This window comes from Paenibacillus sp. FSL R5-0345, from assembly GCF_000758585.1.
GTDB lineage: Bacteria > Bacillota > Bacilli > Paenibacillales > Paenibacillaceae > Paenibacillus_AQ.
Genome location: NZ_CP009281.1, coordinates 3,801,270 through 4,262,642 on the forward strand (window position 1 = coordinate 3,801,270; position 461,373 = coordinate 4,262,642).

The 461,373-nt window shown below is 42.7% G+C and carries 417 protein-coding genes, 7 pseudogenes and 2 other annotated features (2 of these 426 running past the window's edge); of the genes and pseudogenes, 79 read left to right on the forward strand and 345 right to left on the reverse strand.

The window, feature by feature from the left end; all coding sequences use genetic code 11:
* Window positions 1-226 carry the end of a winged helix-turn-helix domain-containing protein gene (locus tag R50345_RS16840; RefSeq protein WP_042128420.1) on the forward strand. The gene continues 1,028 nt to the left of window position 1, outside the view, so only the last 226 of its 1,254 coding nucleotides appear in the window; its start codon lies off the left edge, out of view; it ends in the stop codon at window positions 224-226.
* Here R50345_RS16840 and R50345_RS16845 read toward each other — a convergent pair.
* The 3 genes from R50345_RS16845 to R50345_RS16855 form a co-directional block, all read right to left on the reverse strand.
* Complete coding sequence (locus R50345_RS16845) at window positions 203-667, reverse strand: hypothetical protein (RefSeq protein WP_042128422.1); 465 nt, start codon at window positions 665-667, stop codon at window positions 203-205. The two genes, R50345_RS16840 and R50345_RS16845, sit on opposite strands and share 24 nt — an antisense overlap.
* A 239-nt stretch (window positions 668-906) precedes the next feature.
* Window positions 907-1,254 carry a four-helix bundle copper-binding protein gene (locus tag R50345_RS16850; RefSeq protein WP_042128424.1) on the reverse strand — a complete coding sequence of 116 codons (348 nt, stop codon included), beginning with the start codon at window positions 1,252-1,254 and terminating at the stop codon, window positions 907-909.
* A 94-nt stretch (window positions 1,255-1,348) separates the two neighbouring features.
* A complete protein-coding gene (locus R50345_RS16855; RefSeq protein WP_042128426.1) occupies window positions 1,349-2,374 on the reverse strand; it encodes a CobW family GTP-binding protein in 1,026 nt (341 codons plus the stop codon).
* A gap of 172 nt (window positions 2,375-2,546) precedes the next feature.
* Between R50345_RS16855 and R50345_RS16860 the strand changes: the two genes are divergently transcribed.
* The 6 genes from R50345_RS16860 to R50345_RS16880 all read left to right on the forward strand — a co-directional run bounded on the left by R50345_RS16860 (window position 2,547) and on the right by R50345_RS16880 (window position 7,283).
* Entirely contained in the window at window positions 2,547-3,059 is a 513-nt protein-coding gene (locus R50345_RS16860) for a MogA/MoaB family molybdenum cofactor biosynthesis protein (protein ID WP_081389814.1), read from the forward strand.
* Window positions 3,060-3,158: 99 nt separating this feature from the next.
* Window positions 3,159-3,371 carry a hypothetical protein gene (locus R50345_RS30855; RefSeq protein WP_076118784.1) on the forward strand — a complete coding sequence of 71 codons (213 nt, stop codon included), beginning with the start codon at window positions 3,159-3,161 and terminating at the stop codon, window positions 3,369-3,371.
* A 188-nt stretch (window positions 3,372-3,559) separates the two neighbouring features.
* Window positions 3,560-4,597 (forward strand): ArsR/SmtB family transcription factor, encoded by a 1,038-nt coding sequence (locus R50345_RS30355; protein ID WP_052414633.1) that lies wholly within the window; start codon window positions 3,560-3,562, stop codon window positions 4,595-4,597.
* A gap of 25 nt (window positions 4,598-4,622) precedes the next feature.
* On the forward strand, window positions 4,623-5,420 hold the full coding sequence (locus R50345_RS16870; protein ID WP_042128430.1) for an ABC transporter permease: 798 nt from the start codon (window positions 4,623-4,625) through the stop codon (window positions 5,418-5,420).
* Window positions 5,421-5,451: 31 nt separating this feature from the next.
* On the forward strand, window positions 5,452-6,468 hold the full coding sequence (locus tag R50345_RS16875) for an ABC transporter ATP-binding protein (protein ID WP_042132246.1): 1,017 nt from the start codon (window positions 5,452-5,454) through the stop codon (window positions 6,466-6,468).
* The gene (locus R50345_RS16880; RefSeq protein WP_042128432.1) at window positions 6,465-7,283 is read left to right on the forward strand and encodes an ABC transporter permease; all 819 of its coding nucleotides are present in this window, start codon (window positions 6,465-6,467) and stop codon (window positions 7,281-7,283) included. Before R50345_RS16875 ends, R50345_RS16880 begins: the two co-directional genes overlap by 4 nt.
* 161 nt (window positions 7,284-7,444) lie before the next feature.
* On the opposite strand, the gene R50345_RS16885 is transcribed toward R50345_RS16880, so the two are convergent.
* From R50345_RS16885 to R50345_RS16910, 7 genes are all read right to left on the reverse strand, one after another.
* Window positions 7,445-8,149, reverse strand: a complete 705-nt coding sequence (locus R50345_RS16885) for a hypothetical protein (protein WP_042128434.1) — start codon at window positions 8,147-8,149, stop codon at window positions 7,445-7,447.
* A gap of 77 nt (window positions 8,150-8,226) precedes the next feature.
* Window positions 8,227-10,533: a thiamine pyrophosphate-dependent enzyme gene (locus R50345_RS16890; RefSeq protein ID WP_042128436.1), complete on the reverse strand. Its 2,307-nt coding sequence runs from the start codon at window positions 10,531-10,533 to the stop codon at window positions 8,227-8,229.
* Window positions 10,534-10,558: 25 nt separating this feature from the next.
* The gene (locus tag R50345_RS16895; RefSeq protein ID WP_042128438.1) at window positions 10,559-11,569 is read right to left on the reverse strand and encodes a 2-oxoacid:acceptor oxidoreductase family protein; all 1,011 of its coding nucleotides are present in this window, start codon (window positions 11,567-11,569) and stop codon (window positions 10,559-10,561) included.
* Window positions 11,570-11,951: 382 nt separating this feature from the next.
* On the reverse strand, window positions 11,952-12,239 hold the full coding sequence (locus R50345_RS16900; protein ID WP_170880276.1) for a YolD-like family protein: 288 nt from the start codon (window positions 12,237-12,239) through the stop codon (window positions 11,952-11,954).
* A 336-nt stretch (window positions 12,240-12,575) separates the two neighbouring features.
* Window positions 12,576-12,698, reverse strand: coding sequence for a YjcZ family sporulation protein (locus R50345_RS31985; protein ID WP_212567867.1), 123 nt, complete (start codon window positions 12,696-12,698; stop codon window positions 12,576-12,578).
* A 214-nt stretch (window positions 12,699-12,912) separates the two neighbouring features.
* Window positions 12,913-13,797, reverse strand: coding sequence for a cation diffusion facilitator family transporter (locus R50345_RS16905; RefSeq protein WP_042128442.1), 885 nt, complete (start codon window positions 13,795-13,797; stop codon window positions 12,913-12,915).
* A 289-nt stretch (window positions 13,798-14,086) separates the two neighbouring features.
* A complete protein-coding gene (locus R50345_RS16910; protein WP_231573793.1) occupies window positions 14,087-14,536 on the reverse strand; it encodes a hypothetical protein in 450 nt (149 codons plus the stop codon).
* 689 nt (window positions 14,537-15,225) lie between these two features.
* On the opposite strand from R50345_RS16910, the gene R50345_RS16915 reads away from it, so the two are divergent.
* A complete protein-coding gene (locus R50345_RS16915; RefSeq protein WP_042128446.1) occupies window positions 15,226-16,569 on the forward strand; it encodes an amino acid permease in 1,344 nt (447 codons plus the stop codon).
* A 113-nt stretch (window positions 16,570-16,682) separates the two neighbouring features.
* Here the strand turns inward: R50345_RS16915 and R50345_RS16920 are convergent, their stop codons facing one another.
* From R50345_RS16920 to R50345_RS17000, 17 genes are all read right to left on the reverse strand, one after another.
* Window positions 16,683-17,369: a DUF6273 domain-containing protein gene (locus R50345_RS16920; RefSeq protein ID WP_042128447.1), complete on the reverse strand. Its 687-nt coding sequence runs from the start codon at window positions 17,367-17,369 to the stop codon at window positions 16,683-16,685.
* A gap of 79 nt (window positions 17,370-17,448) precedes the next feature.
* Window positions 17,449-18,900, reverse strand: a complete 1,452-nt coding sequence (locus R50345_RS16925; RefSeq protein ID WP_081954107.1) for a nicotinate phosphoribosyltransferase — start codon at window positions 18,898-18,900, stop codon at window positions 17,449-17,451.
* A 52-nt stretch (window positions 18,901-18,952) separates the two neighbouring features.
* Window positions 18,953-19,492, reverse strand: coding sequence for a cysteine hydrolase family protein (locus tag R50345_RS16930; RefSeq protein WP_042128448.1), 540 nt, complete (start codon window positions 19,490-19,492; stop codon window positions 18,953-18,955).
* A gap of 30 nt (window positions 19,493-19,522) precedes the next feature.
* Window positions 19,523-20,293: an NUDIX domain-containing protein gene (locus R50345_RS16935; RefSeq protein ID WP_042128449.1), complete on the reverse strand. Its 771-nt coding sequence runs from the start codon at window positions 20,291-20,293 to the stop codon at window positions 19,523-19,525.
* Window positions 20,294-20,458: 165 nt separating this feature from the next.
* Window positions 20,459-20,923 carry a YlbF/YmcA family competence regulator gene (locus tag R50345_RS16940; protein ID WP_375103133.1) on the reverse strand — a complete coding sequence of 155 codons (465 nt, stop codon included), beginning with the start codon at window positions 20,921-20,923 and terminating at the stop codon, window positions 20,459-20,461.
* Between the two features lie 13 nt (window positions 20,924-20,936).
* Complete coding sequence (gene miaB, locus R50345_RS16945) at window positions 20,937-22,523, reverse strand: tRNA (N6-isopentenyl adenosine(37)-C2)-methylthiotransferase MiaB (protein ID WP_042128454.1); 1,587 nt, start codon at window positions 22,521-22,523, stop codon at window positions 20,937-20,939.
* Window positions 22,524-22,990: 467 nt separating this feature from the next.
* A complete protein-coding gene (locus R50345_RS16950) occupies window positions 22,991-24,211 on the reverse strand; it encodes a VWA domain-containing protein (protein ID WP_042128455.1) in 1,221 nt (406 codons plus the stop codon).
* Window positions 24,212-24,213: 2 nt separating this feature from the next.
* The gene (locus R50345_RS16955; protein WP_042128457.1) at window positions 24,214-26,553 is read right to left on the reverse strand and encodes a DUF5682 family protein; all 2,340 of its coding nucleotides are present in this window, start codon (window positions 26,551-26,553) and stop codon (window positions 24,214-24,216) included.
* On the reverse strand, window positions 26,553-27,647 hold the full coding sequence (locus R50345_RS16960) for an ATP-binding protein (RefSeq protein WP_042128459.1): 1,095 nt from the start codon (window positions 27,645-27,647) through the stop codon (window positions 26,553-26,555). Before R50345_RS16960 ends, R50345_RS16955 begins: the two co-directional genes overlap by 1 nt.
* Before the next feature lie 6 nt (window positions 27,648-27,653).
* Window positions 27,654-29,531 (reverse strand): HEAT repeat domain-containing protein, encoded by a 1,878-nt coding sequence (locus R50345_RS16965; RefSeq protein WP_042128461.1) that lies wholly within the window; start codon window positions 29,529-29,531, stop codon window positions 27,654-27,656.
* 38 nt (window positions 29,532-29,569) lie between these two features.
* The gene (locus R50345_RS16970; protein WP_042128463.1) at window positions 29,570-31,009 is read right to left on the reverse strand and encodes an SWIM zinc finger family protein; all 1,440 of its coding nucleotides are present in this window, start codon (window positions 31,007-31,009) and stop codon (window positions 29,570-29,572) included.
* A 232-nt stretch (window positions 31,010-31,241) separates the two neighbouring features.
* Window positions 31,242-32,336: an NADH:flavin oxidoreductase gene (locus R50345_RS16975; RefSeq protein ID WP_042128464.1), complete on the reverse strand. Its 1,095-nt coding sequence runs from the start codon at window positions 32,334-32,336 to the stop codon at window positions 31,242-31,244.
* 75 nt (window positions 32,337-32,411) lie between these two features.
* Window positions 32,412-32,891 (reverse strand): P-loop NTPase family protein, encoded by a 480-nt coding sequence (locus R50345_RS16980; RefSeq protein ID WP_042128466.1) that lies wholly within the window; start codon window positions 32,889-32,891, stop codon window positions 32,412-32,414.
* A 149-nt stretch (window positions 32,892-33,040) separates the two neighbouring features.
* A complete protein-coding gene (rhaD, locus tag R50345_RS16985; RefSeq protein ID WP_042128469.1) occupies window positions 33,041-33,886 on the reverse strand; it encodes a rhamnulose-1-phosphate aldolase in 846 nt (281 codons plus the stop codon).
* A 47-nt stretch (window positions 33,887-33,933) separates the two neighbouring features.
* Complete coding sequence (gene rhaA, locus R50345_RS16990) at window positions 33,934-35,190, reverse strand: L-rhamnose isomerase (protein WP_042128471.1); 1,257 nt, start codon at window positions 35,188-35,190, stop codon at window positions 33,934-33,936.
* A 43-nt stretch (window positions 35,191-35,233) separates the two neighbouring features.
* Window positions 35,234-36,700 (reverse strand): rhamnulokinase, encoded by a 1,467-nt coding sequence (rhaB, locus tag R50345_RS16995; RefSeq protein ID WP_042128473.1) that lies wholly within the window; start codon window positions 36,698-36,700, stop codon window positions 35,234-35,236.
* Window positions 36,701-36,727: 27 nt separating this feature from the next.
* The gene (locus R50345_RS17000; protein WP_042128475.1) at window positions 36,728-37,879 is read right to left on the reverse strand and encodes an iron-containing alcohol dehydrogenase; all 1,152 of its coding nucleotides are present in this window, start codon (window positions 37,877-37,879) and stop codon (window positions 36,728-36,730) included.
* Between the two features lie 355 nt (window positions 37,880-38,234).
* Here R50345_RS17000 and R50345_RS17005 point away from each other — a divergent pair, with 355 nt between their 5' ends.
* Window positions 38,235-38,990: a DeoR/GlpR family DNA-binding transcription regulator gene (locus R50345_RS17005; RefSeq protein WP_042128477.1), complete on the forward strand. Its 756-nt coding sequence runs from the start codon at window positions 38,235-38,237 to the stop codon at window positions 38,988-38,990.
* 85 nt (window positions 38,991-39,075) lie between these two features.
* On the opposite strand, the gene R50345_RS17010 is transcribed toward R50345_RS17005, so the two are convergent.
* The 3 genes from R50345_RS17010 to zwf form a co-directional block, all read right to left on the reverse strand.
* Window positions 39,076-39,720 carry a class I SAM-dependent methyltransferase gene (locus R50345_RS17010; RefSeq protein ID WP_231573795.1) on the reverse strand — a complete coding sequence of 215 codons (645 nt, stop codon included), beginning with the start codon at window positions 39,718-39,720 and terminating at the stop codon, window positions 39,076-39,078.
* A gap of 169 nt (window positions 39,721-39,889) precedes the next feature.
* Entirely contained in the window at window positions 39,890-40,783 is an 894-nt protein-coding gene (gene gnd, locus R50345_RS17015; RefSeq protein WP_042128478.1) for a phosphogluconate dehydrogenase (NAD(+)-dependent, decarboxylating), read from the reverse strand.
* 72 nt (window positions 40,784-40,855) lie between these two features.
* Entirely contained in the window at window positions 40,856-42,391 is a 1,536-nt protein-coding gene (zwf, locus tag R50345_RS17020; protein ID WP_042128481.1) for a glucose-6-phosphate dehydrogenase, read from the reverse strand.
* 788 nt (window positions 42,392-43,179) lie between these two features.
* On the opposite strand from zwf, the gene R50345_RS17025 reads away from it, so the two are divergent.
* The gene (locus R50345_RS17025) at window positions 43,180-44,067 is read left to right on the forward strand and encodes a fructose bisphosphate aldolase (RefSeq protein WP_042128483.1); all 888 of its coding nucleotides are present in this window, start codon (window positions 43,180-43,182) and stop codon (window positions 44,065-44,067) included.
* 95 nt (window positions 44,068-44,162) lie between these two features.
* Here the strand turns inward: R50345_RS17025 and R50345_RS17030 are convergent, their stop codons facing one another.
* The 3 genes from R50345_RS17030 to R50345_RS17040 all read right to left on the reverse strand — a co-directional run bounded on the left by R50345_RS17030 (window position 44,163) and on the right by R50345_RS17040 (window position 50,806).
* Window positions 44,163-48,512 (reverse strand): DUF2252 family protein, encoded by a 4,350-nt coding sequence (locus R50345_RS17030; RefSeq protein ID WP_042128485.1) that lies wholly within the window; start codon window positions 48,510-48,512, stop codon window positions 44,163-44,165.
* A gap of 167 nt (window positions 48,513-48,679) precedes the next feature.
* On the reverse strand, window positions 48,680-49,042 hold the full coding sequence (locus tag R50345_RS17035) for a DUF1304 domain-containing protein (RefSeq protein WP_042128487.1): 363 nt from the start codon (window positions 49,040-49,042) through the stop codon (window positions 48,680-48,682).
* Window positions 49,043-49,213: 171 nt separating this feature from the next.
* Window positions 49,214-50,806 (reverse strand): glycoside hydrolase family 43 protein, encoded by a 1,593-nt coding sequence (locus R50345_RS17040; protein ID WP_042128489.1) that lies wholly within the window; start codon window positions 50,804-50,806, stop codon window positions 49,214-49,216.
* A 120-nt stretch (window positions 50,807-50,926) separates the two neighbouring features.
* Here R50345_RS17040 and R50345_RS17045 point away from each other — a divergent pair, with 120 nt between their 5' ends.
* Window positions 50,927-51,784 (forward strand): AraC family transcriptional regulator, encoded by an 858-nt coding sequence (locus tag R50345_RS17045; protein WP_042128491.1) that lies wholly within the window; start codon window positions 50,927-50,929, stop codon window positions 51,782-51,784.
* Here R50345_RS17045 and R50345_RS17050 read toward each other — a convergent pair.
* Window positions 51,781-53,247: a glycosyl hydrolase family 28 protein gene (locus R50345_RS17050; RefSeq protein WP_042128493.1), complete on the reverse strand. Its 1,467-nt coding sequence runs from the start codon at window positions 53,245-53,247 to the stop codon at window positions 51,781-51,783. The genes R50345_RS17045 and R50345_RS17050 overlap by 4 nt on opposite strands.
* A gap of 245 nt (window positions 53,248-53,492) precedes the next feature.
* Here R50345_RS17050 and R50345_RS17055 point away from each other — a divergent pair, with 245 nt between their 5' ends.
* From R50345_RS17055 to R50345_RS17065, 3 genes are all read left to right on the forward strand, one after another.
* Window positions 53,493-54,602, forward strand: a complete 1,110-nt coding sequence (locus R50345_RS17055; RefSeq protein ID WP_156114823.1) for a glycoside hydrolase family 88 protein — start codon at window positions 53,493-53,495, stop codon at window positions 54,600-54,602.
* Between the two features lie 205 nt (window positions 54,603-54,807).
* A complete protein-coding gene (locus tag R50345_RS17060) occupies window positions 54,808-55,641 on the forward strand; it encodes a GNAT family N-acetyltransferase (protein ID WP_197069686.1) in 834 nt (277 codons plus the stop codon).
* Between the two features lie 256 nt (window positions 55,642-55,897).
* A complete protein-coding gene (locus R50345_RS17065; protein WP_042128500.1) occupies window positions 55,898-57,592 on the forward strand; it encodes a M3 family oligoendopeptidase in 1,695 nt (564 codons plus the stop codon).
* 94 nt (window positions 57,593-57,686) lie between these two features.
* On the opposite strand, the gene R50345_RS17070 is transcribed toward R50345_RS17065, so the two are convergent.
* Window positions 57,687-60,440, reverse strand: a complete 2,754-nt coding sequence (locus tag R50345_RS17070; protein ID WP_042128502.1) for a glycoside hydrolase family 2 protein — start codon at window positions 60,438-60,440, stop codon at window positions 57,687-57,689.
* A 145-nt stretch (window positions 60,441-60,585) separates the two neighbouring features.
* Between R50345_RS17070 and R50345_RS17075 the strand changes: the two genes are divergently transcribed.
* Entirely contained in the window at window positions 60,586-61,527 is a 942-nt protein-coding gene (locus R50345_RS17075) for an ArsR/SmtB family transcription factor (protein ID WP_042128504.1), read from the forward strand.
* An 87-nt stretch (window positions 61,528-61,614) separates the two neighbouring features.
* Here R50345_RS17075 and R50345_RS17080 read toward each other — a convergent pair whose 3' ends face one another.
* The 3 genes from R50345_RS17080 to R50345_RS17090 are packed head-to-tail and all read right to left on the reverse strand — an operon-like array spanning window position 61,615 to window position 62,906.
* Window positions 61,615-61,992, reverse strand: coding sequence for an iron chaperone (locus tag R50345_RS17080; RefSeq protein ID WP_042128506.1), 378 nt, complete (start codon window positions 61,990-61,992; stop codon window positions 61,615-61,617).
* Between the two features lie 31 nt (window positions 61,993-62,023).
* Window positions 62,024-62,386: a DUF4180 domain-containing protein gene (locus tag R50345_RS17085; RefSeq protein WP_042128508.1), complete on the reverse strand. Its 363-nt coding sequence runs from the start codon at window positions 62,384-62,386 to the stop codon at window positions 62,024-62,026.
* Between the two features lies 1 nt (window position 62,387).
* On the reverse strand, window positions 62,388-62,906 hold the full coding sequence (locus R50345_RS17090; RefSeq protein ID WP_042128510.1) for an ankyrin repeat domain-containing protein: 519 nt from the start codon (window positions 62,904-62,906) through the stop codon (window positions 62,388-62,390).
* Window positions 62,907-63,108: 202 nt separating this feature from the next.
* Here R50345_RS17090 and R50345_RS17095 point away from each other — a divergent pair, with 202 nt between their 5' ends.
* The gene (locus tag R50345_RS17095; protein ID WP_042128512.1) at window positions 63,109-63,594 is read left to right on the forward strand and encodes a DUF2975 domain-containing protein; all 486 of its coding nucleotides are present in this window, start codon (window positions 63,109-63,111) and stop codon (window positions 63,592-63,594) included.
* Window positions 63,595-63,707: 113 nt separating this feature from the next.
* Here the strand turns inward: R50345_RS17095 and R50345_RS30360 are convergent, their stop codons facing one another.
* From R50345_RS30360 to R50345_RS17110, 3 genes are all read right to left on the reverse strand, one after another.
* Entirely contained in the window at window positions 63,708-67,814 is a 4,107-nt protein-coding gene (locus R50345_RS30360) for an S-layer homology domain-containing protein (protein WP_052414634.1), read from the reverse strand.
* A 144-nt stretch (window positions 67,815-67,958) separates the two neighbouring features.
* Window positions 67,959-69,050: a response regulator gene (locus tag R50345_RS17105; RefSeq protein ID WP_042128514.1), complete on the reverse strand. Its 1,092-nt coding sequence runs from the start codon at window positions 69,048-69,050 to the stop codon at window positions 67,959-67,961.
* A 3-nt stretch (window positions 69,051-69,053) separates the two neighbouring features.
* Window positions 69,054-72,167, reverse strand: coding sequence for a hybrid sensor histidine kinase/response regulator (locus R50345_RS17110; RefSeq protein ID WP_042128516.1), 3,114 nt, complete (start codon window positions 72,165-72,167; stop codon window positions 69,054-69,056).
* Window positions 72,168-72,399: 232 nt separating this feature from the next.
* Between R50345_RS17110 and R50345_RS17115 the strand changes: the two genes are divergently transcribed.
* The 7 genes and pseudogenes from R50345_RS17115 (at window position 72,400) to R50345_RS17140 (ending at window position 83,554) form a co-directional block, all read left to right on the forward strand.
* Window positions 72,400-73,176 (forward strand): helix-turn-helix domain-containing protein, encoded by a 777-nt coding sequence (locus R50345_RS17115; RefSeq protein WP_042128518.1) that lies wholly within the window; start codon window positions 72,400-72,402, stop codon window positions 73,174-73,176.
* Between the two features lie 53 nt (window positions 73,177-73,229).
* Complete coding sequence (locus R50345_RS17120) at window positions 73,230-73,853, forward strand: GNAT family N-acetyltransferase (protein WP_197069687.1); 624 nt, start codon at window positions 73,230-73,232, stop codon at window positions 73,851-73,853.
* A complete protein-coding gene (locus R50345_RS17125; protein WP_042128522.1) occupies window positions 73,837-74,847 on the forward strand; it encodes an alpha/beta hydrolase family protein in 1,011 nt (336 codons plus the stop codon). Before R50345_RS17120 ends, R50345_RS17125 begins: the two co-directional genes overlap by 17 nt.
* 65 nt (window positions 74,848-74,912) lie before the next feature.
* Window positions 74,913-75,095: pseudogene (locus R50345_RS32455) on the forward strand (chitobiase/beta-hexosaminidase C-terminal domain-containing protein); the annotation flags it as partial.
* A gap of 282 nt (window positions 75,096-75,377) precedes the next feature.
* Window positions 75,378-81,398, forward strand: a complete 6,021-nt coding sequence (locus R50345_RS30365; RefSeq protein ID WP_052414635.1) for a right-handed parallel beta-helix repeat-containing protein — start codon at window positions 75,378-75,380, stop codon at window positions 81,396-81,398.
* Window positions 81,399-81,652: 254 nt separating this feature from the next.
* A complete protein-coding gene (locus R50345_RS17135; RefSeq protein WP_042128525.1) occupies window positions 81,653-82,489 on the forward strand; it encodes a MerR family transcriptional regulator in 837 nt (278 codons plus the stop codon).
* Window positions 82,490-82,525: 36 nt separating this feature from the next.
* On the forward strand, window positions 82,526-83,554 hold the full coding sequence (locus R50345_RS17140) for a serine hydrolase domain-containing protein (protein WP_042128527.1): 1,029 nt from the start codon (window positions 82,526-82,528) through the stop codon (window positions 83,552-83,554).
* A 66-nt stretch (window positions 83,555-83,620) separates the two neighbouring features.
* Here the strand turns inward: R50345_RS17140 and R50345_RS17145 are convergent, their stop codons facing one another.
* Window positions 83,621-84,019, reverse strand: a complete 399-nt coding sequence (locus R50345_RS17145; protein WP_042128529.1) for a hypothetical protein — start codon at window positions 84,017-84,019, stop codon at window positions 83,621-83,623.
* A 154-nt stretch (window positions 84,020-84,173) separates the two neighbouring features.
* The gene (locus R50345_RS17150) at window positions 84,174-85,919 is read right to left on the reverse strand and encodes a glycoside hydrolase family 35 protein (protein WP_042128531.1); all 1,746 of its coding nucleotides are present in this window, start codon (window positions 85,917-85,919) and stop codon (window positions 84,174-84,176) included.
* Between the two features lie 151 nt (window positions 85,920-86,070).
* Here R50345_RS17150 and R50345_RS17155 point away from each other — a divergent pair, with 151 nt between their 5' ends.
* On the forward strand, window positions 86,071-87,525 hold the full coding sequence (locus R50345_RS17155) for a sulfatase family protein (protein ID WP_042128533.1): 1,455 nt from the start codon (window positions 86,071-86,073) through the stop codon (window positions 87,523-87,525).
* An 81-nt stretch (window positions 87,526-87,606) separates the two neighbouring features.
* On the opposite strand, the gene R50345_RS17160 is transcribed toward R50345_RS17155, so the two are convergent.
* The 5 genes from R50345_RS17160 to R50345_RS17180 all read right to left on the reverse strand — a co-directional run bounded on the left by R50345_RS17160 (window position 87,607) and on the right by R50345_RS17180 (window position 94,720).
* Entirely contained in the window at window positions 87,607-89,106 is a 1,500-nt protein-coding gene (locus R50345_RS17160) for an arylsulfatase (RefSeq protein WP_042128535.1), read from the reverse strand.
* Window positions 89,107-89,121: 15 nt separating this feature from the next.
* Entirely contained in the window at window positions 89,122-91,017 is a 1,896-nt protein-coding gene (locus tag R50345_RS17165; protein ID WP_042128537.1) for a beta-N-acetylhexosaminidase, read from the reverse strand.
* 121 nt (window positions 91,018-91,138) lie between these two features.
* Window positions 91,139-92,770 carry an extracellular solute-binding protein gene (locus R50345_RS17170; RefSeq protein WP_042128539.1) on the reverse strand — a complete coding sequence of 544 codons (1,632 nt, stop codon included), beginning with the start codon at window positions 92,768-92,770 and terminating at the stop codon, window positions 91,139-91,141.
* Window positions 92,771-92,827: 57 nt separating this feature from the next.
* Window positions 92,828-93,727 (reverse strand): carbohydrate ABC transporter permease, encoded by a 900-nt coding sequence (locus tag R50345_RS17175; protein WP_042128541.1) that lies wholly within the window; start codon window positions 93,725-93,727, stop codon window positions 92,828-92,830.
* A gap of 24 nt (window positions 93,728-93,751) precedes the next feature.
* Entirely contained in the window at window positions 93,752-94,720 is a 969-nt protein-coding gene (locus tag R50345_RS17180; RefSeq protein ID WP_042128542.1) for an ABC transporter permease, read from the reverse strand.
* A 250-nt stretch (window positions 94,721-94,970) separates the two neighbouring features.
* Between R50345_RS17180 and R50345_RS17185 the strand changes: the two genes are divergently transcribed.
* Together R50345_RS17185 and R50345_RS17190 are read left to right on the forward strand one after the other, a co-directional pair.
* Window positions 94,971-96,410 (forward strand): response regulator, encoded by a 1,440-nt coding sequence (locus tag R50345_RS17185; protein ID WP_042128543.1) that lies wholly within the window; start codon window positions 94,971-94,973, stop codon window positions 96,408-96,410.
* Window positions 96,397-98,175 (forward strand): cache domain-containing sensor histidine kinase, encoded by a 1,779-nt coding sequence (locus R50345_RS17190; RefSeq protein ID WP_042128544.1) that lies wholly within the window; start codon window positions 96,397-96,399, stop codon window positions 98,173-98,175. Before R50345_RS17185 ends, R50345_RS17190 begins: the two co-directional genes overlap by 14 nt.
* 73 nt (window positions 98,176-98,248) lie before the next feature.
* On the opposite strand, the gene R50345_RS17195 is transcribed toward R50345_RS17190, so the two are convergent.
* From R50345_RS17195 to R50345_RS17215, 5 genes are all read right to left on the reverse strand, one after another.
* Window positions 98,249-99,646, reverse strand: a complete 1,398-nt coding sequence (locus R50345_RS17195; RefSeq protein WP_042128546.1) for a sulfatase family protein — start codon at window positions 99,644-99,646, stop codon at window positions 98,249-98,251.
* A gap of 106 nt (window positions 99,647-99,752) precedes the next feature.
* The gene (locus R50345_RS17200; protein WP_042128548.1) at window positions 99,753-100,586 is read right to left on the reverse strand and encodes a helix-turn-helix domain-containing protein; all 834 of its coding nucleotides are present in this window, start codon (window positions 100,584-100,586) and stop codon (window positions 99,753-99,755) included.
* Between the two features lie 39 nt (window positions 100,587-100,625).
* Window positions 100,626-101,603, reverse strand: coding sequence for a formylglycine-generating enzyme family protein (locus R50345_RS17205; protein ID WP_081389819.1), 978 nt, complete (start codon window positions 101,601-101,603; stop codon window positions 100,626-100,628).
* 36 nt (window positions 101,604-101,639) lie between these two features.
* A complete protein-coding gene (locus tag R50345_RS17210; protein ID WP_042128550.1) occupies window positions 101,640-102,173 on the reverse strand; it encodes a chromate transporter in 534 nt (177 codons plus the stop codon).
* An 11-nt stretch (window positions 102,174-102,184) separates the two neighbouring features.
* Window positions 102,185-102,847 carry a chromate transporter gene (locus R50345_RS17215; protein ID WP_231573797.1) on the reverse strand — a complete coding sequence of 221 codons (663 nt, stop codon included), beginning with the start codon at window positions 102,845-102,847 and terminating at the stop codon, window positions 102,185-102,187.
* A 186-nt stretch (window positions 102,848-103,033) separates the two neighbouring features.
* Here R50345_RS17215 and R50345_RS17220 point away from each other — a divergent pair, with 186 nt between their 5' ends.
* Complete coding sequence (locus tag R50345_RS17220; protein WP_042128551.1) at window positions 103,034-104,233, forward strand: ROK family protein; 1,200 nt, start codon at window positions 103,034-103,036, stop codon at window positions 104,231-104,233.
* Between the two features lie 64 nt (window positions 104,234-104,297).
* On the opposite strand, the gene R50345_RS17225 is transcribed toward R50345_RS17220, so the two are convergent.
* The 3 genes from R50345_RS17225 to tyrS all read right to left on the reverse strand — a co-directional run bounded on the left by R50345_RS17225 (window position 104,298) and on the right by tyrS (window position 107,533).
* Window positions 104,298-105,542 carry an anaerobic sulfatase maturase gene (locus R50345_RS17225; RefSeq protein WP_042128553.1) on the reverse strand — a complete coding sequence of 415 codons (1,245 nt, stop codon included), beginning with the start codon at window positions 105,540-105,542 and terminating at the stop codon, window positions 104,298-104,300.
* 213 nt (window positions 105,543-105,755) lie between these two features.
* Window positions 105,756-106,043 carry a hypothetical protein gene (locus R50345_RS17230; protein ID WP_042128555.1) on the reverse strand — a complete coding sequence of 96 codons (288 nt, stop codon included), beginning with the start codon at window positions 106,041-106,043 and terminating at the stop codon, window positions 105,756-105,758.
* Between the two features lie 230 nt (window positions 106,044-106,273).
* Window positions 106,274-107,533, reverse strand: coding sequence for a tyrosine--tRNA ligase (gene tyrS / locus R50345_RS17235; protein WP_042128557.1), 1,260 nt, complete (start codon window positions 107,531-107,533; stop codon window positions 106,274-106,276).
* A gap of 100 nt (window positions 107,534-107,633) precedes the next feature.
* Window positions 107,634-107,863 (reverse strand) — a binding site (T-box leader).
* Between the two features lie 152 nt (window positions 107,864-108,015).
* Here tyrS and R50345_RS17240 point away from each other — a divergent pair.
* On the forward strand, window positions 108,016-108,462 hold the full coding sequence (locus R50345_RS17240; protein WP_042128559.1) for an Lrp/AsnC family transcriptional regulator: 447 nt from the start codon (window positions 108,016-108,018) through the stop codon (window positions 108,460-108,462).
* An 83-nt stretch (window positions 108,463-108,545) separates the two neighbouring features.
* On the opposite strand, the gene R50345_RS17245 is transcribed toward R50345_RS17240, so the two are convergent.
* The 6 genes from R50345_RS17245 to R50345_RS17270 all read right to left on the reverse strand — a co-directional run bounded on the left by R50345_RS17245 (window position 108,546) and on the right by R50345_RS17270 (window position 115,539).
* Complete coding sequence (locus R50345_RS17245) at window positions 108,546-110,096, reverse strand: acetamidase/formamidase family protein (protein ID WP_052414636.1); 1,551 nt, start codon at window positions 110,094-110,096, stop codon at window positions 108,546-108,548.
* A 278-nt stretch (window positions 110,097-110,374) separates the two neighbouring features.
* The gene (locus tag R50345_RS17250) at window positions 110,375-111,184 is read right to left on the reverse strand and encodes a DNA alkylation repair protein (RefSeq protein ID WP_042128561.1); all 810 of its coding nucleotides are present in this window, start codon (window positions 111,182-111,184) and stop codon (window positions 110,375-110,377) included.
* Between the two features lie 109 nt (window positions 111,185-111,293).
* Window positions 111,294-111,977 carry a Crp/Fnr family transcriptional regulator gene (locus R50345_RS17255; protein ID WP_042128564.1) on the reverse strand — a complete coding sequence of 228 codons (684 nt, stop codon included), beginning with the start codon at window positions 111,975-111,977 and terminating at the stop codon, window positions 111,294-111,296.
* 84 nt (window positions 111,978-112,061) lie between these two features.
* A complete protein-coding gene (locus R50345_RS17260; protein WP_042128566.1) occupies window positions 112,062-113,117 on the reverse strand; it encodes an LLM class flavin-dependent oxidoreductase in 1,056 nt (351 codons plus the stop codon).
* 331 nt (window positions 113,118-113,448) lie between these two features.
* Entirely contained in the window at window positions 113,449-114,567 is a 1,119-nt protein-coding gene (locus R50345_RS17265) for an acyltransferase family protein (RefSeq protein WP_052414637.1), read from the reverse strand.
* Between the two features lie 27 nt (window positions 114,568-114,594).
* Window positions 114,595-115,539: an NAD-dependent epimerase/dehydratase family protein gene (locus R50345_RS17270; protein ID WP_042128568.1), complete on the reverse strand. Its 945-nt coding sequence runs from the start codon at window positions 115,537-115,539 to the stop codon at window positions 114,595-114,597.
* Window positions 115,540-115,729: 190 nt separating this feature from the next.
* Between R50345_RS17270 and R50345_RS17275 the strand changes: the two genes are divergently transcribed.
* The gene (locus tag R50345_RS17275; RefSeq protein ID WP_042128570.1) at window positions 115,730-117,376 is read left to right on the forward strand and encodes a glycosyl hydrolase family 28-related protein; all 1,647 of its coding nucleotides are present in this window, start codon (window positions 115,730-115,732) and stop codon (window positions 117,374-117,376) included.
* A gap of 4 nt (window positions 117,377-117,380) precedes the next feature.
* Here the strand turns inward: R50345_RS17275 and R50345_RS17280 are convergent, their stop codons facing one another.
* The 14 genes from R50345_RS17280 to R50345_RS17345 form a co-directional block, all read right to left on the reverse strand.
* Complete coding sequence (locus R50345_RS17280) at window positions 117,381-118,547, reverse strand: DegT/DnrJ/EryC1/StrS family aminotransferase (RefSeq protein ID WP_042128572.1); 1,167 nt, start codon at window positions 118,545-118,547, stop codon at window positions 117,381-117,383.
* 59 nt (window positions 118,548-118,606) lie between these two features.
* Window positions 118,607-119,713: a GNAT family N-acetyltransferase gene (locus R50345_RS17285; RefSeq protein ID WP_042128574.1), complete on the reverse strand. Its 1,107-nt coding sequence runs from the start codon at window positions 119,711-119,713 to the stop codon at window positions 118,607-118,609.
* 78 nt (window positions 119,714-119,791) lie between these two features.
* On the reverse strand, window positions 119,792-120,601 hold the full coding sequence (locus R50345_RS17290) for a GNAT family N-acetyltransferase (protein WP_042128575.1): 810 nt from the start codon (window positions 120,599-120,601) through the stop codon (window positions 119,792-119,794).
* Window positions 120,598-121,224: a sugar transferase gene (locus R50345_RS17295; protein ID WP_156114824.1), complete on the reverse strand. Its 627-nt coding sequence runs from the start codon at window positions 121,222-121,224 to the stop codon at window positions 120,598-120,600. The genes R50345_RS17290 and R50345_RS17295 overlap by 4 nt, the downstream gene beginning before the upstream one ends.
* Window positions 121,225-121,248: 24 nt before the next feature.
* The gene (locus R50345_RS17300; RefSeq protein WP_197069688.1) at window positions 121,249-122,355 is read right to left on the reverse strand and encodes an LCP family protein; all 1,107 of its coding nucleotides are present in this window, start codon (window positions 122,353-122,355) and stop codon (window positions 121,249-121,251) included.
* A gap of 15 nt (window positions 122,356-122,370) precedes the next feature.
* Window positions 122,371-124,281, reverse strand: a complete 1,911-nt coding sequence (locus R50345_RS17305; RefSeq protein ID WP_042128579.1) for a polysaccharide biosynthesis protein — start codon at window positions 124,279-124,281, stop codon at window positions 122,371-122,373.
* Between the two features lie 62 nt (window positions 124,282-124,343).
* Entirely contained in the window at window positions 124,344-125,657 is a 1,314-nt protein-coding gene (locus R50345_RS17310) for a glycosyltransferase family 4 protein (protein WP_331281375.1), read from the reverse strand.
* Complete coding sequence (locus R50345_RS17315) at window positions 125,590-126,852, reverse strand: O-antigen ligase family protein (RefSeq protein ID WP_042128583.1); 1,263 nt, start codon at window positions 126,850-126,852, stop codon at window positions 125,590-125,592. The genes R50345_RS17310 and R50345_RS17315 overlap by 68 nt, the downstream gene beginning before the upstream one ends.
* A 35-nt stretch (window positions 126,853-126,887) precedes the next feature.
* Complete coding sequence (locus tag R50345_RS17320) at window positions 126,888-128,156, reverse strand: oligosaccharide flippase family protein (RefSeq protein WP_042128585.1); 1,269 nt, start codon at window positions 128,154-128,156, stop codon at window positions 126,888-126,890.
* Window positions 128,129-128,836, reverse strand: coding sequence for a CpsD/CapB family tyrosine-protein kinase (locus R50345_RS17325; protein WP_042128587.1), 708 nt, complete (start codon window positions 128,834-128,836; stop codon window positions 128,129-128,131). The genes R50345_RS17320 and R50345_RS17325 overlap by 28 nt, the downstream gene beginning before the upstream one ends.
* Window positions 128,784-129,542 (reverse strand): YveK family protein, encoded by a 759-nt coding sequence (locus tag R50345_RS17330; RefSeq protein WP_042128589.1) that lies wholly within the window; start codon window positions 129,540-129,542, stop codon window positions 128,784-128,786. Before R50345_RS17330 ends, R50345_RS17325 begins: the two co-directional genes overlap by 53 nt.
* 260 nt (window positions 129,543-129,802) lie before the next feature.
* Entirely contained in the window at window positions 129,803-130,774 is a 972-nt protein-coding gene (locus R50345_RS17335) for a permease prefix domain 1-containing protein (protein ID WP_042128592.1), read from the reverse strand.
* Between the two features lie 6 nt (window positions 130,775-130,780).
* Window positions 130,781-131,107 carry a PadR family transcriptional regulator gene (locus R50345_RS17340; protein ID WP_042128594.1) on the reverse strand — a complete coding sequence of 109 codons (327 nt, stop codon included), beginning with the start codon at window positions 131,105-131,107 and terminating at the stop codon, window positions 130,781-130,783.
* A gap of 251 nt (window positions 131,108-131,358) precedes the next feature.
* Entirely contained in the window at window positions 131,359-132,078 is a 720-nt protein-coding gene (locus R50345_RS17345) for an SDR family NAD(P)-dependent oxidoreductase (RefSeq protein ID WP_042128596.1), read from the reverse strand.
* A gap of 16 nt (window positions 132,079-132,094) precedes the next feature.
* On the opposite strand from R50345_RS17345, the gene R50345_RS31990 reads away from it, so the two are divergent.
* Window positions 132,095-132,253 carry a hypothetical protein gene (locus tag R50345_RS31990; RefSeq protein WP_231573799.1) on the forward strand — a complete coding sequence of 53 codons (159 nt, stop codon included), beginning with the start codon at window positions 132,095-132,097 and terminating at the stop codon, window positions 132,251-132,253.
* Window positions 132,254-132,426: 173 nt separating this feature from the next.
* Here R50345_RS31990 and R50345_RS17350 read toward each other — a convergent pair whose 3' ends face one another.
* The 12 genes and pseudogenes from R50345_RS17350 to R50345_RS17400 form a co-directional block, all read right to left on the reverse strand.
* Window positions 132,427-133,242, reverse strand: coding sequence for an ABC transporter permease (locus R50345_RS17350; RefSeq protein WP_042128598.1), 816 nt, complete (start codon window positions 133,240-133,242; stop codon window positions 132,427-132,429).
* Window positions 133,239-134,270 carry a daunorubicin resistance protein DrrA family ABC transporter ATP-binding protein gene (locus tag R50345_RS17355; RefSeq protein WP_042128600.1) on the reverse strand — a complete coding sequence of 344 codons (1,032 nt, stop codon included), beginning with the start codon at window positions 134,268-134,270 and terminating at the stop codon, window positions 133,239-133,241. The genes R50345_RS17350 and R50345_RS17355 overlap by 4 nt, the downstream gene beginning before the upstream one ends.
* A gap of 155 nt (window positions 134,271-134,425) precedes the next feature.
* Window positions 134,426-137,464: a peptidase domain-containing ABC transporter gene (locus R50345_RS17360; protein WP_052414639.1), complete on the reverse strand. Its 3,039-nt coding sequence runs from the start codon at window positions 137,462-137,464 to the stop codon at window positions 134,426-134,428.
* Between the two features lie 24 nt (window positions 137,465-137,488).
* Complete coding sequence (locus tag R50345_RS17365; RefSeq protein ID WP_042128602.1) at window positions 137,489-138,256, reverse strand: peptidylprolyl isomerase; 768 nt, start codon at window positions 138,254-138,256, stop codon at window positions 137,489-137,491.
* A gap of 93 nt (window positions 138,257-138,349) precedes the next feature.
* Window positions 138,350-138,535, reverse strand: a complete 186-nt coding sequence (locus tag R50345_RS17370) for a hypothetical protein (RefSeq protein ID WP_042128604.1) — start codon at window positions 138,533-138,535, stop codon at window positions 138,350-138,352.
* A gap of 179 nt (window positions 138,536-138,714) precedes the next feature.
* Window positions 138,715-138,909, reverse strand: a complete 195-nt coding sequence (locus tag R50345_RS17375) for a hypothetical protein (RefSeq protein ID WP_042128606.1) — start codon at window positions 138,907-138,909, stop codon at window positions 138,715-138,717.
* Window positions 138,910-139,079: 170 nt separating this feature from the next.
* Window positions 139,080-139,412 carry an ArsR/SmtB family transcription factor gene (locus R50345_RS17380; RefSeq protein WP_042128608.1) on the reverse strand — a complete coding sequence of 111 codons (333 nt, stop codon included), beginning with the start codon at window positions 139,410-139,412 and terminating at the stop codon, window positions 139,080-139,082.
* Window position 139,413: 1 nt separating this feature from the next.
* Window positions 139,414-139,836: an SRPBCC family protein gene (locus R50345_RS17385; RefSeq protein ID WP_042128610.1), complete on the reverse strand. Its 423-nt coding sequence runs from the start codon at window positions 139,834-139,836 to the stop codon at window positions 139,414-139,416.
* A 118-nt stretch (window positions 139,837-139,954) separates the two neighbouring features.
* Window positions 139,955-140,242, reverse strand: a complete 288-nt coding sequence (locus R50345_RS17390; protein WP_081954114.1) for a cupin domain-containing protein — start codon at window positions 140,240-140,242, stop codon at window positions 139,955-139,957.
* A gap of 60 nt (window positions 140,243-140,302) precedes the next feature.
* Window positions 140,303-141,068 (reverse strand): annotated as a pseudogene (locus R50345_RS17395) (ABC transporter substrate-binding protein); the annotation flags it as partial.
* Between the two features lie 86 nt (window positions 141,069-141,154).
* Window positions 141,155-141,259, reverse strand: a pseudogene (locus tag R50345_RS30865) (AraC family transcriptional regulator); the annotation flags it as partial.
* Between the two features lie 36 nt (window positions 141,260-141,295).
* Entirely contained in the window at window positions 141,296-142,114 is an 819-nt protein-coding gene (locus tag R50345_RS17400) for a MerR family transcriptional regulator (protein ID WP_042128612.1), read from the reverse strand.
* Between the two features lie 114 nt (window positions 142,115-142,228).
* Here R50345_RS17400 and R50345_RS17405 point away from each other — a divergent pair, with 114 nt between their 5' ends.
* A complete protein-coding gene (locus tag R50345_RS17405) occupies window positions 142,229-143,737 on the forward strand; it encodes an MFS transporter (RefSeq protein ID WP_042128614.1) in 1,509 nt (502 codons plus the stop codon).
* 99 nt (window positions 143,738-143,836) lie between these two features.
* Here the strand turns inward: R50345_RS17405 and R50345_RS17410 are convergent, their stop codons facing one another.
* From R50345_RS17410 to R50345_RS17475, 14 genes are all read right to left on the reverse strand, one after another.
* Window positions 143,837-144,457: a glycerol-3-phosphate acyltransferase gene (locus tag R50345_RS17410; RefSeq protein ID WP_042128616.1), complete on the reverse strand. Its 621-nt coding sequence runs from the start codon at window positions 144,455-144,457 to the stop codon at window positions 143,837-143,839.
* Complete coding sequence (locus R50345_RS17415; protein ID WP_042128618.1) at window positions 144,457-145,548, reverse strand: glycosyltransferase family 2 protein; 1,092 nt, start codon at window positions 145,546-145,548, stop codon at window positions 144,457-144,459. The genes R50345_RS17410 and R50345_RS17415 overlap by 1 nt, the downstream gene beginning before the upstream one ends.
* A gap of 65 nt (window positions 145,549-145,613) precedes the next feature.
* Complete coding sequence (locus tag R50345_RS17420; protein WP_042128620.1) at window positions 145,614-146,816, reverse strand: MFS transporter; 1,203 nt, start codon at window positions 146,814-146,816, stop codon at window positions 145,614-145,616.
* 19 nt (window positions 146,817-146,835) lie between these two features.
* Window positions 146,836-147,864: an ROK family transcriptional regulator gene (locus R50345_RS17425; RefSeq protein WP_042128622.1), complete on the reverse strand. Its 1,029-nt coding sequence runs from the start codon at window positions 147,862-147,864 to the stop codon at window positions 146,836-146,838.
* Window positions 147,865-148,028: 164 nt separating this feature from the next.
* Window positions 148,029-148,517 (reverse strand): GNAT family N-acetyltransferase, encoded by a 489-nt coding sequence (locus R50345_RS17430; protein WP_231573801.1) that lies wholly within the window; start codon window positions 148,515-148,517, stop codon window positions 148,029-148,031.
* A gap of 29 nt (window positions 148,518-148,546) precedes the next feature.
* Window positions 148,547-149,749 carry a Gfo/Idh/MocA family protein gene (locus tag R50345_RS17435; RefSeq protein WP_042128625.1) on the reverse strand — a complete coding sequence of 401 codons (1,203 nt, stop codon included), beginning with the start codon at window positions 149,747-149,749 and terminating at the stop codon, window positions 148,547-148,549.
* A complete protein-coding gene (locus tag R50345_RS17440; RefSeq protein WP_042128626.1) occupies window positions 149,746-150,606 on the reverse strand; it encodes a metallophosphoesterase family protein in 861 nt (286 codons plus the stop codon). Before R50345_RS17440 ends, R50345_RS17435 begins: the two co-directional genes overlap by 4 nt.
* Before the next feature lie 12 nt (window positions 150,607-150,618).
* Entirely contained in the window at window positions 150,619-151,527 is a 909-nt protein-coding gene (locus R50345_RS17445; RefSeq protein WP_081954115.1) for a carbohydrate ABC transporter permease, read from the reverse strand.
* Between the two features lie 12 nt (window positions 151,528-151,539).
* Window positions 151,540-152,448, reverse strand: coding sequence for a carbohydrate ABC transporter permease (locus tag R50345_RS17450; RefSeq protein ID WP_375103204.1), 909 nt, complete (start codon window positions 152,446-152,448; stop codon window positions 151,540-151,542).
* A gap of 85 nt (window positions 152,449-152,533) precedes the next feature.
* Window positions 152,534-153,904, reverse strand: coding sequence for an ABC transporter substrate-binding protein (locus R50345_RS17455; RefSeq protein ID WP_042128627.1), 1,371 nt, complete (start codon window positions 153,902-153,904; stop codon window positions 152,534-152,536).
* A 32-nt stretch (window positions 153,905-153,936) separates the two neighbouring features.
* Complete coding sequence (locus R50345_RS17460) at window positions 153,937-154,824, reverse strand: DUF6923 family protein (RefSeq protein ID WP_042128629.1); 888 nt, start codon at window positions 154,822-154,824, stop codon at window positions 153,937-153,939.
* Between the two features lie 138 nt (window positions 154,825-154,962).
* A complete protein-coding gene (locus R50345_RS17465; protein WP_052414640.1) occupies window positions 154,963-155,817 on the reverse strand; it encodes an AraC family transcriptional regulator in 855 nt (284 codons plus the stop codon).
* A gap of 182 nt (window positions 155,818-155,999) precedes the next feature.
* Window positions 156,000-157,781, reverse strand: coding sequence for a methyl-accepting chemotaxis protein (locus tag R50345_RS17470; RefSeq protein WP_042128631.1), 1,782 nt, complete (start codon window positions 157,779-157,781; stop codon window positions 156,000-156,002).
* Between the two features lie 162 nt (window positions 157,782-157,943).
* Window positions 157,944-160,055 carry a glycoside hydrolase family 52 protein gene (locus R50345_RS17475; protein ID WP_042132261.1) on the reverse strand — a complete coding sequence of 704 codons (2,112 nt, stop codon included), beginning with the start codon at window positions 160,053-160,055 and terminating at the stop codon, window positions 157,944-157,946.
* Window positions 160,056-160,228: 173 nt separating this feature from the next.
* Between R50345_RS17475 and R50345_RS17480 the strand changes: the two genes are divergently transcribed.
* The gene (locus tag R50345_RS17480) at window positions 160,229-161,143 is read left to right on the forward strand and encodes an AraC family transcriptional regulator (RefSeq protein ID WP_042128633.1); all 915 of its coding nucleotides are present in this window, start codon (window positions 160,229-160,231) and stop codon (window positions 161,141-161,143) included.
* Window positions 161,144-161,243: 100 nt separating this feature from the next.
* Here the strand turns inward: R50345_RS17480 and R50345_RS17485 are convergent, their stop codons facing one another.
* From R50345_RS17485 to R50345_RS17530, 10 genes are all read right to left on the reverse strand, one after another.
* Window positions 161,244-162,074, reverse strand: a complete 831-nt coding sequence (locus tag R50345_RS17485; protein ID WP_042132262.1) for a carbohydrate ABC transporter permease — start codon at window positions 162,072-162,074, stop codon at window positions 161,244-161,246.
* A 7-nt stretch (window positions 162,075-162,081) separates the two neighbouring features.
* Window positions 162,082-163,020 carry a carbohydrate ABC transporter permease gene (locus R50345_RS17490; protein WP_042128635.1) on the reverse strand — a complete coding sequence of 313 codons (939 nt, stop codon included), beginning with the start codon at window positions 163,018-163,020 and terminating at the stop codon, window positions 162,082-162,084.
* A gap of 81 nt (window positions 163,021-163,101) precedes the next feature.
* Window positions 163,102-164,451 (reverse strand): ABC transporter substrate-binding protein, encoded by a 1,350-nt coding sequence (locus R50345_RS17495; protein ID WP_042128637.1) that lies wholly within the window; start codon window positions 164,449-164,451, stop codon window positions 163,102-163,104.
* A gap of 217 nt (window positions 164,452-164,668) precedes the next feature.
* Window positions 164,669-166,450 (reverse strand): cache domain-containing sensor histidine kinase, encoded by a 1,782-nt coding sequence (locus R50345_RS17500; protein ID WP_042128639.1) that lies wholly within the window; start codon window positions 166,448-166,450, stop codon window positions 164,669-164,671.
* 32 nt (window positions 166,451-166,482) lie between these two features.
* Window positions 166,483-168,084 carry a response regulator gene (locus tag R50345_RS17505; RefSeq protein ID WP_042128641.1) on the reverse strand — a complete coding sequence of 534 codons (1,602 nt, stop codon included), beginning with the start codon at window positions 168,082-168,084 and terminating at the stop codon, window positions 166,483-166,485.
* 301 nt (window positions 168,085-168,385) lie between these two features.
* Window positions 168,386-169,018, reverse strand: coding sequence for a DUF4515 domain-containing protein (locus tag R50345_RS17510; RefSeq protein ID WP_042128643.1), 633 nt, complete (start codon window positions 169,016-169,018; stop codon window positions 168,386-168,388).
* Between the two features lie 188 nt (window positions 169,019-169,206).
* Window positions 169,207-169,764, reverse strand: a complete 558-nt coding sequence (locus R50345_RS17515) for a DEAD/DEAH box helicase family protein (RefSeq protein WP_042128644.1) — start codon at window positions 169,762-169,764, stop codon at window positions 169,207-169,209.
* Window positions 169,765-170,057: 293 nt separating this feature from the next.
* Window positions 170,058-170,825: a nucleotidyltransferase domain-containing protein gene (locus R50345_RS17520; protein ID WP_042128647.1), complete on the reverse strand. Its 768-nt coding sequence runs from the start codon at window positions 170,823-170,825 to the stop codon at window positions 170,058-170,060.
* Between the two features lie 275 nt (window positions 170,826-171,100).
* On the reverse strand, window positions 171,101-171,607 hold the full coding sequence (locus R50345_RS17525) for a GNAT family N-acetyltransferase (RefSeq protein WP_042128649.1): 507 nt from the start codon (window positions 171,605-171,607) through the stop codon (window positions 171,101-171,103).
* A gap of 134 nt (window positions 171,608-171,741) precedes the next feature.
* The gene (locus R50345_RS17530) at window positions 171,742-172,329 is read right to left on the reverse strand and encodes a chloramphenicol phosphotransferase CPT family protein (RefSeq protein WP_042128651.1); all 588 of its coding nucleotides are present in this window, start codon (window positions 172,327-172,329) and stop codon (window positions 171,742-171,744) included.
* A 99-nt stretch (window positions 172,330-172,428) separates the two neighbouring features.
* On the opposite strand from R50345_RS17530, the gene R50345_RS17535 reads away from it, so the two are divergent.
* Window positions 172,429-172,713: an SH3 domain-containing protein gene (locus R50345_RS17535; protein ID WP_052414641.1), complete on the forward strand. Its 285-nt coding sequence runs from the start codon at window positions 172,429-172,431 to the stop codon at window positions 172,711-172,713.
* Window positions 172,714-173,060: 347 nt separating this feature from the next.
* Here the strand turns inward: R50345_RS17535 and R50345_RS17540 are convergent, their stop codons facing one another.
* From R50345_RS17540 to R50345_RS17550, 3 genes are all read right to left on the reverse strand, one after another.
* Complete coding sequence (locus tag R50345_RS17540) at window positions 173,061-173,801, reverse strand: class I SAM-dependent methyltransferase (protein WP_081954118.1); 741 nt, start codon at window positions 173,799-173,801, stop codon at window positions 173,061-173,063.
* 803 nt (window positions 173,802-174,604) lie between these two features.
* Window positions 174,605-175,180 carry a dihydrofolate reductase family protein gene (locus R50345_RS17545; RefSeq protein WP_042128653.1) on the reverse strand — a complete coding sequence of 192 codons (576 nt, stop codon included), beginning with the start codon at window positions 175,178-175,180 and terminating at the stop codon, window positions 174,605-174,607.
* A gap of 197 nt (window positions 175,181-175,377) precedes the next feature.
* Window positions 175,378-175,962 (reverse strand): TetR/AcrR family transcriptional regulator, encoded by a 585-nt coding sequence (locus R50345_RS17550; RefSeq protein ID WP_042128655.1) that lies wholly within the window; start codon window positions 175,960-175,962, stop codon window positions 175,378-175,380.
* A 162-nt stretch (window positions 175,963-176,124) separates the two neighbouring features.
* On the opposite strand from R50345_RS17550, the gene R50345_RS17555 reads away from it, so the two are divergent.
* From R50345_RS17555 to map, 3 genes are all read left to right on the forward strand, one after another.
* Window positions 176,125-176,847, forward strand: a complete 723-nt coding sequence (locus R50345_RS17555; protein ID WP_042128657.1) for an SDR family NAD(P)-dependent oxidoreductase — start codon at window positions 176,125-176,127, stop codon at window positions 176,845-176,847.
* A 700-nt stretch (window positions 176,848-177,547) separates the two neighbouring features.
* Window positions 177,548-178,309: a TetR/AcrR family transcriptional regulator gene (locus tag R50345_RS17560; RefSeq protein ID WP_231573803.1), complete on the forward strand. Its 762-nt coding sequence runs from the start codon at window positions 177,548-177,550 to the stop codon at window positions 178,307-178,309.
* A 7-nt stretch (window positions 178,310-178,316) separates the two neighbouring features.
* Window positions 178,317-179,063 (forward strand): type I methionyl aminopeptidase, encoded by a 747-nt coding sequence (map, locus tag R50345_RS17565; protein WP_042128661.1) that lies wholly within the window; start codon window positions 178,317-178,319, stop codon window positions 179,061-179,063.
* Between the two features lie 664 nt (window positions 179,064-179,727).
* On the opposite strand, the gene R50345_RS17570 is transcribed toward map, so the two are convergent.
* Both R50345_RS17570 and R50345_RS17575 read right to left on the reverse strand, forming a co-directional pair.
* Window positions 179,728-180,033 carry an SRPBCC family protein gene (locus R50345_RS17570; RefSeq protein ID WP_231573805.1) on the reverse strand — a complete coding sequence of 102 codons (306 nt, stop codon included), beginning with the start codon at window positions 180,031-180,033 and terminating at the stop codon, window positions 179,728-179,730.
* 245 nt (window positions 180,034-180,278) lie between these two features.
* Window positions 180,279-180,625, reverse strand: a pseudogene (locus R50345_RS17575) (VOC family protein).
* A 347-nt stretch (window positions 180,626-180,972) separates the two neighbouring features.
* On the opposite strand from R50345_RS17575, the gene R50345_RS17580 reads away from it, so the two are divergent.
* Window positions 180,973-181,785 carry a class I SAM-dependent methyltransferase gene (locus R50345_RS17580; RefSeq protein ID WP_042128663.1) on the forward strand — a complete coding sequence of 271 codons (813 nt, stop codon included), beginning with the start codon at window positions 180,973-180,975 and terminating at the stop codon, window positions 181,783-181,785.
* A 154-nt stretch (window positions 181,786-181,939) separates the two neighbouring features.
* Here the strand turns inward: R50345_RS17580 and R50345_RS17585 are convergent, their stop codons facing one another.
* The 12 genes from R50345_RS17585 to R50345_RS17645 all read right to left on the reverse strand — a co-directional run bounded on the left by R50345_RS17585 (window position 181,940) and on the right by R50345_RS17645 (window position 191,074).
* Window positions 181,940-182,194: a cold-shock protein gene (locus R50345_RS17585; protein ID WP_042128665.1), complete on the reverse strand. Its 255-nt coding sequence runs from the start codon at window positions 182,192-182,194 to the stop codon at window positions 181,940-181,942.
* Window positions 182,195-182,361: 167 nt separating this feature from the next.
* Window positions 182,362-182,610 (reverse strand): hypothetical protein, encoded by a 249-nt coding sequence (locus R50345_RS17590; protein WP_042128668.1) that lies wholly within the window; start codon window positions 182,608-182,610, stop codon window positions 182,362-182,364.
* 396 nt (window positions 182,611-183,006) lie between these two features.
* The gene (locus R50345_RS17595) at window positions 183,007-183,579 is read right to left on the reverse strand and encodes a GNAT family N-acetyltransferase (RefSeq protein WP_042128670.1); all 573 of its coding nucleotides are present in this window, start codon (window positions 183,577-183,579) and stop codon (window positions 183,007-183,009) included.
* Between the two features lie 545 nt (window positions 183,580-184,124).
* Window positions 184,125-185,039, reverse strand: a complete 915-nt coding sequence (locus R50345_RS17600) for a phosphotransferase (protein ID WP_042128672.1) — start codon at window positions 185,037-185,039, stop codon at window positions 184,125-184,127.
* 223 nt (window positions 185,040-185,262) lie between these two features.
* Complete coding sequence (locus R50345_RS17605) at window positions 185,263-185,490, reverse strand: hypothetical protein (protein ID WP_081954120.1); 228 nt, start codon at window positions 185,488-185,490, stop codon at window positions 185,263-185,265.
* Window positions 185,491-185,697: 207 nt separating this feature from the next.
* On the reverse strand, window positions 185,698-185,946 hold the full coding sequence (locus R50345_RS17610; protein WP_042128674.1) for a hypothetical protein: 249 nt from the start codon (window positions 185,944-185,946) through the stop codon (window positions 185,698-185,700).
* A gap of 135 nt (window positions 185,947-186,081) precedes the next feature.
* Window positions 186,082-186,537, reverse strand: coding sequence for a VOC family protein (locus R50345_RS17615; RefSeq protein WP_042128676.1), 456 nt, complete (start codon window positions 186,535-186,537; stop codon window positions 186,082-186,084).
* Window positions 186,538-186,893: 356 nt separating this feature from the next.
* The gene (locus R50345_RS17620; protein WP_042128678.1) at window positions 186,894-187,151 is read right to left on the reverse strand and encodes a hypothetical protein; all 258 of its coding nucleotides are present in this window, start codon (window positions 187,149-187,151) and stop codon (window positions 186,894-186,896) included.
* Window positions 187,152-187,469: 318 nt separating this feature from the next.
* Window positions 187,470-187,904: a DUF6678 family protein gene (locus R50345_RS17625; protein WP_052414642.1), complete on the reverse strand. Its 435-nt coding sequence runs from the start codon at window positions 187,902-187,904 to the stop codon at window positions 187,470-187,472.
* Window positions 187,905-187,988: 84 nt separating this feature from the next.
* Window positions 187,989-188,783 carry a hypothetical protein gene (locus R50345_RS17630; RefSeq protein WP_042128682.1) on the reverse strand — a complete coding sequence of 265 codons (795 nt, stop codon included), beginning with the start codon at window positions 188,781-188,783 and terminating at the stop codon, window positions 187,989-187,991.
* A gap of 171 nt (window positions 188,784-188,954) precedes the next feature.
* Entirely contained in the window at window positions 188,955-189,296 is a 342-nt protein-coding gene (locus R50345_RS17635) for a RidA family protein (RefSeq protein WP_042128684.1), read from the reverse strand.
* 785 nt (window positions 189,297-190,081) lie between these two features.
* Window positions 190,082-191,074 (reverse strand): phosphotransferase enzyme family protein, encoded by a 993-nt coding sequence (locus R50345_RS17645; protein WP_042128688.1) that lies wholly within the window; start codon window positions 191,072-191,074, stop codon window positions 190,082-190,084.
* 544 nt (window positions 191,075-191,618) lie between these two features.
* Here R50345_RS17645 and rsgA point away from each other — a divergent pair.
* Entirely contained in the window at window positions 191,619-192,743 is a 1,125-nt protein-coding gene (gene rsgA / locus R50345_RS17650; RefSeq protein WP_231573806.1) for a ribosome small subunit-dependent GTPase A, read from the forward strand.
* Window positions 192,740-193,756 carry an aminoglycoside phosphotransferase family protein gene (locus R50345_RS17655; protein ID WP_042128689.1) on the forward strand — a complete coding sequence of 339 codons (1,017 nt, stop codon included), beginning with the start codon at window positions 192,740-192,742 and terminating at the stop codon, window positions 193,754-193,756. Before rsgA ends, R50345_RS17655 begins: the two co-directional genes overlap by 4 nt.
* A 283-nt stretch (window positions 193,757-194,039) precedes the next feature.
* Here R50345_RS17655 and R50345_RS17660 read toward each other — a convergent pair whose 3' ends face one another.
* The 3 genes from R50345_RS17660 to R50345_RS17670 all read right to left on the reverse strand — a co-directional run bounded on the left by R50345_RS17660 (window position 194,040) and on the right by R50345_RS17670 (window position 195,896).
* A complete protein-coding gene (locus R50345_RS17660; protein WP_042128691.1) occupies window positions 194,040-194,489 on the reverse strand; it encodes a DUF1569 domain-containing protein in 450 nt (149 codons plus the stop codon).
* Between the two features lie 176 nt (window positions 194,490-194,665).
* Complete coding sequence (locus R50345_RS17665; RefSeq protein ID WP_042128693.1) at window positions 194,666-195,121, reverse strand: GNAT family N-acetyltransferase; 456 nt, start codon at window positions 195,119-195,121, stop codon at window positions 194,666-194,668.
* A gap of 238 nt (window positions 195,122-195,359) precedes the next feature.
* Entirely contained in the window at window positions 195,360-195,896 is a 537-nt protein-coding gene (locus R50345_RS17670; protein WP_042128695.1) for a hypothetical protein, read from the reverse strand.
* A gap of 287 nt (window positions 195,897-196,183) precedes the next feature.
* Between R50345_RS17670 and R50345_RS17675 the strand changes: the two genes are divergently transcribed.
* Window positions 196,184-196,819 carry a DUF3238 domain-containing protein gene (locus R50345_RS17675; RefSeq protein ID WP_042128697.1) on the forward strand — a complete coding sequence of 212 codons (636 nt, stop codon included), beginning with the start codon at window positions 196,184-196,186 and terminating at the stop codon, window positions 196,817-196,819.
* A gap of 931 nt (window positions 196,820-197,750) precedes the next feature.
* On the opposite strand, the gene R50345_RS17680 is transcribed toward R50345_RS17675, so the two are convergent.
* The 14 genes from R50345_RS17680 to R50345_RS17740 form a co-directional block, all read right to left on the reverse strand.
* A complete protein-coding gene (locus tag R50345_RS17680; protein ID WP_042128700.1) occupies window positions 197,751-198,170 on the reverse strand; it encodes a hypothetical protein in 420 nt (139 codons plus the stop codon).
* A 551-nt stretch (window positions 198,171-198,721) separates the two neighbouring features.
* Window positions 198,722-199,192, reverse strand: a complete 471-nt coding sequence (locus R50345_RS17685) for a peptide-methionine (S)-S-oxide reductase (protein WP_042128702.1) — start codon at window positions 199,190-199,192, stop codon at window positions 198,722-198,724.
* Between the two features lie 254 nt (window positions 199,193-199,446).
* Window positions 199,447-199,797 (reverse strand): hypothetical protein, encoded by a 351-nt coding sequence (locus R50345_RS17690; RefSeq protein WP_042128704.1) that lies wholly within the window; start codon window positions 199,795-199,797, stop codon window positions 199,447-199,449.
* Window positions 199,798-199,990: 193 nt separating this feature from the next.
* A complete protein-coding gene (locus R50345_RS17695) occupies window positions 199,991-200,347 on the reverse strand; it encodes an NIPSNAP family protein (RefSeq protein ID WP_042128706.1) in 357 nt (118 codons plus the stop codon).
* Between the two features lie 178 nt (window positions 200,348-200,525).
* Window positions 200,526-200,855: an HIT domain-containing protein gene (locus tag R50345_RS17700; protein ID WP_042128707.1), complete on the reverse strand. Its 330-nt coding sequence runs from the start codon at window positions 200,853-200,855 to the stop codon at window positions 200,526-200,528.
* Window positions 200,856-201,141: 286 nt separating this feature from the next.
* Window positions 201,142-206,406 (reverse strand): S-layer homology domain-containing protein, encoded by a 5,265-nt coding sequence (locus tag R50345_RS17705; RefSeq protein ID WP_042128708.1) that lies wholly within the window; start codon window positions 206,404-206,406, stop codon window positions 201,142-201,144.
* A 171-nt stretch (window positions 206,407-206,577) separates the two neighbouring features.
* A complete protein-coding gene (locus R50345_RS17710) occupies window positions 206,578-209,652 on the reverse strand; it encodes an AfsR/SARP family transcriptional regulator (protein ID WP_042128709.1) in 3,075 nt (1,024 codons plus the stop codon).
* Window positions 209,653-209,914: 262 nt separating this feature from the next.
* Window positions 209,915-210,787, reverse strand: a complete 873-nt coding sequence (locus tag R50345_RS17715) for an AraC family transcriptional regulator (RefSeq protein WP_042128711.1) — start codon at window positions 210,785-210,787, stop codon at window positions 209,915-209,917.
* A gap of 99 nt (window positions 210,788-210,886) precedes the next feature.
* Window positions 210,887-211,048 (reverse strand): S-layer homology domain-containing protein, encoded by a 162-nt coding sequence (locus R50345_RS32460; protein WP_156114937.1) that lies wholly within the window; start codon window positions 211,046-211,048, stop codon window positions 210,887-210,889.
* A gap of 108 nt (window positions 211,049-211,156) precedes the next feature.
* Window positions 211,157-212,722: a histidine kinase N-terminal 7TM domain-containing diguanylate cyclase gene (locus R50345_RS17720; protein ID WP_042128713.1), complete on the reverse strand. Its 1,566-nt coding sequence runs from the start codon at window positions 212,720-212,722 to the stop codon at window positions 211,157-211,159.
* Between the two features lie 415 nt (window positions 212,723-213,137).
* A complete protein-coding gene (locus R50345_RS17725) occupies window positions 213,138-214,127 on the reverse strand; it encodes a glycoside hydrolase family 43 protein (RefSeq protein WP_042128715.1) in 990 nt (329 codons plus the stop codon).
* A 29-nt stretch (window positions 214,128-214,156) separates the two neighbouring features.
* A complete protein-coding gene (locus R50345_RS17730) occupies window positions 214,157-214,990 on the reverse strand; it encodes a carbohydrate ABC transporter permease (RefSeq protein WP_042132268.1) in 834 nt (277 codons plus the stop codon).
* Between the two features lie 16 nt (window positions 214,991-215,006).
* Entirely contained in the window at window positions 215,007-215,903 is an 897-nt protein-coding gene (locus tag R50345_RS17735; RefSeq protein ID WP_042128717.1) for a carbohydrate ABC transporter permease, read from the reverse strand.
* 85 nt (window positions 215,904-215,988) lie between these two features.
* Window positions 215,989-217,326, reverse strand: a complete 1,338-nt coding sequence (locus R50345_RS17740; RefSeq protein ID WP_042128719.1) for an ABC transporter substrate-binding protein — start codon at window positions 217,324-217,326, stop codon at window positions 215,989-215,991.
* A 262-nt stretch (window positions 217,327-217,588) separates the two neighbouring features.
* Here R50345_RS17740 and R50345_RS17745 point away from each other — a divergent pair, with 262 nt between their 5' ends.
* Window positions 217,589-218,638 (forward strand): GntR family transcriptional regulator, encoded by a 1,050-nt coding sequence (locus R50345_RS17745; RefSeq protein ID WP_042128721.1) that lies wholly within the window; start codon window positions 217,589-217,591, stop codon window positions 218,636-218,638.
* A gap of 275 nt (window positions 218,639-218,913) precedes the next feature.
* Here R50345_RS17745 and R50345_RS32465 read toward each other — a convergent pair whose 3' ends face one another.
* Complete coding sequence (locus tag R50345_RS32465) at window positions 218,914-219,282, reverse strand: Ig-like domain-containing protein (protein ID WP_081954124.1); 369 nt, start codon at window positions 219,280-219,282, stop codon at window positions 218,914-218,916.
* 16 nt (window positions 219,283-219,298) lie between these two features.
* Window positions 219,299-219,712, reverse strand: a complete 414-nt coding sequence (locus R50345_RS17750) for a winged helix-turn-helix transcriptional regulator (RefSeq protein WP_042128723.1) — start codon at window positions 219,710-219,712, stop codon at window positions 219,299-219,301.
* 92 nt (window positions 219,713-219,804) lie between these two features.
* Here R50345_RS17750 and R50345_RS17755 point away from each other — a divergent pair, with 92 nt between their 5' ends.
* Window positions 219,805-220,278, forward strand: coding sequence for an SRPBCC family protein (locus R50345_RS17755; protein ID WP_042128725.1), 474 nt, complete (start codon window positions 219,805-219,807; stop codon window positions 220,276-220,278).
* Between the two features lie 420 nt (window positions 220,279-220,698).
* Here R50345_RS17755 and R50345_RS17760 read toward each other — a convergent pair whose 3' ends face one another.
* Window positions 220,699-221,670 (reverse strand): aldo/keto reductase, encoded by a 972-nt coding sequence (locus R50345_RS17760; protein ID WP_042128727.1) that lies wholly within the window; start codon window positions 221,668-221,670, stop codon window positions 220,699-220,701.
* A gap of 93 nt (window positions 221,671-221,763) precedes the next feature.
* A complete protein-coding gene (locus R50345_RS17765) occupies window positions 221,764-222,516 on the reverse strand; it encodes an SDR family oxidoreductase (RefSeq protein WP_042128729.1) in 753 nt (250 codons plus the stop codon).
* A 149-nt stretch (window positions 222,517-222,665) separates the two neighbouring features.
* Between R50345_RS17765 and R50345_RS17770 the strand changes: the two genes are divergently transcribed.
* Window positions 222,666-223,115 carry a MarR family winged helix-turn-helix transcriptional regulator gene (locus R50345_RS17770; protein WP_042128731.1) on the forward strand — a complete coding sequence of 150 codons (450 nt, stop codon included), beginning with the start codon at window positions 222,666-222,668 and terminating at the stop codon, window positions 223,113-223,115.
* Window positions 223,116-223,421: 306 nt separating this feature from the next.
* On the opposite strand, the pseudogene R50345_RS32470 reads toward R50345_RS17770, so the two are convergent.
* A pseudogene (locus tag R50345_RS32470) lies at window positions 223,422-224,276 on the reverse strand (AraC family transcriptional regulator).
* Window positions 224,277-224,919: 643 nt separating this feature from the next.
* Between R50345_RS32470 and R50345_RS17780 the strand changes: the two are divergent.
* Window positions 224,920-225,672, forward strand: a complete 753-nt coding sequence (locus R50345_RS17780) for a YdcF family protein (RefSeq protein WP_042128733.1) — start codon at window positions 224,920-224,922, stop codon at window positions 225,670-225,672.
* Here the strand turns inward: R50345_RS17780 and ybaK are convergent.
* The 5 genes from ybaK to R50345_RS17805 form a co-directional block, all read right to left on the reverse strand.
* On the reverse strand, window positions 225,661-226,134 hold the full coding sequence (ybaK, locus tag R50345_RS17785; protein WP_042128735.1) for a Cys-tRNA(Pro) deacylase: 474 nt from the start codon (window positions 226,132-226,134) through the stop codon (window positions 225,661-225,663). The two genes, R50345_RS17780 and ybaK, sit on opposite strands and share 12 nt — an antisense overlap.
* Window positions 226,135-226,230: 96 nt before the next feature.
* On the reverse strand, window positions 226,231-226,482 hold the full coding sequence (locus R50345_RS17790) for a YolD-like family protein (protein WP_042128738.1): 252 nt from the start codon (window positions 226,480-226,482) through the stop codon (window positions 226,231-226,233).
* Window positions 226,483-226,667: 185 nt separating this feature from the next.
* Window positions 226,668-227,486, reverse strand: coding sequence for an SPL family radical SAM protein (locus R50345_RS17795; protein ID WP_042128740.1), 819 nt, complete (start codon window positions 227,484-227,486; stop codon window positions 226,668-226,670).
* The gene (locus R50345_RS17800) at window positions 227,483-228,016 is read right to left on the reverse strand and encodes a methylated-DNA--[protein]-cysteine S-methyltransferase (protein ID WP_042128742.1); all 534 of its coding nucleotides are present in this window, start codon (window positions 228,014-228,016) and stop codon (window positions 227,483-227,485) included. Before R50345_RS17800 ends, R50345_RS17795 begins: the two co-directional genes overlap by 4 nt.
* A complete protein-coding gene (locus tag R50345_RS17805) occupies window positions 228,006-228,626 on the reverse strand; it encodes a bifunctional transcriptional activator/DNA repair enzyme AdaA (protein ID WP_042128744.1) in 621 nt (206 codons plus the stop codon). Before R50345_RS17805 ends, R50345_RS17800 begins: the two co-directional genes overlap by 11 nt.
* Before the next feature lie 74 nt (window positions 228,627-228,700).
* Here R50345_RS17805 and R50345_RS32215 point away from each other — a divergent pair, with 74 nt between their 5' ends.
* Together R50345_RS32215 and R50345_RS17810 are read left to right on the forward strand one after the other, a co-directional pair.
* On the forward strand, window positions 228,701-228,823 hold the full coding sequence (locus R50345_RS32215) for a hypothetical protein (protein ID WP_269321958.1): 123 nt from the start codon (window positions 228,701-228,703) through the stop codon (window positions 228,821-228,823).
* Between the two features lie 15 nt (window positions 228,824-228,838).
* Entirely contained in the window at window positions 228,839-229,378 is a 540-nt protein-coding gene (locus tag R50345_RS17810) for a MerR family transcriptional regulator (RefSeq protein WP_042128745.1), read from the forward strand.
* 111 nt (window positions 229,379-229,489) lie between these two features.
* Here R50345_RS17810 and aspA read toward each other — a convergent pair whose 3' ends face one another.
* Both aspA and R50345_RS17820 read right to left on the reverse strand, forming a co-directional pair.
* Complete coding sequence (gene aspA, locus R50345_RS17815; RefSeq protein ID WP_042128747.1) at window positions 229,490-230,914, reverse strand: aspartate ammonia-lyase; 1,425 nt, start codon at window positions 230,912-230,914, stop codon at window positions 229,490-229,492.
* A gap of 341 nt (window positions 230,915-231,255) precedes the next feature.
* Window positions 231,256-232,932, reverse strand: coding sequence for a hypothetical protein (locus R50345_RS17820; protein WP_042128749.1), 1,677 nt, complete (start codon window positions 232,930-232,932; stop codon window positions 231,256-231,258).
* 236 nt (window positions 232,933-233,168) lie between these two features.
* Here R50345_RS17820 and kduI point away from each other — a divergent pair, with 236 nt between their 5' ends.
* From kduI to kduD, 3 genes are all read left to right on the forward strand, one after another.
* Window positions 233,169-234,002, forward strand: coding sequence for a 5-dehydro-4-deoxy-D-glucuronate isomerase (gene kduI, locus R50345_RS17825; RefSeq protein ID WP_042128751.1), 834 nt, complete (start codon window positions 233,169-233,171; stop codon window positions 234,000-234,002).
* Between the two features lie 132 nt (window positions 234,003-234,134).
* Entirely contained in the window at window positions 234,135-234,890 is a 756-nt protein-coding gene (locus tag R50345_RS17830; protein ID WP_042128753.1) for a DeoR/GlpR family DNA-binding transcription regulator, read from the forward strand.
* Between the two features lie 41 nt (window positions 234,891-234,931).
* Window positions 234,932-235,690, forward strand: coding sequence for a 2-dehydro-3-deoxy-D-gluconate 5-dehydrogenase KduD (gene kduD, locus R50345_RS17835; RefSeq protein WP_042128755.1), 759 nt, complete (start codon window positions 234,932-234,934; stop codon window positions 235,688-235,690).
* Between the two features lie 45 nt (window positions 235,691-235,735).
* Here the strand turns inward: kduD and R50345_RS17840 are convergent, their stop codons facing one another.
* Together R50345_RS17840 and R50345_RS17845 are read right to left on the reverse strand one after the other, a co-directional pair.
* Complete coding sequence (locus tag R50345_RS17840) at window positions 235,736-236,170, reverse strand: DUF5301 domain-containing protein (RefSeq protein WP_042128757.1); 435 nt, start codon at window positions 236,168-236,170, stop codon at window positions 235,736-235,738.
* Window positions 236,170-236,697 (reverse strand): hypothetical protein, encoded by a 528-nt coding sequence (locus tag R50345_RS17845; protein ID WP_042128759.1) that lies wholly within the window; start codon window positions 236,695-236,697, stop codon window positions 236,170-236,172. The genes R50345_RS17840 and R50345_RS17845 overlap by 1 nt, the downstream gene beginning before the upstream one ends.
* Before the next feature lie 141 nt (window positions 236,698-236,838).
* Here R50345_RS17845 and R50345_RS17850 point away from each other — a divergent pair, with 141 nt between their 5' ends.
* Both R50345_RS17850 and R50345_RS17855 read left to right on the forward strand, forming a co-directional pair.
* Window positions 236,839-237,489: an NUDIX hydrolase gene (locus R50345_RS17850; protein WP_042128761.1), complete on the forward strand. Its 651-nt coding sequence runs from the start codon at window positions 236,839-236,841 to the stop codon at window positions 237,487-237,489.
* The gene (locus tag R50345_RS17855; RefSeq protein ID WP_042128763.1) at window positions 237,486-238,031 is read left to right on the forward strand and encodes a GNAT family N-acetyltransferase; all 546 of its coding nucleotides are present in this window, start codon (window positions 237,486-237,488) and stop codon (window positions 238,029-238,031) included. The genes R50345_RS17850 and R50345_RS17855 overlap by 4 nt, the downstream gene beginning before the upstream one ends.
* A gap of 45 nt (window positions 238,032-238,076) precedes the next feature.
* Here the strand turns inward: R50345_RS17855 and R50345_RS17860 are convergent, their stop codons facing one another.
* Complete coding sequence (locus tag R50345_RS17860; protein WP_042128765.1) at window positions 238,077-240,152, reverse strand: beta-galactosidase; 2,076 nt, start codon at window positions 240,150-240,152, stop codon at window positions 238,077-238,079.
* A gap of 207 nt (window positions 240,153-240,359) precedes the next feature.
* On the opposite strand from R50345_RS17860, the gene R50345_RS17865 reads away from it, so the two are divergent.
* From R50345_RS17865 to R50345_RS17880, 4 genes are all read left to right on the forward strand, one after another.
* The gene (locus R50345_RS17865) at window positions 240,360-241,208 is read left to right on the forward strand and encodes an AraC family transcriptional regulator (protein ID WP_269321992.1); all 849 of its coding nucleotides are present in this window, start codon (window positions 240,360-240,362) and stop codon (window positions 241,206-241,208) included.
* A 260-nt stretch (window positions 241,209-241,468) separates the two neighbouring features.
* Window positions 241,469-242,176: a glycosyltransferase family 2 protein gene (locus tag R50345_RS17870; protein ID WP_042128769.1), complete on the forward strand. Its 708-nt coding sequence runs from the start codon at window positions 241,469-241,471 to the stop codon at window positions 242,174-242,176.
* Window positions 242,173-242,889, forward strand: coding sequence for a glycosyltransferase family 2 protein (locus R50345_RS17875; protein ID WP_042128771.1), 717 nt, complete (start codon window positions 242,173-242,175; stop codon window positions 242,887-242,889). Before R50345_RS17870 ends, R50345_RS17875 begins: the two co-directional genes overlap by 4 nt.
* Window positions 242,890-243,004: 115 nt before the next feature.
* The gene (locus tag R50345_RS17880; protein WP_042128773.1) at window positions 243,005-243,838 is read left to right on the forward strand and encodes a class I SAM-dependent methyltransferase; all 834 of its coding nucleotides are present in this window, start codon (window positions 243,005-243,007) and stop codon (window positions 243,836-243,838) included.
* Between the two features lie 52 nt (window positions 243,839-243,890).
* On the opposite strand, the gene R50345_RS17885 is transcribed toward R50345_RS17880, so the two are convergent.
* The 6 genes from R50345_RS17885 to R50345_RS17910 form a co-directional block, all read right to left on the reverse strand.
* Window positions 243,891-245,498 carry an S-layer homology domain-containing protein gene (locus R50345_RS17885; RefSeq protein WP_052414643.1) on the reverse strand — a complete coding sequence of 536 codons (1,608 nt, stop codon included), beginning with the start codon at window positions 245,496-245,498 and terminating at the stop codon, window positions 243,891-243,893.
* Between the two features lie 422 nt (window positions 245,499-245,920).
* Window positions 245,921-247,522 (reverse strand): putative ABC transporter permease subunit, encoded by a 1,602-nt coding sequence (locus tag R50345_RS17890; RefSeq protein ID WP_042128775.1) that lies wholly within the window; start codon window positions 247,520-247,522, stop codon window positions 245,921-245,923.
* The gene (locus tag R50345_RS17895; RefSeq protein ID WP_042128777.1) at window positions 247,515-248,228 is read right to left on the reverse strand and encodes an ABC transporter ATP-binding protein; all 714 of its coding nucleotides are present in this window, start codon (window positions 248,226-248,228) and stop codon (window positions 247,515-247,517) included. Before R50345_RS17895 ends, R50345_RS17890 begins: the two co-directional genes overlap by 8 nt.
* 377 nt (window positions 248,229-248,605) lie before the next feature.
* Window positions 248,606-251,509, reverse strand: coding sequence for a glycoside hydrolase family 3 protein (locus R50345_RS17900; RefSeq protein WP_042128779.1), 2,904 nt, complete (start codon window positions 251,507-251,509; stop codon window positions 248,606-248,608).
* A gap of 559 nt (window positions 251,510-252,068) precedes the next feature.
* The gene (locus R50345_RS17905) at window positions 252,069-253,808 is read right to left on the reverse strand and encodes an ABC transporter ATP-binding protein (protein ID WP_042128781.1); all 1,740 of its coding nucleotides are present in this window, start codon (window positions 253,806-253,808) and stop codon (window positions 252,069-252,071) included.
* A complete protein-coding gene (locus R50345_RS17910; protein ID WP_042128782.1) occupies window positions 253,805-255,541 on the reverse strand; it encodes an ABC transporter ATP-binding protein in 1,737 nt (578 codons plus the stop codon). The genes R50345_RS17905 and R50345_RS17910 overlap by 4 nt, the downstream gene beginning before the upstream one ends.
* Before the next feature lie 150 nt (window positions 255,542-255,691).
* Here R50345_RS17910 and R50345_RS17915 point away from each other — a divergent pair, with 150 nt between their 5' ends.
* On the forward strand, window positions 255,692-256,561 hold the full coding sequence (locus R50345_RS17915; RefSeq protein ID WP_042128783.1) for a LysR family transcriptional regulator: 870 nt from the start codon (window positions 255,692-255,694) through the stop codon (window positions 256,559-256,561).
* Here R50345_RS17915 and metG read toward each other — a convergent pair.
* A complete protein-coding gene (gene metG, locus R50345_RS17920) occupies window positions 256,558-258,201 on the reverse strand; it encodes a methionine--tRNA ligase (RefSeq protein ID WP_042128786.1) in 1,644 nt (547 codons plus the stop codon). The two genes, R50345_RS17915 and metG, sit on opposite strands and share 4 nt — an antisense overlap.
* Window positions 258,202-258,245: 44 nt before the next feature.
* Window positions 258,246-258,507 (reverse strand) — a binding site (T-box leader).
* Between the two features lie 125 nt (window positions 258,508-258,632).
* On the opposite strand from metG, the gene R50345_RS17925 reads away from it, so the two are divergent.
* A complete protein-coding gene (locus R50345_RS17925) occupies window positions 258,633-259,097 on the forward strand; it encodes a DUF4362 domain-containing protein (protein ID WP_052414644.1) in 465 nt (154 codons plus the stop codon).
* 61 nt (window positions 259,098-259,158) lie between these two features.
* Here the strand turns inward: R50345_RS17925 and htpG are convergent, their stop codons facing one another.
* Complete coding sequence (htpG, locus tag R50345_RS17930) at window positions 259,159-261,039, reverse strand: molecular chaperone HtpG (RefSeq protein ID WP_042128788.1); 1,881 nt, start codon at window positions 261,037-261,039, stop codon at window positions 259,159-259,161.
* Between the two features lie 284 nt (window positions 261,040-261,323).
* Here htpG and R50345_RS17935 point away from each other — a divergent pair, with 284 nt between their 5' ends.
* Window positions 261,324-261,734, forward strand: a complete 411-nt coding sequence (locus R50345_RS17935; protein ID WP_042128790.1) for a VOC family protein — start codon at window positions 261,324-261,326, stop codon at window positions 261,732-261,734.
* On the opposite strand, the gene R50345_RS17940 is transcribed toward R50345_RS17935, so the two are convergent.
* Window positions 261,717-262,592 (reverse strand): LysR family transcriptional regulator, encoded by an 876-nt coding sequence (locus R50345_RS17940; RefSeq protein WP_042128792.1) that lies wholly within the window; start codon window positions 262,590-262,592, stop codon window positions 261,717-261,719. The two genes, R50345_RS17935 and R50345_RS17940, sit on opposite strands and share 18 nt — an antisense overlap.
* Before the next feature lie 121 nt (window positions 262,593-262,713).
* On the opposite strand from R50345_RS17940, the gene dapA (R50345_RS17945) reads away from it, so the two are divergent.
* Complete coding sequence (dapA, locus tag R50345_RS17945) at window positions 262,714-263,610, forward strand: 4-hydroxy-tetrahydrodipicolinate synthase (RefSeq protein ID WP_042128793.1); 897 nt, start codon at window positions 262,714-262,716, stop codon at window positions 263,608-263,610.
* 211 nt (window positions 263,611-263,821) lie between these two features.
* On the opposite strand, the gene R50345_RS17950 is transcribed toward dapA (R50345_RS17945), so the two are convergent.
* The 96 genes and pseudogenes from R50345_RS17950 to R50345_RS18420 all read right to left on the reverse strand — a co-directional run bounded on the left by R50345_RS17950 (window position 263,822) and on the right by R50345_RS18420 (window position 363,110).
* The gene (locus tag R50345_RS17950) at window positions 263,822-265,177 is read right to left on the reverse strand and encodes a DEAD/DEAH box helicase (protein ID WP_042128795.1); all 1,356 of its coding nucleotides are present in this window, start codon (window positions 265,175-265,177) and stop codon (window positions 263,822-263,824) included.
* A gap of 277 nt (window positions 265,178-265,454) precedes the next feature.
* Window positions 265,455-266,027, reverse strand: coding sequence for a phosphate propanoyltransferase (pduL, locus tag R50345_RS17955; RefSeq protein ID WP_042128797.1), 573 nt, complete (start codon window positions 266,025-266,027; stop codon window positions 265,455-265,457).
* Window positions 266,028-266,165: 138 nt separating this feature from the next.
* On the reverse strand, window positions 266,166-267,131 hold the full coding sequence (locus R50345_RS17960) for a dipeptidase (RefSeq protein ID WP_042128799.1): 966 nt from the start codon (window positions 267,129-267,131) through the stop codon (window positions 266,166-266,168).
* A 148-nt stretch (window positions 267,132-267,279) separates the two neighbouring features.
* Window positions 267,280-267,540 (reverse strand): stage V sporulation protein S, encoded by a 261-nt coding sequence (locus R50345_RS17965; RefSeq protein WP_019910496.1) that lies wholly within the window; start codon window positions 267,538-267,540, stop codon window positions 267,280-267,282.
* Between the two features lie 200 nt (window positions 267,541-267,740).
* Window positions 267,741-268,535 (reverse strand): TIGR00282 family metallophosphoesterase, encoded by a 795-nt coding sequence (locus R50345_RS17970; RefSeq protein ID WP_042128805.1) that lies wholly within the window; start codon window positions 268,533-268,535, stop codon window positions 267,741-267,743.
* A gap of 142 nt (window positions 268,536-268,677) precedes the next feature.
* Window positions 268,678-270,219, reverse strand: a complete 1,542-nt coding sequence (gene rny, locus R50345_RS17975) for a ribonuclease Y (protein ID WP_042128807.1) — start codon at window positions 270,217-270,219, stop codon at window positions 268,678-268,680.
* A 316-nt stretch (window positions 270,220-270,535) separates the two neighbouring features.
* A complete protein-coding gene (locus R50345_RS17980) occupies window positions 270,536-271,267 on the reverse strand; it encodes a regulatory protein RecX (RefSeq protein ID WP_156114826.1) in 732 nt (243 codons plus the stop codon).
* A 163-nt stretch (window positions 271,268-271,430) separates the two neighbouring features.
* A complete protein-coding gene (gene recA / locus R50345_RS17985; protein ID WP_042128809.1) occupies window positions 271,431-272,498 on the reverse strand; it encodes a recombinase RecA in 1,068 nt (355 codons plus the stop codon).
* Between the two features lie 300 nt (window positions 272,499-272,798).
* On the reverse strand, window positions 272,799-274,085 hold the full coding sequence (locus tag R50345_RS17990) for a competence/damage-inducible protein A (RefSeq protein ID WP_042128811.1): 1,287 nt from the start codon (window positions 274,083-274,085) through the stop codon (window positions 272,799-272,801).
* Window positions 274,086-274,194: 109 nt separating this feature from the next.
* Entirely contained in the window at window positions 274,195-274,782 is a 588-nt protein-coding gene (gene pgsA / locus R50345_RS17995; protein WP_042128813.1) for a CDP-diacylglycerol--glycerol-3-phosphate 3-phosphatidyltransferase, read from the reverse strand.
* Window positions 274,783-274,935: 153 nt separating this feature from the next.
* Window positions 274,936-275,427 (reverse strand): YajQ family cyclic di-GMP-binding protein, encoded by a 492-nt coding sequence (locus R50345_RS18000; protein ID WP_042128814.1) that lies wholly within the window; start codon window positions 275,425-275,427, stop codon window positions 274,936-274,938.
* A 204-nt stretch (window positions 275,428-275,631) separates the two neighbouring features.
* Window positions 275,632-275,793 (reverse strand): hypothetical protein, encoded by a 162-nt coding sequence (locus tag R50345_RS31705; RefSeq protein WP_170880301.1) that lies wholly within the window; start codon window positions 275,791-275,793, stop codon window positions 275,632-275,634.
* Window positions 275,794-275,873: 80 nt separating this feature from the next.
* Window positions 275,874-276,830 (reverse strand): helix-turn-helix domain-containing protein, encoded by a 957-nt coding sequence (locus R50345_RS18005; RefSeq protein WP_042128816.1) that lies wholly within the window; start codon window positions 276,828-276,830, stop codon window positions 275,874-275,876.
* 42 nt (window positions 276,831-276,872) lie between these two features.
* Entirely contained in the window at window positions 276,873-277,640 is a 768-nt protein-coding gene (locus tag R50345_RS18010; RefSeq protein ID WP_042128818.1) for a DUF3388 domain-containing protein, read from the reverse strand.
* 177 nt (window positions 277,641-277,817) lie between these two features.
* Window positions 277,818-278,081, reverse strand: coding sequence for a DUF3243 domain-containing protein (locus R50345_RS18015; RefSeq protein WP_042128820.1), 264 nt, complete (start codon window positions 278,079-278,081; stop codon window positions 277,818-277,820).
* A gap of 137 nt (window positions 278,082-278,218) precedes the next feature.
* Window positions 278,219-278,947 (reverse strand): elongation factor P 5-aminopentanone reductase, encoded by a 729-nt coding sequence (gene ymfI, locus R50345_RS18020; RefSeq protein WP_042132274.1) that lies wholly within the window; start codon window positions 278,945-278,947, stop codon window positions 278,219-278,221.
* A gap of 39 nt (window positions 278,948-278,986) precedes the next feature.
* A complete protein-coding gene (gene yfmH, locus R50345_RS18025) occupies window positions 278,987-280,267 on the reverse strand; it encodes an EF-P 5-aminopentanol modification-associated protein YfmH (protein ID WP_042128822.1) in 1,281 nt (426 codons plus the stop codon).
* A 2-nt stretch (window positions 280,268-280,269) separates the two neighbouring features.
* Complete coding sequence (gene yfmF, locus R50345_RS18030; protein WP_042128824.1) at window positions 280,270-281,547, reverse strand: EF-P 5-aminopentanol modification-associated protein YfmF; 1,278 nt, start codon at window positions 281,545-281,547, stop codon at window positions 280,270-280,272.
* Between the two features lie 137 nt (window positions 281,548-281,684).
* A complete protein-coding gene (gene sleB / locus R50345_RS18035; protein WP_042132275.1) occupies window positions 281,685-282,551 on the reverse strand; it encodes a spore cortex-lytic enzyme in 867 nt (288 codons plus the stop codon).
* A 629-nt stretch (window positions 282,552-283,180) separates the two neighbouring features.
* Complete coding sequence (locus tag R50345_RS18040; protein ID WP_042128826.1) at window positions 283,181-285,838, reverse strand: FtsK/SpoIIIE family DNA translocase; 2,658 nt, start codon at window positions 285,836-285,838, stop codon at window positions 283,181-283,183.
* A 78-nt stretch (window positions 285,839-285,916) separates the two neighbouring features.
* The gene (locus R50345_RS18045) at window positions 285,917-286,129 is read right to left on the reverse strand and encodes a YlzJ-like family protein (protein ID WP_042128829.1); all 213 of its coding nucleotides are present in this window, start codon (window positions 286,127-286,129) and stop codon (window positions 285,917-285,919) included.
* Complete coding sequence (locus R50345_RS18050; protein WP_170880299.1) at window positions 286,126-286,905, reverse strand: ClpP family protease; 780 nt, start codon at window positions 286,903-286,905, stop codon at window positions 286,126-286,128. Before R50345_RS18050 ends, R50345_RS18045 begins: the two co-directional genes overlap by 4 nt.
* 215 nt (window positions 286,906-287,120) lie before the next feature.
* On the reverse strand, window positions 287,121-288,800 hold the full coding sequence (locus R50345_RS18055; protein WP_042128831.1) for a ribonuclease J: 1,680 nt from the start codon (window positions 288,798-288,800) through the stop codon (window positions 287,121-287,123).
* Between the two features lie 511 nt (window positions 288,801-289,311).
* Entirely contained in the window at window positions 289,312-290,187 is an 876-nt protein-coding gene (gene dapA / locus R50345_RS18060) for a 4-hydroxy-tetrahydrodipicolinate synthase (protein ID WP_042128833.1), read from the reverse strand.
* A 16-nt stretch (window positions 290,188-290,203) separates the two neighbouring features.
* Window positions 290,204-291,427, reverse strand: coding sequence for an aspartate kinase (dapG, locus tag R50345_RS18065; protein WP_042128835.1), 1,224 nt, complete (start codon window positions 291,425-291,427; stop codon window positions 290,204-290,206).
* Window positions 291,428-291,784: 357 nt separating this feature from the next.
* Window positions 291,785-292,381 (reverse strand): dipicolinate synthase subunit B, encoded by a 597-nt coding sequence (locus R50345_RS18070; RefSeq protein ID WP_042128837.1) that lies wholly within the window; start codon window positions 292,379-292,381, stop codon window positions 291,785-291,787.
* Window position 292,382: 1 nt separating this feature from the next.
* Window positions 292,383-293,279 (reverse strand): dipicolinate synthase subunit DpsA, encoded by an 897-nt coding sequence (dpsA, locus tag R50345_RS18075; protein ID WP_042128839.1) that lies wholly within the window; start codon window positions 293,277-293,279, stop codon window positions 292,383-292,385.
* 195 nt (window positions 293,280-293,474) lie between these two features.
* On the reverse strand, window positions 293,475-293,921 hold the full coding sequence (dut, locus tag R50345_RS18080; RefSeq protein WP_170880298.1) for a dUTP diphosphatase: 447 nt from the start codon (window positions 293,919-293,921) through the stop codon (window positions 293,475-293,477).
* Entirely contained in the window at window positions 293,896-295,164 is a 1,269-nt protein-coding gene (locus R50345_RS18085) for a M16 family metallopeptidase (RefSeq protein WP_042128845.1), read from the reverse strand. The genes dut and R50345_RS18085 overlap by 26 nt, the downstream gene beginning before the upstream one ends.
* Window positions 295,165-295,240: 76 nt before the next feature.
* Window positions 295,241-296,224 carry a polysaccharide deacetylase family protein gene (locus R50345_RS18090; RefSeq protein ID WP_042128846.1) on the reverse strand — a complete coding sequence of 328 codons (984 nt, stop codon included), beginning with the start codon at window positions 296,222-296,224 and terminating at the stop codon, window positions 295,241-295,243.
* Between the two features lie 247 nt (window positions 296,225-296,471).
* The gene (gene pnp, locus R50345_RS18095; RefSeq protein ID WP_042128848.1) at window positions 296,472-298,574 is read right to left on the reverse strand and encodes a polyribonucleotide nucleotidyltransferase; all 2,103 of its coding nucleotides are present in this window, start codon (window positions 298,572-298,574) and stop codon (window positions 296,472-296,474) included.
* 293 nt (window positions 298,575-298,867) lie between these two features.
* Window positions 298,868-299,137: a 30S ribosomal protein S15 gene (rpsO, locus tag R50345_RS18100; protein WP_036656390.1), complete on the reverse strand. Its 270-nt coding sequence runs from the start codon at window positions 299,135-299,137 to the stop codon at window positions 298,868-298,870.
* Window positions 299,138-299,285: 148 nt separating this feature from the next.
* Window positions 299,286-300,233: a bifunctional riboflavin kinase/FAD synthetase gene (locus R50345_RS18105; protein ID WP_042128851.1), complete on the reverse strand. Its 948-nt coding sequence runs from the start codon at window positions 300,231-300,233 to the stop codon at window positions 299,286-299,288.
* 37 nt (window positions 300,234-300,270) lie between these two features.
* Window positions 300,271-301,185, reverse strand: a complete 915-nt coding sequence (truB, locus tag R50345_RS18110) for a tRNA pseudouridine(55) synthase TruB (protein ID WP_042128852.1) — start codon at window positions 301,183-301,185, stop codon at window positions 300,271-300,273.
* Window positions 301,182-302,159 carry a DHH family phosphoesterase gene (locus R50345_RS18115; RefSeq protein WP_042128854.1) on the reverse strand — a complete coding sequence of 326 codons (978 nt, stop codon included), beginning with the start codon at window positions 302,157-302,159 and terminating at the stop codon, window positions 301,182-301,184. Before R50345_RS18115 ends, truB begins: the two co-directional genes overlap by 4 nt.
* A 70-nt stretch (window positions 302,160-302,229) precedes the next feature.
* On the reverse strand, window positions 302,230-302,577 hold the full coding sequence (gene rbfA, locus R50345_RS18120) for a 30S ribosome-binding factor RbfA (RefSeq protein ID WP_042128856.1): 348 nt from the start codon (window positions 302,575-302,577) through the stop codon (window positions 302,230-302,232).
* A gap of 18 nt (window positions 302,578-302,595) precedes the next feature.
* Complete coding sequence (infB, locus tag R50345_RS18125; RefSeq protein WP_042128858.1) at window positions 302,596-305,241, reverse strand: translation initiation factor IF-2; 2,646 nt, start codon at window positions 305,239-305,241, stop codon at window positions 302,596-302,598.
* A pseudogene (locus R50345_RS18130) lies at window positions 305,236-305,557 on the reverse strand (YlxQ family RNA-binding protein); the annotation flags it as partial. The pseudogene R50345_RS18130 and the gene infB, both read right to left, overlap by 6 nt.
* Window positions 305,550-305,858, reverse strand: coding sequence for an RNase P modulator RnpM (gene rnpM, locus R50345_RS18135; protein ID WP_042128861.1), 309 nt, complete (start codon window positions 305,856-305,858; stop codon window positions 305,550-305,552). The pseudogene R50345_RS18130 and the gene rnpM, both read right to left, overlap by 8 nt.
* Before the next feature lie 28 nt (window positions 305,859-305,886).
* The gene (gene nusA, locus R50345_RS18140) at window positions 305,887-306,984 is read right to left on the reverse strand and encodes a transcription termination factor NusA (RefSeq protein ID WP_042128862.1); all 1,098 of its coding nucleotides are present in this window, start codon (window positions 306,982-306,984) and stop codon (window positions 305,887-305,889) included.
* A 26-nt stretch (window positions 306,985-307,010) separates the two neighbouring features.
* Window positions 307,011-307,478 (reverse strand): ribosome maturation factor RimP, encoded by a 468-nt coding sequence (rimP, locus tag R50345_RS18145; protein ID WP_042128863.1) that lies wholly within the window; start codon window positions 307,476-307,478, stop codon window positions 307,011-307,013.
* A gap of 199 nt (window positions 307,479-307,677) precedes the next feature.
* Window positions 307,678-312,006 carry a PolC-type DNA polymerase III gene (locus R50345_RS18150; RefSeq protein WP_042128864.1) on the reverse strand — a complete coding sequence of 1,443 codons (4,329 nt, stop codon included), beginning with the start codon at window positions 312,004-312,006 and terminating at the stop codon, window positions 307,678-307,680.
* Between the two features lie 270 nt (window positions 312,007-312,276).
* A complete protein-coding gene (proS, locus tag R50345_RS18155; protein ID WP_042128866.1) occupies window positions 312,277-313,725 on the reverse strand; it encodes a proline--tRNA ligase in 1,449 nt (482 codons plus the stop codon).
* Between the two features lie 25 nt (window positions 313,726-313,750).
* Entirely contained in the window at window positions 313,751-315,025 is a 1,275-nt protein-coding gene (rseP, locus tag R50345_RS18160; protein ID WP_042128868.1) for an RIP metalloprotease RseP, read from the reverse strand.
* A 247-nt stretch (window positions 315,026-315,272) separates the two neighbouring features.
* Window positions 315,273-316,412 (reverse strand): 1-deoxy-D-xylulose-5-phosphate reductoisomerase, encoded by a 1,140-nt coding sequence (locus R50345_RS18165; protein WP_042128870.1) that lies wholly within the window; start codon window positions 316,410-316,412, stop codon window positions 315,273-315,275.
* A gap of 20 nt (window positions 316,413-316,432) precedes the next feature.
* A complete protein-coding gene (locus R50345_RS18170; protein ID WP_042128872.1) occupies window positions 316,433-317,236 on the reverse strand; it encodes a phosphatidate cytidylyltransferase in 804 nt (267 codons plus the stop codon).
* Window positions 317,237-317,257: 21 nt separating this feature from the next.
* Complete coding sequence (locus R50345_RS18175) at window positions 317,258-318,025, reverse strand: undecaprenyl pyrophosphate synthase (protein ID WP_042128874.1); 768 nt, start codon at window positions 318,023-318,025, stop codon at window positions 317,258-317,260.
* A 78-nt stretch (window positions 318,026-318,103) separates the two neighbouring features.
* Window positions 318,104-318,658 (reverse strand): ribosome recycling factor, encoded by a 555-nt coding sequence (gene frr, locus R50345_RS18180; protein ID WP_042128876.1) that lies wholly within the window; start codon window positions 318,656-318,658, stop codon window positions 318,104-318,106.
* Window positions 318,658-319,386 carry a UMP kinase gene (gene pyrH / locus R50345_RS18185; RefSeq protein ID WP_036688491.1) on the reverse strand — a complete coding sequence of 243 codons (729 nt, stop codon included), beginning with the start codon at window positions 319,384-319,386 and terminating at the stop codon, window positions 318,658-318,660. The genes frr and pyrH overlap by 1 nt, the downstream gene beginning before the upstream one ends.
* 105 nt (window positions 319,387-319,491) lie before the next feature.
* Window positions 319,492-320,142: a translation elongation factor Ts gene (tsf, locus tag R50345_RS18190; RefSeq protein WP_042128879.1), complete on the reverse strand. Its 651-nt coding sequence runs from the start codon at window positions 320,140-320,142 to the stop codon at window positions 319,492-319,494.
* Window positions 320,143-320,274: 132 nt separating this feature from the next.
* Window positions 320,275-320,976, reverse strand: a complete 702-nt coding sequence (gene rpsB, locus R50345_RS18195) for a 30S ribosomal protein S2 (RefSeq protein WP_036688493.1) — start codon at window positions 320,974-320,976, stop codon at window positions 320,275-320,277.
* Window positions 320,977-321,137: 161 nt separating this feature from the next.
* Entirely contained in the window at window positions 321,138-321,782 is a 645-nt protein-coding gene (locus R50345_RS18200; protein ID WP_042128881.1) for an endolytic transglycosylase MltG, read from the reverse strand.
* Entirely contained in the window at window positions 321,779-322,357 is a 579-nt protein-coding gene (locus R50345_RS18205; RefSeq protein WP_042128883.1) for a hypothetical protein, read from the reverse strand. Before R50345_RS18205 ends, R50345_RS18200 begins: the two co-directional genes overlap by 4 nt.
* Window positions 322,358-322,403: 46 nt before the next feature.
* On the reverse strand, window positions 322,404-322,715 hold the full coding sequence (locus R50345_RS18210; protein ID WP_042128886.1) for a hypothetical protein: 312 nt from the start codon (window positions 322,713-322,715) through the stop codon (window positions 322,404-322,406).
* Window positions 322,716-322,863: 148 nt separating this feature from the next.
* A complete protein-coding gene (locus tag R50345_RS18215; protein WP_042128888.1) occupies window positions 322,864-324,267 on the reverse strand; it encodes a flagellar assembly protein A in 1,404 nt (467 codons plus the stop codon).
* 28 nt (window positions 324,268-324,295) lie between these two features.
* Entirely contained in the window at window positions 324,296-325,084 is a 789-nt protein-coding gene (locus R50345_RS18220; protein ID WP_042128890.1) for a FliA/WhiG family RNA polymerase sigma factor, read from the reverse strand.
* 188 nt (window positions 325,085-325,272) lie between these two features.
* Window positions 325,273-325,683: a hypothetical protein gene (locus tag R50345_RS18225; RefSeq protein WP_331281337.1), complete on the reverse strand. Its 411-nt coding sequence runs from the start codon at window positions 325,681-325,683 to the stop codon at window positions 325,273-325,275.
* A gap of 2 nt (window positions 325,684-325,685) precedes the next feature.
* On the reverse strand, window positions 325,686-326,183 hold the full coding sequence (locus tag R50345_RS18230; RefSeq protein WP_042128892.1) for a chemotaxis protein CheD: 498 nt from the start codon (window positions 326,181-326,183) through the stop codon (window positions 325,686-325,688).
* Window positions 326,176-326,769: a chemotaxis protein CheC gene (locus tag R50345_RS18235; protein WP_375105424.1), complete on the reverse strand. Its 594-nt coding sequence runs from the start codon at window positions 326,767-326,769 to the stop codon at window positions 326,176-326,178. Before R50345_RS18235 ends, R50345_RS18230 begins: the two co-directional genes overlap by 8 nt.
* A gap of 36 nt (window positions 326,770-326,805) precedes the next feature.
* Window positions 326,806-327,267: a chemotaxis protein CheW gene (locus R50345_RS18240; RefSeq protein WP_042128895.1), complete on the reverse strand. Its 462-nt coding sequence runs from the start codon at window positions 327,265-327,267 to the stop codon at window positions 326,806-326,808.
* A gap of 27 nt (window positions 327,268-327,294) precedes the next feature.
* Window positions 327,295-329,367, reverse strand: a complete 2,073-nt coding sequence (locus tag R50345_RS18245; protein ID WP_042128897.1) for a chemotaxis protein CheA — start codon at window positions 329,365-329,367, stop codon at window positions 327,295-327,297.
* A 34-nt stretch (window positions 329,368-329,401) separates the two neighbouring features.
* Window positions 329,402-330,733 carry a protein-glutamate methylesterase/protein-glutamine glutaminase gene (locus tag R50345_RS18250; RefSeq protein ID WP_042128899.1) on the reverse strand — a complete coding sequence of 444 codons (1,332 nt, stop codon included), beginning with the start codon at window positions 330,731-330,733 and terminating at the stop codon, window positions 329,402-329,404.
* Window positions 330,734-330,766: 33 nt separating this feature from the next.
* A complete protein-coding gene (locus R50345_RS18255) occupies window positions 330,767-331,648 on the reverse strand; it encodes a MinD/ParA family protein (RefSeq protein ID WP_042128902.1) in 882 nt (293 codons plus the stop codon).
* A complete protein-coding gene (gene flhF / locus R50345_RS18260; protein ID WP_042128904.1) occupies window positions 331,645-333,036 on the reverse strand; it encodes a flagellar biosynthesis GTPase FlhF in 1,392 nt (463 codons plus the stop codon). The genes R50345_RS18255 and flhF overlap by 4 nt, the downstream gene beginning before the upstream one ends.
* On the reverse strand, window positions 333,033-335,066 hold the full coding sequence (flhA, locus tag R50345_RS18265; RefSeq protein ID WP_042128906.1) for a flagellar biosynthesis protein FlhA: 2,034 nt from the start codon (window positions 335,064-335,066) through the stop codon (window positions 333,033-333,035). Before flhA ends, flhF begins: the two co-directional genes overlap by 4 nt.
* Before the next feature lie 18 nt (window positions 335,067-335,084).
* Complete coding sequence (flhB, locus tag R50345_RS18270) at window positions 335,085-336,179, reverse strand: flagellar biosynthesis protein FlhB (RefSeq protein ID WP_042128908.1); 1,095 nt, start codon at window positions 336,177-336,179, stop codon at window positions 335,085-335,087.
* 22 nt (window positions 336,180-336,201) lie between these two features.
* On the reverse strand, window positions 336,202-336,987 hold the full coding sequence (fliR, locus tag R50345_RS18275) for a flagellar biosynthetic protein FliR (RefSeq protein WP_042132278.1): 786 nt from the start codon (window positions 336,985-336,987) through the stop codon (window positions 336,202-336,204).
* Window positions 336,988-336,996: 9 nt separating this feature from the next.
* Window positions 336,997-337,266 (reverse strand): flagellar biosynthesis protein FliQ, encoded by a 270-nt coding sequence (gene fliQ, locus R50345_RS18280; RefSeq protein WP_036688516.1) that lies wholly within the window; start codon window positions 337,264-337,266, stop codon window positions 336,997-336,999.
* Window positions 337,267-337,287: 21 nt separating this feature from the next.
* On the reverse strand, window positions 337,288-338,049 hold the full coding sequence (fliP, locus tag R50345_RS18285) for a flagellar type III secretion system pore protein FliP (protein WP_042128910.1): 762 nt from the start codon (window positions 338,047-338,049) through the stop codon (window positions 337,288-337,290).
* Window positions 338,046-338,573 (reverse strand): flagellar biosynthetic protein FliO, encoded by a 528-nt coding sequence (locus R50345_RS18290; protein WP_042128914.1) that lies wholly within the window; start codon window positions 338,571-338,573, stop codon window positions 338,046-338,048. Before R50345_RS18290 ends, fliP begins: the two co-directional genes overlap by 4 nt.
* Before the next feature lie 9 nt (window positions 338,574-338,582).
* Window positions 338,583-338,948, reverse strand: coding sequence for a response regulator (locus tag R50345_RS18295; protein WP_036688523.1), 366 nt, complete (start codon window positions 338,946-338,948; stop codon window positions 338,583-338,585).
* A 26-nt stretch (window positions 338,949-338,974) separates the two neighbouring features.
* Window positions 338,975-340,276 carry a flagellar motor switch phosphatase FliY gene (fliY, locus tag R50345_RS18300; RefSeq protein ID WP_042128916.1) on the reverse strand — a complete coding sequence of 434 codons (1,302 nt, stop codon included), beginning with the start codon at window positions 340,274-340,276 and terminating at the stop codon, window positions 338,975-338,977.
* Window positions 340,266-341,264 (reverse strand): flagellar motor switch protein FliM, encoded by a 999-nt coding sequence (gene fliM, locus R50345_RS18305; protein ID WP_042128918.1) that lies wholly within the window; start codon window positions 341,262-341,264, stop codon window positions 340,266-340,268. Before fliM ends, fliY begins: the two co-directional genes overlap by 11 nt.
* Before the next feature lie 39 nt (window positions 341,265-341,303).
* Window positions 341,304-341,771, reverse strand: a complete 468-nt coding sequence (locus tag R50345_RS18310) for a flagellar basal body-associated FliL family protein (protein ID WP_042128920.1) — start codon at window positions 341,769-341,771, stop codon at window positions 341,304-341,306.
* Entirely contained in the window at window positions 341,768-341,992 is a 225-nt protein-coding gene (locus tag R50345_RS18315) for a flagellar FlbD family protein (protein WP_042128923.1), read from the reverse strand. Before R50345_RS18315 ends, R50345_RS18310 begins: the two co-directional genes overlap by 4 nt.
* Before the next feature lie 88 nt (window positions 341,993-342,080).
* Complete coding sequence (flgG, locus tag R50345_RS18320; protein ID WP_042128925.1) at window positions 342,081-342,899, reverse strand: flagellar basal body rod protein FlgG; 819 nt, start codon at window positions 342,897-342,899, stop codon at window positions 342,081-342,083.
* Window positions 342,900-343,003: 104 nt separating this feature from the next.
* Window positions 343,004-343,387 (reverse strand): TIGR02530 family flagellar biosynthesis protein, encoded by a 384-nt coding sequence (locus R50345_RS18325; protein ID WP_042128927.1) that lies wholly within the window; start codon window positions 343,385-343,387, stop codon window positions 343,004-343,006.
* Complete coding sequence (locus R50345_RS18330; RefSeq protein WP_042128928.1) at window positions 343,384-343,881, reverse strand: flagellar hook capping FlgD N-terminal domain-containing protein; 498 nt, start codon at window positions 343,879-343,881, stop codon at window positions 343,384-343,386. The genes R50345_RS18325 and R50345_RS18330 overlap by 4 nt, the downstream gene beginning before the upstream one ends.
* A gap of 32 nt (window positions 343,882-343,913) precedes the next feature.
* Window positions 343,914-345,392 carry a flagellar hook-length control protein FliK gene (locus R50345_RS18335; protein ID WP_052414645.1) on the reverse strand — a complete coding sequence of 493 codons (1,479 nt, stop codon included), beginning with the start codon at window positions 345,390-345,392 and terminating at the stop codon, window positions 343,914-343,916.
* 24 nt (window positions 345,393-345,416) lie between these two features.
* A complete protein-coding gene (locus R50345_RS18340) occupies window positions 345,417-346,352 on the reverse strand; it encodes a MotE family protein (RefSeq protein ID WP_231573811.1) in 936 nt (311 codons plus the stop codon).
* 18 nt (window positions 346,353-346,370) lie between these two features.
* On the reverse strand, window positions 346,371-346,814 hold the full coding sequence (gene fliJ, locus R50345_RS18345; protein ID WP_042128929.1) for a flagellar export protein FliJ: 444 nt from the start codon (window positions 346,812-346,814) through the stop codon (window positions 346,371-346,373).
* Between the two features lie 9 nt (window positions 346,815-346,823).
* Window positions 346,824-348,137, reverse strand: coding sequence for a flagellar protein export ATPase FliI (gene fliI, locus R50345_RS18350; protein ID WP_179085815.1), 1,314 nt, complete (start codon window positions 348,135-348,137; stop codon window positions 346,824-346,826).
* On the reverse strand, window positions 348,130-348,978 hold the full coding sequence (locus R50345_RS18355; protein WP_042128933.1) for a FliH/SctL family protein: 849 nt from the start codon (window positions 348,976-348,978) through the stop codon (window positions 348,130-348,132). The genes fliI and R50345_RS18355 overlap by 8 nt, the downstream gene beginning before the upstream one ends.
* Entirely contained in the window at window positions 348,971-349,987 is a 1,017-nt protein-coding gene (gene fliG / locus R50345_RS18360; protein WP_042128934.1) for a flagellar motor switch protein FliG, read from the reverse strand. The genes R50345_RS18355 and fliG overlap by 8 nt, the downstream gene beginning before the upstream one ends.
* A gap of 4 nt (window positions 349,988-349,991) precedes the next feature.
* Window positions 349,992-351,578 (reverse strand): flagellar basal-body MS-ring/collar protein FliF, encoded by a 1,587-nt coding sequence (fliF, locus tag R50345_RS18365; protein ID WP_042128936.1) that lies wholly within the window; start codon window positions 351,576-351,578, stop codon window positions 349,992-349,994.
* Between the two features lie 35 nt (window positions 351,579-351,613).
* Window positions 351,614-351,925 carry a flagellar hook-basal body complex protein FliE gene (gene fliE, locus R50345_RS18370; protein WP_042128938.1) on the reverse strand — a complete coding sequence of 104 codons (312 nt, stop codon included), beginning with the start codon at window positions 351,923-351,925 and terminating at the stop codon, window positions 351,614-351,616.
* A gap of 90 nt (window positions 351,926-352,015) precedes the next feature.
* Window positions 352,016-352,465, reverse strand: a complete 450-nt coding sequence (flgC, locus tag R50345_RS18375; RefSeq protein WP_042128940.1) for a flagellar basal body rod protein FlgC — start codon at window positions 352,463-352,465, stop codon at window positions 352,016-352,018.
* 6 nt (window positions 352,466-352,471) lie between these two features.
* Window positions 352,472-352,879, reverse strand: a complete 408-nt coding sequence (gene flgB, locus R50345_RS18380) for a flagellar basal body rod protein FlgB (RefSeq protein WP_042128942.1) — start codon at window positions 352,877-352,879, stop codon at window positions 352,472-352,474.
* 378 nt (window positions 352,880-353,257) lie between these two features.
* Window positions 353,258-354,658 (reverse strand): ATP-dependent protease ATPase subunit HslU, encoded by a 1,401-nt coding sequence (gene hslU, locus R50345_RS18385; protein ID WP_042128943.1) that lies wholly within the window; start codon window positions 354,656-354,658, stop codon window positions 353,258-353,260.
* Between the two features lie 33 nt (window positions 354,659-354,691).
* Window positions 354,692-355,234, reverse strand: coding sequence for an ATP-dependent protease subunit HslV (hslV, locus tag R50345_RS18390; RefSeq protein ID WP_042128945.1), 543 nt, complete (start codon window positions 355,232-355,234; stop codon window positions 354,692-354,694).
* A gap of 16 nt (window positions 355,235-355,250) precedes the next feature.
* Window positions 355,251-356,642, reverse strand: a complete 1,392-nt coding sequence (gene trmFO / locus R50345_RS18395) for an FADH(2)-oxidizing methylenetetrahydrofolate--tRNA-(uracil(54)-C(5))-methyltransferase TrmFO (RefSeq protein WP_269321993.1) — start codon at window positions 356,640-356,642, stop codon at window positions 355,251-355,253.
* Window positions 356,642-358,741, reverse strand: a complete 2,100-nt coding sequence (topA, locus tag R50345_RS18400; protein ID WP_042128949.1) for a type I DNA topoisomerase — start codon at window positions 358,739-358,741, stop codon at window positions 356,642-356,644. Before topA ends, trmFO begins: the two co-directional genes overlap by 1 nt.
* Window positions 358,742-358,777: 36 nt before the next feature.
* Window positions 358,778-359,896: a DNA-processing protein DprA gene (gene dprA / locus R50345_RS18405; protein WP_042128951.1), complete on the reverse strand. Its 1,119-nt coding sequence runs from the start codon at window positions 359,894-359,896 to the stop codon at window positions 358,778-358,780.
* 221 nt (window positions 359,897-360,117) lie between these two features.
* Window positions 360,118-361,047, reverse strand: a complete 930-nt coding sequence (gene sucD, locus R50345_RS18410) for a succinate--CoA ligase subunit alpha (RefSeq protein ID WP_042128953.1) — start codon at window positions 361,045-361,047, stop codon at window positions 360,118-360,120.
* Between the two features lie 62 nt (window positions 361,048-361,109).
* A complete protein-coding gene (gene sucC, locus R50345_RS18415; protein ID WP_042128955.1) occupies window positions 361,110-362,270 on the reverse strand; it encodes an ADP-forming succinate--CoA ligase subunit beta in 1,161 nt (386 codons plus the stop codon).
* A 351-nt stretch (window positions 362,271-362,621) separates the two neighbouring features.
* The gene (locus R50345_RS18420) at window positions 362,622-363,110 is read right to left on the reverse strand and encodes a MarR family winged helix-turn-helix transcriptional regulator (RefSeq protein ID WP_197069693.1); all 489 of its coding nucleotides are present in this window, start codon (window positions 363,108-363,110) and stop codon (window positions 362,622-362,624) included.
* A 143-nt stretch (window positions 363,111-363,253) separates the two neighbouring features.
* Between R50345_RS18420 and R50345_RS18425 the strand changes: the two genes are divergently transcribed.
* Window positions 363,254-363,682: an organic hydroperoxide resistance protein gene (locus R50345_RS18425; RefSeq protein ID WP_042128957.1), complete on the forward strand. Its 429-nt coding sequence runs from the start codon at window positions 363,254-363,256 to the stop codon at window positions 363,680-363,682.
* A 90-nt stretch (window positions 363,683-363,772) separates the two neighbouring features.
* On the opposite strand, the gene R50345_RS18430 is transcribed toward R50345_RS18425, so the two are convergent.
* The 11 genes from R50345_RS18430 to R50345_RS18480 all read right to left on the reverse strand — a co-directional run bounded on the left by R50345_RS18430 (window position 363,773) and on the right by R50345_RS18480 (window position 373,134).
* Window positions 363,773-365,479 (reverse strand): YifB family Mg chelatase-like AAA ATPase, encoded by a 1,707-nt coding sequence (locus tag R50345_RS18430; protein WP_042128959.1) that lies wholly within the window; start codon window positions 365,477-365,479, stop codon window positions 363,773-363,775.
* A 202-nt stretch (window positions 365,480-365,681) separates the two neighbouring features.
* Window positions 365,682-366,191 carry a metallophosphoesterase gene (locus R50345_RS18435; protein ID WP_042128961.1) on the reverse strand — a complete coding sequence of 170 codons (510 nt, stop codon included), beginning with the start codon at window positions 366,189-366,191 and terminating at the stop codon, window positions 365,682-365,684.
* Between the two features lie 38 nt (window positions 366,192-366,229).
* Window positions 366,230-366,643, reverse strand: coding sequence for a hypothetical protein (locus tag R50345_RS18440; RefSeq protein ID WP_139328534.1), 414 nt, complete (start codon window positions 366,641-366,643; stop codon window positions 366,230-366,232).
* Window positions 366,644-366,796: 153 nt separating this feature from the next.
* Window positions 366,797-367,183: a YraN family protein gene (locus R50345_RS18445; protein ID WP_042128962.1), complete on the reverse strand. Its 387-nt coding sequence runs from the start codon at window positions 367,181-367,183 to the stop codon at window positions 366,797-366,799.
* Window positions 367,180-367,488: an EscU/YscU/HrcU family type III secretion system export apparatus switch protein gene (locus R50345_RS18450; protein WP_042128964.1), complete on the reverse strand. Its 309-nt coding sequence runs from the start codon at window positions 367,486-367,488 to the stop codon at window positions 367,180-367,182. Before R50345_RS18450 ends, R50345_RS18445 begins: the two co-directional genes overlap by 4 nt.
* Window positions 367,485-369,665 (reverse strand): hypothetical protein, encoded by a 2,181-nt coding sequence (locus tag R50345_RS18455; RefSeq protein ID WP_042128966.1) that lies wholly within the window; start codon window positions 369,663-369,665, stop codon window positions 367,485-367,487. Before R50345_RS18455 ends, R50345_RS18450 begins: the two co-directional genes overlap by 4 nt.
* Window positions 369,666-369,737: 72 nt before the next feature.
* On the reverse strand, window positions 369,738-370,349 hold the full coding sequence (locus R50345_RS18460) for a ribonuclease HII (RefSeq protein WP_042128969.1): 612 nt from the start codon (window positions 370,347-370,349) through the stop codon (window positions 369,738-369,740).
* A gap of 196 nt (window positions 370,350-370,545) precedes the next feature.
* On the reverse strand, window positions 370,546-371,406 hold the full coding sequence (gene ylqF, locus R50345_RS18465) for a ribosome biogenesis GTPase YlqF (protein WP_042128970.1): 861 nt from the start codon (window positions 371,404-371,406) through the stop codon (window positions 370,546-370,548).
* Window positions 371,407-371,435: 29 nt separating this feature from the next.
* On the reverse strand, window positions 371,436-372,044 hold the full coding sequence (lepB, locus tag R50345_RS18470) for a signal peptidase I (RefSeq protein ID WP_042128972.1): 609 nt from the start codon (window positions 372,042-372,044) through the stop codon (window positions 371,436-371,438).
* 298 nt (window positions 372,045-372,342) lie between these two features.
* Window positions 372,343-372,687, reverse strand: a complete 345-nt coding sequence (gene rplS / locus R50345_RS18475; protein WP_042128973.1) for a 50S ribosomal protein L19 — start codon at window positions 372,685-372,687, stop codon at window positions 372,343-372,345.
* A 156-nt stretch (window positions 372,688-372,843) separates the two neighbouring features.
* On the reverse strand, window positions 372,844-373,134 hold the full coding sequence (locus tag R50345_RS18480; RefSeq protein ID WP_042128975.1) for a hypothetical protein: 291 nt from the start codon (window positions 373,132-373,134) through the stop codon (window positions 372,844-372,846).
* A gap of 412 nt (window positions 373,135-373,546) precedes the next feature.
* On the opposite strand from R50345_RS18480, the gene R50345_RS18485 reads away from it, so the two are divergent.
* On the forward strand, window positions 373,547-374,497 hold the full coding sequence (locus tag R50345_RS18485; protein ID WP_042128977.1) for a hypothetical protein: 951 nt from the start codon (window positions 373,547-373,549) through the stop codon (window positions 374,495-374,497).
* Between the two features lie 55 nt (window positions 374,498-374,552).
* On the opposite strand, the gene R50345_RS18490 is transcribed toward R50345_RS18485, so the two are convergent.
* A complete protein-coding gene (locus tag R50345_RS18490) occupies window positions 374,553-374,780 on the reverse strand; it encodes an LSm family protein (RefSeq protein WP_042128979.1) in 228 nt (75 codons plus the stop codon).
* A 178-nt stretch (window positions 374,781-374,958) separates the two neighbouring features.
* Between R50345_RS18490 and R50345_RS31355 the strand changes: the two genes are divergently transcribed.
* Window positions 374,959-375,135, forward strand: a complete 177-nt coding sequence (locus tag R50345_RS31355; protein ID WP_156113147.1) for a hypothetical protein — start codon at window positions 374,959-374,961, stop codon at window positions 375,133-375,135.
* Between the two features lie 321 nt (window positions 375,136-375,456).
* Here R50345_RS31355 and R50345_RS32220 read toward each other — a convergent pair whose 3' ends face one another.
* The 9 genes from R50345_RS32220 to R50345_RS18530 form a co-directional block, all read right to left on the reverse strand.
* Window positions 375,457-375,591 (reverse strand): hypothetical protein, encoded by a 135-nt coding sequence (locus R50345_RS32220; RefSeq protein ID WP_269321964.1) that lies wholly within the window; start codon window positions 375,589-375,591, stop codon window positions 375,457-375,459.
* Between the two features lie 222 nt (window positions 375,592-375,813).
* The gene (trmD, locus tag R50345_RS18495; protein WP_042132284.1) at window positions 375,814-376,596 is read right to left on the reverse strand and encodes a tRNA (guanosine(37)-N1)-methyltransferase TrmD; all 783 of its coding nucleotides are present in this window, start codon (window positions 376,594-376,596) and stop codon (window positions 375,814-375,816) included.
* Entirely contained in the window at window positions 376,596-377,120 is a 525-nt protein-coding gene (gene rimM / locus R50345_RS18500; RefSeq protein ID WP_042128981.1) for a ribosome maturation factor RimM, read from the reverse strand. Before rimM ends, trmD begins: the two co-directional genes overlap by 1 nt.
* Before the next feature lie 192 nt (window positions 377,121-377,312).
* On the reverse strand, window positions 377,313-377,543 hold the full coding sequence (locus tag R50345_RS18505; protein WP_042128982.1) for a KH domain-containing protein: 231 nt from the start codon (window positions 377,541-377,543) through the stop codon (window positions 377,313-377,315).
* Window positions 377,544-377,565: 22 nt separating this feature from the next.
* Window positions 377,566-377,838: a 30S ribosomal protein S16 gene (rpsP, locus tag R50345_RS18510; RefSeq protein WP_036688604.1), complete on the reverse strand. Its 273-nt coding sequence runs from the start codon at window positions 377,836-377,838 to the stop codon at window positions 377,566-377,568.
* A 47-nt stretch (window positions 377,839-377,885) separates the two neighbouring features.
* Window positions 377,886-379,271 (reverse strand): signal recognition particle protein, encoded by a 1,386-nt coding sequence (gene ffh / locus R50345_RS18515; RefSeq protein WP_042128985.1) that lies wholly within the window; start codon window positions 379,269-379,271, stop codon window positions 377,886-377,888.
* A gap of 21 nt (window positions 379,272-379,292) precedes the next feature.
* Entirely contained in the window at window positions 379,293-379,649 is a 357-nt protein-coding gene (locus tag R50345_RS18520; RefSeq protein ID WP_042128986.1) for a putative DNA-binding protein, read from the reverse strand.
* 149 nt (window positions 379,650-379,798) lie between these two features.
* Entirely contained in the window at window positions 379,799-380,446 is a 648-nt protein-coding gene (gene trhA / locus R50345_RS18525) for a PAQR family membrane homeostasis protein TrhA (RefSeq protein ID WP_042128988.1), read from the reverse strand.
* Window positions 380,447-380,502: 56 nt separating this feature from the next.
* Window positions 380,503-382,020 (reverse strand): carboxypeptidase M32, encoded by a 1,518-nt coding sequence (locus R50345_RS18530; RefSeq protein WP_042128990.1) that lies wholly within the window; start codon window positions 382,018-382,020, stop codon window positions 380,503-380,505.
* Between the two features lie 163 nt (window positions 382,021-382,183).
* Here R50345_RS18530 and R50345_RS18535 point away from each other — a divergent pair, with 163 nt between their 5' ends.
* The 4 genes from R50345_RS18535 (at window position 382,184) to R50345_RS18550 (ending at window position 384,025) form a co-directional block, all read left to right on the forward strand.
* Window positions 382,184-382,519: an iron-sulfur cluster biosynthesis family protein gene (locus R50345_RS18535; RefSeq protein WP_042128993.1), complete on the forward strand. Its 336-nt coding sequence runs from the start codon at window positions 382,184-382,186 to the stop codon at window positions 382,517-382,519.
* Between the two features lie 21 nt (window positions 382,520-382,540).
* A complete protein-coding gene (locus R50345_RS18540) occupies window positions 382,541-383,101 on the forward strand; it encodes a beta-class carbonic anhydrase (RefSeq protein WP_042128995.1) in 561 nt (186 codons plus the stop codon).
* 199 nt (window positions 383,102-383,300) lie between these two features.
* Window positions 383,301-383,732, forward strand: a complete 432-nt coding sequence (locus R50345_RS18545; protein WP_442950209.1) for a hypothetical protein — start codon at window positions 383,301-383,303, stop codon at window positions 383,730-383,732.
* Window positions 383,733-383,740: 8 nt separating this feature from the next.
* Window positions 383,741-384,025 carry a YxcD family protein gene (locus R50345_RS18550; RefSeq protein WP_042132285.1) on the forward strand — a complete coding sequence of 95 codons (285 nt, stop codon included), beginning with the start codon at window positions 383,741-383,743 and terminating at the stop codon, window positions 384,023-384,025.
* A gap of 65 nt (window positions 384,026-384,090) precedes the next feature.
* On the opposite strand, the gene R50345_RS18555 is transcribed toward R50345_RS18550, so the two are convergent.
* The 7 genes from R50345_RS18555 to R50345_RS18585 form a co-directional block, all read right to left on the reverse strand.
* Window positions 384,091-385,107 carry a S66 family peptidase gene (locus tag R50345_RS18555; RefSeq protein ID WP_042128999.1) on the reverse strand — a complete coding sequence of 339 codons (1,017 nt, stop codon included), beginning with the start codon at window positions 385,105-385,107 and terminating at the stop codon, window positions 384,091-384,093.
* A gap of 128 nt (window positions 385,108-385,235) precedes the next feature.
* The gene (locus R50345_RS18560) at window positions 385,236-385,610 is read right to left on the reverse strand and encodes a hypothetical protein (RefSeq protein ID WP_042129001.1); all 375 of its coding nucleotides are present in this window, start codon (window positions 385,608-385,610) and stop codon (window positions 385,236-385,238) included.
* Between the two features lie 79 nt (window positions 385,611-385,689).
* Window positions 385,690-386,040 (reverse strand): Asp23/Gls24 family envelope stress response protein, encoded by a 351-nt coding sequence (locus R50345_RS18565; protein ID WP_042129003.1) that lies wholly within the window; start codon window positions 386,038-386,040, stop codon window positions 385,690-385,692.
* 38 nt (window positions 386,041-386,078) lie between these two features.
* Window positions 386,079-387,182: an AI-2E family transporter gene (locus R50345_RS18570; RefSeq protein ID WP_042129005.1), complete on the reverse strand. Its 1,104-nt coding sequence runs from the start codon at window positions 387,180-387,182 to the stop codon at window positions 386,079-386,081.
* 41 nt (window positions 387,183-387,223) lie between these two features.
* On the reverse strand, window positions 387,224-388,642 hold the full coding sequence (locus tag R50345_RS18575) for a sensor histidine kinase (RefSeq protein WP_042129007.1): 1,419 nt from the start codon (window positions 388,640-388,642) through the stop codon (window positions 387,224-387,226).
* Window positions 388,620-389,324, reverse strand: coding sequence for a response regulator transcription factor (locus R50345_RS18580; RefSeq protein WP_042129010.1), 705 nt, complete (start codon window positions 389,322-389,324; stop codon window positions 388,620-388,622). The genes R50345_RS18575 and R50345_RS18580 overlap by 23 nt, the downstream gene beginning before the upstream one ends.
* A gap of 182 nt (window positions 389,325-389,506) precedes the next feature.
* On the reverse strand, window positions 389,507-390,346 hold the full coding sequence (locus tag R50345_RS18585; RefSeq protein ID WP_042129011.1) for a DegV family protein: 840 nt from the start codon (window positions 390,344-390,346) through the stop codon (window positions 389,507-389,509).
* A gap of 171 nt (window positions 390,347-390,517) precedes the next feature.
* Between R50345_RS18585 and R50345_RS18590 the strand changes: the two genes are divergently transcribed.
* Entirely contained in the window at window positions 390,518-390,742 is a 225-nt protein-coding gene (locus R50345_RS18590; RefSeq protein ID WP_042129014.1) for a hypothetical protein, read from the forward strand.
* A gap of 48 nt (window positions 390,743-390,790) precedes the next feature.
* Here R50345_RS18590 and R50345_RS18595 read toward each other — a convergent pair whose 3' ends face one another.
* The 5 genes from R50345_RS18595 to R50345_RS18615 form a co-directional block, all read right to left on the reverse strand.
* Window positions 390,791-391,438 (reverse strand): FusB/FusC family EF-G-binding protein, encoded by a 648-nt coding sequence (locus R50345_RS18595; protein ID WP_042129015.1) that lies wholly within the window; start codon window positions 391,436-391,438, stop codon window positions 390,791-390,793.
* Between the two features lie 228 nt (window positions 391,439-391,666).
* Window positions 391,667-392,461, reverse strand: coding sequence for a PHP domain-containing protein (locus R50345_RS18600; protein WP_042129018.1), 795 nt, complete (start codon window positions 392,459-392,461; stop codon window positions 391,667-391,669).
* A gap of 34 nt (window positions 392,462-392,495) precedes the next feature.
* Window positions 392,496-393,329, reverse strand: a complete 834-nt coding sequence (locus R50345_RS18605) for an energy-coupling factor transporter transmembrane component T family protein (RefSeq protein WP_042129020.1) — start codon at window positions 393,327-393,329, stop codon at window positions 392,496-392,498.
* Complete coding sequence (locus R50345_RS18610) at window positions 393,316-395,064, reverse strand: ABC transporter ATP-binding protein (RefSeq protein ID WP_052414646.1); 1,749 nt, start codon at window positions 395,062-395,064, stop codon at window positions 393,316-393,318. The genes R50345_RS18605 and R50345_RS18610 overlap by 14 nt, the downstream gene beginning before the upstream one ends.
* Window positions 395,057-395,935, reverse strand: coding sequence for a DUF8171 family membrane protein (locus tag R50345_RS18615; RefSeq protein ID WP_042129023.1), 879 nt, complete (start codon window positions 395,933-395,935; stop codon window positions 395,057-395,059). Before R50345_RS18615 ends, R50345_RS18610 begins: the two co-directional genes overlap by 8 nt.
* 180 nt (window positions 395,936-396,115) lie before the next feature.
* On the opposite strand from R50345_RS18615, the gene R50345_RS18620 reads away from it, so the two are divergent.
* The 3 genes from R50345_RS18620 (at window position 396,116) to R50345_RS18630 (ending at window position 399,688) form a co-directional block, all read left to right on the forward strand.
* The gene (locus tag R50345_RS18620; protein WP_042129025.1) at window positions 396,116-396,949 is read left to right on the forward strand and encodes a MurR/RpiR family transcriptional regulator; all 834 of its coding nucleotides are present in this window, start codon (window positions 396,116-396,118) and stop codon (window positions 396,947-396,949) included.
* Between the two features lie 326 nt (window positions 396,950-397,275).
* The gene (locus R50345_RS30885) at window positions 397,276-398,823 is read left to right on the forward strand and encodes a glycoside hydrolase family 5 protein (RefSeq protein ID WP_231573813.1); all 1,548 of its coding nucleotides are present in this window, start codon (window positions 397,276-397,278) and stop codon (window positions 398,821-398,823) included.
* Between the two features lie 190 nt (window positions 398,824-399,013).
* Entirely contained in the window at window positions 399,014-399,688 is a 675-nt protein-coding gene (locus tag R50345_RS18630) for an SOS response-associated peptidase (RefSeq protein WP_042129026.1), read from the forward strand.
* A 116-nt stretch (window positions 399,689-399,804) separates the two neighbouring features.
* Here the strand turns inward: R50345_RS18630 and R50345_RS18635 are convergent, their stop codons facing one another.
* From R50345_RS18635 to aroA, 3 genes are all read right to left on the reverse strand, one after another.
* Window positions 399,805-400,479 (reverse strand): hypothetical protein, encoded by a 675-nt coding sequence (locus R50345_RS18635; protein WP_042129028.1) that lies wholly within the window; start codon window positions 400,477-400,479, stop codon window positions 399,805-399,807.
* 218 nt (window positions 400,480-400,697) lie between these two features.
* The gene (gene aroC, locus R50345_RS18640) at window positions 400,698-401,753 is read right to left on the reverse strand and encodes a chorismate synthase (protein ID WP_042129031.1); all 1,056 of its coding nucleotides are present in this window, start codon (window positions 401,751-401,753) and stop codon (window positions 400,698-400,700) included.
* A gap of 18 nt (window positions 401,754-401,771) precedes the next feature.
* Window positions 401,772-403,118: a 3-phosphoshikimate 1-carboxyvinyltransferase gene (aroA, locus tag R50345_RS18645; protein ID WP_042129032.1), complete on the reverse strand. Its 1,347-nt coding sequence runs from the start codon at window positions 403,116-403,118 to the stop codon at window positions 401,772-401,774.
* Between the two features lie 106 nt (window positions 403,119-403,224).
* On the opposite strand from aroA, the gene R50345_RS18650 reads away from it, so the two are divergent.
* Window positions 403,225-404,133, forward strand: a complete 909-nt coding sequence (locus R50345_RS18650) for a LysR family transcriptional regulator (protein ID WP_042129034.1) — start codon at window positions 403,225-403,227, stop codon at window positions 404,131-404,133.
* Window positions 404,134-404,169: 36 nt separating this feature from the next.
* On the opposite strand, the gene R50345_RS18655 is transcribed toward R50345_RS18650, so the two are convergent.
* Both R50345_RS18655 and R50345_RS18660 read right to left on the reverse strand, forming a co-directional pair.
* A complete protein-coding gene (locus tag R50345_RS18655; RefSeq protein WP_042129035.1) occupies window positions 404,170-404,430 on the reverse strand; it encodes a helix-turn-helix domain-containing protein in 261 nt (86 codons plus the stop codon).
* A 15-nt stretch (window positions 404,431-404,445) separates the two neighbouring features.
* Window positions 404,446-405,438 (reverse strand): hypothetical protein, encoded by a 993-nt coding sequence (locus R50345_RS18660; RefSeq protein WP_042129036.1) that lies wholly within the window; start codon window positions 405,436-405,438, stop codon window positions 404,446-404,448.
* A gap of 407 nt (window positions 405,439-405,845) precedes the next feature.
* Between R50345_RS18660 and R50345_RS18665 the strand changes: the two genes are divergently transcribed.
* Window positions 405,846-406,565, forward strand: a complete 720-nt coding sequence (locus R50345_RS18665) for a class I SAM-dependent methyltransferase (protein WP_042129038.1) — start codon at window positions 405,846-405,848, stop codon at window positions 406,563-406,565.
* An 83-nt stretch (window positions 406,566-406,648) separates the two neighbouring features.
* Here the strand turns inward: R50345_RS18665 and R50345_RS31995 are convergent, their stop codons facing one another.
* The 16 genes from R50345_RS31995 to R50345_RS18740 form a co-directional block, all read right to left on the reverse strand.
* Window positions 406,649-406,747 carry a sporulation protein YjcZ gene (locus R50345_RS31995; RefSeq protein WP_139328621.1) on the reverse strand — a complete coding sequence of 33 codons (99 nt, stop codon included), beginning with the start codon at window positions 406,745-406,747 and terminating at the stop codon, window positions 406,649-406,651.
* Window positions 406,748-407,131: 384 nt separating this feature from the next.
* On the reverse strand, window positions 407,132-407,758 hold the full coding sequence (locus R50345_RS18670; protein WP_042129040.1) for a type 1 glutamine amidotransferase family protein: 627 nt from the start codon (window positions 407,756-407,758) through the stop codon (window positions 407,132-407,134).
* Between the two features lie 110 nt (window positions 407,759-407,868).
* The gene (locus R50345_RS18675) at window positions 407,869-408,831 is read right to left on the reverse strand and encodes a helix-turn-helix transcriptional regulator (protein ID WP_042129041.1); all 963 of its coding nucleotides are present in this window, start codon (window positions 408,829-408,831) and stop codon (window positions 407,869-407,871) included.
* Between the two features lie 133 nt (window positions 408,832-408,964).
* Window positions 408,965-409,828: an RNA polymerase sigma factor SigJ gene (gene sigJ, locus R50345_RS18680; RefSeq protein ID WP_042129044.1), complete on the reverse strand. Its 864-nt coding sequence runs from the start codon at window positions 409,826-409,828 to the stop codon at window positions 408,965-408,967.
* Window positions 409,829-409,870: 42 nt separating this feature from the next.
* Complete coding sequence (locus R50345_RS18685; RefSeq protein WP_042129047.1) at window positions 409,871-411,055, reverse strand: NAD(P)/FAD-dependent oxidoreductase; 1,185 nt, start codon at window positions 411,053-411,055, stop codon at window positions 409,871-409,873.
* 288 nt (window positions 411,056-411,343) lie between these two features.
* Window positions 411,344-412,108 (reverse strand): VOC family protein, encoded by a 765-nt coding sequence (locus R50345_RS18690; RefSeq protein ID WP_042129049.1) that lies wholly within the window; start codon window positions 412,106-412,108, stop codon window positions 411,344-411,346.
* Window positions 412,109-412,110: 2 nt separating this feature from the next.
* Complete coding sequence (gene proC / locus R50345_RS18695) at window positions 412,111-412,950, reverse strand: pyrroline-5-carboxylate reductase (protein ID WP_231573815.1); 840 nt, start codon at window positions 412,948-412,950, stop codon at window positions 412,111-412,113.
* Window positions 412,935-413,762, reverse strand: a complete 828-nt coding sequence (locus R50345_RS18700; protein WP_042129053.1) for a MetQ/NlpA family ABC transporter substrate-binding protein — start codon at window positions 413,760-413,762, stop codon at window positions 412,935-412,937. Before R50345_RS18700 ends, proC begins: the two co-directional genes overlap by 16 nt.
* A gap of 11 nt (window positions 413,763-413,773) precedes the next feature.
* Window positions 413,774-414,793 carry a uroporphyrinogen decarboxylase family protein gene (locus R50345_RS18705; RefSeq protein ID WP_042129054.1) on the reverse strand — a complete coding sequence of 340 codons (1,020 nt, stop codon included), beginning with the start codon at window positions 414,791-414,793 and terminating at the stop codon, window positions 413,774-413,776.
* Between the two features lie 31 nt (window positions 414,794-414,824).
* Window positions 414,825-415,484, reverse strand: coding sequence for a methionine ABC transporter permease (locus tag R50345_RS18710; protein ID WP_042129057.1), 660 nt, complete (start codon window positions 415,482-415,484; stop codon window positions 414,825-414,827).
* On the reverse strand, window positions 415,459-416,502 hold the full coding sequence (locus R50345_RS18715) for a methionine ABC transporter ATP-binding protein (protein WP_042129059.1): 1,044 nt from the start codon (window positions 416,500-416,502) through the stop codon (window positions 415,459-415,461). The genes R50345_RS18710 and R50345_RS18715 overlap by 26 nt, the downstream gene beginning before the upstream one ends.
* Window positions 416,503-416,548: 46 nt before the next feature.
* Window positions 416,549-417,709 (reverse strand): amidohydrolase, encoded by a 1,161-nt coding sequence (locus R50345_RS18720; protein WP_042129061.1) that lies wholly within the window; start codon window positions 417,707-417,709, stop codon window positions 416,549-416,551.
* Between the two features lie 20 nt (window positions 417,710-417,729).
* On the reverse strand, window positions 417,730-418,401 hold the full coding sequence (locus R50345_RS18725) for a GntR family transcriptional regulator (protein WP_042129064.1): 672 nt from the start codon (window positions 418,399-418,401) through the stop codon (window positions 417,730-417,732).
* A gap of 244 nt (window positions 418,402-418,645) precedes the next feature.
* Window positions 418,646-419,998: a sodium-dependent transporter gene (locus R50345_RS18730; RefSeq protein ID WP_042129066.1), complete on the reverse strand. Its 1,353-nt coding sequence runs from the start codon at window positions 419,996-419,998 to the stop codon at window positions 418,646-418,648.
* A 210-nt stretch (window positions 419,999-420,208) separates the two neighbouring features.
* Window positions 420,209-421,081, reverse strand: a complete 873-nt coding sequence (locus tag R50345_RS18735; RefSeq protein ID WP_042129067.1) for a carbohydrate ABC transporter permease — start codon at window positions 421,079-421,081, stop codon at window positions 420,209-420,211.
* Between the two features lie 15 nt (window positions 421,082-421,096).
* Entirely contained in the window at window positions 421,097-422,047 is a 951-nt protein-coding gene (locus R50345_RS18740) for an ABC transporter permease (RefSeq protein WP_042132288.1), read from the reverse strand.
* A gap of 155 nt (window positions 422,048-422,202) precedes the next feature.
* Between R50345_RS18740 and R50345_RS18745 the strand changes: the two genes are divergently transcribed.
* The 3 genes from R50345_RS18745 to R50345_RS18755 all read left to right on the forward strand — a co-directional run bounded on the left by R50345_RS18745 (window position 422,203) and on the right by R50345_RS18755 (window position 427,415).
* A complete protein-coding gene (locus R50345_RS18745; protein WP_042129070.1) occupies window positions 422,203-424,014 on the forward strand; it encodes a sensor histidine kinase in 1,812 nt (603 codons plus the stop codon).
* 4 nt (window positions 424,015-424,018) lie between these two features.
* Window positions 424,019-425,626, forward strand: coding sequence for a response regulator transcription factor (locus R50345_RS18750; RefSeq protein ID WP_042129071.1), 1,608 nt, complete (start codon window positions 424,019-424,021; stop codon window positions 425,624-425,626).
* Window positions 425,627-425,735: 109 nt separating this feature from the next.
* On the forward strand, window positions 425,736-427,415 hold the full coding sequence (locus R50345_RS18755; protein ID WP_042129073.1) for a type 2 periplasmic-binding domain-containing protein: 1,680 nt from the start codon (window positions 425,736-425,738) through the stop codon (window positions 427,413-427,415).
* A gap of 116 nt (window positions 427,416-427,531) precedes the next feature.
* Here R50345_RS18755 and R50345_RS18760 read toward each other — a convergent pair whose 3' ends face one another.
* The gene (locus R50345_RS18760) at window positions 427,532-428,638 is read right to left on the reverse strand and encodes a P-loop NTPase family protein (RefSeq protein WP_042129074.1); all 1,107 of its coding nucleotides are present in this window, start codon (window positions 428,636-428,638) and stop codon (window positions 427,532-427,534) included.
* A 70-nt stretch (window positions 428,639-428,708) separates the two neighbouring features.
* On the opposite strand from R50345_RS18760, the gene R50345_RS18765 reads away from it, so the two are divergent.
* Entirely contained in the window at window positions 428,709-429,233 is a 525-nt protein-coding gene (locus tag R50345_RS18765; RefSeq protein ID WP_231574282.1) for a CDP-alcohol phosphatidyltransferase family protein, read from the forward strand.
* Window positions 429,234-429,237: 4 nt separating this feature from the next.
* Here the strand turns inward: R50345_RS18765 and R50345_RS18770 are convergent, their stop codons facing one another.
* From R50345_RS18770 to R50345_RS30890, 9 genes and pseudogenes are all read right to left on the reverse strand, one after another.
* Window positions 429,238-429,834, reverse strand: coding sequence for a DUF1349 domain-containing protein (locus R50345_RS18770; RefSeq protein WP_042129078.1), 597 nt, complete (start codon window positions 429,832-429,834; stop codon window positions 429,238-429,240).
* Between the two features lie 199 nt (window positions 429,835-430,033).
* Window positions 430,034-433,156, reverse strand: a complete 3,123-nt coding sequence (locus tag R50345_RS18775) for an ATP-binding protein (RefSeq protein ID WP_042129080.1) — start codon at window positions 433,154-433,156, stop codon at window positions 430,034-430,036.
* A 174-nt stretch (window positions 433,157-433,330) separates the two neighbouring features.
* Window positions 433,331-434,050, reverse strand: a complete 720-nt coding sequence (locus R50345_RS18780) for an ankyrin repeat domain-containing protein (protein ID WP_042129082.1) — start codon at window positions 434,048-434,050, stop codon at window positions 433,331-433,333.
* 30 nt (window positions 434,051-434,080) lie between these two features.
* Window positions 434,081-435,592: an S-layer homology domain-containing protein gene (locus R50345_RS18785; protein WP_042129084.1), complete on the reverse strand. Its 1,512-nt coding sequence runs from the start codon at window positions 435,590-435,592 to the stop codon at window positions 434,081-434,083.
* A 149-nt stretch (window positions 435,593-435,741) separates the two neighbouring features.
* Complete coding sequence (locus R50345_RS18790) at window positions 435,742-436,434, reverse strand: response regulator transcription factor (protein WP_042129085.1); 693 nt, start codon at window positions 436,432-436,434, stop codon at window positions 435,742-435,744.
* Complete coding sequence (locus R50345_RS18795; protein ID WP_042129088.1) at window positions 436,412-437,911, reverse strand: sensor histidine kinase; 1,500 nt, start codon at window positions 437,909-437,911, stop codon at window positions 436,412-436,414. Before R50345_RS18795 ends, R50345_RS18790 begins: the two co-directional genes overlap by 23 nt.
* Window positions 437,912-438,178: 267 nt before the next feature.
* The gene (locus R50345_RS18800; RefSeq protein WP_042129090.1) at window positions 438,179-439,021 is read right to left on the reverse strand and encodes a sugar phosphate isomerase/epimerase family protein; all 843 of its coding nucleotides are present in this window, start codon (window positions 439,019-439,021) and stop codon (window positions 438,179-438,181) included.
* A gap of 221 nt (window positions 439,022-439,242) precedes the next feature.
* Complete coding sequence (locus R50345_RS18805) at window positions 439,243-440,331, reverse strand: DUF1648 domain-containing protein (protein WP_042129092.1); 1,089 nt, start codon at window positions 440,329-440,331, stop codon at window positions 439,243-439,245.
* A gap of 1,089 nt (window positions 440,332-441,420) precedes the next feature.
* A pseudogene (locus R50345_RS30890) lies at window positions 441,421-441,573 on the reverse strand (recombinase family protein); the annotation flags it as partial.
* A gap of 176 nt (window positions 441,574-441,749) precedes the next feature.
* On the opposite strand from R50345_RS30890, the gene R50345_RS18810 reads away from it, so the two are divergent.
* Window positions 441,750-442,958 carry a GNAT family N-acetyltransferase gene (locus R50345_RS18810; RefSeq protein ID WP_042129093.1) on the forward strand — a complete coding sequence of 403 codons (1,209 nt, stop codon included), beginning with the start codon at window positions 441,750-441,752 and terminating at the stop codon, window positions 442,956-442,958.
* Window positions 442,959-443,055: 97 nt separating this feature from the next.
* Here R50345_RS18810 and R50345_RS18815 read toward each other — a convergent pair whose 3' ends face one another.
* From R50345_RS18815 to R50345_RS31710, 12 genes are all read right to left on the reverse strand, one after another.
* Complete coding sequence (locus tag R50345_RS18815; RefSeq protein WP_042129094.1) at window positions 443,056-443,973, reverse strand: N-acetylglucosamine kinase; 918 nt, start codon at window positions 443,971-443,973, stop codon at window positions 443,056-443,058.
* 128 nt (window positions 443,974-444,101) lie between these two features.
* A complete protein-coding gene (locus R50345_RS18820; protein WP_042129096.1) occupies window positions 444,102-445,664 on the reverse strand; it encodes a glycoside hydrolase family 3 protein in 1,563 nt (520 codons plus the stop codon).
* A 17-nt stretch (window positions 445,665-445,681) separates the two neighbouring features.
* A complete protein-coding gene (locus R50345_RS18825; RefSeq protein ID WP_042129097.1) occupies window positions 445,682-446,824 on the reverse strand; it encodes an exo-beta-N-acetylmuramidase NamZ family protein in 1,143 nt (380 codons plus the stop codon).
* 99 nt (window positions 446,825-446,923) lie between these two features.
* A complete protein-coding gene (locus R50345_RS18830) occupies window positions 446,924-447,631 on the reverse strand; it encodes a PIG-L deacetylase family protein (protein WP_042129099.1) in 708 nt (235 codons plus the stop codon).
* 2 nt (window positions 447,632-447,633) lie between these two features.
* A complete protein-coding gene (locus tag R50345_RS18835) occupies window positions 447,634-448,605 on the reverse strand; it encodes a GNAT family N-acetyltransferase (protein ID WP_231573817.1) in 972 nt (323 codons plus the stop codon).
* Complete coding sequence (locus tag R50345_RS18840) at window positions 448,606-449,826, reverse strand: anhydro-N-acetylmuramic acid kinase (protein WP_042129102.1); 1,221 nt, start codon at window positions 449,824-449,826, stop codon at window positions 448,606-448,608. It abuts the gene before it with no gap.
* Window positions 449,826-450,686: a carbohydrate ABC transporter permease gene (locus tag R50345_RS18845; RefSeq protein WP_042129105.1), complete on the reverse strand. Its 861-nt coding sequence runs from the start codon at window positions 450,684-450,686 to the stop codon at window positions 449,826-449,828. Before R50345_RS18845 ends, R50345_RS18840 begins: the two co-directional genes overlap by 1 nt.
* Before the next feature lie 18 nt (window positions 450,687-450,704).
* Window positions 450,705-451,607 (reverse strand): carbohydrate ABC transporter permease, encoded by a 903-nt coding sequence (locus tag R50345_RS18850; RefSeq protein WP_042129108.1) that lies wholly within the window; start codon window positions 451,605-451,607, stop codon window positions 450,705-450,707.
* A gap of 104 nt (window positions 451,608-451,711) precedes the next feature.
* Window positions 451,712-453,166, reverse strand: a complete 1,455-nt coding sequence (locus R50345_RS18855) for an ABC transporter substrate-binding protein (protein WP_042129109.1) — start codon at window positions 453,164-453,166, stop codon at window positions 451,712-451,714.
* A gap of 57 nt (window positions 453,167-453,223) precedes the next feature.
* Complete coding sequence (gene murQ, locus R50345_RS18860) at window positions 453,224-454,129, reverse strand: N-acetylmuramic acid 6-phosphate etherase (protein WP_042129111.1); 906 nt, start codon at window positions 454,127-454,129, stop codon at window positions 453,224-453,226.
* Between the two features lie 573 nt (window positions 454,130-454,702).
* Window positions 454,703-455,566, reverse strand: a complete 864-nt coding sequence (locus R50345_RS18865) for a MurR/RpiR family transcriptional regulator (RefSeq protein ID WP_042129113.1) — start codon at window positions 455,564-455,566, stop codon at window positions 454,703-454,705.
* Between the two features lie 511 nt (window positions 455,567-456,077).
* A complete protein-coding gene (locus R50345_RS31710) occupies window positions 456,078-456,353 on the reverse strand; it encodes an MMPL family transporter (RefSeq protein WP_081954129.1) in 276 nt (91 codons plus the stop codon).
* A gap of 223 nt (window positions 456,354-456,576) precedes the next feature.
* Between R50345_RS31710 and R50345_RS18875 the strand changes: the two genes are divergently transcribed.
* Window positions 456,577-457,278, forward strand: a complete 702-nt coding sequence (locus R50345_RS18875; protein WP_042129117.1) for a response regulator transcription factor — start codon at window positions 456,577-456,579, stop codon at window positions 457,276-457,278.
* A gap of 6 nt (window positions 457,279-457,284) precedes the next feature.
* On the forward strand, window positions 457,285-458,676 hold the full coding sequence (locus tag R50345_RS18880; RefSeq protein ID WP_042129119.1) for a sensor histidine kinase: 1,392 nt from the start codon (window positions 457,285-457,287) through the stop codon (window positions 458,674-458,676).
* 82 nt (window positions 458,677-458,758) lie between these two features.
* Here R50345_RS18880 and R50345_RS18885 read toward each other — a convergent pair whose 3' ends face one another.
* The 3 genes in view from R50345_RS18885 to R50345_RS18895 are tightly spaced (at most 5 nt apart) and all read right to left on the reverse strand, a layout consistent with a single transcriptional unit that may run on beyond the window.
* A complete protein-coding gene (locus R50345_RS18885) occupies window positions 458,759-459,112 on the reverse strand; it encodes a YxeA family protein (protein ID WP_042129121.1) in 354 nt (117 codons plus the stop codon).
* 5 nt (window positions 459,113-459,117) lie between these two features.
* Complete coding sequence (locus R50345_RS18890; protein ID WP_042129123.1) at window positions 459,118-461,037, reverse strand: ABC transporter permease; 1,920 nt, start codon at window positions 461,035-461,037, stop codon at window positions 459,118-459,120.
* Window positions 461,024-461,373: the 3' portion of an ABC transporter ATP-binding protein gene (locus R50345_RS18895; protein WP_042129125.1), read on the reverse strand. Its footprint extends 418 nt past the window's final position; the window shows 350 of its 768 coding nt (coding positions 419-768); its start codon lies beyond the right edge, outside the window; it ends in the stop codon at window positions 461,024-461,026. Before R50345_RS18895 ends, R50345_RS18890 begins: the two co-directional genes overlap by 14 nt.

Here is a 461,373-nt window from a genome sequence, read left to right on the forward strand (position 1 = left end):
AATTGGGAGATTTGAACCGGTGATGGATAAGAAGAGCCAAACATTGAACATTGTGAATTGGTGGTGGGAACCGGGTGAGCACCTAACGCCAGAGATGCTTCCGGCATTAGGCGAAGCTTTATCTGCACTCTCACGCTGCGTTAGAGCTTCTAAGATTCAATTTAGACCGGAGGTTGTAGAGGGCTGCGGATTAGAAGGGTTATTAGAACAACTTCTCCTCTTCTAACCCCAGCTTCGTGAACATTTCTGTGCAATAGCCTTGTAATTTGATTTCAAGCCTTCTAGCTTTATTTTTGAATCGTTTTAACTCCTCGATCATTTTTGCCCTTCCAGCGGGGGTGAACGTTTCTTGTATCCGTTCCTTGAAATAATCGTGAACAATATGGTTACGCTGTTTCCACACTTCTTCTAGCTGAGCGGTTTCTTGCTCTGAGAAAGGAAAGTGATGCTGGATTTCTTTGATGAGTTGACCGAGTGAATTGCTGAGTTTTCGCTGATACAGATCCGTCAGGTCTGCTTCTGTGGGCGCTTTGCCTTGAGATAATTTGGTGAGCAATAACAAATTGGTCAACTGTTGTTCTAGGGCTTGACCATAATAAACTGCCAGTCCAAAATATGCAAATAACTCCTTTGATTGTTCACTCTCTGGTACTTGTGTATGCTTCATCTTTCCCCTCCACTTCTGTACGGTCTGCCAGAGCTATAATAAACTGATATCATCCATATGATTTGGAGAAGTTTATGTTCGCTTCACATCTACTGTTAATTCTCCAGTTCCCTACATATTTCCTCTTCAAGAAACGAAAATAAATCTAACCTTGTGCTAAAAAGAAAAACAGACCATGCTGTACATCCACAGCAATGGTCTGGTCATTTGCTTATATATAGTTAGTTTGGTATACAATCTTACGCGTATACTTCAACCGCATCGCTAATCAAACGGCATGCCTCAGCACATCTACGGCAGGCATCAATACATTCCTGACAATGTGTATGTATATGCTTGCTGCTTTCATCTGCACAGGCTTCACAAATTTCGGCACACAGACGAAGAATTCCGGCTACAAACGGACTTTGGCGAGTCATCGCTTGTACGGCATAAGAACAAATATCCGCACATTCACGATCTAACCGCATGCTTTCACGCAGAGAAGCAAGATCATATTCTTTTAGGCTTGAGACATAGCTATAATTACAGGCATTCATACTTTCCAAACAAGCGTCAATGCACTCCTGATATTGAATTCGGGTCATAGCCTTAAACCTCCTGTATTTTTATAGGGTATGCGATACTATTAACCTACAAGATTAGGAATGAACCATTACAACTTCTGACAAGGAGATCTGATTATAGGCTTCTCTTAACAGTACTAGGACGAACGAAGTTACGTCCTTCCATCTCCAGAAGCCTAGTGCGCAGCTCGCTAGATGAGAAATGTTCACCGATAAATACCGCTACGTCAGGCACTTCGCCTTGTGGTGTAATTTTCATAAAATCAGCTTCACGATAGGCATATTGGAAAAGAAACCGGCTGGAGGTGTCATTAAAGGTCACAATACCTTTAGCTCGATAAACATCACGCGGCAGTTCCTTAACAAACTGTTCGAATTCCTCACTGTTTACTGGACGTTTAAAATAATGTGTATACGCCATAACATGATCGTGAGTAGCATGTGTGCCACTAGTAGTGTGTTCATCTTCATGACGTGATGAGCTTACACTCGCGTCCTCAGTCTCTTCCAATTGTGCATCTGTAAGAACTCCACCTGCATCACGCAGCAGTTCCTCCGTATCCACCTCACAACGTACAGTTGGCAGAATGGGTGCATAAGCGTTCCATTTCCGCAGTACAGCGTTAACCTCCTCCGCCTCTTCAGCGGTTACACGGTCAATTTTATTTAATAACAAGACAGAAGCGCAGCGAATCTGCTCCTGCATCAAACGATACGTTTGCCCCTGCTGCGCGCGATACAGTTCAAGAAGATGCGCGGCGTCAACGACGGTGATCAAGCTTTTCAGCTCTACTTTTTGATATAACGAAATCTCGGTTACGCCATCCACAATTTCCAGCGGATTCGCGGCGCCTGTTGCCTCAATCACTACGACATCTGGTGACTCCTTCTTGATCAGTGTAGCCAGCTCTGTACTGAGATCACTTCGGATAGAACAGCATATGCATCCACCAAGCAGTTCTGCCATAGGGACAGTTTGCTCAACTAGCAATCCATCCAAATTCACTTCACCCAGCTCATTCATCACTACTGCAGGACGTAAACCCTGATTTTTCCAATGATCTAGTAGACGCTGCAGCAGTGTTGTTTTGCCGCTTCCCAGAAATCCTGACAATATATACACAGGTACGACCTGTTCCATGTTTCATCGCTCCCCAGCAAATTACAGTTATGTGTAGCGAGTGTACTACATGCGCGCGAAGCACGCAAGCGGTACCGAAAATTCCAGGTGCTTTTTGTAAGTCTAAGTCAGCTTGTCTTTATTTCAGCCATACCCTATCATGAAAACATCTCTAATTTAGGAGTTGAGCCATTTGTCATCTGTTGAAGAACATCGGAAAGAAGCGCCACAAACCGTTTCCTGCTATATCATTACTGTCTCGGACACCAGGACTACCGAAACAGATACCGGAGGAGCTTTGATTAAATCTTTGCTCGTAGAAGCCGGGTATGAAGTGATAGGCAGCACCATTACAAAAGACAATTATCAGGATATTCGTGAGCTATTGTATAAATGTGTCGACCATGCCGGAATAGAAACGGTACTCCTGACTGGTGGAACAGGGATTTCTCCACGGGATACGACCTATGAAGCTGTTGCCTCTTTGCTAGATAAAACATTACCAGGCTTCGGTGAGATTTTCCGGATGCTAAGCTTCACAGAGGACATCGGTTCAGCTGCCATTCTTAGTCGAGCCATTGCCGGCACCATGGGAAAGACCGCAATCTTCTCGATGCCTGGCTCTACTGGAGCCGTAAAGCTGGCTATGGAACGGTTAATTATCCCCGAACTTCGCCATGTCATGCGTGAAATTTACAAGCGTTAAGCTAATACCCATTTTTAAATACAATAGACAAACAACCAAGCAGGCTTTTGTTCTGTGCGTATAATACGGTAAGTCCACACACAAAAGGAGCTGAAGGAAATGTCTGATTGTCCAAAATGCCCGGCCCAAACCGTTACTGACCCACCTAAGGTCATTTATCAAGATCACTTCCACCCACAAGTAGTAAATGTGATTCATCCTGTTGAAATCGTTAGACGTCACCATTGTGTACCCGTACCACGTCATTGCTACACCTATTCCGTTAAAGATGTATTTGTTGACAACTCCATGATGCCAAGAGGCGGAAGATAACTCTACTTCACAACACTATTAAAAGTCCCCAATAAGTGAGAGACAGCCCCGTGCTAAATGCAATGGGTCTTCTCTCGCTTTTTTTTGCAGAAAATATTTGACAATATCGACCATTGCCCCTATAATTTTGAACACTTTACGCGAAAGTGGTTTTTGATTAACCAAACGGTTAATCGGAAAGGAACGAGATGAGCTCACTCCCAACATTAAATCGAAAAATTAAAACGATTGTCAGCCCTTTTCACGAATTATTATGCAGTCTGCATGTCTTGTATCAACCGGAGCACCATCCGAAACGATTGCAGTGGGCGCTATCTCTCAAGAAAACAATGCCTATCGCACTCCAACAGGACATCCTGTCCTTAGGAGAGTTGTCTGACGGCTGGATAGCACTCTTAGATCTTCCAGATCAAACAGGTGCCCCCATTTCTTGCAAGCAAGGGATCACTATGCTGTGTAAACTTCCAGATGCGGAATTTGTGTATCTAATGATGAACCAAAAAGTCACATTAAGTACGATTGTGGAAGCCCTGTGTGGTTCGGATAGCAGTAATTCCGGAGCTTTAATCAATGCACCTATGCAGATTTTGATCGAGAATTTAGGCAGTGTACGAAATCTACTGATCGAAACATTAATTACTTATGAACAAGATTATTTTCGTCAGGAATGGGACTATATCCAGCCTTGGATGAATACCACTGCCGCTCATTTTCAAGATTTAGCCAGTCGCACTCCGGAAAAAGCATTACGTACGCTGCACCCTCGCCTCTCAGCTGAGAATGGGACACTAACCGCACAAAAAGCACACACTTATTATTTTCCTTATGAAACTTTGCAGCAGGTGTTTGTGTTTCCTTCTTCATTTATATTCCCACACCTGCTTATTGGCTGGAATGAGGATACTTTATTCTTTCCTCTAGCCGTCGATATTCCAGGTCAAGCGTATAATGACGGTCCGCCAAGCGACCTGCTGCGTCAACTCAAAGCCTTAAGTGATGATACACGAATGCGTATTTTGAAGATTCTGTGGAATGGCCCTCATTGTACGAAACAGCTTGCGCCAGTATTGGGAATCTCTGAGGCTGCAGTATCCAAACAATTAAAGCAGCTTACAGAAGCTGGATTCACCAAGTCTGAGCGTAAGGGAAACTATTTATTCTATTCAGTCCATAAAGAATCCTTTGATAGTCTAATCGTTCTGCAAAGGCAATATCTGGAACAATGATATTTTTGAAAGGAGTAGATTCATTTTGTGGCATACCGCTATCGCAACCCTAAAAAGGAACCAAAAGGCCAATCTTAGAGCCTTTCCCTGGACCTTTACATTCGGACACATCATTGAAGGGGCCTATCTCGTACTAATCTCATATTTTTCATATGTCTATTTAATTAAAGGAGATGTCGATTCTAAATTCGCAATCTATGCTGGCAGTAATGACTATTTAACCTTCGTAATCATTGGTGGTTTACTCAGTATCTTTTCCGTCAGCATGATGATGAATGTATCAAGAGCGCTCATTACCGAATGGAGGGAAGGAACACTAGAGGCACTCCTACTCTCCCCTTCTAGTCGGAGCGGTTATTTTCTAGGGAATGCAGTTCAGCAGTTATATCGGAGTGGGTTCGAGTTGCTGGTGGTCCTCTCATTCGGTCTTCTAGCCGGATTACATTTACCTTCTGTACATGTGTTTTCTATCCTCTTGGCAAGTTTACTATATTTACTATCTTGTTTTGCCATGGCTCTAGTACTAGGAAGCATAATGCTCTATACACGAGACACATTCATTGTGCAAAATACGTTATTTACGATTACCGCTCTGTTATGCGGATTTCAATTTCCAAGGCAGTATTTACCTGAGATATTACAGACTGTAGGTGAAATATTCCCGCTGACCCATGCGCTTCAACTCCTCCGGGGGACGTTGCTTACTGGAGAATTGATCCGACTTCATGATATTTACCCGATTTTATTGTTAAGCATTCTGTACATAACCATTGGACTATGGACGAATCATCGCGTTGAACGGGGCTTATTCGAACGATTCTAGTATGAGAAGGAGTGAAACCAAAGTGATTACTATGAATGAGGTCACTAAAATTTATGAAACGAAGCATAGACAAGGCTGGTTCCGTTCCGAGAAGAGATCCGTCTCTGCAGTAAAATCTCTGTCTCTGAATATTGTCCCTGGAGAAATTGTGGGTCTTCTTGGCCTAAATGGTGCTGGAAAAACCACTACGATCCGCATGCTCTCTACTCTACTTGAACCGACTTCAGGAAATATAGAAGTAGATGGAATGGTCATGACGAAGAATAGACAAGCAATTCAACAAAAAGTAAATATGATTGTTGGCGGGGAACGAATGTTATATTGGCGGCTCACCGGTAGAGAAAATTTACAGTACTTCGGAAAACTATATGGGATGAGCACCTCTCACATCGAACGAGAATCGAATCGTTTACTAGAAGAAGTTGGACTAACTGAAGCGGCTGACCAGCCCGTTGAGCAATATTCTAAAGGGATGAAACAACGTCTGCAAATCGCCAGAGGACTTATTAATGATCCACAATATTTATTCCTTGATGAGCCTACACTCGGTCTAGATGCACCAATCGCTAGGCAGCTTCGCAGTACTGTGAGGAAACTTGCATCTGACAGTGGTAAAGGCATCCTACTCACCAGCCATTATTTGCAGGAGGTCGAAGAGCTGTGTGACCGTGTCTATGTACTAAATCGTGGAGAACTGCTGCTCTGTGACAAGCCGGAACATATTGTCCGTCAAGTTGCTGGTTCACAAACTGCACATTTGGATGTAACGGGTTGGAGTGAATCACTACGTCCCAAGCTTTTGAAGCATCTAAGAACGCTTGTACACCCTGCAGAGCTTATCAAAGCTGAAGCTGAATCTGAAGGAGTAATAGCTCTACGTTCAGATGAGCCACATCGAATCTCAGTAATGACCCCCTCCGCAGATCGCATGATTACTGAACTATTACCTTGGACTAATGAGCACGGCTTAAGCATTACTGGATTCGCTACTGAGAAGCCTACATTGGAAGATGCTATCATCCTTCTTTCGGAAGGAAGGGTCTCATGAACTTAAGCAGTTTATGGCTAACTCTTAGCGCCGAGGTCACGAAGCAGCATCAAAACCGAGTTAAGGGGCATGCAGTATTTTTTTCACTCCTTCTCTGGCCGGCGCTTACCTTTCTGACCTCCTACTTTACGATGCAGCCCTTTAGAAACGGAGCAGGCTCCACGCTCTCCAGGGTAATTCCAGATGGGCGAATTCCGTTATTTCTGCTTAGTGGTTATCTCGTCTTCCAATTATATTGGACGGTTGTTCAGGCAGCCTGGCTATTCGAACAGGAACGCAAAGGCGGCACATTGGAGATGATATTCTTAACGCCTGCTTCCAAAATGGCATTTCTGTACGGGCGTTCCTTATACTCTCTTTTTCACGGTATATGGATGTTTGCAGCCTTCTCCTGCCTAACCTTCCTTTTTATAACGGATGTATCATCTATTCATTGGGGGGTCTTACTGCCTATATTAGCATTGATTATGATTTCTGCGGTCATTTGGGGAGCTTTTCTCTGTGCGATATCGCTATTTTCACGAGATTCGGGTCTGTTATATTACATCTTTCAAGCGCCTATGGAGTTGTTCGGCGGGGTTCGGATTCCTCCAGCGGTATTTCCAATATGGGCGACCGGTTTATCACTTCTCTTTCCGGTTACCTATAGCCTAGTTCTCGTGCGGGGAGCTTTGTACGATAATATAGGGTTCACCTGGTGGTTGGCTCTAGGAGCATTAATTGTGGGTAGTGTAGGGCTTGTTATTTGTACCCGCTATCTTTTGCTTAGGGCAGAACAACATGCTAGGGTTAAAGGAAACTGGAATTTGTTCTAACCTATCAAGTGACAGGAGAGTATGGATTATTCCAATCTCACAGCCTTTTTTGTTGTTTTCCATGCTAATAACTAAGTGCTCTGGAGTCCGATAACCACTTTGTACGCGCAAATACCCATTCATTAGACGTAATTTAGTGAAAAACCTCCATTTTTAAATGATCAAGGGATTTGTGGGTTATTTGTTTTCAACCGATCAAACTCAAAAATCTTCCGTAAATAGTAAGGACTAGTCGTATTCTCTCTTTCAAAAACACCCATGTATCCAACCTCATTAAAAACAACATATTCAAGAGTAACCAATGGATCGGGACGATTAATTTGCCAATAATAATTTAATTCTAAAGGAGCTTTATACCATAACCAATCTAAATCTTTAAGAGCTACATTTCTATGCTGGAGAACCCATATACTGAAGGCTACATGAGGGTCGTCTACAGGAATTTCTGAGTTTGGATTTTTATCTTTTAAATGATTTGCTGACGTCGAGAGTACATCATTAATATCTGATTCGACGGAAAATTGTGAGACGGATTTAATCTTATTAAATTGCTCAGTATATTTATTAGCCTTCGTTAGCTCATGGATTTCATTCAAACTAATCTTAGGGCCATAAAAAATAACACAAACACTAATCAAACCAAATAGTAGTGCTTTTGAGTAAAGAAATGTTTTCTTTTTATTCATAACAATCAATCCAATGATAAAACCAACAGGAATCAGTAACCCAAATAAATTGACGTAGAACTCACAAAGTAAAAACGCCCCTATTATGATCATCCAGTCTTTTAGCTTCAATGTCTTTCGCTGATCAACATAAGACAATAGTAATGAAACAAAAAAGCATATCCATAGAATCCAGCTCAATAGAATCATCCCTCCCTACTACCATTATATACAAATAACCCGGCAGACGAATCTGCCGGGTTATTTATCATTATCTCTTACAAATCAGGATGCTCATGTTTTGCTTTCAGACGATTCCAGCGACGCTCCACTTCTGCCTCAAAGCTGCGTAAAGCTGGTTCATTCTCAGGCTTCAGTAAATGACGGGTTTTACCCATTGTCTTCAACCAAGCTGAGAGCTCAACGCGTTTGCCTTTATCCTCTGGATTGTACGTAATATTCGTAGAACCGTGCTCCACTTCATATAGAGGGAAGAAACAAGATTCAACAGCCAACGAAACGATGTTGGTGCCTTCTTTATCTTCAGACATCCAGTTCAGCGGGCATGCGATCAATATTTTACCGTACACAAGTCCTTCGTTCTGAGCATACCATTGTGCTTTTGCCGCTTTCTTCACAAGATCCTGCGGGTAAGCTTCAGAACCTGTAAAGACATATGGAATGTTAGTAGCTGCCATGATTTGTGCAGTATCCTTATGCTGCGTAACTTTACCTTGCTGATTCTTACCTATGCTGGATGTAGAGGTACGGTGACCCAGTGGTGTGGAATAGGACTGCTGAGCACCTGTGTTCATGTAACCTTCGTTATCGTACTCTACGATAATCATTTTGTGACCGCGTAGTGCAGCCCCAATCGCCGGCCCCATTCCGATGTCCATACCGCCATCACCAGTTACCATTACAAAGGTAAAGTCGTCTTGAAGCCCCAGTCCGTCCAATTCACCACGGCGTTTGCGTTCCCAGAACATTTCTACGACACCGGATAAGGTAGCTGCACCGTTTTGGAACAGGTTATGAATAAAGGTAGATTTATGAGAAGAATATGGATAGCCCGTAGTCGTTACCATCGCACAACCTGTGTGATAAAGCGCTACGATATCCCCTTCAATGCCTTTGAAGAACGTCTCCAGACCTGAGAAAATCCCACAGCCCGGACATGCGCCATGACCTGGTGCCAGCCGCTTAGGTTTCTTCGTCAAGCTCCGCAGTGGGGGTATCCGCACACTTAATTTTCCTGTTGCTTCATCCTGTTTTACCGTAATTAATCCTGACTTCAGCGAATCAAAGTCCATCGGCTTCAATAGACGCTGTGGCGCTTTGTCCGGAGTACCTGGATTGTGACCATAGTAGTCAAACGGAACTTCAACACGGTCTGCAGCAACGGCATCCAAAGCCAATTGGAAGAACGCATGACCATCTTCTGCATAGAAGTCCTTACCGCCCAACCCGTAAATACGGCTAATAACCTTTGTAGTAGTGTTACCGTAGGTGAACAAGGCTGCCTTAATCTCATTTACCATATTACCGCCGTGACCGCCAACCGAATCCGCGCGATCGCCTACAGTGATTGCCTTAACATGCTTCAGCGCTTCAGCCATTTGCTTCTGGGGGAAAGGTCGAATCATATTCGGTGAGATTGCACCTGCTTTGATCCCTTGCAAGCGAAGCTGGTCTACCACATCTTTAATGATCTCTGACGCTGAGTTCATCAAGAACACGGCTACTTCTGCATCTTCCATCCGATACTCTTCGATCATTGGATAGTGGCGTCCGGTCAATTCAGCGAATTCTTTAGCAATTTCTTCGAAGACTTCACCCGCATTGTACATCGCTACCGACTGCTGATAACGGTTGTTGATATAATCAGGTTCGTTCATGTAAGGACCTACGGTAACCGGATTATTGCGGTCCAGTGTATCCGTAAAGCCTGCCGGAGGTTGTGGTCCGACAAATTTGTGAACATCCTCACGGTGAGTAAATGCTTGTACGCGGCGTTTCTGGTGAGAAGTAAAATATCCGTCTGATGCTACCATTACTGGAAGCCTCACTTTGGCGTGCTCAGCTAGCTTTAATGCCATCAGGTTCATATCATAAACAGATTGTGGATCACGGCACATTAGAATCGGCCAGCCCGTATTTAGCGCAAAATACAAATCAGAATGGTCACCGTGAATATTAAGCGGACCGGAAATCGAGCGGCAGATCAAATTCATAACCATAGGCATCCGTGTACCAGCTTGTACCGGCAATTGCTCTAGCATGAACATATAGCCTTGGGCGCTGGTTGCATTAAATACACGTCCACCAGCCGTCGAAGCTCCATAACAGATTCCTGCAGAGCTATGTTCACCATCTGATGGAATGAGCATAATATCATGCTGACCGTTCGCTTTCATCGTATCTAGAAATTGAGCCACTTCTGTCGATGGGGAGATCGGAAAATAACCCATGACATGATAATTTATTTGATGGGCAGCATAAGCCGCCATTTCATTGCCGGATTCATATAGGAATTTCTGCTCTACTTTCTTTGAGCCTACTTCTTTTTCATAATCTATAGCCACGTGTGTTCCACCTTTCCATCGTTAATTAGGCCTCGGTAACGAGATCAAAAATATGCCGGACAGTATGACTTTCTGCATAGCCATCTTCCTCGCGTTCGCCAGACAAAGCCGTTGTAGGACAAGCTTCTACGCATTTTAAACAGCCTTTACAGTATTGATAATCAATGCCTTGCAGGAACATTTGCGGACGCCCCTTCTTATCAGGCTGCTCCTCCCAAACAAAACATAAATCAGGGCATACCGTATCGCACTGTGCACAATGAATACAATCATCTAATTTAAAATGAGGTAATAAACCGGATCTTGAAATGCTGAGATTCTTTAAAAAGCTGCTGCCAGGATTCGTAATGGTACCGCCAATAGGCTGTGTCTCATAACCTAAGGCCGAAATATCGGACCGGACGAACTCAGGCATAACCGCACCTTCAGGCAAAGGGAAATGCATGAAAGTAACTTCATTAAATCCACGTTCGAAAGTAGTTAGTGCAGATTGAACAGCCTGCGGATATTTTTTTCCAAGAGATTTCTCGATAACACCCTTCATAATTTCAGGATCCAAGAAATCACACATCCGGAACAATGCGCCTAACATTGCCATGTTTACACGGTTCTTCTCATCTAATGCGATCGTTGTGGCATCAACAACAGCTATGGTTCCTGCCATCATATTTAAAGAAGCCTTCAAATCTTCCGGTGACTTGGCTGAGTTCACTAGCACTGTGCTATGATCATAAATTCCGCTAGTTACGTTGACGGTCTTTGCCAACGCTTCGTGGAATATACCTACGACATGAGGTCGTTCTACCGGTGAAGTGTCACGAATATGCGTATTCAAATCACAAAAACGGATATGCGCTTTTACCGCTGATCCCTTTTTCTCAGAACCATAGGATGAAAAGCTCACTCCATTCATTCCAGCACCGACAACGCCTGCTTCTGCAAGCATTTTACCAGCTAAGTTCGCGCCTAGCCCTCCAATTGATTCCAGACGAATCTCAAAAAAACCGAGTTCGTTCACTTTTGGTAACTGTACCACCGACATAGCCCCTTTCAGAATGTCATCAGTATAATATCCTTTTGACTTTTTCAACGATTGTATCTTGATTTTGCAAGTTGCGAAGTGACAAATCTTGCATTTTCCATGTGTTACCTAAGCATATTTAGCTACTTATATTTAGCAATAAAATTAAAAATTAAGATGTTAAATTCATCACATTCCACATTTGAAACTATCAATAACCTCTTCCCGTTTATGGTAAAGGAAGTTTTCCTGAGTATCAAAAGAGCCGTTCAGAATTACAGGAAATATTCTAATGAAAAGATTCTCTCCCTTAAAACGGTGGATGGGATATAGTTTCCGGGTTAGGGTAAGTACATTCTTAAATAAGAAAAAGCCTCAGGATTACCCTGAGGCTTTACTATGTAAAAGCTCCTATAACATCAACTATTTCAACCCATTCCCAACCATCATCACTTGTTCTCAATTTAATCTGCTGTAATTTTTGATCTACTCGCATTACAATACCACGTATTTCTTTATCTTTAACTTGGTCAAATAGTGTGAGTGTTATCGGACTATGATCCTCCATTGATTGAGCTAGTACCTGAGATATCTCAGCTAACACTTGAGGATCTAGATTAAGTTCGCTACGAATCTCATTCCGCGAATCAGAAAGAATACACTGTTTATGCTCTGGTATAATCATTCGGCTCCCCTCCCTTAGTCCATTATCTTCGAGTTTTCCAGCCATGAAACTCCCCTATTTCATTGTCCAGTAATCAGTGCTACTGCCGTCCATGCCTCACTGTATCTAATATGTCACTGTCTGGACCCTTTTGAATCACGGGTTCAGCCTTTCCCTACCTTCAACTATAATCGCTGTCTCAGGAGTCTTCCGTGCCGTGTTACTGAGCATATTCAGCCTCCAGAATAAGAACATTCGTTTTCATTATAACCAAACATACGTTCTTAAATCAATGTAAAAAAAATCCGTCAGCAGTTTGGGCTGACGGATTAAACACCTCAGACTTCCGCTAACATCTTATAGCAGGATTGTCTTAGAAATAATTACAAGGAGGATAAACAATACTAAGATTGCACCAGTAGATGTAAAGGCACCTCCGATACCGCCTCCATATCCAACACCAGCAACATTTTCGCTCATTATAATTCCTCCTCTGCATTTGAGTACATCTTAGGATATGCAATCCCCCTATAGCGCTTGGGTAAATGGGTAACTAGATGTCTATCCACCAAAGGATCTAAATCAGACCTTTCATGCACCTCCTCCTTCTAAGGTTGACAGGACGCTTCTATCTCAGTCAACTCGGACGATTCTGGACTATCTCTCTATTGCTCACAAGATTTTCATCACCTACTTAATGCGTCTGTGGTTGATTTTTTAACAGCTCTTCCTCTGGTTCAACATGTATTAACACCTGAGCATGTTTGAAAGCTATTTTAATGGCATGTTCAATTTCATCGCATATTTTATGAGCCGTACTGATATCCATCGAGGAAGGGATGACAAGGTGGAAATCCACATATTCTTCCGGACCAGATCGACGGGTACGAAAATCATGAATTTCGATAAATCTTTCTTTAAATACTTCAATGATACGTAAGATCTCGATTTCCTCTTCATCAGTTAGTCGTGCGTCCAGCAAAGGCGGAAAGGATTCCTTGAGGAGCTTGTAGGCTTCACTCATAATATAACAAGCTAAAATAATTCCGATAATTGGGTCCAATATTGTCCATCCAGTAATGGTGACCAATAATAAACTAGCCGCTACGCCCAAAGATGTGAAAACATCAGTCAGGAGATGCAGGGCATTAGATTTCATTGCAACAGAATGGAGTTCATCTGCCTTCTTCTTAACCTTTCGGGAAACGACATAATTGAGTCCTGCCCCGACCACCATCACAATGATTCCCAAATAGGGAAGCTCGATGTCGGTTGGATTCAATATTTTATGGATGCACTCATAAATAATCCATATCCCTGCTACAAAAATAAGTAAGGTTTCAATCGTCCCTGAAATATTCTCCACCTTGCCGTGCCCATAAGGGTGTGTTTTATCCGCAGAACGGCTCGATATTCGGACCGAAAAGAATGCTATTAACGAGGCTACTAAATCTAAGGTAGAATGGATCGCTTCCGAAATAACTGCCACAGAACCTGTAACAATGCCTACAATGAGTTTTAGAAGAACGACAAATGTGTTGCTAAGTACAGATAGGAAAGCAACTTTCGAACCATTCAAGAGCTTCACAACCTTTTTTCTGATATAAATAATAACTTAGTAGACGGATATCGTGTGGGTCTACAGCAACCTTATTGCAAATCTACAAGATAGTATATCCTGCTTTAAAGTCTTTCCATAGTGCAAGAAAAAAACACTACCATCTACGAAATCTAAATTACGGAGTTCAATGTATAAACAAGAAGAAACCCGTCAGGCAAAAGCCCAGCGGGTTATTTTATGTATGCTTTATTTCAAACTAATTCCTGACGAACGAATCAGGTATGGTCACAGTTTTCATAAGTATAATTTACGGTCTCAAATAATTCATGGTAGTAATCAAAATATGGGTGATTCCAAAAATAGCACAAGGAACGAGGAGAACATAGTTTTTCATCCAAAGTCCGACGAAAAAGAAATACAAAGGCGGCATGCATGCAATTCCTAATATCAGTAACCATGGAGCAACCACCCCATTATAATAGAAAACCCAAGAAATATAATAAGCTGCCAAAAACATTATTGCCAGTCCGATGTAAAGGTTGCTGTTACTTCCTTCGCCTTTGTTTATCAGAACAATCATAAGAATAACCGTCAAGACTCCAAACATTCCTTCTATAATATTCAATATTTTATAGACGGAACTGTTTTCAGTAAGCACATTATTTGCTGGAGGCATTAACATCCAGATTATATTAGGAAGCAGCTGTAATGCGTACAATAAAAGGCCTTTCAACGAAAATTGAAATCCATAACTCATCATAATACCCTCCCAAATTATTAATTGGTTAAGTATATTTCAAGGTGAACAAGCACACCTCCGACACTAGTCTGGTTACTCATTGTATGTTCTCTATCATTCTCCAATACTTTGAATAACTACTCATGACTTCTCATTTTCTCTTCTTTCGATATTTCTGAATCAAATAAAGCAAAACAAATCCTAGTAGCAACAAGCCCAGTATTGTGATCCATAGAATTGCTGGATTCCCCACAGAAAAGTATGTATTTCTGTACTGATAGTTTTCATTATTCATGTGAATAGATTAATTCATTTGGAACATTATGTATATGTATTCTATAGCACACACGTTTCTCTATTAGCAGAAATCGGAGTTGACATAGAAATGATTCATAAACGTTTTGGACATAGCAATGCATTAGTAAAAAGGCTTATTTACACGTGACCATGAAAGGAAGAAAAGAAGCTTCAGAAAAAATCGATTTATTCATGAATGGATTAAATATGGGGTAAAGAGTGTAAAACTTAAAATTTCTTCTTATTTTATAACGAATATTTATCATATTCTACATGTTAAATATCACACTCGAGTGAAAAGTCACCCTTATGCAAAAAAATATGTGTTATTTTTACTTTTCAACTAGTCCGTTTCAGGATAAACTGATGCTTGGTGTAATTTTTCGAAGACAGCTTAGGAGGCATTAATTGTGAAGTCAAACGAAGCATCATTACAGAAGAAATTGCTTCCTCGGCATATCAGCTTTATGGCGATGGGCGGAGTAATCGGTACGGGGATTTTTAAAGGAAGTTCTGAGACCATAAGTATTGCTGGACCTGCGGTTATTCTTACTTATGTTTTAGCAGGTTTGCTACTTTTAGTGGTCATGGGGGCCATAGCGGAAATGGCTACGGTTTACCCGAATAGGAACATGAAGGACTTCATTCGTGAGGCTTTTGGAGAACGGCTCTCCTTTATCGTGGGCTGGTTATATTGCTTCATGTGGTTGACCGTCTGTGTGATTGAAGTGCTGGCAGCAGGCAGCTTCTTGCAATACTGGTTACCAGATGTTCCATTATGGCTGCTTAGTCTTGCAAGTGGAGCTTTGATTATCGGCATCAACATGATGAGTGTAGGTGGTTATGGAGAGACGGAGTTTTGGTTAGCCGGAATCAAAATCGCTATGATCATCATCTTCATTATCTTAGGAAGCTCATTAATTTTCGGACTGTTACCAATGTCTGAGGCTACTCCTTACTTACACAACTTTACGGATTATGGTGGATTTCTCCCAAGAGGCTGGGCCCCCATCTTCTCTGCCCTTCTTGTCGTTATGTTCTCATACGGCGGGTCTGAGTTAATCGGACTTACCCTGACGGAGACACAGGATGCAGAAAAGGTCTTACCTAAGGTTGTTAAAAGCTTCATTCTACGCGTTATTCTGTTCTATACATTACCGATTTTAGTCATCTGTGGCTTAATACCCTGGAATCAACTGAATGAGCATACAAGCCCGTTTGTTCAAGTGTTAGCCGCTACAGGACTTAAGGGTGCCGATCACGTCATGAACTTCATTCTGATTACAGCAGTGCTCTCTGCTGCCAATTCTGGTATCTATGGCGCCACCCGGATGCTACACTCTATGGCATCACAGGGCGAAGCACCACGCAGCTTAGCTAAAACCTCTGCAAAAGGTGTACCGATCAACAGTCTGAAGCTCTGTGCTGTTGTTCTTGTTATTGGATCCATGCTAGCGTACTTCGCGCAAGATGGCCTGTTCCGTTTACTAATGGCTGTTCCAGGCTTTGTGGTTATTCTCGTATGGATCAGCATTTGTATGTCACAACTTAAACTGAGAAAGTCCTATCCGAAAGAACCCACCTTTAAGGTATGGGGATTCCCTTATATAACCGTTCTAACACTTGCTTGTTTAGCGGTAATCGCGGTTTCCTTCCTCTTCGATGCTCAGAACCGTATCAGTATAGGTACGTGTCTGGCAGTCGTGTTGATGCTTACGATTTGGTCGTTCTTAAAATTCAAGAAAAAGAACTAAAATTTTTAACTCGGACTGATTTATCACAAAAAGGTGTATCCCTTCTCTTCACTAATGTGAAGATCAAGGGATACACCTTTTTATTGATGCCACTCTAGGGCAGTTATCCTTAATCATGGAAGATTAATTACTATTGCTGGGCGCACACCGTCACGAGCTACACTTACATTTGCATAGCTGCGAATACTGCAGCCAGGTCCGATAAAAAACGCACGTGAAGGTTTGTTTCCTTGTGTACGCAGCCACCACCAAGAGCAGCCAAACTCCTCGCCGTCTTTGATTATATAGTTCTCTTTATCCGTTTTATCATATACGTATAAGCTGCATCCATCAGATTTTTTCATTTTAGCAAAGTCCGTTCCAACGGCACGTCGCAGCTCTTTACCGTGTATCTCAGAGTATGCTTTTATCTCATCCACACTAAGCAAAAAAACGTTATCCTCTGTATCCGGGGTACCCTCTCCATTGTCTGTACAACAGGTCGTCTTTATTAATTCCTTCTCAGCAGCATTGAATGCGGTGTGATAGAATTCATCATTCAACCACTCTCGTAAATCACAGTCTTGCCACGTAATATCCACGCTATCACGCCATTTAATATCTGCGCTCTTGCCTTGATATCTCTTGCAGTCCAAAATAAATTCACTCAAAACAATCAGTTCGCTTCCAGAGTTATGGAGAACACGCCATTCAATCGGCAGTGCTTTACCGTCCTTTGATTGCGAATACATACCGAACGAAATGATTTCACCAGGCTTAATGTTCCTGTTCGGCGCAAAAGCGAGCTCACCCTTTTCCATTAAGTTCTCCTCCTTTATCACTTCCGAAAAAAACAAAAAAACCGCGTTAACACTGTTGACAGAATTAATCCAGCAAAATCTACTCTATATCCGGTCTAATATGCTCAGCGATTAACTGTTGCTTGCTAGTCCAGACCTTTTCACTCAAATTGACCCGGTACACCTCAGGATTCAGCTTACGTTGATACTCCGGCCAGAATAGATCCTTTTGCTCTCTATGGTAACGGCGAACCTCATTCAAATCCGGTAAAGTATACACTTGAAATCCGTTAACGTATATCGGTTCTAGCATAGGCAATGCCTCGTAACGCTCAACATACTTATGCATGTATGGATGTAACGGATTAAACAGCTTCAATCGTGCACCATTACGCGGAGCTTCCTCATCAGGAAAGCAGATATAATCCGCAAGCGCTTTGCCATTTTTACCGATAATCCGGAATACGTCCTTCTTGCCAGGTGTGGATACTTTTTCAGGGTTGGAGGAAATCTTGATCGTCGGGATCATCTCTCCAGTTGCGGACTCAATTTCCACCAGCTTATAGACCCCACCCAAAGAGGGTTGGTCCGAGGCTGTGATCAATTGTGTACCCACTCCCCAAGTATCAATAGCTGCGCCTTGCAGCTTCAGATCCATGATCGTGTTCTCATCCAAATCATTGGAAGCTACAATCTTCACATAATCCAGGCCAGCATCATCCAGCATCTTCCGTGCTTGACGGGATAGGTAAGCCAAGTCACCGCTATCCAAACGGATACCGACCATCTTCTTACCTTGTGCCTCAAGCTTCTTGGCTGTATTGATTGCATTAGGCACCCCACTACGGAGTGTATCAAAGGTGTCTACCAACAGTGTCACTTCGTCCGGCATCACCTTAGCATAGGCATCAAAAGCCTCCTGTTCGCTGCCAAAGCTCTGAACCCAGGAATGTGCATGTGTTCCCTTGGTCGGAATACTGAACATTTTACCCGCCAGCATGTTAGAAGTAGCATCAAAGCCGCCAATATAGGCCGCTCTAGCCCCCCACACCGCTGCATCGGCTTCTTGCGCACGCCGGGTACCGAACTCCAGCAAGATGTCATTCGGAGCCACCTGCTTAATTCGTGAAGCCTTAGTAGCGATCAACGTCTGGTAGTTCATGAAGTTCAGAATGGCTGTCTCCACCAGCTGAGCCTCCATAATTGTCCCTTCCACACGGATTAATGGCTCATCTGGAAAAATCAAAGCGCCTTCTTTCATCGAATGAACGGTTCCCTGAAAATGAAACTGCAACAGTTCCTCCAAAAAAGCGGGAGCATAGTTCTCTTCTTGCTCAGACAAATAACGGATATCATCTTCGGTAAACCGCAAGCCGCCGATATAACCAACAATACGCTCTAAACCTGCGAACACAGCATAGCCGTTACCGAAAGGTAGCTTACGGAAATAAGCCTCAAATACAGCCTTCCGTTTATGAGTTCCATTCACCCAGTGAGCGTACATCATATTGATCTGATATTTATCCGTATGTAGCGCAAGTTCTCTTCTCAAGTCCTCATCTCCTAATATCTACGCTGATATATGTGTATGTTCTGTTCTAGTATTATGCCTTAACAACGTCTGCTCCTAAACTTCCCCGGAAATGTTCTAATGCCCAAGTATGTCCACCGGGATTAAAGCTGGCTACCGCATCCTCGTGCACTGTAATAGCAAACCCTTTGTTATAGGCATCCACTGCTGTGTGCAGTACACAAATATCTGTGCAGACCCCAATTAAATGAAGTTCAGTAATGCCTCGTTCCCGCAGCTTGATCTCCAGATCTGTTCCACTAAAGGCGCTATAGCGCGTTTTGTCCATCCAATAGATGGATTCGCGATTCTGCTCATATACCGACTTCAAGCTTCCGAACAACTCTCGTCCGTCACTCCCGCGTACATTATGAGGAGGGAATAGCTTGCTCTCCGGATGGTAAGTGTCATTCTCTTCATGCAAATCCACGGCCATAACAACATAATCGCCACTGTGTACAAACGCTGAAGTTAACTGGCTGATCCTAGGCTCGATATCTACGGCTGGCTGACCAACAGGTAGATTTCCATTAACAAAATCATTAGTAAAGTCGATCACTATTAGTGCTCTCATGAGATTAATCCCCTCTCCTGATTTAAGCCACTACGTATAAATGGATAACAAAGGCTCATGATCTGTGAACATATAGAGCTGAGCTGGACGCTGGGAGTATTGATTTGAACTAAGCGCATTTCCCTCTTCGTCTCTTACTTCTTTTAATATACCCTGACGACTACGTGTTGAAGTGATTTTACGGATAAAATTCGGTTCCTTAAATTCCGGCACTACCGTTTGTATCACCTGATAGAGCTCACTAAGGGTAAAATGCCTAGGTAAAAACTGTCTTGCAATCGTAGTTTGCAGCATTTGTTGTTGAATACGCAAATATGCATCCTTGATGATATCATGGTGGTCAAAAGCGAGCTCCAGCTCTTCAAGCGCTTCCTGCAACGTAAATAACCCTACCTCGCCAGCATCATCCGAAGCTTGTCTTTGCTCCAGCATCCATTCCTCCACCAAGGCGAAAAAGGCATGACTGATAATCCAACCGCGAGGGTCGCGACCAGGTGTACTGTAAACGCCCAGATATTCCAAATGACCGCCATCTACACCAGTCTCTTCTTTGAGCTCACGAGTAGCGGCAGCATAAATGGACTCATCCTCCTGACAGAAACCGCCAGGGAGAGCCCACATTCCAGCACATGGCCATTTCTTCCGTCGAATTAACATGACTTTAAGCTCACGTAAGGGAAGTGTCTTTGTGACCGTCTTACGTTCGCGTTTGGTCAGTGTAAACATTACGATGTCAGCCGGAACTCCGTCCGGTGTACGATATTTTTTGGCGTTATAGGTTTGTTCCCCATTTTCGCTCATATTTGCCCCATCCTTTTCCGAAGCTATAATTTTACTGATTCGTATCTTTAAATGTACCAAACCTTAACTTCTAAAATCAACAGCTGGACATAGAAAGATAAGGATTATGTATAGTGTGAAACTTAAGGGGGCGGATCTGCATCCGCCCCCTTAACTGAGTGTGGGTTATCCGCATGTGGTCGGAGGCGCTTCGGTGCCGGCTTCCACATTAATTTTTTCCGAAACAGTATCTCTAATCACGGAAATTACAAGCTGGAGTAGATAATTGATGTCACTCTGGCTCTGCTGAAATTCGTTCACGACTGGAATGCCGTCAATTTCATCCTGCAACACTTCAATTTCACGCTCGATCTTAGCTACCATATCTTTATTATTAAAGCTTTCGAAGGCAACAATCTCCTTCTGCTTTTTCTTAATCGTGGCGATCAGGCTTTGTACCCGCTCGTGGTTCAAGATTTTTTGTTCTGCCTGTTGAAAATGCTTTACCTCTTCACTAGTTGAAATTAATGTAGCAAGTTCTTTAGCTTTGCCCATAATATCCTCGCGTACAATTAAGTCACGGGTATTATAAGTCTTCATTCCATATTTATTCAAACGTTGTTCCTCTGTACTCACAAGCCATCTCCCCATTCGTATGTGATGATTAATGAACAGCTGCAGCTTCTGCCACAATATCCCCTTTAATGTACCATGTTTTGGTATCTGTAATTCTCACTTTTACAAATGTGCCAATAAGCTCCTTCGGACCTTCAAAATGAACCAGCTTGTTCGCACGGGAACGGCCGGAAAGGACTTCAGAGTTATTCTTACTCTCCCCTTCAACCAGCACCTCAACGAATTCACCTAACATACGGTCATTAATAATCCGGCTGTTCTCTTTAATGAGATCATTGAGTCTTTGTAGACGTTCGCTCTTCACCGACATAGGTACATTATCCTCCATAGCAGCTGCAGGAGTACCCTCACGAGGTGAATAAATGAACGTATATGCCATATCATACCCAACCTCGCGCACTAGCGAAAGAGTATCTTCAAATTGCTCATCCGTCTCTCCAGGGAAACCAACGATAATATCGGTACTCAACACTGCATTAGGCACACTTATCTTGATCTTGCGAACTAACTCCAGATAAGCTTCACGAGTATATTTGCGACTCATTTTCTTAAGTACAGCAGTGCTTCCCGATTGAACCGGTAGATGGATATGTTCCACCAGATTGCCGCCTTTGCCTAGTACTTCAATTAATTTATCGTCAAAATCACGCGGATGCGATGTCATAAAGCGAATGCGCGGAATATCAATCAAACGCATGTCATCCATCAGGTCACCGAAGGTGTAATCAATGTCTGTAAAATCCTTACCGTATGCGTTTACGTTCTGCCCCAGTAAAGTGACTTCCTTAAAGCCTTGACGCGCAAGCTCTCTTACTTCAGCAATGACGTCTTCCGGACGGCGACTGCGTTCTTTTCCCCGTGTAAAGGGTACGATACAGTACGTACAGAACTTATCGCAGCCATACATAATATTTACCCAAGCCCGCATACCCTCGCGTTTCTTCGGTAAATTCTCAATAATATCGCCTTCCTTAGACCATACCTCCACCACAAGCTCTTTGCTGAATACAGCTTCTTTAATGAGGTGTGGCAGTCGGTGAATATTATGCGTACCGAAGATCATATCCACGAATCCATGCTTAGACATAATTCGATTGACTACGCCTTCCTCCTGCGACATGCAGCCACACACGCCCAGCAAAAGACCTGGCTTCTCAATCTTCAAATTCTTAAGATGACCAAGCTCTCCAAATACCTTATCCTCGGCGTTCTCGCGAATCGCACAAGTATTTAAGAGAATGATATCCGCATCATTCCGGTCATCGACGCTTTTGTAGCCCATCTGTTCCAAAAGGCCTTTCATCGTTTCCGTGTCATGCTCATTCATTTGGCAGCCGTAAGTCGTTATATGATAATATTTGTCTACTCCGAAATTGTGCATTTCTTCTGGAATCTCGAAATCATAATGCACTTCTATTTCTTCCTTGCCGCGCCGTTTTCCTTCTTTGTAATCAGGCTGACTATTAATTTGTACATTTCTTCCTTTAATCCGGTAAGTAATCTTACCTTCTTCTTCACTAATTACCTTCGCGTCACTAAAATCAAAATATTTCGAATAATCCTTCGAACCCTTGCCGGATTTTAAGTCCGGTGAGTTGTGGTTCCCCTTAGTCATGCTGTTTTCACGTCCTCTATTTAAAATGTAGCTCTTTGATGTTTTAACCCAATATAAAATTATAGCACATCCTGTAACATTACTTCCATCTTAGATGTCAATCCCTATATGCACTGATCTAGGTTTATCAAGCAAAAACGCCTTTGGCCTCCCAAAAGAGGCGGTACCGTTTATGCAAGAAATATAAGGATAATGTAAGCGTGAAGCTTAACTTTCCTATATTTTTGAAAAATCAGGTCTATTTTACCACAGGGAGAGTGCAGAGCATACTCTAAAAGAAAATTTCAAATAGGTCAAGTAATAGCTATCCAATGACTCCCATAAAAAAATACCCTGCCGGCGAGCGACAGGGCCAAATTCTATTGTATAAAGGGGGGTATGATTCTATATACGCCACAAAAGCTGTAATGAAACACAGTTCTTGTCTGAAGAACACTTTTTATGAACTTGTAAAATGATATCTCCAGTTAAATTCCTTTCGTTCCAAGTTTCTTGGCTAATTCAGAAAGATCTTGTCCTTTTAGCGCACCTTCTACTAACTGTGGCAGCAATGCAGGTGTACACGCAAAACAAGGCGTTCCATCGCGAGTCAAGGATCTAGCCACATGCTCATCGTAGAAAGGCTTGCCTTCATCAGATAAAGCGAGTAAACACATCGTTCTGACACCTGATTCCTTCAGATGACGCATACGACGGATTAAACCCGCTTGGTTCCCACCTTCGTACAGATCAGAGATGATAATAAATAAGGTCTTCTTCGGCTGCTCAATAAATTGTTCACAATAAGCAACAGATTTTTGTATATCTGTACCACCGCCTAGCTGAATCCCAAACAACATGTCAACAGGATCATTCGCACATTGCTCAGTCAGATCAACGACCTCTGTATCAAATACAACTACTCGAGTACTTAATGAAGGGATGCTTGCAAAGATCGAACCCACAACTGAAGCCCAAATAATAGATTCTGCCATAGAACCACTCTGATCGATATCCACAATGACTGTCCATTCCTTGCTGCGTCTAGCCCGATCATAATAGTAGAATTTCTCAGGGATAATCTGCCGCCGTTTTGCATCATAATGCTTCAGATTGCGTTTTATCGTCCGTGTCCAATCTATGCCACTAAGTGAAGGCAATGGAGAATGCTGTCTGCGATTCAGTGCACCCGTCACCGCCCGACGAAGGTCCTCCTCCATTCGCTTAACAAGATCATCTACAACTGCCTTCACTAACAGGCGAGCAGTGTCTTTTGTCTTCTCAGGAATCTTTCCTTTAAGGGAGAGGAGTGTACCTACTAACTGTATATCCGGTTTCACTGTTGCAAGAACTTCCGGTTCAAACAATAGCTGCTTCCAGCCCTTCCGTTCCATTGCATCATGTTGAATAACCGAGACGATATCCTCAGGGAAAAAATTGCGAACATCTCCTAACCATTTCGCCAACCGAGGTGCAGATTTACCTGATCCTGCTCCTCTTTGTCCGGAGGCAGCAGTGTTAGCAGTGCCGCTATTTCCAATCTCACTCGTCTCATCATATATAGCGGCCAGCGCCTGATCCATGATGAGTTCATCTTCGGACAGGTGAATACTTGTGTTTCCGCTAGAAACGGTCAACTGTTCTTCTGCGGATTGGCCAAGAATAAGCCGCCAGCGAGCTACAACACTTGAATCTACTGAAGTACTCATCGTCATATATCTCCAAAGTCAAAATCATTCAAATCCTCAATCATTTTTGCTTCGGCCTCCTTCAGCTCGCCCGTCAGAATCTCAGCAGCTTGTTCAGTGTTCACGCCCCACAATTCACCTAGTAACTCAGCGATCATAGTCTTTTCTCTTGGCTCAAAGGTACTGAAGGCTCGCCGCAAAAACACTAAAGCACGCACAAATTCATCATCATCCAAAGAATTAATATACTCGTTCATTTGTTCCCACAGACTTAATCGGGATAAAAGTACATATCGATTACGCATAGACATGCCTTCGAACCAGCCTGCTCCAAGATCTGCAGGAATACCCGGTGACAGTCGTCTCGATACTTCTTCTGAACATTGCTGTGCAGTTATCGCATTACGTTCTAACAGTATGGAACATGCTACTCCAGACAAGCGCGGATTGCAGTCATCTCTTTCCGATAAATGCTTCAGCTCTTGTATCCACAACAGCTCATCGACTTCCTCACTATGCTCCATAGCTGTCTGATTCAGTATGTTCATAGCTTTTAGCATCTCACCCGATGCTTCATCATTACATTGACTCGCATCCAGCAAGAACAGACACGCTCGTCTGTACAATTGTTCTAGCAGCGGAATAAGCGGCTTGGTATCTATCCGGCGAACGTCGCCATACTGAATCAGAAGGGATAACTCATGAATGGACGCAGCGATTTGCACTACATCTCTGGTATCAACAGCTAAGCGCTGAAGTGTTTGCCGTCCTGCTTCCATCTGGTTCAGCATCCCGCACTCATAAGCCGTTCGAATAAGTGCCGACGCTTCCGCAATTGTACTGCTGTGATCTAATTTTTGCTGCAATACATAGGCTGAAGCAATCTCAATCGTTTCTCCAAGCAGCGTAGATTCAACGACTTGAATCTCGACTTCAGGAGACCACCTCATGACCCAATGCTCTGCCCATGTTGCGCCAGTCTGACCACTTGCTCTTATGTTCACTAGATCGATTCCAAGTGTTCTGAGCCTATGAAAAAGAAAAGAACGGTTTAAATCCAGATAAGCCGCTTCCTCAGAAGACACTCTTCGATTCTCCCGGAGATCTAATTCAAGATCATTTGCTACAGGGGTCTTATACTTCTCAAGCTTCAAGCGTTTTAATTGCCGATTCAGATCATCCTGAATTGGCGTCTGACTAATCCCCTCTGCCAGCTCACCAATAGCAGTACCGATATCTGTACGAGCAAGTGCTTCAGCGATTACGCTAAGCTCTCCACGCCCCAGCAAGGTCAGTGCTGCATCTCGCAAATCTCTTAACGTCGGCGCACTTCCACCGTGAAGGGCAGCTAATGACTCTGCTAAGCGCACAGCTTCAATAATTTCTGCTGTAGAGCGATGTGTCCCGCTATTGCGCAAGTATCTAGCTACAGTAGACAGATAGTGATGCGGTAAGTCATCAAGTGAACCGTTCATCATACGTTCCCACATCATTTGATAATAATGAGGTGCCAGGTTCCCTGCTCCATAGCCTGACAAGGAAGATAGTTTATAATACGTATAGGGCATAAGAGTTAGCTTGGTATTTAGTGAAGGAAGATCATCTATTTCCTCATCTGTCATACCGGTGGCCAGATCAGAAAGTGCCGCTGTATGGTAAGCTCCACATATAACAACGATCTTATGTGGTTGATGACCGGCGGTGATTGTATCCTGAATCTGACGACGCATATAAGCTTCACGAATCGTGTTGTGCGCATATTCTATTACGTTGTTATGTCTTTCATTCTCTTCCGACATCTGGCGCATTTGGGATGAGAAAGAAATGATCGCTTCCTGATATGCACCCTTGTTGGTGTTGTGTTCGAAATTGCGCTCCCAATACATATCATAATCTAGCTCGCCAGCCAGCTCTGCTATTCTTTCATAGAGAGAAACCTCCTCCGGAGCCTTCTCTTCTGAATCGTTAACTTCGGATCCCACGCTCTGTTTAGCAGAATCTCTGTTGCGGGTTCGTATATCCTGCAACGCGATAACAACTGAAGAGGGTAAATCTATAAAAGCTGTATGAGCTCCCTGCTGCTCCGCCCATTTCATCCCTTGATATTCGGGGGAATATACCGCAAGCGGCCATAAGGCTGTACGAACAGGAACTTCTTCCGTAAACGCTAAAATAGCTATCGGAGGTTTGGTTGTCGTGTTGAGGATATGGCGAATCTCAGTAGTAGCATCTGCTGGCCCTTCAATTAAAACAGCTGTGGGCTCTATCTCATCAAGGTAGCTTAATAGATGCTGCGCACCACCAGGAGACAAATGCCGCACCCCAAAAAAATGTACGCCAGCTCCAGTAGTTTCGCTCTCCACTAGTTCATCTCCTTACAAGCCGTATATAACCCCCGCCAATCTGCGCCGCGTTTCTTCATTATATTGTCGAGATACTCTCTCCAGACAAGCTGATCCTTATCATCATCCTTCACAATGGCACCTTGCAGTCCGGCGGCCAGATCCTCGTCTGTCAGTTCTCCATTACCGAAGCTTGCGGCCAGCGCCATACTATTCGTTAAGAGTGAGATCGCTTCAGCTGTGGAAATTACCCCTGCTGGAGACTTCACCTTCTCCTTCTTATCCAAGGTCATCCCGCTGCGCAGCTCACGGAAGATCGTCACGACCTTATGTAAAGCCTCATCTGCAGGAAGTGCAGCTTGTAAATCGTAGGAGGAAGCAATTTCACGGACCCGTTTCTTCACAATCTCTACTTCAGTATACAAATCCGCAGGCGCTGGAAGGACAATAATATTAAACCGCCTCTTCAAGGCAGTTGACATATCATTGACACCACGGTCTCTTGTGTTAGCTGTTGCAATAATCGAGAAGCCTTTACGAGCGCTCATCTCCTTGCCTAGCTCAGGCACTGAAATCGTCTTCTCTGATAAGATAGAGATCAACGCATCTTGTACCTCCGATGCACACCGAGAAATTTCCTCGAAACGTGCGATGCCCCCATCCTCCATTGCTCGCATGATGGGACTTTTTACTAACGCTTCCGGAGTTGGGCCTTGTGCAAGCAGCATCGCGTAGTTCCAAGAATAACGGACCTGCTCTTCACTCGTACCCGCAGTACCTTGCACGACCAGTCCTGATTGTCCATAGATAGCTGCTGATAAATTCTCAGATAACCATGACTTGGCTGTACCCGGCTCACCAATTAATAACAATGCACGATCGGTTACCAGTGTTGCTATCGCCATCTCTATTAATCGCTTGTTACCAATGTACTTAGGTGTAATCTCGGTACTCCCTGCTTTACCGCCAACTATAAACTTCAGGACAGATTGAGGCGACATCTGCCATCCTGCCGGTATCTTACCAGTGTCCGCTTTACGAAGCGCTTCCAACTCCTGTGCATACAATCTTTCTGCTGGAAGCCTCATAATATCTTGTAATAGTTCTTGACTCATCGGTAGCTACACCTCTTCTATTGGGTTTGATGGTCCTTGCATGAGGCGAATGACATACTCAAGTTGGTCTTCTGCAACCTCACTGAATCGAGGTAGAACAGTTATTATTCGACTCGCAAAACTTGCTGGAAGCTGACATAGCTGCTCAAACGTATACGGTTCAATTAATCGACATTCTGTATTTCTGTCATCTTCCAAAGCTACTAGGAGAGCCTCTTGCAGGCGTTGTTTACTTATCCCCGAACGCTCTAAACCCATCAAGAGAATATTGGCAAACCGATGGCGAAATTCAGGATTATCAGTCAATTTACGAAGCAAATACTGCATTGCTTTAGGATGTCCCGGCCGTGCAAAGGCACTTACCAGCTCGTATTGATCCAGCTCTAAAAAAACATCTAGCCAGCGTGAATCCCATTGAATAGCCATTACCTCAGGCGACTGCATTTCGATCTTATACATATATTCAATCTGGTCTGCGGGTGAATTCCAAATTGCATCATAGGTTCCATGATATCGCTGAACTGCAATTTCAGATATTGTGCGCAGCAATTGCTGCGCCATAGAAGAAGCATGGTTAGTTGAAGATGGCGCATAATTCTTTAAAACATCAACGTATTGTTCATACACTCGTTCCGGCGGAAACAAGAGATAAGCGTCTTTGAAAACATCATTTACGTAACGTCTGTTGTTTCTAAAGTAGATAAGATTCCGCTCAAGTGTTCGTTGTAATGCACCTTTAGCTTCCGCAGAGTCAATCTGTCTTAAATAGGAGGTCGCCTCTTCGATCAATGCATTCCAGCCCAACTGGTTCATATATAATGGATACTGCTCAAGTACATTTAAATATAATTTTTCTAGTTCAGGACTATGTTTATAAGATAGTACCCTAATATAATGGACTACCCTGTTCCATAATCCATCTATTTTTTTCTTATCGTCCTTCATTTCCGGGACAGTTTGAAGCATACCTGAGACCTCTTCAACAAGTCGGTTCGTGAGCTCTTGGGCTTGACACTGCCTCAGTGCAGGGACGACCAGTTCACTATCTTTTCCGGTAAATGCCTCATATAACCGATTCAGCACACTCGCCGATTCACTCTTAGCCAGCGCATTATAGGCAGCTTCACGAATCTTTTTCTTCTTATCTTTACTCCAAGCTAGCAAATCTTCTTCATATCGTTCCTTGCCCGCAAGCAGAGAAATAGCCATGGCCCGAACATCCTCTGATCCTGAATCTGCAGCTTGATAGACCAGATCCTGAACGCTATCACCACCTAATGTAGCAATTACGTACAGCTTTCTCGTCTCTACTATTCCTCCTGTCAGATCAAATTGATCCCTGAGGATGGGAATAATCTGAGGTCCATAGGCCGGCAGTATCTGCTTCATCACTAGCTCTGCAATCTCAACATATGGATCTTGGAGAGCTGCTATCGTGGGATGAATCATGCGGAGATCTTGAAATAGTCCAGCCTCATAAGCTTCCTTTATAATCTCATATCGTCCTCCGCCACGAGTACTTAGTGCCAACTGTACGGCTGACAACTTGCGATATGAGAACTGGGTAGGTAATCTTAATGGATGAACTTGTACTTCCAACAATTCGCCGTCAGGAGAAGTTACTCCCTGAGTATGCAGCACCGAGCTGAGTAGCACACTTAGGTCTTGCAGCTGCTGAGCCGATGAAAATCCTTCGGAAGGTTCCGATGCAATGACTAAAGCGATTCCCTCACCTAATCTTTTGAATATGGGAGCACGTTCGCCTAACTGTTGAAACTGTGGCAATAGCCGCTTTAAGCGGAAATCCTCAGCAGCGAGCTCACTTCCAGCGATATAAAGCCGCTTTACTTCTTGATGAAGCTCTTGTAGTAATGCTGTACTCATGGACATTCCCCCCATTATGTATAGCGCGAACCCTATTTTTAATATAAGAGTCGAATCATTTCCTTCCCTTTGATAAGTGTTAAAGGCTGCGCTTTCAATCGTCCTGTATCCAGTTGGTGTTCAAACATAAGTAGCATCGTCGTGTCCGATAATTGATCAGATGCAAAGTATTGAAGCAGCGGCAGTGTGTCCTGGTCGAGTGCTGCTACTTGATCTAACACTAGATGCTGACCCGCTACGTCCGTAATAACGAACTGATCTTGCTGAGACTTACTTATTTTATTCACATGTAGCAACAACACTGGGTTCTTGTCTGCTAGCGGATTCTTTAACTGATTCTTAATTTGTTTGAAGCTTTCAGAAAAAGAACGAGATGCCGTAGCGGCAATCCATTCCAAATCCTGATTGCTTAACGGGCGCGTTGACATATTCTCAAATCGGACCCGTCGATTACGGTCACCGGGGTAATAATATAAGGAAGGAATGACTGCAACTTCGGTAAAGCTATCTTCTTCATGAATATACTTAGCTGCTTTATAAGGACGATATTGTAGGGTACGATGTATATCACCCGTTGACTTTTCTATCCAAAAGCCTAAGTCTACATATTCCTGTCTGGCTGCATCATCATAGCTGACAAATGAAAGCTGGATCAACTCCGCATCCTGACTCATTAGACCGAATTCCTTAAGCTCCGTTAACTGCCAAGCATGTCCAAGCCATTCTTCTATCGTAGAGTCATAATTCAAAGCCATATCCGTGTCCTCAAGCTTCATCGTTAGGTGTGCGCGACCTTTCTTGATAAACGCATGAATTCTTGTTAGTTGCTCAATAGCTAATGTATAGGTCTTCTCACGGTTGTCAGGAGAGGATAGTAATAAGGCTAATCGTCTTAACTCAATCTGTGCTCCGGTTAAGTAAAAGTTGCCCATCATCTTCACATGCTCCTGAATTTCTTTAACACGTTTAGTGTCTAGAGTTCCGAGACCTGCGCGTATAAGCGATAGAGTCAGTTTCTCAAGTACAGCTAAGCCCTCCAGTTGAGCTCCAATCTTCTTCTTGAGTGCGGACTTATTCACTTTCTTAGGCTTAGGAGTAGCTCCTTCTGCAACAAGTTCAGACTTACGTTCCTCACGCTTACTCATCTTCTCCCGTTTAGCGGCAAGCTCCTCAGGAATCATTGCAGATACGAAGATCTCCTTGCCTACATAGGCATAAAGCAATCCGAGAACATGCTTACATGGGATCTGCCTACTTGGACAAGTACAGCGCATTACCGGTCTGTCAGAAACAACAAAATCAGCAGATGGAAAATAGTTGCTGCTACCGCTGCCTCCGCATTCACCAAACAGAACCACTCCGTCTTCCGACTGATTCAATTGGACGAATCGTTTCTTCTTAACTAGCCCTTGCCCGTTCTTAATCGCAGCACTGTTAGGTGCTAGAGTATCAATGAAGACTTCTGTGATATCTATCAACCTATATCCTCCTAACCTATAATGCTTTTTAATATCTATGATCATATTAAGCCTTAATGAAAATTATTCTATAAAAAGGGCTGTACATAACAAGCATTATTCCGAACCTTTAAAACGATTATATTTTATTATTAGGCCGCCTCTTTTGCAATGTTTGTGTGACTCTAGTGATTTTATCAAAAGGGCGGCCTTTCTCCAACCATACAAAGAAACCAATGTTAAATTTCTAACTTTATAATAAAGTTTTTGTCGATTCCGCCGTAAATGGTATGATCTCATCTATAGCACCGCTTTGAACTTTGGCAGGCCAAGCTGGATCGCTTATCAGCGCCCTACCAACAGCAACCAAATCAAACTCCTCACGTCCCATTCTTTCCAGCAGTTCTTCTATATTATCTTCAGACTGCTGAGCTTTTTCTTCTGCGAAAAAATCACTATGAAGACCGATAGAACCCACCGTAATACACGGTTTTCCTGTGATCTTCTTAGTCCAGCCAGCAAGATTAAGCTCAGATCCTTCAAATTCAGGTTGGCTGAAGCGTCGAGTGGAGCAATGAAAGATATCTACACCTGCGTTACTTAGCGGTGTTAAGAAGCTTTCAAGCTCATCTGCATTCTTTGCCAGCTTCTCATCATATGCGCCCAATTTCCATTGAGAGAAGCGTAGCACGATCGGAAAATCTGGTCCAACCGCTTTACGGCACGCTTCAATAATCTCTACAGCAAATGTAGTTCTGCCTACCAAATCGCCACCGTAACGATCCGTCCGTTTGTTAGTTCTTTCCCAGAAGAACTGGTCAATCAGATAACCATGGGCGCCGTGAATCTCGATCCCATCAAAACCCACTTTTTTGGCGTTCGTAGCCGCTTCTGCGAATGCTGAGACTAAGCTTTCTACTTCAGCTGTGGTCAGTGGCTCTGTTACAGGTTCTCCTGCTAAATCCAGACCTGAAGGACCTACAGGAAGGGCTTCAACATTTGGTCCTTCCCCTTTCGTACGTGTCATTCCCACATGCCATAATTGGGGAATGATCTTACCTCCAGCTGCATGAACCTCTTCTACAACCTGCTTCCAGCCCTCTAACGCTGCTTCTTCATGTAGATTGGGGATATTGGCGTGGCTGACTGCCGAAGGATGATTAATGGCTGTACCCTCGGTAACGATCAATCCTACTCCACCCTCTGCCCGTCTGCGGTAATATGCCGCAACATTACTTCCCGGTACACCATCCGGTGAGTACACGCGTGTCATTGGTGCCATGACGATTCGGTTCGCTAATAAAAGATTCCCCACTTGCAAAGATGTGAATAAAAGTTCAGTATTCATAAATTACCTCCATTTGATTAATTGATTACTTAAAGTAAGTTTAATTATGTACCCAAAAGATGGAAAACACAAATTTTAAAGTTCCTTATTTTCGTATAATCTGATAACTTTGTTCTGATATAACAGCAACTTCGCTTCAAACTCATATCGATTATTTTCAAAATCCTGTGTCCATTGATACATCTTTTTTAACATCCTAATATCCGATTTATAATGACACTTCTCAATGCCCATTTTCTGCTTAAGAAACCGAACGAAAATTCTAATTTTACGCTTCCACAACGGTGTATCAAGAAAAATTATTGTATCTGCCATTTCATATAGACATTGATAGGATTCCCGATCCGTGCCTTCAAAAATCCAAGCTCCATCCTGATCAATCTCCATAATCACCGCAACCTGTTCTTCTGGTGAGCGTTTCCTCCTTCCTTCCGGTGTCTGATGATGAACAATGGCATCCAATTCATACCAAGGAATATTTGTTTTGTTAGATAATCGCTTTGCCAATGTGGTTTTACCACTAGCTACAATACCAATGATAAGAACTTTGTTCATATGATCTCCTTATTAAGCCTTGTGACAATTTGTACGATTAACGCTACTAAATTCTGTTCATAAATTCAATTCGTAATTTTAAGAAAAAATCATAAAAAACCGGACCTCGCAAAATCTGCGAATGCCCGGTTCTTATATCTATGAAATGCTTAAACCTCAAGAATACCAGCTTTAGGTGTTACTCCGAACGCCTTAGCTAAATCCCACAGCTGTTGGTCCGTGATCTTTTGTTTAATTTCTCTCCCGCCAATCAGGTTGTAGATCGTTGCGGCCTTTTCAACAGTCTCCACAAGACCGAAGGTAGCATCCATAGTGGAGCCAGTGCCGAAAATCCCGTGCTGCGGCCAGATCACTAAGCGGTGATCCTTCATTTTCTTAGCGGTTTCGCGGCCGATTTCACTGCTTCCAGGAACGATCCATGGAATAACACTGACGCCATCAGGGAAAACAACAAGGCACTCTGTACACATTTCCCACAGCGTCTTTGTAAACTTTAATTCGTCCAGATCATGGGTGAAAGTCATTGCGATAACATTCGTAGCATGTGTGTGCAATACGATGCGATGTGTAGGGTCCACCTTTAGTCGTTCAATATGACTCATGAAATGAGATGCCAATTCACTAGTAGGTACAGCTCCGTTCCGTAATCCCCATAACACTTCTACGCTTTCCCCATTAGCGCTAACACGAAGCACACCAAGATTCGCTTCCGGGTCTTTGATCACATTTCTGAAATATTTGCCTGACCCCGTCACGATGAAGTATTTGCCCGCTAATTCCTTTACCGGAAAGGTAAGCTTAATGGTACGAAGCGGCTCCAACACATTAATATATTTTGCAACCTCATTCTCATCCAGCAGATAGCTGACATTACCACCATTTAGCTCATCCCAGCCTAGCTCCCACATATGACGAGTAATCTCTGACATTTCCTGAATAAACGGAGCCTCACTGCTTGCAATATACCCTTTGGATTCTAATACGGATGTACTCATGTCAATCTCTCCTTTGTATATGTTGCTCTCATATCCACTCTAACGCTCTATCTTGTTAACAGAACTTCCTGTTCATAACTTTTCACTTCAGCCAGCCATTGCTCCCGAACGGGTGTATCTTGGGAAGCACAGTAGTAATCCCACACGGCTCCAAACGGATACGATTTGAATTCTTCCACCAAAGCTAGTCGTGAAGTGTAATCACCAGACAACTCGATTCGCTTCAGTTCTTCCACAGGTTCGAGCATTGCGCGAAGTAATGCCTTAATGGTATTGCGTGTTCCAATCACCCAAGCAGCGATATGATTAATGCTCCCATCAAAGAAATCCAATCCTATATTCGTTCGGGAGAGTAAATCTCCTCGTACCAACTCACGGGCGATTTCCATCAACTCGTCATCCATCGTTACAACGTGGTCACTATCCCAACGAACAGGTCTACTAACATGTAGCAGCAGCTGCTCACTAAACATAAGAATCGACGATAGCTTATTCGAGATCATCTCTGTAGGATGGAAATGCCCGGCATCCAGACAAATGGTTTTGCCGCGAGTTAATCCATAGCCCATATAGAACTCATGTGATCCAACTACATAACTCTCAGATCCAATTCCGAACAATTTACTTTCTAAAGCATCGATATTATAAAGAGGATCTATTTCCTCACTAAAAATCTCATCCAGCGATTCCTTTAAACGCACTCTCGGAGCTAAACGATCGACTGGTGTATCTTTATATCCGTCTGGTACCCAAAAGTTAGTCACGCAAGGTTGACCCAGTTCCTTACCAAAATGCTCAGCAATCGTGCGAGAAGCCTTACAATGCTTAATCCAGAAGTTACGAATCTCCTCATCCCAGTGACTAAGCGTAAAACCGTCTGCTGCTTTCGGATGCGAGAAACAAGTAGGATTAAAATCAAGCCCCAGCCCCTGCTCCTTCGCCCAGTCTACCCAAGATTGAAAGTGGCGTGGTTCTAATTCGTCCAGGTCCACTTCTTCATCTGTATCCGCATAGATAGCGTGTAAATTCACTTTGTGCTTGCCAGGAATAAGAGTTAAAGCCTTCTCTAAATCTTGACGAAGTTGATCTGGCGTGCCAGCACGGCCGTGATAACTACCTGTTACCGCTATTCCTCCGCCTAGTTCTTTATCTTTAAAAAGAAACCCTTGTACATCATCGCCCTGCCAGCAATGTATGGAAATCTTAATTTGCGCGAGCTGCTCCAGCACTTTCTCCACATCAATACCGTGGGCTGCGTATAGTTTTTTGGCTTCGTTATAACTAGTGATAATACTCTGGTCCATGCTGTAGTTCCTCCTAAAATCATATAACGTATGTTTAATTTAATTAGATTTGATATTGTATTGTGGACAACTGAAGCTCTTTCCACCGACTTAGAATGTCTTCAAGATGAGCGGTCGGGCGCGGTGTATACGACTTTATCTCAAAGGATTGACCGATAATTTCTCTTGCTTCATGAATATCCGAAATGCTTCCCGTGCTAATCATCTGCACCACTATATTTCCAAGCGCTGTGGATTCCGTTGGGCCAGCCTTCACTTCTCTGCCTATAACATCAGCAGTCAGTTGGCATAACAGACTGTTGTTAGCACCTCCCCCAACAATCTGCAGAACCTCGATACGGCTTTCTATCAGCTCTTCTAATCCTTCCAAGGAAGTAAAGTACGATAATGCTAAGCTATCAAAAATGCAGCGGGCCAACTGGCCCAGTGTTTCTGGAACTCGCTGCCCACTCTCTGAGCAAGCACTACGGATTTCATCTATCATATTTACCGGATTGAGAAATCTTGGATCATTACAAGAGATCAGGCTTTGGAAGCCTTCCTCTCCTTGTGCAAGTTCTGCTAGCTCCGCAAAGCTGTAACGTCCGTCCATCAGCCTGCGAACCTCTTGGATGAGCCAAAGGCCCATAATATTTTTGAGGAAACGGTAGGAGCCGTAGGCGCCCCATTCATTGGTGTAGTTAGCCTGCATGGCCTTCATAGAATTAAGAGGCAGAGTTCGTTCTACTCCCAGTAAAGACCATGTACCGCTGCTAATATACGCGGAGTCCTTTTGGAGAGGCGCACCCAGCACTGCAGACGCTGTATCATGTGTGGCTACACAGATCAGTTGGCAATCTGGAAGATCATAAGTCTGTACTAGAGCTTCGTCGAGAGGACCAAGAACCACTCCCGGTTCAGTCAATGTAGCAAACTGTTCTCTCTTAATATTTAGAAATTTCAACAGATCATCGTCGAAATCTCGACTGTCCAGATTCAACAGCTGTGTTGTAGATGCATTAGTAACCTCATTGATTTTGCGACCGGTTAGTCTGTAATACATATAATCAGGCACGAGTAGAATTTGATCTGCCTCAGCTAATTCTTCTTTACTATGAACATATAGCTGGTACAACGTATTGATAGATAATTTCTGGATTCCAGTCTTTTCATATATGGCTTGTGCTGAAATGTACTTTTCCACCTCATCCATAGCCAGATCGGTTCTACGATCACGATAAGCGAAAACTTCCTGAACACGGTTTCCCTCTGCATCCACAAGTACATAATCTACAGCCCAAGTATCTATACCCAGCGTACACGCTGTGATGCCTTGAGCCTTGGCTTTCTGAAGCCCTATAATGATCTGCTCGAATAAATAATCGATGTCCCAGAAACAGGAATCCTCCTGTTCTGTAAAACGATTGCTAAACCGATGAATTTCCTCTAAGGTGAGAACACCCTCTTGAAGTATTCCGCGTACTAGCCGCCCACTAGAGGCTCCAATATCGACGGCGATATGATTATTCATAAAGAATCTCCTATAGTAAGGGATGATTTATAGTATTTTTTTGAAAAGTGCAATGACTTCTTCTTTCGTAGGAATAAAAGGATTACCTGGTGCACAAGCATCCTTCATGGAGTTCTCTGCTAAAAGATCAAGATCGACCTCTTCCACTCCAAGCTCGGATAGTTTAGATGGAATTCCAACTTCTGTAGACAACGCTTTGATCGACTCGATGACAAAGTCAGCGCACTGCTTATCGGTTTGATCCTCAACGTTTAATCCAATCGCTTTTGCAATAGCTCTGAATTTCTCGGGTACGTATTTGGCATTCTCTTCTTCCACATAAGGAAGCAACATTGCGTTACATACGCCATGTGGCAGATCATATACACCGCCAAGCTGATGCGCCATCGCATGTACATATCCAAGACCTGCATTATTGAAAGCAAGACCGCCTAAGAAAATCGCATACACCATTTGCTCACGAGCCTCAATATCATGGCCATTCTTCACGGTACGGGCCAAGTTAGCGAAAATAATCTCCACTGCGGCTAGTGCCGTAGCGTCAGTTACCGGATATGCTCCTGGCGTTACTAATGCCTCAATTGCATGCGTCAAAGCGTCCATTCCTGTTGCTGCCGTAAGTGCAGCGGGTTTATCTACCATAAGCTCTGGATCATTAACTGAGATGGTAGCAATGCTGTTCTTATCTACCATTACCATCTTCACTTTACGTTCTTCGTCTGTAATTACATAGTTAATCGTTACTTCTGCTGAAGTGCCAGCGGTAGTATTAACTGCAACGATCGGCAACGACTTATGCTTCGACTTGTGTACGCCCTCATATTCTTTGATGTGACCGCCATTCGTGGCGATAATCCCAATCGCCTTGGCCGTATCTTGTGGCGAACCACCGCCGATGGAGATCAGATAGTCACAATTCTGTGCTTGGAGATAATCCACCCCGTCATGAACATTATTACAGGTCGGATTAGGTTTCACTTCATCATAGATGGCATATTCAATCCCCGCATCATCCAATACTGCCAGCAATTTACCGGCAATGCCGCTCTTCATTAGGAATTTGTCTGTGACTACAAGTGCCTTCTTCAAATTCAGTTCTTGAATGTAAGGACCAATTTCCTGCAAACATCCCTTGCCCATAATATTGATTGATGGAACGTAAAACACATGTGTGCTCATTTTATGACCAGCCTCCTAATGTGAATTCATCAACATCAAATTAATTCACTTGCTCTGCAAGCTAGAGTATATTTTCTCGTCTATAACGCCTCTGGCTGGCCCCTGAATCGTAACCCGGCCGGCTCTAGAATCTCCCTAACTCGACTACTCTTAAAGGATTTCTTTTCCTCTTTCATCGTATGCTCAGAAATCTTTGTTGTCAACACATTAAATATTATTTATGTTGTTTTTGTTTGTTTTATATCTGTTTTGTGAATATTTTTGGCGAATACAGATATATATACGTTGTTTTTATTGCAAAACACAGATATTTAACGTTATGATTGTAAAATATAGCTTTGGAAAGGTGATTCCTATGCTTGCAGCCGAAAGACGTAAAAAAATAATCGATCTAGTCCATCAGGATAAACGAGTACTAGTTTCTGATCTAAGCAAAATGTTTGAGGTCACAGAAGAGACGATACGCAGAGATTTGGAGAAGCTTGAGAAGGATGGCATCCTTAGTCGTACCTATGGCGGTGCCATGCTGAATCGTCATACGAATGAGGACTTACCTTTTGTGACACGTAATGCGCTGAATACAGATATTAAACGTGGGATTGCCCTGAAAGCGCTCGACTTAATTAATGATGGAGATACACTTATGGTAGATCCAAGCTCAACAGCTTTTGAATTTCTAAAATTACTCGGCAACAAAAACAATCTAACCATCATCACAAACTCCATTAATATTTTGCATGAGTTCTCGAATTCAGGGATGGATATCATCTCTACTGGCGGTTCACTTCGTTACCGTTCGTTGTCACTGGTAGGACCGGTAGCCCATGACACCATTCAAAGATACAATGTGGATACTGCGGTGATCAGTTGCAAAGGAATTGATATGGAGCGAGGGATCACAGATTCCAACGAACCTGAGTGCGAGCTCAAGAAGTACATGCTGCGGCAAGCCAATAAGGTCGTTCTCCTGGCGGATCACACCAAATTCGATAAGACGGCTTTTACAAAGCTGGTTGAGCTTGGCCATATTGATTTTTTGATCACGGACCGTAAGCCTTCTGAAGCTTGGCTGAAACGTCTGAACGAGGAAAATATTGAGGTTCTCTCTTAACTGAGGGTAAGAACATACTTAGCCTAATTTAAAAACGCCGTTCCCTAGCGATTTATAGGTAACGGCATTTGTCGAATTCTCATCCTTATCTTTCTGTATAAACCTGGGAAACTGAAATTACATCCCTTGAAGAAGTAGTATGATCAGCCTGTTTTACTTGTGTAGAAGCCTTCTTTCTACAAATATATACAAGAGCCGGCGGGAAATTCAGCATCACCCATTTAGCACTCACAATTTCAAAATGCTGCATTAATTCCTTCTTCATTTGAGGAAAATACTCAAACGTGATAAACCACCCGCCCTCTTTTAAAGAGGATGTAATTTGTTCAATGTAAAGCGTCCGATCTGAGGCTGAGAAATTTCGAAAAGACAAACTGCTCACAATGCAGTCTAACTTCTCCAACCTGCTATTATGAAGCGCAAGCCTTAATCGCAAACAATCATTATGGAAAATTCGGTCAGGGTAATCAAGTCGTAGTTGTTGACGAAAATCCGTATCCTTTTCAAACAAAAGCACGTTCATCTCGGTCTTTTCCTCGTTTGGAATAAACCTAGTGATCGCTCCAGTACCCGCACCCAGCTCAGCTAAATTACGCATTTGTTGCCACGGAATGGCGTTGAGCATCGTTTTTGCCAGCCAGCGCGAACTGGGAGTAACGCTTCCTAATTGTCGGGGCGCATGCAGAAATTTATACAGAAAATGAAGTCTCTCATGAATTCCGCTTCGCATGTTCATTCCCCCTTGTATCATTAAATTCCCCATCTAATTCTAAAATATGTTATTAACATTAAAGTCGTACTCGATCTATTCTCTCCATTTATTAATTTTCGCAAAACAAAAGCCCAAATCTCACCGCAAAATGAATTGCGAGAAAATTCGGGCTAATGATTAACATTAGTTACTTCGTTTCAACGGCATGTCCGCCAAATTCATTCCGAAGAGCAGCCACTACTTTGCCAGTAAAGGTATCCGTCTCAAGAGAACGGTAGCGCATTAATAACGCCATCGCGATTACGGGCGTTGCAGCTTGCAAATCAAATGCAGTTTCGAGCGTCCATCTGCCTTCACCGGAGGAGTGCATAATCCCTTTGATCTCATCCAATTTAGCATCTTTCGAGAACGCACGTTCAACCAGTTCCATCAGCCAAGACCGGATGACGGAGCCATGATTCCATACCCGAGCGACTTCCTCAAAGTTGTAATCAAACTCACTCTTCTCCAATACCTCAAAGCCTTCACCTATGGCAGCCATCATGCCGTATTCGATACCGTTATGCACCATTTTTAGGAAATGGCCGCTACCAGCCTTACCGGCATATAAAAAGCCGCTTTCTACAGCCGTATCACGGAAAATGGGCTCCACAACCTCCCAAGCTTCTGGATCTCCGCCAACCATGTAACAAGCTCCGTTACGCGCACCTTCCATCCCTCCGGATGTACCTGCATCCATAAAGCTGATTCCGTATTCCTTCAATTGCTCATATCGGCGAATAGACTCTTTATAATGCGAATTCCCCGCTTCAATGACAATATCCCCTTTAGATAACAAAGGTGTAAGCTCAGCAATGACTGAATCCACAACCTGATGTGGAACCATGATCCAAATAATCCTAGGTGTTTCCAATTGTTGTACTAACTCAGGAAGCGTTACTGCCCCTTTAGCACCTTTAGCTTTCATTTCCTCCACAGCAGGTGCATTCAAATCAAATGCGACAACCTCATGTCCATGATCCAGCAAATTCTGGCCCAAATTGAAGCCCATTTTTCCTAATCCAACTAATCCTACTTTCATATAATTCCCCTCCGATATATAGATTCTTGTGATGTAAATTAGCTATTTTTCTCAAAAAAAACAGGCAGGGGCTTACGCCCCTGGCCGTATAGATTCCTGCGTTGCTGCAACTTCAGCCTGAGCTGTGAGTTCTTCTGACTGCTCAGCTGCCTCATCGAACCACCAGCGATCTTCACCTAATAGCTCCATAGCCGCATCTGGACCATAAGAACCTGAAGCATATGTGTGAAGTGGCATAAGCCCCTCTTCCATTGCCTCTTGGATAGGTGTAACCCATTGCCAAGACAGTTCAACTTCTCTCCAGTGCGCAAAGAAGGTAGCATCTCCACGAAGCGCATCGAAGATTAGATTCTCGTAGGCTTCCGGAACATCAGAGGTACCCGCTTCATAAGTAGCGCGGACAGGCTCAAGCTTTCCTTTTTGCAGCTGATCTTTCGTGTTAAGTTGTAACGTAATGGCTTCATTCGGTCCAATCTCGATAATCAGTAAATTCGGTACGTCATTTCCTTTATTCAAGTTATTACTATCATTAAACGGTTCTTTAAACTCAATAACAATTCGTGTGGATTTCTCCTTCATTCTCTTCCCAGTACGAACGTAGAAGGGTACATCATTCCATAGCGGATCATCTATAAATAGACGCGCTGCGATAAATGTTTCATTTTGCGAGGATTGATTAATTCCCGGCTCATTCAGATAACCTGCCACAGCATTCCCTTTAATTTCACCTTCTGTATATTGTCCACGGACAACATGTTTATTAACCTCATCTTTGCTAATTGGAATGAGATGCTCCATGACGTAAATTTTCTTCCCGCGGATTTCTTCAGGTGTACTGCCCTTAGGAAGCTGCATCGCCATCATCATCATCAACTGCAGCATATGATTCTGGAACATATCACGAAGTGCGCCAGCTTTATCATAATAGCCTGCCCGTTCTTCAACACCGACAGTCTCACTCGCCGTAATTTGAACATTCGCAATATATCTATTTTTCCACAGCGCTCTTAGCACTGGATTAGAATACTTCAGGACTTCCAAGTTCTGAACCATCGGTTTACCTAGGAAGTGGTCAATCCGGAAGATTTCTTCTTCAGTAAATACAGCATTCAAGCTATCATTCAGCTCTCTAGCTGATTTCAAATCTGTACCAAAAGGCTTCTCAATGATCAGACGTTTCCAGCCTTTCGTAGAACCCAGACCACTTGAGTGAATATTAGCTGCGATTTCCTTGAAAAACTCAGGACCCACTGACAAATAGAACATCCGGTTCTCCGGAATATTGAATAGCTGCTCACGACGTTGTACATGCTCCAGCAGCTTCAAGTAATCTTCTGTATTCCCTACATCTAGAACGCTATATTCAAAAGCCTCCAAGAACACCTGCAATTGCGGTGAATCAACCGCTGGTTGTCTAGAAAACGTCTGTAAGGATTGCAGTACTTGCTTACGGAAGGCTTCGTTTGAAACTTCTCTTCTTCCTAATCCAATCACGGAAAGAGGACCTGAAATTTGACCATCTAAAAAGAGGTTATATAGTGCAGGATAGATTTTACGTTTTGCCAAATCTCCTGTAGCGCCGAATAGCACAAATGTTGATGATTCCACTTTCATTCCTCCTGTTGTTATATATTATTTATATACTTACTTTTAATTACTAACATACTCAGTAGAATCAATCATACGACTGATATTTTCATACGTCAACCTCATTTTGACATTTACGAAAAGTTATTATTTTCACAAAGCTAAGAAATGGTAATTATGATTAATGTCACAAAGAAAATCTTATTGGATTATTCGTATTAAATTACTCGGGTATTCTCATTCATTAAAGGAAAATCTTAAGCCCAACGCGGCTTTAGCGAATCTGAACTCACGCTTTCCAATTTCAAAAACCATCACCACAGCCGCTTTGTAACAAGAATAAAATTTCCAGTCGCTACATTTACTCAATCTCCCTCGTATTTCCAAACTAACTTAAAGTATTTAATCATTTTGGGATGAATGACATCGTGAAAGGGAATTGCTATTTGTTCTCGATTTTGGGAAATGAGCATAAAAAGAGAACGTTTCGAGGAACATTATCAGAGAATGCTTCGAAGAGATTAGTGGATTAATGCCGATCGAAGTTTACCACGTTGGCATCATCACAATTTCGTGTATCTGCACTTTGTAAGCACTTTGAATGACCTTGGCGTAACATTATATTCCCGCATAGCCAAGCCGAGATTGGATCGGACTCAGATGACCTAATTTCAATGATTGAGTCCAGCTCATGTTAGAAGGTAACCACACTGGTTCACTCGCCTCTTGTTTAGGGCCAGTATATTAGGTGTTATAATTAAAGAGAATATGAATATCCATTCAGTTCACGAAAGGAAGGAGATTTTTTCATGAATATGAAGCAATGGGATCGGATTCGGACGGGACAGGGTTTTATAGCGGCCTTGGACCAAAGTGGTGGTAGCACACCAAAAGCGCTGCTGCAATACGGTGTTACAGAAGACAGTTACTCCAATGAAGATCAAATGTACGAATTGGTTCACGAGATGAGAACGCGCATTATCAAGAGCCCTGCATTTGATTCAAAGTATATACTGGGTGCCATCTTATTTGAGAACACTATGGATCGTCTCATTGACGGGAAATATACTGCTGATTATCTCTGGGAGGAAAAAGGCATTGTACCCTTTCTAAAAATCGATAAAGGACTCGCCGACCCAGAAGACGGGGTACAGCTCATGAAGCCAATTCCCGGCTTAAGTGACCTTTTGCAGCGTGCCAACGAACGACATATTTTCGGGACGAAAATGCGCTCGGTGATCAAAGAGGCCAATCCTTCCGGCATCAAAAAAGTGGTTGAACAACAGTTTGAAGTCGGCAAGCAAATTTTAGAAGCGGGGCTGGTTCCGATTATCGAACCGGAGGTCGATATCCACACCGCTGATAAAACAGCTTCGGAAAAGCTGTTAAAAGCAGAACTTTCAGCTCAATTGTCTAAGCTGGGCAAAGATGTGAAGGTCATGCTGAAGCTCTCCATCCCCACAGAAAATAACTTCTACCGCGAATTAATGGAGGATCCTCACGTTTTGAGAATTGTTGCATTGTCCGGTGGATACACACAGGCTGAGGCCAACGATAAGCTCGCCCACAATCAAGGATTAATCGCCAGCTTCTCGCGTGCTTTATCGCAAGGACTAAGTGCCGGGCAGTCAAACGATGAGTTTAACGCGCTCCTATCTAAATCTGTAGAAGCAATTTATGCAGCCTCTATTCAATAAGCTGCTCTTCTCTTCGTGAAGACTCAAATCATTAATAAAGGCTGTTTCCTTACAGGTGAATACCTGCAGGGAAACAGCCTTTTTCTAATCTGAATTTACTTTTTTAAAGTTAGTGCTCTCAGAATGATGGTTGCGGCTTCAGCACGAGTAGTACTGCCTTGCGGTTTCAATGTACCATCTGTATAACCCTCGAGAAGTCCCTCGGCAATAGCTGCTCCTAGCGCAGGTCGAGCCCAGGTGGAGACCTTTGCACTATCTGAGAAGTTCATACTCATATCTGTTTCTACGAGCTGCGCTGCGCGAACGACTATTGTCGCAACCTGTTCACGAGTTACGATCTCATCTGGTCCAAAGTTGCCATTGTTATAGCCATTAACAACGCCCAGTGCTGCCGCTGTTGCAATGGCTTCATTAGCCCAATGCGTCTTCGTGTCGCCAAACACTTTACCAACATCGGCCTGAAGCCCGAAGGCTTTGACAATTATCGATACGAATTCGGCTCTTGTAATCTTGCTATCCGGTTTAAATGTATTGTCCGGGTAGCCATTGATCGCACCTAGTTTAACCAGGTCTCTGATGCTTATTTCAGCCCAATGTCCTTTGATATCTACGAAATCCACATCCGGTGAAGGGCTCGGAGCCACTGTTTTTTCAGAGACCAGAACGGCAAATTTTGTGAAATGAGTTACCGTTCCCGACACTGTTCCACTTTCCTGATCCACTTGCAGATTGTCCAGATGAACCCATTTTTTCGTTTGCTCGTTCAACCAGTACAAACCTACAATGGATTTGTTAAAGTCTACTTTTGTCTTGTCAAAAGGCAGTGTGATCGTAATCGCTTTAGCAAAATCCCCTTCCTTGTTCTTGATGATCTCATAAATATCACCCAGCAATTTCAAGTCAGATCCGGAGAACAGGTTAACGGTGTCTTCTAGTTTAGTTACAGTTATCGTAATCCCGTTATCCATAGCTCCAGCCGGAACATTAATTTTGACTCCGTTCAAAGTTAGTACACCACCGTTTGCCGGAACTGTTCCGCTATTGACCGAAGGATTAACCTGATCCGTCCCTCCTGTCGAAGTCGATGGATTAGAGGGCTCCGTTGGTTGCGTTGTAGCAGCTTCAGCTCTGGTCACAATCACAGTGTACGTATTGCTGATACCGTCTGATGAGGTCACTACAATCGGAATGACATTGCTGCCAACATTCAAACTAATCGTCCCGCTTGCTTGCCCATTCACTGCCGGAGTACCGTTTACGGTGAAGGAAGCAGAGCTGTCATATACACTTGCTGTTACTGTAATGCTTGCTATTTCATTGTCCACATGCGCAGAATACTCGGTGATTTCCGACCCAAAGGCAGGGCTCAGCGTGCCGCTAGACAATGTCAATGCACTCAAATCTGTACTGCCGCTCGCTTCTTCTGCGGCAGATCTTGTCACGATCACGGTATAGGTCTTGGTAGAGCCGTCTCGTGCCGTCACCGCAAACGGTATTTCAATTGCTCCAACTGACAGCTCAAAGGATATTCCGGTTCCGTTGGCATAGGATTGTCCTTGAGCAGTTAACTCCGCTTTAGCATCGGTAGCCTTCGCCATAAGCTCAATAGACTCGACGGAGTGATCTACCGTAACAGTATATTCGGTGATTCCAGCAGCGAATGACGGTGATAAAGTACCTGTCTGAACAGTCAAGTCATCCAGCGTCGAAACATCAATCAGCGTGCCTGCTAGCATATCACTTTGGACTAGTGCAAAGTCTGCTACCACCTGATGTGAATAATCCTCGGCAGCATTCAGAATAAAGTTCTTAAGATCGCTCCATACTGGAAGTACATTCGTCACAAAACGCTCTTCAAATTTGTAGTTCAACTCGTCGGATACCTTGTCCAAACGAGAATCCGTATAAGCATAAGCTTTTGCCGCATCAATCAAATATTGTTCCAGTTCATCTTTGTTCTTGAATGGTTTATCCGTGTAATCTCCCTTAAATGGCGATACCTCCCGGATCAGATAAGAACGGCTGGAAGCTTCCAGTACACCCAGATAAACATCAGGATCTACCGCAGTTTTAATATACGCATCTTTGGAGAGGTAGGCATCACGTGTCTGCTCTTTCACATCAAGCAAAATATCGTCCGTGTTCGCCCCGCTCCCACCTTCAATCAGCACGTTATAGCGCTCGACTCCGATGCTGCCAATCCCCTGATGGATGCGGCGCACGATATCCTTGATGGTAAAATAAGCATCAAATTGCTCGTCGGTTAAATTCGGGAAATCCCCTCTGACTTGAGCCTTGTAATTTTCCCAATCTGTGTGCAAGGATGTTGTTTCTGCTTCAGTCGCGAGTTCAAACTTATCCGAATTTCCGGCTATGTTGAGTTTTCCATTCAATGCACGTTTACTGAGCAATTTTTGCAAAGCCTCAGCGTAAGATACCTTTGAAGCACTGTCCATAACTGTTTTAGTATAGGCTGTAACGTTACTTTTGGTTAGCTTGGTAATTTTCTTACTGTTGTCATTATTAATTTCTGTTAACGTGTCTTTGTATGTCTCCAGGAATTTTGCAGATACCTCTCGAAAATCGGCGTCCTGCAGATTAGCAATGCCTGAACTGTCCTTATCATACTTCACGACATAAATGCTCGTTACAAAACGAATCAGGTCATCATAAAAACTGCCAATTCCCGCAGAGTCAACATCATTCAGACTAAATACCATCGTTTCCGTGCTGTCATTGAAGGTTCCCACATTCTGAATATGGGCATCACCTTGCGTGTAGGTTAGAATATCCTTATCTTTCCACCCCGCGATAATCGAGTCTGGAGAGGGAATGAGATGATTCGCCTGATCGGACTTGAACAATGAATTCGTACCACGTAAAAAGGTGTACGCATTAGCTCCCATTGCATTGCTTCCGTATTTATATTCCTTGGTGACAGGATCATTAAACCCGGTATTGTCCGCTATTATTCTTTGCTCAACCACTTGCTTCCGAGCTTCGTCAGAAAGAACAGGCTGACTATAGCGCAGTATAGAAATTCCTATAGCGTCAGATTCTACCCAACCGCTATCCTGCACAGCTTGCGGCTTCAAAGTCACATTAAGCGGCACTGTATCCATAACAGCTGATGCTGCTGTACCGGAAATGGAAATAGTGATCGTATTACTACTGCTTTGTCCTTCAGCCGTAATCTTCCAATCTCCAGCAGGAAGGCCAACCACGCTATAAGCATTTGCACTTAGGGTGCCATCAACCGCAGTCCCGGCGTTAAGTTTCAACCGTAGAAGTGCGTTCATATCCTTTGCACTGCTCATAGGGATCGTGGAGGAATCTGGAGGAGCTACGATTTTATTGGAAGGTGTAAACTTAGCCAATGTCACTGTATTTGTCTTTTGATAAACGGTCACAGGTTCAGTTGGCTTGTTGCCCTGATTCCAGGCTCCAGGAAGAATATTAAACGTTAGATTGGCATCAGACTCTACATTGCCAGAGCCATCTCCAGATATCGTAATTGTGATTTGTTCACCACTAGCGGCTGCCGAGGCAGAAAAGCCTGCTGGAAGACCGATTACGTTGAAATCCCCTGAAGCCCATGCTCCTTGTTTTAGAACAGCGTTGAAGGCTTTCAGAATAATAGTATTATGATCTGAATCCACGGCAGAGCTGGACTTCATCTGTACCGTCTGATTATTTTCTAAAAAGGCATACGCCGCTGGGCTGCTGGAATTACGAGCCTTTGCACCTTTGACTTTTTCAAAATCTTTTCCGTTATTCTTTGTATCCCAGTTATTCCCGCTATTCGGGAAGGACGCCGAGGTCAGGTTGGACGTAGGCTCCAATGGATCGAACACCAAGCGCTGCATCGTATTTTGCTTGCCAGCCTGCGGTGCTGGACTTCCCCAAAAAGCATCCACCGCATCGTACCCAACAAAATCCACTACATTATCCTTTAGCGAATCTTTCATCGGGTCGTTGTCGGTCAATTTTTGGTTCGTATTCAGTAGAGCAAGTTTACCGCTGTTATTCCCTAGTTTAAAAGATCCCTCAACGGCATCTGCTTGTGGCAATTGTGCTCCGACATTTCCGTTGCTGCCCAGCGCGACCAAATAATAACCGTAAGCAGGAATCTGTGCTGTCGGTGCACCTAAATTTGCTATCTTCCAGTTGTTTTTTTGGTTATCAGCGAATTGTAAAGACCAGCCGTTTAATGAAATAGGCTTCGACGTAGGATTAAATAATTCAACAAAATCGCTAGAGTACACGTCGAGAACATCGTCTTTTTTCCCTCCATAAAAATGGCTAATTACTATGTTCTCCGCCAGATTATCGGTATTCGTCGAATCTGCCGCTGCATAGCCTGTCCCCGCTAAAACCCACAAGGATTGCACAAACATTGCTGACACAATGGCGACTGAGATCCAGCGCTGAACTATTTTTTTCAAATTGATTGACCCCTCTCCCATTTCAAAATTCAGATAATTATATCAACTGAATGTCATAGGAAAGTAAATTGAACTGCATGATTAGGTCATTTTATCTCACACAAAAAGGGCTTCACCACGCAAACACGCGAGGTAAAAGCCCTAAATTCACTAGCTTTTTGGTTATCTTAAATCGAAACTACTAGGATTAAAGCGATGAAAGCTGGGAGTCCTTGCATGAATAAAATAGATTTTTTTACCGTCAGGGCACCATAAATCGCTGCCACTATCACAGTGCACAGGAAGAAGATATCAATTTGGTAGCCGAAATTCACATTCGGATGAACCAGTCCCCAAATTAAGCCAGCAGCTAAAAATCCATTATACAACCCTTGATTCGCTGCTAGAGTTTTAGAAGCATCTGCAACTTCTTGCGTCATTCCAAAGACTCGAAGCCCTTTGGGCTTTGACCAAGCGAACATTTCCAGATATACAATGTAGATATGTATTAACGCAACAACACCTACCATGATATTAGCTATCCATTCCATGAAGTTAACCACCTTTTTTGTTTGTGTACAATTTAATTGTACCACATTTATATTGGTAGGTGCAAAAAAGAATAGCAATAGTCCTAAAATAAGTAATAAGTGCAATTCGATGTTTATTGTCACTTATAGTTGCCGTTCGTCCGGGAAGTATACGCCTTTCCCCCTCGAATGTTATGGTTTTACTAGAGCTTTATATTCGAAAAAGTCAAAATAAGCCCGCTTCGCTTGCTGATCCAGATCTTGCGCGCACAATCCAACAAAGGAACCTGTAAATCCGAGTTTGCCACCGTACTCATCAGAAAGTGTCCCGAAATCTAAAGGAGTACAGACCGCCGTCCAACCTACTCCATCTGGTGAAGCGTAAAATATAAACTCACGTTCATGAATTTCAACCTTCAAATAATATCTCTCCCAATTCTCCACAGAAAGCTGCATCGAAGAAATCTCATCATAATTACCACCTTTACACAGTACAACACCCAAGCTAGTTCCGCGAATCTCATCAGCCGTCACACGCAAATAATAGTAGTCACTGTCATCGTAATAGAGGACCAATCCAGCCATTTGCATGAAGCTATCGGGTTTGAATTCTAGACAGGTTGTCGCCGTGCATTCAAAATGCTGAATCGGCCGGGCAATTAAACTCTGATCATGTAGTGAAGCTAAGGATTCTCTACCGCGCAAGCAAAGAAAACCCGGACGTTCCTTCAAGCTAACCCAAGATTCATCAAAAGGGACACGCAAACTTTGATACGGGAACCCTAGCATCTCTCCATCAAAATCATCCTTTTCCGGCAGTTCTTCAAAAATACATATAGGTAATTCCGGAGCCTCCGTTTCCAATGCAGGCAGCTTCCCGCCATGGGCCAAACGCAGCCAGCCGTTCTCCGTCCATTCACAGCGCTGGATCGCTGTTTCCCGCCCGAGCGGATTCATTGTTGCCGTCCCGGGGATGGGACGTGTGCATAAATGCGCCATATACCATTCGCCACTCTGTGTCTCCACAAGCGATCCATGTCCCGCCTGCTGGAACGGATAGTTCAAATCATGTGCAGTCGTCATTATCGGGTAATCAGAATCGGTCTCATAAGGTCCTGTTATACTATGGCTTCTCGCCATTGTAACCATATGATTGCTACCAGTGCCGCCTTCTGCTGTCAGCAGATAATAATATCCATCCTTTTGGTACAGCTGCGGACCTTCTGTGACTCCGATAGGGGTACCTTTATAAATTTCGTGAATAGATCCAGTCAACTTACCGGATTCTTGATCATATTCCTGCATAATGATGCCTGAGAAATTACTGTGATTCTTTCGGAAATCCCAGCGCATGTTTAGCAGCCATTTCGTGCCGTTCTTATCATGGAATAAAAATGGATCAAACCCGCTCCCGTTTAATCTAACGGGTTGGCTCCACGGTCCTCTAATATCTGTTGCCATAATCAAATAGTTGTGTAAATCCTTATATACACTTTTACGAGATTTCACATCTGTATAGAGTAAATAGAATACGCCTTGATCATAAGAAAGTGCCGGTGCCCAAATAGAGCCTGAGCTCACATTTCCGCGAAGATCGACTTGAGAGGCTTCTGTCAGTACTCGTGAAATAGAATGCCAATGTATGAGGTCTTTGGAATGATGGATTACCACACCTGGAAACCACTCAAAGGTAGATGTAGCAATATAATAATCATCGCCTACTCTTATAAAAGACGGATCAGGATGGAATCCCGTCAACACCGGATTTACAATCATTTGATTCATAAGACAGACCTCCACAAGCAAATTTTCGTAGTTTAACGAGTTTATTGTATCGCTTTCATTTCGATTAAAGTTATAATGTGATATAAAGAAATGTTTGTATTTTGTCATCTCGGAGGGAATATGAAGCAGCTGTTCGAACCTGTTATTTTTGAAGAACATAAGACCTTGGTTTGGGATTACAAAATATATACCGACGACTATTACAAAGGTTACTACCATTGGCATCAATGCTGTGAAATCATGTTCGTTCATCGCGGCCAGGGAAACGTTGTCGTAAATCAACAAATGTACGATATCCGCCGGGGAATGCTATTCTTTTTCCAACCGTATCAACTGCACCGAATCTATTCCGAGGTCTCTACCGAGTGCCCTTTTGAACGAACCATTTTCTATGTTGACCCCCATGTTGCAGAGAATCTGCTGCAGAACTTTTCAAAAAGAAAGGCTCTATTTACAGCGCTATGGAAAGGGGGGAATTCACGCTGTACCTTTGAACTTAATGAACGTGCAGAGACTGTGGAGTGGATTCTAAAGCATTATGATCACAACAAAAAAGCCTCCCTTTCAGAGGATTCCGAAGATACTTCTGTTCTATTTCTTCAGCTGCTAAGTTGTATCGAGATCGAAGATTATCATGTGTTTCAACCTAGAGAACGGAGAACACTTCACTATTCCGAGAAAATCATGAGCTTTATCGAGGAACACTATCATGAGGAGGTTAACCTGGATCAATTGGCTGAGGAGATTCATTTATCAAAATCCTATGTCTCTAGAATCTTTCATCAAGAAACAGGAGGAAGGCTCGTTGATTATCTTACTGCCCGTCGAATTAAACAGGCCTGCCGCTTATTAGGAACAACAGACCTGCCAGTAGAGCAAATAGGGATCGCTGTTGGTTTCCCTAATGCCTCTTATTTCAATCAATTATTCAAAAAAGTACTCGGTACAACTCCATTAAAATACAGAAAAAATAATTAGAGACTCGATTGTTCACCAGCAGCCTCTTCGATAACAAATACAATGTTTTTTGCAAAATGATTGATCTCGATCAGCTCTGGGCGGGGGGCATTCAACAGTTCATCGTTAACTCTTAAATTGATGAAGGTCACACCTTCAACAGCTCTTTTTTCATCAAAGCCATAAATTCTTGAAGGATTGGCCTTCCCGCTGTAGCTGATATTGCGAAATGTAATATTCCGAATACTTGTGCCAGGCTCTGGATTATAATCCTTGTTGTAAACTACACGCACATCGAACAACTGCCCCTGCTCAATCCGTTCAACACGTATGTTATCGTAAATTACGTTACATACCGTATTTCGATCCCCGGCATTAATGGCTAGTGCCCCCCAATAATTTTCTTGTGGCTCATGATGATTCAGAATATCTATGTTTGTAAAAATAATATTTTCAATCACGTCACCGTTCTGCCCATGGTCACCATGAGTCCCGATCATCAGTGGATGCGCAACATCTGCCCATAAAATAGAATCACGAACGATGATATTGCGTGTATCTCCATAAAAATCCCATCTCGATCCATAGATTGCAATACAATCATCGGAATTCCGCATAAAAACATCCCGAATGGCAACATCAGAACTAGACATGATATCTATGCCATCAGACCATCCGCGAGTACTAAAAGCTTTGATATTATCAATTTCAATCCCGTCAGACTTCCCTATGAAAATACTATAATGTGGTGGGTCGATAACTGTGATGCCTTCCACTTTAATGGATTGTGAGAAAACGATTCTTACCCCACGAAAAGCTGAGTATCGATGAAAATCTGCAAGATAAATCATTCCACGACCACGGATAGTTATATCATGGACAGACTCGCACACCAATGAGCCTACAAGCGCAGATCCTCCAGCTAGATATATTGTTGTGCCCGAAGGAATTGGAAGGACCGTTTCTTCAATACAGTGCGTTCCTGGCGAAAAAAAGAGTACGTTCGGTTTCTCACTAGAGTATGCCACTGGTATTTCCAGTAATCGCAAAAGATCTGTTTTCCGATGAATACCTGGTTGTACTACCGCTACATTAGGATCCTCTATAAGTGGGGCATCCTCTTCTTTAGGGTTAGCAAATAGATGCAGATTCCGAAAAATATCATCATTGATTTCGATCGAAAGCTTCTGCGGGCCGAATAGGCTGAATTTGATCGTTTTCTCTTGAATTTCGTAAGCGATATTACGTGAAGCCGGAGCGACGTTCACACACTCAATTTCGGTGTAAAGACAAGTAACTTCCACCTCTGCTGCACCTTCAAGATCAAAGAAAGCCATAGATGCTGGTCGAACCTGATGCATATCTACCTTAACCTCGTAGATAAATACATTTTGCCATTCACCTTCAGGTTGCCTGACTCTAATCTTATAATCCTCACGTCCCGGTATACTTTTGGGCGCTTCATACACTTGTAAGTAGTTCATATAATAGTCCTCCCGCTGTTAAATCGATTAGGATTGCGAATTTATTTCTATTTGTCTATATTGTATCTGCATCCATCTCGACAAAGTTTTCATGCGTTATTCATAAATGTTTATATTTTGTCTTATAAGGGATGATTACTAAACTTCAGCATGACAATAATCAAACATTTTCTTATATCAAAACAAAACTTTTCGCAACCATAGAAAGCTATACTCATAACATCCTAACCACACTGGAGGCAACAATGATGACTTTACCTTATTGGCAGGAGATCATGAGTAGACTGGATACAAAAGTAGAGCGTATGGTTGAACAGATTGGTGACAAGTGTCCACATTTTGCCGGAAAAGATGGCAAGTTTGACGATATCGGCTCAGACTGGTGGACCACGGGCTTTTGGCCTGGCATCCTCTGGATTATGCATGACATCACCGGAAAAGACCTTTACAAAGATGCCGCATGGCACTGGGATGGTACGTTGGAGGAATGGTTTGTCAAACCTACGGTAGAGCTGCATCATGATGTTGGTTTTCAATTTCTTCCGACAGCTGTAATCAAACATACAATCACTGGTAATGAGGATGCACTCCGCAGAGGGATTGAAGCCGCAAACTTCCTTGCTGCCCGTTATAATCCGGTAGGCAAATTTATTCGCGCCTGGAATGAAGATAAATATGGTTGGGTGATCATCGACTGTATGCTGAATATCTCCCTGCTCTTTTGGGCCAGCAAAGTTACAGGTGATCCTCGTTATAAACATATCGCGATTAACCACGCGGAGACGACTATGCAATATGGTATCCGTGAAGACGGATCAACCAAGCATATTCTCTCTTTTGATGCAGAATCCGGTGCTTATATTGAGAATTTTGGGGGTCAGGGCTACTCTCCTGAATCCTCTTGGAGCCGTGGTACAGCTTGGGGTTTGTACGGCTTCATCAACACTTACCGCCATACAAGTGATGAGCGTTTCCTAAACACCGCCAAACGAATCGCACATTACTTCATTTCCGCTTTGCCAGAGGATCAGGTACCGTACTGGGATTTCCGTCTTGAGGATGACGAACGGATGTTCAGAGATAGCTCTGCGGCCTCCATCGCCGCTTCAGGCTTGCTCGAACTAGCAGATATCGTACCATTGGGTGAAAAAAGTCTTTATGCAACAGCAGCAGAGCGGATTCTGCGCTCTCTGACCGAAAGCTATGCGACTTGGGATCAGCCAGAGCATGAGGCGATTTTGCTGCATGGAACTGGCAGCGGCACATCCTTTATTGATGTATCGCTAATCTATGGGGATTACTATTATATAGAGGCAATCGCTAAATTGAATGGCTGGAAACACCGGATTTTTTAATAAAGAGATATTTATTCAGTTCAGTGTTCTTGAAAAGGAATATGTTATAATCTTCACTAGATTGTTTGGAGGCGATAATGATGAGATTAATCACTAATAATATTGGACTATTTTTGAAGGATAGCGCCTAATCGTCCATAAACCGCGTGTTTCCTTCATAAGCGAGGTTACGAATGTAATGCCAAATTATACTTTAAACGCAATGATGGATTATTCGAGAGAACAAATAGCAACAATAGAATCATTAGAAGAGATTTGCAAACAATTTGAGAAGATTAACTTAAGAGTTGGCATAGAACATCTTGTAAAAGATCACGGTGATCACGCCTACCTTTGTCACCATAATGAACGGTTAATTGGTTTTCTCAGTTGGTATACTTCTGACGGAACCGAAGCGAATATTAACGGAATGGTGCATCCAGACTATCGTCGCCAAGGCGTATTCCGCAGCTTACTTGGACGAGCAAAACAAGATATGTCCTTACAAGGTATCCACTCGCTACGATATCGGGTCGTTTCAGGATCAAACTCCGGTGAGGGTTTTGTCTTACACATGAGAGCATCCCATGACAGTTCAGAGTACTCTATGTCGTACTTGAATTTAACCAATAAGAATGAGCGATTAGACAGTATAATTCTACGCCCAGAAGAAGACAAGGACTTTAATTTTGTGACAACCTGCTTCTCGGCGGCGTTTAACGAAACGAAGGAATGGACGCATGAATATCTCACTCATACTCGCGAGCCAAGCCGTGTTACCTATGTCGCCCTGAGAGAAAACACGCCTGTCGGCCTGATTAGAACGAATAATTTAGGGAATGGTACGACTGTCATCCATGATTTTTGTGTACTCCCTGTCTTTCAGGGAAAAGGCCTAGGACGAGAAATTCTAATACATGCAGTAGATCTTCTGCTTTCGATTCCATTCACACACCTCCGCTTAGGCGTTGTCACCGATAATGAGCATGCTTTAAATCTTTACCTCAGCGCTGGCTTTGAGATCACAGCAGAATTTCATTATTACGTTGGCGGAGTTTGATTCATGAAAAAAAGGGAGTCCTATTAAAGGACCCCCTTTTTTCATAATTAGATTCTTTTAGAAATAAACTGCATAATAGGTCGGGCTGATTGATTGTTTTTTCAATATATCAAACCCTATTTTACTTAACAAGTTTTTACACTTTTGTTCAATTGTTCTTTTTTCGACTATAAAAAGCTTACACAGGTCTATCGTAAATGGCTGTTCAGATTATATAATAGAAACTATCTGGTATAGAAAGGAAGTTGATTTTTTTATGAAATTTGATGATTACCGCTATGAGCGGCCGGATGTTAAGCAATTTAAGCAAGACTTTAACGCCCTGCTGAAAGATCTCAATGACACATCACCTTTAGAGGTACAAAAGGCTTCCATCACTGCCATTAACAAGCTTCGCAATACGTTTGATACTATGCAGACATTGGTTAGCGTTCGCCATTCTATCAATACGACGGATGAATTTTACAAAGCCGAACAAGAATTCATGGACGAAGTTGGACCTGTCGTTCAGGAATACATAACCGATTATTACAAAGCACTCGTACATTCGAAATATAGAGCCGAGTTTGAACAGGAATGGGGTGCGCAGTTACTCCAGCTTGCAGAAGTTTCGCTGCGGACATTTAGTCCGGAAATCATCGAAGATTTACAATTGGAGAACAAGCTTTCCACGGAATACTCCCAGCTTATCGCATCCGCCAAGATTCTATTTGAAGGTGAAGAGCGCACACTGCCTCAACTCGCACCTTTCGAATTGTCTACAGACCGCGATATGCGTAAAAGCGCTTCTGAAGCTCGGTTTGGTTTTATGTCCGAACATGAGGCTGAATTTGACCGCATCTATGACGAGCTCGTCAAGGTCCGTGACCGCATAGCTAAAAAGCTTGGATACAGCAACTTTGTTCAGCTAGGTTATGACCGTATGATGCGTACCGACTATAATGCTGAAATGGTTGCCAATTTCCGCAAACAAGTTCTGGAATATATCGTACCTGTCTCCCAACAGTTAAAGAAACGCCAGACTGAACGCCTAGGTCTCGATGAATTGAAATACTACGACGAGAACTTTAGCTTTAAGACTGGGAACGCTACCCCTAAAGGAGACCCAGACTGGATTGTAGCTAACGGAAAGAAGATGTATAAAGAGCTATCTCCTGAAACGGATGAATTCTTCACCTTTATGTTGGACAATAATCTGGTTGATTTAGTAAGCAAAAAAGGAAAGCAAGGCGGCGGTTATTGTACTTACTTCAGCCAATACAAAGCCCCTTTTATTTTCTCTAATTTCAACGGCACCTCAGGAGACATTGATGTCTTAACCCATGAAGTAGGGCATGCCTTCCAGGTATATGAAAGCCGCAATATTGATGTGCCAGAATATGCTTTTCCAACCTATGAAGCATGTGAGATTCATTCCATGAGTATGGAATTTTTCGCTTGGCCTTGGATGAATTTGTTCTTTGAGGAAGATGCGGATAAATACCGCTTCAACCATTTATCTGATAGCCTTCAGTTTATTCCTTACGGTGTGTCTGTCGATGAATTCCAACATTTTGTTTATAGCAACCCTGAAGCCACCCCTGCTGAACGCAAGCAGGCTTGGAGAGAAATCGAGAAGAAATACTTACCGCATCGTAATTATGAAGGTAACACATATCTGGAACAAGGCGGTTTTTGGCATAAACAAGGGCATATCTTCGCCTCGCCTTTCTACTACATTGACTACACACTAGCACAGCTTTGTGCCTTCCAGTTCTGGAAACGTTCGAACGAAGATTTCAAATCTGCTTGGAGCGATTATTTGGAACTATGCCAGGCTGGAGGAAGCAAATCTTTTATCAAACTGGTTGAGCTTGCCGGTCTAACTTCACCGTTTGAAGATGGCTGCATTAGCTCCGTTATTGGAGATATTGAAGGTTGGCTGAACAGCATTAATGATAAAGAGCTTTAATCCATTCTCTGAATAGCTCTCTTCACCTAAAAAGCAATCCATGCCTTATGGCTTGGATTGCTTTTTAGAATTGAATGATCTAACTTCACCCAGTTTACCGATAGCGAATCAACAAATCTATTGGATAACGACCCGCATTGCGGCCATACAAGGCTAAGCCTCCACCCTCTGCTTGAAGCTCCAACCGGAACGTACGATTGCGATCTAGTTTAGCTGCTAACTGCCCCGGTACACTTACCTTACATAGATAGCCGTAAGAGCCAGCCTCATCCAACTTATTCGCTAATGGCTGATAATGCCAAGACAATACACCTCGGCTGTCGGCCGGATCATCCGGCAAATAGAAGGAGCCAATCCGTTGACCTTCTACCAGAACTTTCACACGTGAAGGATGACGTTCTTCGTCGGTCATATAGTACGTATTCGGATTATACTCCACCCTAGCGTCTGCACCATGCATGAGATCAAGTCCCATTTCATTTTGCTTTGCCCCTTCAAGATTCCGGGCCAACACTCGCTTTGCGCTAGCTTCAAACATAATTTCGATCTCGCCAATCATTTTTTTCTCCAAAGCATCTGGAAGAGCTACATCAAATGCATATTGGCCTTGACCGGCCCCATTGATTTTTGCGCATTGAATAGCTTCCCATTGTAGTTCAAAGCTGTGTTCTTTATAAGCATCCACAGGGATACTAATACAATCTGCTTCCCCCTCACACCTTACTTCCTGATCACCGCTTCTTACATCAAACGTAATGAAGTTGCGAGTGAGCGTCTCTCCCTTATTAGTTATCAAGGAAAGCGCCAGCACTGCAACTGCGTCCTGTTTAGGCATAGTAACATGCAGAGCGGGTAGAGCTGCTACTCCATATCCATCCCAATTCACTGACATATGATCACTTTGTGCAGCAACTCGTGTTCCCAAATCGTCGTACCAAAGTTCCCACTTCACCTGTAAATGCTGTCCATGATATTTATCTGAGAAACTGGAACGAAGAAGCGGAACTTTAACTTCATCCTTTGCGTTTACTGTCTGGCATGGCGGTGCATCGATCACGATGAAGTCCGGAGAATGCAGATCAGAAATCGTCATCCCTGGAACAAAGGCATCATAACCAAAATCTTTATCGCTGCCGTCTAACCGATAATAACCATTGAACTCATTCGTAACATCGCGAAATTCGGTAAATACAAAACCACATAATTTATCATGCCGCCGGAATTCATTCATCATATAGCGATAATGCCATGCTAAATCACTATCCCCTGCCCCGCCTTCGATACCCCATACGTTTCCACATTCACTGTTCATCAGGGGAGCATCAGATTGTACATTACCTCCGATAAAGTTAAAGTCTGAACCTGGGAAAGTTTTGTCTACAACCTCATTCAAATGAGCTCTAAGCTGATCATAACCATTAATGTAGAAATGCCACGTATTAATATCAGATTCCACATGATCATAGTTACAAGGTGAGTTGTCTTCAATGATTCTAGTTGGGTCAAGTCGTTTAGCCCAGCGATATTTTTCCCGAACCCATTCCTGTGTCTCCTTAAGATAACTAGACTGTTGTCCTACATCACTCGTTAGACTAGTGTCCTGAGCGTTCGTCTTCAACCCCCACGTCTCGTTAAACATCACCCATGAGAAAATAGATGGATGATTATAGTCTCTTTCGATAACCTCTAGGGCTTCAAGTTCATACGCAGCACGGGCTTTTTCATCCGGATTCCCCCAAAAGCAAGGCATGTCTTCCATCACCAGAATACCCAGTTTATCCGCCCAATATAGTTTGCGGGGTTCCTCTGGTTTGATATGAATACGTACAAAGTTCAGTCCCAAACGTTTCACTAGATAGATTTCATCCCGCATGTCTTCATCAGACGGATAAGTGAAATAGCCCGTTTTGTGATAAGACTGGTCAAGGGTACCGTTTAAATAAATTGGCTTGCCATTAAGAGTAATCCATCGATAACCACGCTCATCGAAGCGAACAGTTTGGATTTCTCGAATTCCGAAATACGTGCTGACCATGTCTGTGCCAAAAGATCCGCTAAGTTGTAGTTCTCCTTCGTACAAATAAGGTGATTCTGGACTCCATAATTTCGGATCTGATATTTGAATAGAGAGCTTAAATTCATTCTCCCCTGCAATAAGATCTAATTTCTCAGTATGCAGTATGGAATCCTCTGCGAATTGCAGCGTGAAATCTGCTGAACCAGATTCATGAGCAATGATTCTTGTAGTCACGTTCACTTGCCCATCCATAGTGGTCACAAACTTAGTATCACTCATATAAGTCTGGGGCCGAGATTCTAGCCATACTGGCTGCCAAATTCCGCGAATTTCTCCATAACCTTGTTTGCCACGTGCTTGGTAATCATGATCGAAGTCCTCTACTCTAACGACAATTGTATTGTCCAAATCTTCAACCCAGTACGGAGTAACTTCAAACTCAAATGAACCATATCCACCTTGGTGTGAACCAACATGTACTCCGTTTATCCAAACGTCACATGAATAATCCACTGCCCCGAATCGCAAAAATAGTCGTGTCTGTGAGTCGATAGGCTGCCATTTCAAAATCCGCCGATACCAACCTATCCCTTTACGATCGCTGCCAATACCGGATAATGGACTTACCCAAGAAAAAGGGACGGTAATCTTCGAACTGTAAGCGATTTCGGAATTCGAAAACCATTGATTGCTTATTCCTTCATTGCTCGGATCAAAGCTAAATGACCATTCCCCATTCAAATTCATCCATTCCTTGCGCTGCCAATGTGGATGCGGATGTTCGGGACGAGGAATCGGAAGACTCTCAACATTCAGTACGGAAGTTGTCATGATATGAGCACAGCCTTTCAAAATAAGAAGTTGAGCTCATTTTAGCACCAGTATATAAATTTCGCAATGTATATTATAATTTTACAATATACAATCTTCAGTGTACAATATCCTCAAACTATCTTAACGAAAAGGAATACAATCAATGAATGATATTTCGCAAGAAACGATCCGGTACCCTGCATCACGTATCTTAGACGTTGCTAAAGCACTTTCTGGAGATGTCAGAGTCCGCATTCTTGAAGCCCTTGGTGACAAGCCCATGAGTGTCAGTCAATTGGCCGAGACACTTGGCGTAGCTCAACCTACAATCTCAATCAATGTGCAGACCCTTGAGCAAGTTAACTTAATCTCATCTACACAAGGAGCAAATCGTGAGAAAATATGCGCGGTGACCTGCCGATCCATCCATCTCGATCTTCCGTCGAAGCTAGGCGATGGTCTGCATCAAACGGAAGAAATACATATGCCCATCGGAATGTTCTCCCACTGTTCTGTACAACCATCCTGTGGTATGGCTGGAAAAGACGGCGGAGTCATCGGTTCTCAGGATGATCCGCGGGTATTCTACATGCCTGAACGAGTTGAAGCATCTCTCTTATGGTTCGCTGATTCTGGCTATGTCGAATACTATTTTGCCAATCCACTCCCCCCTGGTGTCGAGCTAGATGAGATTCGGATTTCGGCTGAGGTTTGTTCTGAAGCACCTGCATTCCGTGAAGATTGGGCAAGTGACATCACATTAACTATAAATGACCTACATGTCGGTACTTGGACTTGTCCATCAGATTTCGGTAACCGGAAAGGAAAGTTAACACCCGAACGTTGGAAGAGTGGTACAGAATATGGAATGCTGACAGAGTGGAGTATCTCAGAACAGGGTAGCAAAATAAATGGTGCTGCTTCTTCCCCTACTACAATTAGCTCACTGAAGCTGGCATTTAATGAGCCTATTCGAGTACGCTTTGAGATTCGCGAGGATGCCCTCAATAGACGAGGACTTAATCTATTCGGAAGTGGTTTCGGAGACTACTCACAGGATATTATCCTGTCGTTTGTGCGTCGATCAGTATCGAGTACACGATAACTTGTAAGAATTGCACACCTGAAACCAGAGAGGATAGAAAGCTTCAGGTGTGCAAGAGGACTGGGAAGACATTGTTTTCTCCACATACTATTTACGCTTATCTTGTGCTTTTTGAATATTCTCAGCCACTCTATATTTCACGATCTTACTAATTAATTCATAGGGCATCGGCTGGTTAAGAGGGAATTGAATGGATCCTTTTGCTCCTTTATAGACAGATAATTCTTCTTTAAAAGCATCAATCCCATTAGGCGTTGGATAAAATCCAATATGGTTTTTGAAAGCTGCAAAATGGACGAGATTTCCGTGCAGTTCAAAAGTAGGCATCTGATAACTAATCTTTTCTTTTGCATCAGGTGCCGCTTCTTTTATCACTTTTCTTATTGTACTAAGGATTTCTTGAATCTCAGATGGAAACTTTGAAATATAGTCATCGATCGATTCATACGTGATTTTACCTTCCATGTTAAGTCCCCTCTCTGTTTCAAGTTCACATTTAACTATGATGAAGTGCTGCCAATGCCTCGTCTTCTGTACTTTTGAACAATATTTTATTCCCCTGATTGCACTCATAAATAAAATCATTCAGACTTTTACTATTATAGCCAGTAAATTCTCCTACAATCGCAACCCGCATCTGATAGTTTGTATACTTTTGAAGAATCTCTCCGGCAAGCCCCGTCTTTAACTCAAAAAAATCATCCGTGATTTGCTCTTTTCTTAGAATCATTTTATCGCATTCTTGATATCTAACGTTTGCCATTAGATCCAAAGCATCATTTACATTATTAATTACAATACCCTCGCTGGAAATCAAAGCTACTGTTGAATTGTCTTTACGGTTTAATGTGATTTGCATTCTAAATTGCTCCTTTTTCAATAAGAAATTCTTTTACGTTGTGGTTTCCTTGTTGGATGGCCATAGCTAATACTGATTCACCACCTTCAATTTTAGCATGGATGTCAGCTCCGTGTTCGATTAATAAGCGTATCAGCTCCACATTATCCGAATGAAAAGCTGCAGAATGCAAGGCAGTATGCCCGTCGCTATCTAAAATATGTGTCTGAGCACCCTTGTTCAATAACAGTCGGATAACACCCATATCCCGCTCCCCAGCAATGGCAGCATGAAGTGCAGTATTAGAAGGAATAAAACTAATCTTAGAATGGGATACTGCATCAACTTCAGCACCATAGTCTATCAATACCTGCACCGCTGCTTCTTTACCGAAATGTGCCGCATATCCCAAAGGTATAAGACCCTCGTTATTTTCCGTATTTGCTAAAGCCGGATGGAATTCTAGAATTTCTTTTAGCCGTGCAGCATCACCTTGTTGTGCCGACTGAAAGACTTCATTAATGCTTTGCCGTAATTCCATTTAGATATCGCCTCTTTTCGATTGATCTTATAAACGATCTACTTTACTTTTTCTGGATAGTTAAACCATTCTCCTGCTAACAAGAAGAAGCGACGTTGTCGTCTTTCAAAGACGATAACCATTTCTCGTAAAATAAAAAACACTAAAAACAATAAACTAAATGCTAAAATCATGAAGTCATTAAATAAGTGAGGTGTTTTAAATGAATGTTAAACGAGGTTCAACCACTTTCTTAAAAGTAATTATTTTTTTGGTTGGAGTTGCAGTGCTTGCTTTGTGTATCTGGTTGCCTGAGATAGCGGTAAGAGATGCAAGAGTACATCCAGATACGGCTTACTTCCTGATTCCCTTTTTAGTATGTGCTTACGGATTCTGTATTGCGTTTTCTGTTGCGCTGTATCAAGCATATAAACTATTAAACAACATCGAAAAGAACAATGCTTTCTCTGAATTATCCCTTAAATCTTTGAAGATCATAAAGAAATGTGCTTTTACAATTATGTTCCTCATTTTGTTAGGAATAGTAAGCTTAAGGGTGCTTGCTAAAGTTACTGCTAGTGATGATGCAGCGGGTCCTACATCATTATGTCTAATGGGTCTTTTAGCAACAAGTATCATCGCAGCCATTGTGGACGCACTTCAAAAGCCATTAAAAAATGCCCCAGATATAAAGACAAAAAATGTATAATTAACAGTCAAATATCAACATTAGAATTTAATATAACCAAAAGAAAAGAGTATTCATTCGAAGGTTATCGAATGAATACTCTTTCTTTTCAACGTATCATATGAGTCAAGGCTTTAAATTAAATCTGACTTTTGAAGTAGCCGCTTAACGATCGCCGCAACCTCAGCTCTGGTCATATCATTTTTGGGAGCAAGCACATTGCTGCTTCGTCCCATGATTACGCCTGCCTGTAAGCAGTCAGTAATTGCATTAATTGCCCAGTCAGATGCTTTACCGGCATCGGTATATGGGTTCAAGAATCCTTCAGCGGATTGATTTGGAAGTTTAGCCTTTAGCGCTGTGATTTTCATCGCTTTGGCGATAATTTGCATTGCTTGTTCACGGGTAATTTGGTCATCAGGGCGGAACATGCCGTCTTCAAAACCATTGATTAATTGATAAGCATATGCAGTATTAATCGCACTGTTATACCAATCCGTATTTTTAACATCCGAAAATGGTGTTGCCGCTTGATCCAATTCAAGTCCAAGACCGCGAACGACAATCGCTGCAAACTCTGCACGGGTAATGGCTTGATCAGGAGAAAATTGACTATTACCTGTTCCTTCGACGACTAAACGGGAGCCCATATCATTCACTGCGTCTTTTGCCCAGTGGTTAGCAACATCGCTAAATTCAAGCGGATGCCAGATTACAGAGTAAGTACCGCCACTAAGACTGTTGATGGTAGCAAAATACTCGCCGCCAATTACAACTACTTTAGTGGGTACATGATGAACTGTTCCATCAGAATCAACATATACTCCAGTTGTAATCTTGTTCGGGTCCATCCCCTCAGGAATAGCAATGGTACGCTTCACATACGTATTGAATTGTGAAAGTTCAATGCTCTTATCTCCGTAAATCCCTCTAACCGTAAAAGTTACTGGTGCAGAGATTAATGAAAATGATCCTTTTTGTGCAGCAGCCTCTAAAGCACTTACAGCATCGGCTGTTGGTTTACTAACTTCAATCTGTATCTTAATATCCTGTAAAGCCACAGACTGTCCCACCTGCTTGGATAGGGCGTCCAAGTTAATCTGCCCTGCAGGCAAAGTAATAGTCGCATTACCAGTTTTGATTTCAAGTACGGCTTGATTACCCTGCATATTTTTAACCATTTGTCCGTTTAGCTCTCCTACCAGAACATCTGATTTGCTAGTAGCAGAGATAGAAATCACTGCACCTTTACCTTCCGCGGCGAGCTTGTCTTCCAGCTTCTTCTGGTCTAAAGCAATAGTGGTTAGCGTTTGATCATTCCGTTTACCATTCGTCGCGGTTCCCACGGTTTCCGCTTTACCATTGATTAGAATGGAAGCATCATTTGCTACAGGTGTCGGTGTAGCTGATGGAGGCGGTTGGGAAGGAACACTGGATGGAGCGCTAGGGATGACTGTATTGGATTCAGCAGATAACTCGCTAATACCAGCCTTATTGATGGCCTGTACCGTGAAGGTGTAGCTTGTACCATTCGTCAGACCACTGATTGTAAGCGGACTTCCATTACCTGTAACTGTCAACCCGCCCGGAGTAGCCGTTACAAGATAACCTGTAATTTCGCTTCCCCCATCAGACTCTGGCGCTGTAAAGGTGATGGTCGCTTGACCATTCTCTGCAGTTGCAGTTACAGCTGTTGGAATACCCGGTGCTGTAATTGGCTTAACAGGAGCCTTCACAGTAACGGTGGTTGAAGCCTTATAACTTCCATCTTTCGTAGTAACCGTAATGATGGCTGTTCCCTCACCGACTGGAGTTACTTCTCCATTCACAACCTTAGCTACAGTCTCATCGCTGGAGCTCCAGATCAGGCCTGGATCTGTTGCATTTGCAGGCTCTATTGTCGCATTTAGTTTTACCTCAGTATCACCAGCTGTTAAATCGAGCGTCTCCTGATCTAGTCTCACCCCAGTTACATTCACAACTGGTGGAATTGGTTCACTTACATGTACTGTCGTTGAAGCGGTATAACTTCCATCTTTGGTCGTAACCGTAATGGTGGCTGTTCCAACACCAACCGGGGTTACTACTCCATAAACAACCTTGGCTACAGTCTCATCGCTAGAGCTCCAAATGACACCCTTATTCGTTGCATCGGCAGGTGCCACTGTCGCTTGTAGCGTTTCGTCGCCTTCGCCCACTGTTAAATTAAGCGTGGTCTGGTCTAACGTTACTCCCGTTACGAGAACAATTGGTGGCTTAGGTGCTGCCACATTTACAGTCGTTGAAGCCGTAAAGCTTCCATCCTTAGTCGTTACAGTAATAATTGCTGTACCCTCACCAACTGGAGTCACAACTCCATTCACGACTGTTGCGATAGTGTCATCGCTGGAGCTCCAGATCACGTCTGTGTCCGTTGCATTTGCAGGTTCTATTGTTGCCTTTAGAAAGGCGTCCGCTTCACCAGCGGTTAAATCGAGGGTCTCCTGATCAAGCTTAACTCCGGTTACTTTCACAACTGGTGCACTAACTGTAACGGTTGATGACGCCGTATAACTTCCATCCGTTGTTGTTGCTGTGATCGTTGCCGTTCCAACGCCAACTGGTGTTACCACTCCATTAACAACTGTCGCGACAGTTACATCACTGGAGCTCCAAGTTACTGTTTTGTTCGTGGCATTGGCAGGTTCTATTACAGCATTTAGTGTATCTCCAGCTTCTCCCTCAGTTAAACTAAGTGATGTTTTATTCAAAGTCACTCCAGTTACTAGGATATCTCCCACATCGTTTACCTGCACATTGAAGGTGTATATACTACTTATAGTGCCATCATTTACAGTAACAGTAATCACACTGTTTCCGAAGGCATTCTTCGCTGGTGTTATTTCTATCGTCCGCACTTCTCCACTTCCACTTACTTTCAGTCCATTATTCGGAATTAGGGAAGTATTAGAAGAAGTAGCTGATACATTTAGGTCATCCCCATCCACATCAATGACCTTAAAAGAGCGTGATACAGATTTATTTTTTTCCGTTGTAGTACTTCCCATAAAGCCTGTGTCCTGCTTCCAGCTTGCTCCCGTAATGCTACCGTTCTTACCTGAACCAGCCGGTGTATTGACAGCAATATTACCATCATTGCTATTCGAAAATTTATAGTTCAAAGCCAGATTAGGCTCAGATCCATTCAAATCGACGTTCATTTCGCGAACAATTTCGCTCTGAGTTTTAGCTATACTCCAAAACCTAACGTCTCTCATCCCACCGCTATAATCTCCGTCCTGTCTCCAGGTGCTTTTACCAAGCCAGTTGTTCGGACGTGCCACATTTCCAACTGTACTTAAATCCATAGCTCCTTCTGCCTTAAGAACTCCATCCCAATAAATACGTCCTTTCTTCTGACTGTGATCGTAAACAATCGAGACATGTACCCACTTGGAGATCGGGAAATCGTCTGTGACATTAATATCTCCTTTATTAGTGTAAGCGATGAAATGCATTTTTTTGCCGTTAAAGCCCACAAAAATATTGTGGTTCTGCTCTGCGATCGAAGATTCGAAGAATCTCATCCAGGTATTAAAACCATTGACTTTTAAATTCCCTTCAATTGTAAAAGAATTCTTGTATAACAGTTGATCTGGGAACGTCACATAATCCCCATTCCCGTCAAAGCTAAGATAATCCCCACCATTCAATTCCGTTAGATACGGAGCATCGTTCACTGGGTTTACAGTCACAGTAGCTTTGCCCGAAACTGTGGTGAACGCGCCCGATGCTGTGGTATTCGCATTTTTTTGATAGTTTTGATAACCAACTGCTGTCGTATCCCATAGCTTATATTCAATTGAAGCTGTTCCGTTCCAGTCTTTAGCGGGTACAAAACGAATTTTCTCCGATTTCAGCAACAGGAAAGCATTAGTGTTCGACACCGGCTCGATGTTGTACCAGATGTTTCCTTGTGTATTGTAATATTGCCAGGCGCCGTTGGTATTATCTAACGCTACCACAGCAATCCCCGTTGTTGCCGGTTCAGTAACCTTTCCTGACAATAGATTAGAGACAACAACACCTGCGTTAGAATAATCATCTTCATTGATAGACGGTATCACAGTTGGGCTATTCTCTAACCAATCGAAGCTCGATTTCGCACTAACGATTTGAGTCTGGATTGGGCCTACACCTTGCACCACAAGTCCAGTGGCTAACGAAATACTAATGCCTATTTTCATAAATGATGGCTTCAAACTCTTTTTCCCCCTCTAGCATAAATCATGTCATCATTTCGACAATAATCGAGAGTATTATACAAAATTATGATAAACGAAAAATAAACAAAAAAAGAGAACCTACGAAATCTAATCGATTCGTCGGTTCTCTTTTTCTTTATACTAGTTCATCATCTTCATAATCAACGCTTTGAGCTTAGGATCAGGTGAAGTTCCAAGCTCCTGTTGAAGGGTCTCTTCCAATTGCCCATATCGTCGATAAGCTTCATTCATTCGCCCTAGTTCAATATACAAATGGATGATTTCCTGATGGATATCTTCTCTCAAGGGATCCAATTTCAATATTCGCTCAAAGTAATGCAGCGATTGTTGACGCTCGTTCTGATCCATGTGCAATCTAGCCGCTAGTTCCAGCAGTCCAATAAAATCTTGTTCAAGTCGGCCTGTCTTCCCACTAGCCCAATCGTATGCTTTTCCTTTAAGAAAGGCCCCCGAATACAGTGTTTCTACTTGATTGAACCATTCTGAATGTTTTTTAGAGCCTTGTCTAATTTGCTTCAGTAAACGCTCAAACTCATACAAATCACAATAAATGCTTCGTTCCTCTATACTAATTTCGTTTCTACTGGTCTTAATAAAGCTAGTACCGATTGCTTTTCGAATATAATACAGGGTAGAGTTCAGATTCTTAAGTGCTTTTTCAGGCTCTAACCCACTCCATAAGGTGTCGATAATTTCTTCTCGGCTAACCGTTCCTTTACTAATCAAAAAGGCAAACAATTCCTCCGTTTTTGGGCTTCTTAGCTTGATAGGCACTCTGTCTTGTGTACGGCGGTATATCTTAAGTCCATTAAATAAAAGAACTTCTATGACAGGTTGAACCGTCACACCTTTATTCATTTTTTTGATCTTATCCACAGTTTTTGATAAACGCTGCGCAGTAACAGGCTTCAGCAGATAATCCACAGCGCTCAGTTCAAAGGCTTGCAGTGCGTATTCGTCATACCCTGTAACAAAAACTACATCTATCGATTCATCTAATGCATGCAAAAGGGCGGAGAGCTTCATCCCATTCGTGTCAGGCATAGAAATGTCCAAAAATGCTACATCTATCGAATTCCCCTTCACAAATTCATAAGCTTCCGTCGGATCCAGAAAAGTATCGTATACTTCAATCTCTCCACTCTGAGACAATATCCTTTTTAAACGCTTTAGTGATAATTCTTCATCATCTACGATAATGGCTCGCAGCATGCTTCAACCTCCTAGCCGGTTCAATTGCTGTTTGGGGATGTCAAAAGAAATCCTTGTACCTTTTCCTTCATCACTTTGAATACGAATGCTCTTTCCATAAAGAAGTTTGATGCGCTGACTAATATTCCACAGCCCCACACCTCTTTTATCTACATCAGATTTCATGATCTCTTCCAGCTTGTGTTCGCTCATTCCGCATCCATCATCTTCTACAACAAAGCTGACCATTGAAGGGTCTGACTCTTTGACAGATATAGTTACCTTTCCTCCCCGTAAATTGGACATCAGGCCATGTCTTATGGCATTTTCCACCAGAGGTTGAAGAATAAGCGGAGGAATCCGGCTATCCGTATTTGCGGTTATATCATACTGGACTTGCAATCTAGCACCAAAGCGCACTTTTTCAATATTAATATAAGCATTAACCAGTTCCAGCTCACTCTCCAGGGTCGTTAATGAATCCAATTGTTTGAAATCAAAGCTGCTTCTCAAATACTGCGACAGCTCCAGCGTTAATTCCTCTGCTTGCTCAGGCTCTTCCACACATAATGCAGCAATTGAATTCAGGGCATTGTACAAGAAATGAGGTTTAATCTGAGAACGTAAAAAGGCTATCTCAGCATCTTTAGCCTGCTTCACGGAAACTCTTAATCGGGTCAGACTCTTCACTCTCGCCATTAGCTCCTCCGCTTCGAACGGCTTCCCCACATAATCATTTGCCCCATTATCCATGGACATTTTCATCTCTGTAACTCTATTCTTCGCCGTCAGCATTAACACCGGGAGCTCAAAGGGGGTAAATCTTTCTCTGATCTTTTGCAGAACCTCATAACCAGAAATGTCCGGCATTGTAATGTCCAGCACAACGAGGAAGAAGTCTGAATTCTTCGATAACTCATCGAGTGCTAATTGCCCTCGGTTCACAACAACAATGGAATACCCCTCCAGCTTGAACAGGTTGATCATGGATTGAAGGTTGGCATAATCATCGTCCACGACCAAAATTGGCTCATTGATTTTACCTTTGAAATAAACAGGATACTCCTGGCGCGGGAAGAGAACCTCTTTAAACGGAAGTGTCTTTTCCACAATTGGACCCGTGATTTGATTAGATATTCGATCCCACCGTGGAAGGGTGAAAATAAAAACCGAACCTTTGCCCGTAACAGATTCCACTCTAATGTTCCCGCCATGCAGCTCCACTAACTTCTTCGTAATGCTTAGACCGAGACCTGTGCCACCGTGACTATGAATTTCAGCTTCATCCACCTGCTCATAAGCCATAAAAATACGTTTCTGCATATCCGGTGCAATTCCGATTCCCGTGTCTGCTACACGAACTTCAACCCATTCATGAAGGATAGTTTTAGCACTAATATGTATTTCACCTTGCTCCGTAAATTTAATCGCATTATCTACCAAGTTGTGCAAAATTTGAATCAGACGATTGCCATCTGCATGTACAGGAGGGAAATCTGAAGCGACATTATTTATGAGAAAAATCGACTTTTCTCCGAGCAGGAACGAATGAATACCGATGACAGAATCAATAACAGCTTTCAGATCTAGGGTGCTTTTGTATAACGTGATATCCCCATGCTTCATTTTGGAATAATCGAGCAGTTCGTTCACCATATAAGTTAGTCTTCTTCCACTGCCCAATACGATTGCTAGGTTCTGCGCTTGCCTTTCGGTAACTGGACCCTCTACCCCATTAAGAAGTGTAGCGGTAATGTTCACTATGGCATTTAGCGGAGTTTTCAGCTCATGAGAGGTATTGGAAAGAAACTCATCTTTAATTTTGTCCAGCCCGATCAGCTGGTTTTTCATTTCGTCTATCGTATGATATGCCTCGAAAAAACGAAGAACAATCAGAACGATCATAATGATATTAAAGGCTACGATGTAAAACTGTCCGAGCCATAGATTTTCTTTCATCGAAAGTGCAAACAGGATTACGTCTATGGAGTACAGATTGATCGCAAGAATCGCTAAGAACAGCAGCAATGATTTGATCCGATTTACTTCTGCGCTTCTAATATACAGGATAGCCACTCTACACAGCATCCAAATTAACATCAATTCATATACAATGATCACGTACGGTGAGAAGACCGTGTAAGTACGAATAGGTAGAATCGCTACCAGAAATATAAAGCTGCCTAGTATGATCGTTACAACTTGCGTAAGCTTTAAAGAGATAATGCTTTTGTGCATTTGGTAGAAAAATATAGCCAGAACAATAAAACACGAGATGGAGCTAATGTCCTTCACTTTGTATAACACATTGAACGAGAGACTGGGAAAAAACAGTAACAGCGAACGTTCTCCAATCAAGCCATGATAGATCGCGAGCAGTAAACAAATAATTGCAAACACAAGCAGGGAGTAATCCTTCTTACGGTATAATGCAGCCGCCACAAAGCAGATGACAAAAATAAGGGATAATGTTCCCAAAATTGCAACGGTGCTAAATTCACGAGCCATACTCTTCTGCTGGGTCTCCATCATCGCGGCTTCCTCGCCAAAGGTCAGAGATACCGGAATGCCTGCATTTACATATTCATAGTTAGAAACTTGAATAATGATCTCTACGTCACCTTTTTCAGCTGAAAAAAGCCCGATTTGCGGAATATTCCCCGACTGGTAATCGGCTGTACTGATAGAAGGCTTACCGTCTTTAATGAGTAGATGTCCATTCACATATATCGCACTTGAAAAGCGTATATTCGTCTTTTTCAATGCAAATACACCGTCTACAGGTAAGTTTTTCAGCACCATGCGATAGGTAGCAGAACCAAATGCAGGTAATGGCTGACCATCAATCACTTTACCGTTCCATCGTGAGGGGACCTCCATCCATGCTGTAGGGGCTGGTTTGTCAATGCTTGGATCTATAAAATGCTCAGGTGTGAGTAGCTGGTTCCAATAAAATTCCCACTCCCCGTCTAGCTTGATGATCTTTTGTTGCTTATAATTCCATGTCGAAAGATCCATGCTACCCTTCTGAACTTGCGGATGATTCTCATGCTGATCGTTATTTATAACAATGGATAGTGGAATTGTAGCTAACGAAAGGAAAGCTATTAAATAGATAAATAATGTCCTTTTGAGCATCGTAGGCCCCTTTTCTATGGAGTAGTAAAGCTGCAGCATACGCTTGGGGCATTGTGCAACACTTGAATTACATGAGATAGATGACGATAGATAATTCTATAAAATTTTCCGTTTTCCTTCATGATTCGACAAATTAATAAAACGACAGCTTAATCCAAGCTTGACCTTAGGTCAGACCTAAGGTTTATAGTTATTGCATTCAACAAATACCCAACAGATAGGAGCGACACCCTTGAATCAACACATAACGATTGGTGAACTTTCAAAACTTATGAATGTATCTGTGCACCAAATCCGATATTTTGAAGAAAAAGAGATTTTATTTCCAGCCTATACCGATAGCAATCAATACCGGATGTATGGGATTAATGAGATTTATCAGTTGGCCCAGATCTTATTGCTTCGCAAATTAGACATACCAGTCAGCACAATTAACAAAAGTATGAATAACTTCTCCACAACTGACTACCATCAGCTTTTGAAGCAATCTCAAAGTAAAATAAACTCTGAAATAAACCAGCTAATGTTGTTGCAGCAGTTTTTACAAAAGATACTTAACGAATACGAGCAATCCGACATTCTAGAAGACAAATATAGTATTAAGCAATTGGATACTCGTCATTTAAAAAAATGGATAGAACTTGACCAAGATAAGTCACTCACCGCTCGAAGTTTGTATGAAAAAAAGCCGTATCTATCACATTTATTCGAAACAGATCTGCATTATTTATACGAAAATGAACAAGTAACCTTATGTTATGAAAGCAATCAATCACCGGACATCATTCTAGAAAAAGGTAGCTACCTCTATAAAGCTTTTTTCGTGACGGATGATCAAGATATTGAACGTGAGATTGCGCAACTGGAACACTATTTAACACAGCATCATTATACAATTCAGGGACAACTGATCATTTTGGAAAAATCCTATTTATCCATGTTCAACAATGACAAGCTTCATTTTGAAATTCAAATAAAAATCAAATATGATTCTGACGGTGTAGCATGATAAATCTGAACAAGATTGTAATAGCTGAATATCAAGAACAAGATCGTAGAGCAGTGTGCAGTCTTTTAGTGGACGCGTTCCATGGGAAGTTCCACTCCCTCATCCCACTGGACGACGATGATATTACTGACCTACTCTTCGGACTCTGGGCGCTTGAGCAACAATCCACATCATCACAACAAATCGTCGCCCAAGAAAATGGAGAAGTTGTCGGTACGCTCAGCATAAAGTGGAAGGACTGCCGGGCCCCAAAGAGAAGTAACCTTAAAACGCCACAACGTAATTCCCATTCACAAGTATTCAAGCAGTTTGGATATATAAATGTATGTAAGTTAATGGTCGGATTACGTTTTTTGAATTATCAGCCTCGGGCAAAAGAATGTTACATCGAGCATTTGGCCGTTCGATCTAGTCACCGCAATAAAGGAATCGGCAAGCAGCTGCTTAGTTGGGCTATAGAATTTGTAAACAGTCATTCAGACATGGACAAATTAACGCTACATGTTGCTGAAAATAATAAACAAGCTATTCAAATGTACCAACAGATGAACTTTGGTATCGTTCAATCTAACTATAGCGGGATTAAACACCTACTTTTTAAAGAGGCAAATTGGCTTTACATGACAAGGAGTTCACCACTACACCCTAGGAGTGCAGTAAATGAGATTAAATATTAAATTAACCGCATGGATAATTACTGGTTTATTGTTAGCTTTAGGCTTATTCGTGTTAAAACAGCATTCATATGAAATGATTGAGAAAAAGATAGAAATCGAAACCCCTCAGGGTAAACTAACAGGAACTTTAATTCTGCCCCAGAACTATTCTGGAAACGTAGGGCTGGTGGTTTTTGTACATGGTGATGGTCCCATAAATGACTCATACGATGATGGGTATAAACCCTTGTGGGAGAAATTCGCATCTGTAGGATATGCTTCGTTGTCTCTTAACAAGCCTGGTATTGGTGGTTCCTCCGGCAACTGGTTGGAGCAAAGTATGGAAGATCGTGCTCAGGAAACAATAGCAGCAATTAACTGGGCGAAAGCCTTGCCGATGATTGATCCGCAATCTATTGGTTTGTGGGGGGCAAGTCAAGCCGGATGGGTGATTCCTAAGATCGTAAGAGAAGTACCTGATCTCGCGTTCAGTATTCTTGTATCGCCTGCCGTGAACTGGATTTCTCAAGGTAAATACAATACAAGATTAGAAATGGAAAACGAAGGGTTCTCGGAATATGAGATCCAAGCGAAAGAACACTATAACGCTCAAGTCTTACAACTACTTAACGAACGTGCCTCTTATGAAGATTACTTGCGAATTGCACAATCCGAGAAATTGATTTCTAAGGAACGCTGGGGATTTATCGCCAAAAACTATCAGTCTGATGCCACCAAAGAACTTAGTTACTTCAATGCTCCTGTCCATCTAGTACTCGGCGGTCAAGATATCAATGTAGATATTGAGGAAACCGAACGTATTTACCGTGAAAAAATACCTGTTAGCTTGCTCTCTGTCTCTTATTTTCCCAACGCTGACCACTCTATGCTGTCAAAAAAGAATGCCGCATCCCCATTAAGGACTTATTTAACAGCTGTCTTCTTTCCACGACAATTGGTGGATGATCAATATTTAAATGATCTTAGCCGATTTATTAAGACTCACTCTCAGTAACACTTTAACATCCCTCGCGTTCTGAGCCGCAAATGTTGCCGTTATTATAGGGCACGGACGGCAGTGAACCTAGTGCATCATCGTTAAAATATATTGCTTCTATTTCTGTGACACAGAATTTGACACTCAAGGCCAAAGCATTCAAGGAGTTAATGACGGATTCTGCAACTACAAGCGCCACTTACGTAATTAATGTGGTAACACAAGTAGCCCAACCTGTTATAATACTCTTCGAGTGTATGCTTTAACGAATGGATGGAATTTCAACTACATGAACTTCAGATAATTTAAAATGGAGAACAACTTTTGGGTTAAAGCCCATTAGCCGTTCTCCTTTTTTATTGCTCAACACCGAATTCAAGTATCCGTAAACCGAGTGTCATTAACTCACATCCTCCCTTACATCCCTTATATACAGTGGTATATGGAGTATTGATTATAGCTGTACTTTTCAACGATAAAGTATAATCTCGGATGATCAAACATTAAGCTTTGGTCAAAAATCGGTCTATAAGGAGAGGTTTTAATCATTGAGAACACATCAACGTTTGTTAGCCATGCTAGTAACCTTCCTACTCTTGGTTTCATCTTTTCCACCATCCATGTTTGCAGAGGAGGTCACTGATCCTGACGATGGGATGATTAACATTCAAAGTAAATGGAATGGAAGCGTATTTGGTGACGTTGGAGGTCAGGACAAAATTACGTCGGCAAACTTTGGAATCAAAGAGAACGCAGGCGGATCAGTTACGCTTAGAAGCTCTAACGACAGAGGCAAAGTATCGGGCAGCACGGAAGGTATCGCTTATTATTTTCAAGAGATTGATCCGGGCGTTAATTTTGAATTAACAGCAACCGCTCATGTGGATAGTTGGACAGCGAATAACCAGGTATCCTTCGGCATCATGCTCCGCAGCAATGTGTGGAATAACCAATTCGGAGCGTACTCCGGAGATTACGTAGCAGTGGGTTCATTGGACCAAGAAATGAAAGCGTTTCACAAATTACAAAATGCCAGCTTACAGAAGCTTGGGTACGAATTCGATAACGTTAATCGGCCTACCCAGGGTGAAGAATATGAACTAAGCATCAAAAAGACAGGGAATTTGTATGTAGTAAAGATCGGGAATGAAACCAAAATGATTGAAAGCTTTGAAGGCTCTATTCAATATGCCGGTCTTTATACTGCTAGAAATACGACGGTGACGTTCCGTAACGTACACTTAAGTCAAGAAGGTCAAGTTGAGCTTGGGCCTTGGGAGTTTAGCGCCTTCGGGGGAAATACAAATCCCACTAAGAATCCTGAACCAGTGATAGAAGACCACTCTACAGTTACAATGACCACCTACGGAGGCAAAATCTCAAGCAGTGATGAAGGACTATCTTTTTACTACAAAGAGATTCCTAATGATGCTAACTTTGAATTGAAAGCCAAAGCTAATGTTACTTCATTTAATAGCAATAGCAGCGTCAGTACACCTAACCAGAAATCCTTCGGACTTATGTTGAGAGATTCGGTAGGAATAAATGGTGATTCTAACACGACAACTTCTAACTATACTGCTGTGGGTGCTTTGGATCAGGTGATGAAAGGTTTTTATAAAAAAACAACACAAGTAAAGCTCACCCCATTTAGCGGCAGCAATCCCCCCACTGCAGGTGAAGCCTATGATCTCAGCATTAAAAAATCGGGCACTACCTATCTGCTAAGCATCGGTGACCAAACCGAAATAGTGACATTGGACGATACGTTCAATGATACGATCTTCGCAGGGCTTTATGTAGCTAGGGACGCAACCGTAACCTTTAGCGAAATCGACATTAAGGTCGAGTCCAAAATCGTAACGAACTTAATGGCTGATACAAGTGCGATGTCCAAAACCTCCTATCTGGTTGGCGAATCACTGGATTTATCTGGACTGGTCGTTAAGGCCATCTTTTCTGATAACAGTGAAGCCGTTTTGTCTCCCACTGATTATATTGTTTCCGGATTTGATAGCAGTAAGGTTGGGGAGAATACAGTAACGATTAACTATAACGGCGCTTCAGTAACAATCACGCTTCAAATCGTTCCATTATCCATGACCTCATTAATGGTTAAGTATGATCCAGCGAAAACGGTCTACTATCCAGGGGATGCATTCGATCCGGAAGGTCTTGTTGTTGTTGCTAATTATAATGATGGATTCTTAACGAAAGAACTGACTAGTGAACTCTATACGCTCTCTATTAATGAGCAACCCGTATCGGATCTGTTGCCGTATCTGTTGTCACAGTCAGGCTCATATAAGGTTACGATTAGATCGACGGAGACTCCATTAATAACAACTGCCTTTAACATTGAAGTCATTGATGCAACTCTATCTACGTTGGAAATCAGAAATGAGCCAAAGCAAACGGTCTATTACATCGGTGATTCCATCAAATTAGAAGGGATTATCCTTTATGCTCATTATTCTGATGGAACTGAGCTTCGGCTAATGAACAATGAATACACTGTCTCTCCTCTGAACACCTTGACTCCTGGAGATAAAAAAATCACAGTCACCCATAAGGGATTAACAGCCTCTTTCCAAGTGAAGGTCAAAATGAAGAAGCTAGCAAGAATCGAAGTATCTAGTTATCCAAAAACGACCTATTACTTAAACGATACTTTTGATAGCAAGGGTTTGATCGTGTCTAAAGTGTATGACAATTCGGATAGAGAAGTTCTAAGTACCTTCACTCTCGACACCTCTCAATTCGATAATCAAAAGCCCGGCGTTTATGAAATCGGTATCATCCCCACAGATGCGTCCATTAAGCCGATTACGTATTCTGTTACTGTTAAGGAAAAGACGGAACCTGTATGGCGTAGCATTCAATTCGGTCAATCTACATCGACCACTAATAACCAGACGATTCTAAAAGATGATGGATCGGTAGAGATTATCGCACTGGAAGGCGGCGGAAAGGTCACCGAAGACCATGACGGTATTACCTTCTATTACACCGAACTAGATGCGTCAGAAGATAATTTCGTTCTGTCAGCGGATATTCAAGTGTTGGCTTATGCGAAAAATCCATATGACGGTCAAGAATCGTTCGGGATAATGGCACGAGACGCCATCGGCACATCAGGAAATTCTAGTGTATTTGCCTCTAACATTGCTGCTATAGGTGGTTACAGCGGTGGTACAAGAAATGATAATGGAACTCAGCTGTTTGTTCGAACCGGTGTGGAAAAGCCAGACGGAACTGGAAGTAAAGGCATTCAAACGATCATGCTCAAAAAAGAACGCCCTGCACCTAACAACACAGCCCCTGAAGCCCCATATCGTCTAACACTTGCTAAAACGAATAGCGGCTTTACTGGACAACTTAATAACGATCAGGAAGCTATACACTTTACGCCTGATATTCTTAACATACAAGATTCAAAGATGTATGTAGGGTTTTATGTGGCTCGTCTAGCTACAATCCATATCAGCAATATCCAATTAACAGTAACTTCAGCAGCAACGGATTCACCTAAAGTTGAACCTCCTACACCTCCGGTCACACCTAACATAGATATCCTTTCGCTGAGCAAGACTTCAGATCCGAATTACCAAATGATTGTACGTTCAAACGTCAACGGATCTGTGACACTGAAGCAAGGTTCTACGGTAATCGCGCAAGACAATAAAGCCGTAGCAGGCAAGCGTATTTCTATTCCAGCTACACTAGTGAATCAAGGAGATACGAACTTCAGCATTACTTTTTTACCAGATGACACGCAGTATTTGACCTCTTATAACAAGATAATTCGTAACTTTACAGTCATAATGAAAAGCTATGATCCCATGGGTGAAGATATTTATGTATCCCCAACCGGTACAAGTGCTGGTGATGGATCGATTGATCTCCCGCTTGATATCGATACCGCTATTGATTTCGTCAAGCCAGGTCAACACATTATCCTACTTGATGGTCGTTATGTGCGGAATTCATCACTCCATATTAAGAAGTACAATGATGGAGACGAGAATGCGAAGAAGTACTTGGAAGCTGCACCTGGAGCAAGACCCATTATCGATTTTGATAAAAAAACTGAAGGTGTTCTCTTGAGCGGGAACTATTGGCATGTGAAGGGACTTGATTTCACCCGCTCGGCCGGTAATACTAAGGGCTTTACAGTTGGAGGAAATTATAACATCGTTGAAAATAGCCGCTTTTATGCTAATGGAGACACTGGTCTACAAATCAGCCGTACAGATGGAACGGCTCAAGAAATAGCTGAATGGCCATCTTACAACTTAATTCTGAACAGTACTTCCTTTGATAACCGCGATCCATCTGACAATAATGCTGATGGCTTCGCTGCGAAATTGACTGCTGGCGTCGGAAATATTTTTAGAGGCTGTCTGGCACATAACAACATCGACGATGGATGGGATTTGTACACTAAGGCAGGCTCCGGTGCAATCGGTGCTGTATCGATTGAGAATAGTGCTGCATTCAATAACGGATTCTTAACAGATGGAACGATAGGCGCCGGTGACAAGAATGGATTTAAGCTGGGTGGTGAGGGCATTCACGTCACACATACCATCCGTGATTCTATCGCCTTCGGCAATGGAGCATATGGTTTTACAAGCAATAGTAATCCAGGTGTTATTGCCATAAACAACATCGGATTCAATAATGTACGTGGAAATATGAGCTTTACGACTTATGACCATATTACCGCGGACTTTAAGATCGATGGCTTCTTATCCTACCGGACGAATAACATTGCGAAAGACCAATATCCTTCCTCATTGGCGGCTGACAACAATTTCATGTATGATGGCGCAACCTCAGCCAATAAGTCTGGTCAACAGCTAACGGATGCAAATTTCGTAAGCTTAATTCCGGCAAAATCCTATATGAGGGATTCAGAGGGCAATGTTATATGGGGTGACTTCTTGAAGTTCATTCCTTTTGGCGAGCAGGAGCCAAGTCCGACTCCTACATCGAGTCCGACTACTTCACCAAGTCCGACTACTACACCAAGTCCGACATCTTCACCGAGTCCTACTACTTCACCAAGTCCGACATCTTCACCGAGTCCGACATCTTCACCAAGTCCGACATCTTCACCAAGTCCGACATCTTCACCAAGTCCGACATCTTCACCAAGTCCGACATCTTCACCAAGTCCGACATCTTCACCAAGTCCGACATCTTCACCAAGTCCGACATCTTCACCAAGTCCGACATCTTCACCAAGTCCGACATCTTCACCAAGTCCGACATCTTCACCAAGTCCGACATCTTCACCAAGTCCGACATCTTCACCAAGTCCGACATCTTCACCGAGTTCAGGCAGTTCTGGATTATCTACTCAGGATTCAGCCACAAGTGTACTTCTGTTGGACGGAAGTGTAAGGCTTGACCTGTCTCCTACAATTGATGCAGGGAAAGCTAGTGCTATATTAAATGAATCCACATTACAAAAAATGATTGAATTAGCTAAACCTAATTCATCCGGTCATAAAACAATTCGAATACAGCTTCTAAGTGATCCAGCATCTGACGTTAAGGAATATCAAGTAATCCTCCCTGCTTCCGCTTTTCGTGCAGGAACTTCCACCTTGCAGCTTGAGCTCACTTCATCGTTAGCTACCATTATGTTACCGAATCGTATATTTCCAGAGAATATGCTGGATAACGTGAAGACGGTTACCCTGTTACTGAGAACCGTCGATGCTGCAGGGCAATTAAAAGGGAAGTTAGGAAATCGCTCACTTATCGAGTATGAGCTTCGCTTGGATGGAACAAAAGCTCAGATGAACAATTTACAGACAGCTATACAGATTGGGCTTCCTCATCCAGCAGTTGTCCCAGCATCGAACAATGCTTTTATTGTCGTGTGGAACGTTGATACGAACGGATTTATTCTACCTGTAATAGGTGAGTATTATGATGCAGTCAAGAAACAAGCTATGTTCTCGACCACGAATTCTTCCGGCCAGTTTGCGGCGGTCTACAATCACAAGACATTCAGTGATTTGTCTGATTCACATTGGGCGAAGTTCGTAGTAGAAGTACTAACATCTAAAGGCGTCATTACCGGAGTATCTGAACAAGAATTTAAACCTGATCAGGCAATTACACGCGCGGATTTCGTACTTTTATTAGTTAGAACTTTGGAACTAACCGCGGTAGACGGGATCGTCTTTTCAGATGTGTCTCCAAGTGATTATTTTTATGAGGGACTTATGACTGCTCAGAAACTAGGCATCGTTAATGGTCAAACCGATGGACGTTATCATCCTCATGAATCGATATCCAGACAAGAGATGTTTGTTATGGTGGTTAGAGCGCTTAAGGCTGCAGGAAAGTTGAGTCCTGTTCCCGCTTCTTCATCACCACTAGTTGTCTTTACTGACCATAACCAAATTGCTGAATATGCGGCAGAGGATATAGCGGAACTGGTAGCAGCTGGTTTCGTTAAAGGAAATGGTCAACAGCAACTTACACCAACCGCTCCATCTTCACGTGCCGAAGCAGCTATGCTGATTTACAGAATTCTGATGCAAAAATAATAAACAAAAAAACAGAACCCCAAAACCATACTGTATGTGGTTTCGGGGTTCTTCTTCAGTTGTATACTCTGCTCGTTGTAGAACACACAACGTCTTTTCGAATGACACTTCACTTTATTCTAGCCATCTTGGTTTAGATACACTAGATTGTCTATTGACTTTACCCTTAGGGGAAGGTGCATAGTGGAAATGAACAAACCAACGAATTCAAAGTTTATATATCATTTAATATCGAAGAAAGGGAGATGAGATAGTTGCTGTCCATAGGTGAATTCTCGAAGATATGCGAAGTGTCAACTAAAACACTACGGTATTATGATGAAATTGGGCTAATTCATCCTGATGAGATTAACCCTGAGAACGGTTATAGGTATTACTCCATCAAACAACTAACTAAAATGCTCTTTATTAACCGTTTGAAATCTTATCAGTTCTCTTTAGAAGAGATCAAAGACATTCTGGAATGGGAGCAGGATCAATTTGAAGAAAAGCTATGTGCAGCCCTAAATCTCAAAAAAAGAGAAGTACAAGAGAAATTACGAGTTTACGAATACACCTTAAAGCAAATGAACAGTGATGTTTTAAATTTAGAGAAAGGGATATCTCTGATGTCCTACCTAAACAAGATAGAAGTACAGCTTGTTGAAACTAAGCCTATGAATATCCTTTATTTACGTCAGATGTTGAGCAGTGATGATTACGCGCTTGGATATGGAAAGTATTTTAGCAAACTGTATGAAATCATTGCCACTGAAAAGCTGACCTTGCTTGGTACGCCAATAACAATTTATCACAGTGAGGAATATAATCCTGCCGGGAATGATACAGAGTTTGCCCTACCTATTGAGGAGATCGTAAAGGAAACTAGAGAATTACCTGATGGGCTGTGTGCGAAGTCGGTTTATAGAGGCCCCTATTCAGAATTGACATCCGTTTATGCGAAGCTTACAGAATGGATTGAAAACGAAGGTTACGAATTGATTAGCTCTCCCTATGAAATATACCTTACGGACCCCACACAAACTGCTGATCCTGAGAATCTTGTTACTGAGGTGTATTTTCCTGTTAAGAAAAGATCGCAGCCACACTGATATTCATAAAAAATTTGAAGATAAGGAGTTACCTAAATGCACAGAAACTACTGGCCTACGAAAGACTGGCAAACTTCAGATTCGGCTGCCTTAGGCATGGATACAGAACAACTTTCAGAAATAGAAGCTAAGATTAAATCCGACTATAGTAATATAAACGGAATCGTAGTGGCGAGAAATGGATATATTGCCTATGAACAATACTATAATGGTTATGGTCCAGAAGATCTGCATCATGTGGCTTCTGTAACGAAAAGTATCGTATCCGCCCTCATTGGTATTGCCATTGATGCAGGATATATCAAGCATGTTGATCAGAAGGTGCTGGATTTTTTCCCCGAATATGTTCCAAGCGATGCTGCTGGCCAACTGCAAAAACAAGAGATCACCTTACGTCATTTGCTCACCATGACAGCTCCCTATGCTTTCGAGGACTGGCATGAACCACTGGAACAAATGTGTAAATCATCCGACTGGGTCAAATACACACTGGATATCCTTGGCCGCCAAGGGAATGTTGGTGATTTTAAATATTCCACCGCAGGAGCTCACTTACTGTCAGCTATCATCACTCGTTGCACAGGAAAAAGTGCCCGTGAGTTCGCTAACGAGCATTTATTCAGTCATATCGGAATGAAAGAAATTCCGGATTATGAGATGAAATCATTTGGGTTCGACGATTTGTTTGGGGTAAATGTGAAGGGCTGGGTGGAAGACCCACATCGTATCACCACTGGTGGATGGGGACTTACGTTGTCTCCACGCGATATGGCGCGTTTTGGTTTATTATTTTTGAACCGTGGAAAATGGGAGAATAATCAGATTATTTCGGAGACATGGATTGAGGAATCTATAGCGATGAACGCTAATCATTACGGTTATTTGTGGTGGCTACGCGAAGAAGACGGGGTTTACTCCTACTCAGCTTTAGGTGATGGTGGTAATGTCATTTGCTGCATTCCAGAAAAAAAACTTGTCGTATCCATCACCTCAGAGTTCACACTTCAACCTCGTGACCGGTGGCCTCTGATTAAGGATTATATTATTCCGTCCGTATTAGTATAAAAAAGCAGAAACATGCTGGTTGCCACTACGTTAACATCTAGAAGAGCAACCAGCTGACACTCTAAATTATTTTGCTTCAAGGAAAATGATCTCGCCTTCGTTGCTGCTTACATCAAAAAATCCTACTTTGTGTTTTGTAGCCAACTCCCGCATCGCCGTATAAGCTTCCTCAGCAACGGAATAAGCGAAGGCTGCATAGATAACAGAGGAACCAAGCGAGTAATCAGTTAGCCGGTTATCCGTTCCGGCTTCCTCCATCGCCTCAAAAATCTCATCCTCAACATTCATATTAGGAAATTGCTCGGACAACTCACCATAAAAGCGTTGCAGCGCGTCCGATAAAACTGAAGGATCATTATAGGCATGGTCTTCTGACCATTTCACTTGCTGCTCGTACCAATCCATAAACCCCGCTCTTTCTTGCGGTGCCTTAGACGTCTCAAACGCCATCAAATCATAACTCATTAGCAATCCTCCTTCTAACCACTTCCTACAAACCAACCAAATTCTCGATTTCACTTCAAGTGGTAATTTTATGAAATGACTATTGTCTTGATTATATATTAAGAATCATCAGATCAATACTACAGAATGATGGTCCCTACCCACCCTTTAAATATCACGTGAGCTCCGGTGTATCTACAAAAGTAACCACGGACTCCAATACGCCATGTAGTTCAAATAAGATTAGTTCGTTTTCACCTTGGCGCAGGAGTGGAGCTGGTAAATACATCGTTTTTGTCGGACCTTTCTCCCAGTAGCGACCTAAATTAAAGCCATTTATAAAAGCTTGGCCTTTGGTCCATCCGTCCAGTCGCAAAAAAGTATCCTCTGGCTTATTGACTTGAAAGTTCCCCCGGTAGAAAGTGGGCTGCTGACGTTGTTCGCAATCTATCGGAGTGAATGATAATCCTTTAAGGTCGTTTAACGGTAATGAACGAATAGTCCAATCATGCAGGAATTGATAGCCGAGTCTAACGCCGCATGTGATACCTTTCGGATCACGAAGCAGCGGGCCATAATTTACGCGCCCCATATTCTCCACAAGGATGTCGATTTGCAGTCCCTCCGTTGGAACCTCTAATGGAATGCCTCTCGGATCCCAGCGTTCAACTGTACCTACAAAAGCACCGTTCGCAAATACAAGCGCACGATCGCGTACTTCTTGCAGAACGAGCTCCATTCCACTGCGCGGCCCACTGATCTTCGTAGAATATAAGATAAATCCATAATCCTGACCGAATTTCTCCATTGGCTCAGGACATGCTCTACGTTCAGGGTGAGACAATATGTCTAACTGAGTGAACAAAGGTACAGATTCTGTCATCAGCACTTTACCGTATGCTCGTGATTGAATTACGGGCGGTAATTCCAGTGGAGGCAACGCTACATATTTCTCAATTATTTTTCGAGCTGCGTAGAATTTTGCAGTTGGCTTACCTGATTCGTCCAGTAACGTATCATAATCGTAGCTGGTTACGAGTGGTTCATATTTTTCAAAAAGATTTGCCCCGTTCATAAATCCAAAATTAGTCCCCCCATGGAACATATAAAAGTTTACAGAGGCACTTAAAGAAAGCATCTCGTCTAAAGCCTCCGCTACTTCAGACTCGGGGCGTGTATTATGCGGTTTCATCCAGTGGTCAAACCATCCATTCCAGAATTCCATACACATCAATGGCCCCGTAGGCTGATATTCACGTAGTTTAGCAAAGGCTTCCTTAGCCCGTGAACCGAAATTTACGGTGGCGAACACTCCGTCGATCATACCGCCTTGGAGCATATGATCTTCAGCTCCATCCGAAGTGAACAGAAGAACATCCATACCGCGGGCGATCATGCCTTCTTTTAGATAGTTCAGGTAAGTCTTGTCACTTCCAAAGCTTCCATATTCGTTTTCTACCTGAAGGGCGAGCACAGGTCCACCGTTAGTGCTTAACAAAGGTCGCAGACGTGGAAGCAACTCATCGAAGTAGGCATCCACCTTAGCTAAATAGACCTTATCATTACAACGCAGTTGTATGTTATCGTCCGCAAGTAACCAAGCTGGCAATCCACCGAATTCCCATTCCGCACAAATATAAGGACTTGGCCGCAAAATGACGTGCAAACCGAGCTCTCCGGCTAGCTTAACGAAAGCCTCGATGTCAGCAAAGCCTAAGAAATTGAAGCAACCTTCCTCTGGTTCATGTAAATTCCAAGGAATATAAGTTTCAACAGTATTCAATCCGCAAGCCTTCAGCTTCAGCAAACGATCCTGCCAATATTCCGGAATGATCCGGAAGTAATGAAGCGCACCAGAAAGCAGACTGACGGGTTGTTCGTCTAATATAAAATGATCCCCTGATATGGATAACTTTCGCATAAAATTTCTCCTCCAACATTGAGATAGACTATTCAATTATAGGTAATAAAAACATCACTCCATATGGACGATTCTAATGAATTATTATGGAGAATTCATTGGTTGCTAGAGGCTTTTGTGATGCTATAATATTCATAGGAGGTTTTTACGGATGTCAAAGAAAACTCATATTTGGTTAATTACCACAGATCAAATGCGTGCGGATGCGCTTGGAATCGAAAATGCTTCCGTATTAACACCTGAGCTTGATAAGCTTGCTTCGGAAGGCACGCTCTTCACTGGAGCTTACTGTGCTAGTCCTGTTTGTACACCCTCACGTTCCTCCATTTTTACAGGAAGGTACCCGCATGTTCACGGTGCTTGGAACATCGGTACCGCACTAAAAGAAGATGAACTTACTTTATGCGATCATCTCAAGCAAGCGAATTATAAAACCATCGGTGTAGGAAAGATGCATTTCCGTCCACAAATGAAGGGGGACTTTTCTCAGGAGTATGAAGAGCCTGCTTATCGTGATCGCGGAAGAGCCTCCGATGGAACATACTATGGTTTTGATGAGCATCATATTACTGAAGACAATTGCATCGGTGAATACATAGAGTGGCTTAAGGCGCGCAATCCTGAAGTAGCTGAGCGTTTCAGCAAGGACCGTTACAAAGCCTCTGATGCTCAATACGACGTGTGGGAGAGTGAAATTCCTCCGGAGCTGCATCAGACATACTGGATTGCTGAACGGAGCATCGAAGCTATCCTCTCCCACAAAACCGAGCAACCGCTATTCTTATGGTCCAGTTTCGTCGATCCACATCATCCCTTTGATCCTCCAAAGGCATACGCAGATATGTACGCGGACACAGACATCTCATTACGAACCAGAGAAGCTGATAATGTGCATCTTCGTCCTCAACATCTACTGCGTCAGGGTCAGGGTGGCTATTGGCCTGGCGGCGGTGAGGAGCATTCTCTTGATGAAGCGCTTATAAAACGGCTCACTCGAAATTATTATGCGATGATTACCTTCATTGATGAACAGATTGGACGAATTATAAAGGCTTGGCGTCAAAAAGAAATGTACGATGATGTAGTCGTCCTATTCACCAGCGACCATGGAGAGCTGCTCGGCGACCACGGATTAATTTACAAGGGACCGTGGTTTTATGAAGGTCTAACGCGGATCCCGATGATCGTACGCGGTCCTGGAATTGTTTCCGGGCAACGGGTTTCTGCTTTGATGGAGCATGTGGATATTGTACCCACACTGCTTGAAGCCGCAGGTCTCAACTGTCCCTACGGAGTTCAAGGCTTGTCACAGATGGAGGTGCTGGCTGGAAGGAAGCCTCATGTCCGTAATTCTGCACTAACCGCTTATATTGCTCATGATCGAGGCATTAACGCTAAGTGTTTGCGTACAACACGTTATAAGCTGGTTATCTTTGCAGGAGAGACTTACGGTGAGTTATATGATTTGAAAGAGGATCCTCAAGAGAACTTCAATCGTTATGAAGATCCCGATTATAGTGAAATTCGCCTTTGGATGGTAGAATTGCTTGTTCATCGGATGATTCAGGATCAGGACCCTTTGCCAGAACGCCGGAGTAGCTGGTAAATCAAAACACATGCTAACACCCTTAATATTTCCGTAACAGGCGAAGGGCAACCTGAATGTTCAGGTTGCCCTTCGTTTAGATCATTTCCCTATTTCGCAAGCCTTTAGAATATGAGAAATCGGACGTCCGGCAATCAATTCACCGTTGTTTACAAACCCTTCCTCTCGTCCCTCCAGCTCGTGAATAAGCCGCTCTCTCCATTCACGTATACGCTCGAAATTATCGGTGTATCCGATTGCATTAACCTTCTCTGAGGGGTCGGTCACTAGATTGAAGAACTGCTCTTCCCCTGTCTGAGAATACCAAATGTATTTCTCTCTTCCGTCTGTTAAGAAGTGGTGGGACTTTTCGCCATAGGCATGCTCCCCATGAATATAAGACCGCCACACTGTCTGATCTCCCCTACACAGTGGCATCACACTTTGCCCTTCAACTGTAACTGGGATTTGGATGCCAGCAACCTCAAGAAATGTTGGCATAATATCGCGAAGCTCTACAACGGAATCGAGCCGGGAACCTGCAAGAAGTCCCAGCGTTTCTCCCGGGTCATACAATAAGAAAGGAATCTTAGCACTCCCTTCATATGGAAGAGACTTACGGAAGTAATGGTGATCCCCCATCATCTCACCATGATCAGAAGTGAATAGAATCAAAGTTTCATTTAATACTCCATATTCCTGCAGCCCATTGATCAACCTCCCAATCTGGTCGTCAAGATGCGTAATAAGCGCATAATAGGCGGCACGGGCACGATCCAATCTGCGCTTTGGCAAATGAGTGAACGAAGATGTTGGATCCTTAGCTCTGTTTAAAGCTGCATTCTCGTCCACCCAATCTCCAACTGGAGGATCAGGAAATTCCAAGTCCTTGTACATATCTAGATAAGATTGCGGCGGATCCAAGGGGGAATGTGGACGAACGAAGGAGGACCATAGGAAAAATGGTTTTCCTGGGTCTCTTCTTCGTAAGAAGTCTAGCGACTCGGTTACGCACCAATTCGTTGGATGCATCGCTTCCGGCAAGTGCCAGGGGCGAGCAACTGTTGAGGCATTGCAATCAAGTCCTAAGTCCGTGATATCCGAATTGGCATTGGTTTGTCTTCGCAGCCATTGTAAATAATCATCCACTTGATCATAGTGTTCATCATATATGGCTTGGCTCTTGTCCCGATTGTAGTGAAGATATCCATCATGAAGCACTACATTATGGAATCCACATAGATTACGTGCAGGATATACATGCATCTTGCCAACACACTGCGTATGATAACCCGCTTGAGCAAGCTCTCCGGCAATCGTATGGGCGTAAATCCATTCAACCTTATCCTGATACCCCACCCGCCCATGTGATCTTTGGCCCATTCCTGTCATGATAGCAGCCCTCGCGGGAATACAACTCGGGGTAGCTGAGTAAGCGTGTTCAAATAATATCCCTCTTGATGCAAGAGAATCCAGGTTGGGTGTCTCAATGACGGGATGTCCCATGATGCTCAGGCAATCAAAACGCATTTGATCCACTGTGATAAGCAAAAGGTTAGGCCGCTTTGTGCCATTATGATGGTCCAGATTAGTGTCAATCATAACCTCACTCCTTTCTTATACTCCTGCGATGACGGAAGGTGTTGCGATCGTATGCCACAAATTCGCACTTATCGCTCTTGGACCGTCATCGTCAACGAGACCGTCGAACGTCAGCAGCTCCTCTTCTAATTCAGCTATCTGTTCCACTTTCCCTTCAACATAACTATTAATTCGATGAATAGCCGTCCTAATCCTCTGAAGCATTCCTCCCATACGAAGATCAAAAACATCAAAACCAAACACCTTATTTTCCAGCTCCCATTGTACCCGATAGTCATCCATAAATCGCCCGGTCAAATCTGATAGCTCTGGCAAAATTACATTGGCAAAGTGAGCTAATTCCTGTAAATTTCCCCGATGATAAGCATCGCGTATAGAAATCCCGATTTCACTCTTTATTTCTAGCAAGCGACACAAACTGGCTTGTACAGAGAATAAGGATTGCCAAGGCGAATTACGCGTGATCGCCTGTTCGAGCATTTCCGCACTTTGCTGATAATGCTTCGAATACACGTTAGGAACAACATGTCGATCAAACAAGCCACACAGCACATCTTGATAAAGCAAGTATTTAGCGGGATTAATGGAGCATCCCCCCGGTGCCGAATTTCCTGGAACCAAATTGGCCGCATCAAGCGCCATAAAGTCATCATAATTGCCTTGCACGCAGCTACTGAATCTTTCTTTGACATGGTTCTCCACGAAATGTCCTGTATAACACAGCTCGGCCCAAAGTTGAAGGGTAGGAAGAACCGAGAAAACCGAAGCCTCAGCGCCGTTATCTCCCCATGCAGTTATCAGCACTTCTTGAATTCCATGCTTAACACAGCTGTCATGTGCCAACAGACTGACTTGGCGACTGAATTCATTGTTCGGAGCGAACCCCATCCATTTCCACGCTCCACCTGCAAATCCGATATGATCATTCAGCTGCTTATGTTTGCGTAACATTCCGTCGTATTTCTCCTGCGTCTCCGAATAGTAATCCCAATAGATCAAGGTAGCATCTTCGGGGATCAGCTTAACAATATCGGGGCTGATTGGACTTTCAGCATCGTAATATTCCCCGGCACTGGCCAGACGGAAAAACATGTCACTCCACATCATCGTACGGAAACCATATTTTCTGGCGATTTCCATAACAGTGTTAAAGTGTTTTAACATAAGGGAGGATCGATCCTGGTACCCATGCTTATCAAGGTATTTACCAAGTCCCATCATATGAGCTTCATCCATCCCAATATTTATGCGGCGACTGCTTACATGAGCAGACATAAAAGCGAACATTCGATCAATTAATTCGTAAGTTCCGGGATCATCAATAAGGAGAATATCCTGGAAATCCACAAGCGGTGCATGCGCCTGCCATTTCAAAGCTTGGCCGAGATGGGCCAGCGTCTGAATACAGGGAACCAGCTCTATACCAAATAACGCGGCATACTGGTCCATCTCCCGAATCTGATCCCCTGTATATCGGCCTCTCAAATAACCGAAATAAGGGTGTCCCTCTAGTTCGTACGTGTCTTCCGTATACAATTGAACCGTTGAATATCCCATAAGTGCTAAACGCCGGATTAATTCCTTATATCCTTCATTATTAAGAACAGCATTTCGCGAACAGTCTACCATGAAGCCTAGCTGTTCATAAACCGGCGATTCATTAATTTCAACTCTTTCTCCTCGGCGTATGTTCTCGAGGAATCGGCTGAGCGCCCGGATCAATTGATGCTCCTTTTCATATTCAATGATAACCTGAACCTCATCGAAAGATATTCGAATCCCCTTACCTTGGTGCTTACAATTCACCGGAATCCCTGACGGTTCCATTCGGATTCCCAATATTCCAGCTACTTCTGAAACGGATGAAAGCTGTTTCTCATTTAACCCTGTCAAGTGAACGCTAAGGTTCATAGACTATCCCCTCCCAATCTTATAAGTATGCGATCAGTATTGCCGCACATTCTTGGTTCTGTACTAAGTCATTAAACGGAAGATCCGAGCTACTTCAGCCCGGATCTTCTCTATCAACTAATTATTCAATACCTTGTTCCTTAGCCTTCGCATTTACTTCCTCTATCATTTTATCAAGACCTTTAGCCTTATAATCGTTCACGATACTATTCCAGTAACTCTCCACCGGTTCTTTGGATAGCATGATCTTGAGCAGATCATCATGGTCAAGCACAGTGAACTTATCCTTCGTTGGTGTGGACATATAAGTTAACCGAATGTCGTAATCCGGAACCTTCGTATTCTTCTGAATCCAATCAATATAATCGACAGCTTCTTTGCGGATTCCTTCGTTAGCAATTGTCGGGTTATCCATGGTGTAGCTGTCCGAAGTTTCATATGCCACCAAATTCTTTAGAAATCTGCTAGCCGGATACTTCTCATTTAAAGAACCCTTTTCAATGACAACTTTCTGCCCATTTTCAATCTTGTAATCCACGCCCTCGATACCATAAGTCAATAAGTCCTTGCCTTCCGGTGACAACACATAATCATAGAGTGCCATGATGCGATCCATCTTTTTATCGTCAACCGTATTGCTGAAATAACTTTCCGACCAGTATGTTTTAAAAATGGCATGTGAACGTTCACCATCAGGGCCAATAAGCGGCTTGAGTGCCTTCACGCTCTCCATGATATCCTTATCCGGATAAGCTGTTTTCCAGCGTTTTTCATACATATCGCTATTTAAATTTATAAAACCGCCACCGCTCAGGAGAGCCGCTGCTTTGCCTGCTACGAAATTGTCATAAGACTCTGCAGGCTTGACAAGCGCGATATCTGGATCGATCAATCCTTTTTCGTACATATTCTTCATGTTTTGAAGCGCTGGCAGCGCATTTTTCGAAAATACAGCCGGGATAAACTTACCGTCCTCTTTGATCCATTTAAAATCGCTGCCGCTTCCATCACTCGTGGCGACCGGGTTACCGTACAACCAGAAAAATCCGCCCAGCATCTTGGTAGTTGTCGTCGTAAGACCCGTAATATGTTTCCCTTCCGGATCCGACTTCACGATTGCCTCAAGCATGGCTTCAAACTCTTCCCATGTCTCTGGTTCTTTTGTAATACCAGCTTTTTGAGCAAGATCCCATCGATAGAACACCATACGATCCAGTGCGCTCCAATCGACACTTGGGAACATCCGGCGAGGAACCGTATAATACTTTCCGTCTACACCCAAGCCTTTAATATCCGGCGATTCGAAGTATTTTGCAAGGTTAGGATACTTAGAAAGGTCCGGAAGCGCTTTGACAACACCTTGTTCTACCCATTTACGTTGATATTGCGTGCCGACGGCGTCGATTGCGAAGATATCAGGCAATTGGCCGGAAGCAGCCCACATTTGAATCTTCTGGGTATAGTCATCCCAAGTCATATTGACAGGTTTTAATGTAATATTGAATTTTTCCAATACTTGTTTGGCGATCGGGTCTTTTTCGATGTTAGCAATTTCAGCATCTGCATCCCAAAAACCAAGCGTAATCGTCATCGGATCCTTGTAAGGATTGTCAGTGGAATTAGAAGAATCCGTAGTCGCTTCACCGTTTGATCCCGCCTGCCCCTTGTCGTTATTGCCTCCACCGCAAGCCGTGAGCACCGCAGCTAATAAAGTTATACATAATGCCAGTGTCATCATTTTCTTTCTAAGCATGCTATAAACCTCCCTTTATACTATTTTAGGATAGAATCAATCTATTTAAAATCTTTCTTATCCTTTTATTGATCCAACCATAATGCCTTTATTAAAATGCTTCTGAAGGAACGGATAAACAACAATAATCGGAATACTCGAAACCACAATAGCTGCCATCTGAAGTGCAGGGGTGTAGACCTTCCCGGTCTGCTCTTGCTCGGCCATCGTCTGTGCCATTTGACTTAGCAGGGAATTCGAAGTGATAAGTGTCTCTCGTAAATAAATCTGGAGAGGAGCTTTTGAGGCGTCACTGATAAAGATCAACGCGTACCACCATTCATTCCATCTTTCCACGGCATAGAACAAAGCAAAGGTCGCCATGAATGGAGCAGAGATTGGAATAATGATTTTGTAAAGAATGTACAGATCATTTGCCCCATCCAGCTTAGCTGATTCTTCCAGACTTTCAGGAATCGTGTTGAAATAGTTTTTCATAATGATTAGATAAAACGTATTGAGACCGGCGGGTATGATCATGACGAGTATATTGTTTACGAATCCTAAATCCTTTACGACTAGGTAAAAGGGGATTAAACCGCCATTGAAAAACATAGTGAACAAGATCAAGCTAAGCATTATGTTTCTTCCGGGCATTCCCCGCTTGGATAATGCGTATGCTCCTGCAACAGAGATCGTCATGCTGAACAACACGCCAACCACCGTTACGATGACAGAATTTAGAATTGAAGACCAAAACTTCATATCCTGAAGCAACAACTTGTAGGCCGACAAGTCAAACGAAAGCGGAAAAATATAAAAGTCGCTTTTACTAATCGCTTCGAACCTTGCAACAGAGATAATAAGAACATTATAGAAGGGAAAAAATGTTACTAGTGCTAGAAGCCCCAGAACCACGAATGCGACGATATCGAAGACACTCCACTTTTTTCTCTTTTTAACCGTTGTGTCGGTCACTTGCTTCTCCCCTTTTCATGCAAATTAATACAGTCCTTCCTCGCCCATCTTCTTAGCGAACGTGTTCGCCGCCCATAAGAGAATCAGGCTGATAATGGACTTGACGACACCCACGGCGGTCATATATCCAAAGTCGCTTCCTATCGTGAAAGAAGTCCGATAAATGTATGTATCGATCGTGTCGGCAACCGAATATACCGGTGAACTATACAGGTTAAAAATTTGCTCGAAGCTCGAACCTTGGGTTAGTAGTTGTCCAACTTGAAGGATTAGCAGGACTGCGACTGTACTCTTCAAGCCCGGCCATGCGATGTTAAGCAAACGGCGAAACCGGTTCGCTCCGTCCACTTCTGCCGCTTCAAACAACTCAGGATTAATCCCAGCAAGCGCCGCCAGGTAAATGATTGAATCCCAACCGATCTCTCGCCATACATGAGTGAGATACAGAACTGGCCTGAATGCACTTTCATCCACAAGCGGAGAATTCGGATCCCCGCCAAACAACATGATGATCTGGTTATAAATCCCGTCTTTGCTTAAAATATTGATGATAATCCCCGACAATACAACCCACGAAATAAAATGCGGGAACGTTAGGATCGTCTGAAAAAATCGCTTCATTTTGGTCCTGGAAAACTCATATAAAACAATCGCCAGGATAATGGGCATTGGAAAATGAATGATCAACTTCATCAAGCTGATAATGACCGTATTCCAAAATGCCCTGCGGAAATCGGGGTCGGTCAACAACGTTTGAAAATTCTCCAAGCCGATCCAGGGACTTCCCAGAATCCCCTTACTGTAATTAAATGACTTGAATGCTAACGTTACACCGTACATGGGAGCATAGCTGAAGAGGGCGTACCAGATTAACACCGGTAGAACCATGAGGTAAAAATACTTGTACTGTAAAATCGTTTTTCCTAAGCTCTGCTTAGGCGTACGAGTTTTTAAGCTTCGCTTAGGCGTACGAGCGGTTACAGAATCAGCCAATCTTCTCCCCACCTTTCTGTATGAGATTGTTTATGCGTGTAAGCGATTTATATGGTAAATTATATCGGGAGTGTAAATTCTCTTGTATAGAGAATACAACTCCGATCATGTGGATTTTTCACACTTTAGCGAGTGGCCTTCCGGTGACGCTTAATATCCGACATAGTGAGCGTAAGATAATCCATACCCCCCTTGGTCCACAATCGCTAGGATGAATTTAGGAGCACCATAGAGAAAGGGGGATTCACTTATGCGTTCAGTGATTATTGCAGATGATGAGAAGTGGATTGTAGAAGGAATTAAAGCAGGAGTGAATTGGAAGAAATACGGCTTTGAAGTGATCGACGATGCCGAAAACGGGCAAGAAGCCCTTCAATTAATTCAATCGCTTCGCCCCACCCTTGTTCTAACAGATATTAAGATGCCTGTAATGAATGGATTAGAGCTCATACAACGTGGCAAGGCTGTTGCGCCCGATACCATCTTTATCGTACTCAGCGGACATGCAGAGTTCGCTTATGCTCAGAAAGCGATGAATTATGGCACTTTCGGATACTGCCTGAAACCTTTTGAAATCGAAGAAATTGAAGGCATGCTTAACCGAATAGCCCAGCAACACGAATCGAAGGCAGTTAAAGAAAATCCTGTCCACGTCTTCGAACTGTATGAAGCGGTTTGTTCCGGAGATCTTGAACGGATTAGCTTATGGTTGGATGAGAAGAGAATACCTTTGTCAATCGATACGCCTCATATCCCTATTGTTATCCAAGGATTAAGTTCACCAGTAGAAGTCGGGCAGTTCTCTTCCCTGGTCTTCCCGATGAGCCGCCGTCGGTATGGCTATTTGTTAGAAGAGGGCCAATACGAAGTTTTCCTCCGGGGTCTTGAACAAACTGAGGTTGTACAAGAGTGCGGAGTCGGGATCGGTCCTCCTATTTCGGATATACACCAATTGGATGCGGCTTTAGAATCCGCTTCTCACGCTGCATTCAGTATGTTCGCGACGGGAATGCCTGGATGTTATCATGTGAATCAGCAACAAGAATGGCTGATCGACGAGAAGCTTAAAGAGATTTCCCGGATTATTCATAGTAAAGACCGGCTCGGATTTATAGCAGCCATGGAATCGATAAAGAAGTTATTCAAAGAGGGAACGTTCACCATTAAAGAAGCCTATTTGCTCTACACCTCGATCCTGTACTTATTTCCTCGGGAAGGGACTCGGGTTAACGGTCGTTTTTTTGAGGGGTATGAACAGCTCTATTATCGCTACGGCACGGCTGAAGCCATGATCGATGATCTGATTCTTATGACGCTTGATATTTTTATGAACAGAAACGAAACTGATATTTCACGAATTTCCAATAGCAAAGTCAAAGAAATTATGTTATATATCCGCAACCATTTTAATCAAGAAATTTCCATCCAGCATTTAGCCAATCAGTTTTTTTTAAGTCCAAATTACTTATGCCAATTATTCAAAAAAGAGGTCGGCGAGACCATCATCGAACATATTAGTCGTTTACGGATTGAATACGCTTGTAAAATGCTGGTTGAAACCGATCTTTCCATATACCAAATCGGTGAGAAATGCGGTTTCCAGGATTATTTCTACTTCACACGGATTTTTAAGCGGCATATCAAAATGACACCAACGCAATATAGGGAAGAAAACAATGAAGACATTTAAGCGACTCTCCATCCGTACTCAGGTTCTGTTATTCGGGCTGTTTATCGTTGCCATTATCCCAATCATCGTCTCAAAGGTTTATCAATTATCAAGCGAGACTATCATCAATCAGAATACGCAATATAATACAGAACTAGTTTCCCTCCTTAAGCAACGGATTTCTGCCAACTATGCCAACGTTTCATCTATGATGATGAATGTAGGGTACGACTCCACCGTCCAAAAGTTTCTCGTTGAGAATGATAAGCTCCGGGAGTACGACCTCTCACAAAAGGTAGAGGGACTATTGAGTATCGCCCGAAATATGAATACGGATATCCTGGATATTATTGTTATCGGACCTTCAAACACTCGTATTTCATTAGCGGGAAGAACGAAATATGCTGTTGATCTTATGAAGACTGCCGGGGAGGATGGAATCGTACATTATCGCGGATACAGTCCTCCTGACAAGGTTATCGACAAGAGAAAGTTACTATTCGGGATGAACATCTTCGCTTCAGGTGACACGTCTTTATATGGAGAAAAAATCGGCTATATCGCAGTTATTGTAGATATGAAAGCCATTCAAACAGAAATTTCAGAGTACCCTCGTTTGGTTGGAACCAGTTTTTTTATGATGGATGATAAAGGGATGATCTACTCTAATAGTGATGAGCCGGAAGATATGCTCCAGCAGTTTCAAAATCGGGCAACGGGAAGTGACGGAGAGTCCATCGTAGAAACAGTCAACGGAAAAAAATATGCTATTCAATCCTTTCGCCTGCCTGAGATCTCTGGAAAAATCATTACCGCCGTTCCTGTCCATAATTTAATGAAGGAACTGGAGAAATTAAAGAAGGTCAGCTACGCTTTTCTGGCATTAATCTTGTTGGTCGTTTCTATTCCCTACTCTGTGCTCATGATGAATCTCTTAAGACCATTATCTAGGCTTATGCGTTATATGAATCAATTAAAGGGCGGAAGTCTGGGAATATTAAACAATAAGGTGGATTTAAAGGGCTACGCTGAGATTGAAATCATCTCTAGACAGTTCAACGATATGACAACACGGATTCATGATTTGACGGACCAATTAATCGATGCGTCCACTCAGCTTTACCAGACTGATCTGGAAAAGCAACGAGCCGAATACTCGTATTTGCAAAGTCAAATTAATCCCCATTTCTTAAGCAATACTTTAGATACAATCAAAGGCGTTGCAATCGTAAAAGGAAATCGGGATATCTTCGAGATGACTACCGCCCTAAGCACAATGCTCAAGTACAGTATCAAAGGTAAAGCGGAGGTAACTCTTGGAGAGGAACTGAAGATCGCAGAATCTTGTGTAAGGATATATCAAGGCCGTTTCCCGGACAAATTCACATACAAGCTGTTCTGTCCACAGGAATGGTTACATATTCCCGTACCAAAAATGATCCTTCAACCCATTGTCGAAAATGCACTTGGTCATGGGCTTGAGGCTCAAGGTCAGGGCATCTTGCTGATCACAGTAGAGAAAAGTGCAGCGGGACTGCTTGAAATCGCTGTAGAAGATAATGGTGTAGGCATCGACCCTGCAAGATTGGAACAACTAACCGAGTTGCTGGCTGGTAAGAACATAGAATCCGGTGATCATATCGGGCTCCTAAACGTCAACAACCGTCTAAATCTAAAGTACGGTGATCCTTGTGGAGTTCTGCTGTTCAGTAAGGCAGGCAGTGGGACGAAGACCGTTTTGAGGCTTCCCGGATCTTTGATAGATCAACAAGAAGCCAGAACATAAATATGGAGGTTGCCCCTAGATGGGCAACCTCCATTTCATATGTTTTTAGTTCGCCGCTTTCACTAGGTTATCGCTAAGCATCCTGTGAAGATATGTTCACATACTCTTTCGCATGATAGGGTCCGCCTTCTTTAAGTACCGTCCATAATGGATCAATATCACAATCCATGGAACCCATCATGTTGTCATGCCATTCATTCAATAGATAGACGGCATTCATACAGATGTCTTTACGCACTTCAGCGAGATTATGTTGTTCGTAAGGATCGTCCTTCAAATCAAACAACATTTCTTTCGGGAATCCATGGTGTCCGTCATGATAGGTTCGTATATATAACCAATCCGCAAATCGGACGCTGCGTTGGCACACATGTGCACATTGTGAGATTACGAGATAGTCACGCCCTCCCAAATGTCCCTCCAGAATGGCACCTGCATAACTTTCTCCATCCCATGAAGGAGCCTTTTTCAAATTCAAAAGGCTTGCTAATGTGGGTCCAAGATCAAGGTGATAATGTAGCCCATCCTCCACGATTCCCTTCTTGCCCCCTGGCCAGCGAACTATCATCGGAATGCGGCAAGTCGCCTGATCTGCCGTGCTGTGCTCAGAGTAAATCCCTAACTCACCCAGGCTCTCACCGTGATCCGCAGAGATTATGATAGCCGTATCTTCCATCACGCCAAGTGCGCTCAGCTTGGAGAAGACTTTTCCGAGATGCTCATCCAGATACTTGACTCCAGCATCATAGTTGTCGAAGATAACACGGAGGTCCTCATGATTCACTATTTCCTGATTATGCCTGAAATGCTGATAATAATGCGATTTAGCGAGCGCATTCATATCTTCTATACTGTGCTGCCCTTTCTTATTTCGGTGAAGCTCAAACACATCTTCAGTGATCCAATCGGGTAAGGGCTCCTTCTCAAACGGATTACCGTAGCTCTCAGGTGTACGATAAGGCGTATGAGGATCCCAGAAATTCAGGTGCAGAAACCAATTTTCGGACTCCCCGTTATCCTCAAGCCATTTAAGTGCCACTGGAAGCACCTGCTCTGCCGTCTCATGCCCCCTTCCACCAACATTGAACACTTCTTGAAATCCGGCATTAAAGGTCCAGGCCGAGTGCCGTTCGGCGAAGGTGCTGATCGATGCGGTTTTCATGGCCGCTTGCCTTAATATAGCGGGAAGACTCTCCATTCCTAGTCGATCATTGAATTCACGTTTGGGCCCTTCTCTACGCATATCAGCAGCGGTTCCCCCATGTCCTACAATTCCATTATGAATGCCAAATCTCCCTGACATTAAAGCGGACCGAGACGGCAGACACGGAGCATCTGAACAATAATAGTTGGTAAAGGTAACCCCTTCTTTAGCGATTAAATCGATATTCGGGGAGGTATTCCGAGGATAGCCATAACATCCCAGATGGTCCGGGCGAAGCGAATCCAAATCCAAATATAAGATTCTCATGAGTATTTTCCCTACCTTTCCTGTTGCTCGAATGATTACGTTCGATTCGGGCAGCTTAGAATGATCTGCTCATGCTTATAAGAGTAAATGAATATGGAACACTCCGCTATGGAGTGGCGATGTTTGTTTTTGTAAATTCGATACTTTTTCGGTGCTCAGCCGGACCCTTGCCGTATTCGCCACGAAATACCTTGCTGAAGTGCGAGGCATCATAATAACCACATCTTTGGGAGATATGCTCGATGGTATAATTTGTATATTCCAACATTTGTTTAGCTTGCTGCAGCCGCAATTTTCGAAGCATTTGCATAGGTGTCAGTTTATATATTTTCTGAAATGCCCGGCTAAAATAAACCGGATTCATATGATAGAGCTTGGAAAGCTCCTCTCTACTAATCTCCTGATCAAGTCTCTCCTCCATATATTGCAACGCCTCGTTAAAGCGGTCCGTGACATAGGGGTCTCGAGATGAGCGGCGCCCGCCAAGCTTGGTGCTCTCCATAACTTCATAAAGGAGAAAAAATGCCAATGAACCGACCTGAACATTTCTGAAATCCTCTTCCTCCTGCAGCCACAAGCTTCGCAGCTCGTCAAACCTTCGCTCATATTCGCTTCGATCCCGGACCCGAATCACCTTGCCTAGAGGGAATAACTTAAAGAAATCATCTCCGTCTTTAACTTTAGCGTTAATATTAAACAGATAATGTACACCATCCGTTTTGGAGATCACATTAAAAGGTTCATTAGGACGGTGGATCATCACGTCTCCAGCAGAAGCAACATAATCACCCTCGGAGGATGTCGTCAATACCTCACCTTTTTGGATATAAGAGACGGTATAACAAGACTGGACGTAATCGAATAAGACCCGCTTCTGATATTGAATTTTTATGACGTCCAGCACGGTGATCTCAAACTGACTATGAATGATAGAGGACAAAGAAGTTCCTCCTTCTAATGTAGTAGTCTTTATGTATTCTCAACCTGTAAAATCAGCCGCACATCGAAAGCCAATATTCCCTGCTGAGCTGTCTGGTGTATTTTTGCTTCTGGCTGCCACCCGATAACGGTTACAATAAGATTTATGGCACAAATACGATCCTCCTCGCATCGACCTTGCTACACCGCTTACCGGGCCTCTCGGATTCACAGATTCGGAAGACAAATGATAGTCCGGCGTAAACCAATCCTCGCACCATTCCCACGCATTTCCTGACATATTATAAAGACCATATCCGTTAGGTTGATAGGACTTCACCGGTGCCGTACCTGCATAACCGTCGCTGGCATGATTTTTATCGGGGAACTTTCCTTGCCAAATATTGCAGCGATGCTCTCCACCCGGTTTTAATTCGTCACCCCAAGGATAACGTTTCTGAACCAGACCTCCTCTTGCGGCATACTCCCACTCCGCTTCCGTAGGAAGACGTTTGCCGGCCCAGCGACAATACGCATCCGCATCATTCCATGATATATGAATTGCAGGATGATCAAGGCGTTCGTCTACATGCGAATCCGGGCCTTCCGGATGGCTCCAATCCGCTCCGTCTACCACCCACCACCAGGGGGTTTGAGTCGCCACTTGGGTTACCTTTTCCCCTGTCTCTTTGGAAACAAAAGAATGAAACACGTAAGACCATCCAAAACGTTCCGCATCTGTAACGTAGTTTGTTTCCTTGATAAATAAAGCAAACTGTTTATTCGTAACTGCCGTTGCATCGATCAAAAAGGTAGATAAGGTAACATTCCTTGCTGGCCCTTCTCCATCTGCCGGAAAACCTTCTTTGTCATCCGTCCCCATAAGAAAAGTACCTCCTGGAATAAGGATCATGTCCGATAAATCTTTATCCTCTTCTAGTCCTTGGACCGTTGTGTACTCCTTACAAATATCGACGGACCCTTGTTTCTCAATTTGATTTCTACTAGCTGAACAGCAAGCCCGTATATTCTCTGACATGTACTTACCTCCAATCTGGGATTGTCGCGGCTCTATCTAAAAAAAGGCTACACCAACAATACCAGAGGCAACAATAATGGTGAGCGGATGCAGCTTATATTTCATTAAACCATAAAGTGCAGCGAATACAATGATCAACGTACCAATGGTCTGCCAACTAATAAAAGCATGTTCCACGCTATTTAAGCCAAACCGAATCGCAGCATAAGCAATCAAGCCTGTAATCACTGGACGTAAACCATAGAATAACGTTTTAATCCATTGACTGTCTCTCACCCGATAAAAGAAGATGGAAATAACAATGATGATGATTAATGAAGGTAGAACCATGCCTAATGTGGATACAATCGCTCCTTCAATTCCAGCTACACGATATCCAATCAAGGTGGCACTGTTAGTTGCAACAGGGCCTGGTGACATCCCTGCGATGGAAACTACCTCTTGAAATTCCCTTTCGGATAACCAGCCGCCAGCCATAGCTTCATGCTGAATCATCGGAATGATGGCGTACCCTCCACCAAAGGAGAGCAGTCCAATTTTAATAAAAATAAAAAATAAATTCCAAATCACATCGCATCCCCCTAGATGTAATACTCCGGATAATTCGACTCTTCATCAGAATCATTCAAGGACTCCTTCTCCGTCCGAACCTGCAGCCCTAAGAGCTGTTTGATTGGTAAATAGACAAACCCGATAATTAATCCAATTGCGATCACGTAAATGGGATTGATTCCGAAAACTAATAAAACGACCGGTATAACTATCGCTGTAACAGCTGTAGTCTTGTCAAATATAGCGTTCTTGGCCATTCGATATGCAGCTACTAGGATCAAGGCAATAACAGCACCATGAATCCCCTTCATAGCGGCAATAACTTTTGGTTGATCGGCCAGTTGTGAGTATACAGCACTAAGCAAACAAACAATGATAAAGGTTGGAATCGTAATCCCTGCGATTGCAGCAATTGCACCTTTCACACCAGCAAGACGATAACCAATGAATGCCGCTGCATTTACACCTACACCACCTGGCGCAGCGCCAGCTAGAGATAGAATTTCATCCATCTCCTCTTCACCCAACCATTTCCGTTTAGCGGAAATTTCCCGTTCGATCATGGGGATCATTGCATAACCGCCCCCAAAAGTTACGGGACCGATTCGAACAAATACCCAAAACAACTGGAACAGTAAACTTACCCTGAGGTCTGTATTCGTCATCACATTTGTTTTCATAGTTGTTCTCATGAACTCCACCCTTATATATTCTGTAGTAATTTCATTATAACACTTTTTCCCAAAATGGAATTAAGTTTTTTGAACGGTAAAATACAATCTATGGTTTATGAGTTATACTATATTAATGTTAATAAATACAAACTTTATTAAAAACGATCTTACTAGTTCATCCTATATATAGCTTGGAGGTATATCGTGGAAAAGCGCTCGACACACATTCCATCCCCAAAGAAACTCCTATATGACCGAATCGCCGAACAAGGTACTGTTTCCAAGTTGGACCTTCTACAAACATTTTCACTGACCAAAAGCACAATGACTCGAATATTGGATGAAATGACGGAGGAAGGCTTGCTGATAGAATGCGGATTTGGGGAATCTAGCGGAGGAAGAAGACCTATTTTATACCAGATCAATCCTTCCTACGGTTACATTATCGGTTTAGAGATTTCCAGATTGTATTCTTCGCTTGGTTTATTTGATATGCAAATGAACCCAAAATCAATTGTTCATTGGAGAATGGATCAGGCATTCACACCTGAAAGATTTTTGGATCATGTAAGTAATCAAATACGCGCTTTCCTCAGGGATCATCAGTTAGTGGACAGTCAAATCATAGGGATAGGAATAGGGGCTGTGGGGCCACTTGACCGCGAAAATGGCTTGATCCTAAAACCGCTACACTTCCCTTCTCCAGGCTGGAACAATCTTCCGATTTGCAAGCTGGTAAAGGAACGGACAGGCTTCAAAGCTTTCTTGGACAACGGTGCCAATTCCGCACTGCTTGGGGAACGATGGTCAATTCGTCATACTAATATTCAACATATGCTTTATGTACATGCTGGAGCAGGACTCCGCTATGCGATGATGTCGCATGGAAGTATTGTTCATGGCACAATGGATATGGAAGATGCAATTGGTCAAATGATCATTCAGACTGACGGCCCCCGATTAAATAATGATGGGAACTACGGAGCTCTGGAAGCATTTGTATCCGTCCAGGCGCTGGAACAAAGTGCACGCTCGGAGGCGAGCATGGACAATGACCTGATCCTCCAAAGATATAAAGTTTCGCCAGAGAAGCTGACTTATGATGTTCTTGTACAAGCCTTTAGAGATGGTAATCCACACGCACGTGAATTATTTACGCAAGCCGCCATTCACTTCGGTATTGGCCTCGCTAATGTCATCAATTTATTTCATCCTGAGACCATCATTCTAGGTGGTGCGCTCATCCACTCTCACGATTTGTTCTTCCAAACGGCAGTGGAGGTAGCCCAGAGAAACACTTATCGTTATCCTGAATACCAACCTCAATTTTCTCTAGGTACATTAAAAGAAGAAGCTGTGGTGACCGGTGCGGCTATAATGGTGAGAAATCACATGGTTCTCTAGCAACATAAAAAGGCCGTCCCACAACCATTTGCATGATTGTTGGGATGGCCTTTTTGAATCTGACCTATAATGGCTGACAGCAATTTTTGAATTTTTTCCCGCTTCCGCAGAGACATGGTTCATTTCGACCCGGAAGTGATTTTGCATTTTTCCTGAACTCCATCAGCTGCTCCGATCTAAGTCGGTTCGCAAGCATCATCATGCGTTCATAAGTATGTGAATAGAACATTTTGTAGCTGTGGCAAAAATAATCAACCTCATTACGATCCTTAACATCAAGCCAATTTCGGTTGCGCGGGCATCCCCCATTGCAAAAGCTAAGGTACTCACACTTATGACATGATTCTTTCATATCGGGCTTCATTAACAAAAAGTCATCATATACTGGGCTGGCAAGCAGCACTTCTAGATCGGTTTGGCTGATATTTCCTAACCTGTGCTCTTCATCGATAAAGAAATCGCAAGGGTAGGCATCCCCGTTCGTTTCAAGTACCATCATCTTCGGACAACATGAGTTGTGAACGCATAACTCCGGCTCACGATTCATGAGTACAAGAAGCATATTCTCGAAAATGCGAATGGGAAGCTCTGGATACCCCTCGTTGTACCACAAGTCAAATGTACGGCATAAAAACACTCCGTATTGTTCAGGTGTAATTCGGAAGCGTCCATGCATATCACTATTTTGTGAAACAAAATCCATGCAAGGGATAAACTGAATATAAGGAAATTTATGTTCTTGGTAAAATGACATCAACTCATCTGGTCTCGTCACGTTATCCTCATGAATCACCGTCAAAATGCTATACTCCACACCCTCATTCTGTAAATGACGAATTCCACGCATAACTAAATCATAACTTCCTTTTCCCGATCCCGTTATACGATGAGAATCATGAATAGGCTCAGGACCGTCCAGACTTATCCCGACCAAAAAGTTATACCGTTTAAAAAATTTCGCCCATTTCTCATTAATAAGCGTTCCGTTGGTCTGCAGCGCATTACTTATCATCGTATGAGGTGGAGCGTACTTCGCCTGCAGTGAAATCACTTGTTCAAAATACGGAAGTCCGGCTAATAGCGGCTCCCCTCCCTGCCAAGAAAAAGTCGCTATCCCTGAAGATCTACTCATGTACTGAGCGATAAACCGCTCTAAAAGATTCGTATCCATCACTCGGATCGGTTGATGAGGATGTCCTCCTGCTTTGCTGTAATAGCAATAATCACAGGCTAAATTACAATCCTCTGAGACGGTTTTCCACATGACATGAAGCGTCTCAGGCTTCGAGGTCTGTATGTATGTTGTCATACGATTTTGCCACTCCTATGTATTTTTTGTTAAAGCGCTTACTTATTGCTTCAATTAAATCATAGGTACGTATGTCAACGATGAGCAAAACATCATAGTTTGTCGAATATCCGGAGATAAAAAAACTGCACTCCCTATTGTCTGTTGAGACAAAGTAATGGAGGTGCAGTTTCTTTGAGGATGAGTCTAACGGTAGTTAGACACTACGTCTTATTAATTACGAACGTATTCTTTATTTGCTGTTTCCAACATTGATTTCCAATCCGCAAACTTCGTCTCCCTCACCACATGACGATCAAAAAGTTCATCAGGTATGTCATCAACATCTTCTTCTGACTTTACTTGAAAGTTCCCTTTGATTAGAAACTCATCGAAGCTCTTGCAATTGGAATACTTACTCATAAACGCTTCATTAAACAACTTCTCAAAAGAGATGTGATTGGGATCTTCTTGATTCATTTTCTGACCTTGTAGCTCATTCATCAATTCTTCCATGGTCATTGGTTTTTGTCTTCTCAAATTACCACTCCTAATTTTCCAATATGGTTTCAGACTATCATGTTAATCCATAAATCACACGAATCCTAAGCTTAACATAATTTTCACTATTTTACCTTTCGATTTTCAATTTAATACGTCGAAAAAAAGTCCCTAATCACAGAATGAGAATATCAATCCTAACAAAAAGCCTCCCTTATACATATAAGGAAGGCTTTTTCGCACTATTTCCTCTAGGACAATTTCACCAAGCTGTAGTTTTTCTTCCCTTTACGGATAATGATAAACCGGCCACCGATAGCTTCGCTAGCTGTAACTTCAAGTCCAACATCGCTAACTTTCTCACCATTCATGGAGATTGCTCCTTTGGTGATATCCTCACGCGCTTGACGCTTGGATGGCTCAATACCGAGATCAACTAGCCATTCCACGATATTCTTGGATTCCAAAGTCGTTTCGTAAGTCGGCATTTCCTTGAAGCCTTGCTCGATCTCATCAGCAGTTAGGGACTTGATATCTCCACTGAACAAAGCAGCAGTAATGCGTTTAGCTTGCTCTAGTAATTCTTCACCATGCACGAATCTTGTCATTTCTTCGGCAAGTGTTTTTTGCGCTTCACGTTTATGCGGTTCGGTCTGTACTTTTTCAGCAAGCGCATCAATTTGCTCTTTAGACAGGAATGTAAAGTACTTCAAGTATTTCACAACATCACGGTCATCAGTGTTCGCCCAGAACTGGTAGAACTCAAATGCCGTCGTTTTGTTCGGATCCAGCCAAATGGCTCCCCCAGCTGATTTACCGAATTTCGTACCATCGGCTTTCAACATCAGTGGGATAGTAAGTCCAAATGCTACAGCCTCAGAGCCTTCTTTTCTACGGATTAAATCCAGACCGCTTGTAATGTTCCCCCACTGATCCGAGCCACCAATTTGCAGCTGCACATCTTCATGTTTGTATAGATGCAGGTAATCTAGAGATTGCAGGATTTGGTAGGAGAATTCTGTAAAGGAAATTCCGCTGTCCAATCTGCTCGCTACAACATCCTTGGCAAGCATCGAATTGATGCTGAAGTTCTTCCCGTAGTCACGCAAAAATTCGATAACATTGATTTTATGCGTCCAATCGTAGTTGTTGACCATGCGGATTTGATTATCGCCATCGGTCACGAACAGTTTTTTCATCTGAGCAGTAAGTGCATCAACATTCGCTTGCACTTGCTCCAATGTTTGCAAAGAGCGCTCGGACTGGCGTCCACTTGGATCACCGATCGTACCAGTAGCACCACCAATTAGAATTACTGGGCGGTGTCCCGCAAGTTGGAATCTCTTGAGTACCATGAACGGAATCAAGTGGCCAATATGCATACTGTCACCCGTTGGATCTACACCGCAGTACACTGAAACGGATTTCTGGTTGGTCAATTCTTTAAGCCCTTCGGCATCGGTTTGTTGATTGATGGCATCGCGCCATTCTAGTTCGTCGATAATATTCATTGCCTAACACCCCTTAAATTAGTAGATAACCTATTGATGAAGTGAAACATATAAACCCTTATATTTAAAAAACAAAAAATCGCCCCTTGTCTATTGTAGACATAGGGACGATTGAATAACCGTGTTACCACCCAGATTGCATCAATGAAACATTAAGCTAAAGCACAGCATTGATGCCACTCGTGACGAGATATCGTTCGCCATTCCGCTCGGGGTTAGCCGAGATACTCCAAAGTGTAATTCGTACTCTTAGTGTGTACCGGGTTTCATCAACCCCCGGCTTTCTGGAACAGGGACTAAGCTACTACTGGGCTTCTTCAACGTATATCGTTTATAAGATTACAGCCAGTATAGAGAAATAATTCTTCAATGTCAACTATCTTAAGCTGAGAATCCTAAGACACACTCCTGCTGTGATGCACTACTAGGCATTTCCATCTTTTTTCTGTTACAATTACGGAAAAAGAGGTGAACGAATCCGCATGCTTGATCCTATCGATAATCATATTTTGCAGCGGCTGGCCCAAAACAGCAGAATATCCTATACTGATCTGGCTAAAGAAGTTAATTTATCCAGTGTAGCGGTAAAAGACCGTATTGATCGGCTCGTCAACCAAGGAATCATTGAGCAATTTTCTATTGTCATTAGCGCGGAGAAGCTTGGCAAGAAAATTTCCGCTTATCTGGAACTTGAAGTAGAGCCTGCTCATTTAAATCATATTGTCGAAGTCCTGAAAGAAAACGAACGCGTTGCAGTACTTTATGAAATGACTGGTCCTTGCATTCTTCACATCCATATTCTGGTTGAGAATCTTGAAGAGATGGAACGGTTTATGCATGAATCAATCTACTGTCTGGATGGTCTAGTACGTGTAGAAAACCAAATTTTATTAAAGCGCCACAAAAATCAGGATGGTCTAAATATATAAAAAAAGAACCGGCTAAATAAGACGGTTCTTTTTCTTAAATGGATACTGAAGGATATAATCGAATAATTGCTAATTAATTCACTCTACTCTGTTTTAGATAGCTTAGCTTTATAAAAATTCGCAAAATATTCGCTGACCTCAATCTTCTCTTTTACAACTTCTATTGGAGCAACGAGCTTAACGATTTCACCATTGTACACTCCTGTCGTCGCCCCGACTTTCATCTCAAGCACATTGTTATTGTAGCTTATAGTAACTGTCTGAGTAGTCGGTTTCCAACTCACCTTCGCACCAAAACCTTCAAAGCTGCTACGTAATCCCACAGCCTTACGCTCCGAATCACCGAATTGACCTTTATCGATCAAAGCATGCACTCCCCAGTTTCCATCCACTACTTGTGTGATTCCGAAATCCGTTGACACAGACATCAGGGAGTACGCTTCATCCTCGCTCAAATTCATTCCGTCCATTAAAAAATCTTTTGTTTTATGAGCAGCATCTTTCATCGCTTTGTCGATGGATGAGTTTTTAAAGATATCTTTTTGTGCACTAGCTCCAAGTGCCTCCAAATAATTCGCGTAACTGAACCCATGTACGACCCATTCATTCTCGTTCTCTAGTAATGGGAAACTTAATCCATTCAGTTTTTTGTTAAGCGTCGCTTTTTTATGAAGAACGACTTGAATATCACCCGTCACGGATGTCTCGATAGCAGTTCCGTTAATTTCGGCATCCCCTTGCCCCGCATGCGGATCACCAATCGACAGTAGCGCCCCTGGTACAGATACAGGATAATACATCGTTGCACCTTCAGTAATACGCCAATCATCTACGTTGCCACCATTGTAAGAAGGGGGTACTGAATCTACGATGTCCGCTTCTTTAGGTGCAACACCCATTGTACCGAAGTGTAGACGTACCGGAATTTTCACACCTTTCAATACATCAAAGTTCTTATCAATCGTATTATGGTCTACAATTACGCCTGGGTAGTCGATTGTCGGGTGCACTTGACCATCCGGATCAGTCTGAACAGTCCATTTATAATTATAAACAGCTGTTGCATAATCTGTTCCACCCTCTGTATCCATCTCATAGATGGTGACCACTTCACGTTTTTTCGGCTCCTCCACCATATCTCCGTACAGATAACCCCAGTTCGCCGCGGCATTCACGCCATAGGTTTTGCCAGCGTATTTGTCATTGCCATTAGGTCTTAGCTTCATGTCCAGAATTTTCACTTCCAGAACATCCCCTGGTTCAGCACCTTCTACAGCAATAGGTCCCGTCATAATATGTACGCCTGGCCCGCGAAGCGCTTCGTTCTTCTCCCCCTTTATCCAGTGAAAAATATCTTCGACTCCCGCATCCCCCTTAATCATTCGATCGTAATCATCACCGGAATGATGGGTAATGGCTTCAACCGTTACAATATCACCTGATTGTACCGTTAAAGCTGGATCACCCTTACCGATATTCCCCCACCGAACAGTCTCAGAATTTGCCTTCAGCACATGCGTTATCGGTGTATTCTGACCTTTATTTGTGTCAGCATACATAACATTAAATGATGTTCCCGCTAGTAAAACCGCTGATAAAATAACACTGGTTTTGCGAAAAGTTTGTTTTTTCATAATTTTATCCTCCTCAGCTTATTTTAATGTTAGTTTATATAACATTTTGTGTTTTTGAGTATAACAGATGATTTAAGGATTAACAATATAAATATTTTCTCTATTTTTACTTTAAATAATAAATCGCAATGATTATGTACCTTTAATAATCCAAGCCAACACCTTTGAGACTGCTCGTTTGATATTCTTGCCTTCCCCTTTTTTAGCAATAAAAAACGCCTTCACTTATGAACAAAGTGACGACGTTTTATCTCAATTAAAAGTGAACCTTTTTTTCATTATTGATTAGTAATACTTCTTGTAGCCCGGGTTACGATCCGTTTCGTTGCCTTTGTATCTGAGGACATCAACCAATTCTCACTAAGCTGCAGCACCCAATCCGGATTGCTTTTACTCGCATCGTTCAACCAATTACTTACAGAATCCTGAACGTATTTCACTGAATCTGACTTCAGTGGTTCTAATAGCGGAAGTGCAATTACCGGGTCCTCTTTAAGCGCAGTAATATGCTTCGCCCACACACCATGCGGCCGCGTCAATTCGATCGCATATCTCCTTATATTCGGATCTTGATCATGAACCCAGCGCTCTAATAACTTAATAGATTCGTGCAACTCTGTAATTACTGATTCCCTTAAAGCCATCCATGAAATCTCGCGTACCCCAAAATGATCATCCGCTGCAAAAGGACGGATAGCCGTTAGCTTTTGCGATAAACTTAAAGATTGATTTAGACCTATCATATAGGCAGCCCAACAGCGGACACTATCGGAAAGATGCTGCGCTAAAGCTGTGAATAAAGAGGATTGTTCCCGCTCAGATTTACTCTCTAATACCTGTTGTAACTCACGCGCAATGGCTGGTATCAGCTTCATGATTCTCTTTTCGGATAAATCGCTCAGCCTTTGCAAAATAGGGTTGGATTCCTGTCCAAAACCTAGCTCGTCCATCACTTTTTCCAGCAGCACAAGATGATCCACAGCAAGCCATTCCGTTAAATTTACAGTCTGTAATTGTCCTTTATGTAACAGTTCAACAACCTCAGTCGGAATATCGCTAACTTTTCGAGCTCCCTTCCTATGCTCCATAGAAATCGTCCCTTCATCTATGATTTGAAAGCTTAAATCACCTTCATGTCATATTTAGGATACCGTTATTTCTAAAAATAAAGCTGTAATCTCGTTTACATCTCGATTGCTATGTTATATTTCTTTCCAAAATCTTGTCTCGATGAACATAGATAGTTCTGAACCCTGTCTGAATCACCTCAGCTTTCACCAATTCTTGCAGCGCTACCGTAACCGCTTCTCTGCTCGCACCAATCAAATTAGCGATTTCTTGATGTGACAGCGGAACATCAATTCTGAATAAATTATCCTCATTCTTAACTCCTAACTGATCAGAAAGCTTTAAGAGAACGCACAATATTTTATCATGGAGATTTCCGATGGCTAGATTTTGCGATAACTGACTCATACTTTTTATTCGATCACTCAACACTTGCATTAACGACATCAAGAATCTAGGTCGAGTAGCTACGAATTCTTCAAATCTTACAGAATCAATTGTACAGATATGACACTCTTCCATTGCTTCAATGTAATGATCTCTGGTTCCAAACGAAATCACATTCATTTCACCAAAAACATTACCCTCACTCAGAATATCCGACGTAAACTGCTTCCCGTCTGAATTCAAGCGGTATAAGCGAACCTTTCCTTTTTTCACAAAAAATAATCCCTCAGAAAAGGTTGTCGGTGTTTGGATATATGTATTTTTCGGGACTACTGTTATGCGAGTTAACTCTTCCATTTCTATTAAATCTTCGAGCGCTAACGATTGAAGCAAATTAAATTGAGATAAATAATGAATAGTCTCCATTGCCCCTCCTGTGTCTTAAAACGTTATTCATTTCTTTAGTATACCTTACAAAAAAAGCCGCGTCCTAAGGACGCAGCTTACTCATTAACGATTACTTGCTTCCCAGCGCGCGATTTCTTCACGAACACGAGGGGCTACTTCCGTTCCCAACAGTCTAATGGCTTGCATAACATCCTCATGAGGCATCGTACCGTGGGGCACATGTAAAAAGAATCGCGTAATCCCCACCTCCTTGCGAAGATGAATGATTTTGTTAGCAACAGTTTCTGGATCACCTACGTACAGAGCACCGTCAAAGCTGCAAGCTGCATCATAATCGGAACGATGGTATGGAGGTGTCCCTTTTTCCTTCGCCCGCACATTGGTCCGAGCATGCGTTGAAGGGAAAAACTTCTCCAACGCTAATTCATTAGTCTCTGCAATAAACCCGTGAGAGTGTGAGGCAATAGGCAAGCTTGAGATATCGTACCCGGCTTCAGCCGCAGCTGTCTTGTAAAGCCGCACATGTGACGCGTAATCAAGCGGTTTAACATTCCCAATAATCGCTAAAACAAAAGGTAATCCTAAGGATCCTGTGCGGATTGCAGACTCTGGACTTCCGGCACTCCCAATCCAAATCGGCAGCGGATCTTGAACCGGTCGCGGGTAAATTCCCAGATTGTTTATGGCTGCGCGATGTTTGCCGCTCCAGGTTACTTTTTCTGACTTTTGAATAGCTAGTAGCAATTCCAGCTTCTCATTGAACAGCTCTTCATAATCCTTCAGATCGTAACCGAATAAAGGAAAGGACTCTGTAAACGAACCACGGCCGATCATAATTTCCGCACGTCCGTTTGATATCCCGTCCAGCGTTGCAAAGTCTTGAAATACACGAACAGGATCTGCTGAAGACAATATCATTACCGCACTGGTCAATCGAATTTTCGAAGTCATCGATGCAGCCGCAGCTAACACAACTGCAGGTGATGAAGCCGCATAATCAGAACGATGATGCTCTCCCACTCCATATACATCTAGCCCCACCTCTTCGGCAAGTACAATTTCCTCCACTACTTCACGTAGTCGCTCTGCATGACTTATTGTCTCACCCGTATGGGCATCGGGGGTTGTCTCAACAAATGTGCTAACTCCAAGTTCCACTTTTCATTTCCTCCTAATGTCTGCGCGCCCGCATTTTTCTCTGGATGTAATTGGTTAAATATTCATGATTTCTATGAATCAAGAAACCCATTATAATAGGATTCCCCAATAATTCCAACTATTTTAGATCCCCTCGATTATAGATCGGACAGTGGAGCCGTTATTTTAATGATTTTGTCCATCATCCGAAGTGGCAAGGCAATACTCGAGCTGGATGCAGCACATAATTAAACTGGGACTAAGCTACTAATTTGATGCATCGGCGATTTACCAAGAAAAAATAAAAGACCACTAAGCACCTGAAAACGGCAAGTAGTGGTCAATTTTTAAGCTAGTTTATGTTTCCAATACTCGAGCTTATGGGCTTATCCAGCGGTTTCGGAGGTTTTCTTTGATTGATTCCAATCCCGATTCGACCGAATACAAAGGCTCCGCCAGGAATGCGATTTGCTAGGTTCATGATGATCGCTGAGCCAACCACGCACCCGATAAATTGTAACAGAACACTGAATAGACCAAGATTTTGCAACCCGAATGAAGAAGGAAGCTTAACAAACAAAGCCAACAGCAACGGGTGAAGCAAATATATACCAAAGGAGTATCTACTGCTCCACTCTAGCACGCGCGGCACCTTTTTCAATGAAGAAGCTACTGTAAAGAGTAGTAGAATCATACTCATAGCGAAAAGTAACATATCAATTCTCTTGGAGCTATGCGCCGTAATCCAGCCTTGTCCGTTCACAAACAGCACAAGTGCCCCAGTTATAACCGGAAGCATGAAGACAGCTACTCGAAACTGTTTTAATTTTTCCCGGAACCAACTCTCATTTCGCCCCAAGTAATAAGCCACAGTAAAGTAGAATATCCACCCCGGAGAGAAAATCCAATACAATTTATCCCAAATATATTGAGCAGCTACCGTATCTGCGGGTTTGGTAAAATTGAAGAATCCTAAGTACACTACGTTTATAACGAATGAGGCAATCAGTATGGAGCGTGGAGTAAACTTTTTGGCATGCTTTTGAAATAAGAGGAACAAGGCGTAAAACTGAAAAATAATGAGGATAAAGTAGCCATGAAAATCACCAAGCAACAAATGACGCCAAAGGAAATACCAAAAAGCTTGAAGAAGCGGAATCCCCTCACTGCTTGCCATATCCACTCCTTTTAACCCGGCGTACAAAGCCCCGAAAAAAAAGTAGGGAAGTAATATATACTTGATTCGTTTCTCCCAAAATCTCGCGGGTATTCCCTCAGGGTAAGCAAAAGACAATACGAATTGAGAGATAAATACGAATACCGGTGTGCCAAACGTAAGCAACAGACCCACCGACTCCACCCAAGGTGTATTTCCATCATCATAGACACGATATAAAGCATGTAGTAGCGCAATACTCAAGCAGGCTATACTACGCAGAACAAACATTTCAGAATTCAATTTTCGTTCCATGGGGATGACCCCTTTCAATATTTGCGTTTAATGGTCCACAGCACTGCCTACAGTCAATCGGGCTGCAATCGTCTTTTTGAGTCCTTGGTGAAGGTCATGGTTAGGAGACCAGGACATCAACTCATTTGCTTTCCTATTGTTCAAGTAGCTATGAAGAATATCTCCCGGCCGTGCCTGTTCATAAATCGTTTGGGATTCGCGACCTGTAATGCCGCCTATCATCTCCACAATCGTATTAATAGAGGTAGCCACTCCACAGCTAATATTTATGATTTGATTATCCACTCTGTCATTTGAACGAGCCGCATCTACAAACGCCTGTGCCACATCCTCAACAAAGACAAAATCTCTGGTTTGTTCCCCATCCCCATAGATCACAAGCTCCTTGCCTTGCTTCATGCGATCCAGAAAAATTGAAACGACGCCCGCTTCCCCATGTGAGCTTTGCCGGGGTCCATAAACATTCGCAAGACGGAGAATGGTATACTTCAGCCCATGCATGCTGGCAAACATTCGAATGTAGGACTCAGGGACACTTTTGGATACGCCATAGCAGGACTCAGGATTTAAGGGATGGCTCTCATCAATGCTCAAATATTCAGGGTTACCATATACAGCAGCCGACGAAGCGTACACGATCTTTTCAACCTGATGGGCCTCACACACCCGCAGTACATTTAGTGTGCCAACAATATTCACATTCGCATCAAACAATGGATTGCGCTGTGATTCTCTTACGTCGATCTGTGCAGCCAGATGAATGACCGCATCCGGTTTCTCTCGGCTAAAAACTTCACCCAATGTCTCATCTCGAATATCGTACGGATACAGAAGTGCAGAAGGGTTTCTATAGAACGAGCCGGACGCACCCGATAAATTATCCACTATTACAGTTTCAACACCCTCACTTATGAGCCGATCAACAACATGTGACCCAATAAAACCAAGCCCCCCGGTTACTAAAACCTTCAAATAAAAAACTCCTTTCGCCCTGTAAGGTGCTCTTTGTACCGTGCATCAGTAGAAAAGTTCACATAAAATACTTAAGAAGAAACGATGTTGTCATCCAATATGGACGACAACCGTTACTCGTAGAAATATAAGGATGTATATAACGAGGACTTTCTTATATTTCAAATCAAAAAATAAAGGAGTGAAGTATATGGCAACTGCACCTATTCCAGACAATTCTGTAACAACGTCCGTGATTGCGGACGGCGCGGTCACTTCTATTAAATTAGACCCTGAAACTAACGGTTATGTGAATGTTCGATCCTATGGCGCTACAGGGAATGGTACTAAAGATGACACCATCGCGATTCAAAATGCAATCAATGCCGGAAATGCCAAACGCAAGGTTGTTATTTTCCCGCCTGGTGTATATAAAGTATCTTCAGGCCGCATGCGTAATCCTTCCAGCCTTGAATGGTGGTGTCTTCGTATACCAACCGGAACTAACCTAAGCTTTGAACCAGGATCTAAGCTGTCACTGGCTTCGAACCCTCCTTCAGATACTAGAGTACTTGTCATCCTAAACGCCTCTGATATCACGATAACAGGTGATCTCGAAATTGATGGAAGTGCTTCGACTGTGAAAACAAACGTCAACGATCAGCTTCACGGCTTGTTCATTTCTTCTTCGCAAAATATATCCATCGAATCGGTATACTCCCATGATTGCTACGGTGACAATATTTTCATTGGAGGTACAGAAGCGATTCCATCCGTTAACGTGCAGATCGGGTATGCGCGCTGTGAAACGGCTGGACGCAAGAACTTCGTCATCCATTTTGTAGACCAACTTCATGTCAACAGTGCTGTCCTGAACAACAGTCGCGGCGGAGCACCTAGCTTCACTGGAGCCAACTCACTAGACTTGGAGCCCGATGAGTTCAAAGGTACTCGCAGCTTTTATCAACGCTTCGATTCCTTGACTACCACTGGTTTCGGTAATGATCTGTCAGCAGGACTTACAGATGAAATCGCTAGACTCTGGACCCTCGACATCGGTTCACTTGATATGCGTGTTAGTGGATCAGCGAGTCCTGCTATACTCTCTTATGGACTGACGTTAAAAATCAGTAACTTATTTATTCGTTCTACCGATCATAAAGCTAGTTACGGTCTACAGACGATCTATTCACAATTTATTGATATCGCTAGTGCAAGCTTCGATGGCATCGGTGGTCCGGCGATCTTTGCTGCGTTTAATGCTGCTGGAGGTAAACCAAGATTGCATATCGGATCGTTAGGAGTGTACGGCTCAGGCTCCAGCTTAGCTAGCGGAGTCCGAATCGACGGAGGAGATCTTTATGTGGGGACTATGGATGCACAGGATCTAGTAGGGAGTTCTCTATACTTGTTCGCTACACAGTCAGACACCATGGTTACTGTTGACAATATGATCGTTCGTAACAGCGGGACCAATCAGGTAGTACTAGTCTCTTCTTATGGTTCGGCTAAGCCTTTCTTGCGTTTGAACAATGTAGCGGTATTTGATACCCGTTCTGTGAAGGTAAAACGCATTCTAGAATTTGAAACATTGGTTGCCATGCAAGGCACTTCCCTTGGCACCGTGTATAATCCGTATGCCATTACTGAATGGTTCTCTACCTATGGCAACTTCAAACGGGCAGTCCGACTCGTTGGTGGAACACTGCTTCCTGCAGTATTTATCGTGGAAGGTTCGCCAGAGGGAACGATAACCGCTCCGATTGGCAGTCTGGCTATGCGAACAGATGGTGTAGCTAAAGCTACTTTTTATGTGAAGGAAAGCGGAACCGGTGCTAACGGTTGGGTTGCCAAGTGAACATTCAGCGGTTCTGAATGCATGACTCTATTGCATCCATTATACGAACCAGATCATCATCCGATAAGGAGCTTCCAGAGGGTAGACATACACCTTTTGTGAACAATTGATCAGATACACTATGTCCCTCCATGTATGGATAATAGAAGGCATTCTCGAACAGCGGCTGCAAATGCAGTGGTTTCCATACAGGTCTAGCTTCTATATTGTTAAATTCCAGGCACTTTAAAAGTTGATTAGAGGAGAAGCCCGCGATCTCTTCATCAATCGTTAGCGCACTTAACCAGCGTGTACTGCGACAATTAGGCGCTTCCGGCATAAAATGAAGACCTGGAACGGATCCCAATCGTTCTAAATACACTTGAGAAATATATCTACGTCGTTCAACTCTTTCCTCTAGTAGCTCCAACTGACCGCGGCCTATTGCTGCCAACAGATTGCTGAGACGGTAGTTGTAACCCATTTCGGAATGCTGATAATGTGGTGCAGTGTCACGCGCTTGCGTAGACCAGAAACGAGCCTGTTCCAACGCTTCGGTATCATCCGATACAAGCATACCTCCACCTGAGGTTGTAATGATTTTATTACCGTTAAAAGAATAAATTCCGAAGCGGCCCCAAGTACCGCTAGCCTTTCCATGATAAAAAGCACCTAGAGATTCAGCCGCATCTTCTATCAATGTAATACCATAACGATTCGCGATTTCTACAATCGGCTCCATGTCTGCGCTCTGCCCGTACAAATTGACAACAACGGCTGCTTTCGGCAGTAGCCCTCTGTCATTCAAATCCTGGCAGGCCCGTTGAAAGGCTAGTGGACACATATTCCATGTCTCCGGCTCTGAGTCTACGAATACAGGTGTAGCCCCCAAATATAGAATAGGATTGGCACTAGCTACGAACGTGAGCGTCGAACAAATCACGTAATCTCCTTGAGAAACGCCGGCAAGACGCAGTGCAAGATGAATTGCCGCTGTTCCAGAGCTTAATGCAAGTGCACCCTTTGAACCTGTATAGTAGGCCATCTCCCGTTCGAAAGCATCGACTTGTGGTCCTATGGGAGCGATCCAGCCAGAGTGAATGGCATCCTCCAAATAAGCCTGTTCACGTCCACTCACATGCGGTGGAGATAACAAGATTCGTGGTAGAATGCTTGGTTGACGAATACTCATGCCTTGCTCCTTTCTCCATTTGGATGCTTTAATCCAAATGGATTACATATCTTATTGACTTACTTCAGAGCATGGTCCATGATATTTTGATTCAAAAAAGAGGGATGCCGGTAGAGTGGAAAGTAATTCCCCGCCCCCCCGGTGTCATAGAGCGACATTATTCGTTCATACACCTCGGGGAAAAATATTCGCTTACCTAGGTAATAGTCCAGTGGTTCTAGTTGAGTCGCAAATTTTTGTTTGAACTGAAATAGTTCGTCGTTACCTGTATATCCTCCACCGAGATGGAATTTTTCGTATCCATTCTCCATCCCCCACACCGCTGCTGAGTGGATGAGAAGTTTGGTGGGTGACCACTGCAGATAAGCTCGATCCCAACCACATAAGTGATAATGCATCCAGGGCCGATCAAGGAGCACAATACTTGCGGCTACCGCCTTGTCCCCATCCATCGCCTCGAACAGCGCTACCCGTCCCTCTGGCAAAAGGCTTGTATCTTCTATAAATTTTTGAGGAAAATAATAAAAGGGATCCGCTTGTAAATCATCTAACGTGCCGTAATATAATTCGGTGAAAGGCTCAATCCGATCCTTAAGCTCCGACTTTCGAATGGTAAATGGCGCTGACTTTAGTTTACGAATATTTCTTTTATGATTGCCGCCATAGTTCTGAATTAGTGCTGACTCTGAGCCAACGGTCAAATCTATATATGCTGTATTCCGATTCAACTCCGCAATAAGCCCGTTTTGGGCTTCGGTAGCATTGCCTATGAAAGGATGAAATCTTACGAACTCGGTCATAATTCTTTTCTCTCTGCAATAATCTGTGAACGTTTCACTGAATTGTCGATAGAGCTCCGATCGTTCCGCTCCTCTAGGCACATTAGATATCGGTCCCCCGTATCCATAAGGTGTGCTGATGTCGTACCATTCCCCTTCAAGTCCCAGTTGGATGAGTGCTGGAAGATGACTAATGGAACGTAGTAAATAAGGATAAATGATGAGCTTCTCACCCTGCTTAAAAACAAACAACTCTGCCTGTTGAAAATCATCCTCGAACATTCGAAAAAACTCTGCTGAGAAATAGATATCCTTCTTATCCATCTGAATCAAATAAGCATCCCATTCTTCAGAAAGCGAGCTGTTAAGTATAATGAAATTACTCATACGTCACCTCCTAAAAGTTAAGTTAGCGTATCCTTCCTTGAGGTACTTCGAAAAAACTTACTTCGGAAGCGTTCGCTGCTAATCCAATATTTTGATCATACGTATGCTTTCAGTGCTTAAGCTTAGCGCAGGATCTCTCTCACGTAGGAATGCATCGGATGAGAGCAATAACAACTTTCTCTCACGATCTAGGTCGAGTAACACATCGGTTAGTGATTCCCCGCCGTCCCACTCTCCACTTTGCAGTTGGATGCGAAAATACCGCTCGCCGAGCCGCCCCACAACTGAAGTCTTCTGTTTCGTTCTAATCCTAAAAGAAGAGAATCCGTATTTTAGATGATGCGCCTCTGCCATCGGGTAATCATCAATGATGTACGCCACTTCCTCATCATCTATATGTGATCCAGCAGCAATAAAATCTGCACTACCCACGAATGAACGATCCAAATCCCTCACATACCAATAAGTACGTCCTTCTTCAACAAAACCCAGACGAAGATACCAAGCATGAGCCTGTTCATTCCATGAGAACACATCCAGCACCAACTTCTTAATGTCATCCCTTTTTGCTAATTTCTCTCCGTATGCCATGAGCATGCCGCCAATACCATCCTTACGATAAGGCGCATCCACATTTAAATTATTCAGAACCAACATTTGTTCCATTCTTCGCCATTCAGCGAATCCAATGAGCGCTTCTCCAATATAAGCTCCAATCAATAATGTGGCTGAATGTCCTCCACACTTACAAGCTGCTTGTAGATATGCCGGATAACCAGCACAAGCAAATATCGTTTGATTGTAAACATGCTCCGGTAAGTTGCTCTTTAAGAGCCGGCATGCATGATGTATATCGTCTTCATGCAGCGGTCTAAACTGCACATTCATGCCTGGCCCTCCTTTTTATTCAGCCTATACTCATCCAGAGGAAGGCTATGCCGACCTGGATTGGCTACAACATCATCTTGGCGAATCACCTTCAAGACGGTCTTACATAATATCAGCGCATCCAGTCTGAAGCTTAAATTCTCGACATAAGTGACATCATACGAAAGTCGATCTTTCCATGACGAAGTATTGCGTCCTGACACCTGTGCTAATCCCGTAATTCCCGGTCTTACTGAGAAACGCAGCCTCTCCTGTTCGGAGTAGTAAGGGCTGTACCGCATGAGCAAAGGTCTTGGACCAATCAGGCTCATTTCTCCCTTAACAACATTCACCAATTGCGGTAATTCATCCAGACTTAGCTTCCGGATGATTCCGCCAAACTTGATGTATCGTCGCTCATCAGGTAACGGTTGACCCTGCGTGTCATACAGTTCAGCCATGGTCCGGAATTTGTAGATGAAGAAGGGTTTCTCTCCCAGTCCAGGTCGCTGCTGCTTGAATAAGATTGGGCTTCCAAGCTTTATTCGAATCAACACCGCCACCACAGCCATGACTGGACTAAATATACATAACATAACGATCGCTCCCACAAGATCGAAGCCTCGTTTCATATGGCGATACATGTTAGTACTCCTCCCGCCTTTCTCTTAATCCGTAAAAAGACGTTCCTTAAGTGAATTCACCTGTTTTAAATCAGCACTCCAGTAGTACACCTTGGTTCCAACTAGCGGATCAGGACCAAAACTGTTGTTACCTGGTATCTGCTCGTATTGAAAGTCATCGGAAGTTATCCCCTTGAATAACCAAGCTAAGCTGAGCAAATCACTGTCGCTAAAGCTTGTATCGATAATGTCTTTCTTTTCATGGAGTAGTAATCCCGCCAGATCCGGAAGATGCTCAGGACTGAGTAGCTTATTGGCCACAGCTCTAACGATATTGAATTGCTCTTCTTGACGACTAAAGTCACCGTTCGGAGTAGAATACCGCTCCCTTGCAAGATAGAGTGCATGAACGCCATCTAGATGCTGTTCACCTTTTTTGATGGTAATCTCTGGCGTTATGGTCACGTCCTGATCGATCACCATATCAATCCCACCGATCGAATCGATGAAATCACGAACACCTGAGAAGTTCGTCTTGATGTAATGATGAATGGGGATATTCATAAAGTCGCTCACCGCTTGAATAAGCGTCAGTGTTCCTTGCTCATTCCCACCTTTGGATTCCCCAACAATATGAGCGTGGTTAATTTTGGTATATCCGACATTTTGTACATAAACCCTTGTATCACGCGGCACAGAGACGATGTTCACCTTCCGCTGTTCCGGCATCACATGTACAACCATGATGGTATCTGCACGCGAAATCTCCCCGCCCCACGTATCAGTTCCAATGAGTACAACATTGAAGGATGAAGTTTTTTTATCGGATGCAGATGTTGTCGCTGTTGGTTCAGATGATGGAGGTACCGTAATCTCCGTATTTACTGGGCTTTTCGAAGTCTCTTCCGACTGCGTTTTCCCCACAGGAACCACAGAAATTTTAGAGCTAGGTATCGTCAATGGATTAAGGACCGCCTTTTGAAAACGCTGTTCAGGATTTAACACCCCTCTAATCCAAATCCCACCAACGACAATCACAATTAGAAAACCAATCAGGGCGAATCTTCCAATTCGCCTCATGACTATTTGCTTTCTTGTGAATTTCCTGTCGCTCTTGCCACGCAAATGCAATCTCTTTTTCCAACTTCTCATAAACGACTTCATCGCTTAGATCCCCGCATGAACTTCGGATTTGATCCGTTCAAGCTCATGAGTAACAACCTGTGGTTCTTCTTGAAAGCCCGAATAGCTCGGAATAAGCTGCTTTAATAATTTCTTAATTTGATAACTGCTCGGCACAAATTCGTACCGTTTGCACAAATTCTCCAGAACTCCAAGAACCAAATTCAATTCAGATCTGGATACACTTTGAGGACGACTGATCATGATGCGATAGTTATTGGTAACCATCAACCCTTCCTCTTCCGTCAGGAGTTCCTCATATAATTTCTCTCCAGGACGAATACCTGTGATCACAATGGGGATATCTTTATCGGGTTCTAAGCCGGACAGACGTATTAAATCTCTTGCTAGATCGTATATCCGAACTGGCTTACCCATATCAAGCACGAACACCTCGCCGCCTTGTGCCAGTACACTCGCTTGAATAACCAATTGCACCGCTTCAGGAATCGTCATGAAATACCGCACCATATCCATGTGGGTGACTGTAACCGGGCCACCACTCTCAATCTGTCTTTTGAATAACGGAATAACACTTCCCCGGCTACCGAGTACATTTCCGAAACGGACAGCGGCAAAAACCGTCTTGCTGGATGAATTCTGATCATTAATAATCATTTCTGCAGCCCGCTTCGTAGCTCCCATGACACTGGTTGGATTAACCGCTTTGTCTGAAGAGATGAGAATGAACCGCTTTGCACCATATTTGGCGCTCGCCTCCGCAACATTCCTTGTTCCGATAACGTTGTTCTTAACTGCCTCGACCGGGTTCATCTCCATAAGTGGAACATGTTTATGCGCTGCGGCGTGATACACGATCGTAGGTCGGAAATTTTGAAATACACTATCGATCCGCGACACATCTTGAATATCCGCTATGATGGGTTGAATCTTCTGATCGGGATATAGCTGACGCAGCTCTTGTTCAATCAGGTAAATGCTGTTCTCACCATGCCCAAGAAGCAGCATTTCCTTCGGACGATATGCAGCTAGCTGCCGGCACAGTTCCGAACCGATGGAGCCTCCAGCACCCGTGATGAGGATACACTCACTCCCTAAATTCTCGCGAATCTCCTCAGTGTTAATCTCAACAGGAGTTCTTCCCAGCAAATCATTTACGGACACTTCACGGATTCGATTAACTGCCATTTTCCCGTCCAAAATTTCTGTCATACTAGGCATTAGCTTAACCTGTGCTTTGGTTGACTTGCAGATTTCGATAATCTCCATTAAGTCGTTTTGTGGTGCTGTCGGAAGGGCAATAATAATGAATGCAATATCCAGCTGATCCACGGCTTCTGGAATGAAATTTCGGTTACCCACAATCGGGAGCCCCATTACTTCCAGCTTTTGTTTGGATATATCATCATCAATGAAGGCGACCGGATTCATAAATTTGAACCTTGAATGCTTGATATCTTTCGTAACGAGGATTCCTGCCTTACCAGCCCCTACGATTAGAAGATTACCTTCGAAGGCCTCCTTCGTACCCGTTGTCTCAAACCCATCATTAAGAAGACGTTTAACCATTCGTAACCCAACAATGCCGAGGAACACATAACCCGCTGCAAAATAAATAGAAATCGGTAGTCGATAGGAAGGAACTACTGCGTGTGCGGATACGTTGACAACAATCACGCCAACAAGTGTTAATACACTCACTTTCAGCAGCTGCAATAACTCTCTCATTCCCGTGTATCGCCAAATATTGTTATACACTTTGAATCCAAATGAGAAGGCCGCATACACCGCAATGTGAATCAATATAGCCCACGGAAGCATCCACACGTACATCTCAGGGATTTGAAAATCAAACCGAAGTAAAAACACAAGCCACACTGAAGCCGCAATAATCCCCGCATCCAACATGACCAAACGGACGATCCGCATTCTCATCACTTCTTTCTCCCTAATTAACTAAAAGTTCATTTACTCGACTTTTATGTGTGAGTGAATGATCAATCTCCCGACAGGCTAGGTTGCATATCAGACGGAACTCTCTTTCTTTCCTCCTTATTCAATGCTTCTATATAGATCGAGTCCATTTCACGGAGCACTGCAGGCAATCCGTAGCGAATGATACTCTCCTTGTTTGTTTCTCCCATCGCTGTGGTTAATGCTGAATCATCTCGTAGTTGAATAAATGCCTTAGCGGTAGCGACAATATCATCAACGGGAACTAACATGCCTGTTGACTCATGTTCGATCAAATCACGAATCCCCCGAATATGTGTACCGATAACAGGTTTTCCTACTGCCATCGCCTCCATAATCGCCCGAGGTAATCCCTCCCGATAGGACACAAGTGCAGCAACATCACAAGCTCTAAGCAGATCGGGAATATCTCTGCGATATCCAAGCATATGCACGCGATCGCTGACACCTAGCCGATTAGCAAGTTCCAATAGTGTCTGCTCAAGCGGCCCCGTACCCGCAAAAGCCAGATGAATATTAGCAGCTCGAGCCCCTAACTGACCCAGCGCTTCAATCAACTGCTTCTGATTCTTGTTGGCGTTTAGCTCAGCAACGCATAGGATGACAAAGGGCGGTTCATCATGCTCGATTTTTGGAAGATCAAATAGTTGGCGCCGCCTATCTGCCTTCTCTGCCTCAACTTCAGGATGATTACGTACGCTGCTGTAAACCTGGAGATCGAGTCCTACACCACTCACATAGATCACTTTTTTCCGTACAGAAAATCTCTGGGCACGTGTATAATCCTCACTATTTATGGTGATCAGCACATCTGTCCAGCGCGCCATTAACCGCTCCAGCGGATAATAAAGCATCCAATTCACTAAAGGGGCTCCCTTGAAAAAATGAAAGCCGTGAGCTGTATACAATGTGCAAGGTATACCTGCTCTATAGGCTGCAATCCGTCCGAGAATCGAAGCAACTGGCGTATGTACATGGACGAACTGAAATCCCTCCTTCTTGAAGCTTTCCGTTAACATCCTTAGAGCCGCCCAGTTCTGCATCTGCAAAGGACTGCGCTGGATGGGCACATCATGGCAGACGATTCCCTTCTCTTCTAACCGTAATCTCGCTTCACCAGGTTGTGCGTAAGCATGCACTTCACATCCCTTTTGCTGCAATAACTCCATATAAGGTAGATGGAAACTCTCAAAATGCCCAAAAATGGAGGCTACAAAAGCGACTCTTACCGGCCCACAGTCTTCAGCAGGTATGCTCCCGAACCTCTTGTTATTGCGCTTGTTCTGCTTGTTGTCGTAGCTTTCGGCCGGTTGACTTTTCGATGCCTTTGGTTCGATACCGCATCACTCCTTTCCACCCCGTATTCGTTAATCGGATGCAAGCCGCGTTCATAGCCATCATGAACCACCAGTACCGCTGGAATAAGGCTTCAATGCCCATCGAAAGTCCAATCATCGCTGCGTGAGATAGCAGTAATGCCATAATGATCGGTCTGTTCACCTTATCTGCCGCGCGATAAGAACGGAGCCCGACGATGAAGAACCAGATCATGAAGCCGCCATACACGATCAAGCCTAGTAAGCCAAATTCCGTCATAAACCAAATCGGAGTATTATGGATAATAATCCGCAATTCATAGTTATAGCTACCAAGTCCAATCCCTAATAATGGACTTTGGGCGATCCAATCTACTGCCTTCCCAATGATGTCAAGCCGTGATTGAATCTGCGAGGGTCTACTAGCCATATTCCCAAGTACATCCAGATAAGCAGTACCTTTATACAACAGCAGTGCTGCAAACGCGACACTAAACCCCATGCCGATCTTTAGAAGTCGAGAAGGATTCGTCAGGAGAAGCGTAAGTAGAACAAGGAACAGACCAATCCATGACGATCGCGAAAAGGTCATCATGATTCCCCCGGCTAAGGTAATCGTCGCTAGCGTGCTCACCCATCCCCTAAGTAGCTTCACTCCGTTCCCACTCGTCATGATATGAATGGCAAAAGCCGTTACTAGTAACCCGCCATATGCATTCGGATCAATTAACATCCCAGAGAGACGACCATCTTGCACCATATACGGAACCTTAACTCCACTAAAGAAGTCGAACAAAGCCAGACTATTGAAGATCAGCACGCTGATCAGAAAAGCACGTAGCATTTTATATAACCGATCCCAGCTATCTACAGCTTGAACAAGCATGATATACGTCAGCAGCAGGAGTATAAACCCAAAATCTTTTTGCAATAGAGCGTATTGCGTAATGAATCCATTGCGCCAAATGGATACAAATGAAGCTAGGACGAAAATAAACAACATTCCCCAATGCCATGAACTAAACTGCCTTCGGTCCAATTTGAGGTGTATACCTGCCGTAAACAAACCAAGCATCAAGAATAGATCAGAGGGTGCGATTCGAAAGGCGCCACCGAAGTCAATTTGGGCCGGAAGGCAGATGATGTAACCCATAACCGCAAACAGAAATAAATTACGCATGGTGTAGGGTTTCCCTACAACGGATACAGATGTCATACAAGCCCCTACTTTCGTATGAGAAATTGCCTCACTTATGCGGCCAATTCCCGTTGTACCTGTTTCCTTGCCTGACGAATTACCAAGTAAAGCACGATCACACTGCCAATCATCTGAACGAATAAGGCCAAACTAGCCCCCATTGCAGCACCTATCACCCCGAAAATGGGTACGAAGATCAGACAAGTAAGCCCATTAGTGATTACTGAACATAGAAACAACGGAATCTGCGCTTTGTACTTGCCCGTAGCCGTTATGGCATACCACAGGTAAGACGATACAAACACCAACAAGGTAGAAACGAGCAACCAATGAAATAAACCTATCTCTGCAGCCACATCTGGACTGAATAAAAGGGTTAGCACCTGAGACCCAAATATCCACCCGATCAAACAAGCAACCGCACTAATTCCAACCCCCATTGCAATCATTCGACTGAGCAAAGTAACAAACTCCTTATGACGCCCAGCAGCATGCCAACGGGCAAGACGTGGCGTTATCGCTTCACCGAGCGCAGTAACAATAACGTTGCAGGCAACAATCATGTATGAGAGCGTAGCGTATATACCTAAATCATGTTCCCCTTTAAAGTAAGAGATTGCGTATAATGGAATATTGGTATTTAGCGACATTAACGCGAGCACAATGCCTAGGGGTGAACTGATGATCAGCAAGCCCCACAATTGTCTATTTTTAAAAAGTGGCCTGAGCGATGTGTAGACTCTCGCTTTACGAGCATCGTATGCAATCGTTATTGCTAACCATCCGATGATCATGACTAACAACGCTAGAATGAGACTCTGAGTAGGGATAAATACGAGGGCGAAGGCAAGTATGGAGAATAATCCTTTAGCGGTTCTCGAGAAAGATATTTGATCTAACTTCTCTTGCTTCTGAACGATGCCCAACAAAATATCGCTGACCGACTCAACAATTCTATACAATCCGATGAAAAATATGACTATAGCTGTATTCCAATCAAAACCACCGACGATGCAACAACCCGCTGTAATCGTGAATGCAACAGCGGTTGTCACGAGTCGAAGGCCAAAAAAATCTCCGAAAATATATTTCCCAGAGGCATCAACTATCAAGACCGAGCGCAGGTGCAGATGCGACAACATGAAGATGGGAGCCGTCACAGCAAGACCTAACGAATATTGCCCAACAATTTCGGATGATCCAAACTTATTAAGCAGAATTACAATCACAAACTGAGCACCTGCATAAGTGATATTCCCGAATAAATATCGAAGAGAAGCAAAGGTCATATCCGTTAGACCATTCCAGAAGATGAAGCCCAATCGGCAAAATCTTCACCGCGAATCTTGTAACGCTTGCTACTTTTTCGATAATTCAGAACTGCTCCCAATACATGTGCACCTTGCTGCTCAAGCATCTGTTTGGCAGAGTTCGTATGCTTCAAGAGCACTTTCCCAGATTTAACTACTAACAGTACACCCTCAGTCATCTTTGCCAAGATAAGCGCATCCGAGAAGGGCATTAACACCGAAGAAGAATCGATAACAATCGTATCAAATCGCTCACTAAGCTCTGCAAATAACCTCTTCATTCCTGTTGATCCTAGTAAGTCCGCCGGATTCGGTGAGATTGGACCAGAGGTCAGTACTGAAAGCCCCTCTGAATCCTCAATAGAAAAAATACAATCCTCCAATCGGGTTTGATCCACTAGGATGCTACTTAACCCGACCCAATTGGGTAAATCGAATGCCTTATGCACAGTTGGCGTGCGCAGGTCTCCATCGATCAGCAGCACGGTTCTGCCCGTTTCCGCCATAGCTATGGCCAAGTTCATCGCTACTGTCGACTTCCCTTCATTTGGAAGAGAGCTTGTGACTAATAAAGATCGGATTTCTCCACCTACTCGGGTATAGCGAATATTGGAGCGAATCGTTCGGAATTGATCTCCATTAGATGATTTCGGTTGTTCCAGGCAATACAATTTTGGCGTTTTCTTCTTCATGTCTTGTCGCTCCTTCTACTGAATTGGATTTCGACTTCGCCCGCCGTTTCCGTGGTTTCAATTTCCCCACCGTTCCTAGCAGAGGAAGCTGCAAATCCAACTGAATGTTTTTGGCGCTCCTCACAGGTTTTTCTGCCAATTCCCGTAGAATGGAAAACGCGACCCCAGCAATCAATGCAAGTCCGAAAGCAACGACCATATTAAAGACAGGCTTGGGTGAGATCGCCTCAAAAGGAACTTTGGCTCGGTCGAGAAACACTACATTTTCTACCCCCATAATGGCTTGAATGTTCTCGTTAAAAGCCTCCCCAAAACCGTTTGCGATATCCGTAGCCTGCTGAGCATTAGAATCCGTAACAATTACCGTCGTCACTAATGACTCACTACTAGTTCTTGTCTTAACTTTTTCTAATAGTTTTTCAGGGGTCATATTTAATTGCAGCTTTCTAACGACCTCTTCAGCAATTCTGCTGCTTCGGATAATTTCCCCGTAAGTGGTTACTAGTTTTTGCCCAGCCATAATGTCATTGATTGCCTTCTGCTGCCTGTCCCCTTGAATAAGAATAGAAGCTGTCGCCTCATATTTCGGCTTCAAAACATAGTAGCTAACGAAGCTAGCGAGACCGACCGCAACAATACATAACACAATGATGAACAGCAGCTTACGTTTTACTAGCTTCAAAATGCTGCCCAGTTCAAATTCCATCGCTCATTTCTCCTAACCGTTAATGTATTTTCGTCTTCTTCAACAAGAGTATTATTGTATATTCATATTCTCGTCCGCCCAATATATGTCCAATATAAGCTGAAAATTTATTAGTCTACTGTTTTAATAGATCCACGAAAGCGCTCTATTAAACTTCAACACAAATAGGCAGCCTACCAGTTAGTTCATACTGGTAAACTGCCTATTTTATTCCTTGCGTTACTCTCCTATTTATTTAAATCATGATTGTTGAGAACCTCTTAAGAGACATTTTTACGTTTCGTAATATGATAGATATTGCTGAACATGCCAGAGAGAATACCGGCAATCGGGAATACGGCCCAGTTGACATCCCAGCGCTGATAGACAAATCCTGTGAACAAGAAGATCACTGTCGCCAAAGGCCACAATATCGCCCCCACAGCTCCTATAAATCGGTCCTCTTCCTTCTTTTGTGCAGTAATTATCGGCTCCTCCAGCAGCTTCGTATATGCACCTTGGATATTACCGTAATAGATGAACAGAAACACCGCCACTGCCGCGATCGGTAAAAAGGCAACAACTCCATATGGAGTATAGTCATCGTTAACAAATGAAGTTGCGAAGATAAAAGCCGGTGATAACACGCACAGGCAAACGCCTGTAATCAGTGAAAGGCGATAGGTCGGAGCATAAAGGGCTTGGCTGCGTTGAAGTGCCGCTTTGAGCGCATAAGGTAATTGAAAGCCCTGCTCCAGACGTTTGAATCGCTCAAGCTTCATTCCGCTATAGATGAACATTCCCACCGCAACAGCAACCAGTATGAACATTCCTACAAGCCCTAACATCGAGCCTTTATCAGCCACAATAGCATTTTTATGTTCAAACAGTGTATCAAGACCAATCAAAAACGCCACTCCACATGCACATAGAAAAACGCCGATACCAGTCCACATCCCTGCACTACGTCTGGCAGCCACATAAGAGTAAGCCTCTTCTTCTGTTAGCACAGGAACTTTCACAACCTGCTCCGATTCGACAGGCTGGATACCGAGCTCAGCGGTCAACTCTTCAATATTACCGAATTCCGAAATAACGACACCGATCGCTTCATTTTCCGACTTGCCATCATGTTTCAACTCCTGATACTTCTCCTCCATACCATACAGCAGTTCTCTCTTCAAACGCTCCAGTTCCGGAGTTTTTGGAAGGTTAGCGAACATATTATCCAGATATACTACAATCGTCTCCATGCTCTATCACCACTCTCTGATAAATTGGTTAACAACTTCCTGAGTAACCTTCCACTCCTCACATTTCTCCTTATAATAGGCGAGACCTAGCGAAGTAATCCGATAATACGTACGCCGCTTACCGAGACTCTCATCCTGGAAAAAGGATTCAATGTAACCGTTCTTCTCTAACCTGGTAAAAGCGGAATACAAGGTTGTCTCCTTCATAATGTACTTCTCCTGCGTCAACTGCCTGATGTTTTTAGAAATTTCATACCCATAGGATTCTCCATCCAGCAGCATGAAGAGGATCAGCGTATCATTGTAACCGCGTATAACATCACTGCTGATCAATAATGGTAGACCTCCTCGATTACTTCATCTGTCGTAGTAGTTGCAGTATAACATAATTACTACGACAGATGAAGTAGTTTAGGGAAAAATAGGCAAAAAAAACCTAACTGGTTCTATGCTATAAATGAGCATGCTTTTTATGACCCTAATAGAAATCCTATACAGCCTTATACCACAGCAAAAAGCCGCTATCATAGGTAATCCATAGATAGCGGCTTTTGTAAAATTATGAACAGGGCAACTAAGATTTATTATGCATTCAAATCAGACATTGCAGGAATTTGAATTTCTTTGACACAGGAAGCGCTAGAGAGGTTAACGACACATTTCACAATGGAGACAATGTCCTGAACAGGAATTCTTGTGCCGCTATATTCTGCAATTGCTTTTTCCACGCCATCTTCATAAGGAATTTCTGCTGCCAACTCACCCGGATTCACACAAGTAACAGCAATGCCATCCTTGCGAACATGCTCTCGTAATGCATGAGTAATGCCACGCAGACCGAACTTGGAAGCTACAAAGGATACCTGGGCGTTATTGGTATGATCCAGACCTGCTGTGGAGCCAATTAGAATAATTTTCCCTGCCTCCGATTGGCGAAGATTAGGCAGTACTGCCTGTATGCAGGTAATTGTTGATGTTATATTCACATTTATTATGTTGGCAATGTCACTTGCCTCATCTTTGTCAAACGTATAGTGAGACTCAAAGCCTTCTTTTTCCCAAATGCCTACGTTATAAACTAGAACATCCAGTTTCTCCGTTTGAATGCTCTTTGATAAGACTTGTGCGGCATCTGGCTGCGATAAATCTACTGCAATCCAGATTCTTTTTATACCATCATTAAGATCGAGACTGCCTGGCCTGCTTCTGGAAACGATCCAAACTTGATCGCCAGACTCAGGTAACCCTTTCACAAATGCATCTCCCAAACCTTTACTTGCCCCCAAAATCAGATAGTTTCTCATTCTGTCTCCCTTTCCCATGTTTATCATTTTATTTTCATATCATATTACCATCGATGAACATGAAGATGTAGGGTTAGTAGTAGAAATTAGACAATTAACTTTTAAAAAAGCCGCTATCATGGAAGAATCCATAGATAACGGCTTTTGTTCAACAATATCCGGTGCATATGGATAGTGAAATCCCAACCTACGGTTCCAAAGTTAATAAGTTCTCGTACAGCTGAAACGAGGTTTTATGTGAAGCTGTCTCATTTGGGTTAAGCGACAAACCCTGCGTTTACTTCATTCATCTGCATTTGGGAAGACATATTCAAAATGAAGAAACTGGCTAAAACATTGTATTTCAAATTATGTTCGACGCATATAAGCACGTACCGTAATAGGTGCAAAAATTGCGACGATAACAGCTGCTCCGATCAAAGAGATAGTGAAATCCCAACCTACGGTTCCAAAGTTAGTAAGTTGTCGTACGGCAGAAACGAGATGTGAGATTGGATTGACTTTAACAAACCATTGTAACCAGTTAGGCAGCGTATCGACAGGCACGAAGGCATTAGATAGAAACGTAAGTGGGAACAACACAATCATTGATATCCCCTGCACACTAGAAGCAGTCCGTGCAATCACACCGAAGAAAGCAAAAATCCAGCTAATCGACCAAGCACAAACAATAACAAGAAGCGCAGCGAATGCGACATGTTCCAGACCACCATCAGGACGGTAACCCATAATGTAGCCCATGGTAAATGTAAGCACAGTAGCAATCGTGTATCTAATCGTGTCTGCCAACAAAGCTCCCGCTAACGGGGCTATTCGGGCTATTGGCAGTGATTTGAATCGGTCGAACACGCCTTTATCCATATCCTCACGTAATTGGACACCAGTAACGATGGAGGTAGTGATTACGGTCTGCACAAGAATACCGGGGATAATAACAGGCAGATAACTTACCACGTCACCAGATATAGCCCCTCCAAAGATATAGGTAAACATCAGCGTGAAAATAATTGGCTGAAGTGTAACGTCGAACAATTGCTCAGGGGTACGTCGAATTTTCAGTATCCCACGATAAGCCATCGTTAACGAGTTGCGTACAGATTGCCGAAAACTCGTATGATTTTTCAATGGGCGGTTAACACCCGAATTTATTGTAGTGGTTCTCATACTCTTGCTGCCTCCTTAACATTTGACTCTTGGGACGCTGTTGACGCTTCATCCGTAGCACCATGACCTGTAATTGTTAGAAATACTTCATCAAGCGTCGGTTTCTGAACACTCATCTCAGCCAAGTGAATACCTTCTTCACGAAGTGCAATAAGTAGGTCTGTAACTAAATCAGCATCCGCCATAGGTGCCGTTATTTTCCCAGTTTCGTAAGATACCACGGACTGAATTTGGAGCACATGTTCCACACGCTGTCGGGCTAGTTCAATATCTTTTAGATGTTGAACCTTCAGGTGTAGTGATGTGGTACCCACAGACGCTTTCAAATCATCCGCTGTCCCCTCTGCAACGACTTGCCCACGATCGATAACTGCGATCCGATCAGCCAGTTGATCTGCTTCTTCAAGGTACTGTGTAGTCAGAAGAACCGTTGATCCCGTATTCACCAATCGACGAATAGTATCCCACATCTGTGAACGAGTGCGAGGATCAAGCCCTGTAGTTGGTTCATCTAGGAAAATTAAAGGTGGTTGTGCAATAAGGCTAGCTGCCAAATCCAGACGGCGACGCATACCGCCAGAGAAATTTCGAAGAGGCCGTTTAGCCGCCTCAGTCAGACCAAACTCTTCCAGTAATTCTGTTGCTTTTTTCCGCGACTCTGCGCGCCCAAGCCCTAATAGCCGAGAGAAGATGATAAGATTCTCTGTAGCACTTAATGACTCATCGACTGAGGCGTATTGTCCTGTCACACCAATTAATTGCCTAACAATCTGCGACTCCTTCACCACATCATGCCCGAAGATTCGCCCAGTACCTGCATCGGGACGAAGTAAGGTTGCCAGCATCCGAATGACTGTAGTCTTTCCTGCCCCATTCGGACCAAGTACGCCATAGATCGTACCAGCTTTCACGTTCAAATTCACGCCATCCACCGCGCGATTGTCTCCAAATGTTTTGACCAGTCCCCGCGCCTCGACGGCCCACTCGTCATGGTCTGGTGTTAGAATCTTGTTCTGTACTTGCACCATAGTAATTCCCCCAACGTTTCAGATTATATGGTGATAGTAAACCCCATTTATAAACTGAATTTAAACGATGGTTTAAACGGAGTTAAACTTATCCATTTATCTTCTGTGAAAACAAACAAAAAACCACGTTCAATGAACATGGCTAATCCAACACGTTATAGTTGCTGACTGACCAAATAATAATATAGACCTTGAGTCTGCAAAAGCTCTTCATGAGTTCCGTTTTCTACAACCACGCCTTGGTCGAGCACAATGATACGATCCGCATGCTTAACTGTACTTAAACGATGCGCGATGATCAGCGTCGTTCTATTTTTAATAATAAGCTCCATATTGTTCTGAATCTTTCTTTCCGATTCCGTGTCTAGTGCGCTTGTCGCTTCATCAAACACCAATATCGGGGGATTGCCAAGTAGCGCTCGTGCAATCGCGATTCTTTGAGCTTGCCCACCGGATAATCTAATTCCACCTTCGCCGATCATCGTATCATAACGAAGCGGAAGTTCATTAATGAAATCATGTGCGCCGGCTAACATCGCAGAGGCTTCCACTTCACCAAAGGCGACATCCTGCTGTCCGAAGGCTATGTTTTCAAGAATCGTCCCCCGAAAAATCGCTGTATCTTGCTGCACAACCCCTATCTTTTGGCGCAAAGAAAGTGCATCTATCGTTCGCAGGTCATGTCCGTCCACACGTATCGTTCCACTTGAAGGAGAATACAAATTCATTAATAAATTCGCAATTGTTGATTTCCCCGACCCACTTCGTCCTACGATTGCAATAGTTTGTCCCGCCATCATCTCTAAGTTAATGTTCTGAAGAATATTCTTCCCATCCACCTCATAACGGAAGGTAACATTCTCAAAAGAGACATGACCTTTCACATTCACAAGTGTTCTAAGCTGCGTTTGTTCGGACTGCTCAAGGCGTGATTGAAATACATCGTCTAATCTTTCCATAGAAATCCGTGCTTCCATCAGATCATCGAGCATGTGAATAATAAAGGAGATCGACTGAGTTACCGTTGATAACAAAACCGTAAAAGCAACCAGTTCTCCAGCAGACATATCGCCTTGCAATACATATCGGGAGCCAAAATACAAAACTGTAATCGTCCCTAGCGTACGTATCCACTCTCCACCTGTTGCAGCAGTGACCCAAAGCAATGTTCCTTTCAATCGCAGCTTCGTCGCATTATTAAATTTAACTTTCAATTGATTAAACACGGCTCTTTCTGCAGTAAGTGTCTTAATTGATGCAATGAAATTGACAGCCTCCACCATCGTTGATTCTGATTCCGCCTCCGCTTGGAACTGTTTTCTACTGTTTTTGCGCATCCGCGGAGATACGAAATAAATTAGACCGATATATAACGGAATAATAACTGCGGCTATGAAAAATAGCTTTGGATTGTAGTACAGCATTAACGAGCTATAAGCTCCAATGGTAACGAGATCAAGGATTAAATTAGTAGCCCCTGAAGTGAGGATTTGCCGTATTTTTTCATTCTCGTTCACCCTTGTAAGGATATCACCCACAGTACGTTCATTAAAAAAAGATAGGGGTAACCCAAGCAGATGCTCATAAAAAGCTTCTACCATATTCGTATCGATTTTGAGCGCGGTTTTCGAGGATACCCATTGCCTAACGAACATAAAAAGACCGTTAATTAAAGAAATCGCTAGCATAGTAGACATTAATAGGATTAGCAGCTGCTCGTTACGGTGAACCAATACATTATCAATCACTGACTGAGTAATAATGGGCAAAGACAGCGAAATTAGCTGAATTACAACAGACAGCAGCAAAATATTTGCTAGTACATGTTTATGCGGCTTCAGATAAGCGGCATATCTTTGTAAGGTGGAGCCGCGGGGAATGGATTCTTTTAAAGCCATGGTTGGGGCAAGTGTCAAAAGCATACCTTTCCAATGTTGAGCAAATTGTTCATTCGTCAGCTTCTCTACACCGATTGCAGGATCTGCCACATATATATGCTCTTTCGTTACCTGATACACGACAATATAGTGATTCCCTTTCCAATGCGCAATGGCTGGAAGCTGGATATCAGATAGATTTGCCAGGTTAACTCTTAATCCCTCAGCTTCAAATCCTAGAGATTGAGCGCTATCCATCATGTCCTGAAGTGACGTTCCCGATCTGGAGAGTTGCATATTGGACTTAATATAATTAATCGGAACAGATACACTATAATATTTACAGACCATACTTAAGCAGGTGGGACCACAGTCCATTTCACTTTGCTGCAAAATAAAAGGGAACCTTCGCCAAGGTTTTGCAGGCTTAGATTTGATTCGTCTCACAATAGCTGATTTTTCTATCGGAATTGATACGCTTGGTTCCGGAGCTGGCTCAGTGAAGTCTTCAACTTTCTGGTCGAGGGGATTACGGCCACTGTAATTTGAAGCAATTCGAAGGATCGCTTCCTTAATTTTCGGATATTCGCTTATGAGATGGTCAAAATCTTCTTTCGAAAGCCGAAAAAGCGTAGATTTTTCTGTTGTTCTAACCGTTGCTTTACGAGGTTCTCCTTTTAGCAGCGCTAATTCTCCGAAAAAATCACCCGCTTGCAGCTTATTTAGCAACACGCCCTGACTTTCTTTTACCACTTCTGCGTGCCCAGATCTTAATATGTAAAATGCGTCTCCTGGTTCACCCTCTGTTACAACTGAAGCACCGGCTGAGTATTCACAAACTGTAATTTTATCGAGCAGTGAACGAAGCACCTGATATTCAATGTTAGAAAAGATAGTAGAGCCCTTCAAAAAAATACGCATCGCATCAGATGCCATATATTGATTCATATATATGCTTAGATCAGGGCGCGTCTCCAGCATTAGAATAAAATCTTCCTTGGATAACTTTAACACCTGAAGCTCTGTGGACGCTCTAATCGTAATATCCGTCGTTTCATTGTTCAACAAAGCACTTTCTCCGAAATGCTCACCCGTCTGGAGCAAACCCAGGTTCATCTCATTGCCATCAGGCAGTTCTTTAATTCGTCTAGCCTGTCCTGAAACGATGATATAGAAAGCATTCATCTGTTCCCCGGTATGAACAATCGTCTGTCCCATTTCAAAGTTAACTACTGTAAGTTGCTGCGACAAGAGAAGCTTTTCCTGTTCATTCATTACATCAAAAAGAGATACCTGATTTAACAGCCTCTCCACCATGCACACATCCCAACTTGGGTTTGCTTATATCTGATCCCACAAAGGGATCTCAATCTTGGCCAAGCTCAATTGCTCAGCGACCCATTCCTCAAATAGTAAGGCTAGAATTTGTTCTCTCCTTCTCTCATCCAGAACGCTGTGTTTCATCTCCTCTACTTTAATTAAATGATATCCTCGATTCGTCTTCACAGGTCCTACAATTTCACCAGGCTGGGCACCAAACACGGAAGCCGCTTCCACAGGAGATAAAGCTGCACGGGTTACTTCGCCGGTGTACCCTCCCGCAAGTCTAGTGGCATCGTCCAAAGAATACTGACGGGCATAGGTGTAGAAATCCCCGCCTTCCTCGATGCGATACATTAACTCCCGGATCGCTCCATATTCCGCCATAATAATCTGCGAGATTATGGCTGTATCGAAGGAAATTCGCTGCTCGTAATAATACTTTTCTACTTGAGCACTGCAAACTATATGCATCAATTTGGATTCAATTAGCGTCTCACGAACACACTCTCCTAAATCATCAAGCGTCATTCGGTTACGCTGAAGCCATTCCGTAGCTGCCGGTACTTGTAAAAGACCTTTCTTCCTCCTGAAATCATCGATTCCTTCTTGCAGCTCCTTTACGCTAACCTGAACGCCTTGGGTGTGTGCATATCGTTCAAATAGAATTTGTCTCGCCTTATTATGCAAGGCTGAAAAAGCCTGACGGTTTCTAGCATAGCGTAAGACTTCATTTAGGCTAGTAGATTTCCCGTCTACCGTAAGTGCGACGATCGTTTCTAAAGACATATTTATAACCTCATTTGAAATTAATGAACAATCACCCCCTTCTATATGATTAGGGGGTGATTGTAAATATAAGCTGAGATTTTCGAGTTACAACTAACCCATTTTGTAGCCTTTCCCGTTTACCGCAGAACTTGGGATATGTAATAATTTCCCCGTTCCTGCTCCACCTGAGACTTCCTTCATCTCTGCGTCACTAAGAGGTTTGTCTTCTTCCTGCAATTCTTCCAGACGCAGCTTTGCTTCTGGTTGAGTGCCATCTTGATTAACGTTTTCTGACATTAAACTCACCTCCAATAATTACCTTATAGATTAAAGGGAATAACGAGGTTTAACAAGCAACTATAGTTGTGTTGTTAAGTGTACGATGATTTCTTCTAAAGACATATCATAATAAAAAACCACCCCATATACAGCATCATGAAGTGGTTGTAATCAATGCTTAAATGCAAGAGATACAACTAACCATTAAAGATTGTTCTTCCATTTTTGATAGCACTAGATGTCGTAGTTTTCAATTGATCTCTATTCCCACCTAATCCACCAGAGACTTCCTTCATCTCTGCGTCACTAAGAGATTTGACTTCTTCCTGCAATTCTTCCAATTGCAGCTTTTCTTCTGGTTGAGTGCCATCTTGATTAACATTTTCTGACATTAAACTCACCTCCAATAATTACCTTTTAGAATAAAGAGAATTATGAGGTTTAACAAGCAACTATAGTTGTGTTGTCTATTAAAATCCTTCACAAATCGGCGCTTCTTCTAATGTTCCGTGTTCAATAATCAAAAAAAACCGGGAAGCGCGATCACACGCCTCTCGGTTTATCATTCATTGTTATGGTCTGCTTCAACATATTCTTTAAGCGCAAACAGTTTATTCGCCCAGTATTGTTCAAAAAAGGTAAGCCAATCTTGAAGCTCCAGTAAAGGCTCTGGCTGAAGCTTGTACCGAGTCTCCCGGCCGACTTTCTGACTGCTAACAAGCTGCGCATCGGACAATACTTGTAAGTGCTTGTTAACAGCAGTTCGGCTGATCGGGTAGCAGTCCGAGATGGATGCTATGGACATTTCCTTATTAGCAAGCAGCTTTAGCAGACTACGGCGGGTAGGATCTGCTATCGCTTGAAATACATCATGCCCAGATTCAGCGACTGGCATCTTAAGCCTCGATATAAGCAGGAAGTTTTTCTTGGACGATTTTCTCCCAGCCGCCGTTCATAAAGCCACGAACGATTGGATGCGGTTGACCAAATTCGGTTACCTTTTCAGGGTCCCATCCAGAGTGAATCACGGTGAACTCCGTCTTCCCATCAATTTCTTTCAATTCAAAGGCAAGATGCCAATCCTTCCCCCAATTAAAACCGACACGGTTCGGCTCATCAATCTCTGTAACTTTACAAGGGGAATCCCCGAATTGTCCAGCATGTAGAATGAACTCATGGCCTACCACCGGCTCGAATGTACTTGGCATCCACCAGGCAGCTATTCCTTCAGCAGTGGAAACAGCTTTCCATACTTTTTCAATGGGCGCATTGAGTGTAATTGTTTGACGAATATCTTGCAGTGGTCCTTGAGTTTGCATAAATTTCCTCCAAAATTCATTTTAATGTAACACCTTCTGGTTTCATTTTTATTATAACACCATTTGGTGTTATGTCAATTTGCAGAAACCTTAAGGGAATAGCGGAGGAAAGCCTTAACTAAATCCAAGTATCATTGGCTGCTGTTAATTCGGACTCAGTACCGCCAGTGTTTCCTACGCTTTTAGGCTCCACCAACATGATATGACATTCCTTTTCGGCGGATAGCTTCATCTCGACTCCTTTTGGGAGAATAAACATCTCACCCTTGGAGATTTTAACCTGACCATCACGGAAATCAATGATCATCTCCCCTTCGAGCGTGAAAAATACCTTATCGGTATCTTGATGAACATGCCATTCAAAATCCCCAGCGAACTTAATAAGTTTAAAATGATAGTCATTCATTTCACCAATGACTTTGGGAGATCAAAGGTCGTTAAATTTAGATAACTTATCTTTCAGATTTCCTTCAAACGAAGTAAATTCATTATTATAACCTGTATATGTATCATCCAGTGTAAGCCCCAGTCCCTTTTCTTTATCAAAGGCAAGTTTATAGACCGGATTCCCTTCACCTAGAACATTAAAAGTTTTTCCATCCCAAGACAATATAAGCGCTACTGTCTCTCTTTCCATCGACTTTAATGTTTCACGCCCAGTTGTAATATCTTTCATCATTTTATCAATGACTTCTTCCGCTTCTTCTTCTTTGCCAATAATCTTGGCTACTGTACGGAGTCCATATTGCCAATCTTCATAGATGTCCTTGTATTTTAATGTAATGACTGGTGCAATTTTATCTAGTGAATCATACACTGCTTCATGATGCTCTGTCGCTAAAATATAATCAGGATTAATAGATAGAATTTTCTCAATGTTAGGAGACACTTTATCTCCTAGTTCATCAGCTGAATCCAGCTTTCCTTTTAAATAAGATAAAGAAGATAGATACTCTTTTTCAGTAGATGCAACAGGTGGCTCACCTAATGCAACTAAATTCCAGGATAAAAATACCATAACGAAGCTATTTTTTCTGGTTTTTCTCGATAACAATTTCTTTACCTAAGGCATCCTTAAATGTTCTTGGCCAATCAGCTGCATCTACATTCACTACTGTTGAAGATTCGCCTTCTTAAGTTGATTCCTTATTTTCAGCAGGCGATTCAGTACAACCCGCTAGTATATCTGCTAATAATAGTATTGCGATTAGCAGTCCTCTAATCTTTTTCATACGAAATTCCTCCAACATAATGGTTTCTTTGCTTAACCATTATAGTAGAGTACTTTTTAGATAAGAATGGATGCAGGTTGAATTTATCATGGATTATTGATGAACTTCTCTCGATATTCGGTAGGTGAAATGCCACATTGTTTTTTGAGCACTCTACTAAAATAAAAGGGGTCAGCCATTCCAACAGTTTGTAAACCCATTTAAAAGTCAGTCCAATGCTCTAAACCTCAAAAGGTTTGGATCGCAATTTGAATAACATACTTATCTGGATCCCCTACAGCTAAATAACTAAGCAATTCATACTCATAAGCGTTTCCGGTTATGTGTAAATCATTTTCAGCAATATATGACATTAGCTTCTCATATGACGCAGGTAAGCTTTCATAAGATCCCTTGTGATTCATGATCAAATATTTACCCTTTGGCTTGATATAAAGTAATTCACCGTTATGCTTTTCATTGATTTTATTACAATAATAATCTTTGTCATAGTCGCCTTCTTCCAAACTGCTTTTACAAATAATCGAACCTATCGGAAAGTCATATTCAAGATGATGCTCATCGCAATAATCGAAGATTCGATATACTTTTCGTACATGATCTTTCTCACCCTTCTCCTTCGAGAGTCTAACCGCAATAAAGTACTCTTCATCACATTCCTCGACCCAGGGTTCTCCACAATTAACGTAGAGCGCACGATTCGTATTATCTATAGCCCCTTGTAAAAGCTTTTGCATACGCTCTAACTTTTTTTGTTCTTCAACCAACTGCTTCTGTTTTTGCTTAAGCATGGATAAAAAATGCAATGTGTTTTGATCTTGTATATATTCTTTGATCTCATTCAACGGTGTTCCTGTCCCTTTCAATACGGCAATAATATCGAAGGTATAAAACTGCTTATAGGAATAATAACGATATCCGTTTTCCTTCACGATCTCCGGTTTTAATATACCAATGTCATCATAATGGAATAACGTATGCTTTGTTACCCCGCATACCTTTGCGAACTCGCTCGTCGTAAAGTATTGATCATAATCAATAGACATTCAAATCACTCCTCTTGACTATCGGGTTACCCTATACCTCAAAGTACAATAACGGAACACCATTACCTTGTCAAGGTAACGTTATTAGCTACTATCATCTTAGGAGGATTACCCATGTTTTCATCAAATCTATCTAAATTCCAACGCTGGATCGTGCTGGCGATTGTGTCCAGCGCACTCTTTATGATCGTCATCGACATGACCGTGCTTTATTCGGTTCTACCCCGACTTACGCATGATCTTGCTGCTTCTGCATCGGAAAAGCTATGGATCGTAAATATTTATCCACTCGTAATGGCAGGATTATTACTCGGTCTTGGCACACTAGGCGATCGTCTTGGGCATAAAAAACTCTTCGTTATGGGACTTACTATCTTTGGGTTGGCTTCATTAATCGCTGCCTACGCGCCGACACCTCTCGTGCTTATTGCTGCGCGTACCCTACTAGCTATTGGTGCAGCCATGATGATGCCCGCAACACTCTCCATTATTCGAACTACCTTTTCGGATGAGCGTGAGCGTTCACTAGCCGTAGGTATTTGGGCATCAGTCTCCTCTGTAGGAGCAGGAATGGGTCCACTCGTTGGTGGTTTTTTACTGGAACATTTCTGGTGGGGATCGGTGTTCCTCATCAATATTCCTATAGTTATTCTTGCACTGATCTTGGCCATCTTACTAATTCCAAATCTTAAAGGGAATAAGAATAAGAAATGGGATTTCATTGGTTCTGTTCAAATTATGGTTGGTCTGGTTGCCCTTGTTTATGCAGTTAAGGAGATCAGCAGACGTGAAGGTTCAATTGCCATCGCTGTGTTATCTGCCGTGATTGGTGTCGTAGCTATGATCATATTTATGCGCCATCAACGTAAGAGCCAGAATCCATTAATAGATTTTGCACTATTCAGAGACTCCCACTTTTCTACAGGAGTGGCTACAGCGCTATTGTCTTGTTTTGCACTTATTGGAATGGAATTGATCGTGACTCAAAGGCTCCAGCTTGTTCTTGGATATACACCGTTGGAAGCGGGCTTGTACGTTGTATTCACTTCAATAGCGTCCTTCATCTCAGGGATACTCATCGGACTAGTGTTGCATCGAGTGGACAAAGTAAAAGTACAGTGGATCTGCTTGTTAGTGTCAGGTATAGGAATGGGCACCCTTCTACTCTTCCATGACGGGAATATCTTCTTACAGTTCGCAGCTTTAATGATCCTGGGCGCTGGTCTTGGGGGAGCGATGACTGCCGCTTCAAATTCAATCATGCTAAATGTTCCTGTTGAACAAGCCGGCATGGCCGCATCTATAGAGGAAGTATCGTTCGAACTCGGCAGCGCCCTAAGTATTACGCTTCTAGGCAGTCTTTCATCATTCATCTATACAGCATCATTAGTTGTCCCAGATGGATTAACAGTCCCGCCGATCGTTCGCGACAGCCTTGACGAGGCTCTTCTAGCTGCAGAAAATATGCCTACTGATGCTGGATCCGCACTCGTTGAAGCCGCACAATCAGCTTTTGATCAGTCATTTATTGTTGTCCTTGCCACTGCCACAATCCTTCTTTTAGCTTCTGCGTTTATCATCCGTACGGTGTCAAAACGCAAATCTTTGATCCTAGAACAATAATGTTAGAAAGACGAAGCTACTTGCTTCACCGAAAGAGGGTGTCTCAATAGCCATAAAAATGGCTGTTGAGACACCCTCGCTTATTTTCCATAAATCATATTATGTTCTTTTTCGTTCCCTTGTTGAATATTTCCGTATCCACGTACTCCATTCAAATCTGTGCGTATAGACAAGGATCACAAAGCTCCCAAGCCACACCCACAAAATAGGAGCAGACCACTTACTGATATACAGATAAACGGAAAGCAGCAGCATTCCGCTTACCACTTGTAAACCATCCGTTACAGGAGTTTTGACTCTGCGATTGTACCAACTACCGATCACTTTCAGCACTGCTAAAATAACAGCTAGCGCTAAAGAAGCTTTGAATCCTGTCAACGCACTCCATACCCCAAAGGTCACGGCGATCGCCTTCCCACCTTTTCCTTTAAGAAAGGGAGAAAAGGCATGACCCGCAATGGGAGCTAAAGCTAACGGAACAATGAGATAACTTTCACTATAATGACTTTCCATTACCCATAAAAGAGGCAAATATCCTTTTAGAAAATCCAAAATAATACCTAAAATGCCGAATTTATAACCGGACGACTTCCATAGATTCAAAGCCCCCGGATTACCGTCGCCTATGAATTTTAGATTCTTTTTACGCGCCAGCCCAAGCCAGTAGGAAAACATAAGAGATCCCGACAAAAATAAACCCGCGATCCACAATATGATCATTAGTCCCTATGGCCTCCCACCTGGATATGCCTTCCTTTCCAGCTTACATGCCTTAGAAAAACGACCTGATAAATCGAATAAAGCATGATCAAGATAAAGAAAAGAGTAGCCACCACGTGAAATACAGGAATAACGATGCCGAATACCCCTACATATTTAATAAAATAAAAGAATTGAAACATATAAAGAAGATAACCTATCAATAAAGGCATAAACCATGAAGTATTCGCAAAAACAAATACGGTTTCTGAAACAATAAGTCCAACAACCCAAAGTGCAATTGGAACAATCGTCAGTGGACTTAACGTTGAGGTGCTTAAGACAGCCCCTTTACTGAAGCCTTCTATTTCACTTTTGATCCCCTTCGGATACATGCGAAACGATACTAAGCCATAACCGATAAAATTTCGAATCGGAACACCGGCCGAGATAAACTTTTCTCCTAAAGACAAATCATCCAGCACTTCAGATCTAATACTTTGATGACCATTAACTTTTTCATAATCCTGCCTTAAAGCTAGAATACATGAGCCGTACAGTCCTTTTTTGGCGTTATTCCGTTCAAAAACCGAAGTGAAGGTGAAGATCCCCAGCATATTCATGATTAAGGCGAGCTTCTCAAACAGCTTTTCTGTATGATGAAAAGGAACTACCGAAATGACACCTTTCGATAGCTCCCTTGCTGTTAATAATGACGCCAAAGCGTTAGGCTTTAATCGGATATCCGCATCCAAAAAAGCAAAGATATCGCCCGAGGCTTGTAAATATCCATTCCAGACTGCCCAGCTCTTACCCGTCCATCCCTCAGGGAGACTGCTGTTCACAATAACCTTAACCCCATAGCTTTCGGCAATTTCTTTGGTCCGATCCTCTGAGAAGTCATCCACCACAATAATTTCATAGGGTGTAAGGGTCTGAGACTGAAGTGAATCGAGCAGATAACGCAAATTATATTCTTCATTCCTTGCAGGAATGATAATGGACAATTTCTCCGGTCCTTGATTAGGCTCGTGATAAGTGCTCAAGGTATTTTTTCTGAACAAAATAAAACCGGAGAGACATCCAACGCCTATAACCATTAACAACCACATTACGGTTCCCCCCCTTCTACATCTATATATATGAGGGGTTAGTCCGTAATATATTCATTTCAAATTTAACCTACATTTACTTTAGCTGAGTATTTATTAAGCTTTTCTGTACATAAAAGCATGACGATAGCGAAAAAAACGATCATCGCAGGAAAAATACCCAACGTAAAATTCGAGGCCAGTAAACCGATAAATGGCGGTACCAGCGTGGTACCAGTATAAGCTGTTGCCATCTGAAAGCCCATAATTGACTGAGCATGCTTCTTCCCGAATCGTACAGGGGTTTCATGTAGCATACATGGGAAAATAGGGGCTAATCCCAGACCGACAATCATAAATCCTACTAGTGAAACTATCGTTGGAAGCGGCAGTACTAACAATATTGTACCGATTAAAGCAATAAGTTGACCGTATCGAATTAGCTGTTTATTACTCATTCTAAAAGTAATGAAGCCCGTCACCATTCTACCAAAAGTAATCCCTAGGTAAAAAAACGACACCCATGTAGCAGCAGTCGATGCAGGGACATCTTTGATATTCACAAGAAAACTACTCCCCCATAAACCCATACTCGTTTCAATGGCAGAATAAAATAAGAAGGTTAACATCGCTAGTTTTACCCCTCTTAGTTTCCAAGGCTTTATGTTCTCAGCTGCATGTTCTAGCTCAGACTGATTGAAGTCATGATCACTTTCAACATTTGGGTTGCTATTGTTTCCAGCCACTTTTTTCCATAAAGGCAGCGTGACGAATAGAATAACCACTAAACTCAATTGAATATAAGCAACCGTAAGATAACCTTGTCGCCATAGACCTTCTCCAGAGATAAAAGATCCCATAATAATAGGACCCAGTGTAGCGCCTACACCCCAGAAACAATGCAACCAACTCATATGATGCGCTTTATAGTGCGTAGCAACATAACTGTTTAATCCGGCATCTACAGATCCTGCACCTAAACCTAGTGGAATCGCAGCAACAATTAACCAGACTAATGAAGGTGACCATGCAAAACCAAGCAACGCTACAGCAGTCATGATACAGCTTACAAGGGTCACTTTCCCCGTACCAAAACGTTTAAGAATTACACCGCTCATCAAACTCGATACAATTGTGCCTACTGCAATAACCATCGAGAGGATTCCAGCAGTACCTAATGAAGCATTTAAATCCATTCTCATCACCGGCCATGCGGATCCAAGCAATGAATCTGGCAGTCCTAAACTAATAAATGCTAAATAAATAATAATTAGAAAAAAAGTTGCCATCGTTATCTCCTTAAGGGTTCTAATCTATTTGTTGTGAAACTAATAAACCTAATCCAAGACTCTGTAATCCATTCAGATAATCACGCTTCAAGTCACTTACCGCTAATTCCGGAAGATGTTCCTTAGGAACATATGTAGCAGTTCGCTCAGCAATTTGATTAACCATAGCTGGAGTTAACTCATCCTCACAAAAAATAATATAATGCGGATTCAAAATAGAGGTCATAGTAGCCACTAACCGACTAATCGCATCTACTTTATGTTCCGCCTGCATGCTTGATCCACCTTGATCTCCAGTTAATGCTTCTATGAAATTCCGATTGTCATACTGGGGCATATATTGAACTTCCCCTGAAAAAAACGTCTTTCCCCGAACAATTTCACCATTAACCGCTATTCCGGCTCCCGGACCATTTTTCCCTAAATACAGATACATCAGAGAAATATTCTCCTTCAAATTTCTTTGCGCCATATAACCGATTACAGCGGCATTCATATCATTTTCCACAATGATCGGGATCGAGAGTTGATCTTCTATATAGCTTTTTAAATCTAGATTCTGATATTTCGCATAACCTGGGATCAGAAAAATCTTCCCGTGTTTCACCGCGCCTGGAACACCAATCGCCACAGATTTAATCTTGGGATTGGCCTTTTTTTCACCTTCGATAAGCGAGACCAGTGTACTAACGTCTTCCTCAAGAATACTAGGTAAATTCCCTTCTTTTACAACATCGCCAATGCAATTATAGATCGTATAGTTTGTTTCATTTTTTTCCAAAAAAATAGCCATCCCTAATCGGTAATTCGGATTATAGGCGTATCTTATTGCCCTTCTTCCGCCACTAGACTCATCAAGGCCGATGATCGTTACTTCCCCAGTCTCTTCCATCTGCATTAGAAATTTACTGATCGTTGGAAAACTGTATTGTAATCTTTGACTTAACTCCGCCTTCGTAGCCCTTCCTAATTCTAATAATGCTGTTCGAATATTCCGAATAATTTCGGATTTAAGTTGCTGTGAAGGAAGTCTTTTATCACTTGACATGGCTCTCCCACCTATAGTCATACTGACTTATTAAATGCATTTAATAAGTCAGTATGACTATAGCAGGAATACTTCCTAACGACAACATAATTTTTGGATGCGGCCCCTTCTGAAGCTCCAACATGAATAAGGGGACATGAAGCCCCCCCTAATTATCAACAAATTTAAAGCCTTTTCAGGATTCGTTCCCATCTACCAGGATGGCTTTCATCCAAGTACACAGGCTGAAATCCTAATTTCAAATAAACGCGGATGGCGGGCAGTCTGAAATCATCGGTTTCTAAACATGCCACCTTCCCCCCTGAATCTCTTATTTTGTGTAAGACAGCTAGACTCACAGCATAACCGAGTCCTTTACCGGAATATTCTGGACGCACCCCAACCATATGCAAGTACCAGTTCTTATGGTCCTCACTACCCGACTCCCAGGCCGTAGCTGTCGCAACAGGCTGATTCCCACGGCAAATGAACAGCAAGCGCTCAGAATAAAGCGGTACATGCTCACTGATTTTATGTGCAAATTTAACTTCCCTCATAAAAGAATGGCGGATAAGCTCCTCCCAGTTTCGTTCATCATCCGGCTCGAAATGACGAATTAGATACCCGTTAGGACAGTGAAAAACAGGTAAGTCGGACAGCATTTCTTTTTTCATTACAAGCTTGGAGAGGGCCTGATCCACCGTCAAATCCTCACCTTCGATTTAAAATCAGGAAAGGCTATTGCTTTCCCGTCATTCTCTACTGATTCCATAGACAATGTAAACACAGAGCTCCAAGTAACGGCATCATATACGTCTACTGAAGGTGTCCGATCCTCCTGAATAGCAGAAATGAATTCCTCAAGCACCATAAAATCACCTCCGCCATGTTTCGTCCCAGCAGCGTATTCGCCCCATTTTTTCCATGTTGGATGATCATAGAGTGGCTGATAGCTGCTTAACGGCTCCCACATTTCCTCTCCATCCGCTATATTTTTGGGCGAGAGATTCTTGAACCAGATCAAATCCTCTTCGTACTGATGACGACCCGTAATATATGCTCCCTCAGTTCCTTGCAGCAAATAATGTGTTTTATTATGGGGTCTAACGGAGGACCAGTCTACGCGCAGTTCAATTAGCACGCCTTTTTCCGTTTCAATGACCGCAACCGCACTATCTCCTTGCCGCCAGAATCCTTCCCGTGCTGCCGGGTGATCTTTTCCATAATGCTCTCCGAAATAATATTGTAAGGATCTAGATTTGGAAACAAAAGTCGAAACGCTTTTTAATCGATCACCCTCAGGCTTGTTGAGGTTAATCCATTGGGCAACCGGACCTATAGAATGCGTCGGATAATTGATCCCGTTATACTGCTGATGTAATTGCCCTCGCCAAGTCAGAGAACCATCCGGATGATGAGTCAAATGACGTAAATCATGGATATAGCCGCCTTCCAGATAAGTAATTTCACCGAACATGCCTTGATCCGCCATATGTTTAATCGTTAGATTGGAGCGCGAGAAGCAGTAATTTTCAGACATCATATATTTAAGTCCGGTTTGTTCAACAGTTTCTATAAGCTCCCAAGCTTCCTCTAAGGATTGGATCGAAATCACTTCGCTTAGGACATGTTTTCCTGCTTTTAAAGCATCAATAGATTGTCTGGCATGCAAATGCATGGGGCTTAAGATAAATACCGCATCAATCGCTGAATCCTTTAGCATTTCATGATAATCCCGATACGTTCGAATTTCCGGAAATTTCTCTTTCCATTGGTTAAGCACCCACTCATTCAAGTCACAAGTGGCGGTCAGATGTATCCGATCCGATAGAGAGTACAGTGCATTCATAAAACTGGCCCCGCGATTTCCACCTACGATCGCTAATCTTACTGGCTGACGATTCATTGCTGATCCACCTGCTTTCTGTCCATTTGAACCCGATTGATGATTAGTTCCTGATCTCTCGTCTCTCCTTCAGCCTGCGGATATTTTTCATAATCAAAAATGCTGAAGGTAAATAATGAAGACCACTTACTCAATTGCTCGCTGGCCAGATTAACCATCTCTAACCTTATTTCATCTTCAAGCACAGTAAGGATTCGAGCAGCAGGAATATCCAGAATAGAGGCCGTTTGAATGAAATGCCAGTTTTCTTTACTTACGATGGAATGTACATGATTGTGGCCATTGAAATAGAAGCCCACACCTTGCCACTGCTTCAATATCGGCCAAATATCCAAGCTGGGGTCCAGTGACATCATTGGCTCAGTGGATCTAGCCGTCGTATTATACAGAGGATGGTGGCCGAAAACGAATAAAGGCTTTTCCGATTTCCGCTTCATTTGTTCTTCGAGCCAGGCTAATTGTTCATCATCAAGGGTTCCGCTCCAATCATCTCGATTTTCCCGTGCGGTATCCAGCAATATAATGATCGCATTTGTTTCTTCGATAACACTGTATCGCTGCTGCCGGGTGACCGAAAGGATTTCTTGCTTAGGATAAGTGTACGTATCATGATTGCCAAGAACATGCAGAAAACGTCTAGGATGTTTACTGTCTTTAATCTTACTCAGGATATAATTAAATTCGCTAAATTCTCCCGCATGAACCATATCCCCCACAGAAATATGATAATCAGCTGGAATGGACAAGAATAGATTCATAAATTGCTCGTAAAAAGCATCTCGTGCCTCTTTAATCAAAACCTTGTTGTTTAACAATTCGTCCGGATAGTGTAAGTCCCCGATAATCGCCAGCCTCATAAATGCCTCCTCCTAACCTTTAATGCCAGAGCTCATAAAACTTCCTATCACTTGCCGCTGGAACAAAAAGAATCCAATCATTAAGGGTGCCGAAACAATTAGCGTAGCCGCGCAGACATCCGACCACTGTGCTCCAGCTTCCGTGGCTTTTGCGAACATCGCCAAACCTACGGTTAATAAGCGATTCTCCTCCGAATTGGTTACAATAAGGGGCCACAAGAAATCATTCCAATGAAAGCTGACCGACACGATAGCAAAAGACACATAAATGGGGCGTGACAGCGGGACATAGATTCTTGAAAGAATATGCAGGCGTGAAGCACCTTCCACCCGGGCGGCTTCATCGAGCTCATAGGGTAACTGCTTGAAGGACTGCCTTAACAGAAACACTCCAAAGGAGGAGGCAAAGTAAGGCAGCATAATCCCCAGCTTAGTATCCAGCAAGCCCATTTCGTTCAACACCTGATAGTTGGAAAAGATAAGAACATCCGGTGGCACCATAATTTGCACTAAAAATAACATGAATAGCAGATCTTTTCCGAAGAAACGTACCCGCGCGAACGCATAAGCAGCCATCGTCATCGTAACCAGCTGCACAGCAAGAACAACACCGCACACCAGCAATGTATTCATTAAAAACTGTCCAAAAGGTGCTCCATTCCAGACATGAATCAGATTCTCAAACGTGAAGCTCCAAGACCATCCCGAATCAATAGCGATATCTTTGGGTATAAAAGCCGTTCTTACCACCCATAGGAAAGGAATGATCCAGACCGCTGCAAAAGCAAATCCAACCGCATGCCACAGGATCTGCTGGATTCGGCGCTTCGTTCTACCGGAGTTTAGAATGCGCTCCTCTTCTAAAGCTTTACTGCTATTCTGCCTTAATACTAAGGGCAGCTTTAGTGGATTATCCTCCATGGATTCCACCTCCTATTCATAATGGATTTTCCGATCCCAACCAAAAAACTGCAAGGAGGAAATAAGGAGCAGCAGTACGATCATGATCACCGTCATTGATGCGGCCATCCCTTGATCGTAGAAATTAAAGGTCGACTCATAGATATAATAAAGCAGCAGGTTACTCGCATTATTCGGACCGCCCTTTGTCATAATCCAGAGATGGTCTACCAGCTTAAAGGAATTCGTTATCGCTACAACGGCCACGAACAGGGTAGTCGGCATCGTGAGCGGAATTGTGATTCTACGAATGGCAGTAAACGTACCGACTCCGCTTACTGCAGCGGCTTCATATAAATCCTTGGGAATTTGCTGCATTCCTGCTAAGTAGAAAATCATAAAATATCCGGCTTCTTTCCAGATCATCATGATTACTAATGCACCCATCACCGTATCAGGCGTTCCGAGCAAATTCACAGGCTGATCTGTGATCCAAGAAGCAAGTCTGGCAAAGAGCCCAAAATGAGGAGTATACAGAAACAACCAGATGTTCGCCACAGCGATCATCGGGATCATATTCGGATAGAAAAAGGAAAGACGTGCCAGTCCCCGCCCTTTTATCGCCTTATCAGCAAACAGTGCCATCAAGAAAGCCAAAGCCAATGAAGTGGGTACTGTGCCAATGGCGAACCATATATTGTTGCTGAACACCTTCATAAATACATTGTCATGCAATAGATTAATGTAGTTGTCAAAACCGACGAACAAAGGCTCAGGAGTCGCTAAATTTTTCTCATAAAAGCTAAGCCAAAACGATTTAAACATAGGGTAATAAGTAAACAAGCAAAGAAAGAGCAGCGAAGGCAACACAAGTCCCCAGCCGAATCCGTTTCGTCTAAGCCTCTCACTCCATCCGGCATTCATACCATTCAATCCTTCCATGATTAAGGTTTCTACGATTAACGAATAAAGTAATGACGCCAGAACAAGCTATCGAGCCGTCCTGGCGTATCCCATACCTCAAAGACTACTTATTGAAGGGAGCAAGTGCCTGTTCTGCTTCTGCTTGCGCTTTTTTGAGCGCACCTGCTGCATCAATCTCTCCTGCCAAGGCCGCTTGAATCTGATTCGTAATTGCCGTCGATACTTTACCATGATTATGAGTGGACAATTCTCGGAACGCGTATTCCAATTGATCTCTCGCCACCAAAGCTTGCGGGAAATCCGCCGTATATTTCTTCATTGCATCTGTATCGTATGCGGATTTTCTTACACCAACATAACCGGATGAGCTGCTAAAGAGGGCAGCCTGTTCTGAAGCCGTCATGTATTTGGCGAATTCCCAAGCTGCGGCTTGTTTCTCTGGAGATGTTCCCTTGAAAATATACAAGTTACCACCGCCTGTAGGTGATCCAAATTGCTTTTGTGCGGGTGGGAACGCTACCCCGAATTCGAACTTCGCGTTATTTTTAACGTTGGTTAAGTTGCCGCTTGTATGCATCATCATGGCTGTTTTGCCTTGAATGAAATCTGTCGGAACCGTGGCCCAATCAATAACACCTTCCGGCATCGCCTTATATTTATGGGACAAATCTAACCAGAATTGCAATGCCTCCACATTCTCCGGCGTATCGAACATCGCTTTTTTGCCATCGGAGGACATTATGTTTTGCTTCGGATCCGTAGCATTTTGCCGAGCAAGCATTTGGAACATCCAATACGAATCATCATTACCCGGAATTTCCAGCCCCACGTGACCGTCTTTGTTCAGCTTCTTAGCATAAGTTACAAGCTCATCCCATGTAGTGGGTGGTTTCTCTGGATCAAGTCCTACGGCTTTGAACATTTCTTTGTTGTAATACATAACAATCGTGCTCCGCTGAAAAGGCAGGCTGTACGTCTTCCCTTCAGACTGTGTATCCTCTACAAAGGCGGGATAAAAATCAGCCATCTGAATATCCGTGTCCTTCGCAATAAAATCATCCAGCGGAATGATTGCATTCATATCGAGCATACTGTACAGCTCCGTTGACATCATGACCGCGACATCAGGTGGTTGTTTGGCTTGCACACCCGCTTGAATTTTTACGGTATTGTCACCGTAATTTCCTGTGTACACGGGATTAACCTTAATTTCCGGGTGCTGCTCCATGAATGCACTAGCCATCCCATCGATTACTTTTGTAAGAGGACCACCAACATTAACCGGATAATAAAATGTAATCTCCACCGGCTTAGCGGCTGGTGTCTCTGTGGATTCCGGAGTTGCAGCGATTGTTGTGGGTTGAACGGTGTTTTCTTTGGCTTCAGCCGTACTGTTATTAGATTGACCGCAGCCCGCTACTGCCAGCATTGAAACAGATAATAGTGTTAGAATGGTTTTAGTTTGCTTTTGCATTACTGTTAGCCCCTTTTTCGCTTGGATTTGAATTAGAATGCATAATGGCGAAAGTTCACACTAATACGATTCGAGCCGACATCAAGAATATGGAGCTGAGCTCCATCAGCGGTGGGCAATACAGCAATGCCTTGAGCTTCGGTACCGCTAGGCAGATTGCGATCAAGGGCTACAGATACATTTCCGGTCTCTGGATCAATCTGATAAACCGTTTGGGTTGCGTTATCCGTTGAGGCATACAGAACGCCGTTGTACACTTCGGCACCTTGGATTCGATCTATGCTTTGGGAAAGCGGAACGGTTGTGATCACATGCATATCGTCGAGACTGAGTACATTCAAGACGCTTGCGTTACTCCACTGTGCTGTGTAGACCTGACCGCGAGCGGCATCAACCGCTACCCAAGGCACACCGCCAATATGCAGATTTAGCGGCAAAGCATAGGATGTACCCGTATATTTCAAAGTGTTCACATCATAGAGGGCGATGTAAGGATGCTGATAGTTTTTGCCGTCTTCAATAGGAGCATATATTTTACCGTTATAGTAGGAAATATCACCGATATGGTCTCCACCTTGGAAGGCAATCTCCTGTGGAATAGCCAATTCATTCCGCGCTTTTACGGATTTTCCATCGAGTCCAGTCCGTAAGAGTCCGTACGATGAACTAAAGATCCATGAGTTCCCGTCTGTAGCCACCCCTTGTCCCCGTTCCAGGGCATCAAGTAACCAGAAGGATTGCTTGGATACCTCATGCCATCCAGCAGTGATCGCTGAAGCTGAGTTGGACTCTGCACTGAATTCTACCTCGGTGCTTACTAGGTTATCCGGTCCGACAGGTGTGGCAGATGCTACTAAAGATAAAGAACTGGTCGTAAGTGCCCCCGCGCAAATCAGACTGAATAATCTCTTTAATTTCATGTTTTCTCTCCTCCTAATAATGTTGTAGTTTGGCATTTGTACGCCTTACTTCAACCTTATTATAGGAGCTGGCATCAGCCTTCTAATTGAACAAAATACTTCTTTCCTTGAATAAAACTCTCATTTGCATCAATAAATTCAATAAATCATATGATTAGGTTTGGAGGAGCTTTGATTAGCATACAGTTTTGGAGTTAGGCCGGTTTCTCGTTTGAATAATCTAGTAAAATGACCTTGATCGGCAAAACCAACCTGAGATGCAATTTCCTTCAAACCAATTTTTCCGGAACGAATAAGGAATTTAGAGCGTTCGACTCTCAGCCGAATTAAATAATTATGGGGTGTATACCCTGTCTGTTGTTTAAAAATCCGAATAAAATGTGATTGGCTCATATTAGCCATGGCTGCGAGATCAGTCAGTTGAATTTCATCTTCCAAGCGCTCACGCATAAATTGAATGACCTGAAATATCTCTTGATTGGCTGGCGTTTTACTGTTTGAATGTTGGGGGATCACAGAAGAATAGTGTTGTAATAAATGAATAATCAACATATTGGATAAAGAGTCGCTATATATTTTCCCTTTGGCACCGCCATTCTGTAATTCCTCCAGCATCCAAAGCCCTAATTGCAATAGCTTAGAATCCTTGACATGAAATTTGCGGTCCAACTGAATATGGCCCTCCTTCAGATAACCAGATTCACGGGCAATCTCTTCGAGGACTGATGGGGTAATTTCAATTTTCAAAAAATAGAGCGAGGTTCTGCCCCATGGGCACAGAAGGCTCTCATTACAAGGGGTAATATGAATGGTGTAATAATTTTCGTAGTAGGCTGTGCAGTGAATTCCTATTAAATATTTAGACTCCGAGGATGGGGTGAAGGCTTGCTGCGGGCTATACCATTGCGAAACTTGAAGCTTATCCCAACCAAAAGCATCGCTTGCAAGAACAGGCTGGGAAGCTGTAAAGGACGATTCTTCCATTTTTTTCATATTCATCCCCCTTTTCCCTTCAATATAGCAAGCCTGTATACGCTCCGCGTCAATGAACTGTAAAAGCTATATTAACTTCCAAATAGAATCAGAAGGTGTACGTCAAAACAGCAAAAAAAGAGGGGGAGTCCCCTCTTTTAGTAATTTGCATATTCTGTTACTGCAACTTTATGTATGAATATCTATTCCAATTTAAACTGATTTACTAAAACACGCATCTCATTCGAACCCTCTTGCAGCTTGCCAGCAGATGCGGCAATTTCCTCCATAGAAGCAAGCTGCTCTTCGACGGCAGCAGATACAGTCTGTGCAGCGGAAGCTGAGTGCAATGAAACCTGTTCGACCTCCATCACCGAAGCAGATATTTGTTCAGAACCAGTGTACATCAGCTGTGCAGCGGTCGAGGATTGTTCCACCTGATCAACGATGGTCCGGGTGGCCTGCAAAATGCGTTCAAATGCTTTACCCGTATCATCAATCGCTTGAACCCCTGCTGCGACTTCATTTTGCCCCTTACTCATCGAATGATGGGCATGGCCAATACTCGCAATAATTTCTTCTACCATAACTGAAACCCGCTCGGCTGCTTCACTTGTTTGTCCTGCCAGCTTACGGACTTCACTAGCTACCACTGCAAATCCTCTGCCTTGTTCCCCTGATCGGGCAGCTTCAATTGCCGCATTAAGCGCTAATAAGTTCGTTTGCTCAGATATTCCTTTAATGGTGCTAACGATAGAACCGATTTGTTGTGACTGCTCATTTAGACTAGTAACAGTGATCCCTAAATCATCAACAGTGTTACTTACAGCGTTCATTTGTGCGGAAGAGTTAATGATTAGGTTGTTTCCTCTATCCGCCTCTTCCAGTGTTTGCATGGACAGCTGATAGGCATGGGTAGAAGCTTCAGCTACTCGATGAATCTCTTTTACCATCTCCTCCATCGACTGAGAAGTCTCTTGTGTTGAAACAGCTTGTTTCTCACTATTATTCGCCACTTCAGTCATTGAGGATGAAGTCTGAACAAGTGCTGCATGGGTTTCACCTAACGTCAAAGACAACTGTTTGGAGGAAGAAGCTAATAACTCCGAACTTACGGTTAGATTCCCGACTAATTGCCGAATATTTCCTGATAACTGATTGAAGCTGGTTCCCAGTTGTCCGATCTCATCCCGATTGCGCACAGTCAATGCTTTACCACTTAGATCCCCTTGAGCGATTCGTTCAGCTTCACGGGCTATGCGGACAATTGGCTTAGAAATATGTTGCGCAAAGATAAGAATGACCGCTATCCCAAGAACTAGACATAGGATTAATGTGATGATAATTCCCTTGAGTATGTTCTGTTGTCCGATGTTATAGTCTTGCATATAAGAACCTGCCGCAACCACCCAACCCCAAGAGGGTGAGAGCTTGGCATATGATATTTTCAGCGCTTCGCCATCCTCATGCTTGGACGAATCGTCCGGCTTAGGTAAGGGCCATTTGTAGTATGTAGCCCCGCCGCCGTTCTGTGCAGCTTTAATCAAATCTTGTATGTAAAAGAAGCCGTTAGAGGTTTGTTTGTCCCAAATATTATCTCCCTCTAGTCTGGGATGAGCAAGTAATTCTCCTTTCTGATCTAAGATGAAAAAGTAACCATTAGGCCCCAAATCGATGGCTGGATTAATCGGGCGTGTCCCATCTTCAATTTTGGATCCAAGTAGTAAAGTTCTTACCTGCTCCTGTGCTTCCAGTTCTGACAACATCCCTGCTTGAACCGAGCTTTCCAAATTCTCAATCATAGCAACTGCTAGATTTACACTGGAACTTAGTTTACTCTCAATAAGCTGATTCGTTTCTTTCATAGAGATCTGATAGGCAACCACTCCTAATATTCCGATAGGAAGAATTAGTAAGGTCAGTGACATCAACAGCAGTTTCTTCCGAATCGTCAGTCGCAACCCTTTTTCTGCAGATTTTAGCATCTGTTCCTCCATATCCCAATAATATAAATTACAAATTAATACTATAGTACTAGTTTTGGGAATATAAATCAAAAAAAGATATTCGTGTTTTTACATAAAAAAGCAAACGTCCCCTGCATCGAAGGTCCGTTTGCTTTTTATTTCTATATAAAACTGTCTTCCTTATTTCTCATCCAGCCACAAAATCGCCGTTACTCCACGTGGATAATATTTACTGCCCGTAATTTCACCGGAAATAATCTGATCACTCCAGCTGAAGATCGATAACTCTGGATGGGTAAGCCAAGCCACGTGTGCGCGATCTGCTGCCGCTCCGCGTTCATCCCATTTCAGCTCCAAAATGTTGCGGGCGATGAACTGCGAGAGATAGATTTTGCTAAGCCAGCTGTTGTTGCTAGTGGAGGAGATTTTCCAACCACCATCCTCAAATAAGCAAACTCCCGGCTTCAACACCGCCTGTAAGTGCTTATCAAGCGCACCAATATATGCGGCGAACCGTCCATTGCGATCAAGCGCTTCCTTACAACCCGTATAGTAAGGGAATACAAGGCCTTCTATAGCCGGAATGATTTTGGAGTCATTCCCCTCTCCTATGACAGCCGGAATATATCCGTCTGCTGTAACACTTTCCACCATCGTTGCAGCGCATTTCTCTGCTTGAATCCCTGCTGTTGTGGACAACTCCGCACGCCCATACGCTGCAAATATTTTCTCCATGGCCAAGTAAGAGGCCCAGCATTTTCCTGCTAAATAAATATTATTGCGAGCCTGACCTAAGGAGACATCCAGACTGTCATACGTAGTAATCTCTGCGCCACCCATCGTACGAGAACTATCAAGCCCCATAACGCCATTTCTTTGTTCAGGATCTGGATGATCCCGATGTAACATACTATCCAGACACTTCTCCAGGATAGTCAGATTGCGTTCCATCCAGCTCCGGTCGCCAGTATGCTCCAGATAAGTTGCCGCACTCAGCACCCAGTTTACCAATTGTTCATGTGTCATATGTGAGAAGCAACCATCAATGCCATATAACTCATAAGCGGAATAGCCCGGACGTGAAACTACGTTAGCCACACCCATATCATGCGTGAAGCTGATTCCGCCCGGATACACTGTATCATCCCCAGGGAAACGCACCGTATCTTCATAGCTGAATCTTTCCACGAACATATCCAGCTCATTACGTACAGTCCAAGGATTCAGACGCAGCTCGTAGAATAACTGATCGACGGTAAGATCAAAGGTATTCATCATCCGGTATTCGCCTTCGTTGACGATCCAAAATGGCTTATTCTTATAATCCAGCAGTTGCGTGGAACCATAATAACTGCGAATTGCATGCGCTAGCATAAAGGTTTGATCTTCGGATAGATTTGCATGATTAAACATCTCGTTAGCTTTCTCCGCTTCTTGTTTAAGAACATCGAATTTAGCTAATGCATATTCGGCCACTGCCTCAACATTGTTGAAATAGCGATTATAGTAATAAGTAGCATCCATACCAGAGGTAACATAACCCGAACGGTGAAAACAAATTGCAAACCGGTATGTTTCTTTTACTCCGGCTGGAACATCCATGATCAAAGCACCCACGCGCCCCAGACCAAAGGTCCAATTCTCCTGTAGCGCCTCACTTAGAATATCCTCCATCGTGAAATGAAGTGCGGACTTTGTAGTTCCTTTCTCGGCTGCAATCGCAATAAATCTTCCTTGTCCAACGCCTGTAATTTCAGATGACACATCATCCAGTCTTCTCATTCCGCTATAAACATCTGTTCCCTGAAAACCAAAGAACGCGCGACGTGAGGTAGCTGATGAGGTGTTATCCACTTCGAGCTCAACCAGTACTGCCGGCAGCAACACTTCCTTCATTTCTTCCACAGACGCAGTTTCAGGATCCGGTACTGATCGAACTGGCGAGAGAATTCGGAAGGTCAGATCCCCCGCACTCCAGCTGTCAGTGGCTACTCGGAAATCTCGAGAAATCTCATTCTCTTGAAAAGGGAACAGAATATTCTCCTTATCTGGATTAGGGTCTGGATTCTCGATGTCATACCGTTTGCTCTCGTCATCTCCGCCAATCTCATGAAATGGTAGTGTGTCATACCCTTTCCCATCCGTGCGTTCTAATCCTATGAATATATTCTGTCTAGGAGGTTTGGCCATCTCCAAATCGAAACCACCACTAGCTCCTTTAAATCCTAAAGTAAAACTCGCAAATGCACCGATCGGTGAATGATGAGCATTAAAAAATTTATTATGTGACATAAAAAAATGCACTCCCTCCAACATGATCCCGGATACCTCCGGGCTATATTTCCATGTTATCGATATTTCTAGAAGTGCAACAGGGTTAAAGCCTTCTATTATTTGGGCAAATCAAACATCGCTAACAACCTATGATATAATTAAGCCAAATTATATTGTAAAAGAGGATTGAAATGATTTCGAATGATCCCGCCTTCCATAATTCTATTGACGGTCAGATGTCACCAGACATTCAAGCAGCCTTCCATATCTTCGCCGCGCATTGGAGAAAAGTAAATTCGGATTGGCAATATCCTGTACACACTCATCCGATGTTTGAGATTAATATTGTCCTTCAAGGTGAGCAGCAGATGACGGTCGGCAATAAGTCTTTTGTCCAACAAAGCGGCGATATTTTATTCATTCGTCCCGGTGTTGAGCATAGTAGTATGGGCTCAAATGCTGACTGTGACATGACTTATTACTGCCTGCATTTTGATATCGATGATCTGATTTTGCGGCGTGCCTTACTAACAGCAGATGCTGTTAGTCTCAGCGGGAACACCCCCGAACTGCTGGCCATACGTTCCGCTCTAGATGTAATCATTAACTCTTCCATCTTGTCAGAGTCTAAAGACACACATAGAAATCGCTTGATCACACTCCATGCTTCACTGCAGCTTCTGACCGCGCTCAGCGGTTGGGTGCTTTCGGAAATGCCTCTCCCAGCAGATACAGAAGCTACAGAAAATACAGTTGCCCTAGCTAACGCTATTGAAGGACTATTGCAGGAATCCGTCTCCACCGCTGACAGCACAGGCGAAAGAGGTGGCGGTATTGAGAATATTGCAGCAAAGCTTGGATACAGTACAACGCATTGCAATCGTGCTTTTCACCAAATCTATGGGATGTCACCAAGGCAATATTTATCCCGCTTAATCATTCGACACGCCAAACTGCTGCTGATGGATAATAGTCTGTCTGTCGAATCTATCGCACACCGACTGGGGTACCGGGATGTTTCCCATTTCAGTAAGCAATTCAAACGTTGGACAGGTCTTCCACCCATGGGATACCGCCGGTTAACAGAAAATCCGAGCACGCATTAAGATCTTTACAGAAACAAAAAAAGGATGTATCCCGCAGCCCACCAATTGGTTACAGGATATATCCTTTTTAAACGAATTTCATTTCTACCTCTATACGCCCTTAACCTTTCGTCGCACCTGATGCAATCCCCTTCACAAAATACTTCTGCAAGGCGATAAACACAATCAACACAGGTACAACCGACATCGCTGTTCCCGCAAAAATCATATCCCAACGTGAAGAGAATTCTCCGATATAACGGTAAATTTCAACAACCATAGTCTTAGCCTGTCCAGAGGGTAATACCAGCATCGGCATCAAGAAATCATTCCAGATTCCAAGCCCATTTAGAACAACCATACTTGCCGTAACAGGCCCTAATAAAGGAAAAACTATTCGCCAGAATATCCCGTAACGCGAGCAGCCATCAATCTCTGCCGCCTCTTCAATTTCTCTAGGGATTCCTTTGACAAAACTGGTATACAGCAGACATCCGAAACCTACCGCACCGGCTACATAAATAAGAATAGGTCCCGCAAGGCTACCGTACAATCCTAGCATTCTAAGCTCCTTGAACAAAGGAATCATGTACGCTTGAAAAGGAATCATCATTCCGGCCAAAAAGTATACGAACATGAAGCGGGTCCATCTAACATTTCTACGCTCAATCGCATACCCTGCCATTGGAATTATCAAGACCTGCGCAGCGATGGATACTGCCGTTAGAATCAGACTGTTTAGAATAGCCCTTGGAAACTCAGTTTCAGTTAACAGGTACTTAAAACTCTCCAAATAAAGGGTTTTAGGAAAAGCAATGGCATCCTTCATGATCTCTGCATTGCTCTTGAAGGCTGACATCAAATTAAAGAAAATAGGAAAGAAAAATAGAATAGCCACTAATAATGTAACTATAAAAAGTGCGATTTGCCCAACTCTTCTGCGTGTCTGCATCGTCATTTTAGAGCTGCACCTCCCGCTTCTGGAGCACCTTCACTTGGAAGACTGTAATAATCAGTATGATTAAGAACAGAACCATCGCCAGCGCAGTACCAAAGCCTTGTCTTAATTCACCAAACCCAACTTTATAAATGATATACGTTAAAGTCTCCGTCTCAAAGCCCGGGCCACCATCGGTCATAACCGCAATTTGATCAAAAATCTTCAGAGCGCTGATCATAGAAAGCACCATACACACTGTCATCGACCCTGCAAGCAGCGGGAAGGTGATATGCCGGAACTGCTGCCACCCCCCTGCTCCATCAATGCTGGCTGCTTCATTCAATTCCTGCGGAATCCCCTGCAATCCAGCGAGATAAATGATCATATAATAGCCCGCACCTTTCCAAACAGTAGACAATATAATCGACAGCATCGCATATTTAGGATTGCCCAGCCAGTCCACAATCCAGCTTCCAAGTCCAACAGACTCTAGGATCTGATTGAATACACCAAAGTTGTAATTCAAGATCATCGCCCACACAAAACCCATTACAATCCCACTAAGCAGTGTAGGGAAATAAAATACACTTCTGAATAAATTCCGGAACCAGCGTACCTTATCAACCATCATAGCCATTGCAATAGCAGCAATATTCTCTAGTACAACAAGTGAAATGGTCAGGATCATCGTATTTTTCAACGCATTATGCACCCTAGGACTATTCCATATTTCCACAAAGTTAGCAAAGCCGATATATCTCACGTCATCGCTGATGCCATCCCATGAGGTAAAGCTTAAATAAACACTCCCTACCGTAGGGACGATAACGAACAAGGTATATAGAATAAATGATGGCAGTATGAACAGTAGTGCATAAGACTGCCATTTCTTCTTTTTCTTTTTCTGCTGCACAGTGGCTATCAATGACTTGTCAGTATTAACTGCGGATGTAGCCATAGCTGCTCTCCCTCCCCTGAGACAGGCTTGTTAAAAAGAGAACCTCTACAGCAGCAGAGGTCGCTCTAACAGGCGCTGCTCTTACATCTGATTAGCCTTCACTTGGTTGTCATATTCTTTATCAGCATCTTGCATATATTTGGTTACGTCTCCATCTTTCACAACAAGATCCTGCAGCAGTTTGTAATACCAGTTACGGAACTGTGGAGGAATCAAGTTATCACCCCACCAGTTGTTGATTGCTAAGGATTTTACTACATTCATGTCAGCAATAAGATCCAATGCCACTTGCATTTGTTCGCTAGTATCATAAGTTACTTTTTCTTTAGTAGAAGGAATTGCATTTATCGTCGCTAAATAATTCGAATATTGTTCTGGGGCGAAGAAGAAACGGATAAAATCTTTGATGGCTTCTGTTTTGTCTGCGTCTTTAACGGCTTCAGTGGATAAGGACCAGCCTGCTGGAGACGGAAGACCAATCACATTGGTTTTCCCTTCACGGTCAGGAAGACCATAGAATCCAAATTCAAAGTTCGGGTCTGCTTCTGCAATTTGTGTAAACATCCACGTACCGGAGTACAATTGTGCTGCTTTCCCGGAAACAAGAATCGAAGCAGTTTGATTGTCGCCCGTGCTCAGCCAGCCTTTATCTACATAATTCTTAAATAGCTCTTTGAAATCAGTAATCCCTTGAACAACATTAGCATCTGTGAAGCTGACAGTTTTTGCTGTACGCTTGGAGTTCCAATCCGGATCTTTCGAGTAGACATCATCGATCAGGAATTTATTCACCCAGAAGCCCATATGGAAAATATCTTTTCCGCCTACTACAATCGGAGTAATACCCGAAGTTTTTAACTTCTCTTGAATGGCTATGAATTCATCATAGGTTTTAGGAAGCTCGGTAATCCCTGCATCCGCATATGCTTTTTTGCTGTAAATAATTCCTTGTGGTGCGTTGACCTGCAGTGGTGCATTCCACACTTTTCCATCCACTTGAGGTGGGGCTTCGAACAAATCTAGTAGATCGGAAGGCAGCTCTACAATTTTACCTGCATCAGCAAAGACTTCTGTATCACGCATTTCCACCAAATCCGGGAATTCTCCCACTGCATCTTTGGTTTTGAGCCAGTCAAGATAGGCTGCCGAGGAGGTTTCACTCAAATCTTTGATGGTAACGTTAGGATTTGCTTCTGTAAACTTTTTGACCGTATCTGCGATAGCTTTTTTGGTTGCCGGATCACCGGATGCGTAGCCTATCGTAAAGGCAACCTCCTTCTTCGTCTCCTGCGGTGCATTTGCAGGTGCTTCGGATGCCGGTGTATTGCCTGCATTATTGCTGGCACTGTTATTATTGCTGCCGCAAGCAGTCAAAGCTGTCGTTGTGGCAAGCAGCAATACGGATAATTTCATCATTGTTTTTGTATACATCAGTTAGTAGCCTCCCCTTTTGTGTTTCACTGTGGAAACTGAAGCAAGATGTGCGCATCATCTCTCGAAAGCGTTTCCGTTGGTATTAGAATAGCATTCATTATTGATGGGTTGAATGAACTTTTTTAAGCGCGATATGCGGTGAATTTAAGATGTGTTCAAGTAATATTCCAAAAAAAGAACGAAAGACCTCAGTCTTCCGCTCATCTCCTATCCTTTATATTCCTTCACCATCTGCGACTATAAACGGCTTCTCTACAATTGGAAACGACAAAAGAATCGATGTCCCAATATGCTCCCGACTGCTGATGGACAATCCGTACTCTTTACCATACACTGTACGAATCCGCTCATGAACATTTTTTAAGCCAACATTTTTGCTTGGCGAACTAGGTTCTTCTAGATTTTCAGATAGCTGTTGAACCTTTTCCTTGCTCATTCCAATTCCATCATCATAGATCGTAACTAGCAACTTATCCTCTCGCTTCTCGATGGTTAACCCGACTGTACCTCTTCCTTGACTACGTAGTCCATGCTGAATAGCATTTTCAACAATCGGCTGAAGAGACAATTTCAGAATGTACCCATTCAAATTCACTTCCGGCGAGACGTCCACGACAAGCTCAAACTTATTCTCATACCGTACAGAAATGATATAGAAATAATCCCGCAGATGATCCAATTCCTCTCGGATGCTTACTTTATCCTCCCCATAATCAATCACATATTTCAACTGGTTGGAGAGCGATAGAATCATATCAGCAACCTCGTCATTATCTTTATCCACTGCATTCATTCGAATAACTTCCAGGGTGTTGTATAAATAATGCGGACGAATCTGGCTCTTCAAAGCATTCAGCTCCGTTTGCTTCTGCTTGATCTGGGCCACATAAGCTTCATCTATATAGGCCTGTAAACGCTCAACCATTCGGTTAAAGCCATGGCTAAGTCTACCCATTTCATCATTACTGCTCACTACCATCTGAGTATCGAGATTACCGGATTCTACGATAGCCATTTGCTTAATCAAGTTTCGAATCGGGGCAGCCAATCGTCTAGAAAACCAGACTCCCATAAGGATCATTACCATCGCACAAATAAACATCGCAATAAACACGGTCGTACGGGCTGAAAAAAGCTGATCGAATAAATTCGCGCGATGAATTCTTGCAGTCACCTTACCGTTAAGAAAAGGAATATCTTCGCTAAGAACAATCATTTCCTCTTCTTTCCGAGCATGTAGACCCTCAACGTTCGCTGCTGCGCTCTCATTCGCAAAATATATTTTCCCCTCACCATCTTGAAGAAACAGATCATCCTGTTCTCCGAGATTCAGCTCCCTAAAAAACTGGTTGAATAGTGATGCATCTACGTCCATAAACAGGGTCCCTACGACTTTTGGCTCCTTAGCAACACGCCCAGAAATATCAATCAATGTACGGCCAATCGTGAACACGCTACGTTTTGACCCTATGAAATATTCCTCGGAGTGAGTCGGCAAAATAGCCACATGAGATGGGTTCGGAGCCATTACCGTCAACCATTCTTTATAGGGCAGCAGATCGAAGTTAATCCCTTTGTTCTCTTTTTCCTGATAATAAAGCTTATCGTCTGACTCCCTGTGAAAATAAACACTAGTAATGAAAGAGTCGCTGTACAGAACCGTTTTTAGAAAAGATTCTATAGGGATCGTATTGATTTGTTCTAGCTCATTTACGTTATAGGTTTGGTTCTGCGAATAGCTCTCGATAAAGCCTTCATAACGCCCTGTATACATCAGTTTGGATATCTCATTGTACTGATTAAACGCCGAATTCAAGTTATAACTCATATATAACACCATTTGCTGCAAGTTACTTGTAGTATAACGCTCGACATACCCAGAGAAAGTCTGAACAGAGATATAGCTAAGCGCAAATAACGGAATCAGGCCGACTAGTAAAAATGAAGCGGAGAACTTAACAAATAGGCTTTTGGATCTTCGGCCCCAGATAAACATGAATGAAGGCATCTCCTTTGCTATCCATCTGACTATTGGCTTTTGAAGGATTGCTTATACTCTTGTGGCAGTTTGCCATATTTTTTCTTAAACATGTCGCTAAAATGCCGTGCATTGTTATATCCTACGCTGTCAGCAATCTCATAAACCATCATATCGCTTTGCAGCAACAGACGGAGGGCGTGATTCATTCGGACCTCAGTTACATAATTCTTAAAGTTCTGTCCGGTATGCTTTTTGAAGAAGCTGCTGAAATAATAGGAGTTCATAAACATCATCCCCGCCATAGACTCCAGCGTAATATTTTCCGGATAATGCTCATCAATATAAGTCTTCACCTGAGACAGTAGCTTCAGCTCCTTGTTACCCATACGGCTGCTGATTTGCTCAGACATTTTGGTTAGAAGAATTTGGAAATCTTCCACCACCTCTTGGAAGGTAGAATGACTCGCCATTCGTTCCAGAATAGGACAAGTATCCTGTACGAAAGGATCTGCCTCCACACCAAATTGCATAAGCTCCTGTTCAAGTTGGAGGATCGTATTATAAACGGTAGACACCGCTTGATTTCTATTCCCGTCAGCCATGATTCGAATCTTCTGAAGTAGGCGCCCGCTCTCATGTGCTATTTGCTCTCTGTTCTGAGACTTCAAGGCGATGATTAGAGCAGATTGTATTTCTTGCAAAGGCGTTACGATTAACGATTCCTTTTCACACTCATTCTTTTTATAAGGAATGACTTGATTTAGACCTGCGAAATATTTACAGTGTAGCGCTTTCAAAGCGTTGCGATATGAAATATCAGCTTCATCCATTCCGTCTACGATGTTGCCCACGCCGATGGAGACCTTCAATTTGAGAAAGTTATTAATCTTCCCGTGCAGATCCACAGCAAGTCTTTCCGGTTCCTCCGCGTGTTCATGCTGGAGTAAAATACAAAAACGTTCACCTTTACGAAACATATAACTGTTTTCTCTTTGCTCTACGGTTTCTTTAATAATGTTGGAGAGTGCAAAATCAATCAGCTTACGTTCACGTTCCTCCCATCTGGATGGCTGCCCTGAGGATTCATCCGTCTCTACAATACAAATACTAACGTAGCGGCTGAGCGCAATAATTCCCATATCTCGCAGGGTATCCGCTGTTCCCTTGTTCCCGTCCGTCAGCTTATCAAGCATTTCTTCGATGGTTAATCTGTGGTTTCTCTGTTCGTAATGGTTCAGCTTTTCTTTGTTGCGTTCACCTTCTGTCTCTTGACGAATAAGAGAAACAGCTTTAGTTACCACCTGCTCTAGCTGGTTCTTGTTCACTGGCTTCACCAAGTAATCCAGCGCACCATATTGCAATGCCTGCTGAGCGTATGTAAACTCCTGATAAGCGCTTATAAAAATAACCTTTACCGACCTGCCAGCTTCATGAATCTCGCGGATAATATCGATTCCTGTATAGCCAGGCATACTTATATCACTAATAATCAAGTCAGGATTATGTTCATCGATCTGTTGCTTCAGTTCAAGACCGTCGTTGGCTTCTCCAACTATTGTAGTTCCAAGATTCTCCCATGAAATCAGTTTTTTTAAGCCGCGTAATATCACCGGTTCATCATCGGCGAGCAGTACCCGAATTGTCTTCATTCTGCAGTCCTCCTACCCTAGAAAAATCATCTCACAGCAGTACAATAAACTTATTCTAATGATAACAGACAAACAATCTTTAGTGCATCACCATGGGAATGAACTTTCTTAAGGAGAAAGTGCAGTTATTTAAGATTCTTATTTAAAGAAATATTATACGGTGACGGTCGTAAACTATTATTCTTTTTAGTGTCTGTAGAAAATAAAGTGTTAGACTGCCCCAATATAAAAACCAGCGGCAGATTTGGACTTAAAAATAAAGCCCTAGACTGCCGCTGGTTTATTGAGCTCTCGTATCCTGTTAGCTTAATAAATCCAAAACTTTGTTTGCATATGTAATCCATTCTTTTTTATCAGTATTTATTTCTATGGTCGGGAGGATAGATAAACTAGATTGTTTACGTAATTCCGTTTGGGTTTGGATAAATTCATCAGCTGAATTTCTGATTTCTTCTACTGTTTTGTTCGTCCATTCGTGGGGTGTTCGACTTTGGATTCTTTGCTCTACGTTGCCAGAAGATACGGTTAGTAAAACACACTTTGCACCGAGGTTAAACAATTCATTTTCAAGCGATTCGATTTCATGTGAAAGCTCGGTGGGAAATGCTACTCTATGATTCAAATGAAATCTTTCCAATATAAAAAAAATACCTCTTGATGCCTGTGATGCATCTGGACCCAGATAAGCTGCCCATTCGTTTAATTGTCGTAACATGTTTACCCGTTCCTTCAGCAACTGAAGGTGTTCATCACGATTTAAACGTTGCAAACCTCCCTGAACATTGTTTAACACTTGAGAATAATATTCACTTAAAACTATGATACTGCGCTCAGATGATTCATTTTGTGCATGAACTTGCTTTAGGGCTTTTAAAACAGATGTTTTTCCAGCATGTGAAAAACCCTCTAGAATTACTCCTCTTATATGGCTCACTTAACACCCCGATCTTACAATTATTTGAAATCAATTATATCAAAGAGCACTGAACAAATGCTCGGAAAGTAGCCGAAACTTTCGAAAGAAACTACCACGCTAAACTGCCCGTTAGTTGAACAAATAAAAAACGGCTGCCGAAGCAACCGCTATTCCACTAACGTGTCCCGTTAGTTAAACAAGAATCGTTATAAAGCGAATCTATTTTTTATGATTTCAGCAACTTCACGAGCGTTGATTTTCGTATTGTTTATTCTCAAATAGTTTTCTTTTTTAATTTCTCCCTCTAACGAGTTCAATCGATGTTGCTCCATTGTCTGTTTTAGATCCTGTTCAGAGAATGTGATATCTCTCTTTGTCGGTTTATGTTCAAGTCTATGGGGAGTCTTGTTACGCTCTATTCTCTCCTCAAGATCGGCTTCAAGTTCAACAAAATAGACATCCGCACCTTGATCCTCAAATATTTTACAAATTTTATCGACATAATCCCAATCGCTCTGCAAATCGAATCCCCATACATATGTGAATATCATTCCATACAATTTACTGGCGGCGGTTGCTTCAAATATATCCTGACGGAATTTATCCGATAATCCCCACATTTCACTACTGAAACCAAAATAAGGAGCCAGCAATTCTATCGTCATATGGTTGTGGAACAATTTTAAATCAGATATCATTTCCAGTTCATGCCCCACTGTCATTTTACCTACTGCCTGCGGACCAAATACCAAAACAAATTTCATGATATCACCACTTTTGGAAGTTATTTTAATCATAGTACCACAATTGATCAAGTTATATTGCACTAACCTGCCCTTTAGCTTAAAGATAAAGCAGCCGATCGATCTGGACGGCTGCCTCTCTGTATTTATTGAACTATCGTTTCCCATTAGCTCAATAGTCTTATGTTTTAATTAGAGTCTCTGCTTATAGTTGTGAGGCTTGCCGAACACCTAACGCAGTGACGTCCCGACGGGCTTAGGGAGCTGGATGTGATCACTCGCTTCTCAGAGTGACCCGGAGCGTCAATATGGTGTTAGCCGAAGGAAGTTCTGGAAGCAGCCATTGCATTTAAGGCGTTCTCAAAATAACTATATACTTCAACTGCAATTCCCAGAAACTCTTCAACAAGTACATTACTATCCAAGTAACAAGCATACAGATAATCAACTAAAGCGGAGTCAATCTCACAATAGTTTAATATGGCATTCTTCATCTTAATAATGTCATCTTGCCATACACCTGTATCTTCTAAAACCAAAGAGTATAATGCACGAATTAATCTCTTAGAGTAACCTTTAATATATCTAGTTTTCATTGTGTTATCACTAGCATTAGAAAGTAAACTATGTATATGATCTACTTCCTCCTTGGTCTCCGTATTTAAGTCTAAAATGAACTTTGGAGAAATAATTATCGGTGGTACTTGTTCACCAACATCATTACCATATATGCAAACACAAATTATCTTTACCCAAAAACCCCACTCATTTGGTTTACTTAATACATCGTCAATCGAGCAAATTATCGTATCAATCTTAGTTACTACTGGATATTCTTCCAAAAGCCTGTCTTTAATATTTGACAATCTTTCGTAATCAATATCTTTGGGATTTACACATACAATAGTAAAGTCTGCATCTGATTTAAAAGGTTTAGCAGTTCCTTTTGGAATCGAGCCACACATATAAATGCTATGAATCTTACCTTTAAATTCGGTAAGTATATTATCTATATACTTATCAACAAGTTCCTTATATTCACTTTGTATTACAATTCTATTTATAACTTTTTCTAATATCATATAGACTCCTCCTAAACTAAGAAATTCTTTCGGCTGACGTCTTTTTGCCAACTTCGTAAATTCGTCATGACTTGACTTAAGTTATTCGCGAAATCATTCAACTATCCTGCCCGTTAGCGTAATAAAAAATGGAGCAGCTGCCGACAGCAACTGCTCCATCTTGTGTTTAACTAACGTTCCCCGTTAGTAGAACGAGTTCCTGACTAATGAGTTACTTTCATTTCGTTTCGGATCCAAATAATATATTGTTGTATTCGAGAATCGTCTCTATTCGCTTATGGAACTGGGATTTCTTTTTCCATAATAAAATCATCCATGACGAATCCATTCCCGATATCCGCAATTTGTTCCCGCACGGTTCGGAAGCCTTTTTTCTCATATACCGCAATACTGGCTTCGTTATGACGATTGACCGTCAGCCAAATATGGCTTAGGTTTCGGTCTTTGCACAGCTTCTCCAGGAATTCCAATGCTTGGCTGGCATAGCTGCGTCCTCTGTAATCCTTGCCAATATAAAACTTGCTCAAGAAGAGCTTCCCTTCTTCTTCTCTAGCTGAAATGTATCCGACTGCGGAGCCATCGTTATGGATCAAATAATATTCGTAGCCCTGATGATGGATCTGATCCGTAATCGCTGGTATCGATTGGAACTTGCCAATCATGTATTCAATCTGCTCGATTGTAATAATGGAAACATAATATTCGCGCCATATTTCTGCCGCCAATCGAGCAACTTCAGCGGTTTCTTCCGCTGTATTCACGTGTGGAAACATAAGCCTCATGACATGTGCCTGCCTTTCCTGCATCTCTCGCTTCAACCTGTTTTAATAGAATATCATAAATTATAATAGAAGCTTAGTCGCATGTTAAACTGCCTGTTATGCTGAAATCTGGTGTTATCTGATGAATACGTCTTCTAGGAAACGCTAACCGTTCTTTTACTTAATTTCTTAAATACCGAGTATTCCTTATTGGACTTTATATAACTTAATATCTTTTCGGCACATTCGATTGGATTCATCTCTTCAGTATTTACTTCCAGGTCATATTCATCAATGCAATATACATTGCTGAACTGTGAAGCCGCAAGTCCAATTACTCTATCTCCTCTTGTTTGCTCTCTTCTTATGAGTTCTTCTTTCGAGCATAATACACCTACAAATAATGTAGGCTGATCTAAAAATATATCAAGACACTCATTAAACCACTTGTCATTTTCGATTACGGTATCTACTATTACATTCAAACCCATTTCTGAGTACAATTTAATTGTCGAAAAGTACATTGAGATTAAGGGATCAAACATTATTTGTGCGATAACTTGCTCATCTACTTCTCTCGCAGGTTCAATATCTGAGAATTTATTATTAAAAAAATCCTTAACAAAATCATCTATTGATAAATGATGAAAAAGAATCTCTTTCTGATTCATCATTTCAGTAGAAATACTAGTCTTTCCTGAACTTGAAGTTCCGTTCATCAACACAATAATTCCTTGCTTCAAACGAATCACCCTCACCTATAAGATTTGCGTATCTTTCAGATAACGTTACATTCATCAAGTTCATAAAGCTATCCAACTTATAAAACATTCGAGAAACGAATGAACTATCCTTCCCGTTATGGAAAAGAAGATACCCAATTTCCTAATTGGATTTTCTGTAAATCAATTGCTACGAGCAAAGAGGGATGGGTTCCGAAGCAGATTTTAACTGCTCCCAATCTACATGACATAGCAATAGTTACTAAAGATTATTCAGCTCATGAACTAACATTTAATCAAGATGATGTACTATTAGGCTTAGAGCATTTAAACGATTGGACATACTGTAAAACAGAAAATGATGAATACGGATGGATTCCAACTTTTTGTTTATCTGAACTATAAATTCAATTATGTAAATAAGGTTAAATACCTGATTTTTTGTTAATATTTTGTTTCGCACCTCCATTACATGCTTCTACTTCGTCTTATCTGTTGGGAGAGGAGGGATATTTGAAACAACATGAAAATAAGGAAGTATATTTGGCAGTAGACTGTGAGTACTCAACAATATTCCTCAAATTCTATTCCCCCACTTTAGTATTACAAATTATACAATATTTTCAGGCAGGCTATTACGCTATCTTGCCGTCTAGTTGAATAAAGGCCGCCTTTATGGGGGAATCTGCTTAGGATCACCAAAAATCCCCTCGACTTGAGGGGATTTCTTATTGCAATGCATTACGTCTCTCCTAACATTTCCTACAAACGCTAATGATAGATGAAGATGACGGAGAGAACGATGTTTTATCCCAGTCAGCATATTGATGTTCGACGCGAAAGCCGTGACGAGTTAATAAAGATTGCAGTGTAGCCTGATCTGTAAACCGACAAGCAATTCGGGAAGTCGTTCGTTTATCCCCCCAATCACGCATCGTGACCCAATGCATGATATGCTGGCTAGCATCGTAATATTGTGTACCTGATACCTTTACGTTTTTCCCATCCTTATCAATAAAGGATCCCCATTCTGTCTCCTCTTGATCGGATAAATCCGTTCCCTCTGGATTACGGGTCTCGAATGCAAAGATTCCATGGAGTTGTAAATGTTTGTGAACGGTAGTAAGCAAATCGTTTTGATCTTGATCACTTAAGAATGCCTGAAATGCATTACCAGTCAAATAGATCATCGAAAATCGCTTGTCCGATTCGAAGGTACGGGCATCGCCTTCCATAAAAGTAACAGTCAACCCTTCCGCTTTCAGCCGCGCATATGCGAGCATCGCCGAAGAGATATCTACACCAGTCATTTTTACCCCGGCTTTCGACAGCGGTATCGATGTTAAGCCTGTACCACAAGCAAGTTCTAACACTTCACCAGGACTCGTTCTTGCAAGCTCAAGATAGAACTGATATTTGTCCATTTCACCGTCAAATTCAAGATCATAATTTACAGGATCCAAATATTCTTCAAGATTGCTATGTTCAATCAACGCTATTGCCCTCCCTTTCATTTCAATGTTACATTGAAGAAAAAATAATTTTCAGAAACAAAACATGTGCTTATATAAACGCAAAAAGGATAATCTAAATAAAAATCCTATCGAAAACCCTCGTACTTAACAGTATTATTTTACTATTTTTTCGATAAACCGTTTGGTAATTCATAGTTATAATCAATTTTTATCGAACCTTACATAACTACTCTTTAAGTCGATAATCACTACTTTATCCTGCCACGTGGAGCTCGACGGCTAGCTCGGCGATTCGGACTGGAGCTATACTGTCGGGAAGATCTCGCTGACGGCCGAGAAGCTGATTGACTTCTCTATCACGCAGACGCAGCCCGGAAATGGCATCCCCATCAAGGAAGGCATGGTGTTCACACCAAGCATATGATCACCATCACGTTTGAAAGTCCACAAATCCTGACTGCGCAATAGAATAATTAGAGGCCGACCAACAAAATGGTCGTCTTTTTTTCATATTCGGCATAGCATCTTTCTTTATTCGATACAGGTGATCGAGTAAATGATATCTCGTTCCCATCTTCAAGCCAAAACTGATTCGCGGGCAGCGTGTTGGGTCAATAACCGGGCCAGATGCCGCAATACAGTTCTCCTCCAGGATAGCCACGGGTGTCGTTAATCGAACAATTTTGTCCTTTATTTCGACTGCGCTCCCATTCCGATAACCTGCCCATAGATGAACAAAGGCAGCCGATCCATTGACCGGCTGCCTTTGTGTCGTTATTAAGCTATCGTTCCCATTAGTTCAATCACCTTAAGTGACAAGTTCATCTTACCGTCTGGTAAACGAGACCAATGGCTCCAGAATCAAAGGTCTTGTTTTCGATTAGCTTAAGATTGATCTTCTCCTTAAGACCTTGGAATAGCGGCAATCCCTTACCGAGCAAGACGGGAGAAACCGTAATTTTATACTCATCAATTAAATTAAGCTGCATAAGGTGGTGTGCGAACCTAGGACTGCCGAGGATAACCATATCCTTGCCTGGCTGCTGTTTGAGGTTATTGATCTCTTCCTCAACATCTTCTTTCACGAGTCTGGAATTATTCCATTCGACATTCTCCAGCGTCGTGGAAAAAACGAGTTTAGCTGTCTTTTCGATCCACTCGGCATGATTCCGTTCATGCTGCGAAGCTGATGGGTCCGAAGGCACAGATGGCCAGTAACTGTGCATCATTTGATAAGTCCCTCGTCCCCAAATGACAGTGTCGGCAGTACTCAGAATTTCTTTCGCATGTTTCTCCAAATCAGCATCGTAGGAAACCCAGCCAATGTCCATTTCACCATTCGGACCTTCTACAAAACCGTCAAGCGATGCGTGCAGAAAAAGAACGAGTTTTCTCATTTTCAGTTCTCCTTTGTTCATGAGAGATATCTACATTTTACATTAATTACATTTTAACAGAATTTAACTTGGGTTGTCTCCTATGGATTGCTAATCCCAAAACCTGCCCGTTATTTGAACAAATAAAAAACGGCTGCCGAAACAACCGATATTCCACTAACGTTCCCCGTTACTTCAATAAAGCCAAACTGTTGTCGTCAAATTCTTTTCAACAAATCCAATATATTATGAAAATGAATTTCACTCAACTGTTCTACGACCTCTTCAACTAACAAATCCTCAGGATCTCTAATCCACATACAAATCACACCTACTAATCCTGAGATTATATACTCCAAGCCGATTCTCATTTTTTGATTATTATAGTCATCACCAAAACCGGATAACATAATACTTTTTAATGCTTCTTTTATATAAGTGGAAAAATTGGGATAACCATTTTGACTAAGCATCGTTTTAAAGAAAACAATGTCGGCTTCAATCACTTTGAACGTTTCGCTTAAGATTGAAATAAATGTGTCCCTATTCATTTCATCGCTGTCAGACCTCTCCAAGTTAATGCAAACATTTAATTTCCCTATACTTTCCTGACATAATTTTTCCATCAGATCAGGTTTGTCCACATAGTGTAAATAAAAAGTGTTTCGATTTATCATAGCTTTTTCGGCAATGTCCTGTATCGTAATCCGTTCATAACCTTTTGTTTGAACTAACATCAAAAAGGCTTCTTTAATAGCCTTCCTTGTTTTTAAAATACGCAGGTCCACCTTCAGTTTACTCATTTGAAAACTCTCCTTTCAACAAAGATAATATTCATTATACATTAATGTGTATTTTAAACATCACAATGATTAATATTAACCATTGAGCACATTAATACTACGTTATAAGATGAGAAGCGTCAATCAATGCAATTGCAATAATAAATAAAGGGAGATAAACATATGAAAACATTAGCGATCATTGGAGCAGGTAAAGGTCTAGGATTGTCTTTGGCAAAGCGTTTCGGTAAGGAAGGCTTTCAAGTCGCGTTGGTTGCGCGAAATGCAATGAAACTTCAAGAAATGGTAGAAGAACTAACAGCCGTGGGTATCGAATCTTCATACTTTACAGCTGATATTTACAGTAGAGAAGAAATTGAATTGGCTATTGCAGCAATTAAAGAAAAATACGGAAAAATTGATGTTCTAGAAGTTAGTCCTGTACCAAGTAACTATCCTCCAACTTCAGTTTTAGAATTAACAATTGAAAATGCTCGTGATTCATTTGAAGGCTATGCAGCCAGTTCAATCAATATCGTAAATGCAGTTTTACCTGATATGCTTGAGCGCCAAGATGGCGCATTACTATTTACAACAGGCTTCTCAGCATTACATCCAATGGCTTTGATGGGGAATATTGGCGTGGGTATTGCAGGTTTACGTAACTATGTTGCGAACCTTCATACAGAACTGGCGGATAAAGGGATTTACGTGGGTCACCGTTCATTAGCTTTATTCATTACTGAACCAGGGTCTGGAAAAGTGAGTGATCCTGATGTGATCGCTGATATGTGGTATGAAGCTTATACAGAAACCGCAGTTTGGGAACAGGAGTATCCAAAAGGTATTACTCCCGAAGCCCTCTTATCCTTCCACAATATCAACAATAATGAGATGGAAATGTAACTAGGGAATACAACTTGTATTTCCAAAAGAAATGATGCGCAGCAAAAAAGGCTCCAGATAAGTAGGAGCCTTTTTTTGTTCATCTATGCGATCCTGCCCGTTAGTTGAATAGCGGCAGATTTCAAAAAAGGATCTTCCGCTATTGTATGCTAAAAAACCGTCGATACATTTCTCTCCTGCGTTCGCCACGTAGTTGTGCGTATATTTGCGTCTCGATCTCAAGCTATTTTAATGTCCACCTAATTGTGTAGGAATGACCATGCGTTTAGTTGGATTGATATCCGTTACGAATAAGGATTTACTGGCATCCCCACGACTGGTAGGCACTTCCTTAACCATACTTTTCACTTTGTCGTAAAGTAAACTTCTCTCTGCTTGGAGCCCTTACCGTTTCCGACTATAGAGCAGTTTTCCTAGTGAAATCCTCGATGTTTATCCTCTCAATTACAAGGTTTACTTCTAAAGAGAGGTTTTAATCTTCTAACCTGCTTGAGCAAGTGTTCCCCGTTAGCGTAACTAACAACTATACGCCCAATGCTTAATTTATTAGTCTAAATGCTTGTAAATTCCTTACTCCATTCTTCGGAAGTTAGTTGAACAACAAAGGGAAGCAGATTTTCTATTATCAAACTCTTTCTAAAAAAGTTGCAATTTTCAGTTTGTGTTTTTTTCAGTTTATAATTCCTTACTGGTTCGAATTATGAATATATTTTACGCCAGCGCCCAGTTTACAACTTTATTATTACGGTTTGATCCTTTATTTTTCAGTACTTTTGTCTCATCGAACACCAACAAATCTTTTGCATTTCTACACCCCAAGCGTTATTATCTTTATATCGACAAATTTGCAGGTCTATACAAGGAGGTTCACGCATCGATGTGCCCCCGTACTAAAGAACAAAATGAGCTTATACGTATGCAGCGAAGAGAACAGATCCTGGACGTCGCCGCTCGCGCCTACTTTCGCACAGGTGGCAGCTTTGATATTCGCGATGTTGCCCGCGAGGCCGAGCTTGGTTACGGAACAGTATACCATTATTACCCTAACCGGCATTTATTAATAGAAGATGTATTGGGCAGCGGCTTCGAGCAGTGCGAGCAAGTTCTTGCCGAATGGGCAAATACCAGAGGCGGCCTCCCGGATAAGAGGCAACTGTTAACGTATTGCAAGGCGCTGCTCCGGCTGTGGCTGTCAGACGCCCGCGCATATCTCGTCTACAAAATGGCGGCGGAACATTATGCAGGCCTGCCTGAAAAGGATCGATACTCCGCCAAGAGACGATTCATGGAACGCCTGTATGTTCCACTACAATCGATCGCTCAGTGCGAAGACGACAGCGTCGACCATATGTTTGCCGTGCTGGTCGGCTGCTGTGGGCTGCACTACTATGCGGGTAATTCCGACCTGGACGTCGACCGAATCGCCCAACTCGCTATGCAAGCAATTACGAAGGAGACCTGATACAAACATGATCATCTTAAAAAGCAAGCATGAAATCGAGGCCATCCGAAAGGCATGCCAAGTGGTGGCCGAATGCCATCGCACGATCGCCCCGCTCATTAAACCGGGCATCACGACTAACGAGATTGAGCGCATATTCGAGGACATTATTTTGAAGCAAGGTGCCAAGCCATACACTAAGGGATACAATGGCTATCAATATGCGACCTGTGCCTCCGTTAATGACGTAATTGCGCATGGCTTCCCTAGCAATAAGCCACTTGAGGAAGGCGATATCGTGACAATCGACACGGTCGCGGAGCTTGACGGCTGGCTCGGCGATTCGGCCTGGAGCTATGCTGTCGGGCAGATCTCGCCGACGGCCGAGAAGCTGATACGCGTCACGAAGGAATGCCTTGACCTCGGTATTACGCAAGCGCAGCCCGGAAATCGGCTCGGTGATGTGACAAACGCGATTCAGCGGCATGCGGAAGCGCATGGCTTCGGCGTCGTGCGCGACCTTCTCGCCCATGGCATCGGCCGGGACCTGCATGAGGAGCCGACTTATATGCATGTCGGCAAGCCCGGAAAAGGGATCCGCATCAAGGAAGGCATGGTTTTCACGATCGAGCCCATGATCACCGAAGGCACCTATAACATGACAATCGATCCAGACGGCTGGACCGCACGGACGATGGACCGCAAGCTCGCCGCCCAATACGAGCATACGATTGCTATCACGGCTGAAGGCCCACAAATCCTGACCGCGCAATAGAACAAAAAGAAGTCGACCATCGAAATGGTCGACTTCTTTTTTCGTATCCGGCATACCAGCTATCTTTTTTCGATACAACTGATCGTTTACACGATATCACGTTCCATCTATACGCCGAAACAGTTCCGCGGACAGCATGTTCGGACAATAACCGGACCAGAGACGCGATAGAGTTCTCTTCCACGATAGCCACAGGTGTCGTTAATCGAGCGATTTCGCCCGCTAGTTGCTAGGCTTCAACCGATTAGAGTGCTTCGCTAAGACTCCTTAAGCAAGGTTAAAGTTTTCTCGGTTATGTCCAGGTCACCGAGTGCCTACATCAGCATTTTGTGCTAGAGAGCGTATGCTTTCAATGTTTTCGGACTAGATCCTTGGATCCGTTTATCAGTCTCATACAGTCGCCACAACTCACTTAAGATCATAACAAAACCTCCTATTAGAGCTATTAAATCTGGTTTGCTGCTTATAGAAGGTTTTAAACTATCTAATTTATAACTAGTTTCCGTTAGTTGAACGAATGATAGTCCGTGTCTTTAATGGTTCTAAAACTTCCTTTTATGATACGGAAGACCCTCGCCTTCTTCGCAATACTGTTTAAGACTGTACAAAAAAATAGCCCAGTTATAATTACATGCGCGATAAAATGCGGTCACTTCCTCCCAATTCATTTGACGGAAAATGATCGAAGTCTTCTTGTTTTTTTCTCTATATCAAAAGAAATTGTCGTACCTATCCATTCTGGATCTGAATCAACACAATGCCACAAAATCTTTTTATCAGTAACAAGCTCATCAACTCGCATCTTTGTTAAGCCTTTGCCGCCGAATCGGAACTCATTTATACAACCGATCTGGTTATTGACTATTAGTTCAGTTGTCCATATTTCTGAAAGTCCTTTTGCAGTGGTCAATGCTTCATATACCGTTGAAGCTGGAACATTTACGGTCTGTAAGTGCTCGATATTTGCCATATTACACATTCTCCTTCTTTATAAGGATTTAATTTATGTAATTATTTGTATACGAATATTATACCATGGACGGTTGGAGTCATCTCTTTTCAATTGCTCACTTTTGAAATAACCTATTAAGGAAGATTGTTTAATTATGCTGCCCGTTACTTCAACGAAAGACGACCACCGATCATGTGACCGGTGGCCGTTGTATCTATTGAACTAACATCCTCGTTAGCATAATAGAAAAGAATTACAACTCGTTATTTTTCCCAAAGCTCGACCAGGCGACCTTCAGGATCTTCAATCCAAATAAACTTTCCATATTCACTAATCTCTTTTTTCTTTGCAAGAGGTACACCAATATGGTCAAGATGCTTAATAGTCTCGTCTATATTCTGCACTTGGAAATTTAACATCACTTGTTGTTCTGTTGGAAAATAATTATCATCCTCTGTAAAGAAAGAAAAGATAGTCTCATTTCCCAGTTGTGGTGTTATCACAGTTCCATTCCAATTTTCTATGTCAATTTTCAACGCCTCACTATACCATTTTTTCACAGCCTCAAGATTCTTAGTTTCCAAAATATTCCTCCGAATCCTTGTATCATCGTATCTAACTCCTGTCTGTCCTCAAATTTTTAACTATCCGGTTACAATAGATATTCGAGATTTAAATTTAAGTTCCTTTTTCAACTATCCTGCCCAAAATTTGAACAAATAAAAAGCGGCTGATGATGCTGAGCTATTCCACTATCGTTCCCTCTGGCACATTGAGACTGTGAGATCAACCGGAATATATCTGGAAGATTTTAGGTGGATGTATTCATAGAAAAATGGTACATTATTTTGAGATCAATAGCACAGCGTGTTCGTATTCGATATGTGTTATTGGTATAACTTGCAAGTCGGGATATATGATTAGACTCATATTTTTATATTGGGGGATGATACCGGCATGAACAAGAATTCTATTTATAGACCAAACATTATAGGCGCTGGCGAGGTTGGTAGCGCTATCTCGGTCGAAATGGACAAGAATGTTATTCATGAAACAAACAGCTTATTTTGGGATACAAAAGGAAATGATGTTTTAGGAGCAACTGCACTGCCTTTATATGGAGCATTCGTCTCAGAAGAAAAATGCCAGCTTTTTGGCGATGTTTCAGGAAAAAAGATGTTGGAGGTAGGCTGTGGAAGCGGTCAATCATTGCAATATCTCGGAGAACGTAAAGCATCTGAACTATGGGGTATGGATATTTCAGAAAACCAAATCGAAAAAACAAGAGAATATTTATCAGATCACGGACTTTCAGCAAAATTAGTCTGTTCTCCCATGGAAGAAAAATGTGGCCTACCCGAGGATTATTTTGACTTTGTTTATTCGGTTTATGCTATAGGCTGGACAACCGACCTTGAGGGTACTTTTAGCAGGATTGCTTCTTACCTAAAAAAAGATGGCGTATTTATTTTCAGTTGGTCTCACCCTATACATAAATGTGTTGTTGCAGAAAATGATATGCTTATTTTTAAAAAATGTTATTTCGATGAATCCTGGTATTCGGTAACTCTTGACGAAAGTACGCTAACATTATCTGACCGTAAACTATCAACCTATGTAAATGCTCTCTCAAAAGCGGGATTTGTTATTGAGCAAATGATTGAGGAATCTGATGATGAAATCATTCAATCGCGGGACGATAACGACGATTTTGCAAAAAAAGCAAAGATGCTTCCTGTAACTTTTGTAATCAAAGCTAGAAAACTATAATTAGTAGTTGAAGATAAATGCCCGTTAATTGAACAAAGGCAGCTGATCATGTTGACTGATTGGCTGCCTTATCATGTTTATTGAACTATCCTCTCCTGTTAGCTTAAATATGATTTCCGAAAGCCATACATTCATCAAGTACGTCTCGATTCCTTCATTCCTCTATTATTTGCACATTCTTAGCTGTCCTACGCTGAGAATCAACTATATTCGGAAACTCGAATAGGTCGAATTCAACTTTTTGGCCTTCTTTAAGAAACCGAAAGCCGTTCGGTGACCTAATAGGATCTGGTAGTATTTCGCTAAAGTGTACAAAAACATGGTTACCTTCCTGCCCGTCTAACATTATCCGTCCGTAACCTTCATCTTCTTTGTACCATTTGACAATACCACATCTTCTTTCCGCCATCTAAGCACCTCCTCTGTAACTTTATTAAGTATGATTGAGCTTTTTGGCCCCAGCGGTAAAAACATTAAAAACTTCTGATGTGGCCACTTTTTCATTAACATTCTCCGTTTGCATAGTGCTTCGCGGTACAATCCAAAGTGTGCTCACATCGTGTTGAATGGGTTATCTCATTTGATTTTTTTCGGAAACCCATATACGAAAAGTATCATGCCGAGGAGCGCAAGGATTGGCACAAAGATATTATCGAAGAAGCTTGTAATATGAGTTTTAGGTAGGGCATTGAACATGTTTGCTTCATACAACGCTGCAATTTCATGGCTGCGAGCTATCAAAGAGCCCGCTCGTTCGATCGCATAGATTACTCCAGCGGAAATTAGAAAGGCTGCACCTAGTTTTCTATATAAATCGTTGCCCATGAAAGATTTGTCTCCTCCTCTATTTTTTGTTGAGTACTTCTCCCACCATTACATTTTACCACATTGTTCCAATTTTTCAGGTATCAAAATATCATTACTTAAGCTAATGCTAATGATGTAACGCTATTGCGCCACAAATTGTAAGTATTCTGCCGGCTAATTGAACAATAAAAAACGGTTGCCAAAGCAACCGCTATTCTACTAACGTTCTCCGTTAGTTCAATGCACTACCTTCAGAAAATAACTTCTGTTTGAATGTTCAACTGCTTCACCTGTTTTAAATATTCTTTGGTCTTACATTCCTTGCAGTTATGTTATATAAATATGCAATGCATGCAATATGCTTAATAAGATGGCCTGATTAACTAGGTTCATCATTGTATCCTAATACCTTTCTTAATTCAAATTTTGCTCACGAACCACTGCCAGCATAACAGTGTCATGAAATTCCTTACCAAATAAATATTTTTTAAGTACTCCTTCCTCAGTAAATCCCGCCTTTTTCAATACTTTTAATGAAGGTATATTTTCCGACATAACCATTGCCTGCATTCTATGCAATCTTAAATCGTCGAATCCAAAACGGGTTACTTCCTTCACAGCTTCCGTTGCAAATCCCATTCCCCAATATTCTGGAGAGAAATAGTAGGATATCTCAGCCATTGATTTTTTTACAAACCCACCTAGATCAATTCTTCCTATTACCTTATTTTCTCTTTTAAGCTCCACACACCATGTAAATACTGTTTTTGTTTTAAGAAGCCTACCATTTACATTGTTCAACCAATTTGATATATGCGGTTCTTTGTTGAAAAGGCTAACTCCTCCGCCTAAGAACTGCTGTACCTGTGGATCGTGGATAATTCTTAAATAGGTTTCTATATCATCGCTGCAGAATGCACGTAATATTAATCTGTCGGTTTTAAGATGCGGGATTGTTTCAAAATAATCGTTAAATTTCATTTTCATTCTCATTCTCCTTTTTTAATTTTAACTTATCTTATTGGCCTATCTGCCTAATGTATCATTTCATCATACTAAATGCTAACGATACAACTACTAGATCGCTATCGTAAACTGCACACTTTTATCAGCTTTATTCTTAAAACACAAAAAGACCCCTCTGCTTCATTAGCAGAAGGGTCAACGGCTTTAAAGTATTCCCCTGATAACTGAGTTTTATTTTTAACTTCTTTATCTACTATATGCATATTTAGCGTTTTATTAAACACCTAGCCCTCTGAATTACCCAATTTTTCGCCGCCACTTATGGTAAGGTTTACTGTAATTAATCTTCAGCTATCCTGCCCGTTAGTTAAACAAATAAAAAACGTTTGCCAAAGCAACCGCTATTCAACTAACGTGTCTCGTTAGCGCAACGAGTTACTCTGTTGAATTTCGTGTTCCTCAACATAAAGCGGCATCAGAGAAGGCGGATCGTACCTTATCGCGGCCTTTAAACGACAAAATGGTGCCGATAGCCATAGCCCCATAGCCGCAACGAAATAATGAGCCTAATCCGACAGTGCCCGCATGATGTTGGATTTCGCCTCTGCCGCAATGGCTTCATTCCCGTCATCGACCGCTTGCATTAAGATCAGTATGGGGATGTATACCGCGATCAGCCGCGCCAGCAGCTTCGTTTCCTCGTCCGCTCCTCCGTACGTTTCGAAAAACACGCCACGAGCGTAAGGTGGTAAAAAGCTATAAGCAACGCTCAAATCGCAAGCCGGATGGCCTACGCTCAGATCGCCCCAATCAATGATGCCGGAAACGATCCCGTTCTCATTCACAAGCATATTTTTGAAATGAAGATCGCCATGTAGCAGTGCATTCACCGCCTCGACACGGTCCTTTTGCAGCCTGCTAATATACGCTTCGATCACACCGGACTCCTCCGGCGACAAGTGTTCAACCACCTTCGATAGAAAGCCCTCCAATTTCACTTTGCGCGATGCTATGTCCGTCAAGTTTCGATGATCTTGCTGAACTCCGCACTTCAGCGCCGCCTGCACCGGAAACTCATGCAATCTCCGCAAAAATTTCGCCAGCGTCTCTGCCGATAAAGCCCGGCGTTCTTCCGTCAAACCGATTGGGAAATCTCCTGGCACGTAGGCATAGCCAAGAAATGGTGCCGGGTATTCGTCACTTACTTCGCCATAAAACAACGGTTTCGGATAGGGGATGGTCATATATGCCTCCAGCTTCGGCAGCAGCTTCCCTTCCATACGAATCGAGCCAACTGCAATCGTTCTTCTTGGAAACCGGAACACGTACTCGTCACCGATGAGAAAAACCGTATTGTCCCAGCCCCAGCCCAATCGCTTCACTTGCTTCGATGACAGCTGAGGGAATTGTCTGCCGATCAGCGTCCGCGCCTGCTCTTCGTTAACCTCCCACTCCGCATCCCATACATTCGTTGCTCCCATGAATTGTCTGCCTCCTCGTTCCTTACGTTATTTAGATGTTTACATTCCCTGGAAGTTACGCATAACTGCCCGTTAGTTGAACAAAGGGCTACCTCTCATTATTGAACTATAGTGTCCCGTTAGGTTAACCGCTTTTTGCTTACTATTGGGAACAACCCTAGATTTTATTTGAACAAGATTGAGGTATCACGAGAATCAAAAAAAGTACAAACGGACGTTGATGCTAACTAAATATTAGGACTCCAAATATAATAGTCAGTACCACAATAACTGTCAATGAGGCTACTTTTGCATAACGAATTGCCCCCTCAGATACTTCAGGTTCTTCTTTATACATCCATCGTTTCCCCCATAATAAACTATCCTTAGGACAAAAATAAGTCCATATTAATACTCCATACATAGGAATCATAAAAATAAAAAACAAAAAAATTCCAGCTATCTTTTCCACTACATCACGCTCCCTCTACCATACCCCAATAATGGATTGGACAATTCTTATGGCCTCCAATAAGTAGGATTTCGTCTTATTTAAATATACCATATATTGGAACCGTCCTGCCCGTTCAATGAAAAAAGCAGGATACCGTAGCTCCTGCTCATCAATTTGTATTATTGAACTATCGTGTCTCGTTAGTTCAATGCTGTGAATACTGGTTTAGTAAATAATATCGTGTTGTTCCCCGTCTTTTGGATCGTTAATAACAACCCACTGTTCCTCAACTATGTTTAGTTCCTCATTGCAGAATTCCATTGCTTCTCCTAATGTTTCATAACAATAGTCAGCATTTGCACCCTTATTTTCATGAGTTTCAAATAGAAATACATAAACGCGATGCTTAGAATCATAAATCATTACCTTATTTATGTCCCCTATTGGTTCTTTAAGAAGAGCATACATTCTCATTTTTTCACCCCATGTGTTCTATTGGCATCTTCTTACCATAACGTTATCCTGCGCAATACTCTAACAACAAGAGGAGCATTTGCCACGGCATTCTGCTCCTCTATCGTTCTCCGTGAGCTTATTGACAAACTATCGTTACTTAATCTTTCGCATTGCACCTAGAACAATATTGTATCCGTCAGGATCAAGGATATGGGCATTCTTAAATTCCCAATCGCCGTGTGCTCCCGTAAACGGTTCTATTCCGATATTGCCACCATTCACACGCACTTCTTCGACAAATTGGTCTAGTTCCTCCCAACCGATGTGCAGGAAAGTGTCCCAGCCGTAGTCAGGACCTATCCATTCTGTAGGATAATTCGGGCGCTTTGCAGAGACGACATTTGGTTTTACATCCTCGCTTGAAACAGCTTGCTGAAGTATGAAGGACACTTCATCGCGTTCCGCATGTCCCCAATCATCCACAGAACATCCGAGGCAATCACGGTAATAGAACTGCGATTTCTGCAGGTCGGAAACTAGACGAACCTGAATCGGTTTTGCCAGTATTATTCTGGACTTTTCTTTCTTTTCAATTACTTCTTCATTCACACAAATCCCTTCTTTTTTTGGTAGAATTATGTAAAATCATTCGGCATCATTTCGATATATCCTTCACGAGAAGTAAAAACAATTATGATTACGTTAATCTGCCCGTTAGTTGAACAAATAAAAAACGGCTGCCGATGCAACCGCTATTCCACTATAGTGACTCGTAAGTTTAATTCCTACCTCTTCGGGCGAACCGAGGAGTCGTCAGGCTTCGAAGCGTGAATGAAGTACGTAACTTTTCAAATAGCATTCAAATAAAGTCTATCATCTCATATTAATACCACAATTTTTCAAATGATTTATTATGTCTTCATATGAATGATCGTCCCAAATAATAAGATAATATTTTTCCCTGTTTAATTTCTGTAATGCACCGAGTCGATGATTACCGTCATGTAATCTAAAACTCCCATTCCATTTTCTGCAATCAACGGAGGCATGTCCCATCCAGATTCTAATCTACCGTAAATTTGATCAATGTTATAGTTCCACCATTTAATTTCCTCTACATATTCCAAATGTTCTTCTGGTCCAATTACTCTTTCCAGATATTTTATGTCAATTTCAATAGGTCCTAGCCAATATCGTTTTTTCTTTTTCAAGTCTTCTGACATGAATATATTGTCGCCTTCTCTATTAAAAAAAGATGAACCCAAGTTTCAATATCATTGGACAGAGCATATTAATTAGCAGCGCTTAATGTAAAAGCATTCATCTGTTTTCCCCCTACCTTCAGTTCAAACTTCTATTGTGCTAATGATTATGCAATATAATCCCAATAAATGGAAGGTTGGTTTTAATTTAAACCGTTCTTTACTGCTCAATATTCATGCGGAGGCATCAGTCTACCACCACGCAATCCTGCCCGTTAATTGAACAAATAAAAAACGGCTGCCGAAGCAACCGCTATTCCACTAACGTGTCCCGTTAGCTTAAATGATTACCTTTGAAAAGTGAGAAGTATTTGAAATGTATCCATAAATGAAAAATGTATTGTTTTCTTCTCTATACGGAATTCTTAATTCATGTAAAATCGAAAGAAATTTTTTACTTATGTCAATTAATTCAGGAGGAAGCAGATTCCCCTTCTGCTTCTGATACCTTGGTCTAACCCGTATCCATTCTACGGAAAAAAAAGGTGAAAGTCCTTCTATCCAATCCCCTAAATACCAGACGTCGGTTTCAAAGTTCTCTGGATAAAGTACATCATCTAGTACATACTTAGCTTGATATGGCGGGGTAAAAGGGAGTTTATTTATTACATCACTTTGTAAGTTTCCCCACTTAGTGTCATTCATAACTGAACATAATTGTTTCTGTGTAATAACTTCATGTACCCTTTTTTTAAAATCCAGTTCATAACCCACAATAAAAAAACCTCCTGAATAAACAACATAAATCCCCCGCTGATCTGCCCGTGTGTCGTTATTGAGTTATCGTATCCCGTTAGTTTAACCAATTTTCGGATTCACCAAGTCTCTAACATCGAATGCCGAAAGAGACTTTAAACCAATTTTATTAAGATAAGATAAACGCATTTCTAGATCATTAATCAATTCGCAATAATTATCTAACACTTGCTTGTCGAGACAATTTCGTAATTTCTGGAGAAACAATAGTGATTCTGAAATCGGCATTCTCAACACATCTGAAAGGGAATTCCCCATAACCAAGCGTTCCTGCTCCAACAAGCATTCGGTACAATTTGGGCACTTATCATGTCTGGAGAATAATTTAATCGCCCAAAGGTTTCCTTTACTAGTTGTTCCTGCATCACGCATATATTTCAAATCGAAAACGCATCCACGATAATAGTTTCTAAGTTCCTTTTTCTTGTGAACGTATGTTACAGGTTCCTTATCATATCCATAAAGTAAAATATCAGTAAATCGCTTATCCTGCTCAGCAAGTGGCCGTTCAAAGTTAATTCCGATCATTTTAGCCAATTCTCTGATCTTTACAACAGGTCCGCAGTTAGTACCCGCCCATAAAAGCACAGCTCCTTTTTTAAGCGAGAGTTCAGTTGCGACCATACGACTTGGATCTATATCACCAATGACAGTGCCTATCCCATTACATGTAGGGCATGTTGGAGTGCTTTCTAGTAAAGACCAAGTGCCGTCTTTCTCCTTGGCCTCCCCAATATTCGCATACAATGCCGAAAGATGTTCTAACACTCCAGTAATTGTACTAACAAGGGATCCTCTTTTGGCGTTAAACTTTTTATGGGAAAGAACAAATTCCAATTTAAAAACCCCCTTTGGCTGTTTGCTCGATACCCTTTAATCATACTAATTACTTGTTTATGTGTAAATATTTACCTCAAAACTATTCTGTCCGTTAGCTTAACAACAGAAGGAGCAGCTGCCGCATAGGCAAACTGCTCACAGGGTATTTGGACTAACGTGTCCGTTTATTCAACCTTTGTAGGCTATTCCGTCAATCATCATAAGACAATCAGAGTCAATGAACTCTGTTGTAGATGTCATCCTAGCAGGGAACTTATCCTTTTCAAAATACTCGTAAAATACCTGTTCCATTTCAGGTAAGTCCTTAATGTATTTTAGGTATACATTCACTTTAACAAGATTATCCAGTGATACATCAAGTTGATTAAGAGTCTCTTTTAAGTGTGAGAAAGTATTGTGGATTTGTTCTGTAAAACTCTGTCCAAAACCCCGATGTAATCCGAGAAACACACAATCACCAACCGCAACAGCAGAGGAATAACTAAATGGTGTTGAAAGTCGTTTTATCATATACACGAACCTCCTATGTAATAAAATCCCAATCATATTCTAGAACTTACGTTCGTAAATGTAAATATATTTTCTCACTTTCTAATCTATCCTACCCATTAGTTGAACAAAGGCAGCCAATCCATTGATCGGCTGCCTTTGTGTCGTTATTGAGCTATCTATTTCTCCGTTAGCTTAATAAATAGCTCACTTAAATCCTCGAAATGCTATGGGAGAATCCAATGAACAGTAACGTGAATATGGTGTTGTACACACCCTGAAATACGGGCAAAGCTTCTTAATATGATAACTTCTTCTTATTAGAATAAAAATAGTAAGTGTTTGTTTTCTTTCATCTTCTTTATAAATTTAACGATTCCTCGAATAATAATTATTGATAAAATGATAATAATGATCGGAGCAATTTCTATAATAAAAACAGGAACTAATGCTGATAATGAGACGAAAATCTCGTAAACAAAAAAATAATCAACTATTCCAACAACTAAAAAAGACATTACAATCAATTGAAACTTCTGATAATAATAACTAAGCCTATAATAGGCTCTTCTTAAGTAATCAAAAGCTTTCATAACTTCACCTCAATGCATTTTTTTACAATATGATACTAATATGTTTAAAAATGGTTTCGAGTATTTGTGTAATTTTGTATACCAATTAATCTGCGAACTCCGCAATTAATTCCATGCTCGTAGTTATTCGCAAAGCGTTTGAACTATTCTACCCGTTAGTTGAGAAACAGCAGCCCATCAACTCGGCTGCCGTTTATTCACGTTTATGCTCTATTAATTTATAAAATTCAAAATATCATCGGGTTCAACCAGTGAAATATTGTTTTCCATATTATATCGGGCACGCTTTAAGAACTCCCTAGACCAACCATCGAGTGCTTCAATATTTCCGTTTCGATAGAGAGCTGAATAAAGGATTGCTTGTCTCAAATTCATAAATAGTGGTAAGTCTCTTAACAATCTTATATCAATCGTATTTTCCTTTTCGTAACCTTCCAAGAACGAAGTTAGATACCTGTTCACAAAAGTTGGAACATCTTCATCAGGACTAGGCACTGCAATACCATAGAATAAATTAACAGAAATATCTTGCGTGAACCATCCGTATTGACATTCATCAAAGTCAAATACCGTGATGCTTCCATTTGGTTGAACTGTATAGTTACCAAAGCAAAAATCACCATGAATAAGTCCGAAATTTTCACTATCACGTGATAATTTATGGATACTCTGCATCAAGGATTTAAAATGAGCGATTACAAGGCTCTGGGAAGAAGGAATATAAGTTATGAATTCTTGAAGATAACTATTTTCGTGCCAGCCGTATCGTGTTATCTCGTCTGTACTAGGAACATATTTTTTAGCTAGTGCGTGCATTCTCCCTGCAATTTCTCCCAATTTATTAAACTCTTCATATTGAGATATCTCATCACTCCATGAGGCACCAAGTCCTTTTTGGAATGCTACAACAAAAAAACCATCCATCTTTTCAATTAGCTCGCCGTTACTTGATTTCACTGGAGTGGATACTGGAACACCGTTTTTCGCAAGATATTGTATCCATTCTAATTCACCATGTATAAGCTCCAGCGTCCTGTGAGATTCATGTATTATCCGAATGATGAGATTACGTGCTTTGTTTTTACTTCCATAGGTAAAGTTTTGATTCTTCCCCAATAAAATTAACTCTTCAGGCATGAACCCATACCTTTTTGCTGCTTCAACTACAATCTTATCCGTAAAAAAGGCTTCAATTGTTGGATTCATATTACACCTCATTATTTTTAATTCAAAGTGTTATCTCCATTCTAGTTAATTCTCTATTAGAAGATAGACATTAGGTTCTATTTGTAAATAACTCCCACGTAACCTGCCGATTAGTTCAATAATTAATTACTAGTATTCAATGAGTTTCTTGTCAATTCCTGCAATTTCGCTAATCTTAGATGTACCCTCCCATAGATTATTGACTTAACATCAGTAGGTACTTTCTTTCGTACTCCACTACGATTTGGAGAAAAGTAAGAATTGATTTTTTTTCCAAAATAGGTTATTTTATAGACAGCTTAGCGATAAGCAAGTTCCTGACACGAAGGGAGATGTGTTTTAGTGGCAACTACTTATATGGTGGTTTGGTCTTAAAACTTAATAGTTGGCATACACGAAAAAAGCGGGGAAACGTCCCTATTATTTGGTATGCCATCCAAAGTAACCTTTCGTGAATATTGCTGTTTGCAAGATACGATGAAGGTCGTGTCTTTTTTGCGTCCTGATGCCGCGTGACAGCAGCTTCTTTAGAGGCTGCTTGTCCGTGGCATTTTTGCGTCCAAAAAACAACATTAAAGGAGCTAACAAAAAAACTATGATGAATTTGATAACCTATGGCTACACAGAAATAGAAGCAATCCCCGACGGATTATTGCCCGGCAGGGTGACGGAGCTTCGACGCGAGCGCTTCACGGTCATGACCGAGCGCGGCGAAGTAACGGCGGTGCTCAAAGGAGCATTCTATCACAGCGTGGAAACACACGTGGATTTTCCGTGCGTAGGTGATTTTGTCTTGCTGCACTTCAACGAGAGCGGAGATTCTCTCATCGTTACGGTATTGCCCCGTCGCTCCAAGTTCTCACGCGCGGATTACTCAGGGCATGCTGTAGGCTATGCCAAAACCATACGGGAACAGGTAGTCGCGACTAATTTTGACTATGTATTTATCCTTACTTCTCTGAATTGGGATTTCAACATTACACGCATCATGCGGTACCTGACACAAGCTAGACAGAGCGGCGGTCAGCCGGTCATCATTCTAACCAAGTCTGATCTCGTTGAAGATTATAATCTCACGCTCGCAGAAGTCACACAAAGCATCTCTGATGTTCCTGTTCACGCGATCTGCAGCCATACTGGCCAGGGGCTGAACGAGCTCGATCCCTACTTGATGCCTGGTAAAACAGTCGTTTTTCTCGGCATGTCCGGCGTCGGTAAATCGTCTCTGCTCAATGCATTGATAGAACAGGAAGTAATGAAAGTTCAGGCGATTCGGGAGGTTGACAGCCGGGGGCGGCATACGACAACGCACCGTCAGCTGTTCATGCTCCCCTCCGGTACGATGCTCATCGACACGCCGGGAATGCGTGAGCTCGGGCTTTTTGATGCAGGCGAAGGCATACGCGCAAGCTTTACCGATGTGGAGGATTGGTTCCCGCAATGCCGGTTTGCAGATTGCCGCCATCAGAGCGAGCCGGGCTGTGCCGTTCTCGCCGCGCTTGCCGACGGTTCGTTGCCGCGTGAACGGTGGGAGCATTATGTTGCCCAGCAGCATGAGCAAAAGTATGTCCAGGATAAAACAAGCTACCTCATCTACAAGAGGGCTCGAAATAAAACGATAGCTATGTCAAGCAAGCAAACGAAGAAAAATGGAGGATGGAAGAAATGAATATTAACTTTGAAACGCTGATCTATACCTTAAGCCGACAGTTCAAGAAGGATATAATCTCGGCTGACTGCCAAACCATGCCATTACAGGGCGGAACTGTGGGAAATGTGCACCTGGTAAATGGGATCGCCCAAACCGCGGATGGTGAAAAAACGCCGTATCGTATCGTGCTGAAAATCCAGAAGAAATGGGAACGTTACAACGATCCGGATTCCTGGCGCCGGGAATATGATCTCTATATGTCTGACTTGGGAACGACGTTCTCGGATACCTTCCGCTGGCCAACATGTTACCATGCGGAGATGAATGACGAAGAAAATGAATTCCAGCTGTGGCTGGAATATATCGATGGCGTAACTGGTTTAGACTTAACCGGTGACATGTATGAACAGGCCGCGCTAGAGTTAGGACGCTATCAAGGCAAGCTGTATGCGGAGAAGCCCGCTGTGCTGCAGAACCTGACCAACCTGAGCCATGTGGATTTCATGAAAAATACGTATCTGCATTACCGGTCGTGGCCAGTTGTCTACAATTATATACGCTCGGAGGACTGTGAATTCCCGCACCACATACGGCAAATGCTCATCGACATCGATGAGCACACAGATGAGATACTCGCCCGCATCGAGCAATTGCCCCTAGTGCTATGCCACCGGGACTTCTGGGTGACCAACCTGATCTATGCCGACGGGAAAATCTCGCTTATCGACTGGGATACATGCGGCTGGGGCTACCTGGGTGAGGATCTCGCAAGCCTGATTGCGGATGAAGCAGATATCGATCACATGGTCGAACACTACCAGCTATGTATCCCTGCCTATTACAAAGGCTTTTCGGAGTATGTGGATGCATGCCATGTCGACGATCATTGCGTCTATGAGCTGATCCTTCTCGTATTCGGGTACAGATTTGTGGAGTGGTATCTCCACACAGAGGATGATGACGAGAAAACCAAGTGTCTTCATACGCTCCAAAAAATCCATGAATTGAAGACCAGCCCTGTGCAGGGTTGACTCTAAAAGAAACTCCTAAACCCCTTGAATATAATGGGTTTTCGGAGTTTCTTTCATTACTCCCATTCGGTGAATCGACAATGGAAATAAAGTCATAAACTGTCACTATTCCGGTTAACTAATGTGTTCTGTTAGCGAAAAAGTTATTATTAACAGTCTTTTTATAGGACTAAAAGGATTCTAGTTTAATGAATAGATGTTTCGAGAAACTCTTCCTTTAAAATACGATGGAATAGTGTCTAGATGGGAAAACTGAACAATTATTATTCATTTCAAAAAAATACTAAGCACCAAATTGTCTTAAATGATGGTCTAGATGTTTATAAATCCCTTTACCCCATTGCTCAGGAGTGAACTTTCCAAAAAAAGGATGAGGATGGGACGAACATTTCTCTGGACCGTTACTTTGGAAAGTTAAAATCTTTTGTTTCAGTTCTTCTTTTTCTGTCATAAAGTCTCTTTCATCTAAAATAAGTATGGTCGGTATTGTTGACATATTATGTGGTACCGGCTTGTCATTATAGAAAATAGAATTCACAAACCTTCCTATTAGCCTTCCTAGCCAATATCTGGGGGGAAAGGAATTTCCTAATGCGATGTCTTGAAATGCTGAGCAGTGAGCCAACATTTGAGCAACATTCATTGTTCCCCATTGTGGTTTTGAATTTGGACTCAAATTCTCGATACGATTCAGTATTTCCGCTGTATGCAATTCATTATATATATTTTTCATAGGCACGCTCCATTAAATTTAATCCTTCATAATCTAGAATCTTCTAGCTTGTCTATTATATTCATGAATGCATACGCATAACTCGACAACAAGCTGTCAAACTAATATTTACCATTTTCCATCATACACAATAAGAAAGGACCAAAGAATGGTCCTTTTGAAATACTATCCATCTGTCACTCGGTTATATTTTTAATAACTGCCATTTCCTTACCGAACCTATCACCATTATCAATAAATCCCAAACTCGAGTATAAATTATGTGCTCCCAAATTTTCAGGATGATAACCAACAACAATTTTTTTCGAATTCGGTAATTTAACCATCTCTGAAATCATTAACTTAGTTGCAGCTTTACCTATACCCTTGCCTTGGAATTTCTTATCCACCATTATTCTATAAACCCAATAACCATCAAGTTCTTCTTGAACAGAATTGTACATTAAAAAACCAACCACTATGTCTCTAAAATAAATAGCGTATGGCTTTAAAGTAGGCTCAAACTTTGACTGAGCTATTGATATGGCATTGGGTTCCATGTATTCATTTTGTTCTGTTGATACCTCTAATTTACAACAGTCGTACCAGTTTTCTGCATTTAATTCTATGATTTTCACATTTTCTTCAATCATAATTTTCCCCTTTCAAAATTCGGGGAAACACTAAACAACTTTGTTAATTAGTTGTTATCCCCTTGAAGTCATTAATAATATAAATTCTTTTATCTTTCATAATGAACGCCTCCTCTAACAACTATTTCCAAAAATTATATCAATGAATTTTAGACTTTTTAATTATACCATTTTCCCTATTAAATTCCTTCTTAAAATAATTTGTGTTTTCTTCAACTATCGTATCCCGTTAGTTCAATCAATTCCTACTTTCCTCTTCAAACTCCTTAATTAACTCTTGAGACCTGTTCATTGCTTCTTGCCTATCATTCGCTGGTGCTGTAATCATATATCCGTTTGATGGGGACCACTGGTCATTATCATCCATAACTTTAATTGTAAATTCAGAAAATTTATCATCAGTATATACCCAACCGTAAGTGAAAATATTAGGCTCTATTCTACCTTTATCATCTATGATTCGAAAACCGGAGAAAATGGTTGTGAAATTATGACCATCGTAATGCAATTTTAATTCTGTTCTATCTTTAGGAATTTGAGGAACCTTACTTCCTTCAAAATTAATAACACCTGTAAAGGTTTTTTTGCCATTTATATGATTTTGCAATTTCCCATCAAGATGTACTTTTATGCGCTCGATTATGCCTTCCGTCCCTAGTTGATAATAAACACCATTTACTGTCTCTGAGTACCGCTTAGGTGTGAAGTACCCAATAGAAAAGATACTTACGAACATTGAAATCATCATAAGTAAAATAGCGATTTTCCGCTTCATTACACACCTCCTTATCTCCCCAGTATCTTCCTTTAATAAACGTAATCCGACTAACTAAGTTGCACTATCCTGCTCTTTAGCTTAATGCCGTTCCCAATCTAGTTCTATATAAACAACTAAGAGCGTTGAGTGCTTTGCTTAAAAAATAAATTTTCTCGGTTGTATTCTAACCCTTTAAAACTCTTATTTTAGTGAAGGCAAGAATAGAAGGTTTGATTAGGGGTACTCAAATCTTCTCATTTTACCCCCTTGCCTAATAATTTATTTTAGAAAAGGAGTTTATTAATATGGCAGTTAACTTTAACATTCGATTGGTAACATTTATCCCTCATGACAAAGTATATTCTCCAGTACAGTATGGTTTACCCGCCTACGTTGTATCATTTAAAGGAGATAATCGAGGTTTTGACAAGAATACTGCAAACACCGAAAACTTTCGTACCGCACAGCAGATAAATGTACAATTTACGAATACTGGTGGAAGCTGGACCTCCTTTAAGAATATCGGAACAACTACTGCATATCACTTTAATAATACGACTTTAACCACAACGACTCACACTGCAAAAGCTTCTGATGCAGGTTTGACTGTCACGCGAACCGATGCAAGCTTGAGAGGTAGTAGTAGCGATAACATGAAGTTTGTTTGCTCATGTAGTGTAGGCAATCCCTTCATTCCAAATCCAGATGTCTTTAACGGTAACATTGATTATGAATTTACTCTCTACGTTTATAAAAATGGCATCATCTCAATTCAGGGAAGCCACGATGGTTTCCCAGCTTACGAAGTGTATACTGAGGCCAATTCAGGCGGTTACCAAAATATATATCTTTTCGATCCCCGTGATCACGGAAAAAATCAGCTCTCCTTGTTGCCGCCAATGGATATTACTGGTGTATACAACTCTCGACAAATCTTATAATAAAAAAAGGCCCTACATCTTGTACAAAATCATTAAGTTAAGATACAGGCCCTAAAACTAAAAAAAAAAGCGTAGGTTATCAAAAAGATAGCCTGCGCTTTTCTTTGCACGTAACAATAAATAGAGCTTGACAAGAAGGTAGAAATGTATTCCGAAGCCCCTAAAAAATGAGGAGGCTACGCCAATGAATGAGTATGCGAATACTTTAAAAGAAACTCTAATATCACTAATGCGAGAAATGTCACCCACACCAGCACCTATGTCAAAAAGCACAATAAAGATTTTACATGAACGAAGATGTTGCTCTTTGAGACGGTTAGGCAGTTTCTTATCTCCATGGGAGGTAACAGCATATATAATGAACTCTTGGATTCACAAGGTTACGATGTAAACACTGCAACGACTTCTGCTTTTATCCAGCAGAGAAATAAAATTCTCCCGTCTGCTGTAGAGTCCTTGTTCCACGAATTTACAGTGTCTTATACGAATATCAAGCATGACTGAGATGATCGATTACTCGCTATTGAGGGTTCTGATCTAAATATTGCTACCGACTTTGTGGATACGGACACTTATTTTCAATGTCGCCTAAACTCAAAAAGTATAAACTTTTACATTTGATTGCAGTATATGACTTATGCAACAGAATCTATGTAGATACCCTTGTTCAGCAACGACGGTTATGCAACGAGGGAAGAACGCTGTCCATGATGATTGATAGTTCCACGCTCAAAGGGAAAATCATGGGTTCACATGAAGATTTTTTTAAGCGAATATTCTATTCGCTTGTTTACTGTGCTCTTTTATGTATGTGCTCCCGGGAAAAGAGCAAACGCCACTGGGCTTCTCCCCGTGCCGTTCTGAATTCATGTTTAATTTAAGTCTTGTCTTTGAGTTATCTTAATGATATTGACATCTTGTAGGGCCATTTTTAAATTAATGAGTTTGCAGATTTTTTTTTGAAGAACAGAAGATTATATATAAAACCTAGAATAAACGCTGATGGCATGAAGAAGCACAACAACAACTGTCCTTCAGGGGACCATACATGTCCGGCAGTGAATAGTAAAGGGAATATAAGACCTACAATAACGGAAATAAAGGCAGTAAGAAGCCATCTAAATATATTATTTAATGATGTTTCATTGATTACATAAGCGCCTAAAAATATCGCAGGCACCATAATGAGTAAATACAAGCTAAAAAAAGAAATAACAAGTCCTCTATATTCACTTTCATGGATGGTTTGATTGAAAAAAACTTGACTTCCTTTCTGATAAAGCCAAGCCCCCACGCCATAGGCAAGAATGATGCCAATTCCTGCAAGTATATACTTTATTATTTTGATCAAGTGCTTCACCTCAATTAAAGTTTATAGATATTACATAAGACCTAAAAATTTGAGAAAAGTTTCTGTTTTCTAATTTTAGTCTGCTTCAGGAACGAAGTAGCCGTCTTACCCTGAGGCGTATTCAAGCCATGTTTAAGAAAGCCAGCCGACACAAACTCTCCGTGGCGGTTTTCTTATGGTCAGAAATCAACAATAAGATTTAACATGGCCTTATACAAATAGATAGTAATAAGACCGGTCAACTGAGTCTGATCGGTCTTATAACGTATTTAATAATCTATGTTTGGCAGCTTATGCCGCATTAATTTTACACAGTAGCACATCATTAATAACGAGTGCATATTTACAAATAGCCATCTGTGGTGTTTTCCCAACCCCAATATAAATATCATCATAGTAGATACTCCAAAAGAGCCCAGCACCAGAACCGCAAGGAACTAGCCGAGTCTTATCTGTATTGAACTAAGCTGCCCGTTAGTTGAACAAATAAAAAAACGCTGCCGAAGCAATCGCTATTCCACTAACGTGTCTCGTTAGCTTAATATTCTCCCTTACTTATACCTACTTAATATTTCCTCTGGAATATGACAATAATCATTTGGACATTGAGCTAATCTATCTTGATGTTCTTCTGCACTTCTCACATAGTTTGTGAGAGGTAATACTTCAACAACTATAAGGTCATAATCATTTCTCTCACTAAGAAACGCCTTCGCCTCTTTTAAGTGTTCAAGCTTTTCACTATATACTCCTGTTCTGTATTTCTCGCCAACGTCCTGTCCTTGTTTATTCAAACTGTATGGATCAATGATTTCAAATAAATACCCCATTAATTCCCTGATCGTTACAACTGTCGGATCAAATCCTGTTTTTACAGATTCGGCGTACCCATCATAATCACCCTCAAGTGTATGGTTTGTTCCATTAGCTCTTCCTGCTTCTGTAAACTTAACTCCAGGTAAAGTTTTTATAAAAGCTTGTACTCCCCATAAACATCCACCTGCAAAATATACTACTTCCATATTGACTCTCCTCTTCGTTTAAAAAACAAAAAATTCATTCCAACTAAATAGGAAGAAAAAACTGTAGTTACTAAGTCTACTACACATTAAAATAATGACAAATTTTCTTATTCCACATTATGTACCGATTGATGAACACAAATTAAACAACACTGTTTAACTAACCTGCCCGTTAGTTGAACAAATAAAAAACGGCTGCCGAAGCAACCGCTATTCCACTAACGTTTCCCGTTAGCGTAACGTCATTTCTCCATCTACAACGGATTTTCACAACTCCACTCGCATACCAGTCTTCCGAAATTATCTAGATACTTAGCCAGATATTTCTCGAGATTTTTGATTCCTATAATATTAATTTCATGAATCGATTCGACAAGTTCGTCGTCTGTAACATCCCATTCATTTTCTAGATACGTTGTGGGTACCTCATATTTTCTTAAGTAAAACCTAGCCGATTCAGGTTCTAACTTATTTAAGTATTTCTGTTCATTAATAACCTGTACTTTTACGAAAGCTCGATTCATTTCAGTGTTAGCTTCAAGTTCACAAGCAAGGCCAACCCCAGTCATTAAATTGTTAATTTGGCGTGTATCGAAGATCTGCACCTTTCACTTCCTCCTTTTCCTAATTAACTCTTCAACGTATGTCATGGGATATAATCCCAACTCATTTTAGATCATATTGGTAGTATTCTACCCGTTAACATAACAAGAAGCAGCCGGTCCTAAAGGCAATCTACTTCTGCCTGTATTGAGCTATCGTTCCCCGTTAGTTGAACGATGGTTGGTAATTAATTCATTATGTAAGAATAGTTTTTTCTCGAGGAACTGTCGTTTCTATAAATTCCTCATTTATCTTGTCCTTCATAAATATCTTTATCTTCTCACGCCCGATTTTATCGAACCAAGCCTGCACTCGCTTTACGTGTTCTTCATCACTTTTCACTTGCGATTCAATCTTCTCATAATCTTCGTAACTGTCATATTCCCAAATAGCAAATACCTCCAACACACCGTCTATTTCCTCAGTTGACCATCTGCCAACTAATCTTGAACCATATTTTAACTGTGCAGGTAAGAGTGTTTGATTAAAATGTTCATTAAAATCAAGTAATATCTGAGGGTCAATTTTGTATGTCTTTCTACGATAAATCACGCATCCATCATCTCCAAAAATCAAGTATTATTACGCTACTATTATAATAGTAGCAATCCATAAATTCCATCTTTTTCCGTTATTCTGCCCGTTAGCGTAACGAAAGGCTGTCTAGCGACAGCCCCTCTCAGTGTTGAACTATAGTGTCCCGTTAGTTTAGCGAGCAAGACAAATACGATTAGCGTAATGGTTCGCCGAAGATTACATGAAAATGAAGATGTTTTGAGTCTTGGTACTTCCCCAAATTAGTCGACACCCTGCAAGCTCCATACTCAGACTGCACTTGCGATGCAACCTTTTTAACAACGTCCATCAACTCAATTAAGAGCTCATTGTCGCTTTGTTCCAGTGTCAGAAGAGATGAGATATGCTTCTTCGGAATCGTAACAATGTGAACGGGATAAAAAGGGCGAGTGTGATGATATGCAAGAACGTTATCAGTTTCAAATACTTTTTGTACAGAAGTACGACCACTTAATACCTCATCGCAATAAAAATCCTCAGTCAAACTTATCCCTCCACGTCTTGTTTTTCTTATTTTAACATTCGGTATATTTTGTCAGTATCCTGCCCGTTAGCGTAATGGGACGTTACCAGTCTAATTCTTTATTTTCTTAGTCTATAACTTTATTTTCCGAGTCTAACACTTTATTTTTCAGTCTAATACTTTATTTTCTTTTGACAATAACATCTATAGTGCGAATTCAAAAGGCACCCTAAACGGGTGCCCTTCAATAATCCTTATCACTGTTTCATTTCGATCTGCTTGTACAAATGACCGAAACTCGCCAAAACTATAGTCCGATCTGACCGCCCGGAAATCCAAACCTTGCGTTATAGCTCGCGTCGTGTGCCGGCATGGTTGCTCCTTCTGGCGTCTCCAACGACGGCGTATCATTTTCCAACGGGTCCCAAGTTATTAGTACAAAGCCTGGGGGATAAAAGTCTGAAGGTGTTACATCAGCAGGCGGTACGATCGTCGCCCCATACTTGACTTGAGCTGTCGAATAGTTAGTACTCGTTACTGAATCAATGAATGATAACGTGTAGCTGTTACGTGTGTAATATAGCTTAAGGGTGAGCGTTCCGTCAGCGGTTACCGTACCCGAGGTAACGTTGTTAGGATTGCTGCTGTCATAGGTAAAGCCGGTATAATCCTTCGGAGTTGCCGTAGCTGTTGATCCAATTCCACCGCTGCCGGCAACGGCTTCCACTTCTGTGTAGCCGTCATCGTCCAGATTCTGCTGATAATACAATACCTGATAGCCCGTGGCCTGCCAAACGGCCGTGAAGGTCAGATCGTTACCGGGCATTGTACTTGGAACGGACTGTGACCAACCTTCAAACGTATAGCCTGGCTTTGTCACCGTAGGTGGAATTATCGGCGACCCATATGCAAGCTGTGATACCGTGCCGCCCATGCCTCCATTGGCATCGAATGTCAGGTTAAACAAATAAGGAACGAAGTACAACTTGATACGAAGATCCAGGGTTGGGTCTACGTAAATCGATAAAGGCGAAGGTACCGTGGTTGTGAGTTTCGAGTAGGGTGACATCCATCTCGCATCCATTGTCCCTATATCTCTACTATCGAATCCTAAAAATGCAGTTCCATACTTGGTTTTTGCCTCCATTAGCTGGAAATTAGAACCTGTGGTATCGCCAAGATAATACTCCACTGTAATAGGCACATGTGAATCTAAGCTATATTTCCCTTTATAAGTCGTGTCGATAGCCGGCATCGTAGGCGCAACAACATTGGCTGACGCAGGAACGTTCTCGCTCAGATTCGTGTCGCGCCAAGAAGTAAACACATAGCCCGGCATGTTCACGATAGGTGCGGTAATAGGGGCACCAAACTTAAGCGAAGATGTGATTGGCGTTCTGCCATGGCCTGGATCAAAGGTCAGTTTGTACACATTGCGAGCGTAATAATACTTTACGACAGTGCTCCCGTCGCCTTTAACCGCAGTGAACTGTTCGGCCGGTGTAGCAAAACCTGCATAGGCAGGGGGCCGCGCGGTTGCAGGCCAATCTGTTGTACCCTTATAGGTGAATTCGCCGCTAAGCGTGTAGGAATCATTGGAGACATTTTGCAAGTAAACTTCCACCTTATAAGGGGTGTCCGTCTTCGGAGTCCATCTTGCAACCCACATGCTGTCGTAAGACGGCATTCTACCCGGTAGGACAGTTGGCCCAGCATCGGAATCATTCTTATACCAATTATCGAATTTATATCCTTTTCTTGTAGGAACGGGCTCTACCGGAATCGGATCATTGTACTTCCCGCTAATTGTCTTTAATAGCGTCAGCTTCCCATCATTCGTTTCATGCGAGTACAAGTAGAGACTATAACTATCCTTGAGATCGTCCCAGTGTAATGGAATCGTACGCGCAATCGGAGCAGAACCGAAAGTTAAAGGTGCCCTTCTCCAAGTGATCGTCATGGTGGCATCCATGCCAGTCGGATCGTAATTATAGTTCTGTAAGAGCACTTGGTTGGTCTTAGCATCGTATATGAAATTTTTGTTGGATATGCTTACCGTGAAATCCTTGGATCTGTCATAAGATTGTTCCGTAACCTCGCCTGTCTGCAGATCCATCGTGCTCATATCAAAGATGCTATACGGTAAAATGGCCGATTTTGTTGACTGACCGTGCAGATTAACTCTAGGCGCATCACCCTGTGAATAAGCAAAATCAAGAATGTTCTGCCGGGAACCTACCGTATAGAGTGGCCATTCATCCTCATACAGGGTTGGCTCGTACGAGAAGGTACCCTTAAACAGCTGTGCCTTGAATTTGACTTCCGTGTACACGCCGAATTCCAGATCTATGGCTCCGGCATAATGGGAGGTCTTGCCCTGAGAAGATAGATAGGTCAGCTGGTAATAGAAGTAGCCCCACAACTTCGCGTAAGCGCCAACGTCCGCTTGCACACCTACGCTATTCGCCTCAGTAGAGAATAGACCTACTGCCAACTCCAGCCGAAGACCTGCCCGTAAGCCCAAAGTACCCATGATATAGAATGTAAATTGATACTTCTCATCTAGCAGACTTACGGTCTTGTTCGTCGCTTCTCTAGCAAAAAGTTTCACATTGAATATATATCTCTTCCCATTCTCATAACTGAACGTACTACCGATAGAGAGATTCGCATTTGCGCTTACAACAAAATCCCCTTTAAACTCTACTTGAATGACACCCATCAAAAGACGCATTTTGATATCAACAAGATTTACATCAAAGAGGTCAACCCAGTCCGTCTCGTTACTCAGCATATTCTGATATAGGGCCGGCAATGAGCTGTCTAATGAATCTACGCCACTGAGAGTTTCATCCAAAGCATCCTTTGCGTCCATTAGAGCTTTTATTTGTTTGGCGATGTTTTGTACTTTGCTTTTATCATTCCAATTCCATTCTTCATCCTTCTCAAATGTGCCGATTTCAGCGTCGAAATTAATCGCTGTATAGGTATAGGCATCTACGGTTGGGGAAACCTCGTATTCTCTCAAATAAGGGATGAACCCCAGAAATAGTCCCCAATCGGTATTGGCATCGGCAGAAAGCGAAACTCGTACTTCTTGCTCGAAGGTGCCGGTCAAATGAATCACAATGTTGCGCTGGCCGCCTGCATCAACTACAATATCGCAACTCACTTGAAGAGAAGCGCTTAAACCGGACATATCAGCAAAATGTTGCAGTTCTGTACCTATATCTGCTTTAACACTCACATTTTCTACTTGCACTCTATTTCCGTTCAACCGCATAACATTGTGATCGGAGACAGATGAGCCATTGGCATAAGTAATAGAGTAATTTTTCATATCGAATTCGCTATCTAGTTCTTTGAAGCTATCCGTATCGATTGCCAAAGCTGCTAAATACTGCGTAGCTTTATTCACAAATCCGCTTTCCAGAGCTTGCTCCTCGATTTGAGCTTCCATAGCCGCTACATCGGTGTTCTGAAGCAACTGATTTCCTTCTATATTTTGCTGTGTATAGTAATCCATCGAAGCCGTTATTTGCTCTAGCGTTACATCTGTATAAGTAATGACTTCGTTAGTTCCCGAAGAACTGACTCCGGTAATTTGAGCATAGCCGGCAAGCTGGGACGAAGCATCACCGAATACACCTGTGTAGAAGGCGATGAAGTCACCTGCTTGTACAACGGTGCTTGCAGTAAGACCCAATTGTGCATATTTGCTGTCGCTATAGTTCATCGTATTCTCGCTTACCGTGATGGAGTGATTGCTTAAATCCCCATCCATATCTGCTGTATCGCTGACCGGCAAGACGTCTGGCGTAAAGAGAACTTTTTTGGCGTCTGCCGTTTCGTATGTGTATGTGCTGCCGTCGATCGCCCGAATCGTTACATAAACCACTTCACCGTCATCGTCGACGCTTGTTGCCAGATTACGCTGATTCGGTGCAACTCCGTTATAAATAGCAACGGTATTGCCGACTTGTATATTCTGATTCCCATTATATTGGAATGTACCCTCTGTAGCGTTACCCACCGATTGAACGGCTCCGTCATCGCCGGTATTCAAGTCTATAACAGGAATCGCACCAGGGGTAACAGCCTTACCATTCTGGGTCATATTCGTGACTTCCGAAGAAGGAATATAAATCAAGTCAGGATTCAGAGTCACATGCTGAACTTCTTGTTTAGCAATGGTAAATACGTATGTTCTAGTGGATTTATCTTGGCCTGTAAAAGAAAGATTGGCGTTATTCAGCTTGAGCTGATAGGTGCCACCTTCTTCAAATGCACCACCATTTGCACCTACTGTAAATTCGCCATTGGAGCCCTTTACTCGAATACCCACATGAGTTGCAAAATCTGGATGGGTTAGCGCTTCAAAGGTCATTTCAGCTTTAACTCTATCTGCTGTCATGCTTCCTGTACCATCGATTACTTCAATCGTAAAGCTTTTGTCCTGATCCAACATGGTTACACTAGGAATAGTTTGAGTTTCGAATGGTTCTTCATATCTTGCGTATAACGTCATATTTCTGTTGACGATAGCATCTGTATATACTGGCTCCGACAAAGCGCTATCTTTATACCAGCCAACGAAAATAGAGCCTGACTTCATTGGATCCGGAAGATTATTCAGCGTCGCTCCTTGATTGAGAGAAAGGCTGTTAATGGCCGAACCGCCGTTTGTTTCAAAAGTAATAATATATGGACCTGCGTTCGTGTCGCCTGGGTTAGCGCCATTACCGCTGCCAGAGTCGGGAGTTGATGTTGATGTTGATGTTGATGTTGATGTTGTTGATGTTGTTGATGTTGTTGATGTTGTTGATGTTGTTGATGTTGGTGTTGAAACTACTCGATTCTGGGTAGTCCATGTCTTCACAACTTCGTTGTTTCGCATGAAGAAAACAGCTGCTTCCGCGCGAGATGCATTTGACTTTGGATTGAAATTACCGCTTGCATCTCCATGAAGCAAGCCTGCCCGCCAAAGCTTTACGACCGCATCCACCGCCCAAGGCGAAATATCGGCTGTGTCGTTAGGTTTAGAGGTCAGGCTGGCGTTCGTCTGATAAGGTATTTTATAGCTTTCAAAATACCTCAAAGTCAGCGTTGCCATCTGTTCCCTTGATATAGCAGCGTTCGGCGAAAAATTATGGTCACCTGTACCGCTTGTAATGCCTTTTTCAATTGCCCATTGCACATAAGGTGCATACCAAGTGCCTGCTTGTACATCTGAGAAGGAGGAAATTGAATATTGGCTGATGTCCACTCCTGCCATCCGCCCAAGTGCAGTTACATACACGGCACGAGTCATTGTGCCTTTGGGCGAGAAGCTGTCATTATCCGTACCGCCGAATATTCCGTTTTGTTTCACATACGTCACAGCATTATAGAACCAGTCCGTCGTTTTAACATCTTGAAATGAATTTATCGGAGCACTCGATGAGTTTAGAGATCCTTGCTCTTCTACTGCTGCAGGTGCGTCAGTACTCCGTTCAGCGGCCGCGAACCCTGGTGATACTAAGGATACGAGCATACAAATCAAAAGCGATAAATTTATAATACGTTTATACAAGCGTGTTTCCCCTCCCGCAATTTGTCTAAACTTTCCGCAGAATAATGTCGATTTCTGCTTCACCATATCACAGTCAGTCTAAACAAATCCTAAACAAATGCTAGTGAAAAGGGAGCATCCCTCCGTTATTTTTCATAACCTTGGGACACTCCCTTTATGGAGGAATATGCGTCAATTTATATCCAGCAATCTCCTGACCGTTTCCTTCGGCTTAATCCCGAACTCCGTCAGAAGCAGCAATCTTAATACCTCGTACTGCTTGATCGCCGAGATGCGGTCATCCGCCATAACCAGCACGCGAATGAGCCGTTCATGAATGGACTCATTTAGCGGATCATGTACAAGCGCCTTCCGCAGCAGTTCCGCAGCCGCATCATATTGCCCCTTCTTCTCCTCACGTTCATGAAGGCGAAGCAAGGTTGCGACGTACTCGCTTTCCAGGCGAACTCGCGTCGGCTCTGCCCATTCGTACGAAGTGCCAGCCATAAAGCCCTCTCCGTATAATTGGACAAGCTCACCGGCATAGTCACGCAGCTTTAAGTCGTCGATTTGCGCCTGTGCGGCCAGCAAACGATCCCACTCATCGAGATCACAGTACAACTGGCTTATATCGATTCGATAACCGCCTTCCACATGCTGGACGATACCGTCAATTCCGATTTGACTTAAAGCTTTTCGCAAATAGTGAGTCGTTGTATTAAACTGGGCCCCTGCCCGGTCTACCTCCACCTCTCCCCACAAACGATCGAGAATTTGATCTCTACTTACTGCCTCGCCGCGATGGTAAATGAGGAATGCCATCAATTCCTCAGTTTTGGAAGTCCGCCATTTGACCACAGAGCCATTCTCTGTCTCTACGCGCAACCGTCCGAAACATCGGATATTAACTCGTGGATGTGCGTCATAAACATGGAACGCTTGCAGCACGAGACGCACATAACTTAATGCATCCTTCGATCCCGAACCCTTGTCTCCATACGACTGCACATAAATAGACAACAGCTCTGCCATCGCCGAGCCTTCGTCCACGAAACTGCGAATAAACCCTTGAGGTTTGGCGAGACGCAAAGCTTCAGCCAGCTTCGCAAGTGCTGGCTCCATTTGATTGTCGCCATATAACATCATGCTTTGTAAATTCAGAATGTGAATGCGGTCCCGCAGACGGTCTTCCTTCGTCAACAGATGATACAATCTTGCTGCGAGAGATAGCGCTGATTCGAATTGTCCGCATGCGGCCAGCACGCGAACGAGCACCAATTGTTCGGAAACTTGGTCCAGCGTTGCTTCGTCCGAGTGCGACATCCCGCAGTGCTCCAACCATCGCTGAGCAGACGCAATGTCGCCTTGACGCACCGCTAAGCTCACCTGTTCCGCTTCGATTTTGCGTATGAATATCTCATAATCGGGTGAATCGATCTTCAGCTTAAGTTGTTCTAGCAGTGTCGCTGCTTCTAGTGAGTTCCCCTTTGCTTGCTGAATTCTAGAAGCTGCCACAAAGAGCTGATACCGATTGCGAGACACCGGCGCGAATCCGTCTACATGCATAATGAGGTTTAGCCAGTCCTCCGCTTCCTCCAGCCGATTCCACTCGTACAATACCTTGGCATAGGAAGCATACATCGGTGTCGTATACGGATGGTTAACACGATCTCTCCAATACTCTATCATCCGAATGAAAAATTGTGCTGCACCATGGTAATCGTTAATGTAGCCCAGATGGTCTTCAAACTCTTCGACCGAATAATGCTTATTGTTGCCTCCTTGAATAAATAAGCTTTGTTCGAGTGCAAACGTATCTCCACGGATAAAATAGTCAGCAGTGCTCAGAAGGTCTTTCTTCACATAGGCAGCAGTACCGCAGAGATAATAGATGTCCCCCATGGTCATGCGCCATACGTCAGCATCTATATGATCCTTCAAAGCTTGGTAACGAACACGAAGCCGTTCCGCTCGATCCGGAATGTTATGAAACTGCCGAACGCCGACCATCACGAGCAAATAAAAAAGTTCAACAAGCGGTCGGCTCGCTACATATTGCTCAGGCACTTGCATCACCCAACGAGCAACGACGGTGTTCTTGCCTCCAAGAAGTTCGTACAGATGCGCTTCAATCAGGCGAGCTACATCTTCATACTGCCGTCCCGCCAAATAATGTTCCGCCGCTTCTACAATAAACCCGTTATGTTCGTGCCATTGCGCGGCACGCGCATTCGCCTGAATCCATAGCTCAGGCCATGTTCGAGCAAGCATCGACTGCAGGAAATCAGACAGCAGATGGTGATAGCGATACCAGTTGCGTTGATCGTCCATAGGAATGATGAATAGCTGAAGCTGTTCCAGTTGTTCCAACTGCTGCTGACCTCTCGTTTGACCGGTCACCGCCTCGCACAATGCATAATTCATTTGGCTTAACACGGAAGTTTGCAACAAAAAATCGCGCATCGCCTCTGGCAGATCGCGAATGACTTCCTCGAGCAAGTAATCGGATATGTGCTGCTGATGGCCGCTGAATTGACGGATCGATTCAGTCACATTGCCGCTTCGTTTCAGTGAGATGGCCGCAAGTCGCAAGCCGCAAATCCAACCCTCGGTTTGGTCATACAGCATATTGAGCTGCTCAGTCGACAGCTTCAACTCCGTCGTCTCTCGGAAGAAATCGTTTACTTCTTCTGGTCGGAACCTCAATTGCTCGATCGTAATCCGCCGCATCTCGCCTTTTGCAAATAATCTTGCTGTCGGAAATGGGAGGTCGTTGCGACTTGCGATATATAAATGAATGTGGTTTGGAAGGTGTTCAAGCAAATAGCTCATCGAATTCTGGATTGCAGGCATCGTCGCCAGATGATAATCGTCAACCATGACGACCAGCTCACCCGGCAGTTGATTCAACTCGTTTAGTAGCACGTTCATCGCCGACTCCATCGATGTGGAAGATGCCGAGGACCCCTCCACCAGCAAAGGCAAAATGGTCAGGCCAAAGTCCTCGACATGATTCTGGATCGAAACGATGACCATGTTCCAGAAGGTGCTCCAATCATCGTCCTGCTTGCTCAGTGACACCCATGCAACAAGCTTGCCGCTTTGTTTGGCCCATTCGCTTAGCGCCGTCGTTTTCCCATAACCAGATGGAGCGAATAAGAGCGTAAGCTTCGCGTCCATACCCTCATCAAGCAGACGAAGCAGATCCGTACGAGCAACCAAGGTGTGCCGTACATAAGGGATGTGCATCTTTGTTGCGGTAATCATCGAAAGCCCTCCATAAGACAAAAAATGAGTAATTAGGAGTAACTTCGACATTCAAGTCGTAAATTCCTGTGCTTTCGGCTGTAAAACACATGCCCCATAGCCGAATTTGCGTGGGATGACAATTGGGAAGAAGGTTGACTCGTTATTAATGACCGTTATAATTCGCCCTACTTGTGATACGGTTCACCGCTCTGTCTGTAACGGCAAGTTTTAAGGCCATCCTATGCGGTATGGCCTTAATTTTATGAACATAGTCTCTATACTATTTTTTCGTAACCGGTATCCAAATCTCGCTCCTGAAATTGGGGGAAGATACATCCTTGCCTTCATTCCATAATATCTCCGGTCCCCTTGCTACCTCATAACTTGCGGAAGGGAACCATTCCGAATAGATGCGCCCCCAGACATTTTGTAAAGTATCGGGAAACGGTCCGACAGCTTCGAAAACGGCCCAGGTCAATGCGGGAACCTCTAATTTCGCAAAATTTTCAGGACACTCCTCGGATGTAGCTGCACCTATATAATGGTCAAGCTCTCCCTTCTCCTCCATTCGCCCTTCAGAAAAATTTGTCGATGCTGAAATCAACCCCTGTGGTTCAACATTAGAGAGCTTTTTCAATTGGTCGATGTCTAGGCTGGTTAAGCCTTTCCACATCGATGCAATTTCTGAACTCACGCCATTAAATTGGATAGGCACCTTTTTCGTAATACCTACAATACGGAACGATTCTTTCTCAACGATACGATAATTCATTTCGCTTCCTCCCTGAATAGTTAATTGGAAGGTCATTCGAGGATAGGCTTTTAAAGATGGGGCATGAGACCTAACCGAAGAGGGCGGAACCCCATGCAAGACTTGGAAGGCCCTAGAAAAGGCATCTGCCGAGCTATAACCGTATTTCACTGCCACGTCCACAATTCTTAAATCACCGGCTTGAAGCTCGAATGCCGCAAGGGTCAGGCGTCTCCGGCGGATGTACTCCGATAGCGTAATGCCTGCAAGGAAGGAGAACATTCTTGAAAAATGATAGTCCGAACAACAAGCCAGCCTCGCTGCTTCCTTCAGATCTATGTCTTCATCAAGATTCTCTTCAATATAGTGTAAAGCTCTATTCAGATTTGCAAGCCAATCCATTCAAATGACCTCCCTTCAGGTACAGAATAACAAGATTCGGAAGTACCCATCCGACATCTCATGCACAGTTTTGTTGGGTTACCCAAAAGAAACTTGCCGTTACTTATGATACGGCTCACCGTAACATCTATAGAGCGAAATACAGGTAATTCTCATACCTATACCGTTTACAATTCCACTTTCTGTAAGTTGCCTAATAGCATCACTAGCATATGATCCTTCAATATCAGAATAACTGACTGTTATATCCTGTTGAAACAGTCACTCATAAGTATATTTCTTCTTGATTGATAGGCATTTTGCTCTCAATCCACCAAGTTACTAAACTAAGCACGGCTCCGATGTACGCCTCTATTTTAATTTGCTGTACTATTCCACATATTCGTACTTTTCAATAAAAACCCGCACTTGATTTCGACCAGCTCTTTTGGCAGCATAAAGTGCTTCATCAGCTTTATGAAGAAGTTGATGGATTGTTTCCTCCACAGCTCCTGTCGTTACGGATACCCCAAAACTAGAGGTAATCGTTACCAATTTGTCATTTTCAACTAGAGGCTTCTGTTCAATGCAAAATCTAAGGTAATTAGCGAAGTTTTCCCCTTCCGATAGTGTATAACCAGGTAAAGCGAGTACAAATTCTTCACCACCATATCTAGCAAATAGTATATGTTCTCCCATCTCAGCCTTACATATTTGAGCCACATGTACTAGTATTTGATCTCCGGTTTGATGCCCATAAGTGTCGTTCACTTTTTTGAAAAAATCAATATCAAATAGAATAATCACAAAGGATGATAATTCACCCTTTGCTTTCATTAAGCTTTGCTCACTTTTCTGGAAAAAGGCACGACGATTGTATATTTGTGTAAGATCATCATAATAGGCTTGATGCTCTAACTTTTGTTGTAATGTATGTAGCTCTGTTATATCCGTAAATATAATTAGTAAGCCAGAGTTATTATTAGATTGTTGAAGCATAGAAATACGTAGCTGATATATATAATTACCTTGATGAATCGTAACATTCAATTTATCTGAGATCGTATCTAATTGAACAGGGAATGATTGATCCGTTAGCATATACCAAACTTGATCAAATGGCTGCCCTAACGTTGATCGATCCAATTCACTAAACATATTTTTACAAGCTTGATTATATTCGATTAATTGATAGGTATCATTAAGCACAATGACACCATCGTTCATACTATTAAAGATCGTTTCCTTCGCAATTGGCATTATTGATAACATTCGAGAGGAGGTAATAGACCAAAGGTACAAAACAGAAGAAAACCAAATAACCATGGGTACAGGATCGATACCATCGGGTGTCACTCCTATGAATAATAAAAATGCAGTCACTATTGGAAGCAATTGACCGCAGATGAGGGCAAATAATTGAGATCGATATACACTAACGGTTTCCTTCCAGCGTGAAAGCAGCAATAAGAGCGCAGCTAACATACAACTGAAAATGTAAATATTATGTACGGCAAACCATGCCCCATACTCAATCTCACTATATGGAGCCCCAAGCACCGAATGGATATCATATATTCTATAGTAAAAATGATGGGATTCATTAGTTACATTGATGAGAAAAGTAATACAAGGCATTGTAAGTAGAGCGATTATTCTTTTTCTCGTTATTTTATAACCCAAATATTGCATGACAAACATTAATCCTAACGGAGGGAAAAATGGCATCCCTGCATACTGTACAATATTCCAAAATCTAAGCTGTTCTAACGAAGTCGATGTTAAGCTAAAGGCATAACCAAAGCAATAAATCATTGAAGTTAATGTATTCCACATGAACAAATTAGCGATATTTGTATAATAATGTCTCCTCCAATAAGTAAAGACAAGTATAGACAAATTCAGAACAGCCGAAGTACAAACTAATGTTATATATGCTGCTATCTTCGAATCCAATAGGTATACCCACTTTCATACAATACATATATATTTACGTTAACACGATTAATATAAGATGTTGATTTGTTCCTTGAACCATTACAGGATTCCGTCCACATCACTATTATGTCTGTACTACTCACATCGTATTGATTATTGCTTCATGAAATAGATTGTTTTTAACTTAGCATGACACTCATGACAGTAGCAACACATTTATCCAATCAGTAATGCTATGATTACTATTTCGTCTATACCGATCACCAAATAGTTAGTACAACATTACGTAATTCATCACTTCTATTGCATTGCAAACAAGTACCCATCGATTGGATGGGTACTTGTTTTTATTTCTAATTATAAAGGCTTCCCCGTGTACGACATAAGTTCAACTAATCCAATCCATTTAGAATTTTGTAAGGCGCTTGCAGATCTATTCGTATTGTACAGAACGTGCAAGTGCCGCAACAGAGCCGCGAAAATCAGGTCTACCGTCCTCCGTCCACAACAGCTCCGCTACAAATGTATGGCGATTCGGATCGTATAGCGGATCTCCTACAATATGCTTATACGTTCTTGCGTGGAACACAAACAGCGTCTTCTCGCCAGTCTCTGACACCGTGAAACTATTATGACCAGGACCATACATCGAGATGCTCTCATCAGTCGTGAGAACCGGTACTTTCGACTTGCGCCATGAGGCAGCATCGAGCAAATCCGAGTCCGCATCGGCTTCAAGCAAGCCCATGCAATAATTGAAATCAGTAGCGCTAGCAGAGTAAGTGAGGAATACCCGATTATCTTTGCGAACAAATGCCGCGCCTTCGTTCACTTTATACCCGATGATCTCCCAGTCATATTCGGGCATCGTAATCATCGTTTGCGCCCCAATCAACGTCCACGGATTGCTCATTTTAGATATGTAGAGATTAGAGTTGCCTTCGATTTCCGGATCCTTTTGTGCCCATACGTAATAGAGGCTACCATTGTGCTCAAAGGTAGTGGCATCGAGGGAGAAGCTTTCCCACGCGGTACGAACCTGTCCTCTTTCCGTCCAGCTGCCTTCGAGCGGATTTGCATTTTCATTCTCCAGTACATACATCCGATGGTCGAACAAGCCTTCTGTCGTTTCCGACGTATGCGCGGCAGCGAAATATACGTACCATTTTCCATCAATAAAATGCAGCTCTGGCGCCCAAATATTGGCGCTAAGAATGCCAGTCTCTCTCTTTCTCCAGATCACTATAGGAGCTGATGTAATAAGCCCTTCAAGGTCCTGTGCCCTACGGATTTCAATCCGATTATACTCTGGAACCGAGGCCACGAAATAATAATAACCATCTGAATGTCGGCATATAAAAGGATCAGCTCGTTGCTCGATCAATGGTTTAATGACGCGTAACTCCTCTTGTTGGACTCCCATCTTATCACCTATTTCATAAGTAATAGATACTAACCTTTAACAGCACCCGCAGTCATACCATCAATGAAATATTTCTGGAAAGCGATAAACAATATGAAGATTGGAATGATGGAGAAGAAGGAGCCCACGATCAGAAGGTCATAGTTATTCCCATAAGGAGTTAACAATGTTTTTAACCCGATTGGCAGTGTATATTTATTTTGATCTCCCAACACCATGAATGGCCACAATAGATTATTCCAGCTATTCATACCATTCAGAATGGCCATTGCCGCAAAGGAAGGCTTCATAATCGGCATAATCACTCTGAAATATATCGCATATTCGTTTGCTCCATCAACTCGCCCAGATTGAATAATTTCTTTGGGTATGCTTCTGAGATATTGCCTAAAGAAGAATATCGTCCCGGCATTAGCTATACCCGGCATAATGATTGCCGAATAGCTATTCACCATTTGCAAATCATTTATTAAGCTGTACAAAGGAACCAGCAATATTTCAAATGGCACCATCATAATGAGCAACACACATACAAAGAGGAAGTTCTTACCTTTGAAATCATACGCTGCAAAACCATATGCAACAAAAGCGCTTACAAACAGTGTTAAAGCAACCTGAATGATTGTTAACGTCATACTGTTCCAAAACCATACAAAATAATCATGTTGTCCAGTAAATAAATAGATAAAATTATCAAAACTCATTATTTCAAAATTCAAACTTAAGTTAAGACCATATCTTATTAAAGCTTCACCTGGTTTAAAGGAAGAGAGGGCCACTGCATAGAATGGAACCATAATTATAACGAATAGTATAATAAAGGTACTAATTATGACTATTCTAGCAATTAAGTTGTTCTTCATCTGACTAGTGTCCATTTTAATCCTCCTCCTTTTTGAACATTCCACTTAGTTTCAGCTGCGTTAAATTGATAATCATAGCAATGACTAATAGAACGATACCAACTGCAGCAGCGTAACCGAGCTTATTCTTCTCAATCCCTTGTCTATACAGATATCCGACTATAGTTAGGCCAATATTTTTCGGTGAATTGTTACCGTTAAACATCATTAAGCTCTCGGTAAACATTGCCAAACCTGCATAAACACTAATTGTCGTAACATATATCGTGGTCGGCTTCAATAATGGCATTGTAATCGATCTGAACTTCTGCCAAGCAGATGCCCCGTCAATTGAAGCAGCCTCATAATAATCATTGTCAATGTTTTTCAAACCAGATAGATAGTACAGCATATTAACACCTGTCCATCGCCAACATGCAAGAATTAATAGTGCAGCCATACTCCATTCTGCATCTTTCAAGAATTTAGTAGGCTCTACACCAAATAGACCTAGAAAACTGTTCATTAATGAACCATCCATTTCGCCGAATGTTAGGCGAAAAATAGTACCCGCCACTGCGACAGATGTCAATGCAGGAAGAAAGAACGAAGATTTAAAAAACTCCCTCCCCAGCATTAACTTACTGTTTATCATAACTGCAAATAACATTGGGAAAGGGATTAACAGCACTAAGGTTCCTAGCATGTATACAACGCTATTTTTAATAGCCGTCAAAAACACTTTATCTGTGAATAACTTCGAATAATTCGCTTCACCAACCCATTTTGGATCCTGTCCCAACATCCTATCTTGAAAACTCATTACAAATGAATTTACAAGTGGATAAGACCAGAATATCAAGAATATGATTATGAATGGCAACACAAATACATAAGGTGCAACCTTTTGAGAGTATACAAATTTCTTTATCATAATCCCACTCTCCCTTGACTATGACTAAACCTGCCGAGCACCATTCTTGCCGACAGGCTTAATCATAACCATTTACTTATTATTTTTATTTCAATTCTTGTTCAATTGCTGCCTGTGCTTCATCGAGAGCTTCCTTCACGTCTTGGCCATCTTCAAAGATCGCATTCAGAGTAACCGTATTGAGCACATTGCCGATCGTCGGTGAAGCTTTTACGGATTTGATAGCTCTAATTTCGTCTTTGATTTCATTCAAAGTATCAAATGCATTTGTTTTAAAATACTGGACGTATTCGTTATCTGGGTTTTTCGTTACAGCCTCATCTTTCCATACTTCCATATTGATTGGGTCAAATCCAAGTGTATTCCAGATTTCAGTAGTAGCTTCTTTCGAAAGCTTAGCAAAAGCTACAAACTCTTTTGCCAACTGAACGTCTTTACCAGTCTTAGTAACAACTGTGCCAGTACCGCCTAAGCCAACGGAACGAGGATTACCTTCTTCGAATACAGGCAATGGAGCAATTGCATACTTACCTTTAAGGTCCTTCATTTCGTTTACAAAGCGGGACATGTACCACTCAGGCATCAATGCGCTTGCGTAGTTGCCTTTGTTGTATTCGCCTTTTGCTTCTTCTGTGTCGGGTTGTCCGCCTGGGATCGTATGAATAACATTATTCTTCTGCAGGTCGACTAACATTTCAAAAGCTTTAATCATCTCAGGTGAGTTAACTTTTGGATTGCCATTTTCATCTGTAAAATCAGCGTTTTGCTGAGCAAGTAACAGCGAGGCTTGCCAAGTAGCGGATGTATCAGCAGTACCTAAGTACTTACCAGTCTTTTCATAAACCTTGATACCTGCTTGTTTGTAATCTTCCCAAGTTTTGATTGTCTTGTAGTCAACACCTGCTTGTTCGAGAATTTCCGTGTTGTAGAAAGCAAGCGTAGCACCTACGTGATAATCAAAGCCATAAACCTGGTCAGCTTTGGTGTAAATATCGACACGTGAAGGAACGACAACGTCTTTGTATGGTGCAAATACATCATTCAAAGATTCCAGTGGAACGTTGTCCCCTTCCAAGAATTTAGGGAATTGACCAAGCTCGATATCCGCAATATCAGGAGCACCTTTTCCGCTTGTAACTGCCAATAAGAGCTTGTTGTGCATATCATCGTAAGGCATAACCGTTACATTCAACTTAATCTGTTTGTCTGGATTCTGTTGGTTCCATAACCCCAGCATTTTATCCAAATGCTTGCCATGCAAATCTACGAATGTCCAAAATGACATTTCTGTTGCATTCTCACCGGCATCAGCGCCTAACTGCTGTGTTTCCGTTGATGAACTGGAAGACTTACTACATGCCGACAAAACTAGTGACATCATAAGGACTGTAACGATGGAGATTAATGTAATGCGTTTTTTCATTTGTTCGTCATCCTCTCTTTTTTTGTTACTCATTTGAGATGCTGGGTGACTGGTCACTTCTGTTAATTTAAGCGGTTTCAATACGTCTCGTTACCAACCTTCTTAACATGATTCTAACCTTTCAATGAAAAGACCCCTTCGTAAAAATTTCCTAATTCTGTATTGTAAGCGCTTTATAAATTGCATTATAATATATACGTAATATATTTTATATAACCAATTGATTATAAAATTCATTAAATTTTAAGGGAGATGTACTTATTTGAAAAAGTTGGTGCTCTACAAGCAAATTCAAGAAGATATTGTACAGAAAATTAAATCTGGGCAGCTCCGGCCAACGGACCGCGTCCCTTCTGAACAAGAATTAATGGACGAATTCAAAGTAAGTAAAATAACCGTCAAAAACGCCTTAACCCAGCTAGCTGATGAAGGATTAATTATACGCGTACAAGGCAAAGGCACATTCGTCTCTTCTAGCATTGATTCTCCATTATCTCCACACAGCGCGTCGTCCTTGCCGCTCATCGGCTTCATTATTCCGACGATGGTAACCCGTGTCATTCAGAAGCTCGTAGACTACACGGAACAATTCCTGTCTGAAGCTGGCCTCAGCATGGTACTAAGCATCACGCGAGAGTCCTCCTCTATCGAATCGAACGCCATTCGTACACTAACGGGGCTCGGTGTGAAGGGACTGATCGTTTTTCCAACAGAAGATGAGAAGTACAACGAATCACTACTGCGTCTGTCGCTCGATAAATTCCCATGTGTGTTCATCGACCGCTACCTGCGCAACATTGAGACATACACGATTACATCAGACAATTACGGCGGTGCGTATAAGGCTGTCTCTCATTTGCTATCCAAGGGTCATCATCAGATTGCGCTCATCTCACCTGAGAATGCCAATACAGCCATCGAGGATCGCACGCTCGGCTTCGAGAAGGCGTACACAGATCGAGGTATATCAATCGACAAGAGCTTGTGGTGTCACATCCCTCTCGACATTCTACGCGGTAAGCAAGCATTGGACTATGTAAGCGACTTCTTGCAGGGGCATAGTGGAATTTCGGCGGCTTTCTCCTTAACCGAAGAAACCGCACGCCTTACATCGGCTGCTATCAGCCGTCTGAACAATCACTCAAATATCGATTTGCTATCTTTCGATAATCCACATCTTTCATTCGTAGCTTATGTACAGCAGGATGAACAGGAAATGGCACGAACAGCCGTAAAGCTGTTACTTGAACAGATAGAGAATATTTATTCACCTAAGAACGCCGTCATTCCCGTGCAGCTCATCTTCCCCTAACTATTTCATTGGACTTTATCGACACTCTAGGAGCACCTTCAGTAGAAGTTGTCTTCTTTTGCGTTCCAGCGCATAGAGTATAACAATATATCATTAAGGTGCTAGCGGCCAAAATGGGAGATTCGCTCCACTTTGTTACGAAAACCGCTGATTCATACGGATGGAACCGATCTTCGGGTCGGGGAGTGAGTGTCAAGGAATCTCAGAGCATGACGATCATGAAGGAATATTCAAATGTCTCCAGGAACTCAATGAGGAAATGAATATGAAAATGTTTATATGAGCAAATAATTTTCTAGGCGCTGGATGGAGTAAGATTGAGTAGGGATGACATGCCGAGTGTACCGACTTGTACATCGACCGAGCCCCACCATAGTAGATTGTAAGATATTCATACTGATTTGAGAGCATATTTTATTCACGTTTTGTAGCCAACTATTTGTAGAATCTTTATAGTGACTATCGCCGCTGTAGCTTGCAGTAATAGTGTGATTACCAACCGTAAGATCTGACGCCTCATAGACCGCTAGTCCCGCTAGGAACAAACGACTTACAGAGGGAACTTCTGCTATAAACGAGACCGTCTTTCCATAATCCGAAAAAAAGTCTTTTCGTTCTACTTGTGGTACGGTTCTCCGTATCATAAATAGGGCGAAAATTTTAGAAAGTACAATCGTCGAAATTCCGCAAAAGGCGCTGCTTCAACCCTTCTTCGTTTGTTGTTAGCTCCTGCATGATTGGTATGCTCATATCGGTATTGGTATTGTATTTAAGACCCCAGTGCATAATGGCAAATACGACTGGAAACAGATCAAGTGCCTTTTGCGTTGGGCGAAACATCGTTTGTGCGCGGTTTGATTTGCCTTCTGTTTTGATGAGCAGGCCTGCTTCAATGAGCGATTGGAGCCGCGCACTCAAAATATTGGTAGAGATGCGCTCTGTTGAAGCAAGAAACTCGCGGTAATACCGCTTGTTATGGATTAGGACGTCACGAAGGATGATCAGGCTCCACGGGTCTCCCCATATATCGAGCGCATAGACGATGGGACAAACGGTTGAAGTTCGCTTTTTCATGAGCAAAATTATACTATTTGTACTTGCATTTTACAAGTACGTATTCTATACTCTGTTTGCAACTCAACAAATGAGCGAAGGAGATCACTCACATGAATCATAGTTACAGGACTTCTTTCATGGTAGATCAGAGCCCTGAGGAGGTATACGGCGCCATTAATAATGTCCGCGGATGGTGGTCAGAAGAAATTGAAGGCAAGACCGACGAGCTCGGTCAATTTAAGCATCACTACCAGGATATCCACCGTTGCACCCTCCAGATCACTGAACTCGTTCCAGGTAAAAAGGTGGTTTGGCACATCGTAGACAACTATTTCAACTTCATAGAGGACAATAGCGAATGGAAAGATACTGACGTAATCTTTGAAATCGTCAAGAAGGGCGACAAAACGGAGGTTAACTTTACGCACGTGGGGCTCGTCCCAGCGTACGAATGCTACACCGTCTGCTCGGACGCCTGGGGCTTAAACATCAATAGCAGCCTGCGAAGCTTGATTAGCGAGGGTATAGGCCAGCCTCAATCAAACGATCAAATCGTCGAAAAACACGGCCTGGAAAATGCATAGAAATATTCTTCTTTAGACAGAAAATAAAAACTCACCCTTTAGAGAGTGAGTTTTATTTTGATTCCATGCATGTGGCACGGACGAGTTGTTTATCCGCTGCATCCCTATCTTCCACCGACCCCCGCTTTATAAGCCCGATGTCGCCCATCCTTTCAATGACGTAAAAATGCAAAAAAAATCCATCGTATCTATTAACCCTTAGTGCTCTCGTACCCCACTGCCCCAATTACAAGCAACTTTCAGTATCTCCAAGACTTTCAGGCCAGAATTACGCCTTACTTATGATAAGGTTCACTATATCACCACAAAAGCAAAAGAACTCTTCATGAGAAATAGCATGAAGAGTTCTTCCCATAGAATGGAACATATAAGAGTTAGGCTTTGCATGATTAGCAGATGCACACCTTACTTGCGTCAAATTTATACAAATGGATGTGGAATATACAGTTCTTCTAAACGAGTAATTTCTTCAGAAGTCAATTTAATAGACAACGCCAAAACCGCATCTTCCAGATGGCTGATTTTGGTCGAACCCATAATCGGCGCTGTGACCTCTTCCTTTTGCAGCAACCATGCAAGTGCAATTTGTGCGCGCGAAATTCCCCGGTTAGCGGCAATTTCCATAACTCTTTCCGCGACTTTGCGATCAGCCTCTTCCGTTTTATTAAACAAAGCCTTTGCTACCTGGTCATTCTCTGATCGCGCGGTCTGCTCATTCCAATCCCGAGTTAACCGGCCTGCAGCTAAAGGCAGGTAAGGAGTGACGCCAACTCCCTCGTCTTTGCAAAGGGGGAGCATTTCTCGTTCTTCTTCCCGATAGAGCAGGTTTAATCTATTCTCCATGGAAACGAACCGTGTCCAGCCGTTGCGCTCTGCGACATGCTGAGCTTTCGCAAACTGCCATGCCAGCATGGAGGATGCTCCGATATATCTGACCTTGCCCGCCTTAACTAAATCGTGAAGAGCCTCCATGGTCTCCTCAATTGGCGTATTAGGATCCCACCGATGGATCTGGTACAAATCGACATAGTCTGTTCCGAGTCGTCTTAGACTGTTATCAATTTCGGTCATGATAGCTTTACGGGAAAGTCCCACAGCATTCGGACCTTTGCGCATCGGAACAAATACCTTTGTTGCTATGACGACTTCGTCACGTTGAGCAAAGTCCTTTAGAGCACGCCCGAGAATTTCTTCGCTTGTTCCGTCGGAATACATGTTGGCGGTGCTGAAAAAGTTGATGCCCGATTTGAGTGCCTTCTTAATGATCGGTCTGCTTTGCTCCTCATCCAGAGACCATGGAGTATTGCCGCGTTCAGGTACTCCGAAGCTCATGGTTCCAAGACTTAACCTTGAGACCTCTAACCCGCTGCGTCCAAGTTTTACATATTCCATTTGATTGCACACTCCTTAAGGATATTGGGAAGGCATTCAAGCCTTCAGGTTGTCTACACATATCTCCGTGAGCCAGTGCCACTCGAGACTACGTCACCACGGGAGTTGGCGTCTTTCGTTTGAGAATGTGCCCGTCGGACCGTCCTCGTTGAGGAGTGCAAGGCGCACGGGATGTCGCGCGGCTTGCTCGACGGTGCCCGTGCCCTCAAAGTTGTTGAGATCCGTCGCGGTGAAGCCCGGGCATACCGCATTGACCTTAATGCCTGTCGACTCGAGTTCAATGGCAAAGGCGAGCGTAATCGCATTGAGAGCCGTCTTCGAAGGGCTGTAAACGGCGCCGAACATCTTGCGATGTGAATTAGTCAGATTCGCGTTCAACGTCAGCGAGCCCGAACCGCTTGATACGTTGACGATACGCGCTGTCGGCGCTTCACGAAGGAGCGGCAGCATCGCTTGCGTGACGGCGATGACGCCGAACACGTTCGTCTCGAACACTGCTCGCACCTCTTCTAGAGAGGCTACACTTGGGCGCCCCGACTTCCCGACCTCCTCAAGAGGCCTGCCCGGCTGACCTTGGTGCGATATGCCCGCATTGTTCACGAGCACATCGAGACGACCGAGCTCACTCCGGATGCGCTCTGCCGCGGCGGAGATAGAATCATGATTTGTAACGTCGAGTTGGAGACTATGGGCATCCGCTCCGATACTCTTCGCGGCCGTCTCCCCTTTCTCGAGATTGCGGGAGCCGACAAGCACAGTGAAGCCGTGAGCCGTGAGATCTTTGGCGATTTGAAGACCAATTCCTTTATTGGCTCCGGTGACCAAGGCCACGGGTTTATCCTGCATAAGAAACAACTCCTTTAGTGGGGATTTACTGTTCGATACAGGTTAATACATCAACTTGGTAGTCGACAGTTTTCTCCGAGGTTGACACATCAACTCAGATACAGGCTAACACCTTGTGGTTGATGTGTCAACCATGATATTATACTTGCATGGATATCAAAAAAGTAAACGAAGATGAAATGCGAATATGGAATATGTGGAAAGGCTCCTTTAAACGAATCTTCGGTCGCGTTGTTAAGGAGCTTTCTGAACGTACAGGACTATCAGAAGGAGACTTTGGAATACTAGATCGGTTAATCCAATTCGGAGATGGCAAGCTTCGCCAACAGGAACTAGCCGACTCGATGAACTGGGATAAGAGCAGATTATCCCATCATTTGACGCGGATGGAAAAACGGGGCCTTGTTAAAAGGGGGCCATTAGACGCAGATCGTGGTGTACAGGTCATCATTACTTCTGCAGGAAAAGCAGCTTTGGATGAGGCCCTGCCCATCGTCTCAATGGCAATACGCAAGTATTTTCTGGATCAATTAACCGATCAAGACATAGAATCGATTACGAAGCTTGCGGAAAGAACAAAAAGCGACCCTAGCCTCTAGTAAAGCCTCGTTAACTTGATCTCTTCTCTGGGCACTATCCATGCTGTATATTCGAAAACGACAAGGGACTGAACCGGTCTTTCCCTTTATCTGTACCTCCAAGAAACACGCAGCAGCCCGTTTAATTCGGCTTTTCCGCCAGTCGTGGGTAGCTCACCCCCTTTTCGCCCTACTTATGATACGGTTCATCGCGCTAGGTGAAGGGGCAAGTTAAAGGGCCATCCTTTGTGGGAATGACCCTTTATTAATCTAGATTTGTTCAGTTGTTATCTTCGTTAACGCCTACATTTTGCTCGCATAAGAGCGTTATTTTTTCTTCACCGGTATCCAAATTTCTCCTGAAATATTCCCATGCCGTGCCATTCCATAATACATTTCGAAACTAGGGCCCTCAACCTGTTCGTATTCAGATGTCGGAAACCACTCAGAATAGATTCGTTGCCATAGATTTTGAATATCACATTGCGGCTCCGGAAAAATCGCCCACGTTAATGTTGGGACAGAAAGTTTTGTAAATCTCTCCGGAATTTCAAGACCCTTAGGTAAATGATAACAGATCATGTATTTGAAAGATTCTTTAGTGTGATCGTAAAGGGCGGCGTGTAACATGGTGTCACCAAAACGTCCCAATAAGTTGTTCATAAGATCAACGCTACCATCATCATCACATTTTATACGGAATTGAGGAACTTCAGAGAACGCTGTTTTTTGGTCTGCATTTATTAATCCATATACTCCAAACATCTCAAAAGAACCTCTTTGCTCAATACGTTAATTCAATTCGACATCCCCTTTTATTGAAATATGAAAGGACATTCGAGGATAGGCTTTTAGAGAAACGCCTGTATAGCGTGCAGATGTGGGCATAATACCATGAAGATTCTTAAAGGCCCGTGCAAATGCCTCCAGCGAATCATATCCGTATTTCATAGCTACATCAATAACCTTTGAGTCTGTTGTCTGTAGTTCGAATGCCGCCAATGTCAACCGTCGATGTCGAATGTACTCCGATAACGATACGCCAGTAATAAATGGAAACATTCTTTGAAAATGATAGGTAGAGCAACAGGCTCTCTATGCTATTTCATCAAATGAAATATTGTCCGCTAGATTTGTTTCGATATATTCCATGGCGCTATTCATCCTATCCAACCAATCCATCGTATTCCCTCCCTTCAACGTAATTTTATCGGAAATAAAAAATGAATACCTTGCAATTTCTGCACGAAAAAGTCAGCAAAAAACTTGCCCTTATTTAGGGTACGGTTCACCCCGATTTATCTTCACCGCGGTACTTCTGTTCCAAGCTCTCAGTGAATGAACCATAACATAATTCTCATCAGTTGTATGGTTGTTATTAAGCAGATTGCGGAGACCATTTATACAGCACGTTCTCTCATACACTTTCGTCCTGCATAGATTTCCTTCTCTATATCATTATGAAATTTAAGCAACAGTTCCTTCTTCAAAGACTCATTAGTTGTCTCTTTTAACTTAATAAATAATTTCAGTAAATCATAGGGTAGGAGAGATGAAAACTCATTAAATCACTCCTTTTATTTAAAATTTCGCTTGATATATCATTTAATTCCGCAGATACCATACCGACTAAAAGAGCGTATTTTACTATTTAACTATTTTATTGAAAGGTATCGACTAACAAAAAACGCCTTCTTTCGAAGGCGTTGATTAGGCTTGTCATCAAATAAAAAAAGACCGTTTCGGTCTTTTGTGCAACTTCGAACACCCCAACTCATGTTACAATACAACCTGAACTCATACTTTACGAAGGCGGTTGATACTGTTGATTTACATCATCAAATTTGTATACAGCTTTGTGCTTCCTCCAGGACTTTTCATCTTACTACTGCTCGGTCTTGTCATTTGGTTATGGAAAAAGGACCGTCGTCCTGCGCTTGTCCTGCTTGGCGTTACACTGCTTATGTATTTCTCCATGACTTCCTTAGTCAGCGATGCGTTAATCGGAGGGTTAGAACGAAAATATCCTCAACCGGATACATTACAAGGAGATGTCATCGTTGTGCTTGGTGGAGGTGCAAGCTCTGGGACACCGGATATTGATGGCGAGGGCAACTTATATGGATCAGCAGCGAATCGGCTAATTACAGCTGTACGACTACATAATTCGAGTGGTTTACCCATCCTATTCTCTGGTGGACAAGTCTTCTCCGACAGCGGCAATGAAGCGGATATCGCCAAAAGACAACTCCTCGGACTCGGTGTCCCCGAAGAGGATATCCTGACCGACAATCAATCTCTTAACACGGAGCAGAATGCTGAAAATACCGCCGCAATTCTACAAAAAAAGGGACTTAAGCGTCCTGTACTAGTCACATCAGGGTTTCATATGCCCCGCTCAATGCAGCACTTCAAGAATGTAGGGCTAACAGCGCAAGCTTTTCCTACAGATTATATCGCCAGCGCTGAATTTTCGTTGCAACCCTCAAAGCTCACTCCTTCGCCAGGAGCCATCTCCACTACAGGCACAGCCTTGAAGGAGTATTTAGGTCTTCTTGTTGCTCATCTATTTCATTAGATCTGTGAATTTAGCATTGGTTACCCCTGCAAGTAGCTGCGGTGATACATCCATTTGTTGACCAATTTTCCCGGCGCTAACGGCTATCGTTTCCTGACTTTCTGCGCTGCTATCAATGAACGTTGGATATAGCTTTTTCATACCGACTGGTGAACATCCACCACGGATATAACCTGTCCACTTCTGCAAGTCCTTGACTGGCAGCATCTCAATCTTCTTCTCTCCGGCGGCCTTGGCCGCCTTTTTGAGATCCAGCTCCTCAGCAACCGGTATAACAAATACATAAAGATTGGCTCCGCTATGAGCGACCAAAGTTTTAAAAACCGTCTCTACCGCCTTTCCAATCTTCTCCGCAACTGCCGTACCATGGATTAGTCCATCCTCATTGTCATACTCAAACACTTCATATCCAATTTTCTTCGCATCTAGCATTCGCATCGCGTTGGTTTTGGTTACTGCCATATTTGATCTACCTCTCTTTAATCTATTCGATACTATATGGTCAAAGAGGCCCCAAAGCCAACATGGCTCACAGGACCTCTTATTGCTGCGTTCCCATTAATCTCTGGGATAATTAATTTGCATAATATCCATAAACGGAACTTTTTCGATACCTTCGTTTTTACTGACGTGTACTTTTCCAGTCCGCGAATCCATTTCTACAATCGTTCCGCGCACCTGTTCTTCTTTTCCCCATACGGTTAATAAGATCTCAGAACCTTCTTGCTTGGCTTCAACTAACTGATTGCCTAGCTCCTCAAGTACAAACTCATCTCTCGTGGGCCGTTTGGCCACTTTTGCTTTTGCCACTCTACTCCTCCAATAAGCGATTACGGGTATTAAGTATACAAGCATAAACGCCTTCGATGTCCTTATAAGGACACCATGCGAATATACGAGAAATATAAGACATAAAGTATTGCGTGAATCTTATACGTTCTTATATTTTTAAATACTAAGTATGAATGCTCTCGTTTATTATATCATGTTTCAGTTTAAGGCTCGAACCCCTTCTGGCTCAAGAACAGCTCATCTTCTGAAAAAACACTCCGGAGTCCATCGTACACCCTACGATATGCCGCTGGATCATACCAATCTTCCAGTTGCAGCTCTTCATAAAGGGAATATATACCTAATCTTCGTGTACGTTTTCCCCCACTGCCATCTCCCATAAAATAATCGTCAATACAGACTCTATCCACGAGTTCCCTAAGAATCTCAGGAAAAGAAGTGCTGCTTGGCAATACCGGAGCGATGGTTGCTTGAACAGGAATGCCCGCATTACGCAGTAATTTCAGTGTCTTTAATCTCGCAGAAATGGGCGGAGCACTTGGTGTGAATTTTTTGCGAATATCTTCACGATCCGTCTCTACAGTCATACTCACACGAACCTTATCTCCTAAGCGTATTAGCAAATCCATATCTCTGCTTACGAGCGGACTACGCGTCTGCACGAATAAAAAATCAGGCAGATTCTCTACCATAACCTCCAATAAAGCTCTTGTTACTTGTTCCTTGTACTCTATCGGTTGGTAAGGATCTGTACTAGAAGACATAAAGATGGAGACCGGTCCTTTGGACTTTGCTTTTTGGAGTTCTTTGCGTAGGATAGCTGCAACTTCTTGTTTGACATCTACCCACATCCCCCATTCCTCTTTACGGAACAGTGAAACGGGCATTTGACGCACATAACAATATGAACAGCCATAAGTACATCCGGTATATGGATTCAAAGAATGACTGTATCCATTCAGATAACCCGTCCCTTTATTAAGTAAGGTCTTTGGGGTTTTGTACTGGATCTCATTCTTCATAGTTCTTGAGCAAGCTTCCCGCTCTCCAAATGAAGCAGCCTCGTCTTCATCTCTAATCCCCCGCGGTATCCGGTTAATGTCCCATTCTTGCCAATGACTCGGTGACAGGGCACCGTAATTAATATCGGATTCGCACCAATCGCCGTCCCTACCGCTCGTACTGCAGCCGGTTTTTGAATATATGTGGCAATGTCCGAATAAGACCACGTTTGTCCATATGGAATTTCACATAACGCTTTCCACACCGCAAGTTGAAATGGAGTCCCACGATAGTCAAAAGGAATGCTGAATGCCTGCCGTTCCCCTTGCAAATATTCGATCAGTTCCTGTACAAATGGAACCATTTTCTCATCGTCCTGCACCAGTTCACTTCCAGGAAATCTTCGGCTGATCCAGTCACTCATTTCTTCGAATGGCTTCTGCTGCGACCCCACATAACTTAATCCTTTCTCCGATGCTGCGATATAGAAGCTCCATTCCTTATAAGCTAGCAATGTCCAGTATATGATTGCATTTGGTCTACTCTCCATTTTTCTGTACCTCCAAGAATAATTCAGAATGATTCGTTAATTCTACTTTGTTAAGCTGTCGATACTGCGTTGGGGTGTGCCCCGTCTTTTTCTTAAATAAGGTAATAAAATACGACGGATTTGGCAGACCCACATGTGTTCCAATATCAGCTACAGCCCGATCCGTGGTAACCAAATATTCAGATGCCTGATCGATTCTCTTTTGCTGTATATAATCCACAGGAGTGATTCCCGTTATTTTCTTGAAGGTTCGATGCAGATGATAAGGGCTTCCATGACAGACTTCTGCCAACATTTCAAGAGTAAGAGGTTCCTGATAATGCTTGTCGATATATTCAGTCATTACAGCCACCCATTCCTTATCCGGCAGCCACTCACCCGTCGGTTTGCATCTTTTACAGGGACGAAATCCAGATTCTATCGCTTGTTCTGCATTTTGAAAGATACGTGTATTCTCTCGATTAGGTGCTTTGGACTTACAGGAAGGTCGGCAAAAGATTCCCGTAGTCTTCACAGCATAAAAGAATTTATCGTTATAAGCTGCATCATTTTGCAAAATCGCCTGCCATTGCTCCTCGTTCATCTTTTCCACATCTCCACTCCTATCCATACGCTTTACCTCTAAACCAAGTATACCCTGCTTCAGGGTTATCTGTACTCATTCTAGAATGTAAAAGCAAGATAGTGAAATACAAAAGTGGTGAGATTGCTCGTAATAACACTTTGTTTATCGAATCCGCACTTCCTTTGTCAACCGTGCAGGGAGCAGCAATTGAACAACGAATTACTCATAACAAGTCTACCTGAACTGGAGGAATCGAAATGGAAATTCTGAAAACAAAGGATGCCGCAGAGCTGTTGTCTGTTAGCCAAACAACGATCAAACGTTGGGCTGCTATGTTCCCTGACTTTTTTCCAAAGGACCGATTTGGCCACTATACATTCTCAGAGCAGCAAATTAGCTTGCTCAATCATATTAAAGATTGCATTAATCACGGAGAAGCACTAGAGGGTATTCAATTAACTGTCGCGAATGAGCATCAATTGTCGTCGTCACCGCAAGACCCACTTCATCCCACTGACGCTGAGCCTATGCAAGATATATTGTCCCGGATTCATTATATCGAACGTACACTCGATCAAAAAGCCGACGAAGTAGTCATGATACAGCTGCTTCAGCAGCGTGAAGAGCTTGAGGATCTGCGGATAATGATTAAACAATTAGCGGCATCCCTTGAACCCATGCAAGTTACAAAAGGAAAAACCTTCACACCTAATGAAGCATCCTATCCCGTTATCACTTCAAGATTACCCTCTCCACCAAGAAAGCGCGGGCTATTACGCTCATTCTTTTTCCTATAAGCCTGAAACGCAACGCAAAAGAACCTACTTCTAACTATCGTTGAAGTAGGTTCTTATTAAATAACGTAGAATACGGATGACAAAGGCAGTGACTAATGGTTAGGCAATCCCCTACTGTTTCTGCAATAAAGCTGAGCCTGCGATTCCCGGATGTGTCATTTCGTATGGGTCCAGAATCAGATTTAGCTCTTCCTCGGATAACACATTATACTTAAGGCACAATTCACGAACAGATTCTCCTGTCAAAATCGCCTCACGAGCAATACGAGAAACCACTTCGTAGCCCAAATGTGGGTTAACCGCAGTAATGATTCCGACACTCCGTTCCACATCCCGCTCTAGCTTCTCTTTATTGGCTTCAATACCAGCCAGACAGAAGTCTGTGAACACTTGGAAGGAGTTGTTCATGATGCTGATGGACTGAATGAGATTAAATACTAGAACTGGCTCCATAACATTCAGTTCCAGTTGACCCGCTTGGGAAGCCAGACAGATCGTATGATCATTCCCTATCACTTGAAAAGCTACCTGATTGATGACCTCTGCCATAACCGGATTGACTTTACCTGGCATAATGGAGGAACCAGGCTGGCGAGCAGGTAGTGAAATTTCATTAAACCCAGTCCGCGGGCCGGAGGCCATGAGTCGAAGATCATTAGCAATCTTAGACATGTTCATCATGCAGACCTTTAGGGCAGCAGATACTTCGGTGTATGCATCTGTATTTTGCGTAGCATCCACAAGATGATCTGCAGTAACTAGCGGCAATCCACTTATTTCAGCCAAATGCTCAACAACCACTTCGATATATCGAGGGTCAGCATTTAATCCAGTTCCTACAGCCGTTGCCCCCATATTCACTTCATACAAATGATGACGTGTATGTTCAATACGTTTGATATCTCTCTCAAGTACTCTGCGATAAGCCTCGAACTCTTGGCCCAGACGAATCGGCACTGCATCTTGTAGATGCGTGCGTCCCATTTTTATAACCGGATCGAATTCCTTGGCTTTGTCTGCAAACACCTCATGCATTCTGCGCATAGTAACAAGCAGTTGTTCCAGAAGAGAAAGCGTCGCAATATGAATAGCCGTCGGAAATGCATCATTTGTAGACTGCGCCATATTCACATGAGAGTTGGGACTTAAATGACGATAGTCTCCTTTTTCATGACCAAGCAGCTCTAATGCTCGGTTAGCAATGACTTCATTGGCATTCATATTTAACGAGGTACCTGCACCACCCTGTATAGGGTCTACAATAAATTGTTCGTGCCATTGACCTTCGATGATCTCATCTGCTGCTTTCACAACAACTTCTCCAAGCCCACGATAGAGCCTGCCGATTTCCATATTTGCAAGCGCAGCGGCTTTCTTTACGATCCCCATCGCTTTGATTAATTCATTGTGCACTCTATAACCCGTAATTGGAAAATTCTCTACTGCGCGTAATGTCTGAATCCCATAGTATGCGTTCTTATCTACTTGTTTGCTGCCTAGAAAATCATTTTCCACACGAAATTCAGTTCCTGTCACAGTAAATCCCTCGCATTCTTTGAGTTAGGTTTGAACGGATTTAAGAAAGCGCATTCATTCATATGTCTCACTTAGATATTAACCTTTATTGTGATAAATGTCTCTCATAAAATTAGAGATTAATGTAATTAATTTCAAATAAGATTACGAAAGCCTTGCCCTTAAAGGAAAGCTGGTTTTTATTAGGAGTAAATTTCCAAATGAAGCTATAGCATAGTATGTACACTAATTAAATTCTATTGCACTTCATGCCATCAAATCTCATCACATATTTACAAATTAAAGAGAGCCGACCTTAAGGTCGACTCCATCCAAACTTTACTCACAACTATGTTGAGTTATTAAACCGTATAGTTCTCCAAGGAAATCTTCACATCATTCAATACAGCTCGCGGTGGCTTTAACTCACTCTCGATACTCAATTGCAATCTATCGCCATTACTGGTCGTATAATGAGCCGCCAATCCGTCTTCCATCTCGAACTGCGGTTCATTGTGGGCCATAGCTATAACGAAAGCATCTAGTCCGATGATTCCAAGCTCCGTGGACTCCTTAACACCTATCGCTTCAACGATCACCCCACCCGGCTTTCCTTGAACGGTTACCTCAATATATCCCGAACGTTCCTGCAGTTGGTATGAATGTGATAAATAAATTGCGAAAAAGACCTCCCCAACCTGACCAAACAAGGCGTTCGGGTCTTGCATCCACTCCCCATGAGGGAGAACACCGATGATCGTATTCTTATCACCCTGAGGAATGGGGAATAATGAAATCACAACATTCTTATGATAGAGGACCTCCATATAACGACTCTGATGGCGTGGATCTCCCTCATTGTATCCTTCACCTGGATGGAAGAAATATAGCTGGTTGGACCCTTCTTCTCCACTCACAGGCAGGGAGAAAGCCCAACGGAGCTGCTCATTATCGAATTCCTCTACTCGCTCCCACATCCCGCCTGCGGCAAATTCCTCTGAAATATAGGCATAGGAATGAAGCAGCGGTTGAACGTTCGGATCTGCAGGAACTACTTTCCGTGTAAGCTTGGTAGCTTCCACTGGCGTCTGGTGATTCATTGCAGCTGTTAAAGCCTCTTCGGGTGCTTTATAGAAAAGGAGCCCAGCATATTCCGTGCGTGGCATTGCCTCTGGAAGCTTGAAGTCCCCGAACTGAACATAGTCATGCAGCACATTAGCGTCACCTGGTACGTCATGAGGCCAACCTCTTGAATGTGCCCCTACCCAAGCTCCACGCAAATAAAATGCTGCTCTGACATTCCAAAGATGATCAAGCATTTCTTTAAGAGTAATTACTAAATCCGTATCCTCTGCTGAGACAAGCTCCAAAGCACAGGTAAACGCTTGCACCCAATGCCAGAACCACGGAAGACTGCCGTATTCAGGCATACCTTTGGAGCGAATATACGCTAGCGTACTCTTCAGACTTTGCCGACCATCTTCAAGCAATATTTCGTCTGCGAACATCGTACCAAAAATCAGCTTTGCTGCTGTATATTTCGCTTCATGATGTCCAAAGGTTACTACCGGCTTACGGAAGAAATCACTCCGATAAATGTGCCCAAATGCTGTATTCAGGACAATACGGAGTTGCGCATTTAGTGATCCGCCATATTTTTTGCAAAAGTAAGCCATCAGACTCCCCATAATTTCCACAGGTAACTCGTGCGGCGATGCTTCACGTGGAATAGGATTCAAACCAAGTGGCCAGTGTCCGTAGAGCTCCGTACCGGCTTGTCGATTCTGAAGCAATAAAGTCTCCAGCAGCACATCCTGTGCCTTCTGCTTCGCTAGTTCACGATCGAAAGGTATCACCAGAGAATCATCTACTGCAGCTGCAAAAAGATACGAGCCATAATAAAAGTTATTTCGCACATCATCGTGGAACCAGAGTCCACTCTCCAGGAGAGGTCGCCGCTCCGCTTCCAATGCGATTTTAAAAATAATTTCTTGCTGACGCTCCTTATAACTACTCTGAATACCATTTGACTCCAGCATTCAAGTTCGACCTCCCATATCTCAATTCTCAATAGTATGACAATAACCCTACGAATGAGAACAAAGCATTTTAGCTCTATTGTGCACACTTTTTGTTCATTTTGCAATTACAAAAACCTAATAATAAACTAAAATGAACATAAATAATAAAAATTACACTTGTAAAATGAACTTAAATGGAGTAAATTGTACCTATACGAACGAAAAATATGCTTGTTAAGGAGATTGAATATTCCATGGAAAGACGTTTCGCATCCCATCCTAATGAAGTTAAGCAGTTTGACACTGAGCGCCTCCGTAAGGAATTCCACATTCCTGTCATTTTTGCACCTGATGAGCTAAAGCTTGTGCTTACACATGAAGATCGTATGATCGTTGGTGGTGCTAATCCTGTTAAAGAAGAAGTAGTTCTTACTACAGACCTTAAAGAACTTGGGGTTACTTACTTCCTCGAACGCCGTGAGCTGGGGATCATCAACGTTGGCGGTAAAGGGACGGTTGTTGTCGATGGTACAGAATATCAAGTGGATTTCAAAGAATGTCTGTATGTCGGTCAAGGTTCTAAAGATGTTATCTTCAAAAGTGCAGACGCTTCCAAGCCCGCCAAATTCTATTTGAATTCTGCACCTGCTCACCAGTCCTATCCAACTACCAAAACCACACTGGCCGAATCCGAATCCGGTGCGATGGGCGGTTTGGAGAACTCCAACGAACGTACCATTCACCGATTCATTCATACAAATGGCGTACAAAGTGCTCAGCTAGTTATGGGTATGACTCAACTGAAGCCAGGTAGCATGTGGAATACGATGCCAGCACATACACATCCACGCCGGATGGAAGCTTATTTCTATTTCGATCTACCAGACGATTCCGTTGTGTTCCACTTGATGGGAGAGCCTAATGAAACTCGCCATATCGTAATACAAAACGAACAAGCCGTTATTTCTCCAAGCTGGTCCATCCATAGTGGTGTCGGCACTCATAACTATACTTTTATCTGGAGTATGGCTGGTGATAATAAAAGATATGATGATATGGACCCCGTATCCATGAAAGAACTACAATAGAGACAAGCTAAAACGCCTTCGGCGTCCTTTTTAGGACGATAAGCGTTTGTGCGAGAATTATAAGGAAGAGTCTAGCGTGAAACTTAAACTTTCTTATAATTTTAATCAATTACGGAAAGCTGAGGCAAGCGGATGAACCCGATAAGACGACACGAGATGATTATGGAAGTTATGCTGAACCAAAAAGATGTAACGGTGAATGAACTGAGCGATAAGCTGCAGGTTACCGGGAAAACAATTCGTGAGGATCTAAGCAAGCTGGAGGAACAAGGACTGATCGTTCGTGTTCATGGCGGAGCTGTGCTGGCACAAAGTGACCAGTTTGGTATTTTACCCTCCAAGGATCCCCTGGATAAGTATTCCGACGAGAAAACGGAAATCGCCTTGCGTGCACTTGCTCATATTGAACAGGACGATATTATAGCTCTTGACGGTGGGAGCACAACGCTTGAAATTGCTCGACGCCTGGACAATATGCCTCTGACGGTAGTCACCAATGATGTATACATCATCAGCGAGCTGGTTCCCAAAGATCATATTCGCCTGGTCGTTCCCGGGGGTTACCGTGTCCGTAATATGTTGGCCGGCCCTGAAGCCGTCTCCTATGTGCAACAGCTTAATATTCAAAAAGCATTTGTGTCCTCTACAGCTGTTCATATTGAACATGGACTTTCCATATATACAGGAGATTTAATTGAGTTTAAGCAAGCCCTTGTGTCTACAGCCCGTAAGGTGTTCGCGGTTGTCGATCACCATAAATTTGGTCAAACTGCGCTACGTACATTTGCTTCTCTGCAGGAGGTTGACGTTATCTTGACAGATAATGGACTCTCCCCCGAGACGACAAAACAGTTCCGCAATGCCGGCGTTATCATTGAATGTGAGTAATAACGGAATCATATCCATTTAAATCAAAGGGGCGTAATTATATGTCATCATCATTATTCAGCTTGGCAGGTAAAACAGCACTCGTAACCGGTGCAGCGCAAGGTCTTGGACAAGGGATTGCCCTTGCCTTCGCAGAAGCAGGTGCAGATATCGCATCCGTATCTCTTAATACAAGTGAAGAAACCGTAAACGCTGCAAAAGCTTTTGGCGTAAAAGCGGTAAGCATCGAATCTGACCTAAGTGATCATAGCAACCTGCAAAACACATTTGACCAAGCCCTTGAACTGACCGGTCATGTTGACATTCTCGTGAACTGTGCAGGAATGATCCGCCGTACTCCGGCAAAAGACCATAGTGAAAAAGACTGGTTCGATGTAATCAACTTGAACCTGAACACAGTGTTCCTTCTGTCTCAGATCGCTGGCCGTCACTTCCTGGAAAGAGGATCCGGTAAAATCATTAACATCGCCTCTATGCTCTCCTATCAAGGCGGTATCAATGTTCCTGGTTACACCGCAAGTAAGCACGGGGTTGCTGGTCTTACTAAAGCTTTTGCCAATGAATGGGCAGGCTCCGGTCTAAACATCAACGCGATTGCACCAGGCTACATGGCTACTGAAAATACAGCTCCAATCCGTGCCGACCAAAGTCGTTCGGATGCCATCTTAGATCGTATCCCTGCTGCACGTTGGGGAACACCTGATGATCTTAAAGGTCCTGCTGTATTCTTGGCTTCCGCGGCTTCTGACTACTTGAACGGCCATATTCTTAATGTTGACGGCGGATGGATGGCTAGATAAATAACCTGAAATATTTAACCCGCTGCCTGTGGCAGCGGGTTATTTTTACTTAAACAAGCTTGTAATAGATTCCCCATCAAACTTACTTGTAATCTTAAAACCCCCGGAGTGATACTTATTGTTACTAGCAAGATCAATGATATGCAGAAAATTAGTGTCTGTGAGAGTCATTCCAAAACGCAAAGCTTTATTTACACGTATACTTATCCAATAGGTTTCCGTAGGTTTATCAGCAGTATTACTTCTTCTCAGTTTCACATCAGAGAACTCATGTATTATCTTTTCAATTTCTTTCGGATCCTCAACTTCTACTTGTTCATCATTTGACGATTTAAGAATCTCGATGGACGTGATTTCGGCTGTATCGATTCGATCTAAAATAATATTTTTAAATGAATTATAACTGTGATATAACGTAATGCTCCAAAAGCCAATAATGAATACTACAAGAAACACGATGTACGGATTAGTTTTTTTCATTAATCTGAGCCCTCTATCTGCACAAATTCTCCAGGATGTGCCCGAATATACTCGCCAATCAGTCTGTGGCTATCTTCGGCTATGTTCTTAAATCGTTCAAATAAACCACTCATCTCTCTCAACAACTCAGGGTCACGATCGAGATCCGTGATGGTAGCATCAACCCACTGTATTCCAAGACGATTGTTTCTTTCTTCGAGAAATACCTTTGTTTCCTGAAGCAAAAGAATCATCGGATCATCGCCAAAAAATCGTATGCCACCCATCACCCCTGTCCAATACCCCGGCAGGTCTTGCATGTAAGAAATCCAAGCATAATATTCCCCTTCGGAATTACGGCTGTGATCATGCATTACTCTGAACATACAAAGAGCTTTCTGTCCATCTGTGAGCTTGGAGATCACTTCGGATTTGATCGATGGTGATTTTGCGCGAATCTGCTGAAAGGTAGGCTCCATACAGGCCCATCCTAGTCTTTCATCACTTAAAGTGTCCAAATCCTTCTGCTTCATGGTTACTAAATTCATTTAACTCCTCCTTTGATTAACATCCAAAATATACATATCATTCTAGATGTTGTCAATAAGAACCACCCTAACATTTAGGGTAATTCGAACGGTTTTATGATAGGCTTTAGAAAGAAGAAATCATCACAAAGGAGCTTTTCTATGCATAATGAGATACTTACCATTTTTGATGAAGCAGGCAACCGAACAGGTACGGCTCCACGTGAAGAGGTACATCGGTTAGGTCATTGGCATGAGACTTTCCACTGCTGGTTCATAAGCAAAGATCAGGAAATACCCTATATCTATTTACAACTTCGGAGTGAACAGAAACAAGATTATGCAGGACTACTGGACATCACGGCCGCCGGACATTTGCTAGCAAATGAAACTGTAGAAGATGGAATACGCGAGGTTCAAGAAGAACTGGGACTGGAGATTTCTTTTGAAGAACTGATCCCGCTAGGAACAATTCCTTACAGTATGAAAAAAGAAAACCTTATCGATAATGAACGAGCGCATGTCTTTATTTATATCAATTCCTATCGACTAGAAGATTTTCAGTTACAACAAGAAGAGGTCGCCGGCATTGTCAAAGCTAAGTTCTCTGATTTCTGCAGATTTTGGCAGGAAGAAATACATAGTCTACAAGTCAACGGTTTTCAAATCGATCCGCATGGACATAGAATTGCCATTGAGCAGGATGTAGACAAGACCCATTTTGTACCCCACGATACGGATTATTATTCTCGTATTATTGAGGGCATCGAGGCAATATTTCTAAAATCACCAGAAGTAACGGAGGACAAATGATTATTGATCAACAAATATTTAGTGTGAGAGGAATCCAATACATCATTCGATCTGCAACCCCTACGGATGCTATGACATTGTCCAAATTAAGAGTACAAATTGATGGTGAGACCGAGAATTTAGACAGAGAACCAGGGGAAGCGTTCATTGACGAATTAGGCTTCACGGTGCTTATTCAATCTGATTCGAAGGAACCCAGAAAATTGTTTCTTGTAGCGGTAGTTGAAGATCAAATCGTTGGGTTCTCCCGATGTGAAGGTCCTACTTTAAAAAGATTCGCTCATAAAGTAGAGTTTGGAGTATGTGTGTTGCAGGATTATTGGGGTTATGGAATTGGAAAGAATCTTTTAGCAGAATCTATTGCTTGGGCCGACGCTAACGGTATCCAGAAAATCGCTTTAAATGTCCTGGAAACGAATGACAAAGCAATTAAACTTTATCAAAAGCTCGGCTTTGAGATCGAAGGCACATTAAAGAACGACAAGATCCTTTCGGATGGCAAATTCTATAACACGATTATGATGGGACGACTCGCGGATTGATTAAAAAAAAGGCAGAACCTGAATCCCTCAGGTCCTGCCTTCTTTTTATACTAGCGATTTACGCTTCAACATTACGAGATCATTTACCGCTAGATTCAACACAGCCGGAGCTGCAGAACCTGAGCTCAAATCTGTATAATCCGCTCCATCTAATTTGACCGCTTGCGGACTGCCACTGTAGTTTTGCACAAAGATATAATCGCTTTCTCCATCGGTACGAAGCTGCGCTGTCACACCAGTTGGAAGCTCACTATCAAGTGCACGCGTAATTCCTGCTTTAGCAGTGATCGCAGCATACAATTCAACGTAGAAAGAAGCGTCTTTCACACGAGTAGCGAGGTGATATGCATTTCCTTCACCGAAACGATTTACCGTAAGTGCTGGACGGCCAGCATAGAAATCACTGCGATAAGTGCCTAATGCTTCCGCACCTTCCAAGTGGATCAGCTCAGCAATTTCATGCGCATCATAATTTCCACTAAGATTAAGTGCATTGCTCGCCTGCATTACAACACCATTCAAATCACGGCTATGCAGTCCTTCTGTCTCCTCCGCCCAAATACCGAGCGTTCTGCGCAGTGGTCCAGGGAATCCACCCAAATGGCATAAATCCGTTTCGTTAACGACACCAGACCAATAGGTTGCCAGAAAATTTCCGCCCTGCTCCACAAACTTCTCGATGCGCTTTCCATTTTCTTCGCTGATCAGATATAACATAGGTGCAATGACCAGACTGTAGGAGGACAGATCATCTCCCGATCCGATCATATCAACCGGAATACCCAGCTCCCAAAGTGCCCGATAATGCTGGAGTACAGTCTCCTCATAACGTAATCCGGAATTACGAATACCTTGTGCATCTTTGATCGCCCAGCGGTTGTCCCAATCGAAAATAATCGCTGTTTTCACTGGAGTTGATGTACCTACTACTTCTGTCATTCCCGCCAGCGTCTTTCCTACCTCTGTAACTTCTTTAAACACACGAGTCTCGGAATGTCCGCTATGGTCAACAACCGCACCGTGGAACTTCTCACTAGAGCCCCGGCTTTTACGCCATTGGAAATATTGTACAGAATCCGAACCATGCGCTACCGCTTGAAGTGAAGACAGCTTGTGCATACCAGGACGCTTCAGCTTACTGACCGATTGCCAGTTCGTAAGTGATGGTGTGCTCTCCATGAGCAGGAATGGTTTCTTTTTAAAAGAACGCATTAAATCGTAGTGCATCGCCGTCCATGCCGCCAGTCTAGCATCGTCACCGTCTTCAGTATAATGCCATTCTGGATAAGCGTCCCATGAGACAACATCCAGAATTTTGGCTAGTTCGCGATAATCAATGCCATCGATCATATGCATATTCGTTGTAATTGGCAGCGCTGGATTGTAAGGGCGTACAACATTAATCTCATGCTGACAGAAATCAATCGTCCGTTCGCTGACAAAACGCCGCCAGTCAAGGTTCAAGCCGTGTACTTGTGTTTCTCCATGTGGCGCTGGGGATTCAATCTGTGTCCATGAAGTGTAGGTATGACTCCAAAAAGTAGCCCACCAAGCATGATTTACCTCATCCAAACTGTTATTGTATTTGACCTTTAACCAATCTCTAAAAGCATTCTGACAAAGATCACAGTGGCATTCACCACCGAACTCATTCGAAATATGCCAACCGATAACAGCCGGATGCTGGCTATAACGTTCCGCAAGCTTCGCATTTAAAATCGCAGTTTTCTCCCGATACACAGGTGAGGTGAAGCAATGATTATGACGGAAGCCATGTAAATTGTGAACACGATTACGTTCCACTCTTAGAACTTCAGGGTACTTCTCAGACATCCAAGCAGGCCGTGCTCCACTTGGTGTTGCTAGAAATGCGTAAATCCCATTCTCAGCAAAAGAATCCAATACACTATCTAGCCAATCAAAAGTGAATACACCTTCTTCAGGCTCTAGGGATACCCAAGAAAAAATTCCGACAGACATCACATTACAGTTTGCAAGCTTCATCAGACGAATATCTTCACGCAAAATTTCTGGATACTTCAGCCATTGTTCAGGATTATAATCAGCACCGTGCAGCATCACTGGAGCTTTGCTACTAATCGGGGAATGTTTTTTACTCATTGTGTAAGATCATCCTCTCAATTCTGCCCATTTTTGGAATGGGACTATTCTCTGATGAGACGTTAGATGCCGAAGCTATCTAAATCAAGAATCATCATTTATACTATTTATAATAAAAGAAAACTCACCTAGAACAGTAGGAATATACTCTCGAAGTGATAGTACAAAATGAATATGAGGTGAATCATCCTGCTTCCATTTTCTCTGATAGAGCTACCGCGCGACGCTGAGACGCTTCCCTTATATCCTTACTCTGTCGGACGTCATATCCAATTTCATCATGTGCGGCCTGCCGGCTTCCCTGTGCACCAGATTTTTCTGATTCGTACCGGAACTGGGTTGTTTCGTGATCTGGAGAACGGTACTGAAATCATACTAGAACCTGGAATGGCTTTCGCCTTCCCACCGGATCGAGGACACGAATATTATCCTACCTCACATGAACCATGGCATGTGGGTTTCATCGGAATCGAAGGAATTCAGTCGCAAGGTTTACTAGAGGGGATTGGGCTTCTCCCTTCTATACCCTATCACCCTGCTCGTTTTGAACAATGTTGGGAGGAAATCGGAAAGATCTGGCATACGGTGAACAATCAGACGGCTAGTCGACAAGACGCGCATGGGATGGAAGATCTATCTATAACCCTATATCGATTACTTCTGATGTTGCGTCGTTCTGAATCCACTCATACCTCAGGCAGTCGTTTAGAACTTGAGTCTGTGCGTAATGGAGCGTTGGCTAAAGCGGTTGGTCTTATTAACGAGCATTATACTGAGCCGCTCCTTATCTCCAATCTAGCAGCTGCTGTAGGTTATTCCGTCCAGCACTTCCAGCGCCTATTCGTACATGAATACGGCATAACTCCGCATAAGTATCTTCAGAATCTGCGACTAGAACGTGCGGTACAGTTAATGACGGAGAATGATGAGATTCTCGTTCAAGATATTGCGCTTCAGCTTGGCATGGAAACGAATTATTTTATAAGGATTTTTCGAAATACTTATGGCTGTACGCCTGGGGTGATGAAGGAGAGACTTTTAGAGGGGAACAAATAAGATCACGTACCCTACGCGACTTCACTGCTTCGTTTGGCAAACCATCATTTTCTTAGCATCAGTAGTACTCTGCAAATTCAAGAACTCCCCACATGCATTGTCTTTATCACAAAACCCACAGTCATCACTGTGGGTTTTGTGTTCTTCATACAAATCCATTTTTGCATACATGAGGTTGATATGCCGTTACTCTATCCTAACTTGGACATATCGTATTATGAGACTTTTCCCAAATAAAAAGCATCTAAGGGGTTGGTTAAATGAACGGTGTTTCCATTATTACCTGTACAAATCGTCCAAATTATTTAAACAACCTACTTCAAAATTACAACAGACAACGATATGCCCAAAAAGAACTCATCATTATTATCAATAACAATGCAATTCCACTATTCCCCTACCAACAATTAGCTAAAAAACACAAAAACATAAAGATATTTCGTAAACCAGAACATCAAACTCTGGGTTCATGCTTAAACTATGCCGTAACGAAATGTAAATATCATACCATTGCCAAATTCGACGACGACGATTATTATGCCCCTCATTATTTAACAGAAAGTATTCAGACATTAAATAGAACAAATGCTGATATTCTTGGAAAACGAGCTCATTACATGTATTTAAGTGGTTCTAAGACTTTGATCCTTCGTTTCGCACATGATGAACATCGAACAGTTACTCATCTACCAGGCGCTACACTCGTCTTCAAACGTAAAGTATTCGATCATGTGAAATTTCCTGATAGAAACGTGGGTGAGGATGATCTTTTTTGCAGCAGAAGTAGAAAGAAAGGTTATAAGGTGTATTCTGCGAGTAAGAATAACTTCGTAGCCATACGAAGAAAAAACTCTTCTAAGCACACATGGATTATCAGCGACAGCACTCTAATAGCAAACCATAAGATCATCCGTAATATTAAAAACTACAAGGCCTTTGTTGGACGCAGTCCAAAGATCAAGTTATGAAATGGGCTGCTGATTCTAATGGATCTGCTGTATCTATCCTGACCTGTACAAAACGAGCTGACTGTATAAATACACTATTTGATAACTATCGACGACAGAATTTCAATCCTAAAGAACTTATCGTGATCATAAATAATAATGATTTGAAGATCAATGACTATATAACTGCTGCAAAAAAACATAAGAATGTGCGGGTTTATAAAATACCGGAACATCGTTCTCTCGGATTTTGTTTGAATTTTGGTGTGCAATTAGCGAAATATAGTTATATCGCTAAATTTGATGATGACGACTACTACGCTACCAACTATTTAACCGATAGTATGCAAACCCTTCATAAGAGTAAGGCGGATATCGTTGGAAAACGGGCTCACTTCATGTATCTAAATGACAAGAAATTACTCTTGGTACGCTACTCTCATATGGAAAATAAATATGTAACCAATCTTCAAGGTGCGACCCTGCTCATTAAACGTAATGTATTCCAGCAAATTTCTTTTCCAGATCGGAACCGAGGGGAATGCGTCAAGTTCTGTTCTGATTGTGCTGCACATGGCTTTAAGATTTACGCAGGAAACAAGTATAACTTCGCTGCAATTCGTAGAAAAAACTCCAAAGATCACACCTGGATTGTCAGCGATAAGAAGCTTTTATCCAAAAGTGTTAAAGTTATAAAAGTAAAAAACTTCAAAAAATACGTCACACGAAGCTGAATTAATCCAACGAAGTAATAATTTATAATTATATCTATTCTTTAAATTGTGCAGGAAACATGTATTGGTTAGAGTAAAACGTGAGGACTTCAGAATCTCTAAATGAGGTGTTAATGTGCTAAATACTCTATTCCAATATTTAGTCAGACCTGTCATCTACACGCCAAGCACTACCGAATTTTGGAATCATCCACATATATCAAAAGGAATGCTAGAGGCGCATCTGGATAAAAATTGGGACGCGGCTAGTCGTAAAGAAGAATTCATTAATGAATCCGTGAACTGGATTTCAACAATGCTTCCCTCAAACCGCTATCCAGATCTACTTGATATAGGCTGTGGCCCTGGGTTATACGCAGAGAAATTTCATAGTGCTGGATATTCTGTAACAGGAATAGATTTTTCACAGAGATCAATAGCCTATGCACAAGAGCAATCTATTCTTAATCGTTCCAATATTCAATATCTTTATCAAAACTACTTAGATATGAATTACTCTGAAAGCTTTGATATAGTTACTCTTATTTATTGCGATTATGGTGTATTATCCACTAGAGACAGATCTCTATTATTAGACAAGATTTATAAAGCATTGAAACCGAATGGAAAACTTATTTTAGATGTATTTACACCCAGACAGCATGAAGGGAAGAATGAACAGAAAGAATGGGAAAATAATATTTCCGGCGGTTTTTGGGATGAGAATCCACATTTATGCCTGAACTCTTTTTATCGTTATGACGAAGATCTGACAGTTCTAAATCAAACCATTGTTGTTAGTGAACACTCGACTCTATGCTATAACATATGGGAGCATTGTTTCACAGAACATACCTTAATTAATGAAATACGAAATGCAGGCTTTGGCCAGATCGAATTGTTTGCTGATGTAGCAGGAAAACCTTTCAATAATGAGGGGACTACCCTTTGTACGGTAATAACCAAATAAAAAGGACTGGATAAAAACATAGCTTCGTGGCTATGAGCATCCAGTCTCTTTTTTAAAACGTATAATCATAAAATCTCTCTGCATTACTTAGGCTAGTCCATATATCAGAGCTTTCCCCACCTATATACCAATAGGCAACCCCAGCTAAATTGTTCTTAACGCTTAAATTGTATTTGGCTATTAGTGAACGTCCATCCTCAATCCAGATGGTGTGCTTTATGGACTGCTTCGTATAATTGGCAACATATTGTCCCAAAGACTCATTCCATACGGGCTTCATCCCATAGTTATTAATAATCTGATTTTGCTCCGAAAGCGACATGTACTTTGATGATGAAACCGTACCATTCTGATTCAACGTCCAGTCCCGATTATATAAAGGCAATGCCAATATAACTTTTTGGCTGGGTACTACTTTTAATATAGTATTCACAGCCTGTTGATCAAAAGGAATTGAGGCATTCGGCCCAGGAAGCTTACTCCCATCATAATGCTCGTCATAACCCATCATCACCATATAGTTCACTTGCTTACCTAGTGCAGCATAGTCAAAAGCATCTGTCCAATCTGTTCCAAGATCAGGAGAAACGTCTATCGACAGCTTAGCGTTAAGTGAATGCATTTTCTCAGCTAATAAAGTAATAAATGAGGTCAAATACGCACGATCATCAGGCCCAACATTTTCAAAATCAATATTTAGTCCATCTAATCCATATTTACTCACTACAACAGCTAATTGATTTACTGCCGTAGTCCTTGTGCTTACACTCGACAACATTTGATGCGTTGCTTCTTGATCTGAACGATTGCCAACCATCGCCCATATTTTCTTATTATTCTTCTTTGCCCATGTGATCAGCGAAGCATCCGTAGAATCCGTTACTGCACCTGATTTTCCTACATAATACCATCGTGGCGATAAGGTATTCACGTTGGACTTCAGAACCGTATTCTCATATTGTGCCGTCGTCTGACCATATTGCCAGCCTATAACGATCTGATCCTCTGGCTTCTCCTCAAGCTCTGCTGCCCAGCTGTCATTTTGCAGAACCCGGTCAATGAGGACAGCTGTTTCCTGTCTAGTAATAGGATCAGAAGGACGGAAATTCCTGCTATTGTCCCCCATCATTAAACCTAGATCATTTACTTTAACAACAGCTGATCTTGCCCAACTAGCAATTTCATTTCGATCATTAAACGAAGTTAGAGCGGAAGTATGGTTTGTTTGCTTTAAAGCTTTGGCCATCCATACAGCCGCTTCCTGCCTAGTAACTGCTTTTACTGGCGCGAAAGTAGTTGCCGATGTGCCGTTAGCCAGCTCAAGCTGAACAGCTGCCTGTATCCAGCCGTAATACCAAGCTTTTTTAGCTACATCTGTATAAGGAGATACTGGACTAACTGCAGGATCTAGCTTTAGCAGACGATCAAGTACCGTTATGAATTCTGCTCTAGTAATCGATTTAGTAGGTGAAAAGCTTGTCTCCGATGTGCCAGTTAATATGTTTCGATGATATAAATCTATGATTTCTTTTTTAGCATAACTGTTACTTATATCTTTAAATGGGGCTCCATCATCAGCCCATATATGTTGAATAAATACCCCAGCTACAAGCAATACTACAAGTATAGTAATAACAAACCTACCAAATCTATTGTTCACGAGATGATCCTCCTCGGATATAATCTTCGAATTATACCAAGGATAGAGTCAATAAACATTGCTAAAATATTGGTAGAGTGCGAAAAGATGTACTTTGTGAATCTCATCCATTTTTCGCTCGGAATAACTAGTAATCGTATGGATCAAGAGCCCCGAGCTCATACCGGACTGTACGTTCTTTAAGCGAAGCAATTTGTGCGGTATGATGGCGACCATGCAAAGCGTATTTTTATCAAATTGAATTCGTTAGCTATCAGTTTATATCCTTCCATCGGTGTTGTAATATTGATGTTTTCAAAATATAAGTCCCCACTTATAACAAAAGACACCCCTAAAGGAGTGTCTGACAACAGTTATGATATTCGAAATTCATATTTATGAAGTTACGTTCTGATTGAATCAGAAGATAGTACTTTACTTATTTAAAGCGCCCGAAATAAAAGCTCACCTTTGGACTGAATATATTTATACATCGCACCACACACCACTAATATTAGTAACCCAATACCTAACAATACAAGATTACCATTCAGATCAGATAGCAGCAGACTCAAACCAAATGGGATCAGTAAGCTTATTAAGCCTATCAACATCGTCACTAAGACGGATGCGCTTTGTTTGATTACCGATACTTCATTTGTCCACTCCAGTTTAGGTAGCTTCAAGTTAACGATTACACCAGTCATTGCTGTAAGACAAGCATATAAGACGGGAATAACCAGTAATAGCAAGCTTTCGATCCACCCTGTGCCAAGAGATATCATGAGGAGCACACTACTGACAACTACAATCGGCACGGTAATCGTAAGATTCACTGCGATTTTACTTAGCAATATCGTTAATGTCGGCACAGGTGCGCTTTTTAAGATCCAAATATTATTACCTTCGAGCGAAATGGAACTGGATGTTGTGCAGCTTAACGTTACAAAAACAGAAACAAACAGCGGTGCCAATCGGCTTAAATAATTTGAAAGCTCTGGGACCTCAAGAATTTGTCCTAGTTGCTCTGCATTAACGAATAGCAAGGTGACAGCCATCACAAGTAACATCACCATACCAATACTCGTATTGAGCACATATAAAGTAGAACTGAAATAGCGGCGTAGCTCTTTTTTATACAATGTATACAAGGGTGACGATACTTCAAGCGACTTCATTTGATACTTATTACTGGAAAAAGAGGTCGTCAGACCCGTGTGTATCGCTTTATATTTATTGCCAAGCAATATGGTAAACAGCACAAAAGAAATCAGTGAAATCGCAACAAACAATACTAGGGAATCCATCTGAAACGAGCAAACCGCATTTACATACATAAGCGTCAGAGGATACAAGTTGTATATTTGATCAGCGATTTGTGTGCTCATATCCGCAAGTAATTGTGGATTGTTCCCATTGATTTGACCGGAACCAACAATTATCCCGATAATCACAATAAAAGTTAGAATGAGAGTTATTATACGGCTTCCTTTAAATCTTGAGGAAAACCAGCTGATCAGCGCACCAATAATCGTTGCAGCAATGATCGGCACTAATGGAATAAATAACAATGTGATCAAGAAATACAAATAATATAATGCTCCTGGATTCACTTTTATAGCATAAACTATGCCTGCTGGTACCATCACCATCAATGAGAAAAACAGGTTTAACACATAGAGCTGAGCCACTCGACTTGCAACAATATGACTCGTTTTGATGGGTAAGGACATTACGAGATCATAGTCTTTGGAGCCAAATAATACACCACTTGCCTTATAGATCGTTGTAAAAAATCCGATTAAGCAAGTAACAGCCATCATAATCGCTAGCAACAGCTCAGGCCGGCCTACCTGTTCAAGGGTCTCTGCAATAATAAAGCTATATCCAAATGAAACGACTGCCATCATGACTATGCCTATTAAGATACCGAAGCTAAGCCAAAGCATTTTGCGTCTTTCTTTCACACCACGTGTGTGCAACGCTTTATTTAACCCAAAGGATGAGATCAGCTGAATCTTTGTCAATCTCCAGATATTAATCATGCTTAATCAACTCCAAAAACACATCTTCAAGGCTGCTGTCACCCTTCACCTCTTCTGTTTTCCCATGCGTAATCAATTCCCCAGCTTTGATAATGGCAATCTTGTTGCAAAGTTTCTCGGCTACATCCAGTACATGCGTCGAAAAAAAGATCGCACTGCCTTGACTGCAAATCTCCGTCATGATTCTTTTAAGCGTATGTGCCGCTTTTGGATCTAGTCCCACAAAGGGCTCATCCAGCACTAACAGCTTCGGTTTATGTATGAGTGCTGAGATGATCGCGAGTTTCTGTTTCATCCCATGAGAATACGAGGAGATTAAATCCCCCAAATGAGTGGTAATCTCAAATTCATCGCCATATTTCTTAATCAGTAATTCACGATCCGCTTTCGATACGCTAAAAAGATCACCAATAAAATTCAAGTACTGAATGCCTGTCAGATGATCGTATAGATCCGGATTATCCGGTATATACGCAGTAATTGCTTTGCAGGCTAATGGATCTTTTTTAATTGAATATCCACCAATCTCGATGTCCCCCTCTTCAAAATCAAGAACACCCACCACTGCCCGAATCGTCGTTGTTTTTCCCGCACCGTTATGTCCGATAAAGCCGTAAATATCGCCCTTCTCTACCACTAAATTCAAATCATTTACTGCCTTCTTACCACCCTTATAGCTCTTCGTAAAATGCTTTATTGTCAACATCTTGGCACTTCCCTTCCGTTCCTATAAGTAATTTCCATCTTGTCGTGCGTACCGATTCATACGTTGTTAGGATAGTTTTACTATAGTACGTTTATCCTGTCCATTTAGTTCATTCCTTCATAGAAATTAGTCAATTTATAAAAACTCGCCCCGATCTAAATCAGTTTCACTTCGAATGACTCTCTGATTCTTTCAAAATTCTGTGTCCATTTAAACATCATCTTTAGCATCCTCCACCGGGCTTATTCGAACTATGTTCGATGCCAAGCCTTTGTTTCAGGAGGCATTGCGATCTATTATTAAATTCGATGCAAGAGAAAAAGGACCTGTCCCCCGCGGGGAATCAGGTCCTTCCTCATCTATTTACCTCAGCCGGCTTACATAAACTGAAGCGTGCTAAGCGAAGCCTTACCGTTAAGTACAATGTACACGTCCTGACATCCGCTAACGCCGCTCAATTCAGCAGTGAAATCATGCCATATATGAGCACCGGTGCCTGCCAGCGTAAGCTGTGCTGCCAGTGGGCCTTCCGGGCTTTGCAGTCGGATTTCTGCTGTAGCAGCACCCAAACCTGCTGCACGCAGTTTGATGCTGTGCGCACCTGCTCCGAACTCGGCATCCTTGAAGGATATCCAGCCGGACTGCTCCTTCACTTCTACGGCGCTGCCGCCTTCACGGCACTCGCCAATCAATACGCCTTCATATCCGTCATAGTTGATTGCCTTCACCAATTGTTTCAGGTCACGAGGTGGAATGACTTCGCCTTGCACCTCAAGTGCTGCGCTTACTGGCAGATTGGATGATGAAGCCCCTGCCATAAAGGTGAACAAGCCGTTTTCAATACAGAAGCGCTCACGGGTGACATCCCAGATTGCCAACTCGGAGAGTGGCAATGTGAAGCTTACGTCAACCGACTCGCCTGGCTGCACATGCACCCGGCGGAACGCAAGCAGTTGCTTCAGTGGACGTTTCACTCGTGATTCTTCCGCGTGTCCGTACAATTGTACCACTTCATCTCCTGCAAGATGACTCGTATTGGTGACACGAACCGTCAAGCTGATCTCATTATCCTTCGCTGCAGAAACCATCTGCTGGTCGAGGGTCAGGCCATCAAATCGGAATGTGCTATAGGATAGGCCATGTCCGAATGGATAGAGCGGTTCGCCAGTGAAATACTGATACGTTCTACCACTCTGGATCACGTCATAGTCCATAAATTCCGGCAATTGATCAACCGACTTGTACCAGGTCATATTCAGGCGTCCTGCTGGATTCACGTCACCGAACAATACATCAGCAACAGCATTTCCTAGCTCCTGACCGGCATGCGTAGTGTACACGATAGCCGGCACATGTGCATCTGTCCAGTTCAGGGCAAAAGGATAACTCCCCACAACTACTACGACCGTGTTCGGATTCACCGACATAACTTCCTTAATTAGTTGCTCCTGCGATTCCGGCAAAGTGATGTCTGGGCGGTCCATCGTTTCCTTGCCGTTGATTAACGGATGATTACCGACGAAGACAACCGCCAGATCCGCATCGCTGGCAATTTCCTTCGCAGCCTGGAATTTGTCCGTAACCGTCTCTACTTCAAATACATCGGCAGCAATCGCTTCTGCTTCCCCACCAGTGACGGATGCAGCCCCACTCACATTGATCTCATTGGCCGTCTCTTCAGCACTACCAGTACCGACAAGCAGCTCACCATTTTCGCTTCCCACTGTTACCGGTGTATCATTCCACGTCGAGAAAGTCACCTGATCTTCGCCTTCTTCGGATGGGCGAACTAGGAATACTTCTTTCGTAAACCATTCCCAAATTTGGTCCGCTGAAGCTTTCACAACGCGGTCATCTGTCGTCAGGTAACGACCATTGTCTTCGGCGATCAGGGTCTTGTTGTGCCAGCCCCAGTCCGTTGATTCAAACACTGCTGCATCCTCCGCAGCTTCGCCGATTGCAGCCAGCGCAGCTTGTTCGCCTTCAAGCAGCTGCACATAGCGGCCTGTGCGTTTGGACTTCAGTTTAATCCGGTCTGTGCCGCCGGCGAACATAGTTTTACCACCATGAGCATCAAGCTTCTCTTGAATCCCCTGAAGTGGTGTAATCGTATAAGGCATTGAACCACTGTACCAGTCGCGATATACCGTTCCGCCCAGCGGTCCGATAACAGCAACCTTCTTCAGCTTGTCCGCTTGCAGCGGAAGCATGTTGTCTTCATTCTTCAGCAGGACAATCGCTTTACCCGCCGCTTCACGTGACAGCTTCGCATGCTCTGGATGTAGAATCGCTGACTCGTCAATCGCAGCATATGGATTTTCGGAATCGGGATCGAACTCGCCAAGACGAAAACGGACACGGAACGTATTGCAGAGTGCCACATCCAAGTCACTTTCAGTTAGCATGCCTTCTTCCAGCGCTTCGCGCAGTGACTGCTTCATCAGCTCATTATCGTCGGTAAGGCTGTCAATTCCGCCCTCACGTACAGAGCGAGCGACAGCTTCCTTATGTGTTTCCAAATAGCCATGATCACGCACCGTGCCGGATACGTCAAACGCATCGCTGACAACAAAGCCGTCCATCCCCCACTCCTGCTTAACGATGGCATTAACATCTGGGCTCAGGTTAGCCGGTACGCCGTTAATGGCGTTATACGCGGTCATCATCGACTGGGCGCCGCCTTCCTTAAACGGAATTTCAAATGCTTTCAAATAATACTCTCGCATATTGCGGGGATCGATACTGACCGATTGATCACCGCGGCCTACCTCATTGTTGTTGCCAATAAAATGCTTCAGTGTAGCAACCGCTTTCAAATACTTTGGATGATCACCTTGGATTCCTTTAACAAGAGCAGCTGAAAGTTTGCCCGTCAGTACTGGATCTTCGCCATAGGCTTCCTCAGTACGCCCCCAACGTGGATCACGCTCCATATCAACGGTTGGTGCCCATAACGTTAATCCGTTTATCTCTGGATTGCGTTTATAAAATCCTCTGGCCTCGTCGCCAATAGCATCGCCAATTCGCTGCATCAGTTCAGTGTCCCAAGTACAACCAAGACCGATTGGCTGCGGATAACCTGTGGCTTCACCAAGCCAAGCCATACCATGTGCGGCTTCTGTGCCATGTTTATATGATTTTACCCCAAGCCGTTCAACGGCTGCCTGATATTGCACCATTTGTTGAACCTTTTCCTCTAGTGTGAAGCGAGATACGAGATCATTGACCCGTTCATCAAGCGGAAGCTGTGTATTCTGGAATGGATAGTTAGTAGATGACATGTAAGAACCTCCTTGTAAACGTTTTCTCTGGCTTATTATAATGTAGATTGTCTTTGCCCGATACCCGTAAAATTAGAGGTATTTTCATATATAATTTGCACTTTCATTTGACTTAATTAAACATTTCAACCAGAAACAGCGTTCGTATGTCCTACCAAGCAGTCAAGCTGCCAGCGAATACAGCTTGTAAGCGTCCGGTAAATGCTTGCAAATCCGCTTCGAAGAGTGCTCCGTTGTTTCCACTTCCATCTTCATATCGTTCAACTCTTTCAAGTAACGTGTCTTAACGAATGCATAAACGTCATCAACCTGCTGATCTACAACGCCCCCCCCTGAATTCAGACGCCACCACTGATCGTATCATCTGCATTCACAACATCTTAATGGAGCATGAGATCTACCTTGGCCGCTCCAATTCCAGCACTCGCGATCATTCGTTTAAACGAGGGGAGCAATCTGAGATTTCATTTTGGAACAGTAAATGCCTTGCTACGGACAACAAAAAAAGAAGCATCCTCACCCAAAATGGGATCGATTGCTTCTTTTTTACTCACTAAGTCTACGCTGTCGCGAACTGACTATTATACAATCTGGCGTAATATCCACCACTAGCTAGAAGTTGATCATGCGTACCGCTTTCCACAATATCGCCATCCTTCATGAATAGAATGAGATCCGATTCACGAATCGTCGACAATCGATGGGCAATCACAAAGCTGGTTCGACCCGCGATCATAGTCAGGAAAGCTTTCTGAATCCGCACCTCTGTTAGCGTGTCAATACTGCTCGTAGCTTCGTCTAAGATGAGCATAGGTGGATCTACGAGCATGACTCTTGCTATGGTAAGAAGCTGCTTTTGTCCTTGCGAAAGATTATCTCCTGAACCACTGATCTTCGTGTCATATCCATCAGGCAGACGTTTAATGAAGCTATGTGCATTAGCAGCTTTAGCAGCAGCTATGACCTCTTCATCTGTAGCATCAGGCTTGCCGTAAGCAATATTTTCTCTAATCGTGCCACCAAAAAGCCAAGTATCCTGCAGCACCATCCCAAAATTACGTCGCAAGCTATCGCGAGTAATGGTCTTAATGTCCACACCATCAATCTTAATGGATCCACTGTCTACGTCATAGAAACGCATGAGCAGATTAACCAGCGTCGTCTTCCCCGCTCCGGTCTGCCCAACAATCGCAACTCGAGTCCCTGGCTTCACTTCCAAGCTGAAATCATTTATCAGAGGCCGTTCTGGATTATATGCAAAGAATACCTTCTCGAAGATAATAGTTCCTTGACTTGTATTCATGATTTTGGCATCCTTTAAATCAGCCGGTTCTGGAGTCAAATCAAGAATGGCGAAGATCCGCTGTGCAGAGGCAGTTGCCGATTGTAGCTGCGTAATTACACCTGTAATTTCATTGAAAGGTTTAGCGAACAAGTTGGAGAAAATCAAGAAACTAGACAGATCCCCTACCGTGAAATGACCCCGAATGACCATAACACTACCGATCATTGCAATGACTGAGAACGTAACATTATTGACCAGCCGTGTTGTCGGGTTGGACAAGGAACCATAGAATTGTGACTTCACACCGGTCTGATATAATGTCTCGTTTTGTTTTTCAAACTGTGTCATTGCACGTTCTTCATAATGATAAGCAGTGACCACTTTTTGTCCGCCTATCATTTCCTCCACATACCCATTGAGACCACCCAGAATCTTCGCTTGCTCTTTGAACATCTTCTGAGACCGCATCGTAATAAATCTTGCTACAAAAAAGGTAACAGGTGCTGACAGAAGAACTACCAAGGTCATCACAGGACTTATGTACAGCATTAGCACAATTGCCCCAACAATGGTGATGATCCCTGTAAGCAGTGTGGAGAAACCTTGCAGCAGTCCATCAGAAACGGCATCCATATCGTTAACAAACCGGCTGATACTGTCTCCCTGCGGGTGGTTGTCATGAAACTTTAAAGGCAAAACATTTAATTTATCAAAAAGCTCTCTCCGTAAGTCGTATACCGTTCGGTATGCAATTCGGTTCGTTAAATAAGTAAGAAGCCATCCAAAAAAGCTGCCGACAATATATACCGCTGCCAGAATCAAAAGCAATCTAAGTACAGCGTCAAAATCAACCTTTCCCGGTCCGATCATAAAATCAATGGCTTTACCAATAAGTAGTGGTCCGATTAGACTGGCGATCACACTGAGTAATGCGCATATAACCGCCCCTATAGCTATTTTTCTATAATGTCCTGTATATACAATTAGTCTTTTCCAAATGTTGTTTTTGTTCATTGGCCCGACTCCTCACTCGATAGCTGGGACAGGCAGATTTCTTTATACTCTTCACAACCACGCATCAGCTCCTCATGGGTTCCGACACCGGCAATCCGCCCTTCCTCAAATACCATAATTTTATCTGCTTGCCTTACAGTGCTTACCCTCTGCGAGACAACGAGTACGGTCATTTCCTGACTGCTATTTTTGAGCGCCTTACGAAGTGCCGCATCAGTAGCAAAATCCAGCGCGCTGGAGGAGTCATCCAGAATAAGAATCGACGGATTACCTACCACTGCACGAGCTATGGTTAAGCGCTGCTTCTGTCCCCCAGATAAATTAAGTCCACCACGGGATACCTGCGTATTCAACCCTTCCGGCAATTTACGAATAAACTCTTCTGCTTGAGCAACAGAGGCAGCTTGCATGATTTCTTCCTCGGTGGCGTCTTCCTTCCCCCAACGAATATTCTCAGCGATTGTTCCTGTGAACAGCACTGCTTTTTGCGGGACAATCCCTATTTTCTCACGAAGCTGATGCAGCTTATAATCTCTGACATTCACTCCATCCACTTTAACTTCACCTTGCACCGCATCATAAAAACGTGGAATCAGGTTCACAAAAGTAGATTTACCAGAACCCGTACTGCCAATCAGCCCTACAGTCTCTCCGCGGTTAATGACTACCGATATATCCTCTAATGCCAATTCACCAGTTGTATTATAACCAAACGATACACGTTCGAATGAAATAGCAGGAGCGGTATGATTAGGTTCAGCCATCATAACATTTCCTTCCTCGGACACGGATGCTTTGACACTCAGCACTTCATTCACGCGATTGGCAGAGGATGAGGCTTTTGTAAAAATAATAACCAGGTTAGAGACCACTATAAGTGCCAGCAAGATTTGAGTGACATAATTGATGAAGGCAATGATCTCACCCTGTGACAACCGGCCCCCGTCAATATGAATTCCACCTACCCATAAAATAGCTATGATCGCCGCGTTTACTACAAGTGTCGTCATCGGTCCAAGTAAAGCAGAAATCCGCGAGACTCTGATCGCTGTAGTGGTTAAATCCTCAGACGAGGCATCAAAACGTTCTTTTTCCGTACGTCTCTTGGCAAAAGCACGAATGACCCGAATTCCTGACAAATTCTCACTAAGTACGAGTGCAAGTGCATCCAGCTTCTGTTGATACAATCGATACAAAGGAGCGCTTCGAGTGATAATGAAATATAAAATAATCCCAAAAATCGGCGTTGCCGCTATTAGGATCAGCGATAACCTAAAATCCAAGATCATCGACATTATGATAGCTCCGATGCAGATAAACGGCGCACGAATAACCAGGCGAATCAGCATGGCAACAGCAATCTGCAGCTGGTTTACATCATTAGTAATCCGGTTAATCAGCGTAGGCGTACCGAACGTATCCAGCTCAGCGTACGATAAGGATGTAATATGATTGAACATTTTATTACGAAGCGTCGTGCCGAATCCCTGAGATGCTCGTGCCGCATAGTATTGACATACCATAGAGCAGCCGAAGCCAAGTAGAGACATCAGCACCATCAAGCCACCCATGCGGTATACATAAGCACTGTCATGATTTCCTACCCCATTATTGATGATTAATGCGACAATGGTTGGCAGAATCAGCTCCAGAATCGCTTCCATCAGCTTAAAGATTGGACCGATGATGGCTTCTTTTTTGTACGGTTTTAAATAAACTGCAATTTTGAACAACGTCATCCACACCCAACATAAGAAGTATTTAAGCATTTGAAATATGTATAATAACAGTTATGATTATGGCATATCTACTCACATATTAATAATATTTGATTCGTATCGCTCCCATACGATAAACATATCTCAAGTTCGGAGGATTCTTTTATGGATATTAGACAACTTAAATATTTTATAGCTATCGCTGAGGAAGGACAGATTACGTCTGCAGCTAGAAGACTGCAAATGGCCCAGCCTCCGCTCAGTCAACAGCTTAAGCTGCTTGAAGAAGAGCTGGGGGTCAAACTCGTCGATCGAGGTCCGCGCAGCGTGCAGCTAACCGAAGCTGGTGCCATTTTACGTGACCGCGCCCAACAAATTCTTGAGCTGGCCGATTCCACTGCGCGGGAGCTCAATGATTTTGTCAAAGGCTTGAAAGGAACTCTCGCCATAGGTACTGTATCTTCTTCCGGAGCTACCCTGCTCCAAGATCGACTTTGTGAGTTCCACAAAACGTATAAAGGCGTTAAATTTGAAATCCATGAAGGGAATACCTTCAGAATCATCGACCTTTTGAACAAGGGTATTGTCGAGATTGGCATTGTCCGGACACCCTTTAATGCTACAAATTTAGAATGTCTTTACACACAGGCTGAGCCTATGATTGCCGTAATGACTCCAGAGTATGACTGGAAAACAGATGAAAACTTCGTTGAGATCGGTGAGTTAAAAGATAAGCCGCTCATTATCTACCGCCGTTTTGAGCAGCTTATCCGGGAAACCTGTCTTGAGAACGGCTTTGATCCGCTAATTTTCTGCATGAATGATGATGCACGAACAACACTGCTCTGGGCAAACGCTGGTCTTGGCATTGGAATCATCCCCAAATCCGCTTTCGAATTAACGAGTAATCGTAATTTGATCTATAAAGAAATCAGTAGTGAATCGCTTCGCACGCGGGTCGCCGCCGTCTGGATCAAGGATAAATACTTATCATCATTGGCTTCTAAGTTTATTGAGAGCTTCAAGAATGGTTAATTCACTTGTTGTTGAATGAGTCTATCCTCTTCTTCTTTAATACGACTTATATCAATTCGTTCAAACAACAATTGTAAATCAGTTATTTGTTGATAAGGGGGAACTGCGCAGGGCTGCCAATTCAGTTGTTCAAGCGATAAGAACCCCCTGATCTTCTCACAAGAAAAAGGTAGAAACGGATGCAGCAAACTTGCCAAATTAGCGATAATCTGAACGCAAGTAAATATTGTAGAATCACAGGCTTCCCGATCCTCTTTTACCTGAATCCAAGGCTTTTGCCGATCAAAATACTGATTTGCCTTACGTACATAAGAAAAAATATACTCCAGCGCATCCTTTAAATCTCCCGCTTCAATTAGGCGCCCTGACTCCAGATACAAGAGGTCAATATTGTCCCTCCACCCCTTATCTAATTCTCCCTTCGGCACTTTCCCTTCATAAAACTTATCCACAAAAGCCAATGAACGATTCACAAAGTTACCAAATGCTCCAAGCAGCTCACCATTATGACTATAAATAAACTCTCTCCAGGAAAAATCCGTATCCCGCTTCTCAGGCCCGTTGGCAATTAAAAAATAACGAATAGAGTCAGGATGATACCGTTCTAGAATATCAGGTACCCAGACCGCCCAATTACGGCTAGTGGAGAACTTCTGCCCTTCAAGGGTTAAATATTCGCTAGATATAATCCGGTCCGGTAAATGTAACTCTTTTGCTCCTAATAAGACGGCTGGCCATATCAAGGTATGAAAAGGAATATTGTCTTTACCATGCACATAATAAGCGGTAATACCATCATTTTTCTCTGACCAAAATTCCTCCCAGCTCCCTCCAGATTGTGTAGCCCACTGCTTGCTGGCTGATAAATAACCACTTACCGCCTCAATCCAGACATAAATCTTCTTATCTTCAAATCCAGCTACAGGAACATTTACACCCCAAGATAAGTCTCTGGTTACTGCCCGATCCTGAAGCTTCTCCTTTAAATATCGTTTGGTCAGTTTTATTGCATTTTCTCTCCAGTGTACTGCTTCGTCTACATAATCCGTTAATTCAGATTGAAATTTAGATAAGCTAAGATAAAAATGTTCTGTCGGCCGTTCTGTCGGTGTATTCCCACATAATTTACAGACTCTGTCCAATAAATCGGCTGGGTCTAGAATCGTAGAACAATAATCACATTGATCCCCCCTCGCCTGCTGCCCACATACCGGACAAGTGCCTTCCACATATCTGTCTGGCAAAAATCGCTGGTCTACCTCGCAGTAACATTGCCCAATGGTTTTTTTATATAAATGACCATTCTCTAGCAGCTTCGCAAACAACTCTTGCACGACCTTATGATGCTGCTGTTGATCCGTTCGAGTATATAGATCATAACTAAATCCCAGCTCTTCAAAACACTTCAAAAACTCTTCGTGGTATCGACTTGCAAAAGCTTCGGGTGTGATCCCTTCATTAGCAGCCTGAACCGCTACAGGTGTGCCATGACAATCGCTGCCTGACACATATAAAACGTTATCCCCCTTGCTGCGAAAATAGCGTGCCAGCACATCCCCAGGCAACACACTTGATAATCTTCCAAGATGTAAAGATCCATTCGCATACGGCCAAGCTCCGCCTATAAACACATTACTCATTAACCTTCTCCTCCTTTTTTTAGACAACAAAAAAACTCCCATCCACAAAGGACGAGAGTTCTACTCACGTGTTACCACCTAATTTTATAAATGCCTCATGACATTTACCTCTTCAGGTACGACGTTAATAAACGTTTATACCCTAGCACTATAACGGATGCAGGTTCCGGCGCAGCCTACAACCTAAAAGGTTTCGATGCGCAGCTCTGAGACCATATTCCCAAGGTTTTTCTTTACTCCTTTTCAGCGAACGGAGCTCTCTGTAGAAAGAATTGCCGTGGTACTCTTTCTCTTCTTTGCTTTTACATATTCAAGTTACAGGAAATAATACTCAATTTGTTGTTTATTGTCAATGCGAAACATCAAGCTCACTGTAACTTTTCCAGTTAATTTCCGTCTTTTATATAAATAAGTTACAAGGAGGTCCCTCAGTGAAAAAAGTAAATTCACTTGTACTCTCTGTTCTTTTACTAGCAGGAGTATGGGGTTGTTCCGATAATAAAGTTAATTCTGTTCCCAAAAGTGAACCCTATACTTCCAAAGAAGCCATCAGTAGGGGAGATATTGTTTCATTTAAAAAAGTTTACAACCTAGATAAATTCGAGCAATTTATAACTAATCTCTCCAGCAAAAAAGCAGACAATATACGCGTTACAAGTTACACAGATGAGGGTGATCCCATATTTAAGGATTTGAAGTTTGATGGCAGTATAATTAATTATAGCTATGATACTTCTAATGATGAATTTGGTGGGAGCAACAAAGATGTCAGAACCGATACTTGCTCCGAAGTGACGAGTAAAAAAAGCACACAAGGTGAAATTATCTATTCGATCAGCGGTTGCACAAATAATGACTCTGAAATTGATTACTACCTTTTTCGCACAACAGAATGAAATACTGAAATAAAAAAGACCACCCAATCATAATACAATTGGATGGTCTCTGTACTTCATATTATTTCATGATTTTGCAAATATCATTGGTGAATTGAACAGGATCACTAACCTGTAGACCTTCAATCAACAGGGCTTGGTTGTACAGCAGGTTCGTGTATAAACCGAGCTTTTCTTTGTCGTTCTCTGCTGCCGCCTTCAAGGACTGGAATACTTCGTGATGGATGTTGATTTCGAGTACCTTGTCCGCTTGAACCTCTTGGCCATTCGGCATCGATTTCAAGATTTTTTCCATCTCGATGGTCAGTTCGCCTTCAGCAGAGAGACATACCGGATGAGTCTTCAAACGTTTGGAGGCTTTAACATTTTTCACTTTGCCGGACAGGATGTCCTTCATCGCTTCAAAAAGCTCCTTGTTTTCGTTCTCTTCCGCTTCCGTTGGCTTGTCCGCTTCGTCAGCTTCAATACCAAGATCTCCGCTGGATACAGACTTAAATTCTTTTTCCTTATAAGACATGATCATCTTGATTGCAAATTCATCAATATCATCAGTGAAGTAGAGAATTTCAAATCCTTTATCCGAAACAAGCTCAGTTTGAGGGAGTTTCTCGATTCTGTCGATTGACTCTCCGGAAGCATAGTAGATATACTTCTGATCTTCTGGCATTCTAGACACATATTCGTCCAGCGTTACCAGCTTTTTCTCCTTGGAGGAGTAGAACATCAGCAGATCTTGAAGGGTATCTTTGTGCATACCATAATCGTTGTACACACCAAACTTAAGCTGTCTGCCAAAAGCATTATAGAACTGCTCGTACTTCTCTCTTTCATCCTTCAGCAAGCTTTGCAGTTGGCTCTTCACTTTGTTCTTAATGTTCTTAGCAATCAGAGTCAGCTGACGGTCATGCTGGAGCATCTCTCTGGAGATGTTCAAGGAAAGATCCTCAGAATCCACCATACCTTTTACAAAGCTGAAGTAATCAGGCAAGAGATCCGCGCATTTGTTCATGATTAACACACCGTTGGAATACAGCTCAAGACCTTTTTCATATTCCTTTGTGTAATAGTCAAACGGTGTATTTTCTGGGATGAACAAAATCGCATTGTACACTACAGCACCATCGGCACTGATATGAATATGTTTAAGCGGCTTGTCGAAGCCGTAACGCTTCTCTGCATAGAAGTTATCGTAATCTTCCGTAGTCAGCTCGCTTTTGTTCTTACGCCAGATTGGCACCATGCTGTTCACGGTTTGTTCTTGAATAACTTCTTCGAACTCGTTCTCCGTACCTTCTTTTGGCTTTGACTCCTTCACGTCCATTTTGATTGGGAAACGGATGAAGTCGGAGTATTTTTTAATGATGGATTTCAGGCGGTATTCTTCCAAATATTCATCATATTGATCTTCTTCAGTATTGTCTTTAATTTTCAAAATTACATCAGTACCCACAGAATCCTTCTCGACAGACTCGATAGTATAGCCGTCAGCGCCCTTAGACTCCCATTTAAAGGCTTCCTCGCTGCCTAGAGCCTTACTGATCACCGTTACATCATCTGCCACCATAAAAGCAGCATAGAAGCCAACACCGAACTGTCCGATGATATTATGACCATCTTTAGCTTCATTCTCTTTCTTAAAAGCAAGAGATCCGCTCTTCGCGATCGTTCCCAGGTTATTCTCCAGTTCCTCTTGCGTCATACCGATACCAGTATCGGAGATCGTCAGAGTTCTGTTCGCCTTATCGGCAGTCACTTTAATATAATAATCTTCTTTATTGAAGACCAGGCTTTCGTCAGATAATGCTTTGTAATAGATCTTATCAATCGCATCACTTGCATTGGAAATTAGCTCGCGCAGGAAAATTTCCCGTTGTGTATAAATGGAGTTAATCATCATTTCCAGCAATCTTTTCGATTCGGCTTTAAACTCTTTTTTGGCCATGAATAAATAGATCTCCTTTCAAAATAAACATCTTGTCCAACATTTCGTGATTAGCACTCTTGTTAGATGAGTGCTAATTCTTCTTTTTATATAACATAAACTGATTTTGAATGTCAATATTTACAGTGACTTTCTTTAAAGAATGCTATCTTTTACATACAAATTTAAGATTTTATTGATCATTAATGACCCACTTGCGCGTAGGCTAATTCTATGTTTTAAATAGACTAGATGCATAAATTCCAAATAAAGGGTTATCATTATCAGACCTAGGAGGAATTCGAATGAATAAACAAGCGCAGTCCATTGTAAATTCTTCAGCAACAAGTCCCATTAAGAATTTGATTGGCAGTGTATTTATCCCCGTACACGATATTGAAAAAGCCCGTAGCTGGTATTGCCAAGTCCTAGGACTCCATGAAGCGGATCATCCGATTATGAACGGTCATTTATGCCCGTTAACTATGCAAGGAAGCACTGGGATCATTCTGGACACCATGCCCATGTGGGGAGGTTTAGAGCCTGAAGGCGCTCCTCCAATTACAACACCTGCTCTTATGCTTATAACCGATGATTTGCAAGACTCTTTCAACTATATGAAGGAGCTCGGTGTAGAGATAGTAACCGAAATTCAAGATCAACAATGGTTTGTGGTGAAAGACCCTGATGGGAATAAACTAATGATTTGCAAGTAACATTTGCGTTAGAAATTGCAATGGCTGAGACTTCCACTTCTTAGGATGCATCAAAAGCTGCAGATCGAAGTGAATTTCTGGATGCGCGAAGGACAGCTCGGCCAAGTTACCCCGCTCAATTTCTTCCTCTGCAACAATTTTCGGGAGTAATGCAATCCCTAAACCATTCATAACACATCGTTTTATCGCTTCTAGATTCGAAAGCTCAAAACCAATGCGGAATATAATCCCGTGCTCTTTTAACAAGTTCTCGAACAGACTCCGGTAAATACAGCTCTCTTCAGAAACAATTAATTCACAGTTATTTAGATCCTGTAGCGTTACCGTTTCCATCTGGGCAAGAGGATGATTAACGGGGGCTATCAAGACGAGCGGTTCATCTCTAATGATCGTACGATCCAGCAAAGAATCCGTTGTGGTACGATCGAGCATCAGACCGATGTCTACTTCCCCATCTTTTATTTTGGCCACAAGGTTAGATTCCTGCATCGTTTGTAGATGGATATCAAGTTTCGGGAATTTCGTCCTCAACTGCTGTAAGTAGGGTGGCAAGTAGAATGCAGCTAAAGAATCAATCGTACCAATCGTTAGCGTACCTCCTATTTGCTGGGCAATGGTTTCTTTTGAACGGTCATACAGATCCAAAATCTCCACGAATAGCTTCAAAAGCTCTTCACCAGGCGGGGTTAGACGCAGCACTCGACCATGCCTTTCTATTAAAGGCACTCCGTATTCCTTCTCTATCTTCTGTATTTGCATCGTAACACTCGACTGCGCGTAACCTAGCTCTTCAGCAGCCCGTGTAAAGCTCTGACGTTTAGCCACCTCGCGGAATGTTCGTAAATAGGTTAAATCCATAACCTCACCCTAACATCAATATTTTTGATGATACACATCATTTATTATAGCTAACGACGATGCAACATTCCATGGTAAAGTGTATGTAGAGGAATTAAAATATTATGGAGGCCGATAATTTATGCTTACAGAACAACAGATTTATGGAATTTATGTCCCCGTGGTCACCCCGTTCAATGCTGCTGGTGAAGTCGATTTGGATTCGTATCAGCGTTATGTAAAGAACATTATTAACAACAGCATACAAGGTCTGGTCGTTAATGGAACCACCGGTGAATCGCCAACTGTAACCGTAAATGAAATGCAGCTTCTAGTAAACACTTCTCGTGAGCTTTTACAATCTACATCTATCCCCTTAGTAGTCGGTACAGGAACCAATGACACAGCTTCTACGGTAGCACGTACAGAGATCGCAGCTAACCTTGGTGCTGATTGCGCGCTAGTAGTCGTCCCTTATTATAGTCGTCCTTCGCAAGAAGGCATCATTGCCCATTTCCGTAAAGCAGCAGAAGTAGGCATTCCAATCATGGCTTATGACATTCCAAGTCGTACGGGTACTGCTATGACCGTAGATACTGCACGTACAATCCTAGAAATGAATAATGTTGTCGGATTAAAAGACTGTTCGGGCAGCACCAAATTGGTTACTGAGCTAGTTCGTACGGGTACCAAACCGGTGCTCGGCGGCGACGATTCACTCTTTTACGAAATGCTTAGCTGCGGAGCAACTGGAGGTATGCTTGCTACTGCGAACGTTTATCCAGCAGAATGTATCCGTATATACGAAGCTTTCAAATCCGGTCAATTAGACTTAGCTAAAGAAAACTTTGAACAACTGCTGCCGATCATCCGCCTCTTGTTCAAGGAATCAAATCCCGCTCCAATCAAATGGATGCTTAACCAGAATGGCCTAATCGATTCGGATACGCTTCGCCTCCCTATGACTTCCATCAGCACAGCGCTTCAACAAGAGCTTGGTTCTTATGTTCAGGACAACGCGATTGAAGCCACCGCATAAGAGAATATAACAGCCGTTATACAGTGAGGAACTGTTTAGCGGCTGTTTTTTTGCCTCTCTCCATTTTAAAGGTGACGAATACATCTTTATCTGTGTCAAAAACTATACCCTCTCTTGAATTCACCTTATCATCAAATAACAAAAAAACCATCAGATATACTCTGACGGTTTTGAGATCTTATTATGATAAACGTCCAGCTTTCAAAACAACTTATCTGCTGCTCGTTTGTCTTCCTTTAGTGAACCACTCGGACTTTGGCTTTAATGGAGGGTTAGACTTTGGCTTTGCTTTGGCAGGTTTAGATGCCGCTGGTTTTGAAGCTGCTGGTTTAGCTGATGACGGTTTACCAGATGACGGTCTGGAATTCGCTGGTCTTGAACCTGACGGTTTCGAAGATCGTTCTGTCTTCATCTGCGTTTTACGAGACATCGGATACGGGTGATCCTTCACTTCTGGAATCGATTTCCCGATCAATTTCTCGATATCTTTAAGGAACGGAAGCTCTTCAGATTCGCAAAAAGAAATTGCAGTTCCACTCAGCCCCGCTCTGCCCGTACGTCCGATTCGGTGCACATAAGTTTCTGGAATATTCGGCAAGTTGAAGTTGATTACATGAGACAGCTCATCGATATCAATTCCGCGCGCGGCGATATCCGTAGCGACTAGAACGCGGGTTGCACCACTTTTAAAATTCCGCAATGCATTCTGACGATCATTCTGTGATTTATTGCCGTGAATGGCTTGTGCAGAAATGTTCACCTTCGCTAGGTCACGTGTAACACGGTCAGCACCACGTTTGGTCCGAGTAAACACTAGAGCAGAGACAATCGATTTATCCTGTAACAAAAGATTCAATTGATTCTGTTTATTTCCGTTTTCTAATAAATAGATCGATTGTTCGATTCTATCCGCAGTAGAAGATACGGGGGTGATTTCTACTTTCACTGGGTTCACAAGCAAGGTTTTGATCAATTTTGAGATCTCAGTAGGCATCGTTGCAGAGAAGAATAATGTTTGTTTCTTCGTAGGCATTTTAGCGATGATTCGTTTCACATCATGGATAAAGCCCATATCTAGCATACGGTCAGCTTCATCCAAGACAAGAATTTGGACATGCTGCAAATCCACACGTTTTTGATTGATCAGGTCGATAAGTCTACCAGGTGTAGCTATTAGAATATCAGCACCTTGATTCAGGGCACGCTCTTGCACTTTCTGTGATACACCGCCAACGATGGCAGCAGAGCGGATATCTGTATATTGGCTATACGCTTTTATGTTATCAGCAATTTGGATCGCTAGTTCTCTTGTTGGTGTTAAGATCAGCGAGCGAATGCGTCGCACATTGTTTGTTTTGTTGGAATTGGTTTGTTCGCTTAATAATTGAATAATAGGTACAGAAAATGCAGCTGTCTTTCCTGTTCCCGTTTGAGCACATCCAAGTAAATCTCTGCCAGCTAATACGGCTGGGATCGATTGTTCCTGTATAGGTGTAGGTGATGTATAGTTTTCTTTGGTTAAAGCCTTTAAAATCGCAGGCATAATATTCAGTTCGTTAAATGTCATTGGGTCTCCTTAATTTCTAATACATATATTCTTTACATTAAATCCATTTTTCACGTCATAAACAATAATCATAACATAATTAGTCACATAATAATAGATATTCTTTATCATCACACCAATTTTCATTAAAAATCCATTTCAGGATACGATCCACTTTGCTATTCAAACAGTTTAAACATCTGCCAGTTTAACTAGCGTATCAGCCACATAACGGTTCTAAGCACACAACAAAAAAAGCGGAGGATTTCTCCCCCGCTTCCTATGATTGTTATGAAGACTAGTCTACGATTTCAGCAGTGTCGCCATTGTTGGCACCAGCAGCATTAGCTTCGTCAGTATCAATATGCATATCAAGTTTGAAGCTGTCGGATACACGAGCAATTACGTTCTCCAATACAAGACCGCGGTCGCCACCGAGACGAACTTTAAGCAATTGCTTATCCGCAATGCCCCAAGCTTCAGCTTCGGAAGTGTGGAAGTGAATGTGACGAGCTGCGATAATAACGCCTTGTTCTAATTCAACTTCACCAGCAGGTCCTTTTAGCGTAATACCAGGTGTTCCTTCAATATTTCCAGATTCGCGAACTGGAGCTTTCACGCCAAGTGCGAAGGAGTCAGTACGGGAAATTTCCAATTGGGAAGCCGGACGAGCAGGTCCCAAGATTCTTACTTTGTCAAATTTACCTTTGCTACCGATAACTGCTACTTGTTCATTTGCTGCAAATTGTCCTGGTTGGGAAAGTGGTTTGAACTCAGTTAATTGATATCCTGGGCCAAACAGAGCCTCCACGTGCTCTTGCGTAAGGTGAATATGTCTAGCCGACACACCTACGGGTACAGTCTTACTCATTGTAAAGTCACTCCTTGTATTTTCTCTAGTATCTGTACAAGCCATTAACCATTATACATCTTATTTCACCAAAATAAAAAGGGCTGCATCATAACGAAGGCCCTTTTTTCGACAATTTATGTTTTTTGGACAAGATTGTCATGGTTTAGACACCTGAGAGGGCAAGTTTACGCTTAAAAAAGATGTCGCATTCTCATACATCCAGCCTTTTACAGTATCCTCAGGATAATAACGAAGCAGTTGTTCTATAAGATCAGGGTATTTTCCCGGATGCTCCAACTTCTCAACCCAAGTATCAATGCCATCAAAATCTGAGCCAAACATCAGATGCTTCTCTCCGCCGAGACTGCATACCTGTTCAATATGCTTTAACAAATCATCCATACGAGCCTTTCCATGATCACATACAAACCACGGATAAAAGGTCAGCCCCATTCTCCCGTCCATCGCAATTAGAGCTTTTATCTGTTCATCTTTCAAATTTCTAACGTGACCGCAAATGGCTGCGGCATTCGAATGAGAAGCTATAAACGGACGAGAGCTTAAATCTGCCAGTTCCCAAAACCCTGCTTGCGACAAATGCGACACATCCAGCAGCATTCCACTGTGGTTGCACCATTCTACCAGCTTTCTCCCTTTCTCCGTAAATCCACCATTACGCTTCTCTAGCACACCATCTGCTGCCCAATTCGCATAATTCCAAGTGACACCTAGAAACCGCACTCCAAGTTCGAAACAGAGCTGAGCATAAAACAAGTTCCCTTCTAAGCCGTCTACGCCCTCCAGAGAGAGCATTGCTTGTGGAGGTGCTCCAACTAATCGATTCCTCACTTCCTCCTTCCAGCGTAACCACTGAAGCCCATCTGTGCACACTATCTTTTGCCTAAAGAGATCAATTTGTCCTAAAACATGTTCAAAGCTAGGTTTACCTCTCGTAGCTGAAAGATATATCGCAAAACATTGCAACTCCACTCCGCCAGATGCCAACCGTTCTGCAGTAACATCTAATCGAGGGTCATTGTCGAAATTAATATCCGGAGAGGCTTGCATTTTGCTTAGCACATCACAATGAAAATCTGCTACCTTAAACTTTTCAGCTCTCATTTAGCACCCCCACCTCCTCACAGTTCCAGCCGTACATTTTACTTCTAAGTGCCTATTTCAGATATTATGCAGAAAAACTCCTGACTATAAATCAAAAGCAAAAAACCTGTTTACAATAGTAAACAGGTTCATTCATTCTATAGGTCTATTATCTGGGTTCAACAATCAGTTTAATCGCGGTTCGATCTTCTCCATCAATCACTATATCAGTGAAGGCAGGAATGCAGATCAAATCAACTCCGCTTGGTGCAACAAATCCCCGGGCAATGGCAACTGCTTTGACTGCTTGATTCAGTGCTCCAGCTCCAATAGCTTGTAATTCTGCCGATCCACGTTCACGAAGAACACCCGCTAATGCGCCGGCGACGGAATTTGGATTGGATTTAGCTGATACTTTTAATACATCCATAGTAAGTACCTCCCCTGGGAAAATAATGGTGTTCTTCCACTACTTTAGATGTTATTCGCGAGAGAAGAAATAATTCCTTCTTTTTACGGACCACGTCTTCCAAAAACGGTATAAAAGATACTCTTTTACGATATAAAAAATATCACACTTTACCCTTACTCAGCGAAATTACCCGGATTAAACGATACTCTGTTCTACGTTTAGCTCATAACCCATTCATCTTCACGCAACCGTATCTTCTCCAGACGAGTTGCCGCACCAGTAGTTTCATCTAATTCTGCAAATAAACCGTGAAGCTGCCACTTACCTTCATCGACAACAAATCGTGCTGGAAGCTGAGTTGTGAACTTGTAAAGTACTGCATCTCTTTCCATACCCAGAATACCTTCGCTTGAACCAACCATACCCGCATCGGTTAAATACGCAGTTCCTCCTGGCAAAATCACATCATCGTTAGTCTGAACATGCGTATGTGTCCCAACAACAATCGATGCGCGGCCATCCATGAAATACCCCATAGCGATTTTCTCAGAGGTTACCTCTGCATGGAAATCAACGAGAATACATTTATGATCTCTACGAAGCTCTTCAACAATTTCTTCCCCAACACGGAAAGGACAATCAATAGCAGGTAAAAACGTCCGGCCTTGTAAATTTACTATAGCCAGTTCTTTACCATTACCTTTAACAACGGTATAACCTCTTCCCGGTGTTCCTGGCGGAAAATTAGCAGGACGAATAATCCGAGCCTCATCATCGATGAACTCAAAAATATCTTTGTTGTCCCATGTGTGATTCCCCATAGTTATTCCGTGAACGCCCCAGTTAAAAAACTCATTAGCGATCGCCTTAGTGATCCCTCTACCGGCAGCAGAATTTTCGCCATTAACAATAATGATATGTGGCTGATATTTGCTTTTTAGTGAGGGTAACATCTCACGAAGAGCCTTTCTGCCAACATTTCCAACGATATCTCCAATGAATAGTACTTTAATGATTCTCTCCTCCTAATCTTAAACGCTATATCTAATGGATAAGAGCTCATATTCAAAAGAAAAAAGGCCCCGCTTAGGGGCCAATTCTCAACAAATATAAGAAAGTATAAGTTACATCTTATCCCTTAACCTTATATTCCACCTATTTAGCGTATTCAACAGCCCGTGTCTCACGAATAACGGTAACTTTGATATGTCCTGGATAATCCAGTTCACTTTCAATCATCTTCGTAATATCGCGAGCAAGACGGAATGCCTCTGCATCGTCAATCTTCTCTGGCTGTACCATCACGCGTACCTCACGGCCCGCCTGAATAGCAAATGATTTCTCAACGCCTTCGAACGACTCTGAGATTTCTTCCAGTTTTTCTAGACGTTTAATATACGTTTCCAGTGTTTCACGGCGAGCGCCAGGTCTTGCTGCTGACAATGCATCAGCGGCACCAACCAACATAGCAATAACCGAGGTAGCTTCGCAATCTCCATGATGAGACGCGATACTGTTGATAACAACCGGATGTTCCTTATATTTCTTCGCTAGTTCAACGCCGATCTCAACATGCGATCCTTCTACTTCATGATCCAGCGCTTTGCCGATATCATGAAGCAATCCTGCACGTTTTGCAAGCACGATGTCTTCCCCAAGCTCACCGGCCATCAGTCCAGTCAAATAAGCAACCTCCATAGAGTGCTTCAATACATTTTGACCATAGCTTGTACGGAATTTCAGACGACCCAGAATCTTGATCAAGTCTGGATGCAATCCATGAACACCCACTTCGAAAGTAGCTTGTTCACCATATTCGCGAATTCTTTCGTCCACTTCTTTGCGGGATTTTTCCACCATCTCTTCAATACGAGCGGGGTGGATACGTCCATCTGCCACTAGTTTCTCAAGTGCCGTACGGGCCACTTCGCGACGGATTGGATCAAATCCCGACAAAATAACTGCTTCCGGAGTATCATCAATAATGAGGTCGATACCTGTAAGAGTTTCGAGTGCACGAATGTTACGGCCTTCACGACCGATAATCCGACCTTTCATCTCTTCGTTCGGCAGGGTAACAACTGAAACTGTTGTCTCGGCTACGTGATCAGCTGCACAGCGTTGGATAGCGAGTGTGATGATTTCGCGGGATTTCTTATCCGCTTCCTCTTTCGCCTGCTGTTCAATTTCTTTGATCATTTGAGCCGTTTCATGGCGAACTTCTTGCTCAACATTGCTAAGAATAATACTTCTTGCATCTTCGATGCTTAAATTGGAAATGCGCTCCAATTCAGTGACTTGGTTTTTGTAAATAACATCAATTTGCTGTTGGGTTTCATCAATTCGTTTCTCTTTGTTAGCTACTTGTTCTTCTTTTCTTTCAAGCGATTCCATTTTTTTATCCAGAGATTCTTCCTTTTGCAGCAAACGTCTCTCTTGCCGTTGGATTTCATTCCGACGTTCACGAGTTTCTTTCTCAGCTTCAGTACGGATTCTATGGACTTCGTCCTTAGCTTCCAATACCGTTTCTTTCTTCAGCGCCTCTGCGTCCTTCTTCGCGTTCTCCACGATGACTACGGCTTCTCTTTCTGCGCTTTGAATTTTAGCTTCTGCAAGGGATTTACGAATAAAATAACCGAATCCAAAGAATAATGCAGCTACAACGAGAACGATAATGACCCAGATCCATGCTTGCATCTGTTCACCTCCTCGTTGGTTCCTCTCCAAGGTATCCCCCTGGGAATTGTGCAGTTGTTAAACTATCCGTTCATCACCATACAAAAAACCGGTAAACAACCGATTGCCATACTGCACATGTTGCACATGCACACTGCCCGCCTTATCCGGCGATTACATTTCATATGAGTTGTACGCGAACCGTTTTAAAAAGTCCCCTTTTTGGGAAGGAAAAAGGATTCTTACTTTATGCCGATTCATGTTATATTTTATTATTTATAAAAAGACATTGTCAAGAGAGTCGATATGCGCATTAATGTCAAGAGAATCAGTGAGTCTAGTAAAATTCCTCATCTTCACCCTCATAATTGTCTTCTTCAAGTAAAGTATTGATCACTTGACGCACCATATCGCCTGAGAATCCACGCCGCATTAAGAAGGCGCCAGTCTTTCTTCTCTTATCTGCAGCTTCACCTCGGATGAGATTCCATTTCTTACGTCCGGTCTGAAGTGCACTCTCAAGTTCTTGTTCAGGGCTGATATTCTCCAAGGCTTCCGAGATTAAAGATTTGTCGATTCCTTTCTCACGTAGCTCTTGGCGAATCCACATCTTTCCTTTGCGTTGGTTCGTAATGCGTTGCTCTGCCCATTGCTTTGCATACAAAGGGTCATCAAGAAGTCTTTCCTGCTGTAGCCGTTGCACCACTTCCGCAATAATAGTCTCCCCTATTTCCTTCTGCCGTAAACGGCGAGTCATTTCCATAGCGGTTCGTGGCTTTCGTTCTAGATAACGAAGTCCTTCTACATAAGCTCGTTGTCGCTCATCAGCAACAACAATTTCCTCCAAATCGGCTTTCATAAAAGAATTCCCAGTAATCATCCGATATTTAATCATGACGTCTTCGTGTACAGTCATGTTATAAGCTCCGAAATGTATGATATAGCGGTGATCCGATTTCTTCTGACGTTCTACCTTAGTGATTTCTAAAAGTTCTCCATCAGGAAAATCTGCAAGAACTTGTAAGTCCTGCTCATCCGATTCAAAATCCATATCCAGCTGTATTACCATAGTTGCTTGTCACCTCATAGCAATAAAATATCCCCACAAAGTGTAGCTTAAATTCGATGCGTACTCAGGTACTTTGCGAGGACCCCAAATAAATATTTCTGATGCGTTAAGAAAAGACACCCTGCAACAATGAATCACAGGGCGTCCTATTCCTTAATAAATTCTATTGTTCGATTTCGAGAAGTAGCTTTTCTTCTTCCTCTTGCTCTGCAATGATTTCCGCTTCATTTGGTGCAGCAACAATAGTGGAGAGATTACTTGCTTCACGAATCTTGTTCTCAATGATGAGCGCAATATCTTGATGTTCCTTCAAGAACTGTTTGGCATTCTCACGTCCTTGGCCGAGACGCTCGCCTTCATAGGAATACCATGCACCACTCTTATTCACGATGTCCATTTCAGTACCGATGTCTACAAGACTTCCTTCTCTGGAAATCCCTTCACCATACATGATATCAACATCAGCTTGTTTAAATGGAGGTGCTACCTTATTCTTCACAATCTTGATCTTGGTGCGGTTACCTACAACGTCGTTACCCATTTTGATACTTTCCACACGACGAACATCCAACCGTACGGAAGAGTAGAATTTCAGCGCTCGTCCACCCGGAGTTGTCTCAGGGTTACCGAACATAACACCAATTTTCTCACGAAGCTGGTTAATAAAGATAGCAATTGTATTTGATTTACTAATGGCACCAGAAAGCTTCCGAAGCGCTTGAGACATCAAACGAGCCTGTAGGCCGACGTGTGAATCACCCATATCGCCTTCAATTTCCGCTTTAGGAACCAAAGCAGCTACGGAGTCAACGACAATAATGTCTACTGCGCCACTTCGTACAAGTGCTTCAGCAATCTCAAGTGCCTGTTCACCCGTATCTGGCTGAGATAGTAACAATTCATCAATGTTTACGCCCAAGTTACGTGCATACTTCGGATCGAGCGCATGCTCAGCATCGATAAATGCAGCTTGTCCTCCTTGTTTTTGCACTTCTGCAATAGCATGAAGAGCAACAGTTGTTTTACCGGAGGATTCAGGTCCGTATACTTCAATAATACGTCCCTTTGGAAGTCCGCCTATACCTAACGCAATATCAAGTGCCAAAGATCCGCTAGGTACAACTTCCACTTGCATATGAGTGGATTCTCCCAGTTTCATGATCGAACCTTTACCAAATTGTTTTTCTATTTGACGAAGCGCCATATCAAGCGCTGCACGACGATCTGACAATCAGACCACTTCCTTCACTGTTTATAATAATATAATAACGTGTTTTTGAGGTCTTGCCAAGCTTTTTTTCGAACATACATTCGTTTTTTTTGTCTCAAGCGTTAATTATCCCTTTTATTGTAAGCCTCCTTCCGGATATAGAAGTTAACTGATTTCTCTACTTCACCGGACATCAACGACTTATGATCATAACCAAAAACATTGATCAAAATCTCTGCAAATATACAAAAAACCGCAGCAAAGAAATCTCAGTGCCACGGTTCTTCCGTATGTTCCAATTATAACTGGGCTAATCTCCCATTACAAGTCTGAACCCTCAAGTGGTGTCTCCACCTTGCGTTCCTCAAGTCTACGCCATAGTCGATACAGTAGAGCTTTAACAGTACGCAGTCGTATATTCTCACGTGTCCCTTTAAGATTAAGCTCATATACCTCTGTCTTACGCCCGCGTTCAGCTAAACCAATAAATACAAGTCCGACTGGTTTACGTTCAGAATAGCCTGGTCCTGCTACGCCTGTTACAGATAAACCGAAATCACTGTCCGCAATCATTCTCACCTGATCGGCCAACACCTCGGCAACTTCACGACTTACCGCCCCTGGAGCATCAGGCCCCTCCAAATAAGCACTTGGCACATTCAGAAGTTTTTTCTTTAGATCGTTCGAATAACAGACGATTCCTCCCGCAAACATCGAAGCGCTACCTGGTATGTTGGTTATACTCTCCATCAGCAAGCCTCCGGTACAGCTCTCCGCCGCACTTAAAGTCAGACCTGCATCCGCCATCCAATCTACAATTAGCTGTTCTAGTGGTACATCAATATTCGCATATAAATGCTCTGGCAAAATCTCTTTGATCTGCTTCTCCAGAATCTCCAGCTTCTTGAAAGCTTCATGCTCGGAAGGCGCCTTTGTCGAAATACGAACGGTTACTTCTCCCTCTTTTGCATATGGAGCTATGGTTGGGTCTGTCTGGCTGTGAATCAGATCTATGAGCTTATCCTCAAGCAGTGATTCTCCGATACCTGCAAATTTTAGCATTTTAGAATAAAGTGGCATTTCTGACGTCAGAGCATGCTGCTGAAGCCAAGGTACTGCTTTATCTACGAACATTGGTTTCATCTCGCGAGGCGGACCAGGAAGCACAATATAATATTTCTTTTCATGCTCAAAAGCAATACCCACAGCAAGACCAATCTCATTTGGCAAAGGTGTGGTTCCTTCAATTATAAGTGCCTGTTTACGATTATTCTCTGTCATTACAATCTTACGATCATCAAAGAAACGTTGTACATGATCCATTGCCAAACGATCTATATGGAGTGTTCGGCCTAAAGAAGCAGCCAATGCATCTTTTGTAAGATCATCTTCTGTCGGACCAATACCACCTGTAAAAATGATAACATCAGCTCTGTTTTGAGCAATTTCAATAGCTTGCTGCAAGCGACTGCTGTTATCGCCAACTACGGTTTGAAAATATACATCAATCCCAATAGCAGCTAACTCTATAGATAGAAACTGGGCATTACTATTCACGATTTGACCGAGCAAAAGCTCCGTGCCTACTGCAATAATCTCCGCTTTCATCCCTGGCTTTCGCCTCCTAGTTATAATGTAGACACACTGCCTTTAGGGTTTAAAAAAGGTAATAGGTACTTTACCTATTACCTCTCCTATATGTAGCTACCTAAAATGCTTAAGCATTATGCAGCTGTAGCAGCTCTTTATTCTTCACAAAATAATCAATTCCAGAGTAAATAGTGATCAAAGCTGCAGCCCAAATAGCAATATCGTCTACAGGAATGCTGACGAATTGAAATGGAAAATTGTTCAACAACAGCAGTGAGATCGCTACAATTTGTACAACCGTCTTTATCTTGCCCCATTTGCTGGCGGCAACCACTTTCCCCTCTAACAATGCGATCTGGCGAAGCCCGGTTACTGCAAACTCACGACTTATGATAACAATTGCAATCCATGAATCACATCTACCCAGTTCGACAAGTGAAATCAGAACAGCGGAAACTAACAGCTTGTCCGCTAACGGATCAAGGAGCTTACCGAGGTTGGTCACCATATTATATTTCCTAGCTATGTAGCCGTCTATTCCATCTGTGCTGGCTGCAAGCAAAAAGATTACAGCGGCTACCAAATGATTAACAGATAGCTGGAAAGAGCCCCAATGTATTGGTTCTGGGTAAAAGCTAAAATCCACCAGTAAGAAAAACATCATAATCGGGATCAGGCAAATACGTGCTAGCGTGATGCGGTTGGGCAAATTCACTGAAGTTCCTCCCCTAAATCGTTCATACAAATGACCTGAGTCAGGCTCATCTATTTCTACTTAAGCAAGTATATTATAGCTATAAATAGGTGTCAAAAAAAATACAAAGCACCCCGCATCATGGTGCTGATAAGCACTGCGGGGTACAAAATTCTATTTTAAGTTGTTGAACTGCAGGTCCAGCGGCAAATCAGCTTTACGCAAAATCTGGATAATTTGCTGTAAATCATCGCGACTCTTACCGGTTACGCGGATCTGATCTCCTTGAATCTGGCTCTTCACCTTCAATTTCGAATCACGAATCAGGATGTTAATTTTTTTTGCGTTCTCCTGATCTATCCCTTGCTTAAGACCTAAGCGCTGACGAACACTTCCCAGGGAAGCAGGCTCTACTTTGCCGAAATCCAAGTTCTTCAGCGTGATACCTCTCTTCACCATCTTCGATTGTAAAATATCAATAACAGCATTTAACTTATATTCGTCCTCAGAGGCGATAATAAGTGCGTCTTTCTCAAGCTTCAGACTGCTTTTACTGTTCTTAAAGTCAAATCGGTTATCAATTTCTTTCTCTGTTTGGTGGATCGCATTAGTTAATTCCTGCATATCCATTTTAGATACGATATCAAATGAACTTTCTGAACTCATAACTCCACGTCCTTTGTACATTTTAGTCTGCTACTATTATAAAAGAATGATACCCTTAAGTCTAATTTTGGATAATATGTACCCCACCCGACACAGAAAACAGCCCCACAGAGTGGAGCTTTTCCTTCGAAATGAGTTCTGTTCAATGGTAGAAATACGTCTCCACAGGGAGTATCCCTTCGGAGACGCTCATTTCTAAGTTTTCTATCTGCTTCGGAGCGGGCTTCGAAACATATCCAGAATTCCAAGCACAATATGTGCAATACCGAAACCGAGAATTCCATAGCCCCAAGCACTTGGCGTCATATAGTATCCGATGAGACTGACAACAACCCCAAGTCCAGCTACAATCCAGCTAACGATCATAAGAATGTCACCTCACTTTGGCTAAGAACTGGAAACAATCTTATGTTCCCCACATAGCCAAAGTCTATGCATCGTATTTCTTATTGGCCTGTTTCATTAGTCTGGTCAGAAGTATCAGTGGTACCTTCATTCTGGCTCGTTTGACTTCCAGAACCATCATCCAGATTAATTAACAGACGAGATGAGGTCTTTTCATCTGTAATTACTTGTCCATTGACAGTAATCTCGGTAGCTGGTGAATATCCAGATTTAATATACATTCCTTCACTTCCAAGAACAAAGCTCATATGATCTCCTGCCGCTGTGTTACCAAATGAGAGCTTCTCACCTTTAGAGTTCTCACCTTTATACACCTCAAGCCAGCTTACTCCAGTAGCTGAAATCTCAACCTTCACTTCACTTCCAGCCGGAGCTGAAACCTTGAACTTGGTAGTTTTCCCTGACTTCCCATCCGGTGTAACTGTAATGGATTGCGGGGAAGGCGTAGGTGTTGGCGTAGGCTCTGCCGTAGGTTCAGTTGTTGCTTCTGTACCTGCTGAAGCCGTTGGCGCTACAACACCTCCTCCTGAAGCCGGTGGAGATGTCTGTGCTGTCGTAGGATCCTGCTGTTCATTCGTCAGATTCGTCTGATCAATTTGAGCGGGGTCCGGCTTGTTCAAACTGGAAGCATAAATGTAAATCACAACAATAATCAATATTGGAAATGTCCACATTAGCACTGTTGGCAGCCATTTTGCATTCCGTTCGGTTTCTGGTCTACGGCTGCGTTTTTGAATCACCGTTTCCATAGCTGTGTCTTCAGGAGGGGCAGGAACATTCCCATGCTCCTCTAGCAGCTCGTCTGGGCTCATACCTACTGCCTCTGCGTATGTTTTGATAAACGCCCTAACATAAAAACTTCCTGGAAGCACCTTATAGTCTCCAGACTCGATGGCTTCCAAATACTTTTTGCGAATTTTCGTTACTTCCTGGACATCGTCAAGACTCATCCCTTTTTGCAGACGCGCCTCTTTCAATTGCCGGCCCAGTTCCGACATACCATCACCTCCTGTAAGTTTCAATGAATCATCATTGGTGTTTTATAGATCATCACTGTAGCTCGTCGTGAACGACTCGTACAATATTTCTTCATTTGGATTATTGCGAAGCTCAATAATAATATCAAAATCATCAAAGGTGTACTCAGATTCCCGCACGAAAATATCTGGATGCTCAATCACTTTCGTACTTGGCATGCTCATAACATTTTGTAATAAATTATAATGCTTCTCATTAGAGCGGATCGTACTAACAATACCATCAATAATAAATACATTATGTGGATTCATTTCATCTTCTGCCAATTGACTTCGCACCGTCTGACGTAAAAGTGTCGAAGAGACAAAAGTCCAACGCTTCATCGCGCAGACACTGCCGGCAATAATCGATTCAGTCTTTCCTACACGGGGCATACCTCGAAGTCCTATTACCTGATTTCCATCTTTTTTAAACAGCTCCCCGAGAAAATCGACCAAAAGACCGAGCTCATCGCGGGTAAAACGAAACGTCTTTCGATCATCTGAATCCCGTTCAATATATCGCCCATGGCGCACAGCCAGCTTGTCTACGAGTCTTGGAGACCGCAGAGCTGAAACTGTAATATTATCAACTTTCTTGAGCATTTCGCCCATCAGCATTATTTTGTCGTCGTCATTAGTCTCCAGCAACATTCCGCGTGTCTTTCCTTCAACGCCATTAATCGTCAGAATGTTGACTTCTAGCATCCCTAACATTGAAGCGATATCACCAAGCAGACCGGGTCTGTTCTTGTGAATCTTGTACTCCATATACCATTGTTTATATTCCACTTGTACACCTCATAGATTCCTTTTCCCTGCACTTTGATATCCATCAAAAAAATGCCGTTCAGACAAAGCGATCTGAAACACGGGTCATGTTAATGATATATAAAATAAAAATGAAAGGCAAGGTCAGTCCTGTAATAATTGCAGAAAAGCTCCCACAAGGGGAGCTTTTCCGCAAGCTTAGGCGTGATTTTTCGCCAATTTGACCATGAGTTTAGCAATCGTCTGCTTTTCTTCATCGTTACCGACGTCCCATAGCTCTTTGATTGCACGGTTTTGAGTGTTTGCTGGATCCACTTTTTCATCGAGGAATTCCCCGATTTCAAAAGCCAGCTTTGAGATTGTGTCTTCACTCATCCCAAGTTTCTCCGCCTGTACAACTCGTTTTCCTAGAAATTTTTTCCAGGTGTCAAAATTTTTGATTACGCTATCGCCTTGTGTCATCTTAAATCCTCCTTCATATTTACGGTCAAACACCTGCATACAGGCTGTAAGCCGTCTTACGTGAGATTTAAAAACAACACTTATAATATGTCTCAGACGCTAAGTTCTTATGCTGGTGTTTTTCTCCAACATAAGCATCAAGTAATCCATCCACCGTTTGGACTAATAATCTGACCCGTGATATACCCGGACTCAGGCAAAGCCAAAAAATAAATCAGTGAGGATATTTCATTAGGAGTAGCCAAACGTCCTGCCGGAATCTCATCCTCCAACATACGGACTTCATCCTCCTGTAAATTGGATAACATGTTCGTATTAACCGCTCCTGGAGCTACCGCGTTAACCGTTACACCAGATGGAGCCAGCTCTTTAGCTAAAGCTTTTGTAAAGGCGTTCACTCCACCTTTGCTAGCCGAATAAGCTACTTCACAAGAAGCTCCAGTGATTCCCCATACGGAAGAAACGTTGATGATACGACCATAACGCTGAGACACCATGTACGGCATAAAGATCTGACTGCACATAAAGGTTCCCTTCAAGTTAATGGACATAATATCATCCCATTCTTCTTCGGTCACATCAGCTAGCATTCCGTAATGCGATTTACCGGCATTATTGACGAGGATATCCGGCTGCATCCCATTACTCTCCAGCTTTTCAGCCATACGTACAATCTGACTACGGTCCTTCATATCCGCGTTTACTGTCATTACCTTTGCTCCAAGGGCCATACAACGCCGAGCGACATCATTCGCAGCCTCATGTGAGTGCTTATAATGAATAACTATATTCATCCCGACAGAAGCAAACCGTTCCGCAATGGCGCCGCCGATCCCTCCGCTGCCCCCTGTAACGAGCACTGTCATTTCCCCTAGTGGTTTGCTGCTCTCTCCCAAAACGCTCACCTAAGGACTCACCACCAATGATACGGCAAGTTGATCCCAGTTTACATGGGCTTGCAGACGCTCATTAACTTCTGCCAAAGTAATTGATTCGTAAATAGGCAGAACTTCAAACAGGTCACCACCGCGGAACTGGTAGCGTGTAAATTCATGTGCAATATTTTCAGGGGAGTTCAACATGCGCAAATATCCGCCTATTTTCTTTTTCCGTGCCCGCTCGAAATCCTTCTCCGCAAAGCCAGTTTTTAAGATTAGATCAATTTCTTCTTTTATTCGTTTTAAAAGCAAATCCGGATCCTTCGTATCCCCACCCATTGCAGAAAAAGCATACTGCGGAGAACTATTAAATTCATGTCCAAAGCTGTCCGAGATCAGTTCCTCATCATATAGCTTTTGATACAATGCTGTGCTGCTACCAACCAACAAATCAAGCATTAGCTTGGTTATCAGATCACGTTTTAGAGAAGCTTCACCCGTTAGACCGTCTACTTTTTCCTTGAAACCAAACATGATTTTGGGCATCGATACGGCAAGCTTGCTTTCTAGACGTTTTGTAGCCACTTGTACTGGTTCATCTTCAAAAATACGCTTGATTTCACCTTGCTTGCCGTAGGTTTTACCCTTTTGGTTACTGCGAATCAAGGAGAATACTTTCTCCGGATCCACGCCTCCAACTACAAACAACAGCATATTGCTTGGATGATAAAAAGCGTTATAACAAGTGTACAGCGTTTCTTTCGTAATCGTACTAATCGATTCTATCGTACCTGCAATGTCAATCCGTACCGGATGCTTTGAATACATCGCTTCAATAAGGCCAAAATACACACGCCAGTCCGGGTTATCAGCATACATATTGATTTCTTGACCAATAATTCCCTTTTCCTTTTCTACATTTTCATCTGTAAAATAAGGTCGTTGAACAAAATCAACGAGCGTACTAAGATTGGTCTCTATATTCTCAGTTGCTGAGAAAAGATAAACTGTCTGATCAAAGCTTGTAAAGGCATTAGCCGAGGCTCCGTTTGAAGCGAAGGTAGCAAAAATATCGCCTTCTGGCTCTTCGAACATCTTGTGCTCTAAAAAGTGAGCGATACCATCAGGAACAGTGGTCTCTTCTCCGCCTGCGACATGAAAGTGGTTGTCAACAGAACCATACTTAGTAGCAAATGTAGCATAGGTTTTTTTGAATGTTGGTTTCGGCAGCACGTATACCTGAAGTCCGTTATCCATGACCTCATGATAAATGGTCTCTTGTAGTCTGTCGTAATGAATTTGTTCCATCGTTATTCCTCCTTTCCTGTCAAGAAATAAATCGTATCCAGTTGAAAGGTTACGGCGGCGGCTTTTACGTCTTCTGCGCCGATTTGTTCCACCTGCTGTAATAGCTGATCCGCTGTTCGATCTTTTCCTGACAACTGGCGGTTGAAGTCGTAAGAGATCATTTCAAAAGCTGAATCCGGGATCTCAGAAAGCTGATTGCGGATCATAGCTTTGGTCTGGCTAAGCTCCAGATCACTGATATTGCCAGCTTTCATTTCTTCCAATTGCTTCTCTATAATGTCCACGGCTTTGCCGTAATTTTGCGTTTCGATACCGGATTGAATCGTTCCAATGCCCTTATGTCCGTCGTAACGAGACGAAGCATAGTAAGCAAGACTTGCCTTCTCACGTACATTAACGAAAAGTTTAGAGTGTGGATACCCTCCTAATATACCGTTGTACATAAGCGCGGAGGCGTAGGAATCATCCTTATAAGTAATCGAGGTGCGTAGTCCCAGGTTCAGCTTGCCCTGACTGACATCCAGCTTCTCTTCTACTGTCCGTACCTCATTAACCGATACAGGGACGAACTTAGAGCTATATAAGCCCACCTCGGACTGAATCCGACCGAAATGACGCTGTACAAGTTTTTCAACTTCGTCAACTGTTGTGTCTCCCACTACATAGAGATCAAGGATGGCTTCATCCAGCCATGAATTGTAGGATTCATACAAACTTTTCGGAGTGATTCGATCCAGATCCGCTCTTTGCCCCAGAGGGTGAAGACGGTATGGCTCGTTGCGGCACATTTCCTCAATACAACGTTCAGCAGCGTAACGTATCTTGTCATTTACAATGGACTCCAGCTTTTTGCGAACGGTTTCACGCTCCGTTGCAACATACGAAGGTCGGAAGCTTCCGTCTTCAACTAAAGGACGAGTCAGTACTTCTCCTAAGAAAGCGAAGGATTGTTCAAGTAAGTTCTCCTGGTTTTGTACGAAAGAGTCGTTAATGGTATCCATACGGAACTGAACGATTTGGTAATCGCCTCTTTTATAAATATCAAACCCAAATCCAGCGCCATACAGTTCCTCCAAACGCTCGCGGAATTGCGTGGTCTCCGGGTAAGTCGCGGTACCTCTGCGAAGCACGAATGGAGCTAGTGCAGTAGAGGTCACTGTATTCTCGTCAAGAGGAATACCCGCATAAAGTGAGATCGCGTAGGTCTTGAACGCCTTGGTTGGCATAACGTGAATACGCAAGCCTCCAACGGTGCCATGCTGAAATACATTATTAGTCAAGTCCAAAACTCCTTTACGGCGTGGATAGTTGCTCATTATCATGTTTATGAATTATTAACCATTCTAAACCATTCCAAAGTAAGGAAGCAACCGGAAGCCTCTTCCCGGTTGCTCTCTGAAGTTTCTATCCTTCTTTTCTACATACAGAAAATATGCTGACCAATCGTCTTGACCTGAGGACGGGTCCAAATCCATTTAGAGGTCGCTGTTTTAGGATTGAAGTAATACAAACATCCTCCGGAAGGGTCCCAACCATTAAGCGCTTGTTGCACTGCCTTGCGTGCTTGTTCATTTGGCTCCAGATAGATTTGTCCATCGGCTACAGCTGTAAAAGCTCCCGGTTGAAAAATAACTCCCGACGGCGAATTGGGAAAACTAGGTGATTTCACACGGTTTAAAATAACCGCGGCTACAGCAACCTGACCTTCGAAAGGCTCACCTCTTGCTTCTCCATACACGGCATTGGCCATGATCTTGAGATCATTCTCCGATAAGCCCATCGTATTACCTGAAGACAATCCTGGAGAATTCGTTTTATTGGACGTATTTGTTTTATTACCAGTGTTATTCTGTGCTGTCTTATTTCCCGTTCCTGAAGAAGGTTCAGTCGGCTTCCAATTCTTCGTTGCGTTATACAACTTCAGCTTAGTTTTGGCTCCTACAATGCCGTCAGACTTCATTCCGAATTTCCATTGAAACCAGGTTACTGCATTCTTCGTTTTTGGCCCAAAATGACTGTCTATTTTTCCGGCATAATAACCTAAATGCTTTAAACGTCCCTGCAATTCATAGACATCCTGACCTGTTGAACCAAGTTTAATGGGTGTTGTACTGAAAGCCGGCAAGGCTTCTTCGTCAGGATTATTTAACTCGTGGACAAATGACGCAGCAGCACTTTGCTTGGTCTGAACAATGCCATTTCCCTTGAAAAACGTTCCTGCAAACGGCGCGGCTGCAAGTGCAAGAGTTAAAGCAGCAAATATCCACATCTTTTGTTTCTTCATAGGGTTCGCTCTACCTTTCTTTTGTAAGTTCTGCATGGATGGCTAAAGTTATTATGACGACTGTCAGTGCATCCTATGCATTACTAAAAAAGAAGAAATAGCTTTTCATTGTAATCGAGAATTATTATCAACTATAATCAAAATAAGAAAAAAAATGAGGTTGAATATGAATCGTGAATTTAAAGAACCACATTTTACTGTGGAACCACGCATTAAAAGAAATTATAGATATACGTCATACTTCTCAACATTTTAGTGATATGAATTCACAATAGTCCAAGTAACAGGTTCGCACTTTTAGGGAAAAACTCCCTGAAAATAGTGGATATTCTCTGATAATGAATGGAATCAGGGAATTCCTCCCTAAAAATAAGGCCAATTCCTTTATTTCTTACCAAACCAGATGAATTATAGGGAGCTTTTCCCTAATTGTAAGTCTGAGAACCAATAATCTCAGAATTTCAGGGAGAAATTCCCTAATTATTTTAATGAAGCTTCACTAAAGCCATTATTTAAAGTGTCATTTACACTTCTTCAGCATGAGTAAGGGGTCGACTCCAAGTAGTATGAACTACTTGGAGTCGACCCCCTTTTACTGTCTATTAAAGGCTTAAACTGACTTGTCCAGCTTAAGAACTGATCTTGTTATGCTGATACTGCTCTAGTGATACAAGCACCTCACGCGGCTTGCTGCCCTCGTAAGGCCCTATTACCCCACGAGCCTCCATAGAGTCAATCAAACGGGCTGCACGGGTGTAACCAACCCTCATCCGGCGCTGTAGTAGCGAGACTGAAGCTTGCTTCGCTTCAAGCACGATCGTTACGGCCTGCTCATATAATTCATCCTGTGGCTCCTGGTCTTCAGCAATTGTGTCATCAACCTCTGGAACAATGGACTCGTCATATTCTGCTTCACCTTGACTGCTGACATATTGAACGATTGTCTCAACCTCTTGATCGCTCATAAAGGCACCCTGCACACGAATCGGTTTAGAAGCCCCCATCGGTAAGAACAGCATGTCTCCCCGACCTAACAGCTTCTCCGCACCTGGCATATCCAGAATGGTACGCGAGTCTACATTGGACGATACACCAAAAGCGATACGAGATGGAATATTAGCTTTAATCAGACCTGTAATGACATCAACAGAAGGACGCTGAGTAGCGATGATTAGATGAATACCTGCTGCACGCGCCATCTGTGCGAGTCGACAGATAGCATCCTCTACATCGTTAGCGGCAACCATCATCAAATCCGCAAGCTCGTCCACAATAACAACAATATACGGAAGTATCGCAGCTGGATTCTCTGCCATCAGCTTATTATAACCTTCCATGTTACGCGTTCCTGATTTGGAGAAGAGTTCATACCTTTTCTCCATTTCCACAACGATCTTCTTCAAAGCTAAACTCGCCCGCTTCGGATCAGTAACTACTGGAGCCAAAAGATGGGGAATCCCATTATAGACATTCAGCTCTACCATCTTCGGATCTACCATCAGGAATTTGACTTCATTGGGTTTAGCTTTATATAAAATACTCGTTATAATCCCATTAATACAAACCGATTTACCCGAACCCGTTGCACCAGCTACCAATAGATGGGGCATCTTCGCTAAGTTCCCGATAATCGTCTGACCTGAAATATCACGTCCAAAAGCAATAGATAGTCTGGATTCAGCTTCCTGAAAAATCTGTGTTTCCATAACTTCACGCATAGTTACAACAGACACTTCGGAATTCGGTACCTCTATCCCAATGGCTGATTTACCTGGAATTGGCGCCTCCATACGAATATCTTTGGCTGCAAGAGCAAGTGCAATGTCATCCGTAAGATTAACAATGCGACTAACCTTGACACCAATATCCGGCTGAATCTCATACCGTGTAACTGCTGGACCTCTAACTACTTCAAGAACCTTTGCCCGAACACCAAAGCTCTCAAGTGTAGCTTCTAGCTTACGGGCAGTCTGCATATAATCATTCTGATCCCCCGCTTTACCACTGTTGTTAGGTTTGGCTAGAAGACGGAAAGATGGCAGCTTATAAGGCTTGGGTGGAGGCGGTGCCGGTGGAGCAGGAATGATCTCCCCTTCAGGAGTTGCAGTTAACAATCCATCCAAGTCTATGTTCACATTTTCCTCAGGCTCATCTGAAGGTGGTTGATTAACTGCATTAACCCCAGTAACAGGAGCTTTGCCGGTAACACCACGAGCCGCAGGAGAAAATTCACTCCATTCCTCCCGATCTTCTTCATTCAGCCCTTCTGAGCGGATATGCTCAAAAAAGTCTCGGATAATTGGAGTCACAGGTTCCATATCCATATCAGCATCATCAAAATCATGATGGATATCTTCAAGTGGCGTCACACGACTATTTGCTGAAAGCCCCGAAATGATCGGACCCTGCGAAGCACTTGTTACAATCGGCCCCTGATCATCCTCAGGATCTACATCTACCTCTGGATGTGTTGATCTTGAGAACCAGCCCGATATTTTTTTCAAAAGGACAGGTTGTTTGCGATTAGGCAAATAACGATCATCCTCTTCCTCTTCGTCATCCTCTTCATAGACAGGCTGCTTCACTGCCCGTGTCTTAGCGGGTGCCGCTGCTTTGGAAGGTCTCGCTGCTACTGGGACAGCCTTCGGACGGTTTGCCGCATGAAGACGAATCCCTTCCACAAACTTAACGGTACGCACTCGCAAAAGAGTAATAATCTCCACATAAGAGAGATTTGTAATTAACATAAAACTGATGGCAAGCATGACGATCATTAGCAGCTTAGCTCCCAGACTACCAAAGAGCCACAGGAGTGCAGCATACTCCAAACCGCCGATATATCCACCGCTAATATCCTTACCCAGCATGTAAACATTACTATTGTTAACACCGGGCGAAAGAGATCCCGAAAGATCATTATGTATTTGTGTCATCACGTTGCCAGGATGAAGCAGTGACAACGGGCCAAGCTTCTGCTCCATTGCAGATATCGTGCTCATAAGGCACATGGATAGCAGAAGCAGAAGCACGCCTGTATGCCTACTGTTCCAAGATGAAGGCCATCTTCGGTGGATCATAACCATAAGACCGTAAAAAATACCGACAAGCGGCAACACAAAATAAAATCTCCCTAATAAATAACCCGCCATACTTGAAAGTGATCGCCCTACCGCCGCTTCACCGGACAGAGCAATAACGGATATCGTTATTAGTAAAATTCCATAAATTTCATATTTTAAAACGCTGCCGAGCAGCGCTTTTTTCTTTTTCTTTTTTCGTTTAGCCACGCCAGCCACCCCCGGAACAACATTATACCATATAATGGCGTGGCGTACCTATGTTCTCTTTTGTCAGAAAATGAATCTTTATGTTAACGTAATTATCGCTCCAGGAGAGAACGATGGATCCAAATAACGCTCCAAAGGACAATCCAGCAATCTTACTATGCGAGCGCGTCCTTCCTCCATTGGCTCAACCTGCATTAGCATCCCTTGAACACTAACTTCTCGCGTTGTAGCGTAATTATTAAATGCCCCTTCCCACACCTGTTCCATCGACATTATCGTATAAAGTGTCATTGCGTAAGCCCTCCCGAAATTGCTGCAGTAGGCGCTGCAGAGAAATCTCCACCAATCATGCGGTTAAGATGTGCTAAGGCCGCTCCGATCCCGCCTACCTCATCCATGAGCCCATATTTAACGGCATCGAGTCCCCCAACGGCGGTTCCAATGTCACGATTGAGCTCACCCGTCTTAAACATCAAGTCACGGAACTGATCCTCAGAAATCCGAGAATGAGAAGTGACGAATTTTACTACCCGCTCCTGCATTTTCTCCATATATTCGAACGTTTGTGGCACACCGATTACCAAACCATTCATACGAATCGGATGAATCGTCATCGTTGCACTTTCCGCAATAATCGAATACGTAGAGGATACAGCGATTGGAACGCCAATACTATGTCCTCCTCCAATGACAACTGTTACTGTCGGTTTAGAGAGAGAAGAAATCATTTCGGCAATCGCTAGACCAGCTTCGACATCTCCACCTACAGTATTTAAAATAATAAGCAGACCTTTAATATTCTTATTTTGTTCAGCTGCCACCAGCTGCGGAATGATATGCTCATATTTTGTTGTTTTGTTCTGAGGAGGCATAACAATATGACCCTCAATTTGACCAATAATCGTTATGCAAAAGATATCCGGTTCACCGCTAGGAACCGCTGTTTGTCCAAGCTCTTTTATTGCACCCATTGTATTGGGCGGCATATTCTCATTTGTGCTCGGATTTCCCTCTTGTGGTATAACTTCCTCATTCTTTGCTCCATTTGATCCATCCATGTAGTTCATCTTCGCAGCTCTCCCTTTTCTTATGCAGCTCTGGTCTGCTATAGCCTTACTAACTTTCATTAGTATGACATTTCAGGGCCCCGCATTATGCAACCCTCTCCTTATGATGTGAATATAAACAATACAAAAACCCCTTTTCCCGTAGAAACCGTCCAATATTTCCGGGGAAAAGGGGCCAATGCCCTAGCTATATATTTATTTAAGGAGAATTCTCCTTACACTTCCATGATAATTGGCAAAATCATCGGTCTACGACGCGTTTGCTCATACAAGAAACGACCGAGCGAATCTTTTACGCTTGTTTTAAGCGAAGCCCACTCATTTACTTTCTCACTCATCAGGCGTTGCAATGTACTGGAAACAATTCGGTTCGCTTCGTCGAGCAGTCCTTCGGACTCACGAACATAAACGAAACCACGGGAAATGATGTCAGGTCCGGAGACAATCGCACCATTTTGTTTGCTAAGTGTAACCACGACAACCAAAATACCATCCTGAGACAGCAGTTTACGGTCACGCAATACAATATTACCTACATCACCTACACCCAGACCGTCAATCAATACGTTACCAGCCGTTACTTTACCAGCTTTACGAGCGGCACCGCCTTGAATTTCCACAATCTCACCGATTTCAGTAATGAAAATGTTCTGAGAATCTACGCCAACAGATTCTGCCAAAAGGGCATGTTTGCGCTGCATACGATATTCACCGTGAATTGGAATGAAATATTTCGGTTTCATCAGGTTGAGCATAAGTTTAAGCTCTTCCTGGCTACCGTGACCGGATACGTGAACGCCGGAATTGGAACCGCTATAAATAACGTTAGCGCCAAGACGGAACAATTCATCAATGGTACGGCCTACATATTTCTCGTTACCTGGTACCGGTGTTGCCGCAATGATAACAGTATCACCAGGCAAGATATCTACTTTACGATGACTGGAACGTGCCATACGGGTCAATGCGGACATTGGCTCGCCTTGGCTGCCTGTGCAAAGAACAACGACACGGTTCGCTGCCATTCTGTTCATTTCTTCAGGCTCAATCAGCATACCATCTGGTACGTTCAAATATCCAAGCTCAGAAGCGATGGATACAACGTTTACCATACTACGGCCAATTACTGTAATCTTACGGCCTGTGGATTCTGCTGCATTAACCACTTGTTGAATACGGTGCACGTTGGAAGCAAAAGTTGCTACAACGACACGTTGTTCAGCCTTGCGGAAAATGTCTTCCAGAACGATACCGACATTCTTCTCAGATGGGGTAAAGCCTGGTTTCTCAGCATTCGTACTATCCGACAAAAGCGCAAGTACACCCTTTTGACCAATTTCAGCCATACGATGCAGATTTGCAAATTGACCGTTGACTGGAGTGTGGTCAAATTTGAAATCTCCCGTATGAACTACGTTACCTTCCGGTGTTTCTATGCACACACCGACGGAATCCGGAATACTGTGGTTTGTTCTGAAGAACGTAACTTTGAGCGAGCTTCCAAGTTGAATTTCTGAATCTTCATTGATCAAAATTCGTTTGGTGTCACCCAGCAAGTTTGCTTCCTTCAATTTGTTCTCTACAAGGCCTAATGTAAGTCTTGTTCCATAAACCGGAACATTCAAGTTCTTCAGGACATATGGGAGACCACCGATGTGATCCTCGTGTCCGTGGGTAAGCACAATCCCTCTTACCTTGTCACGGTTCTCTGTCAAATAAGAGATATCAGGAATTACAATATCAATACCGAGCATATCTTCTTCCGGGAACTTCAGTCCCGAATCCACGACTACTATGTCAGCTCCATATTGAATGACATACATGTTTTTCCCGATTTCTCCGACTCCGCCCAATGCGAAAATCATCAATTTATCGTTGTTGTTTTTTTTGGACAAATGAATCTAACCCTCCTATGATGTTGGACGTCATACTTTTATTGGTAAATATTGAACTTCGATTATTTCAGCGGCGCTGAACACATTCTTCAAACAGCTGATAGCTTCCTTAATTAACAAGGATATTCCTGATATCTGTAAAATGCGCAATGCGAAAGCTCCCGATTCCGGGCAGTAAAGTTCATATTGAAGCGGACAAATGCCGTCAAAATTCACCGTCGCGCCCCTCGCGCGAAGACATGTCAATCATTTACACAGACTCATCTTGGGACCTATCCTGTCTCACAATGTATACCATTGACGGAAGATTACCGCATATTTAATTTTAACCGCACCCAGTCACTTAAGATCATTATACATGATTTTTTTGGCAAAAGACAAGTCACCCTGTCGCGTATCCAAATTCTTTCCTTAAATGTGACCCAATATTTCAGCAAAATATTATAAAAATAAAAACCGGCTCTCCAAAGGAGAAGCCGGTGTAAATACTAAAAATATCACTGATCCGCACTTATTGAAATAATGCCTCAATAAAAGCTGCTTCAGCTTCTGTAGGTGAAATAAGCGGCAATCTGACGCCTCCAACAGGCAGCCCCTTCAGACCTAAAGCATATTTAACCGCAGAAGGATTCGGTAGAGGTTGAGGACATTCGAACAATCCTTTGAAAATTGGGAACAATTGCCGATGAATCTCTCCTGCTCGTTGAACGTTTCCTGAAGTGTATGCGTAGATCATTTCTGACATCTGTGCACCTACGACGTGACTAGCTACACTGATAATCCCGTATCCTCCAACGGCTAGACTAGCTAATCCTGCTGAATCATCACCAGTATATACGCGAAAGTCATCGGAACACGAAGAAGCAATAAGTGTAATTTGATCGACAGATGCACATTCTTTTGTCGCAACAATATTCTGAATTTCAGCAAGTCGTAGGGTTGTGTCTACACTCATACTTACACCCGTGCGACCTGGAACGTTATACAATATGACTGGCAATGAAGTCTCCGAAGCAATTGCGGAAAAATGCTGATAAAGCCCTTCCTGATTAGGCTTATTATAATACGGGACGACCAATAGCACGCCATCCACACCAATTTTCTCAGCTTCCTTCGTGAGGTGAATCGAATGTTTCGTATTATTGCTACCTGTCCCAGCGATGATTTTGCAGCGACCATTCGCCTTCTCAAGTACAAAAGAAAACAGCTGCAATTTCTCCTCATCACTTAACGTTGGAGATTCTCCGGTCGTGCCGCAGACAACCAACGCCTCTGTTTTCTGTTCCTCAATTAAATAATCGACAAGCTCTGAAGTTACATCCCAGTTGATTTCTCCATCCCCGTCAAAGGGGGTTACCATGGCTGTTATTAATCTTCCGAAATCCACTTTGAATTCCTCCTTGTCAGCGGTGCAATTCAAACATAGCATGCAGCGAACGCAGGGACTGCACCATGTCCTCTTTCTTCACCAGCACCCAAATCGTTGTATTCGAATCTGCGGATTGGAGAATCTGAATATTTTGTGAGCTAAGTGCCTCAACAATGCGAGCCATAATACCAGGCACACCGTTAATTCCGCCCCCGATAACGGAGACTTTTGCGCAACCTGATAAGCTCTTAGGGCGCAAACCCAATTGCTGGAGTACCGAGATGGCCTTTTCTGATTTGTCATCGAACACAGTATAAAGTGCTTCCGTAGGTGTTACATTAATAAAATCAACACTTATTCCGTTGTCCGCCATACTTTTAAAAATTTGCAATTGAACGCCCGTACCATTTCCGTCTGGACACTCCACTGAAATTTGGGTAACGTTGCTAACGTAAGCAATCCCTGTCACGAAGCGATCTACAATGCCACCAGACTGGATGTCGTTAAACCCTTCTGGATTCGTAACCAGTGTACCTTCAGCCTCTGAAAAGGTTGAACGAACTCGCACTGGAATTTGTGCCTGCATAGCAATCTCAACCGCACGTGGATGGATTACTTTTGCTCCTTGATGAGCCATGTTACAAATTTCTGTATAACTAACATACGTTAGCGGTTTTGCATCTTCAACGATCCGCGGATCTGCTGTAAGAATTCCGTTCACATCTGTATAGATATCAACCATATCTGCATGAAGAGCAGCGCCCAAAGCAGTAGCAGAGGTATCACTTCCTCCACGGCCCAAAGTCGTCAAGTCACCAGCTTCAGTCTGTCCTTGGAACCCCGTTACTATAACCACTTTGTCTTCACGCAGTTCGCGGAGAATTCGTTCAGGACGCACATCTAGGATTCTTGCATTGCCATAGTTACTATCTGTCATAAACCCAGCCTGAGCTCCCGTTAATACGGTAGAAGCAATCCCTTCATTCTCCAGCAGTCCACAAAGTGTAGTCGCAGAGATAATCTCACCACAGCACATCAAGAGATCCTTCTCACGCTCAGGTAATGCATCTCCATTCTGCACAGCCCAATCCAATAGAGTGTCTGTTGCATAAGGTTCTCCCCGTCGGCCCATAGCCGAAACTACGATGACCAAACTATAGCCGCTTGCGAGCTCCCGTTTGACGTTACGAATTACGTGCTCTCTAGCTTGTGGTGTTGAAAGTGATGTTCCTCCGAATTTTTGTACCAGAATACCCATGTATAATTCCTCCATTATTGTTAAAGCAAACACACTAATCATTCGTAAACAGAACTAATATCGTTTCTAAACGAGAAATTCCATTACAGTACGTAAGCTTATTTCTTAAGTAAAGTTCTAATATTTTGAAAAATGGTTGTACCGCCCTCGAAATGAGGACGGTAGCAGTAGTGCTTATATTGTTTTGGTAGCAATGATCTCAGCAATGGGTATGGCAGATCTTGGCTTTGAGCGTTAACGGCCGTGTCTCTTGATTAAGAGGTAACTCTGACCACGGCGGCATGTAACTTCTCATTGCTCATTTGGTACATCTCCCCTTTTATTGACCGCAACTAATTCTACCGATTCCGCCCTAATCTAGACAGAGTGAAACTTTTCAACAATCATCGGCTGTAGTTGTTTCCCTTGCAAAGCGGCATAGCAAGCTTCTGGGATAAGATCCATACGCGCTACTAACGAGTTAGGTTTGCCCTCAGGGTTATCCTGTCCGAATGGCACAAAATAAATATGTTTGGCCACTAGAAGCTTAGCAATATTTGCTGCATTAAGACCTAAGCCATCATTGGTAGATATCGCCAGAACAAGTGGACGTCCATTGCGCATCTGCGATTTTGCAGCCATGAGCACTGGACTATCGGTCATAGCATTTGCTAATTTACTCGTTGTATTTCCAGTGCAAGGTGCTATTGTAAGCACATCCAGCAGCTTGGAAGGACCCAGCGGTTCCGCTTCAACAATTGTAGAAATGATATCATTACCTGTTATATCTTTCAACTGTTTTAGCCAATTTTGCGATGTTCCAAAGCGGGTGTCGGTCCCTAGTACGGATGCTGAAACTATGGGCACTACATTTGCTCCCCCGTCCACGAAGCGTTGAATTTGCGGCATTACCTCAGCAAACGTGCAGTGAGATCCGGTAATCGCATACCCTACTGTTTTTCCGTGCCAATCCATTTTATTCGTCCCCCTTGATTAAAGCCTCGTCCGATATCGACTGAACCAGCGCATTTGCCATAATAATCCCAGCGCTTTTAGGAGCTACAATGCCAGGGAGTCCAGGTGCCAGCATCGCTTTAATTCCTCTTTTCTCAGCATAACGAAAGTCACATCCACCTGGAGCGGAAGCCAGGTCGACAATTAAGCAATGCGGTGAGATTCGTGAGAGTACTTGTGCGGTGATGATCATACTTGGAATTGTATTAAATATCAGATCAACATCCGGCACATGAAGCAACAGTTCACTGGTCATAAAAGGCTTCCAGCCCATTTCCTCTGCTCGTGCATAATGTTCCTGTTTTCTAACTCCGGCTTTAACACTAGCACCCAGTCCTTGCAGACTTCTTGCCATCGTAAAACCTGTTCTGCCTAAGCCCAGTACCATCGATTTGGAACTGTGAATAGTAAAATCCGTGTTCTGTATGGCCATAACCAGTGCTCCTTCCGCTGTTGGGATGGAGTTATAAATGGCTACATCATCACGATTAAGCAATTCAATTAACTTTAATGAATGCTTAGCGCACATGCTGCGCAAGTAGCTTTTGGCCATACCGCTATACACCAAACAATGGGGTGGCAGAGCAGTAAAATGTTCCTCCAAGAGCATCAAGCGATCAGAAGAAAATAGAGCACTGATATTCCCTTCGTCATCACAACCAACTGTAGGCAACACTAATACATCTGCATTACTAAGCAGCTCTACCGACATCTGTTCCAGGCTAACCCCCGGGCAAGGGGCTTCCCACTTATCGAACCCGGCAGCGCTTACCGTCGCATCCAATTCCACACATTTCCGAATCACTTCAAGCTGTCTCGCGTCCCCGCCCAGGAACACGATCCTGACGCCAGTAAGCATAGGGATGACGCTCCTTTCAACATACACTATCGACTATAGAGCATCTTATGCTGGGCATTCTTAATGGGTGAAAAGCGGAGAAGAATTACTATGCAGGCTTAAATGTGAAACTTATAATTTGTCATATTTGAACAAAAAAAAGCTCGCAAATCACGCTGATTAGGCATAGATTCGCAAGCTTTTTAATGTTTTGTATTATTTTCCAGTGTGACCGAAGCCTCCAGCGCCGCGTTCAGTTTCGGATAGAGTATCAACTTCAACCAAATTTACCACTGGTACCGCTTGAAATACCATTTGGGCAATACGCTCATTACGAGCAATCGCAAACGGCTCCTGGCCTAGATTGATCAACAACACTTTGATCTCTCCACGATAATCAGCATCAATCGTTCCTGGTGTGTTCAAACATGTAATCCCATGCTTCAAGGCTAGTCCACTTCTTGGACGAATCTGAGCTTCTAATCCATCTGGCATAGCTAATGATATGCCAGTTGGAATTAATGCACGTTCTCCAGGTGCAAGAACAACTTCGTTTTCAACAGCGGCATAAAGGTCATACCCGGAAGCCTGTTCTGACATTTTACAAGGAAGATTAACATCCTCGTTTCCAGCTAGTTTATTGATTTGTACGTAATAAGACAAGATCATCTCTCCTAACATTTGCAATAGCTTTATCTGTTGAGCCTACCATCGCTAAAGAAAGCGGCTCAGCAAACATATTATCAAGCACACTGTTGATATTGTCCATCGTAACTAACTGAATCTTAGCGATCATATCGTCTAATGTGTTGTGTTTTCCGAGCATAAGTTCATTTTTTCCGATACGATTCATCCGGCTACTAGTACTTTCAAGGCTAAGAATGAGGCTACCTTTAAGCTGCTCCTTGCCTTTTCTCAATTCATCTTCACTGAGACCCTTAGTAGCGAGTTCGTACATCATTTCTTTAATAAGCTCCATTACATCCTTGGTTTGCTTTGGTGCAGTTCCAGCATAGACCGTGAACAATCCAGAATCCGCTTGAGAACTATGGTATGAATATACGGAATAGGCTAGGCCTCGTTTTTCACGAATCTCTTGGAACATCCGTGAGCTCATCCCACCACCAATGGCATTATTAATAAGCACCATAGCATATTGTAATGGATCGCCAGAGCGGACCCCTGGTAAGGAAAGACAAATATGATTCTGTTCTGTTTTCTTGCGGTGGAACAACATTTCCCCATAATAATCCGGTTTAGTCAGCGGCGCAGATGTGCCATGATTAGCAAAAGAACCAAAATGCTTCTCCAGCAGCTCAATCAGTCCATCGCTGATGTTGCCCGCTACACTTATTACCGTATTCTCAATCGTATACTGCTCTTTCATGTATGCACGAAGATCATCTGGCTTCATCTCCATTAGCCGTTCTTTTAAGCCAAGGATAGAATACGCAAGCGGATGATCCTTGTAAGCAGCAGCACACATCAAATCATGTACAAGATCGTCTGGTGTGTCCTCGCACATTGAAATTTCTTCAAGGATGACATTCTTTTCTTTCTCCAGCTCTTCAGCATCCATACGTGAACGGAAGAACATATCTGCTAACACATCTACTGCGATGGGCAGATGCTCATCCAGTACTTTTGCATAATAGCAAGTGTATTCCTTAGAGGTAAATGCATTTACATTGCCGCCAATAGCATCGAACTGCTCGGCGATGTCCTTAGCACTATATCGGTCTGTACCTTTAAAAAGCATATGTTCTACAAAATGGGATATCCCGTTGTTTCCAGGGTTTTCATTCCGCGAACCTGTCTTTACCCAGATGCCGAATGAAACGGATCGGCCTGTCGGAATTTTTTCCATTACTACTCGCAATCCATTGGATAATACTATTTTTTCCACTTCAAGTCCTCCTGGCAATAGCCATGTTCTATCTAAATTACTTCACGTGCCTATAATCCTACCAGAAATAGATCACTCACTCAACATCAGAGGGGATTAGACGCTCCGCTGAGAGTGTTTGGCTAACTGTACCTAGCTGTAACCCTTTTGCCTTTATCCCGCGTATCATGACCTTCAGCGCCTTGGAGGATGAGGCAGTCGGATGCATTAGAACAAGTGTGCCGGGTTCAGCTTTACTTGTGATTTTGGCAACAATGGATTCAGGAGCAGGATTGCGCCAATCCACTGTATCCACAGTCCAGAGCACGGTCTTTAAGCCCAAACTGCTAGCAATGTCTACTGTCTCTTGATCGAAATCACCTGATGGAGGCGCGAACCATTTATTAGTGACTCCAAGCGATTCCTTTAACAGCTTTTGAGTCTTCTCAATTTCTACGGTAGCCCGCGCTCGACTTAAGGTACTCATATTGGGGTGGGTATACGCGTGATTCTCCATCTCATGACCACGCTTTAGCATTTCTGCAGCAAGCTCCGGATTTTTACTCAACCAGCTTCCATCCAGAAAAAACGTAACTTTTACGTTCTCTTCATCCAGAATATCCAGCATTGGCACAATGTACTGATTTCCCCATGCCACATTAATCATCAGTGAAACCATCGGTTTCGCCGGGTTTCCGCGATATATAGGTTCTGCTCCCAGTTCATTAAGCGATACTTTTGGTTCGATCTGTCGATATACAAACTTAATGGGTTCTTTTGGCGCCAAAAGAGCATTCCGATAGGTACTCTCTACATCAACCTCAAGTCCGTTATAGCCCGGAATAGCTTTCCAGACCCGATCAACCACGGCATCCACTGGTGGCGCATTTAGCTTAGCCGCTGCGGTTTCAATCCTCAGACGAAGATCATTGTTCGCCGCCTTAGGGATATCCTTCCACACTGCAAGATCATCCTGCGGTTTCAATTGTGCAAGCATGTCCTTGACCGGCCCCTGTGTGCTGCCAATTCCTATCACGATTGCTACACAAGCAACCACTAATGCCACCTTTTCCGTCTTCATGACGACTTCCTCCCCGATAGAAACGAATTTCAGGTTCGTTCCACACGATTACAAAGACACTTTGTCCCAATCTATGAGACAAGGGAGGAATTTATGTCATGAACAGATACAAGACTAATAGATAGAATTACTGGTTCCCGCTTTCCAATTTCAGTCATATAAAAAAAGAGCCAGAGCGCAAATCGCTTCTGTCTCTTTTAATAATGAAATTAGATCCCTTTAGTAAAGGCTATTACTGAGATCAAACTTATGCTTTAGCGCTAGTTTCTGAAGTCAATACCGCTTTACGAGACAAGTTAACCCGGCCTTGTTGATCGATTTCAGTAACTTTAACTGTAATGGTGTCGCCAACAGCAACAACATCTTCTACCTTCGCTACACGCTCAGTAGACAATTGGGAAATATGCACCAATCCGTCTTTACCCGGAATGAGTTCAACAAATGCGCCGAATTTCTCAATACGTCTAACTGTACCCACATAAATTTCACCGACTTGTACTTCACGTACAATACCTTCGATGATCGAACGGGCTTTTTGAATCATTTCTTCATCAGAAGATCCGATAAAGACACGTCCATCTTGTTCGATGTCGATTTTCACGCCGGTTTCTTCGATAATTTTGTTGATGATTTTACCACCCGCACCAATAACATCACGGATTTTATCCGGATTAATGTTGATGATAATGATTTTTGGAGCATATTTGGACAGGTTAGCTCTAGGCTCAGAGATGGCTTCCATCATTTTACCTAAGATGTGCATCCGGCCTTCCTTAGCCTGTTGCAGTGCTTCATGAAGAATTTGACGGTCAATACCATCGATCTTAATGTCCATTTGGATCGCAGTTACACCTGCTGCAGTACCCGCTACCTTAAAGTCCATATCTCCAAGATGATCTTCCATACCTTGAATATCTGTCAAAATAGACACATGATCTCCATCCTTGATTAGACCCATAGCTACACCAGCAACTGGAGCTTTGATCGGTACGCCTGCATCCATCATAGCCAGCGTACTTGCACAAATACTAGCTTGTGAAGTAGAACCATTAGACTCGATAACCTCAGATACAAGACGAATCGTGTACGGGAATTCAGTTTCACTTGGGATCACTTTAGACAATGCGCGTTCACCTAATGCTCCATGACCAATCTCACGACGACCTGGTGCTCTAAGCGGACGTGCTTCCCCTACGCTGAACGGAGGGAAATTATAGTGGTGCATGAACCGTTTAGTTTCAGTCAGATCAATACCGTCAAGAATTTGCACATCGCCGAGTGCGCCTAGCGTACATACGCTAAGTGCTTGCGTTTGCCCACGGGTGAACAATCCAGAACCATGAGTACGCGGCAATAGGTTAGTATCACAATCAATCGGACGAATTTCATCCAGCTTACGTCCATCTGGACGAACCTTATCATGCGTAATCAGACGTCTAACTTCTTCCTTCACGATGTCATGTAATACTTCCTTAACATCCTTCAGAAGTTCTGGAGTCTCTATGTATTTCTCAGCGAAATACGTAACTGTTTCATTATTTACCACATCAATAGCTTCTTGACGAGCATGCTTCTCAGCAATTTTAACTGCATCAACCAAACGAGCTTGTGCAAACGCACGAACCTCAGTGTTCACTTCAGCATTTACTGCGTGCAGCTTCACTGCCATTTTTTCTTTACCAGCGATTGCAACCAATTCTTCAATTGTAGCTACGATATTACGGATTTCTTCATGTCCGAACATAATCGCTTCGAGCATAACTTCTTCCGGAACTTCATTAGCTTCCGCTTCTACCATCATGATAGCATCCTTCGTACCAGCAACAGTCAAGAAAATATCACTAATTGCTTGCTGAGCAATATCAGGGTTGATGATAAATTCGCCATTGATGCGGCCTACATTGACGCCACCGATAGGTCCGTCAAACGGTACATCGGAAATGCTAAGTGCTGCAGAAGTACCAATCATAGCGGCAATTTCTGGTGTGCAATCTTGATCCACACTCATTACCAGATTGAGAACTTGTACATCATTACGGAATCCTTCTGGGAACAGTGGGCGAATCGGGCGGTCAGTCAAACGGCTGGACAGAATCGCTTTTTCACTCGGTCTGCCTTCACGTTTAATAAAACCACCTGGGATCTTACCTACTGCATATAATCTTTCCTCATAGTTGACCGTCAGCGGGAAAAAATCCAAATCTTTAGGCTCGCTTGAAGCGGTAACAGTACACAGAACTGCTGTATCTCCGTAACGCACCATAACGGCTGCGTTTGCTTGTTTAGCTAGGCGGCCCGTTTCCAGCACAAGGCGTCTTCCGCCTAGCTGCATTTCTACACGTTTTTCCATAAATACCTCCTTGAATAGTAGTAGACCCGCAGTCAAATATAGCAGGTTCACATATCGATCTAATGAATCGGAAAGGCTTGTCCCAAAGGTATGTAGCCTGTTCTGTATGCATATAAGAAGAAACGGCTAAGTCTTACAGATGAAGTGCAGTCGCCGTTTTTACGAATAATCTCATCAGTCTTGCTATAAAGTTTTCCCTAAATTTTCAAAAAGCAACCCAGCTGTCCCGCTGTCGCTCCGAGAAGGACATACGGTATACAACCAGGCTGCTTTAAGGGTTATCTTATGGAAAATTAACGACGCAATCCCAGTCTTTCGATCAGGGCGCTGTAACGTCTGATGTCTTTGTTTTTCAAATACGCCAGAAGTTTACGACGTTGTCCAACCATTTTCAACAATCCGCGACGGGAGTGATGATCTTTCTTGTGCGTACGCAAGTGGTCAGTCAAATTAACGATGTTCTCCGTTAGGATAGCAACTTGCACCTCAGGGGATCCAGTATCGGATTCGTGAGTTTTGTGCTCGTCGATCAATTGATGTTTACGTTCTTGAGTCAATGCCATCCTGTTCACCTCCTTCAATATAATCGCCACTAGCCTCGTCACCGTCGGTGAGAACGTGCAACCAAGCTAAGGTTATGATGCTGTAAGCCAGCAACGTTTATTAGTATAGCATCTCCATTAACAAAAGTAAACGGCTTGTCCGGGATGACTATAGATTATACCCCAAAATCTTCTTTGCGGTTTCTGCATCCTCACCAATTTGAGTGATCAACGCATCTATAGATTCGAATTTCCGTTCAGGACGAATGTAAGATACTAATTCTACCTTGAGCTCTTGATCATACAAGTCTCCTTCGAAGTCAAACAGATGAACCTCAAAGCTTGGAGTCAATACACCATCATGAAAAGTAGGTTTAACGCCCACATTCATAACCCCGTAAAGAACTTTATCCTTATAAAAGACTCGGACGGCATAAACACCTTTAGTTGGTATTACAAAATGAGCACTGAGCTTCAAATTCGCCGTTGGAAAACCAATTGTGCGACCTCTCTTCTCACCATGACCCACTTCACCACGAAGATAATAACAACGTCCGAACCAGGAGTTTGCCAGCTCTAAATCCCCGTTTTGGAGACTTTTGCGAATGCCTGAGCTACTGACCTTTTCTCCTTCAAGCAGAAAAGGGGGAGCAACCTCTACATTCATAACACCTTCACCCAGCTTGCGAAGCATCTCAACATCGCCTTCACCTTGATAACCAAAACGAAAGTCAAAGCCGACAACTGCAGTTACAATATGTAGCGGCAAAAGCATAACAGAGACAAAATTTTGTGGACTTACACGGGAAAGCTGCTCATTAAATTCAATAACATATAAGATATCGACACCCATACTAGCTAGAATCTCCTGCTTTTCTACGGGTGGCGTCAAATACCCTTCATAATCACCCTTACCCATAACATCTTTAGGATGGGGATGAAATGTAAGGACTGCGGCCGGTACACCTTGTTTACGGGCTAAGGCCACAGCGGATGTAATGACGCTGGCATGTCCACGATGCAATCCGTCAAACTGCCCTAGAGCAGCCACTTGAGGCTGAGCCCACTCTGCAGCAGTCTCCGGAGACATCGGATAGGTTAACGTTACGGTTCTCACGCTGTTTCTCACCTACAATTCACTTGGTAAAATTGATTTAAGCTTGTGCAAACACCTTCACTGGAGCAATTGCACCTGTATCTTCCAATTCATAAATGCCAAGAAATCCACCTTGAAGATCGTATAGCCGAAATTGACTGTTCGTCTTCACCTCTGGAGCGATAAATCGCGAGGACAAACGTTGCCCCTGCAAAGCTGCCTTCTTTTTCTCATCCATTACAGTGTGCTTTGGCATATGAGAAATGGCTTCGTCTGCAGCGATTAAATGATCTTCCAATGTTCCGGCTTCCTTGTGAGTCGCAATATCCTCTAGCGTAAGACAATGACTAGCAGAAATCCCTGCCGACATCGTTCTCTCAAGCTTTACCATCACACCCGGCAGTCCAAGTGCTCGTCCGATATCGACACAGAGAGTACGAATGTACGTGCCCTTTGAGCACAGCACCCGGAAGGTGATATCTGGATGATTGCCTTCCCAAGTCATATCCGTCATTTCAATTTCATAAATCTCTACTTCACGGCTTTTACGTTCAACGGTTTTGCCTTCTCGTGCCAGCTCATAAAGACGTTTCCCGTCAACTTTAACCGCTGAATACATCGGAGGAACCTGAGAAATAACACCTTTAAATGAAGCAAGCACTGATAGAATTTCTTCTTCAGTTACATGCACCTCATCAACAGTTTCTGTAATAGTCCCTGTTAAGTCCTCGGTATCACTGGACATCCCCAGTCTCAGTGTAGCCACATATTCTTTAGGCAACTCCTGAATATACTCCACAACACGAGTAGCACGACCCAGACAAAGCGGCAGTACACCTGTCACCTGAGGATCAAGCGTTCCCGTATGTCCGATCCGTTTCATACCGAGAATACGACGCGCCTTGGCTACAACATCATGTGAAGTGAAGCCTGCCGGCTTGTAAACCGCCAGTACACCTTCTAATTCACTCATAAATGACGTCTAACCTCCTCAAGCACCTGAGCTATTGCCTCTTCAAGTGTAGCTTCTATACGCGCACCTGCAGCACGGGTATGACCGCCACCTCCAAACGTTTGCGCTAGATCAGCCACGTCCACCTTACCAGCAGAACGCAAACTAACCTTAACCGCATGTTCATGAATGACCTTGAACAGAATTCCTACTTCCACACCTCGAATATTACGAGGGTAGTTCACGATTCCTTCTAAATCTTCATTCGCAGCAGCACATTCGATCATATCCTCAGGTGTAACATACAGCCAGGCAATATTCCCTTCGGGTGATAATTGAAGAGTATTTAATGCTTTATTTAGAATTTTAATCTGTGGCAATGTCATTTCTTCAAGTAAGGTCTCAGCCAGTTCAGGACCGTTAACACCATAAGAAAGCAGTTCGGATACGGCCGCCATTACTTTAGGTGATGTGTTGGTATATCGAAATCCACCAGTATCTGTCAAGAGACCTGTGTATATTGCTGTAGCAATATCGATGTCCCATGTAATCTCGAACGTCTTTAGCAGATCGAACAAAATTTCCGCAGTCGCAGCAGCATCCGGTTTGATTAAATTCACAAGTCCATAACCGTTATTAGTTGGGTGATGGTCAATATTCAGGATTAGAGCATCATTCGCAAAATAGCGATGGGTCAGCCCTACTCGCTGAAAATCAGCACAATCCACACAGATCACATTGCTGTATTGACGGGGCGGTTCACTAGAGGCCATATTGATGATTTCATCCGAATGCCATAAGTATTCCATCCGCTTCGGTATCGGTCCTTCATTCAGCATAGTGTATTTTTTGCCCAGACATGAGAGAAGCCAGCCCACCGCTAGGGTGGAGCTGACTGCATCTCCGTCCGGCTGAACATGCGACACTACAAGGTAATCGTCGTGTTCCAGCAGAAACTCACGGGTCTGCTGGAGACTTTGTTCATAGCTCTGCATTCGCCGTCTCCTTTATAAAGGTTGTTCAAAATAGCCTTAGGCTATTTTGAACTCCTTTTAGTACCGATTTCTAATCGTTCTTGTGAAGCTCTCCGAGAAGTTTCTCAATGTGACTGCCGTAAGCGACAGATTCATCAATCTTGAAGATCAGTTCCGGTGTGTGCCGTAGGCGAATCGCCTTGCCAAGCTCAGAGCGAAGAAAACCATTTGCTTTTTCGATCGCTTTTAGTGAGCCTGACTTCTGTTCTTCATCCCCGAACACGCTTAGGTATACTTTCGCTTGCGACAGATCGTTAGTCACGTCTACGCCAGTTACAGTTACAAAACCGATTCGAGGGTCTTTCAGTCCGCTTTGGATAAGTTGACTAAGCTCTTTCTTGATCTGCTCGCCCACTCGTCCTGCTCTAATTTTAGACATCTATATTCACCTCTTCGCTTAGCGCTCTACAGTTTCCATAAGAAACGCTTCGATAATGTCGCCCTCTTGGACGTCATTATAGCGTTCCAAAGTTATGCCGCATTCATAACCTTGCGCCACTTCTTTGGCATCATCTTTAAAGCGTTTCAAGGTATCAACTTTACCTGTAAATACAACGATTCCGCTACGGATCAAGCGCATTTCAGCATTACGGGTAATTTTACCATCAATAACCATACAACCTGCAATGGTACCCACTTTACTGATTTTGAAGACACTACGTACTTCAGCGTGTCCGATAACGTTCTCTTTATAGATAGGATCAAGCATACCCTTCATTGCACTTTCGATTTCCTCGATTACATTGTAGATGATGTTATGGAGACGAACATCTACTTTTTCTTGTTCAGCAGCTGCCTTGGTTTGAGCGTCCGGACGAACGTTAAAGCCAATAACAATAGCATTAGATGCTGCTGCAAGTGTAATATCGGATTCCGTAATGGCACCAGCACCGCTGTGAATGATCTTCACGCGGACGCCTTCCACTTCGATCTTAGCCAGGGAACCTTTAAGTGCCTCGACTGAACCTTGTACGTCAGCTTTAATGATAACGTTAAGGTCTTTGATCTCGCCATCTTTAATGTGCTGGAACAAATCATCCAATGTTACACGGGTGTTCGTATTCAGCTCAGATTGACGTTGTGATGTGGAACGTCTATCAGCAATCGCACGGGCTTTACGCTCGTCTTCGAAAGCCATAAACGGATCGCCAGCTTGTGGCACCTCAGTCAAACCAGTAATTTCTACTGGAGTGGAAGGTCCAGCTTCCTTGATCTTACGTCCTTTATCATTAACCATCGCACGTACACGTCCGAAGCAGTTACCTGCTACAAAAGCATCGCCGACTTTCAATGTGCCGTTCTGTACCAGAACACGTGCAACTGGACCACGGTTCTTATCAAGCTCAGCTTCTATAACTGTACCGCGTGCCCGTTTGTCAGGGTTAGCTTTGTACTCATTAACTTCAGCAACGAGCAAGATCATTTCCAGCAGTTCTTCCAAGTTAATACGTTGTTTTGCAGAAAGGTTAACGAAGATGGTATCTCCGCCCCACTCTTCAGGAACGAGTTCATAGCTTGTAAGCTCTTGCTTCACCTTATCAGGATCTGCACCCGGCTTATCGATTTTGTTGACAGCAACAATGATCGGAAGTCCAGCAGCTTTAGCATGTGCAATAGCTTCAACAGTCTGAGGCATAACACCGTCATCCGCAGCAACTACGATAATTGTCATATCCGTAACCTGTGCACCACGAGCACGCATAGCAGTAAATGCTTCGTGACCTGGTGTATCAAGGAACGTGATTTTCTTCTGATTAATTTCAACTTGATAAGCACCGATATGCTGTGTGATTCCGCCAGCTTCGCCTAGCGACACACTTGTCGAACGAATGGCATCCAGCAAAGTAGTTTTACCGTGGTCAACGTGACCCATGATCGTAACTACTGGAGGACGGGACTGAAGTTCATCTTCAGTATCATTCTCTTCCACAGTTTCGAAGCTATCCTCATCAACAGGAATCTTCACTTCTACTTCTACGCCGAATTCAGCAGCGAGCAGCAGGATGGTGTCGATATCCAGCTCTTGGTTGATGGTTGCCATAACACCCATAGAGATCAGCTTCTTGATTACTTCAGAAGCGTCTTTGTGAAGCAATTTCGCTGTTTCACCAACGGTCATGCTGCCACGAACGATAATCTTCTTAGGTGTGTTATCAATCTTCTCACGGTGAACCATTGGCTGATTCTTACCACGGCCATTCTTACCACCACGACCACGGTAGTTACCGCCCTTACCATCATCAAAACGTCTATTGTTCGTATTTGGTCGACCACCCGTTGTGTTCTTCTTAGGGCCTCTGTCGTCACCGCGTGTGAAACCTCCGCCGGTGTTAGATTGACCTTGTGGGCGGCTGTCAGTGCGAGGCGCACTGCTTTGTCCTTGCGGACGGCTGCCAGTATTACTTCCTTGTGGACGGCTGCCACCGGTATTGCTACCTTGCGGACGGCTGCCACCAGTATTACTTCCTTGCGGACGGCTACCACCGGTACTGCTACCTTGTGGACGGCTGCCAGTATTACTTCCTTGCGGGCGACTGCCACCGGTATTGCTACCTTGTGGACGATTACCGCCTGTGCTGCTTCCTTGCGGACGGCTTCCGCTTGTACTGTTAGTACGTGGAGCTCCGCTTTGTTGCGGACGTGCATTCTGCGTTGAACCTGTTTGTGTTCTGCGGGAATCTTGTCCGCTTTGGGGCCTTGGGGACGTCGTCGATTGGTTGTTGTTTTGGTTACTGTTCATACCTACCTGCTTTTCCTGTTGATTTTTGTTGGCATTCTGAGCACTTTGGGGTTCGGCAGTTACCGCACCGGTTGTCACCGGACGGCTGCTAGAGCTGGTATCCCGCTTGGCTGCAGCGTTCGACTTGATATCCTTGAAGAATTGTTCTACTTTGTTCACGGAACCGTTCTCCATGACACTCATATGATTATTCACAGGGACATTCAAACGCTTCAGAATTGTAATAATTTCTTTACTGCTCATGTTTAGTGACTTGGCGTATTCGTACACGCGCAATTTATCTTTGTTCTCTTCTTTAGTCAATAAATCCACCTCCGACAGTATCTCCGAGTTGCTTGGAGATCATTTCCGCGAATCCTTTATCCGTAATGGCCAGTACTACACGCTGGTCTTTACCAATACTTGCACCGAGGCTGTCTCGGTGAAATGCGATTACTAGTGGAATATCGTAGGTTCCGCATTTATCACGGAACTTTTTTTGGGTATTATCTGAAGCGTCACCTGCCAGAACGACCAGCTTCGCCTCTGAAGACCGTACAGCTTTGAGTACAGCCTCATCGCCGGTGACTATCTTGCCTGCTCTCATGGCAAGCCCTAAATAAGAAAGCGCCTTACTCATTATCCTCACTATCCTTTGCTGCTAGAAACTGCTCTTCCACGGAAGTAAACTGCCGGGCAAGCTGGTCATAGATTTCAGGACTCACTTGACATTTCAAAGCGCGATCAAGTGCTTTATTCTTCTGTGCCAGCTTAAAGCATTCAAGCTTGCCGCATATGTAAGCACCACGGCCTGACTTCTTACCTGTCAGATCAATCAGCACTTCGCCCTCGGGCGTCCTAACCACTCGAATCAGCTCTTTCTTCGGCATCATCTCTTGGGTAGCAACGCATTTGCGCAGCGGCACCTTTTTTTGTTTCATAACATACGCCTCCCGTCAAGCAGGTTAATTAATCAATGGAGACGGAATCCTGATGCATTTCATCAATAGAAGATCTCGGTCTACCGTATTCCTGCTCCGCTTGACTTTCACTCTTGATATCAATTTTCCAGCCGGTAAGTTTAGCGGCAAGACGAGCATTTTGCCCTTTAATACCGATAGCCAGTGATAATTGATAATCAGGAACGATCACCCGTGCCATTTTCTCTGCTTCAAAGACTTGAACTTCAAGGACCTTAGAAGGACTGAGTGCATTAGCTACATATTCCTGCACCAGATCAGAGTAACGTACGATGTCGATCTTCTCGCCACGAAGCTCAGTAACGATGGTCTGAACGCGTGTTCCTCTTGGGCCCACGCAAGAGCCAACTGGATCTACTTCTGGATTGCGGGAATACACAGCAATCTTCGAACGGAAGCCAGCTTCACGAGCTACGGAACGAATTTCAACTACACCATCAAAAATTTCCGGAACTTCGAGTTCGAACAGACGCTTCAGCAATCCGGGATGACTGCGGGACAGCATAATTTGCGGTCCTTTAGTGGTGTTCTCAACTTTAGTGATATAAGCCTTGATACGCTCGCTTTGCTTAAACTTCTCACCTGGCATCAATTCACTAAGCGGCAAGACCGCTTCGATTTTACCAAGATCAATGTAGATGTTCCGCATATCTTGACGTTGTACAAGTCCTGTTACGATATCATCTTCTTTGTCAATAAAGGCATTATAGATGAGTCCACGCTCTGCTTCGCGAATCCGTTGTGTTACAACCTGCTTTGCAGTCTGTGCAGCAATACGCCCGAAATCACGTGGTGTCACTTCAAGCTCAGCAATATCTTCAAGCTGGAAATGCGGGTTAATTTCTCTGGCTGCCGGCAATGAGATTTCAGTCCTTGTATCCAGGACCTCCTCAACAATTAGCTTGCGGGCAAACACTTTGATTACGCCTGTGTTGCGGTTCATGTCAACACGTACGTTCTGTGCTGCATTGAAATTACGTTTATAACTAGAGATCAGCGCCGCTTCGATGGCTTCAAACAGCACATCTTTACTGATGCCTCTCTCCCTTTCCAGCTCATTCATTGCTTCAATAAACTCCATACTCATGAATTTCCGGCCCCCCTTTCAAGACGTTAAAAAATAATGGCCAATCTCGCGCTTGCGACTTTGGCGTACGGTACTACATGTTCTTTTTTGCCCGCGGAGATGAGCAGTTCCTCGTTCTCGAACGAGAGCAAACGACCTTCAAATTCTTTGAGTCCTTGAATCGGCTCATAAACAGTCACATACACGTCCTTGCCTACCGCTTTAGCTACATCCGCAGCTTTTTTGAGAGGACGCTCTGCTCCCGGTGAGGAAACCTCAAGGAAATATGCCTCAGGGATAGGATCATTCTCATCCAACTGCTGACTGAAATATTCGCTAATGCTGCCGCAGTCATCAATATCAATGCCGCCTTCTTTATCTACGAATATACGCAGAAACCAATTGGAGCCTTCCTTCACGTATTCAACGTCCACCAGTTCGAAACCATTGTCGTCGAGATAGGGCCCGAGCATCTGCTCTACCGTTTGTTTAATTTTAGATTTGGGTGTGCTCAAAAGAAAATTACCTCCACGAACTTGTCTTTTGCTATATACCAAAGATAAAGAGTGGGTTTCCCCACTCTTTACACAACGGACTTATCTCATTATTACCAAAGAAATTATACCATAGTGAGTCTGGACTGACAAGTGCTAGCCCTTGACTCCCCCTTTGGAGCTCTCTTCTCTAGCCATGAAATAAGTGTTGTTAAAGCCTTTAAAATAGGGAAAGTTGATTGCTTTCCGGTAAGCCGCGGAAGCAGCCCATATTGGTCAGCAACTCAATAACTGTCTTACTCGCCTTGGATTTCTGCTGGAAATCCTCAATAGAAAGGAACTCCCCAGCATCTTTCGCAGCGGCTATATTGATAGCGGCATTCTCACCAATTCCCGCTAATGCGGAAAACGGAGGAATCAAACTGGTTCCATCCACAATAAACTTATTCGCTTCCGAACGGTAAAGATCAATATTTTTGAATGTAAATCCACGTGCCGTCATCTCCAAAGCCATCTCAAGGACAGGCAACATAGCCTTTTCCTTAGGCAAAGCTTGAAATCCTTTTTGCTCAATTTCTACGATCTGACGGTTGATAGCTTCATATCCCTTACAGCACAGTTCAATATCAAAATCCGCTGCGCGTACAGAGAAATAGGTCGCATAATACTCAATAGGATGATACAGCTTGAAGTAGGCGGTACGTACTGCAGAAATAACGTATGCAGCCGCATGCGCCTTCGGGAACATGTATTGAATCTTCAGACAAGAATCAATATACCATTGCGGAACCTTGCACTTTTTCATTTCCTCGATCCATTCGTCAGACAATCCTTTACCTTTACGAACACTCTCGGTAATTTTAAAGGCCAAGCTCGCATCCATTCCCGCTTTATAAATTAAGAAGAGCATGATGTCATCACGACAACCGATAACTGTCTTAATGTTACAAGTGTTATTCTTTATAAGCTCTTGCGCATTCCCAAGCCAAACCCCAGTACCATGTGACAAACCAGAGATTTGTAGTAAGTCAGCAAAGCTGGACGGTTTTGACTCAATAAGCATTTGTCGTACAAACTTGGTACCCATTTCGGGCACTCCGTATGTCGCAACCGGCGATCTGATTTCGTCAGGTCTTACGCCAAGTGCATCTGTAGAGTTAAACATGCTCATTACCTTCGGATCATTCATCGGAATTGAGGTTGGATCTACACCTGTCAAATCCTGCAGCATCCGCATCATCGTCGGATCATCATGACCCAGAATATCAAGCTTCAGCAAATTGGCATCAAAAGCGTGATAGTCAAAGTGTGTGGTCTTCCATTCGGCATTGACATCATCCGCCGGGAATTGCACTGGTGTAATATCTTCTACCTCCATATAGTCTGGAACAACGACTATACCGCCGGGATGCTGTCCCGTACTGCGTTTAACACCTGTACAGCCAGCCGCTAGACGCCCAACTTCAGCTCCGCGCCAACGTTTCTGGTGCAATTCTTCGTATTTTTTTGCAAAACCGAAGGCAGTCTTCTCAGCTACCGTACCAATCGTGCCGGCACGGAATACATTTTTCTCACCAAACATTTCTTTGGTAAAGTTATGTGCATTCGGCTGATATTCCCCTGAGAAGTTCAAGTCGATATCGGGAACCTTATCCCCTTTAAATCCAAGGAAGGTCTCAAACGGAATATCCTGGCCTTCACCTTTGAGCTTCTCGCCGCAATCCGGACAGACTTTGTCTGGTAAATCGAACCCGCTTCGCACACTACCGTCCAGGAACCATTCACTATGGCGACACTCGGGGTTTAGGCAAATATAATGCGCAGGCAAAGGATTAACCTCTGAAATCCCAAGAAATGTGGCTACTACAGAGGAGCCTACAGAACCCCGCGAGCCTACGAGATATCCATCTCGATTTGATTTTTTAACGAGACGTTCAGAAATCAAATAGTTGGCAGAGAACCCGAATTTAATAATCGGAGCAAGCTCTTTCTCCAAACGGGCAATAACTACTTCAGGTAGTTCTTCGCCATAAATGGATTTGGCAGTGTTATAACAGGTCTCGCGAATTTCTTCGTCCGCCCCTTCAAGAATTGGTGTAAATAGCTTATCTGGAAATAACTCCAGCTCTTCAAAACGTTCTGCCAGCTCAACTGTATTCGTAACCACGACTTCCATCGCTTTTTCAGCACCGAGAAATTCGAATTCAGACAGCATTTCATCCGTTGTGCGGAAGTGTGCATCCGGTTTACGTTGGTCTTTAAGCGGACTAAAGCCTGTGATCCCATTAATCGTAATATCACGATACAGCTTGTCCCGGGGTTCAAGATAATGCACATTCCCCGTCGCTATAACAGGTTTATTTAACTGTTCACCTATTTCGCAAACCTTGCGGACTACATCGCGAAGCTCATCAGGACCTGCTACAAAGCCCTTGTCCACCAAATGCATGTACATGGTCAATGGCTGAATCTCCAGCACATCATAAAAATGAGCAACCTCCATGGCTTCCTCAGTCGTTTTGTTGAGTACTGCTTCAAAAAACTCACCACGTTCACAACCGGAAATTACGAGTAGTCCATCTCTATGCTCTTCCAGCTTGGATTTAGGAATACAAGGTACACGTTTGAAATATTCCGTATGAGACATGGAAATGAGCTTATAAAGATTTTTTTTGCCCACCTGATTAAGTGCATAGATATTACAGTGAAACGGTCTTGTATTCGAAAGATCATTACCCACATAATCGTTCAGTCTATCAAGGCGAGTCATGCCCTTCATCTTTTCAGCATCCGCAAGCAATCCTGTTAAAATACCACCGAGTGCTATGGTATCGTCTATCGCGCGGTGATGGCTTTCCAGAAGAACTTTATATTTATCGGCTAATGTGTTCAGCCTGTGATTCTTCATAGTTGGAAATAGTAACCGTGCGAGCTCAAGTGTATCAAGAGACGGATTCGGAAGCACAGGTTCACCTATTTTACGTAATGAGGCCTGAATAAAACCCATATCAAATCTGGCGTTATGAGCGACTAGGATACTGTCACCCACAAACTCAACAAACTTACGCAGCACTGGCTCCAGATCAGGAGCATCCTTAACCATTTCATCCGTAATATTGGTCAATTGCTGAATATGATAAGGGATCTTCTCATGCGGGTTAACAAAAGTAGAATAACGATCTACTTCTTTGCCTGCGCACATTTTAATGGCCGCGAGCTCCGTAATATTATTGCGGGTAATCGATAACCCTGTGGTCTCTATATCAAACACTACATAAGTAGCTGTCTTCAAGTCCAAAGGCTGAGCATTCTCAACAATATTTACAGAGTCATTCACAACATTGGCTTCCACACCATAAATCATTTTTATCTTATGCTTATGAGCTGCATGGTTCGCATCTGGAAAAGCCTGAACCCCGCCATGATCAGAAATAGCAATTGCTGGATGCCCCCACTGGGCAGCTGTTTTGACATAGCTGGTAATCGGAGTGACCGCATCCATCGTACTCATAGTAGTGTGAAGGTGGAACTCCACCCGTTTCTTAGGCGCCGTATCTTTCCTTGCAGGTGGTGCCTTAACTTCTGTTAAGTCCGAAGGGATCATCACTAGCTCAGGAACTTGCATGAACCGGTCATATTCTACCTTCCCGCGTGCTCTTACCCATTTGCCATTAGCAAGCTGACTCATCACCTTAAGATCTTCCTTGGTCTTAGCAAACATCTTCATTTGCAAAGAATCGGTGAAATCTGTCAAGCTGAAGGTGAACAAGGTACTGCCATTGCGAAGCTCCTTACGATCTAGACCAAAAATGGTGCCTTGAATTGTAATTTTCTTCTCTTCATCTTGAATTTCAAGAATCGGTACAGCCTGTTCCTTAATTTCATACCCCACCTGAAGCTTAATCACTTCATTAGGATCACTATCATCAGGAGGTGCATCTGTTTCTACTGCAGTCATCATTTGCTCAACGATCTCTCGTTGTTCCTGCTGCAGCTTTTGCTGAAATTCTTCGTATGCTTCAATATTGTTATTTTCATTCTCCGCCATTAGCACTTTAACTTTTAAGGAGAGTCCGAAATACTTATCATAAAATTTAATAATTGCCCCATCGATGCCCTTTTTACGAGCAAGCTCCATAGAAGTGGAGTCACTCATTGTCAACATTAAAGTGTCATCTTTAAGCTCTTGGGTAGAGCGTGTCAGCCAGCCGTTAACCGAAGGGATCTCGCGGGTCACCCACTCCAGAAACAATCCCCAATATTCTTGGATAAGCTCTGCCCGACTGACTTTTTCATCATATACGAATAAAAAGCTAACTTTGGCAATATGCTGCAGCTTTTCGCGCATTCTGAGGCAAAATGTCCGGTATACCTGCGCTGGAACCAGACTTTCTTTCGAAATCACAATTTGCCAGTCTCGGTTACCGCGGCTGATCTCTACACGTTCTATATATCCATCTAAAAAGTAGGGATCCATGATTGCAGGTGGAATTTCACCTTGCTTCATCAAGAGCTCGAATCTTTTTCTTCTCTCCTGGTTTTGTTCCATGCTTTCCTCCCACCTTTGATAACTCCGTAAAACACAATCAATGATATTCAGTGAAAGTACAATATTTTAAGAAGAAACGACATTGTCGTCTTTTAAAGACAATAACAGTTTCTGGTAAAAATAGAAGTATAATTTATAACGTAAGCCTATAAATTCATATATTTTAAAAAGCTTCTGGATTCAAAAAGCATTGGGTTCTTTCGGCCCACTGACTCCTCTCTCCAGAAGCTAGATTAAAATACTACAAGACTGTTAATCGGTGCCAAAAGATTAATATGCCTTTGCAAAAACTACAGTATGCTCAGCTGGTTTACCACAGCAAATGCAGACTTGCTTTTTCTCCGCTGGATCGAAAGGAATGTTACGGCTGCCCGCACCTGTCTCTTCCTTCACTTTGGACTCGCATTCTTCGGAACCACACCAACCAGCTAGTGCAAAGCCGCGTTTTTCTTCCATCGAAGCTTTCATTTCTTCCAAGGAATCCACAGAATAGAAATGGTCTTCGCGGAATTTCAGTGCACGTTCGAACATTTCATTATGAACCTGCTCGAGCATTGCTTGTACCTCTTCAACAAGGTTCTCCTGCTGAATAATCTTCTTCTCACCAGTGACACGTGAGACTATAACGCAAACGCCATTCTCCATGTCGCGTGGTCCAAGCTCCAAGCGAACAGGTACACCGCGCATTTCATATTCATTGAACTTCCAGCCTGGTGTTACATCTGAACGATCGTCCACACGTACACGAACGCCGGCGTTCTTCAGCTCCTTGAACAGCTCGTCCGTCCGTCCAATCACGGCTTCGCGAGTTTTAGGTGGTCCAATAGGAATCATAATCACTTGAGTCGGTGCTACCTTAGGCGGCAGAACAAGACCACGGTCATCGCCATGCACCATAATTAGCGAACCAATCAAGCGTGTAGTGGATCCCCATGAAGTGGTATGCACATATTCCAGATTATTGTCGCGACTCAAATATTGGATTTCAAAAGCTGTTGCAAACTTGGTACCTAAGTAATGTGAGGTAGCAGCCTGAACAGCACGTCCATCTTTCATCATCGCTTCAATTGAATACGTATCTACTGCACCGGCAAAGCGTTCGGAAGGTGTCTTCTGTCCAGTGATTACCGGAATGGCAAGAAAAGTCTCAGCAAAATCACGGTAGTTATCCAGCATCTTCATAGTTTCTTCACGAGCTTCTGCTTCATTCTCATGCGCAGTATGCCCTTCTTGCCAAAGAAACTCAGTAGTACGGATAAATGGTAAAGTACGCTTCTCCCAACGAACCACATTCGCCCATTGATTGATTAGAACTGGAAGGTCACGATAGGACTGGATCCATTTAGAATACATATGCCCGAACATGGTCTCAGATGTAGGACGGACTGCCAAACGTTCCTCAAGCACGTCACCACCAGCCTCAGTTACCCATGGCAGCTCGGGATTAAAGCCTTCAATATGATCCTTTTCCTTTTGAAAGAAACTCTCTGGAATGAACACTGGAAAATAAGCATTACGATGCCCAGTTTCCTTGAGGCGACGGTTCATTTCCTCCTGTATATGCTCCCATATTTCATAGCCTTCTGGCTTAAATACGATACAGCCACGTACAGGAGAGTAATCCATCAAGTCTCCTTTTTTAATAACATCAATATACCAGCGTGAGAAATCCTCGCTTTGCGGCGTGATTTCCGTAACGAATTGCTTATCTTTTGCCATGTAATGGAATGCCTCCCGAAGAAAATTAGCCGCTGATCAAACGTAATATATCATTATACGTAACAGCAATCATTAATAAGAATAACAGTGCAAATCCAACAAAGTGAACCATGCCTTCACGACTCGGATCTACAGGTTTACCACGTAAAGCTTCCACGCCTAGGAACGCCAAACGGCTTCCATCAAGTGCCGGAATCGGTAGTAGGTTAAAAATCCCCAGATATAGACTTAGGATAGCAGCCCAATAGGTAAGATACTGAATGCCTTGTTGAGCAATTTGACCGGTTACTTCAAAGGTTCGTACCGGACCTCCAATATCATCCATATTGAATTTATTGATCAATTGTTTAAAGCCCAGAAAGATAGCTTCAGTCGTATCGACCATAGCTTTACCTGAACCTGTCAACGTCTCGCCAACCCCTGCTTTACGGGTAGGCAGCTCAGGTGTAATCCCTATTTTCCCGCCTTCTTGTCCCTCCATGCTGCGAGGAACGAGAGTCACGTTAAGGGTCTCATCACCACGTTGCAGCGTCCATTTCATTTCTTTCCCTTTGGACTCCGAGGTTAAATCAATCATTTTTTGGTAATCGGCACCAATCTTCTCACCGTTAATGGAGACAATAATGTCACCCTTCTGCAATCCCGCCTCTTGAGCTGGCATTCCTGCAGAAATGTCGCCAATCTTAACATAAGTTGGATTCTCGACCGGAATACCAACCATTTGCAAATGGATGGCAAACAGAACAAAAGCTAACAGGAAGTTCATTACAGGACCCGCAACAATAGCCAATGCACGCTGACCCACGGTTTTGCTGCCGAATTGACGATCTTTAGGTGCAATCTGAGTCTGTTGCGTTCCTTTAATCATCATCGCTTGCGGATGAACGTCATAAGTAGTAACTTCGCCATCCACATCCAAGCGGATTTGCAGATCATTTTCGAGATCGGTATGCAGGGCCTCACCACGGATAACATTTTTACGTGTATCCAGTGCGTCCAGATAAATATTTTTTACTTTGTTATCCTGGCCGAGTCTTACCGCAATGGTCTGTCCTGAGCCAATTTCAATAATCTCTGGATCTTCACCAGCCATCCGGGCATAACCGCCAAAAGGCAGTAAACGCAGAGTGAACTGTGTCTCATTCCGTTTATAAGAAAACAGTTTCGGACCGAAACCGATAGCAAATTCCCTCACGAGAATACCGGCGCGTTTGGCAAAATAATAGTGACCCCATTCATGTACAGTCACCAGGACAAAAAACATGAGCACCGTTAATAAAACGACTTGAACCATTTCCAAACGTATCATCCCCCTTTAGGTGTAAGACCGAAGTATGTCCTCTTAATTTATCATTATTCTCCGATCAGGCACAAGAGAATCAACTGTCCCAACCTATTTTTAGGGCAAAGTAAGTATTTCCAGTCAAGCAATAACGCCATCGGCGTCCCTTAAGGAGACAGTACGCGTTTACGCGAGAAATATAAGGATAATGTATAAAGTGAAACTTATACTTTCTTATATTTTTAACAAGAGAGTTTCCTACGTTCTAAAGCGATGCTGCCAGCTCACGAACACGTTTATCACAGAATTCAATTTGTTCCAAATTCGGATGGTCCTCGTTAATATGACGATGCAGCACTTCCCCAATGATCTCCTCAATGCGCAGAAATGGGATCTCATGGCTCAAGAAACGAGCAACAGCGATTTCATTTGCCGCATTAAAAGCAGTAGTTGCAGTCCCTCCAGCTTTTCCACAATCCATGGCTAGCTTAAGTGCAGGGAACCGTTCAAAGTCCATTTCTCGGAAAGTCAAACGCCCAATTTCAGCTAACGATAAACGCTGAGCCGGTGACTCCCAGCGTTCGGGATACGTGAGTGCATATTGAATTGGGACACGCATATCGGGATTCCCAAGCTGAGCAATAATGCTGCTATCGCGGAACTCCACATAAGAATGAATGATACTCTCTGGATGCAAAAGTACATTTACTTGTTCATAAGGTAGACCGAATAGCCAATGCGCTTCAATTACCTCAAGCCCCTTATTCACCATTGTAGCAGAATCAATTGTGATTTTCGCGCCCATGCTCCAATTCGGATGACGAAGTGCATCTTCTACGGTTACATTTTTGAGTTGATCACGAGTGAAATCTCGGAAAGATCCACCAGAAGCTGTTAAAGTGATACACGCAATATCAGAAAGATTCTCACCATTTAAGCACTGAAAAATAGCGGAATGCTCACTATCAATAGGTAGCAACTTAACGCCCTTACGATTAGCCAGTTCAGTGACGAGATGTCCTGCGGTAACCAAAGTCTCTTTATTGGCTAGTCCAATATGTTTTCCTGCTTCGATAGCAGCTAATGTGGATTGGAGGCCTACACTACCCATAACAGCCGTTACGACCATTTCGGCGTCTCCACCCGCTGCTACCTCAACTAGGCCTTCATTTCCGCTGAATAGCTGTATGCCAGTAGGCAGACTGGATCTAATCTCATCTGCCAGTTCTTTTGTCGCAACAGAAACTCGACGTGGCTTAAAAAGGCGAACTTGTTCCAGCAATAATGCTGTATTCGTTCCAGCCGCCAAGCCATCTACTTGAAAAGAGTCCGGGTGCATAGCGATGACATCTAGAGTCTGAGTGCCGATAGAGCCGGTGGAACCAAGAACACTTATTTTTTTCATAGTTATACCCTCTCCTCCCGTTAATAGTAAGGCATTAGCGTTACGATATGTACGAATGGAAATACGATAATCCAGCTGTCACATCGATCAAGAATACCGCCGTGACCAGGTAGAAGTGTGCCAGAATCTTTGATACCATACGCACGTTTATAGGCTGATTGCACAAGATCACCAAGCTGACCCATTACTGCACAAGAAAGCCCTATAAGAAGCGCTCGTCCTATCGCTAAATGCTCAGGAGCAAATATTGCAAAAATGATAGCGATCAGCATCGAGATCAGCACTCCACCTACTGCACCTTCCACCGTTTTGTTAGGACTGATGGCAGGCCAAAGCTTGTTTTTCCCCATGCTTTTCCCAACAAAGTAAGCCCCGGCATCACTACCCCAAATGCAGAAAAGTAGCAAAAAAGTCCAGAACAAACCATGTCCGTCATCCGATGCACGAGCCATGGCCATATAAGAAAAACCCATTCCAATGTATACTATACCAGTAAACAGCAAGGCTGTTACTCGAATATCCAATTTATTTTTAGTAAAAACTGTAACTAAAAGGAACAACAGCAGCAGAATCCAAATTCCTTGTTCCCACGAAAACGGCGCAGATACTCCCAGTAAATTCCAAGGGATCATGAAACTTAGGATGGCTGCATAACCAAGAACGGTAGAACCGGAAAGCGCAGGTATCCCTATCATTTTCACAAATTCATACAACCCGATAAAAGCCATGGCAGTAAGTAACAACTGATATGGCCAATTTCCTAATACGCATAAGCCTAAAAATAGTGCTCCGGCAACAATTCCGGTAATCAATCGCTGCTTCAAAGGTTTCCATCTCCTATCAAGCTACTTCAGTCCACCATAACGGCGTGTACGGCGTTGATATTCAGCAACTGCCTGATGCAAATGCTCCTTATCAAATTCAGGCCAATACACATCAGTAAACCACAGCTCAGAATAAGCAAGCTGCCATAGCATGAAATTGCTAAGTCGTATTTCTCCGCTTGTACGTATAAGCAAATCCGGATCTGGTAACCCACCTGATAACATCCGGCTATCGATTAGATCAGTCGTAATATCGTCCGGTGATAAGGCCCCTGATTGGATGTCCTTACCAATGCTGCGCATGCAGTCCTCAATTTCTTTGCGTCCCCCATAATTAAGAGCAAAATTCAATATAAGTCCAGTATTGCCCTGTGTCCGGGAAATCGCTTCTTCCATAGCTTTACGGGTGTATGAAGGCAATGCATCAGTATCCCCCATCATACGTACTTGGACATTCTTCTCAATCAGCTCATCAAGCTCAATGGCTAGAAACTCCACTGGCAAGCGCATCAGATAATCGACTTCTTCCTTTGGTCGTTTCCAATTTTCTGTCGAGAACGCATACATCGTCAAAAACTCAACACCCAGTTCGTCTGCAGCGATTGTAGCACGTTTAACAGCCTTCATGCCATTCTGATGACCCACAACGCGCGGCAACCCGCGTCGCTTAGCCCAACGCCCATTGCCGTCCATAATAACAGCCACATGCCGGGGAATGTTATCCGGTGAAATCTCGACTGGCTGTTGCCTGTCTTTACGGCTCAGCCACGCTTGAACCCGTTTGATCATTTCCGTTTCCTCCAAGCTCTTATCAGAAAGAGACAAACCCCACCATTAACGGAGGGGCCTTAAGTCTCTAGAATATCTTTATACTTCCATAATCTCTTTTTCTTTGGATACAAGCACTTTGTCGACTTCGGCTATGAACTTATCCGTTGTCTTTTGAATGTCTTCCTGATGGCCACGGGACTCATCTTCTGAGATACCGTTTTTCTCCATCTTCTTGATATCATCGTTAGCATCGCGGCGAATGTTGCGGATCGCTACTTTCGCTTCTTCACCAAATTTCTTCGTCAGTTTCACCAAATCCGTCCGACGTTCTTCAGTCAGCGGTGGGATAGAAAGACGAATAATTGTACCGTCATTGGCAGGCGTTAAACCGATATCCGATTTCATGATCGCCCGTTCAATGTCAGACATCGATGTTTTGTCCCAAGGTTGGATTAACAGTGTCCGGGTATCCGGAGTACTGATATTCGCCAACTGATTGATTGGGGTAGGAGAACCGTAATATTCAACTTGAATGCGATCCAGCAGTGATGTTGTAGCGCGTCCTGCACGCAATGTTGCCAAATCACGTTTCAGCGATGAAATCGCTTTTTCCATACGTTCTTCGGCATTTTTTTTGACCGATTGTGGCATTAATCTACACTCCCTTTAACAATCGTCCCGATCTTCTCACCGAGAACGACACGTTTGATATTGCCTTGTTCAGTAATGGCAAATACAATGAGCGGTATATTATTATCCATGCAAAGAGATGATGCTGTTGAATCCATAACACCAAGGTTTTTGTTCAGAACATCCATGTAAGTGAGCTGTTCAAATTTCTCGGCTGTGCTGTCTTTAAACGGATCTGCTGAATATACACCATCAACCTTATTCTTCGCCATCAGAATCACTTCTGCTTCGATCTCTGCCGCTCTAAGTGCTGCAGTAGTATCTGTAGAGAAGAATGGGTTACCTGTGCCTGCTGCAAAAATAACGACGCGACCCTTCTCCAAGTGACGAATCGCACGACGACGAATGTACGGTTCAGCAATTTGCTGCATCGAGATCGAAGTCTGCACTCTAGTAGGCACATCGATTTGCTCTAATGCATCCTGCAGAGCAAGTGAATTCATTACTGTTGCCAGCATGCCCATATAATCTGCAGTAGCGCGATCGATGCCGCTTGCGCTGCCGGCGATCCCACGCCAAATGTTACCTCCGCCACAAACAATCGCAACCTGAACGCCAAGCTCAACAACTTCCTTGATCTGTTCAGCGATGGAAATAATCATGTCGGCATCAATACCATATCCGTTTTGTCCTGCCAAAGACTCTCCACTTACCTTAAGGACTACTCTCTTAAATACCGGCTGTTCCAAATGTATACCCTCACTTTCTGCAAAAGACGGAACACTACGTGTACGTGTTCCGCTCTTCTGATGCTTGCCTTTATTCAATTCTTCACATTTATGATGAAGCTGTTATTAATTATTAACTTGTGCCATAACTTCTTCAACAAAGTTATCCACTTTCTTTTCCAAACCTTCGCCTAGTTCAAAACGAGCAAAACGACGGATCGAGATGTTTTCTCCGATAGTGCTGATTTTTTCGTTCAGCAATTGGGAGATTGTTTTGTCAGGGTCTTTAACGAAGGTTTGCTCAAGCAAGCAATATTCTTCGTAATATTTTCCAATACGTCCTTCAACCATTTTTTCAATGATTTTCTCAGGCTTACCTTCGTTCAAAGCTTGAGCTTTCAGGATTTCTTTTTCTTTTTCTACATCTTCTTGTGGAACTTCTTCACGACGAACATAACGCGGATTTGCTGCAGCGATTTGCATAGCGATATCGCGAGCAAATTCCTTAAAGGAATCTGTTTTACCAACAAAGTCAGTTTCGCAGTTGATTTCTACAAGTACACCAATACGGCCGCCAGCGTGGATGTAAGATTCTACAACACCTTCAGTAGCAATACGTCCTGCTTTGTTTGCTGCTGCGGACAGACCTTTTTCACGAAGCAATTCTGCTGCTTTAGTGATATCGTTATTAGCTTCTTCAAGCGCTTTTTTACAATCAAGCATACCAGCGCCTGTTCTTTCACGAAGTTCTTTTACTGCTTTTGCATCAACTGCCATTGTTTATTCCCTCCAGGTAATTGTCGTTTTCTCACATTATTTAAGGCCTTTATCCTAAAAAAAGGGCAGTGAGAGGTTATCCACCTGCCAACCACCCTTTTCATTTAAGTTCTTGTATGTGTTAGTCGCTACTTAAGCAGTAGTTGTGTCTTCGCCTTGGTGAGCTTCAACAACAGCGTCTGCCATTTTACCAGTCAACAATTTCACGGCGCGGATAGCGTCGTCGTTACCTGGAATTACGTAGTCGATTTCGTCTGGATCACAGTTAGTATCAACGATAGCTACGATTGGAATACCCAATTTGCGAGCTTCTGCAACTGCGATACGCTCTTTACGCGGGTCAATGATGAACAACGCGCTTGGTAGACCTTTCATGTTCTTGATACCGCCCAAGAATTTCTCAAGACGATCTTTTTCTTTGCGAAGAAGGATAACTTCTTTCTTAGGTAGAACTTCGAAAGTACCGTCTTCTTCCCAAGATTCCAATTTCTTCAAACGATCAATACGTTTTTGGATAGTTTGGAAGTTAGTAAGAGTTCCGCCCAACCAACGTTGGTTAATGAAGAACATACCTGAACGTTCTGCTTCTTCTTTTACGGAATCTTGTGCTTGTTTCTTTGTTCCTACGAATAGGATTGTGCCGTTGTCACCAGCGACGCTTTTTACAAAGTTGTAAGCTTCTTCTACCTTCTTGACTGTTTTTTGCAAGTCAATAATGTAAATTCCGTTTCTTTCAGTGAAGATATAACGATCCATCTTTGGGTTCCAACGACGAGTCTGGTGACCGAAGTGTACCCCAGCTTCTAGAAGCTGTTTCATGGAGATTACTGCCATCTTCACACACCTCCTAAGTTTGGTTTATTGTGTGTCTCCTCCGCCGTGCGTCATCTTTCAGCAAGACTTTCTTCAGAAGAAAGCACCCCTTGTCGAAATCAACCGGCGTGTGTTTTAACACCGTCAATTACTATACCATATTTTATTAGTGTATGCAACGATCATTGAAAACTAATTAATTTTTCTAATATAGAGTCTAGAGTCTCGTCTTTATTAAAGTTGTAAGAACCCGATTGTATTTTCTTGTTGATCCCGCGTTGATTGGCGGCTTTAAGAAAATCAGCCTTATCCTTAATGACCTCAGCCTTCTCCAAAATATCTGCTGTTTTTGTCAGTGTGCTTCCTGAAGGTATACGAACAAATACCCCTGTATTCGCAGTGACATTAGGCTCAACAGGTGTAACAGCAGACGGTGCTGTAGTGACCCCTGGTGTCTCAACAGTACCTTCTTTAGGCGTTGATGGCTCTTGTGGAGGGATAACCTTATTGGGGTTATCAGATACTGTAGGAGTTACTACAGGAGCGGGAGAAGCCGCTACTGCAGGCTCAGAAGGTGTCACATTCTCCTGACTTCCATCAGTTAGTCCGACATTCTCCTGATCTTGATCAGCCTCTTCCAAAGAAGCCTCATCTGAAGGGGGTTCAGTAGCTGCGTCGATAACCTTCAAGTTCAATTTTTCGGCTCCTTGTAGTACTTGTTCCTTGGTCAGTGGAGCTGCCCCGCCGGATATCATTAATTGAAGCAGTAATGCTCCTGCTATTAGCCCTGTGCCAAGTCCAAACAAAAAAGAACGGTTCTTCATCATACCGATTCCTCCTGTTTGGCGAGTTGCAGAATCAGTTGCACTTCTCCCCGCTGAAGTCCAGCCGTCTTGGCAATGGAGTCTATCGATTTCCCCTGCTCATGCAGTTCAAACAATCGTGGATATCGCAATTTAATAGAACTAATAGGTTTTGCTTTCACCTCGGATTGTTTTGAACTCATTTCAGCCCCGACAGACGGATCCCCGCTCGCCGTAACCTTAATATACGAGCCCTTCTCAACCGAAACTTCCAACTCTCTTAACCGGTTTTCTTCGTCAGTTACCCGGCCTTCTAGTAGTACAGAGCTTTGCTGTAATTCTTTTAATTGAAGCTGCAAATCGCTAATCTGCCCTTGCATTGCATTATGATTAGTTTGAGATTGCTGTTTAATACTGCTGACTAGCTGTACTAGCTCTTCATTCTCGCGCTCTATGTCAGCCATATATAGCTCAAGCGCAGCCTCCGTTTCTTTGAGGCTCTGCTGTTCGGCTTTTCCTTCCTTCATACGTGCTGGAAGTAGAAGGGCATAAAGAATAGCGGCGACACCTACTAGCACAATATACACCCATGGTTGCAAGTGCCTTATCTCCTTTTACAAATCAAATATAATTTATAATTACTGATTAAAGACTCAGATCAATGCGTTGTCCTTTGTAAGGATGTTCCGCATCACGAGTTCCTGGCTTCGAACGTTTCTCAGAGGATGGATTCCCTCCGGAATGATGATTGCCTTTATCTCCGCCATCACGCAAAGCAGGTTCAGAGGATTCATCCACCTCAGAGCTTCGCATGGTCATTTCCTGGCTTTGCTTCACATTTTGTCCGGCCAGTTGATGCTGATCAATCGCGGGGCGCTGCTGAGATTCATTCTGAATCTTCCCCGCCTCCGTAGTCCGAGGTAGCGCAATTTGCAGTTCCACTGGTTTTAGGCTCATCATAACCCTCTTCTCATAAGAAGAAACGATGTTGTCGTCTTTTAGAGACGATAACCGTTTCTCGTAAAAATATAAGGATAATGTATAACGTGAAACCTATACTTTCTTAAATTTCAAGAATGGCCGGCCGCTAATGCTGCCCGCCTAATTAATTGTATGGCGTTAAGGATATATCACCTTCACTATAGGCAAACACAACTCGTTCGGTAGGGTCCTTTACAAATCGGGTATATCTGCCGATCATAATCTTGGATCCACCATAGATTGTCTTGATCACTTCAACTCTAGCTCTACCTGTATCTTCTAGCATTCTTTCAATCTCCAGCACGCGTTCTTTAATTCTTTTTTCCTCACGTTGATGAGATTGTTTAGTAGCATTCAATTTAACACGAAGCGCCACTTTATCCGCAGGTAGTTGACCGTTAGTTGCCAGTTGATTTAAGAGATACAGCGCTTTAGAAGTCTTGTCCTCATTTTCAAGCAACTGTCGTAGCGATTGACGTAGTTCGTTAATCTCATTTCTGAGTTCAGGCACTACACCTACCTCAATCGCAGTCGCTGTGGACATGGTATTGCCTATTGTGCGTGCCACAACTCTTTCCCCGGACTGAACAGTTCCGCCTACGATTAAACCCTTAGCACCGTTACAAAGCACATCCCTGCCCGCACGTATATTGGAATGCATAATACTCTGGGATACAATGACATCTTCACCAGCGGTAACATTGCCATCTTGAATAAATGAGACCTTTACATTCTTCCCAGCGGTTACATGTCCTTTGTTATAGCCGATAATTCCACCCGTGATTTCAATGGATCCACCAGAGATTAATTCTGCTCCCTCTACTCCACCAACTACACGAATATCACCAGCTGACTTTACAGAAAAGCCGGAAAGTACGTTTCCTCGAATAACAACAGTACCTACAAAATCTATGTTCCCAGTACTGTAATCCACATCACCATTCACTTCATATACAGGAAAAACATTGATTTTACCGCTATCGGTTAAAGTAACAAGACCGTCAATTGCGGCATACATCGATGTTCCATTGTTATCAACAAGTACATTCTTTCCGACTTTAAAATGAGCTTCCTTTCCAGCTCTGAAAGCAAGCTGATCCCCAGTTACAGTCTTTCCATGTTTACCAGGCTGAGCAGGGATAATTCTAGCGATCAATTTTCCTTTGAGCACGTTACGAAGCCGAACTAAATCCTTATAATCTACCTTACCATCCGCTTTTTCAAGCGGCTTGCGATCCTCTTCCAGATCAACAGTGAGCATTATACTTCCGTCGACTCCATTAACTGCTGGTTCACCCGTAGCAATAGCGACTTTGCTCCAAAAAAACTCCTCCGGATGACTACAAATACGTTCAACAACATCTCGCTGGATCCCGTAGCGAATATTGTGACTGTTCAGGAAGCTTTCCAATTCTGTAGGTGAGCAGGAAAATTTCTCATCTTTTTTGGAGAACTGCAAATACGCGATCCCTTTGTCATCCGAAAAAGTAATACTTAAGTACTGATCCAAAGCATTTTGACCGATCAATTTTGCTCCCCCTTGTCACCGCTAACGGTTAATCATTCTGCATAAGTAGATCGCGATTTTTCTCAAGCGTTCCCCTCAGCCGTAAAATGGCCTTGGAATGAAGCTGCGAAATCCGTGAAGGAGATAATGACATGACCTCTGCAATTTCGCTCAATGATAAATCTTCATAATATAAAAGGGACACGACGGTCCGTTCTTTCACCGTTAATTTCTCAATACCTTTGGTGAGCGCTTCGCGTAAGTAGAACTCATTTACCTTGCTATCCGGATTCTTAGCTTTATCGTCCACCAGTATGGACATTCGGGTCTCTGATTCCTCTTCACGGATCGGGTCTTCTAGTGAACATAGTGACATAACAGCCACATCCTGCAACATATTTTGAAATTCTGTTACACTTATATCCAGGTATAGACTCATTTCCTCATCACTAACAGATCTTAGATACTTCTGTTCAAGTTGCTGATAAGCGTCCTCGATTTTTTTAGCTTTTTCTCGCACAGATCTAGGAACCCAATCACTTTGGCGTAAGGAATCTAAAATTGCACCGCGTACTCGCCATGAAGCATATGTCTGAAACTGTAATCCTCGTTTGTAGTCGAATTTTTCAATCGCATCAATTAGTCCCATTACTCCATTGCTCGCTAGATCATCTTTAGAAACATTCTTGGGTAATCCCACAGCCAAACGGCTGGATACATAATCAACAATATGGAGGTAACTCTCTATCAGCTTCTTTTTGGCTTCAGGGTTATTGTGTTCTTTCCACTGTTCCCATAGCTCGTCAGTTTCCAATTGAGAAGCTTTACGCTCGTTCAATAGCTTTCACCCTTCCCAAAGTTTAGTCAGAGAGCTTGTCGCGGCGAAACCTGCCTTGTCACAAGCATAAACGCCTTCGGTGTCCTCCTAAGGACGGCAGCGTTTAAGCGAGAAATATAAGGATAATGTATAGCGGAAGCTTATACACCCTTATATTTTAAGATAACCGATTCCGCCACAGCGCTCGCTTATTCTTCTTTCAGGTGACGAACGGCCTTGGCCAATTCTTCAGGATCTTTCATAGAGACTAGTTTTGGGGGTGTAAGAGGCTTGAACCCCTCACTGTTCCCACTTCCTTGTCCTGGCTTCGGTTTGAGCAGGTTGATTAACTCTTCATCCTCATCAGGGGTACTGATGTCTAGTTTCGCACCAAGTTCTTCTCCGTCAGCATCCTGTTCAACTGGAGGCGAAGATTGATACATAATAAAACCCAATACCCATCTTAGGAGGAAAGCAAGCAGAAACCATATGATAAATCCTAATAGGCTTCGTAATAAACTAGTGCCGAGAACATTATTACTGTAGGTTACAAAAAATGTGAATACAAAACCTATCAAACCAAACAGCAAGTTTATTAAAATGTTTCCTATCATCTTCATATTTATATTTCCTTAGCGCCTTTTTGCACACTGCGGATGAACAATACACCAGTGTTGCAGGCAATTTCTATCGTACGGCCATAATTACCGCCCGTATCTTCCGCAATTAACGGAATTTTTAAGAGCTCAAGAGCAAGTTTACAAGATTCAACATTACGAGGCCCGATCCTCATGGTGTCGCTCCCCCCGGCAAAGGCAAACATTTGTGATCCTCCTGCCATCTTGGCCACGATCCGACTTCGAACCGCACCAAGTTCCAGCAAACGGGATAAGAGCTCCGGCACTGCAGTATCTGCAAACTTAGCGATGTTTAATTGCCCTTCCCTAGCAATCTCAGAAGTAGGGAGCATTACATGCGCCATACCTGCGAGTTTTTTTCCAGGGTCAAACAATGTCAATCCTACGCAGGAGCCAAGACCCGTTGTACGAATCAAACTATCCTGGCTTCCAATGTTAAGATCTGCCATCCCTACTTTAATGATGCTTTGTTCTTCAATCATTTTCAAACGGGACTCCTAGCGATTTGAAGATTTTCGGGAATGATTCCGGATCGGGAATAAGGAAAAATTGCCCTTCAATTTCGTTTTTCCCCTCAAAAAAGGTAGTATCGATCAACAATGCATCGTCACCCATTTGCCCAAATTGCAGCAAACCGTAGCTTAGGATGGCTCCAGCCATATCCATGGCAAGTGCAGGAACTGTTGGATACATAGAAAGTGAGGTGAAGTCTGCAAGAGAAGATAGGTACGACCCGGCCAAAATATTGCCAATTTCACTCAGCGCAGAAAGCTCCATTTCTCCAAGCTCTTGGTCACTCAAAATCTCGATGCCTGCGATGCGACTAAGTAAGTTCAAAGCCGCTTCCGGTGAAAGAATGAAAAACAGGTTGCCCGGAGCTTCACCCTCTACACGTAAGAAAACTGCGTATACAAATTCTTCAGCTCCACCAACTTTGTCCGTAATCTCTTCAAAGTTGAGAAGCTGTACCTTGGGAACTGCCATATCAATCGGCTTATTCAAAAGCTGTGATAATGCGGTGGCTGCATTTCCAGCTCCAATATTCCCGACTTCCTTAAGCACATCCATTTTGAAATCCTTATAGTGCTTAAATAATTCCACAGGTTAGCCCTCTAGGCTTTCTAATTGAACGATTTCGCCTTTGTTAAGCACTTCTGACAAATTAAGCATGATCAGCAAGCGCTCTTCGCCTATCTTGGCCACCCCATCTAAATACTTTGCTTTGATGCCGCCAACAACATCTGGAGGTGTATCGATAGAATCTCTATTCAAATCTATTACATCATTTGCTGAATCTACAATGAAACCTACTTCCATTTCATTAACAGATACGATGATTACACGAGTCTGATCCGTGTGCTCCGCCTCTTCGATCCCAAAGCGGCCACGAAGGTCAATCACGGGAATAACAACTCCACGTAAATTAATTACACCTTTGATAAAAGAATACGTTTTAGGTACGCGTGTAATTGGCATCATACGCTCAATAGTCTGTACCTTCTCAACTTCGATACCGTATTCCTCTGAGCCTAATTTGAACACTATCACTTTAATATCTTCAGCCATGGAATGAACCTCCCTGTTCTATCCTAGTTATTTAATAAAAGCGTTCGGATCGATAATAAGTGCTACTTGACCATCTCCAAGTATCGTTGCACCAGATATCCCTTGAATTTCAGGTAAATATTTACCCAAATTCTTGATAACTATTTCGTTTTGACCAATAAAATCCTGTACAGCTAAAGCCACAAGACGTTCTCCCTTACGAACAACTACGATCTCTGTCTCTTCTTCAGTACTCTCGTCATAATCAGGTACCGAAAATAGACGACTAAGCGAAACCAGAGGAATATGAGAATTCCGGAATTCTAGCATTTTGTTGCCATGAATCGTGCGAATCTGAGTGTTCTTCACGATTCCAGTTTCCACAATGGAGGATAGTGGAATGGCATACTTCTCAGAGCCCAATCGAATAAGCATGGCCGCAATAATAGATAGAGTAAGTGGCAGCTGAACTGAGAAATTCGTTCCTTTTCCAGGAGAAGAATAGATCGTTACATTACCACCCAGAGAAGAAATCTTAGCTTTTACAACATCCAGCCCTACGCCACGACCAGAAACATCAGAAATAACTTCTGCTGTACTGAAACCTGGTGCAAATAACAATTGATAAGCTTCCTCATCCGTCATATTCGCTGCTTGCTCTTGCGTAATCACGCCTTTTTTCACAGCAGACTTCAGGACCTTCTCTGGATAAATACCTGTTCCATCTTCCTCGATTTCAATGAAAACATGATTTCCACTGTGGAAAGCTCGAAGATGAACGGTTCCAGTCTCCGGTTTACCTGCAGCAATGCGGTCAGCAATGGATTCAATCCCGTGATCCACCGCGTTACGCAATAAATGCACTAACGGATCACCAATTTCATCGATTACCGTCCGGTCAAGCTCAGTTTCGGCACCCGTTACGATAAGATCTACTTTCTTGTCCAGCGACTTAGCTAGATCACGAACCATACGTGGGAATCGGTTGAATACGGTATCTACTGGAACCATTCGAAGCTTCATAACGATATTCTGTAGATCACCACTTACTCTGCCCATATGCTCTACGGTTTCCGTAAGATCACTATTCTGTACCTCTGAAGCCAGCTGCTCCAAACGAACTCGGTCAATCAGAAGCTCACTAAATAGATTCATGAGCACGTCTAAACGTTCGATATCTACACGAATTGTACGGGAAGGTGCCCCTCCTGTTTTGGCTGCTACCGGCTTATTACTTTCATCTTTGGTAGGTGATGGTTTAGCCGATGCTACTGGAGCAGGAGCTGTTTCCACCTCGACGGCTGTTGCGGCCACCTCTGACACAGCGGATGCTGATTCTTGACCAAGCATTTTCAAGGATTCTTGATCTAGTGCTACTGCCGTTACTTTATCAATTTCAGACAAATTCATAATCATCGCCTGAATTTGATCCGCGGTTTTTTGGGTTATGTAATAGAGTGAGAAGCTTTGGTCAAATTTCTCTTGTTCTATATCTTGAACGGATGGGAAGGATTTAACCACTTCACCCGAACGTTCGAGTAGATCGAACACCATGTATGCACGGACAGCCTTAAGTTGACAATCCTTACGGATTGTTACGTCCACATACAATGCATGATGCCCTTCCTGAATCGATTGCTCTAGAACAGAAAATTGGAACTCGTCCAAATGAATCGGAGTTTCACCTGCTTGTGCAGCTGGAGTTGCAGCAGCAGATGCTCCGCCGCCTTCAACAGGAATCTCTCCTCGAACAATAGCCTGTAGGGATGAAACAATGGCCGATACATCTGCTTTACCTTCGCCACCGCCAGTAATGTCCTCAACCATAGACTCTAAGGCATCCAAACTTTTGAATAACGTATCAAAAATAAAATCCTGCATGCGCAGCTTGTTATTACGTACAAGATCTAACACATTTTCCATTTGGTGTGTAAGTGAAGCCAAATCTTCAAAACCCATAGTTGCTGCCATACCTTTTAAGGTGTGCGCAGAGCGGAATATTACCTGTACGATACTTAGATCCTCAGGATTCGCTTCTAACCCCATCATGCTCTCGTTCAATGACTGCAGATGATCATTCGACTCATCAATAAACATGGATAAATATTGGTTCATGTCCATAGTAGAGCACCTCCCCTTCGAGTTCGCTTTTCCGTTATTTAACGGCTTGCACTAGCCTTGGAGCAATTTCTTGCAAAGGTAGTACATATTTGACGCACTGCAATTCCACCGCAGATCGCGGCATCCCGTATACGACACAGGTCTCTTCACTTTCAGCAAAAGTTGAGGTTACGCCTGAGTCATAGAGAGATTTCATCATCCTTGCACCATCACTGCCCATCCCTGTCATCAGCAACACGTGCCGATCTAGCGATGTGAGTGGAAGCAATGATTCGAATAAAACATCCACTGAAGGTCGGTGGCCATTTCGTGCCTCCTCCTTCGTGAGTACAACTGCATATTGCCCTTTAGCTGATGGGGTAACTTGTAAATGATAACCTCCAGGCGCAATGTAAGCAGTCCCTTTTCGTAATATCATCCCCTGCTCTGCCTCTAACACTTCTAGCGGACTGAATGTATTCAGTCGCTGGGCCAGTGATTTCGTGAAGTTAGGCGGCATATGCTGCACAATGACTATCGGAGCCGGAAAATCTGCGGGAATCTTCTCCAGAAGCACCTTTAGTGCACGGGGGCCACCTGTAGAACAACCGACAGCAACTAATTTTTGCAAATTCTTGCTACCAACCATTCGATCCGGAGGAAGTACCGGAGGATCAGAAGATACCTCCACTAAAGATTCTATCACCGGTTTGTGGGGAGTTGGTTTATTCTCTACTTTAGACTTTGGTTTGGTCTTTTCAGATATCGGTGTTTTAGCAGAGATTATTGGTTTAGTTGCTACTTTAGGGATAGTACTAACTACTGGCTGTTTTCCCCGAGGTTTCCTTACCCCTTCATTTTTGAGAGAAGATTTAGGCGTAGCCTTGGGTTTGTCTGGTATCAATCTTGTAGCAGTCGGCAGTAATGGCTCTAAAGGTGCAATGTCAGGCATCCTAAATGCAGATGCTCGCGCTTCTCGCTGCTCCCGAGCCAACATAGCTTCTTTCATTTGTTCTCTTAGGGATTCCCCTACTCCCGTTATATCCTGAGAGTTTGATATCGAAGGTTTACGAATGAAATCAAAAGCGCCCCATTCCAGTGCAAGAATGGTTTCCTTCATACCCTCTTCATTGATACCTGACAGCATAATCACTGGCAGCGGATCTGACGCCATTATTATTTTCAGCGCTTCCAGGCCGTTCATCTCCGGCATTTCCACATCCATGGTAACTAGATCCGGACGCAGCTTGTTAATTTTCTCGATAGCTTCACGCCCGTTTGTGGCTGTTGCCGTCACCTGAAAGTCAGCGTCATTTTCAATTAAATCGGAAATGATCTTGCGCATAAATGCAGAATCATCAACAACCAAAACTTTATATGGCTTCATATCATTTCCACCTCTGTTCCAGATTCAGAACAATTATTTACTTCGCTTTAACCATTTATGGATAAAGCCTTTAATACCTTGAACTTTTGTATCCTTTTTACCATCTATGGTCAAATAACTTAGGGCTAGCCGATGTATATCTCTTGCAGCAACGCTGTTTGGAAAAGCCAATGAGAATGGCGTTTGCCTTTTGACGGCCTGCACTACATGGGCATCTGAGCTTATATGACCAAGATAGGAAACATCTAATTGTAAAAAACGACTGGCAGCCATACGAATCTTATCACTTGTCACTGACGCTTCTCTTTCATCACCCGCTTGATTCACGATCAGTTTAAATGAAATTTCCGGATGCGTCCGATTCACAACCTTCATTAAAGCATAGGCGTCTGTAATAGCAGTCGGTTCTGGCGTAGTAACTACTAGGCAATCGTCCGCAGAGGTTATAAATTTCATCGTTTCCTTAGATAATCCAGCACCTGTATCAAACAAAATATAATCCATGCTGTCCGCTATATGAGCTATCTGGGCTGTGAAATAATTAAGATCCGATTCCGAAAGGGAAAACAACTCATCCATGCCCGATCCACCAGCTATAAAAGGAAGGCCGTTCGGTCCTAACTGAATAATCTGCTCAATATCCGCTTCTCTTTTTAACAGATGATATAGGTTATACTTCGCCGACACGCCCATTAACACGTCTATGTTAGCCATGCCAATATCTGCATCGAACAGCAATACTCTCTTTCCCATTGCTTTTAAGGTTAAAGCGAAATTAAGTGTAAAATTCGATTTACCTACGCCACCTTTACCACTACAAACAGTAATGATACGGGCGGATGTTTCCCCTTTTTCAGCTAGTTTCGGCTCCTGACTGGATACAAGCTGTCTCAAGGATTGTGCCTGATCCATCATGATTCACCTGTTCCAAGAAGCATTTCACTAAGTTGTTCTTTGGAAGCCATCAATAAATCGTCGGGTACATTTTGACCATTGGTCATATAAGATAATGTGAGAGGGAAATCATTCAGGACGTTAAAGAGTGGTCCATAACTTCCCGTCTCATCTAGCTTGGTAAAAATAACTTTATCCAGCCTGTACCTGCCGAAATGCTCTGCAATCAATTTCATATCACGGCTTTTCGAGGTCAAGCTGAGCACAAGATAGGTCTCACTTCTTAATTCCTTCTCCAACAAGCTTTGCAGTTCTGCTACAAGCATATCATTGCGATAATTCCGTCCAGCTGTATCCATAATTACAAGATCACAACTCTCTAATCGAAAAAGTGCTCTTTGTAAATCACCTGGCGACTGAACCACCTCTAGCGGAACATTTAGAATAGATGCGTATGTACGCAACTGCTCCACAGCTGAAATTCGATACGTATCAGAGGTGATAAAACCAACCTTGCGTCCGTATTTGAAAAGCTGTTCAGCCGCAAGCTTGGCTATTGTAGTTGTTTTCCCTACTCCGGTGGGCCCTGCAATATATACAATTTGGGTATCCTGTGCAATTCCATCAGCGATTCGACCTGCCAGAAATCCATCGAGTTGTTCTTTCAAGGACTCCTGAAATTTCTCTGGCCCCCAAGTACGTCCTTCATCTGCCCAACGTTCTGAGATATTACTAATCCATTCTTCAACAAGTACAGTATCCATCTCCTGCTCAATCAAAAGATCTCTAAGCTGCTGAAGACTGTCCGGCAACTCCCTAGCCCCCGAAGATTGTCTAGCGATTCGTTCCATCCACTGCTTCATATCTCTAATCTCACGAAGGACATCATTATCAATAGCCGAAGCAACGGCGGGTGTCTGTTCCAGACCAAGAGACTCATAAAGTGCAGATACAGATGTCATATCCTCCTGATTTGTTTCAGACGCTTTGAGATGATCCTTGCTTACATTCCGAGATTCTTGTAAGGGCTCTGGATGCTTTTTCGTCGATTGCTCTACATCAATTGCTTCAGACAAGGCTGCGGCGATCTCAGCAAATGACCTAGGTTCTTCGGGCTTTTCCAACGTAACAGTAGCTGTAGATGTTGTAGATGATGCTTTTTGGTAAGCCTGCGGGACAGCGCTGCGCGGAATGTTCATCGCAGGCTTGACAGGCTTTTCAGGAGTACTCCCCTGTTGAGCTTTTTCAACAGCCGCTACAACCTCTATTTTTTTCTTTTTAAACAATCCTAAAAATCCGCCAATCTTGATTTCTTTTGTACTTAAAATGACGGCCTCGCTTCCAAGCTCACTGCGAATGGAATGCATGGCGTCAGGCATCGTATCGACAACATAACGCTTCACTCTCATAAATTCACCACTCCGACGCTCTGTATTTCAATGTTAGGCTCTAGTTCGCTATAAGACAGCACAGGAATATCCTGCATTGTCCGTTCAATCACCTGTCGCAAATACATACGAATGGTTGGTGATGTGAGTACAATGGGCTGTTGTCCAGACTGTAGCAGTCGATTGATCTGTTCGCTTAACCGCTGATAGATCGTTTGAGTCGAAGCTGGATCCAGTGCCAAATAACTGCCCTGTTCTGATTGCTGTACACTCTCAGAAATTTTCTTCTCCAGATTAGGTCCCACCGTGATAACTTTCAGCGTCTCTCCTACTTGCGAGAATTGCTGAGTAATCTGTCTGGACAAGGACTGACGAACATATTCGGTAAGAATATCAGGATCCTTGGTGTACGTCCCATAGTCTGCTAACGTCTCAAAGATAGTGACCAAATCCCTGATCGATATCTTCTCGCGCAGCAACTTGGCAAGTACCTTCTGCACATCCCCAATCGCCAATACGGAAGGAATTAGATCGTCGACAAGCACTGGATAATTATCTCTTAGGTTATCCACCAGCATCTTAGTTTCTTGTCGTCCTATCAGCTCATGTCCGTGCCGCTTAATGAGCTCCGTCAAATGTGTTGCAACAACGGATGGTGGATCTACGACGGTATACCCGGACAATTCAGCCCGCTCTTTAACCGACTCGTCAATCCATAGCGCAGGAAGTCCAAAAGATGGTTCAATGGTCTCAATACCGTTTATAGATTCATCATCATAACCTGGACTCATAGCCAAGTAGTGATTAAGTAATAATTCACCGCCGCCGACAGTATTTCCTTTAATTTTTATGACATATTCATTCGGTTTTAGTTGAATATTGTCGCGAATGCGAATAACAGGCACTACAAGACCCATTTCAAGGGCACATTGCCGTCGAATCATGATGATACGATCTAGCAAATCGCCACCCTGACCTGTATCTGCCAAAGGTATAAGACCATAACCGAACTCGAATTCAATTGGATCTACAGAGAGTAAATTGATTACACTTTCCGGACTTCGTACCTCTTCAATCTGCTTCTCTTCAACAAGCTGCTCTTCGGCAATCTGTTTTCGATTTAAATTCTGTCCCATACTATAAGCTGCAAAAGCCAGCAAACCTGCTAGTGGGAGCGTAGTAATCATATGTATAGGTGTGAAGAGACCTAGAAAAGCAACAGTAACTGCAACAATGTATAACAGCTTTGGATAGGACAGCAATTGCCCAGTTAGTTCTTCTGCCAGATTTCCTTCCGATGAAGCTCTAGTAACGATAAGACCTGCTGCAGTCGAAATGAGCAAAGCAGGAATTTGGCTGACTAGACCGTCCCCGATCGTCAATACGGAATAAGTAGATAACGCAGTGGAAAAATCCATTCCGTGAACAACCATACCGATAATAAATCCACCAATAAGATTGATCAACAGGATAATGATACTCGCAATCGCGTCTCCTTTAACGAATTTACTCGCACCATCCATGGCTCCGAAAAAATCCGCTTCCCGCTCAACATTACGGCGCCGTTCACGTGCCTGAGTTTCGTTAATCATGCCTGCATTAAGATCGGCATCAATACTCATCTGCTTGCCGGGCATCGCATCCAGGGTAAATCTCGCCCCTACCTCAGCTACACGCTCTGACCCTTTGGTAATAACAATAAACTGAACCACTACCAAAATTAGAAACACGATAAATCCAACGGCAATTTGTCCGCCGGCGATCCAGCTACCGAAAGTCGATACCACTGAACCGGCATCTGCGTAAGTCAGGATCAGTTTTGTTGTCGAAATGTTTAGTGACAGACGAAACAATGTCGTAACCAGCAATAATGAAGGAAAAATTGAAAACTCGAGTGCATTCTTCGTGTTCATAGCCACTAATATGATAATTAATGCTATAGAGATATTAATGACAAGCAAAACGTCCAAAAGCCAGGACGGGATAGGCAGAATCATCATAAGCACGATACCGATGATGCCTAGCAAAACTGTTAAATCTTTAGCTTTCAATGTCCTAACCCCCCCGCCTTATTTCCTCTTACCTTTTAGCTTATATACATATGCCAGCACTTCAGCCACAGCCTGAAACAGATCATTTGGAACGACATCTCCAATTTCTGCTCTTTGGAATAATGCCCGTGCCAGCGGTTTGTTTTCCATAGTCACGACGCCATGTTCTTTAGCCAGCTCCCGAATACGAAGTGCTACATAATCCTGCCCTTTTGCAATAATCTGAGGCGCTTCCATCTTGGAACCGTCATATTTTAGTGCAACAGCAAAGTGCGTTGGATTTGTAATAATTACATCCGCGTTAGGAACCTCCTGCATCATGCGCTGCATGGCCATTCTACGTTGGCGTTCCCTGATCTTGCCTTTGATTAGAGGGTCACCCTCCATTTTTTTGTATTCATCCTTGATATCCTGCTTAGACATTTTCAGACTTTTTTCGTGTTCGTACTTCTGATACATAAAGTCTAGAAAAGCCATTACTAGCAAAGCAACCCCGATTTTCAAACCCAGACTCATCGTCAGCTTAGCCGCAAACTTAAAAATCCCCTCCGCACTGATATGCGACAGGGATGCAAAGTTCTTCTTTTCTCCCCATAATGTGCTATATACCAGATAAGAAATAATTAGAAGCTTGAATATTGATTTCAGGAATTCTACAAAAGAACGCATAGAGAAAATATTTTTGAAACCTTTTATAGGATTAATCTTACTGAATTTAGGAGTAATCCCCTCTCCCGTAGCCATAAAGCCTACCTGCGCCAAGTTGGAGACAAGCGCCATAACAAACGTAATTCCAAGTAATGGAGCTAGCAAAATCAAGATTTGCAAGCCATACTGATTAAATAGCAGCGTTATATTCTCAGGCGTAACGTCCAGCATCATTCGATTCTGAAATACGTCCGTGTATAGCTTCATAAAACGCTCTTTCATAAAACCGCCAAACATCATCAAGCTAACTACCGCAGCTAACAATACAACCGCACCAGACAGCTCAGCACTTTTGGCTACTTGGCCTTTTTTACGAGCATCCTGCCGTTTCTTCGGGGTTGCTTTTTCCGTCTTTTCACCGGCGAAGAGTTGAAGATCTAGTCTATAACGCTTCGTCTTAGGCATAATACTCTCCCCTTACGGTCACCTACGGCTTCTTCCCCATGAGACCCAGTAAATTCTCCATGGATTCGAACATGATTTCAAAGAGATTCTGAAACAGCACAGCCAGACCTGGCATCAGCACTAAAAGAAGTGCAAGACCTATAATGATTTTGAGCGGAACCCCTATAACGAATACATTATATTGCGGAGCCGTTCTCGCCAAAAAGGCAAGGCCAACATCAGTCAGAAACAGTGCGGTTACTAATGGTGCAGACATTTGAAAAGCTAATACAAACGACTGCGCAAATGTTCGGACCAGAAACTCTGATAAACTACCATCAACCATGCGTAGAAATAAATCATTATTCATAGGAATCCATTTATAGCTGTATACAATGGCATCTAGCAAATGGTGATGTCCATTCATACTAAGAAACATTAGCAGGGCTATCATATATTTGAAATTACCGAGAATAGGTGCTGACGTTCCAGTCATAGGATCAATGACGTTCGCAATACCGAAGCCAATCTGAATATCAATAAAAGAACCCGCTGTCTGAATCGCCATAAACATCAAATATCCAATGAAACCTAGTAAAAGACCTATTAATACCTCTCTCATAATCAGCAAAATATAACTAAAATCCTGCGGAATCGTAATTCCGGTTCCACTAGCACTAAAGACTACCAAAGCTACAAAAAAAGAAATGCCAATCTTAAAAGTTGTCGGTACCCCTTGAGAAGAAAACACTGGAACGACAACAAAAAAAGCGGTAATTCGACAAAAAATAAGCAAAAAGACGGGTAAACTTTGCAATAGGGTATCCATGTTCATTGCTTAACCAATATACATATAAAGATTTCCTAGAATTTGGCTAGTAAAGTCAATTAGCTTCGTGATGATCCACGGACCAAATAGCAATAAAGCCAGCAGTACTGCGACGATTTTGGGAACAAACGCTAGCGTCTGTTCCTGAATCTGTGTCGTAGCTTGAAAAATACTGATTATTAGCCCTACCACCAGACCAAGAATCAGCATGGGAGCGCTGACTTCCAGCACTAAATATACGGCTTGGCTTGCTAGACCGATTATAAACTCCGTACTCAATCCTCATGCCTCCTCTTAAGGTCAGGTGTTAAAACTAAGAAGTAGTGATTTAATGACTAAGTACCAGCCGTCTACCAGTACAAAGAGCATTATTTTAAAAGGTAATGAAATCATGACCGGGGGAAGCATCATCATCCCCATGGCCATCAGCGTACTCGCCACAACAATATCAATAATCAAAAATGGAATAAAAATTAAGAAGCCCATTGTAAAAGCTTTTTTCAATTCCCCAATTGCGAAAGCAGGCACCATCACCGTCAGTGGAATATCACTGTATGTAGCAGGTTTAGCCGATCCCGTATAACCGGTATACTTCATAAATAACAAAAGGTCTTTGGAATTGGTCTGTTTAAACATAAACTCTTTCATCGGATCAGCAGCTTTATCAAAAGCCTCAGTCTGTGTAATTGTCCCCTTCAAATACGGCTGTAATGCCGTTTCATTCACTTGTGCCAAAGTTGGCGACATAACGAACAGGGTCAAAAATAGAGCAAGCCCTACCAGCACCTGATTCGGAGGCATGGACTGAGTACCAAGTGAGGTTCTGACAAAGCCGAGCACGATTACAATTCTAGTAAAACTGGTCATAAGAACTAGAAACGCCGGAGCAATACTCAGAACCGTAACGAGAAGAAGAATTGATATGGAACTGGTACCACCACTTGAACCATCATTACCGACCTGAATATTAACATTAGGTATAGGATCAGCATGTATCGGCCGCATCATAACTATACTAATGAACCCGAACAGCAGAATAGCAAGAATTAGCTTTTTTTTCATAAATTCCTCGACTCATCCTTAGTAGCATCATCCCGGAACAACTCTTCCATTTTCTCTTTACGCTCTGGTGCAGAACGAAGCTTGGATTGCAGTGTCTCGTAAAAAGATGATGTTTCACTAAGCTCGATTTCCTCTGATGGAACCTCCCCACGCAGCTTAACCTTAACCTTGGCAATAAGCGGTGCGAGAAAATTATTCTGGTTAGAGGATTGATCCTCAAATGCTGCAATGATCAAAGCCACCTCATCTGGATCAGTGACTTTATCCAAGATGGATATGTTCTCACCAATCCCGATTAAGTAAAGGCTGCTTCCCAGTTCAATAACCTGCATCGACTTGTTAGGTCCCAACCCTACAGCACCAAGCGTCCGAATGGAACGCCCGCTCATAAAGGTCTGATTACGACGTCCAAGAAAACGGATCAGCAGCACAATAAGTACAATGATTACCGCAAGGACAATAATAACGTTAAGCAAATTCAGCAGGGTGTTATTGCTACCGAGCGGTTCTGAATTGACGGGCATGTCTCTTTCCTACACACCCAACGTTTTGTTGATAGCTTCGATAACACGGTCTGCTTGGAAAGGCTTCACAATAAAGTCTTTTGCTCCCGCTTGAATAGCATCGATAACCATAGCCTGCTGGCCCATGGCTGAACACATGATAACCTTAGCAGCCGGATCTACTTTCTTGATTTCTTTCAGGGCGGCGATTCCGTCCATCTCAGGCATAGTAATATCCATCGTGATTAGGTCCGGACGCAGTTCTTTAAATTTCTCTATAGCTTGAGAACCGTCCTGAGCTTCGCCCACTACTTCAAATCCGTTTTTCGACAAAATGTCACGGATCATCATTCTCATAAATGCTGCATCGTCCACGATTAGAATTCGGTTAGCCATTTTTACAAAATCCTCCCTAAGTATGCTTATTGTAATTTCTGAATTCGGTCCCACTGGCTGACGATATCCGTAACGCGTACGCCGAAGTTTTCGTCGATAACTACGACTTCGCCTTTGGCAATAAGCTTGTTGTTAACCAAAATATCTACAGGCTCACCGGCGAGCTTGTCCAGCTCAATGATCGAGCCTTGAGACATTTCCAAAATATCTTTAATCTGCTTCTGGGTCCTTCCTAATTCTACGGTTACTCTAAGCGGTATGTCCATCAATAAATTTAAATTATTTTCATCAATATGACCAAAAGCTCCACCGTTAAGGTTAGCAAATTGTACAGGCTGTACATTTACATTGCGATTAGCTTCAGGACTAAGCGGTGGTGTCTGCCCATAAGGCATGCCTTGTGGCGGCATTCCGTATGGCGGCATCCCCGGCATGCCATACGCCGGCATGCCTGCTGGAGGATAATAATATCCGCCTTCCGGCATTCCAGGATAACCAGGCATCCCCTGCGGTGGATATGGCGGAGGCGTTTCTCCTGCGGGCTGTGAAGGTGCCTGCTGCACTGGAGGAGCCATAGGCGGCGTCTCATGCGCTGGCTTAGCAGGAGTCTCTGTTGACGTAACTGCAGCCTCCTGTGCTGCAGGGCTTACATCACCCAGAAGCATCGTTACCATATCCTTAGCAAACTGGACAGGCAAGAGCTGCATAATGGTAGAGTCTATTAAATCTCCTATTTTAAGACGGAACGAAATACGAATTAAGGTTTCGTCATTCGGCAAGCTGCCTACGCCTTCACCGCTGGACATATTCAGGATGTCTATACCGGGAGGTGAAATATTAACAAAGCGATTGAAAATAGTAGACATTGATGTGGCAGAAGAACCCATCATTTGGTTCATAGCTTCCTGCACAGCACTAATGTGAATTTCATTCAATTCTTCATCCTTGGGTTCACCTTCCCCGCCTAGCATTAAATCGGCGATGACCTGTGCATCTCTAATCTTAATTACAAGTGAATTAATACCTTGAAATCCGTCCACATATTCCACGTGCACAGCTACATGTGGTTTTGGAAAAGCCACTTCAAACTCCCCGCGTGTAATGATAGAAACTTGAGGGGTTGTAATATCAACCTTTTTCCCAAGTAAAGTGGAAAGTGCTGTTGCAGCACTACCGAATGTTATATTACCGATTTCACCCAAAGCATCCTGTTCAAACGGTGTTAAATAGTCATTTACCGTTTTCTCTGTAGGAGCCAATGAGCCTTCCGCAGATTGTCTCAGAAGGGCGTCGATTTCTTCTTGGGATAAATAATCTTTACTCGTCAAATTCTTCAACTCCTTCACTGACAATCTCGTCTATTTGCACGGCTACCCGGTCTTTCACCATTCCAGGACTTCCGATGAACTTAAGCTTCTCCCCTACCTTAATCGAGAGTCCGGAATCTACATTCCTGTTAAGAGAGATCACGTCACCGACGCTAAGCCCAAGAAACTCAGATATTGATAAACGTGATTCTCCAAGTTCAGCGACAATCGGCAATTTCGCCTTATGAACTCTAGCCTTAATGGCTTCAAGTTCATCTGCATCCCGCGTCTTCTTCTCTGTTACAAACCATTGGTGAACAGATAGTCTAGACATGATTGGTTCCAGGACGACGTGCGGTATGCAAAGATTGATCATGCCTGTTGTATCTCCAATTTTGGTGCTTAACGAGATTAATGCAATGGTCTCATTGGGCGATACAATTTGCATGAACTGCGGATTCGTTTCGAGCGCTTCCATGCGCGGATGAATATCCAGTACAGTCTTCCATGCTTCCTGCAAGCTCTCAAAGCATCTGCTGAAGATACGCTCCATGATCGTTGTTTCAATCTCAGTTAAAGCATTAATTTTAGAAGGCGCTGTCCCAAAACCTCCCAGCAATCTGTCCAGCATAGCGAAAGCAATGTTTGGATGAACCTCCATTACCATTCGACCTTCTAAAGGTTCAGCTTCAAAAATGTTCAGTATTGTCATTTTTGGAATGGAACGTATGAATTCATCATAAGGGAGCTGCTCTACTTGAACGACATTAATCTGCACAAAGGTGCGTAATTGGGCTGAAAAGTACGTTGTAAGATAGCGGGCGAAATTGTCATGAATCCTTGTAAGACTACGGATATGATCTTTAGAAAAGCGAACAGCCCGTTTAAAGTCATAAGATCGGATCTTCTTCTGAGTTTCTTCCTTTTTAAGTTCATCGGCATCCATCTCACCTGAAGAAAGTGCAGCAAGTAGAGCATCTATTTCGTTTTGTGATAGTACATCAACCAATTCAATCACCCCCCCATCAAAGAATTATCAGGCCTGAAGCTACATAGAAGCCAAAAGGTATTTGGTGACTTCGATCTGAGTGATTTTGCCTTCGGTCAATGTCTTATTGATCAAATTAACAAGCTTGCTGCTAAGCTGATCTTTGCCATTTGCTCCGTTAAGCTCCTCAGGTTTGGTATCTGCAAGCGTTTTGATAATAATCGGCTTAATTTTGATCTCTTTTATTTTCTCGAAGGCTTCCTTTGATTTCGCAGAATTCAATTGGAAAGCGAAATCTATTTGAACGATATAATCGGGATCAGCAAGATTTGTTTTGATGTCTTTGATCTCTGCCGTTAGTTCGACGATTTCATCTGCAGTTAAATGTTTGGTTTCCACACTTTGTACCGCAGCATTTACATCATTCGTATCTTTCGGAAAGATCTTGTCCATTAATAAAAATGCGGCTATCACAATAAGTGTAATCGCAAGCAAAATCGTAAGTAACCACGGCAGCATCTTCTTCATGTTAGCTCCTCCATTGACTGGACTTTAATGGTGGCAGCATATGTGCCTATGTCCCTGTTATAATCCCGGATCTTCGTAATAACTTCATCCGCTTTTTCAAGCACGATCAGTCTTTTTCCGGTTACGAGCGTAATATATGTATCCGGGCTTTCTTCTACCATTTCTACCAGTAGGGCATTGATCCACATCGGTGTTCCATTTAATCTCGTTACCGATATCATAACAGGCCTCCTAACAAAAATAGGGGGAGGAGTATCTCCCCCACGACTTCGCGTTAACCATTAATTAAATATTAAATTATTGATAAAATTAACGCTTCAGGTTAACTACTTCCTGCAGCACTTCATCAGAAGTCGTAATGATACGAGAGTTCGCCTGGAATCCACGTTGCGATACGATCATTTCTGTAAATTCATTCGTAAGATCCACATTGGACATTTCGAGTTGACCAGATATGATCGACCCAGTACCATCTTCTGTATTATTCGCTGTAGTCGGTACAAGTTCGCCTTCTGCATTCGCATTAAGCGTCATACGGTACAGATTACCACCGATTTTCTCTAGACCAGATGGATTAGTAACCTTGGCTACTCCAATCTGTACACCTGCTTCAGTCGTTCCATCGGCCATAGTCTGAACAATTGTTCCATCATTGGAAATGGAGAATGCTGTTACATCATCACCCAGTTGAATCAGTCCACCTCCGGAATCTAGCACATGTAATCCGTCAGAAGTAACAAGGTTACGCGCAGCATCTATGTGGAAATCTCCTGCACGAGTCAAGAATGGTGTTTCTTGGTCTTCTGATAGCTTCACTAGGAAAAAACCATCGCCGTCAATACGCAAATCTGTCGGATTATTAGTAGTTTGAGCACTACCAGCCAAATGGAGTGTATCAATAGAAGCGATGCTTACACCCAGTCCGACTTGTTTAGCATTCACACCACCAGCGCCATCATCACTTGGAGCTGTTACTCCAGAAACCGTTTGACTCATAATGTCCTTAAACATAACGCGTCCGGATTTAAAGCCAATTGTATTGACATTGGCAATGTTATTACCGATTACATCGAGCTTAGTCTGAAAGCCTCTCATCCCTGAAACCCCTGAATACATAGATCTTAACATGTTTGTTGTCCTCCCAGATTATAGAGTCCTAATAACTTACTAAATGGATTGGGACCGCGTCAGTCGGTCAGCGGCCACCTCGGCTTTCCGTTAGGACCAGCCGTTTATGAAATCACAATGGCACTGTCTATTTGTGTAAACACATTATCTTTTATCGAATTTCCATCCATAGCTGTTACAACCGTGCGATTTGGAACACTTACGATAAATGCCAAGTCCTTCATTAATATCAAGGATTCTTTACTGCCTTTGGCAGCAGCTTTATCTACAGCAGAAGAAATCTCATCCAGTTGTCTGCTTCCAAGCTCAATTCCTCTTTGTTCAAGTCGCTTAGCGGCATGATTGCTGAATTTTAGAAGCTTTTGTTGCAGAACACTCTCAAAGGTTGCTTCTCCAGTCAAAGTCTGCTTCGGTAATGAAGATCGCTGTAATGTGGCGGAATGAAGGGACGCAGGATACATTTGGCCAATAGTTAGCCTGTCACTCATACTGTCTCCCCGCTTCCTCCGTTATTCTCCGGAGTATTACTATCTGTACCAGAACCATTCTCTGTTGTTGAGGGATTCTGAATTTGTGTAATATCGGTTAAAGCAATTCTGTCTTTCCCCACAACCGCATATTGAATCCCCTTGCTGACAACGATTGATTCAACATTCCCTGTCTTAGGTAGATTTGTGGAGGTATCCGTCCATGTGATATCTTTACCAATCAAGCCGGATACTGAGCCAAGAGACTGATTCATGGATGTAAGCTGTGTCGAGATATTCATCAGCTGCTCAACAGATGTAAACTGTGCCATTTGGGCAATAAATTCTTTATCTTGCATCGGCTGCATCGGATCTTGATTCTGCAGCTGGGTGATCAATATCTTCAAAAACTGATCCTTACCCAACACAGAATTCCCTGTTGTTTTAGTAGATTCAGGAGTTGTATAATTCCACTGGTCTTTGGTAGAAACAGGAGGAGTTGTTGTTGTCGTCATAACCGTTCACCTCTCTTTCAATTGTGATAAGTTTAAGCTTTGGCAGAGAAGGAGTTCCCTTGATTATCATCTTCTTGCCCTGCGTTTGAAACCCAATCTTTCCATTCACCATTTAGCTCAGCGGCAAGAATGGCATCATTAGCTTCCTCACGACTTTCTTTGGAGCGTCTTCCCTGCTGACCACTTCCAGAACCAGGTTGGCGTCCTTCTTGACCCCATTGTGAATTGAGAGGGGTATTATTTTGTGTGACTTCCAATTTTTCTACTTGGAGGCCTTGAGACTGCAATGCTGCTCGAAGCTGGTTCATCTGCTGTTCCAACATATCCTTTGCTCCGGAATGTTCAGTCATAAACTGTGCAACCAGATGGCCGTTTTGCATAGTAATCTTAACATCTACTTGTCCGAGATTTTCTGGAAAGAGTGATATCGTAGCCTCAGCTACTCCGCCTTTTTGCACAATCTCCAATTTACCTGTAATAAAACCGGTCATTTCCTGTGCAAACTGATGAACGGGTACAGGTGCTACTGGAACCTCAGCCTTCAGTGGAGCTGTAATTCCTCCCCGAAGAGCTAGTTGACCGGCAGTTACAACCTCATGATCTCCTTCAATGGTGGTAGTCCCTGATGTGGAGTCTTGTGCTGATTCGACCAGCTTCGTTTCTCCAGCTGTACTGCTCTTCATCACTGGAGTATTCGCAGGCTCTGCATCAGGATCTTGAATAGTCCCTGAGGTCACAGTCGAAGTAAGGACTCCCTCACTCTTACTTACAGCAGCTTCTCCAGCACGGTTACTTAGATTTTGAATGGTCTTGTCCACCGTTTTACCGTTGCTTTCAGTTACAATAGGTTGTTGTACAGATACACCAGAACTATCATTCAAACTGGAGACCTTCCCCTTACCCTTATTACTGTTAGCCGAGGTCTGTTCTAGCAGTGCCGTGAAGTTATTTAACAGACTTACTCCCTTACTTGCAACTTCATCATTACCACTTACTGTAGCTTCCTGAATCATAGTAACTAAACTCTGCAAATCATCTTGAACAGCAAATCTCAGCGTATCTGCATTCTGTGCTAACGGTGACAAGCTTCCTGCCGACTCCGTCTCTGATGCAGCATCGCCCTCTGTCGCTTGACTTCCTGATAGAAGAGCAGAGACCTGAAGTAGCCAAGCTTGCAAAGCTACCAAAATAGCAGGATCGCTATGGATGGTATCATCCAGATTTTCAACATCTGCAGTAAGCTTCTCGATGAGATCGGAATTCTGAGTGTCTTGTCCCCCTTGATCTTCTCCAGTCGTTTGAACTTCCTTTAGAAGACCTTGCAATAAAGAGGCTATGTTTCCCAGTAAAGGATCAGTGGGCACCGATGTGTTGTTCGCTGTAGTTCCTCCCATTGTTTGCACTAATGTCTGAGCGAAAGGTACAGCAGTTGATGTTCCAGTAGATGTTGATGAACTACCACTTGCAGCTGTTGTATTTGCACTCACAAGCGATTGAACAACTAAACTCATGTTATTTTCACCTCCTTTCAATATTTATTTAGCGCCCATCAAACGATTAACAATCTTCGCAGTTTGCGCACTATCATTTTTAGTCATTTCCCCCAAAATCGAAGAACGGACACTATCACTTACGGTATTCATAATCGTTACTACTTTATCAGGGCTAATCTTGTACATTTCTCCTAGTAGAGAAGCTGCATTGGCAGGCGTCATTGAACTAAAGGTTTGGTTCAACTTTTCCTTATCCAGATTTGTACTAGTTTTAGTCGTTGGAGCAGTGCCTGCTTCTTTTTTCAATCTAGATTGAAGAGCGGCAATAGCCATATCACTCGAAGAGGTAGTTTCTTTCAACTTAATCGTGACATCGGCCGCTTTTTGAGGATCCATTTTTTCCAGAATCGCAGTCTTACTTGCTTTATTCATTACGCTGAATATTTGCACCATTTCTTCTGTAGTCAAATTCTCCATAATCGGCGCAGCTTTGGAAGCTTTCATACCCGCGTAGAGCTTTGCCAGATCAGCAACCTGCTTTTGATATGGGTCTTCTGTTTCCTCCGCGTTTACCTCAGCAGCTGCAGCAGCTTCTGTCTTCATTCCATCGATCTGCGACTCAAGCGCCTGAACCTTGGTATCCTGGGCTGTTTTTTCATCTGTAACCTTCTTCAGGTTCTCTTCCTGTTGGGCGAGCTGAGCTTTAAGCTCCTTAATCGTAGTCGCTGAGCTCACTTCCTGCTTTTTGCTTTCTTCCTTCGGTTTAGAAGGATCTTCAGGCGGATCAGGAACCCATTTTTCCAGGATAGGAATTTTATTCGCAACCTCAAGCACATTATTACGAATGTCCATATTAAAAAGCGTCAACAGTACTCCAAGCAGTACTAGCGTGAAGATAATCGGTATCATTAAAAATAAGAACCGCTCAAATTTCCCCGCTGACCCTTCATTTTCAAGTTCCATATCATTGTTAGCCACTAGCGGAAACCTCCCGGGTTAGAGGGATTTCATCGCGAAGCGGACGGTTGCCATCTCATCCAGTTCGTTTTGTTCCCGTAAAATCATACTTTGCTGAAACTGTGTCTCAGCCTTATCTTTTGCCTTTAACCATACTTTTTCGTCTAATACCTTTGTGCTTAACTGGTCTTGCTTCTTCAAGACTTCCTGATGTGCACTTCTAATGTCCGTATGCTTACGGGCAATGCATATATCCAGGTATTCTACATACTCTTGCATTTCACGAATCTTCGCCATAGGTGTCTTTTGTTCTGCGGCATTTTGTAAGGATAACATGATAGCGCTCCGCTGAAAGGTGAGTTCATCCAGGCTTCTTTCTTGTGCCTGCAATTCTCCAAGCGCGCTTGAGAGCATCCATTCTGCCTGTGTCTTCTCATTGCCCTTCAAGTCAACGACTTTTTGAAAAGTATAATGAAATCTCATAATACTGAATCAACTCCTCGAGAAGTGTGAAATTAAAGACTGTTGAACTTCAGCCAGCGTAACTTTTTCATTCACCCTTTGTTTGGTGAATTCCCATATACTGTCTATATACTCCATCGACTCATCGATTTGAGCATTCGAGCCTCTTTGATACGCTCCGATATTAATTAAATCCTCTGAATCCTTGTATACAGCCATTAGTCGCTTCACATTCTCTGCTGCAGCGATCTGTTCTTCTGGCGCAATATCCTTCATTACACGACTAATGCTGGAAAGCACATCTATTGCTGGAAAATGTCCTTTGTTCGCAATACTTCGATTAAGGACGATATGACCATCGAGTATCCCTCTAACAGCATCAGCGATCGGTTCATTCATGTCATCGCCATCAACCAGTACAGTGTAAAAGGCTGTTATAGACCCCGTAGGTCCAGTTCCAGCACGTTCTAGTAGTTTGGGCAAGCTTGCAAACACCGATGGTGTGTAACCCCTCATAGCTGGCGGTTCCCCTACTGCAAGTCCAACTTCACGTTGAGCCATAGCATACCGAGTCACCGAATCCATCATCAGCATCACATTAAGTCCTCGATCCCGAAAATACTCAGCAATCGTTGTAGCAATAAGAGCTCCCTTAATTCGAATTAATGCAGGCTGATCAGATGTAGCAACGATAACGACTGACCGCTGCAAACCCTCAGGTCCCAGATCGCGTTCTATAAAATCCAGCACTTCCCTGCCACGTTCTCCTATCAAAGCGATAACATTTACGTCTGCCGATGTATTACGCGCAATCATTCCCATGAGCGTACTTTTGCCGACCCCTGAACCAGCGAAAATCCCCACCCGCTGACCTTTACCGATCGTTAGCAAGCCATCTATCGCTCTTACTCCGATGCTAATAGGTTCTTGGACTCGTGGTCTATTGAGTGGATTGGACGGAATGTTAAAGGTAGAACTATGTGGCATTCGAGCTGGGATTAGAGAACCATCAAGCGGTTGTCCAAGTCCATCCAGTACCTTGCCCAACAATTCTGAACCCACTTGCACACTAAGCGGCTTGCCAGTACCCACTACATCACAGCCAGGTCCAATAGCTTGCAGTTCTCCAAGTGGCATTAATAGCACCTTGTTGTCACGGAAACCAACGACTTCAGCTTGCAGCGGCTTATTTCCTTTAGAAGGATAGATGTAGCAGACATCTCCAATGCTAGCATCAGGTCCTTCCGATTCAACCATAAGACCGATAACCTGCGTCACTTTCCCATTGATCCTCACCGGATCGAGATTACGAAGTTGCTCCTTATAACGGTTACTATCAAGCATCTTCTTCCCCATTTCTCTGCTCATCGGTGTCCAGCGCGATTCTAACCAGCTCTTTCTTGATTTCTGCAAGCTGAGTATCAATTCGGGCATCTATGCTGCCAAAGGAAGAGCGGATTACACAACCTTGATCTTTCACAGTCGAGTCAGGCAAGATCTGTAATTCAGCCTGTGAGTCAACCGCTAATGACAGTTCTTCCCTTGCTGCGTTTACGAAAGCGAACTGCGCAGGTGATACGCACAGTGAGATCAACCCCTGTTCACGTTTACGAGCCAGATTCTTCCGAATCAAATCCATTGCAAACTGCGGCTCTACCGTTAACTGCTTGTCCACAATTTTCTCGGCAATATCACAGCTTAACTCTACTAAGAAAGGTTCAGCTTCCTGAATAATGACATCTCTTGCCTTATATGCCTCAGCTAAAACAGCACGTGCTTCATCCATCATCGCTGCAACCTTGAGCTTCATCTCTTGTTCAGCTTGAGAGACACCCTCCTGATACCCTAGCTGATAAGCCTCGGCTTTGACAGCCTCTACCAGATGTTCATCCTGCTCACGCCGCTTCTTCCACCACTCTTCAGCCTCCGCTTTTGAGGATTCAACAATCTGTTCCGCTTCTAGAGAGGCATTTCGAACCTGCTCTTCAGCAAATTCTTGGGCGTCTTTAAGCATTTGCTTACGTGCTACTTCTGCCTCTTCACGAGCGGGATCATGATAGTGAGTCTCGCTTACAGTCTCCTCTGGAACGGGCTCCTCAGTTAGGCCCGCATAGTGCCGGGCCTGCTCCAATCTTTTCAGTACATCAACTGGAACATACTGAGAATGCTTAATCAGCTTAGACAATGATGTCATCTCCTCCGCCACGAGCGATGATAATTTCTCCAGACTCTTCGAGTCTGCGAATCGTACCTACAATGCGCGTTTGTGCTTCTTCTACATCACGCAACCGCACCGGTCCCATGTACTCCATTTCTTCTCGGAATGTCTCTGCCATACGTTTGGACATATTCCGGAAAATGACATCTCGTACTTCTTCACTTGCAACCTTAAGGGCAAGCTGCAGGTCCGCATTATCAATATCACGAATAATACGCTGAATCGAACGATTGTCCACATTGACGATATCCTCGAATACGAACATCCGCTTCTTGATTTCCTCGGCGAGCTCTGGATCTTGAATTTCGAGAGAATCCAGAATTGTGCGCTCTGTCCCCCGGTCAACTCCATTCAAGATTTGTACGATTGATTCGATACCGCCAGCATTTGTATAATCCTGAGTTACAGTAGCAGAAAGCTTCTGCTCCAGCACTCGTTCAATTTGTGTAATGACCTCTGGAGAGGTGCTATCCATTACAGCAATTCGTCTAGCTACCTCTGCCTGCTTCTCTTGAGGTAACGAGGAGAGAATGGCTGCTGCTTGTTCGAATTGCAGATAAGACAATACAAGTGCGATAGTCTGAACATTCTCATTCTGGATAAAGTTCAAGATCTGATTTGGATCAGCTTTGCGCGCAAAATCGAAGGGTCTTACCTGTAAAGTTGCAGTCAGACGGTTAATGACCTCCATCGCTTTTGCTGAACCAAGTGCTTTCTCCAAAATCTCTTTGGCGTAGTTAATACCGCCTTGTGAAATATATTCCTGAGCGAGGCATATCTGATGAAACTCAGACATGATTGACTCTTTCTCACTGCTGTCCACTTTACGGACATTGGCGATTTCAAGAGTGAGTTGTTCAATCTCCTCGTCTCTTAAATGTTTGAATATTTGCGCCGATACCTCGGGCCCTAGTGTGATAAGCAGGATCGCGGCCTTTTGACGTCCACTAAGCCCCTGCTGACTAGCCTTTGCCATTAGTTCACCTCTGTTCGTCTGCAAGCCATGTACGCAGCAAATTCACGAATTCGTCTGGCTTCTTCTTCGCCAAACTTTCCAATTGCTTACGAACTTGACTGTCATTCGTCACACTTTCCAAATTAATAGATGGAAATTCGGTAGGAACCTGCAATGGAATGTCTTCATCTTCCTCTTCCACAGTCTTCTTACGACTCCGATAGATTAGATATCCTCCACCTGCTCCAACCAGTAATGCAGCTGCTCCGATAGCCCATAACATCCATGTGGCAAGACCACCTGGTGCGGTATTAGCAGCATTACCACCAAATTGTTGAGAATACACCGAAACCTTTTTGGTTAAATCAGCGTCTGTATATGTAGTACCTGAATCTGCAAGAGAAGCACGAACAATATTTACCAAAATGTTTTGAATTGCTGCCGATGTAGCAGCATCCAAAGTATTTTGTCCTGTAGGTGGTTCAACCGCAACATTTATGGTTAAATCTTTTACAGTAAAGGGACTAGCAATAACATCCTTTGTAATTCGGTTAACTTCATAGTTCCTCGTCTCAGAAGATTCCTCTGAAGTAGAAGTATCCGTGCCGGCTTGTGAAGGGTAGCCCGTTACATCTTGTGAACCAGTGCCTGCCACTCCGCCAGTTGTATTTCCCTGACCCGAATACGAATTACTGATGATTTGTGAACTGATCTCAATCCCCTTCATGTTCTCTGTATCCACAGGGGTTACAAGATTTTCCTTCCGGTTTTCCTTGTCAAAGTTCAGCTTCGAAAATACAAGAACATCAACTTTATCTGGACCCGTAAGAGTGCTAAGGAATTGTTTCACATCTTTCTTGACTTCTTCTTCGAATTTCTTCTGTAGAGCGAAGTTCTCTTCGACCTGGTTAGAAACTCCTGCTTGTCCACCTTTGGCCGTTGGCATTAACTCAACTTCATTATTAGCAATCGTAATGTTATCAATTGGTAGATTTGGAACCGCAGTCTTTACAAGGTTGAAATACCCATCGATATTATCTTGACTGGGTCTGAATCCCGGATTAAATGAAAGCACAACGGATGCAGATGCTTGTTCTTGATCCGCCTGAGATGCAAAAACTGTCTCTTTAGGCAGATTAATCAGTACTTTAGCATCCTTAATTCCTTGCATACGTCTCATTAGCTGTTCTACTTCACCGTTTAATGCATTATTATACTTCACATTAAACTCACTATCTGTCGTTCCTATCATTGACGAATTTTCATTAAAGACCTTATAACCGATAGAGCCCCCCTGAACAATCCCCTGAGAACCGATATCCACCTTTATTCGAGCCGCTTCTGTGCTTGGCACTGAGATGCTCTTTCCATCTTGGCTTAATCGGTATGAAACACCTGCTGTATCCAAGTAGTTCATTACTCCCGCTGAATCTGTGCTGTCCAAATCTTGAAACGCCACTTCATATTCTGTCTTTGAAAGCTGCATGGTTAATACTACGATTATTATTAGAATGATAAACAATGTTGAAAAGAATAAAATCTTCTGTTTACCACTAAATCTGTTCCAATACAGGGTAACCTTCTCCCGATATTGGGCAAATCTTTCATTCACAGTGTCACCCCATCCGGAACTAAGCTAGGATTTAATTAAATTTGAGTTCTCATAATTTCTTGATAGGCTTCAATCACTTTGTTCCGGACTTGTGTAGTCAACTGCAAACTCAGTAAAGCCTGTTGGGAAGAAATCATTACTTCGTCTATATTCACTTCTCCCAATACAAATTTATTACTCATATCCTTTGCTTGTTGTTCCTGATCTGCTACTTGATTGAGTGCATTCTCAAGATAAGAACCAAAGCTCTCCATGGAATTAGCAGGAGTGGACGAAGCTTCGATAGATGTTGGTTTCATGGCAAGCTGCTGTACAGCTTGAACTCCATTAGTGATATTCTGTATCAACTGTTTCCCTCCTAAAAGTTTTGTAAGCCTATGCTTCCTAAATTCACTTCGTACAAAACTCACTTTGGAAGCGTTTCTTGTAAATTACGTTTAGCGACCAATTTCTAGCGCTTTACTTACCATAGCTTTAGATGCATTCAGCATCGTTACATTGGCTTCATATGAACGTGATGCAGATAACATATCTACCATTTCTTTGGTAATATCCACATTTGGCATATAAACATAACCTTCGGCATCCGCATCAGGATGACTTGGATTGTATACCGGCTTTAACGGAGAATCATCTTCTATAATGGATTGAACCTTTACGCCTTCACTGCTACTACCGTTCATTTTCGAATTTAGTATATTCGAGAACTTATTACTTTCTGTAGCCTCCATAACAACAAGCTTACGCCGGTAAGGAACGGCTTTGCCATCAACCACCGATGCTCTGGTAGTTTCCGCATTGGCCACGTTGGAGGAGATTACGTCCATCCGTAATCGTTGAGCTGTTAACGCTGATGCACTTATTCCAAAACTACTCCCAAAGTTCATGCAATCTTATCCTCCTTGAATTACAGCTCGCATCATCGAAATCTGACTGTTAATCTGTTCGACATAAGAACTATACCTGAGTTGGTTCTCAGCGCTTAACGCCATTTCTCGTTCTACATCCACATTGTTCTCGTTATTATTCATAGAGGTAGTCTCATCCGTACTAACGACAGCAGCCGGTACAATGGTGTTGGTACCAAATTGAAAATGTCGGGAGTCCGTTACCTTCGCGTTAAGTGTAGGTTTTATTCCACTTTCCTGTTGCTGAAGGAAACTTTCGAATGAAACATCAGAACGTTTGAAATTTGGCGTATCTTCGTTAGCCACGTTATTTGCTAGAACATTTTGTCGTTTATAGGCAGCATCAATGCCTCCCTGCAATCGTTGAAAACTGACACTATTCAGCAATCCCAAGATAATTCCTCCTTTCAAAGCTATCATAATGAAATGAATTCCACAACTTTCCTCAAAAAACCTGCTTGATTTCGACAAATAAAGTATAAAAGTCCTCTATTTATCAGCTTTCACGTCGAACCTTGTCGCAAAGTATAACTTATTAGTATTTTCACATACATTGATTTTCATTTAATTTGTATATTATTACAATAAGAAATAAGCCCTATCTTTTAAAAAAAGACAGGGCTTTAAGCACTTTATTGCTATTTTATTCCTTTTTTCATTCAATAATATCTTTTTAATTGCATATTTTTACATTTATTTCCCTATAACTGACACTATATTGTAATTTTCTAATTCCTTATGCCCAAATTCCAATGAATAAATTTTGTCGCTTTAGAGAATATACTGACTTAAATCACGATCCTGTGCAATACTTGCCAATTTCTCACGCACATACTCAGGTGTAATTACCATTGTGTCCAAAGTCAACTCTGGTGCTTCAAACGATAAATCCTCTAATAACTTCTCCAAAATGGTATGAAGTCGCCGAGCACCTATGTTCTCCATATTTTGGTTCACTGAAGCCGCTATTTTGGCGATTTCATAAATAGCATCCTTCTGGAACTCCACTTCAATGTCCTCAGTCTTTAACAAATTAACATATTGTTTTGTCAAAGCATTCTCTGGCTCTGTTAAAATGGATACAAAATCCTCCAGCGTCAGACTGCTCAGTTCTACGCGGATCGGAAAACGACCCTGAAGCTCAGGAATCAAATCAGAAGGTTTAGCAACATGAAATGCCCCGGCAGCCATGAAGAGCACATAATCCGTCTTTACAGGACCGTATTTTGTCATGATTGTAGAACCCTCTACAATTGGAAGAATATCTCTTTGCACACCCTCACGTGATACATCGGGACCGGAACCCTTGCCTTGACTTGCAACCTTATCAATCTCATCGATAAAAATAATACCCGATTGTTCAGCGCGTGTCACAGATTCCTGAATAACATCGTCCATATCAATCAGTTTGGTCGCTTCATCCTGAATCAGTACTTTACGAGCCTCACGGATAGGAAGCTTGCGCTTCTTCGTCCGCTTCGGAAGTAAACTACCAAACATTTCTTGCATATTCATCCCCATCTGGTCGTTCCCTTGCCCTGCAAACATATCCAGCATAGATGGCGCTGTATCCTCAACGTCTATTTCAATGATATCGTCTTCCAATTGACCAGCTAGCAGCTTAAATCTAACCCCGCGACGGCGTTCACTTAAGCTTCCATCCGGTTCGGAATCTTCTTTAGAATCCTCTTGCGAAGAGTTCCCGCCAAAAATCATCTCAAAAGGATTCTTCTGAGATTTATTTTTTGAAGACGAAGGCACTAAAATAGAGACAATCCGCTCGTTAGCCAGTTCTTCTGCACGGTCCTTGACCTTTTCCGTACGTTCTAGCTTCACCATACGAATAGAGGTCTCTACCAGATCACGTACCATAGACTCCACATCTCGCCCTACATAACCCACCTCTGTGAATTTGGTTGCCTCCACCTTGATGAACGGAGCATTAACAAGCTTAGCAAGACGCCGGGCAATCTCGGTTTTCCCTACACCAGTAGGTCCGATCATCAAGATGTTCTTAGGAACAACTTCATCACGCAGTTCCTCAGCGAGTAGACTGCGCCGATAACGATTACGAAGCGCGACAGCTACCGATTTCTTAGCTTGTTTCTGACCTACAATATATTTATCCAATTCGGCTACAATTTGACGGGGTGTTAGCGATTGATTCACCATCGTGAATTCCTCCTTGTCTCTATGGCACTGAGCCTATAATTGCTCAACAATAATATTGGAGTTAGTGTACACACATATTTCAGATGCAATCTGAAGAGCCTCTCGAGCTATATCCGCAGCAGCAAGTGCTGGAGCATGACGTTTAAGCGCACGACCGGAAGCAAGTGCAAAATTACCACCTGAACCAATAGCAAGCACATCATCATCCGGCTCGATAATTTCACCGTTTCCGGAGATCAATAGCATGCCTTCCTTGTCCATAACAATCATCAATGCCTCAAGTTTTCGAAGAATACGATCTTGACGCCAGTCTTTCGCTAATTCTACGGCTGCGCGCTGCAGGTTTCCATGATGCTCCTCCAGCTTGCCTTCAAATTTTTCGAACAAGGTGATCGCATCCGCCACAGAACCTGCAAACCCCGCTATTACTTGTCCCCGGTATAAGCGACGAACTTTTCTAGCCGTCGTCTTCATAATTACACTCTCTCCGAATGTAACCTGACCATCACCTGCTATAGCTGCCTGTCCGTTATGTCTTACAGCACAAATTGTAGTCGCATGAAAGCTGGGTACCATGATTGTAGTTACCTCCTTAAGATGATGGACTTTCGTTATCGACAGCCTCCGGCTCAGTATAAGCGATGCCCGTACGATTAGCATACTCGGCAAGACTGTCAAGTGCACGATGCGCTAGCATCTCATTCTTTTCTTTTTTATTACGGATTTTCTTCTCTACCTTCGGCAAAAGGCCAAAATTGGCATTCATAGGCTGAAAATGCTCCGGATCAGCAGAAGTGATATAAGCAGGCATACTGCCAAGCACCGTGTCCTGAGGGAAGATCAGTCCTTCTTGACCGAGTGCGGCTCTAGTAGCATTAATGCCGGCAATCAAGCCTGAGGCCGCTGATTCTACATAACCTTCTACACCTGTCATCTGTCCAGCAAAGTACAGCCTTTCCTTGCCCTTCATTTGATAAGTAGGATGCAAGAGTTTAGGGGAATTAATAAAGGTATTTCTATGCATTACGCCATACCGAACGTACTCAGCGTTCTCAAGACCCGGAATCAGCGAGAATACACGCTTCTGTTCGCCCCATTTCAAATGCGTTTGAAAGCCAACAAGATTGTAAAGCGTTCCAGCAGCGTTATCCTGGCGAAGCTGAACTACCGCATATGGAAGCTTACCTGTGTGCGGATTAATAAGTCCTACAGGTTTCATAGGTCCAAATAATGCTGTTTGCTTACCGCGCTTCATCATGATTTCAATAGGCATACAGCCCTCGAAGTATATCTCTTTCTCAAAATCCTTGAGCGCTGCCGTCTCCGCAGAAATCAACGCATCATAAAACACGTCAAACTCCTCTTCAGTCATTGGACAGTTCAGATATGCCGCTTCTCCTTTGTCATAACGGGAAGCCAGATATACTTTATTCATATCAATACTGTCTTTCTCAACAATCGGTGCAGCAGCATCATAAAAATAGAAATACTCTTCACCTAACAGTCCCTTAATTTCTGCAGATAAAGCGGGTGAGGTAAGCGGACCTGTTGCAATAACAACAATCCCTTCCTCCGGTATATGCGTAAGTTCTTCATTTATGACTTCCACGAGCGGATGATTATGCAATGTACTCGTAATTTCTCCCGAAAAACCGTCCCTATCTACGGCAAGTGCGCCGCCAGCAGGTACAGCGTGGCGATCAGCTGCACCTAATACAAGGGAATTCAAACGTCGCATTTCTTCCTTTAATACACCTACCGCATTGCCTAGACCATTTGCACGCAAAGAGTTACTGCACACTAGCTCTGCGAATTGATTCGTGTGGTGTGCCGGTGTCTTCACCACTGGTCTCATTTCATACAATCTTACCGGTACGCCTTGAGAAGCTATTTGCCAGGCCGCTTCACTTCCTGCTAGACCTGCTCCAATTACTGTTACCTTTGCTGTATCTGTCACTGTCTTCTTTCCTCCTGTGGAGACTATTATTCTGCTAACTCTTCTTCGTTGTCTAAAACTGCCTCTGTATGATCACAAGACGTACATTGCAGCTTGGTGCCTTGCTTATTGCGTTTCTCAATCATCCAAGCCCCGCAAGATGGACATGGCTTAGTGGAAGGTCTATCCCAAGAGACGAAATCACAGCCGGGATATTGATCGCAGCCATAGAAGACACGTCCTTTTTTGCTACGACGCTCTACAACTTTACCTTCATGACACTTAGGACAAGTTACACCGATATCTTTGATGATCGGCTTCGTATTCCGGCAATCTGGAAAGCCAGAGCATGCTAGAAATTTCCCGAAACGCCCTAATTTATATACTAGTGGTTTACCACATTTCTCGCAGATCTCATCAGAGACTTCATCTTCAATCTCAATTTCTTTCATCTCTTCTTCGGCAAACACTAAGCGCTTCTCGAAAGACTCATAGAATTCGGAAAGAACCTTTACCCAATCTTCTGATCCTTCTTCCACATGGTCAAGATCCCCTTCCATATTCGCCGTAAACTCTACGTTCAATATTTCCGGAAAAAATTGTTCCATCTGCTCGATGACTAGTTCTCCAAGCTCTGTAGGCATGAATTTTTTCTCTTCAATAGCTACATAACCACGCTTCTGAATAGTTTCAAGTGTTGGTGCATACGTACTTGGGCGTCCTATTCCTAATTCCTCAAGAGTCTTTACAAGCCTTGCTTCTGTATAACGCGGCGGCGGCTGTGTAAAATGCTGCTTCGGCTCGATCTCTTGCTTATTTAAAGCATCTCCCGCTTGAAGAGGCGGTAAATACTTATCTTCATCTGTAGTCCCATCATCGTTGCCTTCCACATAAACCTTCATGAACCCTGGGAATGAAACCTTCGAACCTACGGCTCTGAATGTTGCCGTACCCGCTTCTATATCAACTGAGAGTGTATCAAGAAGAGCTGAAGCCATTTGACTGGATACGAACCGCTCCCAAACCAGCTTGTAAAGACGGAATTGATCGCGGCTCAAGAACTCTTTAACCATCTCAGGTTCACGAAGTGCTGAAGTTGGTCGAATCGCTTCATGCGCTTCTTGGGCTCCAGCTGCTTTCTTTGAATACTGGCGCGGCGCCTCTGGTAAGAACTTTTCACCATATTTAGCAGTAATCAGCTCTTTAGCTTCATCCTGTGCTGTGACAGATAAGCGAGTCGAGTCCGTACGCATATAAGTGATCAAACCTACGGTTCCCTCTTTGCCTAGTTCCACACCTTCGTATAGTTGCTGGGCAACAGACATTGTCTTAGCTGCTCGGAATCCAAGCTTACGTGCGGCTTCTTGTTGAAGGGAACTTGTTGTAAAAGGAGCCGAAGGATGCCGTTGTCTTTCCTTCTCTTTCACATTACTCACCTTAAAAGCTGCGTTCTTGATTGCCTCAAGGACCTCTTGAACATCGCTCTCTTGATTAAGTTCTTTCTTCACACCGTTCAGCTTATGAAACTTAGCTTCAAAGACGGAATCTCGAATCCCTAGCTTTGCCGTAATGCTCCAATATTCAGTAGGCACAAAAGCGGAGATTTCATTCTCACGATCCATTATGATCTTTACAGCTACTGATTGAACACGTCCAGCCGATAACCCTTTTTTGACTTTCTTCCATAATAGGGGGCTAATCTTGTAACCTACCAGCCGATCCAGTATACGTCTTGCTTGCTGCGCATTCACAAGATCCATGTTTATCTTGCGTGGCGTCTTAAAAGCATCCTTCACCGCTTGTTTGGTGATCTCATTAAATACAACTCGACATTCCTGTGTTTGATCCAAATTTAGTGCATGCGCCAAGTGCCAGGCGATCGCTTCCCCTTCGCGGTCAGGGTCAGCTGCGAGATATACTTTTTTCACTTTTTTACTGGCGTCTTTCAATTCCTTCAATATAGAACCTTTACCACGAATAGTAATATATTTAGGATTAAAATTATTCTCCACTTCGACACCCGTTTGGCTCTTCGGTAGATCTCTGATGTGTCCCATAGATGCCTTCACAATATACTTACTACCTAGATATTTGCCAATTGTCTTCGCTTTTGCGGGCGATTCGACAATTACTAATGCATCTGCCATAGACTCTTCCTCCTCGTTAACACTCGTACCTCTATATTAAATTACCTTATAAATAGCTCCTGGTAATTGTACTACCGCTTTTTTTATGATTAAAGATAACAGAACTGAATGCAAATGTCCAAAATCCCATCCAGTCTTCACAAGCAGATCGTCCAAAATAAAGGGGCCTTGATGCAGTATATGGTATAGGTGTGACTCCTCATTTGTCAATTTCTTTTCAATTAATAAGTCATCAATCACCTGTTTTGGGGGACAGCTTTCATCCGCTTTTAAACGGTTTATCGGGAGATAAGAAGTATATTCTTCTAAAATATCTAATGCACTGGTTACCAGTTTTGCCCCCTGTTTAATTAGATCAAGAGCACCTCTACTTTTAGGAGATGTTATCGGTCCAGGGACAGCAAAAACATCACGTCCTGCTTCCAAGGCAGCATCAGCGGTAATGAGTGACCCACTTCTACTATCCGCCTCTACAACTACTGTCCCGTATGTGAGACCTGCAATAATACGATTGCGCTGCGGAAATAACCCAGGATGACTTTTGGTTCCAAGGGGATACTCTGTGATCACTAGCCCATCACGGGAAATCAATCGCTCAAGCTCCTTATTCTCGGGAGGGTAGACCCGATCAAGTCCTGTAGCTACTACCGCTATAGTGCCTCCACCGCGTCTTAGTGCAGCTTCATGACACACACTATCAATCCCCCTAGCTAATCCGCTAACCACTGTTAGACCAGCTGTACAAAGCTCTTCCGCGAGGATCTCCCCTACCTTCCGTCCATAAGCTGTTGGCACACGAGTACCGACCATCGCCACACTGGGTGTCGATAACAGTTCCAAACACCCACGATAATAAAGAATCCATGGCGGCTGAACTGTCTCCTTCAATAAATTTGGATAGCCTGAATCAAAAACCGTAACCATGTTCACAGCACTTTCTTTCATTAGTAAGCGGCGGTTTGCTATCCACTCCAATGTGTATATGGAAGCAAGATGAATCGACATTTTCTCGGTCAGCCCAATCTTTTCCCAGTCTTCTGCGCTACAAGAAAATGCTTTTTCTGACAAAAGCCCGGCTCTGCGAATCTTGTCGATTGTTTTCCAGCCAATACCTTCCACTTCATTAAAGCCGAATAGTAGTTCCCGTTCTTCCATATCATTTTTCGCTCCTTAACATGGAAGGCCTAGCCTTCCCTATTTTGTGTTACACATTCTGAAAACGCAAGCATTTCTTTAAATTCTTTAAATTTCTATTTAAAATAAAAAAAGCAACCTTTCATCCCTGGATAGGAACAAAAGGTTGCTTACCTCTTAAATTAATTATACACGAAATAACCTCACTACGTGGAGTGATTTACATGTCATAACGTCAATCATTAGTGCGATGTAAAAGCATTGAGAATACCGCGTTCTTCTAGCACACTTACGAGCGTTGAGCCCATTTCAGCAGGTGTAGGGGCTACCTTAATTCCGCAAGCTTCCAGTACGGCAATTTTTTCACTAGCCGTACCTTTACCTCCAGAAATGATAGCGCCAGCATGCCCCATGCGTTTGCCTGGAGGAGCAGTTGCTCCTCCAATGAAACCTACAACCGGTTTGGTCATATGTTCACGAATCCACTCTGCCGCTTCTTCCTCTGCAGTACCACCGATCTCTCCGATCATGATAACTGCCTTTGTACCCGGATCCTCATTAAACAGCTTCAAAATATCAATAAACTCAGAGCCTTTAACCGGGTCCCCGCCAATACCTACAGCAGAAGATTGCCCAATTCCACGTGTGGTTAGCTGATGAACAGCCTCATAGGTTAGCGTTCCGCTACGTGAGACTACTCCAACATAACCAGGCATATGAATATAACCAGGCATGATTCCAATCTTACACTCTCCAGGAGTGATAACACCCGGACAGTTTGGACCGATCAGCACTGTAGAACGGCCTTCCATATAACGTGAGACTTTTACCATATCAAGTACGGGAATTCCTTCGGTAATACAAATAACCAAATCCAGCTCTGCATCAACTGCCTCCATGATGGAGTCTGCTGCGAATGCTGGTGGTACATAAATTACACTAGCAGTTGCTCCAGTAGCTGCCTTAGCGGCTGCAACAGTATCAAATACCGGAAGACTAACTTCACTGCCATTTTCAAGGGTGATATTAACTGTCGTTCCACCTTTGCCCGGCGTTACTCCTCCAACCATTTGTGTCCCATAATCCAGCGCACCCTTAGTATGGAACAAGCCCGTTGCTCCCGTAATACCTTGCGTGATAACTTTCGTATTTTTATCTACAAGAATGCTCATGCCTTAAGTCACATCCCTACTTATATTGTCAAATACGATAACTGGCTCCTACTTCCAAGCCATTATTGCACAAGAGATACAATCTTACGGGCACCGTCCGCCATAGAATCAGCAGCTACAATGTTAAGTCCCGATCCAGCCAAAATTTGCTTGCCCAATCCAACATTTGTTCCTTCTAGACGCACAACAAGCGGTTTGGTCAATCCCAATTGACTGGCCGCTTCCACAACACCGTTAGCAATAACATCACAGCGCATAATACCGCCGAATATGTTAACGAAAATTCCATTTACCTTTTCATCCGATAGAATGATTTTAAAAGCTTCAGTAACTTTCTCGGTTGTTGCACCGCCCCCTACATCGAGGAAGTTAGCGGGTTCGCCTCCGTAATATTTAATAATATCCATCGTTGCCATCGCTAGGCCTGCACCGTTCACCATACAACCAATATTGCCATCAAGCGCAATATAGCTTAGGTCATACTTCGAGGCTTCGATTTCTTTCAAATCTTCTTCATCTAGATCCCGAAGCTCTTGAATATCCTTGTGGCGGAACAAAGCATTGGGATCAAAATTTAACTTAGCGTCTAGAGCCATCACATTACCATCCGCAGTAACTACCAATGGGTTAATTTCGGCAATAGAGCAATCTTTATCCACAAAAGCTAGATATAGCGCTTGCATAAACTTTACAGTCTTGCCTACCAATTCATTCGGAATAGAGATGCTGTAAGCTAGCTTACGAGCTTGGAAAGTCTGCAAACCTACTGCCGGATCAATGATTTCTTTAAAAATCTTCTCCGGATGTGTTGCTGCAACCTCTTCAATCTCTGTGCCTCCTTCTTCAGAAGCCATCATGACCACTCGACCCGTTCCTCGATCAACAACGATACCGATGTAATACTCTTTAACAATTTGACAGCCCTCTTCTATGAGAAGCCGCTTTACTACCTTACCCTCCGGACCAGTCTGGTGAGTAACCAAGGTCTTGCCTAGAATCTCGGTTGCGTAAGTACGCACTTCATCGATATTCTTAGCAACCTTTACGCCTCCAGCTTTACCGCGTCCACCTGCGTGAATCTGAGCTTTGACTACAACAACCGGTGTACTCAGTGACTCTGCGGCTTCTACCGCTTCCTCCACTGTATAAGCTACTTTTCCATTCGGTACGGCCACACCGTACTTCTTAAGCACTTCTTTTCCCTGATACTCGTGGATATTCATAGCGGTAGCCTCCTAAAGTAGCGTGGTGACCTAACAGGCAGCCTGTTGTCATCTCGCCTTCCGTTTTGATTGCCGCGGGGTTAGGGATAGGCTCATGCTAAACATGCAGCACTATTCCGGAACCAGCAGAAACTGTTCTACCACTCCTATAAGAATGGCCTTGTTTCTGTGAGAGACATTGAGTAAATCTATAAGACTAAGCTTATACTTACCTATATGCCATATAAAGGAACCCAGAATAGTGTAACATGTTTTTAAAACGCTTTCCTTAAATATATTCATGATTTGTACACATTTTTTCGCTTGGTTTCATGCCGGAATGCGAACGATCGCATTGACTGCGGAAGACACTTACTTTTTACTAACTTGAGTATTCGCCTCATGAACACGGTTCAGCAAGCTTTTGAACTGTTCAAGTAGCTCTAAAGTCTCAACATTGGACATCGTTGTTTCTTCCATCATTTTACCTGGAATGCAAGCCGCATTACTTTGAAGAGCCCAGCCCTGTTCCGTTAGTGATATCAGAACTTTTCGCTCATCTTGTGTCGAACGCTCACGCACGATTAAACCTGCAGCCTGCAGACGTTTCAAAAGAGGCGTCAGCGTACCCGAATCCAAAAATAGCGCCTCACCGATTTCCTTAACTGTACATTGCTGCCGTTCCCATAATACAAGCATTACTAGATATTGCGAGTATGTTAAACCGATCTTATCCAAATAAGGTTGATACAGCTTTGTCATCTCACGAGAGCAAGCATAAATGGTAAAACAAAGTTGATTCTCAATCAGCAGCTCAGGTGTGGTCGTCATCTTTTGCGTATCTTCTTCATTCATTTTCATATCTTATTCACCTGCCTTATTCCTTTATTTTATCATAATTCACTCATAACATCATGTTAATAGCGAAAAATCAATTTGACTTTTATATTAATTGTGTTAAATTATATTGTACACAAACTAATATGGAATTGGAGAGATACAATATGATGACTATTCAGCAAAAAATGTATGAAACAACTGTTAAAGCCGTAGGAGGAAGAAACGGTTATATCGAATCAGAAAGCCCTAAGCTCAATCTTACAATCAGTACACCACGCGAAATGGGAGGTGCCGGCGGTGAAGGTACAAACCCTGAACAACTATTTGCAGCGGGATATTCTGCTTGTTTCGATAGCGCTCTAAACATGGTTGCTCGACTCGGAAAGGTGAAAATTGAAGGTAGTGAAGTAACAGCTACGGTCAGCTTCGGTAAAGTTGAAGATGGAGGTTTCGGCATCGCAGTTAAGCTTGATGTGCTGGTTAAAGGTGTTGACAGAGAAACTGCAACTTCTCTAGTAGAAGCTGCTCATGGCGCGTGCCCTTACTCCCGCGCAACTCGTGGCAATATCGCTGTTGAATTGAATGTACTGTAAGCAGCTATAAAAACATCCTTGGGCGGAATTGTTGGCCCAAAATACCAGAGCAGCCATTCGCCATTATCGGGAATCGCTGCTCTATTTTATTTATTCTTCTGTCATCACTTGCCGGTCTAAATTACGGTACTGAACAGCCTCCGCAAGATGAGCAGAAGTAATATCCTGTACGCCTTCCAGATCAGCTATTGTACGGGATAGCTTAATTATTCGATCATGCGCTCGCATACTTAGACCTAAATTCTCCAGAATATCATACAGCAATTCGGCACCTTCACGGCTAAGACTTGCATAGCGCCGAAGTGAAGCGCCAGAAAGTTCACTGTTCCAAGAAATAGGCAAGCGTTTAAACCGTTTAGCTTGTATCGCCTGTGCCGCCATCACCGCTGCATACATCTCAGCCGAAGATAAAGCATGCCCCTGTCGACCCCATTCCTTGGGGCGAGGGACATCCACTTGTAAATCAATACGATCCAATAAGGGGCCTGATATCTTTGCGCGATATTGAGCAATCCTAGCGGGACTGCAAGTACAATGTTGTTGGGAAAGCCCACTCCCAAAATAACCACAGCTACATGGATTCATCGATGCAGCGAGCATGAATTTTGCAGGATAGGTAAAGGAAGCACGAGCACGACTTATAGTAACAACCCCATCTTCGAGCGGTTGACGCAACACTTCTAGTACATTCCGAGAAAATTCGGGCAATTCATCTAGAAAGAGAATACCTCGATGGGCGAGACTGACTTCACCCGGCTTCGGAATTCCCCCACCCCCAATAAGGCCTGCGGCTGATATCGTATGATGCGGAGAGCGAAAAGGACGACTACGCAGCAAGCCGTTGTGGGCATCTTTTAAAGTTCCTGCTGCGCTAAAAATTTTGGTTACCTCAAGTGCCTCACTCTCAGTCAATTTTGGAAGTATGCTCGGGAGTCGTTTAATCAGCATCGTCTTCCCTGTACCGGGTGGACCCATGAGCAAAATATTATGCATGCCCGCTGCCGCAATGGTTAGGGCTCTTTTTACATGCTGTTGGCCAAGCACATCACTGTAATCATCCATCATCTCATTCATTGCACACGAGGAGACCTCAGAAGTACCGTAAATCGGGGTATATTTAAGATGTTCCAAAGAAAGGACAAGTACCGGAGGTCGTTCATTTTGATCCATCCCCTTGCTTACAGATACAGGAAAAGGAAGAGTTGATATAGACGGTTTTTCTACCGAATCTCTCCCATTCAATTGATACTGCTCGTCGCTCCCTTTTATATCCATTGCTGAGTTGGACTGCGGTTCTTCTGGGCTCACTAAAGCTCGCAAATGGTCGATTGCGTAAATGTTAATGCCACTGATCAAAGCTGCCTCGGCTGCATTGCCTTCCGGGAGCAGAACAGCCTTAAATCCATTCTTCCGGGCAGCTTCCACCATCGGCAGTACTCCCGATACTGGCCGCAGACTGCCATCGAGCGCAAGCTCTCCAATGAAGAGTACCTCTTTAGCTGAGGGCATAACCACTTGACCACTAGTAATGAGTATCCCCAGAGCAATCGCAAGATCAAAGGCGGAGCCTTCTTTTCGTAGGTCGGCTGGAGCTAGATTTATCGTGATGCGCTGCTGTGGATAGCGATAACCGCAGTTCTTAACGGCGGCTCTTACTCGTTCTACCGCCTCACGAATCGCTGAATCCGGTAAGCCAATGATATTCGTCTGCGGTAATCCATTCGCAAGATCAATTTCAACACCAATCATTACCCCTTCAATTCCATACAAGCACGCACTATGCATTTTTCCATACATAAAAACACCTCATCTCCTGAAATACACCCCTGATTGGGCGTCAAATCTTCAAGAAAAAAGGTGCTTCCTTATTTTCCGACTATAAAATAGCTATTATATCTCATTATATAGAGAGAATCTTATCGTAATCAACAATTATTCAATAATTATCAGCAAAAAACTATATTGCATAAATGCGCATTCGTAACCCGTTAGACCTAATTCATCCTTCTTCACTGACTACGACAGAGTCTCTGATCTGTTCAAAGGTCAACGGTTTATAGTTCCAATGCTCCACACAAATATTAAAATAATTATTCCCCTCATATTTTTGACCGTGAATATGACCGTGCACATTTACGTAAGGCATATGCTTATTCATATACATTGGCTCATGGGAGAGAAAAAAGAAGTCTTTATAAATCAGTGGATATTCACTTACCTCGTCAAAGCCTGCTTCAAGCCACCACCTACGACTGCGCCCGCGATCATGATTGCCGAGAATCAGAGTCTTATAACCATGTAACCTCCGCACAATAGCACGTGTCGCTTCCTTGTTAAGAAACGAAAAGTCACCCAAATGAAACACTTTATCATCCGGACCCACTACTGAATTCCAACTCTCAATCATGGCTTCATTCATTTGCTCAACATCTATAAAGGGTCTGGATTCAAAATCAATAATCAACTTATGTCCAAAATGATGGTCGGATGTAAAAAAAACGCTAGCCATGTTCACCCTTCTTTCTTTTTTGATCATAGTTTGTATGATTATCTCCAGTCACGCCGCTTATGTGATCTTTTTTTATTATCGCTCTGGATCAGTTCAGCTAGAGGAGGAGTCTCTTCATTCTCAATGAGCCAGCCACGCATCTCTTTAATCGCTTCCACCTGTCCATTTCCTTTATCACGCCATGTAAGAAGCTCTATGACTTTTATAACAAGCGCTAAGAGACTGCTATTGCTGTTTTGTGATTTATCAGCACGGATTTTTTGAAATAGCGCCTCATTTTTCCAATCGATTAATATTTCCTCAGCTATAGTGGGCCGCATAACCGTGAAGTTCTTATTGCAATTTGCACAACAGACAACGGATACTGGTTCTGCGGTAAATTTCACTTCAATCTTCTGCTGGCAATATTGGCAAGCAAAACTAACCTGCATTTCAAAAGGTTTATTCTTCACTTAAACAGCCCTCCTCATGATGACATTAAAAAGTTACTCTAATGTTTACCCATTTCTTTTGAGAAATGACCCACTGCGCGGAGGCTATGTAAAGACTTTTTTTACAAGAATGCTAGTGCCCATAATGAATGGAGCGAGAATATGGGGTGCAGCTTAAAAAGCCTCACGTATATGCCCCAAAGAAGCGATGCTTAAATCTTCATTCAGTAAAATGCTAATGACGTCAAAAGTTACTCTTCGATCATCATAACCTTTCATATGCAAATAAACCTGTGCTGTATTTCGCACTTGATGTATTTTTCGAGTATTCACTGATTCCTCCGGAGTCCCCTGATATAGCTCTCCACTACGACTGCGAACTTCAACAATAATAATACAGCCTTCGTTCTCCGCAATAATATCAAGTTCTCCAGTTCGACAACGCCAATTTCGTTCTAAGATCTTGTATCCACAAGTAGATAAGTACTGCACAGCCCCGTCTTCAGCAGCGGCCCCCTTCTGTTTGCGGTTATAGCGCTCTCTTGTGTATCGCTCTTTCATTCCGGTCTCCGTTCACCGGCGGAACGGTCGCTCTGATACACAAAGCTGAGGATTTCAGCCACTAGCTGATAAAGTTCAGATGGAATCTGTTGATCTAGATCGAGCTTTGAAAGAACTTCTACGAGAGCTGCGTCCTCTTGGACAGCAACCCCACTCTCTTTAGCTTTTTGCAGAATCAGATCCGCTATCGCCCCTTGTCCTTTGGCAACAACGACAGGCGCCTCGCTTTGTCCTGGGCTATATTTGAGAGCGACCGCTTTTTTGAGCCCTTGTGAAATTGGAGGTACAGGCTCATTTTCGTTCATATACGGTAATCCACTCCTTTATAAGCATCAGGAACATAATCAACAAGCTTGCTATGGGGATTGGCAAGTTCTGTAGATAGTTTTAGTTCCGGTAAAGGTTCAGTTCTTAATCCCGACAACTGATAACCAATAGATTCCACTGCCGTTTTAATATCATCACGCCGCTGTTCCAGCAGCTCAAGCACCCAAGGATGATCATTATGCAGCTTAAGACTAACGATTCGATCAACAACCTGCACATCAACCAGCGTCTGACCGATCTGCTTCATGTCCAAATCAAACCAGAGACGGCAATTAGCTGCATCCAATTCACCCTTGCGTCCCCGACGCGACTGAATATGAACGGAAGCTGTCTCCTGCCCATCTGGACCTTGCAGCGGCAAAAATAAAGTCACTTGCGCGAAAGGAGCCGTTCGATCTGTATTGAGCAACAGCTGTTGTCCTGTCAGCTGCTGCACTAGTCCGCTCGCGGCTTCTTTGACCGCGGGCGGCACCTCGCTGCTGCTCATGATCTGCAGCAACACGCCTTTCAGGGTGTCGGCGGCTTGATCGCTGCCGACACCTGCACTGCCAAGCGCGGCCGTACCTGCCGCCGCGCGGGCCGTCTCAGCGGCGGCTACTACGCCGCCGCGCACCGCCTGCTGCTCGTGCTCCGCACCGAGCAGCTTCAGCACCCGCCCCACCCACGACTCCGCGTCCGCGGGTGGGGCGGTGTCCGGCTGTATCGGCGAAGCCGTCACAGCCGGGGTCTCCCCGCGCGGCACAGCAGCCGCGGGGGCAGGGCTTGCTCCCGCCGCGTCAGCGGGCGGGAGCATGGCGAGCTGCGGCAGGGAACCGCGCAGCTCGGTGAGCACGCCCTGCAGCTTCGCGAGCAGGGCGGCACCGCTAGGTGCAGCTGCCTGGGGCGCAGAACCAGCAGCAGTGCCTTCGGCGCTCACACTCGCGCCACCAACCCCTGCCCCGCTCTTATCAATATTCATTGCCAAGCTCTTATCTGCAAGAATAGCACTATCCAGTGCTCCATCCTTATTCAAATTTAAGGCATTACCTTGAATCTCACCTTGACTGGAGCTGATAAGATTGCTCGTCGCAACATCAGCTTGAGCGCTTAAAGCATTATTCAGAGCGCTAGAAGGCGTAGCAGCTGTCGTTTTACCAGCCACAGGTTCAGTAACCAGTGCACCCTTGGAAATCTGTGCACCTTCAGCCGTTTCATCAAGAGCTACTGGTTTACCAGTTGCAATACCCGTTTCATTATCAGAAGTAATGTTAAGAGCCGCTTTGACTGGTGCACCTTGTTCATCCGATGCCATAGTAGCCGTAAGGCCGGAGGCATCTACAGCGGCTCCTCCCGAAAGAGAAGTACTTCCGCTTGCGACAGTACTATCAGTAGCTTTACTCACAGCTTGTCCATTTCCTCTGGCTGCCAATTGGATGGCAGCCGCCTCTGTAATGTCACTCTCCGCAACACCCACGTTATTCCCACTTGTTGCACTTGTATTTACAGAAGGATCGAGCTTTCCATTACTGGTGCCCATTCCAGCTTTAGGTTCCGCGGTTATTGTTTCTTCACTAGCAATTTGCCCTGCCCATATCGTAATCTGGTCTTCTAGTGCTGACAAAAGCTGATGCAACTGCGGACCAAATACAGCCTGCTGCAATCCTTTCACACTCTCAGCTGTAACAGGGAGTCCCCGCTTTAAAGAAATGACTGCCGCGTCAAGCCACTCTGATGTAGGCACACCAGCTGGCTTGGCACTCATTACCGCATTCAGCGCAGCCGCTGTCTCTTTGGTCAGCGGGACGCCCCCTGATTGCATCGCTAATACGATTTCTCTACCTGCTTTGGAATCAGCTAGCCCTAGTGATTCCAAGGCTTCCCCCATGCTTTGAGGGGTGACTAACGCCGTTTCACCGAGGGAGACCGGCTTCAATACGGGTAATCCGCCTTCTCCGGGTGGTCCGACCTGTAAATTCATGGTTTCTCCAGGCAGCAGCGGTGTTTCTAATTCCGCACGAACAGGTGTACCTTGGATTTGTACAACCGCTTCTTTTCCTGAATCCGATACAGAGAGAACAACACCACGAACAACCTGCCCTTCTTTTAAGTCTACAGACTTGGCCGCACCCGGTTTTTGATCTCCAAGTAATCCACGGATCAATGTTCCGATATTCATACCGTTTGTCCTCCCTCCATTTTCTCTCTTCTTACTATATCGGTATTCATCCTACTTTTTTAAGCATTGCTTCTAGAATAACGTTTGCTGCTCCGCGAGAATCCGCCCAATAAAACTGCGCCGATGCATAGGTGTTGGACCTAGAGCCGTAATTTGTTCCCGGTGAAGCTTGGTCGCGTAACCTTTATGTATCGCAATCCCATAATCAGGGTATAATTCCTCCCACAGACCTTCACACAGCCTGTCTCGTGTCACTTTAGCAATAATCGAAGCTGCTGCAATAGACTGACTATTTGCATCCCCCTTAATAATTGCCCGTTGTGGCAAAGGGAGGTCTACCTTTTCAGCATCGATCAGCATATAGTCAGGAATGTGTTCCAGACTCTCTACCGCTTTTTTCATGGCTAAGCGTGAAGCTTGCTTGATATTAATCTCATCAATGACAGTAGAATCCACATACCCCACACCTACCGCCAGCGCTTGCTCCATAATAATCTCGTATAAAGCGTCTCTCTTTTTAGCTGTAAGCTTTTTGGAATCATTTACACCATCAATAATAAGCCCCTCTGGCAAAATCACCGCTGCTGCTACGACGTCCCCAAACAAGCAGCCTCTTCCCACTTCATCTACGCCTGCTATACGGCGATATGACTGTTCCCAGCCCTCTTTTTCATAGGCTAACATATCTAACGAACTCACTATTTTGTCACCGCCAATTATGAATTATTCAATGATCTATATAAGTCAGCTTATCACAGTAAAGCTGACATGGTCATCTTAAAATAGACGTTCCAATTTGATCCATTCCCATAAAAAAAGAGCCTCCGAAATTTCGGATGGCTCTTCCATACCTAGTCATTAAACACTGAATTCAATGCACTTAAGGCGTTTCCAGCGTAAAACGTCCAAGCTTACCTGCCCGCAGCTCATGCAACAAGGCTCGGGAAGCTTTTTCCAGATCTACACGTCCACCGCTAATCAGACAACCGCGCTTACGACCCACGGCTTCCATAACAGCTACGATCTCATCTGGATTCTCCAGATCCTCAGGAAGCTTCTCAATGCCAAAGCGTTCTTGAAATCTAGATCCGTAGTCTTTCACCAAATATTTCACCGCGTAAAAGGCGATGTCCTCAACATTCAGAATTTCTTCTTTTATTGCACCCGTTACCGCTAGGCGATAACCTACATCTTGGTCCTCAAACTTCGGCCACAGAATACCCGGGGTATCCAGAAGCTCCAAATTACCGGCTGTCTTAATCCACTGTTGACCCTTGGTTACCCCAGGACGGTCACCAGTAGCAGCGATACTCTTACCAGCCATCCGGTTAATGAGTGTTGATTTACCAACGTTAGGAATACCGACAATCAATGCACGCATAGCTCGCGGATTCATTCCCCTAGCGATCTGCCGGTCAATCTTTTCTTTTAGCAGCAGTTTGACCTGCTCTGGTATTTCCTTAATACCCGTTCCAGTAGATGCATCAACAGGATAAGCAACATGCCCTTGTCCCTTGAAGTACGCCAGCCACTTCCGTGTAATCTCCGGATCTGCCAGATCCGCCTTGTTCAAAATAATCAATCTTGGCTTGTCCCGCAAAATATCGTCAATCATCGGATTGCGGCTGGAAAGCGGCAGACGGGAATCGAGCAATTCTATTACAACATCAATCAGCTTCAGCTTATCCTCGATTTGCCGCCTAGCCTTCGTCATATGACCAGGAAACCATTGAATGGCCATTGCCGTCACCTCCTTTGACTTCTGTCAACTTAATGGTTAATCAGTGTAATATCCTTTAGCGGCCAGAAGATTAAATCTGCACGACCCACTATATCCCCCAGTGGTACATAACCGATCATTCGGCTATCCGTACTATCCGAGCGATTATCCCCCATAACAAATACATGACCTTCAGGTACGGTACCATCCGTAAACTTTTCATTAGGGAAGTCTTTATTATTATACAGAGCGTTGTTACTATGCGCAGCATCAATAGCGCCTTGGATATATGTCTCGTTAACAACCTCTCCGTTAACTGTAACTACATCCCCTTCTACTTTCACGGTATCTCCAGCCACACCAATTACACGTTTAATAAAATCTCTACCCTCAGAAGGCACGTGGAATACTATAACCTCGCCCCGTTGCGGAGATCTAATATCGTACAAAATCTCATTTACGATAACACGTTCACCCGTATGGAAATTAGGCTGCATGGAAGGTCCATCTACAATAAAAGGCTTGAACAAAAGCCAGCGGATCAGAAAAACCAATACTAAAGCAATCGCAATGGCTTTAATCCATTCCAAAACTTCATTTTTGGGTTTACGTGGGTTCTGCGCGCTTGATTCCAAAGTTTCACTTTGTTCCTGCTGCATAGTTCACCGTCCTCTCTAAAATACTACTCTTACTATACAACACAAAAAAACTCCTGCCAAAAACCCCTCCACAGATACTCCTTCAGGAGGCCTTTTCGGAGAAGCTGATCCCCAAGCGTATATGTCGTACGCATTGTATACCAAGTTAAAACGCCATTGCGTCCTTTAAGGACAGAAAGCGTTTATGCGAGAAATATAAGAATAATGTATAACGTGAAACTTATACTTTCTTATATTTTCAAAAAAAATAATAAAACGAAAGGGGCTTGAACTCAAGCCCCTTTCCTTTGTCACTATTCTAGCGACGAATTTCTTTAATTCTCGCTGCTTTACCACGTAGTTCACGAAGGTAATAAAGTTTAGCACGACGCACTTTACCACGACGAGCCACTTCGATTTTCTCGATTTTAGGCGAGTTGATTGGGAATGTTCTTTCCACACCAACACCGTAAGAAATTTTACGAACCGTAAAAGTCTCACTGATTCCACCGCCACGACGTTTGATTACAACGCCTTCGAACAACTGGATACGCTCACGAGTTCCCTCGATAACTTTTACATGCACCTTCAAAGTGTCACCCGGGCGAAAACTCGGGATATCTTTACGAAGTTGCTCTTGCGTAATAGCTTGTAGGATATTCATTAAGGACTTCCTCCTTCCGTACAGGTGTTCTTGCCTCTTCCGGAGAGATCTTTCTCTCCCTCATTATCCGCAGCGGACCACCGTATTCCACACAACAGAAATAATAATACCATAAAGGACGGGCTAATACAACATATTTTTCTTATTTTTGTCTATTTAAAGCGGCAACATATCTCTTTTTTTCGCCTTCGATTGGCAATCCTTACACAGGCCAACTACAGTTCCATTATCTTGAGCGTAGAAGATTAATTTTCCATTCTTCTTCTTACAAGAAGAACAAGGCTGCTCCCCTGGGCTCTGTTTAGCTTTTCGATGACTGTCCATTGAGATCACGTTACTCCGTGTGGTGTGCGAATGATTGCTTGTCGTATTTATTTTCTGCTTCTTGACTAAAAAATACACGACTGCCAAAACTACTAAGGCAAGCAAAATGGCTACATATTTCATTTGGCTCCCTCCACCCTTCAGGATTTATTAAATGAAAGTAAAAAGACCGCCCTGTACTTCAAGTGAGGTAACGGTCTATATCTGTATACAAAGTAGCCTTAGCACACCTAAGCACTTCTATCCGAAAAAAAGCGGTTTCCAGAAGCTGCTGAAGGTTCTATATGAGGGCTGGCTTCCACGCCCTTTTTATATGTACCTATACCGTATTTCAATAAGAGATCTTTCGTTTATTTTAGCACAATTAAAAATCGAAGTGTAGTGGACACTTTAGTGACCTAGTCTTTGGTCCAGTATAATAACCCGCCTCCAGCCGTTTTTACTGAAAAATTCCATAAGCTATACTTACAGAAGTACATAACGAAGTCACATTGGTAAGATCACATACACCCATATATGAGGAGGAGTTCGTTTCATGAGGAAAAGAAATAGCAATAGCGTATTAGCAGCAGTAGCCGTATTATCTATCGTACTTTTGGCAGGTTGTACAGAATTACCAGGCAGACAATCTGCGAAAAATGAGGTGGAAAAGAGTATTTCTGAGGATGCACACCAGAACTTTGGTGAAGTTGTCAAGCAAGAGCTAGGTAAAGCAGCTGCAACTGTACAGCAAGCCGTTGAGGAAACTGCTACTACGGTAGTTGACGAAGTTAAAGCAGATAGCATTAGCAAAGAACTCTCAGTATCACAAGCGATCGGTACAGCATCCGTACTCAGCATGGACAACGCAGTAGGAGAAATAGAAGTTGCAGCTGTTACAGGAGATCTGATCCATGTAAGTGCAACCATCTCCTCACACAATAGTTCCTTCCATACCTCTGACCGTCAAAAGATTATGGATGATGCTGAAGTTTCAGTTAAGGTGAGTGGCGATACATTAAAGGTGTCTACGCATTCTAAATCAAATCCTAAGAAGGATTTATGGACATGGGCGCAAGACAAATATGGTTATTCCGATTTTAGCATAAGCTATAATATAGAGCTCCCTGCCAGCATGAATAAATATATCATTACAAATAACGTAGGACAAATTCGTCTTCGTAACCTGGAGGGGAATTATCAAATCGTCAGCAACGTTGGAGCGATCAATATTGAAGGGGCTAAATTTACTGGAAAATCTACTGTAAAGTCCGATACGGGTAGCATACGTATGGATATAGCAGGGATGAAGGGTGACAGCAGCCTACAAGCTAAAACAGAGGTTGGCAGCCTTAGCGCTGTCCTAGCCGATGGAATGAAATGCAGCTTGGAAGCCAAAAGTGATCTCGGACAAATCAAAGGGGTAGAAGGCGGAAAGACCGATATCAATGGAGGCGGTCCTTTGGTATCACTCAGCTCAGATATAGGTGCAATTACAGTACAGTAAATAGACAATAAACAGACCGCCGGGATAACCAGGCGGTCTGTTTTTGATTCCATGATTAGATTAATGCGATGGCCAGCAAAGTGAATAAACTCAAAGTTAAAATCTGATTTGCGGCAAAAGGATTTCCCCAAAAAGCAGAAGTATGCACAGAGCCATTGTCAGTTCTTAAGTAAACATTGTATCTGTCTACATCTGTTATAACGCCTTCGTGCTGTCTACCATCTCTAGTCAGAATCCGCACCCTTTTATCCTTACAACGCAAACAGTTATAATATGCTTCCACTAGTGTACTCCTCCTTGTCAGTAATGATATACTCTATGTGTAGGAGTACAGGTCGGTAACGGCGAAGTTACATAGGTCGGAGTTTGGGTCAATATTTACTTTTTCGTCCCCTGTATCTTTCGTATTCCTCTTTCACCTGTAGTTCGTCTTATTCCATCCATTCGAGGAGGCCAATCTCATGAATGTAGAAAGAAAACAGTTTATTAAGGAAGGCGTACTGCGTATTACCATTTTCGTTATTTTAGCATCGCTTACTTACACCGTTCGCAACTATGCATGGGCTGTTACTGTTCTCGTATGTGTTGCGCTGTACTCCCTCCTTACTGGAGTACACAAAATCTTACGCAAAGAATAACATGTGCCTCCACGAACTCTTATAGCAAGCTAAAACGCCTTAAGCGTCCTTTTAAGGACGGTAAGCGTTTGTGCGAGAATTATAAGAATAAAGTATATCGTGAATCGTGTACTTTCTTATAATTTCACAGAATAACCACTTTCTCTCTAGATCCTAGATCTCGAAGGAAAGTGGTTATTTACAGTTTAATCGGGGTAACAGAGTTCAAACCATGTTACCTTCTAAACAATAAAACCATTAGCGACAGCGAATACAAAATTCACTGTATCTAATGGTTTTATTCAGCCTAACAATCAATCCCTAACGTTCGATCTTATATGTTCACTCTTTATATGGCGAATGGGAATTGCGATTTGTATAAAAATCGATAATATCATTCACGGTGCGGAGCGGCTCCGCTTCCTTGTGGATCGTGTCCACGTTAGGCTTGAATTCTTCATGCGTCTTCGTAGTCACTTCAGTTCATTCCTTTCAATAGTTGAGCTTGCTGCATCATCAGCTGCATATATTAGTGCGGCACCTCTATTCATTACCCTAAAAAGAAGCTTTCAACGCACCAATAAGCATATTAATTTGAAAACTATTATTTTTATTTGTTCTCAGGTTCACATAACAAAAACGCCTCCTTAACGTAAGATACGTTAAAAAGACGTCAGATATACCTGTTTCATTAAATTATCACTCCGGCTTGTCCACATTTCTTAGACGTTCCAGTGTCTTCTTGTCTTTCAACGTAAGTTCTGCAGTCTCAAGCAGGTCCGGTCTGCGTTCCAACGTGCGCAGCAGTGCCTGCTCTCTCCGCCATATGTCGATGTTTGCATGATGACCACTCAGTAAAATATCTGGTACCTTCCAGCCACGAAACTCAGCAGGACGTGTGTAGTGTGGATATTCTAGCAGTCCAGTGCTGAACGAGTCAGATATCGCAGAGGTTTCATTTCCCAGTGCTCCTGGCTGAAGCCGGACTACGGAATCTATAACCGTCAAAGCAGGCAACTCTCCGCCAGTTAGCACATAATCACCGATTGAAAGCTCATCTGTTACCAAATGCTCACGAATCCGTTCATCATACCCCTCATAATGCCCACAAATGAAGATTAAATGCTGCTCTTGTGCCAGTTCCTCAGCAATCTTCTGATTGTAGGTTTTTCCTTGTGGACACATAAGGATGATACGTGGTTTTACAGAAACCTCTTCATCAGATCGACGTTTATCTCCCTCATTCGATGTAATACCGAGCACATGCTCGACTGCATTAAAAATCGGATCAGGCTTGAGCACCATGCCCCCGCCGCCTCCATACGGAGTATCATCCACACTATTGTGTTTATTCCCTGAGAACTCGCGGAAGTTCACAGCATTTAAGGATACGATTCCTTTTTCACGCGCTTTACCAAGAATACTTGTGCTGAATACGCCTTCGCACATTTCTGGAAACAGCGTAAGCACATCAATTCTCATCATGGCAATAGCCCTTCCATCAAATGAACAGTAATTCTTTTGGCTTCTATGTCTACATTCAGAACTACATCATTGATTACAGGAATAAGGATGTCTTGTCCTTTTGCAGGCTTAACAACCCACACATCATTCGCGCCTGGCTGTAAGATTTCCGTTATCGTACCAAGTGGTGTGTTTTCATCTTCATCCGTGTATACCTCACAACCGACGATTTGGTGGAAGTAGTATTCGTTCTCAGGCAGATCAACCAGATCATTACTTGGAACCTTCAGGAGGCTTCCTTTATACTTTTCCACTTCGTTGATGTTCGTATATCCCTTGAGCTTAACGATGAACATCCCCTTGTGCTCACGAGCGGATTCTACAGTTACTTCGAATTTCGCACCGCCATCTGCAGGGATCACCAGCAGCTTCTTGCCTGCAGCAAAACGAACTTCAGGGAAATCGGTATGTGATAATACTTTAATCTCCCCGCGAATACCATGCGTATTCACAAGTCTGCCTACGGTTAACTCTTCTGTCATACAACCCTCTCCTTTACAAGCTTCATCTAATCTATATTTCAAGCATAAACGCCTTCGGCGTCCTTATAAGGACGGCAAGCGTTAATGCGAGAAATATAAGACATAAAGTATGGTGTGAAACTTATACTTTCTTATATTTGAACAAAAAGGAGCCGGGATATACTATCCCTAGCCCCTCATTGTACGCATCATTTAAGATAAAATATCTACAGTTACGCGTTTATCGCTCTTGACTGCTGCAGATGTGACTACTGTACGGAGCGCCTTAGCGATCCTTCCTTGTTTGCCAATGACCTTTCCTACATCATCAGGATGCACGGACAGTTCATAGACAATTAGGTGATCCTTCTCCACCGCTCGTACCGTCACATCTTCTGGATGATCCACTAAAGCCTTAGCAATTACTCCAACTAATTCTTCCATAGAGGACCCTCGCAATCAGTCATTATTTCTGTTGCTTAAGCTCATGAAACTTCTTCATTACGCCTGCTTTGGAAAGCAAGTTGCGTACTGTATCAGATGCTTGCGCACCTGTTTGAAGCCATTTAAGAGCTTTTTCCTCATCGATCTTAACTACTGCCGGTTGTTCAATCGGATTATAATAACCGATTTCCTCGATAAAACGACCGTCACGAGGGGACCGGGAATCGGAAACCACTACACGATAGAAAGGCGCTTTATGCGCTCCCATTCTTTTTAGACGAATACGTACTGCCACGAAAAATCACCTCCTTATAATAGTTTCGAGATATTAGAACAGCAAGATCATTTAAAAGGGAACTTCATCCCTTTTCCGCCTAATCCTTTAAGCTGCTTCATGGCATTCTTCTTGGAGGCCTTGCCGCCTCCGCCCATCATGCCGGAGAATTGCTTCATCATCTTACGCATCTCATCAAATTGCTTGATGAGGCGGTTGACCTCAGCGACCGAGGTTCCGCTACCGGCAGCAATACGCTTGCGGCGGTTATGGTTAATGATCTCAGGCTGGCGTTTCTCCGTCTTCGTCATAGAATGAACTATGGCTTCAACGCGACCCATTTGCTTATCATCAACTTTTAAATCTTTGATGCCCTTGGCTTTGTTCATGCCAGGCAGCATATCAAGTATTTGATCGATCGGACCCAGCTTTTTCACCTGATCCATTTGCTCAAGGAAATCATCAAACGTAAATTCCGCATTACGCATCTTACGTTCCATTTCCTTAGCTTTATCCGTATCGATATTCGCTTGGGCTTTCTCAATTAGCGACAGCATGTCACCCATACCTAAAATCCGTGAAGCCATACGTTCCGGATGGAACGGCTCCAGCGCGTCGATCTTCTCACCTAACGCAGCGAATTTGATCGGACAACCAGTAACAGCTTTGACGGATAGTGCAGCACCACCACGGCTATCGCCGTCGAGCTTTGTCAATACAACCCCTGTAAGCTCAAGCTGCTTATTGAAGCTCTCAGCCACGTTCACAGCGTCTTGACCGGTCATTGCATCTACTACTAACAGAACTTCATCTGGATTTACAACATTGTGAATCTGCTTCAGTTCTTCCATCAATTCTTCATCAATATGCAGGCGGCCTGCAGTATCGATAATGACGTAATCAAGTCCGTTATCCTTGGCATGTTGTACAGCTTGTCTGGCAATCTCTACCGGACTAGTCTGATCACCTAGCGAAAATACCGGAACTTTAATTTGTTCTCCCAGCACCTGAAGCTGTTTGATCGCAGCAGGACGGTAAATATCTCCCGCAACGAGTAATGGACGATGATTGCCCTTCTGTAACAGCTTGGCCAGCTTACCCGAAGTGGTTGTCTTACCTGCCCCTTGTAGACCCGCCATCATAATGACAGTCGGTGGCTTGTTCGACTTGGCCAGCTTCGCTTGGCTTCCGCCCATCAGCTCGGTTAGTTCCTTGTTAACGATGTCGATAATGACCATACCTGGTGTAAAGCTGTCCATAACTTCTTTACCAATAGACTTTTCTTTCACCTTGGCCACGAATTCTTTAACTACCTTGAAGTTTACATCGGCTTCCAGAAGGGCCAGCCGTACTTCGCGCATAGCTTCGTTTACGTCATCTTCGGATACTTTACCTTTACCGCGCAGCTTGCTGAACACATTCTGCAATCTTCCGGTTAAACCTTCAAACGCCATATGCAGATTTCTCCCTTCATGCTACTCTAACCTCTGCAAGCGATCCACGATCTCCGCGAATCGAAGTTTATATTGCTCAGGCAGCATCCCATTCTCCGGCAGTCTGCGCAGTTCATCTAAATATTTGGTACGACTCTCATGTTTCTCTAATAAACCAAGTTTTTCTTCATAATTCTCTAAAACTTGCTCGGCCCGTTTAATATGCTCATAAACGGCTTGGCGACTGATTTCAAATTCAGCGGCGATCTCTCCCAAGGAAAAATCATCGTGAAAATAATATTTAAGAAACGTTTGCTGCTTATCTGTAAGCAGTCGTTCATAGAAGGCAAAAAGCAAATTGATACGATTCGTTTTCTCGAGTCTATTCTCCTGACTCATTAAGGGCACTCCCTTCGTCAAGGAAAAACACTTTACACCTTCACAACGTCCCTTATGATACCTAAAAGAAAGAGAGATGTCAAGCATTTTTGCTTGTCATCTCTTTCTTTATTAAAAATCCTTTTTTCATGCAATTTATTCGCTTGAAATTATTGGATCGGCAGTACATAAATCAATACGGCGAAGAAGTGTGTGACACTACCTGCAAGGACAAATACATGCCAAATCGCATGATGGTACGGAAACCCTCTCCACACATAAAACACCGTACCTAATGTATAGAGCACCCCACCAGCCATCAGCAGGATCATACCACCGTCTGCTACAACAGCCGAAAGAGGGTTCCAGGCGATTACAATCAGCCACCCCATCGCGATGTAGAATATGGTAGACATGAACAGAAACTTCTTCACAAAAAATGCTTTGAAGAAAACGCCAAACACTGCGATCCCCCAAATAACTCCGAATAAGCTCCAACCAAGCGTACCCCGAATGGCGACTAACAAAAAGGGTGTATACGTGCCTGCAATAAACAGATAAATAGCGGAATGATCGAAAAATTCGAACAAATCCTTCGCCTTACCCTCTTTGAGACTATGCACTAGTGTTGAATTTAGATATAGAAGCAGCATTGTCGTTCCATAAATGGAGAAGCTGACCACATGCCATGTCGTTCCTTTTAGACTTGCAAAAACAACAAGCAGGACAAGTGCAGCCACGCTTAATACTGTTCCGATCCCGTGCGTTATCGCATTCGCGACTTCTTCTCGCCGGCTGTAGGTGTGAGTATTTGCCATATCCATATCCTTCCGTCTAAGCTTTCTTTCTATTATACCACGCGTACCCTACTTGATTACAGTTTGTAAATCTCCGTATACTTCGCTTCTAAATAATCAGCCAAATAATCCGGACTTAGCGGTTCACCTGTTACTTGTTCAATGATTTGGGATGGCGTTAAGCTATTTCCGAAACGATAGATCTTTTCCGTTAGCCATTCTTTAATAGGGAGCAGGTTTCCTGCTGCAATCAATTCATCAAACTCCGGTAACTCTTTGCGAAGTGTATTCAAAATTTGTGCAGCGTACATATTACCTAAGGAGTAGGAAGCGAAGTATCCGAAATCCCCACCAGACCAATGGACATCTTGCAGCACACCAAGTGCGTTAGAAGGTGGAGTAATACCTAGATACTCTTGATACTTAGCATTCCATACTTGAGGCAAGTCTTTTACAGAAAGTCCTTCATTAAAAATAAGCTTCTCGATCTCATAACGCACGATAATGTGCAGATTGTATGTAAGCTCATCTGCTTCGATCCGGATAAATGAGTTCTCCACGCTATTGATCGCCCGGTAGAAATCTTCCAAATCCACATTTGCAAGCTGCTCTGGGAATTGTTGTTGAAGATCCCCGTAATAACGTTGCCAGAAGGCCCGGCTGCGTCCGATCATGTTCTCCCATAGTCTCGACTGAGATTCATGAATCCCCATCGATGCACCTTGTGCCAGTGGTGTTCCAACAAAATCCTTGCTGATATTTTGCTCATAAAGCGCATGTCCACCTTCATGTAGTGAGCTGAATATGGCGCTAGTCACATTATCAAGCAGGTAAGCGGTCGTAATACGAACGTCGCCTGGATTCAATCCTGTAGCAAAAGGATGCACACTCTCATCTAAACGACCTGCGTCAAAATCGTAGCCCATTTGCTCTAAAATAAAGTTGCCGAACTTTTCCTGCTGCTCTTTAGGGAAGATCTGCTGTAAGAAGCTTGTGTCCGGCTTATTAGGCGAAGCTGCGATAGCTTCTACGAGTGGAACCAAACGGCTACGCAGCCGGCTGAATACTTCATCCACTTTTTCTACCGTAAGATCGGGCTCATACATATCCAGAAGCGTATCGTACCGCGTTCCTTTTACACCCCAATAATCGATAAATTCTTGTTTCAGAGCAACTATCTTGCTTAGGTAAGGCTCAAAAGTGGCAAAATCATCGTTTTCCTTAGCTTCTTCCCAGATCGTTTGGGAATGTGCGGACAGAACAGCATACTCCTCAAATCTTTTGGAAGGGATGCTCTTGCTGCGCTCATATTCTTTACGGCAATCGGTAACGATCTTCTTCTGATCATGTGATAGCTGGGTAATCACTTCAGGACGGGTAAAAAATGCTGTAAAATCTCCCATTTCCTCCGAAATTCCGAGTCTGAACAATTCTCCACTCAGCATCCCTATCGTACCCGAACGAACCTCTACTCCCTTACGCGGCGCACCGGTGCGCAAATCCCAATGAAGTAATTCTATGGCCTCTGAATATCCACTTATTTTTGATAATAACTCGCTAAATTTCTCCCACTGTTCCTTCACTTGCTGTTCCATTTTATTACACCTGCTTTCTCTGTTTTGCCGACTCCTCTTGATGATACTTTTTTGAATGAGTATAATCAACTTCAGAGATTACATCTCTAATTTAAAATATTCAATGGGTTACATAAGAAGCAGGACCTGCTTCGCACAAAATTCGAAGGAGCGTGAACAGGCTATGATGATTCAAGTTACACCTCTCGCAGAAAGGAAGTTAAAGGAAAGGCTTGAAGATCGGCCAGGATTTTTCAAGCTCTTTTATGATACGGAAGGCTGCGGGTGTGACGGAATTAATGTATTACTAATTGTTTCAGAAATGGAGGACGGCGATTCTAGGATTGAAAATGATTCCCTTCCCTTTATCGTAAGCCGCCAGCAAGAAATTTTTTATGAAGACAAGATGCGTCTAGATGCCGAGGAACGATTCTCTTCCTTTAAGCTAGACAGTGATTCACAGATTTACGGAAAAAATATCCTGGTCAGAGATATGCGTAATGTAAGTACAATTCAGTAATTTTAGGGAGGAAAAACAGCCATGAGCCATGTATCCGATATTATTAACTTTAATAAGAGTTTTGTAGAGAATAAAGAGTATGAAGCATATTTAACTAGTCGTTATCCAGATAAAAAAATGTTGATTATCACTTGTATGGATACCCGTCTGGTTGAACTATTACCAAAAGCTATGAACTTTAAGAACGGTGATGTCAAAATCATCAAAAATGCCGGAGCGGTTATTTCTCAACCTTTTGGTAGTGTTATGCGTAGTGTAATGGTTGCACTGTATGAGCTTGATGCTGAAGAAGTTATTGTCGTTGGACACTATGAATGTGGTATGGCTTCCCTCAACGCAGACCATATGATCAATTCCATTAAAGAACGTGGAGTATCCGAAGAGGTGCTGAACACGCTGGAGAATTCCGGAATCAAGCTAACCAAATGGCTCCGCGGTTTTGACAACATAGAACAAGGGGTCATTCAGACCGTAGACTTGATTAAACGTCATCCACTGCTTCCTTCTGATGTACCTGTTCATGGCATGATCATTGATCCCGCCACTGGAGCGCTTGAGCTAGTCGCTGACGGGTATAAATGATTTAAGTAACAACCTTATAACAGTTGATTGCGTGGATCCTGGATCCACGCTTTTTTCGATTAAAAAAGTATAAGTTATGACAAGCATAAATTTTCTTATATTTTAAATAAAAATTGAAACCTCATGGGACGTGCTGCGTATTAACGAATATGCACACAAATTCATACTCACAGGAGGGTTTTCGTACTAAATGAAACCAATGAAACGCGTAATGATGATTGTAATGGCCTTTACTCTATTTTTCGCCGTAGCTACCCCGAACTTTGTGGATGCGAAGCGAGGTGGTGGCGGATTTAAATCCGGCACTCGCAGCTATTCAACAACTCCAAAAAAATCAACAACCGATAACGTAAGAAAAAGCGATAGCACAAAAAGCTCCACAGCAGGATCTACTGCTGCAAATACGAAACGCGGATTTTTCAGCGGTGGCGGCTTAATGAAAGGTATGATGATCGGCGGTTTGGCTGGGTTAATGTTCGGCGGTATGTTCGCCGGTATGGGTGCCCTCGGTAACATTCTAGGACTCGCCATTAATATGCTTGCTATCTATGTACTCGTAATGCTTGTGATGTCCTTCTTCCGTCGTAGAAAAGAACGTCGCCGCTTAGAAGATCAAGGTGGTCGTTACTAATGTCAACAATGGTTCTAAGCATGGATGAGATTATCAACGCCCTATGTTTACACATGGCTGAACGTAAAGCGGTTCGCCCTGAAGATGTTCAGGTAGAACTGAGCTGGGAAGAAGACACTGGCTACTCTGCTGAGGTTTGGGTACAGGGACGTAGTCAATATCTAGTGGAGTCCAACATGATCGAGGCGATCCTGCGTTACATGCTTAGCGAATATGGCATTCGTGCCTATCGCGAAGATGTAAGGCTAGACCTGGATGAGGAAATCACCGCGATTGTAACTACACAGAACTAAGCCTTCTAGCGACAAATATAAGAAAAGGGACAGCCCAAGTGGTTGTCCCTTTTTTTTGTATGCACCTATTCATAGAAAAATTGCTTTACCGTTCCTACTCCGTTCGCCACATCAACTTCAGCGTACGCTCCGTTAATCAGCGTAATTTGCGGTGGAATATGACCACAATCAATATCATACACTATGGGCACTTGAAGCTCTTCAGAAAGCTCAGCGTAGATGTCTTCGGCCGTATAGTTCTCTACTGGCCGATTAGCAGGACTTCTGCCAAACATAATGCCAGAACAATTCTCGAACCAACCTGCCAGCTTCATCTGAACTAATGACCTGCGTACATCAACCGTATTCAGTTCGCAATTCTCTAAGTACCATAGGATTGGTTCATTGTTAATCATTTTTTCTTGAAAATGCCGCAGATTGCCAAATGGTGTGCCTATCAGATGCCTAATTACATCTATGCAGCCCCCTAGTAGACGCCCTTTCATAGTTACAGGGACAGATGTTACAGTCTTCCAACTGGTAACTTCTGTCAAGTGGAATACATAAGGCGTTGGAGCATCATGCTGCCATTCCCCTTGATATTTATCGGATGAACGCTGGACAATAGAATCGCCTACTTGCGTCGTAAGTACCGCTTCCCACATCGCTGTGGTATCATCCGAATACTCCCCTCTTAAATCAACAAGGTTTGTCCCATGAGCCGTTGCAATCCCTGTTCTTAACGTAACTGCAAGGAGCAGCACACTAATGTCCGAATACCCTAAGATCCACTTATTCTTCATGGTATCAAAATCAATAAATTCAAGAATCTCAATCAACAACTCCCCGCCCCAAGGCGGAATAATTATATCAATATGCTCACTGCCCATCATCTCGTTAAACTCCTGAGCACGAACTTTAGCGGGTGCGGACTTGGCCTTCTCTTGCGTCCATACAGTCTCCCCACAAATCACTTCAAATCCTTTAGACTCCAAACGACTTGTAGCCAACTTAATTAACTCCGCATTTTGAGCGCCTACACCAGATGAAGGTGCTGTTACCCCTACTGTCGCATTCTTGTTCAAAATAGGATATCTAATCATATGACACCTCCAGTTTATAGCAATTATATCAAGAGTACACATCATTTACACAAAAAAAGAACATGGCTAGTCGCGTCAACGTGCAATCGCGATTTCAGCACATGTCCTTATTCAATATAATGTACACTTTAGAGTAAAGAAATAGCAAGTAACTCGAACAACACAAGCGGCAAGATCACATTATTATTAGGAGGACCTGGGTATGGACCTGGATATGGGCCAGGGCCAGGACCCGGATGCGGATGATAAGGCTGGTATGGATTATAATATCCGCGTGACATTTGCCCATTCACCGCAACGTTCAAATACAAATGTTTATTATCTACTCCGGCAATAGTACCTTCGTGCACTAAGCCATCTAAAGTCTGTACATTCACCCTATGGTTTAAGTAGGGCTTGCAAGATTGATGCAGGGAATCACGAACACCGTGCAGGTGCCGGATCACCGCAGGATCGGCCTGATAAATCACATTCTGCTCTTGCCCAGTGTTATATGTCGACATGGATGCTCTGACCTCCGTAAATGGATTTGCTCCATTCTATGCAGAAGCCTATATCACGGTGCCTATTTGAGAGACATCATTATACTGGGAGGGCTACTTTCTCAACTTTCACATTTACCGAGACAAGGGACAGACCCATCATATTTTCCACTGCATTTCGTACATTTTTCTGCAACATATAACAGACCTCTTGAATTACACATCCGTAATTAACAATAACCCGCAGGTCGATGGCAACGTCTACTTCTTTTACTTCTACAGACAATCCTTTTTTCACATTTTTACCGCCCAAACGTTTGGCCCAGTTGTCCGAAATATTGCTTCCTGACATTCCAGCGATACCTGGCGTTTCCAGAACCACCTGTCCAACGATCGATGTGACTACATCATCTGAGATATGAATTAATCCTTGCTCCGTTCCTTCATTCATATAAACAACCTCCATCATATTTGATAATTTAAGAGATATTAAAGGCTCTCCTCTACCTCTACTTCTACCTCAGCCCTGTGGTTCTTAACAAACAAATTATACACTTTGGTCAAGAGGATTTTCACAATCATATACAGTGGAATAATCAGCAATATCGCAATAATCCCGCCTATATCTCCACCAACCAACACTAAGATGATCGTTGTCAGCGGATGAATATCAAGCTTTTTCCCAAAAATGTAGGGAGCGATCAGATTATCCTGAATTTGCTGAGCTACAAGAACGATGATGATGGACCATACTGCAATGGACGGCGATTGGATGAATCCTATAATAAAGATTGGGATACTGGAGAGAATTGCACCAATGAAAGGTACAAAATTCATCACTACGGCAATCACTGTCAGCAACAATGCATACTGTAGTCCAATAATAAGGAAACCAATATACATCAGAACACCAAGCGCCAGATTGACTAATACCCGCCCAACGATGAATCCACTTAACGCACTGTCAATTTCACTCATCATTGAAGTCCCTTCTCCACGATACTTCTTTGGAAAGAAACTTACAATCTTACGACCAAATTTCCCACCTTCCTTAAGCATGTAAAACAACATGATAGGAAAGGTAAATAAAATAATCGCGAAATTTGAAACAAAGGAGAATAGACCCGTAACGTAATTCGAAATCAGATTAAATCCTTTATTCAAATATTCAGTCAATTGGGAAGCAAGGTCCATATCTGCTGGGATAATAGAAGCCAAAAATCCACTGTCCTCGAGCCTCAATAGCTGCTGATTCACGGCTGCGATCAGATTTGGCATATTATCGACAAAATTAATGAGCTGTGTTCGAAGTGAAGGCCATACACCAATACTAAAACCAAACAAAAGCAATGCAATGACCACATATACGATGATGATCGCAACAGAGCGATTAAGTTTATATCTCTCCAAAGTATTGATTAGAGGTCGGAGTAAATAATAGAAAAATCCTGCCAACATTAAGGGCACGATAATAACATTGAACAAAGACAAGATTGGACTGAAAATAAAATTAACTTGCGAGCCTAAAAATACGATGCCTAACACCAAAAGGATCGCTATACAAACTCGAATGAATGTGTTCAGTTTAGCCATAGTTCTCTCCCATCTTCTATTTTTGGGTGTCTTTCATCTCGCTATTTGGGAATACGTATGGTGAATACCGTTGGTTCCTTCTTTCCGCGACTGAGATGAAGCGTGCCACCCATTTTCTCTGTATTTTTCATAGCAATGGATAAGCCAAGTCCCGTTCCACCTGTAGTTGACCGCGCTTTATCTCCACGAACAAACGGATCAAAAAGCGTTGACCAAAGCTCTTCAGGAATGCCTACTCCGGTATCTGCAATTTCAATAGCAACCTCACTCTCTGCGGGTATAACCTCCACGCGTAAATGAGTGCCTGGCGGATTATAGGTCAAAGCATTGGAGATCAAATTATGAACTACACTCGAGAGCAGCTCCGCATCAAAGCTTGCGAATACTTCCTGTTCCGGAACATTCAGCTGCAGGATAAAGTTCTTTTGTTCTATCTCACCATAAGAGTCTGCAACGATTTCACGAATAAATTCACCCAGTTCTTGACGTTCCATACGTAACAAAAAATCCGGGGAATCTATTTTGAGCAGCTCCACCATATTTTGAATCAGCTTAGTCACTTGCGAGGATTTATTATAGATATAGGTTAAATACCGTTTTTGGCGTTCTTCATCCTCACCACGACCCTCAACCAATGCCTGTGCAAAACCCTGTATACTCGTAATAGGCGTCTTCAGATCATGGGAAAGATCGACCATCATACGTTTCTTACTTTCCTCTGCTTGGCGTTTCTCTTTGGTCGTCTTCTCAATTACGTCCGCCATATAATTAAAAGTCTCCCCAATTTGAGAAAATTCTTTCTCTGCATATAACGAGATACGAGTATCATAGTTCCCTTCAATCATCTGCTTCAAACCAAGCGTAATGATCCGCAGCGGCTTCCTGATTCTTCGTGCCACCCAATAGCTATACACGATAATAAGCATGAGAACCATGCCGACTCCAAAAAAGACATAGTATGAAATAGAGTGGTTGAAGTAAGCAACCAGTGGGTCACTATTAATTGAAATATCAATCACTTCTCTAGGAACCTTTAGAAGCAGCCATTCTGATTCATTCTGAGTACTACGTGTAGCCAATGAGTAGTAGTACTCCTGGTCTTCTCCGTTTTCCAGACTTTTCAAGAGCTGGTCATCGGTATATTGTGTTACATTATCTTTCTTCTCCCCAACAACCTCAATAACCATCTTGTCTTGATCCAAGACCTCTATCCATCCACTGCTACGCAGAAGGCGTTTGGTTTCTATCCCATGCTCCAGATTATCTCGGTAGGCACTTGCTTCAACCTTTAAATCTGGATCAGCGATTTTATTTTTTTCGAACATATGGGTCACATCAAGATTAATGAACAAATAATAAACAATCACAAGAAAAAACAAAATGCAGATGAACAACAAAAAATCCAGCGTTAGCGATGATTGTAAAGGTCGTTGATCTCTATTGCTCCATAGGCGCTTCAATTTTGTATCCCAGCCCTCTAATAGTCTTTAAATAAACCGGCTTTTTGGAATCTTGCTCGATCTTTTCACGGATATTACTGATATGTACCATGATACTATTATCTTCGTACACATAGAAATCTTCCCATACAGCCTCATATATTTTTTTCCGTGTAAAGACCCGTCCCGGTTGCTTCATCATTAATTCCAGAATTTTGTACTCGGTAGAGGTAAGGACGACAGGTTCCCCTGAACGATAGAGCAGACACTGGCTTTGATCCAGCCTCAATTCTCCCAATACAATCTGTTCAGCGGCCTTTTCTTCAATGATTTGTGCGTCAAAATGATGCACCCTCCGCAACAAAGCTCCTGCACGAGCTACAATTTCCAATGGATTAAACGGTTTAGAAATATAATCATCGGCACCGAGTTCAAGTCCCAGGATTTTATCATAATGTTCGCTTTTTGCAGATAAAAACAACACCGGAAAATGATGAACCTCACGAATCTTTTTCAATAATTGCAATCCGTCTAAACCAGGCATCATAATATCAAGAATCGCTAAATCAATTTTATGGTTCTGAACTTGCATTAACGCTTCGGTACCACTGTTCGCTTCCACAATGTTGTACTCTTTCTCTAAATATAATCTCAACAATTCTACAATTTCTGCTTCATCATCTGCGATCAGAATTGTATACATAGTAATCACCCCATCTAACTATAAGCTTCGATTATTAAACCCACCTAAATGCAATCTAAAGAAAAGCTAAATTATCACGTCCATCAACCAAGTCATATTAATTCATATATTTAAATAAAAATCGCACACAGGAACTCGTCCCATGTACGATCGTAAAATCCCAAAAATCAAAATATCAGGTCTTAAAAAGCTACCCCAATTCCACCTTCACCCGCATAGGTTCCCATTACAGGCCCCATACTTGAGAGTAAAACCTCTTTGAAGGGGTGCTTTTGTAAAATACGCTCTTTAATTTCAAGCGCAAGCTTCTCACAGTTACTGTGTACTATAGCGATAACAGCCTTCTCGTAATCATGCTGCTTCTCATCCAAATGTGCAAGCAGACGGTTTAATGCCTTTGGAAGACCCCGGGTCTTCTCTACTACCTCAACGGTGCCCTCTTCGCTGATTTTGAGCAGTAATTTAATATTTAGCACGGAAGCAACTGCCCCCGATATCCGACTTAGACGTCCGCCTTTCATCACGTTCTCAAGTGTATCCAGTGTGAAATAAGCGCGAACTTCGTCAATTTGCTGAAGCACCTTTCCCTTCAGTTCTTGCAGACTCGTACAAGTCAATGACCACTTGGCTGCGAGACCCACAATCAGTGACAAACCTCCTGAGAAGGTCTTAGAATCTATAACCTCTATCGCATTGGAGTGCCCTTCTTCTTGATACATTTCCATAGCGATCATAGCAGTCTGATAAGTGCTACTAATATTAGAGGACATACATATGACCATAATGTCAGTGCCTTCCTCTACTTGCCTGAATGCCTCAAGGAATTGGTTTGGACTTGGACTTGCCGTAGTGGGCAGCTCCTTGGATTCAGCCATTTTAGCATAAAAGGTTTTCGTATCCGTATCCTCAGGCATAAGCTCATGCCCAAAGTGAACCGGTAGATGGATGACGGAAACATTATACTTCTCCATGTAGTCAAGGGGTAGGTCAGAACCGCTGTCTGTTATGATCTTGATTGCCATAATATAAGTACTCTCCTTTCAATATCAGTACTATTATAGCTATCATAAAATGAAATCTCCAGTAACCTTTATAACTTGAAAAATCCTTCGATTTGTGCTTATGTCTTTCTTCCTTAACTTGTCCTAATATGATATGGTTTATGAATAAGCGTATAGAAATGGAGTGTATGTATGAGTAAGGGAAGAGTATGGAATAGAGGCAAGCATGACGGAACAGGACTATCAAGGAAAAAAAGTGTAGATCAAGAAGTAACAGCATCTACTGAAACAGAGAACAATGAAGCATCGAATGAACTATCAAATTCTAGAATTGATACAGTTAAACCGATGAATCGTACAAACTGGGTAACTCGTCCAACGCGGGTCATCAATAAAGATTCCAAAGATAAACAATAACGTTGAAAAAAAGGCTGCCCTCAAGGGCAGCCTTTGCTAATCTAAACCTCATGCACGTGTGGAGAGAATAAATCTCTCAAGTGCTGCTGTATCCGTAATCCTATGATTACATTCTTGGCTTTCTATGCATATATATTGGCCAATAGAGGAGTAATCATCCGGCGAGGATTTCGCAAGCTTGGTCTTGACCGTAAAAAAGGCAAGCTGTTGCTGCCGATTACAGAACAAGCAATAGCCCTTCTTGTTCATAGGTGTCATTCTTCCCTCGATACCGATAAACTGCCCTTCGAACGGATATACGATATATAATTTGTTGGTAGCAATATCTATCCAGCTCAGATATGTCATATATCGAAAGTCAATCACTGATAAATCCGGTACCTTCAGCTTCTTATTCTTAGGAAATAACTTCTGAACTTGTTTCGGCGTAATCTGTGGAAAAGGTTCTAAATAAACTTCTAATCCACTTAGAAACTTCTGAAAATCATCTGCCGTCTCAAAGGTAGATATTTGTTGCAGCATCTGCTGCTGAGTATCATTAAGTGTTGGAAAAGCTTCTATAACGTTCAACGATGAACGATATCTCACAGTCTCCAAGACTCTTCGATCTGCTACAGTTCGCAGTGTTTTCAGAAGAAAATCTGTTTGCTTCTTAATAAAATTATATTGATGGTTTCTAATAAATGGTGTGTTCATTGCTTTTCAGCCCCTTATTTATATTGAAATTCCATAAGGTGCAAAGCCCATTATTAGAAACGATATGTTTAGTTTGGGCGATCATCCATCTATCGCACCTCACGCAAAGTATCGCCCTAATTTAGGCTTTGCGTGAGGAACTTCTAGCTAATGGGCAAACCAGCATTAGCACAGTACCACCTCCAAATACATTCACGAAAAAAGTATAACAGGAATGTTTGGAACCGACTAGACCCTATAGCCAACCTCTGCTTCATCTCTGGAGGGAGCTTCACCGATCAACTGCTTCAATAGTTTCTTCATCATGACCGAGGCCTTCACTTTAGTATGAAGACAAGGTGAGAGCTCAATTTCGTAGTTGCCTTGCTTAATCGTTTCTTTCAATTCCTCAACAGTGGAGCAGTTGGTATTCAACCGATTCAATACGCTCCCATATTGCAGACATTGATGACTATCACTGCCGGCGATCACGGGTACACCCAACGTCTTCGCAAAGGGTGTAATCAGGTTCTTATAGGTCTCTGCTCCCTGCATGTAAATATCTTTTGCATTGAAATCAAAAGCATCTAATCTCCGAAGCAGCTCTGGGTCCAGTTGATGTAATGGCGTAGAAGTGCGGAAGGGATGTGCTCCAATTTTCCAAAGGTTATGTTCGTCCGCCATATCAAGCAATCTCTTAAAAGCAATAAAATTGCCCTCTTGAGTATGCTCTTCCAGTAAAGCTCGAACCGCTAGCACATTCTCCTTAAGTCCGATCAGCAGGATATGACCTGTCTCCGCAATATCCACTTCCATACCCGGAAACAGTTTTAGCCCATTTACATCATAAAAATGCCCGTTATAGGGATACATCTGATCCAGTTCTTCATACATTGCAAAGAAATTCGAAGTGTTAAAATGCTCAGTCAAAGCCACTGCCTGTAATCCATTCGCTTTTGCCTCAAACATCATTTCAGCAAAATATTCTGGGGAAAACGTTGATTTCTTAGATAATTTACCGTGTGTATGCAGATCAATATTCATGACTAATTCGTCTCCTTTGAGCTTGTAAGTTATGTTAATACACCAGTTTAGGGTAGAGATAACCGATCCAGAATAGCAAAATGATATAAGCCGTGGAACCGGATAAAAAATACCAGTCGGACCGCTTCATTTTCAAGTAAGATAGCTTGATCTTCTTCACTTTCTTATTGTTCAAACCGTAGCTAAATCCCCTAGTTTCAAGCGCCTCGATCGTGGTCCGAGAACGTTTAGCTGTGTTCAGCATAAGTGGGTAAAAGGCCAAAATTACAATTCGTAAATAATACGTTGCCGTTCTCCAATACAACAGTCCATGTTGCAGGGGTCTTTGCCCTCTCAGTCTGAAAGACAACAAAATCTGATGAAATTCCTCCAGTAGCGTAGGCAAAATACGATAACCATAAGATAAGCTAAATGCAAACGTATCAGGTATTCCTAAAGATAGCAGGCCGTCACTAAGCCTTTCCGGATCGAGACTAGAGAACACCGTAATACTCGCTAGTGAAATCACTGAGAGCTTAAGCGTCAGCGTCAACATGGGTAGCAACGATTCAATCCCTCCGCCGAAAAAGAGCGACAGGATGAACATCCACCCAATTTGGCTGATTAATCCCAAACACAATATGAAAATAATATATGGACTGACGCGGGAGAGGACTGTCGTTAAGACCATTAGTACGAACACCCCTAACAGGACCGTACGGTTATGTACGAACCAAGGTACTATGGCAAAGAACAAATACCAGAGCAGCAGAGTTCGCGGGTCGAGTCTCCCTAGAAAAGTGCTGCTGCTGTTATAAGCCGTCCCTAAGAGTTCCAGTTTGATTTGTTCTACAGATATACGGTCAAGTGCCCGTTTAACGGCTTCCATGAATTGCTGCCACCTCCTTCTGTACTTCCACTAGACTTACGAAGTCCTCCAAGCTGCTGCAAATGCGGGGCAGACCGAGCAACCGACTCAGTTCCATCAATTGTGTCTGAGCCAGACCCGCACGCCGTAATAGAAGTCCGTCCGCGAAGATTTCATCTTTCGTTCCGTCAGCAATAATTTGACCTTGATGCATAACTATAATCCTAGTCGCCCATTCTGATACAAGTTGCATATCATGAGTCGCAATCACAACCGTCTCAACATGGCTGCGAAGCGTATCTAGTACATGTACCATTTCCTGTTTCGTCGAAATATCCAGATTCGCCGTTGGTTCATCGAGCAGCATGACAGCAGGACGAACCGCTGCTCCAATAGCCAGTGATACACGGCGCTGCTGACCTCCACTCAGAAGACGAGCGTCACGTTCTGCTAATTCACTGAGCCGGAATGCTGTGAGCATTTCTTCTACTCTCTCTTCTGCGTCGACTAGCTTTCGCGCTTTCAAATAATAAGCAATTTCTTTACGTACAGAATCCTCAATAAACATTTCCTCTGGGTTCTGAAATACGTAAGCTACGGTACCGGAAAGACGCTCGGGTGGCAGACCGTTCACAACCATCCCCTTCACATTTACCGTTCCTGCTGTAGGTCTGACAATTCCAGCAATCAGCTTCATTAAAGAAGATTTGCCCGCTCCGTTGTTTCCAATAAGAGCAATAGATTCACCTTGCCGCAGCTCTAACTGAACACCATTCAAAACAGGATGCATCGTCTTATGAATCGTGCGATAAGATAGGTGAACATTCTCCATCTGAACGACGTGCTTCACTTCCCCAGTTATAGTAAGGGATTGCTCGTAATTAGGCGCAGATGATTCCGTTCTCACGATCGCATCCTGGCGAAGCACCATGTGGGCGCTCCCTTCCGCAGCATTTAAGGGAAGTAAGTGGGTTCGCGGTGCATCAGATTGCAACAGCCAAGCTGCACGGGTGACATCCGGTGGATAGATGCCAAGCTCCAACAGTTCTTTTACAGATGAAAGAGCCTCCCTTACAGGCTTCTGCCATCGAACCTCCCCCTTATCCATCAGGACGACATTCTTACAATAGTCTGCAATAAATTCCGCATGGTGTTCGATTACTACAATGGTCTTCCCCTGCTCCTCGTTCAATCGGCGCAAAATATCATAAATATGGCGGGCATGCTGTGGATCCAGCTGAGCTACTGGTTCATCAATAACGAGAATTTCTGGATCCATCGCTAGAGCTCCGGCAAGAGCGAGCAAGTGCTTTTGCCCACCACTCAATTGCCAGATAAATTCATTTCTTAAATCGCTAAGTCCGGTTAGCGCCAGTGCCCGTTCTCCCCGTTCCTTATAATCGGCAAATCCATAATTGAGCGGTGTAAACGACACATCGTCAAGTACCGTCGGGCGTACCAACTGATTCTCAAAATCCTGATATACATATCCTATATGTTTGGAAAGCTCCGCTACACTTTTCCCATCCGCCGGTTGACCGCAGATCGTCACCTCACCCGCGAAATCACCTGTGTAATAATGAGGAATTAAGCCGTTAAAACATTTACAGAGCGTGGATTTTCCCGAACCGTTACTACCTATAATGGCAATGAAATCTCCTTCATCTAACTGCAGAGATACATCTCGCAGTACTGGTTGTTCAGCTCCCGGATAAGTAAAGGTGACCCCATTCAGTTCGAGTATTGATTTACGCATCTACTTGACCTGCTTCCTGTCTTTTACGTGCTGACCGCCGAATGAGGGATATAATCGCTGTTGCTGCAACAACTGCTGCTACCAGCATACTCAGCCAAATCAAGCTCTCTTCATTGGACTCTGCCCAAGCAAACTCAAAATCACCAAAATTCCATCCGGATTCCGACAGCAATTCCGATCCAAGCGCAACCATTACCAGAATTGTTCCAGAAATGACGAGCTTAGGAGATAACCAAGCCCCTGTTGCATATTTCATATTCCGTTCACGCGGCTTCATGCCAAGTAAAGGTTCGATCTTTCCATATAAGCGTGGAACCAGATACATGGTAGGAATCAAAGCGAACAAGATACCAGAGAAGAGTACATCATTCAAAAAGCCAACTCCCTCAATGACTACGATACTCTCTGCTAGACCTTTAACAGCTTCAAGCTCTTCTACACCCACCCATACCTTCACTATATCCACAACAGAGCTGAAGAACTGATGAATCACTACACCAGTAATCGCCGCCACTCCAACCTGTCTGCGATTCTTCGGATCGGATACCATACGACCTGCAGTATACATCGCTAGTGAGAAGGTAATGAATTTCTCCAGTTCTCCTAACCCACCAAATTGACCTAACATCAGTTCCCCGAAAATCACTTCACCTACAGCTGCCCCAATGGCCGCATATAAAGGATGAAACAACATACATAAGGTCAAAGGAATGAAAGCAAAATATTCAATCGATAATTCAATGGGGCCTAGTTTGATCCCAGGCACTAGCTCCGTGAACATATTGGACAAACCGTAAAGCGACATCGATAGTACAAAAATCATCATTTTTTGTGACTGTGTCAGCATGTAGCGCGTTTTTATCGTACTCATGAATATTTGGCCTCCCTACAGGAATTTATCTTCATTATAAGAAGGTCTTGTCAGCACAACTTTTACCAATTGTTAAATGAGAGTAATATTTTTTTCAATATTTTTAACGTTGTAAAAATATTTACAACATCTTCGCACGATATATTCTATTTATCGCTTCATATTAGGAGGAATGAAAAATTGTATAAAGATTGGAATCGCCGCGCTTTCTCACCAAATCAACGAATTATTGCTGACTTTATCCAGAAAAATGAGCAACGTGTGGTCTATATGACCGAACAGGAAATGGCCGATGAGCTTAAATTGAGCATCGCCTCCGTCTCTCGTTTCTGGAAAGCGGCTGGATACAACCATGCCAAGGATTTCAAGAACCGACTTCGTTTCCGTTTCGAGTCCACACCTTCCATAAAAATGCGTGATGCCATGCAAAGATCGGATGATAGTTCACTCCCTCAAGTACTGCTGGACAATTGCTCACATCATCTACAAGAAACACGCCGCTATTTGAGCGACGAGGCACTGCAACGTGCAATAGAAGCATTATCTACAGCTCGCATTGTATATGTATATAGCCCCGGTCCATGTGCTGGATTGGCGGAGCTGATGATCTATCGTATGGCGCGTTTTGGATTACAAATGAAAAAAATGGCTCCCAGCGGACACGAGTTGTTAGAGTCCTTGATGCATGCTGATAAACAAGATGTAGTACTTGTCTTTGGATTCGTTCAACTGTTACCGGAAATCGAAGTGATTCTGGACCATTCACGGGAAGTAAAATATCAGGTCATCTTGATCACCGACAGACTCGTATATCCTCGATCCCAAGATGCAGATATTGTACTGTATGCCGGGAGAGGTGAGGTATGGGAATTTCACTCTATGGTCGGTCCCACTTATATCATCGAGAATCTGATTCTTGGAGTAGGTTTAGCAAATAGGGATAGTAGTCTGAGCAAGCTGGACAATTTGCAGCAGCTAAGAGCGCAGTATGGAGGAAAGCTTCCGCGGAGCTAGGATTAAATACGATAACAAAAAGATAACAAAAACACATATTTTTCGAATATTCTAGCGGTTTATTAAGTTTTTTTATTCAAAATCACTAATCAACAATTAAAAACAAGTTTCCCAAGAAAAAAAATGGTCAACTGTATAAAATAATTATACGCCCCCTAAATAACATAATGCTAATATAATAACGACAATTCCTATGAAGTTAGCAATTCCTCGAAAGCATAGTTAAATATGTCACCCTCATTATTCAAACACTAGGAGGTGAACGCACGCTACAGGTATTAACCTAATGAGGGTTTACATAAATAAAATTCATGGGGTGGTTTTTAGTGATTTTACGCAAGTGGTTGATTGCTTTTTTCGCATTTTTACTGATGTTCTCGTGGACTGGACAACTTACGAACAAAGCACATGCTGCAAGCGGATTTTATGTAAGCGGTACCAAATTATTGGATGCTACAGGACAACCATTTGTGATGCGAGGAGTCAATCATGCGCACACATGGTATAAAGATCAACTATCCACCGCAATACCAGCCATTGCCAAAACAGGTGCCAACACGATACGTATTGTACTGGCGAATGGACACAAATGGACGCTTGATGATGTAAACACTGTCAACAATATTCTCGCCCTCTGTGAACAAAACAAACTAATTGCCGTTTTGGAAGTACATGACGCCACAGGAAGCGATAGTCTTTCCGATTTAGACAACGCCGTTAATTACTGGATTGGTATTAAAAGCGCGTTGATCGGCAAGGAAGACCGTGTAATCATTAATATAGCTAACGAGTGGTACGGAACATGGGATGGAGTCGCCTGGGCTAATGGTTATAAGCAAGCCATACCCAAACTGCGTAATGCTGGTCTAACTCATACGCTGATTGTTGACTCCGCTGGATGGGGACAATATCCAGATTCGGTCAAAAATTATGGGACAGAAGTACTGAATGCAGACCCGTTAAAAAACACAGTGTTCTCTATCCATATGTATGAATATGCTGGGGGCAATGCAAGTACCGTCAAATCCAATATTGACGGTGTGCTGAACAAGAATCTTGCGCTGATTATCGGCGAATTTGGTGGACAACATACAAACGGTGATGTGGATGAAGCCACCATTATGAGTTATTCCCAAGAGAAGGGAGTCGGCTGGTTGGCTTGGTCCTGGAAGGGAAATAGCAGTGATTTGGCTTATCTCGATATGACGAATGATTGGGCTGGTAACTCCCTCACCTCGTTCGGTAATACCGTAGTGAATGGCAGTAACGGCATTAAAGCAACTTCTGTGTTATCCGGCATTTTTGGAGGTGTAACGCCAACCTCAAGCCCTACTTCTACACCTACATCTACGCCAACCTCAACTCCTACTCCTACTCCTACTCCTACGCCAAGTCCGACCCCGAGTCCGGGGAATAACGGGACAATTTTATATGATTTCGAATCAGGAACTCAAGGTTGGTCGGGAAACAATATTTCGGGAGGCCCATGGGTCACCAATGAATGGAAAGCAACGGGAGCGCAAACTCTCAAAGCCGATGTCTCCTTACAATCCAATTCCACGCATAGTCTATATATAACCTCTAATCAAAATCTGTCTGGAAAAAGCAGTCTGAAAGCAACGGTTAAGCATGCGAACTGGGGCAATATCGGCAACGGGATTTATGCAAAACTATACGTAAAGACTGGGTCCGGGTGGACATGGTACGATTCCGGAGAGAATCTGATTCAGTCAAACGGCGGTACCATTTTGACACTATCCCTCAGCGGCATTTCGAATTTGTCCACAGTCAAAGAAATTGGGGTAGAATTCCGCGCCTCCTCAAACAGTAGTGGCCAATCAGCTATTTATGTAGATAGTGTTAGTCTGCAATAGACTTATCTGTAAAAAACTCCAGGTTATATAGGAAGCTTAATAATTCGAGAAGCCGTTACCTAACGGCTTCTCTTTTGCTATCAAGGATTGATTGAAAACTTAATTCATCCTCACTTCGAATGACTACGAAAGCCATGAATAATTTACCTTCTTTTACAAACACTACGAAACAAAAGGAGGCTGATGTTTCATGTGTCAACGTTTTTCCCTGGCGGCCGAACTGCAGGAAATTAGGGATCATTTTGAAATTAACCGGGTGATGTACTACTATAAAGACCGCTATAACATTAGTCCCACGCAGGATATGCCGGTAGTTTTACAACAGGATGGAGAGCGAATTCTAGATGAGTTCCGTTGGGGGTTCGTTCCTTATTGGGGAAAAGATGCAATCAATGCAGATCTCCGAAATGTGCATCAGAATCCAACCTATCGCAAGATGGTGGACAAGCATCGTTGTATTATTCCGTGCAATGGATTTTACTATTGGAAAAAAGAAGGCAAGAAGACTTATCCAGTTCGGGTAGTCATGAATAATCGCAGTATGTTCGGAGTAGCTGGTCTATACGAAATTTGGCGTGATACGCGCGGGGAACCTCTTCGCACCTGCTCTCTGGTCATGACAGAGGCTAACCCACTGATTAGTGAATTTGAGAGCCGGATGCCGGCGATTTTGTCCCCCCAGGATATCACTCGATGGCTTGATGAGGAGACCAATGATCTTGAAGCACTGAATCCGATTCTGCGGCCTTATTCAGCAGATGAAATGCAGGTGTACCCGGTCACACCAATGATTAACAACAACAGAAATGACTCGGCTGAATGTATTCGGGAAATGGATTTGAACGAGTCCTGGGTAAAGCCGTGAAATAATTACAGATTTGAACTAGAACTCCCTAATAAATAAGCAGCGGTGCTAGTGCTAGAAACCAAAGCCTTAGCACCGCTGCTTTATTGTTATCGGTGAACACTGAAAGCAAGTGGTCACTTGAGTTCGGATTCATATTGTTCAAGCTTTTCAAAAACACCATTTACCCATTCTTGGTTATCCCATAGCTTGGGATTGTTAAGCTTTCTAACCGCAGGGTGACCCGTTGTGATAGTATCTACACCATCTTTGTATCCAAAGTACAAATCAACTAATTCTAAAGACTTATTTGAAGATTGAACTAGTAATTCGCAAGTCATTCCAGACCCTTCGTTTGAAAAAGGTAATCTTAAATAGTAAAGATTCTTATCAAGTTTCTTAAACTCTACTTCCTTAAACTCATTATCAAAGCCGAAATTCACACTACTGGCACCATTCAATTCCTGCTTTTGTGTTAATTCCAACATTTTATCTGTGAATTTAAGAAGATTTGCATTCGAGATGTAGTTCTCAAATGATACAATTTCTTGTTTTGTAACAGCTCCGGTATAAAGATTAACGAAAGCTTTTCCAAAAGCCTCAATGGAAACATAATCATCTTCACTGATCTGATCTTCTTTAATGAAAAATTGTTGATTAGCCAACTCACTTAATAGTTCTGTTGCTGATTTCTCTGACGGTTCAACAGATGCTTCTATCTTTGATATCGATTCAATGGAATTGTCATTTATTGTGGTAGGGTTTAAAACAAATAACATCAACACTACAATACCTAACGTGAATATTCTCATAAAACCACCTTTCTAATAATTATATAGAAAATAGTTTTTCCTATAAAATCTATGACTCATCCTATGATTCCATAATATACTAATAAAGGTTTCTATATATAGTTAAATTGGAAATTCATCTCTTTCTTTGCTAAAACTTATTCTTTGCATAAGGATATGCGTAAAGCTTAAAAAGCCCATTAGCGCAATATGCGGTAATGGGCGAGACGGCTCATGAATTATCCAAGCATAGCAGCTTGTCGTTTATACTGATCCTCCAGCACTAAACAGACCATAGCCTCTACAACAGGGACAATTCTCGGGCAAATACATGGATCATGTCTACCTTCAGTGCGTATCTCTTGTTCTTCGCCTCTGATGTTAGTCGTTTGCTGTGGTACAGAGATGGAAGACGTCGGTTTTACGCTAATCCGAAATACGATTTCTTGTCCGGTGCTAATTCCCCCGATGATTCCTCCGGAATGATTGGTAAGGAAACCATCGCCATTCATCGCATCATTATGTTCACTCCCCAGCATCGTTGCCGCTTCGAAGCCAGCTCCAAATTCTATCCCTTTAACTGCGCCAATGGACAGCATGGCTTTCGCCAGTTCTGCATCCAATTTATCGAAAACCGGCTCTCCAAGACCCGGAATTACGCCACGAATGCGGCATTCCACGATGCCTCCACAGCTATCTCCAACCTCAGCTAACCGCTCAATCTTTTGAATCATCTTGGCAGCTGCAATCGGATCACAGGCGCGGACAGCATTTTGTTCAATAATCTCCTCATCGAAGGATTCACACTTTATACCACCGATTTCTTGTGAGTATGCTACTACCTGTACGCCTCTTCTCTCTAACAGCTTACGGGCTATTGCACCTCCAGCCACTCTTGCCGCAGTTTCTCTACCTGAAGCACGTCCGCTACCGCGATGATCCCGGATGCCGTATTTCTCTAAATAAGTAAAATCGGCATGGCCCGGCCGAAAAGCATCCTGTATCTCACTATACGCTTCTGGCCTCATATCGTGGTTTTGTAGAACTACAAAGAGTGGTGTCCCTGTTGTTTTACCCTCAAATACTCCTGATTGTATGTGGACAACATCATATTCTTTACGAGGCGTAGTCACTGAAGACTGACCCGGTTTTCTCCGATCCATTTGCTTCTGAATATAAGCTTCGTTAATCTCAACGCCAGGTGTTACACCATCCACTATGACACCTACCGACACACCATGTGACTCACCGAAGGTTGTAATTTTGAACACTTCACCGAATGTATTTCCTGCCATTATATATGCACCCCTTATTTAATATTGGATCTGTACACCTAACGCTGACAATCTGTCAAAATAATCTGGACAGGTCTTGGAGACACAACCAGGGTCAATTATCTGAATATTCTCAATCTTCAAGCCGATTAAAGAAAGCGCCATAGCCATGCGATGATCGTCGTGAGAATCTAGCAAAGCGGGAATAGGCTGACCCGGATATACCGTTAGGCCATCTTCAAACTCATCCACACGGATTCCGAGCTTACTAATTTCCTCACATATCGCGGATATCCGATCACATTCATGATGTCTGATATGCGCAGCATCTTTTAAAGTGATTGGAGCATCGGCAAAAATAGCCATAGCAGCCACAGTTAGTGTTTGATCCGACCATTTCTTCATACTCACTGTGAATCCACCCTTAATCTGTGGGACACCTTGTACTTCAACATAGTTCTCCCCATGAAGAACGGTACAGCCCATTAACTCCAGAACGTCTAAGAACTCGATATCAGGTTGACTTGTATTGCTAGCATTGATCCCTTCAATTCGTACACGCCCTGCCGTAAGCGCAGCTACCGCCCAAAAGTAACAGCATGTGGATACATCAGGCTCTAAAGTAATCGTGTGACCTTGATACTTTCCTGTTGGAACTGTTATCGAGTGACCGTCCTGAGAGGCTTCTGGTGTTACACCAAATGAAGCCATCATAGCAAGAGTCATCTCGACATAGTCTCTTTGCACAACTTCACCATCAATAAACACGGTTACCGGTTCTTTGGCATACGGTGCAGCTAGCAGCAATCCGCTAATAAATTGACTTGAAGTAGAGCCGGGTAGTGTTGCCTTTCCTCCTTGCAGACCTTGTGTCTCTAATGTAAAAGGTAAACAGCGTTCGGCTTGCTTATACTCAAACTGTGCGCCAAGGTTCGTTAATGCGTCGAGTAATGGCGCCAGAGGTCGCTCACACAGTCGTTTACTTCCATTCATTGTCCAAGTGCCATTCCCTGCCGCGAGTGCAGCGGGTAAGAATCTCGCAACTGTGCCTGCCGCTCCTACATATAGTTCCCCAGTCGGATTCGGCCAATTGCCTCCACATCCCTCGACAACTGCTGACTCTTCATCTATCACAACGGAAATTCCAAGTTTCTTTAAGGATTCAATACACCAATAAGAGTCGTCACTTCTTAATATTCCCTTTATTTCTGAACGTCCTTCAGCTAAAGCAGCGATTATCAAGGCCCGATTCGTCAGACTTTTGCTCCCTGATATAATTATCGTCCCATTGATTGCCGCTTCCGCTGGACTAACCTTCACTACTTGTTTATCGCTATTTGTTGACCAAGGAGAACGCGCTTCTAAGTCCGGTTGATTGGATTCCATTACATCCACCCCTTTGAATTATTCCTCTAGACTGATTATAATAAATGAAATGAAATAAATGAAATCGTATTTTCACTATAATGATATAGAGGTGATCTATACCACCATGTTCAACTTAGAATGGTATCGAATTTTCTGGCAAACGGCACGTCATCGAAATTTAACAAAAGCAGCAGCGGAACTGCATATTACACAGCCCTCTGTGAGTTATGCCATTAAACAGATGGAAGAGGCCTTGGGGCTGAAGCTGTTTCACAGGCTATCCAAAGGTGTAGAACTTACAGAAGAAGGGCGAGCTCTTTTCGAATATGTAGAGCAATCCTTTACCATGCTGGATTCTGCACAAAAACATCTGAAGAACTTGAAGCAATTAAATGAAGGAGAAATACGCATCGGAGCTAGCGATTATCTGATCAAGCATCTTTTGTTGCCGCAGTTGAACACCTTTCATAGCACATACCCAGGTATACGAATTCGGCTTTCACATGGGAAGACACCCGATATCACTAAGCGTTTAAAAGATGGTGAGATCGACTGCGCCTTTGTACATATGCCTCTTCAAGATCCACTGCTAAACATCCAGACACTCGCGGTGTTGGAGGATTGTTTTGTAGTTGGTGAAGCCTATAAAGAAATAGCGAATCGTTCTTTAACCATGAAAGAAGTGTCAGATCTGCCGTTAATCCTATTTTCACAGGGGAGCAGTACAAGAGTATTTGTAGAGCAATGGTTTGCAGCTAAGGGACTATCGGTAATTCCAGATATTGAATTGGGGAGCATAGAACTGCTAGCAGAGTTCGCTAGATTAGGGTACGGGGCTGCTTTTATTAGCCGTTCTTTCGTGCAAGAGGATATTCATAGTCGAAAACTTTATGAGCTGAAGCTAGACGATCCGCTTTTACCTCGCAGTATAGGTTTTGCAGTACGACGGGATAGAAAGCTATCTGTTGCGGCTGAGCATTTCGTTCGGATGATTGGTACGCAGTTATCAGAGGATGTTAAATTCTTTGACTGACTGAAAAAAAGAAAAAAACACCGGAATTCCCAGTGTTTACTTCATTCCTAAAGCTTCTTTCATTTGTGGGATAGATAAACCGTTGGCTTTCATCTCTTTGATCCAAAGAATGCGTGCGACGGTTTCCTCTCTTTTATATCTGCGTGTTAAATTCTCCTCCGCCTGTTCAAAGGGCAGCATGCCTTCTTCTGTGTAATGTTTGAGTGTACTGTAACGGGCATTTGTGATTCTTACCAATTCACCTATAGATACATACTCTGACGCCAAAATATTCTCCATGGTACGTTGTCTAGACATGGATTACCAACTCCTTTACAGCGGGCGTTTCGGAACAATACGCACACCTTGAATTGGCACTTTCATCATTACAAAATGCGGGATCGCATCGTATAACAAATTATCAATTTTAAGAGTCGCAATCGATCCTCTCTCCATCACCTTAACTTCATGTCCATAGGACTCTAATCTTGTAATAACTGCGTCTAGTCTTTGATTAGAATTATCAAACCAAGACTCTGTTTCAATAAAGACAGGTCGTGATCGCTCTAGGGCAGGGAAGATTAGGTTGATACTGCTACCGATAAATGTCTTCGCAAACTTTGTCTTCAATTCTAAGAAACGTTTAAGACCTAGCTCAATTCCATGGCGAATTTGTATAGAAAATAAAGCCTTTGCCCATAAATTACTTTGGTATAGTTCATGTAGTTTGATATTTACCTTTTCTAATTCATTCAGCGAGAAAAAAGCATGCATACATCCACTTTCACGAAGTAGCCATAGCATACAAATGATCTCATCCGTTACTGGACCCTCTTCCAAAATTTCTGCCCGAATGTTCTCTGTAATGCTTGTGTATGCCTCCATATTACTGCGATAAGCTCTAACTTCAACTTCAGCAGAGTCAAAAAACATGTCGCTCCCTAACCGACTTGGGATATCTTCAAGCAAATTCATTGCTTTAAGATAATCTGAAATCGCGGTTTCAAACTTTTTCAATTGATTGTTAGAAGGCATGGATGCCTTTTTCAACCACCAATTCAGGTCACCCTTCACCTCAGCACTATTATGAAATAAGGGTTGTAGAACAGTTTCTCTATAAAGAGTTGAATGAGATTGCTCAAGAGCTTCCTTATGCAAAGTTAAATTGTACTCAGATTGCGTAATACATTCCTCTAAGTAAAGCTCCAAGATAACCGCAGCCGCCATACAGCGTAAAGACACTTTCTTGACAGTAGTCATATGAAGACTTCTCTGTGCATTTAGCGCAATCAATGAGAAACTCGGTGCTAATTTTAAATCCATCATAACCATCCACCCCTATCCATAAATTCGTATTTACTGGATGATGATATTTATTCCGAATGGCGAGCGCGTGATTTACTTACTACTTACTACTTACTACTTATCATTTACAATACACCAATTTAACATTAATTGTCAATGACCTTAGGCAGCGTAATCATATCCTTTCACGCAAAAAAAGCCAGACCACCGAGCAATTACATACATTGCTTGACGATCTGGCTATTGAGTTTTGTACACAAATCAAAAGTTTTATGCTCCCCGTTCTTAAATTCTTTCCATTCAGCGCTTTCGAATCCTAAAAGGTTTTTTATGTATGTCCTTAAGTCAGTAATAATCAACATTGCGGTACAATGTTGATTTCCATTCATATTATAAAATATAACCCGCAGTGAAAGGAATTTAAACTCATGGAATATTTGAATATGCTGGCTAAATTAGGGGTTGGGAATGCTCACCCTGGAGGGTTTACTGCAACTTTAAAGCAATTTGAACAATATCCTCTACCCACTGCCTCCCAAATTCTTGAAGTTGGATGTGGAACCGGCAGAAGCTCTTGTTATTTAGCTGCACAGGGTCATGATGTAACAGGTGTAGATATTCAACCGGATATGATCTCAAAAGCAAAAATACGGGCTGAAAAAGAAAATGCTTCCATTGAATTCTTAGTAGGGGATGCAAGCTCGCTGCCTTTTCCTGACGAGTCATTTGATGTGATTCTTGTTGAGTCTGTATCTATATTCACTGATACGGATACAGCATTTTCGGAATATTATAGGGTTTTACGGACTGGGGGCAAGCTTTTTGACAGAGAAATGGTCCAATATAAACCTATACCCACAGAAATCAATCAAGAGATCACTACTTTTTATCATATTGAAAAGCTATGGAATATTAGTGATTGGTCAGCATTAGTAAATGCAACAGGATTCAATCATTCCCAGATCGATGGTCCCTTCTTGTTTCCTAAATCAAGTGAGGATCTTATAGAGCATCCAGACCATTATCAACAAATGGATGCTGATTCCTTTCTTGACCACACGATTTGGGAAGTGATCAGTAAGTACAACAGTATAATGGACCGTTATCATGAATACATCGGATTTATTCTCGTTATTGGAACGAAATAAAGGATTGGCATGTCCATCAACATTTGCAAAAAAAGAACAATAGCCTTGGAACAGTGGCTATTGTTCATTCTGATAGCCTGCTATTATACAAAGAAACAAGCAGATAATATAATTACCAATAAGATATAAAGAACCAAAATTTCTCCAGTAGAAGTGAATCTGCCTCCAACTCCACAGCTCATTGATTATCCCTCCCTTTTACTTCCTAAAACATCATATGCACCACTATTCTAAAAGTATGGACTATCACCTAATTAACATGAGCTGACGGATTTTAATATCCTACTCACGCTGGAAATAATAGCGAAATTGGTCCCAACATTTAGCGCTAATGTCTCCCAAGTAGATGATAAGGAATTGTCGCAAATTCGAACCCGCTTCGAAAAAATCGAAAAGATTCTTAGTGAGGTAGAATAAACGGCGGAATTGCAACAGTCACCCCAGTAAAGACCTATCCGATAAGATATGATGGACTTTTGTTATATCCTCCATTAATTTGTGGCCTTCAGACATTATTCGTGAATCAACAACACACAGCACTTCACATCCCTTATATTCCTATACTGTCATTGGATTGAATTCATTAACTCGTAGAAATATTTAGGTTCATGAGTTTTATTAAGACGATACCAAGCGTCTAATGTTTTTGGAGAGAATACATCTAGAGCTTTTAAAACATGAACAGAAAATTCTAATGGAGCTACTCCGGACGCGGTAATCAATTTCCCATCGGTGACAGCAGATTCCATTTTGTAATATTCTTCGCCCGTGTAAGAATGGCAAATCATTTTAAGGTAGGCCAAATCATTGCTTGTGTGCCAACGTGAATCTAACAATCCTGCTTGAGCAAGTCCTAAGGTAGCACCGCAAATTGCTCCAACTACTATCCCTTCCTTTAAACACATCTCGGCAATTTTTAATATGGGCACGTGAATAGCTTCTGTCCATGTATTTCCACCAGGTAAAATCAGTGCATCTACGCTTTTAATGCTGCACTCATCCACTTTAATGTCAGGCATTATTTTCAATCCGCCCATTGTAGTTACTGGAGTCTTTTCTATCCCAACGGTGACTATTTTTGCTGGAGCCAGCCCCTGTCTGAAGTGTCTTCCAGAGTTCAGCTCGGCGGCTAAATAACCTATTTCCCAATCGGACATGGTATCAAACACATAAAGATATACTGTATTATTCATTTCTAAGTGCTCCTCATAAAGTTTATTAGGTAACAGCAACCATTCATCTTTAATGAGTGGTTATCATTATAATAAAACAACTTCACTGACATCTACTGTCAGTGAAGTTGTTAAACTTGATAATATTCCATTAACTCTGAAGCAACCGCCACAAGTTTATTCTTTAGATTCTGTGGCTCTATAACTTGAATGGATTTCCCATAGGGAAGAATTATATACGGAACATATGCATACAGTGATTCTTCCTCAAGTAAAAAAAATGCTTGCGTTGATGTCCGCTCCTGCAAATGATGCTCCATAAACCAATGTATGCATAAATCATCCAACGCCTCTGCCCTGCCACCAATAATTAAAGAAATTAATTCGGACTTACCTACTACATCTGGTAACAGATTTTTCATAAAAAAAGTACGCGCTGAAAAATCATTGGGACGCCTAAATGAGAATGGCGTGCGTGTGATGTTCAGAATTCGTTCTACCCGAAAGCTGCGGATCTCATTCCGCAGGTGGCAAAATCCAATTGTGTACCACTTATTGTTCCAATTAACCACGCCATAGGGGTCTATTACCCTATTTGGGGACTGCTCTTCATGACTGTTACGATAAGAAATTTCTACAGACCATTCATTTGCAACAGCGTGCTCCAATTCCTGCAATACCGGCTGAACAGCGGGGTATCCCCTGCGGTTTATTACTTCAAATCCGGCTAAATGATGGCTTAGTATACTTTCCTGCTCCTGATTCGAATACATTTTCAACTTGGATGTTGCATTCTCTAATGCCTCACTCAAAGGATATCCGGCTTCTTTTGCAAATTGGGCAGCATGAAGCAGTGTCTTTTTTTCATCAATACTAAATAGCAGAGGAGATTTGATAAAATTGTGCAGCAAGCTATACCCGCCATTGTGCCCTGTGTCGGATATGATAGGGACGCCACTGACACATAGTGCATCAATATACCGATAAACTGTTCTTATATTTATCTCTAACTTTTCCGATATTTGCTTTGCAGTCAATTTCTCTCCCGAATTCAACATCCATAGAATTGTTAGCATATTATCATTTTTTGGCATAACATAACTCCTTGTTATTACTAATCAACTCCGTTAGTGTTACCGGAGTTAAGGACAAGGAGCGTAGCCTATTTAGGCTCGCTCCCCCACATCTCCATAACGGTTCTAACGGCGATTTTTTCAAATCCTCTGTTCATTTCAATAAATGCCTCAGCTTATCTGGGTTCCTAACAAAGTATAAGTTGCGAATCGAATTTCTCTCGACATGCATTAGCGCAACAGTAACGATGCCATCTCCTGAACGGACAACGAGTCCTGTTTGGCCATTTATATCCCTCATTTCTACATGCATGCCTCCTTCGTAATGAGGAGCCTTACGAGTTAAGCCGAGAAGGAAACGGGCGACGAGATCGCGCGATTCAATAGGATGGACGGCGGCAGAGGCTTTACCCCCTCCATCTGAGACCAACACGACATCTTTGGCGAGCATGGATATAACCCTATCCACGTCACCCTGTTCGAGAGCCGCTAAGAGTCGACGGACCCACTCTTCGCTTGCAGCTTCGGGATTGACTGGTTCATCGGGGGTAATCCCCATTTTTCCTCTCGCACGGCTGATCAGCTTGCGGCAATTCGCTTCGCTTTTGCCAACGAGTTCAGCAATATTAGCATATTCAAAGCCGAGCGCCTCACGAAGCACGAACACTGCCCGTTCCGTAAGGGACAGCCTTTCAAGCAATACGAGCATAGCATAAGACAGCAGCTCGCCTTGAACAACCGATTCAAACGATTCATCATTCGGAGTAAGAAGGGGCTCAGGAAGCCATTGCCCGAAATACTGTTCCCGCCGCTTACGCGCCGAATTGAATAAATCCCGACAGCGATTAGTTACCATTTTGCACAAATATGCTTTAGGTTCAACCAATCGATCCAGCTCTACATCATACAACTTCAGGAATACGTCCTGCACAGCGTCCTCCGCATCGGAGACCGATCCAGTCAGTTGGTAGGCAAGCGTAAAAAGCAGCCCTTTATAATGCTCATATAACTCTTGCATCTTAAAATTCCACCCTTTTCCACTAACCCTCTTCTGTTTACATTATTTTAACAGACTTGCCGAATCCCATGTGAATTTCCTTATTCGCCAACCCAGCTTTCCTGTAAAAATAATATCTAACCCCCATTGATGTGTCCATACCATTCCCTGCTCCGGACCTAAGGCAAAACAAAAAAAGTCAATAAATTCCTTATGCATGGGTGCCGGACGCCCTGCAATATCCGCCGATAAAATCTTTCCAAGCCTTGCTGCTTGGGCGGTCGCTTCCTTACACGTCTTCCCGTCCACCCGTCCACTAGCAGGGTCTACGATTCGCGCGCAGTCGCCGATACTGTATACACCCTGGGCCCCTTGAACCCGATAACTTGCATCTACGATCACGTATCCTTCCGGAGTGATCGGTAACCCGATGCTTTGCAGCATTGGGTTAGGTAACAGCCCCAGCGTCCAAACACATAGACCAGCGGACATCGTCTCGCCGTTAGATAAGGTTAAAACCCCCTCTTTCTCCTGTAACACCCTACTTCCATGTAAGGTAGTTACTCCGATAGCGTCAAGTGAACGTTCCAGTTTAAGCCCTACTTTTGCCGGGCCTTCTGGGAAAAGTCTCTTATTCGCGTTAAATAAATTTATCCTTACAGCATTCGGGTCAAGTCCCAATGATATCGCATCATCACGAAAAAAATAAGCTAGTTCGGCAGATGTCTCGATGCCGCTTATGCCCGCTCCAACAACGGCAATGGTCATTAATCTCTGACGTTCTTTCGAGCTTTTTTCCTTTACAGCTTTCTTTATATTCGCGCGCCATGCCTCTCGGATCTTCCACGCAGCGTCTAAACTCGCTAATGCCATACCTCCTTGATCAGGGTCGGGTTGCCGCACGACGCTGCCCACCGCCAGAACGAGGAAGTCATATTTTATCGAATTCTTATTTCCTACAGCATCCTGACAGAGTAGCCTTCTTTCCTCTGATTCGATTTTCGTTACAGTAGCCTGAACGAATTCAACCCCCTCGGGAAATAACCTAGTCAGAGGGATAGTAATCTCTTCATCTCCGACCGCGGGCTTAAAAAGCAATACTTTGCGAAAGTGATAAGGGTTCTTATCTATTAAAATAAGTCGGAGTGTTCGTTTACTTGCTTGCCCCTTAAATGTTTTCCGAATCGCTTTAACTGCATTAATACCTGCATATCCTCCGCCAATAACGATGCATGTCAATTCTTTCATTGCAACCACTCCTTATTCCGTCTGCATATAAAACGAGATAAGGAGTCGTTTTGTGACAACAACGATATTTCGATGACTGCCGATTATCTTTACTTAAAAAAGTTATCATATCCTATTTAGCAAACTACCAATCAAGCTAAAGTACTTGTTGAATGATGTGGGCAAACATGTTTATACTACAAAAACATAGCTATTCAGTATAAGTCTATGGATAGCAAAAAGACTTGCTCGAAGTATCGATGACTTCGAGCAAGTCTTTTGATCTTAAATTATAAAGAAACTAATGCCTTATACAAAAACATACTCCCCGTCACCGATCTGAATCGTCTTCCCTTTCAGCGCTAACGAATCCGTTTCAAAAATCACCTGCTTGAACTGGTTCTCATCCCCATGCACGAATGCAAAAGACTTATCTTCAATCGTAAGGATAAAAGTACTGTCGTCTGACTCTGTTACAGGCAATCCGAATAACGTTCCCCAATGGTTAGCAGTAGCTGCAGGGTCAGAGACATGGAATACAGCGCGCACGATTTCGACATGACCAGCAGGATGAGGCCGGATGACTCCAGACGAAGTTAATCTTTCTAACCTCTCTGCATCTGTTCCGCTCCATTGAATGATGAACGGATAGACTAGGCCTTGAAAGTCACCACCGATAGTCATCATGCGCCACTCGATTAATCTTCCCTCGTTATCTAGACGCTTCCCATCGATAATTGGAGATAATGATAAACCCGCTGCTTTCAGGGAAGCCGCTACTTCTTCAATATCATCTGTCCGGATGACTACTCTGCTTAAGACTTCATGCTCAGGTAGAAGTTTTACCGCGTCTTGCACCACTAGATTATGTTCCGTCGCCTTTGCTAGCTCAAGATTCTCAATACCCAGAAATTCGAGATAGGTCAGCCCGAAATAACTTAATGAATTATATGTGCCCCAATCTTTATGAGAGCCTCCCTTAAAAGCAACCAATCCATGATCTCCAAAAATTTCAACCGGTTTGGCCAGATCATTGACGTAGTGTACTAAATGATCCCATTTCACCGTTGCCATGATTACTTCACTCCCAGCTCAGTAGTACGCTTCACAGCTGCCAGAACACTTCTTTGCAGACCTGCTGCGAAATCACTGTTATTTAATTCGAACAAGCCATGCATTCCGACACCGCCTGGTGAATTATTAATATCAAGCAGTTGTCTTGGATGCAGTCCTGTCTGCTGCAGCATAGCAACCGATCCCATAACGTTCTCCAGCGCTACCTTCCAGGCTTGCTCACGCGGCAGTCCGGCAAGTACACCTGCATCTACAAAAGATTCAATGAAATAATAAATATAGTTGGGGCCAGCCACACCAAATCCAGTGAAAATATCCATCAATGCCTCATTCAGATATTGCACCTTACCAAATCCGAGTAAGAAATGCTCCACTTGATCACGCGTAGCGTGAGCATTTAACGCAACACCGCTATATCCGTAGCCTGTATCCGTCAAAGTATTGGGAATAACTCGGATTATGGAACGATCAGCTCCAAAATACCCGGCTAATTGTTCATTCGTCACACCCGCCACAATCGATACGATTGCGGAAGTGGATGTAGCAAATTGCTGTACAATTTGTCCAAGTGTAGTCAAATCATCCTGTGGCCGCACCGCAACCACAATCAGATCTGCTGTAGCTAGGCTTTGCTCTTGCGAGCTTTTCGTATCTACTCCGTATTTGGTATTCAAAAACTGAAGACGGGTCTCATTAATGTCTGATACACTAATTTGATCTACAGACAGGGTGTTATTGGATAAAGATGCACGAATGATCGCTTCCGCCATCTGTCCTCCACCAATAAAATGGATCTTCTCTTGTGTCACAACATTCACATCCCTCATTAATTGTTGTCCCATGCTTCAGGCAGAATGAAACCATCATATTTCTCTATTCCACGAATATATTCTTCGAACTCTTTAGATTCATAAGCGGCTTTCAAGTCTTTCGCCCACTGTGTATTTTCATCCTTTTTATTAACCGATACGATAATTCTGTGTTCCATAGGTGTATTTTCTATTTTTAAGGCATCCGTAATCTTTCTGTCCGAATTAGCAATATAATTCCCGTTTACAACGCCGTAATCAACATCTTGCAGTGAAACAAGGATTTGAGCAGGATCCAATATTTTAATATCAATGTTATATTTATCCGGCTCCATACTGTTGATGTTAAAATCAGCTACGCCCGCGCCATCTTTAATCTTGATCCAGCCCAATTCTTCAAGGATACGCAGTGCACGCTCTTGGTTAACCGGATCATTCGGAACAGCTACGGTTGTACCATCTTTAACATCGTCAAGTGTTGTATGATTTACGGAATAAAGACCTTGTGGTGCACCAGGCGCATAAGCAATTCCTACCATGTCTGCTTTGATTTCTTTGTTGATTGCCTCCATATATGCTGTGCTTTGGAAGATACTTGCGTCAATAGATCCTTCCTTCATCGCTGGATTGACCTGCATATTTTGTGAAAAGGACTTAATTTCAACGGTATAGCCTTGTTTCTCTAGGATGGGTAGAATCGATTGGCGGAATTGCTCCTCATAGGTTCCCACACCAAATCCAATGGTAAGCTTCTTCTTATCTCCGGAATTATCGGATTGACTATTCCCGCAAGCCGTCAACACCGCTAGAACCCCAATCATCAACACTACTATCAACTTTTTCATAACTTCATCTCCTATTCAAATATAGATTGTTTTAGTTGTGCTAACGCCTCATCCGTCACATTAAGCGGGATAGCGCAATTTGGAGAAAGAATAAAAGGCTGGTCTTTCATTAATGTCAATGCTTCTTTAGCCTGCTGCTTAATTTGTGCGATATCGTTTACAGCGAACAACCCATGATCGACGCCACCTACTTTAGTAGCTTTGAGATCCGCCACTAAACCTGGGTTCCCCTCGGCTACAGTATCCCAGCTGATCCCATCAATTCGATAATCATTAAATTTCTCAGGCTGTGCATAGGCTCCACAAGTATGGAGAATGTTTTTGCCATAGCTTGCAGCTTCTAAGACTATAGAATCATAGGGTCTGGAGAACTCATCAAACATGGCTTCATTAAATAATCCTGGATGAGCGGTGCCTGTCACAGCGTAGAACAAACCGTCAGAACCCACATGCTGCAGCTCTTGTACATAATCGGCTAAGGTTAATGAAATTGCATGTAACGCATGGTGTGCTGCCGCACGATGCTCCTTAAATAACGACTCCAAAGTTACCGGATGCTCAATGCCAAACACTGTTTTTGTAACATAAGCAGAACGCCCTACAATAAATAGCAACACAGTCAATGGAGAGAATACCGTTTGGATTAGTGGGGTATCAGGTAGTCCTTGACGAATTTTTCTAACCCCGTCTAAGTGTTCTGCCAAGGAAGCTGTATGCACAGCCTTTTTGACTTCAATATCCCATAGATTAGCCGCTGATGGAATCGCAGTCGTTTGCTGCCTAGGAAATACAGTCTGATAGTCCGTAAAATCATATTGATTGCCCCAAGCTTCCGCCAAATAAGTCGCTCTAGGATTAATCTTGACCCAGTCCCAATCATATTGTTTCGTGAAAGAAATCGTAGTTTGTGCTAGGTCATCTGCTGTTTGTTCTTTGTCGATAAAATGACGCCACCCACTTACAATTGGACGATCTGCCTTTTCACCGGATAATATTGCTTTAAATCGATCTTGCTTACTCCATTCACTCATCTGCCAAACTCCCTCCCGGAATATGTAATGACTAATAACGGCGAATTTTTCTCGCTAACGTGTTACCTAAGGATTGAATGCCTTGCACTAAAATAATGAGAATGATCACGGTAGCTACCACGACAACCGTATCAAAACGTTGGTATCCATATACAATCGCCAAGTCTCCGACACCGCCGCCTCCAACCGTACCAGCCATTGCAGTTGCACCGATCAACCCGATCGTTGCCGTTGTCAAAGACAGAATTAATGATCCAACCGCCTCTGGCAATAAAAAGTACCATATTACTTGAAATGGCGTAGCCCCCATCGCTTCGGCGGCTTCAAGAATTCCCGGGTTCACTTCAAGCAAGGAGTTCTCTACCAAACGTCCAATGTAAGGAGCAATATAGATAATTAATGGTACGATCGCTGCGCTTGTGCCAATCGAAGTATGAACAATCAAACGTGTGAAAGGTACGATTGCCACAAGTAAAATAATAAATGGCAGAGAACGTATGATGTTAATAATCGGATTAAGTATGGCGTAAAGCGCTTTGTTCTCCAAAACACCACCAGGACGAGTGATTACAAGCAATATCCCAAAAGGAATCCCAATCAAAGAGCCAACAAACAAGGAGACGCCAACCATCTGAATCGTTTCAATAATCGCCTGCAGAAATTGATCACCTGTTAATGTGGTCGAAAACATTAGATTCTACCTCCTCTACACCGACTCCATGACGTTTTAAGAAAGATAACGCATTGTTAATTTCAGCTGTATCTCCACTGCATTGAATAATTACTGTGCCCAGTGTCGTTTCCTGAATCTCCGTCGTATTCGCAAATAAAATATTGACCATCACATCAAAGGAACGAATCATTTCGAACAGGATAGGCTCAGATGCACTTTCACCAACAAAATTAAGCTTATGAAGAACACTGCCAGGCGCCGTTTTAATGGTTTTTTGCACGCTCGGTGTAATGCTGTTCTGAATAACTGTCTTCACAAAATTTTGAGTGGTCTTATGCTTGGGGCTACCGAATACATCTAGTACGCTACCTTGCTCTATAATCCGGCCTTCTTCCATGACCGCTACCTTATTACAAATCTCTTGAATGACAGACATTTCATGTGTAATGATCATCACTGTAATGTTGTACTCTGCATTGATCTTTTTTAATAGCTGTAAAATAGAATGGGTTGTCTGTGGATCTAAGGCAGAAGTCGCTTCATCACATAAAAGGATAGATGGATTTGAGGCAAGTGCTCTAGCAATCCCGACACGCTGCTTCTGCCCACCTGACAATTCACTGGGATAACTCCCCGCTTTGTCACTTAATCCAACAAACTCTAGCAACTCTTGTACACGCTGGCGGATTTCATTCTTATTCTTTTTTAGAAGAACCAGAGGAATCGCTACATTATCAAATACTTTTTTAGATTCTAATAGATTAAAATGTTGAAAAATCATGCCGATATTCTTCTTAGCCGCACGCAGCTCTTTATCGTTATAGGTTCCTAAATCACGCCCAGCAACGAAGACCTGTCCTTCAGTAGGTCTTTCCAAATAATTGACTAAACGAATTAATGTACTTTTCCCCGCACCACTATAGCCGATAACGCCAAAGATATCGCCTTTATCAACCTTTAAATCGATCCCTTTAAGAGCATCAATCGTGATTCCTTTCCGAGTGAACGTTTTGGAAACCTGTTTTAGTTCAATCATATACATTCCTCTCAATCATCTTTAGGATTTAGGTCAAGGAGATTAATTAAGCTTTAACTTTTAGCTTCACCAATGCTTGTTCTGCCAATATAGCGAAGTACTTCGCAGCAGGTAAGATCGCAGCCTCATCCACATCGAAACGAGGGTGATGTAAAGCATACGCTGGACCTGAACCTATATTTACAAAAGCGCCCGGTATCTGTTGTAGATAGAAGGAGAAATCTTCTCCACCCATCTGTGGAGGAATATCATGTACTTCGTATCCGACATGTGAGGCGATCTCTTTGGTAAAGTCAGCCCATTCTCCATGGTTTATCGTTGCTGGCGGACCAGGATACCAATGTAGCTGTGCTTCTGCCCCTGCAGCTGCAGCAATCCCTTCAATAATTCGAGTCATTTGGATTGGAATTTGGCCACGAATTTCTTCATTATAAGTTCGCACCGTACCTTCTAATTCCACTTTTTCCGGCAATACATTCCATGTGAAGCCCCCATTAATTCTGGTGACACTTAACACAACTGGTTCAGTGGTGCTATTTTGACGGCTAACAATGGTTTGTAGCGACGTAATGATCTGAGCCGCAGTGACAATAGAATCTACACCTTTTTCCGGAGTAGCCGCATGAGCGCCGACACCTTTTACCGTGATTTCAAACCGATCAACACCTGCTGTTAAAGCTCCCGTTCTAGTTCCAAATGCTCCAGTTGGCAGGTCTGGTGAATTATGTAGACCAAATATTGCATCTACACCCTTGAGTCCTCCTGATGCTAAGACACTTTCCGCCCCATGCCCTGTTTCTTCAGCTGGTTGGAACAATACTCTAACCTTGCCAGGCAATTCACTTTCACGTGCCTTTAACAATAAGGCAGCTCCTAGAATCGTAGCCGTATGAAAATCGTGCCCACAAGCATGCATTTTCCCAGGAATCTCAGAAGCAAAAGATAATCCAGTCTGTTCCTCTATCGGAAGTGCATCAATATCACAGCGAATGGCTACAACAGGTCCGTTTCCTTGCCCGATCTCTGCAATAAGTCCGGTTTGTAATGGTAGGTCTAAAATATGAATATTGGCGTTAGTCAGCCATTCTCGTAATTTCTCTGTGGTCTTAAATTCTTCATAAGCTAATTCAGGCTCTCTGTGCAGGTTTCTTCGAACATCTATTAATTGATTTACTAAAGCTTGATCAGCCTCATTAAGTAAATTCATAGTAAAGTGCTCCCCTTTCTTTATGCTTCCAGCTTTTCTTCAATACCTTTAATCCGGTCAAGTGCAGTAGCTAGACTGCTTAAAATATGATCTCGCATGGCTTTTTCAGCACCATCTTCATTGTGGTCAGCGATCATTTGCAAGATCAGATCATGTTCTTCATCTGCCTGTGTATTCCAATCTCCATGCATGGAGACGAATCGACAATAACGAAGGGAATGATCTCTTAATTGATTCAGAACTTTTTCGAACGTTCTAAGCTCACTGATTTCTGATAAATAATCATGGAACTCAAATCCATAGGTAACGAAATTCTGATTGTCGCCAAGCTGGAAGGAGTGTTTCATTTTGGTAATCAATGTCGTTAAATTAACAATATCTTTCTCTGTAGCATGCTTAGCTGCACTTCTTGCAATATAACCCTCCAGCATGCTGCGAATATGAAATATTTCTTCAACCTCTTTGAGTGTCACAGAAGCTACCCGCAGTCTTCCATTTGGCTGTCGAATGAGAAAATCCTCGTTCTCCAATCTCTGTATGGCCTCTCTTAGTGGCGTACGACTAACTCCTAATAACGCCGCCAAATTTTCTTCATGTACAGGTTGATCCGGCTCTAATTCACTATCAATAATTTTTTGTTTTAATGCATCGTAGGTATTATCCTTTGACAGCCTTCGTGTTCGAATCGCCATATCTATGTAGCTCCTCATCGATAATCTGTCGGGCAAGAGAGCCTCAACAATATATTTGTATAATTGTATACAATTATTAGTTTTGAATGGATTCGTTCAATCTTTTTTATACTATATTCCAATTAATCCACCTAGTCAAGTAGGATTTAGAGGAATAATGTATTTATCTTCAATATCAAAAAAAGCTCTACAACCACAAGGGTCGTAGAGCTTTTTTTGATGATTTTTCAGACATTGAATTAAATTAAAATTTAATAATCCCTGAGGTATGAAGCAATACCAAAAATACCAGAATCGGCGCAACATACCGGAGCATAAACAACCAAACGCGGAACCAACCTGCCTTAAGCCCAGCCGCTTCTGCTGCCCCTTTCCAGAAATAACCGGCAAAGATGGTAACCAGCAAACCGCCTAGTGGCAACATAATGTTAGAGGTTACAAAATCCACCCAATCGAATAGCGCTTTGCCGCCAAACGATAGCTCAGGGAACATTCCCAGAGACATCGCCGAAGGAACACTGAGTAGGAAACATACTAGCGACAAAATCCAAACTGAACGTTTCCGGCTCCAATTCCAGCGCTCCATCGCGAAAGATACAGGTACCTCAAGCAGGGATACGGCAGAGGTTAAAGCCGCAATCGCCAGCAAAATAAAGAACAGACCGCCAAAGAATGCACCAAACGGCATAGCTGAGAAAGCTGCCGGCAAAGCAATGAAAATTAGCGAAGGTCCTTGATCAGGAGCAATGCCAAATGAGAAAGTCGTCGGAAAAATGATTAATCCTGCGATAAACGCATATAACAAATCTCCCGCCCCGACTGCGAGCGCAGCAGTTCCTAGCGATTGTTTTTTATCCACATAAGAGCCGTAGGTCAGGAGTATTCCCATCCCTAGCGACAATGAAAAGAAAGCATGTCCCAATGCGACTAGCGCAGATTCCGCCGTTAATACCGAGAAGTCCGGTTTTAGGAAAAAGGATACCCCTTCTTCTGCACCCGGTAAGGTTACTGCGCGAATCATCAATACAAAAAGAAGAACGACCAGACCAGGGATTAATACTTTATTAAATTTCTCAATCCCGCCTGATACTCCAAGAATAACTACACCCGCTGTTATAAGGATTGCTATCCCCTGCCAAACAATCGGCATAGGTCCAGAGATAAAGGAGTTGAATTCACCTGCATAATTACTAGAACTAAACAGTTGTCCATTAAATGCGATCATTGCGTAGTTCAGCGTCCATCCTGCAACAATGATATAGAAGGATAGAATTAAAAATGGTGCAAGGACTTGCAGAAATCCGACCGCCATCCAGCTCTTCCCGCCTCCGGCACGTACAAATGCAGTAGCCGCGCTTCCACGTCCGCTGCGACCGATGGCCAGCTCTGCCAGCAACACCGGTAAACCGATCAACACTAGACATACAATGAAGAGAAGGAAAAAAGCCGCTCCTCCATTTTCCCCAGTAATATAGGGGAACTTCCACATATTCCCCAGCCCTACTGAGCTTCCGATAGCTGCGAAAATAAAGCCGGCGGAAGAAAATCGCTCCTTCTTCTCCGAGAGAAGGTTTTTTTCACCTTTAAATTGATTCATTCTTATGCCCCGTTTTCTTTTTTTCTTTTTTTAGACCTCATTATAGCCTATGTTAGCATGATCGTCATATGAAAATTTTCTGAATATTTATATCATTTTCAATAATTATCCAAATTAGACATGAAATTCATTGCAAAAAAAAGGAGCTACATGCCCTAGTCTTGGACTAGAACCGTAGCTCCTTCTTCAAATTCTTTTTCTAAAAAGAAATTATTCTTTTACAGCCCCTACCACAATCCCAGTTACAAAGAAACGTTGCAGGAAAGGATAAACCAATAGAATTGGCAAAGCACTTATGAAAATCTGCGAGGCCCGAATGGTTCGTTGTGATAAATTAGCAACGGCGGCCGGATCAAGCTTAGACATATCTGCCTGAACGATAATCGTCTGCATAAACGTTGCTAGCGGAAGCTTGTCTGCATCTCTGATATAAATAATACCGTCAAAATAAGCGTTCCAGTGTCCTACCATAAGGAATAGAGAAACGGTCGCAATAACAGGTAAGGAGACCGGTAAATATATTTTCACAAAGGTCTGAAAGTGTCCTGCCCCATCAATAAAAGCTGCTTCCTCAAGGTCTTTAGGTACGGTACGGAAGAAATTCAGAAGCAAAATGATGTTAAATACAGCCACTAATCCAGGAAGAATAAGTGCCATCAATGAATTCATAAGACCAAGCTTCAGAATTAGAATGTAACCCGGTATCAGACCTCCGCTGAACAGCATGGTGACAACAAAATACCAAAGATAGACGTTTCTTGCACGAAAGACTCTTGTTTCCTTAGACAGCGCATAAGCTGCAACCGTATTTACCACCAGCGCTAGACCTGTTCCGAGTACTGTCCGTTCCACAGACACCCACAAGGAGTTAAGGAAATTGACATTATTAAACGTCTTTGCATAGGCTTCAAAGGTAAAGCCAATCGGCCAGAATGTGACTAATCCAGCATTAGCAGGTGCGGATGCACTAAGAGATACCATGAGTAAGTGGTACAAAGGTAGCAGGCAGAGCACGGAAAGGATTGTCAAACACACATTATTGATTATACTGAATATTCGATATGGAATTGTTTTATGGTACATCAGTTGTCATCCTTTCTAGAAAATTCTGTACCCTGCAAATCTATAAGCAAGTCGGTAAGAGACTACGATTAAGACTAAGCTAATTAACGATTTAAATAGATTAACTGCGGTTGCGAAACTGAACTGTCCGCTTAGAAGACCTTCTCTATACACGAAGGTATCAATGATATCTCCCTGCTGATAGATCAATGGACTGTACAAGTTAAAGATCTGGTCAAAGTTTGCGTTGAGCACATTACCCAGTGCCAAGGTGGCGATTACGATAGCGATTGGGATTAACGCTGGGATTGTGATATACATCGTTTGTTTCCAACGCCCCGCCCCATCCACTTCAGCAGCTTCATAAAGTGATGGATTGATACCCGAAAGTGCCGCTAAAAAGATAATCGTATTGAAACCAAACTCTTTCCAAACATCACTGGCAATGATAGTGAACCTGAACCAGTTGCCGTCTCCTAGGAAGAAAATCGGCTTGATGCCGAATACAGATGTGAGGAATTGATTGACAATACCTGTCTGAGCAAGGATATCAATAAGAATCCCTGAAAGTGTAACCCAAGACAGAAAGTGCGGAAGATAAACGAGTGTTTGAATAGTTCTTTTAAGGCCCATTCTTCTTACCTCATTAAGCAATAAGGCGAAGATAAACGGAATAATCAAGTTCAAAACAATTTTGGAGCAAGCAAAAAATAACGTATTCCACGTAATGGACAGGAAATAATCATTCTCCCACATGTACCTGAAATGCTTAAGTCCGACCCACTCGGAATCAAAAAAACCTAGTGCAGGTTTATAGTCTTGAAATGCCATAAGAATTCCGGACATCGGAATATAAGAAAAAATAAAAACCATGATTGCCGCTGGCAACACCATAAAATGGAGAATCCATGGTTGATTAAAGCCTTTTTTTCTTTTTTTACTCGGCTGACTTTCTAGGCTCGCCTGTGGTATCGAGTTAACCTCCATATTAGCCTCCATAGCTCTCTCCTGTTCCCAAAAAAAATATTTTGTGTGTGATGGGGATCTCTGCTATAAATAGTATCAGGCGTTTCTCAGGTTTGACTATATAACATTGTTAGGCTTGATAGGGTTTTATTAGGACAACATCTGGAGGGGCATTTATGAATTTATGGAAGCGCTTTACAATACTTAGAGGAAACTTACAATCTCGATTTAGTCTGTTTGCCAAAATAAACAGCTTGATCATAATCCTATTCATTCCCATCATTATCATGTATACCTTTTCAAATAACGTCACCTTCGAGGTTGTAGGCAAAGAGTTGCAGACGTCCAATACGAAACAACTTACTTTTTTATCCAATCAGATCGATTCGCGAATTAATCAGATGATGGACTTCACTCTTATTCTGTCAAGAGATCCCAACGTCAGGGCATTCAATGGACTAAATGTATGGGAAGATCGATATGATCAGATGCAGACCAGATATATTCTCCAGGAAAAGATGGTGCTTCAAGCTGGGGTTACAGATATTTGGCCGACCAGATACGCCGTTCATTCACAGCAAAATAAAGATGTCATCGCCAATTACGACAGACCCATCGGGTATGACGAGGATTATTTAAAAGCAAATATGAGCGGAAGATGGACGTACGGTGATCATGGTGTGGAATCTCAAGGCGATCTAAAATCCTTTTACTGGTTCTTAACGGATTCCTTAGCTCAGCCGGGGACATTAACGGGAAGTAGCCTAGTCATTGAAGCTAGTTTTAGTTATACGAACATTCAGAACATGCTCGATTCGTACAAAGCAGGTGGACAAGGCGATCCGTTCTTCTATCACAAAGGGGAGAAACCGATCCTCAACCGTAGCGCGGACAAGCAGCTATCCGACGAACTAGTTAATTACCTGGATAATCACTCTCCAGAGAATACAACTCAGGATGTAGTGAAACTAAATGGGAAGAACTATTTGGTCAGTTCTGTGAAATCAGCCTCTTTGGATTGGCATTTAGTAGATGTTGTCCCGCTTTATCAAATTCTCAAACCAATTTCTCTTAGTCGGGATTTATTCTATATCACAATGATTCTGCTATTTGTTGTGGGAGTATCCTCTTCCATTCTGCTATATAGAAACGTTCAATATCCAATTAAAAAGCTAGTCAGCGGTTTACAGCGCGTACAGCAAGGAGATTACTCCGTACGGCTTCATAGCAATGAGCAAAATGAGTTTTCGTTTCTGTTCCGTCGTTTTAATGATATGTCCCATCAAATTCAAGACCTGATAGAAAATGTATTTAATGAAAAGATCCGAGCTCGAGAAGCTACTCTCAAGCAGCTTCAAGCGCAAATTAATCCACATTTCCTCTATAACTGTCTTGGTTATATTATCAATATGGCCCAGATGAAGGATGAAGACGCTGTCGTATCAATGGCATATAATTTAAGTGCTTACTACCGTTATACCACCCGTATGGAACGGGAGACGGCTTCTTTGGAGGAAGAAATCAAGCTCTTGGTCAACTATTTAGATATCCAAAAACTGCGCAACGGCAGAATTGATTATCATATTGATATTCCTGAGGATATGCTTAGCCAATCTGTACCTCGCCTAATGCTCCAACCTATGGTGGAGAATTCTGTGATTCATGGAGTAGCGAAGTCCTATTCATCAGGCGAGATCAAGATTAGTGGTGAGAAATCAAACGGTTTCTGTAGAATTTATATTGATGACGACGGCCCCGGCTTGAATCCGGATCAGCTAGAAGCATTAAACCGTAAAATGCAAGAGCCTTTACAGGAGGAAATGGGTTGTGGTCTTTGGAATACGAATCAGCGGATCATGCACCTGTTCGGCAATCATTCAAGTCTTACCTTCAAGCCATCCCCTCTCGGTGGATTCCGAACAGAAATTGTCTGGGAAATCCCAACTGAGGATGATAGTTATAAATTAAAGGAACATCAAGGAGACTAACAACATGCAGATGATCATAGTAGACGACGAAGCACACTGGGTAGATAATCTTTCCATGACTAAACCCTGGCATACGCTAGGAATTGAACAGGTGCATAAAGCTTATTCCGCACGTGAAGCGCTGCAAATTATCGATACGCATCCCATTGATATAGTGATCTCAGATATCCAAATGCCAGAAATGACAGGAATTGAATTGATTGAACGAATAAGAAAACACAATAAAAAAATAAAGTGTATTATATTATCCGGTCATTCAGAATTTGATTATGCCAAAAAAGCACTACAAAATAAGACCGTGGATTACTTGCTTAAACCGCCTACTGATGATGAATTGCTCGGAGCAGTTAAAAATGCGATCAATCAATTAAACGCAGAATGGGAGCTCATAAGTTCACTTAAGCGGACCCAGTTTACCCTTCGGGAGAATCTTCCGGTTTTACGGGGGCGATTACTCCTGGATGCCTTACAAGGACATCGATTTCAAGCCGGTGAATGGGAACGGAAGCTTGTGAGTTACGATCTGCCCTTCCAATCCGGAGAAGCCGCTTTAATGCTTGTACGAATGGAAGAAGAATTCGGAGAATTTGATAACACAGATCAAACCTTGATCGAATATGCGATCATTAATATGGCTGAAGAAATTATGGGAGAATTCATGGAGGTCTGGGGGGTTAAGGAAGAACATGGTTACCTTGTGTTTCTGCTTCAGCTTAAAGATCAAGGAACCGATCTTGAAAAAGAATCCATATTAGAGAAGCTTTCTTTACAACTTCAGTATAAGGTTAAGCAATTTCTGAAAGGTTCACTCTCCATTGTAATCACGGAGTGGTTCAAATTCCCTGAGCAGCTGTCGACTCGTTTCCAGCAAGCTTCATCTTCTTTCCGTCAAATTGTCGGGGATGAGCGTGAATTCATTATGCGCGTTAGTGACTTGGAGCTTCCTTCAGTGCATGGCCCCTTAGATGCTCTTTATACCCCTCCCACTTTGATTCATCTACTGGAGAGTGGACATTGGGATGCGGCTGAAGAAAAATTGCTTGCCGTCTGTGCCGAGCTGGATGAGAAATGGTCTGAATCCTGGGAGCATTGCATGGAGGCTGGCTTTTTAATTACTGCCTCTTTCACGAATCTCGCACATCGTAACGGTCATACATTGGCAAACTTAATGGGGACCGATATCGAAGCGTTGCAGAGCGGGGATGCTTTTTCCAGCATTAGTAAACTAAGAAAATGGTCTCTAAGTGTTCTGGCCCAGCTAAAAGAAGGAACATCCAACGAAATTAAAGACATTCGTTCCGAATATGTAAAGAAAATTCAAGATTATACGGATAAGAACTTGCATGATGATGTATCATTACGTGTTCTAGCTGACCATGTAAATCTCCATCCGACACATTTATCAAAAATCTATAAGATTGAAACGGGTGAAGGAATCAGCGATTATATCTCGCGCTTGCGGATGGATCGTGCCTGTCATAAGCTGAAGACCACCACTAAAAAAGTCTATGAAATCAGCATGGAGATTGGATATATGGACCCTGCTTATTTTATCAAAGTATTCAAACGGCAGTTTGGGGTAACACCGCAGGAATATAGAGACACAAAATAAAGAGCATGATAGAGTCCTATCAAAACTAAAAATCTCATATAGATGACATCCCCGACAAGTTGTTAAAGTTACACTTGTAAAGATCATACACAGTAGGGGGAATTGAAGAATGATCAAGTTCAAGAAAATGTGGTCGCTTCTCACGGTCACAGCACTTATCACTCTCACAGCATGTGGCAGTAGCGGCACATCTAATGAGAACGCCAAAAATGGTAACGCTACCAATAATACCCAATCCGAAGCAGATGCTGCTTTCGCAAAAGGCAAATACGATCCACCAATCGAGTTCAGTGCCGTATTGATGCCTAAGAAGTATGTTCAAGGTGATACCAAAGAAAACAACGTTCACGATCGCTGGATGCTTGAAACATTGGGTATGAAGCATAAAGATACTTGGTATCCTGCAAATGACGATCAATACAGACAAAAGCTTCAACTTGCCATTGCTTCCGGCGAAAAGCTTCCTGATTTCGTTTTTGCACCAACTAACGCAGTATTGACCAATCAGCTTATTGATTCCGGTCAGTTCATCGCTATTGATGAGTTATTTGATAAGTATGCCAACAAAATTCTGAAAGATCACGTTGCAGCACATCCAGAACTTTGGTACCCATTCACTAAAGACGGCAAGAAGTATAATCTGCCGATCCTTGAATATACCGACAATGATGATACGCTCTTGTGGTTGCGTGAAGACTGGATGGAAAAGCTGAACCTTGAAGCGCCTAAGACCATCGCTGATCTTGAGAACATCATGGACAAATTCAAAAACGAAAACCCTGATGGCTTAGCACCTAAAGATGTGTACCCGCTTGCAATTTCTTTGAAAAACAATACAAATACCTGGATGGGCCAACTCGACTGGTTATTCGGGGCATACGGTACGATTGAGGAACAATGGAACAAAGACAAAGACGGCAATCTAGAATACGGTTCCATTAACCCAGGTGCTAAGCAAGCACTCGCGAAGCTTAGCGAATGGATGGATAAAGGCTATATTCACACGGACTCCGCTCTTTGGGATGAAGGTAAATCTGCTGAGAGCTTCACGAAAGGTGCAGCTGGTATTCTGCCAGGCGCCAACTGGGTTCCAGACTGGCCCGCTCCCGACCTTATGAAGAATGTACCTGGTGCGAAGATTAAAGGTTATCCGGTTCCAGCAGGACCCGATGGTTTGATTGGAACCAAATGGCAGAATTCCGGTGTAAACGCTAGTATCATGATTAACAAGGATGCTAAGCACCCTGAAGCGATTTTCTTGTACTATAACTACTTGCTTGATAACCTAGCTAACCCGGCTGCAGGCAGTCAATATGAATATGGCTTTGCTAAAGGTTACGACTGGGATATGATTGATGGACAACCTACAAGTGATAAAGACAAGATTAAAGACTTCTCCAATGAATTCCCATTCTTAACAGGTCCGGCCCGTATTCCTGATCTGTTTATGAAGACTTTGGTTAAACTTGCTGATGGCGAGACACCTGTAACACCTTATGAAAAACAAATGGCAGAGTTCCGTAAACCAGAAAACTGGGCGGCAGGAAAAGTTGTTATGTCGCAGTTAGACGTCCGTAAACAAAACTACTTTACTGGTGCTGCTACACCAACAATGGTTTCTAAATGGAACCTGCTTCGTCAGTCCGAAATGGAAACTTTCAACAAAATTATTTATGGCAAACTGCCAGTAGACTCTTTTGACCAATTCGTTGCCAATTGGAAATCCAATGGCGGTGACCAAATCACCAAAGAAGTTAACGAATGGTTCAAGTCTGTATCCGCGCAATAAGCTTTCACAAGCATAGCAACAAGCAGGAGCGTTCATTCGCTCCTGCTTGTTTTTTTATATAATTCGCACGCCTCTGGTAAAATAGCCAGATTGCCGCTCCCTTTTGGAAGAACACTTCATGGTTGCTTTTGATAGATTACCCCATTTGTCGTCCATCTGTCACATAACTGTTCTCCCTTAATAATAAGGCATTCCCCATCAAGCCTAATAATTACTGGCAAGTCATGGATATAAAATTCCGAGCCTGATTTGGGCACTAACTTCTTTTTAGAACCATCTGGAGTAATAATATGCCCCTCAACCAATTGAAGCTGCTCATTTATTTCCTCACATCTGTAAGTACCATATGGCATTGTAAAGCCGCAAAAAGGTAAATAATTGATACCCAGAAAATTTAGTTGCGAATCAACATAGTCTTCCCATCTACTCTCTGAAATTTCCAACGAAAGTTTACTTATAGGAGCTGAGTCGAAAAGCTTTCTTGCATATCTACCGTAATCTCTTAAGAACATCTTATAGCCTTCCGCCCCTGGAGGACGATTTCTATAGTATGGTTGATGATTGTCTCTTTCCCAAATTCGCTCCAAAAATGCAGTTCCTCGACTCTTTGCAAGATAATCAATCGTGTCATCCGTATTATTCCTGTACATGTAAATCAATGAGGGTTGAAGCGGGGATATAATCTTATAAATTGCTTCGATAAATGACTGAAGCTGGATGAATGGTGCGTCAGCTAAGATAAAGGTGTATATTTGGAATTGAAAAATACAACTGTCCAAGATTACAATTTGATTGGAGTGGAGTTGTTTCTTTACGAAATGCTCCCACTTTTCAATGGCCACTTGTTTATAACGTTCCAAGTCGAAGTTCCATACATCATATCTTTTTAATTCCGTAAACGCATCACTACCTAAGTATTCTTGATAATTCCACTCTACTTCTAGCAGATCAATTCCAATGCCACGCTTTCGTTTAATGAGAAGCTGCTCCAATATCGGAACTGTATGGGGATAACTAGCGATAAATTCTAGATACTCTTCATTCTCCATATATGCTTCATAAAAAAATAAAGTTGGGTGAGGTCTCGCTACTTCGTGAATCCATCTAGCCTGCTCGCCATTTTGCTCTAATTGTTGAAATAATATTCCTGCATTAGTTGATTTGCCTGTTGAAGGAAGCCCCTCCATCAAAATCAACCGGGATTGATTGAGTGTTCGTGGCATAATGAGTACTCCTCGGTTCCTTAAGTCTTCCCATAATATGTAAACAAAGGTGGGGTTGAGATTGAAGCTTGTGCCTAACTATATCACGCTTAGCAGAATCATTTTGGCAATAATGCTGTTATTCTTCAAGCCGTTAAGTTCGGTCTTCCTTATTATTTATGTCCTTTGCGGAATCACCGATCTGATCGATGGACCTATTGCAAGAATGACGAACACAACAAGTAGTCTTGGTGCAAAGCTAGATTCTGCAGCCGACACAATACTGATAGCTGTCACTTTATTTACATTGTATCCGTTTCTCGGACTTACACATGTAATCATCTTCTGGATCTTCATGATCGCTGTCATCCGTATAACATCGATAGGGGTTGCCCTCCGAAGATTCAAAACTTACGCAAGCCTTCACACCTATGGCAATAAACTGACCGGGCTCCTCTTATTTATAACTCCTCTATGGCTTCTCCACATCGATCACTCCATTTGGAATGTCTTTGTATGTATCATTGCTACCATATCCGCCGTGGAGGAATTCATCATCCAATTCACTTCAAAACAATTAAAGTTAGACCGAAAAGGATTGTTTATTAAAAATTGATTCATTAGAAGCGGCTTTCAGCCTTCGATTCCGACAAGCTCAAATAATCAAACTTCACTGAACAGCCTTCACCTTGCGGGGATTGCGCGACTACACCTGCTACGCATTCAGCACCTTTATTCATTCCAAAATATCGGATAAGTTTCCAATCCGCACCGTCCTCTGAATAAGAAAAGGTGACACACTGATTTTGCTTGGTCATACGCAAATAAGGATTGTCTACAGCAACTTGTACGGAGTTACAATCATCTGACATCCCTTCTCTTGTCACCACAGACACGATTATGGGACACTGTCCGTCGAATTCAAAACAAATCTTGGCCCAGTTATAATGGTCCATCATAAACATTAGGCAGCCTGAATCATATTTATGCCGCATATCGACACTAATTCTGGTTGTCATTTCAAAGGAAGCTCCTACAGGTGTGGATAAGAATGGTGCTGAGCTCGCGATATGTTTACCTGCCGGGTCTTGAAAAAAATCTGATTCAGGAGGTGCAATTATTGTAAGCTCATCTAAGTCTGTAAACTCCCAGCGCTCAGGACGATTCATCCAGCTCAGTTGGTTTCTTGTTTCATTTACAAATAAGTTTAAAGTCATTCTTCTTCTCCTATCGTCAATGATTTTCTGACATTCCCCATGCCTATTTCCTCTCACCTACAATTTTTCCTTTCTTTGTAATCATGCCAGATCGTTTTTATTTTTACAATCTCCTAAGGGATAATAGTGAAATAATCACATAATTTTCTAAATAAAATACCAAAAAGGACAACTCCAAGGAGTTACCCTATGATCACAGTCAACCCTCATCAGGAATGATAAAAGACACCGTAGTCCCCACACCAGGAATACTTTTTATTTGTAAGCCAATTCCATATAATTGAATCAATCTTCTATCCGTATTAAGCAGCCCAATGCCTTGGTTCTTATAGCTTTTTGGATTTAATAGCTTGCTGACTTGTGCTTCGTCCATTCCCATCCCTGTATCTACAACGTTAAAATGGACAGCATCCGCACGTGTCTCAATGTGAATACGCAGTGTTCCACCTTTAGCCCGACTCAAAACGCCATGTCGAACAGCATTCTCAACTAGTGGTTGAATCGTAAGCGGAGGAATTAACATTTCCAGATTCGCATCTACTTCCCATTCCACATGGAGCCTCTCCTCGAAACGCTGCTGCTGGATATATACGTAATTCTCAACCAGTTCAAGCTCCTGTGACAGCGTAACGAGCTTGCCTGCATTTAAGAAGTCAAAACTAATGCGCAGATAAGTTGTGAACGCATCTGATAACTCTCTCATTTTGGCAGTGTCAAAGTCGCTTAAAGACATGATCGAATTCAGTGTATTGAAAAGAAAGTGCGGATGGATCTGCGCTTGTAAATAAGCACCCTCCATCCTCAACCGATCATTAACCGCTCGCTTCATAGATGAAAGGGACAGGGCGCGATACTTCAACTCCATAGCATCTACCGGCTTGGTGACATAATCATTTGCTCCAGCCAAGAAACCCGCATAAACATCCTCCCGCTCACTACGAGCGGTCAGTAGAATAATAGGTAATTCATACATCGTGAACCGCTCACGAATCAATCTTGTCAATTCATAACCAGACATACCCGGCATCATCACATCCGTGATGATCAAATCAAATCGATCATGGTTTAATTTATCCAGCGCTTCACGTGCAGAAGTCGCAGTAACCATCTGATAGGTTCCATCTGACAAAATATTTTGCAAAACTTTTAGATTAACCGAATCATCGTCAACCGCCAGAACACGTATAACATCAGAGTCTGGATCAAGCTTTGTGAGTGGCTCTTCTTCCTTCGTCGAATATGTGGCAGCTACCATAGCAGACGTCTCAGCAGTTATCCATGCGCTGAATGGTGACAATGTTTCCGTATCCTTCTCTAGTTGTGCATTCGAAACGGATGATTGAACACTCTCATCTACTACAGGTAATTTGAAGCTGAACTTACTACCTTGACCCGGCTGCGATTGCAACAATAATTCACTACCGTGTAGTTCGACCAGCTCCTTACAGATACTAAGTCCCAGACCGATACCACCCTCGCCATAAGCCCCTTGTTCATAACGCATAAAAACACGCTTTTTCAGTGACTCATCCATACCTATTCCTGTATCTGTGACACGGATCCATACGTGCCCTCCCACTTGCTCTGCTACTAGTTCAACCTTCCCCTGTTCGGTATACTTAAGCGCATTATGAACTAGATTTATCAGAATCTGAACTAATCGCTCCTCATCAGCATACACACACGGCAAATTCTCATCGATATCCATGCTAAGCTCCACCTTTGTTCCACCGGTAAGGAAGCGTAACATATCTAGCACACCCTCCGCCAAGGACCTTACTTGCACGGCTTTTATATTCATCACAATCCGTTTATCCTGCAATCTCACCACATCAAGCAAATCATTCAACATGAGCGACATCCGCCGACTGACCATAATTAGCAGTTCCATGTCACGTTGACTTTCTTCATCCAGCACATGTTTTTTCCTCGTTAACACGCTCTGGGCAATATTCATAATCCCATGCAGGGGAGTCCGTAGTTCATGTGACGTATTCGCCAGAAAACGGTCCTTTAATTTATTTGCCTCTGCTAATTGAGCGTTTAATAACACATTTTGATGGGATTGATGAAAGTATCTTCTAAACCAATAAGCTGAAAAAGTGGCTAGTGCAGCAATTAAATCTATCGGATAAAACATAAATTGTGAGGTTCCTGCGTAATAAATAGAAGCCCATAATATATTGTTTAACACAGCAAGCACTGAGCATAATAAAAATAATGCACCCTCAGCACGAATAAATACCATCTTCATAAAATAATAAGCCGTCCAACATACTGGAACGTAATACAGGATCATATAGACCCCTTTTTCGATCGAATATAGCACGGTATCATCTGGACCAAAGATTATAAATAGGGTAAAACCGAGAAGTGAGAGGATATAACTATAAAAGGCCTTACCTTTTCGCAGATTCCCATAGAGCTCTCTACCCATCAGGAATAGGAACAAGCAGAATCCTATATACGAAAGCACCTTTAGCTTCAACGTCCAGATAAAATCAACCTGAAGAAACCGGAACAATAATCCGTTATGTTCAACTCCAATGGATACAGCCGCTGCAACCATCATGGAGAAGAAAATAATCAATTCTGTTTTTCGCACATCCATCAAATAAATGATCAATAAATACAATCCATGTAATAGAAGCAGTACCCCTACGATTAGCTGCAAGCCAATGGAATTCCAGTAAACGGTGTCCACTTCATGTTGAATGCCAAACTCCACGGATCGTACAATGCCTCCTTTTAACGGAGACTCAAAATTTGAAGCCCGAACAAACAGATCCACTTCGTGCTGATCTATAGGTGCATAACTAATCAGGAATGACTTCTTCACAGAGACATGGCCTTCCTTATCATTAGATAACACACCAAACCGTGAGAGAACCGTTCCATTAATCTCCACTTCAGAAGCCGTATAGATGGATTGGAACCAAAAGCTAAGTGGCTCAGATAAGGGTCGATCCAGCAGAATTCGCAAATGATACGTTCCGTATCCATATGCTTTTTTTTGTTCTTCAGGCTTGAATATAGCATTCCAGTTACCCGGAACTTGTAGCCTCTGTCCCCCAGAAACACTATCAATGTTGGCGTTATTCACCCATTGTTCAGGATAAAACTCCCATTCTCCATCCAGCGGAAAGGAGCTAATTGATTCAATGTCCACCCCGCGTAAATCTAGCACACCTTGCTTCACAGTTGGTGGATTGGACAACGAAAAATGATTATGCCAACCCCAGCGCACCACAAGCAACAAACCTATAAATACTACTATGTATAACATATGACTTAACTTAATTTTATTCTCCGAAGTTCTCATGCACGCCTCATTCTTCGACAAAATTTAATAGTCCTATATCCCCATCTTCCACTATTGAACATTATAGTCTGATTATACTATATTATGAGGTCTGTTGAAGTAAGGAATACAAGGATCAAAGAACAAAAAAAAGAAACTCCAAATTGATCGAAGTTTCCTTTTTTTCTCCATACATTATAACGACTCGCTACTCTTTTTCATTAACATTTCAACCATTTCTATATATCCCCGATTTTGAGCATGCTCTAAGGGACTAATTCCATCAGAATCTGCAAGATAGATGTCAGCACCATGCTGAATTAAGAGTTGAACTATAGCCTGATGTTCTTTGCCCCCATCACCCAGTATTATAGCTTCTAGTAATGCAGTCCAACCCAGATTATTGATATGATCAATATTGACGTCAGAAGTGGTAAGAAGCTCTTCTACAACGTCCACATGACCACGGTCTGCAGCAGGGATGAGTGCCGTTCCCCCAAACCTGTTCAGGATTGATGTATCAGCACCTGCAGCAACAGATACCTTCACAAAATCAAGCATGCCCTCAGCTCCAGCAAAAAGAAGTGGATTATCCGAGCGGTTGTCGCGCATATTGATATCGGCACCTTTTTCAAGCAAAAATTTGAATATATTCAGTTGATTCGTGTGTACTGCGATCATAAGGGACGTTCTAGCATCTTTGTCCGTAGCATCAATATCTGCACCGTCTGCTAATAGTTTGGCTATAAGATCCTTATCTCCTTGACGAGCAGCAGCTAACAGTGCTTGGTTCAATTTATCCATTTCATTGTTCACCTCCTGAGTTGATTGCTGCCCTTGGTTGTTTAACACCTTGAAATCATCGGTCTGACATCCTGTAATCAAGACGATGAGTGTTAACACGAGAAAGCGCATGGCAACCAACACCTTTCCTGTGAATTATCCTTAATTCGAAGTTAATGTTGCTTGGGATGTTGCCCATGCACCCAACGGTGTTACAGTATACACTGTGCCTGCAGCCAATTTGCCATTATTCGTAATATCGAATACACCTACCGCACCTTTACGACTGGAGAATTTATACGTTGCAGCCAATGTGTCGCCGTTTGGAGCAGTTAGTTGTACACTACGACCCGAAAATAATTCATCCCCAGGATCTTGAGCCAAAGTTACATTAATGGATGTTTCGCTGACAGCTTCCGCACTGGAGATTTGCAGTGGCGCTATTTCTTTCGCTTCAAATGATGGATTTGCTATATTGGCCCAGTCGGACGTTACGGTATATTTTACACCCGGTTTCAAGACTTGTCCTTCTGGCAACCGGAATTTCGGCTCAATCTTACCATCTGTTGATTGTGTGAATGGGACATACTTGGCAACGATAGATTCTCCACCTTCCGGAGTTATCGTTACTTGTCTGCCTTGCATGGAAGAAATGATTTGATACGTGATGCCGTTTGCTTTATTTTTCTCATCCAAAACAAATGCGTTAGCACCACGACCACCACTGTATGCAGAGATGACATATCCATAATCAATAACGCCATTGGTTTTCAGCGCTTCAATCTCGAAGGTATCGTTGGTTACCTGAGTGGTTGTCGTCATATCCACCTTCGCTGAATTTCCTACAAATGATCCTGCTTTCTTACCTTTGTACGTTAAATTATAATTTGCTCCAGCTTTTTGTACCGATGTAGGAACGATGTACGTTGCAATGGAGCCCGTTTTCAGACGAGGCATATTCGTCAAGGTTAGACCATCATTGAATACAAAATCTTCTTTCGCTTTAGCAAACACTTCATTCTCAGCAGTCAATGGCGCATCCAATGTCACGATTAATGTAATTTCATTGATCGATTTTATACTTGTAATTTGAGCTTTATCGGAAGGCACTGCTTTACGAGCTGTATTCAGTAAGGCTGCGACTTCTCCGCGTGTTGCGGGTTCAGGAGTGGAATTCAATTGATTTGCCCAGTAGTTAACCGATAAGACATCACGCTTCAACGCCTTTGATACTACTTGTACAAGCTCTGCATCCGTTACCGCTTCTTTAGGGTTGAATTTACCTTCTTCTGTCTCCATTATCCCTAAACCAACAAGTGCTGATGCATATTGGTAATACCATACGTTTGAATTCACATCGGTGAATGAAGCATCATTCTCGTCGGAGCCTTGTAATTTAAAGGTCAGTGCTACCATTTTCGCTAATTCTGCACGAGTGATTGGATTGTGTACACCCATCGATTGATCTGCATACCCCTGCAACACACCCAGTCCTACAAGTGCTTCAACGGCTTCTTGAATTTCTTTGTCGGATACCTTCGATGCTACTGCGGATATCCCTATGTTGCTTGATGCAGGTGCTGCTTGTACATTTAACACCGCAAAGGGTAAAGAGGTTGTGCCTAGTGCTGCTGCGACCATTAATGCTGCTGCTTTTTTAGAAACTATTTTCACTATATTTCCCCCTCAAGTATCATTAAGTTAATAGTTGCTCATGTCTATAACTGAATGATAAAGGAAAGAAATAAACTCTCCAGAAACGATTTATTAATAAAGTATTAACTGGATATTAATAATATCGAAAATCGTCAAGGATAGCGCCATTACACCGTAAATCGGTATCCCGCACCCCACACCGTTTCAATATATTGTGGATTCGAGGGATCTGACTCCAGCTTTTCTCGAATTTTGCGAATATGAACCGTCACTGTTGCGATATCCCCGCTGGAATCCATTCCCCAAACCCGTTCGAATAGATCATCTTTGCTAAACACCCGATTCGGATGGCTCGCTAAAAAGACCAGTACATCGAACTCCCGCGCTGTAAACAAAACCTCTTGATTACGCACAAACACCCTGCGGGAATTTTTATCGATATGGACTCCTCGAATTTGAATCTCATGCTTCTCCATAGGTTCCAGCTTACTAAGCATGCGTTCATATCTTGTTAGGTGCGCCTTCGCTCTTGCTACTAATTCACTTGGACTAAAGGGCTTCGTTATATAATCATCCGCTCCGAGATTAAACGCCCGAAGCTTATCGATTTCTTCTTTTTTCGCAGATACGATAAAGATCGGTACTTCCTTCGCCTCCCTGATACGGCGGCATAATTCAAAACCATCGATGCCAGGTAACTGCAAATCTACGATAATAAGATTGTAATCCCCTTCCAGAGCCTGCCCAAGCCCTTCAGAACCTGTATGACATATATCAACGGCAAAACCGTTCAGCTCAAAATAATCTTTTTCCAATTGCGCTATCGTTGCCTCATCTTCAATAATCAGAATCCGTGTCATGTGACTGAAATCCTCCTTCGTCGGTCGTTCGCTTTAAAGTAAAGAACAGGCTTGATCCCACACCTGGTTCACTTTCCATCCAAATCGCTCCACCATGTCCTTCAATAATCTGACGAGCGATCGCAAGACCAAGTCCACTGCCGCCTGTCGATAAGTTTCGAGAAGGCTCCGCACGATAAAACCGTTCAAAGATATGTGGAAGAGCTTCAGCATCAATGCCCATTCCATTATCCTTCACTTCAACCGTCACCCATTCACTATCAACTTGCAGAGAAAAAAGAATTAAAGGCTGAGGTTTGTCCATATACTTTAGCGCATTTCCAATTACGTTCAGTAATACCCGTTTTAATTTATCCAAATCTGCAAGAACCTCAATACGTTCGGAGGTGTGATTGTCTAGCTGAAATGAAACTCCTTTATTTTCGTTATTGTAGCGCATCTCTTCGATACAGTCCTCAAGGAATGCAATAATATCAACAGCTTCGAACGAAAATGGAACCTGATTCAAATCCAGTTTGGAATATAAGAACAATTCATCGACCAATTTATCCATTCCAATAGTTTTGTTATAAATAATGTCGACGTACATGTCCATCTTCTCAGGTGTATTGGCGACGCCATCTCTTATGCCCTCAATAAACCCTTTAATATTTGTAATCGGAGTCCGCAAATCATGTGAAATATTTGAGATTAACTCTTTTCGATTCTCCTCATATTGCAGACGAAGGTTCACTGACTCTTGTAACCTCTGTCTCATCATTTCGAACGCTTTATTTAACTCCCCTATCTCATCTTTGGATTGTAGGTTAAGCTCAAATTGAAGGTCACCCTCTTGAATTCGTTCTGCGGAATCCCTTAACTTGTTCAGTGGCTTAATAACACTTCGTGTAATCCAGCGATATAATAGCAGATTCGCAACTACAAGAACGCCAATTAATATTAATGAAAAGATTGGTAGCAGCCTCCGTGTGAGTTCCGCAAATGGACTATGCTCTTTGATGACGAAAACACTACCTTTCGCCCCATCCGAATATTTAAAGTCAAATTTGGCATAGCCATAAAATCTTTCTTTAATATTAAATGTGTTACGAATCTGATAGTTATTCAGATCGTAAGGAGGTAAAGCATCCTTTAACTCAGGTTGATTGAAGGTGCGTGATTCAAAAACGGGGTCATTCACTCGCCTTACAAATAGTCCTGCTTTCTCGGTCTTTAGCTTAAAATCATACTCCAGTAACAAATCCTTATTCTGCAATTCATCGGGGTCATGCTTTGCTAAATACTTTAATTCTAAAAAAATCGATTCTTCTTGCTCTGACAACGGATTTAATTGATAGTGCACTTTATAAAAATCCCGAAGACTGTGAACATCTCCTGTAGAAGCAATTGTAAATAAAGCTGCCGTCATTACGATCATAAGTAAACTAACGACTAGCATTCCCGTATAAGATAACAGTAATTTTATCCGAATTGACACGACTTCTCCCCTCTCACTAACAATGGAGCCGCTAAATAATCATCTCCGTATTTTAGTGAAATACTATCACATGGGGAGAACGTTTGCTAACAGAAAAAAACTTCTACCAACACTCCGGCAGAAGTTTTTATAGAATTTAATTTACGCGAGATCATCAAATGCTATATAGATTGATCTGATGATTTTCCTATTTCGGGTTGGCCGTGACTCCAGAGAATGTTTGGAATTTTAGCACTTATCCTTTTTTTTGAATATTTCAAGTTTAATCTATATTAATACGTTTTCCAGCGAAGAGAATACTTTATCGAAGCCTGCTTTAGAACGAGAAAATAATTCAGATGAACTTTGCGCGGAAGCTGGCGCCAGAACTTCTTGGGCGATCACACCGGTATACCCGATCTTTTTCAGGCTTACCAAGAATCCTGTGAGATCAATAGAACCTTCTCCTGGATACAATCGATCGAAATCTAACAATTCCTCTATCGGTAGAAGTTTAGCATCATTAATATGGACATATGCAATTTGATGCGGTTGTAATTTCAGCAGATCCTCGCTCGTTAATCCGTTCGTATGCCAATGGTAGGAATCCAGTAACAACCCAACATTCCTTACTTGCATCGTTTCCATCCAGCTCAACGTATCTTGCATCGTCCAGATCAGTGGATTTGCCCATTGTGTACGTAAGTGATGAGGGCCTACGAACTCTAATGCTAATGTAATTCCATAAGCGCCTAATATTTCCGCGCATAGTCTTAAACGTCTTGTGGCTGCAATCATAAAAGCTGCGACTGGAAGATCTGTCGAAGGTAAAATATATGTACAACATGTCGTACAATTTAATGCTTCAGCGGCCTCAGCCATTTGGGTAAGCGATTTCAACCCTTCTCTAAAGCTTTCCTCTGTTGTGCGCCAATCTACCACTAAACCAAATGATCCTAGCATGATTCCATGGCTTTCTAGCAATTGAACAGCCCCATCCTTACCATACTGCTGCACTAACTCCAATGGATTTGCGTCTATCGACTGAAAGCCGAATTGGCTCGCAAGTCTGATATATTCTTCATTAGAACTGAGTTCACCCAAGCCTGCTGTTGTTAATCCTCTTATCATCGTCGTTCTCCTCCTTTATGACTAATTATCAAAATAGACAATAATTCTAGAAATATTATATTATGTCCAATAATTAATAGCGGTCTACTCGCTAAAGTATGATGAACATTAAGGTGATAAATATATAGGATATACCACATAAGCTGGTCGCGGAATATCCCGGTTGTTAATTTGATCAAACTTGGTGATTTAAATCAATTGCTCAATAAGAGTTTGCCTTGTTACCGCACCACAACTAACAGTACAATAATTCCGAGCCAAAACAGCCAGCTTACTGGGTGACCGAAATTTAATCCCCAGCCGACTCCGAGCCTTTTCTTGACGATTAGGTTTGGATCTTTGCTATTGAAATAAATCATACCTAATAACCATTTATCATCATCATGGACAGGTCTGACATTGGAGCTATCGGCAGATCTCTCCAAGCGGCTTTCGCTCTGACCAGCCCAGAACGTTAAGGCGAAGGCGTATAGGATGATAAGGGCTATTATGATTAGGATAATAGGGATAGCGAAATTCATGTTAAGCAGAGATATCATGTTTAGTTGCACGACGGAAAACAGGATAACTATTAAGAAGCTTGCTGTAATCATAAAATATGACCAAGTACGGCGGTAAGTTACGTCTTGTCTGATGGAACGATTAGGATCAGTGGGTTGAACCTGCTGCTTCACTCTGCGAATACTCCAATTCTCAAATATAAACAAAAGTGTTACCAACACTTGCATTATCGTAGGCATAAACACAGAACTATAAGATTTAGCTACATAGCCGTCTACGTTCCAACTGCTGTTGTAATGGATCGGAATCTGATCAGGAATCAGATCGTAGTTACGTAGGACAGTTACAATAGTAACACCAATAATTAAAACATGAATGAGGAACCAATTACTAGACAAGCCTATGTTTCTTTTCCGAAATTCAGTGTCCACTGCCATGATCGATGGTTCCAGAGCAATAGGCAGCATAGGTAGTAAACTTTTCATTTTGAAATGATAGCTAATGTTTATGACTAGGGAGATTACGACCATGGCGAGTGAATAAGTGACAATGATCCAACTTTGTTGCATGGAATGTTCGTCACCGTATATTAGACAGATGATACAAACAATGAATAGGATAGTATGCAAGGTAGTACTAATCCAAGCATATGACTTCCGCATCTGGCGCAGAGGCTCACTATGGAATTGTACAGGGCTGACGGTGACCCCAAAATTAATCGTCTCTCTTGATAAATAAGGCATGCTTACCATGAGTACAATGGCAGGTACAAATACAAAGATCATTACTATAACAGGCATTATCGTCATATCATTCGCCTCCTCTTATGCATAAGTATGTATTTGAAAACTATTTGAAAACTCTATAGCATATCCTATTAACTTAGGATAGTTAATCGACTTGAACATAAATTTAATTATAATCGATTTTAGTGATTATAGGGCTTAAATTAACAATTTATCCAGTTTTTTTGCTATGCAGAGCTACTCATCTGACAACTGAATTATGGCAAGTACATCTGTTTGAAATTCTGTGAGAAGGTAATGGACAGGTTTTCGGATGAAGGGTGGGATAACCAGTAGTAGCAAAATTGAGCGAAATGCTCGCCTCGGATCTGAATGGTGCGGATTGCTGCGTCAGAGTATAAATAAGTTCTTCCATGCATGTTTTATTGCATCAATTGGAAGATTATTAAGATTGCTAAGTATACTTTAAAACAAAAAAACCCCACCAATATTTATATTAGCAGGAGTTTTATAAATTGATTCACGCGAACATCTCATCAATGACAGGTATGTGTGAATCAATAAACATTGCCAGCAATATACTACCTCTGGCTATTTGATTAAACTAACAAAATAATATGAAGAATAGTGCAAATATTAGGAACGTCTAACCAAATAGACTCCCTTAACAACTTTTCGGCATAATGTCACTTGACCAGTATTCATTAAAACCGTTATCTCAACAGGACTTTAATTTGTAATAATTACATTATTAATGAGTCATTATCCACTTTTCACCCTAACAACACCATAAATGTATTTAATTACAATAAGTCACTCTTTACGTAGACAATATCTATGATCAAAAAAAGCAAACCATTTACAATCAAACTATTCGCATTGCTAATATCCATAGCAGTTAAAGGTATTACATAAGTGATTAAATAACTAAGCACTCTCTCGTTAATTGGCTTCAATCCATTTAAATCTAAAATACCCAACTGCGATAAAAGATACAACAAAAAGAATAACTATCACAATCCAGAAAGATAGCTTTAGTTCATCATTCAAAACACGCTTGAAATATGTAAAAGGGTGCTAATTTAAAATCATAGCTGTTGATACCTAGTAAGTGGGGCATATGACGAAATAAAGAGATGCTTAGAAGGGATTTTAATCTTTTTCTCCACGCCCTAAACGGTCAATATCCATGATCACTACTCCATCATAGAGCTGGTCTTCAACATGCCGAAATAACTTCTGCATTTCCTTACGGGACTCTATCTTTTCACCAGAGGCCACTTCTTCATAGAGTCTATAGGTCCAATTTCGATTCTCGACTAAGGTAACTGATTTGTATCACTTCTATGATTCCACACGTTCCTTTTATTGACGAATTTTTCTTTCAATATTAAACTGTAAATAAGAAATTAAATTCCAAAAAATCGTTTTTTTCATTTATTAAATTTATCCCAACATTACGGCGCAGGAGGAAATGAAAGATGACGACGACACCAAACATCATCGTAATGAACCATCCAACTAGAGAGCAGCTTGAAAATATTTACGATATTTTAGATGAATGCTTTTCCGTAGGCCGTGCTTTTTTCCAAGAAAGATTAGACCTAGACACCACATATGATCCAGATACAACATGGTTTGCGATGGTTGACGATAAGATTGCATCTAATGTACAAATTTTCCCGTTTCATATTAGAGTCGGTCAAGCGATCTTGAAAACGGGTGCAATGGGGAGTGTCGGTACAGATCTAAATTACCGCGGGCTGGGGCTTGCACATAAAATTCTTCATGCGCAGACCAACTATATGAAAGAAACCGATTATGATATAAGTTTGCTTTTGGCTAGCAAGCATGCGTTTTATGAAAAGGCTGGCTGGAGACTTATTCCGGAGACTGCTTTCGCAATTGAAAAACCTGCAAGTTTGGAGCAGCAGCAAAACAGTGATGAAATCATTCCTTTTGAAACATGTTATCTCGATGATATCCGTTTCATTTATGAACAATTCAATAAGAATCGTACCTACACCGTGATCCGAAGTAGAACGTATTGGAATGATTTATTGACCTGGCCGGAATGGAAGAAAGTTGACTGCTTGCTCCTTCGCAGAAATGGAAAAATCGTCGCTTATGGCATCATTGAAAAGAAAGATACTGAACAAGTATTTATTAATGAATTATTGTATTTGAACGAAGCCGAAAACGGCGTTGAAGCTCTTTTTCATGCCTTATGTCAGCTGCGCCAAAATGCAAAGCAAATATTAGCGATGCTCCCAGAGGACCATAAGCTATATTCCTATTACCAACAGCATCAAGCAAATTCAATTCAAATCAATATGGCGATGTGGAAAATGATCAATCTCAGTTCAACTTTCCATAAGCTTCAGCCTGAATTAGAAGATCGCCTAAACCGTAGCAACATAATTGCAGACCAGGAGCTGCATATTGCACTTCGCAGCAATAAGGACTGTATCTACTTGGATTATAAGCAAAAGCGGCTTTCTGTTTCCGATGCTAGTAATCATACCAATCCCTATACTTCAATAGAAGTAGATGAACGCGAGCTAATGACTTATATCATGTTCGGCTATAATGAAGCAGGCGCAGCAAAGGACAGTACTGAGCATGCTAACATCCTTCAAGCTCTATTTCCGAAACAACAAGCCGTGTTTTATTTGACAGATAAATTTTAAGCCATTTTTTGATTCCTACCATTTAAAAATAAGGGTGTGTCGCAAGTCCAACTGCTCGGACTTATGACACACCCTTATTTTTGCTTAGCGACAAAAACTAATCGTTGTTCATTTTTGATCTTCCTAACAGGACAGCACCGTAGGCTGCATCCTTAATCGGCAAAATCAGCTTTGTTTGCGGGTAGCTCTGTGCGAGCTTTCGCTCCAAGGCTTCTTTCACAAAGCGAGACTTTTGCAGCACACTTCCTGCAATCGCAATCGGACTTTTATATAGCTTAAGCCGTTCAATAACAGGCACAACAAGCTCATATAGATTGGCTGCACATTTCTCCGCTAACGCTATTGCATGTGCATCGCCCTTCTCGCATGCGGTCGTCATAATCGGTGCGAGCTGCGCAATATCTTTTTTCGTCGTATTTTTATCATAAACAAAGCCAATGATCTCTTTCACAGTGCTTAATCCAAGCTGCTCATATACCATCGCTGGGATGACCGTATCGGTTATTCTTCCGTCCTCCACTTGAACTAATACGGATAATAGATCGCGCCCAATGCTATAACCGCTTCCCTCGTCATCAATCAGATGACCAAAGCCTCCTGTGCGATGCTGCTCTCCTTTTTCATTGACCCCAAAGCAAATCGATCCTGTACCGGCAATGAGAATGATGCCTTGCATCGCATTTTGTGCCCCGTATAATGCGGCTTCTTGATCGCCTGTAATCGTTAATGGCCCGATATAACCGTTATTTCTCACATGCTGCTCCAAAAAATTAATGACCAGCGGATTACTTATTCCTGCCGCACCTATACATATATGAGCAATTTCTTGTAAATTACCGCAGTAGAGCTTCATTTGACTAAAAATTTCCTCAAAGGAGGCGGCAATAGCATCAGCATCACCACCGTTATAATTAATAGGCCCTACAGTAAAGGTGAATAAAGCGTCTTCCTGGTCATGCGTAATGGTGACAGCTGTTTTCGTGCCACCCCCATCAATTCCAACGATAAATGCCATACCTATGTCCCCTTGTTGTACTTTTTTCAAAGATAAGAATTTATATGTTTAACGCGATATATTATCCTTATTTTTCTCGCAGAAACGCTTGCCGTCCTTGAAAGGACGCCGAAGGCTTTTATGCTTGTCTACATCTGTATCGTAATATTGGCGGTGGGTACAACCTCACCATTTAGGATTGGAAGGAGTGATTTGAATGCATCAAGTGTATACTCAAATGCCGCAATTCCGCAGAACTCGCCTTCGATTAACGGTAAATCATACGGGCGACCTAATGTAATGGCCGTTACTTTGCAACCTGCTGCCAGCAGCTTCTGCACAAGCGCAAGCTGACCTTTGTTTTCACGCGCATTGAACAAGCCGATAACAATATGCTTGTAGCCTTGTACCTTTGGCAGCGCAGCGTTGATTTGCTCCTCGCTCGGGTCAATGTCGATAATCTCATAAGCTGTATTAAAATGCTCCCCCATATATTGCGGAAAGCTAAGAGCTTGATTCAAGCTGCTGGACGCAAGATCGGTGCGGTATGAATAGGAACCCATAAATAACACTTGCTCGTCACCGGTATGAATGGGCTGGAGCTCACCTTTAATGAGGCAGATCGTTTCCGTACGCATTAGCTCATTTGCTCGGCGATGTACATCGCAGCCAACTAGTTCATAATCTAGCTCCTCAGTTGTCGCATATTGTGCTTTATAAGCTAAAATTTTTGTAACAGCTGCATCAATCAGCGCTTCATCCAAATCACCGGTGGCTACAGCTTCTTCGATCAAATGAATCGCTTCCTTCACTGTCTCAGGAGTATGACTAATGAATACCAAATCAATACCTGCTTTAACAGCTCCTAACGCTCCTTTTGCCGTACCATAGTATCGTTTGATCGCGTCCATTTCTAAACAATCCGATACAACTAACCCTTTATATCCTAATTTTCCTTTTAATATCTCTGTAATAATGGTATGAGACATAGTTCCGGGCACACCGGATTTTTCAATTTTCGGAAATAAAATATGTGCACTCATAATCGCTTGAGCGCCTTGCTCAATTGCGGCCTTAAACGGCAGCAGCTCAAGCTGCTCTAATTCCTCAAGTGTTTTTTCAATGGTAGGCAAGCCAATATGTGAATCGACATTTGTATCACCATGACCTGGAAAATGCTTAAGTGAGGACATGACGCCTCCATCAAGCAATCCCTTCATCATTTGAATTCCATACTGGGATACTGTTGCAACAGAATCACCATATGAACGAACATTTATGACTGGATTCAATGCATTATTGTTAACGTCCATAACTGGAGCTAGATTAAAATTAATACCTAATGCTTTCAATTCTCTGGCAGTCATTCTGCCTGCTGCATACGCATTTTCAGGTCGTCCTGAAGAGGCAATTGCCATGGCTCCAGCAACATTGGTCGCGTCTTTAGGCATACGAGTGACTCGACCACCTTCTTGGTCGATCGTAATAAAACCTGGGATACCAGTATGTGTCGTGTACCATTGCTGCAGCTCAGTAACAAGCTCGCCTAATTGATATTTATTTTCGATATTATGTGAGAATAAAATAATATTGCCGACTTTATAATGCTCAATAACTTCCTTCAGCTCAGGAGTGATCTTGGTTGAAGGGAAGCCTGTTACGAACATTTGTCCAATCTTTTCGCGCAAGCTCATATGTTCTATTGTTCTCATCAATTTTTCACCTTCCTCTAGCGATATAAATGATACTGCTGTGTTATTTCTGCAAAATGCTTGCTTTCCGCTGCAAACTGTTCAAGCAGCTGCTTGGCTTGCATATTTTCCGTACGATACATGTTGTCTCCCCCCAGCAAATCGATAAATGGACGAGAGCCCTCCTTCACTGGAGGCAGGAATGAAAATTGCTGGTACAAATCTCTTATCGTAAATAATAAGGTTACCCCAACTTCTAAAGGCCTCAGCACTTGGAGATCTGTAATGTAAATTTGTACCCCGCCGCATAGCTCGCCACAATGTTTAGATGACGTTGGCTTGAAATGAACTGGATGAAAAAGCACACCTGGGATACCTTTTGCATTCATCTCATCTGCCAATTGCTGCGCTTGAATGAACGGAGCACCAATCATTTCAAACGGGAACGTTGTGCCTCTTCCTTCCGAGCAGTTCGTGCCTTCAAATAAACATGTTCCTGTATATAATAACGCTGTTTCATATCGTGGCATTCCAAGTGAAGGATGAACCCAAGTTAATCCTGTATCCGGGAAGGACATGCTCCGTTCCCAGCCTTCCAAACGAACGACATGCAGCGATGCATTCCAATTCATTTGATCATTTGCCATCGTTGCTACCTCACCTGCTGTTAAGCCGTATCGCACGGCTAGCTCGTAATTTCCAACAAATGATTTGAAGCCGGGCTTCAAGACATTCCCTTCTACCGTTACCCCGTTAAGCGGATTAACACGATCAAGAACAACAAATTCTACACCTGCATTTGCACAATCTTCAAGTGCATACAGCATCGTATAAATAAATGTGTAATAGCGTACACCAACATCTTGAATATCGTATACAATGATGTCTACTTCATTCAGCATTTCTTTTGTTAAACGCTTGGAGTCTTTACGGTACAAGCTATAGACTGGAACATTCGTAAAAGGATCCATGTAAGTGTCTACTACTGCCCCTGCATCCAAATCTCCGCGAACGCCATGCTCAGGTGAAAACATCGCAGCAAGATTAAAATTTTCATGTAATATAGTAATCGTTGATGCAAAATCCTTCGTAAGACCTGTCGGCGCTGTAATCAATCCTACGCGCTTACCTTCGAACAAATAACGATAATTCGTTATAGAATCAATCCCATTTAACACCATATGAAGCTGCCTCCTAGCTGCTTTTTTTGCATAAATGGATAGAACAAGGGAATGTTTCCTGCTATACATAGAAACACTCCCTCTTAGCTAGTTGAATAGTTACCAAAGACTAGACTGCCTAACCTTCACCGTTTCAGCAGGCACCATAAATGCTTCTGCATATGTCTTTCTTGCTTCACAGCCGCGAACAACTGCTAGTGCTTTATAGTAATCCATGTATTTGAAAGATTTGCTATTTGTCACAAACCAATGCTTGCTTAAAGCATCTATCCATAGATCAAATGCCGCTTGATCGAAATCCACATATACGTAAGGGACATAATCAACCGCATCCTCCCAGTTTTCGGAGTAATATAATCTTGCTGCAAAGTGCGCGGGGAGCGCTCGTTCAAAGGATGATAGACTTGCGAAGAAACGGGCATCATTTACGATATGATGCGTTAGCGCATGGTCCTTATGCATACTGTTTTTCCAGTGTGTAATAATAATGTTAGGCTTCACGCGACGAATTACATCACAAACCTCCATACGAATTTCTTGATTGTCAGGCAACTCTCCGTCACAATAATCATCGAATACAATGGCTTCACCGCCTAGCATATCCGCAAAAACCTGTGCCTCTTTCACTTTTTGCTGACGATAATCCTTCATATCCTGTCCTGCCGGAACCCCTCGTTCACCCGCAGTTAACGCTAGTGTCACAATGCGATCTCCCTTTAAACTATGACTAGCGAGCACACCACCAGAAGCTAGTTCCACATCACCAACATGCGCTCCAATTGCTAATACTGTGAATTTTTCGCTCATCTTTAAAGTTCCCTCCGCAATATAGAAAATTGTTTTTCAATAGTAAAGCCCGCTTTTTGATAGATTCGAAGAGCCGGATTATTAATTCCAGTGAATAGAGAGATATATTGACAGCCCACATTTTGAAAAGCTTCAACCATTCTGAAAAATAATACACTGCCAAGGCCATGACCCTCATGCTCTGGGTGCACTCCGATACCGCAAAAAAATGCTCTTCCATCAGGCTGCGAAATAATTGGACCTGCAAAGCCCACAACCTCGTTGCCGTACACAGCTACTACAAGTGGTGCGCCAACCTTCACATAAGTAACAATATCCTTCTTCCACTGCGGATTTTGCAGGGCAGCAAGCGTTGCTTCAAGCCCTGTATGTAAATCAGGGACATAGGACGTAATGTAATAGTCCTTGCTATTTGCATTGGTTTCCTTATCTAAAATATCTTCGGGAACTATAAAGCTTCCGAGTTTTAAATACATGCCGCATTGCGTCGCTCGATCTTCGTAGCCTCTAGCCATTAAAGCTTCATATAATGGCTGGTCCTTACTGATGCCCGGGGCATTATTATGCTCATGCTGAGGTGCACTTGGTATACTCCACTTCAGCTTAACAGGGTTGAAAAACAATACATCCGCTTGTCTTTTCCCAAGTTCTTGGAATCTTTTTTCTAAACGCAATAGAAAAGCATCGTAAAGCTCCAGAGAAGCCACATGGGTATCTATAATAACACTCGTAATATAACCGGCCACATCTCCAAGAGGGAGATCGTCACCGCAGCAGCCAGCTGCAAAACCAACAATCCCTTTTTCGTCACAGCCTACCCATATACAGTCAGCGTCAAAATAAGGATGGTCGATGAATGTATCTTGAAACTCTCGCTCTGTAAATGGCTTATAATCATATTTTGTAGCCTCACGATTCCAAAGCTCTACAACTGCAGAGTGATCTTCAATTGAAAAGGTTCTGATTTGCATCATTTAAGCCTCCTGTGAACGTCCAATATAGGGCCAGGAAATTTTGCCCATTACTACTGGCTGTGAAGCTCCAGTTACTAGCGGGATATTGTTTGGTAAGCGCTCCATCGTGTAATACGCTAGCAGAGCAAAAGCAATTGCTTCCTTAGCATCACTATTACCACCGATATCCTCCTGCGTCAGCACCTGCACGTTATGCGGTGCAAATAAGTGCTGTAAATCACGCAAAAGCGTCTTGTTATAGCTTCCACCGCCGCCAATTAACAATTGCTCAGCCTGATGCTGTGGTGCAATATACCGTTCATAGCTATCGACGATGCTCCAGGCAGTTAAAAACGTAGCTGTCGCAACAACATCTTCTGCTTTCCAGTGATTAACATTCATCAATTCAATGATTTGTGCCACGTATTGTTGGCCAAACCGTTCTCTGCCTGTCGATTTTGGTAACGGCATCGTATAATATTTATCCTGCTGCATCCATTTCAATAGCTCATCAATCACTTGACCGCCCGCACCAATTTCGCCATCAACATCTATTGTCATTGGTGCAAATAATTGCGATACAAGGCCATCGATAATCATATTTCCAGGACCCGTATCAAAAGCAAATACCTCATCCGGTGAGGCATTTACAGGCAAAACAGTCACATTGCCTATTCCGCCAATATTTTGCATCAGAAGTGTTTTCTCTGGATTGTTAAACAATAAGTATTCGGTAAATGGTACTAACGGAGCTCCTTGTCCACCCATTGCCATGTCAGCAACTCGAAAGTCTGATATGCAAGGAATTCCTGTTCGATTCGCTATAACTGCACCATCCCCTATCTGAACGGTACAATGCAGATTATAGCCGCCCATAACCTTCTCTTCCGGAGCATGGTATATCGTTTGACCATGCGATCCTACTGCGAATATTTGCGAAGGCGAAAGGCCACATTTCCCTATAACGGATAATGTGGCTTGGGCGTATAATTCGCCAAGCCACATATTCATTGCGCCAACCTTATCAATCGTAGCGCTAGCGGGATCAAAAAGCTCAAATATGGAGTTTCTAACTTGCACCTCAAAAGGTGTGTTTTCAAAAGCCAGTAATTCAATCTCTACTCCACGCTCTTTTTCGGCTGATGGAAAAAGCTTAACTACTGCTGCATCAATACCATCTACTGATGTACCGGACATCAAGCCAACTAAGTATGTTGCATCAACTTTTGATTGTTTGTCCATTAACCTTTCACCGCTCCAACTGTTACCCCTTCAAGGAAGTATTTTTGTAAACTGAAGAACAAAATAAACATTGGCACTGCTGAAATGGTTGCCCCCGCCATCATCGGTGCAAAGTAAGTTGTATTCGCAAAGCGAAAGTTTTTCAAGCCAACCTGAATGGTTTGCATATCCATTGTATTCGTTACTAGGAAAGGCCAGAAAAAGTCATTCCATGCCGCCATAAACGTTAGGATTGCTAGTACTGCCATAATTGTTTTAGATAAAGGCATAATGATATACCAGAAAATTTTAGGCTGGGAACAACCTTCGATTTTAGCAGATTCAATAATTTCAACTGGAATGGAGGACATGAACTGCTTAACCAAGAAGATGTTGTATACCGTTACTATGCTCGGCATAATCAACGCCGTGTACGTATTTTGTAATTCAAAAATATTTACGATCAAAATATATAGTGGAACCTGTGTGACTTGAACAGGAATCATCATAGATCCCAGCAAAATAGCGAACAAAATGTTTTTTCCTTTAAATTTCATTTTTGCAAAAGCATATCCAGCGAGTGTAGCAAAAAATACGTTAGATACCGTAATACACGCTGCCACTATAAAGGAGTTCAATAACCAGTCCCATGTATGTGGGCTGAAGTTAAAGAAGAATTTATAGGAATCAAATGAAATCTTCGATGGTAAGATAGAATAGCTCATTGCACCAGCTTCTACCGGATCACCGAACGAGGAGATGACCATAAAGTATATCGGGAATATGGTAGCTGCGGCAAATAGGATAAGGAACGTAATGTTCGCGCCATTACGTATGAACAGATACCCTTTGCTTCTTAAGCTGTTGTTGTACAAACCCATAGTATTCTGCTCCTTTTCCTAGTATTCTACATCTTTACCTAAAAATTTGAATTGAAGGAATGATATAAATCCGATAATCGCTGCTAGTAGTAATGATTGTGCCGCTGCCTCACCAAACTCAAAATATGTGAACGCATTGTTAAAGATTAACAAACCTACCATTGTTGTTGCATGGTCTGGTCCACCGCCTGTCATAAGATAAGCGTTTTGGAATACTTGGAAGGAACCGATAACACCAGTAACAAGTAGGAATAGCGTTGTTGGCTTAAGGAAAGGGACAACGATAAACCAAAGCTTTTGCAGGAAAGACGCGCCATCAATTTCAGCTGCTTCATAATAGCTGTTATCAATAGCGAGTAATGCGGCTATATAAATAATAATTGCTGTACCATGACTTGATAACCATGACATTAACACAAGTGAGAACATTGCAGTTGCACTGGAACCAAGCCAGTTTTGATTTTCAATACCTAAAAAACTCACGAGCTTATTGGCAATACCTGATTTTAACGGATCGAAGATCCACAGCCACACAACAGAAAGCGCTACACCAGATGCTACGGCTGGCAAGTAATATAGTGCTTTAAAGATCGTTTGTGTTTTTTTCTTGAAAGGAATAATCAAAATTGAAATTAAAAATGATAGAAGAATATTAAATGGAACAGTTAATAGCGTATATACTAACGTGTTTTTCAGCGCTTTCCAGAAAAGTTCATCTGAAAACGAGTTAACGAAGTTATCCATGCCGACAAAAGTGGATCCTAATGGACCATATTTTTGTAAGCTGATAATAAAAGCATTGATGACTGGATATGCGGTAAATAAAGAAAACGCAATAAGTGCTACTGCGATAAACGCGTATCCCCAACCTGAGTCACTTTCGAGTTTCAATTTTTTTCTTTTAGTCAACGATTGATTCATTGGGTCGCACCTCTCTTCTAAAAACAGTACAAGCTCTAGCTAATTTAGAAGGAAAGCTGTACGTTCTAGCTACGCACAGCTTTCACATGTCAGCCTACGACAGACTAGTCAACTACAATACCATCTTTACCGAAAGATTTAATTGCAGCTGCTTTAACTGCATCATACATTTCTTGTGGAGCAATCTCATTTGCAAGTAAGGCTTGTAGTTTAGGAATAATAACTTCTGTTTCAATTTTCAATGCTTCAGCAGCCAGATCAGTAGGAATATCTGTACGAGCCGGAAGCGCTTTTGCCATCATAGCTTTACCTGCAGCAACGTTATCTTCGTTACGAGGGAATTTTTCAAGTACTTCTGCATTACGTGCAGATTCAGTAATTGGTGATAAGAACAGCTCATTACTGTAGTTAGCAGCAATTGAACCAGAAGACAAGAAATTCGTTGCTAGGGCAATATTTTTGATGTGCTCTTCAGATGGAGCTTTTTTACCACGAAGTGCGATATAACCATCAACGATTGAAGTAGGGACATAATCGGCACCGTTGAATGTTGGGACTGGAAGTGAAATATAATCAACTTCAATAGAATCTGCAACAGCTGAACCATCGTTCGCTTTAATCTTCTCATTGTTTAGACGAGCAGAGTTTTCAAATGCAGATAATCCTTTACCTGTGATCATCGTTTGACCCGTTAGGAACATGTTCCACCGTTTACCAGCATCGATAGAGCTTAGCTCTTTAGGCATAGAACCATCGTTGATCATTTCGCGAATAGATGTAAGTAGCCCCAAGAAGTTTTTGCTTGTATACGTATATTTAAGATCTTTATCGAAGTAATCTGGTAAACCTGCAGTTTTAGCAAGAATAGCCAGATAGTCTTTAGATGCTACACCAGATGTTGCGAACACGAAACCATAACGAGTAGTTTCACCTTTATCATTTTTCACTACACCTTTAGAAATTGCATTACGAAACTCTTCATAAGTCCAACCGTTTTGTTGAACGCTTTTCCAATCAATTCCGGCTTCTTCAAGGAATTGTTTGTTACCACCGATAGTGTGGATTTCCATATATGCTGGTAGACCGTATTGAGCGTCACCTAGTTGGAAATATTTCAATGGAACTTCGTCATAATCTGCCTTGGCTTCATCAGAAAGGGCACCGTTAAGGTCGATTAATACATTAAGTGCTGCATATTTCGAAATTCCTGAAGCACCGATAAAAGCAATATCTGGAGGAGAACCTGCATTTACTTGAGTATCAAGTTTTTGCGTCATATCTTCCCAGCTCGCTGGCTCGATTTTCAAAGTCAAGTTAGGATGTAGTGTATTAAATTCTTTTTCCATATCAGCAAAACGTGTTTGATAGTTCGCTGATATCGGAGGTAAAAGTGCTGTAATCGTATCCTTTTTAGGCTCAGAACCACCGTTACTAGTTCCTGTGTTACCGGAATCTGTAGAAGCTGGAGCGTTATTTCCGTTTCCTCCGCAAGCCGATAATAGTGATACCATCATGATTCCTGACAAAAACAGAGTTAATCCACGTGATCTTTTTTTCATCGAAAACAGCCTCCTCAATTATTAATAGCATCCATCCTGTTATTCCACTTTTCACACCTAAACCAATGATGCGATTGCCTGTTTCAAGCGTCCTCCGTTTGTGTTAAGTACTTGTTCTGCTTCTTTTGCATCTAACCCCGATTTAATCATCATAATTGCCAGCTTACAGTTCATAGATGCTTTTTCAAGTGTTTCTGCGGCGGTTGATGTATCTACACCAGTCGTGTTCATGATGATACGAATCGAGCGATCTACGAGCTTAAAATTACTAGCCTTCAGATCAACCATCAAGTTGTTGTACGTTTTTCCTAACTTGACCATTGTGCATGTTGTCAGCATATTAAGCACCAACTTCTGAGCAGTTCCTGCCTTTAATCGAGTCGAACCGCTAATGACCTCAGGTCCTACAACAGGTGTTATACAAACATCTACAATGGGTTCGAACTTTGAGCCTCTGTTGTTACAAACACCGATAGTGGCTGCTCCAAGTTCCTTTGCTTTCGCTAAAGCTGCAATAACGTAGTTTGCACTACCGCTTGCCGAAATCCCAATAAGTACATCTTTGTTTGTTACACCAATGCTTTCGATTAATGCGATCCCTTCATCCATATCGTCTTCACAGCCTTCAACCGCAGTACGCAAAGCAATATCACCACCAGCAATATAGCCCTGCACCAAGGAAGGATCTGTACCAAAGGTAGGAGGACATTCGGAAGCATCCAGAACACCTAATCTTCCTGATGAGCCAGCTCCTATGTAAAACATTCTTCCACCATTAGACAACCTATGATGTAGAATATCTACCGCCTTTGCAATCTGCGGAATCTCCTCAGCTATAGCTCTGGGGACCAGTGCATCTTGTTGATTCATTAACTGGATCATTTCTTCCGTAGTACATTCATCAATCATTAATGTGTCTGGATTCACAGCCTCTGTTGTCAATCCCGCAAGGTAGTCATTCATAGCCATCCTCCTTCTTCCTAGCCTTAATCTGTCATGAAATTAACAAAACGCGTTAGATTAACTCACAATTATTATGTTCTTATACTAATACAACACCATCGCTTCGTCAATAGATTTTGAAATATAATTTCATAAAGAAATTATATTCTGATGTTTTATTTCATTCCTTACACACTATGTTATACCACATTTATAAAGCGCTTACAAGATACAATTTAAATTTTTACAAATTGCTTTGATCGCTATGGCTCTAAGGTTAAAGCGATTTAAAAAAATGTATTATTTGCTGATTATCGCTCCAAACGAAACATAAAGTTACATCATCCGTGTTCAACCGGATGATGTTTCATCTTCAATTCCATTCATTTTCTTCCTCATAATTGTGTGCCAAGCTATTAATTATTGAATTAAACTACTTATTATATTCATTAGATCAACGTATTCATCATGTAGATAATCTGACATGGATTGATAAGTAGTACATTTTAGTACACGAATAAGTGAATGAAATACAAAAAAAAGAAAGCATTGATCCATGATCAATGCTTTCCTCCACATTCATTCTATCAGAACCTAATTTCTAAGTTTTTTCTTTAATATATTATGCGTTTTTGTTAAGTAGGTTTTTACTTCTTCATATTCTGCACTTGCCACACCAGCAAATAATATGTCGATGATCGTAAGCATCGCAATACGCGAGCCCATAGCCCCACTGCGGATTGTTATTTCAGGTGTGGATATGCTCAGTACAATATCCGCCCGCTCCGCAAGCTCACTTTTATTGTACTTCGTAATCGCAATACATTTCGCTCTATTCTTTTGGGCAATTTCCAGTGCATCAATAATATCACTAGTTGCTCCAGAGTTAGAAATGAAAATGGCAACATCATCTTTCTCAAGTAAAGTTGCTGCCGTGAGCTGACTATGACCATCTGTATAGGCATGACACATCTTATTAATTCGCGAGAACTTCTGTTCCCCATCCATACAAACGAGTCCCGAAGCACCTATTCCAAAGAAAACAATTCGCTTACTATGACATAGTAATTCTACAGCTCTTGTAATTTCTTTTCGATCAATAACACTAAGCGTATCCTCAATGGACTTGCAATTATTCAATGAAATATTTGATATAATTGTCGAGAGATCATCACCTGGCTGAATATCTGTATATTGAGCCTTTGAATCCTCATCACGAGAACCCAAAGATGCCGATATACTCACAATAAAATTGCGGTATCCGCTGTAACCCATCGTCTTACAGAAACGAAGGACAGATGCATCGCTTGTCTTACTCGATTGAGCCAATTCCTTAATCGACAAATGAGGGATCTCTTCCGTATTTTCTAAAATGTAATCTCCGACCAATCGTTCAACTGGTGTAAAACTCTCTCGCATATCACGAATTTTAATTAATACGTTGTCATTTAGACTCATAATCTACCTACTCTAGATTTAATTAACACCTTTAATATTATCATAAACAATATAAACAACCTATTTCAATAACAAAATACGTTTTGGCATATCAAAAGCTAGTATTAATTAATCTATTAAAATCATCCTACTCTTAGGTCATCTGGTGACTTTACGTTGATTATAGCGTAATAAAGTTGTAAGGTATAGTCGATAATTACATACTTTCTGATATGGTGAAACTAGCGACCACAAAGGTCCCCTAAGATTCTTTCTATTGTTCTCAGCATACGTAATACGCATGTATTTTTAAATTTTACTGCCGTCTAAATATAACTCGATTTGTCAACTACATTCTTTGATGTAGCACCATAAAGGCAGTAGACAATACTACGCCAACCATATAACGCGATGCCACTCCATTCTTGATCCAACATCCCCTTCAAGCTCGTTATACCGCATCATCGGGAATATGCTGTAATCAACGCCTAGGGCTGCAACCATAATGAAGCTGAAAATGGAACGATCCAACTCAAGATTTCACTGATTCCAAAAGAAGTAAGTACACTAGCACCAAGAAAGCAATAATGAACAGAGAACTGGACACAGAGCGCGTAATGACTATTAGCACAATTATGATTCCGACCAGCATAATCACGGCTGTACGTACAAAGTCATCCTGTGAAATATTCTGCAAATCAACATTGGTTGCTGTTGTTCCTGTTAAGTCTGCTTGCACCCCTGGCAAATCGCTGCCATTTAACGTAAGCTCTACTTGCTTGTCCTTGTTTAGATTCATACTTATCATTTTTTTCCAATAAATTCACATGGATACCAAAATAGGATCTCCCTACCGTCAGAAGTGATATTAATGGAATAACCGGAAAGCGGAATATAATCATTCACCGAATATTGCTTTGCTATGTTCGTCTAAGTAATACCCATCTTCATGCAAGCCTTTCTTTTGCTTTTTTGCGAAAGAATTAAAGTACTTTATAATGTAGATAATGTTGTGTTATGGAGGGAAACAAATGGCAAGTCATAAATGGGTATTAATCATAGACGATGAAGATGATTTAGCGCGTCTAATGAAGGCAGTTTTACATAAAGAAGGTATTCCGGACGTTGTAACTGCCGGGACAGTTGCAGAGGGATGGGACAAGTTCCAGGAGTATAATCCTGAACTAATCTTGCTAGATATTATGCTGCCAGATGGAGAAGGCTATGACTTATGCAGAAAAATTCGGGAAACATCAAATGCACCGATCTTATTTATGTCCGCAAAGGACGAGGAAATTAACAAGCTTTTAGGGCTGGCGATAGGTGGCGATGATTATATTACTAAACCATTCAGTCCAAAAGAAGTCGCTTATCGGGTAAAGGCACAACTAAGAAGAGCTGGCTTTACAGAGGAAAAAAAGGCTCCGAAAAGCTTGCAGGTTGGCCCTTTTGAGCTTAGTGCCAATGAGACAGAATTAAAAAAGAATGGCGAACTCCTTGTGCTTACCGCCAAAGAAGTCGGTTTAATGAGCTGTTTTATGCATCATCCGAATCAGATCATAAGTAAAGAGACCTTGTTTGAACAGGTATGGGGTGAAGATTTTTTTGGTTCCGATAATACAGTGATGGTACATATTCGGCGCTTACGCGAAAAAATTGAGGTAGACCCTTCAAAGCCTGCCTTTATATTAACGGTTAAAGGGTTAGGTTATAAATTACATACCAAGGGGTGAGACAAGTTGAAATGGAAATTAACACTCCGATTTTTAAGATCGGTTATGACTATTGTTGTAATCGTTGGTATCGTAAACGCTATTTTGTTCCTTTTCCTATTCTTTATACAGCTAAAGAATAATAATTTTGGCACTGAAGAAGCGTCTGCAGAAACCTTTAGCCGGACCTTTTCACAATATGTAGAACTACAATCTGGCAAACCTGTTGTAAACGAAGAAGGCCTCAAAAAACTACAAGAAATGAGCGCCTGGGTACAATTTCTGAATGAACATGGGGAGCAAGTATCAGCATTTAATACCCCTGAAGAGTTGCAAACAGAGTATACCCCGATTGAGATTGTACAAATGTATAAATATAAAGAATTAGATGCAAGCACGACAGTTTTTGTCAGCACAGCTCAAAATTTCAGCTACTTCTTAGGGATTCAAAATCCTAAAATAGGCCGCTACGTATTGACCTATGATTACGCTAAAATTTTCAAGGATGTTAATGTTTTTCTTTCCATTTTTTTAATCGTGGATGTGCTTATTGTAATTATCATTGGATTTCTATTTGGGAAAAAGTTAACTGCACCCCTTCATACCTTAATAGATGGTATTCAACAACTCAGGGAACGACGGTTTAAGAAAATGCCTGCTCCCAAAGGCGTTTATGAAGATGTTTTTCGTAATATGAATGAACTATCTGAAAAGCTTGATCGGCACGAAGAGGAACGTAAACGCCTAGATCAAATGCGTGAGGAATGGATTAGCAATGTTTCGCATGACATGAAAACACCACTGGCTTCTATTCAAGGTTATGCAGAATTTATAAATGACAGTGCCACAGATTTAACAGCCCAAGAATTACAGGAATACACAGCAATTATCAAGAGTAAATCGATGTATATGAAAGATTTGTTAGATGACCTCAATTTAACGACGCGTTTGCGTAATCACCAGCTATCCCTGCAATTTGAAGAGGTGAATCTCGTTCAGTTTCTACGAGAAATAACAATTGAACTTTTAAATGACCCAACCTTTGGTGAAAGGCAGATCGAATTTGAGGCAGATGAGGTTAAAGCAGTACATAAAGTGGATAAAAAATTACTAAAACGTGCAATCCTTAACTTTATCTACAATGCGCTGGTGCACAACGATGAAAATGTCGTGGTGAAGATTCGAGTGGAGACCATTAATCCGCATAACCAAATTACAATTTCGGATAATGGCCAGGGTATTCCGGCTAAAGATCTGGAACAGGTTTTCGAACGCTACTATCGGGGTACAAACACAACAAGCAAGCATGGAACTGGGTTAGGAATGGCCATCGCAAGAGACATTATTTGGGCTCATGAGGGGAAACTCGATTTGGCGAGCGTTGAAAATACCGGAACCACCATTACTATTCTTTTATAATATAATTACCTTACTTACTCATTAGACAGAGAAAAGGGCTGTGCTCCATTTACTTTTTTGGAGACAGCCCTTCTTCAATTTATTAGTTTTTTATTGCTTTTAACGGAATATCCTCTAATCTCACTTCATCATATGAGGAGACTTGATCGCCTTTTTTTACATACATTTTCAAGTAGGCGCCTTTACGAAGGTTTTTCTGTGCATTAAATTCCAGTGTAATGGTATTACCTTTGGCATTTGTAGCCTCTAGTGTATAAGAATAAGAGGTCATGACTGAACCATCGCTCAGTTTATATTCATGGGGTTCCCCATCCTCTGTGATTTGTAAGTAGTAATTTTCGGCATTGACGCGATTGAAATCAATCTTCGCTATAGCAAAGACCCCTACAACTCCAATAACAAACAAAATACCAATAGTAATTAGAAATTTTTTCATCTCAATCATCCTTCTGTTCTATTATTTAGTGTAATAATACGATTGTAAGAAGCTACGGTTAAGAAATAATACAACCCGTAAATTACGGTATAAGCAATCATCCAGAGCAACACAGGTTTTGCTAAATCTATCATCATTAGACTAGAAAATGCTTTTAAAGCCACTACACTATGCAACAACCCTACTATAAGCGGTACAACAAAGATAACGAATACCTGTGACGCAATGGATTTTCGCATTTCTTTTGCACTGACACCCATTTTATGCAGCATATTGTACTGTGATTTATCCTCTTCTGCCTCTGTTAAAACTTTAAAGTAAATGATACTGCCTGTTGCAGCCAGAAATACGAGCCCAAGGAAACTTCCGATAAACAGTAGAGAACCCACGCCTTCCAAACTTGTTTGGTAATCTTGTGGACCACTTGAAAATAGCGCTTCTTCAGGTAATTGGTTTGCAATTTTTTTAGATAAATCCACAGACGCATCATCTACCCCAAGTACACGATAGTGCAGCACTTCCCCGTCATTTTGCAACACTTTATACTGATCCTCCGAGACTACCACGGTTATACCTGCTGTGCCTGCATTCAATACGCTTTGCGTTTTAAAGCTTTGGAATGTGAGAGGATGGCCGTTACCTGTTGTTATCGTTTTCCCTGTATATATAGGTGAGAACCTTTTGTCATATCCGATATCTAAAATAACCGCGTAGCCGTCCTTTACATCTAATTTTTCTTTATGCTGTACACTTGCTAATTGGTTGTATGTTTTTTCATCGATAACTGTATATTCTCTTTTATCAGTGCTATCGAACGTTGATGGCGAGTTTAACTCTTTCGTATGAAATGTAATGGATAGTGCTTCAATATTTTTATCGTATTTTGTATCTGGTAACACAGCACTCACTTGTTTATCCATTTCTGCATCTGTTGATTGATACATAAAGGTATTCGGATTAATTGTTTGCGCCGAGTCATTCGTATTGTAATAAAGGCCATACACCGCTCCACCGGCAGTTACTGTCGTAGCACTTAACACAGCAATCACAGTTAATGTACGTGCATTTCCACGGATACGATAAAGCAATTGCGAAATGGTTATTACATGAAGGCCTTTCCACAGCCACTTTTCATTCTTCTTAATCATTGCTAACACAAAGCCAGTCACACTATGGAACAATAAAAATGTACCCATAATAACCGTTGTTAAAATAATTAATACAGTCATGAGAAATCCGATTTTTTCCCATATCTTAGAAGTGAAAAGGTCCTGCATCGCGAGCCAATAGCCCAAGACAATGAGCAACACTCCAAGAACAGCTACTATCATAGATGGTTTAGGTGCCACTTCTCCCTTTTTGGAAGCATGAAATAAATCAATCAGCTTAAATTGATAGATCAAGCGATAGCCCTGAAACGATGTCACTAAGAAAATAACTAGAAATACGATAGCCGTGTTCATCGCTGCCGCCGCTGAAAATGTAAAGGGTGCTACAACGTCATAACCCATTAAATGAATCAGAATCGTCTTAAATCCTTTAGAACATAGGAACCCAAGTACAATCCCAACTACTAAAGAGAATAATCCTAATAAGAGATTTTCAAAAAAGAGCATAAAACCTATTTGTCGATTACGTACCCCTAGCAACGCATACAGTGCGACTTCTTTTTTACGTTTTTTCATAAAAAACGAATTGGAATAAGCTATAAATATGAATACGAAAAAGATAAGAATGACTGCCGCTCCACTCATTAGTGAACCAAGTCTTTGGGATGAAGCTGTCTGTTCTGCTATCGTATCGCTATATTTTAAGGTCACAAATGTAAAGTAAATGATGATACTAAACACCATCGATGCAATGTATAAGAAATATTGAGAGAAGTTTCGTGCTATATTTTTTCTTGCTAGACTAAATAACGTCATCAACCTCACCCCCAATGGCCGAATGAACATCTAAGATCTCTTGGAAGAAGGCTTTGCGTGTCTGATCACGACGATAGATTTCTGTTGAAAATGAACCATCCTTGATGAAAATAATCCGGCGGCAGAAGCTTGCGGCAAAGGCATCATGGGTCACCATCATAATGGTCGAATTATTATTTTCATTTAAAGAACTTAAGCTTTCCAATAAATCTGTTGCTGATTTGGAGTCAAGGGCGCCAGTTGGTTCATCAGCCAATATCAGCGCAGGCTCTGTCACAAGCGCTCTAGCCGCAGCGGTTCTTTGCTTTTGACCACCAGAGATTTGGTACGGATATT

Coding starts and splice junctions, on each gene's coding strand:
- R50345_RS16845 (WP_042128422.1), bottom strand. CDS start 667: ATGAAGCATACACAAGTACCAGAGAGTGAACAATCAAAGGAGTTATTT.
- R50345_RS16850 (WP_042128424.1), bottom strand. CDS start 1,254: ATGACCCGAATTCAATATCAGGAGTGCATTGACGCTTGTTTGGAAAGT.
- R50345_RS16855 (WP_042128426.1), bottom strand. CDS start 2,374: ATGGAACAGGTCGTACCTGTGTATATATTGTCAGGATTTCTGGGAAGC.
- R50345_RS30855 (WP_076118784.1), top strand. CDS start 3,159: ATGTCTGATTGTCCAAAATGCCCGGCCCAAACCGTTACTGACCCACCT.
- R50345_RS30355 (WP_052414633.1), top strand. CDS start 3,560: ATGAGCTCACTCCCAACATTAAATCGAAAAATTAAAACGATTGTCAGC.
- R50345_RS16875 (WP_042132246.1), top strand. CDS start 5,452: ATGAATGAGGTCACTAAAATTTATGAAACGAAGCATAGACAAGGCTGG.
- R50345_RS16880 (WP_042128432.1), top strand. CDS start 6,465: ATGAACTTAAGCAGTTTATGGCTAACTCTTAGCGCCGAGGTCACGAAG.
- R50345_RS16900 (WP_170880276.1), bottom strand. CDS start 12,239: ATGATTATACCAGAGCATAAACAGTGTATTCTTTCTGATTCGCGGAAT.
- R50345_RS31985 (WP_212567867.1), bottom strand. CDS start 12,698: ATGAGCGAAAATGTTGCTGGTGTTGGATATGGAGGCGGTATCGGAGGT.
- R50345_RS16910 (WP_231573793.1), bottom strand. CDS start 14,536: ATGAGTTATGGATTTCAATTTTCGTTGAAAGGCCTTTTATTGTACGCA.
- R50345_RS16920 (WP_042128447.1), bottom strand. CDS start 17,369: ATGGAAAAGGGTGAGCTCGCTTTTGCGCCGAACAGGAACATTAAGCCT.
- R50345_RS16930 (WP_042128448.1), bottom strand. CDS start 19,492: ATGAGAGCACTAATAGTGATCGACTTTACTAATGATTTTGTTAATGGA.
- R50345_RS16935 (WP_042128449.1), bottom strand. CDS start 20,293: ATGAGCGAAAATGGGGAACAAACCTATAACGCCAAAAAATATCGTACA.
- R50345_RS16940 (WP_375103133.1), bottom strand. CDS start 20,923: ATGGGGAGATGGCTTGTGAGTACAGAGGAACAACGTTTGAATAAATAT.
- miaB (WP_042128454.1), bottom strand. CDS start 22,523: ATGACTAAGGGGAACCACAACTCACCGGACTTAAAATCCGGCAAGGGT.
- R50345_RS16950 (WP_042128455.1), bottom strand. CDS start 24,211: ATGAGTACTTCAGTAGATTCAAGTGTTGTAGCTCGCTGGCGGCTTATT.
- R50345_RS16960 (WP_042128459.1), bottom strand. CDS start 27,647: ATGAGTCAAGAACTATTACAAGATATTATGAGGCTTCCAGCAGAAAGA.
- R50345_RS16965 (WP_042128461.1), bottom strand. CDS start 29,531: ATGAGTACAGCATTACTACAAGAGCTTCATCAAGAAGTAAAGCGGCTT.
- R50345_RS16975 (WP_042128464.1), bottom strand. CDS start 32,336: ATGAATACTGAACTTTTATTCACATCTTTGCAAGTGGGGAATCTTTTA.
- R50345_RS16980 (WP_042128466.1), bottom strand. CDS start 32,891: ATGAACAAAGTTCTTATCATTGGTATTGTAGCTAGTGGTAAAACCACA.
- rhaD (WP_042128469.1), bottom strand. CDS start 33,886: ATGAGTACATCCGTATTAGAATCCAAAGGGTATATTGCAAGCAGTGAG.
- rhaA (WP_042128471.1), bottom strand. CDS start 35,190: ATGGACCAGAGTATTATCACTAGTTATAACGAAGCCAAAAAACTATAC.
- rhaB (WP_042128473.1), bottom strand. CDS start 36,700: ATGAATAATCATATCGCCGTCGATATTGGAGCCTCTAGTGGGCGGCTA.
- R50345_RS17000 (WP_042128475.1), bottom strand. CDS start 37,879: ATGAGCACACATGTGTTTTACGTTCCATCAATCAATATTATGGGCAAG.
- R50345_RS17005 (WP_042128477.1), top strand. CDS start 38,235: ATGCTTGCAGCCGAAAGACGTAAAAAAATAATCGATCTAGTCCATCAG.
- R50345_RS17010 (WP_231573795.1), bottom strand. CDS start 39,720: ATGCGAAGCGGAATTCATGAGAGACTTCATTTTCTGTATAAATTTCTG.
- gnd (WP_042128478.1), bottom strand. CDS start 40,783: ATGAAAGTAGGATTAGTTGGATTAGGAAAAATGGGCTTCAATTTGGGC.
- R50345_RS17025 (WP_042128483.1), top strand. CDS start 43,180: ATGAATATGAAGCAATGGGATCGGATTCGGACGGGACAGGGTTTTATA.
- R50345_RS17035 (WP_042128487.1), bottom strand. CDS start 49,042: ATGGAATGGATAGCTAATATCATGGTAGGTGTTGTTGCGTTAATACAT.
- R50345_RS17040 (WP_042128489.1), bottom strand. CDS start 50,806: ATGAATCAAATGATTGTAAATCCGGTGTTGACGGGATTCCATCCTGAT.
- R50345_RS17045 (WP_042128491.1), top strand. CDS start 50,927: ATGAAGCAGCTGTTCGAACCTGTTATTTTTGAAGAACATAAGACCTTG.
- R50345_RS17050 (WP_042128493.1), bottom strand. CDS start 53,247: ATGAACTACTTACAAGTGTATGAAGCGCCCAAAAGTATACCGGGACGT.
- R50345_RS17055 (WP_156114823.1), top strand. CDS start 53,493: ATGATGACTTTACCTTATTGGCAGGAGATCATGAGTAGACTGGATACA.
- R50345_RS17060 (WP_197069686.1), top strand. CDS start 54,808: ATGGATTATTCGAGAGAACAAATAGCAACAATAGAATCATTAGAAGAG.
- R50345_RS17065 (WP_042128500.1), top strand. CDS start 55,898: ATGAAATTTGATGATTACCGCTATGAGCGGCCGGATGTTAAGCAATTT.
- R50345_RS17070 (WP_042128502.1), bottom strand. CDS start 60,440: ATGACAACTTCCGTACTGAATGTTGAGAGTCTTCCGATTCCTCGTCCC.
- R50345_RS17075 (WP_042128504.1), top strand. CDS start 60,586: ATGAATGATATTTCGCAAGAAACGATCCGGTACCCTGCATCACGTATC.
- R50345_RS17080 (WP_042128506.1), bottom strand. CDS start 61,992: ATGGAAGGTAAAATCACGTATGAATCGATCGATGACTATATTTCAAAG.
- R50345_RS17085 (WP_042128508.1), bottom strand. CDS start 62,386: ATGCAAATCACATTAAACCGTAAAGACAATTCAACAGTAGCTTTGATT.
- R50345_RS17090 (WP_042128510.1), bottom strand. CDS start 62,906: ATGGAATTACGGCAAAGCATTAATGAAGTCTTTCAGTCGGCACAACAA.
- R50345_RS17095 (WP_042128512.1), top strand. CDS start 63,109: ATGAATGTTAAACGAGGTTCAACCACTTTCTTAAAAGTAATTATTTTT.
- R50345_RS17105 (WP_042128514.1), bottom strand. CDS start 69,050: ATGCTGCGAGCCATTATCGTAGATGATGAAGAATTATCACTAAAGCGT.
- R50345_RS17110 (WP_042128516.1), bottom strand. CDS start 72,167: ATGCTCAAAAGGACATTATTTATCTATTTAATAGCTTTCCTTTCGTTA.
- R50345_RS17125 (WP_042128522.1), top strand. CDS start 73,837: ATGAGATTAAATATTAAATTAACCGCATGGATAATTACTGGTTTATTG.
- R50345_RS17140 (WP_042128527.1), top strand. CDS start 82,526: ATGCACAGAAACTACTGGCCTACGAAAGACTGGCAAACTTCAGATTCG.
- R50345_RS17145 (WP_042128529.1), bottom strand. CDS start 84,019: ATGAGTTATGATTTGATGGCGTTTGAGACGTCTAAGGCACCGCAAGAA.
- R50345_RS17150 (WP_042128531.1), bottom strand. CDS start 85,919: ATGCGAAAGTTATCCATATCAGGGGATCATTTTATATTAGACGAACAA.
- R50345_RS17155 (WP_042128533.1), top strand. CDS start 86,071: ATGTCAAAGAAAACTCATATTTGGTTAATTACCACAGATCAAATGCGT.
- R50345_RS17160 (WP_042128535.1), bottom strand. CDS start 89,106: ATGATTGACACTAATCTGGACCATCATAATGGCACAAAGCGGCCTAAC.
- R50345_RS17165 (WP_042128537.1), bottom strand. CDS start 91,017: ATGAACCTTAGCGTTCACTTGACAGGGTTAAATGAGAAACAGCTTTCA.
- R50345_RS17170 (WP_042128539.1), bottom strand. CDS start 92,770: ATGCTTAGAAAGAAAATGATGACACTGGCATTATGTATAACTTTATTA.
- R50345_RS17185 (WP_042128543.1), top strand. CDS start 94,971: ATGCGTTCAGTGATTATTGCAGATGATGAGAAGTGGATTGTAGAAGGA.
- R50345_RS17190 (WP_042128544.1), top strand. CDS start 96,397: ATGAAGACATTTAAGCGACTCTCCATCCGTACTCAGGTTCTGTTATTC.
- R50345_RS17195 (WP_042128546.1), bottom strand. CDS start 99,646: ATGAGAATCTTATATTTGGATTTGGATTCGCTTCGCCCGGACCATCTG.
- R50345_RS17205 (WP_081389819.1), bottom strand. CDS start 101,603: ATGTCAGAGAATATACGGGCTTGCTGTTCAGCTAGTAGAAATCAAATT.
- R50345_RS17215 (WP_231573797.1), bottom strand. CDS start 102,847: ATGAGAACAACTATGAAAACAAATGTGATGACGAATACAGACCTCAGG.
- R50345_RS17225 (WP_042128553.1), bottom strand. CDS start 105,542: ATGACAACATACATACAGACCTCGAAGCCTGAGACGCTTCATGTCATG.
- R50345_RS17230 (WP_042128555.1), bottom strand. CDS start 106,043: ATGACCATGGAAGAATTGATGAATGAGCTACAAGGTCAGAAAATGAAT.
- tyrS (WP_042128557.1), bottom strand. CDS start 107,533: ATGAATATTATCGACGAACTAGAATGGCGCGATGCCATCAATCAACAA.
- R50345_RS17240 (WP_042128559.1), top strand. CDS start 108,016: ATGCTTGATCCTATCGATAATCATATTTTGCAGCGGCTGGCCCAAAAC.
- R50345_RS17245 (WP_052414636.1), bottom strand. CDS start 110,096: ATGAAAAAACAAACTTTTCGCAAAACCAGTGTTATTTTATCAGCGGTT.
- R50345_RS17250 (WP_042128561.1), bottom strand. CDS start 111,184: ATGGAGCATAGGAAGGGAGCTCGAAAAGTTAGCGATATTCCGACTGAG.
- R50345_RS17255 (WP_042128564.1), bottom strand. CDS start 111,977: ATGGAGACTATTCATTATTTATCTCAATTTAATTTGCTTCAATCGTTA.
- R50345_RS17265 (WP_052414637.1), bottom strand. CDS start 114,567: ATGGAACGAAAATTGAATTCTGAAATGTTTGTTCTGCGTAGTATAGCC.
- R50345_RS17275 (WP_042128570.1), top strand. CDS start 115,730: ATGGCAACTGCACCTATTCCAGACAATTCTGTAACAACGTCCGTGATT.
- R50345_RS17280 (WP_042128572.1), bottom strand. CDS start 118,547: ATGAGTATTCGTCAACCAAGCATTCTACCACGAATCTTGTTATCTCCA.
- R50345_RS17285 (WP_042128574.1), bottom strand. CDS start 119,713: ATGAGTAATTTCATTATACTTAACAGCTCGCTTTCTGAAGAATGGGAT.
- R50345_RS17290 (WP_042128575.1), bottom strand. CDS start 120,601: ATGAATGTGCAGTTTAGACCGCTGCATGAAGACGATATACATCATGCA.
- R50345_RS17295 (WP_156114824.1), bottom strand. CDS start 121,224: ATGTATCGCCATATGAAACGAGGCTTCGATCTTGTGGGAGCGATCGTT.
- R50345_RS17300 (WP_197069688.1), bottom strand. CDS start 122,355: ATGAGAAGTTGGAAAAAGAGATTGCATTTGCGTGGCAAGAGCGACAGG.
- R50345_RS17305 (WP_042128579.1), bottom strand. CDS start 124,281: ATGAGAATGCGGATCGTCCGTTTGGTCATGTTGGATGCGGGGATTATT.
- R50345_RS17315 (WP_042128583.1), bottom strand. CDS start 126,852: ATGACATCTGTATCCGTTGTAGGGAAACCCTACACCATGCGTAATTTA.
- R50345_RS17325 (WP_042128587.1), bottom strand. CDS start 128,836: ATGAAGAAGAAAACGCCAAAATTGTATTGCCTGGAACAACCGAAATCA.
- R50345_RS17330 (WP_042128589.1), bottom strand. CDS start 129,542: ATGGAATTTGAACTGGGCAGCATTTTGAAGCTAGTAAAACGTAAGCTG.
- R50345_RS17335 (WP_042128592.1), bottom strand. CDS start 130,774: ATGGAGACGATTGTAGTATATCTGGATAATATGTTCGCTAACCTTCCA.
- R50345_RS17345 (WP_042128596.1), bottom strand. CDS start 132,078: ATGAGAAACTATCTGATTTTGGGGGCAAGTAAAGGTTTGGGAGATGCA.
- R50345_RS31990 (WP_231573799.1), top strand. CDS start 132,095: ATGTTTATCATTTTATTTTCATATCATATTACCATCGATGAACATGAA.
- R50345_RS17350 (WP_042128598.1), bottom strand. CDS start 133,242: ATGAGAACCACTACAATAAATTCGGGTGTTAACCGCCCATTGAAAAAT.
- R50345_RS17355 (WP_042128600.1), bottom strand. CDS start 134,270: ATGGTGCAAGTACAGAACAAGATTCTAACACCAGACCATGACGAGTGG.
- R50345_RS17360 (WP_052414639.1), bottom strand. CDS start 137,464: ATGGTGGAGAGGCTGTTAAATCAGGTATCTCTTTTTGATGTAATGAAT.
- R50345_RS17365 (WP_042128602.1), bottom strand. CDS start 138,256: ATGTCTTTAGAAACGATCGTCGCACTTACGGTAGACGGGAAATCTACT.
- R50345_RS17370 (WP_042128604.1), bottom strand. CDS start 138,535: ATGTCAGAAAACGTTAATCAAGATGGCACTCAACCAGAAGCAAAGCTG.
- R50345_RS17375 (WP_042128606.1), bottom strand. CDS start 138,909: ATGTCAGAAAATGTTAATCAAGATGGCACTCAACCAGAAGAAAAGCTG.
- R50345_RS17380 (WP_042128608.1), bottom strand. CDS start 139,412: ATGCCAGTCGCTGAATCTGGGCATGATGTATTTCAAGCGATAGCAGAT.
- R50345_RS17385 (WP_042128610.1), bottom strand. CDS start 139,836: ATGCAAACTCAAGGACCACTGCAAGATATTCGTCAAACAATTACACTC.
- R50345_RS17390 (WP_081954114.1), bottom strand. CDS start 140,242: ATGAATGACTATCATTTTAAACTTATTAAGTTCGCTGGGGATTTTGAA.
- R50345_RS17400 (WP_042128612.1), bottom strand. CDS start 142,114: ATGTCTATTGATTATGATCAATACTTTACGACGAGCGAGTTCGCAAAG.
- R50345_RS17405 (WP_042128614.1), top strand. CDS start 142,229: ATGTTTTCATCAAATCTATCTAAATTCCAACGCTGGATCGTGCTGGCG.
- R50345_RS17410 (WP_042128616.1), bottom strand. CDS start 144,457: ATGATCATATTGTGGATCGCGGGTTTATTTTTGTCGGGATCTCTTATG.
- R50345_RS17415 (WP_042128618.1), bottom strand. CDS start 145,548: ATGTGGTTGTTAATGGTTATAGGCGTTGGATGTCTCTCCGGTTTTATT.
- R50345_RS17420 (WP_042128620.1), bottom strand. CDS start 146,816: ATGGCAACTTTTTTTCTAATTATTATTTATTTAGCATTTATTAGTTTA.
- R50345_RS17425 (WP_042128622.1), bottom strand. CDS start 147,864: ATGTCAAGTGATAAAAGACTTCCTTCACAGCAACTTAAATCCGAAATT.
- R50345_RS17430 (WP_231573801.1), bottom strand. CDS start 148,517: ATGAAAAAAGAAATGCTGTCCGACTTACCTGTTTTTCACTGTCCTAAC.
- R50345_RS17435 (WP_042128625.1), bottom strand. CDS start 149,749: ATGAATCGTCAGCCAGTAAGATTAGCGATCGTAGGTGGAAATCGCGGG.
- R50345_RS17440 (WP_042128626.1), bottom strand. CDS start 150,606: ATGAGGCTGGCGATTATCGGGGACTTACACTATCCGGACGAATTGTTA.
- R50345_RS17445 (WP_081954115.1), bottom strand. CDS start 151,527: ATGGAGGATAATCCACTAAAGCTGCCCTTAGTATTAAGGCAGAATAGC.
- R50345_RS17450 (WP_375103204.1), bottom strand. CDS start 152,448: ATGGAAGGATTGAATGGTATGAATGCCGGATGGAGTGAGAGGCTTAGA.
- R50345_RS17455 (WP_042128627.1), bottom strand. CDS start 153,904: ATGCAAAAGCAAACTAAAACCATTCTAACACTATTATCTGTTTCAATG.
- R50345_RS17460 (WP_042128629.1), bottom strand. CDS start 154,824: ATGAAATTAAAGAGATTATTCAGTCTGATTTGCGCGGGGGCACTTACG.
- R50345_RS17465 (WP_052414640.1), bottom strand. CDS start 155,817: ATGAAAAAAATGGAAGAATCGTCCTTTACAGCTTCCCAGCCTGTTCTT.
- R50345_RS17470 (WP_042128631.1), bottom strand. CDS start 157,781: ATGCTAAAATCTGCAGAAAAAGGGTTGCGACTGACGATTCGGAAGAAA.
- R50345_RS17475 (WP_042132261.1), bottom strand. CDS start 160,055: ATGTCACATAATAAATTTTTTAATGCTCATCATTCACCGATCGGTGCA.
- R50345_RS17480 (WP_042128633.1), top strand. CDS start 160,229: ATGATTTCGAATGATCCCGCCTTCCATAATTCTATTGACGGTCAGATG.
- R50345_RS17485 (WP_042132262.1), bottom strand. CDS start 162,074: ATGCAGACACGCAGAAGAGTTGGGCAAATCGCACTTTTTATAGTTACA.
- R50345_RS17490 (WP_042128635.1), bottom strand. CDS start 163,020: ATGGCTACATCCGCAGTTAATACTGACAAGTCATTGATAGCCACTGTG.
- R50345_RS17495 (WP_042128637.1), bottom strand. CDS start 164,451: ATGTATACAAAAACAATGATGAAATTATCCGTATTGCTGCTTGCCACA.
- R50345_RS17500 (WP_042128639.1), bottom strand. CDS start 166,450: ATGTTTATCTGGGGCCGAAGATCCAAAAGCCTATTTGTTAAGTTCTCC.
- R50345_RS17505 (WP_042128641.1), bottom strand. CDS start 168,084: ATGAAGACAATTCGGGTACTGCTCGCCGATGATGAACCGGTGATATTA.
- R50345_RS17515 (WP_042128644.1), bottom strand. CDS start 169,764: ATGAAATTTGTTTTGGTATTTGGTCCGCAGGCAGTAGGTAAAATGACA.
- R50345_RS17520 (WP_042128647.1), bottom strand. CDS start 170,825: ATGATATTAGAAAAAGTTATAAATAGAATTGTAATACAAAGTGAATAT.
- R50345_RS17525 (WP_042128649.1), bottom strand. CDS start 171,607: ATGAGGCTTATGTTTCCACACGTGAATACAGCGGAAGAAACCGCTGAA.
- R50345_RS17535 (WP_052414641.1), top strand. CDS start 172,429: ATGAACTATCCTTCCCGTTATGGAAAAGAAGATACCCAATTTCCTAAT.
- R50345_RS17545 (WP_042128653.1), bottom strand. CDS start 175,180: ATGAGAAAACTCGTTCTTTTTCTGCACGCATCGCTTGACGGTTTTGTA.
- R50345_RS17550 (WP_042128655.1), bottom strand. CDS start 175,962: ATGAGTAAACTGAAGGTGGACCTGCGTATTTTAAAAACAAGGAAGGCT.
- R50345_RS17555 (WP_042128657.1), top strand. CDS start 176,125: ATGAAAACATTAGCGATCATTGGAGCAGGTAAAGGTCTAGGATTGTCT.
- R50345_RS17560 (WP_231573803.1), top strand. CDS start 177,548: ATGAATATATTTTACGCCAGCGCCCAGTTTACAACTTTATTATTACGG.
- map (WP_042128661.1), top strand. CDS start 178,317: ATGATCATCTTAAAAAGCAAGCATGAAATCGAGGCCATCCGAAAGGCA.
- R50345_RS17570 (WP_231573805.1), bottom strand. CDS start 180,033: ATGGCAAATATCGAGCACTTACAGACCGTAAATGTTCCAGCTTCAACG.
- R50345_RS17580 (WP_042128663.1), top strand. CDS start 180,973: ATGAACAAGAATTCTATTTATAGACCAAACATTATAGGCGCTGGCGAG.
- R50345_RS17585 (WP_042128665.1), bottom strand. CDS start 182,194: ATGGCGGAAAGAAGATGTGGTATTGTCAAATGGTACAAAGAAGATGAA.
- R50345_RS17590 (WP_042128668.1), bottom strand. CDS start 182,610: ATGGGCAACGATTTATATAGAAAACTAGGTGCAGCCTTTCTAATTTCC.
- R50345_RS17595 (WP_042128670.1), bottom strand. CDS start 183,579: ATGAAAATGAAATTTAACGATTATTTTGAAACAATCCCGCATCTTAAA.
- R50345_RS17600 (WP_042128672.1), bottom strand. CDS start 185,039: ATGGGAGCAACGAATGTATGGGATGCGGAGTGGGAGGTTAACGAAGAG.
- R50345_RS17610 (WP_042128674.1), bottom strand. CDS start 185,946: ATGAGAATGTATGCTCTTCTTAAAGAACCAATAGGGGACATAAATAAG.
- R50345_RS17620 (WP_042128678.1), bottom strand. CDS start 187,151: ATGTCAGAAGACTTGAAAAAGAAAAAACGATATTGGCTAGGACCTATT.
- R50345_RS17635 (WP_042128684.1), bottom strand. CDS start 189,296: ATGATAAAACGACTTTCAACACCATTTAGTTATTCCTCTGCTGTTGCG.
- R50345_RS17645 (WP_042128688.1), bottom strand. CDS start 191,074: ATGAATCCAACAATTGAAGCCTTTTTTACGGATAAGATTGTAGTTGAA.
- R50345_RS17655 (WP_042128689.1), top strand. CDS start 192,740: ATGAATATTAACTTTGAAACGCTGATCTATACCTTAAGCCGACAGTTC.
- R50345_RS17660 (WP_042128691.1), bottom strand. CDS start 194,489: ATGAAAAATATATATAATGAATTGCATACAGCGGAAATACTGAATCGT.
- R50345_RS17665 (WP_042128693.1), bottom strand. CDS start 195,121: ATGATTGAAGAAAATGTGAAAATCATAGAATTAAATGCAGAAAACTGG.
- R50345_RS17670 (WP_042128695.1), bottom strand. CDS start 195,896: ATGAAGCGGAAAATCGCTATTTTACTTATGATGATTTCAATGTTCGTA.
- R50345_RS17675 (WP_042128697.1), top strand. CDS start 196,184: ATGGCAGTTAACTTTAACATTCGATTGGTAACATTTATCCCTCATGAC.
- R50345_RS17685 (WP_042128702.1), bottom strand. CDS start 199,192: ATGGAAGTAGTATATTTTGCAGGTGGATGTTTATGGGGAGTACAAGCT.
- R50345_RS17710 (WP_042128709.1), bottom strand. CDS start 209,652: ATGATTACCGCAACAAAGATGCACATCCCTTATGTACGGCACACCTTG.
- R50345_RS17715 (WP_042128711.1), bottom strand. CDS start 210,787: ATGGATTGGCTTGCAAATCTGAATAGAGCTTTACACTATATTGAAGAG.
- R50345_RS17725 (WP_042128715.1), bottom strand. CDS start 214,127: ATGGGAGTCCAACAAGAGGAGTTACGCGTCATTAAACCATTGATCGAG.
- R50345_RS17730 (WP_042132268.1), bottom strand. CDS start 214,990: ATGAAGAACAACTTAATTGCTAGAATAGTCATAATTAGTACCTTTATT.
- R50345_RS17735 (WP_042128717.1), bottom strand. CDS start 215,903: ATGATAAAGAAATTTGTATACTCTCAAAAGGTTGCACCTTATGTATTT.
- R50345_RS17740 (WP_042128719.1), bottom strand. CDS start 217,326: ATGAAAAAACGCATTACATTAATCTCCATCGTTACAGTCCTTATGATG.
- R50345_RS32465 (WP_081954124.1), bottom strand. CDS start 219,282: ATGATACGGAGAACCGTACCACAAGTAGAACGAAAAGACTTTTTTTCG.
- R50345_RS17750 (WP_042128723.1), bottom strand. CDS start 219,712: ATGAAAAAGCGAACTTCAACCGTTTGTCCCATCGTCTATGCGCTCGAT.
- R50345_RS17755 (WP_042128725.1), top strand. CDS start 219,805: ATGAATCATAGTTACAGGACTTCTTTCATGGTAGATCAGAGCCCTGAG.
- R50345_RS17760 (WP_042128727.1), bottom strand. CDS start 221,670: ATGGAATATGTAAAACTTGGACGCAGCGGGTTAGAGGTCTCAAGGTTA.
- R50345_RS17765 (WP_042128729.1), bottom strand. CDS start 222,516: ATGCAGGATAAACCCGTGGCCTTGGTCACCGGAGCCAATAAAGGAATT.
- R50345_RS17770 (WP_042128731.1), top strand. CDS start 222,666: ATGGATATCAAAAAAGTAAACGAAGATGAAATGCGAATATGGAATATG.
- ybaK (WP_042128735.1), bottom strand. CDS start 226,134: ATGGCAGTAACCAAAACCAACGCGATGCGAATGCTAGATGCGAAGAAA.
- R50345_RS17795 (WP_042128740.1), bottom strand. CDS start 227,486: ATGAAGAATGAGATCCAGTACAAAACCCCAAAGACCTTACTTAATAAA.
- R50345_RS17800 (WP_042128742.1), bottom strand. CDS start 228,016: ATGGAGAGTAGACCAAATGCAATCATATACTGGACATTGCTAGCTTAT.
- R50345_RS17805 (WP_042128744.1), bottom strand. CDS start 228,626: ATGGATAGGAGTGGAGATGTGGAAAAGATGAACGAGGAGCAATGGCAG.
- R50345_RS17810 (WP_042128745.1), top strand. CDS start 228,839: ATGGAAATTCTGAAAACAAAGGATGCCGCAGAGCTGTTGTCTGTTAGC.
- R50345_RS17820 (WP_042128749.1), bottom strand. CDS start 232,932: ATGCTGGAGTCAAATGGTATTCAGAGTAGTTATAAGGAGCGTCAGCAA.
- kduI (WP_042128751.1), top strand. CDS start 233,169: ATGGAAAGACGTTTCGCATCCCATCCTAATGAAGTTAAGCAGTTTGAC.
- R50345_RS17830 (WP_042128753.1), top strand. CDS start 234,135: ATGAACCCGATAAGACGACACGAGATGATTATGGAAGTTATGCTGAAC.
- kduD (WP_042128755.1), top strand. CDS start 234,932: ATGTCATCATCATTATTCAGCTTGGCAGGTAAAACAGCACTCGTAACC.
- R50345_RS17840 (WP_042128757.1), bottom strand. CDS start 236,170: ATGAAAAAAACTAATCCGTACATCGTGTTTCTTGTAGTATTCATTATT.
- R50345_RS17845 (WP_042128759.1), bottom strand. CDS start 236,697: ATGAATTTAGTAACCATGAAGCAGAAGGATTTGGACACTTTAAGTGAT.
- R50345_RS17850 (WP_042128761.1), top strand. CDS start 236,839: ATGCATAATGAGATACTTACCATTTTTGATGAAGCAGGCAACCGAACA.
- R50345_RS17855 (WP_042128763.1), top strand. CDS start 237,486: ATGATTATTGATCAACAAATATTTAGTGTGAGAGGAATCCAATACATC.
- R50345_RS17860 (WP_042128765.1), bottom strand. CDS start 240,152: ATGAGTAAAAAACATTCCCCGATTAGTAGCAAAGCTCCAGTGATGCTG.
- R50345_RS17870 (WP_042128769.1), top strand. CDS start 241,469: ATGAACGGTGTTTCCATTATTACCTGTACAAATCGTCCAAATTATTTA.
- R50345_RS17875 (WP_042128771.1), top strand. CDS start 242,173: ATGAAATGGGCTGCTGATTCTAATGGATCTGCTGTATCTATCCTGACC.
- R50345_RS17890 (WP_042128775.1), bottom strand. CDS start 247,522: ATGATTAATATCTGGAGATTGACAAAGATTCAGCTGATCTCATCCTTT.
- R50345_RS17895 (WP_042128777.1), bottom strand. CDS start 248,228: ATGTTGACAATAAAGCATTTTACGAAGAGCTATAAGGGTGGTAAGAAG.
- R50345_RS17900 (WP_042128779.1), bottom strand. CDS start 251,509: ATGTCATCTACTAACTATCCATTCCAGAATACACAGCTTCCGCTTGAT.
- R50345_RS17905 (WP_042128781.1), bottom strand. CDS start 253,808: ATGAACAAAAACAACATTTGGAAAAGACTAATTGTATATACAGGACAT.
- R50345_RS17915 (WP_042128783.1), top strand. CDS start 255,692: ATGGATATTAGACAACTTAAATATTTTATAGCTATCGCTGAGGAAGGA.
- metG (WP_042128786.1), bottom strand. CDS start 258,201: ATGAGTAATGTGTTTATAGGCGGAGCTTGGCCGTATGCGAATGGATCT.
- htpG (WP_042128788.1), bottom strand. CDS start 261,039: ATGGCCAAAAAAGAGTTTAAAGCCGAATCGAAAAGATTGCTGGAAATG.
- R50345_RS17935 (WP_042128790.1), top strand. CDS start 261,324: ATGAATAAACAAGCGCAGTCCATTGTAAATTCTTCAGCAACAAGTCCC.
- R50345_RS17940 (WP_042128792.1), bottom strand. CDS start 262,592: ATGGATTTAACCTATTTACGAACATTCCGCGAGGTGGCTAAACGTCAG.
- dapA (WP_042128793.1), top strand. CDS start 262,714: ATGCTTACAGAACAACAGATTTATGGAATTTATGTCCCCGTGGTCACC.
- R50345_RS17950 (WP_042128795.1), bottom strand. CDS start 265,177: ATGACATTTAACGAACTGAATATTATGCCTGCGATTTTAAAGGCTTTA.
- pduL (WP_042128797.1), bottom strand. CDS start 266,027: ATGAGTAAGACTGTACCCGTAGGTGTGTCGGCTAGACATATTCACCTT.
- R50345_RS17960 (WP_042128799.1), bottom strand. CDS start 267,131: ATGAGAGCTGAAAAGTTTAAGGTAGCAGATTTTCATTGTGATGTGCTA.
- R50345_RS17965 (WP_019910496.1), bottom strand. CDS start 267,540: ATGGATGTATTAAAAGTATCAGCTAAATCCAATCCAAATTCCGTCGCC.
- rny (WP_042128807.1), bottom strand. CDS start 270,219: ATGCAAGCATGGATCTGGGTCATTATCGTTCTCGTTGTAGCTGCATTA.
- R50345_RS17980 (WP_156114826.1), bottom strand. CDS start 271,267: ATGGTAATACAGCTGGATATGGATTTTGAATCGGATGAGCAGGACTTA.
- R50345_RS17990 (WP_042128811.1), bottom strand. CDS start 274,085: ATGAAAGCGGAGATTATTGCAGTAGGCACGGAGCTTTTGCTCGGTCAA.
- R50345_RS18000 (WP_042128814.1), bottom strand. CDS start 275,427: ATGAGTTCAGAAAGTTCATTTGATATCGTATCTAAAATGGATATGCAG.
- R50345_RS31705 (WP_170880301.1), bottom strand. CDS start 275,793: ATGATCGTTAGCTGGATTGTAGCTGGACTTGGGGTTGTTGTCAGTCTC.
- R50345_RS18005 (WP_042128816.1), bottom strand. CDS start 276,830: ATGTCGGAACTGGGCCGGCAATTGAAAGAGGCGCGTCTGCAAAAAGGG.
- R50345_RS18015 (WP_042128820.1), bottom strand. CDS start 278,081: ATGACACAAGGCGATAGCGTAATCAAAAATTTTGACACCTGGAAAAAA.
- ymfI (WP_042132274.1), bottom strand. CDS start 278,947: ATGACAGTGCTCGTTACAGGGGGCAGCGGAGGGATCGGCGGCGCCATT.
- yfmH (WP_042128822.1), bottom strand. CDS start 280,267: ATGGAACAAATTCATTACGACAGACTACAAGAGACCATTTATCATGAG.
- sleB (WP_042132275.1), bottom strand. CDS start 282,551: ATGAAGAAACAAAAGATGTGGATATTTGCTGCTTTAACTCTTGCACTT.
- R50345_RS18045 (WP_042128829.1), bottom strand. CDS start 286,129: ATGACACTTTATACGATAATGTCGATGGAACAGGTGTGGGAAGGGGCA.
- R50345_RS18050 (WP_170880299.1), bottom strand. CDS start 286,905: ATGAACTACATGGATGGATCAAATGGAGCAAAGAATGAGGAAGTTATA.
- dapG (WP_042128835.1), bottom strand. CDS start 291,427: ATGGGTATTCTGGTACAAAAATTCGGAGGAACATCACTTTCAACACCA.
- R50345_RS18070 (WP_042128837.1), bottom strand. CDS start 292,381: ATGGATTGGCACGGAAAAACAGTAGGGTATGCGATTACCGGATCTCAC.
- dpsA (WP_042128839.1), bottom strand. CDS start 293,279: ATGCTTACTGGCGTCAGGATCGTGTTCCTGGGCGGGGACGCGAGACAG.
- R50345_RS18090 (WP_042128846.1), bottom strand. CDS start 296,224: ATGAAGACGGAAAAGGTGGCATTAGTGGTTGCTTGTGTAGCAATCGTG.
- pnp (WP_042128848.1), bottom strand. CDS start 298,574: ATGGAAAAACGTGTAGAAATGCAGCTAGGCGGAAGACGCCTTGTGCTG.
- rpsO (WP_036656390.1), bottom strand. CDS start 299,137: ATGGCATTGACTCAAGAACGTAAACATCAATTGATCGACGAGCACAAA.
- truB (WP_042128852.1), bottom strand. CDS start 301,185: ATGAGTGAATTAGAAGGTGTACTGGCGGTTTACAAGCCGGCAGGCTTC.
- R50345_RS18115 (WP_042128854.1), bottom strand. CDS start 302,159: ATGCAGAGCTATGAACAAAGTCTCCAGCAGACCCGTGAGTTTCTGCTG.
- rbfA (WP_042128856.1), bottom strand. CDS start 302,577: ATGTCTAAAATTAGAGCAGGACGAGTGGGCGAGCAGATCAAGAAAGAG.
- rnpM (WP_042128861.1), bottom strand. CDS start 305,858: ATGAAACAAAAAAAGGTGCCGCTGCGCAAATGCGTTGCTACCCAAGAG.
- nusA (WP_042128862.1), bottom strand. CDS start 306,984: ATGAGTATGGAGTTTATTGAAGCAATGAATGAGCTGGAAAGGGAGAGA.
- R50345_RS18150 (WP_042128864.1), bottom strand. CDS start 312,006: ATGGAACAAAACCAGGAGAGAAGAAAAAGATTCGAGCTCTTGATGAAG.
- proS (WP_042128866.1), bottom strand. CDS start 313,725: ATGGCAAAAGATAAGCAATTCGTTACGGAAATCACGCCGCAAAGCGAG.
- R50345_RS18165 (WP_042128870.1), bottom strand. CDS start 316,412: ATGAAAAAAATAAGTGTTCTTGGTTCCACCGGCTCTATCGGCACTCAG.
- R50345_RS18175 (WP_042128874.1), bottom strand. CDS start 318,025: ATGATCAAACGGGTTCAAGCGTGGCTGAGCCGTAAAGACAGGCAACAG.
- frr (WP_042128876.1), bottom strand. CDS start 318,658: ATGCCACAATCGGTCAAAAAAAATGCCGAAGAACGTATGGAAAAAGCG.
- tsf (WP_042128879.1), bottom strand. CDS start 320,142: ATGGCAGTTGATGCAAAAGCAGTAAAAGAACTTCGTGAAAGAACAGGC.
- rpsB (WP_036688493.1), bottom strand. CDS start 320,976: ATGGCAGTAATCTCCATGAAACAGCTTCTAGAAGCTGGGGTACACTTC.
- R50345_RS18200 (WP_042128881.1), bottom strand. CDS start 321,782: ATGATGAAGAACCGTTCTTTTTTGTTTGGACTTGGCACAGGGCTAATA.
- R50345_RS18210 (WP_042128886.1), bottom strand. CDS start 322,715: ATGAGCCTAAAACCAGTGGAACTGCAAATTGCGCTACCTCGGACTACG.
- R50345_RS18225 (WP_331281337.1), bottom strand. CDS start 325,683: ATGAAGATGATAGGAAACATTTTAATAAACTTGCTGTTTGGTTTGATA.
- R50345_RS18230 (WP_042128892.1), bottom strand. CDS start 326,183: ATGATTGAAGAACAAAGCATCATTAAAGTAGGGATGGCAGATCTTAAC.
- R50345_RS18235 (WP_375105424.1), bottom strand. CDS start 326,769: ATGGATGTGCTTAAGGAAGTCGGGAATATTGGAGCTGGAAATGCAGCC.
- R50345_RS18240 (WP_042128895.1), bottom strand. CDS start 327,267: ATGGCTGAAGATATTAAAGTGATAGTGTTCAAATTAGGCTCAGAGGAA.
- R50345_RS18245 (WP_042128897.1), bottom strand. CDS start 329,367: ATGGACATGAACCAATATTTATCCATGTTTATTGATGAGTCGAATGAT.
- R50345_RS18250 (WP_042128899.1), bottom strand. CDS start 330,733: ATGAAGCCATATAAAGTTTTGGTTGTTGATGATTCTGCATTTATGCGC.
- R50345_RS18255 (WP_042128902.1), bottom strand. CDS start 331,648: ATGATGGATCAGGCACAATCCTTGAGACAGCTTGTATCCAGTCAGGAG.
- flhF (WP_042128904.1), bottom strand. CDS start 333,036: ATGAGAGTGAAGCGTTATGTTGTCGATACGATGCCTGACGCCATGCAT.
- flhB (WP_042128908.1), bottom strand. CDS start 336,179: ATGCCTAAGACGAAGCGTTATAGACTAGATCTTCAACTCTTCGCCGGT.
- fliR (WP_042132278.1), bottom strand. CDS start 336,987: ATGGATACCCTATTGCAAAGTTTACCCGTCTTTTTGCTTATTTTTTGT.
- fliP (WP_042128910.1), bottom strand. CDS start 338,049: ATGAAAAAAAAGCTAATTCTTGCTATTCTGCTGTTCGGGTTCATTAGT.
- R50345_RS18290 (WP_042128914.1), bottom strand. CDS start 338,573: ATGCCCGTCAATTCAGAACCGCTCGGTAGCAATAACACCCTGCTGAAT.
- R50345_RS18295 (WP_036688523.1), bottom strand. CDS start 338,948: ATGGCTAACCGAATTCTAATCGTGGACGATGCAGCATTTATGAGAATG.
- R50345_RS18310 (WP_042128920.1), bottom strand. CDS start 341,771: ATGAAGAAGATGCTGCCGTGGTTACTTACGATTTTGCTTGCGATTACA.
- R50345_RS18315 (WP_042128923.1), bottom strand. CDS start 341,992: ATGATATCGGTAACGAGATTAAATGGAACACCGATGTGGATCAATGCC.
- flgG (WP_042128925.1), bottom strand. CDS start 342,899: ATGTTAAGATCTATGTATTCAGGGGTTTCAGGGATGAGAGGCTTTCAG.
- R50345_RS18325 (WP_042128927.1), bottom strand. CDS start 343,387: ATGAGTGACAGGCTAACTATTGGCCAAATGTATCCTGCGTCCCTTCAT.
- R50345_RS18330 (WP_042128928.1), bottom strand. CDS start 343,881: ATGACGACAACAACAACTCCTCCTGTTTCTACCAAAGACCAGTGGAAT.
- R50345_RS18335 (WP_052414645.1), bottom strand. CDS start 345,392: ATGAGTTTAGTTGTTCAATCGCTTGTGAGTGCAAATACAACAGCTGCA.
- fliJ (WP_042128929.1), bottom strand. CDS start 346,814: ATGAGATTTCATTATACTTTTCAAAAAGTCGTTGACTTGAAGGGCAAT.
- fliI (WP_179085815.1), bottom strand. CDS start 348,137: ATGCTTGATAGTAACCGTTATAAGGAGCAACTTCGTAATCTCGATCCG.
- fliG (WP_042128934.1), bottom strand. CDS start 349,987: ATGGCAAAGGCTAGTCAGCAGGGGCTTAGTGGACGTCAAAAGGCCGCG.
- flgC (WP_042128940.1), bottom strand. CDS start 352,465: ATGAACTTTGGGAGTAGTTTTGGAATAAGTGCATCAGCGTTAACAGCT.
- hslU (WP_042128943.1), bottom strand. CDS start 354,658: ATGGTGAATCAATCGCTAACACCCCGTCAAATTGTAGCCGAATTGGAT.
- hslV (WP_042128945.1), bottom strand. CDS start 355,234: ATGGTACCCAGCTTTCATGCGACTACAATTTGTGCTGTAAGACATAAC.
- topA (WP_042128949.1), bottom strand. CDS start 358,741: ATGGCAGATGCATTAGTAATTGTCGAATCGCCCGCAAAAGCGAAGACA.
- dprA (WP_042128951.1), bottom strand. CDS start 359,896: ATGGAAGAACGGGAACTACTATTCGGCTTTAATGAAGTGGAAGGTATT.
- sucD (WP_042128953.1), bottom strand. CDS start 361,047: ATGAGCATTCTTGTAGATAAAAATACGAAAGTTATCACGCAAGGTATT.
- sucC (WP_042128955.1), bottom strand. CDS start 362,270: ATGAATATCCACGAGTATCAGGGAAAAGAAGTGCTTAAGAAGTACGGT.
- R50345_RS18420 (WP_197069693.1), bottom strand. CDS start 363,110: ATGAAAATGAATGAAGAAGATACGCAAAAGATGACGACCACACCTGAG.
- R50345_RS18425 (WP_042128957.1), top strand. CDS start 363,254: ATGATGACTATTCAGCAAAAAATGTATGAAACAACTGTTAAAGCCGTA.
- R50345_RS18430 (WP_042128959.1), bottom strand. CDS start 365,479: ATGTATGGAAAAATGCATAGTGCGTGCTTGTATGGAATTGAAGGGGTA.
- R50345_RS18435 (WP_042128961.1), bottom strand. CDS start 366,191: ATGGCTAGCGTTTTTTTTACATCCGACCATCATTTTGGACATAAGTTG.
- R50345_RS18445 (WP_042128962.1), bottom strand. CDS start 367,183: ATGAAAGAGCGATACACAAGAGAGCGCTATAACCGCAAACAGAAGGGG.
- R50345_RS18450 (WP_042128964.1), bottom strand. CDS start 367,488: ATGAACGAAAATGAGCCTGTACCTCCAATTTCACAAGGGCTCAAAAAA.
- R50345_RS18455 (WP_042128966.1), bottom strand. CDS start 369,665: ATGAATATCGGAACATTGATCCGTGGATTACTTGGAGATCAAAAACCG.
- R50345_RS18460 (WP_042128969.1), bottom strand. CDS start 370,349: ATGTTAGCCTATGAAAAAGAGGGCTGGGAACAGTCATATCGCCGTATA.
- ylqF (WP_042128970.1), bottom strand. CDS start 371,406: ATGGCCATTCAATGGTTTCCTGGTCATATGACGAAGGCTAGGCGGCAA.
- lepB (WP_042128972.1), bottom strand. CDS start 372,044: ATGCAGCAGGAACAAAGTGAAACTTTGGAATCAAGCGCGCAGAACCCA.
- rplS (WP_042128973.1), bottom strand. CDS start 372,687: ATGAATATCCTACAAGCTATTACGCAAGAGCAACTTCGTAAAGATATC.
- R50345_RS18480 (WP_042128975.1), bottom strand. CDS start 373,134: ATGAAATATGTAGCCATTTTGCTTGCCTTAGTAGTTTTGGCAGTCGTG.
- R50345_RS18485 (WP_042128977.1), top strand. CDS start 373,547: ATGAGGAAAAGAAATAGCAATAGCGTATTAGCAGCAGTAGCCGTATTA.
- R50345_RS31355 (WP_156113147.1), top strand. CDS start 374,959: ATGAATGTAGAAAGAAAACAGTTTATTAAGGAAGGCGTACTGCGTATT.
- trmD (WP_042132284.1), bottom strand. CDS start 376,596: ATGAGAATTGATGTGCTTACGCTGTTTCCAGAAATGTGCGAAGGCGTA.
- rimM (WP_042128981.1), bottom strand. CDS start 377,120: ATGACAGAAGAGTTAACCGTAGGCAGACTTGTGAATACGCATGGTATT.
- R50345_RS18505 (WP_042128982.1), bottom strand. CDS start 377,543: ATGGAAGAATTAGTTGGAGTAATTGCTAAGGCTTTAGTGGATCATCCA.
- ffh (WP_042128985.1), bottom strand. CDS start 379,271: ATGGCGTTTGAAGGTTTAACCGGAAGATTGCAGAATGTGTTCAGCAAG.
- R50345_RS18520 (WP_042128986.1), bottom strand. CDS start 379,649: ATGAGTCAGGAGAATAGACTCGAGAAAACGAATCGTATCAATTTGCTT.
- trhA (WP_042128988.1), bottom strand. CDS start 380,446: ATGGCAAATACTCACACCTACAGCCGGCGAGAAGAAGTCGCGAATGCG.
- R50345_RS18530 (WP_042128990.1), bottom strand. CDS start 382,020: ATGGAACAGCAAGTGAAGGAACAGTGGGAGAAATTTAGCGAGTTATTA.
- R50345_RS18535 (WP_042128993.1), top strand. CDS start 382,184: ATGATGATTCAAGTTACACCTCTCGCAGAAAGGAAGTTAAAGGAAAGG.
- R50345_RS18540 (WP_042128995.1), top strand. CDS start 382,541: ATGAGCCATGTATCCGATATTATTAACTTTAATAAGAGTTTTGTAGAG.
- R50345_RS18545 (WP_442950209.1), top strand. CDS start 383,301: ATGAAACGCGTAATGATGATTGTAATGGCCTTTACTCTATTTTTCGCC.
- R50345_RS18550 (WP_042132285.1), top strand. CDS start 383,741: ATGGTTCTAAGCATGGATGAGATTATCAACGCCCTATGTTTACACATG.
- R50345_RS18555 (WP_042128999.1), bottom strand. CDS start 385,107: ATGATTAGATATCCTATTTTGAACAAGAATGCGACAGTAGGGGTAACA.
- R50345_RS18560 (WP_042129001.1), bottom strand. CDS start 385,610: ATGTCGACATATAACACTGGGCAAGAGCAGAATGTGATTTATCAGGCC.
- R50345_RS18565 (WP_042129003.1), bottom strand. CDS start 386,040: ATGAATGAAGGAACGGAGCAAGGATTAATTCATATCTCAGATGATGTA.
- R50345_RS18570 (WP_042129005.1), bottom strand. CDS start 387,182: ATGGCTAAACTGAACACATTCATTCGAGTTTGTATAGCGATCCTTTTG.
- R50345_RS18580 (WP_042129010.1), bottom strand. CDS start 389,324: ATGTATACAATTCTGATCGCAGATGATGAAGCAGAAATTGTAGAATTG.
- R50345_RS18585 (WP_042129011.1), bottom strand. CDS start 390,346: ATGGCAATCAAGATCATAACAGACAGCGGTTCTGACCTACCCCTTGAC.
- R50345_RS18590 (WP_042129014.1), top strand. CDS start 390,518: ATGAGTAAGGGAAGAGTATGGAATAGAGGCAAGCATGACGGAACAGGA.
- R50345_RS18595 (WP_042129015.1), bottom strand. CDS start 391,438: ATGAACACACCATTTATTAGAAACCATCAATATAATTTTATTAAGAAG.
- R50345_RS18600 (WP_042129018.1), bottom strand. CDS start 392,461: ATGAATATTGATCTGCATACACACGGTAAATTATCTAAGAAATCAACG.
- R50345_RS18605 (WP_042129020.1), bottom strand. CDS start 393,329: ATGGAAGCCGTTAAACGGGCACTTGACCGTATATCTGTAGAACAAATC.
- R50345_RS18610 (WP_052414646.1), bottom strand. CDS start 395,064: ATGCGTAAATCAATACTCGAACTGAATGGGGTCACCTTTACTTATCCG.
- R50345_RS18615 (WP_042129023.1), bottom strand. CDS start 395,935: ATGAGTACGATAAAAACGCGCTACATGCTGACACAGTCACAAAAAATG.
- R50345_RS18630 (WP_042129026.1), top strand. CDS start 399,014: ATGTGTCAACGTTTTTCCCTGGCGGCCGAACTGCAGGAAATTAGGGAT.
- R50345_RS18635 (WP_042129028.1), bottom strand. CDS start 400,479: ATGAGAATATTCACGTTAGGTATTGTAGTGTTGATGTTATTTGTTTTA.
- aroC (WP_042129031.1), bottom strand. CDS start 401,753: ATGGCAGGAAATACATTCGGTGAAGTGTTCAAAATTACAACCTTCGGT.
- aroA (WP_042129032.1), bottom strand. CDS start 403,118: ATGGAATCCAATCAACCGGACTTAGAAGCGCGTTCTCCTTGGTCAACA.
- R50345_RS18650 (WP_042129034.1), top strand. CDS start 403,225: ATGTTCAACTTAGAATGGTATCGAATTTTCTGGCAAACGGCACGTCAT.
- R50345_RS18655 (WP_042129035.1), bottom strand. CDS start 404,430: ATGTCTAGACAACGTACCATGGAGAATATTTTGGCGTCAGAGTATGTA.
- R50345_RS18660 (WP_042129036.1), bottom strand. CDS start 405,438: ATGATGGATTTAAAATTAGCACCGAGTTTCTCATTGATTGCGCTAAAT.
- R50345_RS18665 (WP_042129038.1), top strand. CDS start 405,846: ATGGAATATTTGAATATGCTGGCTAAATTAGGGGTTGGGAATGCTCAC.
- R50345_RS31995 (WP_139328621.1), bottom strand. CDS start 406,747: ATGAGCTGTGGAGTTGGAGGCAGATTCACTTCTACTGGAGAAATTTTG.
- R50345_RS18670 (WP_042129040.1), bottom strand. CDS start 407,758: ATGAATAATACAGTATATCTTTATGTGTTTGATACCATGTCCGATTGG.
- R50345_RS18675 (WP_042129041.1), bottom strand. CDS start 408,831: ATGCCAAAAAATGATAATATGCTAACAATTCTATGGATGTTGAATTCG.
- sigJ (WP_042129044.1), bottom strand. CDS start 409,828: ATGCAAGAGTTATATGAGCATTATAAAGGGCTGCTTTTTACGCTTGCC.
- R50345_RS18685 (WP_042129047.1), bottom strand. CDS start 411,055: ATGAAAGAATTGACATGCATCGTTATTGGCGGAGGATATGCAGGTATT.
- R50345_RS18690 (WP_042129049.1), bottom strand. CDS start 412,108: ATGGCAACGGTGAAATGGGATCATTTAGTACACTACGTCAATGATCTG.
- proC (WP_231573815.1), bottom strand. CDS start 412,950: ATGGGACAACAATTAATGAGGGATGTGAATGTTGTGACACAAGAGAAG.
- R50345_RS18700 (WP_042129053.1), bottom strand. CDS start 413,762: ATGAAAAAGTTGATAGTAGTGTTGATGATTGGGGTTCTAGCGGTGTTG.
- R50345_RS18705 (WP_042129054.1), bottom strand. CDS start 414,793: ATGAGTGAATGGAGTAAGCAAGATCGATTTAAAGCAATATTATCCGGT.
- R50345_RS18710 (WP_042129057.1), bottom strand. CDS start 415,484: ATGTTTTCGACCACATTAACAGGTGATCAATTTCTGCAGGCGATTATT.
- R50345_RS18715 (WP_042129059.1), bottom strand. CDS start 416,502: ATGATTGAACTAAAACAGGTTTCCAAAACGTTCACTCGGAAAGGAATC.
- R50345_RS18720 (WP_042129061.1), bottom strand. CDS start 417,709: ATGAATTTACTTAATGAGGCTGATCAAGCTTTAGTAAATCAATTAATA.
- R50345_RS18725 (WP_042129064.1), bottom strand. CDS start 418,401: ATGGCGATTCGAACACGAAGGCTGTCAAAGGATAATACCTACGATGCA.
- R50345_RS18730 (WP_042129066.1), bottom strand. CDS start 419,998: ATGAATCAATTTAAAGGTGAAAAAAACCTTCTCTCGGAGAAGAAGGAG.
- R50345_RS18735 (WP_042129067.1), bottom strand. CDS start 421,081: ATGTACCATAAAACAATTCCATATCGAATATTCAGTATAATCAATAAT.
- R50345_RS18740 (WP_042132288.1), bottom strand. CDS start 422,047: ATGGAGGTTAACTCGATACCACAGGCGAGCCTAGAAAGTCAGCCGAGT.
- R50345_RS18745 (WP_042129070.1), top strand. CDS start 422,203: ATGAATTTATGGAAGCGCTTTACAATACTTAGAGGAAACTTACAATCT.
- R50345_RS18750 (WP_042129071.1), top strand. CDS start 424,019: ATGCAGATGATCATAGTAGACGACGAAGCACACTGGGTAGATAATCTT.
- R50345_RS18755 (WP_042129073.1), top strand. CDS start 425,736: ATGATCAAGTTCAAGAAAATGTGGTCGCTTCTCACGGTCACAGCACTT.
- R50345_RS18760 (WP_042129074.1), bottom strand. CDS start 428,638: ATGCCACGAACACTCAATCAATCCCGGTTGATTTTGATGGAGGGGCTT.
- R50345_RS18770 (WP_042129078.1), bottom strand. CDS start 429,834: ATGACTTTAAACTTATTTGTAAATGAAACAAGAAACCAACTGAGCTGG.
- R50345_RS18775 (WP_042129080.1), bottom strand. CDS start 433,156: ATGAGAACTTCGGAGAATAAAATTAAGTTAAGTCATATGTTATACATA.
- R50345_RS18780 (WP_042129082.1), bottom strand. CDS start 434,050: ATGCGCTTTCTCGTGTTAACACTCATCGTCTTGATTACAGGATGTCAG.
- R50345_RS18790 (WP_042129085.1), bottom strand. CDS start 436,434: ATGACACGGATTCTGATTATTGAAGATGAGGCAACGATAGCGCAATTG.
- R50345_RS18800 (WP_042129090.1), bottom strand. CDS start 439,021: ATGATAAGAGGATTAACAACAGCAGGCTTGGGTGAACTCAGTTCTAAT.
- R50345_RS18805 (WP_042129092.1), bottom strand. CDS start 440,331: ATGACGATAATGCCTGTTATAGTAATGATCTTTGTATTTGTACCTGCC.
- R50345_RS18810 (WP_042129093.1), top strand. CDS start 441,750: ATGACGACGACACCAAACATCATCGTAATGAACCATCCAACTAGAGAG.
- R50345_RS18815 (WP_042129094.1), bottom strand. CDS start 443,973: ATGGCATTTATCGTTGGAATTGATGGGGGTGGCACGAAAACAGCTGTC.
- R50345_RS18820 (WP_042129096.1), bottom strand. CDS start 445,664: ATGAGAACAATAGAACATATGAGCTTGCGCGAAAAGATTGGACAAATG.
- R50345_RS18825 (WP_042129097.1), bottom strand. CDS start 446,824: ATGGTGTTAAATGGGATTGATTCTATAACGAATTATCGTTATTTGTTC.
- R50345_RS18830 (WP_042129099.1), bottom strand. CDS start 447,631: ATGAGCGAAAAATTCACAGTATTAGCAATTGGAGCGCATGTTGGTGAT.
- R50345_RS18835 (WP_231573817.1), bottom strand. CDS start 448,605: ATGATGCAAATCAGAACCTTTTCAATTGAAGATCACTCTGCAGTTGTA.
- R50345_RS18840 (WP_042129102.1), bottom strand. CDS start 449,826: ATGGACAAACAATCAAAAGTTGATGCAACATACTTAGTTGGCTTGATG.
- R50345_RS18845 (WP_042129105.1), bottom strand. CDS start 450,686: ATGGGTTTGTACAACAACAGCTTAAGAAGCAAAGGGTATCTGTTCATA.
- R50345_RS18850 (WP_042129108.1), bottom strand. CDS start 451,607: ATGAATCAATCGTTGACTAAAAGAAAAAAATTGAAACTCGAAAGTGAC.
- R50345_RS18855 (WP_042129109.1), bottom strand. CDS start 453,166: ATGAAAAAAAGATCACGTGGATTAACTCTGTTTTTGTCAGGAATCATG.
- murQ (WP_042129111.1), bottom strand. CDS start 454,129: ATGAATGACTACCTTGCGGGATTGACAACAGAGGCTGTGAATCCAGAC.
- R50345_RS18865 (WP_042129113.1), bottom strand. CDS start 455,566: ATGAGTCTAAATGACAACGTATTAATTAAAATTCGTGATATGCGAGAG.
- R50345_RS31710 (WP_081954129.1), bottom strand. CDS start 456,353: ATGATAAGTATGAATCTAAACAAGGACAAGCAAGTAGAGCTTACGTTA.
- R50345_RS18875 (WP_042129117.1), top strand. CDS start 456,577: ATGGCAAGTCATAAATGGGTATTAATCATAGACGATGAAGATGATTTA.
- R50345_RS18885 (WP_042129121.1), bottom strand. CDS start 459,112: ATGAAAAAATTTCTAATTACTATTGGTATTTTGTTTGTTATTGGAGTT.
- R50345_RS18890 (WP_042129123.1), bottom strand. CDS start 461,037: ATGACGTTATTTAGTCTAGCAAGAAAAAATATAGCACGAAACTTCTCT.